Source organism: Yersinia bercovieri ATCC 43970, assembly GCF_013282745.1.
In the GTDB taxonomy this organism is placed as follows: Bacteria; Pseudomonadota; Gammaproteobacteria; order Enterobacterales; family Enterobacteriaceae; genus Yersinia; species Yersinia bercovieri.
The window spans coordinates 111,768-573,140 of record NZ_CP054044.1 but is presented as its reverse complement, the minus strand read 5'-3'; the positions used below and the strand labels follow the sequence as shown (position 1 = coordinate 573,140).

Sequence of the window (461,373 nt, the reverse complement as noted above, 5' to 3'; positions counted from 1 at the left end):
ACGCCCTTTGAATCCGAGCAGTAGGCAGTAATTTAATAACTCCAGTAATTCGATATATTTGTGTGGGTTTTGCGATAACCTGGCGAGCAGATCAAAAAACTTATCGCCGCCAAAGGTTTCATTGTGGAAAGTGACCAGCAGCCCATTCCCTGACCAGATGTTGTCATCTCCCCAGGCGGGCATCAGCGCGGCAGCTTCATCCAGTGAAGTGCACAAACAATAACGTGCACCAATAGTGATTTCATACGGCAGATTGTCGAGTTGGCAGCGAAGTTCAAAACGCCTGATCTCTTCAATCAAATGTTGGCGTAATTGTGTCGGGTTATCATGGGTCGCTGACTGGCGAATTTTAGCAATAATATTCAGCAGCGGCCTGGCCGCAGAGACCAGCGAATTGCTCCCAGAGACTAATTGAGTTTTTTCCTGAGTCATGGTTACCTGTCCGTATGGTTGCGAATGGCCCAAAATTCCATATTCATGCCAGGAAAATCACCAGCCAAATACAGGGCAAAAGCACTGGATTGTTCCATCTGTTCCCACAGGTCACCGCTCTTCTCTAGTTGAAAGTAGGTATAGCCTGAGTGGTACGGGATTTGACGCGGTGCCGTTGAGGTGTTGCATAACTTGATGCCTGGGAGTTGTAACTGCACGATATCGCGGATCTGGGTGATGGGGGCAATCTTCATTTGTGCCGGAAAATGTGCCAATAGCACGTCAGCCGTGACATTAGCGCGTACTGCCAAAACAAAATCGAAATCCCGTATCATAGCTGCGTCTTGTATGATGGCGACATTGAGCCCTGGGGAGCGCTCAACCAACGCCAGTTGGATGGCGTTGTCTTTCAATATCACTGACAGCCCGTGGCGCAGCAGTAGCATCAGTTCGCCAAAGCAATAAGCCAAATTGTTGTGGTCATACACGGGTAACTGAGCATCAGGTGTACGCTGTAAAGAAAAACTGGCCAGCTCAGTGGCAAATTGTAGCCACTCGGCAAACAGGCGTTCCGGGTGTATATGACTGAGCTGGGAGACATGATTGACTTGCCCCACATAGCGGTTAATCAACTGTAACTGCATGAAATCAATCATTTCTGAACTATTGCGGTTCTCAGGTTGCTGAAGGCGCAGGCTCATCTGTAGGCTACGTTGCAGCAGCAGCCCTGCGAGACCATTGATAAAGGTTTTCAGTTGGTGATTGTTTTGGCAATTAAGTGTTGGGGGAATGCAGTTTTTTTCCAGTTGTAATCGGGGGGGATCACTTTTTTCCTGTATCTCCGCCACAATTAATGCTGTCCACTCGGCACTTAAGTCGCTTTCCAGCATCAGACGCAGACGCAGGGAGCTAAATTGCAACTCGGTGCTGCTAACGGAGACCTCGTTCAGATCATCGACCTCCGCTTCATACGCGAGATAACGGGCTAGTGCGTCGGGTTTCTCCTGAAAAATGATCTCCTCACGACCAGCACGTTGGCTGGGGAGTGCCAGTACCACTTTCTCACTGTTTTTACTCGTTTTTATCACGAGTGGTGTGGGCGCATATTGTGCCCCGCTGAAGTTGAAAGGCGTTCCGTCAGGCATGATGCCACAAGCCTCAGTCAGTGCGATTTTGCCCTGCTGTAGCAGTTCTTGGTCTACTTCCAGATTTAAAAAACCCCAGAAATAACCATTGTGTGCTTGCCCCCAGGCGCGTATGTAATGTTCCAGATAATGTTCTGCCCGCTGAAAATGGTGTGGGCGTAAAAACATTCCTTCAGTCCAAACGATCTTATGAGCTTCTTTCATTATCATAATTAAATACGTTCCTTGCCTTAGAAAGCCGATTACTATTCATTTGTGTTGATGGTTTTCAAGCCCTCAATACCCGCAACGATATATGTGCCCCGCCCATCTGACGAAGATTGACACTCTTGGTCGGTATCTATTGTGGGCATCGTAGATAACGGCAGGGAAAGGCGCCAAACCTTAGCATTCAGGATTTGGTATTCGGCAATAACGCCGATGTAACGGGCATCTTGTGCTATTTGTCCCTGTAGCTTTTTTCCTCTCTGCCCTGGCGTCAGAAAGAACTGATCGCTGCTCAGCAGGCTATTACCAAGAGCGTTCGGGGCATCGTTTTGCAAGCTAAAGAAATCAGCATCCATAAACTCTGCATCAGAACGAAGTAGCAGTGTGCGTATCTTTATCGGTAAGGGATGTCGCTGTACTCCCGTATTAACCTGACGATCGGCATCGAATACCAAACAGTAGATAGGCGGGCCGTCCGGGGACGAAAACGTACAACTGCTCAGTAGCATAAAACCAAGAATGATTAGCAATAGATGCAAACATCTTGAGGCAGTATGTGGTTTTCTCATGATGTTTTTCCGTTGCTATTTGTGTTTGCCGCTGGAAGTTACTGGTTGATTTATCAATGAATTTTTCGGTTTTAACTCTGTCTTTTTACTATAATTTTACTGCTGTAAAGGGTTTTTGGATTGAGTTAGGAGGCAAGGATCAGCACTTTGAACTGACTTGGAACCATACGAGAACCCGAAGCGTTAGTTGAATTTTGTAGGCTGCTGCTGGTGAGTCGAGTAGCGGGTGAACCTTTTAACAATACTGAGAATGCGCCGGACAGATGGCGTGATGGCCCCATCACTGTCGCGGAAGCGACTCCACCCGCAACGCCAGGGCTATCGCCATTGGTTAATGGTATTATTGTCGCCATATTGTGCGCAGGTGCACCGACGAATAAGATATTGAATGCATTTGGGATAGCTGTCTGCGCCGATGCAAAGTTTGGGTAAGGTACGGGGAGTGGAAGCGGACTGGGCGTTAAGCAAACGTCAGGTAACGCAATATCCATGCCCATCATTTGGGTATTGGCAAACATAGTTATTCCTTATCCAAGATGGATCTGTTCTGAATCCAGTTTAGTGATATTTTTTGACGTAATGATCAGGTTACGGGCATGCAAACGTGCATAATCCTCGGCCTGAAGATCAAGTTGTCCTGCACGTACGTGTTCGATCTGACGCACTCGGCGAAATAAGGTATGGCTGGTTTGAATGATTGAATGCCATAAGGATTCGTAACGTTTACCGACCAGACGAACCAGACTAATAAAGCCAGAGAACTCGTTACCGCTGTAAGCCATTTTGTCAATATTACAGTCAGCGCTTTGTGCCTGTATCGCCAGCGTATCGCTACTGATTTTGACCTGTTTAGTGCTATGTAATATCAGCGAACCACTGGGTGTTTCTATTTGTAGATCACCCACCACATTCAGGCGTGTCACTGTGCCTGGATCGGCTCGCTCCAACACCGCGATAACCCAAAATTGTTGACCAGCGTCGGCGACCAGAACCGTATCACCAATATTCGGCATCACCAGGCAACTGGTTGCCTGACGACAAACTCTACCCTGACTCGAATATTGCACTAGCAAACTGCCATCAGGTAGCTTGTCTGCAATCAAACCTGCTGTTTGTTGTGGTAGTAAGCTACTGATTGAATGGTTTTTTGTGACTGTATTCATGGCGTTGCCTCTTGAGTATGGGGGATCAAAGTTTGCGTTCTGAGCTCCAGATTTCGGCGGTATGTAACGCTTCATCCCTTTCTAATACGCCACTACGATCACTCCAGTGCGTTTGCTGTTGCCTGGCTCCGTGTAAGCGTGTGTGCATGAGATGGGCATAGCTCATGTTTGCCTCATTAATATTGGCGTAAGAAAAATCGGCGTAAACTAGATAGCTTTTACTGAAATCGCAGCGTTCTGCCTGACAATAATGGAACAGGCTTTGGAAAAGGCGCGCTTGATGAAAGCTGGCATTATTTAGCGTCGCCCCGTTGAATATTGCTTGATCAAACTCCCCATATTGACACTGCGCCCCGGTCAGGTTGGCTTCTATAAACAGTGTTTGTTGAGCCTGTACTGTATGTAACTTGGCGCGTTGCAAAGAGGCTCCCTTAAAGTTGCTTTGGCGCAATAGCGCATTGCTGAAATCAGTATCGTCCAACTGATTATGGGTAAATTGACAAGCCTGCAATTGTTGACCTGCGTAACTTTTCCCACGATGGTCACATTCGAAGAAAGTGACCTGATCAAAATGGGCACCAAGGGTCTGTGTATTGCGTAAATCCAGGCGGAAAAAAGTGACAAGATTCAACTGACAATCATTTAAAAGGGCATCGCTCATTGCAGTTTGGTTAAAGGTCGTTCGTTCTAATTTTCCTGCCGTGAAGTTGCTGCCGCAGAGAGTGCTATCAGTGAAACTCACTTTATTAATTGTTAGCGCACTAAAATCGGCATTATTTAACGTACAGTGGTGAAAAATGGCTTCTTCACATTGGCTCTCCAAAAATGTGGCATGACTTAATTCACAACTATTGAACAGTGTTTTAATAATATTTGCGTGGTTGAATACGCAATCAGTCAGTTGGCAGTTATCAAATACTGCCTCGTTTAAATTACAGTGACTGAAATCAACCCCGGTTGCTGTTAGTTCAGAAAAGATCCCGCCGGAAAGATCCATACCGCTGAGTTGTAGTCCAACAATATTGTGTCCACTGACATATTCGCCACGCTTTATTTGTTGCTGTAACTGAGTTGCACTGAGTCTCATCAGCTTTCTCCTTTGATACGCGGCTGCATTTTGGTGCTTTCGGTATAGGCGCCATCCCAGTTAGTTATATCGTCAAAACGTGATTGCGATATATCCGCACGGAATAGATTGGCCCCGCGTAGGTCTGCACCGCTTAAAATAGACTTTTGCATTATCGCGCTGATCAAATTGGCATTCATGAGTTGGGATTCAGAGAAGTTGCTGCGGATAAAAAGGCTGCCACTACCGTTCAGATATTGTAGATTTGCTTTGATCAACTGTGCTTCCGAAAGATCGCTATTATCTAATCGTGCCCGCTCAAAGCTGGTTTGATGTAAGGGGGTCTGCCGTAAATTACATTGTTTTAGTGTGGCATCACTAAAATCGGCCTGCGCCAAGTCGCTGCCAGCGGTAAAAGAGCAGGTGACAAGATGTGCTGCATGGAAACTGCTGCCGATGGCTTTTGTGTCTACCCAGCAACCGTTCTCTATCTGAGCGTGACTACAATTGAACTCCAGCAGACGGCATTTGATAAAACTGACTTTTTTCATCTGCGCCTCAATAAAACTCATACCATTGAGTTCGAGTTCAATAAAGGTGGTATCAATAATATTGGCCCGCTGAAATAAGCACTGAATAAAAATAGTTTGGTCACCGAACAAATTTTCCAGAAGGGCGTCAGTGAAATTGCAATTTTTAAATAAGGTTTTATGGATATTAGTTCCAATCAGACGAGAAGAGGTAAAATTAGTATTTTCACATTGTGCTAATGCTAAAGATGCATTTTCTAAATGGGTGTGGCTCAGATTAGCGTTAGTGAGATCAGCCCGTGCCAGCATAGCTTCCTGGAGAGAAGCATATTCAAGATTGCATCCATATAAATTAGCATTTTCAAGTAATGTCCCCCGTAGATTAGCATGACGTAGATCCATCTCAGCCAAGTCGGCTCCTGTTAAATCTATACCACTGAGATTTTTATCTCTGGCCATTACGGCACTCACATAGTCACGCACTATTGCTATTGTATTTCCGGTTAGCCGTGTTGCTGGTTCTTGGGCCTGAGCACTCATTAGATAGGTTTGAAACAATGTCTGTTCAGTCTGAGCCACACTTTTCTCATCGTTTTTCCCTACCCCCTTGTAGAGCAGATTGAGTTGCTGATGATAATTATCTGCACCAGAAAACGGCATGTGAGGATTGGACGATTTTTCCGGAGCAAATAGGTCAGCCTGGCCCACATTATTAATCTGTAGTTCCAATACATCAGCTTGTTGCTTTAATTTTGCAGCATAATCTGGCAGTTGTTCCAACGAGGGGGGAGTCGTCTCCTTACTGGTAGGAAATAGTTGTTCAATATCTTTTCCTTCCTCCGCTAACTTAAGACGGTAATATTCGTGCTGATGACGTTCAAAATTTGATATATTTTCATGTATCGGACTTTGAGTATGAGATGAATGGGCGTTCAGACCAGTGGCAATAGCTGTTTCAGGGAGCAAATCTTTTTCACGAAATGCGAATAGGGCACCTTTTTCTTTATCCAATCGCTGTTGTAGCACTTGATAGTAGTGAATTGAGGAGCGTGGCTGGTTGATAATTTCCAGTGCTGGCATCAATTCCAGAATGTCGGTTGCATCATCTTCGCTGACACGAATATACCCCTGATAAATTAATACCATCTGTTCACGGTGCGGAAAGAACCAGACCGTGGTGTGGCGCATGGTGATCTCTTCAAATTTCTCTTCACCATCACGTAGGCTATTAACAAAACAGCGGGCTCGCCAGGGCGGAAGTTTGCCCTGCTGGAGTGGCTGAGTGGGGTGCATGTTCCAGATACAGTAGTTCGCTTGGGGAGGTAACTCATTATATTGAGGAAATTGTTGATCACTCTCCGCCATATTAAATAAGCGCCAGTCAATATCCTTGGCAAAACCGGGAAAATCATTTTCCAACCAGTCGGCATCATAGTTTTTACCAATGCGAGTAAAACGACGTGGGCAAGTAATATCGATTGCGTCAAAACTGACGGGTAAAATATTTTGGTGAGGAGAGGTTAATCTAACCTGTGGCGATTCAATATTTGGCAGTTTCTGATGCACATTAGGGTTGGGTTGCTCAGGGGCGACACCTACGCCGTATGGGTTCTCGACAAATTGTGGCCCGCCAAACGCATTACTCCAACCAAGCCCCATTTTTGTGAAGGGTAATGGCTCAGTGGAACTTTCTTGAACCCAGTGGCGATCACCGGTAACAATTAAGGTTTTTTCAAGGATATCGAGCTGGATCTTTACTGCACAAGTTGTTTTATCACTCTGATGATGGGTATATGCGTTACCCGTCGCGAGAAACTCAGCACAATTTTTAGGCATTGCAAGGTCGAGGAGACCTCCACTCGTGGTTAATTCCTCGCTAACAAGTTTCCACAATTCTGCTTCAGGAGATAAATGTGGCGTTTCCTCCATATCTGCCAGAACCAAAACGGAAACACCTAGATGATGCTGCCCCTGCAAGGTGAAAGGTCGCTGAAGTATGCTCAGATGTAACGGTTTTACAATTTTCATCAAATACATCCTGTTATTTTGACTAAAATTCATTTGTTAGCAGTATTTTTAATATGCTGTAAATGAATGAAATGAACACTTCCAGGATATATACGTGACCGATTTTTGACAGGCGTGACTGATCCTGATGTCAAATGGCTTCACCAAAATAATCCAATGATACGTTGTTAAATCTATTCACCCATATATTGCTCTATGTATTAACCCATGACTTTATTATGAGTTAAATAATATTTATAAGTTACTTTCCACCATAGCTACCGCACGAGATTGCAATATTTTTGCCTCGATTAATATAGGTGCAATGCTAGTGGCAGAGTTATGCCTGCATTGATAATAATGATTATAAAAAACAATCACAGAATAGGATTGTTATAATGCGAGGTTATCGATGTCAAGGGATAAATATATATTTCTCCATTGTGATTATTACTTTTTATTTATTACTAATTTTTACATTTTGTTATTTTTGTTACAAGTACACTGATTTCTAATTTATATGTAAAAATAAAAAAATAACTATATAACAATGAGTTGATTTTTAATTTGTGCGAAAATTCAAATTAATTTGATATTTACATGTGGTGCTGAATTCAATGAATTAATTATATGTTTGATTTTTTTCTTGACTATCGCGAGCTGCCGTTAGCACTATGTAAAAATTATATTTATTAAGTTAAATGGATAACTGAGTGGTGGAAATTAATGCGAAGAACGATCAAGTTAAACTCAAAAAAATTATCTGATGAATGGATTTTTAGTCGTTTAATCGGTAGTGAGTCGCTTTCGACACTCTATAAATATAATCTGACATTATTGAATTCTTCCGCTGAAGTTGACCAGCGTGACCTTTTAGGGACGCCGCTGTCCGTTTATATTGAAGATGAGGGGCAACCCGCAAGGTATATTAGTGGCGTTATCACCTCAGTATCACGACAAATTCACGCAACGACTCGCGGTGATTATTATATTTACGATCTTACCCTGCAACCGGCATTATGGTACTTAAGTTGCGGTCGCGACTGCTCTATTTGGCAAGGAAAGTCTGTACCAGAAATTGTGCAGGAATTCCTCAATCGCCACAATATATTACTAGAAAGTAAATTATTAGAATCCTACCGTGAGTGGGAGTACTGTGTGCAGTATCAGGAGAGTGATTTCTCCTTTATTAGCCGTTTGATGGAACATGAAGGCATTTATTACTTTTTCCGCCATGAGTCCAATCAGCATGTGATGGTACTTGCTGATCATCCGCAGGCACATGAGGCTACTGGTGTGAGTAAACTTGCGCTAACTCCTGCAGATAACAAGGGTAATGAAGTCGCTGGGATCTATGATTGGCGGGAAGAGGATATCATTGGCCCTGCGCTATATAGCACCGATGATTATGATTTTCGTAAACCACGTGCCAGCCTGCTACAGACCAGAAAGAACCCAGGTTCTCAAGCCCCTGAAGCCGTGAGTATTTTTGATTGGGCAGGGCATTATACCGATAGCAAACATGGTGAAACTTATACTCGAGTGCGCCAACAAGCATTTGCTGCGAGCCAATATCAGATTATAGGGCAAGCACGTGCTTGTGCTGGCGCGATGGTCCCAGGACAACGAATTTCAGTGGATCATGGTGGGAATTCTGGGAGTAAAACCTATCTGGTGGTGAGCATCGAGTGTGATTATCAGCAAAGTGGGGATGTCTCGGCAGATTTCATCTCTGCTCAATCCGGCACCATTTTCAGTGTCGTACCTGCATCAACTGTTTGGCATCCCACGTGTGAAACCCTATGGCCACGTACCTTTGGGCCGCAAACAGCGGTGGTGACCGGACCCGCTAATGAGACTATTTGGGCTGATCGCTATGGGCGAGTAAAAGTACATTTTCGTTGGGACCGCTATGGAAAGGGGGATGACAGCAGCTCTTGCTGGATCCGCGTATCCAGTCAATGGGCAGGATGGAAATATGGTGCAGTGCAAGTACCACGAGTAGGGGAAGAGGTCATTGTTGATTTTATTAATGGGGACCCTGACCGCCCAATGATTATTGGCCGAGTTTATAATGAAGACAATCAGCCGCCGCTTAATCTGCCCCAGGATGCAACCCGCATGGGAATAATGACTCGCAGTAAAGGCGGTTCTGCAGATAAGTCCAGTTATTTGCTGATTGATGATGCACTGGGGGGGAGTCAGTCGCTTTGCACTCTGAACGTGATATGAAGATTTCAGCTGAAAAAGATCAGGACATCCATATTCAGGGCAATATGCAACACCGAACCGATGGCAATAAACATCAGGAGATCAAAGGGAATGTAAATATCGATATCACAGGGAATTTAACTGAGGATATCAAAGGGAATGTAAAGCGCAGTATCACCGGCAGTTGGGATGAAAATGTTCTGGGGGGGATTACTATTAGTTCGCCACTGGCTATTACCATTAACAGCGGTGTTAAACTTAATATGCAAGCTCCCGCGTCAAGCTTGACGATTGCTGGTCACACAGAGAGTATTACCGGCAGTTCCAGTTCTATTGTTGGGTCATCTCAGGATCTGAAAGGGACAAGCAAATCAATGGTAGGGCAGAGTCTTACCACCACGGCACAGAGTATCTCCTATACGAAAAATAATACTGCAATAAATGATGTGAATATATCTTACACAAAAATGGGATATAAACGCAAAGGGCAAGAATATGAGTATACCCAAAGCAAAACGGAGACCGGTGTGCACCGCTTGATTCAAACTGCACTATTTTCTATTAACTGATGTCGGTGAAAATAAACGAACTGTTATTGAACACCGCATAAAAGACTTTATAAATCTCTATATAGGATGTGATATGGATTTTCAGCCAGTTGAAGTACAAAATGCTGCGCCGGTAACGAAGCAGGCCATATTGATCCGTGAGCGACAGGCGGTGGGCAATGCGGTATTTACTCGAGGAGATTATAAGCCGGGTGAGGTTAAGCACATTGTATTATTCCGTTACGCTGAATTTGTCAGCCCAGATAAACGACGTCAACTGATGGAAGATTTTCTGGCGTTGCAACATTTGGCACTGCGAGAAGGTAAACCTTATATCGTCTCGATAACCACAGGTAAGCAAGCGAGTGGTGAGGGGGTTGCAGGGGGCTTTGAACAAGGATTTATCGTGACCTTCCGCTCTCAAGGGGATCGCAATTATTACGTGGGTACTCCCGTGGTTACCTCGCCCACATTTTATGATGCAGCACACCAAAACTTCAAAAATCAGGTAGGCCCATTTTTGGCGAAAAAGCAGGGGGTGCTGGTATTTGATTTTATCAGCGGAGATTGAGCTGATACCTGCCTTATTTATTTGTGGTTGAGGCCAAGCGGTGTCTTGGCTAATCAATATTCTGTCAGTCACCATCTCATCTTGTAGGTTAGCACTGAGAATGCTGCCGGGTAGGGTGGCGAAATATCCCCTCGGAATGCCTGCATTCAACTTATTGACATCGTTTACCTTCCGTTTATAGCGTGATTTTGAGTGTATCAAGCTGCACAGTGAGGATATATCTGCTGGCGGCACCTATAGGCAGGAGGATGTATGGGTGACAGTAATTTATTGAGTGAGCTGCTTTCCGCGGACCCGCAAACAGGGAATTTGAGTATACAAAATATCGTCAGCTGGGTTGAATTACATGGCGGAGTGAAAGGAATTACCGAAAAATTCAATCAGAATGGACTCGGAGATATTGTTAAGGATGTCGGCGGGCAGAATGGACAGCCAATAATATCCGATGGACATATACAGCAGGTATTTGGTCAGGAAGAGATAGGTCGATTGGCGACGCAATTAGGCATTGATCCACAGGCTACCACCGCTATGCTGAGTCGATCTTTACCTGCGTTAATGGCCCAAATTCCTGGTAATGGATCTATTGCTAAATCAGGGGTTTTGAATGTGATATTACGTTTTTTCAAACGCACGTAATTGAAAACCACGTAATTGAAAACCTTGTCAGGAGATGTTTATGTGTATAAACAGAATGTTATCTATCTTGGTTTTGTTGTCTACAGTACTTATTATCGGCCCGGTTAATGCCGCTCAGACTAAAGCTACTGCAGCAGTCGATCCGGCATCGGCAGCGAATTTAGTTCAAGATCCTAATGGTATTAAGCCCACAGTAAAATCGCCACGCAAACCACGAACCAATGCGAGTGAAGCGGAAGTCTCGGGATTGCCAGCAACAGTGAAAGTACCTGCATCAACACGTAAATCTCACTCTTCTGTGTTCTCGGCAGAAACGACTCCCGCTATTCCACCGCCGATAACAGTGAAGCCAACGACTCCCGCTATTCCACCGCCAGTAACAGTGAAGCCAACGACTCCCGCGACCCCACTGCCGGCAACAGTGAAGCCAACGGCATCGACACCATCTGTTCCTCGTGTGGCTACATCGCCAGCGTCAGGCAATATTCCATCAGGTGCCACTGCGCGTTGTCAGGATGGTACTTATAGTTATAGCCAACAGCATAGTGGAGCTTGCTCCCGCCATAAGGGCGTGGATAGTTGGTTACAGCAATAGCGCGGAAAAATTATTATGACATAGCATGACAGAAATATTGTTGACCCTGGCATGCTATGTGTATTGACGTCGTTTAGGGCAAAAGGATGATGTTGAAGTAGGTTACAATCCCTTTTACGGGATCGATATCGCATTGGAAAGTAAAATCATGCCAAATATTATCGGCTCGCACCTCACCACTGCCGGTAAGATGATATTGTCCTGTTAGGCTCAAGCTATCTTGGTTATTATCACCAAGAAAAACCCGATCGGCTTTTAGAAAGTCTTTGCTTTGTATTTCAGCGAGGGCCGCGGGTCTACAGATAAATTCAGATACTTTTTTTGCATTATCCCACCGAATAGCGATTTGTCGCTCTTCTGCACGATAAAGCTGACTGATAGCGACATCGATTCGAGTTTGAATACCTGCTGTTAAAGGTGGAGGTTCTGAGGCAATGAGTTGATTGACAAATAATAGTAATAACCAAATGTTATGCTTAACAGGTAGTCGCATTAATATCTCCTGTATATGTATAAGTACAGCATGATAATATTACATCATGCTGTAACTTGGGCTTTTAGAATATTAACTGGGGGCTGTAAGTGTCAAGTTAAGAGTGATAAATGCGAAGGTGTGTTTATATCAATCCCATGATCAGTGCTTTTGAAATGGCCTGGAATTTATTTTTGCAGTTGAGTTTTTTTATAATATTTAACATATGAAAATCGACGGTGCTTTTTGATATGAATATTTTACCTGCTATTTCATGAGAAGTCATTCCATCAACACTAAACATAAGTATCATTAATTCCCGTTTGGTTAAGGTGATATTGTTTTTGTTGAATGTTATCGGGCTTTCAGCGTTCAGAATTATTGAGTTTATTATTTTCACACAGATTTTTGAAAAATAGGATTGTGCGAGTGATATTTCTTTTGGCGTTATTGAGTGACTCATATTTGAAAGTGATAGAATGCTATGGTAACCCTGTGGGAGTGGCATGCCAAATGTAATACCACTCTGGTAACCATACTCTACACCATAGGCCCAGATCTCTTCATGTCCTTTGAAAAAAAGACTATCCCAGACCGCATATTCTAGTTGTGGCATTGGTTTGTAAAAAATCACGGGATCTATTTTCCATAATTTATTTTTCTCATATAGCGTTCTCCATGAGTCATTATAATTATCAAATGTATATATACGTGATTCCGTTATCGGGTATATTTCTCTTATCACAAAAGAAAAGAATGAAAATCCCGTATTTAATGTTATGTAATTACTTATTTGTTGTAGAGTTTCCTCTGATACATCAATTCTATTAAAGGACTCTGGATTATATTTTGATATAAGCATTTGCTTTATTCCAAGAGTTACTGCTGGTAGGCATAATGAGATTATACCGTTATTTTTTTTCTCATTTCATTTTATAAATAACAACTTTATTGATATTTATCATATTTACTGTTCTTATCATTATTTAATGAGATGGCGATAGGGCACTGATTGTACCAGTAAACACCATCACCGATGCTGACAAAGGCATAAAATAAGATAACTCAGTGAGTCAATCAAGAACCTGTCGCATCCAGGATGTCTCATCATGCCTTCTGTGTAGGTATTTTAATTATATTAGATTCATTAATTAATAGCTGTCTAATAAAATATAGTTATCAACCGATAACTATATTTTATTGGTTTTTTAACTAAAGGTGGTCATTCTGTGGGTTTTTATTTTTTTATGAGGAATAGTCAATGTAGAGTAATGAAAACTCTATGCTAAGGCTATGTATTGGAGTTATTTAGATAATCTGTGTTCCATTATAATTTAGTGATTTTTCATTATCAGTTGATAACTTAATATCATTTGATGATTATTTTTTTTGCAGATTAAAATGTATGTTGCAATACCACAATGGCCAAGAACGTCGGAGATTAAAATGAAAAATAAGCTAAGATCATTTTTTGAAAATAGAGCTGATGAAGCACCATTAGCACCTATTATGGTAGATCAGAAAAATTTTGCCGGTCTAAACAAGGCAACTCTTTCTGATCCAACCAGTAATCTCACGGTTAGAATAATCCTTACTCCTGCGGTGAAGCAGGGGACCGTAGTCGCTTTATTTTGGAGTAAGGCGGGTGATGAAGATAATGCTCAAGATATTACCTTTACTCCCAATATAATCAGTGCTGATGATAAGAAAGTCGCTTACAAGGATATATTGGTTGATACTGCACAGCTTGATATTGTTGATGGGAATACAACGGTATTTTATACTCTTGCCACCGCCTTAGGCGGTAATGTTGAAAAATCACTGTCTGCTGAATTTTTGGTAAAAACAACAGTACCCGGAGGGTTCGATACTGATCCGGCTACGCCTAATGTAAATGAATCATTATTTGCCCCAGATGTTAATCAGAAAAACGTGGATAAGGATAACATTGGTAATGTTTTCGCTACTATTAAAGCTTACAAGAATATGACTATAGGTGACAAAGTAACATTAAGCTGGGCCGGAGTTCAAGATTCTATATATGAGATAAAAGCGTCTGATTTAAATAATCCTATCGTCATTCCTGTTAGTGAGGGTGTAATTAAAAAGGCGGGGGACTATAGCGAAGCAATAATAAGATACGAAATAAGAGATACTGTAAATAACTGGTCTTTATGGTCGCTTTCTACCATGGTTTCCATTGATCTCGAAGAGAGTATTTTTACCGCTCCATATGCTCAAGAGGCTGTCGATAGTGTTATTACTATTGATAAATTGAACCAAAAAGATGTTCATATAATTATCCCTGTTTATACCGGGATAAAATTAGGTGATATAGTCACTTTAAAATGGAGCGGGGCACAATTATTGCCCGCGGATATGGTGCATACTCTTGCCGGTTCTGAACATAAGTATGGCTATGTTTTCATTATTCCTTTCTCACAAATTCGTAATATGGGGGGGGAAACAGTCACCATCTATTATGACGTGAATGGTAAAAAATCCCAAAAAATCAATCTGACCATCAATGGTAACTCTGCGACACTTGGCGCACCTACTGCGCCACAAGCTAAATCTGGGATACTCGACCTCAACAACGTACCGGCAACAGATAACTTCCTGGTGCAACTGGATAGAAATGTCAATCTGGTGGCCGAAGATCTAGTGACACTATATGTGAGTGGCACTACATCAGAGGGAGAATATTTTGATCTGTTCAATCTGCCTCATCCGGTTACGGCACCCGAAGTAGGCAAAATACTCACTATAGCCATTGCCCAGGATAAGATAACTATGATGGCGGGGGGCAGTTTGGTTATTACCTATACGGTAACAGGCAAAACGAGTGAAGATATCTCATTATCTTATCCTTTAGAATTGATGTTATTGCCATTAAATAACAATTTGCCAGCCCCCACTATTACAGAAATGGTTAATCCAGGAATACTGAACCCGATGGATGCTGATGCTAACGGGGCGGTGCATGTTCGTATTGGGAGTTATCCAAACAAGGCGCGCAAAGATGGAATACAATGCTATTGGAGAGGGGAAGTAAATTATGATCCGGAAGACATAATTACGAAAAATGGGGTCGACGATAATTTTTTCATAATTCCGAAAGATATCGTGCAACAGAGTATCGGTGGTTGGATCGAGGTGCACTATGTGGTCGATGACATCCTCGGGGATGAATATGTATCTAACTCATTGCTCTTCCAGGTAACCGAAGAGTTACCTGCACCCACAGTTGATCAAGCAGTGGGAAATACTATTACTCTGGGACAGGTTCCGGCCAGTGGCGCAACCGTCACGATACCCGCTGGGGCCAAATTAAAAGAATCAGATGTAGTTACGCTTCGCTGGACAGGCACAGGTCCCACTGACTCGACCGAGGATATACACCAAGTCACTAATATTGAGTCTGGGCAGCCGCTGACATTAACAATAAAATATGATTATATCGCCGCCAGTAAGGGTGAACTGATTACTGTGGATTATATTATTAGGCGAGCTAATGGCGGGATGCAGTTCTTCTCACCGAAAAACAGCTATAACGTTGTTAGTGTCCCTGTTTCAGGAAAACTTAAGGTGATGGGTGCCAGAACCTCTCCTGGTGCCTCTTATAGTTTTGGTAATGTGAATTCCAAATATATTACCGCATTATCCTCTGATACAAATAAATATCTTGATGGTGCTGAATGGCAATACGCTGGGGATTCGAACTGGAAGCCGGGCGCTCGTTTTCGCGATGTTTCACCAGAACGTGTGTTACGAGTAAGAACGGCGAATGATAGCGTGACACTCTCCGCCTGCAATGTGGCGGGCAATGGGGTTACGGTAGATCCGGCGTTTGCTGTACGGCGCAACAATGGTCATATCATTGCTTGGGGAAGTGCTGCTTTGGGCGGAACAATATCATCCACGTTTTTAACACTCGATGACGTAGTTTTCGTCGCTGCCGCTGAAACGGCGTTTGCGGCGTTACGATCTACGGGCAATGTGGTCTCATGGGGACAGGCTCCGTATGGGGCTATCTCTGACTCTATTGCGAATTTAGGTGACATTACGCAAATAGCCGCCAGTGGCTTTGCTTTTGCTGCGCTACGTAAGAATGGTTCAGTTGTTGCCTGGGGAGGAGATGCTACTCTTGGCGGGGTAGTGCCAGGTGGGATTGCTTCTCTGACCAACATTACCAAAGTTGTTGGCGGGGAAAGGGGATTTGTTGCGTTCCTCAAAACTGGAGGGATCGTATCATGGGGCGCCTTGGCGTTACCTGCGGAGATTCAGCAATTCACCGATATTATCGATGTTCAGTCTGCGTTAGGTAGTTTTGTCGCACTGCGAAAAAATAACACTGTTGTTGGCTGGGGGAATGTTATACCTCAGATTATTGCAGCTAGAACCGATATTGTTGAACTAATGGCTTCAACCAATAACTCCTATGTTGCCAAATGCAGTAATGGGGCTTTGGTTGCATGGGGGGGATATGGTGGTGTTATTCCTGCGGATATCGTCGGGTTCACTGATATTGTTGACGTTGTCAGTACAGCGAATACGTATATTGCGTTAAGAAATAACGGAACGGTAGTGGCTTGGGGGAATGATACAACAGTCGTCAACGGAATAGCGGCGCAGGCTGCGATGCTAGATGATATCGTCCAGGTATGTGCCACCGGGAGCGCAGTTGCTGTACTTCGGAAAAATGGCATGGTTGTTACATGGGGGAATAGTGCTTATGGGGGAAATAGTATGTCGGTCCAATCTTTGTTAACGGATGTATGCGCGTTATATTCAACCTCGACAGCATTTCTGGCATTAACCAAGGATAACCGTGTTGTCACTTGGGGAGACCCAACCGGTGGGGGGACAGCAGCACAGTACAGCCATATATTGCTGAGCAGCTATCCTATGAGATGACACCACTTTAACAAGGCTTAGTACATTATTTGCTAAAATAATTCAGGAGAGTCAGTTTTATTGATGACTCTCCTGTTTCATATTGATATCACAGGTTAATTTTTCCAAACTTCCACCTTCGATAAGCTCTTTCCTACAACACTGCCTTGCCAATCCTTCACTTTTGCAGGAAAACTTATGTTACATCTATTGTTATTTGTTCATTAATCATATGATTTAAAACGTGACTTAAGTCTCATTTTAGGACTTCAATGATAAAAAAACCTATGATAAATACTAGAAGATCGACTATTTAGGCGGTCTTTGTTTACATTTATGTAAGAATTGTCCTATGGTTGTTATGGTAACTTTCACTAAGATTAAATGCACTAAAATGCCTACTGGTGAATTTTAGAGTGTGAACGTCACTATATTTTATCCTATATACCGGACTAATATTTATTTAGTCTATTTATCTACCTTGCTAGTAAAGAGGGATACAATGGATATTCGAAAATTGAATGCCTTTATCGTGCTGGCGGAAACGTTGAATTATCATAAGGCGGCAGATAAACTTTGTGTTACTCAACCGGCGTTGACTAAACAAATAAACTCGTTAGAGGAGAGGCTCAATTGTATCCTTTTTTACCGAGGGCCTGATGGTACACATTTAACGTCTATTGGTCAGAGTGTTTACGCTGAAGCAAAAATATTGATGAATCATGTGAATAAATTCAGAAGAAATACTGCTGAGCTATCAACCGTTAAATATAATGAATTTAAGATTGGGGCTTTCTCTTTTGATTCACATCATAACTATGTATTTAAACAATTCACCGATCTTTTCCCTGATGTTCCTTTAGTGTTATTGAATGGCATGTTACCTAATGAATTAGCTTATCAACTGACTCAAGGTTTATTAAATTTAGCCATTATGCCTTACCCTATCCCTAAAGAGTTATCTTCCCGCCGACTATTCAGTGATTCATTAGTGATTGTCGAGAGAAAAAATACAGATAGAACAACGGGTTTTTCTCTGGGGAGTATTAATAAGTTGGGGTGGCGGGAGACGCAAGAGTTAGAGAGTTACGCCATTAATGGTAATATAAATATATATGCAGTATATGATAGATTGACAATGAAACCAGTAGTGACAACCAATAATATTATGACCGTGCTTGAGTTGGTTATCAGGAAGGATGCCTTTTCCTTCGTGCCGAAAAGTGTTATTTCAGATGTAAGTAATAAATATCTTGAGCTTATGGATATAAAAGAAACAGATATGAGCGTAGATATAGGATTAGTTTGGGAACCTAATTTTACCAATGAAATTACTCGTAGTGTGATTGATATTTTCTTGGGAAGCCAGGTCGCATCTGTCTGCTAATTATTTATCTAATAAAAATAGTCATGGTAATCAAGTTGATATCATTATCAATTTGATTACCATGACCAAAGGTTATCATCTGATGATACTAATTCATTAGACGGACAGTTATTTTAATAGGATAACTGTTATTGAGATTGAAGTAATCCAACCTCCGTTACCATTATGTGGCCGACTGTAGCTATATAATAAATCTATTCTTTGTTGGAGATATAAATCATGAAGAAAAAATCTAAAGTTACTGCGGATAAAGAAAAGGATGACATTCAACATCCGAGTATTGATTCTTCTGTTCCTATAGTTAACTCTCCTGAGTATTCTATAGTAGGCCTCTTGGCTAATGGATATATATCTAGAGATACTATAGCTCAGAATAATCTTACCGTGAATGTCGGTTCGTGGCAGGGCTTAGTGGAGAACGGGACGAAACCTCGCAATAGAGCTGGGTATCCTCAAATTTATTTGAGATTAGACGAGAGTGCCACACCAGACGCTGACGATCCAACGGATTATTTTGCAGGAAAGGGAGCGAAAGATCCTGCATGGACTGCCGCAGAGATTGCTAACGGACTTTCTTTTACATTAGATGTTGCACTCCTCAGTGAGAAAGAGCATTTTATTATTCCTTTTTTGATACCCCTAAATCTGGATGAACAGCAAGTTACAAGGCTAAATTTCAATGTATTGACGAGTTCCTCGGGTGGTGATGTTATGCCCCTGTTGAAATTTGATAAAAAATACGTTGATAATGGAATAACAGACTTAAATCTGAAAGATGATCCCACTGCCCCCTCAAAAAAAGTACTACCTGCTATATTAGTACCTTATTATAAGCAGCGTGATGGTGATAAAATAGACCTATATTTAGGTGACTCCATTGCTAGCCTTCAGATTGTCGATACCGTCACAATTGGAGATGGTGAGAGCGGTAAGAATAAAGAGGTCACCTTTGATAAAGGTTTATTTGATACTTTTGCAGATGGCCCTCTTTATTTTACTTATATGATAACCAACCCCGCAGGCTTTGTGAGTCCTCAAGCTGAACATACTATAGTTCAACTGGCCTTTGGCGACCTGCCAACTGGTTTAGTTGAGCCGGTGCTACCTGATATCAAGAAAAATCTTATTACGGATGAATTTATACATCCTCTGCATATAGATATACCTATCTATGCTAATCCTGCACTAGATGATATCATTAGGGTCTTTTTTAAACAGGATGATGGCTTAGCTGGTGATGGCACATTAATATCTACTTCCCCTCCACTAGAAGATCCGACTCAAAACCCAATTTACTCAACTGAGGCAGTTTATAATCAGATTAAGCCATTTGATCAAAAATCTGTTATTATTTATTACACAGTAAGTCGAGGGGAGAGTTCGCTGCTCAAAGAACCCTCATCGCCGTTAACTGTACCAGTTAATTTAACGATTCTTGGTGGCCCTAATCCAGACCAACCTGCAAAAGAAAACGGGAATTTGCAAGCATTAACTATCACCAGCGCACAGGGTGAGATTAATAGAATAACTGGCCCTGCAGTTTTAATAGAAGCAGATATAACAATACCATACAAGACACGTAAAGATGAGGCCTATCTTGCAATTGGGGATGTTATTTCCGTGACAGTTGGGAAGGCAACTGTTACTAATCCTCCCTTAATTGCTATACCTGCTGCTGATATAACAGTGAAATTGACGGTTGCAAATATAAAATTAGCTGGTGAGGGGGATATGATTGCACAATATACTGTTAGACGTCCATTACCTGACACTAATAGTATAATGTCTCTGTCACCCAAAACAGGAATCTTTATAACTTCTAATAATAGTAATCCCGGTGGTAAAAATGGATTGACTGCGCCAACTTGGAAGAATGATACTGGTGTGATAACTGTCAGTTCAGTGAAGAAATATAGCGGTTGTGATTTTAGGGTGAAACGATATGAAAATATTGCTCCCGGCCAGATGATTGAGTTGATATTCGAAGGAACAGAAGGATACGAGGACGAGGACGGGGAGAAGATACCTGCTGCTAGCTATAAATCTGATCCACTTGAAATAGTAGCAGGGAATATAGATGATGATGATTTTGCGTTTATTGTGCCACCAAAAAATATTTACGCGCTTTGTCAGGGAACAGCACATGTAACATATAATGTTTTAGTTGCAGGGACATCTTTTAAATCATCTGAGCTATTAAAATATTGTGATGTGTCTTCCGCTAGCTCTGGAGCATGTACCCTTCCTACTATATTTGAATAGAGTCAATCAAGGCTGCCTTTCTTGGCAGCCTTGATTTAGTGGAAAATTTAGAGGCAAGTTACGAGTTGAATCTTTTCCTTCGTTATCAGGACTGTTCTCCCTAGCGTCATGTCAGTAGCCCAAACTGTTGATCCCTCAGTGGTACCTGACCAATAAAGAATATTGCTTTCACTTGGCCATCCATGCGCATTGGTAATACTTCCCGTCGGATAGGCATTATATAATGCAACTAAATCCTCTTTTGTGGGTAAAGTACAATGAGCAGAGGCATTAGTAAAGTTAGCGTATGCCCATTCCTCATTATTCATATCTATTTGTTGACTTCCTGCAACTTCCGCTGCCAATTTTGGCCGTTTAATGATTACGCCATCTACTATTATTGTCTCATCCATATGCCCCCAGTAATCGGCTACAGGGCTATCCGGGCTGGTGAACACAGTAAAGATAACGTCATTATTTTTACTGACGGGGGTACCGCTGCTGCCATTGGTACTGCTGGTTAGGGTTGTTTTCAACCCTATACCGGTTGGATCTGTCAGGGCTACCTGTACTTTTCCATCGCCGTCCGTGGTAACGTCATCGGTCAGTGGTTTCCCATTAACCTGTAGCGTGGCTGTTTCAGCCTGACCGTTGCGCGAACTGGCCGATACTGCCTGTACCTTTATTGTGGCACCAGAAACCGGCAGGTTGTTTTTGTTTAGCGCGGTGACAGTGAGATTTATCGTTTCACCCACCTTCATACTGTTGGCGTCGGTCACTGTTTCAAGTGTTGTCACCACCGTTGACCCGGTGACTTTACCCTGCTCGCCGCCCGTGGTTTTGTTGGTATTGGTGTCGGCCGAGGCCGAATCCACCGTGAGCGTATTGCCGGTAACCGCAAGGCTATTTTTCGCCTGTACCGAAATTTCCATCACTTTACCGACATCAGTCGATTTCAATAGGTATTCCGGTACTTGCCCAGAGGTTGCCACGGCTGAACCGTTAGCGACGTTGGCCGCTGTTGCCCCTTTTTCACCCCATTGATAGGTTGAGGCATCCGTTGCGGCAGGCCCGCCCGCCGGTTGGGTAAAGGTGTAGGTTGCCGACAGTTTGCTATCTTCCGCCAATTCACCCAGCAGGATCAGGTTAGACACTGATGGTTTTGTGGATGATGGGTCAGTATAGGTGATGGTGGCTGGTGCTAACTGCGTGCCCTGGATCTCCGGTGTTAACGTCAATACGCCGAAATTGGTGCCTGCAGTTGCTGTCGTTTGATATATCCCAGGGCCGGTTTCAGTCAGGGCACTGAGTGTGGGTTCGCTGCCGGAGCCACCCAGAGTATTTTTCTTCAGGGTGATGTTATTCGCCTGACCGATCAGTGGGTTGCCTGCCGCGTCTTTTAAGGTCAGAGTCAAAAGGACGGCGCTATTACCATCCGCGGGCTTGGTACTTGCCGCTGGGGTCCAAGTGCCGCTGATAGTAGCAGGGGTGTCTTGCAACTGCACCAGTGTCACGGCGCGGTTAGATGTGTTCCCCTTGACGTCGCTGGCAATAGCACTGATGGTCCAGTTATTGCCACCTGAAGGTTGCGGCGGTAACTGTAAGGCAAACTGGCTAGGGCCTTGAGGAATAATTTTCCCACCGGCAGCGGCCAGTGCGCCCTGATCAAACTGGATGTTTCTCAGGCCATATTTTGAGGTCACACTCACGACAAGTTGTTTGGTCTCAGCGGCACGACCGCTAACATTGTTGGATACATACAGGTTGATAACATCCTGTTTTTTGTATTCCAGTACAATTTGGTTATTACGTTCGACCAAATCATTGCGGCTACCTTGCAGAGTACGGCGCGCATTGACCGCATCAGGGCTTATCTGTTTGGCCCATGGTGTGCCGACCTCATAGTTGACGCCAAGGTTGAACAGCGTTTCGCCGTTACCGGCGCTTCCTTGTTTGCGGTCAATACCGACCGTGACCAGTGGGATCGGGGTATAGTTGATGCCCGCAGTGATGGCCGCCGGGTTTTGTTGCCGGTTATCTTTGCCAAACAACCCAACATCATTACCAAAGTACTGTTCATACATCAGTTTCCCCCCCAACTGTGGCAGTGAGGGTAAGTAGGCTTCTGCCCGCAGATCAAATCCGGTTGCCGGACGTTCGCTATAGCTGCTGAAATCTGGGGAGTCACGCCAATCGCTCAAACGCAGGTAGCCGTTTGCCGCCAGTTTCAGGTAGTCACGGGCATATTCGGCACCAGCACCGACGCGGGTATGATCGCGAGTGATATCGCGGTCGAGGAAGAGGTTGTAACCGACCATCCAGTCGTCAATAAAATGGCGGATCCCAATCCCCAGATTGGCGGTGGTGCGTTTGTCGATCCGACGTATGCCAAACTGCGTGAAGGCCATTTGTGATGGCGTATCATAGAAAGGCATCAGCATATCGAATTGACTGCCGTCGAGATCTCCACGGTCATCAACATTCGCCTGTAGGCGAGCGGTGCCGAAATTGTTAAGCCAGCTATTGGCTGCCTGATTGGCATTGCCAACCGCCAGCCCACGTAATTGGCGGGCTGCCGCTTTATCACCACTATTTAGCATCTGAGCACTTGTTGTGGCTGTTTTGGCCAAATTACGTTCAGTGGTTTGCGTATCAGTCAGCGCTGTATTCTCAGGGGCTAATCCGAGATTTGACTGGGCCTGAGGGATCTCTAGCTCATCACCCGCTTGCAGTTTGGCGAAGGGTTTACTGAAAGTGCGTAACTGATTGATTTTTTTCAGTTGCGCTAAAGTTAAATTATGCTGTTTGGCAACCATATCCACTGTTTCGCCCGGTTTTAGTACATAGGGCATGGTAGGAAGAGCCGCCAGGCGTTCATCTCCTTGCTGGCTGGTGCGAGGCAACATGTTCGCATTAGCCGGAGTGAAAGCCAGGGTTAGGGGAAGGGACAGATGGGCGGCAATAGTGCCCCATGTGATAACCTTTACCCGATATGGTTTAGTTGATGTACTCATATATGGTCCTGATTTAATGGGTTTTTTACATAAAATATGTATAAAGTGTGGCGGTGAAACTTATTGTTTTGTCGTTTCTGTGCTTCCTGTGGTGCTAGCGGTATTGATAAATAAATTGCTTCAAAGGCAGAGCATTGCGATCGAACATATGTTGAGGTCGGCGCAGACCGAGTTTTTGCAAGGCATTACTGCGCTGGGTGTAAATGGTTTTACAAGAAATCCCTAACTGGCGGGCGAGCTTGGCAACGGACATGCCTGCTAATAAGCTCTGAAGCGCGGTTAATTCCCGAGGTGTCAGTTTCGGTAACTCTGTTGTTGGCTTTTGGGTCTGTAATAACCCGGCCCGTAGGGTGGCTTGTAATACGTCCAGAGGGCCTCGGGCAGGCAACATCGTGGCTACGCCAAGGGCATGGTAGATAGCCAGCAACGCGGTACTGGGCACATCGGCCATCATAAATACCCGGCAATGTGGGTGGATGCGTAAAAATAGGGTGAGGAAAGCGATACCGCTGAGATCTTGCTCTTCAAAACTATCTGGATGAATAATTAATAAATTTGTGCGGACACGTAAGGCAAAAGGTAGGGAGTGGAAAGCCATGACTGAGGCTACCTCGCACAAAACCTCCGATTTCTCAGGAAGTTGTGACAACAGCGCTCGAAGCCCTGTAGAACGAAAATGATTACTGCCAATCACGACAATACGATGCTGCTTGATTATCACGTCTTCATTGATGTCTGTGTCTGAGACAACCTTCGATGCATAAGATAAAGTGCTCATCATAGAACTCCTGCCGATGTTATTTCGGGCGCAATGCCAGCCCAGAAAGCATCCCGTGGTATGCCAGCAACGACCGATAGTTGCCCATTCATATCCGCCAAATGCCCGCCAGCATGCTGGCTGCGTAACAAAAATCCCTGGTGTCCGGTGATACAACAAAGCTGCCAAAGTGATCCTGAAACCGGCTTTTTCTCTAATACCACTGCGCGTCCGGCGCTATTGACTAAACTGCGCGAGCCGGCGGCTAACCACCGCGTCCCTAATGTAGGGTGTTGAACGCTAAGGCGACCGGCATCTCTGGATATGGGTTGCCACTGCAACGGCAGTAAGGGTTTGGTGGTGGGGTAGGGGCTGGTGGTCGCACCTTGGTCAGTGGCGATTAAATAGCGTCCGTTTGCAACCTGTATCAGGCTAAACTGCTGGCCGGTATAGAGCAGATTGAATGTGGGATAGAAGGTCTCTTCTCGCCATAAAGTGCCCTCACCTTTGCTTAGGCCGACACTGTCCGCCTGTAGGGTGAGCGCGCCAGAACCATCAGCTTTGATCAGTCGAATAAAACCTCTTTCCGACCAGATGCAATCCCAATGTGCGCCGGGCACTTCCGGCCCGATGTCCGGTATGATCTGCAGTTGCTGGTCACTGCTGACTAACCAACTGCGACTAAATGTGTTCCAGAGCCGCCAGCTTGGGCGCCCACTGGCGGTAGGAATACCGCCGGGAACCCTCACCCAGAAGCTGAATGCCTCCTCAAGTGAGTAGGGGGGCCGCAGGTTACTTTCGGTACTGGGTTGCAGGGTGATGTCTTTAAGATGTTGGCAGGCGCTGAGTACGCGTTGCCCGGCATGCAGGCGCACTATCTGGCCCTGTTGCTGTGATGGTCTGATGTGCCAGATGGCGTCTTGTGGCTCAATATCTGGTGTTGGCTTGCCGGGTAATAGGCTGAGTTGCCAGATCTCGACTGGTTGGGATAGTGGCAAACGGTGCAACACATCTGGTCGCGCCTGCACACTCCAGTGGCGGTCTGTTGTTGTGATGTCCCATAACTCAGTACCAAAGATGGCGCGGTCATCACTATCTTGCCAGACGTTATCCTGCGCACCGGTGAGCATGTCACGCTCCTCCGGTGTTAATCGCAAGAGGCTGTCACCCATAAGGGAGGCCTCAGCTCTCTCTGTTGTGAGCTTATATCGCCAGTTATCACGTATCTGTTGCAGTCTCTCTGGCCAGTGGTGAGGCATTCTTTTCCCTACCCCACTGATCCGTAAGCAAAATGGCTGGTCTGGTGCTATCTGTAGCGAAAAACACTCACCCTGGGGGAGTTGATGGCACAACTTGCCACTGGCACGAACCTCAAGTGCGAATGGGCAAGTGTTGTGCAGGGTGACGCTAATGGTGGCGGTAGATGAGATCATTCAGGATCACCTCCCGCTGGACGTGTCAGGAGCCAGTGCCATAGCTCTTGCTGCCCTTCTTTGTTATAGGCGTTGGATGTCCGGCGCTCCGGGGGGCGAAATGCCTGACGGGGTGGGGCAGGTTCAGCGACTGCCAGCACCTGTAAATAGAGGCAAGAGTGGCCACTACCGATGTTGACCAACGACTTTTTACTGGTAATACAATTTTGGCGTTCGATATAGATATAGGTCATCACATCAGCCGCTCGTCGCACCGTAATATGGAAAGCCGCACTGAGGTCATCGCGCGTAAACGGGGACTTTTTGAGCAATCCCCAATAGGCTACGGCCATATATAACGGGGGGCTGCCGAGGTGGGCAAGGCAGGCCGGCAGGTAGTAATCACCGTGATTGCTTTGACGACCTTTTATTTGATTGTTGTTCTGCTTATTCACGGGACACTCCTTTTCTGCTGGCGGTTAACCGTTGCGATAAAAACCAAATAATCCAGGCGCGGATGCCGTTATTGAGAAGGGCGCATGGTCTTTTGGGGTCAAAATGACTACCCAGCACATTTCTGGTTTTATACTTTTATTTTTTGATTTTTAACGGTTTTTTATTTTGATATTTTGGTTTTTATTGCGATTTTATTTCGAGATTGTGTGAGGGAAGGTAAGATGTGCGCTGTGGGAATCTATGGGGCTTAGCAACGACAATAGCGGCTCAATAAGCTAGCCCTAGGAATAATTTTCATATAAGTCAAATCGTTGAATTAATTCTTAACAAAATAATAAAAAAATACGTATCTTACTTGCACAATTATTGAGTTATGTCATAGTTAAGTAGTCATTTTGACCCCAAGTGACTCGTATTTTTTTGCGTTTTATTTTAAAAAATAAATTAAAATCAATGCGTTACTGTTTCCTCTTGAATTGTTTCATATTAGTTAATATAAAAATTATATTTATGAAATAAATCACTCCAGTGATTAAGCTGACTCAATTTATCCTCCGTTAGTTGCTATTTCTCGTCTCCCCCCCCCGCTGATAACCACTCTCCACTTAAAGTGTTTGTCGCTATTTACGAAGATAAGAAAACCTAAAAATTAATGGCACCGCAGAAGGGGAGGGCTGTGGAGTTAAGTCCGTTTGGCGTTGATAGTGAGGGGGATTTGGGGCTTGTGGTGGGCAGAAAAAATGGGGCTGTTTTTCCAAACGCCCCATCTGCTACTGGCTGAATTAAGCCGTTATTTATATCGCTATCATCCCTTTAGATAAGCATCATCTTGGCAAAGATAAATAGTCGTGCCTGAAGCAGGAGATATACTGCCACTTGAAAGATCTACGCTTGTGATATCCCAGCCTAGATAGCTTTTGCTGGTTGGGAATCCTGAGTTTCTCAGGGCGCTGGTACCTGCGAAGTCCTGTAATGTGACCAAACCCGCTGTCCTTGCGCCCTGAGGTAGAACCAGACGAAAGTTTGTGCCGCCACCAGATCGTGCATTGCAGCTCGCGTTGCCATCAGTTGTATTACTGACTGCCGACCATTGCTCATTGTCGGCAGTTATTGAGCTATATCTACCATTTTCAGTATAAAGTTGTGGGCGGTAGAAAATAGCACGACTGTAGGTCACGCTATCTGACATGTGCCCCCAGAAATTAGCTCCTGAGGCATTTGGGCTGGTTGAAACGGTAAAAGTGACACTTTGCGAACTGGTTGCTCTATCACTGAAGATGTTGAGATTGGTTGCTACTCCCTTGCCATTAGGGTCGGTCAGGGTAACCGTCAATGGATTAGTGGTGCCAGTGAAACTGCTTTGCCCGTTAATGAGCAATGTGGGGGTCTGTGCCGTACCTTTGCGGTTAGTTGCTGAGACACTGGTCAGGCTTATTGATGCCCCATCCGCGGTATTCCCGCTCGCATCTTTGGCTGTGACCGTCAGCGTAATAGTCTCTGTTACCTTAGCTGTAGTTCTACTGACACTCGGCACCAGTGTGGCAACAGTTCCACTGCCACTTCCGTTAATGACGGCACCATTGTTACCACTAGTACTATTATTACCTTCTGCCGCACTGGCATCGGCCGCAAGTGTCAGGGTGTTGCCGGTTTTATCCAACCCGTCCCGTGCTTGCACTGACACTTCCATTACCGTCCCCACATCCGCTGCGACCAGAGGGCGTGCGGGTACTTGGCCGGAAGTGGTCACATGTTGACCGGAAGGAACGGCTGCGGCAGTACTACCTTTGACACCCCATGCATAATTGGAGCTGTCAGTGGTATTGCCGCCTACATTCTCAAAGGTGTAACCGGCCGTCAGCGACTGCCCAACTTCCAGTTTGCCAGCGAGGGTCAACTTACTGATCACTGGGCCACCATCCGGGTTCGTCACACCACCTTGTCCATTTCCGCCGGTCGTCTTGTTACCTTCTTCTGCGCTGGCATCAGTTGCCAGAGTTTGTATATTACCGATCTTATTCTGACTATTTTTAGCCCGTACTGATATTTCCAGTACTTTTCCTGCATCAGCCTTAACGATGGTGTAACCGGTGGGCTTACCAGATGTTGTCACCGTTTGGCCCTGAGGAGCCTGAGTTGCCGTACTGCCTTTTTGGCCCCAGGCAAAGGTGGATTTGTCCCCAGAGCCACCCTGACCTGCTGAGAAGTTGTAGCTCGCTTGCAAAATTTGATCGACATCCAATACGCCAGTGAGTGCCAAATTACTGACCAATGGCGAGAACGGATCTCCCACTCGTCCTTCGCCATCACCCTCCTCGGTGGAATTGCGTGGATCCTCGCTGTCGCTGGCCAGTGTTAATGTGTTGCCAATGATGCCGAGGCCATTTTTCGCCTGTACCGATAGCTCCATCACATGCCCGATATCGGCCGATACCAGCAGGCGGGGTGTCACGTAACCGGTACTGCCGATCATGGTTCCGTTGGCAACCTTTTGCGCGGTTTCGCCTTTATAACCCCAGCTAAAGGTGGATTTGTCCACGGTATTGCCACCGTTGGCACTAAAACGGTAATCACCTTTAAGAGACTCTCCTACATCTAAGTCACCTCTTAAGAACAATTTACTGATGACTGGCGCGGGATCGGCGGCGGTAGCGATGACAGGGAACAGTGAGCCAAACATCAAAGAGACCAATAACGTGAGTGGGGTAATCAAGAATGAGGGGGAAGGTGCTGATGGTGTCGCAAGGGATTTCATCATGGGGATACCTTTATTATTTTTTAAGAGGGCAATATCAGACCTACGAACGGCTAAAGGTCGTCAATGTGAAAGAAGCAGAGTATCGTTGATAACGAGTTAGCAAAGTTCTGCACTCTCAGAGAACGAATGTAGGTTGGTTTGCCTGATTGGGATAATGAAAAAAAGGACTCAATTGATAATTATTGGTATCACAGATAAATAGATTGTTATTTTTAAGTTAAATTGGATTATTTTTCACCCAAGTTTAATAAACGAAAATAATACCATCATTAATGGTGAGTTTAATTGTTATTAATATTAATCAGAATAAATAAATTAATTACGGATAAGCCGAACGGGAGGTCTTCTCATTACTGCACTGTGCCTTATAGTTAAAGCCGGCTGACATATGATCAGACTGTTAATAGTTTGAAAGGAGTGAACATGATTAAGCGACTTTTAGCTGAATTAATAGGCTCGTTCTGGTTGGTGCTTGGCGGATGTGGCAGTGCAGTTCTATCGGCAAGCTTCCCTGATTTGGGAATTGGTTTTCTGGGTGTATCACTGGCTTTCGGTCTTACGGTTATTACCATGGTTTATGCTGTCGGGTCTATTTCAGGCGGTCATTTCAATCCGGCGGTAACGTTAGGAGCATGGGCTGCCGGGCGTTTTCCTTTTCGCGATATTTTACCTTATATGATGGTACAAGTAGTTGGCGCTATTTTGGCGGGCGGTACACTGTACCTTATTGTTACCGGTAAGAGTGGTGGGCTTGATATTGTCAGTAGTGGGTTTGCGACTAACGGCTATGGAGAGCACTCCCCGGGCGGATATAATCTTCAATCTGCTCTCTTAACGGAAATAATAATGACAGTGTTCTTTCTGCTAATCATCCTTGGTGCAACTGATAGCCGGTCATTGGTTGGTTTTGCACCACTGGCCATTGGTTTGGCGCTAACACTGATTCACCTGATTACTATCCCTGTGACTAATACCTCGGTCAATCCTGCCCGCAGTACTGGTGTGGCGATTTATCAGGGGAACTGGGCACTACAACAACTGTGGTTATTTTGGTTAGCACCACTGATTGGGGGTCTGTTGGGTGGTGTCTTATACCGAGTATTGTTGTCTAACACTCCTACTTCATTTTCGAATGAATTAAAGGATGAGTAAATGGATTGCCGCACGATGGGTTAAGGAAGACCCTAGTTCCGGATGTATTATCTTCGCTATTTAAACTTTATAAAATTATTAGCGTTTCTTCACGGAAGCTGCGTTGGTTTTTTTTGATTTTAGCTAGGTGATTTTTATTATGCAGTTTAATACAGAAATTATATTTTTCTGGGATAAGGGCTATTATTTTTATGTTGTGTGATGTTTGTGACAAGGTACGATCATTGGTATGGTTTTCCACCGTTTCTTATGCGAACGTTTGGAACGCTATCATTTATAGCCGGCCGATGGCTGTCGTATCTTGCATTCCTTCTATAGTACACACTTGGCTATTGTGCTCTGTTTCTTATTCGTATCCTTGTGGTGTCCTATTATTGGTAAACAGGAGGCACGCAACTGCGTGTGATATCGATAGCTAAAATTACGCAATAACACTCCCCGAGGAAAGTATGGCAACGCATAAACGTAAACATTTAACTCAGGATGAAGTAACAGCATTATTGCAGGCGGCCAAAGCTGGCTCTCATCCAGAACGAGATTATTGTCTTATCACGCTATGTTTTTTACATGGATTTAGGGCCAGCGAACTAAGACAATTAAGGCTATCTGATATCGATTTGATAGGGAAACGGATCTGTATTTATCGACTTAAAAAGGGGTTCTCCACTATCCATCCTTTGCTGGATGAGGAGGTGAGAGCTCTGACAGTATGGTTGGGTATGAGAGGGGATTTTCTTAACGCACATACTGAATGGCTCTTTCTATCCCGCCAGGGAAATCCACTCTCTCGTCAGCGAATCTATCAACTGATAGCTCAATTGGGCGCTATCGCAGGAATAGCGGTACAAGCACATCCTCATATGCTGCGACATGCATGTGGGTTTGCGTTGGCAGACCGTGGGGTTGACACGCGGTTGATACAAGATTATTTGGGGCACCGTAATATTCGACATACGGTATGGTATACAGCCAGTAACGCGCAACGGTTTTATGGTGTCTGGGATGATAAAAAAAGCCAGCTTTAGGTGGAGTGTATATAGAAATAAAGCATACTCCTAACAAGAGGTTCCAAAGTTGATTGCTATTCATCATGGCGGCAGTATTCAGCATACAGCACATCAATTCTACATGGAGTTGATCTTTGTTCCATTACTGAATACTACCATTGATATAAGCCGTTTTGAGTACTAATCACCTCTTAACTTAACATTAGCAAAATATGTTATGCGGCGATGGCGTAGATATGGAGGTCAATAAACAGTTCTGCCTTGTATAAATAAAATACTAAAAACGAGAGACTGGCATTGTCAATAGTCATATAGCGAATAGGGCTATATATATTTGTTAATGCCAGTGTCCATTAGCCTATTATTTCCTCTCATCTGACATACCTTTCATTAACCATGCCGGGTTCGAACATATCAATCCCTAAGCATCACTATCAGTGCTCACTAAAATAGCCAATAACCCCCCATTCTTTAATGTTTTCTTGTAGATAGCTTTAATCACTTGTAACAATTCAATATGATTCTGAGGATTGATTTCCATTAGCTCCCGTTCCGGTAATTCACACGCTGTGATTTTGTACTGTCACTATGCAAAAAATAGGGTCTTAGGTTTTTTTGGAAAAATAGCCCTGTATAAACAGTCATAATGAAAGGAAGACATAATGGCAGATGAAATATTTCCCCCTTCGATATTATATAAACGACTTTATGATGAAGCTACAAGAGAAGGGCTTAATATAACTACCTATAACAAAATTATTGCATTTGCAAATTCTTTGAATAAGGCAGATGTTGAACATTTTTTATGGTTAGCCGATAGCACCTATCCTGCATATCTAAAATTAAAGGGATTGGCTTTATCTGGCAACGCTGATGCGATAGCAATTTTCAACGAATTTAATCACAAAGTCAGTTATAGGATGTCTGCTTCATTAGGAGATTATCATGCTCTTGGTTATACGATGGGAGTGGGGATTGGTCTAACTGCTTTCATCACTATAATTATGGTAGGAGTAAACACTGTAGCTACAGGTTGGTTACAAACAGCATTGAAAATGACAGAAAGCACCGCAAAGGGGGTTGCGGCATTCCTCGCCATTATTGTTGTTATTGTGGGTTTTGTAGACAGAAGAGTTAATTACAATGACCGGGTCATTAAGCTTATTAAGAAAATAATGAATCTAAGGTTGTCTGGAATTAAATATCTGGAAAATATAAAAGAAAAACACAGTAATAAAAAAGATGCTTTACTTGGACTCATTAATGATGAATTCAAGGAAAATGTAGAGTCTCGACATTTAATTATATTAATTAATACAATTTTCGACAATGCAAACTCAGCCGAATGTTACAAGATGCCAATTCAGGAAAATTGGCAGGATCGCAAACCTATTTTTTGCTTAAATGCTGTCAATGGAGCCGCGGGAGAGTCTTTTTATGTAGAAACAGAAAATCTGTGGAATAGCGTTATTACCCGGATAGGTGAAAATCCCGCCCTCGTTATATTGCCTGGTGCTGTTGCGGCAGATCAACCTGGCGGCCTTGACGATATTGTACCGGTACCACGTGATCGCGGAGACTCTGTTGTTCAACGTAGGATAAGACAATTTAATGGTAATGCCTAAACGCAAAACCATGGTGCGCAGATACTTGAAACAATGGATGGCAGAGCCACTATTGCTGTCTTTATGCAAAGAAAACTAGCTGACACAAACTTGAACGATCGACAGCAGCACTTTCGCTGGGATCACGTTGCCGCCAGCAATACTTCCGCTGGAGCAACGTGGTCCGTATTTAAGTCTATAAATATAGGGCATACAAAAACGTTACCATTACCAAAATAAGTTGAAAATATTATGACCAACTGCTACCTAGATGGTAATAGTTGTTTTTTAGTGGTTAACTTAAATATTAACTATGACCCTGCTTAAAGTACGTATTAGATTCTTAAATAATTGGAACACATATCTGCTGCGTTAATTTTAGTGGCGTGCTTGAATTTCATTTTAGAATTGTGTGTGAGGTGTTTTTTTAGAAAAAATAACCAATTTTTATTAGTCTGCTTATTATTATTCATAGATGAATGATATGTAATAATATTTGAGTGCATTTATATCTTTTTGATAATTAAGGTGTTAATGAATAAATCCAAATAACCTGTCAATAATGGTTATATGCCCTGTTTTATTTTCAATTAATGGTTTATTTGACTGCTTTTTTTTAAAATATACAGATTAAATGCTAATAATTATCCTAATTGCACAGGTAAGATTCTGTACTTTGATATGCAATAGCGATCGTTTTTGTGTTTTTGATAGGCGGCGGCTATCAAAAGAAATGAAACATAAGCAACAAAACGATTATACAAATTGTCAGTTTTTGTATAGCCTAATTAAAGTAAGTTGTTTTTGGTTTCTATTATTTGATGTTTGATTCAATCAAGGGGATTTTATCTCTTTGTTTTAAGACTTTTCATTCTTAATTTCTCGTGCAGCCAAGTTTGTGTTTTCTATTAAAAATAAAATGGTGAGTGGCTGGTTTTTGAGTCAATTGCTTCGAGGATGATGTTGGGACTGTCGAGTGGCTAACTTAACTCATGAGTCGCGGATAATTGTTGTGAACAAAGTCTGTTTATCACTAAGAATTTATCTTAGCTAGTACTGTGGTAGAGAGTTTTGCGTTAAAGCATATATGGCGTCTATGGGGAGAATAGTTAATAAAATAGCCCTAAAAGGATAGGTTATAAAGTCTAAAGGAGATTAGATAACATGGCTAAACGTATCGTAATTTATTCCGAATGCCCACATGCGGCATTGGGTTTGGCGAGCTTATGCCAAAATTTGCCAGGTAAATCAGACTGTCAGGTAGTTATGACCCTGGATGCTTTACATCAAGCACTGATTCAGCCAATTGTCACTTTATTGCTTTGTGTGGCGAAAGGAACAACAGAAGAGATGGCCGGCTTGCTTGAGATGTCTGTGCCAAAACATTGCCATCGAGGAAGCGTAACACTGCATGATACGCCAGTGTTGAAAAGAATGTTTGATGCTGCCGGGTTTGATATGGTGCTGTCAGCTCGTGAACCACTGGCATCATTGGCAGAGCGTTTGCGACTTATGTGGCGTCGCACGCCGCAGCAATATAAGCAGCAATGTAAAAAGGCAACCATTTACCTGGCGAAAGAGCGAGCCGTGTTATGTGAATTGCTACGTGGCAAGAATTTGCATTATATCGCCGATAATTTTGGTCTGTCATATAACTCGGTGAGTCGCTATAAGCAACGGGGGCTTCGGCGTACCGGAATAGACTCTTTAAATGCCATGATATGTGAACTCAATGGCAATAGATAATTGTTATCTATAGGGTAATATTTTTTTAAAATTAATTGAGTCTGGGACGTAAACTCTCCAGAGGGATCTCTTATTTTTAAAATATGTTTTGAATGATGGTGTGGTGAGTGATGAATAGATAAGTCACACCATTATTCATTCGTGGTGACGTTATCTTTTTCATGTTGAGTTACATCGACATATCAGATGACGTTTGATATCTATTTTTATAAATAAATAAGGAAATATTTTCATGAAAGTATCTAAATTAGCTATTATTGCAGTACTGGGTGTTATCTCTTATGGCGCAACAGCAGCAGGTAATAACGGAAAAATAACCTTTAATGGTGAAGTGGTAGATTCACCATGTAATTTAGCCCCAGGTCAGGATGGTACGGATGTCAAAGTACCATTTGGTCAGCTTTCATCATCCCAATTGAATGCCAATGTGGTCACCGCCAAGAAGTTTCAGATCCATCTGGAAAATTGTAATTTAACGGGAAAAACGGCTGATATTACCTTTGCCAGTACCGATCTGCTCAGTGGTAAAAATCTACTGACCACTCATGGTTCGGCTACCGGGTTGGGGATCGCTATTTCTGGCATCACTTTTGGTACAGCCAAGCCTATTCTTGGTCTGAACCCGACGGGTGACAATATTCTGACTTATACCGCAGAAGCCAAAAAAGCAGATGCAGCGACCAATGTTACTGTGGGTAATTTTGAAGCTACAACTAACTTTGTCATCGCCTATAAGTAATTTTCAGCCCCTCTTCCATAATAGGATGAGGGGATTGAACTGATACGGTTAGGCTGTTTTAGGTGATGTTGTACTGTGCCTTTCTGGAAGTTTTTCTTCTAGAGCCAGGGAATAATTATGGCGTATTACATCTCAGTGAGATTAATACGCCAAATTAACTTAAAAATAATAACCTCATCTGAAAATAAAATTTATATCCGTACAGATGACTTATGGGTCACTTTTCTGTGTGGAAGGATACGCTCGTGTCAATAGCAGGAATTAATGATACGGAATTCAGATAATTATTCCGGTGATAAATTATGAATCAGCGTGTATTGAACATAAATCGTGTATTGAACATAAATCGTGTACTGAAGATAAATAGAGTATCCGCCTTAGTCATTATGGCGCTATTTTCTATCAAAGCATTTTCAGTGGAGTTTAATACTGACCTTCTCGATACGGATGATAAGAAGAATATAGACTTCTCCCGATTCTCAAGGGAGGGGTATATTCTGCCCGGCACATACCAGATGCAAGTGAAATTGAATGGTGAAAGGTTAGGAAATGATATTGCTATTCCTTTCTATATTAACCCGGTAGCCGCAGAGACTTCATCTTCCCCGAGTATGCCAGAGGCTTGCCTATCGCCAGAGTTGCTTAGCCATCTGGGTTTGACAGAAAAGTCCATCAAGCGGGTAGGTGTTTGGCATCAGGGGCAGTGTATCGATTTCACACCGCTGAAGGGCACCACTTTGAAAGGTGATATCAGCAATGGCACCCTGAATATCAATATGCCTAAGGCGTGGCTGGAATATTCAGATGCGACTTGGTTACCCCCCTCCCGTTGGGATAATGGCATTCCTGGGGTGATGTTGGACTACAACATCAATAGCACGATGATAAAAACTCAGGGTAATGGGCAGCAGCAAAATGCAAGCCTCAGTGGGACGCTGGGTGGGAATTTGGGGGCATGGCGTCTGCGGGGAGACTACCAGGGCAGCTACTTCCGGGCTAGTGGCCGAGAAGCTTCACAGCATAATTTTGATCTGACTCGGGTTTATCTGTACCGCCCACTACCGATGATTGAAGCGCTGCTGACTATGGGTGAAGACTATGTCAATTCTAACCTGTTCGACTCATGGCGTTACTCTGGCGTTAGCCTTGTCAGCGAAGAGCGCATGCTACCACCGCGTTTGCGTGGTTATGCGCCTGAAATCATCGGGGTGGCGAGAACCAACGCCAGAGTTACGGTAACTCAGCAGGGACGTATGGTTTACGACAGTATGGTCCCAGCCGGACCATTTCGTATCCAGAATCTAGACAGTGGCATCCGTGGTCAATTGGATGTGAGGGTGCTCGAGCAAAATGGTGAAGTGCAGACCTTTAGTGTGACGACGGCATCGGTGCCCTATCTGACTCGTCCGGGCCAGGTTCGCTATAAGGTCGCCACCGGGAAGCCCAGAACCTGGAACCGTCATACCGAAGGGCCGCTCTTTACCATGGGAGAGGCATCATGGGGGATATCTAACAGTTGGTCGGTGTTCGGCGGTACAACGGTGTCGGATGATTATCAGGCCTTGGCGCTAGGGGCTGGTCGTGATCTCTTTCAATTTGGTACTGCGGCACTAGATGTCACCCAATCATTTGCAAACTTACCCGTACAAGGGCGGCGGGAAGGTAAATCATGGCATATCAGTTACTCCAAGCATTTTGATGATGCCAATACTGATGTGAACTTTGCCGGATATCGCTTCTCCGAGCATGACTATATGTCCATGCAGCAGTATTTAGATACCCGGTTTCGAGACAATAACAATACCCGTCAGAGAGAGCGTTATCAGATCAATGTCAGCAAGCGGTTTGATGAGTTGGCTCTGCCGCTATCCCTTAGCCTCAATTATGAACACCAGAACTATTGGGATCACGGTGGTACTGACCAGTATGGCGTTAGCCTTAACACCTGGTTTGATCTGCCGTCACTCGGCTTGAAGGGTCTCTCTTTGACCGCGACTGGCAGCCGCAGTCGGTATCTGGAGCGTGATATGGAACGTTATGATGACGCCATTAATTTGACGTTGTCGGTACCGATAGGAAAAGGAACGGCCAGTTACAGTAGCGATTACAGCGGGAAACGGATCGGGCAGCGCGTGGGATATTCCGCTTCTGTCGGGCAGCTCGACAGCTACAACCTGAGCGCCGGGCGGGATCAGGGCAATGGCCAGGCTGCGCGCAGTCAGTTTAGTGGTATGTACACCCACAACAGTCCTTTGGCAAACCTTACCGGTAATGTGGCAATGGCGGAGAACAGCTACAGCTCTTTGGGGATAAGCGCCACCGGAGGAGTGACGGCAACAAGCAAAGGTGCGGCACTACACTCTGGTGGCTATAACGGCAGTACCCGCTTAATGGTCGATACCGACGGAGTCAGTGGCGTACCGATAGATGATGGCCGGGTGGTGACTAATTCGCGGGGCATCGGGGTATTGACTGATGTTAACAGCTATTACCGCACCACGGCGCGAGTCGATATCAACAATATGGCCGATGACATAGAGGCAACACAAGGGGTAGTGGAAACCGCACTTACCGATGGTGCCATTGGTTATCAACATTTTGGTGTATTGAAAGGGGAGCGGTTGTTTGCGGTTCTGCGGCTGAAAGATGGGACATACCCGCCATTTGCTGCCAGCGTGCGTGATCTAAAAGGCCGGGAACTGGGGATCGTCGGCGACAGTGGCCTAGCCTGGTTGAGTGGGGTGACCCCCAATACGGTGCTTGATGTGGCTTGGGACGGGCAGACCCGTTGTGAGGTTACGATCCCGTCGAACTTAGATGGGAAGCAGTTGCTGTTGCCCTGTGGACCCACTGCGGCAGCTAAGCATTAATGGGCACACAGCCTTAATAGATAGGATAAGACAACATGAGAAGCATTCATAAGGTATTAAATCTGGTTTCGATGACAGTGCTGTTTGCGATACATCCAGCGGTACAGGCTGCCGTGGGGTTAGATCGCACTCGAGCCATATTTAATGCAGACAGCAAATCGATCACTTTAAATATTAGCAATGAAAACAAACAACTACCCTATTTGGCGCAAGTCTGGTTGGAAGGAGAGCACCAACAGAAACTGGTGCAGGGGCCTTTAGTGGTCACCCCTCCGGTACAGCGTCTGGAGCCGGGAATGAAAAGCATGATACGGGTGTCGTCAACCCCAGATGCCAATCAGCTTCCTCAGGACAGAGAATCACTGTTCTATTTTAACCTGCGGGAAATTCCACCCCGCAGCGATCAACCCAATGTGCTGCAAATAGCATTACAGACCAAAATCAAATTATTTTATCGTCCGAAAGGGATAGTCACCACTCCCGGCGCTGTCTGGCAAGACCAACTTATCTTGCATGAGGAGGGGAGCGGCTATCGGATAGAAAACCCGACACCTTATTACGTCACGGTCATTGGCCTGGCGGGCAGCCAGCGACAGTCTGAGGATGAAGCATTTGATGTAGTGATGGTGTCGCCCAAAAGTAGCACTCAGGTGAAAGTCGGGCACTACACAACCCCCTATCTGACCTATATCAACGATTATGGTGGTCGCCCGGTGTTGAAGTTCAGTTGCCGTGGCGGGAACTGTGCTGTGAAAAAGGTTTAGCCAGGCGCTTCCTGTTTCAGGGCTGGCATTGTGTGGAGAGGATGATGAGTAGAGACAATTTATGGTGTGTGTTGGCGCTGCTGGTGGTTATCCCCAATGGGGGATCTGCTGCGGGGGCAGGCGTCGATCTCACGTTTAACGGCACACTGCTGGACACTCAGTGTAGGTTTGAACGGGAGGATGCCCCGCTATTAGTGACGCTACCCTCCCGTTCGGTACAAGATTTTAGTCAATATGGGCGCACACCGAGCGAGCCATTTGATATAGGTCTGAAAGATTGCACGGCGGCTATGCAGGGGAAACTGGTCACGATGATGTTCAGTGGAGCCAAAACCCAGACTGTTGGTGGGATAACGATGTTGGCGGCAGAGGGTGGAACCGGTCTGGTTATCGGGCTAGAGGATGGAGCCGGTAGCTTAATCTCGTTGGGTAAACCCGTCACTGCGGGGCAAATAACGGTGACAGGCAGTGGGCAGGTAAACCGATTCCGTTTTGGGGCGTATGCCTTGGCACCGGATAGGGCAGCGGTGAAAGAGGGGCCTTATACCGCGACGGCGACATTTGAGGTCTCCTATCAGTAGAAATAGGCCAGAGAGCGCAGGATCAAGGATTTAGTAACGGCAATCTGGCTCTAAATTGAGGAAACAGGCGATGAAGCGATTAATGCACGGGATGTTGTTGTGTACGTTGCTGTGGAGTGTTCATGGGCAAGCGGCCACTCTCCCTATTACGATCAAAGCGACCATTCTGGAACCGGTGTGTACAGTAACGGGTAATAATGGTGAATCGGCGGTAGAGGTGCCATTCGGCGAACTAACTTTGGAACAAGTTGGAACAGCGGCGGCCGAACAGTCGGTGAACCTGAAGATGAGTTGCGACAATTCAGCACCGACGGGCAAGACGCTGAAAATGTATCTGAGCCCGACGAGCTACGGGGTAATGAGTGAAATGGGGGCAAACGTACTCTCCACCTCACTGAATGGGTTAGGCATCGCACTCACATCGGGTAAAGCGGGGACGACACCGGTGAACCTGAATAGCTGGGTGCCGGTCGAGGGTATGGGAACGGGTGAAAGTACAGTAGAGGGGCAACTGCAACTGAAAGCACAGTTAGTGACACCATCGATAGCGCAATTGCACGCCGGTACTTTTCAAGCGACGGCAAGCCTGATGATAAATTACCAGTAACCGTTTAAAACGGTTGTGATAAATATCAGCGCCGAAACACACAAGAAAAAGTGGACTTTTAAATGAGGCTCAATCCCTTTCGATAAACCTATCAGGAATTTATTATGCTCTATTTTAGAATGCCAATTAAAGATGGTTATTTTTTTATGAAAATAGCGAGGCTGTCGATAATAACAGCACTCTCTTTTTATGCTCAGTTTTCTCTTGCTTATAGTTATGTTCAGGAATCATCAAGAATACAACACACCTGGTCACTCCCCTCGGGTGATGTTATTTTGACGCCAGGTGGGAGTGCAGAAACGATTAATATATCATTGTCTATTTTTGGTGACTATAATTCGAATGGTGAAGATGCATCCTGTGTTGCAGGTTGCCAGAATGGTACTATGTATTCTCATCCAGGTATACAACTTGATCGCTGGATGATGGGGGTTGGTATAACAGCACCATCAACCATCACAACTAATAATGGTGTTAGCTTTAATATTGAAGGGCAGCAATCGAGAGGTCGTAATTATATCAAAATAGCATCAAAAAATATGGCATTTACTGATGGAGTCGCATATCACTATAGCCCTTGGATTGATTGGTTTAATGTACCAATGACAAGGCCATACGTTTGGCATAATGAGACCTATACTGCACCAATAAAAATAACCGCGCCGGAGAATACGCCCGCCGGAACTTATATTTACCGAGGGGTCATTGCCTCATTTAACCATCAATACTGTGGGACTGCCTCATGCTCCATGCGACATGATGATGGTCGCTATTGGTTTGATTACCAAGGAGAACTTCGTATTACAGTCAGGGATACGTGTAAGTTCTCTGCAAGCAGTTTAGTTATTGACTATGGTTCTATACATGAAAAGGAGGTTCAGGGAAACAAGAAAGCAGTATCGACACTGCTAACCTGCAATTCAAGTGTAAAGTCGGGAACATTAAAACTCATATCATCATCGGGGAGTAATTGGAGTTCAACTGATGGAACACCGGTAAAACTAGGTAAAAATATTGACGCTGTCGTTAAAATTAATGGAAAGAATGCATCACAAGGTATACCTGTGGCATCTTCCACACCTATTTCAGAGCCTATCGAAGTGACTTCTGAATTAACTACTCAGGGTAATAAGGTAGAGCCGGGTGTTTACTCAGGAAGTGCGGTGTTAAGTTTTAACATTAATTAGCCTGCTTGAAAAAACATTAATTACTCATATAAGCATCATTTTTAAAGTGGAGCTGGCGATATGGTGCAGTGCCTCGAATGAAAAATTATACTGCACTATAATGTGTGGAACTAAAACGGGTCTGCTTACAATATGTATTGCAATGCTATTTACTATATTGAATACACGACCCGCAATTTTTCATCGGTGGGAAATTCTCCTGCATGGGGAACTAGCGGTCAACCAGAAACCGCCTTTGATAGTGACTCAAATTTCAGTGGCGAGGAGCAAGTGGCTGGGCATTATAATTATCTCGCCCGCAGATTCAGCCCACCAAAGGTGATAACAGCTAATGACTGATAACGATTTTCCCCACATGCTGGCGTGAATCAAAATGCTGCCATGCCTGTTTAGCTTCAACAAAAGGAAAAGTGCTATCAATGACGGGTATGATTTTATGCTGCACTAACGCCTGGTTCATTTGTTCGAAATCTTCACGTGAGCCCACACTGATCACCCGAAAGCGCGCTGCACTTTTAAACAGGCTGAAGAAATCTATTGCCACCGCATCCCGAGCGACAAATCCGATCAGCGCCAGCTCACCACCAATGCAGATAGAGCGAATGGATTGATTTAGCGTCCCTGGGCCACCGACCTCGACCACTAAATTAACCCCTTGCCCAGAGGTTAAGCGCAAAACTTCTTCACTCCATTCAGGGTGTTGAACATAATTGATGACTTCGTCGGCACCCAGTGCTTTCAACTGTGCGCTTTTGGCTTCACTCGAAGTGGTGGCGATAACCCTTGCACCCATTGCTTTTGCTAGCTGGATAGCAAACAGTGAAACTCCACCGGAGCCTAAGGTTAAAACTGTCTCACCGGCTTTAACCGGTCTATCGCCGTTGAGTGCCGCCCACGCGGTCACAGCCGCGCAGGGAAGTGTTGCGCCCTGTTCGAAGCTGAGGTAGTCGGGTAATGATAATAGTGATTCCTCACTAACCACTTTATATTCAGTCAGCCAGCCATCACGGTCACTACCATAAAGTTCATCACGTGCTGAAGCCTGAAAAGCACCACCGAACCAGCGTGGCATAAAGGTATTTACCACCCGATCACCGACCTTAAAACGTTCGACCCGCTTGCCAATTTGAATCACTTCACCGGCGGCATCGGAGAGCGGAATATGCCCCGGGCGAGATGGCAAGGTGTATTCACCATTCATAATGGCCAGATCACGATAATTCAACGAGGTGGCGCGCACCCGAATGAGCACTTCTCTGGCCTCAGGTATCGGCATATCTTCCTGGTGAAGTTCTAAGTGCCCAATATTGCCAAACTGTTTGAAACGATAACTTTGCATATGAGTATTTCCTATTGAGATAAACATGATGTTTATAATCCGGCGAGCTTTACATTTTGATCAGATACATGACCTTGGAAAAATGCGGCCAGCAACAACCAGTGAGAAATTCTAGACAAGGCTGATTAATGAAACTAGATTGATAAATTCAATCTTAAATTCCGAATATGAAATTATGTTGGATGAATTAGCCCTATTTGTGAGCATTGTAGAAACGGGAAGTTTGCGGGCTGCAGCGGAAAAAGCCGCGATTCCAGCGTCTACGCTGACACGCCGTTTACAGAAGTTAGAGCAGCATTTAGGTTGCCGCTTGCTGCACCGCAGCGCCCGGCGCATGACACCAACGAGTGAGGGCTGGCAATATTACGAACAGTGTCGCCCGCTGGTGCATTCTTTACAGCAAGCCACGGCGAAGCTGGACGTTACATTGCATCAGATCAGTGGCTTGATCCGGATACTGGCTCCGGCGGATTTAGCCAACGATAATCTGGCTCCCGCCTGGGTGTCTTTTTTAACGCGGTACCCCGAAGTCCGGCTTGAGCTAGAACTGAACAATTACACTCAGGATCTGATTGGTAGCGGCGCTGATGTGGCGATCCGTGTGGGCGCTCAGCCGGATTCATTACTCAATATGCGAAAACTGGGGCAAAGCAAGGAGATACTGTTGGTCGCCTCGCCTGATTATCTGGCGAAGAATGGCATTCCTGAATCTATGGATGAGCTGAGGCTACACGACTTGGTAATTAGTGCGCCATTATCAACCTGGGTGATGCAACACCGCCAGAATGGAGACACCGTGCGCTGGCAGCCGCAGGGAAAATTTTGTGTTAACGGCATTTATCTGGCGCTACAGGCGGCGCAGGCCGGGTTAGGGATTCTGTTTTGCCCATTGAGTTTATGCCATAACCCACTCCAGTGCGGCGAACTGGTCAGAGTATTACCGGAATGGCAGGGTGCTCCCCGGGAGATTTATGCGGTATGGTCGCAGCAACGGTATGTTCCGGCCAGAGTCCGGGCTCTAATTGATCATTTGGCCGACTTTTGTCAGCAAGACCCTCAGTTGATGATGTGAGTCTGTTGCTTCAGTCACAATCTCGGCAAACTTAATGACTGACTTGATATGCAAGCGCCTTGATATAGTCATCCTGCTTATGCAGGTTATAACCTTCTAAATCCATTTTGCTACGTAATAGTTGGCCCCAATAGAACTCTAGGAAAGGGAGTTCCGGATAAGGCTTACTCGTTTCAGGGTTAAGATTTTTATCTGACTTATCGTCAGAGATACTACGTAAATAATAGAGCATTGAGTGATACGGATCGTCCTGAAGAGCGCTCATGCCCAGAGTGTTAGGCAACTATCCCCCAAAAAAAGCGCTAAACGCTTGGTATCTATCACTCAGATTAAAGCTTTCCCGTTGGCCAGATATCAACTGTGTTCATATCTGCGTCCACTCATTGAATGTTGGCTAATATATTTATCCACCTCAATGGGAGGGGGCATTTGCATAAATTTTCCACTCACATCTCTTTGCAGATTACTTGTAATACACAATGACGTTGCCTATCGATAAGTCATTTTTAGGTTATTATGGGTTAACTGATTCACGGCAGTAATAGATAATCTTATTGTGATTATATTTGGTTCTAAAACACCCAGAATACACATCACATTTCTGAAAAAAAATATTTGTAGGCATATTCCTACAATAAGCGCCATAAACTCTCAGTTAAATTTTTATGATGTTTTTTAATCCCTTTAATCGTAAAGAGTTACATTTCTATTGTAAGAAATGTCTTACACATCAGTGTTATGTTCTGATATTTATGAAACTTTAAAATTTACTTTTTGTTACATTTAACCAATTGGTGTTAGATGGCTAACGTTTCTACACTGCGCACATCGGTATTTAATTGATATGCTAATGCGTGTGAAAAATACCTGTCTGATACTGTTTCATGCCATCCAATGAATGGATAGGGATATCTACAAAGCGTTTTTTTACTTTAATACGTGCTGAATTAATCAGTGGGCGGTGAATGTTGTGCCGGGTAATGTAGATTATTTCTATTCATTTTATCAGTGGTGGATTTCTTAAGTTTCCTTCTCCTAACAAGGAAAGTCGATGTCCTCTTCAAGCTTTCAAAATGAAATACCCAAAGCACGCATTAATATTAAATTAGATCTGCATACTGGCGGCGCTCAAAAGAAAATGGAGCTGCCTTTGAAGTTGTTGGTGATGGGTGATTACAGCAACGGTCAGGAGCAGCGCCCGCTGTCCGAACGTGAAAAACTCAATATCAACAAAAACAATTTCAACAGTGTGCTGGCTGAGTTCCAACCGAGCCTGACACTCGCTGTACCCGATACCCTGGCTGGCGATAACACTGATACGGCTGTGTCCCTCACCTTCCGTGAAATGAAAGATTTCGAACCGGAAAGTGTTGCCCGTCAAATCCCGCAACTGCGCGCCTTGCTGGCGATGCGCAACCTGCTGCGTGACCTCAAATCCAATCTGCTGGACAACGCCACTTTCCGCCGTGAGCTGGAAAATATCCTTAAAGACGAAGCACTGAGCGATGAGCTGCGTGCTGAACTGGCGGCATTGGCCCCCAAAGACTGTTAATCGCCGGATTGGCTGCTTGTCATTAGAAAGAAGAAAAGGAACATGCTGATGTCTGTACAGGAAAACACGGCGCAGGGTACTGCGACCACCGTATTAGAGAAAAACCGTCCCGTAGCCCAGGGGGTTTACGCCTCTTTATTTGAAAAAATCAACCTCAGCCCGGTCTCCTCACTGACCGGTCTGGATGCTTTCCAGAACAACGATACCATGGCGGATGCCACCACCGATGAACGCGTCACTGCCGCCGTCAGTGTCTTTTTAGACCTGCTGAAGCAGTCGTCGAAAAAAGTGGAAAAGCTGGATAAAACCTTGCTGGATGGCCACATTGCGGCGCTGGATGATCAAATCAGTCGCCAGTTGGATGCGGTGATGCATCACCCTGATTTCCAACGTGTAGAGTCCACCTGGCGTGGCGTTAAATCCCTTATCGATCAAACCGATTTCCGTCAAAACGTGCGTATCGAACTGCTGGATATCAGCAAAGACCATCTGGTGCAGGATTTTGAAGATGCACCTGAAATCGTGCAAAGCGGTCTCTACACCCAGACCTATATTCAGGAATACGACACCCCCGGTGGCGAGCCGATTGCCGCCGCCATCTCCAACTACGAGTTTGATCGTAGCCCGCAGGATATCGCCTTATTGCGCAATATCTCCAAGGTCGCCGCGGCAGCCCATATGCCGTTTATCGGCTCTGTTGGCCCCGAGTTCTTTGGTAAAGAGAGCATGGAAGAGGTAGCGGCGATTAAAGATATCGCTAACTATTTCGACCGCGCCGAATACATCAAGTGGAAAGCCTTCCGCGACTCGGATGATTCCCGCTATATCGGCTTGACCATGCCGCGTGTACTGGGGCGCTTGCCTTACGGCCCGGACACCGTGCCGGTACGCAGCTTTAACTACGTAGAGCAGGTGAAAGGGCCGGACCATGACCGTTATCTGTGGACCAACGCCTCGTTTGCCTTTGCCGCCAATATGGTAAAAAGCTTCATCAAAAACGGCTGGTGTGTGCAGATCCGTGGCCCGCAGGCCGGTGGCGCGGTGACCAACCTGCCTATTCATCTGTACGATTTGGGTACCGGTAATCAGGTCAAAATTCCGTCAGAAGTGATGATCCCGGAAACCCGCGAGTTCGAGTTTGCCAATCTGGGCTTTATTCCGCTGTCGTACTACAAAAACCGTGATTACTCGTGCTTCTTCTCGGCTAACTCCGCCCAGAAACCGGCACTGTATGACACCGCGGATGCCACTGCCAACAGCCGTATTAATGCCCGCTTGCCTTACATCTTCTTGCTATCACGCATTGCTCATTACCTGAAGCTGATCCAGCGCGAAAATATCGGCACCACCAAAGACCGCCGTCTGTTGGAACTGGAGCTGAATAACTGGATCCGCACCTTGGTGACGGAAATGACTGATCCGGGTGATGATTTGCAGGCGTCCCATCCGCTGCGTGATGCAAAAGTCACAGTGGAAGATATCGAAGACAACCCAGGTTTCTTCCGCGTGAAGCTGTATGCCGTGCCGCACTTCCAGGTGGAAGGTATGGATGTGAATTTGTCATTGGTTTCCCAGATGCCGAAGGCTAAGGCATAAACGGAGACACGATGAAAATTTATCGTCCGTTATGGAACGATGGGGCCTTTTTGGCCCCGCAACAATTCCAGCAACAGTCTCGCTGGGATGCCTATGTGGCAGACAGCGTGGCCCACATGACACTGGCATCCCCATGGGGTGTCATTGATGCGGCATTTGACAGTGGGTCGTTGGCGCTTTCCCGCCTGAATGCACTGCGGCTGGTGGTTCGCTTTCCTGATGGCACGCTGATTGATTCTGAACGGGCGGATAACTTGCCGCCTGCTTGCGATTTGTCTGGGATTTCAGACCGTGACTCTGTCGATGTGATGCTGGCATTACCGCTGCTTTCCGCCAACGGTGGCAATCTGGATGATGGTCAGGACAGCGCTCGCCCTCGCCGCTGGCAGCAGGAATGGGTCACAGTACAAGAGCTTGCTGGTCATGAACGTACCGAACTGGCGATAATGCGGCATGCGGTTACGCTGCGTTTTGCTCATCAGGAAAACAGTGCCTATCTGACCTGTCCGGTGGTGCGACTGATGCGCAATGCCCAGGGGCAGTGGGCACAGGATGAGAGTTTTATCCCGCCGATGCTGTCGCTGGCGGCCAGTCAGGTTGTGCTGACTGAACTGGGGGATTTAGTCCACCGTCTACAGGCGCGTCGGCGTCGTCTGATGGCTATGCGGCGTGAAAGTAACGAGCGGATGGCCGATTTTGCGGTGGCCGATGTGTCGTTGTTCTGGTTGCTGAATGCGTTAAACAGTGCCGAGCCGGTACTGATGGAGTTGTATCAGACGCCTTCCCGCCATCCCGAACTGTTCTATCGCGAACTGGTCCGTCTCGCCGGTAGCTTGCTGACCTTTTCCCTTGAGCATAAAGCCGAAGATATTCCGCTTTATCAGCATGATGCGCCAGAGCAGGTTTTTCCGCCGCTGTTCACCTTGCTTGATGCCCTGCTCGAAGCCAGCCTGCCGTCCCGTATGGTGGCGATTGAACTGGCTCACGAGGGCCAATTCTGGACCGGTTCATTGCATGATGCCCGCCTGCGCGAAGGGGCTGATTTCTATCTATCTGTTCGTTCTTCGATCCCCAACCATCTGTTGCAAACCCAGTTCCCGCTGTTGTGTAAGGCTGGCAGTGTTGAGGATGTGTCCGATGTGGTCAATGTGGCACTGAACGGCGTGGCGATGAAACCGCTGTCCCATGTTCCGGCGGCTATCCCGCTGCGTCTGGAGAATCAGTACTTTGCCCTTGACCTCAAGGGGCCAGCGGCGCAGGCCATGCTGGATGCGGGTAACTGTGCTTTCTACACCCCAGGATCGCTGGGTGATATCAAACTCGAACTGTTTGCGGTGCTGCGCTCATGAGCAAAATAACTACCTCTGTCGTTGATGCGGCCTTTTATCCCTGCTGGCTGATGGTCAGTCAGTTGCGTAATGGGCAGGAAGTTGAAGATGGCGAAGCCTTGTATCGTCGTGCCTGTGAGTGGATTGATGGCGCACGCGAGACGCTGTCGCGTGCCGGTTTCAGCGACATCAGCTGTGACCATATGCTGTACACCCAGTGTGCGTTACTGGATGAAAGCGTGCTGAACCGCCAGAAACAGGACAGCGGCTATAGCAAATGGCTGAAAGACCCACTTCAGGCGCGCTACTTCAATACCCTGAACGCAGGTGAAGAGTTGTGGGAGCGGATCCGCACGGTGTTGCAGGAGCCAGCTCCGGATACGGCGGTACTGACCTGTTTTTACCGTGCATTGACCCTCGGGTTTGCCGGTCGCTATCGTGAACAGGGCGACGAGCGCAGAGAAGATGTGGTGCGTAAGCTGAGTCTGCTGGTGCCGCCGTTTACTTCTTCGCAGGAAACTCCGCTGGTCTCGCGCTCACTGCGTCTGCGCTCCGGGCGCAAAACCTATTGGTTTTCGTGGGTTGCGGGCGTCGCAATACTGGCCGCACTGTGGTTCACATTGTCCAGTCAACTGACGCGCATGGTGTCTCAACTGACCGGGATGCACTAGCGGATGCGCGGATTAACACCGTTACTCCTGTTGCTGCTGGGTACCTGCCTGGCGCTGTGGCTTATTCTGGGGTTCTGGCCGTTGGGAACCGGCAGCCGTGTGGCATTGAGCATGCTGGTTGTCATCCTCAGCGGTGCGGTCGGTTATTTTCAATGGCGCAAGCACAACCGCAATAAAGTGGCTCACCAATCCATTGCCGATTCAACGCTGCCGCCTGAAGATTTTCAGGGTGCGGTGGTACTGGTTTGTGGTGACAGCGATGCCCTGTTTTCCCCCTCGGCATCTTTTCGTGAAACGCGTCAAGGTTGGTATCTGGCCGTGCAACTGCCAGAACAACTGCCGATACTCGCGCAACATCTGGCGGCGGAACGCCCGGCACTGATTGCCCAGATCTCTGTGTTACTGGCCATCGTGCCGGAGCAACATCAGAGCCGGGATGATTTTTCACAATCCCTGCGTGCCTGGCAACGGGCCATCGTGCAGTGCAAAGGCTGGCTTGCGGGGATCCCTCCCGTCTGGATAAGCACTTGGCTTTCACCGCCAGCGGCTTCATCAGAGCAGGTAGAGCGCTGGTACACGGTCACGCCGGGGCAAAAGGGCATTCAGGTTCAGGAACCGGGCGCAGGGATTATGCCGCTGGTTGAATGGAGTCAGCATCAAGATCGCAACGTTCAGGAAAGGTTGAGCGCTGTATTCTGGATGGAGAGTCTTCTGTCCTGGCTTGATGAACATGTTGTGAGCATCCTGACACAGCGGCAAGGGGATGTCCCTGCACTGACCCCGTGTGCATGGGGTTACTGCTTTACCCCAGTGACGGCGAATCAGGGCAATTTGTGGCAGGCACACATTAGTGGGATAACCACGCTGACCCCAGTGGCGACTCCAGATCAAGATTGCCTGCCGTTGCCAGAAGTGCTGCTGCCTTATCTGCCGCGTCGTCGTGGTGTCTCCCGCCTGATGCAGACCTGTCAGATGGCGGGTGTGTTGTGCGGTGTATTTTTACTGTGTGCTCTGTTGGCTTCCTTTATCAATAACCAACGTCTGGTCCAGAGCGTTGGCGATCATCTGTCGCAGTATAACCGCCTCACCGGCACTCCCCCAGCCCCTAAGACTCTGGCTCAACAACAACTGCGCGCGGATGCCCATTTGTTGGATGACTGGTTACGCCGCGGTGCCCCCATGCGTTTGTCGCTGGGGTTGTATCAGGGGCTGCGGCTTAGGGTTCCGCTTGATATTGCTATCAATAGCTGGACGCCACCGCCACCACCGGCACCGGTGATTAATCGAATTGTTCAGGGGCCTAAAACCTTGCGCCTCGACAGCCTGTCACTGTTTGATGTGGGCAAATCAGAACTCAAATCCGGCTCCACCAAAGTGCTTATCAACGCACTGGTCGGGATTAAGGCCAAACCGGGCTGGCTGATCGTGGTGGCGGGTCACACCGATATCACGGGTGATGATAAGTCCAACCAGACTCTGTCACTTAAGCGGGCGGAATCGGTACGTAACTGGATGCGTGATACCGGGGATATCCCGGAAAGCTGCTTTGCGGTACAGGGTTATGGTCAGAGTCGTCCGCTGCAATCTAACGATACGGAAGCGGGCCGTGCGGCCAACCGCCGTGTCGAAATCAGTCTGGTACCGCAGGCTGATGCCTGTCAGGTGCCGGATATAAAAACAGCGTCACAGGATGAAAGTGACGTATCAACTCAAGAAATGGAGAAGTAAATCATGGCAATTCCAGTCTATCTGTGGCTGAAAGACGACGGCGGTGCAGACATCAAAGGTTCTGTTGATGTGCAAAGTCGCGAAGGCAGTATTGAGATCGTGGCACAGGACCATAACCTGTACATCCCAACCGATAACAATACCGGCAAGCTGACCGGCACCCGTATCCACACCCCATTCGTTTTCACCAAAGAGATCGATGCATCCACCCCTTATCTTTACAAGGCGGTGACCACCGGTCAGACGCTGAAAACCGCCGAGTTCAAATGGTACCGCATTGATGACGCAGGCCAGGAAGTTGAATATTTCAACACCAAACTGGAAAACGTCAAAGTAGTCAAAGTCGCGCCGAAAATGCACGACGTCAAAGATCCGGCTAAAGAGAAGCACAACCACCTGGAATTGGTGGAGTTGCGCTACGAAAAAGTCACCTGGACCTTCAAAGACGGCAACATCATTCATTCCGATTCATGGAACGAACGCGCTACCGCGTAATTACCCGTCATTCTTCGCGCCGCAGGTGCGTTGGCTACGTTCGCTCACTCTGGTCACATAGAGTTATCTCTGCTCCCAGGGATTCGTTCACTTGCCGCCTGCCTGCAACACGAATTATTTAGGGTAACCCGCAGCAGCAGGCGGTTCGCCGTCTGCTTTTTGTGTTTTTAGCTCAGTATCGGGGCATCGGTATTCAGCCAAACGCACACACATTTTATCAGATGACCTTATGGGCCTTGGTTTATGGCTATGGGCGGTAGCGTGCCTGACGCCAGTCTTATCAGGCTATTAATAACGCCAGCTGAAACCGGCTAACGTATTAGGTTTCGCATACAAGGACGAATTTATGACAACGCATTCAGCACACTTATTACGTCGGTTAAATCCCTATTGTGCGCAAGCACTCGCCGGTGCCGCCACCTTATGCCAGACCCGCGCTCATGCTGAGATAACCGTTGAACATTGGTTGTTGAAACTGCTGGAACAGGGTGAAGGCGATATCACGGTGATTGCCCGTCGTTATGAGTGGGACATGGACAGCCTGTGGCAGGGATTACTGGCCCATCTGGATACGTTGCCGCGCACGGTGCAGGGCAAACCCCAGTTGTCAGCTGCGTTACAGCAACTGATCAAAAGTGCCTGGCTGGATGCGTCGCTACAGGAAGATGCCGATGCGGTGCGTTCCGTTCATCTGTTATCTGCTCTGATAAATTCGCCATCATTACTGGCCGCCGATGCCGCCTGGCCGTTGCTCAGCCTGAGTACCACCCAGTTACACCGTCTGTTACCGCTGCTGGACAGCCAATCCGACGAGCGCCCTGAAGTTCAGCAGGCAGCGGCGCTGGCAGACAGCCCGGTCAATCTGACCGATGAAGCCCCGACTAGCACCTCTGCCAGCGGTCAGCCCCAACTCAATGACGCCCTGCAAGCGGCGCTGGATAAATTTACCCTCGACGTCACCGCCAAAGCCCGAGCCAACCAGATTGACCCGATTTTTGGTCGCGACACTGAGATCCGCCAGATGATTGATATCCTGTCGCGCCGCCGTAAAAATAACCCGATTCTGGTGGGTGAACCGGGCGTGGGTAAAACCGCGCTGGTGGAAGGGTTGGCGCTGCGCATTGCCGAAGGTAACGTCCCGGATAGCTTGAAAACCGTCAGCCTGCGCACCCTGGACTTGGGCCTGTTGCAAGCGGGGGCAGGAGTCAAAGGTGAGTTCGAGCAGCGGCTGAAAAATGTTATCGAGGCGGTACAACAATCGCCAACACCGGTGCTGCTGTTTATCGACGAAGCCCATACCATTATTGGTGCCGGTAATCAGGCGGGTGGCGCAGATGCGGCCAACCTGCTCAAACCGGCACTGGCGCGTGGCGAGTTGCGCACCATCGCTGCCACCACCTGGTCGGAGTACAAGCAGTATTTTGAGCGCGATGCCGCACTGGAGCGCCGCTTCCAGATGGTGAAAGTTGACGAGCCGGACGACGCCAAAGCCAGCCTGATGCTGCGTGGCTTAAAGGGCCGCTACGCCCAGCACCACGGCGTGCATATTCTGGATTCTGCTATCACTGCGGCGGTGACTCTGTCGCGGCGCTTCCTGACCGGCCGTCAACTGCCGGACAAAGCGGTGGACCTGCTTGATACCGCGGGTGCCCGTGTGCGCATGAGCATCGACACCCTGCCAGAAGCGCTGATGGAGATTAACGCCGAACTGGCCGCACTGGCGATGGAGCAGCAGGCCATTGAGCAGGATTTACTCCTGTTGCCGAATATCGGTTCAACGCGCTTACTTGAGATTGATAAACGCCGCGCAGAGCTGATTGTTGGACAACAGCAACTGACACAGCAATATGAAGCAGAGAAACGTCTCACTACCCTGATTATCGACGCGCGTCAGGATATCGCCAACGTGGCACATCTGGCGGAGTTGCAGGCAGAACTCAATCAGATTCAGGGCAGTGCGCCGCTGCTGTCGCTGGATGTTGATGTGCGCACGGTGGCGACGGTGATTGCTGACTGGACTGGCGTACCACTGAGTAGCTTGTTGAAAGACGAACAGACCGATTTGTTGCAACTGGAAAACCACCTCGCCACCCGGGTGGTCGGTCAGGATGTGGCGCTGGTTGAGATGGCCCAACGGCTGCGCGCCGCCAAAACCGGCCTGACCTCTGAAAATGGCCCGCTGGGGGTGTTCCTGCTGGTTGGCCCTAGTGGGGTGGGTAAAACCGAGACCGCGCTGGCGTTGGCCGACACCCTGTTCGGCGGTGAAAAATCGCTGATCACCATCAACATGTCCGAATATCAGGAGGCGCACACCGTCTCCCAGTTGAAAGGCTCGCCACCGGGCTATGTCGGTTACGGTCAGGGCGGTATTCTGACTGAAGCGGTACGCAAGCGCCCGTACAGTGTGGTGCTGCTGGATGAAGTGGAAAAAGCGCACGCCGATGTTATTAACCTGTTTTATCAGGTATTTGACCGCGGCTTTATGCGCGACGGTGAAGGGCGCGAGATTGATTTTCGTAACACCGTGATCCTGATGACCGCCAATTTAGGCAGCGATCATCTGATGCAGTTACTGGATGAACAACCGGAAGCGACCCATAGCGATCTGCATGAGCTGCTACGCCCGATCCTGCGCGATCACTTCCAGCCCGCATTGCTGGCCCGCTTCCAGACCTTGATCTACCGCCCACTGGATGCCATCGCATTGCGCACTATCGTCGAGATGAAACTGGCACAAGTCGCCAAGCGTCTGAACAAACATTACGGCCTGCACTGCACGATAGAGGAAAGCCTGTACGACCAGCTGGTCGCTGCCTGCCTGCTGCCGGACACCGGTGCGCGCAACATCGACAGCCTGCTGAATCAGCAGATCTTGCCGGTATTGAGCCAACAACTGTTAAGCCGTATGAGCGAGCAACAGCGCACCACCTCGCTGACGTTGGGCTGGGATGAGGCCGAAGGGATCACGTTGGAGTTTGACGGAGGCGAAGGATAACGATTATGGACAGTGCTAAAGAAATTGCCAGAGATATGCTGGATGCTATTAATGTTGATGGTTCAGGATTTTTCGGTGCCGTGGCGAAAGGATTTATTTCATTCCCCGTTAGTTTTTACTATCTTGGCTATGATTTTATGGATACTGATCATCGAAGCGATAATTTTGATGACAAGATGAGAATAGCAAAACTAATAAAATCAGGGGCGATTAATAGAGAAGTAATTGAGAAAATTATTGGCATCTTTATGAATGACTTCTCCTCACGCATCGATATAACTAACCTCGTAAAAAATATTGCTGGGAGTTCAATAGGAAAGATTTTATTTTCCCAATTGACGGGAGTCAATCTTGGTAACGTAATTGCAACTCGTGCTGTGGCTGCACTTTTATCAGGAACTGCAATCGGTGCATTGATCTCTGTCGGTGCAGAAACCTCCAGAGCAATCTACACATCCAGATATCTAAGGGAAAGGAGCCCTATGATGTACTATAAATTGAGAGGGTTGGGTGATTTGGACCTTCTTTATTTTCTTGTTGAAGATACGGTAAAGCCATTCGAAAAAGCATGCGAAGTCGATGACCGCTCTCCGGAAGAGTTTAATAAAATTTGTGAATACTTTTTTGGTGGTCTAATAACTTGAAGAAAAAGGCCCTTATCGCACTATCCATGACTGTGCGTTGGCTAGGATTAGGTTTAGGTTCAACAGGTATAGGTTGGGGCGTGTGGTTTTTTATTTTTTCTGATGATAATTATCGAATACTTTGGGGCTTATATTGCTTACTCCAAGCTTATATTGGGTTCTTAGCCTTTAGATTTGGATTAAATAAAATCCAAAATGAGTTTGATAATCACTAACCACTTGAAAGTATAAACTACTCATGAATATAAAAAGAATAGTAATAATTTTGATGTCAAATATTGTTTGTGCAGTTGGTTCTACCATAACAATGGTTGGCGTACTCTCTTCTCTTTGGTTTTTTTTTCTATCAAGCAGTGATGATAGATTTTACTGGGGGGAGGAGCATGTTTATTGGCCATCTTAGGATATTTAATTTTCCGCATTACTTACCCTAACATTCAAAGGAAATGGGATGATTACTACTAATAACGCTCAATCACCTAATCTTTATTAGTTCTACAGCATAGTGAAAATATAGGGGCAGGAAACCGAAAATGAATCTTTTATCCGAACTGACTGGAGCAACGCTTAATCGCTACAGCCTAAATATTCCGTCCTGCTCTTACCCGCTGGATGTTGAGGACTTTAATGGCCTTGAGCAAATAAGTGTTTTGTATCATTACACAATTAAATTTACCTCTCTTCACCCCGATCTCACCGCTGAATTATTTTTGAATAAACCAGCTACATTAAACATGGGTATTGGGGATTTGCTCAACCCGATGACGGGAAAAGTGGTACACGGTGTAATTACACATTTTAGACGAATATCAGGTTCACGTGATCAGGTTAAGTACGAAATTATTGTAGAGCCTTTCCTCGCTCGGCTAAATAAACAATTCCGTACGCACCGTTTTTTTGTCAATAAATCGGTACCTGAAGTTGTCGGGCAGATACTTCAGGAACATGGTTTCAAGGACTGGGAATATGAGTTTGTCCTGAAACAGACCTACCCAAAACGTGAGCAAATAAACCAGTATCAAGAGACAGACCTTAAATTTATTGAGCGGTTGCTCTCCGAGATGGGGATATTTTACTTCTTTACCCTACAGCCGGACACCCAGACCGAAGTGGTGCATTTTGCCGATAAGCAGAGTGCCTATGAGTTTGGTAAATCCTTGCCGCTGAATAGCCTGTCAGGGATGAGTGGCAGTGGAATGGATTCGGTCTGGGGGCTGAGTGTGCGGCACAGTGTGGTGCAAGCCAGCGTTACTGCCAAAGATTACAACTACCGTGAAGCGCAGAAAGTGTTGCAGTCCACCCGAGCAGACATGACGCGCGGCGACGGTGAAGGCACGACCTATGGCGACGTGTATCACTACAAGCCTCGCCATCTGGATACCGGCGATAAAATCGACCCCACTGCTGAAACCGCCAACTTCCTGGCACGCCTCGATCATGAACGTTTTTTATCAGCACAAACGCTGATCACCGGCCTCAGTACCGATCCCACATTACTTCCTGCTCAGGTATTGACGGTAACCGACACATCAATCCCGTCCTCGCTGCCGGAGCTGTTGACACAACCGATGGTCGTGGTACGCACTGGGTTCAGCGCCAGCCGTAAAGATGCACTGAAAGTCACTATCGCAGCCGTCCCCTACAGTGAAACCCTGTGCTGGCGTCCGGCGCTGCTCCCGCGTCCAAAAGTCAGCGGCACCATGATGGCGCGGGTGACCAGCGCGAAGGCCAACGATATCTATGCCTGGCAGGATACCTCCGGTTTGTACCGGGTGAAATTTGATGCAGATCAGGACGATAAAGCACAAGGTCAGGAGAGTATGCCGGTGCGACTCGCCAAACCTTACGGTGGCGATGTGTACGGCATTCACTTCCCGCTGATACAGGGCACCGAAGTGGCCATCGCGTTTCACGACGGTGACCCAGACCGTCCGTATATCGCCCATGCCCTGCATGACTCTCGTCATACCGACCATGTGACCGAAAAAAATAACACCCGCAACGTGATCCGTACCCCTGCTTTCAACAAGCTACGCATGGAAGACAAACGCGGCGAAGAGCACATCAAGCTCAGCACCGAGTACGGCGGCAAGACCCAATTGAACCTCGGGCACAATGTAGATGCTCAGCGCAATCTACGGGGCGAAGGTGCCGAGCTGCGTACCGATGATTGGGTAGCGGTACGTGGGGGCAAAGGGGTGTTTATCAGTGCGGATAAACAGCCGTCTGCTGGGGGGGAGATGCTGGATATGAGTGAGGCGTTGGGTCAACTACAACAAGCGCAAAGTCTGGCGGAATCTCTGAGCAGTGCAGCAGAAACCGCGAAGGCAGAGCTTGCTGACCTGCAAACGCAGAAAGCCTTACTGAGCGAAGCGCTAAATGAACTGAAGAAGTCGGTCTTACTGCTGTCTGCCCCTGAAGGGATAGCGCAGGTAACACCTAAAACACTGCAACTGTCAGCCGGAGAAAATATCACAGCGACGAGTGGAGGTAATACGGATTTCAGTATCATGAAAAAACTGACAGTGGCAGCAGGAGAGCGGATAAGCCTGTATGCCCAGAAGTTGGGTATAAAACTGTTCGCCAGTAAAGGGAAAGTGGAAATTCAGGCGCAGGGCGATGAAATGACACTAGACGCGCTGAAAGATATCCGGATTAGTAGCAGTGAAGGGAAAATCATCATCAGTGCGAAGAAGGAAATCATACTGACAAGCGGTGGGGGTTATATCCGCATAGCCGATGGAACTGTGGAGTGTGCAGCACCCGATAAAATAATAGAGCGCGGCGCGGTGTGGCAGAAGTTTGGTGGACAAAGTATCAGCCAGGCTGCCCAAGAATGGGAAAGCGCCGATTTTGCGATCACGCCTGAAGTCCGCTGGCCGTATAGTGATTCTCCTGTCGCCGGACAAATTATCAAGTTAGTGAGTGGAGATGGAACTGTACAGACACTCACCACAGCCTCTTCCGGAAGTGCACCGAAGCAATCGGGAGTGAATATTGATTTGCTAAAAGCTTATTTACAGAATGAGGAATAAGAGATGAATGATGCGTTAGGAAATAATTTTTCCTCTAAAGTAAATGATGATAATGAATTCCATTATTATGGTCTTGAGCAAGTCGAAAAACAAAAAAATGCAAAAGCAATAATCTATAAGAGCCCAACACGAGTAATTCCAGTATTATTTCTGCCTGGAGTCATGGGTACTAATTTAATGGACGGAAGTGGGAAAAGTGTGTGGCGTTTAAATAATACACTATCGACTTTTGGTGATTGGGGTTTTAGAGGGGCTGAAAAACGAAAAAGGCTTCTAGATCCTCATAAAACTTTTGTGGATCCTAATGGTTCAATAGATTTAGAATTTTATAATGAAGTCGGACAGTTCTCAACCAGAAGATCACGAGGTTGGGGAGAAATAGGTTATATGAGCTACGGGGAATTTCTTCCTTGGCTTCAGAAATCATTAAACGATAATAGTACTATGGAGAATAATAGAAAATCTAAAAATGGTAAACGTACATTGAGGGAAAAACTAATTGACATTAGCCTTAATGCTGAATTCGGCGAGGGAAATTCGACCCTCACTGAGGATGATGTTGAACATAGCTATAAATATTTATTCCCACTAGAGGTTGTAGGCTATAATTGGTTACAATCAAATGACTTATCGGCAAATATCTTAAAAGAAAAAATTAAAACAATAGTTGATGGGTATAATTCAAGAAACATGCTTTGTGATAAGGTAATTCTGGTGACCCATTCTATGGGAGGATTTGTTGCTCGCCACTATTCTGAACTTTTAAATGGCAGTGATAATATTTTAGGTGTTGTTCATGGTGTCATGCCTACACTTGGTTCGCCTATGGCATATAAAAGAATGAAAGCGGGTGAATCTGGAGGTGCAGGTCTTGTTATCGGCAGCGATGGCGCACAGATGACCTCTGTCTTGGCACAATCCCCAGGTCCCTTACAGCTTCTACCTAGCAAACGTTACGGAATGGGGTGGTTACAAATAGAAGGAATTAGTGATGGATTACCTGTCACCGACCCTTTTGAAGAGATATACAAAGAAAGAAATGCATGGTGGTGTTTATGCGAAGATCGGTTTATTAATCCAGAAATAGGAAAAGTTGATAAAATAGCTCTAGATTCCGGTTGGGATAAATATTTATATATTATTGAAAAAAATGTACAAACTTTTATTGAAAATTTGGATGGTAAGTTCCATAAAAACACATATGCATTTTATGGTAATGATGGGGATAAGTATCCATCCTTTGGAAAATTAAATTGGAAAGGTTATATACCTGGCTATTATGACAGAAATCATAACCAGAATACCTCTGATGTTGCATACAGCGGTATCATATATGATCCTCATAATAGCGAAACCAGTAATATACGGACGGCCTATTTTGTAAGCAACCCTGACAGTATGCAATGGAAAAAAAAGAGTTATATTATTTCTGCGCCATCGGGTTCTGGTGATGGTACAGTGCCTGTTGAGGGTGCTAAGTTTACAAGTAACGGGTTAAAAGCAATGCTAGGTGTTGGGGTTGATCATGAAGGGGCTTTTAAAAATTCTGATACAGAAAATGCTCGTTTATTTACACTTCGCGCAATAATCAAGATATCCCAAGAAGTCAATAATACTAAACTGGCCTACCATAATGATTAAGAAAAAAAAATTGCGCTACTGTATCGCTATAGTATTAATATTAGTTGTATATGGAATATGGAATATGAACCATAGCGTTGAAGCCCCTTTCCAGACAAAACTAACAACAAGAGAGAAGAAAAACGTGGAAATTTTATTAAAAAACATGCAAGCCAATTGCATTGGTCGCTATTTGATCGATTTACCAAAATCGTATTCTATTGCAGAAAACAGTCAGGTAAATATTAACGAAAGTAAAATAACCACTAGTCGCATTTATTTACCTGCATTTGAACAGCGAGTTCGTCTTCGTGAACAACAATTACGCACTACAGCAACAATTAATCCGGAAGATATGCCCTATCTTAAGAAAACCTATCCACTGCCACTAGGGTTGACAGGAATTATTTTCGAGAGGGTCGAAAGCCCTGGTACTCATGATGCATTTAGGGTGTTAGAAACCCATTTATACAGTAATGGTGTAGCTATTAAGATTGAAACTGAATTTACAAATGCTATGGCTGATAGATATGAAAATAAACGTAAATCTACTCCAAGTGTTTATGTAAACACCGCACCGGAAAGAATGTCAGAGTTGATCGATTTATTATCTAGAGTTCAAGGTCGAGCTGAATATGAAGTTCCTACAACAGCAGGAACCTGCATCCCAAATGCTTTTATTTCCGACAATGGAAAAGATAAAGAAGAGATCGATCTACTCTTTAGAAGTGAAAATAATAGTCAGTTGAGGTTCGGAGTATCAACAGATAACTTCACTAAAGAAAAAGACAGCTTATTAGAACGTAGTGATAATATATGGAAAAATCTTTTATCTAGTAATGGTGACATATTACGAAAGGGAGCGCGTAAGATTAACAAACTAGATACTGAAGAGTTACTTGCTGCAGGAAAATACTCGTCAAATGATAATAAACGCTATGATTTTATACTCATCACAAATGAAAAAGTCGGCGGAATTAAAAAACCTGTATTTAGCTTGGAACTTCTTAATGATGAATTAACGCCATCACCTTATAGTCAGAATGAAATAGTCAATTTCTGGGATGCTATAAGCCAGACGTTAAGAGTCAGGCCCGGAGCTTTCTTGGATGAGTGATTGCCTCATTAAATCTAGCAATAACTAAGGAGAAAGGAATGCCAGGAATAGTTTGCTTAGGTGATGCTACTACGCATGGGGGAAAGGTGATCACAGCGTCATCTACCATGTTTATTAATGGAGTGCAGGTTGCATTAGTCGGTGATTTAGTTTCTTGTCCCATACAAGGGCATGGAAATAATAAAATTATTGAAGGTTCACCCACTGAGATGGAAGAGGGGGTTTCTGTTGTTGTGAGTAACTGTCTGTGTGCCTGTGGTTGTCGAGTTATTAGTTCTCATCCCGAAAACAGCATTGAGTCATAATTATGGGTTGGCCTATTCCTGAAATCCCTGAGCAATCTGTATTATCTCCGCCTCGTTATAGTCTGTGGATAATTGTTTTAATCATTATGTTGATAATAGGGGCTGGAGCTGCTTTATTTATTGGCCGTTTTTCGACATATACCCCGATACTCCTTTATGGTGTATTACCTGCTCTGCTACTATGGTTTTGTATTTTTGGGGTAATACTTAACCGTTATGAGCAGTCAGGTGCATCTGCGTTTGCCTGGCATGAAGAATCACAAAAAACGAAGGCGCAATGGCAACAATGGAGTCGAAAGCAGCTCGCCGTAGTGGGTAATGTTTTATTGACCCCAGAGATTGACGGTATTGGCTCGATTTTGGGGGAGCAAGCTAAAATCCCTATGTATCCTCAAAAGGCCCGCCCGTTAGCCGGAGACAAAAAAACTTTACCATCACGATTAAATGAGATTGATGATAAGCTCGAAAGTCAGTCTTCAGGCTATCGTCACTATTTACACACCGTATATGTATTACATTCTTCAGTACTCCATCGTGAAACAATTCAATCTGCTGTTTTCGGTCAGTGGGATCTTTTGCCTGAATTTATCTCTTCTATTGAAGAAATCGATGAATTGAGTCTTGAGTCTGAAATCAAGGGCGTGATTTTAATTTTGTGCTTGCAAAACTGGCCTAATAACATACAGCAAAAATCCAGTGAACTTATTTCAGCGCAACTGATTAGTTCACCAGATTTTATTAACACACATGGTTATCCCGTATTGGCAGGATTAGGAAGGCTAATGCCATTAGCACCCGGAAATCTGTCAGATGATCTAAATATGCTTTTTGATTACAACAAATTAGATTTTAATGAATTAGAGCATGTTTGGTTATCGGGTGATACAGAGAATACCGCGGTGAATATCGCTTTATATGCAGACTCTCATGATTGGATATTACCTAAAAAGAAACCTGTTCATTATATTGACCTGACTTTCGGCCCACCAGGAGAACTTATTTTGGGGCTGTCTTTGAGCATGATGGTAGAAGCTGCAAGCAAGACTTCACAAAACCAACTGATCATTTATCAAAAGCCACAATCGTCAGGTTCGATGTGTCTCATTACCAAGGAGTTATTTTCATGAACCAAGAGAAAGGATCTCGGCCACCACGCTATGGTTTTTGGGGATATTTTCTTCTGATTATTGGTTTGGCCGGGGTTAGTGCCCTGCTCTTGATAGTTTTCCAGCGCCAACTGGTAGACAGAGGCGTATTGATCTCTACTGCCTGGCTAATATGGGGGGGGATTTTTTCGGCTCTTCTGATGGGGCTTATTGGGATGGCATTTTGGTGGCGATGGAAACAAAGCATAAGGCAGATTGCTTTTAAACCAAAACTACTGACGAAACAAGAAAAGGAAGCAACGAATAAAACTTCGTCCAACAGCAATTTAACGTCTGATATTAAAACAGGCCTCCAGAAGCAATACGGCCGCTTCTGGCCCCGCAAAGTGCGCATTCTGTTACTCACCGGCAGTGCGGCGGAGGTTGAACAGCTCACCCCCGGCCTGACATCGCAATACTGGCAGGAAGACAGTGGCACCGTGCTGTTGTGGGGAGGCGATTTGGGGGCGCAGGCTGATAGCGCATGGCTGAGTGCTTTACGTAAATTACGCCGCCGTCCGCTGGATGGGGTGGTCTGGGTGACCTCAGCCCTGGCTCAACGCACGACACTTGGTCAGCAAGAATCTAAAACAACCCTCACCGTCGATATGATGGACAGCGTGGCACAAGCGTTCGCGGCACGTTTTGAGCTGCTCGGCTGGCGGCTGCCGCTGTATGTCTGGTCACTGCATGCCGATGACGGGGCCGATCGCATCACCCAATCCGTCGGCTGTTTACTGCCAGCGGGGTGTAACGCTGGCGAACTGAGTACACAGCTTGCCGGGTTGGTGCCGTCGCTGATTGAGCAGGGTACGCAACAGATTAGCAGCAACACCCAGCACCCATTTTTATTGCAACTGGCGGATCAGTTAGCGCGTCAGCCGGACTCTGTCGCCGGCCCGCTGGCGACGCTGCTGAATCCCTATCGACCTTCACCGTTGGCGGGGGTGATATTCAGCCCGGCGTCGGTCAATGCAAAACGCAGCGTGAAACACCACTGGGGCAAGGATAACCGCTGGGATGTGGTGATTGATTCACTGCCGTCATTGCCCGCAGGCTTAGCGGCGAAAAAGCTGGGGTTTGCCTGGCGTAAAACGCTGGCGATGGCGCTGGCGGGCATCATGGTGTTGTGGGGGGCGGGCATGGTGATGTCATTCCTGGTCAACCGCGACACCCTAAATACCAGTGAATCTCAGGTGAAACTGGCGGCTAACGTGCAGCAACCGTTGCCCGCCCGTCTTCAGGCGCAGTTGGATCTGCAACACACATTAGACCGATTGCAATATCGCCAACAGCAAGGTGCGCCTTGGTACAGCCGGTTTGGTCTGAGTCAGAATGATGCGTTGCTGGCCGCGCTCTGGCCACACTATCAGGCCAGCGCCACCCCGCTGCTGCGCGATGCTGCCGCTCGTCACCTTGAAGAGCAACTCAGCACCATGGCGCAGCTCCCCCCTGACTCTCCGTTGCGCGACACACTGGTAAAACCCGCTTATGAGCAGTTAAAACGCTATCTGATGCTGGCGCGTCCGGAGAAAATGGATGCGCCATGGTTTAGCACCACGCTGCTTCATGACTGGCCACAGCGCAGTGGTGTGCCGGACAGCCTCTGGCAGGGCAGCGGTCCCGCTCTACTGGATTTTTATGCCCGTAATCTTTCCCTGCACCCGGCCTGGCGTCTGAAACTGGATGAAAACCTGGTCAGTCAGGTACGTACCCGGTTGATCAGTCAGATGGGTGCCCGTAACAGTGAATCTTCGCTCTATCAGAAGATGCTGGCTCAGGTGGCGAATCAGTATGCTGATCTGCGCCTGTCTGATATGACCGGTGATACCGATGCTGAACGGATTTTTACCACCGATGCCGTGGTGCCGGGCATGTTCACCCGTAAAGCCTGGGATGACGCAGTAAAACCGGCGATTGAAAAAGTGGCCAGTGAGCGTCGGGAAGAGATGGACTGGGTACTGAGTGACAGTAAAAATACCGCATTACAGCAGGATTCTCCCGAAGCCCTGCAGGCGCGGTTGAAAGCGCGCTATTTCGCTGATTTCTCTACCAGTTGGTTGGATTTTCTCAACAGTCTGCACTGGCAGCAAGCACAGACGTTATCGGACTCCATCGACCAACTCACCCTGATGGCAGACGTGCGTCAGTCCCCCCTGGTGGCGCTAATGAACACCCTGAGCGTACAGGGGAAAACCGGGCAAACCGGTGAGGCGTTGTCTGATTCGCTGGTCAAATCGGCCAAAAATCTGTTAAACCGCGATGAGCAGCCCGCTATTGATCAGCAAGCGGGTGCACAGGGGCCGCTGGATGCCACTTTTGGTCCGGTACTGGCGCTGATGGACGGCAAGGCCGGCGGACAGGGCAATACCCACCTCAGTCTGCAAACCTTCCTGACCCGTGTTACCCAAGTACGCCTTAAACTTCAGCAGGTGGTGAATGCTGCCGATCCTCAAGCCATGACCCAGACTCTGGCGCAGACGGTATTTCAGGGCAAAGCGGTCGATCTGACCGAAACCCGTGATTATGGCAGTCTGGTTGCCGCCAGCCTCGGTCAGGAGTGGAGTGGATTTGGCCAGACGGTATTTGTCCAGCCAATGGAACAGGCGTGGCAGCAGGTATTAACCCCTGCCGCTCAGAGCCTGAATGCCCAGTGGCAGGCATCTATCGTCGATGACTGGAACAGTACCTTCGGCGGGCGTTATCCGTTAAAAGATACCAGCAGTGAAGTGTCACTCCCGCTGCTGGCACGTTATCTCAACAGCGACAGTGGCCGTATCGCCCGTTTTCTGCAAACCCGGCTGAACGGCGTGCTGCACAAAGAGGGCAGCCATTGGGTGCCGGACAGCATTAATGCTCAGGGGCTGACATTTAACCCTGCATTCCTGAAAGCGGTGGACCAACTGAGTTATTTGTCTGACGTGGTGTTTGCCGACGGTGAAGCGGGCATACGCTTTGAACTGCGCCCCGGTACCGCGAAAGACGTGATGCAGACTGATCTGGTGATCGACAGCCAGAAGCTCAGCTATTACAACCAGTTGCCAGTGTGGAAACGTTTCACCTGGCCCCATGATACCGAAGCACCGGGTGCTAGCCTGAGTTGGATAAGCACCCAGGCCGGTACCCGACAGTTTGCCGATCTCCCCGGGGCCTGGGGGTGGATCCGTTTACTGGATAAGGCGCAGGTCACCCCGTATCAGGGTGTCAACAGCAGTTTTAATCTTAGCTGGAAAGCGCCTGATGGCAGGCCGCTGAACTACACCTTACGCACTGAAGCTGGAGAAGGCCCGCTGGCGTTACTGAAACTGCGTAACTTCGTCTTACCGACGCAAATATTCAGTGTGGATGCCACCGGTGGCGCTCAGAAAACGGATACCGCAACAGAAGAGGGATACTGATGGCTACGTTGCACAGCTTACTCAGCGCCTGCCATGCCGAACCGCAGGCGCTTTCGCAGCAGGTCCAGCAGCAGATTTCGCTCTGGGAAAAATGGCTGGTCCCCATTGCCCCGGATTCACCGGTGGGTGAGGACCCCGGTTATGACGATGATTTCCAGCAGATGCGTGAAGAGGTCAACAAACTGTCCGGCGCAGATACTGGTTTGGTCTGTGCACTGGCGGAGAAGCTGCTGACCGGTGCGTGCAAAGATGTGCGCGTCGCGACCTATTATATCTGGGCGCGACTGCACATCGATGGCGAAAGCGGGCTGGCGGATGGCCTGGCTCTGCTGGCCGGGTTGGTCCAACGTTTTGGTGATGCACTGCATCCACAACGTGGCAACAGCCGCAAACTGGCACTGGAATGGTTGGCGGGTAGCCGGGTGCTGGATAGCCTGTCACTGTACCCGGAAGTCACAAAAGCTGACTTTGAACGCATTGTGGGCGCGTTGGTGTTAACCGAGGAAAGTGTTGGCGGCTGGGATGCGTCCATCCGCCCTCAGTTCGCTAGCCTGTATGCGGCATTAGAAAACCGGCTAATGCAGTCCGGCGGCCCTGATGCCGTTATCCCACAAAACAGCAGTCTCCCTCGCCACTCTGTGCCTGATGCTCCTGCGTTGAAAGCCGTCAGCTCCGGGCGTGATTTGCTCGATCAGGCAAAACTGCTGGCGGTTTTTTTGCGCGACCAGCCGAACGGCTGGCTGTCGGGGCATCATCTGATGAAAAGCATTCGTCTGGACACCCTGCATGAACTGCCGCCGCTGGCAACTGACGGATGTACCCGTCTGGCCCCACCCAAACCGGAGAACCGCGCCCTGCTGAAACGTCTTTATCTGCAACAAAGCTGGCTGGAATTGTTGGAACAAGCCGACATCCTATTTGCTCAGGGCGTTAATCACCTGTGGCTGGATCTCCAGTGGTATACCCATCAGGCATTGACCAAAACAGGCGGGCTGCATGAGCGCTGGGCTGACATCATTCAGCAAGATTTAAATGGCCTGCTGACCCGCCTGCCGGGGCTTGAAGCACTGGCGTTTAATGACGGCACCCCGTTCGCCGACGCAGTGACGCAAAACTGGATAACCCAGCAGGTGATGGCAGCAGAAAGTTGGGGCAGTGAACCGGCAGCCTCCGCCAGTACGGCCGGGGATGACGATATTTTGCAACTGGAGCCGGAAGCGCTGGCGCAAGCCGACAGCGAAGGCGTGGAAGCGGCACTGAACTGGCTGCAAAACCGCCCGGGTGCCCGCACGCCACGCCATCAGTGGCTGATCCGCCTGCTGATGGCGCGGGTCGCCGAGCAGTACGGAAAAAACGACATGGCATTGCATTTGCTGGGTGAGCTGGAGGGGAACGCGACCTTGATGACGCTCACCCAATGGGAGCCGGAATTACTGTTTGAAGTGAAAGCCCGTCGCCTGAAATTGCTGCGCATGAAAGCCAGCCGAACCGAGTCGGACAAATCACGCTTGCATGGCGAGATGGAAAACCTGCTCGCCGGATTAGTGGCCCTCGACCCGGCACGGGCTGCGGTGCTGTGTGGTTAATCGATAACCCTATCCTGATAAAAAGAAAACCATGAAAGACCTTACCCTGCGTTATTACGACGCCGAAATGCGCTATCTGCGCGATGCAGCTAAAGAGTTTGCCCAAACTCACCCTGACCGGGCAGCGATGTTAGACCTGGATAAACCCGGTACGCCTGACCCTTACGTCGAACGCCTGTTTGAAGGCTTTGCCTTCTCCATGGGGCGATTGCGCGAAAAAATTGATGACGACTTGCCGGAGTTTACCGAAGGGCTGGTGAGCATGCTGTGGCCGCACTATCTACGCACTATTCCCTCGCTGTCGGTGGTGGCGCTGACCCCGGATGTTCCAGCGATGAAAATGGCTGAAATCGTGCCCGAAGGCATGGAAATCTATTCCCGCCCCATTGGGCCGAAGAATACCGTCTGCCAGTACCGAACTACACGCGATATGGTACTCAACCCGCTCGCCGTCTCAACCGTGGTGATGGCGACCGAACCAGACGGCCGTTCGGTGCTGCGTCTGCGACTGGCATGCAGCCCACAAGCTGACTGGTTGCAGGTGGACTTACGTCGCTTGTGTTTTTATCTGGCGGGAGAGGCGGCGGTCAGCAGTGCGTTACATCTGGCCCTGACCCGGCGTCAGGCCGCGCTCTATTTGCGTCTACCCAATCAGGTTGATCGAATAAAACTGGATGGTTGGTTTTCGCCCGGTGGCTTTGCAGACCAAGATTTGCTGTGGCCCAAAGGCGACAGCGCATTCAGCGGTTATCAGCTATTACTGGAATATTTCACTTTCCGCGAGAAGTTTATGTTCGTGCATCTGAACGGGCTGGAAACCGTGACGCTGCCAGCGGGTATTGCCTGGTTTGATATCGAAGTGGTGTTTGATTGTCAGTGGCAAAGTGATCTGCCGGTCAGGGATGACGCGCTTAACCTGCATTGTGTACCGGTGATTAACCTGTTCTCGCTGGAAGCTGACCCGTTAACCATCAATGGGCTGGAAAGTGAGTATATGCTGCGCCCGCGCCGCTTGCAGGATGGGCACACCGAAATTTACTCCATCGACGCTGTGACCGGTTCGCAACGGACATCCGATGCCACCTATGTTCCTTTTACCAGTTTTCGCCATCGTGGCGGAATGCAGCGACGTCATGCGCCGGAACGCTATTACCATACCCGCGTAAAACGAGGGGTGACCGGGCTGCATGATACCTGGTTGATCCTCGGCGGCCAGCAATGGGAAGCGGACCGATTGTTTACCCGCGAGGCGGTGTCACTGAAAATTACCGGTACCAATGGTCAGCTCCCGCGCAAAGCGTTACAGAGCACGTTGTTGGACCGCTGCGAAGCAGTGTTACAGACGCCGCTGAAAGTACGCAATCTCTGCAAGCCTACGTTACCCTCTTATCCCCCGGCGGAAGACCACTTCCAGTGGCGGGTACTGAGCCATCTGGGTTCAAGTTACCTCAACCTGATGAGCAGCGCACAGGTGCTACGCGGGACGCTGGAGCTGTACAACTGGCAAGGGGATGAACTGAATAATCGCCGTCTTGATGCCATTCAACAGGTGCAGCACCACCAGACGCAGCGTTTTGAAAAGGGCTTTCTGTTACGGGGTATCGACATTGAAGTGACACTGGATGGCAACGGCTTTACCGGCGAAGGCGACATTCATCTGTTTGGCGAGATGCTCAACCGTTTCTTTGCCCTTTACGCTGACATCCACTTGTTCAATCAGCTCACTCTTATCGTTCAGCCTGCCGGGAAATGTATCCGATGGAAAGAAAATCACAATCAGCGTCTGCCCGGCTAATCGAACAACTGTGGGATAAACTGCCGTATACCCAGTTTTATCGCTTCTGTCAGTTACTGGAGCAAAGCCAGCCGGATGCCCCGCCATTGGGTAGTCACTGGCAGGTCAGGCACGATCCGGTGCGTTTTCGTCCCCATCCGGGCATGGGGTTTCCGGCCAGTGAATTTAAACGGGTGGAAATACCCGCGCATCCACACCTGCCACCGACCATCCGCACCACCTTTATGGGACTGTATGGCGTGGAGTCGCCACTGCCTACTGCGTATATCGACGATATTACCCAGCGCCGCGAAGGGCATGAGGCGGTCAGCGACTTTCTGGACATTTTCAATCACCGACTGATCACGCAGTACTACCGCGTTTGGCGCAAGTACTCTTATCCGGCCAGTTTTTCACCCGGCGGCACCGATAAAACCTCTCGGTATCTGCTGAGCCTCTGTGGTCTGGGTATTGAGGGATGTGCACAGAATATCGCCACGCCGGTGTCTCGTTTTCTGGCACTGACTGGCATGATGCGCCTACCCACGCGCACCAGTGAAGGCATTATTGCGCTGGTTCAGTTGCTGGCACCGGAAACAGATGCCCACGTGATAGCGCATGACCGCTGCCGTATCCCCTTGCGCAATCCACTGGCCCTGAGCGCACGTCACCCCGCCAGCATGAGTAACAGCCCGGTAATGGGCAGTCACGCGGTGGATGTTAACAGTCAGGTATTGCTGAGATTGAAGACCGATAATCCCGATGAAGCCCGCGAGTGGCTACCCGGCGGGCAATTGCACACGGATTTAATGGCGTTATTGCAGGTGTATCTGGGGTCGCGGCTGCATGTGCGTTTACAACTGACGGTGTTACGCGCACTACTGCCTGACGCACAGCTCTCCTGCCAGCCGAAAAGCACCGGGATTCTGTTAGGCAGAACCGCCGTAATGCGGACACAGCGCGTCGCGTCAACCACACCCACCGACACTGAAATGATCACAATTAATCTGGGCCGCTATCAGCGTGTTCAGGAAAATCTTCACCGAAGGGACACCGATGAATATGGCGATTACCGCTGGTAAAACACGTTTTGCATTACTGATGCTGGTCATGATATCCACCCTGAGCGGATGTGGACTGACCCAGAAAGTGAGTGACGGCACTGTCGCCGTAACAAAATCCATTTTTTATAAGCAGGTGAAAACCCTGCATCTGGATATACAGGCGCGGGATGCGGTAAACAACAACGCGACCGGTGCCCCACTGGCCACGGTGGTGCGCATCTATCAGCTACAGGATCGCAAAACATTTGACGGTACCGATTATCCCTCATTATTTGCCGAGGACAGCCAGGCCATCAAAGCCGATTTACTTGCTGAAAAAGATATCCGTATTCGCCCGGGTGCTGCGGTGTCCATTGATATGCCGCTGGACGAAAAAGCGCAGTATGTGGCAGTCGCGGGTATGTTTCTGGCACCTGATATCGCTAACAACACCTGGCGGGTGGTGTTGAGCCGTGACGACCTCGACCCCGATAAGGCCCGTCAGATTGAACTGAATAATCATGGCATGACGCTGTTACCCCTGAAGGATAAGTAAGATGCCCCAGCCTTCTCTCTATGAAATGCTGTTCGGCAACGTCGCGGGTGAGCTTGACCTTCATCAGGTGAGCGAAACCAATCAGGTCGTCCTGTCGGTGCTCGACAATATGCAGCGCATTCTTAACTGCCGCGCCGGTACGCTCAGCCATCTGCCGGATTACGGCCTGCCAGACATGAGCAAAATCTTGCAAGGGATGCCCGGCACCGCCCATTCACTGCTGACCACGCTCTCTGACACCTTGCTGAAATATGAGCCACGGTTGAAAAGTCTCAATGTGGTGCTGCTACCCCAATCCACCCCGGGGCATTTGGAATATGGCATTGACGCCGAGCTAAAAGAGTTGGGGCTGGTGCACTTTGGCACCGCGTTTATGCCGGAAGGGCGGGTGCTGATACGTCATCTTAAACAACAACATTATCTCAATACGGGTGAGTCATCTTAACGCCTATTCAGGGAAGACAAACACATGATATCGAATACTGAGCGGACGGTTAAAACCGGCGGCGACCCGCGCCATTTTGCTGAATTTAGTGCCTTACGTGACGAAATCGGCAAATTACATCATCCTGCTCGCCCGGATGTTGATTGGGCGCGGGTCGAGCAGCTTTGTTTAGCGCTGTTTCGCCAGAACGGGGTTGAGTTGCAGACCACGGTAGATTTTACCCTGGCGCGGACTCACATCGCAGGACTGGCTGGGTTGTGTGAGGGGCTGGAGTTGCTGGCGGGCTTGCTGTCTCATCAATGGAGCGCATTGTGGCCACCGCAAACTCATGCCCGAGTGGCGTTACTGGCCTGGTTGAGTGACAGATTACAGCAAGTCTGGCGCACCATGACACTGTGCTATGGCGACCTGGCGCTGGTGTATAGGGCTGAACGTGCACTGGAGCAGCTATGTACTCAACTGCAAACTTTAGAACTCAAGCATCTGAGTAAATTGGATGGTGTTCGCCTGATGTTACATAACGCCGCACTGCGTCTGGAAAGTGCCGAGGCGAGTTCTGATACGCCAGTCCGGTTGAGGGTTCCGGCACGGCACCTCGGTATCACTGAATCACCAGTGCAACCCACATTTTCGTCTGCTGCAGTCAGTGAGCCACTGGTCTATATTGTTAACGAACCGGCGCCGCCGAGTGTTCAGGTGGCATTGTCCGCTCCGCCGCCGCGTTGGAAAGCGGGTCACGGTTTTGTTGCCGGGTTATCACTGATGGCGGTGTTAATGGTGGGCAGTTTTGTTATCTGGCAGTCATTGTCATCCCCTCAGCTGGAAGAGGTATTGTTAGCTCGCGCTGCGACTTTACCTGTGCCGTTAACAACTAAGTCAATGGATGAACTGAAGAATCAGGCCTCAGATATCGAGTGGGCGCGTCTGGCAGAACCGGTGTTGCAAGCCAGTGCGGCGCAGTTGGATCAACTGGCACAGTTACCGCCGTTATGGGCGCAACAGCAGGGTGATGCACTGTTAGCGCAGGCGCAACAGCTGTGGCCCGCTAATCCAGAGGTCAAACGGTTGAGTACGGTGTGGCAACAGCAACGAGAGAGTGGGGCTGCCCCATTGGTGGAGCTGAAACATTACGCGCTGGCGCAAGACCGCTTGCGGCAGTTGGCTGAGCGCTTGAACAGTCTGGATGAGAAAAAACGGGGATATATGACGGTCTCTGAACTGAAATCTGCCGTCTACGCTATCCAGCAGCCGCTGGCAAAAACCTTACCGCTGGAAGAGTTGCTGCGGCAGTATCAGGAGCAGTTAGCGTCAGGGCAAACCCCGCCTTCGGCACTGCGCCAACAGATAGACAGCCGATTTACCCAACTGCTGAACCGGTACGCGCTGCTGGCCTCATCCTCTAACGCTCAGTAAACCTTTATGGTGCCCGGACTCGGACAACCCGCGAAGCGGTGTTGAACGTCGCTTGCGACGGCCCCGAAGGGGTGAGTCCTGCTGGCAGGGCGAATAATCGAACGGCGTTCGATGGAGAGTCAAACGTCAGAAAGCAAAAAACCAGCTATTAAGCTGGTTTCTTTAAATATGGTGCCCGGACTCGGAATCGAACCAAGGACACGGGGATTTTCAATCCCCTGCTCTACCGACTGAGCTATCCGGGCAACGGGGCGCATTAAACCGTATTGGTGCCAAATCGTCAATGAGTTTCTGATATAAAGGCGGTTAGTTGCTCTATTTTCATGCAAAATAGTTAGAAAGGAGTAAAATTACCCGTTTTTACTATCACAGCTAGATATTTTATCTAATTGATTTATCGATTTTTTATTTTTTAGCTCATTAAATAACAATAGCTTAGATATTCACTAAATGTGCATTTTTATTGGTTGCTAAGGGTTGCCCCCATGGATGAAACATGCAACTATTGCGCAAAATTTAGCATTAGTATTCATGCTTATAGTCCATATCATTTTGAGAGTTCAAACAAGAGGCGGTCATGGCACTATTACACTCCCCAATGCATATTGAACGCCTTATGTGTCCTTTTTTCTCTTATATCCCTGCAAAGTCCCTTACTCCTTTTATGCGGTAAGGCTATCTGTGGCCCACTGTTAGGCATTATTAAAAATAGAGTAAATGCTCTGATTTTACTGATGTTTATTGGTTGGTGCTGAAACCAGCTCACCTATTACTCAGACTTACCTTTCCGCCGATGAAAGGCGTAGGTGTACAACATCAATTTACCGGCATTGCATTAGCGCTCAATACTATGCGATGTCATCTATATGCCTGAGTGGCAGCCTCATACCTGACCGTTTGAGAGTAAGTGATATGACACTATTAAAAATAGCAACAAGTGCCCGTCTGGCTTCTTATATAGAAACTCAGCGCGGTGTAGTGTACCTCAATCATACTGATTTTACTGATGTTGCCGCCGTGGTGATGTCGGTTGAAGATGCGAATGCCGGTATATTGTCAACACTGCATGACCTTGGTTTTGCTATTCCAACTTTTATTGCTGTGATGTCAGAGCAGAGGGTTTCTGCGGACTATTTGCCGTTAATTCAAGGGATCATCACGTTGGGTGAGGCAAATAAAGGGTTTTACAATGCTCAGGTGGAAGCTGCCGCCAGCGAATATCAAAGAAATCTATTACCACCTTTTTTCTCAACGTTAAAAAAATATGTCGAGATGAAAAACTCAACCTTTGCTTGTCCAGGGCATCAGGGGGGCGAGTTTTTCCGTAAGCATCCTGCCGGGCGTCAGTTTTTTGAGTTTTATGGCGAGACAATATTCCGTTCAGATATGTGCAATGCTGATGTCAAATTGGGCGATTTGCTTATCCATGAAGGTGCGGCAAAAGATGCGCAAAAATATGCGGCGAAGGTATTTAATGCAGATAAAACCTATTTTGTGCTGAATGGCACGTCGGCTGCGAATAAGGTGGTCACTAACGCCTTATTGACCCGTGGTGATTTGATATTGTTCGATCGCAATAACCATAAATCTAATCATCATGGCGCACTGATTCAGGCTGGAGCGACACCAGTCTATTTAGAAACGGCTCGTAACCCATTCGGATTTATTGGTGGTATTGATGCCCACTGTTTCGATGAAAGTTATTTACGCCAGCAGTTGCGTGAGGTCGCGCCTGAACGTGCGGAAGAGACACGGCCATTTAGATTGGCGATCATTCAGTTGGGCACTTATGATGGCACTGTCTATAATGCACGTCAGGTCATTGATAGTATTGGTCATTTATGTGATTACATTTTGTTTGATTCCGCGTGGGTTGGTTATGAGCAATTTATTCCGATGATGAAGGATTTCTCGCCGTTGTTGCTGGAACTAAATGAAAACGACCCTGGGATTATTGTGACTCAATCGGTGCACAAGCAGCAGGCTGGTTTTTCTCAGACCTCGCAAGTGCATAAAAAAGATAACCATATCAAAGGGCAAAAACGGCACTGCAATCATAAACGTTTTAATAATGCATTTATGTTGCATGCTTCGACCAGCCCATTCTATCCATTATTCGCTGCACTGGATGTTAATGCCAAAATACACTCTGGTGATAGCGGCCGCCGTATGTGGATGGATTGCGTGAAACTAGGTATCGAAACCCGTAAATCATTATTAGCGCGTTGTTCAATGCTGCGGCCTTTTATTCCTCCGATTGTCGGTGGTAAACAATGGCAAGATTACGATACTAATATCATCGCCAATGACGCGCGTTTCTTTAATTTTGTGCCCAATGAGGCTTGGCATGGATTTGAAGGATATAACCAAGATCAGTACTTGGTTGATCCTTGCAAATTGTTGCTGACGACGCCCGGCATTGATGCCAGCACTGGCCAATATACTGAGTTTGGTGTTCCGGCAGCAATATTAGCGACCTTTTTACGTGAAAATGGCATTGTGCCGGAAAAGTGCGATCTTAATTCAATCTTATTCCTGCTCACGCCAGCAGAAAATCCAGCAAAAATGGCACATCTGGTTGATATGTTGGTACAGTTTGAGCGCTACGTTGAGCAAGATGCACTACTTTGTGATGTGTTGCCGACGATATATCGTAAGAATGAAGTGCGCTATCGCGGCTACTCTTTACGCCAGTTATGCCAAGAGATGCATGACTTATATGTCAGTTTTGATGTTAAGCAGCTGCAAAAAGAGATGTTCCGCAAAGCGGGTTTTCCGCAGGTTGTCATGAACCCGCAAGATGCCAATATCCAGTTTATCCGCGATAATATCGAGCTGATTCCAATTGCTGAAGCAGAAGGACGTATTGCTGCTGAAGGTGCGTTGCCGTATCCGCCGGGTGTATTGTGTGTGGTGCCGGGCGAAGTATGGGGAGGGGCAGTGCAGCGCTATTTCCTGGCGCTGGAAGAGGGCATTAATTTACTACCGGGCTTTTCTCCAGAATTACAGGGCGTTTATATCGAAAAAGGTGATGTGGAGTGGCGGCGTATCTTTGGTTACGTTATTACTCAGTAATTGCAGTAAGCAATAAATAGACAGCCGATGAGTGTATTGGCTGTCCCGCCCACTATTTTTCGCTATCGGGTTAATCAGTAACCGAAATATCGGGCTAATAAAACGGCTCCGGAAATCAGCAATAAGATGTTTATTATTCGGATAAGTTGCTCGCGGTTGATCCCTAAACTGATTTTATTGGCGATAATTAGCCCAACCAACATGCCTGGTGCGAGCAGTAACACCATCCATAAAATGGATAAATCCATATAAACCCCGGCCAGAGTAAATAAAATGACTCGGGTTAGGGTGCTTAGACCAATGAGTGTCGTCTGAGTAATCCGTAAATTATCTTTGTTGGCTATTCGGCCTGATAAATAAATGGCATAGATAAACCCTCCACTACCAAATAGTGCACTAAAAATCCCCCCAATCAAGCCGAAAGGAATCGCTGCGATAGAGTTGAATTGCCCTTGTGGCTTGCGTCGGCTGAGTGAGTAGATTGCATATAAAATGACAAATAGACCCAGAGCCAATAATAAAATATCGGGTCGAGTACGCAGCAATATGGTTGCACCAATCAGACTGCCAATAATCATTAATGGCACCAGCCGTTTAAGCTCAGCAAGATCAGCGTGTCGACTATGGCGTGCGACATTGGTCATTGCTGCGAACATATCGACGATTGCCAATAGCGGTACAATCTTAGCGACAGGAATAAACAGTGCTAATACTGGGCTAGCAATTAACGCGGAACCAAATCCTGTGATGCCAAAAATAGTGTAGGCAACAACCATCGTGGAGAAAATTGCTACCATTTCGAAAACAGTAAGTCCAAAATCCATGTGCGCAGCCTGCGAGTGTAGGTAATAGAGTGATGATCGATACTATAAGCATTTTATTAAGAATGGTTGTTATTCAAATGTGCAATATTTTTCTGTGACCACAATTTTCCATAAAAAATGGCACGGTGAGTTGTGCCATTTGAGTTTTATTTATCAAGTCTCACTAAAACTAATAGCGGCGGTAGCTCTTCTGCGCGCTGTTCACTTTCACCAGATAACGGCGGGATTCACCGGATGGGTGCTTAGTGGTTAGCGTTTGGAATACATCACCCGGTGCCATATTGTTGATAATATTCACCGCTTGATTTTTATCGCTGTGGAATACTCGTAATACGCTGCCTGCACCACCATTATAAGAGGTAATAACGGCATAACGGCGTGAGGTTATATTTTGAATACCACCTAAATAGGTATTTTGCAAAATTGACAAATATGCTGTGCCTGCATCGATATTATTTGCTGGATCAAATAGATAACTGCGACTTGGCTGACCACCTTTGCCTTTCAATTTGAATACATCTCGCCCGGCAGTATGCTGAACGACTTGCATCAGGCCCAGCGCATCAGAGCCGCTGACAGCATAGGGGTTGAAGCTAGACTCTGTCTGCATGATTGCCAGAATCAGTGACTCTTCGACACCATATCGCTCAGCTGATTGCCGAACTAGTGGCAGATATTTATGAGCACGTTTATCCAGATGGTTTGGCACTAATTGCAAGGTTACCGACCAGATAACATGCAGACCAGAGGTGCGTTTTTGCATTCTGGTTTGCAGTAAATAATCAGCAAAATGGGCCGCCCGCCACTCCCAGCGAATCGGCTCGCCATTATTATCGAGCACCTGCCCATAGAGGAATGGCTCTTTACTGATCTGAATATCGTTAGCGTCAGAATAGAGATCAATCGAGCCTGGGTCATCGCCCATTAATAATGTTGTGATTATCGCCTGACGTAAGTGAGCCGCCGGATCGGTCGTGGCAATAGTTTCAACTGTAATAGTACCGGCATCGAAATTGATATGGCTGCGGGTTTTATACTGATCCGTATACTTAACGTAATCTTTCGGACCCGCGATTAAGACTTCTTTTAATCCCCAAATATTTTCAATGTCGTGGGCAAATTGGCCCATTAAAATCTCAAAACCGTTGGTGTCTTTGACAAAGGCTTCGCTATCTGCCTGATTTTTATTACCCGAGCAAGACACTAACAATGGTGCAATTACCAACAAAGCTAAAATTTTCTTCATCTTACAAGCCATATCTTGATGAGGAGTGGAGCCTACAAAGGCCCCACGTGGTTATTTACTCGGCGGAGTATAACCTTCAATATGAACGTCCTGCCCCTCGAACAAGAAGTTGACCATCTCTTGTTCCAGCAGTTTGCGGTCTGCCACATTCATCATGCTGAGTTTTTTCTCATTAATTAGCATGGTTTGTTTGGCTATCCATTGTGACCAGGCTTCTTTTGAGATTTCGTTATAAATACGTTTGCCTATTTCACCCGGATACAGCTGAAAATCCTGCCCCTCAGCATCCTTCTTTAAAAACGTGCAAAAAATCGTTCTGCTCATGCTAAATCCTCTTCTATGACTATCGTCAAATAAAGCAGTTTGGGTCGATGGTTGTGCTGCCCGTTATTGTTTTGCCAACTCTGTTTTTGCCAACATATGCAATAAACGCTCAACTGGGGCGGCCACTCCTACCGAAGGTGGCTGTGTTAAGTTATACCAGAGACCAGCACCATCATCCATGCATCCACGGGCTGATTCCACATTCAGCCACATCGGAACAATATCCAGATGGAAGTGGCTGAAGGTATGACGGAAAGCGGTCAATTGCTGCAAACCACTAGCCGAAATACCTCGTTGCTGTAACCAGCGCTCAAGTTCTTCTTGCTCCGCAAATTGCGGGAAACAAAATAGCCCGCCCCACAGGCCCACTGGTGGGCGCTGTTCAAGCCACGCTTGGGTGCCATTTTGCATCAACAGAAAATAGGCGGTTTTTTCCGGTATTGTTTGTTTGGGTTTTTTACCAGGGTAGCGTGCCCAACTGTGGTTAGCATAAGCCATGCAACCGATATTTAATGGGCAGAGTTCGCATTTGGGCTTAGAGCGGGTACAAACTATGGCACCTAAATCCATCATTGCCTGATTAAACTGGCCTACACCTTTAGCGGGGGTTACCTCTTCACTGATTTGCCACAACCGGCCTTCGACCTCCTTTTTACCGGGCCATCCCTCAACCGCATAACAACGTGCCAGCACTCGCTTAACGTTACCATCTAAAATTGGAAAATGCTGCCCTAAAGCGAGCGACAATATGGCACCGGCCGTTGAACGACCAATCCCCGGCAGTGCAAGGATCTCGTCAAAAGTAGTGGGAAACTCGCCCTGATGGCGTTCCACCACGGTTTGGGCTGCTTTATGTAGATTTCTGGCTCGGGCGTAGTAGCCCAGTCCAGTCCATAAATGCAGAACTTCATCCAGCGGCGCTGCTGCCAGAGCACGGATATCAGGGAAGCGCAGCATAAAGCGTTGGAAATAGGGGATCACCGTCGCAACCTGAGTCTGTTGCAACATAACTTCAGACAACCACACTTGATAAGGTGTTTTATCCAACTGCCACGGCAGTGTCTTGCGGCCAAAACGTTGGTACCAATCAAGTACCGCGTGCGCGAATTGTTGCGCTTGCATCATAAGCAGGTATCGATATCCGGCAGATAAATAAATAGGGCTGGATTGCAGCATAGAGTTCCAGCGCTGTAAACCCCCTTCGTACTTGAAACTACAGCGGTGTTAGCTGCACTCACTCACCCGAATCACTGACTTGAGTCAGCTCATCGGGATTCATTCATTGGCTGCCTTGCTGTAGCTCCAATTACTTTGGGGGATACCTTCGTACTTGAAACCACAGCGGTGTTAGCTGCACTCAATTTCCTGAATCACTGACGTGATTGAGCATATATACGTTATTTACTGCTTAATTTTGTACTTATGACGTCCATAGTTGATAAACTGGCGTATCTTTGCATAATGCGCATTCATATACGCAATTAACAGACAGAAAGCACCATGATAAATGACGTCATATCCCCGGAATTTGATGAAAACGGCCGCGCTATGCGCCGTATTCGTAGTTTTGTCCGCCGTCAGGGCCGCCTGACCAAGGGTCAACAACTGGCGCTGGATAGCTACTGGCCGGTGATGGGCGTGGAATATCAGGCAACGCCGGTTGATTTAAGCGCACTATTTGGCCGCGAAGCGCCAGTGGTCTTGGAGATCGGTTTCGGTATGGGCACTTCTCTGGTGACCATGGCGGCCAGTAATCCACAGCAGAACTTTCTGGGAATAGAAGTTCACTCTCCGGGGGTTGGTGCATGTCTTGGCTCAGCGCACGAAGCTGGCCTGAGTAACCTGCGGATCATGTGTCATGACGCCGTTGAAGTGCTGGAAAACATGATTCCGGATGCTTCATTGGATATGGTTCAGCTGTTTTTCCCCGACCCATGGCACAAAGCGCGCCATAATAAGCGCCGCATCGTCCAGACACCTTTTGTTGAACTGGTGAGAAGTAAATTAAAAGTGGGTGGCGTGTTCCATATGGCCACCGACTGGCAACATTATGCGGAACATATGCTGGAAGTGATGTCAGGTGTGAACGAATTCCACAACCTTTCAGAACAAAATGATTATGTACCTCGTCCGGACTCACGTCCGCTGACAAAATTTGAATTACGTGGCCAGCGTCTGGGACATGGCGTTTGGGATCTGATGTTTGAGAGGAAAGAATAATGGCTAATAATCGTAGTCGTCGCTTACGTAAGAAAATGCATATCGCTGAGTTTCAGGAATTAGGTTTCTCGGTAAAGTGGACCTTCCCTGAAGGTACAGGTGTTGATGTCATTGATGAAACTGTCGATGCTTTTATCGATGAAGTCATTGAAGCAAACGGCCTGGCATTTGATGGCAGTGGCTATTTACAGTGGGAAGGTCTGATTTGCTTGCAAGAGATCGGTCACTGCACTGATGAGCATCGTGCATTGGTTACTAAATGGCTGGAAGCTCGCAAGCTGAAAAATGTAGAAACCAGTGAGCTGTTTGACATCTGGTGGGATTAATCTTCCGTTTTAACGGCAGATAATGAATAAGGGCGCCTAAGCAGGCGCCTTTGTTTTTATCAGTTGCGATTAGCAGAAGCTATTATCGGGGTTTTATTGGGAGCATCGTGTTGGCAAAGGTTTTTGAGAAAGCGACAGTTTTAGATAATGCTCTACTAGCGGATATATTGCAGCAAGTTCACCCGCTGATTGGTCAGGGAAAAGTTGCTGACTATATTCCCGCGTTGGCTGAAGTCTCAGCTGACAAACTCGGTATTGCCGTCTGTACCGTTGATGGCAAGATATTTCAGGCCGGAGATGCCAATGAGCGATTCTCAATTCAATCGATTTCGAAAGTATTAAGCTTGACGCTGGCATTATCCCGTTATGGTGAGCAGGAGGTATGGCAGCGAGTTGGCAAAGAGCCATCCGGTCAGCCATTCAACTCACTGGTTCAGCTAGAGTTAGAAAAGGGTAAACCGCGCAATCCTTTTATTAATCCGGGGGCGCTGGTGGTGTGCGATATGCTGCAAAGCCGCCTGAGTGCACCGAAACAGCGGATGTTGGAGGTGGTACGTCAACTGGTGAGTGATGATAGCATCAGCTATGATTCTCGAGTCGCTCGCTCGGAGTTTGAGCATTCAGATCGTAATGCCGCCATCGCCTATTTGATGAAATCTTTCGGCAATTTCGAAAATGATGTGCTGACGGTACTTCAGACCTATTTTCACTACTGCGCCATGCGCTTGAGTTGTACCGAGCTGGCCCGCTGCTTTGTCTATCTGGCGAATCAGGGGCGCAGCATAGGTGGACATGATCCATTGATTACGCCGATGCAGGCGCGGCAAATCAACGCCCTGATGATTACTAGTGGCATGTATGATGGAGCAGGTGAATTTGCCTTTCGCGTGGGTATGCCAGGAAAATCTGGGGTGGGTGGTGGCATCATCGCCATTGTGCCAGATGAACTCTGTATTGCTGTTTGGTCACCTGAATTAGATAGCGCAGGGAACTCTCTCGCCGGAACCGCTGCCTTAGAGCTACTGGCACAGCGGATTGGTCGCTCCATTTTTTAAACCGTTTTTCAGGAGTCTTATGTTACATAAAATGAAAGCATTACGAACCGCAGGTTTGGCACTATTAATGCTGACCACCTGGCAGGCGCAGGCTGAATACCAGTGCAGCGTAAAGCCACAGGATGATGTAATTATCAGCCCGCAATCTGTCCAGATAGTGGGGGCTAGCGGCAATTTGCAGATTTCACCCGACGGTGATGTTATTCGTAATGGCAAAACATTGACGCTAACAGATGCACAGCGCCAACAGGCATTTCGCTATCAGACTGCATTGCGTAAAGATTTGCCTTGGATAGATCAGGGGGCGCAACAACGTCTGGAGAAAGCACGAGTCTCGTTAGATAAAGTGATTGTTAAAGAGCTGGGCAGCAATAGCAATGTGCGTAACCGCCTGACCACGCTTAATGATCAACTAAAGCAGCAGATGAGCCGTATCATTGAAAAGCGCAGTGATGGTTTAACCTTCCATCACCAGGCTATTGATCAAGTTGAGAAAGATGGCCGGCAACTGGTGCAACAAAGTATGGGCGGCGTATTGCAAGATAGCCTGAACGAGATGGGGGTCAAGCAAGCGACCAGCGGCGCGGGTAATAATCCGTTGCAGGCCATTATGGGCAATTTGGGCGGGCTACAGCAGGCCATTCAGAATGAGTGGAACAGCCAGGAGCAGGATTTCCAGCAATTTGGCCATGAAGTCTGTGGGCGGGTGACGGCATTGGAGCAGCAGCGTAAAGATCTACTCAACGCTTTGAATTAATATCTTGCTTCAGATTTTGCAGGTTCAGACTGGGGATGCCATCTGAACCTGTTTTCTATCCATTAGCGTTATAAAAATAGCTCTAACAGTGAGTTAAGGAATAGTTTTCCTTTCTCGGTTATCTGCCAGTACTCCTCGGTTTCAATTAAATACTCTTTTGCTAATGCCTCATCCAATTGCGGGCGGATGGTGCTTTCAGCCAAACCAGTAAAGTGGTAGAAATCCGCGCGTGGCGCAGCTTCTAGCAGGCGGAACCGGTTCATAAAGAACTCAAAAGGCCGATCGGCGGTTTCCACTTCATATCTCTTATCCAGGTATTTACCCTGCATAAAACCACGGGGATGCTTGGTCTTTATCGTGCGTAAAATTCGCCCATCGCTGAAGGTTATTTTACCGTGCGCACCACAACCAATGCCCAAATAATCGCCAAAGCGCCAGTAGTTAAGGTTGTGTTGGCATTGATAGCCCGGTTTGGCATAGGCCGAGGTTTCGTACTGCTGATACCCAGCAGCACTGAGCAGCTGATGGCCTTGTTGGAAAATATCCCACAGTGCATCATCGTCTGGCAGAATTGGTGGGCGTGAACTGAAACCGGTATTCGGCTCGATAGTCAGTTGATACCAAGAGAGGTGAGGCGGATTCAGTGCAATCGCCTGACGTAAGTCGCTCAGCGCCTGCTCTAATGTCTGGTCGGGTAGGCCATGCATCAAATCCAGATTAAAGCTGCGCAACTCCAATGAGGTTGCCAGCTCTGCGGCACGTTTAGCCTCCTCTGGCCCATGGATTCGCCCAAGGCGCGTCAACTTCTCTGCGCTAAAACTTTGCACCCCAATAGAGATGCGATTGATACCGGCGCGTTGATAACCGCTGAAGCGATCAGCTTCGACTGCTCCGGGGTTAGCTTCCATGGTAATTTCAGCATCAAATGCTACGGGCAATCTGGCGCGGACACCATCGAGCAACTGTTGCATTGCCTCGGCACTGAGCAAACTTGGGGTGCCACCGCCAATAAAGATAGTGCTGATTTCACGCCCACTGACCAGCGGCGCGTCTATATCAAGGTCCGCCAATAAGTGCTCTACATACTCCTGATGGGGTACATCGCCTTTCAGCGCATGGGAGTTAAAGTCGCAGTAAGGACACTTCTGTACACACCAGGGAATATGAATGTAGAGGCTGAGCGGAGGTAATTTAAGCATTGCGCAGTGCATCCAACATCATTTTCAGGGCTTGACCACGATGAGATACCGCATGTTTCTCTTCGCGGGTCAATTCTGCTGCGGTTTTGCCCAGCTCAGGGAGATAGAAAATAGGGTCATAGCCAAATCCGGCACTACCCGCAGGCTGACGGGCAATCACGCCAGGCCATTGACCGTGAAACACCAGCGGCGTTGGATCATCACCATGGCGCATATAAACCAGTACGCAATGGAATTGAGCACTGCGCTGTTCGTCGGGAATATTTTTCAGTGTTACCAGCAGCTTATCGAGGTTCTGTTGATCACTGGCATCAGCCCCCGCAAAACGTGCGGAGTAAATTCCCGGCGCACCACCCAAAGCATCAACAGCTAAACCTGAGTCATCGGCGATGGCTGGCAAACCGGTTGTCTGTGCGGCATGGCGCGCTTTTAATATGGCATTTTCAATAAAAGTTAAGCCAGTTTCTTCGACAGACTCAACGCCCAGATCGGTTTGTGCGACGACATCTAAGCCGAAATCAGCGAGCAGACTTGCCAGCTCACGCACTTTTCCGGGGTTGCCGGTAGCTAATACTATTTTTTGCATGAATGAATCCTGAATTTTTAGCTGATACTACTTGGCTGAGACTTAATGGCCTGACGGGGAAGTATCACTCAAGCAGTACCGCAACTTCTGGCGGTATCTGTTGCGGATTGACGATTTTAATCTGCTTATGTCGCCCCAACTCGCCCTTTTCGATAATCACCTGACTTTTCGCTACCCGGAACTGTTTAGCGATAAATTTGATTAAGTGGGCATTGGCTTGCCCATCAACGGGCGGGGCAGTAATGGCGACTTTCAATTCATCGCCATGTAAACCGACTATCTGATCACGGCTGGCTTTCGGCTGAATATATAGCCTGAGCACCAGCCCGTCCAGCAAGGATGTTGCTGCACTCACAGCATAACCCAAAGCTCGCCCAACATATCCATACCTAAGAAATTGATCAGATACAGAATAAGGATAACTACCATCGCTGAGAAATCGATACCGCCCATGGCGGGTAAGATGCGACGAATTGGTGCCATTAAAGGCTCTGTTAGCTGATAAAGCAGATAATCCATCGGGCTGCGGCCCTGACTGACCCAGCTCATTAGCGCGCGAATAATCATGATCCAGAAAATCAGATAACCTGCGGCTTTAAACAGGGCAATAACCCCAAACAGTAAATTATAAGGGCTGAGGGATATCGAGCCGCTGCCAATCAGCAATAGCAGTGGGAACTTAATGGTCATCAACAAGTACGCTAACAGCAATGACGCGCTGTCGATTGGCCCTAGCGACGGGATAATCCGGCGCAGCGGCCCCACTATTGGCTGGGTTATTTTCACCACAAATTGTGAAAACGGATTGTAGAAATCGCTGTGAACCCACTGCATCCAGATGCGCAACAGCAGTACCATCACATACAGGTCAATGACCGTTTTGGCCAGAAAAGTCAGCGTTAGCATGAGTTGCTTTCGTCCTTAATATTAGATATTCGCGTACATTACCGGCCCCTATCTTAACGAGAAAGTGTCAGAGCCAGTGTCGGTTTTTGTAAATATTGTCGTTGTTAGAACAGCTTTTCCATCTCTTTCGCTCGCGAAATAGCTGCTTGCATAGCAGCGGCGACGGTTTCAGCCAAGTGTTGCTCACTAAATACCCGAATGGCTTCTGCTGTGGTCCCACCTTTAGACGTCACTTGCTGACGCAGTGTTGAGATAGGTAGTTGCGGGTTGGCTTCCACCAGCGCAGTGGCGCCAGAAGCGGCTTGTTGTACCAGCAGACGGGCGGTTTCACTGTCAAAACCTAACCGCTCAGCTTCTTGCTGCATCGCTTCCATAAATAGGAAAAAATAGGCGGGTGCACTACCCGCAGCGGCAATCACGCTATTGATGCCATTTTCATCATCTACCCAACAAACTCTACCCACTGAACTCATCAGTGCGGTAGTGAAATCTCGATCACCCTGCGAAACCTGTTCTGGAGCATATAAGCCGCTCATCCCTTTCCCAATCAGTGATGGGGTATTGGGCATAATACGCACCAGATTGAGTCTATCGCCCAATAATGCATAAAAGCGCGAAACCAGAACACCAGCAGCAATGGAAAGTACCAGTTTATCGGTGAAGTCGACATTTTCCTGCAACGGCTGACATACATCGGCCATTAACTGCGGCTTAACCGCCAGGATAACCACGTCGGCCCTCTGTGCCTCGGCGATATTATCATCGCTACTGATAACACCAAACTCAGCGGCCAGAGCGTCACGATTCTTACCTGAAGGCGCACAGACGCTGATTTTTTTTGCGGGATAACCACCGGCAACCAAACCTGCGATAATCGCGCGAGCCATATTGCCCGCGCCAATGAATGTAATGTGGCGATGTTGCATTGAATTCTCCTATACCCTTCGTACTTGGAGCCGCAGCGGTGTTAACTGCGCTCACTCACCCGAATCACTTACTGATGTAAGCTCATCGGGACTCATTCGCTTGTTGCCTTGCTGCAACGCCAATAACTTTGGGTAACCTGTTTCGTACTTGGAGCCGCAGCGGTGTTAACTGCGCTCACTCACCCGAATCACTTACTGATGTAAGCTCATCGGGACTCATTCGCTTGTTGCCTTGCTGCAACTCCAATAACTTTGGGTAACCTGTTTCGTACTTGGAGCCGCAGCGGTAGCTGTGCTCACTGGTACTCTGGGTGTTTACGCGCGGGCACCAAAAATGGCGGTGCCAATACGCACTAATGTACTGCCGGCAGCAATAGCTGCGGGCATATCATCTGTCATACCCATAGAAAGCGTATCCATCTGAGGATACTGGGCTTTTAAAGTCAAGAAAGCCTGATTCATTTGCTCAAATACCGCCAGTTGTCGCTGATAATCAGCTTCAGGGGCCGGAATGGCCATCAGCCCGCGTAAATGCAAATTAGGTAGTTCGCTAATATTGGCTGCCAACGCCGGCAATTCCGCTAAAGTAATTCCTGATTTGCTCTGCTCATCACTGATATTGACCTGAATCAGGACGTTTAGTGCGGGCAGCTCTGCTGGGCGCTGGGCACTCAAGCGCTGTGCTATTTTTAGCCGATCAACGGTATGGCACCAGGCGAAATTTTCTGCCACTAAGCGGCTTTTATTGGATTGCAGCGGGCCAATAAAGTGCCATTCAAGAGGATGGTTATAGGGCTTATTCGCGAAATAGTGGATTTTATCCACCCCTTCCTGCACATAGTTTTCACCAAAGGCATATTGCCCAGCGGCAATAGCTTCTTCGATAGCGGTCACAGGTTTGGTTTTACTCACTGCAAGCAAGGTAACTTCTTCTGGAGAGCGTGCGCAACTACGTGAAACAGTTGCGATCCGCGCTCTGACATCCTGTAGATTCTGCTCAATTGTGCTCATATGGACCCAGGAGTTTGATATGGATTTCACCAGTCTGGATGATAAAAACTCAGAGCCGGATAACCCGGCATCTAACGGTATAGCCGCCAGATGCATTGATTTAGAAAATCCCGAACCTACCAATGATGGTTTCGACGAACAGGATTTCGCTAATAAGGTGGTGGCTAGTGTAAATCATAATGCGTCAGATCTGCACCTTTGTACTGGTTATCACCCGGTATTACGCATTGATGGTGAATTGAAAACCTTTACTCACTGGCCACGAGTTAATGCTGGTTGGCTCAATGGGTTAAGTCAGCACTTATTGAGTGAGACGCAGCAAAGGCGCTTGCAACACACAGGGCAGGTGGATTGCGCCTACACCACAGTGGCGGGCCAAAGGTTACGCGCTAATATTTTTCAGCAACGGCAGGGGCAATCAATTGCTTTTCGTATTATCTCTACGCTCTGTCCGTCGCTGGCTGAATTAGACGCCCCAGACATCATTAGCCAACTTATTGAGCAAGAGAATGGATTGATTCTGGTGACTGGTGCCACAGGTAGCGGTAAATCCACTACATTGAGTGCAATGATCAGTGCCATTAATCAGCAACAGGCTCGCCATATCATCACACTTGAAGATCCGATCGAGTTTATTCATACCAGCCAATCATGTTTGATCCAGCAGCGGGAGTTGGGCAGTCATACCCACTCTTTTGGCAGCGCCTTGAGTGCAGCCCTACGACAAGATCCCGATATCATCCTGCTGGGGGAGTTACGGGATCAGGAGACGATCAGGTTAGCGCTGACGGCCGCTGAGACCGGGCATCTGGTATTGGCGACACTGCATACCCGCACCGCCACTCAGGCAATAGATCGGCTGGTGGATGTTTTCCCGGCGGCAGAGAAAACCGTTATCCAGGCGCAGCTAGCGGCTAGCTTGCGGGCTGTTATCGCGCAAAAGCTGTGTCAAAAGAGTGGGGGTGGGCGTATTGCAGTGTTTGAAATACTGACGCAGACCACCGCTGGCAGTCATTTGATACGCGAAGGTAAAACCTACCAGCTACCGACAGTAATACAGTCCGGCGGACAATGGGGAATGCAGACCTTTGAGCAGAGTATCGCGCAGCGACAGCAAGAGGGAACTTTGGCGAATGAGAACTGAATACCTGGCCACTGATGGGCAGAGTAAAGAGAGCCGCTAACACAGTAGCGGCTCCGAGTACGAAGGGGAACCTAGGCTGCGGGGATCTGCTGGGTAATACAGTGAATATTGCCCCCCCCTAGCAGGATCTCGCGGGCAGGAACACCGACAATCGCGTAGTCAGGGAACATCTGCTGCAATAGATCCTGTGCCAACCCGTCAGTGCGGCTATCTAGCAGAGGATAAATAATCTGCTGGTTACTGATCAGGAAGTTGACGTAAGAGCCAGCAAGTCGCTCGCCAGCGGTGCGTGGCACGGCATCGCTGGACAGCACATCGAAAGTCTCTTCTTCGGTGTTATACAGCGGGCCAGGAGCGGGTAACTTCCAGATTTTCAGCTTACGACCTTTGGCATCGACGGCATTAGATAGCACATCAAAAGCAGCAACAGAACGTGCGTACTGCGGATCCTGTTGATCGTCGGTCCAATGCAGGGCGACTTCACCGGGGCGGACAAAGCAGCACATATTGTCGATGTGACCATCAGTCTCATCGTTATAAACGCCGTCCTGCAACCAGATGAAATGTGTGACGCCAAGATATTCACGCAACAACTGCTCAATCTGCGCCTGATTCAGATGTGGATTGCGGTTTAGGTTTAGCAAGCATTCAGCAGTGGTCAGCAAAGTACCTTCGCCATCGGTATGAATGGAGCCACCTTCTAGCACCAACGGAGCGCGGTAATGAGCATTCTTCAGGAAGTCACTCACCTGAGTGGCAACTTTTTCATCTTGCTGCCAGTCGCTATACAAGCCGCCGTTAAGGCCGCCCCAAGCGTTGAACTGCCAGTCAACAGCCCGGCGTTCACCAGCACCGTTGATAACCATGGTCGGGCCGGTATCACGCATCCAGGCATCATCGCTGGCCATTTCTACCAAGCTGACACTGGCTGGCATGGTGGCTTTAGCCTGCGCCATAAACTCAGCAGGTACGCCCATAAATACCGGCGTAGTGCGGCTGATGGCTTCGGCCACTTTGGCAAATGTCTGCTGAGCAGGGATACCTTTACCGCGCCAGTTATCCTGGCGATAGGGCCACAGCATCCAGACGGCATCTTGCTTCGCCCATTCGGCAGGCATAAAGAAGCCATCCTGTTGTGGCGTACCGGATAGTGCTTGTGAGGCAGGGTTTGGTAAAACCGCGCTTTGTACAATCGTGTCTTGTGCAGACATAAATTATCTCCGGGTCTTGCCGTCAGAAGTAGCTAATGCCTGATACATTTCCGGGCGGCGATCGCGGAACAAGCCCCATGACGCGCGCTGTGCTGCTATCTCCTGCAAATCAAACTCATGCAGCAAAATGGCCTCATCAGTTTTGTTCGCCTGAGCCAGCAGGGCACCGGTTTGGTCTGCAATAAAGGAAGAGCCGTAGAAGGTCATTTCCAGGCCATCAATAAACTTACTCTTCTCAGTGCCGATGCGGTTAGAAGCAATCACTGGCACCAGATTCGCGGCAGCATGACCTTGCTGGACACGGGTCCAGTGTGGCTGACTATCGATTTCAGGGTAAGCCGGTTCAGAACCGATGGCCGTTGGGTAGAAGATAATTTCTGCGCCGAGCAGTGCCAGACTACGGGCGGTTTCTGGGAACCACTGATCCCAGCAAATGCCCACACCAACTTTGGCATAGCGGGTCTGCCAGACTTTAAAACCGGTGTCGCCTGGGATAAAGAACTGTTTTTCCTGATAGGCCGGGCCATTTGGAATGTGAGTTTTACGGTACACATCCAAAACAGCGCCATCAGCATCAATCATGACCAGCGAGTTGTAATAGGCATTATTGGCTTTCTCAAAGAAACTCAGTGGCAATACCACTTGCAGTTCGGCTGCCAGCTTAGAAAAGTGTTTGATCAATGGACTATTATCCAGCTCTTGGGCCAGTGCATAGTGTTCTGGGCTTTGATCAATACAGAAATAAGGCGCGGCAAACAGTTCCTGAATCAGGATTATCTGTGCGCCCTTGGCGTGTGCCTGACGTACCAGTTTCTCGGCATTTTCAATGTTCTTAGGCAGGTCCCAAGAACAGGCCATTTGAGTCGCAGCAACAGTTACTTTTGTCATGAGAAAACCTCAATAAATGTAAAAAACACCCGCGTGGGGTGTGCAATATTTTGAGCCGCTGATTGGCATAAAGAGAGTATACAATTCCGTGGGCGCAGGTGCCATGATATGCGTGGATCACCCAATCAGAACATGGAAACAGCCGGTAAGAACAGCCTTTGGCAAATAAAAATAGCTTATTTAGCCAGGCTGTTCATCAAACCAACTTTCTAGAATAATGACCGCAGAAGCGGCGTCGACACTGCCTTTGTCCAGTGCGCGATAGCCGCCACTGTCAAACAAATTGGCGCGCGCCTCGACAGTGCTGAGGCGTTCATCCTGTAAGGCTATTTGTACACCAAAGCGGCCATGTAGGCGGTTGGCGAACCGACGCGCACGAGCGGTCAGTGGCTGTTCGGTGCCATCCATATTTAGCGGTAACCCGACCACCACCAAATCAGGTTGCCACTCTTTCAGCAGCTTTTCGACCTTCTGCCAGTCCGGTGTGCCGTCCTGAGCTTTAAATGAGGTCAGTGCTCTGGCGGTACCGGTGACTTCCTGACCAATAGCTACGCCGATACTTTTGGTGCCAAAATCAAAGGCGACAATAGTGCGATTAGCCATTAAGCGTGTCCTGCTTGCGGGGCAATATTAAAAATATTGATACCCAACTTGTTGGCAGCCGCTTGCCAGCGCTCAGCAATCGGGGTATGGAACAGGATCTCGGTATCCGCCTCAATAGTCAGCCACGTGTTATCCAGCAACTCCTGCTCTAGCTGCCCCTGCTGCCAGCCCGCATAACCGAGTGCCACCAGTAGATTTTTAGGCTGCTCTGGTGTGCCAAAGGTCTCCAACACATCTTTGGAGGTGGTTATCATGGTATCGGGTGAAATTGGGATACTGGAACCGAAACCTTCCTGTGGCGAATGCAGAATAAATCCGCGATCTTCTGCCAGCGGCCCACCAGCTAATACCGGTTTATCCAGACGTATAGCAGGATCGCGTGGTGAAGGGCTGATTTTCAGTTTTTTAAGCACAGTTTCTACCGTGAACTGTTCCATCGGCCGATTAATCACCAAACCCATGGCTCCCTCTTCGTTATGCTCACAAATATAGATAACCGAGCGCATAAATTGAGGGTCCTGAAGTGACGGCATAGCGATAAGAAAATGATGCTGTAAATTCATTATGTTATATAGAAGATTCGCTGAGTTAAGGGGTGAATTGGTGTCAGTATGCGGATAAATGATGATAAAGTCACGACCCCCTTCGCCCTTGAAGCCGCAGGGGTGTTGGCTGCGCTCACTTACCCGAATCACTTACTGGAGTAAGCTCATCGGGATTCGTTCCCTTGCCGCCTACCTGCAACGCCAATGGCTTTGGGGGGGTATCCTTCGCCCTTGAAGCCGCAGGGGTGTTGGCTGCGCTCACTTACCCGAATCACTTACTGGAGTAAGCTCATCGGGATTCGTTCCCTTGCCGCCTACCTGCAACGCCAATGGCTTTGGGGGGGTATCCTTCGCCCTTGAAGCCGCAGGGGTGTTGGCTGCGCTCACTTACCCGAATCACTTACTGGAGTAAGCTCATCGGGATTCGTTCCCTTGCCGCCTACCTGCAACGCCAATGGCTTTGGGGGGGTATCCTTCGCCCTTGAAGCCGCAGGGGTGTTGGCTGCGCTCACTTACCCGAATCACTTACTGGAGTAAGCTCATCGGGATTCGCTCCCTTGCCGCCTACCTGCAACGCCAATGGCTTTGGGGGTATCCTTCGCCCTTGAAGCCGCAGGGGTGTTGGCTGCGACTCCAGGTTTATGGGCGGGGTATCCGGCTTACTTATTCGCCAACCGAACTTCAATTGCATCCATCAACATACCGGTAATCGATACATCCGAGAAGGCGGCTTCAATTTCACGTATGCAGGTTGGGCTGGTGACGTTAATCTCAGTCAGGCGATCGCCGATAATATCCAAGCCGACAAAAATTAAGCCTTTTTGCTTCAATACTGGGGCGACTGCACGGGCAATCTTCCAATCACTCTCACTGAGTGGACGAGCTTCGCCACGACCACCTGCGGCCAGATTACCACGGGTTTCACCCTGCGCTGGAATACGTGCCAGGCAATAAGGCACCGGTTCGCCGTCAACTACCAAGACACGTTTGTCACCCTCTTTAATGGCCGGCAGGAAGTTCTGCGCCATGCAGAATCGGCTACCCAACTCGGTCAGTGTCTCAATGATAACTGACAGGTTAGGATCATCTTGCTTCACGCGAAAAATTGAGGTGCCACCCATGCCATCCAGTGGTTTCAAGATGATATCACCGTGTTCCTGATGGAATTTACGGATATGATCTTTACTGCGGCTAACCAGTGTGTCCGGCGTCAAGTCAGCGAACCAGGCGGTAAACAACTTCTCGTTGCAGTCGCGCAGGCTCTGCGGCTTATTCACCACCAAGGTACCTTTATCTTCCGCACGTTCCAGAATATAGGTGGCATAGATGAATTCGGTATCAAAGGGGGGATCTTTGCGCATCAGGATGACATCAAGATCATGCAATGGCAGGTCTTGCTCTGCACCAAAACTGAACCAGTGGTCTTTATCCTGCTCCACACTCAGCAGGCGGGTGCGGGCGCGGCCATCGCCGCCACGCATATAGAGGTCACCCATCTCCATGTAATGCAGTTCCCAACCACGGCGCTGTGCTTCCAATAGCATGGCGAAGCTGGAGTCTTTCTTGATATTAATGGACGTGATGGGGTCCATTACGATGCCGAGCTTGATCATTATTCTCTCCTAATGGGAACGAATTTTATCCCAGATCGCCAAATCGCACCTGTAAAGCGGTGATTGCGGTAAGGGCAGTAGTTTCGGTACGCAGAACTCGCGGCCCCAGCAGAATATCAGTAAATCCAAGGCGCGAGGTCATGGTAATTTCATCGGCGGAAAGGCCGCCTTCTGGGCCAATCAATAATCGCACTTTATTGAGCGACGGGGGAGGGTATTAATGCTGTTGCTGGCACGGGGATGCAGATTCAGCTTCAGGCTGTCATCTTGCTCTGCGCACCAATCGGCTAACTGCATTGCAGCACGGATTTCAGGAATAGTATTGCGCCCGCACTGCTCGCAGGCGGCGATAGCAATTTTCTGCCACTGCTGGATTTTTTTCGCCAGACGCTCACCATCCAACTTTACGCCGCAGCGCTCAGAAAACAGCGGAGTAATGACATTGACCCCCAGTTCAATGGATTTCTGAACAGTAAACTCCATTTTTTCGCCACGGGAAATCACCTGACCTAGATGCAGGTTCAGTGGTGATTCGCGGTCTTCCAACTGCCCTTCGGCAAGGCGAACTACCAGACTTTTTTTATCTGCCCGGATGATTTTTGCGTCGAAAACCTGATTGCTGCCATCAAATAGTTGTAGGCTTTGCCCCTCCGCCATCCGGAGCACGCGGCCTACGTGATTGGCGGCTTCATCACTCAGCGCCAGTTCGCTATTCGCCTGCAAGGGTTGCGGATGATAAATGCGGGGTATACGCATGGGTTGCCCTAACTCCTGAAACGAAAACATACCGCGCGGCTGATTGAGCTGCGCGAAATAAATTAGTGCCTAAGGATACCAGAGGCAGGGAAACATCAGCCAATCGAAAATATCGCCCATACCGCAATCCTATTTATGAGGCGCATACGGGATTCGGATTGATTGACCAATATACTAGATTAGCCCTTTCGCTGCTGGCAAGCCCGTTGTACATAAGGGTTATGATTCCCTTGGACTTTCGCTACTCGCTCGTCGCGCAAGCACTCCCAATCTGTCACCGGATATTGGCGATCCCAAACAGCAAACAGTTTGCTTTGCTGGCTGGAAAGTCGCAGTTGATACTGCTCGCTCATATAGAAGTAGGTCCGCGCGATCGCCCCGCGAGCACGAGCAGGTGGCTCCGCGACCTTACTCTTAAAATCAACTTTCATCTCACACTGACCGTATTGACCGTTGCCGCCATTCCATTGGGAATACATGAAGTTATTGCGATCACCATTCACTTCGCCAATGGCTGGTTGCAGATTATGTAAATCTGTCTCTATCTGGCGGTAGACCGGATCTTTAGCGCAGTTTTTACGGCCGCCTTGCTGCCAGCACTGACGCTGATGACCAAATTGCCAGGCCGGAACCACATGTTCCCACTCAATTCGCGCGGCTCGTTGGGCATTTTTTCTGGCTTGATAACCGCAGCTTTTCAGGTCAGGTAGCCCTTTTTTACCTTGCCAGTCAATCTTGCAGCCACAGTAAAAACTGCCGGGTGCATCTTGGTTAATTTTCGCGGCGACCGCTTTGGCCTGAGTGAAGTTATTGATGCTTTGACTGTAGACCGTCAGGGGTAGCAAAGGGGAGGATAAAACCAGCAGGAACAGAAAGTTGCGTAACATATCTCAAAACAGCCCGGTGATGAAAAGCAGGCAGGTTATCGATATTATTTATGGATGGCAAGTTAACGCGCTGTTTTATAACAAGTAACGTAAAGTTCTAACAGCTTTTTACCGTGATAAATTGTAGTTTTTCACCGCACTGACGACAGCGGTACTCACTCTCTCCGCGCTGTACTTTATTGTGGCGGCGAATGGTTAAGGCGTGCTGCTGGCATTTACATTGATAATTGAAGCTCTTGCTGCGCACCGAGGCCACTTCAAACTGATGAGTACGGCTGGCCGAAACTTGCAGCACTTGCTCCATCATCCAGCGCCACTCCTTACCATGGGGGGCCACTCGGCCAAACTGGCGATAAACCAGCAGGTGGGCCAGTTCATGGGGCACCACTTCATCTATAAATGGCTGTTGATTTTCCAGCAATAAAACGGGATTTAGGCGAATTTCGAAGGTTTGCAGATAGGCACTGCCCGCGCTAGTACCACGTTGATAATAATTGATTTTTGGCTCCGGATAAGCGGTGCCAAGGTGCTGATTCGCCAGCTGCAATTTGTCGCGTAGACAGCGCATAACGGCTTGCTGTAACGCGATGGGGATTCTTAGTGCACTCATATGGCGGAAGAATAAAACGGCAGATAACCAGATGCAAGCCAGTAGATGGGGCTAATTTCCCCTTCAGTTCGCTCGAAGGGGATTATCGGCGATAACTCGGCGGCAAAAGAAACCCCGCAGCGCGGGGTTTCAGACTACTGACAAAGTTGATAAGCGGGGAAATGTGCCGAATGGGTCGTAACGGCGTGAGTCGTCGGAGCGCCCATCGGTGCAGTCGCCCCGCCAGTTTCGGAGTGACAAAATAGGTTTGTCATCAACCTCAAACCCCGCAGCGCGGGGTTTTTACCGTGCGATTCTGGTGGGCTAAAACTTATTTCAGGCCCGCAGCATCACGCAATATTGCGGCTTTGTCGGTTTTTTCCCAAGGGAACTCTTCGCGACCAAAGTGACCATAGGCGGCGGTAGCTTGATAGATTGGGTGTAACAGATCCAGCATTTGGATCAGGCCATAAGGGCGCAGCTCGAAGAACTCACGTACCAGTGTAATGAGTCTCTCTTCAGAGACTTTCCCTGTGCCGAATGTTTCTACCATGATGGAGGTAGGCTCTGCCACACCAATGGCGTAGGAGACCTGAATTTCACAACGGTCAGCCAGACCAGCCGCAACGATATTCTTCGCCACATAGCGGGCGGCATAAGCTGCTGAGCGGTCAACTTTAGAGGGATCTTTACCTGAGAATGCACCGCCACCATGACGCGCCATGCCGCCGTAGGTATCAACGATGATTTTACGCCCGGTCAAACCACAGTCACCCATTGGGCCACCGATAACAAAACGACCCGTCGGGTTGATATGATATTTGGTGCTTGCAGTGAGCCACTCGGCAGGCAGAACCGGTTTGATGATCTCTTCCATCACCGCTTCTTGTAAGTCTGTCAGACGGATATCTTCTGAATGCTGAGTTGATAGTACTACCGCATCAATACCAACAATTTTGCCATCGTCATACTGGAAGGTCACCTGGCTTTTTGCATCTGGGCGCAGCCATGGCAAGGTGCCATTTTTACGCACCGCTGCCTGGCGCTCAACCAAACGGTGAGCATAGGTAATGGGGGCTGGCATCAAGACACTAGTTTCGTTAGTGGCATAGCCAAACATCAGGCCCTGGTCACCCGCGCCTTGTTCCAGTGGATCTGCACGGTCAACACCTTGATTAATATCAGGAGATTGCTTACCGATTGCGCTTAAAACGGCACAGGAGTTAGCGTCAAAACCCATCTCAGAATTGACATAACCGATTTCGCGTACTGTACGACGGGTGATCTCTTCGATATCTACCCATGCGTTAGTGGTGACTTCACCGCCAACCAATACCATACCCGTTTTGACATAGGTCTCGCAGGCAACACGTGCTTTGGGGTCTTGCTCAAGAATTGCGTCGAGGACGGCGTCTGAAATCTGATCAGCAATTTTGTCCGGGTGCCCTTCAGAGACCGATTCCGACGTAAATAAGTGTTTAGCCATTATCTTCTTTACCTTGAATACAAGTGAAATGTCACTGCATAGCGTGTGAGCCCAACAGCATAAAGCCGCGTTTGCGCTGACTTTTTGCGATTTTGCTCCGAATCACGCCCCTTTAGGCAAAGCCTTTAGCAGTCTATCAATTGAGAAACCGTTAGCGTTGATAACGTAACGGGAATTATAGCAATTTAAGTCTATGGATGTATTAACATCTAGACGTCTATTTTAGGCCAGATTTTATCCTTAATGCCAGCGCTTTTTACATCAAGATATTTCTTATTTCGGTTGCCCTTCAGTTTATTTACCGCTTGATACAGTTACAGATCATTTTCATTTTGCATTTTACTTGCGTTATCGGTATAAACTGCGCGCGCAGCTTATTTGATACGCAATGATGAAGATGGCAGAAGATGACATTAGCTCATTGCTCGATTTTTAGTGTTTTACCCTCGCTGAGGGCGCTCAATATTGATGAGCGCTTAATGGTAGGTGGGCACTTCAATGGCAGCGTCATCAAACTGTTACCTAAATTGTCTATTAATAAAGTCTTGTCCGTTCATGGTGAACGGCCTGCGTGGAGGTGGTTGGATTAATGATCCGTTGTCTACTGGTTGCTGCACATCAACAGCTGCGTCGTTCTGACGTTCAATCCCCCCTTGCAACCTTCCTTTCTTGTACACCATCAACCCGATGTTACACCCACATGGGTGCGACTCAGGATTCGCGGGCAGGTTAACCACCGCCTGAAACACTGAATCCGGCTAGCCTGACTACTTTGCGGCTAATCCGATTCACAAAATCTCAATACGTATTTACAGTCAAACGTATTTTACATTTAAACCTGTTTTACCCTTTGGGTAATGAATAGCTGAGTGATAAACCGCTCGTGGATGGCGCTTTCCAGCGTATTATTCTGCCAATTTGGCATTCACGCGGGTTGTCCTTGCCGGTTGTAGCTGCGATAGTGGCTGACTTTATCGTCAGTATCGCAATAGAGGCGAATTATGTCTGATGATAACTTGATTGGCCGTCCGTCAGCTGCGGGCGCACATGTTTCTTTACGCTCCATGCAGGAGGTTGCCATGAATGATCGTAATGCCAGCAAGATGCTGAGCACCTATAACGTCGCCTATTGGGGTGGCAACTATTATGACGTCAATGAGTTGGGTCATATCAGTGTTTGCCCTGATCCCGATGTTCGTGAAGCTCGTGTCGACTTGGCACAACTGGTCAAAGGAATGCAGCTTGAGCAGGGGCAGCGCCTGCCGGCGTTATTCTGTTTCCCACAAATTTTGCAACACCGCCTGCGCTCAATTAACGGGGCGTTTAAACGTGCGCGAGAATCCTTTGGTTATGAAGGCGATTACTTCCTGGTTTACCCCATTAAGGTCAACCAGCATCGTCGGGTCATTGAATCCTTAGTGAGTTCTGGCGAGCCGTTAGGATTGGAGGCCGGTTCTAAAGCGGAAATGATGGCGGTTCTGGCCCATGCCGGTATGACCCGCTCGGTCATCGTCTGTAATGGCTATAAAGACCGTGAATATATCCGCTTGGCGTTGATTGGTGAAAAACTGGGCCATAAGGTTTATCTGGTTATCGAAAAGATGTCAGAAATCAAAATGGTACTGGAAGAGGCCGAGCGCCTGAATGTGGTGCCGCGCTTGGGTGTCCGTGCGCGTTTGGCATCACAAGGCTCCGGCAAATGGCAGGCCAGTGGCGGTGAAAAATCTAAATTCGGCTTATCTGCCACTCAGGTGTTGCAGTTAGTTGATATGTTACGTGAAGCCAACAGTCTGGAGAGCCTGCAATTATTGCATTTTCATTTGGGTTCTCAGCTGTCCAACATCCGTGATATCTCCACTGGCGTGCGTGAATCGGCGCGATTCTATGTGGAGCTGCATAAACTGGGTGTCAATATCCAGTGCTTCGATGTCGGTGGTGGTCTGGGTGTGGATTACGAAGGGACGCGCTCTCAATCTGATTGCTCGGTTAACTATGGCTTGAATGAATATGCCAATAACGTTATCTGGGGTATCGGTGATGCTTGTAATGAGCATGGTCTGCCGCATCCTACTGTCATCACGGAGTCTGGTCGTGCCGTCACTGCGCATCACACGGTGCTGGTCTCCAATGTTATCGGCGTAGAGCGTAATGAGTTCAACGAGCCACTGCCTCCAGCAGCTGATGCGCCTCGCGCGTTAGAAAGCTTGTGGGACACCTGGCTGGAGATGCAAGAGCCAGAGAACCGCCGCTCGCTACGTGAATGGCTACATGATAGCCAGATGGATTTGCACGATGTCCATACCCAGTATGCTCATGGCATGCTGGAACTGGCACAACGCGCTTGGGCTGAAGAGCTGTATCTGAGCATTTGTAATGAGATCCAAAAGCAGTTGGATCCAAGCAACCGCGCGCATCGGCCCATTATTGATGAGCTGCAAGAGCGTATGGCTGACAAGCTGTATGTCAACTTCTCCCTGTTCCAATCAATGCCAGATGCATGGGGCATTGATCAACTGTTCCCGGTGTTGCCATTGGAAGGTTTAGATAAGCCACCGGAGCGTCGCGCAGTGTTGCTGGATATTACTTGCGACTCTGATGGCACCATCGACCACTACATTGATGGTGATGGCGTGGCAACCACCATGCCAATGCCGCCGTATGATGCGGAAAATCCACCGTTGCTGGGCTTCTTTATGGTCGGCGCTTATCAGGAAATTCTGGGCAATATGCATAATCTGTTCGGTGATACAGCGGCCGTTGATGTGTATGTTTTCCCTGATGGCACAGTTGAAGTTGAGCAAACCGATGAAGGTGATACTGTGGCCGATATGCTGGAGTATGTTCAATTGAACCCAGAGAAGTTGCTGGCTCATTTCCGCGATCAAGTGAAAGAGACGGATCTGGACACTGAGTTGCAAGCTCAGTTTATGCAAGAGTTTGAAGCCGGTCTGTACGGCTATACTTACCTCGAAGACGAGTAAACCACTCACTGTTCTATCACGATTTAAGGGCGAACTTCGGTTTGCCCTTTTTTGTTGTTATACCCGCTGGTAATTAGTTAAATCTCAACCACACTGATATTAATGGTTTCTATCATGATTCAGTGGACAACGGGGGGCTTCAATGGGGTGGTTCAGTGTCTGTAAGGTTAATTATGTCAAACAGGACTCCCCTTTTTCCGCTCAGGCAGATGATAAAAGGATTGGTGTTTACCTGGTTGATGGCGAATATTTTGCGATGGAAGATATCTGCCCTCATGCGAATGCGCTATTAAGTCAGGGGTTTGTTGATGGCGCGACCATCGAGTGCCCCTTGCATGGCGCGCTGTTTGATATCCGAACCGGGCAATGCTTACGTGAGCCAGGTGATCGGGACTTAACTATCTATCCCGTGCGAATCAATGGCGATCAGATTGAGGTCTCTCTGGGAGAGGGGAGCTAGCTTCAGCCGCTATCAATTGGGGCAGTATCAACAATGGCGCCCGTATCATCACGGGCGTTTTGTATTGATAAATTGGCCTGATTTACTTCTCGGTCGCAATACGCTGGCGAATATGATCGGCGCGCGCTTGCGAGGATGGATGGTCATCAAACATGCTGCTGGTGCGGCCCGCTTCCATGGTCGCCAGTTTTTCGAAGCTGGTGACCAAACCATTAGGATCGATACCCCGCTTTTTCAGCAAATCGAATGAGTAATCATCAGCTTCACTCTCTTGCTTTTGTGAGAACTGGGCGCTAACCAGCTTCTCGCCAATATCAGCTAACTGAGATTGGGAGAGTTGGCCGGCAATGCCACCGGCGGATGCTGCCGCAGTGCGCAGGGCGGTGGTGCCGTAGGCCACTTGCATGGCTTTGCGGGTGTGGCCCAATGCCACATGGCCCATTTCATGGCCGAGAACACCCTCCACTTCATTGTCGGTCATCATGTCCATTAAGCCGCTGTAGACGCGAATACAGCCGTTAGCCATCGCCCAGGCATTGACATCTTTCGTCACGTAAACCTTATAGTTGGCTGGCGTACCATTGATATTATCACCCAATGCAGCCGAGATTTTCGCCAGACGTTTACCGTAAGTGCTATCCGCTGGCGCTATTTGGGCCTTTTGATCCATCTCTGCGCAAGATTTTTCACTAAGATTTTTCACATCAGCATCGCTTAGGGTTGCGGCCTGAAATGCCTGCGCGCCAGACTGCATTAAGCCATCAGTGTTCATATTTTGGCAGCCGCTAAGCAGGGCTGTCAGGCTCAGTGCAATCATAGAGGTACGAATTTTCATAACACTTTTTCCTGTGGTTACGCCATTTTTATCATTGGATAGGGCAATTCTATTGGTTTCGACAACGCATTATTAGCTGTTATCTATTCACAGCGCTTTGCCTATAGTAGCTGTCACATTCTTGTCAACTATCGCATTAATAGCTGTTGAATCGACGGCGGTTGTTCTACTCTGTCGGCAATAGGTCTTACCCGAAGTTGTAGTTGCAAAGTAAGGTTGGTACTGGTCTGTTTGCAAAAACGGGCGCTTCCAGCCCCTCGAGTGTTTACCCGCTCATTGTGTGGCTAAAAACGCAGCGAGGTTACCGTGCCTTGGGCGTTACAGCTATAGCTTAATTCTGAAAATCAGCAGATTCCATTCGTCATTAATATGGAAGTTATAGCCAATAGATTTAAAGATGCAGGAAGGCGGCAAACGAGAAAATCCCGATGAGCTTACATCAGTAAGTTATTCGGGTAACCGAGAGCGGCTAACACATCTGCAACTTGAAAGATGCAGGGTATTGCTCATTTGTTTTTAGTGATTGCCGTTTCAATGCTTGATCTGAGAAAATGGTAAACTTGAACGCTTTTTTAATCCGACCTGGAGTAAAACATGTCCTCTCGTAAAGAGCTTGCCAACGCGATCCGCGCACTAAGCATGGACGCAGTGCAAAAAGCGAATTCCGGCCACCCCGGCGCCCCTATGGGCATGGCAGATATTGCCGAAGTTCTATGGCGTGATTACCTGAACCATAATCCAACGAATCCACACTGGGCAGATCGCGACCGTTTCGTCTTGTCGAATGGTCACGGCTCCATGTTGATCTACAGCCTGCTGCACCTCACGGGCTACCCCCTGCCGATGGAAGAGCTGAAAAACTTCCGCCAATTGCACTCTAAAACGCCAGGTCACCCAGAATATGGCTATACCGCTGGCGTAGAAACCACCACTGGCCCGCTGGGTCAGGGCATTGCCAATGCCGTTGGTTTTGCAATTGCAGAACGCACGCTGGGCGCGCAGTTTAACCGCCCTGGCCATGATATTGTCGATCACCACACCTATGCCTTTATGGGCGATGGTTGCATGATGGAAGGCATCTCTCACGAAGTTTGCTCTCTGGCTGGCACCATGAAGCTGGGCAAACTGACCGCATTCTACGATGACAACGGCATCTCTATCGATGGTCACGTTGAAGGTTGGTTCACCGATGATACTGCTGCCCGTTTCGAAGCTTACGGCTGGCATGTGGTGCGTGCTGTTGATGGTCATAATGCTGACTCCATCAAAGCCGCCATCGAAGAAGCCCACAAAGTGACCGACAAACCTTCGCTGCTGATGTGCAAAACTATTATCGGTTTTGGCTCACCGAAGAAAGCCGGTACTCATGACTCACATGGCGCACCATTAGGTGCCGATGAAGTTGCGGCTACCCGTGTCGCACTGGGCTGGAAATACCCGCCATTCGAAATCCCGCAGGATATCTATGCGGCGTGGGATGCGAAAGAAGCGGGCCAGGCGAAAGAAGCGGCCTGGAACGAGAAGTTTGCCGCTTATGCTAAAGCGTATCCAGAACTGGCTGCTGAATTCAAACGCCGCGTAAGCGGTGAGCTGCCAGCTAACTGGGCGACTGAATCGAAGAAATTTATCGAACAGCTGCAAGCTAACCCGGCTAATATTGCTAGCCGCAAAGCCTCACAAAATGCGCTGGAAGCTTTCGGTAAAGTGTTACCTGAATTCCTCGGCGGCTCCGCTGACCTGGCACCAAGCAACCTAACTATCTGGTCTGGCTCTAAATCTCTGAGTGACGATCTGGCTGGTAACTACATTCACTACGGTGTCCGTGAATTTGGTATGTCTGCCATCATGAATGGTATTGCTCTGCACGGCGGGTTCATCCCTTACGGCGCAACCTTCCTGATGTTTGTAGAATATGCCCGTAACGCAGTGCGCATGGCGGCACTGATGAAGATTCGCAGCGTATTCGTTTACACCCATGACTCCATCGGTCTGGGGGAGGATGGCCCAACCCATCAACCCGTTGAGCAGATGGCGAGTTTGCGTGTTACACCGAACATGAGCACCTGGCGTCCGTGTGACCAGGTTGAATCTGCGGTGGCATGGCAGTATGCATTGGAACGTAAAGATGGCCCAAGCGCACTGATCTTCTCCCGTCAGAATCTGGCACAACAGCCACGTACTGCCGAACAGTTAGCCAACATCGCTAAAGGCGCTTATGTGCTGAAAGATTGTGCCGGCCTTCCTGAACTGATCTTTATCGCGACCGGTTCTGAGGTTGAACTGGCGGTGGCTGCTGCGGATCAACTGACCGCCGCTGGCCGCAAAGTGCGTGTTGTTTCGATGCCATCAACTGATGCATTCGACAAACAAGACGCGGCTTACCGTGAATCCGTCTTGCCATCTGCTGTCAGTGCTCGCGTTGCAGTAGAAGCAGGTATTGCTGATTACTGGTACAAATATGTTGGCCTGAATGGCGCAGTTGTGGGTATGCACTCCTTCGGTGAATCTGCTCCAGCTGACTTGCTGTTCAAAGAGTTTGGCTTCACCGTAGAAAACGTGGTGGCGAAAGCTCAGGCGCTGTTGAAGTAATTTATCGCTAGAGATGAGCGACCTGTAAAGGGTAATGATAATCTCGGTAATGCACCTGTTAAAAGACCGCTTCGGCGGTCTTTTTTTTCGCCAATTGATGGATGAATTGTGCCCTTTATCAGGCAGATATTCCTTTTATGATTGGTTTGGTTTATTCTGGCTGAAGCGTTTCAGTCATGATTGGTTTTCCATTTCAGCCAAATTCGCTGAGGAAAAAGTCGGATGTATTCTGGCTGAATTGTGATAAGACGATTACCATCTTAGGGGGCAGTGCAGTAGGCTATAGGGTTGCATGATAATAACCAGAATCAGGGAGTAACATGACAATCCGCATAGCGATAAATGGCTTTGGCCGCATTGGCCGTAGCGTTTTACGCGCATTGTATGAATCGGGTCGCCGGGCAGAAATTTCAGTCGTTGCGATTAATGAGTTGGCGAATGCGGAAGGGATGGCCCATCTGTTGAAGTATGACTCCAGCCATGGCCGGTTTGCCTGGGATGTTCGTCAGGAGTGCGACAGTTTATACGTCGGGGACGATATTATCCGGCTGATACATCAGCCAGAGATCGGGCAGTTACCCTGGGGTGAGTTAGGAATTGATGTGGTTCTGGATTGTAGCGGTGTGTATGGCAGCCGCGCAGATGGCGAGGCGCACTTAACCTCCGGTGCCAAAAAGGTACTGTTTGCCCATCCCGGTGGTCATGATTTGGATGCGACTGTGGTCTATGGTGTTAACCATCAGGATTTACTGGCTGAACACCGAATTGTCTCCAACGCCTCCTGTACCACGAACTGTATTATTCCTATTATTCAGTTGCTGGATGATGCTTATGGTATTGAGTCCGGCACTGTGACCACCATTCATTCATCAATGAATGACCAGCCCGTTATTGATGCTTATCATCAAGATTTACGTCGTACCCGGGCAGCAAGTCAGTCGATTATCCCCGTGGATACTAAACTGGCCGCAGGGATTACCCGTATTTTTCCGAAGTTTTGCGACAGGTTTGAAGCTATCTCGGTACGGGTGCCGACCATCAATGTGACGGCTATCGATTTAAGCGTTAGCGTGACAAGCCCGGTTGGCGTGGCTGAGGTTAACCAGCTTTTGCAAAAGGCAGCAAGAGGCTCATTTCGTGGTATAGTTGACTATACGGAATTACCTTTGGTGTCGACCGATTTTAACCATGATCCGCACAGTGCAATTGTCGATTGCACCCAGACGCGGGTCAGTGGGCAGCACCTGATTAAGACGTTGGTATGGTGCGATAACGAATGGGGTTTCGCCAATAGAATGTTGGATACGACATTGGCGATGGCCCGCAGTGGTTTCTAGTATGGTATGCCAACGTATTGTTTTTCCGTGATTTATTGCGGTTATATCAGCGTTGATGTGCAGCTTATGCAACTTTAAAGAGAATCAACAAGAGGATTCACCATGTCTGTAATTAAGATGACCGATCTGGATCTGGCAGGCCTTCGCGTGCTGATCCGTGCGGACCTCAATGTTCCGGTAAAAGATGGCAAAGTGACTTCTGATGCGCGTATCCGTGCATCTCTGCCGACCATTGAAGCGGCACTGAAGCAAGGCGCTAAAGTAATGGTTACCTCTCACCTGGGTCGCCCGACCGAAGGCGAGTACAACGAAGAGTTCTCCTTACTGCCAGTCGTTAACTACCTGAAAGACAAATTGTCTGCTCCGGTACGTCTGGCGAAAGACTATCTGGACGGCGTTGAAATTGCAGCTGGCGAGTTGGTTGTTCTGGAAAACGTTCGCTTTAACAAAGGCGAGAAGAAAGACGACGAAACGCTATCCAAGAAATATGCCGCACTCTGTGATGTGTATGTGATGGATGCATTTGGTACTGCTCACCGTGCTCAGGCGTCGACTCACGGCGTGGGTAAATTTGCCCCTATCGCGTGTGCCGGCCCGCTGTTGTCAGCAGAGCTGGAAGCACTGGGTAAAGCACTGGGTAACCCAGCGCGCCCAATGGTTGCTATCGTGGGTGGTTCTAAAGTTTCAACCAAACTGACGGTGCTGGGTGCGCTGTCTAAAATCGCTGACCAGCTGATTGTTGGTGGTGGTATTGCAAACACCTTTGTTGCCGCTCAAGGCCACAATGTGGGCAAATCGCTGTACGAAGCAGACCTGATCCCAGAAGCAAAACGCCTGCTGGAAACTTGCGATATCCCAGTTCCAACTGATGTTCGTGTTGCGACCGAGTTCTCTGAAACCGCCGCTGCAACACTGAAACCTGCTGATCAAATTAAAGATGATGAGCAAATTTTGGACTTGGGCGACGTCTCTGCGGAGCGTCTGGCTGAGATCCTGAAAAATGCCAAAACCATTCTGTGGAATGGCCCTGTTGGCGTGTTTGAGTTCCCTAACTTCCGTAAAGGGACCGAGATCGTTGCTCGTGCTATCGCAGACAGCGAAGCATTCTCTATCGCAGGCGGCGGTGACACACTGGCAGCAATCGATCTGTTCGGTATTGCTGACCAAATCTCCTACATCTCTACTGGCGGCGGTGCATTCCTTGAGTTCGTTGAAGGGAAAAAACTGCCAGCGGTTGTGATGCTGGAAGAGCGCGCTAAGCAGTAATTTAGATAACGGGGGGCGAAAGCCGCCCGTTTCGCTGTTAGCTCATGCAGCTAGGTAAGCGAAACCGATTTACATTTAGGGCCTATCCCATCGGATAGCTGCTATCTTCAGTCGACGAAACAGGACAACGTACATGTCTAAAATTTTTGATTTCGTAAAACCAGGTGTCATCACAGGTGATGACGTTCAGAAAGTGTTCGCAGTAGCAAAAGAGAACAACTTTGCTTTGCCAGCAGTTAACTGTGTCGGCACCGACTCTATCAACGCAGTGCTGGAAACAGCAGCCAAAGTGCGTGCGCCGGTTATCGTTCAGTTCTCTAACGGCGGCGCTGCATTTATCGCAGGTAAAGGCGTGAAAGCAGAAGGCCAAGGCGCTGCTATTCTGGGTGCTATCTCTGGCGCCCACCACGTGCATCAAATGGCTGAACACTATGGTGTTCCGGTTATTCTGCACACTGACCATTGCGCCAAGAAGTTGCTGCCATGGTTAGACGGCTTGTTGGACGCGGGCGAGAAACATTTCGCAGCGACCGGCAAACCACTGTTCTCTTCTCACATGATTGACCTGTCAGAAGAGTCCCTGGAAGAGAACATCGAAATTTGCAGCAAATACCTGACTCGCATGGCGAAACTGGGTATGACACTGGAGATCGAACTGGGTTGTACTGGTGGTGAAGAAGATGGCGTGGACAACAGCCACATGGACGCATCTTCGCTGTACACTCAACCACAAGATGTTGATTACGCTTACGAAAAACTGAACGCCATCAGCCCACGTTTCACCATCGCTGCCTCTTTCGGTAACGTACACGGTGTTTACAAACCAGGTAACGTGAAACTGACCCCGACTATTCTGCGTGATTCTCAGGATTATGTTTCTAAGAAACACAACCTGCCGCACAACAGTCTGAACTTCGTGTTCCATGGCGGTTCAGGTTCAACTGCTGCTGAAATCAAAGAAGCGGTAAGCTACGGAGTAGTTAAAATGAATATCGACACCGACACCCAATGGGCGACGTGGGAAGGTATTCTGAACTACTACAAAAAGAACGAAGGCTATCTGCAAGGCCAACTGGGTAACCCAGAAGGCGCGGACAAACCTAACAAGAAATTCTACGATCCACGTGCGTGGCTGCGTGCAGCCCAGGTGACTATGATCGCTCGTTTGGAAAAAGCATTTGAAGAACTGAACGCGAAAGACGTTCTGTAATTCGGAACTGTTTCACACGATATGAAAGGCCCTGCGGGGCCTTTTTTCGTTATTGATCACCTTAAAGATAGTTTACTGGATGCGAAGTTGATGCTTGCTGCCACGTAGAGTGTTGCTCATCTTTAGTCCAAAGTGGTTTGTTTAAGTCTTTAGCTAAATCAATTAATACGTCCATTTGCGCGCTGCGTTGAACCATTGCTGGGCTACCTTCTTCACGTAGAGTTTTAATGATGGTCTCTAGGCTCAGCGCTGATTTTTTATTGACTAACTCCATCGCTGCAATCAATTGCCCCGTACGCCCAACACCTGCACTGCAGTGGATGACAGGGAGTGCCTTAACCGGAGCATTAATGGCCTGACTGCCCTGACGTTTAAAATTATCAAACGCTCTTTGGTGTAAGTTTATGACAATTCCAGCCAGCTCCTTAATTTCATTTTTGCCTAAAGCGGTATGATCTTTCCAATTTTTTATATGTGCAAAATTGATGGGGATAGTTTTGTTATTACCATCCTTGAATGGCATCTGATAACAATCTATCTCAATATTATTTGTTGGCTTATCAATATATGTCACCAGATTCTCTTTATTAGCAAAGTAAGCAGGATACTCTTTTTGATATTTGCCTAGCGGATCATCCAACATATTACTGTCAGCAATAACCACCACTATTGTGATGCGTCTCTCTGCTAACATAGCCTTAAAATTCGTTACCCCTTCAACCGTCGGGTACTGACTGCGAATAACACCTTTGTCTGTGCCCAAGTTGATATAATTAGCGGGAAAATACGTCCCGTCTGGTGCAGTAATTGCCGTTTTTAGGAACGTACCTATATCATTATATCTTTGATTTTCTTCGTTAATTTTTGCTAATTGATAATCTTTATTTTCCCAGTTTATTTTTTTATTAAGGTCTGCCTGATGTTCTGTAAGCATTTCTTTGAATTTTTCAATCTCAGCTTCAGCTTTAGTTAAAGTCCAGGCGTTTTTGTCTGGGGGAAGAATGGAAAAATCTAATGGGGTGGGTTTGACTCTAGGCATAGTATTTTCCTTTCAGCTATCTTATTGCTATTGACTGATACCTCAATATAGAGAGTGCTAACTCACGTGTATTTTAGAAAACATCAGTGATTTTTATTACTTGAAAACGGCTTGTTAGCCCTCATGGCGATACTTTTCATCCTCATCCCGTGTTATCTAAATTGGCAACACTCTTGATTGTTAGTTACCCTATTCGGGCTGCCTGATTGATCAGTCAGCATTTTGCGGTATTTTTTTGCGTAATCTCTCCCGCTGGGAGCTTTTTTGTAGGATGGTTCAAATGGAAGAATTAAACGTAGTCGATGGTATCAATGAAGCCAGTACCTGGTTGGTCAATAATCAGGATTTGCTAATTCAATATGCAGTTAATCTTGTCGCGGCACTATTGATCCTGACTGTCGGTTCGATCATCGCTAAAGTGGTCTCGCGGATGTTGGGTCGGGTCATGAAGTTGCGGGGCATCGATGTCACGGTCGCGGATTTCCTGGCGGCAATGGCACGTTACAGCATCCTGGCCTTCACCATCGTTGCTGTATTAGGCCGCCTTGGTGTGCAGACCGCCTCGGTAATTGCGGTTATCGGTGCCGCCGGTTTGGCTGTGGGTTTGGCGCTACAAGGCTCACTGTCCAACTTTGCGGCAGGTGTGCTGCTGGTGGCCTTCCGTCCATTTAAAGCGGGTGAGTATGTCGATCTGGGCGGGGTAGCGGGTACTGTGGTGCAGGTGCAGATCTTCTCAACTACTCTGCGTACCGTTGATGACAAAATCATTGTGGTGCCAAATGGCAAAATCATTGCCAACAACATAATCAATACCAGTCGCGAGCCGAACCGCCGCACTGATATGGTTATTGGCGTGGCCTATGATGCTGATATTGATGTGGTGAAGAAAGTGCTGGGTGACATCATTGCTGCTGATAAACGCATTATGCATGATCAGGGCGTCACGATTCGCCTCAATGAGATGGCGGCCTCTTCACTGAACTTCACGGTGCGTGTCTGGACCACCAACGGCGATGCGATGGAGGTGTATTGGGATTTGATGGAGAGCTTCAAGCGCGCACTGGATGCCCATAAAATTGGCATTCCATACCCGCAGATGGATGTGCATTTGCATCAGGTAGCCAAAGCGGAATCTAGCCCGTCGGCGTAAATCTAGCGCATGGTAAATCCTGTCAAGACGGGCTGTTATTGGCCCGTTTATTCGCTCTTCTTCCCGCCGCGCCCCTAAATTTATCAGTTATTAGTTTTACTTATAGTTGATAAGAAATATCAATTTCCTCTGATGATTAACTCCCCGTACTATGCTGCTCATAGCTCTCCTATTTCCTCAGTTAGCTCTGAGTATTATCTAAAGGTAACAGTATGTTAGCTGTATTTTTGCAAGGTTTTGCCCTCAGTGCCGCCATGATTTTGCCCCTTGGGCCACAAAATGCCTTTGTGATGAATCAGGGTATCAAGCGGCAACATCATTTGATGAGTGCCTCGCTGTGCGCCTTGAGTGACATCATCCTCATCTGTGCGGGTATTTTTGGCGGCAGCGCTCTACTGAGCCGCTCACCACTGCTGTTAGCACTGGTGACGTGGGGCGGTGTGGCTTTCTTGCTCTGGTATGGCTGGGGGGCGTTAGTGGCCGCATGGCGGGGTGAGGGCGCATCCTCTTCTGCCACTGCGGGCGCACAGGGCCGCTGGCCGATAGTGGCCACTCTACTCGCGGTGACCTGGCTTAATCCCCATGTCTATCTTGATACCTTTGTGGTGCTGGGGAGTCTCGGTGGTCAACTGTTACCTGATGTCCGTCCCTGGTTTGCTTTTGGCGCGGTGAGTGCGTCGGTTGCCTGGTTTTTTGCACTGGCACTGCTGGCGGCATGGCTATCGCCATGGCTTAACCGGCCCACCTCACAGCGGGTGATTAATCTGCTGGTGGGGGGCGTGATGTGGTTTATCGCGTTTCAGTTAGCGCAGCAGGGATTAAATCTGTGAGTTTTATCATTAATCCGAATCCCATGCCTCGAAAGATATGCTACGGTTGATGTGTTGATGGCGTTACCGACGGCAAATTAATCACTCTGCCAATAGGACCTCAGTAAGTGTAATTAACTGCAAATATATTTGTGGCTAATTGAATTCACTGGTTATCTGGTTGGCGTAGATTGGCTTACCATGAATAATTTGTCATGCATATATTAGGAGGCACCGTGAAGTTGAAGACATTGGCTTTGGCCGCAATGATGGGATTAGGGACGTTACCTTTGGCGCTATCAGTTCAGGCTGCCGAAGTGCCAGAAGGGCCGCATGTTGTCACCTCCGGTACGGCCAGTGTTGATGCGGTACCGGATATCGCCACCATCGCCATTGAGGTCAGTGTATCGGCCAAAGATGCTGCCGATGCTAAAAAGCAGGCAGATACCCGCGTCGCGCAATATTTTGATTTCCTACGTAAAAGTGGCATTGATAAGAAAGATATCAATGCAGCTAATATTCGCACCCAACCTGAATACGACTACCAGAAAACCGGTGAAGCGGTGTTGAAAGGTTATCGCGCGGTGCGCCAGGTTCAGGTCACTCTACGCCAGCTGGATAAGTTGAACGAGTTGCTGGATGGGGCGCTGAAATCGGGTCTAAATGAGATCCGCGCAGTGGAGTTAGGGGTCGCAAACCCGGACACTTATCGCGAACAGGCACGTAAAAAAGCCATTGAAAACGCGATTAGCCAGGCCGGTTCTTTAGCGGAAGGGTTTAAGGTCAAACTGGGGCCTGTTTACAGTATTCGTTACCATGTGGCGAACTACCAGCCGATGCCGGTAGCCCGCATGTTTAAGAGCGCTGAAGCAGCACCGGCTACGGATGCGGCCCAAACTTACGAACAACAGACCATCCATTTCGATGATCAAGTTGATGTGGTGTTTGAGCTGCAAACGGCCGCCCCTGCCGCCAAATAACTCAGTCCTGCCGCAATACCTGACGCCCATAAGATAACAGGGCGTCAGTCACTTTCCTCATGGTCCGGCTTTCCGGTGCAAAACGGTGCCAGAACAGCATTCGCCGCTGCCGTAGCCCCGGAGTCAAATCAATCAACTCCCCTGACGCCAACTCTTTTTCGATTTGCAGATGCGGGATCATGCAGCAAGTAGTGCCCTGCCTTGCCAACTGCACAAAGGCTTCCGACGAGTTAACGATATGGCAGGGGACGCTGCCGGGTGATAAATCAAAATTCTGCTGTAAAAATGCCTGATGCATATCATCCAGATGGTCAAAGGCCACCGCAGGTGCTTTCAGCAATGCCGAGCGGGTCACCCCATTGGGGAAGTAGCGCTCAGCGAAGGGTTTGGACGCCACAAACAGATAGTCCAGCGCACCCAGTTGGTCAACCAAACAGCTCGGCAGTGGCTGTGGTTGGATACTGACCGCCCCCACCACTTCCCCACGACGCAGCCGCTCCTGGGTTCGGGTTTCATCTTCAACCTGCAAATTCAGCCGGATTGGGGAGTCTGCCAGCACCGGTTTCAATGCCGGTAACAGCCAGGTCGCCAGACTGTCGGCGTTGACCGCCAGTGATAGCAATAGCGGCGTATCCACGCCGTTATCATTGCCGAGCCACTCCTCCTCCAGCAACTCCACTTGATGCAGTAAGGCGAGCAGTTTCTGCCCCTGCTCTGTAGGACGAGGGGGCACTGTGCGCACTAACAGCGGCTGACCGAACAGGTTCTCCAACTGCTTAATGCGTTGAGATACCGCCGATTGGGTGATGCAAAGTTTTTGTGCAGCGCGTTCAAAACCGCGTTCACGGATCACCGCGTCCAGCGCTTGTAGCGTACGGTAGTCTGGGCGTTTCATCGGAGTCATCTCTCCAAATATTAAGTCGATACCGCACTATGCCACATTTCGCCGCCATATTTTGGTCATTTTACTCTGGCTGAAGAGTAAAGTGCCCGCCATAAATAAACCGCTATAACTGTGATCCAGCTAGAATTAACCGCGTCGCAAGTCCGCTTTATTGCGACGATTTATCCTGCGCATGTTCTATAATGGATACAGTTTTTTCATATCATAGGCAGTGAACTCACCATGACTCAGGATGAACTTAAAAAAGCAGTGGGCTGGGCAGCATTAGATTACGTCAAACCCGGCACCATCGTCGGCGTTGGTACTGGCTCCACCGCAGCACACTTTATTGATGCTCTCGGCTCGATCAAAGATCAAATTGAAGGGGCGGTTTCCAGCTCTGACGCCTCTACCGCTAAACTGAAAAGTTACGGCATTCATGTCTTTGATTGCAACGAAGTGGATGTGCTGGATATCTATGTTGATGGCGCTGATGAGATTAACGGCCATATGCAGATGATCAAAGGCGGTGGTGCGGCCCTGACCCGCGAGAAAATCATTGCGGCAATCGCCCGTAAGTTTATCTGCATTGCCGATGCGAGCAAACAGGTTGATCTGCTGGGCAAGTTCCCGCTGCCCGTCGAAGTGATCCCGATGGCCCGCTCTTATGTGGCTCGTGAGTTGGTTAAGCTGGGCGGATTGCCAGAATATCGCCAAAATGTGCTGACCGATAACGGCAACGTTATTTTGGATGTGCACAACCTGACGATTTTGGATGCTGTGGCGTTAGAGAATAAAATCAACGGAATTGCCGGTGTGGTGACGGTCGGGTTATTTGCCAACCGTGGTGCTGATGTGGCACTGATTGGCACCGCTGATGGTGTTAAGACGATAGTAAAATAATCGGCTAAATCATTTTCAGGATGAGGTGACACAGCTTCATCCTGATAACTTTTTTGCCTTTAAATATCTTTTCTTAAAAACGTTAAATTTGGTGATATATATCACATTTCGTCATTTCAATTTATTAACCTACCATTAACCCTCTCGCCGCCAGTTTTTTATTCCATAAATTAACACTTGTGCTGATTGTTATGCTGATAGGTAGGCAATCGTTTGTATTGCTGCCTGCGTAATATTTGTTATGTTGACAGGGTGCTGACCGGATTCATTCGATAGCGGCAGCCACATCTGAAGTCTGAAAATAGGGTCGGGGACATGGCAAAAGTATCACTGGAGAAAGACAGAATTAAGTTTCTGTTAGTGGAAGGGGTGCACCAGAGCACAGTTGATAATCTGCGTGCAGCCGGATATAGCAATATTGAATACCATAAAGGTGCCTTAGACACCGAATCACTGAAAGAATCTATTCGTGATGCCCACTTCATCGGAATTCGATCGCGCACTCATCTGTCCGAAGAGGTTTTTGCCGCAGCAGAAAAATTGGTTGCGGTTGGTTGTTTCTGTATCGGTACCAATCAGGTTGATTTAAAGGCGGCCACCACGCGCGGCGTGCCGGTATTCAATGCACCTTTCTCCAATACTCGTTCGGTGGCCGAAATGGTGCTGGGTGAGTTACTGCTGATGTTCCGAGGGATTCCGTCGGCGAATGCCAAAGCCCATCGTGGTGAGTGGAATAAGCTGGCGGTCGGCTCCTATGAAGCCCGCGGTAAGAAACTGGGCATCATCGGTTATGGTCATATCGGCACACAGCTGGGTATTTTGGCTGAAAGTGTCGGCATGAAAGTTTTCTTCTACGATATCGAAAATAAGCTGTCGTTGGGGAATGCACAGCAGGTTCGCCATCTGTCTGATTTGCTGAATATGAGTGATGTGATTAGCCTGCATGTGCCGGAAAACCACTCCACCAAAAATATGATTGGCCCTGAGCAGTTGGCCCTGATGAAGCCGGGCGCGATGCTAATTAACGCCTCACGCGGTACTGTGGTTGATATCCCGGCCCTGTGTGATGCTTTGGCGAGCAATCATCTGGCAGGGGCGGCAATCGACGTCTTCCCTGAAGAGCCAGCAACCAATAAAGAGCCGTTCAATTCACCATTGTGTGAGTTTGACAATGTGTTATTGACTCCGCATATCGGTGGTTCAACTCAGGAAGCGCAGGAAAATATCGGTGATGAAGTGGCCGGTAAGTTGGCGAAGTATTCCGATAACGGCTCCACGCTGTCTGCGGTCAACTTCCCGGAAGTTTCTCTGCCAGCCCATGGTGATAATACCCGCCGTCTGCTGCATATCCATGAGAACCGCCCAGGCATTCTGACCAGCATTAACAGAATCTTTGCTGAGCAGAACGTCAACATCGCCGCGCAGTATTTGCAAACCAGCGCTGAAATCGGTTACGTCGTGATCGACGTTGAAACTGATGATGAGGAAAATGCAGAAAGAGCGTTGCAAGCGATGAAGGCTATCCCAGGGACTATCCGCGCACGTTTGTTGTACTGATATGACTAAACACCCGCTATGTATAATATCGGGTGTTTTTTTATGTTGAACGCCCTAGCTCACCAGCGCCAGACTTTTTCGGCTGTCACAATCTCTGGCAACGGCACATCCCAATATTCACTCGGTAAATGCTCGACTCGTTGGCAATCATGGGCCAGCCCAATAGGGTAGGGGCCAGCTTGCTGCCAGTGTTGCAGTGTACGATCATAAAACCCGCCCCCCATACCTAAGCGCTGACCATGGCTATCAAAGGCCACCAGAGGGGTGATTACCACATCCAACTGATTGAGCGGCAGAACTTCACGCACATCAAGCTGTGGTTCCAGGATCTTCAGGCGATTACGGATGAGCTGGCTATCGGGGCGATAGCGGAGAAATAATAGATTACCGGCGCTGAAAGGGTGGAGAACAGGCAGGTAAACCTGTTTTTGCTGCTGCCACAACATCTCAATGATAGGGCCGGTATTCAGCTCACCATCAAAGGAAAGAAATATCGCCACGGTGTTGGCTTGTTGAATTTTATCATGGGCAGCGAGATGACTGGCGACCAAATCGGCAGCGTGTTGCTGTTGTTCCGGTGTTAGCAGACGTCGACGCGCACGAATTTCTTTGCGAATGTTATGCCGCTCAAGGGCGTGTTGTGGATTCAAAGTCTGTTGCGGGTTTAGATGCATGTAGTTGACTTAAAGACATGTGGTTGACTTAAAGACAGATGACTTAAAGAGGTGAAGAGTGGCTTATATCAAACGAACGTGATAACTCAAAATATAAGTTACCCGCTAAGAAAGGGATCTCCGAGATGCCGCCGCAGGCTGTAACCCTTGAACCCATGGTTCAAGGTGAACGCAGCGTCGCAACCTTAAGGCTTCTCGGCGGACCGAGCATGCGCACCGGTTACGGAGGCACTACATTCTGTTGGTATTAAATATCGGCTCAGGGGACTGGCCCGCTGGCAAACACCTCAGAGAAATTCTTTACTCGCTATTGAATCTATCATTCAACAGAGATTTATTCAAACTGTGCATCCTGACGTTCAGAGATGCGACCTTGTTCAAGCAGCGCCTGTTCAATGGTCTGTTGTAACATCCGAATACGTTGCTCCATATTGGATGCATAGTCACGGGTTTTCAACCTTTCCTGAGCTAATTCGTGACAGACGTTCAATGCCGCGATAAAAACTAACTGCTCAGTATTTGTGACTCTAGTGCGAACTTTAAGATCTTGCAACCGTTGGTTAAGATCTTCTGCAGCCATATTCAACGCATCTTGTTGTTCTGGCGGACAGTTTACCCTTAACGAGCGACCAAAAACTTGAATATCTACCGGTTGTGCAGACATGCCACCTTCCTGACTAATTTTCGCGCCAGCCTTGAAAACCAGAGGCAAATTGCTCATAGCTGCAAAGCGGGCGTCACTATATATACCTGTTTACCAAGATACAACCCCTACCCGTCATCTTTCAAGTTGCTGGTGTGTTGGCTGCTCTCACTCACCGAATCACTTGCTGGTGTAAGTTCAGCGGGATTCCTTCATTTGCCGCCTGCCTGCATCTTGAAAGCTATAGGGTAATATGGCTATGCGTTTTCTGGTATAGGGACTGAGCTTGATGGTAGCATAACATGAACTTATCCAGCCAACGATGACCAATACGCATGTCTATAGAGAATACATTACCAACTTATCAATCCGTTGCCCTGGCGTTGAACCAGCAAGCAGTGGCATTAACCCCTGCTGAAATGCACGGCCTGATCAGCGGCATACTCTGCGGTGGTAGTAAAGACGAGGGCTGGCGCGTGTTGGTGCATGACCTGACCAATGACGGTGTTGCCTTCCCACAGACGCTAGGTTTGCAGTTACAGCAGTTACATCAAGCAACACAAGATGCACTGGAAAATGAAGGTTTTATGTTTCAGTTGCTGATCCCTGAAGGCGATGAAATTACGGTATTTGAGCGCGCTGATGCATTATCCGGTTGGGTGAACCATTTCCTGCTAGGGCTTGGGATGCTGCAACCTAAATTGGCGCAGGTGAAAGGAGAAGTGGGTGAAGCCATCGACGATCTGCGTAATATCGCTCAGTTAGGCTATGACGAAGATGAAGATCAGGAAGAGCTAGCCCAATCTCTGGAAGAGGTCATTGAGTATGTGCGCGTGGCCTCTATTTTGTGCCATATCGAATTTACGCAAGAAAAACCTACTGCGCCAGAGATGCGCAAGCCGACGCTACATTAAGCGAACCAACCAGGTTGTGCGTTGGATGATGAAAATCGGATATTTCAGGAGGGTGTAATGACTCAGCAAGAGTACCAGAACCGCCGTCAGGCGCTATTGGCGAAGATGGCTCCGGGCAGTGCGGCAATTATTTTTGCGGCACCAGAAGCTACACGCAGCGCAGATTCTGAATATCCCTATCGGCAGAACAGCGATTTTAGCTACCTGACAGGCTTCAATGAGCCGCAGGCGGTACTGATTCTGGTGAAAAGCGATGAGACTCATAACCACAGCGTGCTGTTTAACCGGCTGCGGGATTTAACCGCTGAAATCTGGTTTGGTCGCCGCTTAGGGCAAGAGGCTGCCCCGGCGAAGTTAGGGGTTGATCGGGCGCTACCTTTCGATGAGATCGATGAACAACTCTACCTGCTGCTCAATCGTCTTGATGTGGTTTACCACGCGCAGGGCCAATACGCCTACGCGGATAAAATTGTCTTTGCCGCACTGGAAAGATTACGTAACGGTTTTCGTAAAAATCTGCGTGCACCTGCAACCTTAACTGACTGGCGGCCATGGCTGCATGAAATGCGCCTGTTTAAGTCAGAAGAGGAGATTGCCGTGATGCGCCGCGCGGGTGAAATCAGTGCGCTAGCCCATACCCGTGCAATGGAAAAATGCCGGCCCGGTATGTTTGAGTACCAGCTGGAAGGGGAGATTCTGCATGAATTTACCCGCCACGGTGCGCGCTATCCGGCTTATAACACCATCGTCGGCGGCGGTGAAAATGGCTGCATCCTGCATTACACCGAAAATGAGTGTGAACTGCGGGATGGCGAACTGGTGCTCATTGATGCGGGCTGCGAATATCAGGGCTATGCGGGCGATATCACCCGCACCTTCCCGGTGAATGGCAAATTCACGCCAGCGCAGCGGGAGATTTATGACATCGTGCTCGCCTCCATTAATAAATCACTGGAACTGTTCCGCCCAGGCACCAGCATCCGCGAAGTGACGGAGCAGGTGGTGCGGATCATGATTACTGGCCTGGTCGATTTGGGCATTTTGCAAGGTGATGTCGAGCAACTCATCGTGGAGCAGGCGCATAAGCCATTCTTTATGCACGGGTTGAGCCACTGGCTGGGGCTGGATGTCCATGATGTCGGCGACTATATCAACAGTGATCGTGGCCGCACTCTTGAGCCAGGTATGGCGCTGACTATCGAGCCGGGTCTCTACATCGCGCCGGATGCTGATGTTCCCGCGCAGTATCGCGGCATTGGTATCCGTATCGAGGATGACATCGTGATCACCGCTGACGGCAATGAGAACCTGACCGCCAGTGTGGTAAAAGATCCCGATGACATTGAAGCATTAATGGCGACGGCGAGATAACTGATGAGCGTGATCATTGTGGGTGGCGGTATGGCCGGTGCGACACTGGCACTGGCTATCTCATCCCTGACGCAAGGAAGAGTGCCAGTCGCGTTGGTGGAAGCGCAGCAGCCGGATAGCCGAGCGCATCCGGGTTTTGATGCCAGAGCCATTGCGCTGGCGCAGGGGACATGCCAACAGCTGGACCGCATTGGCATCTGGTCGGCACTGGCCGATTGTGCTACCGCCATTGATCATGTCCATGTCAGCGACAGCGGCCACTCCGGCTGCGTGAATTTACGAGCGCACGACTATCGCGTGCCGGCGCTGGGTAATGTCATTGAGCTGTTTGATGCCGGTAAACGGCTGTTCGCCTTGTTGCAGAAAGCACCGGGTGTGACGTTACATTGTCCGGCGAAAGTGGTGGATGTGGTGCGCACTGCTGAATCCGCCGCTGTGACGCTGGATAATGGGCAGCAACTGAGCGCCAAATTACTGGTGGCAGCAGATGGATCTCACTCGACACTGGCCCGCGCCTGTAATATTCAGTGGCAGCAGCAGGATTACCAGCAGATTGCGGTGATTGCCAATGTCACCACCTCCGAGCTGCCCGAGGGCCGTGCCTTTGAGCGCTTTACCCGCCATGGGCCATTGGCACTGCTGCCGATGTCGCAGGGGCGCAGCTCACTGGTCTGGTGCCATGCAAAACAAGATCAACAGCAAGTCGATAGCTGGGACGACACCCGTTTTCTGGCTGAGTTACAGCGTGCTTTCGGCTGGCGGTTGGGAAAAATGCGCCATGTAGGGCAGCGCCACAGCTATCCATTACAGCTACTCACCGCCTCGCGCCATGTCAGCCACCGCCTGGCATTAGTCGGCAATGCTGCGCAAACACTGCATCCGATTGCCGGGCAAGGCTTCAATCTGGGGCTGCGCGATGTGATGTCGCTTGCCGAAACCATTGCGCAGGCCACCTCGTTGGGGCGCGATCCCGGCAACTACGGGGTACTTGCCCAATACCAACAGCGGCGGCGGCAGGATCAGCAGGCCACCATTGGTGTCACCGATGGCTTGATTCGCCTGTTTGCCAACCGTTATGGGCCGCTGGTGGTGGGTCGCAACCTGGCATTGATGTCGATGGAGTACCTGCCGGCGGTTCGTGATGCATTTGCCCGGCGAACATTGGGCTGGGTTGAACGTTAAAGTTTTTTACCCGTGCTCTGCCACATTGCAGGTGTGTTGACCAATTTGTCTCTCGCTTGCCGCTTTCCTGCATCGAGAAATCTTTAGGGTAAGTTAACTTCATATTTTCATGGGGAAATGTTTCGGCATGCAATCATATGACGTAGTAATCGCCGGTGGTGGAATGGTCGGTCTGGCATTGGCCTGCGGCTTGCAGGGCAGCGGTCTGCGCATTGCCATTCTCGAGCACCACTCTGCGCCGGAGCCACTATCCGCGCCCTTGACTGCTGAGTTGGCGTTACGCGTCTCGGCGATCAATGCTGCTAGTGAGCGCTTGCTGCAAAAAATTGGCGTGTGGGACGGCATTCAAGCACTGCGGGCTAGCCCTTACAGTGGCATGGAAGTCTGGGATCAAGACAGTTTCGGCAAAATTACTTTCCATGCGGATGAGTACGGTTTTAGCCATCTTGGGCATATCATCGAAAACCGCGTGATTCAGCAGGCGTTGTGGCAGCGTGCCAGCCAACTGGCGGAAGTCACGCTGTTAGCACCCGCCAGCCTCAAACAGGTGGCTTGGGGGAGAGCGAAGCTTTTATCACCCTGGCGGATGATCGTATGCTCAGCGCCAAATTGGTTGTCGGCGCCGATGGCGCACACTCCTGGTTGCGCCAACATGCTGATATTCCACTGACTTTCTGGGATTACGCGCACCATGCACTGGTGGCGACCATCCGCACTGAAGAGCCTCATCAGGCCACCGCTCGGCAGGTATTTCATGGCGACGGCATTCTGGCCTTCCTGCCATTTAGTGACCCGCACCTCAGCTCAATTGTCTGGTCACTGCCCCCTGAACGCGCTGCCGAATTAGCCGCACTGCCTGCAGAGGAGTTCAACCGAGCGCTGGGCATGGCATTTGATATGCGCTTAGGGCAGTGCCAATTGGCGAGTGAGCGCCAGACCTTCCCGCTGATGGGGCGCTACGCCCGTAGCTTTGCGGCACATCGGTTGGCGTTAGTCGGCGATGCTGCCCATACGGTGCACCCGCTGGCTGGACAGGGGGTTAATCTGGGCTTTATGGATGCCGCCGAGCTGGTTTCAGAGTTGCGGCGCTTACAGCGTCAGGGCAAAGATATCGGTCAACACCTCTACCTGCGCCGTTATGAACGCCGCCGTAAGCACAGTGCTGCGGTGATGCTCGCCAGTATGCAGGGCTTCCGCTCACTGTTTGCCGGCAGCAACCCGGCGAAAAAGCTGCTGCGGGATCTTGGGTTAACACTGGCGGATAATTTGCCGGGGGTTAAACCGCAGTTAGTGCGGCAGGCGATGGGGTTAAATGATTTGCCCGCTTGGCTAGAGTAGTTTTGTGGGAAATTCCCTCTTCAGTTGAAATAATCTAATTCCAGTCCATTTTTCGCATTAGTTTTTCTCACGCCAAGCCAAAACCTGAAAAGTTGAATCTGATAGGGTTTTGGCTGTTTGGTTATATAACATCGCTACTTTCACTGTTTAATTGTTAATTGTGTGCCTGTGTGCGCAGTTTTGCAGTGGAAAACTCTGCATAATAGCCCTGCACTTTATACCTTCATCCTGTGTCATTGCTTATTTTAGCTTATGGTTACCAGATAGATTCGGTGATAACGTTGGGTAAAAGGTATCGTTTGCGTAGCGGTGCTCATACCTGTTTTTAGTGGGTTTTGGAGCCGATACACAACACTCATTAATGTTATTCCCAAAGTCTTGGCGTTGCGGGTAGCAAGCAAGCTCCCCCCTGTAGTGCTAAGCGCGATGGGTATATTGAGGGAAAAGATGGCTAAGCAGACCCCGCTGTATGACCAACACGTAGCGTGCGGTGCGCGCATGGTAGATTTTCATGGCTGGATGATGCCATTGCATTATGGCTCGCAAATCGACGAGCACCATATCGTGCGCCAGGACGCCGGTATGTTTGATGTTTCTCACATGACGATAGTCGACCTGCACGGCGCGCGTACCCGTGAATTCCTCCGCTACCTGTTAGCCAATGATGTTGCCAAACTGACCCTGCCGGGCAAAGCCCTTTACAGCGGGATGCTGAATGCGTCCGGCGGTGTCATTGACGATTTGATTGTTTACTTCCTCCGCGAAGACTATTTCCGCTTAGTGGTTAACTCCGCCACCCGTGACAAAGATCTGGCCTGGATCACTCAGCATGCTGAGCCGTATCAGGTTGAGATTACTGTGCGCGACGATCTGGCGCTGGTGGCCGTACAAGGCCCTACGGCGCAACAGCGAGTAGCCACTTTACTGACCACTGAGCAGCAACAAGCCGTTGCAGGAATGAAACCATTCTTTGGTATTCAGGCGGGTGATTTGTTTGTCGCCACCACTGGCTATACTGGCGAGGCGGGCTATGAAATCGCGCTGCCAAAAGAGCAGGTGGTTGAGTTTTGGCAACAACTGCTCGCCGCTGGCGTGAAACCTGCGGGTCTGGGTGCACGTGACACTCTGCGGCTGGAAGCGGGTATGAATCTCTATGGCCAAGAGATGGATGAATCTGTCTCCCCATTAGCCGCCAATATGGGCTGGACGGTGGCCTGGTTGCCGGAAGATCGCCAGTTTATTGGCCGTGAAGCACTGGAGCAGCAGCGTGCTAATGGAACTGAGCAACTGGTCGGCTTGATCATGACCGAAAAAGGCGTATTACGTAATGAGCTGCCGGTGCATTTCACTGATGCTTCGGGTCAGGCGCAGGTGGGGGTTATCACCAGCGGCTCCTTCTCGCCAACACTGGGCTTCAGTATCGCGCTGGCCCGTGTGCCTGCCGGTATCGGCGAGAGTGCCGTAGTGCAGATTCGTAATCGTGAAATGCCAGTGCGCGTCACAAAACCGGGTTTCGTGCGGGCCGGTAAGCCGGTCGTGCAGTAAGTCTATTTGTCATCATTCCAGCTTATACGAGCCTAAATATTGGCTCTATAGCCAAATTAATTGGAGTTGCAGCAATGAGCAATGTACCAGCAGAGTTAAAATATGCCTCTTCCCATGAGTGGGTTCGTGCCGATGGTGATGGCGTCTATAGTGTCGGGATCACTGAACACGCGCAGGAGTTACTGGGCGACATGGTGTTTGTTGATTTGCCAGAAGTGGGTAGTGATGTTTCAGCGGGCAGCGACTGTGCTGTTGCTGAGTCAGTTAAAGCGGCATCCGATATCTACGCGCCAATTAGCGGTGAGATAGTCGCGGTCAATACCGAACTGGAAAGCTCACCAGAGCTGGTGAACAGCGCGCCTTATACTGATGGCTGGCTGTTTAGCATTAAAGCGTCAGATGAGAGCGAACTGGAAAATTTGCTTGATGCTGATGCCTATCTGGCGGCTATCGACGAGTAAAATAAATTTAGCCCCGCTTATCGGGGCTTTTTTGATGCCAGCCCTTAGGCCAGATGAATGCCACTTCCCGTCCCATGCCCTATTCAGGAATTTGTAGCAATGACTCAGAATCTCAGCCAGCTTGAACATAACGATGCTTTTATTCAGCGCCATATCGGCTCCTCAACTGAACAGCAGCAACAGATGTTGGCCGCCGTGGGTGCCAGCTCGTTAAGTACATTGATCCAGCAGATTGTTCCGGCAGATATCCAATTGCCCAGCCCGCCACCGGTGGGTGATGCCGCCACTGAACATCAGGCGCTGGCGGAACTGAAAGGGATTGCCAGCCAGAATCAATGCTATAAATCCTATATTGGCATGGGCTACAGCCCGGTTCTGACGCCACCGGTTATCCTGCGCAATATGCTGGAAAATCCGGGTTGGTACACCGCTTATACCCCCTATCAGCCAGAAGTTTCTCAAGGCCGCCTTGAAGCGCTGCTCAATTTCCAGCAATTGACCCAAGACCTGACAGGTCTGGATCTGGCGTCCGCCTCTTTACTGGATGAAGCCACGGCAGCGGCAGAATCCATGGCGCTGGCTAAACGCGCCAGTAAGCTGAAAGACGCGAACCGCTTCTTCGTCGCTGATGACGTTCACCCGCAAACTCTGGATGTGGTACTGACCCGCGCTGAAACCTTTGGTTTTGAAGTGATCATTGATCGTGCGGAAAAAGTGCTGGAGTTGGAAGGTATCTTCGGCGTACTGCTGCAACAAGTGGGCACCACCGGCGAGCTGCATGACTACAGTGCGCTGTTGGTTGAGCTGAAAAAACGCAAAATTATTACCAGTGTTGCCGCCGATATCATGGCGTTGGTGCTGCTGACTGCACCGGGTAAACAGGGGGCTGATGTGGTATTTGGTTCCGCTCAGCGCTTTGGTGTGCCAATGGGCTACGGCGGCCCACACGCCGCCTTCTTTGCCTGCCGTGACGAATTTAAGCGCTCAATGCCGGGCCGGATTATTGGGGTATCGCGCGATGCTGCGGGTAACACTGCGCTGCGCATGGCGATGCAAACCCGTGAGCAACATATTCGCCGCGAAAAAGCCAACTCCAATATCTGTACCTCTCAGGTGTTACTGGCCAATATCGCCAGTCTGTATGCGGTCTACCATGGCCCACAGGGCTTGCAGCGCATCGCTGGCCGTATTCATCGTCTGACCGATATTCTGGCGGCGGGTTTGCAGCAAGCGGGTCTGACTCTGCGCTTCCAGCACTGGTTTGATACCCTGACGGTGGATGTCAAAGACAAAGCCGCGGTAATGGCCCGTGCATTGAGTTTCGGTATTAACCTGCGCACTGACATTCATGGCGCTGTAGGTATCACGCTGGATGAGACCACCTCCCGCGAAGACATTCAGGTGCTGTTTGCCCTGTTAGTCGGTGATAATCACGGCTTGGACATTGACCAGCTTGATGCCAAAGTCAGCCAGCACAGCCAGTCGATTCAGCCTGCAATGCTGCGCCAGGAGCCAATCCTGACGCACCCGGTCTTTAACCGTTACCACAGCGAAACCGAAATGATGCGCTATATGCATCGTTTAGAGCGCAAAGATTTGGCGCTGAATCAGGCGATGATCCCGCTGGGTTCCTGCACCATGAAGCTGAATGCTGCCGCAGAGATGATCCCCATCACTTGGCCGGAATTCGCTGAGCTGCACCCATTCTGCCCGCCAGAGCAAGCGGCTGGCTATCAACAGATGATTGGTCAACTGTCACAATGGTTGGTGCAACTGACCGGTTATGACGCCGTCTGTATGCAGCCGAACTCGGGCGCACAAGGGGAGTATGCCGGTCTGCTGGCGATCCGCCGCTACCATGAGAGCCGCAATCAGCCGAGCCGCCATATCTGCCTGATCCCAAGCTCTGCCCACGGCACTAACCCCGCTTCCGCACAAATGGCGGGGATGTCAGTGGTGGTGGTCGCCTGTGATAAGCAAGGCAATATTGATTTGCATGACCTGCGCCAAAAAGCGGGTGAGGCCGGTGATGAGCTGTCATGTATTATGGTGACCTACCCCTCCACCCACGGCGTGTACGAAGAGACGATCCGTGAGGTTTGCCAGATCGTGCATCAGTTTGGTGGCCAGGTTTATCTTGATGGCGCGAACATGAATGCGCAGGTGGGGATCACCACGCCGGGTTATATCGGCGCGGATGTTTCCCACCTTAATCTGCACAAAACCTTCTGCATCCCACACGGCGGTGGCGGGCCAGGCATGGGGCCAATTGGCGTCAAAGCCCATTTAGCGCCATTTGTTCCCGGCCATAGTGTGGTGCAAATTGATGGCATGACCACTCAGCAAGGGGCGGTTTCTGCGGCACCATTTGGTAGCGCGTCTATCTTGCCAATCAGCTGGATGTACATCCGCATGATGGGGGCCGATGGCCTGAAGCAAGCAAGTCAGGTGGCTATCCTGAATGCCAACTACATTGCGACCCGCCTGAAAGGGGCCTATCCGGTGCTGTATACCGGTCACGATGGTCGCGTCGCGCACGAATGTATTCTGGATATTCGCCCGCTGAAAGAGGCGACTGGCATCAGCGAGATGGATATCGCCAAGCGATTAATTGATTTCGGCTTCCATGCGCCGACCATGTCCTTCCCTGTGGCAGGGACGTTGATGGTGGAACCCACTGAATCTGAAAGTAAAGTTGAGTTAGATCGCTTTATTGATGCCATGCTGGCGATCCGTGCGGAGATCGAAAAAGTGACCCACGGCGAATGGCCGCTGGAAGATAACCCACTGGTGAATGCGCCTCATACCCAAGCTGAGTTGGTTGGTGACTGGCAGCACCCCTATAGCCGTGAGTTGGCGGTTTTCCCCATCGCCGGTGTGATGGAGAACAAATATTGGCCGACAGTGAAACGTTTGGATGATGTTTACGGCGACCGCAATCTGTTCTGCTCATGTGTGCCAATTGCTGATTACGAATAATCCGTGTTGTGAATGAAACCAAGGGTCGCGCAAGCGGCCCTTCACACTGCTGGTAAACCCCGATGGCTCTGATCGATAACGGTGAGGATGGGCAAATGATGCACCGCCGACACTATGTATGGTTTACGAGACTGCGGTTTACGACACTATGGCTTACATATGCTGACAGAATATTTAAGCGTACACGTGTACACTGGAATCATTCTCAGTTAATCTTAGTGCGGTCTTTTTGTGCAATTGGATACTCTGCTACCGCGCTCAGAGCTAATAACTAAACACAATAAAATAAATAATATTCAGGATAATTAGTATTGAAGAACAAATCATCTACACCAGCAATTTCTGAGGTGCCAGCGGCACCAACAACCCCGCTTTACCCTTGGGCAGAAGAGATAGCCAACAGTATCAGCCATGGCATTGGTGTGGTGCTCGGCATTATCGGGTTGATACTGCTCTTGGTGCAAGCCGTGGATAGCGGGGCTGATACCAAAGCGCTCACCAGCTATAGCCTGTATGGCGGCAGCATTATTTTGCTGTTTCTGGCCTCCACCTTGTATCACGCAATCCCACACCGCAAGGCGAAACTCTGGCTACAGAAGTTTGACCACTGTGCCATTTACATCTTAATTGCCGGAACCTACACGCCGTTTCTGCTGGTGGGGCTGGATTCCCCTTTGGCGCGGGGCTTAATGGCGGTTATCTGGGGGCTGGCGTTGGTTGGCGTGATATTCAAGCTGGCCTTTGCTCACCGCTTTGAAGTGTTGTCACTGGTCACTTATCTGACGATGGGCTGGTTATCTTTGATCGTGATTTATCAGTTGGCGGTGAAGCTTGAGATTGGCGGGCTGGCGCTACTGGCGATCGGCGGTTTGCTGTACACCATAGGGGTGATTTTCTACGCCTCGAAACGCATCCGCTTCGGTCACGCTATCTGGCACGGTTTTGTATTAGGCGGCAGTGTCTGCCACTTTATGGCGATCTATTTGTACGTCTGACTCCTCCAGATAATATTTTGATAAATATAGATAATATTGAGGCCAGATAACCGACCTCAATATAGGCATATCAATATTACTTATCTTCGGCCAGCGAATAAGGTAGCGGCTGAATAGAAAGCACGCTATCTGCATCATCACGCACCCGCAACACACTCTCTGCCGCCAGATCGTTATTCAGTACCGCTTGAACCCACACCTTACCATCACTGAGCTGAATTGCTGCCAGCACGCTACCGGTACGACGCCAGTTCTCACCCAACTGCCACTCTAAATCTTCACCGGCTGCCGGCACGCGGCTGGCCTGACCCGCGAGCCAGTACAGCGCACGTTTGTTGGCACCACGGTATTTTGCTCTGGCGACCATCTCCTGCCCGGTGTAACACCCTTTACTGAAGCTAATGCCATTTAGCGCCTGAATGTTCGTGGCTTGAGGTATAAATTGTGCGCTGGTATCCGCATCAATGATCGGGAAGCCTGCTTCGATATCCAACGCCAACCATTGCTGGCTGTTGTTAAGCTGCGCACTATCAGCCAGTTTATCAATCAGTTGCTGTGCCTGTTCTGTGTCCGTCACCAACAGAAAACGTTCGGCAGGCAGTGAGAAGTGCAGCAGTGTGCTACTCCCTTGCTGGAGCACCGGATGCTCGGCATCGGGTAGTTCGGCAAACAGCTCGGCCAGCGCAGCTCTGGCCTGTGCGCCGGCGATCCCCAACAATACCGCCTCGGGTTGTGCGGTAATCACCACTTTAGAGAACACCGCGTATTTTTTCAGCTCACTTAGCTGGTTATCAAGCAGGCTGCGGCGTTCAATAAACGCCAACCCCTCACCACGGTAAAACAGCCGTAGGTTGCTCCACATCTTCCCTTTGGCATCACAATGGGCGCATAGAATATGTTGATCAGCGGGCAGGGCATCAATATCTGCGGTCACTTGCCCTTGCAGATATTTGACTCGATCAGCGCCGGTTAAGGTTACCAGTGCCCAATCCTCAAGTGAGATCAGCGTTAACGGCAGCTCGGAGGAGGCGACCGGCGGTTGTGCAGCGAACGGAGTATTATATGTCATGCTGTACCTGCAAATTGAAAAGTACCTGCCAATGAGGTGGGTGCTGTGGGCTTATGCCCTAATGGTAAAATAGCCGGGTAGCTTTGCAAGCGGTTATTCTACGGATTTACCACTATTATCCAATCTCCGCACTCCCCCTATCTGAGGTACAATAGCCGCAGATTTTGTGGCGCAGTGCTGGATATAGTTGAAAAAACAGCACTATAGCGCCTTTAACCTATCAGCATCCTTTCTTTGAGGAGTCAATCAGGACATGGAAATCGATAATAAAGCCCGTATTCACTGGGCGTGCCGCCGTGGTATGCGTGAACTGGATATCTCTATCATGCCGTTTTTCGAATATGAATATGATGGCTTGAGTGATAATGAGAAGCAGGTTTTTATTCGTTTACTTGAGTGCGATGACCCAGATTTATTTAACTGGCTGATGAATCATGGGGAGCCGCAGGATAGCGAGCTGCGTCAGATGGTCAAATTGATTCAAGCACGAAATAAAGCCCGTGGCCCAGTGGCGATGTGACCTGCGGGTATCCTGGCACACTCAACTTTTCTCGTTATTGACGCACGGTGTTTTGGTGATACTCACCTTGGTCGCGCCCTGGCCCCAGGGCTATACCGCACTATGGTTAGTATTGCTGACACTGGTGGTGTTTGAGTGTATCCGCAGCCAGAAAAACATCACCTCCTGTCAGGGTGAAATCAGGCTTAAACCCGGCAATCTGGTGCTATGGAAAAGGCTCGAATGGATGGTCGTTAAGCAGCCCTGGATCACCCGCTATGGGGTGTTGTTGAGCTTAAAACAGGCGAGTAACCACGCTATCCATAAGCGTTTATGGCTGGCGGCTGATAGCATGTCAGAAGATGAGTGGCGGCAACTCTGCCTGCTACTGCGCCACTCCTTTGATGCTGATGAGGGTTTGAATCGATGAAGCCTTTGATTTGGCTGGTGGAAGATGAGCCGAGCATCGCCGACACGCTGATTTATACATTGGAAAGCGAAGGTTTTACCCTCCGGTGGTTTGACCGGGGGGAGCCGGCGCTGGCGGCACTGGCTAACGGGCCGCCGGCACTGGCGATCGTCGATGTTGGCTTGCCTGATATCAACGGTTTTGAGCTCTGCCGCCGTCTATTGGTACAGATGCCGGAACTGCCAGTGGTTTTTTTGACGGCTCGTAGCGAAGAGCTGGACCGGATTGTCGGTCTGGAAATTGGTGCTGACGACTATATTGCTAAGCCCTTCTCGCCCCGCGAAGTGAGCGCCAGAGTTCGTACCGTCTTACGGCGCTTACAGAAGTCACAAACGCTCTCGATACCTGCCGCGCTACACCAATTTGGCCATTTCACCCTAAATGAAGCCAGCGCGCGCGTGACCTATCATCAACAAGTTTTATGGCTAACGCGCTATGAATATCTGCTGCTAAAAACCTTATTGCTGGCACCTGAGCGCATATTCTCACGCCAACAACTGATGGATATTGTCTGGGCGCAGGCGGAGGAGAGCCAGGATCGCACTGTCGACACTCACATCAAAACTCTGCGCTCAAAGCTGCGCATGACCTACGATGAAGAGTCGCCGATCCGCACTCATCGCGGCTTGGGCTATAGCCTGACGTATCAGCCCTAACTTGCCGATGATGAGTCCGCCCCCATGAGCTTATTACTATGAAGATCGGTGCCCTATGAAAATCGGCGTACGTCTGCTGCTGGGTTACTTTTTGATAGTCGCCATTGCCGGTTACTTTGTGATTCGTATTTTTGTGCAGGAAGTAAAGCCCGGCGTGCGGCGCGCCACCGAAGGCACCTTGGTGGATACCGCGACCTTGCTGGCACAGTTCGCCCGGCAAGACATGCTACAAAATAGAGTCGCAGGGGGCCAACTGGCACAAGCTTTTGCGTCGCTGAATCTGCGCCCCATCGGGGCCAATATTGAAGGTATCCGCAAGGATCGTAACGAATATCGGGTCTATCTAACCGATGCCGACGGGCGAGTAATTTTTGATTCATCAGGCAAATCAGTGGGGCAGGATTATTCACGCTGGAATGACGTCTGGCTGACGTTGCGCGGTGAGTATGGCGCACGGAGTAGCCGCAGCGACCCCCATGATGAGCAAAGCTCGGTGATGTATGTGGCCGCACCGGTCATAGTTGAGAACAAAATTATTGGTGTGCTCAGTGTGGGTAAACCCAATATCTCCATGGCCCCGGTTATCAAACGTAGTGAACGTAAGATCTTGTTAGCCGGTGGGATTTTGCTGGGCATTGCACTGCTGATTGGCTTGGGATTTGTCTGGTGGATCAACCGGGCCATTGGTAAGTTAGTCAATTACGCCGAGCGGGTTGCCGAGGGGCAATCAGTAGCGCTGCCCGCCATGGGGAGCAGCGAACTGAATGATTTGGCGCGGGCGCTGGAAAGTATGCGGCTGAAATTGGATGGTAAAGCCTATATCGAACAATATGTTCACACGCTAACTCATGAACTGAAAAGCCCGCTGGCGGCCATCACGGGGGCTGCTGAGTTATTGCGCGAGTCTCCGCCACCCGCCATGGCTCAGCGCTTCCTCCTAAATATCGAGCAGCAAAGTGCGCGCATCCAGCTATTGGTGGATAAAATGCTGATTCAGGCGCGGCTGGAGAGCCGGGTAGACCTGCAACTCTCCCCATTGGAGGTCAGCCACATCTTGCAGCAGACCTTCAGCGGCAAAGAAGCACAGGCGGTTAGTCGCGGCATTCGTTTGCGGCTAATCGGTGCCGATAGCGCGATATTAATGGGTGATGCTCTGTTGCTGAGCCAGGCGTTGAGCAATCTAATTGATAATGCACTGGATTTTACGCCTGTGGGGGGTGACGTGACATTATGTGGCGAGCGGCAAACGACGGAATATCTGATCACGGTTGAGGACAGTGGTAGCGGTATTCCTGATTATGCCCAAGAGAAGATTTTCGACCGTTTTTACTCGCTGCCCAGAGCCAATAGCCCTAAAAGTACCGGGCTGGGGCTGAATTTTGTGCGCGAAGTCGCCGCTATTCATCAAGGGGCCATTTCGCTGGAAAACCGCCAGCCACAAGGGGTACGCGCCCGCTTGATATTGCCACTCGATAGCGCCTGATTCGCTGACTTCACTTTCACTTCACATAGCCTCATTCTCCTTTCACTTCACTCTCTTAAGCTGCTCTCCTGACCTTACAAGGAGCGCAAGCCATGTTCAAATCTGTTCTGTTTTGGAAAATAGCCACACTGTTGGGCTTAATTTTGTTGATGATGATCCCGAAAGAGATGTTGCTGAATGTTATCTATGAGCGCAGCGGCTATCGGCAGAGTGTGATTGATAAAGTGAGCGACAGCACCAGCCGATCGCAGAAGATCCTTGGCCCGCTGATTGTGGTGCCCTACAGCGAATGGGTGGAGACGGAAGTGGACGGTAAGAAGCAGGGCCAGCGTATCAGCCGCCATCGCTACTTACTGCCCGAGGTCATGACAGTCAAGGGCGCGCCAAATGTAGAAGTGCGCCAACTGGGTATTTATAAGGCTCAGGTATATCAGGGGGAGCTTTATTTTCATGGTCAATTTGAACCCTCCTCACTGGATGATTTAGATCGTGAGGGGGTCATCATCGGCGCACCGTCACTGGTATTGGCGCTGAGTGATTCACGGGGTATCCAGCAGATTTCGCCGCTGACCTTGGGTCGTGAAAAAATCAACTTCGAACCGGGGGCTTTTCTGGGGCGCGCCGCGCAAGGGGTGCATGTCCCGCTGACACGGGCACAGATTCAGCAGGGCAAATTTGATATCGACTTTAAACTGACCCTGATGGGCACCAATAGCCTCTCGGTGGTACCGGTTGGCCGTAGCAGTGAGCTGACCTTGCAGAGCAACTGGCCACACCCTAATTTTGTCGGCGAGTTCCTGCCGATGCAGCGCAAAGTGGATGAAAATGGTTTCCGTGCGCACTGGAGCAGTAATTGGCTGGCCAATAGCATGAATATTAACTTTGCCAGCGACGGAGCACTTTTTGATATCAATGAGTTACCGGCTTTCACCACCAGCCTGATTGAGCCAGTTGACCACTATCAACTCACTGAGCGTGCGATCAAATATGCCATTTTGTTTATCGGCCTGACATTTTTCAGCTTCTTCCTGTTTGAAAGCCTAACCTCACTGCGTGTCCATCCGATTCAATACTTGCTAGTGGGTGCGGCGCTGGTACTGTTCTATCTGATGCTGCTGGCGTTCTCAGAGCACCTTGGTTTTACCTTGGCTTATATTATCGCCAGTCTGAGTTGCAGCGCACTGATTGCTATCTATCTGAGTGCTGTTTTGGGCGGCTGGTTACGTGGTCTGCTGTTTGCCGGTGGCCTATTACTGCTGTACGGGGTGTTGTTTGGCTTGCTGCAATCCGAAGATAATGCGCTGCTACTGGGGGCCGGATTGCTGTTTATTGTTTTGGCGGCAGTGATGGTACTCACACGAAGACTCGACTGGTATCAAGTGGCCTCACCACAACGCTTTACTGGCGCCAAAAATAGTGAGTCAACGAACACGGAAGCCGAAGTTAAAGCTGAAGAGATGTCGATCGAAGCCACGCCAGCGGGGGGCAGCTCTCAAGATAAATTCCGGTTGTGGAAGTAAAATTGGATTAAATCGGGCACACGAGTGCCCGTTTTTTTGTGCACAGAAAACCCCCAGCTAGGCTGGGGGTTCCGTAAAGCTTTCAGCTTTGAGTCAGTTATAAAAACCCCTTTTGATTTGTTAAAACAGTTTGCGGTCTGGCAACTGCAAACGTTCAACAAGAAATCAAAAGGGGGTCCCTATGAGGGACGAAAAGAGCTTAGCGCACACGCGATGGAACTGTAAATATCACATAGTATTTGCGCCGAAGTACCGAAGACAGGTGTTCTACGGGGAAAAGCGCAAAGCGATTGGCAGTATTTTAAGAAAGCTGTGCGAATGGAAGAACGTGAATATTCTGGAAGCGGAATGTTGTGTGGATCACATCCATATGCTTCTGGAAATCCCACCCAAGATGAGTGTGTCGGGCTTTATGGGATACCTAAAGGGAAAGAGTAGCCTGATGCTTTATGAGCAGTTTGGCGATTTGAAGTTCAAATATCGTAACCGGGAGTTTTGGTGTCGAGGGTATTACGTTGATACGGTGGGTAAAAATACAGCCAGGATACAAGAATACATAAAACACCAACTGGAAGAGGATAAAATGGGTGAGCAGTTGTCGATCCCCTATCCGGGTAGCCCGTTTACGGGCCGTAAGTAACGAATTGTGATGCAAATGTCAGATCGCGATGCGCCTGTTAGGGCGCGGCAGGTAAGAGAGCCTTATAGGCGCATATGAAAAACCTCCGGCTATGCCGGAGGATATTTATTGATTTTTAGTGTTGGGGTAATTAAAGCAGGGCGTCCATCTCTAACAGGATCTGCTCGCACCACTGCTCGATCCGCGCGTCACTCAAATCGTATTGATTGACCTCATCCAACGCCAGGCCGACAAAGTGTTCACCATCGGTACTGAGCGGTTTAGGGCTGGTAAATTCAAACCCTGCCGTTGGCCAAAAACCGATAAATTTCACGCCCAGTGGCGCAATATGGTGATACAACATGCCAAGGGCATCAAGGAACCATTCGCTATAACCGAATTGATCTCCCATACCATACATGGCGACAATCTTTCCCTTGAGATTAAGCGCTGTTAACTGTGGCCAGATAGCTTCCCAGTCCTCCTGTAACTCCCCGAAATCCCAGGTGGGAATGCCCAAAATCAGGATGGAGTACTCCTCCATCAAGCGGGGGCTGACATCCTTCAGATTATGTAAATCAACCAAATCTTCGCCGAGAATATCGCGGATTTTTTCTGCCACCATTTCGGTATAACAGGTGCTGGAGCCGTAAAAGAGACCAATCTTCATGATGTATAGCCATAGCATTACTAATAAGGAATAGCATCGAGTGTACCAGATTTGTCCCGTCATCAGGCATAATGGCGGCTGAGTTCAATCAAAGAGAGCAACAGCAATGCAACAGCAAAATAACCCGCTGATTGAACAGTTTCTTGATGCTTTGTGGCTAGAGCGGAATCTGGCGGAGAATACGCTGGCGTCATACCGTTTGGACTTACATGCATTAACCGGATGGTTAGATCATCACGGCAGTGATTTATTGCGCGCCGGTTCGCAGGAGTTGCAATCTTTCCTTGCTGAGCGCATTGAGGGTGGATATAAAGCCACTAGTTCCGCCCGCTTGCTCAGTGCGATGCGGCGGTTGTTTCAATATTTATATCGCGAAAAATTACGTGACGATGACCCGACAGCCATACTTTCATCACCTAAGCTGCCGCAACGTTTACCGAAAGATCTCAGTGAGGCGCAGGTTGATACATTGCTCAATTCACCCAATGTTGATATCCCGCTGGAGTTGCGTGATAAAGCGATGCTGGAAGTGCTCTATGCTACTGGCTTGCGGGTGTCTGAACTGGTCGGGCTGACAATCAGCGATGTAAGCTTGCGCCAGGGCGTGGTGCGGGTGATTGGTAAAGGCAATAAAGAGCGGCTAGTGCCTTTGGGCGAAGAGGCTGTGTACTGGATTGAGAATTACATGGATCACGGGCGACCGTGGCTTATCAATGGTCAGTCGCTGGATGTGCTGTTCCCCAGCAACCGCAGTCAGCAAATGACCCGCCAGACTTTCTGGCATCGAATCAAACACTATGCGATCCTTGCCGGTATTGATAGTGAACGGCTTTCGCCCCACGTATTGCGGCATGCTTTTGCCACCCATCTGTTGAATCATGGTGCGGATCTACGTGTGGTACAAATGTTACTGGGCCACAGTGATCTGTCGACGACCCAGATTTATACCCATGTAGCGACTGAACGTTTGAAGCAGCTACATCAACAGCATCATCCGCGCGCATAATTGCCGCGTGGAAAAGGATAGGATTTTTATATGAAAAAAAGTTTATTACTGCTGCCGATGTTAATCGCGGCCCTCACTGGTTTGGCTCATGCTGACGATACTGCTATCCAGCAGACACTGAAAAAACTCGATATTCAGCAAGCGGATATCCAACCGTCGCCGATCCCCGGTTTGAGTACGGTAATGACTGAAAGTGGTGTGCTTTATATTTCGGCGGATGGCAAACATCTATTGCAAGGCCCGCTGTATGACGTAAGTGGTAGCCAGCCGGTGAATGTGACCAATCAGTCGCTGGTGAAACGACTTAATGCATTGAGCGGCGAAATGATCGTGTACAAAGCGCCGCAGGAGAAGCACGTTGTTACCGTGTTTACCGACATCACCTGCGGCTACTGCCATAAATTACACGAGCAGATGAAAGAGTATAACGCGCTGGGGATTACCGTGCGTTATCTGGCCTTTCCGCGTCAGGGTTTAAGCTCCCAGGCGGAAAAAGATATGCGCTCTATCTGGTGCATGGCCGATCGTAATAAAGCATTTGATGATGCGATGAAAGGCACCGAAATCTCACCGGCAACCTGTAAAACCGATATCAGCAAGCATTACCAGCTAGGTGTGCAGTTTGGTATTCAGGGAACGCCAGCCATTGTGCTGCAAAATGGCACTGTCGTTCCGGGTTATATGGAGCCAAAAGAGATGTTACAGATGCTGAATAAGCATCAGGCTTCCGCAAAAGCGGCGGGTTAATCGCCCGTGACATTGAAAACTCAACTTCGTCGTCGTGAGGCGGCAGATGACAGCCATTTGCCGCCACAATTGCATCCGTTGCTGCGCCGTCTCTACGCCAGTCGCGGCGTAAAAAGTGCCGAAGAGCTAGAGCGTGGCGTCAAAGGGCTGTTGGCATGGCAGCAACTAGACGGCATTGATGCGGGAGTCACTCTGCTGCAGCAAGCGCTGGCAGAGAGGCGGCGCATCGTGATCGTCGGTGATTTTGATGCCGATGGCGCAACCAGTACTGCGTTGGCGGTGCTCGCATTACGTAGCATGGGCGGCAGTAATATTGATTATCTGGTGCCGAATCGTTTTGAAGATGGCTATGGGCTTAGTCCTGAAGTGGTTGAGCAAGTTGCTGCCCGTGGGGCAGAACTGATTGTCACTGTAGATAATGGAATTTCCTCCCATGCAGGGGTGGAGTTGGCCCATGCCAAGGGGATTCAGGTGCTGGTTACCGATCACCATTTGCCTGGTGAAACCTTACCTGCAGCGGAAGCCATCATTAACCCGAATCTGGCCGGATGTGATTTTCTGTCCAAATCGCTGGCAGGGGTTGGGGTCACCTTTTATCTGATGCTGGCGTTACGCGCCCGCCTCAGGGACAGCGGCTGGTTTGAGCAACGTGCGCTGGCCATACCCAACTTGGCTGAGTTGCTGGATTTAGTGGCACTCGGCACAGTGGCTGATGTGGTACCGCTGGATGCCAATAACCGAATTCTGGTTCACCAAGGCCTAAGCCGCATTCGTGCGGGAAAATGCCGTCCGGGAATTCGTGCATTGCTGGAGGTGGCAAATCGCGATGCCCGCCAACTGGCTGCGAACGATTTGGGCTTCTCTCTCGGCCCACGGCTAAATGCCGCAGGGCGTTTGGATGATATGTCTATTGGGGTGGCGCTACTTCTTAGTGACGATATTGCTCAGGCCCGCGCGCTGGCAATCGATCTTGATACGCTAAATCAGACCCGCCGCGAGATAGAACAAGGTATGCAGGTCGAAGCCCTGCAACTGTGTGACCAATTGGAGCGCACCAGTACTGAACTACCTTACGGCATCGCGATGTATCATCCGGAGTGGCATCAGGGGGTGGTAGGGATTCTGGCCTCACGGATTAAAGAGCGCTTTCATCGGCCGGTCATCGCTTTTGCCCCTGCGGGGGATGGCTTACTGAAAGGATCGGGCCGCAGTGTTGCCGGTTTACATATGCGCGATGCTCTTGAGCGCCTCGACACCTTGAACCCTGGATTGATTCTCAAGTTTGGTGGGCATGCCATGGCCGCCGGATTATCGCTAGAGCAGGATAAATTTGATCAGTTCCGCCAATGCTTTGCAGATTTAGTCGGTGAATGGATGGACGCTTCTCAATTAGAAGGCGTTATCTGGTCTGATGGAGAGCTGAAAGGTGGCGACTTATCAATCGAAACCGCAGAGTTACTGCGCGATGGTGGCCCGTGGGGGCAATCTTTCCCAGAACCAATATTTGACGGCAAATTTCGCATTCTGCAACAGCGGCTGGTGGGGGAGCGCCACCTGAAGCTCATGATTGAGCCATTGAATGGTGGGCCGTTACTGGATGGCATTGCTTTTAATATCGATACCACCCTATGGCCGGACAGCAGCGTGCGTGAAGTTAAGCTCGCTTATAAACTCGATATTAATGAGTACCGCGGTAACCGTAGTGTCCAGTTATTGATTCAGCACTTGTGGCCTTATTAGCTCATGACTAAACACAACCCGAATTGCTCACCTCTGCCAGTGATTCGGGGTAATACTGACTGGTAACACGGCTGTAATTCTCAGTAAGCAGGAAATATAGTCAACTTGCTATAAACCGTCGTTGAGATCCGCTAGAATTACCGGTTCTAATGACATTCCGTCATCGACGACTCAACGTAAGACTTTAAATCATGTTTGAAATAAACCCGGTAAAAAACCGAATTCAGGACCTGTCTGATCGGACAGCCGTTCTCAGGGGGTATCTTTGACTATGATGCCAAGAAAGAGCGACTGGAAGAAGTAAACGCCGAGCTGGAACAGCCCGACGTCTGGAATGAACCTGAGCGCGCCCAAGCGCTGGGTAAAGAGCGTTCTGCGCTGGAAGAGATAGTCACCACTATTGATCAATTGGATCAAGGCATGGAAGACGTCACTGGCTTGCTAGAACTGGCGATTGAAGCTGACGACGAAGAGACGTTTAACGAAGCGGTTGCTGAGTTAGATATCCTTGATGGCAAGCTGGGCCAGCTTGAATTCCGCCGTATGTTCTCTGGTGAATATGATAGCGCCAACTGCTACCTGGATCTGCAAGCAGGCTCCGGTGGTACAGAAGCTCAGGACTGGGCCAGCATGTTGCTGCGCATGTATCTGCGCTGGGCTGAATCCAAAGGTTTCAAAACTGAAATCATTGAAGAGTCGGATGGCGATGTCGCGGGCCTGAAGTCTGCCACGATCAAAATCATCGGTGAATATGCATTTGGCTGGTTACGTACTGAAACTGGCGTACATCGCCTGGTACGTAAAAGCCCATTTGACTCTGGTGGCCGCCGTCATACCTCTTTCAGTTCTGCCTTTGTCTATCCTGAAGTTGACGACGACATTGATATCGAAATCAACCCGGCAGACTTGCGTATTGACGTTTACCGCGCATCTGGTGCGGGTGGTCAACATGTTAACAAAACGGAATCTGCGGTACGTATTACCCATATTCCAACCAATATTGTGACTCAGTGTCAGAATGACCGTTCTCAGCATAAAAACAAAGATCAAGCGATGAAACAGTTGAAAGCGAAGCTGTATGAGTTTGAGATGCAAAAGAAAAATGCTGATAAACAGGTTCTGGAAGATAACAAGTCCGATATCGGTTGGGGCAGCCAGATCCGTTCTTATGTACTAGATGACTCACGTATCAAAGATTTGCGTACCGGTGTGGAAACACGCAACACGCAAGCGGTACTGGATGGTGATCTGGACAAATTCATCGAAGCAAGTTTGAAAGCCGGGCTATAAGGAACTGAGATGTCAGAGCAAAAAACGCAAGTCGCTGAGCAAGCGCAAGAACTCAATAGTGAGTTACAAGCTCGTCGAGAAAAACTGGCAGTGCTGCGGGAAAAAGGGATTGCTTTCCCAAATGATTTCCGCCGCGAGCACCTCTCTGACCAGTTGCATGCTGAGTATGGCAGCAAAGAGAACGAAGAGTTAGAAGCACTGAATATCGAAGTAACCGTTGCCGGTCGCATGATGACCCGCCGCATCATGGGCAAAGCATCATTCGTGACACTGCAAGATGTCGGTGGTCGTATTCAGTTGTACGTTTCCCGTGATGATCTGCCGGAAGGCGTTTATAACGAAGAGTTCAAAAAGTGGGATCTGGGCGATATCCTGGGTGCACGCGGTAAACTGTTTAAAACCAAAACCGGCGAGCTGTCTATCCACTGTAGCGAACTGCGTTTACTGACCAAAGCACTGCGTCCGCTGCCAGATAAATTCCACGGCCTGGCTGATCAGGAGACCCGTTATCGCCAGCGTTATCTGGACCTGATCGCTAACGACGAATCTCGCAATACGTTCAAAGTGCGTTCGCAAGTGATGTCTGGCATCCGCAGCTTCATGGTGGAAAAAGGTTTCATGGAAGTCGAAACCCCAATGATGCAAGTGATCCCTGGCGGCGCGTCTGCACGTCCGTTCGTGACACATCATAATGCGCTGGATATCGATATGTACTTACGTATCGCACCAGAACTGTACTTGAAACGCCTGGTTGTCGGTGGTTTTGAACGTGTGTTCGAAATTAACCGCAACTTCCGTAATGAGGGTGTTTCACCGCGCCATAACCCAGAGTTCACTATGATGGAACTCTATATGGCGTATGCGGATTACAAAGATCTGATCGTATTGACCGAAGAGTTGTTCCGCACCCTGACTGAAAACATTCTGGGTAGTAGTGTGGTGCAGTATGGTGAGCAGACATTTGATTTTGGTAAACCTTTTGTCAAGTTGACCATGAAAGAAGCCATTTGCAAATATCGCCCTGAAACCAATGTGGCGGATTTGGATGATATGGGCAAAGCTGTGACCATTGCCGAGTCACTAGGTATCAAAGTGGAGAAGAGCTGGGGCCTGGGCCGCGTTCAATGCGAAATTTTCGAAGAGACCGCAGAGAGCCACCTGATTCAGCCAACATTCATCACTGAATACCCGGCAGAGGTTTCTCCGCTGGCACGTCGTAACGACGATAATCCATTCATCACTGACCGTTTCGAGTTCTTCATCGGTGGCCGTGAAATTGGCAACGGCTTCTCTGAGCTGAATGACGCTGAAGACCAAGCTCAGCGCTTTGCCGATCAAGTTAGCGCCAAAGAAGCAGGCGATGATGAAGCAATGTTCTACGATGAAGATTATGTCACCGCACTGGAACATGGCTTGCCGCCAACGGCTGGCTTGGGCATTGGTATTGACCGTATGGTGATGTTGTTTACCAACAGCCACACTATCCGCGATGTTATCTTGTTCCCAGCGATGCGCCCGGTAAAATAAGCAACCTTGGTTAACGGTAAACCTATTAGGGCGCTACGGCGCCCTTTTTACTGAGCAAAGGATTCCCAGAAAATAGCAGTAGTTACGGCTTATTTAAGCTAATCGCTTAAAATACCGGCGCTTAGACTATATCTTCGCTTGCCCACGTCAAAGAACCGGTTATAATGCAAACCGCACACCGAAGCGGGTGTAGTTCAATGGTAGAACGAGAGCTTCCCAAGCTCTATACGAGGGTTCGATTCCCTTCACCCGCTCCAATCTTCTTGTATCTCAATAAATTAGAGATATAAGTGCTTCTAGCGATAGTGATAACTCACATACCTGCCTTTTGTCCCCATTGAACTATCCCAGATAATTGAACTATCCCAGATAACTGTCACGTCTTGATATGTGGTTAATCGGGTAGCTTATCAATACACTGGCGGCTCTTTCAGAGCTTTACCGCGATAGCACAACAAGAATCTATGCCGCCAACCAACGGCTCTAAACTCTATCTAAAACTCATAGCAGGGCGCATGTTAAGCCCGATGCTCTCTTATGCCACACGTCGTGATGACGTTGCAGAGGATAAACAGGTCAATCTAATGTCACTCCCAGCTTAATGTAGTCAGTAAAAGTATGGCACTGGTTATGTAAGGGAGGGACGTCCATCACATCACGACATAGACGAGATACCCGTGAATACACTGAGCGATGTTATCTACGGGATAATACAGTCGTTCGAAGGCTTTTCGTATCAGAGAAATGGGCGGAGATTCTGGTAAATAAATGAGATATTACCCGCGCCTTTGCTTAATGCAACACAACCTAAATCCCGGAGGTTCATTGAGTCTTAGACCGAATAATTCGGGTTCTACAGTGGCAGCAATTTGAATATCGATGCGAAAACTAATGGAGAAAGCCGCTGGTTTTGTTTTCCTCAATACACCGACACAAATCAAAGCTAATAAATAGCATCATTAATAAAGGTAATTCATCTAATTAAATAATTTCGCAAATCAAAATACGTTAAAAATACAATTCAAAAATCCTGTAAAGGTAAAAAATACATTACATATCGTTTTGATTTAATAGGGTTTTTAATTAAAAAAGGAAAAATTAATTTTTAAGACTATAGATCAAACAAGTAATTTAAAGTAAATTATTGCTCTAGATTGATTTTGCATACCTGAATGAAAGTCAGTGCCCCCTTGCAATAATCCTTATTCAAATCTAATTTTTACGGGAAAGGAATATCAATGTAACCTAGTGCAAATGGGATAGGGAATATTACTTCCCATTAGTTCCTCTGAACTCAATTATTGATAATTAACTTCCCATTGTGATTAAAGCACAAGGGCGGAAAAACACGTCCATTTTCTGCAGTCTGTTCTCGTTTTCGGCATATTGGCAGCTGTAAGTCAGGCGCGGTAGCGTGGGTAAATATTAACCAATGGGAAACTGATGGCACGTAGTGGCTTGGAAGTACAAAAAGCTGCCGTTAAGGCACTTTTTTTAAGGGAAATTAAAACCCGGTTTGGCAAATACAGGCTTGGATATCTATGGGCAGCGCTGGAACCCATGGCCCATCTGCTGATCCTGTTGACTATTTTCGGCTTCATCATGCACCGCACCATGCCGGATATCTCCTTCCCGGTATTTTTGATCAACGGAATCATTCCCTACTTCGTTTTCAGTAACATCACCAATAGGTCTATAGGCGCGATTGAGGCCAATCAGGGTCTGTTCAACTACCGGCCAGTCAAACCTATAGATACGATTATTGCCCGCGCCATTTTAGAGGCGTTGATCTACGCGGTGGTTTACGTGCTGCTGATGGTAATTGTGGCTCTGGCAGGCGAAGAGTTTGAAGTGGTTAAACTGACTTCGCTGGTACTGGTTTGGGTACTGCTGGTGATCTTCTCTTGCGGTGTAGGGCTGATCTTTATGGTGGTGGGTAAAACCTTCCCTGAAACCGAGAAGTTTTTACCTATCCTGATTAAGCCGCTGTACTTTATCTCCTGCATTATGTTTCCGCTACATTCAATTCCAAAAGAGTACTGGCCATATCTGTTATGGAACCCGATCGTGCACGTGGTCGAATTATGTCGTGCCGCCGTCGTCCCCGGCTATGTCAGTGAGGGAGTAAGCCTGAACTATCTGGCGTTCTGTGCTCTGGTTACCTTGTTTGTCGGGCTCGCGTTCTACCGTAACCGTGAAGAGGCGATGCTGACCTCATGATCAAAATTGAAAATCTCACCAAATCATACCGCACCCCTGCCGGTCGCCATTATGTCTTTAAAGATCTGAACGTAGAGCTACCTTCGGGGAAAAGCGTCGCATTAATTGGCCGAAATGGCGCGGGTAAATCTACCCTGCTGCGGGTTATTGGCGGTATTGACCGGGCTGATTCGGGCCAGATCCATACAGACAAAACAATTTCTTGGCCTGTAGGACTTGCTGGTGGATTTCAGGGCAGCCTAACAGGACGCGAAAACGTCAAATTTGTTGCTTGCCTGTATGCTACTCACAGCGAACTCCGAGAAAAAGTTGCCTTTGTCGAAGCGTTCGCCGAGTTAGGAAAATACTTCGATATGCCGATCAAAACCTACTCCTCGGGTATGAAATCCCGCCTCGGTTTTGGCCTGAGCATGGCATTTAAGTTTGACTACTATCTGGTGGATGAAGTCACCGCCGTCGGCGATGCCAAGTTCAAGCGGAAATGCGCTGATGTATTCAAAGCCCGCCATGAAGAAGCCAGCTTTTTGATGGTATCGCACAGCCTAGGCTCGCTGAAAGAGTTTTGTGATGTTGCGCTCTTTATAGGTCGGGATAATCAGGTGAAATATTTTGACTCAGTGGATGAGGCAATTGCCGTTTATAAGGTGGATGAAGGGATATAGTTTGTCTGCCCTACATTTTAGATAACAAATGAAAAAATTAAAAAAATTCCTTCAAAGTCCTGGCGTGTTTTTTCGTGATCACTTAAATAAAAAATACCCTATCATTAGAAATGAAATTCTTTGTCCTGAATTAGAAGAAAATATTCTTATTCGCCATGATTTGTCATTGGAAAAACTAACAAATGTTAACTTCCCAATAGATGTTGTTTTTACATGGGTTGATGATTCTGATCCCGCGTGGCAAAAACGCTATCAACAAAATAAGAACATAGTAGATAAAGATACTCTGGGTCAGCATGCAACAGATAGTGCGAGATTCAGTAACCATGATGAATTGCGTTATTCTATTAAGAGCGTAGAGCTTTACCTACCTTGGGTTAGGCAGATATACATTATCACCGATAAACAACGTCCTGCCTGGCTACAATGCAACTCTCGAATTACAATAATCGATCATAGTGACATTATTGAAAGCCAATATTTACCTACCTTTAACTCACATGTTATAGAAGCTCATTTACATAAGATACCGGGCCTGGCAGAGCACTTTATCTATTTTAATGATGATGTTTTTGTTGCAAGGCCCTTGCCGCCAGGACATTTCTTTAAAGGTAATGGTATAGCTTCATTATTTCTTTCTCAAAAAAGCCTGGCGGATATGCAAGCTAAAGGAACGAATACACCAACGCTTTCTGCCTCACACAATGTAATAGATATCTTCGAAAAAGATTTTCAAATAGCGATTGATACCCCCTTGGTGCATACCTATATTCCGCTCAGGAAAAGCATTTTTGAACAAAGCCATCAACGGTATGAACGTGAGATAAAAAAGTTTTTGCCTAATAAATTCCGAACAAACCATGATATGAATTTAGCAACATTCTTTGTTCCTTGGCTATCTTATATTCAAGGCGCAGCCGTGCCAGCCCGAGATATTTGCTACTACTTTAATATTAGATCGACCGCAGCAAGAAGCAGCTTTAAAGCATTAAAAGTGGCCAAGAAAGAGGGCTGCCTACCTCACTCTTTTTGTGCTAACGACTTCAACACACAGAAAGCCCCGCTTGAAGATTATAAATCCCTATTAATATCCGCACTTAAATATCATTTTGAATCAGAGAAATAAAATGCTCACTAGAAAATTAAAGAAATTAATTCGCAATCCTAATCTGTTTTTTTTAGATATGTTAACAAAACAAGAAAGAAGAATAAAAAAGTTAAGGATAAGGAAATATAAAGGCACTTATCAATATACAATAATTTCAGCAGTATATAATGTTGATAGATATTTAGATGAGTTTATTAAAAGCATTGTCAATCAACATATAGATTTCAAAAATAACATTCACATAATCTTGGTTGATGATGGTTCAACCGATGGTTCAGGAAATACAATAAAGTACTGGCAGAAAAAGTATCCATTAAATATAACTTATCTTTATAAAGAAAATGGTGGGCAAGCCTCTGCAAGGAACCTAGGTTTAGAACATGCTAATACAGAATGGGTAACTTTTATTGATCCTGATGATTTTATTGATAATGAATATTTTTCATCAATAGATTTATTCATTAAGAACAACAGTGACAAAAATTTAAGTCTAGTTTGTTGTAACCTTATATTTTATTTTGATGCCATGAATATATATAAAGATACACATCCGCTAAGATATAAGTTTTCGAAACAAGAAACAATAGTCCCAATAAATGATTTAGGACAGCAAATTCAACTTCATGCCAGTTCTACTCTATTTAAGTTGTCCAATATAAAAAGTCATGACATATCATTTGATGTGGAGATAAAACCTAACTATGAAGATGCACATTTCATAACAAAATATATTTTTCCGTTAAATTCAGGTAATGCTGCATATTTAAAGAATGCGAAGTACTATTATCGAAAAAGAAGTGACGGCACATCAACTTTAGATAATGCATGGGAAAATCCAGGGCTGTACGGTATTGTACTGCAAAAAGGCTGTATTGAATCTATGCAACGTTACCAACAGTCGGGTAGACCTATCCCTGAATCCCTACAAACTCAGATTCTATATCATGTTTTTTGGTACCTAAGGCGACTTATAAACCATGAATCTAAACTCTCTTTTTTAGAGAGGGAAAAAGTAGTTTCATTCGAGAAAAATATACACGATATTTTTTCAATGATTGATAATAAAATCATTATGCAGTTCGGACTTGCAGGATGTTGGTTCTACCATAAGGTTGGGATGCTTTCATGCTTTAAACAGAGTGAACCTACATTCCAGATAGTATATGTAGAGTCATATGATAAGATGAAAGGGCTGGTTCAATTACGTTACTTTACTGGCAAACAAGAACTTGAGCACATAACTGTCAATGATGTAGATACCATTCCTGTTTTTATTAAAAATATTACTCATAAATTCTTATCTAAAAATTTCGTCAATGAAAGACGGTTATGGGTTAAATTTGACCGAAAATCAGTTATAAAAATTAATATTTGTGGAAAATCCGCCAGAATATCACTTGCTGGAAAACAAGAAAAAAATGGGGTGCACGGCGCGGCTATTATTAAGTATTTTGAAGACGTCACACCTAAATATAATGTATCAGAGAAGTATAGAAATGCATGGATATTGATGGACCGCGATACACATGCTGACGATAATGCTGAACATTTATATCGTTATATCCGAGCTAATCATCCTGAAATTGAGATATTCTATGTGCTAAGAAAAAGCTCATGTGACTGGCTTCGCCTTATTCACGACAATTTTAACTTACTTGAATTTGGCAGTGAAGAACATAAAATTGCAGTGGGAAGTTGTTCAAAATTAATTAGCTCTCATGCAGATCACTTTGTGACTAATTTACTGGGGCCAAAGATGTTGTCAGGCCGACATTTTGTTTTCTTACAACACGGTGTAATTAAGGATGACCTTTCTGGATGGCTAAATCAGAAAGACAATATTGATTGCTTTATTACTGCATCAAAACCTGAATTTGATTCTATTGTTTCTGATGACTCACATTATAAATTTGGCAAGAAAGAGGTGGTTCTGACAGGACTGCCGAGGCACGATAGCTTATTAAAATCCACCAAACCTAATAACAATAAAAATATATTGATAATGCCAACTTGGCGATCCTCTATTATTGGGGCGGCGAATAAAGAGGGTACTGAAAGAGATCTCAACCCTTTGTTTATGGATTCTAGCTATGCTAAACATTGGTACAGCCTACTTCATTCACCAGAGCTGCGTCGGATTTGTACGAAATATGGTTATGACGTTGTTTTTTTTCCACACGTAAATATTTTACCTTATCTAGATGAGTTTAAAACCCCCGATTTTATAAAAATAGGAAGCCAAGATAACAGAAATATACAAGATTTATTCAACGATGCTTCACTATTAGTTACAGATTACTCATCTGTTGCTTTTGATATGGCAGTGCAATCTAAATCAGTAATTTATTATCAATTTGATGAAGATACCTTCTTTCAGGGAGATCATACTTATACCAAAGGGTATTACGACTATCGCAAGGATGGTTTTGGCGCAGTAGTCACTAATGAGCAGGCGTTTTTCTCAGAATTAAATGTCGTGCTTAAGAATTCAGCCAAGCCATCAGAGAAAATTAAAAAGCGGATAGATAATACTTTTCAACACCGTGATGGCAATAACTGTAAACGCGTTGTTAGCGCTATTGAAGCACTTGACCTTCCATTACCAATTGATTTTGTAGATGCGGATATATTATTTGAATATGCTACTCACGCCAGTAATAGTAAAGATTGGCTTCTTGCGATTTCACGCTGGGCACTAGTCTCCAAGTATGGCAATGAGCATCATAAATATGAAGCGACAATTCAAAATATTATCTCATTGAACAACCTTGGGAAAATCAGATTAGCTTTAGAATCTATTAATGAAAATTATGGGAATAACAAGTTAGTCTGGCCAAAACCAGTGATTCGTGAATTCGCGATCATTCAGATGAAACTTCAACAATGGGAAGCCGCTGTGGCATGTTGGGAAATGCTAACTGACCATAGTGGTGAGGACACGATTGCTATCCTTCAATGCACAGCAGAGCTTTCAGACTCAACCAGATTCGAGTATATTTATAAAAAATACTTCTCTAGTAGTGACGAAAAATATTTGCTACTTAGCAAGGCTTGGTATTATATATGTCATTCTGATTGGTTAAATACTATTATGCTATTAGATGGTGATTCTGTTGACTTAATCAATTGTGAATTCTCAAGATTACAAGCTGGTATTATGTTGGCTCGTTGTAATAGGGAGTTAGGGCATTATGAAGTCGCAAGAGAAAACCTTGATCTGGCATCAATACAACTAATCGACAAAAGCATTTTGAATTATGAAAATGCAAAAATATCTTTTTCAGAAAATAAGTTGGATGAAGTTGTTCAACAAATATTTAATAGAAATGTCGAGTTACTCTCTTTATCTAAAGAGCTAATTATTATTTATCTCAAAGGGCTACGTTCACAAGAGAGATATCTAGAAGCGGAAGCTATTCTTAATAAGCTACCGATTGAATATTTTGATAATAAAGAACTTTTATTTGAGGCTGGTGAAAATTGCTACTCAATGAGGAGATGGGATGCTTCTGCAAAGATCTGGTTACAACTGCTAAATGAATATGATATTGCAAACTATCGGTTGGCATACTCTTATAGAATGCTGGGAATGATAGAAGAGGCAATGACTTTATTGAAAATTTCTAAAAATACTTTTCCTGAGAGTATTGATGAATTGATTCTCAGAGCCGAAATTACCCAACTTTGTTGCAAATGGGATGAAGCTGTTCACTGCTGGTCGTCAATACTTCATTATTATCCTGATAATGCGCCACAGGACAGTTGGTCAAGACTTCATCAATCTCAAATGATGTTGGCACTTTCAAGGCCTAATTAATTAAATAAAATGAGCGGGAAACATATTTCCCAGTGTGGTAGTAATTCCAACATTCCGAATACTGCGTCATTCCCGCTCTTTTAAATCCTCCACACTCACTAAGCTATTTTTTTGAAATACTCGGAACGAGGCTCTTTTTTTTCCGTCGGTATGGGCTCAATCTGATTATCACCATAGTAAACAGCATTAATCTGGGTGTTTTTCAGCATATAGAGACGGAATTTCTTGAATAGCTTCATATCCGGTTTGAAGTCAGATTGCCAGAATTGGTTGAGATGCCCCTGAAACGTCAACCCTTTTATGTCATACATCGCACGGCCCATCACCTTCAGCGGTTTGTTATGGATCAGCGCTGAAATACCCGCTGTGCTGTTGATGGTGATCACCTTTTTGGCGTGGTTCAGCAGATCCGGCATCGGCAGGTCATGCACGTATTTAACCCGGCCACTAATGTTGTACTGTTTGCACAGTTTGCGGATTAATGGCCCATATAAGCGGTGTCCTCGGTCCATGGGGTGATGTTTGATCACCAGATACTGGTCACTGGCCGCCTTCTTTGAAAATGAATACATGACTTCATTAATGTAGTCGCGCACGTCATTATAGGGGCTGTGATTGCGGATTTGGCTGTCGTTGTAGACCTGCAAAATGGCCAGATGGTAGCGCTGATCCAGCTCGCCCTGCAGTTGGGGCAACACTTTTCGTTGCAGGAATCGATACCCTTGTTTTCTCACTGCAGCACGCGCCCAGCAGCGCGCTTCATAGAGGGGGGAGAAGGATTTATGGTGTCGATATTGCGCAAATTCGTGGCGATAAAACCAGCCGGCCAGGTAATAAGTCATGGCATGGCGCACGCGCAGACGAAAACATGATGCCAATTTTTTTGCCACCGGGGGAGTTGCATCGGGCAACTTACGGTAGAAATCTGGATGACGCGGCAATGAAGAGAAGGCGTTTACGCCCCCCTCTTCCAGCGTAATAAAATGGGGCCGGAGATAGCCCTCCTCAAACGCCAGAAAACGCACGCCTTTGGCTTGCGCCCACAGCTTCGCCGCCTGATGCAGTGGCCGACAATCGCCAAAGCACAAAATAGTGTCGAAGTGGTAGGTTTGCCAGGTCTCTTTTAGCCAGACGGGAAACTCTTTTGGCGTCTGCTTAAACAGCAAATAGTCGCGCTTACGACAATAAAACTTGTCGCCGCCGTTGAATACCACGTTTACCGCTTCGCAGCCCATGGATTCAAGCCACCCGGCGATATCACTGAAGAAAGGCCCCATCGGGCCTTGTAGCAGCAGGTATTTTTTCCCAGCGAGAAGTTTGGTTAGTGCGCGGCTATTTGTAAGCATAAACTGGTCACCATTAGGATTTAACAGACTGATTTATAGATTCATTGTGACTTTGGCTAACATGATCAACTTTCGGTAATAGCGGATAATCCTGCCCGCCCTCTTTTTACTCAATTGCATCCTGGCGCGGGGTTGAGCGGCCAGAATGTCTAACGCCCGTTCAGCGGTGATGGCTTCGCGCCGTTGCGGGTCAACATAGGTCGGGTAAGCGATTAACGCCTGATAAACCAGGTCATCCAACATCAAAATACGGTTTCGGCGGGGCGAACGATGTTCATCCTGTGTCAGCCCCCATCCGGCGTAAAATGGCAGGCCGTAACAGAACACCTGCTTGCCGTGCAGCAGGGCTTCAAAACCTGAGAGTGACGTCAGGGTATGCAACTCATCGGCCACCTGGATACACTGAATGATATCGGCGTCCAGCGCCTGAAGATCCGCCCAGCGCGCCACATCGGCGGCAGGAATATCGCCTTGTCGGTTGCCGACCAACACATCCGGGTGCGGCTTATAAATGATGAAAGCATCGGGGTTACGCTGGCGGACAGTTTTCAGCAGCTCGCTGTTAGTCCGAATCGTGACAGTGCCAGTCAGTATTGAGGCATCATCCTCCACCTGACCGGGCACCAGAAGAATACGTTTCCCCTGCGCGGTCAGCGGCAGACGGAATGTGCCGCCAATGTTGTATTTACTGACTTTGCTGCTCACCAGTCGTTGGCGGAATTCTGCTGCCCGCGCAGACTGTAGTGCAGTTAACTGACTGCGGTTGAGTAAGGTCTCCAGGTCACTTGGCCGGGTGGCATCGTAGTAAATGCCACTTTTGTCCAGCACCAATGACAGCGGTAGGTTCAGGTCGGAACCCAGCCCCGATGAACGTAAAAAGCCATCTTCCATCCGCCATACTGGCAGGTGTTGCGACAACGCCTTCTCTTGCCAGCGCTGTTCACCTTTACTCCCCCACACCACACAAGCGGTGTTCGCGGTTTTACCTTCTCTGAAAGAGACACGGTTCAGTGATGTTTTTAAGAACAGCAGAAAAATGCTGCGTTTCCAGAGTGTTAACCCCGGCGCCCATAGCTGTCCCTGCCGCTGGTATTGATGATTTTTTTGCATCAACAGGCCATTAATCACATCAAACAGTGTGGCGGGTTGCCCACTACAGGGGTCGATATAGCGGCTATAGCGAAAATAAGCTGCGCTAAAGAGATCCTGCAAAGTTGCCTGCCCGCGCCGCGCCGATAAAGCACTGGCCTGTGGATGGCGATCGTCGGTCAATCCCCAACCGGCATACCAGGGCTGGCCAAATACCGTGACGCTCTTCCCTGCCAGTAGCGCCTCAAAACCATATTGTGAGGTCACCACATAGACGCGGCTGACATGGCGCAATAGCGACTGTGGGCTGACATTTTCTGCGAGCAACTTGATGCGCGGATCGTGCGGGATGGCCGTGAAGTAGCCCGCTTTCTTGCCCTGTAACACATCCGGATGAATCTTCAGCCAGATCTCTGCCTGCGGGTTTTCATCCAACGCGGCATGCAGCATCGCTTTAAAATCAGCCGCATCCGCATTGCCGTACTTCACCGCCATATCACCGAAGGTCTGGTCCACCACCAGCACTGCATCGCCTTGCGGCGGCTCGCCACAAAATGGCGGTGCCAGGTTATATTTCGATAGATCCGCCGCGACTATCAGCTGCATGGCACTCTGCGCATCGGCATAAAAGGGCTGATTACCGGCGCGATCAATAATCAGTGTTTCCAGCGAACTGGCCCGACTGGCGTCGTAATAGATCCCCTGGGTATCCACCACCATCGACAGCGGCGGACAACCCATCACGCCCAACCCCAGTGAACGGATAAAACCATCTTCGAGACGAATAATCGGCAGACCCGCGGCGTGCGCCAGCGAGACGGCTTTCTCCCCCGTCGGGCGATGGCCCCACACCGCCACCGAGTGAACCTCTGGCGGAATGGAGCGCAGCGATGAAAGTTTGCAGCAAGGCTGCGCCAGAAAGTTTTCCAGATGCTCAATGCGGCAGATGCCTGCCGAGAAAATGCCTATCATCAGAGTGTTAACACCACTTTAGCCGCAACCGCCAGTTGGTAAAGAATGGTCGAAATGCCACGTGTGACTTCGATATTCTTCGATTCAAACTTCGGCAGCACCATCAGTTCGTCGCCCGGTTGCAGTGTTTTGACATCGTCAGCATTCAGCGCTTCACCATTTTGCTTAATCAGAATGACCTTGGTGTTGCTGGCTTTTTGCGTGTAGCCGCCAACCTTGGTGATGTAGTCATCCGGGCTAAGCCCTTTCTGCCAGCTCACCGCATTTGGGAACAGCACTTCACCGTGGATCATGACCAGCGAAGTTTTCTCTGGGATCTTAATGACGTCACCATCTTCCAGAATCACCTGATCAAGATTGCTGTCGTTAAGCACCACTTCGCCCTTCGGCACCACATTGCGGGCCTTGGAAACGAAGCGGCTGATAAGCTGTGCCTCCTGCATCCGCAGGCGGGCCTCTTCTGAGGTGGAGGATTGGGCAGATAAAGAGGCCTCCTCGAGTTTTTGCAGCGACAGATCCAGCATCTCTTTTTGGCGCAGCGCTACCGAGCGGCGGTGCAACTGAATGGCATCCATTTGTGACATGCTGTTGGGGCGAATTTTGGCCAACACCTGGCGCATCGTCGCGCCATAAGGCAACACCATGGCATGTTCGCCGGAGTGCGCGCCTTCAATTCGTACCTGAATGGTGCCGGAATACCGATCAGTACTGATGATAAGTCTGTCGCCATCCTGCAATGAGCGGCCCGGCGCAGAGCTGAGCGGATAGTATTCACTGCGCTTTATCGTGCCCTGCTGGCGGATAATGGTCATGTGTGTCGCACCCGGCTTAGGGCGCGCCCAGCTCAGTGCTTCGGTCACCGGGATGGTGCTATTGCGGAACTCAAAATCATAGCTATTGAACACTTCGCCCTCCACACTAAAGGTGTGCTGACGCGGCCCGACCACGATGGTATCGCCATCAGAAAATTGTGATAACCCCAGATTGCCATTGAGTAAAAAATCATACAGATTGACCTGCGAGCGCACGTTTTTACCGCGTTTGATGCTGATATCCACATAACTGCCGCTCTGGGTATCGACCCCACCCGCTTTGCTGAGGTAAGAGAGCAGGGAGTCCGAAGCGACACCGCCATACAAACCGGGGTTATTGACATAACCGGTGACAAATACCTTGACCGGCTGGGCCTGTAATAAAGAGGCGTAGACGTTCACGTTGGATTGATAGACCTGTTTGACCTTGGCGGTCACCACGCTATTAATCTGGCTATTCGGGATGCCGGCCACCTTCAGCGGGCCGACATTCGGCAGGAAGATATTGCCTTTCGGGTCTACACTCAGTGCGCCTTCAAAATTGAACGCCCCCCACAAGCGCACTTGGATCTGATCCCCCAAGCTGACAACATAGTTCGGATTGAAACCAATACTGGAACCACTGTCCGCAGCAGAGACCGAGGTAAAGAGCTGTGCGCCAAACATGCGGCTCATCACTGCCGGCATCACAGCCGGTGGCGGGTCGTAAAACTGGCCGTCGTTATAGGCTTGCTGCTTTTGACCCGAGATCATTGACGGCAAAGGTGCCGCCCCCGTCATATTCGGGTCAGCATTCAGATCGACGGCCTGAACTGATGTTGCCTGGATGGCCATAATCAGAAGAACAGATTTCAATAATTTCATAACATGCTCTGAGTGACTGCCTGCGGTGTCATTCCGACAAGCCGGATATTGCATTAAAACAGCGTCAGTCTTTATGATCGTCAATCACCGCCAGCAATAACTTGACGGTGCCAAAGAGTAAGCAACACACCAGTAACCAGCTGATGAGCAGATACAGGCGATTGGGGAATTTAGCCTCCTCCGGTAGCTGCGGCGAACTGATAACTGACAACATTTTCAGTTTTCGTGCCGCCTCAACACGGGTTTTCTCAATCGATGTCAGGGTCAATTTGTAGATATCGGTGTCGAACAGCACCCTGGCTTTGATCTCTTCAAAATCCACCGCCATGCGGTTTAGCTTGTGGCCGTCGGGGGCGGTGATTTTGCTTTTTTCATCCTCAATCTGGCTGGAGAGCGATTTGAGCGCATTCTTTGCGCTGATGACTTGCGGAGCATCTTCACGGAGATAGGTCAGCAGGTTACGCAGCTCAGTTTCCATCTGAATTTTCTGCCCTACCAGGGTATTCACCAGCGAGGTGGCGGCCAGCGCCTGGGCTTCGGGATCGAGGGTATTGTGCTGGTTCTGATAAGCCAGTAGTTGGCCTTTGCTGGCACTAAGACGGGTGCGGGCCTTGAGCATTTCGTTTTCAGCAAAATCCTGCTGTTCGCGTGCAATTTTGTGTGAGATCTCGTTGATGAAACGTTCTGATTCCTTCAGTATCGCTTCGTTAAACAACTTAGCGAATGCAGGCGTGAATCCCTGTGTACCGATAGTCAGTAGCCCCGTTTTATCGTCATATGTGACTGAAATACGGTCGCGGTAGTAATTAAGGAGTTGCTCACGGGTGGCGCGGTCAGACAGATGATAGAAAAAATCCCAGCCGCTATGGCCGAACGCAGAATGGAAATCTAACTGTTTGTCCAGCACAGCCAGCATGTCAGGCGAGTTTATATATTCTTTCAGATACATCGCATCCTGCGACGAGCCAGGATTGGCGGCCCCCAACAGCAAGCCAACATTCAGACTGCCGCCACTGAGGTCATTTGAGCTTTTGATCGCCACAGTAGATTCACTGAGATAACGCGGATGACTGAACATAAACAGATAGATGATAAGCAGTATCATCGGTAAGCCAATAATAATCTTTCCCAGATTCTGATTAAGCGCCGCCAAACTTAAATAAGGCGATCGACAAGCCAGGGTAATATATCCCCTTATCCGAACAGACTTCATTTTCTCAATAAACATTTATTATCACACGATAAGTAGCACGTATTCACTTTCGTGCCTTATGTAAAAAGCACTGCGTACTCCCCCTGTTATCTTCTGATATAAGATTAGGGTGTGGAATATAGCTGGTGCACAAAATTAATCGAAAATACTAACCAGCCCGGCAACATTATTCTCTTTAGCCTTCATTTACATAGCGGCATGGTACTGCAATGCCTCTATCTGCTTAGGGCGCGAATTTTGCTCTGAGTCGATCAGACAGTTCAGCGCTACATTGCAGCAAAGGAAAATGAATGAGTAAGTAACCGGAATCATTCCGAGTATAAATATCTCTCCCCGCAGGTTATATAAAGGAGAAAATACAAATTTGAGGTCATTATTAATATTAGAAACACATTCATTCAATTCATGTATTTTTAACATGGGCTGCGACACAATACAAACCAGCTATAAGTCCCCAGTAGAACTTGATGTTATAATGAACAAATAGTCTGGCGAGTTAAATGAGGATATTTTCTTTTATAACAGCAAGTTATTTCAATTCTTCCGTCAGGGGGTAAAGTCATCGTTGAATATCCCCTCTCTTTTGACGGATGTTCACAGGATGGGATTAACCAAAAGCGAGGTCATTATGTGGGCGCATGTTCTGTGGGCGCATGGTAGCGCTGTTCAGGATCAGATTGGCGATACCGTTCAGCGGCTTGTGTTGCATTAAGTGAAGGCACTATTTGTGTTATCACCTATCACGCCACCGGCACCCTACAACCTTAATGGATCATGTTGAAAGTAAAGTTGAGGAGGCAGAGGAGTTTGCGGGTTAACTGAAAGAGATTAAGTAGGGAGGAGTGCAGATTATGGCCGGTGCCGGAGAGACTCTGCTGCAAAGAACAGAAATCAAAATGTAGTGAATCTGTGGTAATTAACTGTATTCTGTTCCTATGCCAAATCTCTATCGGTATTCCTATGTTGATAGCTTACTTAGATGCATTAAATATTTTGAGTACGCCGGTTTGGGTTGTCATGCCCAAAAATCAAGAGTTGCTGTTTGCTAATAAGGAAGCCCGAAAGATTGCAGGTGACTGCCAACTACCGTTAATGCGTAATGGCCGGTTTTCAGCACATGCGCAGCAACAGTTGGATGCCTACCTCCCGGCGTTAGCTGGCGACGATCAGATTGTCGAGATTTGGACTATCCAGAGCGCAGGAAATATCTTTCCCCTAAGTTGCCGGCTCTCCCTCACACAGATAGAGCCTTATGGCGATGTTATTGTTTTTGAAGGGTTGTATATCGCCGAAAACGTACTCACCCAACCCAATATGGGGCAGTTATGCTCAAAACCCTATCGCCGAGATGAACAGGGCTTTTATGAGCAATTATTCAATACCAATACCGCCCCGATGCTGCTTATTGATCCCTTGAGAGAGGGGCAAATTGTTGATGCTAATCAGGCTGCAACCCGTTTCTATGGCTATTCGCGGGATGAGATGTGCATGAAGCACACCTGGGAAATCAATACCATGGGAAGGGATGTGTTGCCGGTCATGAATGAGGTCGCTAGATTACCGGGGGGTCATAAGCCGCTAAATTTTATTCATAAATTAGCGGATGGTAATACCCGTCACGTTCAAACCTATGCCGGCCCGGTTGAGTTGGATGGCGTACGATTGATGCTATGCATTATCCATGATATCACCGAACAGAAACGGCTGGAGCAGGCGCTGGAACATGCTGCTCTGCGCGACCCACTGACAGATTTAGGCAATCGGCGTCAGTTCTTCCCCTTAGTCGAACATGCTCATGCCCAGAGCCAACGTTACGGTCACTGCTTCAGCTTGATTTTATTGGATGTAGACCATTTCAAATCTATTAATGATCAACTTGGGCATAATAAGGGGGACGAAGTTCTGATTTTGTTGGCAAGAACCTTAGAGTCCATCATTCGTGAAAGTGATAGCGTTTTTCGTTGGGGAGGCGAGGAGTTTACGATCCTCCTGCCCTTAACCCATCTGGAGGGAGCATTACAACTGGCTGAATCTATTAGGGAAACTATTCAGATGATATGTCAGCCTAATCTGCCGCAACTCACAGTTAGCATCGGCGTCGCGCAACATCAGAGCGGCGAAGATACCGATAGCTTGTTCAAACGTATGGATGAGGCCCTCTACCGCGCAAAAGCATCAGGGCGAAACCGGGTACTGGCGGCGTAGAGGGGGGCAACAACTCTGCGCAAATTTACGTCAGTGGCAAGTGATCTAGCGGTTTGACTTCGCGCAGCACGAAGGTGGTTTGCATCTCTTTAATCCCCGATAGCCGGCGAATAACCGACATCGCAAAGGTGGAGAAACTGTCGAGGTCTTCCGCCACCACTTGCAGTAAGAAATCCGCATCCCCCGCGACAGCATAGCAAGCAATCACCGGTTTTAGCGCCCCTACCTGCATTTCAAACAGCCTGGCTTCCTCTTCACTGTGACTATCAATTTTTACCCGAATAAAGGCCAAAATCCCCAAGCCAATTTTTCGCCGATCAATATTGGCCTGATAACCAGTAATGACACCACTCTCTTCCAGTTGTTTCACCCGTCGCCAGCACGGGGAGGTTGCCATACCCACTTTATCGGCCAGCTCTTGGTTGGTCATGCGGCCTGCATGCTGTAATTGCTTTAATATTTTTATATCTGCCGCTGTTATTAATGATGATGGCATATCTCACCTAATTATTATTCAATTTGGGTATAGATTACCAATATTAGCTGAATCAGAGTGATAAAAGAAAGCACTTACCGGCAGAGGAGAGATATGATCTTTTGCACAGACTTATCGGTAAAAAGGTACTGATGTGGCAGAACAGATGCGGATCGCAATTATTGTTAACCCTGAACTTCCGGTTGGCTTAATCGCCAATACCACCAGTGCGGTGGGGATTGGTTTGGCGGCAAGATTTCCACAACTAGCAGGGGCAGTGTTGTCCGACTCAGAGGGCAAAGAGATTGATGTGAGTTCAAAATTGCCAGTACCCATTCTACAGGCGAATGCTTCACAGATGAGAGAGGTGCTGCTGAAAGCATTGGTGGCAACTCATGAGCGGGCGATTGTGCCTTTCCCGGCATTTGCCCGTTCGATGCACAGCTTTGAGGATTATGAGGCAACCTTTCCGCTACGTTCACTTACCAATGAGCAGTTAGATGGCCTGGGGCTGGTCGGGCCGGAAAAATGGGTGCGCTCATTGACTGGCGCACTAAAACTGTTGCGCTAGTCAGGTATGACTATTTAAGTAAAAAAAAAGTTAAGTGAAAAAAAAGCGGGTTCTGGCAAGGAACCCGCTGAGTAAATGCATTTCACTGCACTATTTCAGCTGATTTAACTGAAAAGTATGGCCTGTAACGCCGTTGATCACTAACTCGCGCCGCTCATCCATTGGCAGATTCACGGTCAATTCATGCCATGCGGGTTGATAGCTCCCAGTGCGGCTGAAGGTGATATTGATATGGTGATTATCAGTCGTCACCAGCCAGCTTAGCCATAGCGCGTGGCCTTGCTGCCAGCGGTGACTTTCGCCGTCATCTTCAAACAACAGGCCACTGGATTGCCCCGCCCCTTTGGTGGGAAAGAGCGCCAGCTCGCGTTGAGAGTCCAGTTTGGCATTCACAAAGGCGATGCGCCGTGATAATGGCAGCGCGGCACCGGCTCGCACCAGGAGCGGTAAACGTTCCAGTGGTGCATCTAAAGTGATTGTCTGCCCGCCGCTGTACCACTGCCCGGAGTGGAAACAGTACCAGCCGACCTGATTATCCGGCAGATAGATCTGGCGTTGGCGCTGACCCGGCTCTACAACACTGGCAACCAGCAGATCACGGCCCAGCATAAAGTCGTCATTCTCCTTGAACGTGCCGCTATCGTGCTCATGATCGAGGAATGTTGGGCGCAACATAGGTTCATCATCATGGGAGGCCTGCCATTGCAGCGTATAGAAATAGGGCAATAATTGATAACGTAAGGCCATGGCATCCCGAATCATCGGAGTCGCTGCGGGGTACATCCAAGGCTCATTTACCGTGTTGTCGTCATTCCATGAGTGAATGGTAAAGCGCGGATGCATCACTCCGTTTTGTACCCAGCGAATAAATAACTCTGCTTCCGGTTTATCGCCAGAGAAGCCGCCGACATCGTGGCCCAGGTTGTACAACCCTGACAGACTCATGCCCAGCCCCATACGGATGTTATAGCGCAGAGTCTGCCAACTGGTGCGGTTGTCGCCGCTCCAGGTCTGGGCATAGCGCTGCATCCCGGCGCAGCCAGATCGTGATATCAGATACGGGCGCATATCTGGTGCAAATGTTTGTTGAGCCTCCATTGAGGCGCGCATCATCAGTAGAGGCATTACTGGCCTGATGTGCTTGATGGCAATTGATTCACCAAATCCATGGCATTGCGCCTCCCCATCCCACACTTCATATTCGTTATTATCATTCCAGGTCGAACCAATCCCCACCTCCAACAGCTGTTTGGTCACATTCTCCTGCCACCAATCCACAGTCGCGGGGTTGGTGAAATCGAGGTGAGAACCTTCGTCATCCCAAAATGATGAGCGCTCAGGTAACCCGGTTTCGCCATCACGGATAAACAGCCCACGTTCAGCAACTTGCTGATATTTTGGATGATCCTGCAACAAGCAAGGTTTGATATTAGCTGCCAGCTTGATGCCAGCTTGCAGGAAAGTTTGACTCATTACCTTGGGCTGCGGCACTTTGTCGTTATTCCAGTTAAAGACATAGCGCTTGTTTTTGATGGAGGTATAGCCAGATGAGAGCTGGAAAGAGTCGCAGGGAATATCATGTTGCTGACACAGCGCAATAAACTTTTGCAATTGCACCTGCGCATCCGGGGCGTCGGTGTAGTGCATGGTGGAGCCACTGTAGCCGAGGCTCCATTTCGGGCCAAACTGGGTCTTACCGGTCAGGCGGACAAAGGCTTTGGTGACATCCAGCACTTTCGGGCCGAGGAACAGGTAGTAATCCAGGTCACCGGCTTCAGCCTGATAGCGGCGATAGGCCAGATGGTAGTTATCGATTTCGTTACCCAAATCCAGCCAGCAACTGCTGAGATTGTCATAAAACAGGCCAAAACTGACGTCATCACGGCGGGTGATGGTAAAGGGAATGTGCTTATAGAGCGGATCAGTACTGGCGGCGTTATAACCCATGGCATCTAAATTGCGCATCTCAAAGCGACGACCTGCGCGGTTAAGGTCACCGGCTTTTTCACCCAGCCCATAATATTGCTCATTGGGATAGCGGCGCTGATAGTGAGCAATCGCTTCGCCTTGCGGGCTGAGCAGATAAGCGCTGGTGGGCCGATCGGCGGCCAGTGGCTGCCATTGATCCTGCGAATTTTTGTACTCCCACTCCAGATGCAAAGGCTGATGAATAGTGACCCTTAGGCACTCGGTGGTCACTACCAGCTGTTGCTTATGCTGCTGCAACTGATAGCCCGGCACGGAGAAGCCCGCCAGACTCAATCGGTCACGCCCTGACCACGGCACATCCCCTTGCGGCGCAATGCTCCAGGTGCGATTGAGTGCCAGTTCGCCATTGCGTTTAATCAGTACGCGGCAGAGGTTTTGCTCTAACACATACAGACAAAAAATATGACGGTCATCGACCAGTAATTCCAAATGGTCAGGGAACTCATTTATTAACTGCCAGTTTTTTAATGTTTTCATCACAGCTCATCTCTTTTGGCAACAGCACTGCGGCACTGTTGCAGACAGAATTAGGGGATAGATCAGGTTGCCGGTTGTGCCTTATTACGGCGCTCAGCAAATAGCGCAATCAGGAATACGGCACCAATCAAATCGAAGAAGCCCATGGCAATAAACAGCGGGTTAAAGCCGATGGTGTCGGAAACCGCACCAATGAGTAAGGTAAACAGGAAACTGGCGATCCATGCGGAGGAACCCCGTAGACCATTGACGGTGGCAACTTGGTTTTTATCAAAAGAATCAACCACTAATGCGCTAAGCATACAGGAGATAACCTGGTGCCCGAAGCCGCCAATGGAGATTAGCGCAATCGCCAAATAGGGGTCTTTGGTGATTGCCACAAAGGCCAATGAAACCATCATAAAGGCCCCGGTTACTGAGCTGGCAACCACCGAGTTGATGCGGCTGAAGCCGAACCACTTCTGATATAACCGGGTTAAATAACCACTGGCAACACTGCCGATATCTGCGGCCAGGAAGGGGAGCCAGGCGAACATGGCGATCTGCTTTAGATCCATCCCGCGTTCTGTGGCCAGGTAAAGTGGCACCCAGAAGCTAAACACGGCCCAGGCGGGTTCCGCCAGAAATGCGGGGATCGCAATGCCGTAAAATTTCTTATTTTTGCTCAGAATGGCCAATGATTTGAGGAAAGGGAGCCGTGGTAGCACCGGTTCATTGTCCTGATGAATCAGTTCAAACTCTTCTTTACTGAGATTTGGATGGGTATCCGGCGAGTGGTAGAAACGCCACCACAACAGCACCCAAATCATGGCTAAAGCACCGGAGAATAAAAACGCACCTTGCCAGCCAAGTGCCACATGGGCCAATACAATAATAGGGGGGGCTAACATCGCACCAATAGAGAAGCCGACTCCCGCCCAACCGGCGGCAATTGGCCGCTCTTTTTTCGGGAACCAGTCAGAGATCGCTTTGGCGTTTGCCGGTGTTGCCGCCGCTTCGGCACTGCCCATAAAGAAGCGCAGCACCGCTAACTGGAACCAGGTCCCTGCGCCGGCATGCATCATGCACACCACGGCCCAAACACTGGCGCAAATCAGGAACCCCATCTTTAAGCCGATGACATCAATCAGCCAGCCACACAGCGGTTGGAAAACGGTGTAAGCCAACTGAAAAGAGGCCACGATCCATGAATATTGCTCCGTGGTCATATTCAGGCTGGTTTTCAGTTCGGGGGCGAGGATACCCAGAGAGTTACGGGTAATATAGTTAACTGTGACACCAAGTAAAAATAGTGCCAGCATCCACCAACGTAGTGACTTTATTTTTCGCCGCCCGATAACTTTCGCGGATTGATTAATCTCAACACTCATCCAAGCCTCCTGGTGTTAGCCGGTAGCAAGTTAACCGGGCCAACTAATTATTTTGGTATGATCCATTTTCGGTTATTAAGATTTCGCTGAGTTTTAATGTGACTTTGTTCACACTAAATCGGCCAATAAAATATACTTAATTGTTTTTTATCGTATTTTTATCATTCATCAAAACAAACCGGACTGATAAGTTTTTAAAATTGGTTTACCAAAACAAGGTAGCTAGCTTAAATTGGCTTTAATATGCGTTTTTTTGAAAGAATTTTCATAAGCTGGATAATATTTCAGCATTTATATTGTGTAATGGCCTGAATAAGGTATTTACCGGCTATGAAAGTTTTTTCATTTGCTAATTTGAGAGAGATCACAAAATGAATGGAAAGCTAAAAATACAAGAAATAGCCAATCAGACGGGCCTTTCAATTAGCACGGTCTCCAGAGTCTTAGCCGGTAAAGCAAACACCAGTGCGAAGGCGAAACAGCAGGTCATGGCGTATGCGCAATCACAGGGGATTTTGCAGAATTTATCCAGCGGGCGATTAATGCTCAATAACATTATGGTCTTTGCACCGCACCGGGCCTTCGATGTGCGTACCGACATTTTTTACTACAAAGTCATCCAAGGCATTACCGAAGCCGTTAGCCAACATGAGGTGATGATTCGCTACTGTGGATTATCGGAAACGCAAAGTGATATCTCGCTGTTTCTGGAGAAAATGACCAATCCGCAGACCGAGGCTGCAATCATCATCGGTATTGATGATCCACGTATTCATACCTTGGCGGCTGGCGTGCATAAACCCTCAGTACTGGTGAATTGTCGCGACAAAGAGATGTCACTGGATAGTGTATCGCCAGACCATCAATTGATTGGCGAATTTTCTGCCAACTATCTGATTCAACAAGGGCATCGGCAAATTTTGACCTTGCAATGCTTACGTCGTAATACCATGGAGCTGCGCTTGCTGGGGATTAAAGAGGCTTTCGCCAGCCATAATATAAGTTTTGATGATAACCAACATCTGATCACTACCCATGGTTTTGGTGGCGAAGAGGCAGAGCAGGCGGTCAGCGACTTTATGGCAGCTTGTGAGGATAAACGCCAGTGGCCGACGGCAATTCTAGCCGGTGGCGACTATATGGCGGTAGGTGCCGTTAATGCGCTGAATAAGTTGAAAATAAGTGTCCCTGATAGCATATCGGTGATGAGCATGGATGGCTTTAATCTGGCTGAGATTCATGATGTCCCGCTCACGGCGGTGCATGTCCCTCGTGACGAGTTGGGGGCTGAGGCGATTCAACTGCTGCAACGGCGCTTATTACGCCCAGATGCCCCCTTCAGTAATACCTTATTGCAGGGGCGACTAGTGGTTCGCTCCTCGGTGAAGCAGGTTAATCATAAAAGGGCAATGTCCGCCGCCAATAAGCCATCGGATCAGTTATATGATTTGTAATATTCACGTGGGCAATGGTCAGGATGACAATATAAAACCCACAAATAAGCCATTGCCGCTATAGTTTAGATTTACTTCGTTTAAGGTTTTAAACGGTTGAAATATGCACAAACAGGTTTTATATAAGTCAAATGGGGAAACTTATAGCACATTGAATTTAAGGATATTGCCGCATGGAATTTAAAGACTATTATGCCGTGATGGGCCTAGAGCCCACCGCCTCCCTGAAAGAGATTAAAACCGCCTATCGTAAGCTGGCGCGCAAATACCACCCTGATGTCAGTGATGAACCCGATGCTGAAAGTAAGTTTAAAGAGGTCGCGGAGGCTTACGAAGTACTGAAAGATGCTGAACGGCGCGCTGAATATGATGAATTAAGGCTACATCGCGACGATCCTCGCTTTACCCAGCAGCAGGCCGCCTATCATTCAGGTGGTCAACAGTGGCACAGCAGTGCTGGTGGGGGGGACTTTTCGGATTTCTTCGAGTCCTTCTTTGCCAACCGTGGCGCTTCAGCTCACCACTCATCTCACCGAGCATCTCACGGGGTTCGGGGCCAAGATCTTGAGATGGAATTGCCCCTCTTTTTAGAGGAAACACTGGCAGAGCAGACGCGCTCAATCTCTTACAAAATTCCGACTGTCGATGCTTCAGGTTTTCCGGGCGCAGACACCACCAAGACCCTGAAAGTAAAAATTCCTGCCGGTGTGGGTGATGGTGAGCGCATTCGTCTTAAAGGACAGGGAGCGCCGGGTTTTGCGGGGGGAGCTAATGGCGACCTATTTCTGATTATTCGCCTGGCACCACACCCGCTATTTGATGTTGATGGTCATAATTTACACATTGTCGTGCCGTTAGCCCCATGGGAAGCGGCATTGGGGGCTAGCGTCGAGGTGCCGACGCTGACCGGTAAAATTAGCTTAACCATCCCGGCGGGTAGCCAAAGTGGTCAACGATTACGCATCAAAGGTAAGGGCCTGGTTAGCAAAAAAGCGACTGGCGATTTGTATGCGATCCTCAAGGTGGTGATGCCACCGAAGCCAGACGAGAAAACGCGGGCGCTGTGGCAGCAATTGTCAGAGCAGACGGCATTTAATCCTCGTACTGGGTGGGAGTAACAGATTATGGCTGAAATAGAAATCACCTATACTGTCACTGAATTGTGCCAGTCAACGGGCATTATGCAGGAAGAGCTGGTCGAGGTGGTTGGACTGGGCTTGATTGTGCCACTAGAACCTGCGGACAGTGTCTGGGTTTTTGATGCTGATGCATTGAGCAGCTTAAAACGCGCCCAACGTCTGCAAAATGAGCTGGATCTGGACTGGTCTGGTGTGGCGATGACCCTAACGCTACTCGAGAGAGTTGAGCAGCTAAAAAAAGAGAACAATCAACTGCGTAGGCAGCTTGATCGCTTTTTACAAACATCCTGACGTGACCTGAGACGGGTTGGTACGCGGTGTCGGCCAACCCGATTTAGCCTGTAACCGATGGGTAAAATAGCACCTATAGGGTGATTATTTTGGCGTTATCAGTCTCAGTCTCAGTCTCTGGCTGATCTTATTTTCATTGTTACTCCTTAAAGGCTGCTGACGCCGCCATCGACTCGCAATTCGGTTCCGACAACAAAGCTGGACTCATCTGAAGCCAGAAAAACGGCTGCATGGGCAAGCTCAATCGAGGTTCCCATTCGTTTGATTGGCACCAGTTGGCGTATCTGCTCAGCCAATTTTTCTTGTTCATCACCCGATAGCCCCAATTTTTGCAGCGCCGGTGTCTGTGTTGGGCCGGGACTTAAGCCATTTACCCTAATTCCTCTTTCCGCCCACTCACCGGACAAGGTTCGCGCCAGAGAGAGTAACCCCGCCTTACTGGCGGCATAAACACTGCTTTGAGGTAAGCCAATATGGGCGCTGGCAGAGCCACAAAGGATGACGGATGCAGGATTAGTTAGCAGCGACAATAGTGATTGTAGAAGGAAAAAAGGGCCTTTCAGATTGGTTGAGAGTACCCGGTCAAAACTTGACTCATCCCACTTCTCAATTGGATTGTGAGTAACATCACCTGCATTGATATAGACAATATCCAGCCGTGGCCAGACTTCCGCTAGTTTTGCGGCTAACTGATATTGGTCGGTGATATTACTGGCATCACTATTTAGCAGCAAAACAGAATCCCCCAGTTCCGCGCGGGCCGCCTGCAAAGCGGCGGCATTTCTACCGGTGATAGCGACTGTTGCCCCCTCGGCGAGGAATTGGCGCGCTGTTTCCAGCCCGATGCCGCTGGTTCCTCCGGTAATCAACGCATATTTATGGCTTAAACGATTCATGGTGAGCCTTCTGATTAATAGCAGTGGAACACCATTTTTAATATAAAAGTATCTAAAGTATAGTAGGTACTGATTGGATACTAACGATGGATTAGGAAAGCAATGACAACCCATAAGCTATTAACAGATAAAAATAAATCGGCATCTGGGAGCGAAATAGCGGAAGAAAGGTGCCCAATGGTGCAATTTGTTGAACTCATCGCCGGGAAGTGGGCAATTCCCACTCTCTATCGCTTGATTGTGACAGCAGCGCCAATTCGTTTCGGAGAGCTGCAACGGGCGATTGCGCCCATTACCCAAAAAGAGCTGACCCGGCAACTGCGCGCTTTTGAGCAACGCGGCTTGGTCAATCGTAAAATCTATGCTGAAGTCCCGCCACGGGTTGAGTATGAAATTACCCCGCTGGGTAAAACATTGCAGCCCACACTGGACTCATTGGCTCAATGGATGAGAGAGCACCATAAAGATCTCAATAGTCGTTTGTAATACTCATAACTATTGCATTGAGAAATAGCTAATTCTTGTTAATTAATATTGTGGTTGCCACATAACATAAAAAACATGCACGACACTCAATCAACTGCTCACTAATTATGTAGCATCAAAAATGGTAACAAAAGAGTAGAAGCGCAGGAGGGCAATTTCCAGCGGCTGTCATCCTGAACTGTATTGATTCCTAAGCGACAGTAGAAATTGTTCTGGATACGGGGACGGGTGAAACATATTTAGTTATATCCTGCGCCCATGATATTGATTCAATGGGAGCATCTATGATTACGCGATTAGATAACATTATTTTATATATCCCCTTCTTTTATTTATAGCTGCTTTATGCTTGGCGGAAATTTACACTTGTGTTTATATGACTAAAGCAACAATAGTGTACCAGGTAAGTCAAACGGCATACCAATAAATGAAACCTGAACTTATAAGTGATTACACTAGCAATATGAAATTTATAGTGGCTTATTGACCGGTATACAGATGGTACATATAAATGTTATTAATGCTTTTTTATCCAGTGATGTCCCCTGAGATTATTGAAAGATATTTCCCTTGAAATTTTCTATCATTATTGTATGTTAACTTCGGTGATGACCTATACCTTTATAGATGAATAAAACGAATTTAGAATGTTAAGAGCAAGGGTGGAATTTACATTGATATAAACTACACTATCCATGTAAGTGATTCACTTAAGTAATGCATTGCTCTTTGATTGTTGATTTTTAATTAGCCACCAATAGATATATTTTTATATAGATATCAATATTTGTATGTAAATCGCACATTAAATATAATTAAAATATATAATTTAATTTGTTTTATTCATTGAATGAAAGTAATAATAATCACTTGTTCCTTTATCACATTTGACGTGTGATTGGCTTTTATTAACTGAGTGAATATGTTTGAGGGGTTATCTATGTATGTCGATACAGTCTCTGTTGTTTCGGGTAGTAAATTTATTGATATCAATGGAAAAGGAGTGATTGATTATGAAAAAGAGATATCACTGGATTGCTGTATGAATAAAATCCATTTCCATACTAAGAAATTAACTGTAGATATTAATGAAAAGCAAAAGAGATTGGTTATGTGCTTGTTTAATGATGTCAATCGAAAACAAGATATTATAAAAGTTGTATGGTATGAGAATCATAAAAGCATATCTGATAATAACTATCACCAATTAATACATAAGTTCAGAGCCCACTTGAAAAGTGCAGGTATACCCGACGGAATAGTTAAAACTATAAATAGGTATGGTCTTCGGCTAGATGCTGGGATATTGAAAGCCATGGCTTCCAATAAGATGAATGATAGATTCCTAGGCTATTAACAGAAAATACAGGTAGTGCTATTTTCTAGATTGACTTGACTATAAATGAGAGGTAAGGGTGTTATCGTTTTTTAAAAGGATAAAAATAGCACCCAACCAAACCTTGGTAAGTAAAATACAATACGTTTTTATAATAGCTATAATATTAATTATATTATATCAACTCATCGTTGTCTGCTATACAGTGATGACTCAGGTCGAGTCTCCAACTCTGGTGACATATGAAGGTTACAGTGGTGGTGACGAAAAGGAAAATAATAGCATTAAAATGATAGCGAAAATAAAAAAAATGATGCTATTTAGTCAGAAACGTTTTGATGATAATTCGAAAGGCATTGTTAATGTTATAGATAATAATGCTAACTATCCAATCTATACTGGCGAAGTAAAGTTGGTAGGCATTCTGGAGCATACAGATGAGACTAAATCCATTGCGATATTACAATCTAATGGCCGACAAAAAAGCTATTTTATTCACGATGAAATAAGTGATGGAACCACAATAGTGAAAATACTGACAGATAAAATCATTCTTAATAAAAAAGGTTCCTATTTTTTATTAAGAATATTGTAATGAATATGCCCTAAGTTATTACGCATGGGGAACATTATGTCTTATTGTAGCCATTTCACCAACACTCCTAATATTATACCTTTAAAACATCTCATAACTATAGTATTCAGGGTTAAGTTAGTCACACTATTTTTATTTTTGTCAATTGAGATTAGCAGTGCTAACTTTTCAGTCTCTTTCGTCGATGCAGATATAAAGGAGGTTATTAATACAGTGAGTAAAAACATGAATAAGACGATAATTATAGATCCTAAAGTCCAAGGTTCGGTCAGTGTCCGTAGCTATATGTTATTAGATGAAGAAAAGTATTATCAATTCTTCCTTAATTTACTTGATGTCTACGGATATACACTGGTAGAGATGCCTAATGATATCTTAAAAGTGATACCATCAAAACGCGCTAAAGGTTCGATTGTTCCCATGCTAAAGGAGAACGGAGAGATTCATGGTGATGAGATAATTAATAGAGTTTTTACGCTTAAACATATCTCAGCAAAAACCCTGGTTCCACTGTTACGCCAGCTAAATGATAATGCTGAATTTGGCACTATTATTCATTATGAACCCTCAAATGCGATATTAATTACAGGTCGTGCCGCTGTAGTTAATCATCTCCATTCAATTATTAATACATTTGACCATGCTGGAGATACTGAGGTTGAACTCTATAAGCTAAACCATGCAGTGGCAACTGAAGTTGCTAAACTGGTTAATGAACTCATCACTTCAATTAATAACAGTAAGAAAGAGACATTTAATATAGGAAAAATTATTGCTGATAACAGAACCAATTCAATATTGGTGAGTGGCGATAGTAGTGTCAGAAAAAAAACCATTCAAATGATAAAGGATCTTGATCATGAAGAAAGTAGCTTTGAGAATACAAAAGTTATTTATATGAAGTATGCCCAAGCATCTAAGTTATTGGATGTGTTAAATGGGATTAGCCAAGGTCAGCGGAGTGATAAAAAAGCAAGTGTGGTAAGTAAGAGTCAGAGTGGGAATATTGCTATTAAGGCATATGATCAGACAAACGCTTTAGTTATTACGGCAGATCTAAGGATGATGAAAGAGCTTGAGCAGGTTATCGAAAAACTAGATGTCAGACGTGCACAAGTATTAGTTGAAGCTATTATTGTTGAGACCCAAAACGCCGAAGGATTGAATCTTGGTATCCAATGGGCGAATAAATATTCTGGAGGTATTAATCTTCTTCCTCGTCCTGGTCATGCAAGAAGCCACAGTGAACAGCCAATGCCCATGGTTATAGCTGGGTTAACCGCTGGTTTTTACAAAGGAAATTGGAACGGACTATTTACTGCACTAGCCACTAATTCTAATAACAATATCCTTGCTACACCGAGTATTGTCACATTAGATAATATGGAAGCTGAGTTTAATGTAGGGCAGGAAGTTCCAGTACTGACATCGACACAAACAACAGCGACAGATAAAGTATATAACTCCATTTCAAGGCAATCTGTTGGTATTATGCTGAAAGTAAAACCACAGATCAATAAAGGTGACTCAGTTCTTCTTGAAATCAGGCAAGAAGTATCCAGTGTGGCTGACAGTTCTAATACTAATACCAATAATTTAGGCTTTATCTTTAATAAAAGAGCCATAAATAATGCAGTTTTAGTTAAAAGTGGTGAAACTGTTGTGGTCGGTGGACTATTAGATGAAAAATTAAGCAAAACGGTGAACAAAATACCGTTGCTGGGTGATATTCCATTTATAGGCGGGTTATTCAGACAGAGCAAAGAGAAGGTCGACAAAAGTAATCTTATTTTATTTATTAAGCCAACGATACTGAGAGAAACGAATGACTATAGTGTAGTAACAATAGATAAGCATACTAAATATAAAGATAGTAATTCCCAGGAGAATACTATTAATAATAACAGACTCTATCATGATCTCTTAGCAACTGAAATTAAGAGTGATAGTTATAATCAGATTAAAAAAGACATTATGAGTTTTTATGATAATGCTGAGATGCGCTTATGATTAAGGAGCAAATAGAATCAACCTTATTAAGTTTCACATGGGCGAGGGATAATGGTGTTGTTTTATTACCAGTAGATCAAGGTTATCAAATTATTTGCCGCCATACAGCCTCCCTTGAGGCAATTCTTGAAGGTAACAGAATCGCTAATCAAGCAGCAGGACTTGATTTTGTTACTGATGATGAGTTTGATACCTACCTTGTGACTGTATATCAGAATAGCTCCCAGAGATCACATACCATAATTAATGCAATCAGTGATGAAATTGAAAATTATTCATTTTCAGGTGAACTACCGGATAGTGAAGACTTACTAGATACGAGTAATGAGGCTCCTGTAATTAGATTAATAAATACAATATTAGCAGAAGCAATTAAAGAGTTGGCCTCAGATATCCATATCGAATCCTTCGAAAAAAAACTGATCATAAGATTTCGTATCGATGGTGTATTAAAGAATATATTAGAGCTACAGAGAGGTGTTGCGCTATTATTGATTTCACGAATTAAAGTTATGGCAAAGCTGGATATTGCAGAAAAACGCACACCACAAGATGGGCGAATTGCTCTGAATTTAGCAGGACGGGCGCTAGATGTACGTGTCTCTGTATTACCGTCAAATCATGGCGAACGAGTCGTTATGCGATTACTGGATAAAAACAGTATTAAGTTGGATTTGCTGTCTTTGGGGATGTCGAAAATAAACTGTGATGCTATGAAAAAAGTTGTACTTAAGCCCCATGGAATCGTGCTAATTGTCGGCCCAACTGGGGCGGGGAAAAGTACCACTCTTTACGCAGCCTTAATGGAAATAAATTCACATGAACGGAATATTATGACAGTAGAGGACCCTATAGAGTTTGATATTGATAGAATTTCTCAGACACAAGTTAACTCAAAGATTGGTATGACATTTTCCCGTAGTCTAAGAGCTATATTGAGACAAGATCCCGATGTTATTCTGATTGGTGAGATACGAGACGTAGAGACGGCTCAAATAGCAGTACAAGCTTCGTTAACTGGGCACCTAGTTTTATCAACGCTACATGCTAACAGCGCAGTAGGTGCGGTAACCAGGCTAAAGGATATGGGCATTGAACCCTTTATGCTGGCAAGCTCATTATTAGCTGTGCTATCTCAGCGACTGATCCGAAAATTATGTTGTGAGTGTCGACAGAAGTATTTATTGACACAAGATGCGCTAAAGGATTTAGAGATAAATTATCGGATAATGATGAAACCATATGGGTATCGGGCACTGGGTTGTAGCCACTGTAATACAACAGGTTACCATGGACGAATAGCGTTGCATGAACTCTTGGTAGTAGACAATACTTTACGTGAAGGAATATATAAAGGCGCCAGCGAATTCGATTTGGCCAATTTGGCTCAGAGAACGATGTGCAGCATTAAGCAAGATGGAGTAAGTAAAATCATTGCTGGCTTAACCACTATTGAGGAGGTGATCAAAATAGGTTTAGAGGATAAATATGACGCTATTTAAATATATCGCGATAAGCCATAATGGGATGAAAATAAGAGGTAATGTTGAAGCTGAAAACATACGGGAAGCTAGACATATTCTCTACCAAAGAAAAATAAGTATATTAAGCATTAAAGTAAGAAGAGCAACAGATAATTCAATGGTTATGAGTTTTTTTAAAACAGTTAATAGCGCTGATTTAGTATTACTTACCAGGCAAATGTCTATATTAGTAAGTTCTGACATACCATTAGATGAGACACTCAAGATAATTGAGAAGCAAAGTAAGAAGAGATATGTCAGTACAGTGATTCATGATGTAAGAAAAAAGGTTGTTGAGGGATACTCATTATCTGATTCTCTCTCATATTTCCCTAGAGTATTTAATGTGTTATATAGATCCATGATTGCTGCTGGTGAGTTATCAGGTCATCTGGGGCTAGTGCTATCACAGCTTGCTGAACATATTGAACAGACACAACGATTACAAAGAAAAATAGTTCAGGCGCTTATCTATCCTGCAATATTAATTTTTATATCCGCAGGTGTCATAATCATACTTTTATCTGTTGTAATACCGAACATAATAGAGAGTTTTTCTTTTGATAATCAAGAGTTGCCATTGTCGACTAGGGCCATTATGAATATTAGCTATTATTTGAAAAATAACATGTTACTAATAGTCATAATAGCAGTAGCACTCTGGATTGGATTGCGTAGGGCGTTGAAGATAAAAGCGGTAAGCTATCTATTTGAATGTTATTATTTGAAAATTCCAGTGTTAGGTAAAGCAATTTCCAGAGTCAATATATCACGATATCTGAAAACATTGACAGTTTTGACTTCTAACGGCATTAGCTTAATACCAGCCATGAAAATTAGCAATCAAGTTATAACTAACTACTTCATTAAAGAAAAGTTAGTTAATTCGACTAAATTGGTTGGTGAAGGAAATAGCTTATCCTCATCACTCTCTTTAAGCCGGGTGTTTTCACCCATGATACTGCATATTATTTCATCAGGTGAGTGTAGCGGAAAACTAGACGTAATGTTAAAGAAAGTTACCTCCATTCAAGAAGAGGAGCTTGTCACTCAGATTAATATTTTCATAACATTATTAGAACCAATAGTAATGATTATCATGGCCGTTTTTATATTTATTATTGTCTTGGCTGTTTTTGAGCCAATACTACAAATTAGTAGTTTAACTATTTGACTATTATCAACGGGGTTTTATGAATGATACCAAGGCCAGTGGATTTACATTGTTGGAAATTATGATTGTTATTATCATACTCGGGCTTCTTGCTAGCCTAACAGTTCCTAGTTTGATGTCCAATAAAAATAGAGCTGATAGGCAGAAAGCACTGAGTGATATCGCCGCCCTGGAAAATGCATTGGATCTGTATAAATTGGATAATGGATATTATCCCACCGAACAGCAAGGTATTGATTCGTTGATTATCAAACCAACAGTGTTACCTATCCCGAAAAACTACCCTCAACATGGGTATATTCGTCGGCTACCACAAGATCCATGGGGGAGTTCATATCAGTTAACTAACCCCGGAAAATATGGAGAGATAGATATATTCTCTTCTGGGCCAGATAAAATCGTTGGAACTGAAGATGACATTAATAATTGGTTGGAGCCATCGGCAGCAGAGAAATAGACAGTGGCACTTGGGATTTTTTATATTATGAAAAATAATTAGGTGAGCACTTGTGTAATAATAAAGGGTTTACTTTATTTGAACTTATGGTTTCATTGGCTATTTTTGCATTTTCTGCCATTGGTGTTATGAAGGTTATCAGTGAAAAATTAGTATTGGCAAAAAACTTAGAAAATAGAATGGTATCTTCTTGGGTAGCAGAAAACATTTTGTCTGAAATTAAAATTATGAGAATAGCTCAAACCGACAACTGGCTGAAAGGGCAAGAGTTCATGATGGACAAATTATGGTATTGGCAATCGAAAGAAATTAAATACCAAGAAGATACTATTATCACTATTATTGTTGAAGTTCGGGAACGGGAGGATAAAATAAAACCTGATTTTATATTGGCGGGATATCGTGTTATTAATAAGTAAAACCACACATTGTGGTTTTACTCTACTTGAAATGTTACTTTCTGTGGCTATTTTTACAATGATGAGTTTGATGGCGTATCAGGTTCTTATGATTGTGACTAAGAGTAGTGTTGCTATAAATAAAAAATATAAGCAAATTAGTGAATTGGAAAGTGTAATTAATAAGCTAGATCACGACATATCACATATCACAATCCACCAGAGCTCCTCGAGTAATCATAATGATTATCTTGATATAAGAAATAAGCTACTGGAGAGTGATGAGTTTGGGCTGTATTTGTTATGTGAAGATAATAATAGTGAGGAGATTCTGTTTCACTATCAATCAAATACTTTAGGTTATAGATTGAAAAATAAAAAATTAGAGAGAATATCAGCTAGTAATTCAGATGATTTGAACATATCGGATCCTGAGGTTTTTACTATGGTCAATAGCATTGTAGGGTTTCGTATGCGTATTTATCATAAGGGTAAGTGGGTAAATGAATGGAATAGTGGATCTATTCTGCCTCGCGCTGTAGAAGTGACGATTGAGTTTGAAGGTATAGGCACAATAAGGCGTGTTATTATATTATTAAATAGTCAAACAGAGCTTTTGAGTTGAGGAGGTTAGTGAAACAGTGTGGTATTGCTTTACTGCTTGTTCTTGGTGTTCTACTGTTGATGGGGGGAGTAGTAATAGCATCGAAATATCATTGGTCAGTAATATATATCTTGTCAGAAAATAGCAAACAAAGAAAATCAGAGAAGTTGTTGCTACTTGGTGCGGAAGAAAGTCTATTGTCTGAAATGATGAGAGAGAAGAGCATCAGTAATGATGTAGCCGATATATCAGCAGGGGTATTTAACAAACCTAGATCTATAAAAATAAATAATATAGATGTACATTATAAAATAATCGATCAAACAAACTGTTTCAATGTTAAGTCATTACAGTCATCTTTATCTTTTAATAAAGATAGTGAAATATATTATCTGACAGTTTTAAATAATATAGCGGGTGATTTAAATTTGTTATTTTCTGATGTTGATGAAATCAAAGATGTTATTTTGAGTTACTTTAAGAAAAAATCAAATTGGGATGATATCAATAGTGATATCTATTCTAAAATGACCCCATTGTTATGTGTCAGATATGATAATTTATTAGTCATAAATATCAATGCACTCGGAATTCAACATAGTAAGCTCATACAGGAAATTCTTATGAATTTAGTCGATGAAGAAAACATTATGAGGACCATCTTGTCTAAACCTGATAGTGGTTGGGGGGATGTTCAAATTTTTCTGGATACATTGATAGATAGCTCTGAAATAAGAATTGAGAACGTACAGAGAGTAAAAGATATTGTCATGTCAATATTTTCCCATGATAGATATTTTATATCATTGGTCTTTTGGTTGAGTAATGAGTATAGACATTATCAATTAACGAGTTTACTTGATGTAAGGGCGAGGGGAATTACGGTGCTTCACCGAAGGTTTGGTATTAGTGATAAATATATTAAACAGATCAACCACTCAAAATAACCTCATCATCAGGCTGGGTAGTTATGCAACAGATCCTATTTACTGGTGCATGGAGATACAAGGTTCTGAGGGAATAACTCATGGTAAACTAGACAATCACTGTGAATTGATTAAAATTGCAGCATATGATTATACTAGAGTTAAAGTAATAGTCTCATCAAACAGAGTTGTTTTTCGTAAAGTTGATGTCAAGAATATAAAGATAAGAAATATAATTAAGGCTATTGCATTCACTATCGAGCAATCAATAGTAGGTAATATAGATGACTTTCACATCATCATATTGAAGCGCGATGATGATTTCTGCTATGTAGCGGCCGTCGAGCACTCACTGATAAAAGTTTGGCTGGGATGGTTACAAAATGCAGGGATATATACAGAAATTATCATGCCTGATGTTTTGATATTACCATTTAACCCAGGGGAGTGGTATGCAGTTAATTTAGGCAATGAGTGGCTAATAAGAGACCATGAGTTTTCAGGCTTTTCAATCCAGGAGGCGGTACTAAAAAAATTAGTTCTATCAAGGTTCATCTCTATATCTAAAGATCTATTTAGTACTTCTAATGATAAACCGATAGATCACCATCTTGTATCTTATTGCGATGTGCTGCGCATTATGTCCGAAAATATTGAAAATTGTAGTGCTAACTTTCTTCGTGGGAAGTATGCTTTCTGTCACAACCAGGGGAGTAAAAGTAACTATAACTTTAAGTTTATATGGCTATTGTTTTTACTCTCTACTTTGATATGTTCTGATTACTTAATTGAGAACTATAAAATAGGAAAGAGTATTGATGCATTAACTTTTATGTCAGATGATTTTCATAATGACTTTTTCTGGAATAATAAAGTTGGCACCACTGAAATCATTGATTTTAGCTATTATACTTATAGTTACAATAGACGAGTTATGAATTTTAACTTAATTTCTCTATTACATGACTCTAGCCACATAATTAATGATTTAGATTTAAGCATTAATAGTATTTATCTTGATAATGAGAGACAGACCATCTCTTTCAATGTCACCACAATAGTCGAGGAGAGTATTATAGGTGAGATGCTAAAAAAACGAGAGAAAGATTTTTCGACCTCAAACTTAAATGCAGTTACCATTGATAATGATAATGGAACCTATGACGTTATATTTAAGTGTTGCCAATGAATTGGATAATTCTCTTCATTTCCTCTATTAAAAATAGATTGGCTGTTTTTTCTCTACTATTTATGTTGATTGCTACTGTTTTTTACTTAATCACACTGGTGCTGGATAGTGTTCTATTGACACAAAAAAATGACTGGTTAGCTAGCAAGATTACATATTACTCATTTGTGACTGAAAAGCTAAAAATGAGGAAAACCCCGAAAGTATGGAACAACCATGGCTCAAATGAAGGAGTTGATAATGAAGTGACTGATCTTCTCATTGAAGATGATACCGTGTTTAATATTTCCATGTTAGATGATGGGAGTATATTAATTGATATTAAAAATGTAAGTTTCTCTAGGCTGTTGGATGTTGTTCTTATTCTATCTTATTATCAGGATGTAGAGATTAATAATATTAATATCTATAGAGCGAACAGTGATGCGAACAGTGACGATAGTGGCGATCTTCTAAGTGGTATTATTTGTATCAAACACTTATCTAAAGGGATGTAATAAAATCATGATGGATGTGTATAGCTTAGGATGTATGTTGTTTTATATTATTATTGGATCGTGTGTAGGGAGTTTTTTAAACGTCATAATATATCGACTACCCATTATGTTGACTAGTGTGATGTTGAAAAACCCAGTGAAGTATAAAGAAGCTGAAGTATTTAACCGTAAGATTACACTATGCTATCCAAGATCATTTTGTCCAAAATGTTATAACCCTTTGCGGGCCTGGCATAATATACCTGTTTTTAGCTGGTTATTTTTAAGAGGCACAACACATTGTTGTAATCAAAAAATAAGCCCTCGCTATTTAATTGTGGAGATAATAACAGCTATATTAACACTGGCAGTTATATACTGTATAAAAAATGATTATATAATGATTGCTAGCCTGTTTTTGGTTTGGGCACTTGTTGCACTCTCTTTTATAGATTTTGAGTGTTATCTTCTTCCTGATTGTATTACATTTCCATTATTATGGGCTGGGTTGCTATTTAATATAAATAATGGGCTATCCTCTTTGTCTTTTGCTGTAATTGGTGCAGTGACTGGCTATCTTATTCTATGGATGCCCTATTGGTTACTTAAGTTTTTTAAGGGTGTTGAGGGGATGGGACATGGTGACTTTAAATTAATGTCTGCGTTGGGAGCGTGGTTTGGTTTGTCTGCCATTCCTGTTTTGGTTTTACTATCTTCCTGTCTCGGTATTATGGCTTATATTATTCTTCATAAAATATCAAAAAAGAGGGAGAAGTACATCGCATTTGGTCCCCATATTGCTCTGGCAGGTGTTATTTATCTGTTCTTAAATGGGTAAATGACAGTTTTTTGAACCAAGAAAAGTTAAAAAATTAGCTGTATTTTATACTTATAACTCCCCTATGCTATAAAATTGATGTCTATGTGTTTTTCTATGGATAATATTTTTTTATTGATAGATTTTTACTTAATTTAGTTTGTTTTTGATGATGCTTATTAGATTTCCATAGAAACTATTACTTTTAATTTTATTAATGTTTGTAGGTAACACACTCTTAGTGCTATCTCTGTTACTCTAATCAGCGATAACTGTAGGGTAAGAGGATGGATGAGATAATTATTGGCAACATTATATTTACTCCGACAAAAAGAGTAATTAATAAAGGGGGGGCTATTGTAAAAATAAGAAATAAAGAATCTGAGGTGCTCTCTTTATTGTGTCACCACTATCCTTCATCACTCTCTCGTGAGGATATTGAGAGGGAAATATGGGGCGAGAGTTATGTCACTGATAATACATTAACACAAACCATTAGTAATTTACGTAATGCACTTGATGATAAAGATCATGAGATAGTGACGACAATCCCTAAAAAAGGATACTCTATTGGTATTAAGCCTAGCTTCATCTCATCTGGCTCTCCGCAAGATTTGAGATTCACCCATGCTGATTCAACAGTAGGTGTTAAGCCTAAATCTATCTCTTTATCCCTCAGGTTTCTAAGTTTTCGTTATAAAGCTCTTATGCTGGTAGTCTCTGTTGTTTTATTTTTTATTTCATTTGAACTAACATCAAATTACTATCAAATTAAAATTAACGAGGTGAAATCTTTACCCATATTAGTTGGTTTAGATAAGGTTCGAGATAAGGAGTTTTTATCCTTATATCAAAAAGACCCCTATGTTTTTTTAAAAAGAAGGAGTCATGGTGAATATATTGCATGCAAATATTGTGAGGGAGAGTTAATTTGCGAAAAGAAATAGTGGTTCCTGCGCTTCTTTTTTTATTTTTAGGTCTGTGTACCGGATATGTTTCAGGGCGAGTGTATTCTTATATTCACCCAATGAAAGATATTGAAGGCTATTGGGAGGTGAATAGTCGACTTAGTCATGGGCTTAGTGCTTATCATATCTATTCTCGGATAAGTATTATAAATAGAGAGGTCAATTCATCTGTTGATGTTTATGATGATAATCACTATATAAAAGCAAGGCGTAATATTGTTTTTGATGTTATGGATACGGGTAGTAATATTTTAACTGGCAAGATATTATCTGTATCAATCATGAATGATGATGATCGTGACTTAAATGATTTTCTTAATACCCCTTACACGATAAGTCATCCATCTATCTATAGGTTAAATGAAAATACTATTTTTATAGAGCAATCCCAAGGGCATCCTGTAAATAGTTTGCGATTATTGACACGTATTAATACATGATTATATATTTTTATCATTTCATTTTACTATCAGGTGACAGTAAACTACTTGTTTTATAAGTAATAACTGCATTTTTTGAAATATTTTATCCTAATTGATAGATAATGTTGATATATCAACCATAACTAATTGTGAAAATAGTGTTCAACATATTTCTGTTTGCTTGGCTGTTACCCGTTGGATTATCAGATTACTCAATTATCTTATTTCACATATTAATGTTATTGCTGCCGGAGCTTTGTCGCATCAACATTTTGATAAGGAGGTCGCCATCAATTTTTAGAGCGCGATACTGTTTTGCAGCATCTCGGCCCAGGCGGATGGATTGCCATAGTAGTCACTTGCGGGTAGCACACTCATTTTTCCCTGTTGGTCTTGCAGTACAAATGTTGGAAATCCATGTCCGCGCACTTTCGCCAGTAGAGCGCGGCTTTCAGCAATATGCTGGGTGGATGTTGTCTGAGCGGTGTGAAATGCGTCGATAAACCCATCACTGCTCAGGCCAATATCCGAGGCAAGTTCAGCTAATACTTCTGGGGCAGCAATATGCCGGCCTTCTATATAATGCGCTTGCTGAATACGATGCAGCATATCGGCTCCGCGCCCAGCCAGTGCCTCTGCTGCCAGAATGGCAACAATAGGTGGCGTGGAGTCCATGACGGCTGAAGTATCATTCAGTAAATGATTATAGTAAGCGTCACCAAAGGTTTGCCCGGTTAACTGGGCAATCCGTTGGTCGTGGGGCATAACATAACCGCGCCATTGGCTATCAATCTGGCGGCGATTGGCCCCAGACATCATCCCGCCGCCGTGCAATACCAGTGTTAGATTAGCAATATTTTGCGCGGCTTGAACCAATGGAGCAGCACCATAGCACCAGCCACATAATGGATCGAAAATGTAATGCAATTTTGTAGCGGCCATGATGGCTTCCTCTATTCTATTTACTGGCATATATGTTATTTAATGGAATATATGCTATTTGCTGGTATAGCAGTTCAGCGTCGATTAAATTTAGCTGCCTCTACTGAGGCCATTTCATCTCGTTTTTTAATACTTTGGCACTTAATTCCAGGCTGGATTTATCTTTTAGCTCAGGATAATGTTTTTCCATCGCCCCTATCAGCTCAGCGGAATCTTTTGCTTTAGGAATCTCTGCATTTAATGTGGTTAAATAGTTCTGAGTGAAGGTCACTGATGCCAATGTTTGTGGCGCATTATCCAGATAGTGCCCCGGAACCACAGTCACAGGTTTTAAAGCTTTAATCTTTTCTAATGTTGTCAGCCAGTGCTGGCGTGATTCTGCTGTTTGGGTATCGGCAACCCATAAGTGGATATTACCGGAGACCGCAACTCCGCCGACTACCGCTTTTAATGATGGGATCCAGACAAAGGTTTTTTCTGGTGATGGGCCGTCTAAGCCTTCAACCTCAATTTGGTGTCCATCAATGGTAAAACTCTTACCTTGCAGCGGTTGCGGAACAATCACTTGGGTCGGCGCGTTCTCTTTCAAAATTGGCCCCCAATAGGCCATTTTACCCGCCTGAGTGGCCTCTATCTCTTCGATAGTTTGCGGCGTCGCGAGCACTTTGGCGTGTGGGAACGCTTTGGTAATCACCTCCAGACCAAAGTAGAAGTCGGGATCTGCCTGGCTGATGTAGATGGTGGTCAGTTTTTTACCACTTTGCTGGATTTTCTTCACCAGCGCTTCGGCGTCATTGCGCTGAAATTGGGCATCAATTAAGGCCACCTCAGTTTTGCCGCTGATAATTTCCGACGACACCGGGAAGATACTTTTTTCTCCGGGATTGTAGACCTCCATTTTTAGGGGGTCAGCAGCATTAGCCGTTGATACCACAGCAAAAATAGCCATGCTGGCGAGGGTCATTTGTAATAGTTTTTTGTTTAACATGTTGCTTGTCCTGAGAGTGACTGGGTATGGGCTAGATAATAGATTGCATATATCGATAGAAAAACCCGATAATGGACAATTGTTTGTTGCGTAAATCGAGCTAATCATGGATAGAATCACCGCCGCAGAGGTCTTTGTCGCGATTGTTGAGCGGGGCAGTATGATTGCCGCCGCCGAGTCGTTGGCGATGTCACGCGCCATGGTGACACGCTATCTGGCGCAGATGGAGCAGTGGGCAGGGGTGAGATTACTGCACCGGACAACCCGAAAGTTGAGTCTGACTCACGCGGGGGAGGCGACACTTGAGCGCTGCCGACGGATGCTGGAGTTTGCTCAGGATATGAATGCCGTGGTGGGGCCGGAGAGCGGCGGCCTGCATGGCTTATTGCGCATCAGTTGCTCTCAGTCACTTGGGCAGAGCGCGCTGGTGATTGCCGTCACTGACTATCTGCGCCGCTATCCGCAGGTTGCAGTTGATTTGCAAATGAATAATCGCGCGGTCAATTTAGTCGAAGAACGTATTGATCTGGCGTTACGTATTACCAATGAGCTAGATCCTAACCTGATAGCCCGGCCACTCGCTACTTGTCACTCAGTGGTCTGCGCCTCACCCGCTTATCTATCTGCCAAGGGGGTGCCGAAAAATCCATCTGACCTGGCGCTACACAACTGCCTGACCTACTCCTATTTCGGCAAAAGTTTATGGCATTTTGACCAGCAGGGCGTGAAGTCATCTGTTGCCGTCGGGGGGAATTTGAGCGCCAATGAGTCGGTCGTTTTACTTAGCGGGGCGCTAGAGGGGGCGGGTATCACCTTGCAGCCCAGCTACTCTGCCGCGCCTTATATTGCCCGTGGGGAGCTGATAAAGTTATTACCTGATTATCAACCGCAGGCTATGGGTATTTACGGTATCTATACTTCTCGGCGACAAATGCCCGCAACATTAAGGACAATGTTAGATTTTCTGGTGGAGTGGTTCGCCACACATCCGCTGCCTAACTAAAGTTACAGCGCTACTAACCATTACTGGTAATAATTTGATTTGCCTGCTACCTATATGGCGGGTGGATATTGTCTGACTGGGAGCTTCTATTATGCCTGTTGCGCTGTTGGCATTAGCACTGTGTGCCTTTGCTATTGGAACCACCGAATTTGTCATTATGGGGCTGCTACCTCAGGTAGCGGGTGATTTACACATTTCGATTCCGACCGCCGGTTGGTTAATCAGTGGTTATGCGCTGGGGGTGGCGATTGGCGCTCCTATCATGGCGGTGCTGACGGCTAAGTTACCGCGTAAAAAGACATTATTGCTGCTGATGGTGATCTTTATCATCGGTAACCTGATGTGCGCCATGGCATATAGCTATGATTTCCTGATGCTGGCGCGGGTGATTACCGCGTTGTGCCACGGGGCTTTTTTTGGTATTGGGGCGGTGGTGGCTGCCAATCTGGTCGCGCCTAATCGTCGAGCTTCAGCGGTAGCACTGATGTTTACTGGCTTAACCCTCGCCAATGTGCTCGGCGTACCATTGGGGACTGCGCTGGGGCAGACTTTTGGCTGGCGATCCACATTCTGGGTAGTTTCGGTTATCGGCTTATTCTCTCTGGCCGCGCTCTACCGCAAGTTACCCTCATCTTTGGAAGAGGCTCCGACCGAATTACGTAAGGAAATTGCCGCATTACGGGGCGGCGGGATCTGGCTCTCTCTGCTGATGACGGTCTTTTTTGCCGCCGCGATGTTTGCTCTCTTTACCTATATCGCGCCTATTTTGACCGAAGTGACACAGGTTTCTGAGCAGGGTGTCAGTTGGACACTATTGCTGATGGGGGTGGGCCTGACACTGGGGAATATTGTCGGTGGGCGGCTAGCCGACTGGCGCTTATCTGTCAGTTTGACGGTGACATTCTTGCTCATTGCGGTGCTATCAGCCCTGTTTAGTTGGACCAGTTACTCCTTATTAGCGGCGGAGGTGACACTGTTTCTCTGGTCAGCGGCGGCATTCTCGGCGGTGCCGGCCTTGCAAATTAACGTGGTCACCTATGGCAAAAAAGCGCCTAATTTGGTGTCGACACTGAATATTGCGGCGTTCAATGTCGGCAATGCATTGGGCGCGTGGGTGGGCGGTATGGTCATTGCGCGCGGACTCGGTTTGACGGCGGTTCCACTGGCAGCGGCAGGGCTGGCGGTTATCGGGCTGCTGCTGTGCCTGTTTACCTTTTCCCGCGCGCGGGCGGGTAAGATGAAGGCAGCTTAGTTAAGTCAGTATCAGTTGACTATTGCTGGGTGATCACCTTGGCCAGCCGCTGTTGGAAGGTGATTGCCTGCTGTTTTAAGTGCTCGATAAAGGTATCTACCAAGGTGGATGATGGCCGATGTATCGGCTGTATCAGGCTGATAGTAAAGGGGATCTCGACACTGAAAGGCCGCACGCAAACCCCTTCCTCCATCCCTTTGCTGATATAATCCAATGCCGTCAATGGGTTAACGATTGATACGCCCACCCCTTCCCGCACCATGGCACACACCGATGCGGCGCTGTGAGTCTCCAGCACTAGCCTGCGGCTAATACCTTGTTCAGTAAACAGATTATCCAGCAGTTGGCGATAACTATCGGTGACTGACAGACTGATAAAGTTTTCGCCATGAAAATCTTGTGGCGTCAGCACGGATTTTTCCCGCAATGGATGGTCGCCAGGCAATACACAGACCTCATTGACTGTCATCAGTGCATGGCGCAATGTTCCTGCTGGCGTCTGAGTATTCTCGGTCAGCCCCAAGTCATAGCGCTGGGCTGAAAGCCACTCCTCCAGTAAAGGGGACTCCTGCGGGATAACACTCAGACTCACTTCCGGGTAGCTTTCAATAAAGGGTTTGCACACGGCGGGTAGCAGTGATTGCGAAAACACCGGCAGACAGGCAATCGACAACTGCGCCTGTTGAAATTGGCGGATCCCTTCGGCGGCTTGCCGGATGCGGTCAAGGCCGTAATAGGAGCGCTGTACCTCTTCAAATAGCCGCAAGCCTTGTACTGTTGGGTAAAGGCGGCCCCGCACGCGATCAAAGAGTTTTAGTTGGACTAATTGCTCGAAGCGGGCCAGTTCACGGCTGACGGTGGGTTGTGACGTTTGCAGTAGCAACGCCGCTTCCGTCAGGTTGCCAGTGGTCATCACACCATGGAATATCTCGATTTGTCGTAGGGAGATGGCGGGCATCACGGCGCTCCTGCGGTGGCGTAAAAATAGTCTAAACCATATCATAAATGAATAGACTCTGGCTAAATAGATATTTTCATAACAAGAATAGGATTGTTAATAATAAGGTATCAGCGAAACCGTTTCTTTCGCTCAACATATTGATTGACCCAATTATTAGGAAAACCCTATGCCGCGCGCACTTAACGACACCTCTTCGGCCCTGACCGCCCAAAACCTGATTGCTCTGCCTGAGCGTTTTGGCTGCCCTGTGTGGGCCTATGATGGTGACATTATTACTCAGCGTATCAATCAATTACGCCACTTTGATGTAATCCGTTTTGCGCAAAAAGCCTGTTCGAATATTCATATTCTGCGCCTGATGCGTGAGCAGGGGGTCAAAGTGGATTCAGTCTCGTTGGGTGAAATTGAGCGCGCACTAATTGCTGGTTTCCAGCCGGGGCAAGAACCGGCCGAAATTGTGTTTACTGCTGATCTGCTGGATCAGGCCACCCTATTGCGGGTGACGGAGTTAGCTATTCCGGTCAATGCTGGCTCCATCGACATGCTGGATCAACTGGGGCAACAGGCGCCCGGCCATCCCGTTTGGCTGCGCGTCAACCCAGGTTTTGGTCATGGTCACAGCCAGAAAACCAATACGGGGGGGGAAAACAGCAAGCATGGTATCTGGTATCAAGATCTACCGCAGGCTATCGAGAAAATAGCGCAGTACGGTTTAACCCTGGTCGGTATTCACATGCACATTGGCTCGGGTGTTGACTACCAACATCTGGAGCAGGTCTGTGACGCGATGGTTGAGCAGGTGGTAACGCTGGGGCAGGATATCAGCGCAATTTCGGCAGGCGGCGGCTTGTCGATCCCTTATCAGTTTGGCGATGATGAGATTGATACCGAGCATTACTACGGCTTATGGAACAGCGCCCGTGAGCGCATCGCCGCCCACTTGGGTCATCCGGTCAGCCTGGAAATTGAGCCGGGCCGTTTTCTGGTGGCGGAGTCTGGTGTGCTAATCGCGCAGGTGCGGGCGGTTAAAGAGATGGGTAGCCGTCACTATGTGTTGGTGGATGCGGGCTTTAACGATTTGATGCGCCCTGCGATGTACGGCAGCTACCACCATATTTCGCTGCTACCGGCGGATGGGCGCTCACTCAGCGCTGAACCGCTTATTGAGACGGTGGTCGGTGGCCCGCTTTGTGAGTCAGGTGACGTCTTTACTCAGGAAGCGGGGGGCGGGCTAGAGACGCGGCCACTGCCTGCGGCCCGAATTGGCGACTATCTGGTGTTCCATGATACCGGCGCTTATGGCGCGTCGATGTCATCTAACTACAACAGCCGCCCGCTATTGCCGGAAGTGCTGTTCGAGCAAGGGCAGCCGCGTTTAATCCGCCGTCGGCAAACCATCGAGGAGCTGATCGCGTTAGAGTTGGTTTAATGACGGCAGTCCACCGCTTCACTCCTCGACCACGGTTTGCGGGCTGGCGACAGAGTGGCGGCGCACCAGTGTCGGGCTAAACATATTGGTTATCTCTGGCAGCGGAGTATGGTTGGCCAGCGCCAGTGCTAACTCCGCCGCTTGTGTTGCCATCGCCACTACCGGGTAGCGGATGGTGGTCAGTCGTGGTCGCAAATAGCGAGAGATCAAAACATCGTCAAAACCGATCAGTGAGATCTCTTGCGGCACTTCGATGCTGTTATCACTGAGAACCGACAGGGCGCCTGCGGCCATGGAGTCGTTATAACAGGTGACGGCGGTGAAATGTTTGCCACGGCCAAGCAGGTCGGTCATGGCTTGTTCGCCACCGATCTCATCCGGTGTACCGTAAGAGATCAAACGATCATCAACGGCGATATCAAACTCTTTTAGTGCATCCAGATAGCCTTGCAGGCGGTCAATGGCATCGGAAATCTGATGGTTGGAGCAGATAATCGCTATCCGCTTATGGCCTTGCTGAATCAGATGGCGAGTGGCCAACCAGGCACCGTAACGATCATCTAATGCGACACAGCGGGTTTCGAAGCCGGGCAGAGTGCGATTGATCAGCACCATGCCGGGAATTTGTTCCATTAGTGAGGTCAATTCTTCATCAGATAATTTTTTGGCGTGAACCACCAGCGCGGCGCAACGATGGCGGATCAGTTGCTCGATAGCCTGGCGCTCTCTCTCCGCATCATGGTAACCGTTACCAATCAGCAGGAAATTACCGGTGGCATAGGCCACTTGTTCTACAGCTTTTACCATGGAGCCAAAGAAGGGATCTGACACATCAGAGACAATCATACCGACAGTTTCGGTGGATTGCTGGGCCAACGCGCGGGCATTGGCATTGGGGTGATACTGCAACTGCTCCATGGCGCTAGATACCGCCACACGTGATGCCTCACTGGCCTTAGGCGAATTATTGATAACACGAGATACCGTCGCGACGGAAACACCCGCCAGCTTGGCAACATCCTTAATAGTGGCCATTTTTCTTCCAGAAATTTTTAGGGTAATCGCTTACATCACTCAGTTTTGCGGAAAACCGCCTTGCCCGCAAGGGGGGATGATCGCAACTTGGTGAGAAAAAACTAAAGAAAAAGCAATTAGGCGTATTAGCGGTTGCTTTCGCGACTCCAGATGCACTATTGCCCCCTATCGCTGGCATTTTCCTTAGTACCAAAACATCATATTTAGTCGAAATTGTGCTTTGGTTTTATGACCTGATGGGTGTTAAGTTTACCTTCTAATCAATCGTCTGAGATACCCATGTCCATCATCCGTTACCCTCAGCTTGCCCACTGGGGCGCTTATACTGCTGTCGTCGAAGATGGCAAGTTGATCCGCTGTGAGCCTTTTGCCGATGACTCCAACCCTTCGCCACTACTGGCATCCATCACGCCGATGGTTTATTCCGACAAACGTATTCGCAAACCAGCAATACGGCGTTCATGGCTACAACAGCGGGAGAGAAGTGATCGCACCCTGCGCGGGCGGGAGGATTTTGTCGAGGTAGATTGGGATGTGGCGTTGGATTTAGTGGCCGAAGAGAGTCGCCGGGTGCGGGATCGCTATGGCCCTTCAGGGCTATTTACCGGCTCATATGGTTGGTCTTCTGCTGGGCGTTTACATCACGCACGCTCATTAGTCCGGCGTTTCTATTTCGCTGGCGGTGGTGGTGTCGATCAAATGGGCAATTACAGCTGGGGATCGGCACAGTTCTTCCTGCCCTATGTGATTGGGACTTTTAGCCCGCTGACTGGCAGGGTGACATCATGGCCGAGTGTGGTTGATCATTGCGAGCTGTTTATCGCCTTTGGTGGACTGGCACTGAAAAATGCCCAGGTCTCTTCTGGCGGCTCGGCGGAACACTCGCTAAAACCCTGGCTGGAGAAGCTGGCGCAAAAAGGCACGCCGGTTATCAACATCAGCCCGATGCGAGACGACTGCCCGGCTTTTGTCAATGCGGAGTGGATACCAATCCGCCCGAATACCGATGTGGCACTAATGCTGGCGCTGGCTTATGAAATCCAACGCTTTGATGGGCAGGATGAATCTTTCCTCGCCACCCACTGTGTGGGCTATGAGCAATTAGCGGATTACATCCGTGGCGTGAATGACGGTGTGGCGAAAACACCGGATTGGGCCAGTGAAATTACCGGCATTCCGGCGGCAAGAATTAGCCAATTAGCGCAGCAACTTATTGGTGTGCGCAGCTTTATGACCTGCTCCTATTCAGTACAGCGCGCCCATCGCGGCGAACAACCTTACTGGATGGTGATTGCGCTATCGGCCATGTTGGGGCAAGTGGGGCTGCCCGGCGGCGGCTTCTCATTTGGTCACGGCTCGATGAATGGGGTGGGTAACCCGCGTATCGACACCCCTGGGCCAACAATGCCTGTCGGCAAAAATCCCTCCGGGCTGGCGATCCCAGTGGCGCGGATTTGTGACATGCTGCTACAACCGGGGCAGCCTTATCAGTTTCAGGGCGAAACCCACACCTATCCCGATATTCACCTGGTGCATTGGGCGGGCGGCAATCCATTCCACCATCATCAACAGCTGAATCGGTTGGTGGAGGGGTGGCAAAAGCCGGATACGGTAATTGTGCAGGATATCTGGTGGACACCGGCGGCTAAAATGGCGGATATCGTGCTGCCAGTGACCAGTTCGCTGGAGCGCAATGATATTGGCGGCTCATCACGGGATCGCTATGTTCTGGCAATGCATCAGGCTATTGCGCCACAGCATCAGGCCCGCAACGACTTTGATATTTTCGCCGATCTGGCTGAACGGCTGGGTTATCGCGACGACTTTACCGAGGGCCGCGATGAGATGGCGTGGATTCGGCATATCTACCAAGAGTGCGGTGTTGCCCAACAGCCGCATGGGGTTGAGTGGCCAGATTTTGCGACATTCTGGCAGCGGGGCCATGTTGATCTTCCGGCACCGCAACAAGAGTTCGTGTTCTTCGATAACTTCCGTAGCGATCCACAGGCGCATCCGCTACAGACACCCAGTGGCAAAATTGAGCTGTTTAGTGAGAAGATCGCCAGTTACCAATATGCCGATTTTGCGCCACATGCCGAGTGGAAACCGCCGGTAGAGTGGCTGGGCGCGCCCGAAGCTGGGCAGTGGCCGCTGCATTTGATCTCGATTCAACCGGCAGATCGCCTGCACAGTCAGCTCGATCCCGCGCCATTAGCGCAGGGCAATAAAACTGCGGGCCGTGAAACACTCTATATGCATCCACAAGATGCGGCCAGCCGCGAAATTACCGATGGCAGTCAGGTGCAAATCAGCAATTTACGTGGCAGCTGCCTGGCGGGGGTACGGATTACTGATGGTGTGACCCGTGGCGTGGTGCTGATGGCAACCGGTGCTTGGTTTGATCCCGGTTTTGGTGGCAAGCAGCATAAAGTTGAGCAATCGGGTAATCCTAATGTCCTGACTTTGGATATTGGAACCTCTCCCTTGACCCAGGGGCCGAATGCGATGAGTTGTTTAGTGGAGGTCGCACTTTGTGAATAGGGGCGCTACTGCAATGAATTACAAACCTTTTCGCCTTTTTGACAATGTTCACTGCTGGTTACACTTTGCACGCAAATGTTTCGATTGCTAGCTAGCTGTGGCAGCACACAAACGGCTATCCTGATTGTCCCAGAGGTATTAATTGGTGAGTAATCAACATACGCTGTGTGTTAAAAACCAGTTTTTGATTTGCACCGACCTACGCAGATGCGTAGGTTTTTTTTTATTTGTTCGCGCCCGCCACTTTCAGCTTCTCCCTACAGATAAATCCGCCACTATTATAGTATTCTCTCTTTATCGGATTCATTGACTTATAGAGAGACAGAGATGGTTTATCGCTTGCTGCGCACTCTTTTTCGTGGGTTATTTCGTGTCACCATTGAGGGGGTAACTGACCAGTTTACGCATCAGAAACTGATCATTACGCCCAATCATGTCTCCTTCCTCGATGGTATTTTGTTAGCACTCTTTCTGCCGATTAAGCCGGTTTTTGCGGTCTACTCCAGTGTCACCGAGAGCTGGTTTATGCGCACTCTCAAGCCATACGTCGATTTCGTCGCCCTCGATCCCACCAAACCCATGGCCATCAAACAGTTGGTCAGAATGGTCGAACAGGGCAGGCCGGTGGTGATATTCCCTGAAGGGCGCATCACCGTGACCGGTTCATTGATGAAAATCTATGATGGTGCTGCATTTGTTGCCGCGAAATCCGGTGCAGCGGTGGTTCCCATCCGGTTGGAAGGCCCCGAATTTAGCCGCTTTGGCCGATTAGCTGAGGTACTGAAAGTCCGCTGGTTCCCGAAAATCAGCATTTATGTCTTACCCGCCACCCATCTACCGATGCCGCAAGCGCCGCGCGCCCGTGAGCGCCGGGTTCTGGCTGGTGAGCGCTTACATGCCATTATGATGGCGGCCCGCATGGCTATTGTGCCACGAGAAACCCTGTTTGAAGCGCTGCTGGCGGCCCAAACTCGCTATGGGCGCTTTAAGCCCTGTATCGAAGATATCTCCTTTAAGGAGGATAGTTACCAAACGTTGCTGAAGAAGATCCTTGGTGTCAGCCGTATCTTGCAACGTTTTACCGCGCCGGGGGAGCACGTTGGCATGTTACTGCCAAACGCGACCATCACGGCGGCGGCTATTTTCGGGGCTTCAGTGCGCGGGCGCATTCCGGCGCTGCTAAATTACACCTCGGGTGCCAAGGGGCTGAAGAGTGCGATGACTGCGGCCTCATTGAAAACTATCGTCACATCGCGCCAGTTTTTGGAGAAAGGTAAGCTGACACATCTGCCGGAACAGGTGACTGAGGCCAATTGGGTCTATCTGGAAGATCTCAAAGATACCGTGACACTCGCAGATAAGTTATGGATTTTATTCCACTTATGCTGCCCACGCCGGGCGATGCTGCCACAGCAGGCTGATGACAATGCCCTGATTTTGTTTACCTCCGGCTCTGAAGGCAATCCGAAAGGGGTGGTGCATTCGCACGCCAGTTTATTGGCGAATGTTGAACAAATCCGCACTATTGCCGACTTTACGCCCCGTGATCGCTTTATGTCGTCACTGCCGCTGTTCCATGCCTTTGGCTTGACCGTTGGATTATTCACCCCGCTGATGACCGGTAGCCGCGTATTTCTTTACCCCAGCCCACTGCACTATCGTGTAGTACCCGAGCTGGTGTATGACCGTAACTGTACCGTGCTGTTTGGCACCTCAACCTTCCTGGGCAACTACGCCCGCTTTGCGCACCCCTATGATTTTGCTCGCTTGCGCTATGTGGTGGCGGGAGCCGAGAAGTTAGCCGATAGCACCAAGCAGATTTGGCAGGACAAATTCGGCATTCGCATTTTGGAAGGTTATGGCGTCACTGAGTGCGCGCCAGTGGTGGCTATAAACGTGCCGATGGCGGCGAAAGTGAATAGTGTCGGCCGCATTCTGCCGGGGATGGAGTCTCGATTGATTAAGGTGCCAGGCATCGATCAAGGGGGGCGTTTGCAGCTACGCGGCCCCAATATCATGCGCGGCTACCTGCGGGTAGAAAATCCCGCGGTACTGGAGCCGCCTTCGGCTGAAAATGCGCAGGGTGAACGGGAGGCCGGTTGGTATGACACCGGTGATATTGTTGCCATTGATGAGCAGGGGTTCTGCGCGATTCGTGGTCGAATGAAGCGTTTTGCCAAATTGGCGGGCGAAATGGTTTCACTAGAGAGCGTGGAGCAACTGGCACTGCGAATCTCGCCAGAGGGGCAACATGCTGCGGCGGCTAAAACCGACAGTGCCAAAGGTGAGGCCTTGGTGCTGTTTACCACCGACAGTGGGATGACCCGCGAGCAATTGATAAAAGCCGCGCGCGCGAGCGGCGTGCCTGAGCTGGCCGTCCCGCGGGATATTCGGGTGGTGAAAGCATTGCCGCTGCTCGGCAGTGGTAAACCTGACTTTGTGACGTTAAGCAAAATGGCGGAAGATCCGGAGATGAGCGTATGAGTCAGCAAGCAATAGCCGATAAACCTTTGTTATCCCGAGGGATGATTGCGGTACTCTGCGCCCAGTTTTTCTCGGCATTTGGCGATAATGCGCTGCTTTTTGCCACCCTGGCGCTCATTAAGCAACAGTTATATCCCGACTGGAGTCAGCCCATTTTGCAGATGGCTTTTGTCGCGACCTATATCATTCTGGCACCTTTTGTCGGGCAGTTTGCTGACAGTTTCGCGAAAGGGCGAGTGATGATGGTGGCGAACGGCTTGAAGTTAGCTGGCGCGCTGGTGATCTGCTTTGGTTTCAATCCCTTCTTGGGCTATAGCCTGGTGGGGGTTGGGGCTGCGGCTTATTCACCGGCTAAATATGGCATCTTGGGTGAGATCACCTCCGGCGAGCAACTAGTGAAAGCGAATGGCATGATGGAAGCCTCGACTATCGCCGCTATTTTACTGGGTTCAGTGGCCGGCGGTGTGCTGGCCGACTGGAATTTGATGGCCGCCTTAGGGGCCTGTGCGCTGGTGTACGCCATTGCGGTGGTCGCCAACTTATTTATTCCCCGCTTAGCGGCTGCCCGTGTGGGCAGCTCATGGCGGCCTCGGGCGATGACGAGCAGCTTTTTTACCGCGTGTCGACTCCTATGGCGTGACGGCGAAACTCGCTTCTCACTGGCGGGAACCAGCCTGTTTTGGGGGGCGGGGGTCACGCTGCGCTTTCTGCTGGTACTCTGGGTGCCTATCGCGCTAGGGATTACCGATAACACCACGCCGACCTTACTCAATGCCATGGTGGCGATAGGGATTGTGGTTGGCGCTGGAGCAGCCGCGCGCTTTGTTACCCTTAAAACTGTGAAACGCTGCCTACCCGCAGGTGTGTTGATTGGGGGGGTGGTGGCCATTTTCGCCCTGCAACACAGTATGCCAATGGCTTATTTGCTGTTGATTATCATCGGGATTTTGGGCGGATTTTTTGTGGTGCCACTCAATGCCTTGCTACAAGAGCGCGGTAAACAGAGTGTTGGTGCGGGTAATGCTATCGCCGTGCAGAATCTGGGTGAGAACACCGCCATGTTGCTAATGCTGGGTTTGTTCTCAATGGTGGTCAAACTTGGGGTGCCCGTGGTGGCAGTCGGCGTGGGGTTCGGTGTGATATTTGCACTGGCTATCGCACTACTTTGGGGCTGGCAGTGGTGGCAACTGCGGCATAAAACGGTGGAGTGACGACAGCCAAACCAAAGAGCGCATTAATGCCGCAGGTGAATGCAAGGGGTGGATCAATCAGGGCATTTTGTCGGTATTGGCTCAGGGGTTAAAGCGCCCCAGAGCCAGATATTATTGGCCTTCAGGGGCGTCGGTTAATGGCCCTTGGCCGCCTCTTCAATCAACGCGATGATCTCATTGGGATGGGAAGCCAGAGAGGCATGGCTGGAGTCGAGACGAATGGTTTTCTTCGGTTTCATCCGTTCAGTAAACCACTGCTGAGTTTCTGGCGGGATCATATTGTCCTGATTGGAAATCTGATACCAACTGGGTTTAGTTTTCCACGCCGGTTCTGCCGAGACGTCTTCAAAGCAGTGGCCTGAGGTCGGTTTCTGCGCGACAGCCATCACGATGGCTTCGGTTTTGTCTAAGTCGTGACAGAAACTTTCGTGGAATTTATCCCGCTTAATCCAAAGAAAACCATCTTGATCCGGAACCAAATTGGCTGCACCGGAAGGGAGGTCGCGCAGTTGGAAAATAGAGCCGAGGCTTTCACCTTTATCTGGCGCAAAGGCGGCAATATAGACCAGCCCGACAACCTGCGGCAGGTCGCCAAGTTGCGAAATCACCATCCCGCCATAGGAGTGGCCTACCAGAATCGTGGGGCCTTCCAGTGATGCCGCCAACTTTTTCGTACGTTCCACGTCATCTGCTAATGATGTCAATGGGTTTTGTACCGCGTAGACAGGATAGCCCTTGTCGTGTAGCGCAGGAATAACATGACGCCAGTGAGAGCCATCACCCCATGCGCCGTGTACCAATAGGATATTCGGTTTTTTTGCCATTTTATGCCCTGTATTATCAGTAAAGAACATTAAATAGGGATGTGGATAGGCTGATATCAGCTCTACCACAGACCCCTAAAGTATAGTTCAGGCATAGCTTTCCTGGAAACGTCGGCCGATATCACGGGCGGATGGCCTCGTTGATCCGCGAAGCTGAGCGGCCTTCTGTCATTTGAATTCAGGCGCTTATGGTGCAGGAAAAGTGAAGCGAGTATGAATCTCTTCCAATGCATCTAACACTTCCTGACTCAACACCACATTCTGGCTATCAATATTACTTTTCAGCTGCTCCAGTGTGGTTGCACCTAACAGTGTGCTGGCTACAAAGGGTTGTTGCCGCACGAAGGCCAATGCCATCTGCGCCGGATCGAGGCCGTGACGTTTTGCCAGCGCCACGTATTCAGCGACAGCTAACTGAGGTTGGCTGCCGGTATAACGGGTGAAACGACTGAACAGAGTATTGCGTGCACCAGCAGGTTTTGCGCCATTAAGGTATTTGCCGCTCAGGGTGCCGAATGCGAGGCTGGAGTAGGCCAGTAGTTCAACTCCTTCGTGCTGGCTAATCTCGGCTAAACCCACTTCAAAGCTGCGGTTAAGCAGGCTGTAGGGGTTTTGAATCGACACAATGCGCGGGAGATCATGTTTCTCTGCCAGTTGCAGATAACGCATTACTCCCCACGGCGTTTCATTCGAGACACCAATATAACGAATTTTACCGGCCCGCACTTGCTCATTCAGCGCTTCCAGGGTTTCAAGCAGGGTCACAACGGCGGTTTGTTCGCTATAGCGATAGTTCAGCTTGCCAAAACAGTTGGTCTCCCGCTGTGGCCAATGTAATTGATAAATATCGAGATAATCGGTATTGAGCCGCCGAAGGCTATCTTCCAGTGCGATGCGAATGTTTTTCCGATCCAGCGCCATATTCGGACGAATCGGCTGATCGCTGCCGCGAGATGGCCCGGAGACCTTGCTGGCTAAGATGATTTTATCCCGGCTACCGCGTGCTTTTATCCAATTCCCGATGTATTGCTCGGTTAACCCTTGGGTTTCTGGCCTTGGGGGAACAGGGTACATCTCTGCGGTATCGATTAAGTTAATACCAGCTGCAACGGCATAATCCAGTTGAGCATGGGCATCGGCTTCACTGTTTTGCTCACCAAAAGTCATGGTGCCCAGACCCAACAGGCTGACTTCTAGTGAACTGTGGGGGATACGATGATATTGCATTGCCGACCTTCCTTAATGTCTAAAATTATCAGGCCATACCCTGGGGACTTGGCGTTGCTGTCCCGCCAATGATTTGGGTATAAGTCAAACCCGCCTTATTCGACTATAACGAAGCGCAGCAGTAGGGGGAAGCCTGTAAGGCGAAAGTGTAAAAAAAAGTGAGAAACGGGTGCGTTGAACCGCACCCGGAGGTGATTATGCTTTTTTATCAGCAGGCTTACTTTTCTTTCCGCGCATCAGATTCAGGGTTTCAACACCCATTGAGAAGAACATTGCGAAGTAGATGTAGCCTTTTGGAATGTGGATCTGGAAACTTTCCAGCATCAGCGTGAAACCGACCAGAATCAGGAAAGAGAGCGCCAACATTTTGACTGATGGGTGACGGTTTACAAATTCACCAATCGGTCTGGCAGCAAACATCATCACACCCACAGAAATAATTACCGCAGCCATCATAATGAACAGATGGTCCGACAGCCCAACCGCTGTGATGACCGAATCCAGACTAAAGATGATATCCAGCAGCATGATTTGCACGATGGCACCGAAGAATGAGCTAACGTTGCTGCTGTGCTCAGTATCGCTGCCCTCGATGGTTTCATGAATTTCTTTACTGGCTTTCCAAATCAGGAATAACCCACCTAACAGCAGGATCAAATCCCGCATGGAGACACCATGACCCGCTAGGGTAAATAGCGGTTCAGTCAGGCGAATCACCCAAGCTATAGACGCCAGTAATGCCAAGCGCATTAACATTGCCCCAGCCAAACCTATACGGCGGGCTTTGTTCTGCTGCGCTTTAGGTAATTTTGCGACTACCAAAGAGAGGAAAATAATATTGTCTATCCCGAGAACGATCTCGAGGATAGTTAACGTGCCCAGGGCCAACCAGGCATTTGGATCGGCAATCCATTCAAACATTGCGCCTTTACACCTTACGGAAACACAAAAATACAATTATACGCTTTTATTTATCAATCGGAACATCTCTGAGGTGATTGGTGTGGTGACTTAGCCGCCAACAACATCTACTTCGGTGATATTTTACAATAGGAAGTGGCGAGCCAGCATAGGTCCGGTAAAGGTTTTTTTCAGATAAAATCCACGGGGTAAGGTCATGATAGGCTGCCCCTGCTCGCCGATGGCTTCGGTCAATGCGCGGCTATTGGCCGCCTTCGGGCGTAACTGCAACACCTCGCCATGGCGCGCTGTGATGGTTTCGACTCTACCTAAAACAATAAGGTCCATTAACTCTTCCCAGTCGCGACGTAGCAACTCATCTTCTTGCGCATTCGGGCTCCACAATAGAGGGGCACCAACCCTGCGTTCCGCCAGCGGAATGTGCCGCTCTCCTTCGACCGGCACCCACAAGACTCTGGCCAATTTATGCCGCACATGGCTATTTTCCCAAGTGATACCGCTATTTCCGGTCAATGGTGCGACGCAGACGAAGGTGGTTTCCAACGGCTTGCCTTGGCCGCTGATCGGAATGGTTTTCAGCTCAATCCCAATATCCGCAAAATCCTGCTCAGGTTTGCTGCCCGCGCTGGCCCCCAGATAGAACTCCAGCAACATGCCAACCCACCCCTTGACGCGTTTTAAGTCTGCTGGGATGAGCCATTGTGCACGTGCGGCCAACTCACCTAGGGTAAAACCCGACAAAGCTTGGGCGCGCTGAAAAAGTTGATGTTCATCGGTAGGAGGGGCTGGTGGCAGTGAATAAACAGACATTGATGGAAACCTGCTAAAGTCGGTTAAAAAACAAACTGAATTAAAAGTGGCAGTATATGTGTTGTTGCTTAGCGCAGTATAAATGAATAATAGCATGATTTAACGGAAGTTTTCTTGGCTTCGGCGAAGGAAATACTTTTACTCTGGCTATCTTGTGCACCTACTGACAGTAATAATGAACAGGATCTTACACCTATTTATCCACAGATTTCTTGGATAACCTCAGTAAATCACGATCACTGGTTCAATTTACAGCCTTGACGAGCGCTTTTTTTGCGAGTTTTGCTATTTTTTGCATAACTTTGCTTCATTATCTGTGGATAAAAACTGCATTGATGGATCTTTAGCCAGCACCAGATTCAAAACGGATATAGATCACATTTTGGGGGTGTGGATACCTGTGGGAAACCTGTTACTTGATTGAAATTAATCATTTATTTTTTTAGATATTTTTATCGTATTATTAGTTTAAAATGAGTTGTACCCGCTTTACCCTAGAGTTCTGCACACCTATATCCACAGAAAAAGTGAATAAAACAGTGTGTCGGTTCCTTAGGGTGTTTATAACTTTGCTAATATCTGTGAGTTATCCCAAAGTTATCAGGTTTTATTGCCTGATAAGCAGTGGTTTACCGCCTGTTCCTAGTGTGAAACAATCAGGGTATCTTTGCGTTTTTAAGCTTATCGAGGTAGTCCGGTGATCGATGATGATGGCTACCGCCCGAACGTGGGTATCGTAATTTGTAATCGGCAAGGCGAAGTGTTGTGGGCCAGGCGCTACGGCCAGCACTCTTGGCAGTTTCCTCAAGGGGGGATTAACCCCGGTGAAACACCAGAGCAGGCTATGTATCGCGAACTTTTTGAAGAGGTAGGACTGAACAAAAAGGATGTCCGAATTCTGGCTTCAACCCGTAACTGGTTACGTTATAAATTACCGAAACGTTTGGTGCGTTGGGATACAAAGCCGGTGTGCATCGGCCAAAAGCAACGATGGTTTCTGCTACAGTTAATGTGCAATGAAGCCGATATCAACATGCAACGCAGCAGTACCCCGGAGTTTGATGGCTGGCGATGGGTCAGTTATTGGTATCCGGTGCGTCAGGTGGTCTCTTTTAAACGTGATGTTTATCGTCGCGTAATGAAAGAGTTTGCTCCAACCGTCATGCCTGTACAGGAGATTGCTCCGCCACGGGTGCCGCCTGCTTATCGCCGTAAAAGAGGTTAAGTTAAGCCGATCATGCTCATGCGTTTGCGAGAAATAGTTGAGAAAGTGGCAATGGCAACCAGCCTGACGGATGCGTTAGAGCTGTTGGTCAATGAAACCTGTCTGTCGATGGACACGGAAGTTTGCTCGATTTATCTGGCAGATAATGACCGCCGTTGTTACTACCTGATGGCGACGCGGGGTTTGAAAAAACCTCGTGGTCGCATTATTACGCTGGCTTTTGACGAAGGTATCGTTGGGCTGGTGGGGCGTTTGGCCGAGCCAATTAACCTGGCTGATGCTCAGAGTCACCCCAGTTTTAAGTATGTTCCGCAAGTCAAAGAGGATCGCTTCCGCGCGTTTCTTGGGGTGCCTATTATCTATCGCCGCCAGCTACTTGGCGTGCTGGTGGTTCAGCAACGTGAGCATCGTCAGTTTGATGAGAGCGAAGAGTCGTTCATGGTCACGCTGGCGACACAGCTGGCGGGCATTCTTTCTCAATCTCAGCTTAATGCCATTTTTGGTCAATATCGTCAAACGCGAATTCGCGCTCTGGCTGCGGCACCCGGCGTGGCTGTTGCTGAAGGGTGGCAGGACACCTCCCAGCCCTCCCTCGATTTGGTTTATGAAGCCTCAACGCTTGACACTGTCCAGGAGCGCGAACGCCTAACTCAGGCGTTGGAAGAGGCCGGGGCTGAATTCCGCCGCTTTAGTAAGCGCTTTGCTGCCAGCTCACAAAAAGAGAGCGCGGCAATTTTTGATCTCTACTCCCACTTGCTAAATGACGCCCGCTTAAAGCGTGAGCTTTTCGCGCAAATTGACGCCGGTTCTGTGGCCGAATGGGCGGTGAAACAGGTGGTTGAACAATTTGCGGCGCAATTTGCCAACTTGCAAGACACCTACATGCGCGAGCGTGCTAGTGATCTGCGGGCATTAGGTTTGCGTTTGCTGTTTCACCTCGACGACAGCACTTCCGGGGCCAGCCAATGGCCTGAGCGGTTTATTCTGGTCGCCGATGAGCTAACCGCAACATTATTGGCTGAGGTGCCACAGGATCGTCTGGTCGGTGTGGTGGTGCGTGACGGTGCGGCTAACTCCCACGCCGCTATTTTGGTGCGCGCCATGGGGATCCCGACGGTAATGGGCGCGGATATCCAGCCAGCACTGCTGAGTCAGCGGCTATTGATTGTCGATGGCTATCGTGGCGAGGTGTTGGTCGATCCTGAGCCTGTGCTGATCAAAGAGTATCAGCGGCTGGTCACCGAAGAGATTGAACTCAGCAAGCTGGCTGAGGATGAGGTCGAACAACCTGCAGCCCTGAAAAGTGGTGAACGGATTCAGGTCATGCTGAACGCCGGTCTTAGCCCGGAACATGAAAAACTGCTGGGGGGACGAGTCGATGGCGTGGGCCTCTACCGCACTGAAATTCCATTCATGTTACAAAGCGGTTTCCCTTCAGAAGAGGAGCAAGTCGCGCAATATCAAGGCATGTTGCAGCTTTATCCCAACAAATCCGTGACTTTGCGTACCCTGGACATTGGCGCAGATAAGCAACTGCCCTACATGCCCATTAGCGAAGAGAACCCTTGTCTGGGCTGGCGCGGCATCCGTGTTACCCTCGATCAGCCGGAGATCTTTTTGATCCAGGTCAGAGCGATGCTTCGCGCCAATGCAGGCACCGGGAATCTGGGTATTTTATTACCGATGATCACCAGTCTGGAAGAGGTCGATGAAGCCAAACGTCTGATTGACCGCGCCGGGCGCGAGGTTCAGGAAGTATTGGGTTATGAGTTACCACAGCCGAAATTGGGCGTGATGATTGAAGTCCCGGCGATGATCTTTATGTTGCCTTACCTGAAATCTCGAGTCGATTTCATCTCGGTGGGTACCAATGATCTAACACAATATTTGCTGGCAGTAGATCGCAACAACACTCGTGTTGCCTCGCTGTATGACAGCCTGCATCCGGCAGTGCTGCAAGTGCTAAGCCACATTTTGACGCAAGCGACACAAGCAGGTTTGCAGGTGAGTTTGTGTGGTGAAATGGCTGGCGATCCTATGGGCGCGCTGCTGCTGGTTGGATTGGGCTATCGCAATCTCAGTATGAATGGCCGCAGTGTGGCACGAATTAAATATCTGCTGCGTAATATTGATTTGGCAGATGCACAAGCATTGGCTGAGCGGGTATTAACCGCACAAATGACCACTGATGTGCGTCACTTAACAGCGGCGTTTATGGAACGCCGAGGGTTGGGTGGGTTGATTCGCGGCGGCAAGTAACTTTATCCGTTGAAACTCATCGGCATTCATAGGTTTGTTCGATGTCAGCAACGTCAATGAGTTTGGGGATATCCATAAAAGCTTTTGGCGGATAATCCTCACTTTCAGGATCACTGTTGTTTACAGAACTTTTCCTTCCGGTGCGCCCCTAAGTGACCGCCTATGCTATTATGCGCAACTTGTGGCCCTAACCGGCAAGAACACCTGTTTTCCCAAAAACAATAGACATTCCGTGGTGATAGATGAGCAATAGCTATCTGGCGTTTCCTAAATTCGATCCGGTCATTTTCTCAATTGGCCCGGTTTCACTTCATTGGTATGGCCTGATGTACCTGGTCGGCTTCGTCTTCGCCATGTGGTTGGCGGTTCGTCGGGCCAACAAGCCAGGTAGCGGCTGGACTAAAGAAGAGGTCGAAAATCTCCTTTACGCCGGTTTCCTCGGTGTGTTTGTTGGTGGCCGTGTCGGTTATGTTCTGTTCTACAACCTGCCGATGTTCCTCGATAACCCCCTCTACCTGTTTAAAGTCTGGGATGGCGGTATGTCATTCCACGGCGGTTTGATTGGTGTTATCTGCGTAATGCTGTGGTTCGCCCGCCGTACCAAGCGCCATTTCTTCCAAGTTGCCGACTTTATGGCACCGCTGATTCCCTTTGGTTTAGGTGCCGGTCGCCTCGGTAATTTTATCAATGGCGAGCTATGGGGCCGTGTCACGACCGATACCCCGTGGGCGATGCTATTCCCAACTTCCCGTGGCGAAGACATTGCGATTGTTGCTGCTGATCCGGCAAAATGGCAGGCAATATTTAACCAATATGGCGTATTGCCGCGTCACCCTTCGCAACTGTACGAAATGCTCCTTGAGGGGGTGGTGCTGTTTATCATCCTAAACCTGTTTATCCGCAAGCCGCGCCCGATGGGCAGTGTTTCTGGCCTGTTCCTGATTGGTTATGGTGTATTCCGCATTATCGTGGAGTGTTTCCGCCAGCCAGATGCTCAGCTTGGCTTGTTCGACGGCGTGATCAGCATGGGGCAGATCCTCTCTGTACCTATGATTCTGGCCGGTATCATTATGATGATTTGGGCGTATCGCCGTCCTGCGCAACAACTTTCGTGAGGTAACATGAAACAGTATCTGGATTTGATGAAAAAAGTGCTGGAAGAGGGCACCCCTAAAGATGACCGTACCGGTACAGGTACAGTATCGATTTTTGGGCATCAGATGCGTTTCAATTTACAAGACGGCTTCCCGCTGGTAACCACCAAACGCTGCCATTTGCGTTCGATCATCCATGAGCTGTTATGGTTCCTCAATGGCGATACCAATATTGGTTATCTGAAGGAAAATAGTGTCTCAATCTGGGATGAGTGGGCCGATGAGAATGGTGATCTTGGCCCGGTATATGGCAAGCAATGGCGTGCCTGGGGCGCTGCCGATGGGCGTCAGATTGACCAACTGAGCAACGTAGTAAAGCAGCTTAAGCAAGATCCTAATTCACGTCGCATTATTGTCTCCGCCTGGAATGTGGGTGAACTGGACCAAATGGCACTAGCACCTTGCCATGCTTTCTTCCAGTTCTACGTGGCTGATGGCAAGCTCTCTTGTCAGCTATATCAACGTTCTTGTGATGTGTTCCTTGGCTTGCCATTTAACATTGCCAGCTATGCATTACTGATACATATGATGGCGCAACAGTGTGATTTGGACGTTGGTGATTTTGTCTGGACGGGTGGCGATACTCACTTATACAGCAACCACATAGAGCAAACGCACCTGCAATTGAGCCGCGAACCTCGGGCATTGCCGAAGTTGATTATCAAACGTAAGCCTGACTCCTTATTTGATTATCACTTCGATGACTTTGAAATTGAAGGATATGATCCGCATCCTGGGATTAAAGCTCCGATCGCTATTTAATTCTCTGACCTTCTGACCGGAGCCGCAATGGCTCCGGTTTTATATCTGCTATCTTCATAACACCACCCCCATAATTGTCCTCTATCCTGCAATAAAAATGCGAGCCGTGCCGCACTCTTTTCTGCATTTATGTCATCGTAAATAAAATTTTGCGCACCGTTTCCAACCCTGATAATGAGTCACTAGACCTCAAATTTTAACGCCGTAAACTTGCGGCATGAAAATCGACATTGCACTCAATAAAATAGGGTTCATAAAGAACAATTTCCTGATAAAACAAAAAGGTATCAGCCTGATTGAAGTATTGCTGGTTATTGCATTGGTCGGTGTTATGGCGACATGGGGGGCGCAAAGTTGGCACCAATATCGGCAACGGGAAAGGCTGGCTGATAGCGCACGCCAGCTACTTGCCTTCTTAACACATTTGCAGGTACAGGCTAATCGCAGCAACGACACGGCATTATTGTGGATACAACAACATGGGCAAGGGTGCCTGGGCAGTGGTGATAAACCCACAGCGCCTTGTTCCGTATTAACCGGCAGAGTGTTTATTCCACCTTATCCTGATGTGGCTATCACTATGTCATTGCAAAAGAGTATTGGTTTCTATGGGGTAAGAAACACCGCGCAAGCAGGAAGCATCCTACTCAATAACCCCGCAGGGCGTATCCGGTTGATTATTTCCAGTCGGGGGCGAATAAGGCTATGTGGTGAAGGTCAGTCAATATCAGGTATTCACGTATGCTAAGGGGAATCATAAAGCCGATTGGGTCAATGCCGGAACAGACTTGGCATAAATCTATTTCAGGTTTTACATTGCCGGAAATGATGCTGGCATTAAGCATTGGCAGCATGATTGTGTTTGGCTCGGCACAGATTTTCCCCAAATTACGCCAACAGATATCAATATTACAGCAACACTATCGGTTGGAATTGGCACTTAGTCAGGCGATGGCGATGCTGGAAAAAGATTTGCGGCGAGCGGGTTTTTGCCATGGAGAGTGTCAAGGGAAGGCTATCACCACACATCATTATCCAGGTGAAGCCACTGACTCTTGCCTGATAGTTGCGTATGACCTTAACCGTAATGGCCGTTGGGAGGGGGAAAAGCATCAGGAATCCGAATACTTTGGCTATCGTTTGCGAAATAAGGCATTGGAAGCCCAGCGTGGGGAGCTGAATTGTGTTGGCGGTAGTTGGGAGCGAGTGTTTGACCCAAAAGAGGTCACCATAACGCATTTTTCTATTAGTCGATTACCCGAGCCAACATCTGCTCAGATTTACAAAGTGCAATTAGCTGGGCAAAGCACAGGTAATGCAACAGTCCATCATCAGCTTATTTATATGATTCGTGGGAATAATCTATGAAGCAGAATCGTCAACAGGGGGCCAGCACCTTAGCTGCTGTCGCCACACTTTTTGCTCTCGGTTTATTTCTACTGTCAGCTTTACACCGCCAATTGGACAATATTCAGCAAATCACAGCTGAAGAGCAGCGCCATTTACGGGCTTTTAATCAGGCGACCTCATCATTAGCCTGGGGAATAAACCAGCGTTGGTCATTCACTCTGCCATGGAGTGCTGGAGCAGCATGGCACTGTAATGAGCATCCACACTATGGCTTAAAAGCTTGTATTAAACCGGCATCGCTGACTGGATTTTTTATCTTGAGGGGGGAGAGCCAACCCTTTGGCGCACAGCCACCCTTGATGCTTTATCAGCGGGTCAAACTGGATGCTAATAAAATAAATAGGAAAAGCTATCAATTGGTTAAAGCCGCTCATGGCTGGTTGGACTTTTGCCCGGATAAGGATGCACAGTTTTGTCTTTATTAAGATGTTGCCACAGACCGCAATTTACCAAGGGGTTAGCCCATTCGCGGGAGTCGTCAGGATTTAGCCTGCCAGAAGCCTTAATAGCAGCACTGTTTTTCTCAGTTTCTCTGTTGGGATTGCTGCAATACCATCAGGCACTTTTACAGGGTTTTTCTGCTTTGTGGCAACAACGTCAGGCTTGGTCTCTGCTCCATCAGCATATTGAAAGTATCGGAGACGACACGCCTGATAGGCCTCTTATCTCTGGAATGAAGCCTAACTGGCTATATCGTCAATCGGTCGGCAGAGTTGAAGGGGAGTGCACCGAGTTTAATTTCACTATTGTGGTACGGCACAACCAACAAGCAGAACTAAGCCGTTGGTTTTGCCCGCTGAGTGAGATCTAGCCTCTGTCACGTCATGTACCAAGGGTGATAATGACGATAACCTATTGCACTCACTTATTATCAAGTTAGAGTATTAAACCTCAGGATTGATTCACAAGTGATAATCAGGTGGTTTAATCATTTATGAATGTTATCCATAGTGCCTTAAGGGAGTCATCATGTTCACGGTTTATCATTCTAATCAACTGGATTTACTCAAAGCGCTAACTACTGCGCTGATAGAACGAGAGCCGTTGGACAACCCTTTCCAGCAAGAAGTCGTGCTAGTTCAGAGCCCTGGTATGGCCCAATGGCTACAAATGCAACTGGCACAGCAGTTCAGTATTGCAGCCAATATTGAGTTTCCACTGCCCGCGACTTTTATCTGGGATATGTTTACCCGTGTCTTGCCGGGAATTCCCAAAGAGAGCGCATTTAGCAAAGACGCCATGACGTGGAAACTTATGTGGTTACTGCCAGATTTGCTGGATGATCCCGTGTTTGCGTCTATGAAACGCTACTTAAGTGATGACGGCGATAAACGTAAGATTCACCAACTTGCGGCACGGGTAGCCGACCTTTTTGACCAATATTTGGTGTATCGTCCGGAATGGCTTGAGGCTTGGGAACGTGGTCAACTCATTGAAAAACTGGATGATGCCCAGCTATGGCAAGCCAAATTATGGGTTAAACTGACAGACTATACCCGTGAATTGGATCAACCTGAATGGCACCGCGCTAATCTCTATCAGCGTTTTATCCGCATGCTACTCGACTCGGATATTTGCCCTGTTGGGCTACCAAAACGAGTATTTATTTGCGGTATATCGGCACTGCCTCCCATCTATTTGCAGGCGCTACAAGCACTGGGTAAGCATATTGATATCCATCTAATGTTTACCAACCCTTGCCGCTATTTCTGGGGGGATATTCAGGATTATGCCTTTTTGGCTAAGTTGCAAAGCCGTAAACGCAGGCATTATCGTGAATCGATTGAAGGCAAATCGATCGAAGTAAAACTGTTTCGTCATCCAGAACAAGCCGAACAACTATTCAATGCTGATGGAGAGCAGGATCTCAGTAACCCGCTATTAGCTTCATGGGGGCGGTTAGGCCGGGATCACATGTATCTATTGTCACAAGTTGATGATATCCAAGAGGTACATGCTTTTGTCGATATTGAGGCAGACAATTTATTGCATGGTATTCAGCACGATATGCTGGAGCTGGAAGATCACGCCATCATTGGTACCACACCGGAAACCTTAGCCCATAGCGACCAAAAACGGGTATTAGATCCAGCTGATCGATCTTTGAGTCTACATGTTTGTCACAGCCCGCAAAGGGAAGTTGAGGTTCTGCAAGATAACCTGTTGAGATTATTAGCCGCCGATCCTGAGCTCACCCCACGCGACATCATTGTGATGGTCGCCGACATTGACAGTTATACCCCCTATATTCAGGCTACATTTGGTAATGCGACGGGGGGGCGTTATCTGCCCTTTGCTATCTCTGATCGTAAAGCCAGTCAGGCCCATCCGGTGTTACAAGCTTTTATTACCTTACTTGATCTCCCCCAGAGCCGCTTTACCTCCGAGCAAGTATTGGCGCTGCTGGAAGTTCCTGCCTTAGCCAATAAATTTGCTATTACCGAAGATGGATTGCGTCGCTTGCGACAATGGGTGGGGGAGTCGGGTATTCGTTGGGGGTTGGATGATGACAATGTTCGAGAGCTATCTTTGCCCGCGACGGGGCAGCACACTTGGCATTTTGGCATAACCCGCATGTTGCTCGGTTATGCCATGGACAGTGGAGCCGGGGATTGGCAAGGTGTCTTGCCATATGATGAATCAAGTGGTTTGGCGGCGGAACTTGCCGGGCAACTGGCTGATATGTTGATGCACTTGAGCCAATGGCGGCTACTGTTAAGTGAATCACGTTCACTCAGCGACTGGTTACCATTATGCCGCAGCTTATTGGATACTTTCTTCGAGTCCGATAATGATACTGAGGCTGTTTTGGTGCTGATTGAACAGCAGTGGCAGAAGGTTGTCAGCTATGGTATTGCCGCTCAGTATCCGGATGTTGTGCCGCTTAATTTGTTACGTGATGAACTGGCCTCACGTTTGGACAATGAGCGCATCAGCCAGCGTTTCCTCGCGGGGCCAATCAACTTCTGTACCCTGATGCCAATGCGCTCTATCCCGTTTAAAGTCGTTTGCTTATTGGGCATGAACGACGGTATTTACCCACGAACACTTCCGCCGCTGGGATTTGATTTGATGGCAAAACAGGTTCGGCGTGGTGATCGCAGCCGCCGTGATGATGACCGTTATCTGTTCCTCGAAGCACTTCTTTCTGCCCAGCAACAGCTTTATATCAGTTATATCGGGCGTTCAATTCAAGACAACAGCAAGCGCTACCCTTCAGTGCTGGTGAGTGAATTGATTGAATATATTTCGCAAAGTTATCATTTGCCGGGAGATGAAGAGCTTAGTGCTGATGACAGCGCTAAACGAGTCATTAAGCACCTGCTCTGTTTACATGCTCGCATGCCATTTTCGGTAGAAAACTTCATTGAAAACAGTGAATTACAGAGTTACGCTGCGGAGTGGTTACCCTCCGCTGAATCCAAAGGGCTGGCACATCCAGAGTTTAATCAACCTCTGTCGCCTGAACCCTTACCTGAAATTACCTTAGATGAGTTAATTCGTTTCTTTCGTCATCCTGTCAGGGCATTCTTCCAGCTACGGTTAGGGGTGAATTTTGTTATTGAAGAAACGGAATTGCCAGATGAAGAGCCATTTACCTTAGATAACCTCAACCGTTATCAGTTTAACACCCAGTTGCTGAATGCACTTATAGATGATGGTGATATTAGCACCGTATTTACTCGTGCCCGAGCAGCTGGCAGCTTGCCTTATGGGGCCTTTGGTGAGCTTTACTGGGAGAGTCAGCAAGAGGAAATGGTGCCATTAGCTGAACAGATTCGTACTGAACGTAAAGAGAGCCATAGTATTGAGCTTAATATTGAATTTGGTGACACCACTCTTACGGGCTGGATTCATCAGGTTCAGGAGGATGGACTTATTCGTTGGCGACCAGCGGTATTGACAGCTGTCGATGGGCTTTTATTGTGGGTTGAACATTTGGTGTATTGCGCCGCAGGTGGTGAGGGTGAAAGCCGAATGTATGGCCGCAAAGGAACCGCCTGGCGCTATGATTCTTTGGGTTGCGATGAGGCTCGGCAATATTTACAGCAGCTAATGACGGGATATCAGCAAGGGATGTGTGAACCTCTGCTACTGTTGAGTAAAAGTGGTTGGGCATGGCTGAGTCACTGCTTTGATAGCGAATCTGGTCAGATTCTGTGGGATGAAGAAACGCAGACTAAAGCAATAATGAAACTTTTACAGGTCTGGCAAGGGGATCTGCGAGTTGCCGGAGAGGGGGAGGATTACTACGTAAAAAGGGTGCTCCGCCTGATGGATAACCAACATCTGGACATGATATTGCACGAAACGGAACGTTATTTATTACCGATTGCCCGCCATAATAAGGCATGAAAACTGCGCGTCACTCAAGTAGATGATCGTACATATTCAATACAAAAGAGCTGGATATGTGTTTTAGCGGCAATTTTAAAGGGGTTAGGGGAGAAACGGAATGCATAAACAGTTTGCCCGCACTATTGGCATATTTTTCTTATTAAGTTTGCTGGCACCACTGAGCTGGGCGGCGGCACCTGCATGGCAACCACTGGCAGAAGCTATTCACAAAAGTGAACATGATTTACGTAAATATCAGGCAATAAAACTGCCAAATGGTATGACCGTATTATTAGTTTCTGATGCACAAGCACCTAAATCATTGGCCGCGCTGGCATTGCCGGTCGGTTCATTGGAGGACCCTAATAATCAGCTAGGTTTGGCTCATTATCTGGAGCACATGTTATTGATGGGATCTAAACGTTTTCCTGAACCAGGTAGTTTCTCTGAATTTCTGAAGAAACATGGTGGCAGTCATAATGCGAGTACCGCCTCTTATCGAACCGCCTTTTACCTTGAAATTGAAAACGATGCATTAGCTCCTGCAGTTGACCGACTGGCGGATGCCATTGCCGAGCCCTTGCTAGACCCAATTAATGCTGATCGCGAACGTAACGCAGTCAATGCAGAATTGACGATGGCCCGCTCCCGCGATGGGATGCGTATGGCACAGGTTAATGCTGAAACCCTTAATCCAGCACACCCGAGTGCACGTTTTTCTGGCGGTAATCTCGATACGCTGAAAGATAAGCCTGATGGCAAGTTACATGATGAATTATTGAGTTTCTATCATCGCTACTATTCTGCCAATCTGATGGTGGGAGTGCTGTATAGCAATCAGTCACTGGAACAGTTAGCACAATTAGCGGCTGATACATTTGGTCGAACTCCTAATCGGGATGCAAAAGTACCACCGATTACAGTACCGGCAGTCACCCCTGATCAAACTGGAATTATTATCCATTATGTTCCGGCCCAGCCTCGTAAACAGCTAAAAATAGAGTTTCGCATTGAGAACAACAGTGCAGAGTTTCGCAGTAAAACAGATACCTACATTAGTTATTTGATCGGCAATCGCAGCAAAGACACACTATCTGACTGGCTGCAAAAACAGGGATTGGCAGATGCAATTAATGCCGGCGCTGACCCGATGGTAGACCGCAACGGAGGGGTATTCTCCATCTCTGTATCACTCACCGATAAAGGCTTGGCCAAACGTGATGTAGTGGTTGCGGCCATCTTCGATTACATCAATATGTTGCACAAAGACGGCATTAAAAAGAGCTATTTTGATGAGATCGCTCATGTCTTAAATCTTGATTTCCGCTATCCCTCAATCACGCGAGATATGGATTACATCGAGTGGCTGGTGGATATGATGCTGCGAGTGCCTGTCGCACATGTACTTGATGCGCCTTATCTGGCTGATCACTATGATCCTAAGGCCATTGCCGCCCGCTTGGCTGAAATGACACCAGAAAATGCACGAATCTGGTTTGTTAGCCCTGAAGAGCCTCACAACAAAGTAGCGTATTTTGTCGATGCACCTTATCAGGTCGATAAAATAAGCCCTAAAGAGATGAAAGAGTGGCAACAATTAGGTGGGGATATCTCGCTGAGCCTACCGGCACTTAACCCTTACATTCCGGATAATTTTGAGCTGATTAAAGCAGATAAAAATATTACCCATCCACAAAAAGTGGCTGAACAACCGGGCTTACGGGTGTTTTACATGCCAAGCCAATACTTTGCTGATGAACCGAAAGCTGATATCTCAGTTGCTTTTCGTAATCAGCACGCCTTGGATACTGCCCGTAATCAGGTTCTGTTTGCCCTAACCGACTATTTGGCCGGCCTTTCACTCGACGAACTGAGCTATCAAGCCTCTATTGGTGGGATTAGCTTCTCAACGGCATCAAACAATGGTTTGTATGTTAGTGCTAACGGCTTTACGCAGCGGATGCCGCAGTTGTTAACCTCACTGGTTGAAGGCTACTCCAATTTCACACCAACGGAAGATCAACTGGTGCAGGCCAAGTCTTGGTATCGTGAGCAGTTGGAAGTTGCCGAAAAGGGCAAAGCTTATGAACTGGCGATCCAGCCGGCCAAGTTGTTATCTCATGTGCCCTATTTTGAGCGCAATGAGCGGCGTGAATTGCTCAATACGATTAGCGTGCAGGATGTCGTGACCTACCGTAATAGTATGCTCAAGCAATCTGCCATTGAGGTATTGGCGGTGGGTAATATGACGGCCCCACAGGTTACTGCGCTGGCGGAGTCATTGAAGAAACAACTAGGTTTGACGGGAACCACTTGGTGGACTGGCGAAGATGTTGTGGTCGATAAGGCCCAGTTGGCCAATATGGAACGAGTTGGTAGCAGCTCTGATGCTGCGCTGGCTGCAGTTTATGTACCTACCGGTTATTCAGAAATTGATGGTATGGCGCATAGCGCCTTACTGGGGCAAATTGTTCAGCCGTGGTTCTATGATCAACTGCGCACGGCGGAGCAACTTGGTTATGCGGTATTTGCTTTCCCAATGTCGGTTGGACGTCAGTGGGGTTTAGGATTCTTACTGCAAAGTAACAGTAAACAACCTGATTACCTTTATCAGAGATATCTGGCTTTCTATCCACAGGCTGAAAAACGGCTGCGTGAAATGAAGTCGACTGATTTTGAACAATATAAGCAGGGGCTAATCAACCAATTGCTACAACGTCCGCAAACACTGGATGAAGAAGCTAGCCGTTATAGTAATGATTTTAATCGTAATAATTTTGCTTTTGATAGTCGTGAGAAAATGATTGCTCAAGTGAAGTTGCTAAATAGCGCCGCGCTGGCTGATTTCTTCCAGCAAGCAGTCATTAAGCCGCAAGGACTGGCACTGCTTTCTCAGGTGAAAGGCCAAGGGCAAACGACGGGCGGGTATGCGGTGCTTAAAGGATGGACTACCTATCCAAGCGCCTCCGCCTTGCAGGCGACCTTGCCGCAGAAGGTATTGGCTCCATGACATCAATGACCCCCCAGCGGCTAGAGCCGCTAACGCTCCCCCTATATGGCGAGAGGCTAATTGAAGCTTCAGCCGGAACGGGTAAGACTTTTACCATTGGGGTGCTTTATCTAAGGTCGCTACTTGGCTTGGGTGGAGAGGCTGCGTTTAGTCGCCCCCTTATGGTCGAGGAGATCCTGGTGGTGACCTTTACCGAAGCAGCAACTGAAGAGTTAAGGGGGCGAATCCGCGACAATATTCATGAGTTGCGAATAGCTTGCGTGCGGGGAGTCAGCGATAACCCAATGCATAAGGCCTTATTAGCCGAAATCATTGATTTAAGTGAGGCCGCCGCACAACTGCTGGCGGCTGAGCGCCAGATGGATGAAGCTGCAATTTATACCATCCATGGCTTTTGTCAGAGAATGCTGGCTAATAATGCTTTTGAATCTGGCATTTTGTTTGAACAAACACTGGTGCAGGATGAACTGCCATTACGCAGACAAGCCTGCGCCGATTTTTGGCGGCGTCACTGCTATCCGCTCCCTTTAGCTGTCGCTCGAGCTGTCAGTCAGGAGTGGAACGGGCCAGAAGCACTACTCAAAGATCTTTCAGCCTATCTACAGGGCGAAACGCCAAAGTTTCGGCAAGCGCCCGGTGATGATGAAACGATAGTTAGTCGGCATCAGCAGATTATAGTGCAAATTGATGCGCTCAAAACGCAATGGTGCGAAGCCGCGCCTGAATTAGAGGCCTTGATCAGCAGCTCTGGTGTTGATAAACGTAGCTACAGCGCTCGATATTTACCTAGCTGGCTGGAAAAAGTCGGTGCATGGGCAGAGCAGGAGACGACCGATTATCAGTTACCTAAAGAGCTGGAAAAATTCCGTCAGTCAATATTATCTGAAAAAACTAAAAAGGGTGCAGCTCCACAACATGCCCTATTCGGTGCCATAGACCGCATATTCGAGCAACCACTGACGTTAAGAGATTTAATTTTAGCCCGTGCAATCAGTGAGATACGAACATCCGTTCAGCAGGAAAAACGGCAACGTGCGGAGCTGGGATTTGATGACCTGCTTAGCAAACTGGATGTGGCATTACAGCAGCCGGGTGGTGAGCTATTGGCCCAATCTATTCGTAGCCGTTATCCTGTCGCAATGATTGATGAGTTTCAGGATACCGATCCTCAGCAATACCGTATCTTCCACACGCTTTATAGTGGGCAAAAAGAGTGCGGCCTACTACTGATTGGTGATCCTAAACAGGCTATTTATGCTTTCCGTGGTGCAGATATCTTTACCTATATTCGTGCCCGTTCTGAAGTAAGCGCCCACTACACACTAGAGACAAACTGGCGCTCCTCCTTCCCGATGGTGCAATCAGTTAATCGGCTGTTTAGTTTGGTCGACGTGCCTTTCCTGTTTGAACAAATTCCTTTTATAAATGTGTCTGCTGCGGAAAAAAACAGCCGCTTATCTTTCGAAATTAAAGGAAAAAAGCAGCCCGCTATCTCTTTTTGGTTGCAGCCAGGAGAGGGCGTCGGAGTGAGCGAGTACCAACAATTGATGGCGCAACAGTGTGCGGCTCAAATCCGTGATTGGTTAACCGCAGGCCAAAATGGGCTGGCTCAATTAGTGACAGTCGATGGCTCAAGACCAGTTCAAGCATCTGATATCACTATTTTGGTGCGCAGCCGGGCAGAGGCCGCATTAGTGCGTGATGCACTGAGTGCATTAGCCATACCATCGGTTTATTTATCTAATCGTGACAGTGTGTTTGATACCGCAGAAGCTAAAGATCTGCTGTGGTTGTTGCAAGCGGTGCTGGCTCCAGAGCAGGAGCGGGCACTGCGTAGTGCAATGGCGACAGGAGTGCTCGGGCTGGATGCAAAAATGCTGGATGCATTGAATCACGATGAGCGAGCTTGGGATGCTTTGGTAGCGGAGTTCGATGGCTATCGCCAACATTGGCAGCGCCGCGGTGTACTGCCTATGTTGCGGGAGATTATGGCTCACCGCCATTTAGCTGAAAACCTGCTCGCGACACCAGGTGGCGAGCGTCGGCTGACAGATGTGCTGCATTTAGGTGAGCTATTGCAAGAAGCTGCATCACAGCTTGATAGTGAGCACGCACTTATCCGCTGGCTGGCACAACAAATAGCGCAACCCAATCATCAGTCAGATAATCAACAGCTGCGCTTGGAAAGTGACCGCCATTTAGTGCAGGTCATCACGATCCATAAATCGAAAGGGTTGGAGTATCCACTGGTTTGGTTACCCTTCGTTGGCAATTTCCGCCAACAGCAGGAGGTGTTGTACCACGATCGCCTCAGCTTTGAAGCATTACTTGATCTGAATGCGGATGCAGAGAGTCAGGCTCTGGCAGAGGAGGAGCGGCTGGCGGAGGATTTACGGTTACTCTATGTTGCGCTGACCCGTGCGGTTTACCATTGCAGTGTGGGCATTGCCCCGCTGATTAAAGGCGGGCGGAAAAAGCAGGGCGAAAGCGACATGCACCGCAGCGCGTTAGGTTATCTGGTGCAACAGGGGCTGGCGGGTGATGCACAATATTTGGCCGATAAATTAGCAGAATTAACCGCCGTAACAGACGGCGATATTTCTGTTTCACTGGCAGAGCGTCCGGACGATACTCCGTGGCAGCCGCAGCCGGAGATTTTGCCGGCGCTTGCTGCGCGCCAGTTTAACCGACAAGTACAGGATTATTGGCGTGTCACCAGTTATTCTGGCTTACAGCAGCATGGCTCCGGTAAAGGTGGCGCATCACAGCCCCTTAATGTGCCACTGCAAGAGTTGCTTCCACGGCTAGATACCGATGCTGTTGGTGAGCAGGTACTGATCACCGAAGCGAATTTAACCCCCCATACTTTCCCACGCGGCGCAGCACCGGGGACTTTCCTACATGACTTACTCGAGCAGATGAATTTTAGTCAGCCTATTGAGCAAAGCTGGTTGGCAGAGCAGTTGCAGTTACAGGGTTTTGGCGAGCAATGGTCGCCAATGCTGTATCAGTGGCTAAATGACACTGTACAGGTTCCACTCAATAAAAGCGGTGTGACCTTGGCTGGATTAACGCCACAGAGCAAGCAGGCAGAATTACAATTTTATCTGCCAATCGACACTTTGCTCCGAGCCAGTGAATTGGATGCTTTAATCAAAAGCTATGATTCACTATCTCGACAGTGCCCAGCGCTGGATTTCCTGCAAGTTAGAGGGATGCTTAAGGGGTTTATTGACCTGGTTTTCTGCTGGCAGGGCAAGTATTACTTATTGGATTACAAATCAAACTGGTTAGGTGAGGAGAGTAGCGCCTATACCCAAGAGGCGATGGCGCAAGCTATGGCTGAGCATCGTTATGATCTGCAGTATCAGCTCTATACGCTGGCATTGCACCGCTATTTGCGCCACCGATTGGCTCATTATGATTATCAGCGTGACTTTGGTGGTGTCATTTATCTCTTCCTGCGTGGTGTCGATAAGCAACATCCGGGTAACGGTATTTTTAGTTGCCGTCCTGAACTGGGGTTGATTGAAGGAATGGATTGTTTGTTCAGTGGTCGTGAAATTAATCGTGATGCTATCCAGGCAGATGGGAGGGTATCACTATGATAGCGTTACTGAATCAGGCGGTTGGTAACCACTTACTGCGTCCGCTGGATCTTCAGTTTTCACTCATGATCGCGGGCGACAATGATCCAATGCTGCAATTGGCCGCCGCTATTCTCAGTGCAGAAGCGGGGGCTGGGCATGTGTGTCTACCATTAAGCTATTTGCAGCCCGATCAGCTATTTGGTGGGCGACAGTCGGCGTTATCACAAGCACTGTGGCAGGCTGCGGGTGCGCCAGATGAGTCGTGTTGGATACAGGCATTTAATCACTCTCCAGCTGTGAGTGACGGCTCACAGCCAACGCCGCTGGTTTTGCAAAATGACCGTTTGTATCTGCAACGAATGTGGCAGTACGAAGGGGATGTAGTCCGATTTATTGCCAGCGACAGTACGGCGGCATGGGCTAATGAACCTCGAGAGGTAAACGAAGCGCTATTAAGAACCACGCTAGACCAATTGTTCGGCTTGGCGGAGTCTGAGGTTGACTGGCAGAAAGTGGCCGCCGCCGTTGCTGCTACCCGTCGTATTTCCGTGATCTCCGGTGGGCCAGGAACAGGGAAAACGACCACAGTAGCAAAGTTACTGACCGCGCTGATACAGCTGAGTCAAGGGCAACGTTTGCGTATCCAACTTGCCGCACCAACCGGTAAAGCGGCTGCTCGATTAACCGAGTCACTGGGCAATGCCATTCGACAACTTCCGCTGACGGATGATGAGCGCAAACTATTGCCAGATCAAGCATCCACGTTACACCGCTTGTTAGGGGCGCAACCTAACAGCCAGCGCTTGCGTTACCACCGTGGCAATCCGTTAAATCTTGATGTGCTGGTGGTCGATGAAGCATCAATGGTGGATTTACCAATGATGGCGCGGTTAATTGCAGCTCTGCCCGCGAAAGCTCAAGTTATTTTTCTTGGCGATCGTGACCAGTTGGCCTCGGTTGAGGCTGGTGCGGTATTGGGTGATATTTGTCGTTTTGCTGAATGGGGTTATAGCGAATCACGGGCTGAACAATTAGTGCGGTTAACCGGATGTGCATTAACTGATAGTAGAATGATCGATAGTACATTGATCGATAGTACATTGACCGGAATCATCCCCATTGGTGATGTGCCAAAAGATACACTCAATGTCCGTGATAGCTTGTGTTTACTGCGCAAAAGCTACCGTTTTGATGAAAAATCAGGTATTGGGCAGCTCGCTTTAGCCGTTAATGCCGGGAAGTATCACAATGCATTATCAGTTTTAAGTGGCACCTATTCTGACATCGAATGCTTCTCTCTGGCCGATTCAGATGACTACCAGGTATTGCTGGAGGATTGTGCCGCTAGCTATCAGCACTACCTTCAGTTGGCGACATCCGGTGCTCATGCGGTTGATGTATTGGCGGCATTTGGCCGCTACCAGTTGCTGTGTGCATTACGCACCGGGCCATTTGGGGTCAGCGGCTTAAATGAGCGGATTGAGCAGTTGTTGCATCGCAAGCGGTTAATTGAGCGAGCATCTGGGCCTGCGGGGCGTTGGTATGTTGGCCGACCAGTAATGATTGGGCTCAATGACAGTGCTCTGGGCCTGTTTAATGGGGATATTGGTATTGCGCTATATGACTCAGAGGGCGAGCTTCGGGTGCATTTCCAGTTACCCGATGGCAATATCAAGTCGGTACAGCCTAGCCGTCTTCCCACTCATGAGACCGCTTATGCCATGACAGTTCATAAATCTCAAGGATCGGAGTTTGAACACACGGCATTAGTATTGCCCAACACCTTTATGCCAGTGCTCACCCGTGAATTGGTTTATACCGCGATCACCCGTGCTCGTCAGCGATTAACACTCTATTGCAGTGATACCGTGCTGAGTCATGCGATACGGACACCCACGCAGCGTCGTAGCGGGTTAGTTGATCGTCTGAATGAGTTGAATAAATAAAACCAATGGGGGCAGCCCCTCAGACTGTGGACAAACCCCGATGACTCGATTTGGAACGGCGAGGACGGGTGGAAGAGTCAAGCGTCCGCGCCAGGGATGGCGCGGCACGAGCCTCCAGAGAGGGATTTACGGCGTCTTGATGATCTACCCGTTCTCTCTGCACAGACCACTTTGTCAATAACCTCTGGGGACAGCAGCTCCCTTGATGTCATCGACTAATCGTTACAAGTCGGCCAGCAGAATCTTTGAGCGCCGTTGATAGTTATATAACTCCTGCTTCTGAATCGGTAAAACTTCGACCTCCGCTGGAGTAAAGCCGCGCTCTTGGAACCAGTGAATGCTACGGGTGGTTAACACAAACAGCTTTTTAAGGCCCATTTGGCGCGCCTGATTCGCGACTCGTTTGAGAAGCATCTCCCCACGGGAGGAGCTGCGATAGTCCGGGTGCACGGCCACACAGGCCATTTCACCGATTTGCTCCTCGGGAAATGGATAAAGTGCAGCGCAGGCAATCGTCAGGTTATCTCGCTCAATAATGGTGAACTTATCGATCTCCATCTCAAGCTGTTCCCGTGAGCGGCGCACTAAAATCCCTTGTTGTTCCAGTGGGCGAATCAGCTCCAGTATGCCGCCAATATCATTAATGGTTGCACGGCGCACTTGTTCCGCACTCTCCATAACAATTTGAGTACCGATACCATCACGGGAGAAAAGCTCTTGCACTAGCGCGCCATCTTCCTGATAACTCAGCAAATGGCTACGGCGCACACCGCTGCGGCAGGCTTTTACTGCCCCACGTAGAAAACGTACTGTACCTGAGTTGTAATCACCCTCGTGCTCAAGATCCTCGATCCGTTTTTGAGCATCATTGGGGAACAGTTCGGAAATAATATTGCCTTCGCTGTCCGTCACCCCTTGGGATGAGCAGAAACCGATCATTTTTTCAGCTTTGAGTTTGATGGCTAATTGTGTCGCCACCTCTTCTGATGTGAGATTAAAACTCTCGCCAGTCACCGAGACAGCAACCGGCCCCAGCAATACGATAGCGCCATTATCCAATTGACGATGGATAGCCTCTTCATCGATCCGCCGAATGCGTCCGCTATGGCAATAATCAACACCGTCATCAACGCCTAATGGTTGAGCAATAATAAAGTTGCCGCTAACCACATTAATATGCGCACCTTGCAGCGGAGTATTATTTAAACTCATTGATAATCTGGCGGTGATATCCAACTGCAATAAGCCCGCTGCCTGCTTAACCATTTCCAGTGTTCGGGCATCAGTGACTCGGGTATGCTTGTGATAAATAGGTTCGTAGTGATGCTGCGCCAGATTACTATCGATTTGTGGGCGTGCGCCGTATACCACGACCAGCCGAATGCCAAGACTATGCAGTAAACCGATATCGTTGACGATGCTAGAGAAATTCTCATGTTCAATCGCCTCACCACCCAACATGACGACAAATGTCTTGCCACGGTGTGCGTTGATATAGGGAACTGAGTGACGAAATCCCTGGACCAGTTCAGTACTACGTTCCTTCACGGCAGACCCTCATTGAATTTTTATTCGCTATTTTTGTATTTTTATTCTTTTTTGATCAAGATGGCAAGCAACAAATTACGATCAATTGCATATGTATGGTGCATAGCTATTAATAAATTGAATAACATAAAAATGTTTTTCTAATGACAGCATTGAATTGATTGGTTAAAGTTTTTCCTCATAAAACTTTTTTGTTTGTTTTTTATTCATATTTTGGTAGTTACTTTGGAGTTACATGGCAGATTCAAATCATAATTCTGGGCGTCGCCGTCTATTACAAGGTGCTGCCGCAGCCTGGATGCTGAGTGTCAGCCGGGTTGGATTTGCTGCTTCTTCGCACATTATCGCCGTCAGGATCTGGCCCTCTTCAACTTATACTCGGGTGACGCTGGAATCCAATACCCCGCTGAAATATCGTCAATTCGCGCTGAAAAATCCTGACCGCATTGTGGTTGATATTGAGGGTGTGCATCTCAATAGTGTACTAAAAGAGATTAGTGGTCAGGTGCAGTCCGGCGATCCTTACCTCAAGCAAGCCCGGGTTGGGCAGTTTGATAAAAATACTGTCCGCCTGGTTTTGGAGTTGAAACAGAGTATCAGCCCACAACTATTTACACTGAAACCCTTTGCTAAGTTTCGTAACCGCTTGGTAGTGGATTTATATCCTGAACAGGGCAGTACCTCGATTGAAGACGATCCCTTACTGGCATTATTGGAAGATTATAATAAAGGCAATGTGGAACGTAATTTACCCGCAGAGACAGCCAAAGTGGGTAAAGCGGGGCGGGATAGGCCGATTGTTATCATGCTAGATCCTGGGCACGGTGGTGAAGATCCCGGTGCTATTGGACGAAATAAGACTCGCGAGAAAGATATTGTGTTGCAAATTGCCCGTCGGCTGCGGGCGTTGATTCAGAAAGAAGCAAATATGCGGGTGTTTATGACCCGCAATGAAGATGTCTTTATCCCGCTGAAAGTGCGAGTAGCAAAAGCCCGTAAACAGCGCGCGGATTTATTTATTTCTATTCATGCCGATGCATTCACCAGTCAGGCCGCCAGAGGTTCCTCCGTTTTTGCGCTATCGACCAAGGGCGCAACCAGTACCGCCGCACGTTTTTTGGCCCAAACACAGAATGAAGCAGACCAAATTGGTGGGGTCAGTAAAAGTGGGGATCGCTACCTGGACCATACCATGATTGATTTGCTGCAAACGGCGACCATCAATGACAGCCTGAAGTTTGGTAAAGAGGTGCTTAACCGCATGGGCAAAATTAATAAGCTGCATAAGAACAGTGTCGATCAGGCGGGCTTCGCTGTTTTGAAAGCGCCTGATATTCCATCCATTTTGGTTGAAACAGCATTTATCAGCAATCTGGAAGAAGAGCGGAAATTGCGCACCAGCCATTTTCAGCAGCAAGTGGCTGAATCTATTTTCGCTGGCATCAAAGCCTATTTCGCTAATGGTGGGGCGCTGGCACGGGTGTAATCAGTCGGGGAGTTACTATTGATAGCCGCAGGGGTGAGATAGCCCTTGCTGGGGGAGTTCTCGATACTCATTGGAGGCCAGAAACAAAAAAACACCCTTTAGGGTGCTTGATGTTGATATGAAGATGATTAAGAATTGGTTGCGGGGGCCGGATTTGAACCGACGACCTTCGGGTTATGAGCCCGACGAGCTACCAGGCTGCTCCACCCCGCGTCCGTCTTAATACAATTTTCTATCTTACTATTTAACTCTTGTTGCACAATGTGTAATTGGTTGCGGGGGCCGGATTTGAACCGACGACCTTCGGGTTATGAGCCCGACGAGCTACCAGGCTGCTCCACCCCGCGTCCGTCATTACACTTTTACTTCTGTTGCTGCTTTCACAGCTGAACCGCTATTCTACCTAATTAGTCTTAATTTTCAAGACTATCGGACGACATTTGATACTGCTGGTAGCCAGTATCGGTTGGTTGCGGGGGCCGGATTTGAACCGACGACCTTCGGGTTATGAGCCCGACGAGCTACCAGGCTGCTCCACCCCGCGTCCGATTGAGCGCACTATACTCTGGATGAGATCTGTTGCAAGTAGTTTTGCCACTTAATTTAGGTAAATAGGTTTTTTCGATTAATTTATCCACTATCTGTTCCCTTTTTCCTCACAACGGCAGCAGGGGATTTTTTTCCACCTGCTGATTCCTTTATCCATAGGCGTTTGTTATGGTTCGCCGGTAGATAAAATAAGTAAGAGAAGGCGTGAAATGACAAGTCGTTGGGGCAAATACCTATTGAGTGGAATAATGATTGCTGTTCTGGCTGGCTGCCAATCACGGCCAACCGATCGTGGACAGCAATATAAGGATGGGCATCTGGAACAGCCACTGGAGTTGGTGAATGAGCCAAATGCGACAGGTAAGCCAGTCAACGCAAAAGATTATTCTGATCAGGTGAAAGTGATTAACCAATCCTCACCAGGTCTGTATGGCCGCAATAGTAGTACATTTAATGCGGTAGAAAACTGGATGTTAGCGGGTGCTGACACCAGCAAATTAACTCTATTTGGTCTAAATGCCTACCAGATGGAAGGCGTGGATAACTTCGGCAATGTGCAATTTACCGGTTATTACACCCCAGTGCTGCAGGCGCGCTATACCCCACAGGGCGAATTCCGTTATCCACTTTATCGTATGCCCGCTAAGAAAAAGGGGCGCTTACCCGATCGCGCTTCAATATATGCTGGCGCATTAGATAGCCGTAATTTAGTTATCGCGTACACCAATTCATTGGTGGATAACTTTATGATGGAAGTACAGGGCAGCGGCTATGTCGATTATGGTGATGGGCGACCACTGACTTTCTTCGGCTATGCGGGTAAAAACGGTCATGCTTACCGCAGTATCGGTAAGGTATTGATTGATCGCGGAGAAGTTGCTAAAGCCGATATGTCGATGCAGGCTATCCGTCACTGGGCTGAAACTCACAGCGAAGCTGAAGTCAGAGAGTTATTAGAGCAGAATCCCTCATTTGTCTTCTTTAAACCGGAAATGTATGCGTCGGTAAAAGGGGCCAGTGCAGTTCCTTTGATAGCCAAAGCCTCGGTTGCTTCTGACCGTTCGCTGATCCCGGCGGGTACTACGCTGTTGGCTGAAGTTCCCTTACTGGATAAGCAGGGGAAATTCACCGGCCAATATCAGATGCGGCTGATGGTCGCACTGGATGTAGGTGGGGCAATTAAGGGGCAACACTTTGATATCTATCAGGGAATTGGTCATGAGGCAGGGCAGGCCGCTGGTTTCTACAACCATTATGGTCGTGTTTGGGTGCTGAAAAACGCCCAAAGTAATGGCCCACTATTTACTGCTTATCAAGGTGGTGCTAAAACAGCACCCGCTGGCAATGGTTCATCATTATTGGTGAGCAATCAAAGTCAGTAAGCCGATGGTTTGATGTAATAGAGTCACTATTTATCAGGCGGCCAACTGGCCGCTTTTGCATTTTCTCCACCAATTTATTAGAGCCATTTATTATTTCTAAGTTATTAAGGTAACAACTCTATGAGCACAGCCTTTTCCGAAGCTTACCAGCAGCGTTTTGGTGGTATCGCGCGCCTTTATGGGCAGCAGGCGCTGACACTTTTTTCACAGGCGCATGTTTGTGTGATTGGCATTGGCGGCGTGGGATCTTGGGCGGCGGAAGCATTGGCACGAACTGGTATTGGCGCAATCACGCTGATTGATATGGATGATGTTTGCGTCACCAATACTAATCGCCAGATCCATGCACTGCGGCACAATGTCGGGCAGGCTAAAACCGAAGTGATGGCGGAACGCATTCTGGCTATCAATCCTGAATGCCGAGTGACTTGTATCGATGATTTCATTACTGCAGATAATGTTGCTGAGCTTTTAAATAATAATTTTAGCTATGTCATTGATGCGATAGATAGTGTTCGCCCAAAAGCAGCACTGCTCTCCTACTGTCGCCGCTATAAAATCCCGGTAGTGACCACCGGTGGTGCGGGTGGGCAAATCGATCCAACCCGCATTGAAGTGGTTGATCTGGCGAAAACCATTCAGGACCCACTGGCGGCAAAGCTACGTGAAAGGCTGAAACATGATTTTAACGTGGTAAAAAACAGCAAAGGTAAACTGGGGATCGACTGTGTTTTCTCCAGTGAACCATTGGTTTACCCGCAGGCCGATGGTTCGGTCTGTGCATCCCGCACTACCGCTGAGGGGCCAAAGAAAATGGATTGCACTTCCGGCTTCGGTTCGGCAACCATGGTCACCGCGACCTTTGGTTTTGTTGCGGTATCCCATGCATTGAAAAAAATGATGGCGAAAGCGGCACGTCAGGCGTAATTATTCTCTGCCGTTTATCGCGAGATATATTGGGCCGCGATCGCCCGCACTCCCTGCGCCAGTGCTTGCAGACCACTGGCGCGTGAGCTACTTAATTGCTGGCGTAAGCCGAGTTGATCAAACAGAGCCAAGGGGTCTTCTGCCAGGACCTGCTGTGGTGTTTGGCCTTCCACTGCGGTTAATATCACCGCCAATAACCCACGAACAATACGCCCTTCACTGTCGCCGTAGAAATGTAAGCGCCCATCTGGCAGATGCTGATGCCCCAACCACACTCGGTTTTCACAGCCGGTCAGTTCCAGTTCATTTTGTTTCAATGATTCTGGTAATGGCGGGAGTTGCTTAGCCAGCAAAATTAACTGGCGATAACGATCTTCCCACTGTTTATGGGCACTGAATGTCTCGATAAGTTGAGCTACAGTAATATCGTGACCAAAAGGGTGTGGCGCAATCATCATTTTCTCGTTTTATTGCATGTTGATATTTATCGAAATTATCATCTGTTGATGCTTAATCTTGCAACAGATCCAGTGCTTTAGCGATCGCGGCGCAAAGCATTTCAACATCGTCAGCGGTATTGTATGGCGCGAATGATGCCCGCAGGCTGCCATTTATCCCCAGTGCTGCCATAAGTGGCTGTGCGCAGTGCTGCCCTGCGCGTAACGCAATACCTTGTTCCGCCAGCAATGTCACCAAATCGCTGTGATGAATGCCATCGAAAGTGAAGGCTAACAAGCTCGATTGCTGGCAACGGAAGCTGCGAAAGCCCGGTAATTCAGCCAACTTATTCTCAGCCATCGTGGCTAAACTTTGGCTATATGCCTCAGCCTCTTCCAGATCAATATATTCAAGCCAACTGAGCACCGCTGATAAGCCAATCACACCGGCAATATTTGGCGTGCCCGCTTCAAAGCGGTAGGGCACCTCGTGGGGGGTGAAACCACCGAATGAAGCATGAGTGAGCATTTTCCCGCCACCTTGCCAGGCGGGCATCTCTTCCAGTAATTCTGATTTACCGTACAGCACCCCAATACCGGTCGGGCCGTAGAGTTTATGAGCGGAAAAAGCATAAAAATCAATATCCAATGCTTGAACATCAGCCGGACTGTGAACAATACCTTGCGCGCCATCCACCATAACCACACACTCATATTGATGAGCGAGTGCTATTGCATCCGCCAATTCAGGACTACCACCAGTGACATTAGACATCTGCCCCAGCGCTAAGATGCGCGTTTTACCATTTAGCAACTGTGGAAGTTGTGATAAATCGGGTAGATGGTCAAGACCGATAGGTAACTTAATGATTCTGGCACAGGTCTGTTCTGCAACCATAATCCAGGGGATTAGGTTTGCATGATGTTCTGCTTCGCTGACAATAATTTCATCTCCAGCTTGCAGGCGAGGGCGAGCATAACTTTGCGCCACGAGGTTAATCGCTTCGGTGGTGCCGCGGGTCCAAACGATATTTTCTGCTGCGGGAGCATTGATAAAGTCAGCCACCTGTTGGCGAGTCTCTTCAAAGCGGACCGTCAATGATAATGCCGATTGATGCTGACTGCGATGCACTGTCGCGGAGTCCTGCTGATAAAACAGCTGGGTTGCCTCAATCATGGCGCGGGGCTTCAGGGCAGTTGCCGCGCTGTCCAGATAGATAATCTCATCGCTAATTGCCGGAAATTCCTGACGAAAATTCGTTGGATTAAAAGCCTTCATACCGTTTTTTATATCCTTGGGTTCACTTCGGAACTGTCTCATTCTGGCGCATTTTGCTCATAAATTACCCACTAATGGCCCTGATGGCTGGAAATATGTCATAAGCGGGTTATGCTAAATAGTAACGGACACAACCATTTGTCTGGTAATTGAATCGAGTTTTTCAGCATTTTAATCTGCAAGGAGTCACCTATGAAGAAGACAGCTGCCGCAATTTCTGCACTTATGCTCACTTTTACTCTAGCAGCCTGTTCAAGCAACTATGTTATGCATACTAATGATGGTCGCACTATCGTTGCTGATGGTAAACCTAAAGTAGATGATGAGACAGGAATGATAAGTTACACCGATGCTAATGGCACCGAGCTGCAAATTAATCGTTCAGAAGTCAAAGAGATGGCTGAGGGTAATTAGCTTTATGCTAAGTCATTGTTGAAATGATATCTAAAAAACTGTGATAACAACTTAAATGTAAGCTCTGACTGATGTGCCATACCAAGTGGCGCTTACATTTAAGCTCTAAAAACTAAGTAAACTCTAAAATTTGGGTAAAAAAAGCACCGCGAAAGTGGCGGTGCTGCATAAAATCACTATGGACAGACAGGGTAAATGTACAGGAAGTGAAAAAAAAACAGTAGCTTAGCTACTATGTCTGGTATACCAGACCATTTGCAAACACAACATCACAACCACAAAGCCAAAAGCATTTCAGTACCTGGATACTAAACCTACTTTTCGTTCCGGCTTGGGAAGTGCCGCCACTATAGGTATTTGCTGGCACATCATCAACGGACAATTTATAATGCCTCGGATTATAAAAACTAATAAGTAAACAAAGGGTTTCATCTGAGGATGAACCGTTATAAAAAAGTATCCAACTCATGTCAAAACGACTACCACCCTTGAATGCTTTGCGGGTTTTCGATGCGGCCGCACGCCACCTAAGTTTTACTAAAGCGGCTGACGAGTTATTTGTTACCCAAGCTGCGGTTAGCCACCAGATAAAGTCCCTGGAGGATTTTCTCGGGCTAAAATTGTTCCGCCGCCGCAACCGCTCTTTGTTGCTGACCGAAGAGGGGCAGAGCTATTACCTCGATATCAAAGAGATTTTTACCTCCATCAATGAAGCCACCCGCAAATTACAGGCCCGCAGTGCGAAAGGTGCATTGACGGTAAGTCTGCCCCCCAGTTTTGCTATCCAATGGCTGGTGCCACGTCTTTCTGGATTTAATGCTGCTTATCCGGGCATTGATGTCAGGATTCAGGCGGTGGATCGGGAAGAGGATAAACTCGCTGATGATGTCGATGTCGCGATATTTTATGGTCGGGGCAATTGGACCGGCTTGCGCACTGAACGTCTGTATGCTGAATTCTTACTCCCGGTCTGCGCTCCTGGCTTATTAATGGGTGAGCATGGATTAAAAGTACCGGCAGATCTGGCTTATCATACGCTGTTGCATGATACTTCCCGCCGAGACTGGATGGCGTATACCCGTCAACTGGGGGTGCCGCAGATTAATGTGCAACAAGGGCCGATATTCAGCCATAGCGCCATGGTGGTTCAGGCTGCCGTTCATGGGCAAGGCATTGCGTTGGTGAATAATGTGATGGCGCAGTCTGAGATTGAAGCCGGGCGATTGGTGTGCCCATTTAATGACGTATTGGTCAGTAAAAATGCTTTTTATCTGGTTTGCCATGACAGCCAGGCAGAACTGGGTAAAATAGCCGCCTTTCGTCAGTGGATACTGGCAAGAGCTGCCAGTGAGCAGGAGAAATTGCGTTTTCGTTATGACAAATGATTGATCATGGTGTTAAGCGATCACCCTCTCTGCACAGTCATGACCACCCATTCACGATGGTCGCTGGCTACGATAAAATAGGTTATTGCCTGATATCACGACATACCTAAAGTTATGGGTGTTGCAGCACGTGCTTGCAGCGCCAAGTAGCAAAGGTATCACTCTATCTAATTCAAGGTTAATGGCGATGAACAGTCGGTTAATGCTGATATTTGCCGCGCTGAGCGGTTTTTTCTATGTGGCTTTAGGCGCCTTTGGTGCCCATGTATTGAGCGCCACAATGGGGCCGAATGAGATGGCCTGGATCCGTACCGGGCTGGAGTACCAAGGGTTCCATACGTTGGCGATTCTGGCATTGGCTGTTGCGATGCAACGGCAGATAAGTATTTGGTTTTACTGGAGTGGAGCCTTGCTAGCGCTCGGAACGCTACTCTTTAGTGGCAGTTTATACTGCCTGGCTCTATCGCACCTGAAACTGTGGGTATATATCACGCCAGTAGGCGGAGTATGCTTCTTGGCGGGATGGATTTTGATGTTGATTGGCGCACTGCGTCTAAGAAAAAGGGCAGAACGCCATGAATAATAAAATTGCTTTATATTGCCGCTCCGGCTTTGAGAAAGAGTGTGCGGCAGAAATTACCGCGAAAGCGGCACAGCTCGAAATTTTTGGTTTCGCGCGAGTCAAAGATAACAGCGGCTATGTGCTGTTTGAGTGTTATCAGTTGGAAGATGCTGATCGTTTGATTCGTGAGGTGCCATTCCGCGAGCTGATTTTTGCCCGTCAAATGATGGTGGTGGGTGAGTTATTGAAAGACCTGCCACCGGAAGATCGTGTGTCACCTATTGTGGGTATGTTGACCGGCGTTATCGAAAAAGCGGGTGAATTACGGGTTGAAGTCCCAGATACTAATGAAAGCAAAGAGTTACTGAAGTTTTGTCGTAAGCTGACAGTCCCTTTGCGTAGTGCTATGCGCGAACAAAAAATATTATCCGCCCGTGAAAATGCTCACCGCCCTGTGGTGCATGTGTTCTTTATCGCGTCAGGTTGTTGTTATGTCGGCTACTCCTATAGTAATAACAACTCCCCATTCTATATGGGGATCCCGCGTCTTAAATTCCCATCAGATGCGCCAAGCCGCTCAACATTAAAATTGGAAGAAGCTTTCCATATGTTCATCCCTGCGGATGAATGGGAGGAGCGCTTGGCCAGTGGTATGCATGCTGTTGATTTAGGTGCATGTCCCGGCGGTTGGACTTATCAGTTAGTGCAACGCAGCATGATGGTTCAGGCCATTGATAACGGTGCTATGGCGCAAAGCCTGATGGATACTGGGCAGGTGACACATCACCGTGTTGATGGTTTTAAATATGAGCCGACACGCAGCAATATCTACTGGTTAGTGTGCGATATGGTGGAGAAACCGGCTAAGGTAACCGAACTTATCATCAAGTGGTTGGTGAATGGTTGGTGCCGTGAGGCGATTTTCAACCTGAAATTGCCGATGAAAAAGCGTTTTGAAATCGTTTCAGAGAATCTGGAAATGATGGATGAGCAGCTGAGAGAGAATGGCATCAATGCGCATATTCAAGCCAAGCAGCTCTACCATGACCGTGAAGAAGTGACGGTGCATGTGCGTCGTATTTGGTCTGGTTCTCCAGGGCGCCGTGATGAACGCGAGTAAAAGTGAGTGATATAGCGCTATAACGTTATGTTTAAGGGGCCTTTTGGCCCCTGAGGTTATTGGCAAAGTGCCGGTTGCGGAGAGAACAGCTAGATCGTAAAGACGCCGTCAATCCTTCCCTGGAGGCTCGAACCGCGCCCTCCCTGGCGCGGACGCTTTACTCTTCTACCCGTCCTCTCCGTTCCAGATCGCGCCATCGGGTTTTTTCAGCAGATTAAGGGGCCTTTTGGCCCCTTAATCTTTCTGTAAACGAAGCTGCTGTAAGTTGCCACTCAATGGTAAATCAGTTTTCAATGTGGCGATTTTTTTGCAAATAAACGCCATATCTTGATGCAGTTGCAACTTTTTACGCCATTTCTCCGGTACTGACTCCAGCCCCTGATAGAGTGCCTCTAGCGTGTTGGCCTGCTGTAGCAACAGTGTGGCCGTTTTTGCCCCAATACCCGCGACGCCGGGAATTTTACTGCTGCTGATCCCAGCAAGCCCCCAATAATCAGGCAGTTGGTGCGGTAATACGCCAAACTCCTGTTTCACAAACGGCATATCCAACCAGCGCTTTTGAAAGTAATCACGAATCTGCACATTTGGTGCCAATAGCTGGCAGTAACCTTTGTCGGTCGAAACAATCGTCACTTGATGGCCTGTGCCGCTAATTTTAGTTGCCAGCGTTGCGGCCAGATCATCGGCTTCATTGCCCGGTGAGTGCCAGCAAGCGACCCCTAGCGAATTGAATGCCTCACGGATAAGGGGCATTTCCTGCTGTAAGTTATCGGGCATCGGGGAGCGGCCCGCTTTGTAATCCGGCAGACACTGATGACGCCAACTGTCCGAGCGGTCATCTTCATCAAAAACCGCCACGGCATGTGTGGGTTGGCTGTGCTGAATCAACTGTTGCAGCGCATGTTGGCAAGCCTTAATGCAAGGCGAACCCTGCACCGCGTGAATGCGGCGAATTAAATTAAGGGCATCAACGATAAGAAGGTGGATTTGCATAGCCTGTTTTATATGAGAATTAAGCCAGTGGAGTCGGGCAGCGCTGGATCTCAATGCTGCCCGGTGATTGTGCCTCTCTTTTAGCTACAGATTTCGTAGCACGGCGTATAATCACTGCCCGGCAATTTCATTCGTTGTTGAGCGATAAAGCCTTGCAATAGGCTATCCATTTGCTTCATCAATTGCGGGTCACCGTGTAATTTGAATGGCCCATTAGCTTCAATCGCCTGAATTCCCACCTCTTTCACATTGCCCGCCACAATTCCAGAGAAGGCACGGCGTAGCGCTGCGGCCAGTTTCTCAGGGGGCTGATTATGGGACAAGTTCAGATCCGCCATGTTTTCATGGGTTGGTTCAAATGGATGCTGCAGATCAGGCTCGATGCGGATTGACCAGTTAAAGCTATAAGCATCACCAGTATTGCGGCGATTCTCTTTCACTAATGGCATCGCTTTTTTCATCTGGCGAGCCACTTCATCCGGATCACCAATAATAATTTGGTAGTACTTACGCGCTTCATCACCCAGGGTATTCATGATGAACTCATCCACAACGCGGAAGTAGTCGGCACTCTCTTTCGGTCCGGTCAAAATCAGTGGCAATACCTGCTCACTGTTCTCTGGATTCATCAGAATACCTAACAGATAGAGTAGCTCTTCGGCGGTCCCTACACCGCCTGGGAAAATAATTATCCCGTGTGCGATGCGGACGAAGGCTTCGAGCCGTTTTTCAATGTCTGGCATGATAACCAGTTCATTGACCAGCGGGTTTGGCGGCTCCGCTGCAATGATTGAAGGCTCGGTCATACCGATAAAACGACTATTTCTGTAGCGCTGTTGGGCATGACCGACAGCTGCGCCTTTCATGGGGGCTTCCATAGCACCCGGCCCACAGCCAGTACAGATGTTCAACTCACGTAAACCGAGTTGGCTACCGACTTTGCGCGCGTATAAATACTCGTTTTCATTGATCGAATGGCCCCCCCAACAAACAACCATATTCGGCTCTTCATCAATATGCAGGGCGCGGGCATTACGTAAAATAGAGAAAACCAAGTTGGTCAAATGGCTGGAGCTTCCCATATTCAAATGCTGGTCATGTTCCGCACTAACAATTTGGCCATTCACAAATAAGATGTCGCGCAGTACGGCAAAGAGGTTCGCCTGCAAAGAACGGATGATTTTACCATCCACAAAGGCATGCTCTGGCGGATTCACCAGTTCGAGCTTCACACCACGCTCGCGGCGCAGTACGTTGATATCAAAGGTTTCATAGCGCGATAAAAGCTCTTTGCTGTTATCAGTCAGGCTACCTGAGTTGAGAACGGCCAATGAGCAGTTGCGGAACAAACGGTACAGATCACTGCTAGCTGTTCGCTTGAGCATATCCACTTCTAGCTGTGATAACAGATCCATTGAGCCGAGTGGGCTGATATGTGTAATCAAAGTTGCTCCTTTACACCCTTGAGGGTGGTAGTGCCCGTGTATCAGAATGCTACTTTCTATTTTGCTTAGGAATATCAGAGAGATCTTTCAGTATTCAGTTTGTGTTTTTTTGCTGAAAATAGCCGGAAGATACTGTAATTAACCTTAACGTTGTCCCCCGCATTTTGCCAACATTAACGTGCACTGGGCTAAAATGTTGCGCACATGCGCGCATTTATTGCCGTGCCAGACGACCTACTGACGGTACAAAATGGGTGTTGGAGCGCCAGGGATTGATATCCAATCCTCCACGACGGGTATAGCGGGCATAGACGGACAAGGTTTCCGGCTGACAAAAACGCATGATGTCATTGAAGATGCGCTCCACACACTGCTCGTGAAATTCATTGTGATGGCGGAAAGAGACCAGATAGCGCAGCAGTGCTTCGCGGTTAATTTGCCGACCACTGTAGCTGATTTGCACTGATCCCCAATCGGGTTGGTGGGTGATCAGGCAGTTGGATTTGAGCAGGTGGCTGACGAGGCTCTCTGCTACGTGATTCGCCCCAGCCGCGCCTTGCAGATAATCTGCACTGAATTCATAGCTATCAATGCGAATATCCTGCTGATCCAGACACTCTCCCGCAAAATTGGCAATCGGCTGATCCGTTATTTCATCGAGCCGGTACAGCGTGACGCTGACATCGCCCACAGCACAGGCGGCCAAATCACGTTGCAAAGTCGCCTGCACACTCTCCCAATTAGTAAAAACAGTTTGGTTAAAACTATTGAGGTAAAGTTTGAAGCTCTTTGATTCAATCAGATTGACGCTATTCGCATTGAGGCTTATTTCGCCTACCGCGACCTGTGGTAGCCCGTTGCTGTTTAGCCAGGATAGCTCATAAAGCGTCCAGATATCAGCGCCATGGAAGGGCAGGTTATCTGGATACAAGCCGAGAGGCTCGCGATTCATGCTACGTGGTACGGCTTGTAGTAAGGTCACGTCATAGTGATCGCGATAGGCGGTTGGTTTGCCCAGCGTCAGTTCCGCCAGCGCCTTGTGGTCTTGATATTCAGACATGCTGTTTCCATGATGAGAGTTCGGTACAATGGTTCTAGTTTATCAATTTATGCCGCGTTTAACTGCATTTCTAAGCGGGTGCGATACCCACCATGTTGCAGTGCACGCTGCCAGGATACTGAGAATTAAGAATGGACCAGAACGTTTCAACGGCACTGAACAGTTTTACTCAACGCTATATCGATTTATGGCAGCAGCAAACCGGGCACCCTCCCGCCAGTGAAGAACTCTATGGCGTACCCTCACCCTGCATCCTAGAAACGCAGGATAATCAGGTGATTTGGCTACCTCAGCCCTGTGTTGCTGATGCCAATCTGAGCAATATTGAGCGGGCACTGGAGATTCAGCTTCATCCAGATATTCATGAGTTTTACACTTACCAATATGCGGGTGACATGGTGGCTGATCTTGGTGATCACCGTTTCAGCTTGCTGCAAGTGTGGAGCGAAGATGATTTTATCCGCTTACAGGAGAATCTGATTGGTCACCTGGTAACACAAAAAAGACTGAAACTCTCTCCAACGCTATTTTTGGCAACCACTGAGTCAGAAATGACCATGGCCTCACTGTGCAATGTCAGTGGCAATGTGGTGTTAGAGCAATTTGGCAGCGGTAAACGTACGCTATTGGCTTCGACGCTTATACATTTCCTGGATGCATTACGCCCCTTATTGCCTGAATAAATAAGTGGTTATCCTGTATTCAGAGGCCCGTGCGTGTGAGAGATCTCGCACATGGGCTGTGAGACATCACTTCTATTGCTCATATGTAAAATTCTTGTGCCAGATTTATCTTCAATAAAATCATTTTGTTATAAACGTTCATTTTTTTATATGAAAAAGTGTCAGCATCAATACCCTTACAGTACCTTGTCACCCTTTGTCGTTTAAGCGATCCTTCTACTCGCTGGATAGGATCTGGCGGAGAAGGAAGGTAGCGGATGCTACCACTTCAGGATGAAGAACACAGGGACTGCTTAGGACGAGTGAAGGGACGTTTCAGGATGAAACATAGGACACCTCCAGGATGGAGATTGAGAGCCGGTTCAGGATGGATGGTGGGTTAGGATAACTTCAGGATTAGCACCGGGATGGTGTAGGACAACGCTACGGATTGCTGGTTAGGATAACCGAACGGAAAAGTTTTCAAGGATTGAGCAGGGAGCATCACTTTTAGCTGGATAGCTATAAAACGAATCGAGGGGTACTGGTAAAACAGTACCCCTTTTTTTATCCGCATTTTGCTTAGGTTATATCTGTTGCCTATGGTGTGAGTTTGGGCATAGCCTGCTTCAGTGGTATGCTTTGCCGCCGTTGAATCAGCCCGGTGAATGGCTGTTTTTGGTTGAGAGTAGAATCATGAATATAGAAAATAAAGTGCGCCAGAGCCTTCAGGATATTGAGCTAGCTATGCGGGCCATTGATCTCTGGCAAACAGTTCCGCCGCAAGCAGAAGCTTTCGAAAGCAATGAACCTTTCAGCATCGACACTATGGATGCTGAGCAGTGGTTGCAATGGGTGCTTATTCCCCGGATGTATGCATTGCTGGAATCAAACGGCCCACTTCCCACCCGTTTTGCTATCACGCCCTATTTTGAAGAGGCGCTGAGTGGTGATGACCGGCCCGATTGCACCACACTGCTGGTGCACTTACAGCGTCTCGATGACCTGCTAAATAAAGAAAGTGCCTAATGCTGGAAATAATCTATCAAGACGAACATATAGTTGCAGTGAATAAACCGGCTGGTTGGCTGGTTCATCGCAGCTGGCTGGACAGTAATGAAACCGTATTTGTGATGCAAACGGTACGCGACCAAATCGGTCAACATGTCTATACCGTGCACCGTCTGGATCGTCCGACATCAGGGGTATTGTTGATGGCGCTATCCAGCGATGTTGCTCGTGCGCTCTCTTTGCAGTTTGAGCAGCATCAAATTCAGAAAACATATCATGCGGTAGTCCGTGGATATGTGCTGGAGGGGGGACGGTTGATTACGAAATGACCGAAGAGCTGGATAAGATTGCTGATAAATTTTCTCGCCCAGATAAAGCACCACAGCCTTCAGTCACTCATCATCAGCCGCTTGCACAAGTGGAAATGCCTGTGGCCATTGGCCGCTACGACACTGCGCGCTTTAGCTTAATGGAGCTGAAGCCGGAAACAGGACGTAAGCATCAGTTGCGGCGGCATATGGCGCATATCCGTCATCCAATCATCGGTGATAGCACTCACGGTGACTTACGACAGAATCGTGGCGTTGCACAACACTTTGATTGTTCAAGACTTATGCTACATGCGAGCCATTTAGAACTGAATCATCCGGTGACCGGTGAAGCTCTTTCGCTTACTGCGCGTTGGGATGAGTCCTGGCAAGGATTGATGTCACATTTTGGTTGGTCGGGCATTGCCCCTCATCTTGAAAGGGTTGAGTTTTCTGTAGCCGCCAGTCAGGATAGTGAATAATTTTTTCTAGCTAAAAAGGTATCTATTTTATGGCTCAGATCGGGATTTTTGTTGGCACAGTCTACGGTAACGCACTGTTAGTGGCAGAAGAGGCTGAGAATATACTGAAAGAGCAGGGCCACGACGTCAAAGTGTTCGACGAGGGTACCTTAGAGGCCTGGCAATACTATCGCCAACATTATGTTCTGGTGATCACCTCGACCACCGGGCAGGGCGACTTTCCCGATAGCATTGCTTCGCTCTTTGTGGCGGTTCGCGATCAGGTCGGATTCCAGCCTGAGCTGCGCTATGGTGTCATTGCTCTGGGTGACAGCAGTTATGATAATTTCTGCGGCGCTGGGCGTGCATTTGATGAGTTGCTACAAGAGCAGGGGGCAACTCGGATTGGTGAAAAATTAGAGATTGATGCTATTGAGCAGCCAGAGCCGGAAGCGGTTTCCGCGCCATGGGTCGAGCAATGGGGGCGATTAGTTCAGTAATAAGCAGTAGTTTGGCCTCAGGGTTAATAATTAATTTACATAATAAAACTGAGGCTACTCCTTTATAAACTTCAATATTTCTTCATTTCTCATAATTAACCCACACTTAAATGGTTCATCAATGGTCTCTGTGTAATGTTGCTGCGACTGCCAATGCAGTGACTTATTTACTTTTTTTAAGAGACGCAGCACTATGAATAGTACTTTTCTTTCTGTTACATCGGATCAATTGGGTTGTGGTAGCTTACCTTCAGGTTATGATGAAATCATATTTGAACTTTCAGAGGGTAAACCGGTTTACGATATTTTTTTACCTGACTATCCTGCCGATAATAGCAGAGTTGTTATTCGTTCTTCAGCAACCTGGGATGCAATGTTACATCTGCCTTTCACCTCAGTGAAAGTTAAGCCTGGCAGTGAATACTCTCTTGAATATCAATCAGATATTCAGCAATGGAGTATCAAAGGAACAGATATAAATTATCTGACGCCAAACAGTGATGGCAATATTACTCCTGATAATCCTAGCCATCTTACCTGCTATTCGATGGATGATAGTAATCACGCAGATGAAGTGACTCTGCCAACTAGAGCAGAAGATGGCGATATCATTGTTATTAGCTCAACAGCAGAATTTGATTCAAAAATTTCTGGTGTTAATAGATTAAGTAAAGAGGAAAAAACACTTAAGCGTGGCGATCACTATATTTTCAGATATCAGTCTAAATGTAATGGCACTGGCTGGGTGCTTGACTCTTTACCCATCCAACCACAGGAAGATATTAGTGATGAAAGCCCTGATTCAGAAGTTTTTATTAGCTATATAGATGATAGTGATGAGGTGGTTAAATTTACATATGATCTGTCAGATGATAATTGGACTGACGAGATTGTATTACCAACACAACCGACGGATAGATGCAAAGTTGAGATTAGTTCTTCAGCAGCTAAAAATTCAACACTAAATCTACCATTTGGCTCATTGAGTATTAAAAATGGTGATCAATATTTTCTCGAATATCACGCTGATACTCAGCAATGGAGTGTAAAAGGAACAGATATTGATTTTCTGACGCCAAACAGTGGTGGCCATACTCCTCCTGCCAAACAACAGACTAATATTAGTAATGAATCACTGGGTTCAACTCCAGATGTTACCGATGGCGTAGTGAGTGAAGAAGTCGATATAAATGTTAATAATGAAGAGAAGCAAAAGCGAAAAGCACGGCCGATAGCTAACCCCTTATCCACTACACCGAATAAATTAAATAGTGGCTTATTACCTTCAGGCCATAGTGAGGTGGAGTTCAAACTTTCAGATGGTAACTGGACTAAAGATATCTTTTTACCACTGCAACCTGAGCAGGGGGATCGCGTTGTTATTCAATCTTTTGCAGGATATAATGCATACCTGCATCTACCATTTACCACAATAAAAATTGAAACTGGCAGTAAATACTCTCTTGAATACCGTGAAGATATACAGCAATGGACTATCCAGGGGACAGATATTAACTTCCTGACGCCAGACAGTGTCGGTAATACTATTCCTGATAAGTTAAAAGGTATTACCTACTATATGATGGAGAGCTATAACTGGGTGCCTGAAATTAGGCTTCCAGCTGCCGCCGAGGATGGGGCGCTTATTATTATCCGCTCTGCCGCAACAAACAGTGAGGCAAAAATCGCTGCGGAGCATTTGCTATATAACAGCACCAGCACGATAAAAAGTGGTGATCAGTATGTTTTAAAATATCTGAAAAAATTCAATGGTTGGGTATTTGAATCTGCGCCAATAAGAAGAGCCGAGTTTGATAGCACTGATGGAGAGATACCATATCCAACAGGAAAAAACACGCTGGTCGATATTACTGATAGTCATTGGTTGGCCAAAATAAAACTGCCTGAGCAAGCTGGGGACCGTGATAAAATCACACTGAAGTCATCAACTGACAAGATAACGATAATTGATACTACCCATATTAATGATCCGGGGGTGATGAAGCTCCGTAATGGCGAACAGTATGATTTTTTCTATATTGCTGAAAATGGAAAGTGGCAATTAATCAGTTCGCCGGATACGGTTTATCAATCGCAAGATATTCTTAGTGGAGAAGTTCCTGAATTACGCACGCCACGAACGATCATTAATATATCTACCAATAATTATCAGCCAGAATTACGGTTACCGACAAACCCGTTATCAGGTAGTCGGGTTATCATTAATAGTGATGCTGAGTCAGATATTTCAGTTTCGGCGGGTAAAGAAAACTATAAAGTCTCTCAGGGTGAGACGGTGGCATTTAAAGTGGATGAGCAAGGGCTATGGTTCCGCGAAACAGTCACCATTGATATGTTATTGCTTTACAGCGATAAAGCCGCAGACAAGTTTGGTGAAGATGTCATCCGGGCTCAGTTGATAGAAGAACTTAATATAACCAATGAGGCTCTGGAAAATTCTGGGGCCAACTTTCGCTACCGTATGGTGGGTTTACGGCAGATAGAGGCGAAAGCGCACTGGAGCAAGTTAGGCCATCCTCTTCGGGATTTACGTGATGATACTCTTGTACAAGAGTGGCGGGATACGTTAAAAGCTGATGGTATTTATTATAAAGGTACTGAAGATGGTTGTGGGTTGTCATGGCTAGGCACCCACAATAATAGCAAGAATATGGTTGCCACAGGTTCAACAAATTGTGGAAAAGCCGTTATGCGCCATGAAATGGGCCATAATATGGGCCTGAAACATTATCATAGTGATGGCTCATATAATGCAGGTTACGGGCTTTTATCAACTATTATGGCTGACAATTCGATTCCCTATTATTCCACCCCAAATCGCTATACTGCAGATTACGGCATACCAATGGGAATTGTGGGTGCACATGATGCTGTGCGGGCAATGAATGAGCGCTCTGCGGCAGTCGCGGGCTACCGTTAAATGGCAGATCACGATTAATAGATTTGAGTTAGGGCTGAATTAAGCCCCTATTGTGGCGTGATGTTTACGCCACAATAGGTATCAGACTTAATATCTACCCTACGATTTAACTGCAACCGATTTAACGGCCACTGGTTAATTTTTCCAGGTCAGATTCAATCTCAGAAATTTTATTGGCGACCACACTCTCTAAATGACGCAGGTCATCCAGGATTTTACGTTTTAAATCAACTTCAATCTGATCGCGTTTGCACAATTGATCTAACTCATCAATGACATAACGTAGATTGGGGTTGATTTCATTGATCTCTTTGTAGCCATGGCCTGCATTATCCGCCACCACTGTTTTGCGTTGGCGCGGATATTTGAATTTCACACTTTTCGCGAAAAATTCGCCCTTATCTTTGCGGAAATAAATTTTCAGAATGTCGTTATTGGCCTCCTGACGCAGGCTATAGCGATCGACATCTTCTGGTTGTGTAATTCCTAAGCTTTTCAGATTGTCATACATAGCGCCACCTTTTTGGTCTTATATTCCACAGTTTTCTATTGTGACGGTAAATTCCGCCAAAATATGTGATTGCAGGCGATAACTGCTTTATCAGGCAAAAAAAAACGGGTGGTTAGCCCGCTTGTTTCAATATTAGTCGATAGTGCGTAATAACTCATTAATACCAACTTTTCCGCGTGTTTTGGCATCAACTTTTTTCACGATAACTGCACAGTATAGACTGTAGCTGCCGTCTTTTGATGGCAGGTTACCTGAAACGACAACCGAACCTGCTGGAACACGGCCATAGTGGATTTCACCGGTTTCACGATCATAAATACGGGTGCTTTGGCCGATAAATACCCCCATGGAGATAACGGAACCCTCTTCGACGATCACCCCTTCGACCACTTCTGAACGTGCGCCCACAAAGCAGTTGTCTTCGATAATGGTTGGGTTAGCTTGCAGTGGTTCCAGTACGCCGCCAATGCCAACACCGCCAGATAAGTGCACGTTCTTACCAATTTGCGCGCAAGAGCCGACAGTAGCCCATGTGTCGACCATGGTGCCTTCATCAACGAATGCGCCAATATTCACATAAGAGGGCATTAGCACGGTATTACGGGCAATAAAGGCCCCTTTACGCACTGTTGCCGGTGGCACCACACGGAAGCCTTCACGTTGGAAACGTGCTTCGTCATAACCCGCGAACTTCATCGGCACTTTATCGTAGTAGCGGGTCTCTGCGCCTTCCATAACCTGATTGTCATTAATGCGGAAAGAGAGCAGCACCGCTTTTTTCAGCCATTGGTGAGTGACCCACTGACCATCAATTTTTTCTGCAACACGCAGTGCGCCGGTATCGAGTAGATCGATCACGTGATTAATAGCTTCGCGCGTGATGGTGTCTACGTTCGCTGGCGTAATCTCTGCACGGCGCTCGAAGGCGGTTTCAATAACGTTTTGTAGTTGTTGCATTCTATTTCTCTTCCCTAACATTAAGAAGTTGTAAGTAAATTAATCGCTAAAAAGTTATTTGTATCACAGTTTATCGTTCGGATTGAGGGTATCTGTCAACCGTTGTGCTAATTCACGGCGCGTTTCTACACTCAATGCGCGGCGATCTTTATCGGCTAACACAAATAGATCCTCCACCCGTTCGCCGATCGTCGTGATACGTGCGCTATGTAGTGATAATCCTAAATCCGCAAAAATCTCGCCAACGCGCGCCAGTAGGCCCGGCTGATCCAGCGCAATTAGCTCAAGATAAGTTCGGCGCTCATTGTGAGTCGGCAAAAAGTTAGTTTCAGTCGGCACGCTGAAATGCCGCAGCTTGGGTGATAACCGCCTGACGCGCGGATGCTGATAGTTTGGTTGCGTCATAGCTTGCTCTAAAGCATGGCTGATGATGGGATGCCTATCTTGCGCCAGCGGGCTGCCATCTGGCTCCAGCACCACAAAGGTATCCATCGCCATCCCATCGCGGTTGGTGAAAATTTGTGCGTCATGGACACTCAGGTTGCGGCGATCCAACTCACCGACAACCGCGGCAAATAGTGATGGGCGATCAGGGCTCCAGATGAAGATTTCGGTGCCGCCACGGGTTGCCTGATGGCTAACCAGCACCAGCGGTTTGGTTGAGTCATGGGCCAGCAAATGGCGGGCATGCCAGGCCAATTGATTGGGTGAATGGCGCAGGAAGTAATCGGCCCGACAGCGGCTCCAGATACGATGTAGCGCTTCTTCATCAATATTATCCATCCGCAGCAGTGCCAAGGCCTGTAGCCGATGGTGGCGGACGCGATCACGTAAATCTGGGCTATTTTGCATACCACGGCGTAGCTGTTTCTCGGTCGCAAAATAGAGTTCGCGTAACAGGCTCTGTTTCCAGCTATTCCACAGGGTTTCATTGGTGGCGCAAATATCGGCTACGGTCAGACTGACTAAATAGCGCAAGCGGGTTTCGCTTTGTACCTCAGCGGAGAATTGCTGAATCACATCCGGATCTTGAATGTCCCGCCGCTGGGCGGTTACTGACATCAATAAATGGCAGCGGACTAACCAAGCGACCAACTGCGCCTCCCGTGAGTTAAGCCCATGCTGTTCAGCAAATTCCAGCACATCGTGAGCGCCGAGAATTGAATGGTCACCACCACGACCTTTGGCAATATCGTGGAATAGCGCGGCGAGCAGCAGTAATTCAGGCTGAGGCAGGCGTGGATAAAGCTCTACACACAAAGGGTGCTGTGGCCGTGTCTTTTCATCGGCGAAACTTTCGAGCTTAAGTAGCACCCGAATCGTGTGCTCATCAACGGTATAAGCATGAAACAGGTCAAACTGCATCTGGCCGACGATACTGCCCCATTGCGGCATATAGGCCCAGAGTACACTGTGGCGATGCATTGGCAGCAATGCGCGGGAGACCGCCCCTGGATGGCGCAAGATTGCCATAAACAGCTTACGGGCTTCAGGAATGTGACATAGCGGCTGCTTCAAATGCCGGCGGGCATGGCGTAAGCGGCGCATCGTAGTGGAGTAAATGCCTTTGATCTCCTGATTGCGAACCATCAGGTAAAACATGCGCATAATTGCTTCGGGCTGCTGTACAAAGAGATTCTCATCACGCAGATCAATGAGATCGCCACGTAACTGAAATTCATCATCCAGCGGGCGCGGCTTTTCATTGGTATCTAGCGCCAGTATGGCTTCGTCAAACAGCTGCAACAACATATTGTTCAGTTCGCTAACCCGGCGTGTCATACGATAAAAATCCTTCATCATATGCTCGACCGGTTCATTGCCTTCGCCCTGATATTGCAACAGCTGGGCAACACTGAGTTGGCGATCAAATAGCAGGCGGTTATCGTAACGGGTCAATACCAGATGCAGCGCAAAACGGATACGCCATAAAAAACTTTGGCTTTCAATCAGTTCGTTGCGCTCAGCTTTGGTCAGAAAACCGAAATCAACCATCTCACTTAATGAGGTAGCACCAAAATGACGACGCGCCACCCAGAGTAGGGTATGGATATCCCTTAATCCGCCAGGGCTGCTTTTGATATCTGGCTCGAGATTGTAGCTGGTGCCGTGGTAGCGCTTATGCCGCTCTTGCTGTTCGGCAACTTTAGCATGGAAAAATTGGGGTGAAGGCCAGAATCCATCGCTAAAAATGTGTTTTTGCATCTGTAAAAACAGGGCCACATCGCCACAAATTAAGCGAGATTCAATCATATTGGTGGCAACGGTGAGATCAGCTAGCCCTTCCAGCAAGCACTCCTCCAGCGTCCGCACACTATGGCCGACTTCTAACTTCAGATCCCATAGCAGCGTAATCAACTGACCGATTTTCTGAGCATGTTCATCATTTAGGCGCTGCTTACTTAGGACAAGCACATCAATGTCTGACAGGGGATGTAGTTCGCCCCGACCATAGCCACCGACGGCGACCAGCGCGGTTTCTGGCACCTCATCAAAGCCATAGAATGTCCATAGTCGCCGTAACAGACGATCAATGTAATCACTGCGCGCAGCAATGAGTATCTCGGCGCTTATTCCACCGTTGAATGCTTCAGTTAGCCAGAATTGAAACGTCTCAAGCCGTTGCTTGAGTATCTGGCAATTAAGCTCGCCATCAAGATAGGTGCTGGGTGATGGGGGCTGCTCAGGAATAGTCAGCGTGAGCGCGCGTGATTCAGAGTGCTCGGTATGATTTTCAGACATATGTTTACCCGATGAATATTTACCCGATGAATGTATATCGGATAAAAAACGCAGCCCATAAAAAAGCCGGCGGGTGCCGGCTTGTCGTTATTACTCGTGCGTTATGATGTTGGGGATGGTGTCATCCTTGCGCAACGTCATTATTTCGCAGCCGTTATCCGTTACCACAATAGTATGCTCATACTGTGCCGACAAGCTGCGATCTTTAGTTTTTACTGTCCAACCATCTTTCATGGTGCGAATGCGGTAATCCCCTGCATTGACCATGGGTTCAATGGTGAACGCCATACCTGGTTGCAAAATGACGCCGCCGTCATCGGCATCGTAGTGCAGCACTTGTGGCTCTTCATGGAAACCTTCGCCAATGCCGTGACCACAATATTCACGTACCACCGAGAAGTTTTCCGCTTCCACAAACTTCTGGATCTCTTTACCCAGCGTACGCAGACGAATACCCGGTTTGACCATGTTGATGGCCAGATACAGGCTCTCTTGTGTCACGCGGCACAACCGCTCACCCAAAATGGTCGGTTTGCCGACAATGAACATTTTTGAGGTATCGCCATGGAAGCCATCTTTAATCACGGTAACGTCGATATTCACGATATCGCCATCTTTCAGGACTTTTTCATCACTGGGGATACCGTGGCAAATGACCTCATTCACCGAGATACAGACAGATTTCGGAAAGCCGTGATAGCCCAAACATGCAGAAATAGCCTGCTGGTGGTTGGTGATATGGTCGTGACAAATGCGGTCGAGTTCACCGGTGGTTACCCCAGGTTTGACGTGAGGCTCAATGATCTCCAGCACTTCAGCAGCCAGGCGGCCAGCAACGCGCATTTTTTGAATATCTTCAGGTGTTTTGATTGAGATTGCCATGCAAAAGTGTCCGTAGGGGCTGTGAATATCAGCCGCCATTATTAATATGACCTTCGTACTTGAGGTGCAGGGGCGAACTTGCTACCGAGCTGCCACGCCAAATGTTCAGGGCATAGATGCAGAAAAAAACAGGTGTATGTCGATTAATAAAAAATCTGTCGCCAATGTTACCAGCCCTGCAATTTGCTGCCAAACTTTCGTTTGCAGTCGCGGCACAAGATGCAACAAAAGTTGGTGTGTTGTGGCTGTTTATGGTATAAAGCGCGCCGGCGAACCGTACTGTGTTCTTGGAGATATTCTGGTCACGAATACGTTGTTTAGCTGAGTAATACCAATCGCACTCATATGTGTAAATAACACACACGTGTCGACACATACGCCGGGGTGCCCTAAAGTTTTTGATTAATATCAATCGCTTATGGGGTCGGCGTTATGGGACACGTGGAGGCATAACCCCAACTGATACTATAGAGGTTTTAATCATGGCAACTGTTTCCATGCGCGACATGCTCCAGGCCGGTGTTCACTTCGGTCACCAGACCCGTTACTGGAACCCGAAAATGAAGCCTTTCATCTTCGGCGCACGTAACAAAGTTCACATCATCAACCTGGAAAAGACCGTACCACTGTTCAACGAAGCTCTGGCTGAATTGAAAAAGATCTCTTCCCGTAAAGGTAAGATCTTGTTCGTTGGTACTAAACGCGCAGCAAGCGAAGCGGTAAAAGAAGCTGCCAACAACTGCGACCAGTTCTTCGTGAACCATCGCTGGTTGGGCGGGATGCTGACTAACTGGAAAACAGTTCGTCAGTCCATCAAACGTTTGAAAGATTTGGAAATCCAGTCTCAAGACGGCACCTTTGACAAGCTGACCAAAAAAGAAGCGCTGATGCGTACTCGTGAGCTGAACAAGCTGGAAAACAGCCTGGGCGGTATCAAAGACATGGGCGGTTTACCAGACGCTCTGTTTGTTGTTGATGCTGATCACGAACACATCGCTATCAAAGAAGCTAACAACCTGGGTATCCCGGTATTCTCTATCGTTGATACTAACTCCGATCCAGATGGCGTTGACTTCATCATCCCAGGTAACGACGACGCAATCCGTGCAGTTAAGCTGTACCTGAGCGCGGTTGCTACTGCCGTCAATGAAGGTCGTTCTCAAGATCTGGCCGTTCAAGCGGAAGAAAGCTTCGTAGAAGCTGAATAATAAGTCAGGCTCGCAGGAGCCCTTATTAACCAGGTATTGAAATATGTTGGTTAGGGGGGCCTTTTATAGGCCCCCTTTGCGTATCTAATGTGAGATCTTCTCTTCACAAGAGAACCGAGGAAATTTAAATGGTTGCTATTACCGCTGCTTTGGTAAAAGAACTGCGTGAGCGTACTGCCGCAGGCATGATGGAATGTAAAAAGGCGTTGGTTGAAGCTAACGGCGACATCGAGCTTGCCATCGACAATATGCGTAAATCTGGTCAGGCTAAAGCTGCCAAGAAAGCAGGTCGTATCGCTGCTGAAGGCATCATCCTGGCTAAAGTTTCAGCCGACGGTAAATTCGGTGTGATTCTGGAACTGAACTGCGAAACTGACTTCGTTGCTAAAGATGCTGGCTTCAAAGCATTTGGTGAAGAAGTTATCAACGCAGCTCTGGCTGACAAAATCGCTGATATCGACGCTCTGAAAGCTAAGTTCGAAGAACAACGTGCAAACCTGGTGGCTAAAATCGGTGAGAATATCAATATTCGCCGTATTGCTGCGCTGGAAGGCGACGTTCTGGGGACTTATCTGCACGGCGCACGTATCGGCGTTATGGTTGCTGCAACTGGCGCTGATGAAGAGCTGGTTAAGCACATTGCTATGCACATTGCTGCAAGCAAACCTGAATATGTTAAGCCAGATGATGTTCCTGCTGAAGTTGTTGCTCGTGAGCACCAAATCCAGTTGGACATTGCTATCGAATCCGGCAAGCCACGTGAAATTGCTGAGAAGATGGTTGAAGGCCGCATGCGTAAGTTCACCGGCGAAGTTTCTCTGACTGGTCAGAACTTCGTTATGGACCCAAGCAAAACTGTTGGCGATTTGTTGAAAGAGAACAAAGCTGACGTTGTAAACTTCATCCGCTTCGAAGTGGGCGAAGGCATCGAGAAAGCTGAGACTGACTTTGCTGCTGAAGTTGCAGCAATGAGCAAACAGTCTTAATGCTAAAAATGGGCCGCCAATAGGCGGTTCCATTTTATTCACCCCCCAATATTTTTACTGCTGCTTAGGACAGAACACCATGGCAACCAATGCAAAACCCGTATATCAGCGTATCCTGCTTAAGCTTAGTGGCGAAGCCCTGCAAGGCGCAGAAGGTTTTGGTATCGACGCAAGCGTTTTGGATCGCATGGCTCAAGAAGTTAAAGAGCTGGTCGAATTGGGCATTCAGGTCGGTGTGGTCATTGGCGGTGGTAACTTATTCCGCGGTGCCGGTTTGGCACAGGCAGGAATGAACCGCGTCGTGGGCGACCACATGGGAATGCTGGCTACCGTAATGAACGGCCTGGCAATGCGAGATGCACTGCACCGTGCCTATGTGAACGCCCGCCTGATGTCAGCTATTCCATTGAATGGTGTGTGTGATAATTACAGCTGGGCTGAAGCTATCAGCTTGCTGCGCCACAACCGCGTGGTGATTTTTGCCGCCGGTACGGGTAACCCCTTCTTCACCACTGACTCTGCTGCGTGTCTGCGTGGTATTGAAATCGAAGCTGATGTTGTGTTGAAAGCCACCAAAGTCGATGGGGTTTACTCCGCAGATCCGGTGAAAAATCCTGACGCGACGCTATATGAACAGCTAACCTATCAGGACGTTTTAGAGCGTGAACTGAAAGTTATGGATCTGGCAGCCTTCACTCTGGCTCGTGACCATAACCTGCCAATTCGCGTCTTCAACATGAATAAGCCAGGCGCTCTGCGTCGTGTGGTGATGGGTGAGAATGAAGGGACGTTGATCACTAAAGAAGTGACCTCGATCGCGAAATAAGCGGCTACTCGTCCTGTCAGGGGGATCTCAATTGAAGATTTGCCCCTCTAGCCAGCAACTGTTGGTTTGTATATTCACTGGCTATACTGAAGTTATGGCCTGCCAAGTAACCAGTTTTCAAGGGTTGACAACGTGATTAACGAAATTAGAAAAGATACTGAAGTGCGCATGGAAAAATGCTTAGAAGCTTTCCAGAACCATATCAGTAAGATCCGTACCGGCCGTGCTTCTCCAAGTATTCTTGATGGCATTCAGGTTGAGTACTATGGTACTGCTACACCACTGCGCCAGTTGGCTAACATCGTTGTTGAAGACTCCCGTACTTTGGCGTTGACTGTTTTTGACCGCAGCCTGAGTGCAGCAGTTGAGAAAGCGATCATGACCTCTGATTTGGGCCTGAACCCCTCTTCTGCTGGCACCGTTATTCGTGTTCCACTGCCAGCATTGACTGAAGAGCGCCGTAAAGACCTGATCAAAGTTGTTCGCGCCGAAGCAGAGCAGGGCCGTGTTTCTATTCGTAACGTGCGCCGCGATGCTAACGAGAAAGTGAAAGCTTTGTTGAAAGATAAAGAGATCAGTGAAGACGAAGATCGTCGTTCTCAAGATGAAGTACAAAAGCTGACTGATGCCTTTATCAAGAAAGTTGATGCTGCATTGGCTGCGAAAGAAGCCGAGCTAATGGATTTCTAATCCTCATTCATAATTGCAAAGCGCTGCTTAGGTGGCGCTCTGCTTTCGGCCAATCTGTTATGAGCTCATAAAGCGCCATAAAATTGGGCACGAGGATATTAATAATACCGCCTGTCATACAGATGGTTAACGCCTCGCCTATCATAAAAACAGTTATTCAGAGCACTCTCATGAAGCAACTGACTATTCTTGGTTCTACTGGTTCCATCGGCAACAGCACTTTGGGTGTTGTGCGCGCTAATCCTGAATTATTCAAAGTCACTGCGTTGGTTGCTGGCCGCAATGTCGAGCAGATGGCTCAGCAATGTCTTGAATTCGCTCCCCGTTACGCTGCAATGTCCGATGAACTATCGGCTAAAGCGCTGCGCCTGCTATTGGCTGAAAAGGGATCAAGAACCGAAGTATACGCTGGCGAAAAAGCTGCCTGTGAACTGGCGGCGTTAGATGATGTTGATCAAGTGATGGCGGCGATTGTCGGTGTTGCCGGATTATCTTCTACATTAGCGGCGATTCGTGCGGGTAAACAGGTATTACTGGCTAACAAAGAGTCACTGATTACCTGCGGCAAGCTGTTTATGGATGAAGTTAAGAGCAGTAAAGCGCAACTGCTGCCAATTGACAGCGAGCATAATGCTATTTTTCAGAGTTTACCTGAAAAAATTCAGCGCCAATTAGGCTACTCTTCATTGAGTGAGAATGGCGTTTCTAGCATCATCTTGACTGGCTCTGGCGGTCCATTGCGTGAAACCCCGTTGTCGCAATTCGCCGATGTCACCCCGGATCAAGCTTGTGCTCATCCAAACTGGTCTATGGGGCGTAAAATTTCAGTCGATTCTGCGACAATGATGAATAAAGGGCTGGAGTATATTGAAGCCCGTTGGTTATTTAATGCTAGCGCAGAACAAATTGAGGTGATTTTACATCCTCAATCCGTCATTCACTCGATGGTGCGCTATCATGATGGCAGCGTGTTGGCACAAATGGGAACACCTGACATGCGCACACCGATTGCGCATGCCATGGCCTACCCAATGCGGGTTAACTCTGGTGTAACAGCACTGGATTTCTGCAAGATACGTGAACTGACCTTTGCTACACCGGATTATCAACGTTATCCATGCCTGAAATTGGCGATCGACGCATGTAATGCCGGGCAGGCCGCTACTACTGCACTGAATGCGGCTAACGAAGTCTCTGTCATGGCATTTTTAGATTCACAGATTCGCTTCACTGATATTGCAGCCATTAATCGAGTGGTAGTGGAGTCTTTGTCATTGCCAGAACCCAGCTGTGTGGATGAGGTGCTGGTGATTGATCGTAAAGCCCGTAATGCAGCTGCGAATGCAATCGCAAAATTGAATAATTCAGAGCTACTGCCTGATTTGGGAATTTGTTAGGGCAAGGCTGAGATGGTATAGTCTGCACCGTCGATGGAGAGATAGACTGTTGATTAGTGGCCCAATAGGTATTTAAACCGTCTATTTTGGCTGTCACTTAAGAAGCCGTGACTTGGTACACGGCTTTTTTTGTGCTCTTACTGCCTAATGTTCGGGACGAACAATTGGTTTATTGAGGAAATGAGTTCGCATTATGTCGTCTGTAAATGAAGATAGGGCTAACTTGTCCCCCCTGATACCACGCCATGTCGCTATCATTATGGATGGTAATGGGCGTTGGGCTAAAAATCAGGGTAAATTGAGGGTTTTCGGTCATAAAGCAGGAGTGAAGTCAGTTCGCCGGGCAGTGAGTTTTGCGGCTACTCATCATTTGGATGCGCTCACGCTTTATGCTTTCAGTAGTGAAAACTGGAACCGCCCTGCTCAAGAAGTCACCGCCCTGATGGAGCTTTTTGTTCGTGCGCTGGACAGCGAAGTAAAAAGCCTGCATAAACATAATGTGCGTTTATCGGTTATTGGTGATATCAGTCGATTTAGTGAACGTTTGCAACAACGGATCCGTCGCTCAGAAGTGTTAACAGCAAATAATGACGGTCTGAAACTTAACATTGCTGCCAATTATGGTGGGCGTTGGGATATTATTCAGGGTGTGCGCCATTTAGCTGAACAAGTACAGCGAGGGGAGCTGCAACCCACAGATATCAATGAAGAATCGCTAAACTCGCATATCTGCCTGCATGAGCAATCTGAGGTGGATTTAGTGATCAGAACCGGTGGTGAACATCGCATCAGTAATTTCTTGTTGTGGCAAATTGCCTATGCTGAACTTTACTTTACTGATGTACTCTGGCCTGATTTTGATGAACATGTCTTTGAAGGTGCGCTGAATGCATTTGCACAACGCGAGCGTCGCTTCGGGGGAACTACACCTATCGATGCCACTGCATCCTAGGGGGAACTTTTGCTGAAGTATCGTCTCATAACTGCTTTGATTTTGATTCCGGTTGTCATTGGTGCACTGTTCCTGCTTCCGCCGGTTGGTTTTGCTATTGTTACTCTCTTTGTCTGTATGCTTGCAGCATGGGAGTGGGGTCAATTAGCTGGATTTGCCAGTCGTTCACAGCGTATTTGGTTAGCTATACTTTGTGGTTTTCTACTTGTTCTGATGCTGCTTAGCCTTCCAGCCTATCAGCATTCAGCTCATCTTCCACAAGTGAGTGTTCCTCTCTGGCTCTCTATGGGCTGGTGGTTCGCTGCATTGCTGTTGGTGCTTACATACCCACGCTCTGCCGTGTTCTGGCGCGATTCACGTCTCTTACGTATAATTTTCGGCATTCTGACCATTGTCCCCTTTTTCTGGGGCATGGTGGCACTGCGCCAGTATGGTTATGACCAGCACCACAATATTGGTGCCTGGTGGCTGTTATACGTGATGCTTTTGGTGTGGGGCGCAGATTCTGGTGCTTACATGTTCGGTAAGTTATTCGGTAAACATAAATTAGCGCCTAAAGTCTCACCAGGTAAAACGTGGGAAGGATTAATTGGCGGTTTACTGACATCAGCTCTGATATCATGGTTGTTTGGTCGATATGCTCCATTGGATATCATCCCAGAAAAGCTGCTAATCTGTTCCGTGGTTGCTGCATTGGCCTCGGTACTCGGCGATTTGACCGAAAGTATGTTTAAACGTGAAGCGGGAATTAAAGACAGTGGTCATTTGATTCCTGGTCATGGTGGGATACTGGATCGTATCGATAGCCTGACCGCAGCTGTGCCGGTATTTGCCTGCTTAATGCTGTTAGTGTTTTAATCCGTCGCTGACGGGGAGTTTAGGGAATATGATGAGCATACTCTGGAGCCTGGCCGCGTTTATTATCGCACTGGGGATCTTAATTACAGTGCATGAGTTTGGCCACTTTTGGGTGGCGCGGCGCTGTGGTGTCCGTGTCGAACGCTTTTCTATTGGTTTTGGCAAAGCTTTATGGCGCCGGACTGATCGCCAGGGTACTGAGTATGTTATCGCCCTTATCCCGTTGGGGGGCTATGTTAAGATGTTGGATGAGCGTGTGGCGGCTGTTGCACCGGAGCTTCGCCATCAATCTTTTAACAATAAAACTGTTTTACAACGCGCGGCAATCGTCAGCGCGGGTCCTATAGCTAACTTCCTTTTTGCTGTCATTGCTTACTGGCTAGTGTTTATCATTGGCGTGCCAAGTGTGCGTCCGGTTGTGGGTGATATTTCGCCACAATCTATTGCTGCACAAGCCAATATTTCTCCGGGAATGGAACTTAAGTCTGTAGATGGTATCGAAACGCCTGACTGGGATTCTGTTCGTTTGGCATTAGTTAGTAAAATTGGCGACAAGCAAACACAAGTTGGTGTAGCTCCATTTGGTTCTGTCAATGCGCCTGATTCTGTTAACAACCCGGATTCTGTCAACAACATAGTGCAAAAGACGTTAGATTTGCGTCAGTGGCAATTTGAACCTGATAAGCAAGATCCTGTCGTTGCGCTGGGTATCATTCCTCGTGGTCCGCAGATTGAATCCGTCCTGGCAGAAGTTCAACCAGGGTCAGCGGCACAAAAGGCGGGTTTACAAGCGGGGGATAGGATCGTTAAAGTTGGCGGTCAATCACTGGATCGTTGGCAAACATTTGTTTTGCAGGTTCGTGATAACCCCGGTAAGCCACTGGTGTTAGATATTGAAAGGGGAAGTACCCCCTTGTCTTTAACCTTGATACCAGATACAAAATCGGTGGGAGCAAACCGCAGTGAAGGTTTTGCGGGCGTAGTGCCGAAAGTTATACCGCTTCCGGATGAATATAGAACGATTCGCCAATATGGCCCGTTCACGGCACTCTACCAAGCTGGGGATAAAACCTGGCAGTTGATGCGGTTGACGGTAAACATGTTGGGTAAACTGATTACTGGTGATGTTAAGCTGAATAACCTGAGTGGCCCGATATCTATTGCACAAGGTGCTGGGGTTTCAGCTGAGTACGGGTTGGTGTATTACCTAATGTTTTTGGCACTGATCAGTGTCAACTTAGGTATTATCAATCTGTTCCCGTTACCGGTATTAGATGGTGGACATCTGCTCTTCCTGGCGATAGAAAAGCTCAAGGGTGGGCCGGTTTCTGAGCGAGTACAGGACTTCAGTTATCGCATTGGCTCTATTTTGCTAGTGTTATTAATGGGGCTTGCACTTTTCAATGATTTCTCCCGTCTTTAACGGCAGGGGATAGGTTAGGAAGAACGCATAACAACGATGGCGATGAAAAAGTTGCTCATAGCGTCGCTGCTGTTTGGCAGCGCCACCGTATACGGTGCAGACGGGTTCGTAGTGAAAGATATTCATTTCGAAGGCCTGCAACGGGTCGCCGTCGGTGCGGCGTTACTTAATATGCCGGTTCGCGTAGGCGATACCGTCAGTGATGATGACATCGGTAAAACTATCCGTGCGTTGTTTGCTACAGGCAACTTCGAGGACGTTCGTGTCCTGCGCGATGGTGATACGCTGATTGTTCAAGTCAAAGAACGCCCAACGATTGCCAGCATCACTTTCTCCGGTAATAAAGCGGTGAAAGATGACATGCTTAAGCAGAATCTGGAAGCCTCTGGCGTCCGGATTGGCGAAGCCCTGGACCGTACCACTATATCCAGCATTGAAAAAGGACTCGAAGATTTCTACTACAGTGTGGGTAAATACAGCGCTTCAGTGAAGGCTGTTGTTACACCACTGCCACGTAATCGTGTCGATCTTAAATTGGTCTTTACCGAAGGTGTCTCTGCAAAAATTCAGCAGATTAACATCGTCGGCAATCACAGTTTCACCACCGATGAGCTAATCTCGCGCTTCCAATTGCGTGATGAAGTGCCATGGTGGAACGTGGTCGGTGATCGTAAATATCAGAAGCAGAAACTGGCGGGCGATCTTGAAATCCTGCGCAGCTTCTATCTGGATCGCGGCTATGCGCGCTTTAACATTGATTCAACCCAGGTGAGCTTGACGCCAGATAAAAAAGGCATCTATATCACCATCAATATTACCGAAGGCGATCAATACAAGCTTAACAGCGTAGTTGTGAGCGGTAATCTTGCAGGCCATCAATCTGATGCTGACAAGCTGGTCAAGATTGAGCCGGGTGAGTTATATAACGGCAGTAAAGTCACGCGCATGGAAGAGGACATCAAGAAGATGTTGGGCCGTTATGGCTATGCCTATCCGCGTGTCGTGTCTCAGCCTGAAATTAACGATGCTGATAAAACCGTCAAACTGCATATCAATGTAGATGCGGGTAACCGTTTCTATGTCCGTAATGTTCGTTTCGAAGGTAATGACACCAGTAAAGACTCCGTATTGCGCCGTGAAATGCGTCAGATGGAAGGTGCATGGCTAGGTAATGATCAGGTCGAAGCGGGTAAGGAGCGTTTGAACCGTTTAGGCTATTTTGAAACCGTTGATGTTGAAACTCAACGTGTGCCAGGAACTGCTGATCAGGTCGACGTGACCTACAAAGTTAAAGAACGCAACACAGGTAGCCTAAACTTTGGTATCGGTTACGGTACTGAAAGTGGCGTGAGCTTCCAGGTTGGTGTTCAACAGGATAACTGGCTGGGTACGGGTAATACTGTTGGCATTAACGGTACGAAGAACGACTACCAGACCTATGCTGAATTTACCTTAACCGACCCTTACTTCACCGTTGATGGTGTCAGTTTGGGCGGGCGTATCTTCTATAATGATTTTAAAGCAGACAATGCAGATCTATCTGGCTATACCAACAGCAGTTATGGTGTTGATGGTACTTTAGGCTTCCCAATCAATGAGAATAACTCATTGCGTGTCGGCTTAGGTTACGTCCATAACGATCTGTCAGATATGGAACCGCAAGTTGCAATGTGGCGATATCTTGACTCTGTTGGCCAAGATCCTAATCTGATTGACCGTGCAGGTTTCACTGCCGACGATTTCACACTGAATCTGGGTTGGACATATAACAACCTTGACCGTGGTTTCTTCCCAACCAAGGGTGTTAAATCATCAGTAAATACCAAAGTCACTGTGCCGGGCTCTGATAACGAGTTCTATAAAGTGACTTTCGATACCTCTGCGTATCAGCCGTTAGATGAAGATCATTCGTGGGTGCTCTTGGGGCGTGGCCGCTTGGGTTATGGCGACGGTATTGGCTCTAAAGAGATGCCATTCTACGAAAACTTCTATGCCGGTGGCTCTAGTACAGTTCGTGGTTTCCGATCAAATAACATCGGGCCTAAAGCTGCATACTATAATGCTAATGGAACTGTTAGAGACTCTACCGATGCTGTCGGGGGTAACGCGATGGCGGTGGCCAGTTTAGAGCTGATTACACCGACACCGTTTATCAGTGAGAAATACGCTAACTCTATACGTACCTCATTCTTTATTGATTCCGGTACGGTATGGGATACCAATTGGGAAAATACCGCAGCTACACGAGCTGCTGGCATACCTGATTACAGTAAAGCGAGTAATATTCGTGTGTCTGCCGGTGTGTCATTGCAATGGATGTCTCCATTGGGGCCATTAGTGTTCTCATATGCTAAACCGGTTAAAGATTACGAAGGCGATAAGTCAGAACAATTCCAGTTTAACATTGGTAAAACTTGGTAATTGATTGGCAAAGCAGTACTGAATTTTCAAGACAGCACTGGTAGTTGGAAAAACCTAAAGTAGCGTTGGCCTAGGTCGGCGCTATCTTAGGCATTATTCAGCATTAAGTGCACTTCAAGGTGTCTCTGACACAAACGGGTAATGGTAAGGAGTTTATAGTGAAAAAGTGGTTGTGTGCCGCAAGTCTTGGTTTAGCATTGGCAGCTTCTGCCAGCGTTCAAGCCGCTGACAAGATTGCTATTGTTAATGTTTCCAGCATTTTCCAACAATTACCTGCGCGTGAAACCGTAGCTAAGCAGCTGGAGAATGAATTCAAAGGCCGTGCAACCGAATTGCAAGGGATGGAGAAAGATCTGCAGACTAAAATGCAGAAACTGCAACGTGACGGTTCTACCATGAAGGCCAGTGATCGTACTAAGCTGGAAAATGACGTAATGAAACAGCGTGAAACTTTCTCAACTAAAGCCCAGGCTTTTGAGCAAGACAATCGCCGCCGTCAGATGGAAGAACGTAACAAAATTCTGAGTCGTATTCAGGACGCTGTGAAATCTGTTGCTAGCAAAGGCGGTTATGATGTGGTGATTGATGCGAATGCTGTTGCATACGCAGATCCTGCTAAAGACATTACTGCTGACGTGCTGAAACAGGTTAAATAAAACATGCCTTCAATTCGACTGGCTGATTTAGCCCAGCAGTTGGATGCACAGGTGCACGGTGATGGCGATCTTGTCATCACCGGCATCGCTTCTATGCATTCTGCCGAGCCTTCGCAAATCACATTCTTGTCAAACAGCCGTTATCAGGAACAACTCGCCACTTGCCATGCCGGTGCTGTGGTGCTGACAGAAGCTGACTTACCTTTTTGTAAATCTGCGGCTTTGGTGGTTAAAAATCCTTATTTAACCTATGCACGTATGGCGCAGATAATGGATACCACACCTCAACCGGCGCAAGATATTGCACCAAGCGCGGTGATCTCCGTGCAGGCAACTCTGGGAGATAATGTCTCTGTCGGTGCTAATGCGGTGATAGAGTCTGGTGTTGTGCTGGGTGATAACGTGGTTATCGGTGCTGGCTGCTTTATTGGTAAGAATACTCACATAGGTGCTGGTAGCCGTTTGTGGGCCAATGTCTCCGTTTATCATGAAGTTGTGATTGGACAAAACTGTCTGATTCAATCCGGTACGGTCATTGGTGCAGATGGTTTTGGCTATGCAAATGATCGTGGCAATTGGATAAAAATACCACAGCTCGGTTCTGTACATATTGGCGACCGCGTTGAGATTGGTGCTTGTACAACGATTGACCGTGGTGCACTGGATAATACGATTATTGGTAATGGTGTCATCATTGATAATCAATGTCAGATTGCACATAACGTTGTGATTGGCGACAATACCGCAGTTGCGGGTGGTGTTATCATGGCGGGTAGTCTGAAAGTTGGCCGCTACTGTATGATAGGTGGTGCCAGCGTGATCAATGGTCATATGGAGATTTGTGACAAAGTCACAATTACTGGAATGGGAATGGTGATGCGCCCAATCACTGAACCTGGGTTATACTCCTCCGGTATTCCGCTACAACCGAATAAAGTTTGGCGCAAGACAGCTGCTTTAGTGATGAATATTGATGGGATTAATAAGCGATTAAAAGCTATTGAGCGTAAAATCGATAAAGAATAATCACTCAAGCCCGACACTCTGAGCGAATAATTAAACTTATTGGCAATTGATGCCAAAAGTAGATACCCAAAGAAATTGGTGTTGCAGCTAGTATCACCGCAGTTTCAGTTCGAAGGGTATACAGAGTTCCTAATTTGCGGCCTGCCTAATGCCTCCCTTTTGGGGCAGTGCAGGCCGTGTTGTTGATAGCATCAGTTTTTTAGACAGGAAGAGTATTTTGACTACTGACACTCATACTCTGCATATTGAAGAGATTTTGGATCTACTCCCGCACCGTTTTCCGTTCTTGCTGGTAGATCGCGTCCTTGATTTTGAGGAAGGAAAATTTCTGCGTGCAGTGAAGAACGTCTCTTTCAACGAGCCATTTTTCCAAGGCCACTTTCCGGGCAAGCCAATCTTCCCGGGTGTGCTGATTTTAGAAGCGATGGCTCAAGCTACCGGGATTTTGGCCTTTAAGAGCCGTGGTAAACTTGAACCGGGTGAGCTTTATTATTTTGCTGGTATCGATGAAGCTCGCTTCAAACGTCCGGTAGTCCCTGGCGATCAAATGATCATGGAAGTTGAGTTTGTTAAAGAGCGCCGTGGTCTGACTCGTTTTACTGGTGTTGCGAAAGTAGATGGTGAAATTGTTTGTACGGCCACTATGATGTGTGCTCGTAGCAAACCCGCGACACCGCCAGCAGAACCTGTAGTTGCAAAGGAGTCCTGATACGTGATTGACAAAACGGCCGTTATCCATCCAAGTTCTATTGTTGAAGAAGGCGCAGTTATTGGCGCTGGCGTTCATATTGGCCCCTTCTGCTTTGTCGGATCCCAGGTGGAAATCGGCGCTGGCACGGAACTGAAGTCCCATGTCGTCGTTAATGGAATAACAAAAATCGGCTGCGATAATCAGATTTATCAATTCGCTTCTATTGGTGAAGCAAATCAGGATCTGAAATATGCAGGCGAGCCAACTCGAGTCGAGATCGGTTCACGTAACCGTATCCGCGAAAGCGTTTCTATCCACCGTGGCACAGTGCAAGGTGGTGAATTGACAAAAGTAGGCAACGATAATTTACTGATGATCAATGCCCATATTGCCCATGACTGTATCATTGGTGATCGTTGTATTCTTGCGAATAATGCAACGTTGGGTGGTCATGTGGAAATTGACGATTATGCCATTATTGGTGGTATGACAGCTGTTCATCAATTCTGCGTGATCGGTGCGCATGTTATGGTGGGTGGTTGTTCTGGTGTTGCTCAGGACGTGCCTCCGTTTGTCATTGCTCAGGGTAACCATGCGACACCGTTCGGTATTAATATCGAAGGGTTGAAACGCCGTGGCTTCGACAAAGAATCACTTCACGCTATCCGCAATGCGTATAAGTTGCTGTATCGCAGTGGCCGGACATTGGATGAAGTGAAGCCCGAAATTGCCGAATTGGCGGAACAATATCCGGCGGTTAAGGCATTCAGTGACTTCTTTGCTCGCTCCACTCGCGGCATTATTCGCTGATTTATGCAAAATAGCCCATTATCTGTTGATCGTCCATTAAGTGGCGGGCGTCCTTTAACGATAGGTTTAGTCGCCGGAGAGACGTCTGGCGACATTCTGGGTGCAGGGTTAATTCGTGCACTGAAAGCTCAGGTGCCTGATGCGCGCTTTGTCGGTGTCGCAGGGCCTCTGATGCAAGCTGAAGGATGTGAAGCCTGGTTTGAGATGGAAGAGTTGGCAGTGATGGGGGTTGTTGAAGTACTAGAGCGACTGCCACGCCTGCTGAAAATCCGAAAAGATCTGACCCAGCGTTTTAGTGAGCTATCCCCGGATGTTTTTGTCGGTATCGATGCACCTGATTTCAATATCACCCTTGAAGGGCGCTTGAAACAGCGAGGTATCCGAACCATTCATTATGTCAGCCCGTCAGTGTGGGCCTGGCGACAAAAACGTGTTTTCAAAATAGGCAAAGCGACTGATATGGTGCTTGCTTTTCTCCCTTTTGAAAAAGCGTTTTACGATCGTTTTAATGTTCCTTGCCGCTTTATCGGTCATACCATGGCCGATGCCATGCCGTTAACCCCTGATAAACAAGCCGCAAGAGCAGAGCTGGCTATTGCGCCGAATGTGCCTTGCTTAGCCTTATTACCAGGGAGTCGTCACTCTGAAGTTGAAATGCTCAGTGGCGATTTTCTGCGTACAGCAGTGCTCCTGAGGGAGCAACTGCCTGAACTGGAAGTGCTGGTTCCCCTCGTTAACAGCAAACGACGCGAGCAGTTTGAGCGAATTAAGGCCGAGATTGCCCCTGATTTATCCGTGCATTTACTCGATGGTAATGCCCGTGCGGCGATGATCGCCAGTGACGCAACACTGCTGGCATCCGGTACTGCGGCGTTGGAGTGCATGTTAGCTAAATGCCCAATGGTGGTCGGTTACCGGATGAAACCTTTCACCTTCTGGTTGGCAGAGCGTCTGGTCAAAACGCCCTATGTTTCGTTACCGAATCTGTTAGCGGGCGAAGAGTTGGTGACTGAACTGCTACAACAAGAGTGTCAGCCGCAAAAATTAGCCGATGCACTGCTGCCTTTGTTGCAAGGTGGTGAAGCGGTTGAGATATTAAAAGCGCGTTTTCTGATCTTACATCAGAGCATTCGCTGTGGCGCAGATGAGCAAGCTGCGCAAGCGGTTTTGGAGTTGGCAGGACGATGACTGATATTTTTATATATCCGCAGGCAAATCTGATTGCCGGTGTGGATGAAGTTGGCCGTGGCCCTTTAGTCGGCGCGGTTGTCACTGCTGCCGTGATCCTCGATCCTAAGCGGCCAATCGTAGGCCTTGCTGATTCGAAAAAGTTGAGTGAAAAGCGCCGCTTATCACTTTATGATGAAATTACCGACAAGGCATTATCGTGGAGCCTTGGTCGCGCAGAGCCAGAAGAGATAGATCGCCTGAATATATTGCACGCGACGATGCTGGCTATGCAGAGGGCGGTTGCAGGGCTGCATATCACCCCTGATTATGTTTTGATTGACGGTAACCGCTGCCCGAAACTGGCTATGCCGTCATTAGCCGTGGTAAAAGGCGATAGCCGAGTGGCAGAGATCAGCGCTGCCTCGATCCTGGCTAAAGTGACGCGAGATCGTGAAATGACTGAGTTGGATCGCCATTTCCCTGAATATGGTTTTGCGCAACATAAAGGCTATCCAACCGCTGTCCATTTGGAAAAATTGTCCGCCTTCGGTGCGACAGAGCATCACCGACGTAGTTTCGGTCCGGTTAAACGTGTGCTGGGTCTGGTGTAAGCCACCAAGCAACATCCATAACGTATCGATATGATTCCTCAGCAGTGAATCGCTGAGGGCATGATTCAATCCACTAATTTCTGGTATCTGGATATGGCCGAACCTCGTTTTGTCCACCTGCGTGTTCACAGCGACTACTCCATGATCGATGGATTAGCCAAGATTGGGCCATTGGTGAAAAGAGCTGCTGCGCTAGGTATGCCCGCTCTGGCCATTACCGACTTCACTAACCTTTGCGGCTTGGTGAAATTCTACGGTAGCGCTCATGGTGCTGGGATTAAGCCCATCATTGGCGCCGACTTCTACGTGCAAAGCGAAATTCTGGGTGATGAATTAGCCCATCTCACTGTGCTGGCACGCAATAACGAAGGTTATCAAAACCTGACTTTACTGATCTCCGAAGCCTATCAACGTGGTTATGGCGCTGCTGGGCCTATCATTGATCGTGATTGGTTGATCCGGCATAAAGAGGGGCTGATCCTGCTATCTGGTGGCCGGATGGGGGATGTCGGCAAATTTATTTTGCGTGGTAATCAGATTCAGGTTGATCAGTGTCTTGAGTTTTATCAGGAGCATTTTCCTGGCAGCTACTATCTGGAATTAATTCGTACCGGTCGGCCGGATGAAGAGAATTATCTGCATGCCGCTGTAGCATTAGCTACTGAGCGTGGCTTGCCGGTAGTGGCAACCAATGATGTGCGTTTTATCGATGAATCCGATTTTGATGCCCATGAGATCCGCGTCGCCATCCATGACGGTTTTACACTGGTTGATCCTAAGCGGCCCAAAAATTATAGCCCTCAGCAGTTTATGCGCGATGAAGAGCAGATGTGTGAACTGTTCGCGGATATCCCTGAGGCACTGATCAACAGTGTTGAAATCGCCAAACGTTGCAATGTGACCATCCGTCTCGGGGAGTATTTCTTACCGCAATTCCCGACCGGGAAGATGAGTACAGAAGATTTTCTAGTCGAGAAGTCGAAACAAGGTTTAGAAGAGCGGCTTGAGCTACTCTTCCCTGACCCTGAAGTGCGGGCGCAGAAACGACCAGAGTACGACGAGCGCCTGGAAATTGAGCTGAAAGTGATTAACCAGATGGGCTTCCCTGGTTACTTCTTGATCGTAATGGAATTTATCCAGTGGTCGAAAGATAATGGTGTACCAGTAGGGCCGGGGCGAGGCTCGGGTGCGGGCTCTTTGGTGGCGTATGCGCTAAAAATTACCGACCTTGATCCATTGGCATTTGACCTGCTGTTCGAACGTTTTCTCAACCCAGAACGTGTCTCAATGCCCGACTTCGACGTTGACTTCTGTATGGAGAAACGCGATCTGGTGATTGAGCACGTGGCGGATATGTATGGTCGTGATGCGGTTTCCCAGATTATTACGTTTGGTACCATGGCGGCTAAAGCCGTCATTCGCGATGTTGGTCGCGTACTGGGCCACCCCTATGGTTTTGTCGATCGAATCTCCAAATTAGTTCCACCAGACCCAGGTATGACCCTGGAAAAAGCCTTCGCAGCTGAACCCCAATTGCCTGAAATTTATGAGGCAGATGAGGAGGTTAGAGCGCTGATTGATATGGCGCGCAAGCTGGAAGGGGTAACGCGTAACGCCGGTAAACATGCCGGTGGTGTGGTGATCGCGCCGACTAAAATTACTGATTTTGCACCGCTATATTGCGATGCAGAAGGCAACAACCCCGTTACCCAGTTCGATAAAAATGATGTGGAATATGCCGGGCTGGTGAAGTTTGACTTCCTCGGTTTGCGAACACTCACTATCATTAACTGGGCGCTGGAGATGATTAACGCCCGGCGCGCCAAAACCGGGTTAGAGCCAATAGATATCGCCTCTATTCCGCTGGAAGATAAAAAAAGCTTCGATATGCTGCAACGTTCGGAAACGACAGCGGTATTCCAGCTTGAATCCAGAGGGATGAAGGATCTTATTAAGCGCCTGAAGCCTGACTGCTTCGAAGATATGATAGCACTGGTGGCGTTATTCCGCCCCGGTCCGCTGCAATCAGGGATGGTAGATAACTTTATCGACCGCAAACATGGCCGTGAAGCGATATCTTATCCGGATATTGAGTGGCAACATGAGTCCTTGAAACCGGTGCTTGAACCGACTTATGGCATCATTTTGTATCAAGAACAGGTTATGCAGATAGCCCAGGTTCTGTCTGGTTATTCACTCGGCGGCGCAGATATGTTGCGCCGTGCGATGGGTAAGAAAAACCCGGCAGAGATGGCTAAACAGCGCTCTGTATTTGAAGATGGTGCAAAAAATCAGGGCATTGATGGTGAACTAGCGATTAAGATTTTTGACCTGGTAGAGAAATTTGCCGGTTATGGTTTCAACAAATCTCACTCCGCAGCATATGCATTGGTCTCCTACCAAACGCTTTGGTTGAAGGCGCATTATCCGGCTGAATTTATGGCGGCAGTCATGACCGCTGATATGGATAACACCGATAAAGTGGTTGGTTTGGTCGACGAATGCTGGCGTATGGGGCTGAAAATTCTGCCTCCTGACATCAACAGCGGCCTGTATCATTTCCATGTTAATGATGAAGGCGAGATCGTTTATGGCATCGGGGCCATCAAGGGTGTGGGCGAAGGGCCGATTGAGGCCATGCTGGAAGCCCGTAAAGAGGGCGGACACTTCAAAGAGTTATTTGATTTGTGTGCCAGAGTCGATACCAAAAAACTCAATCGCCGCATCTTAGAAAAATTGATTATGTCCGGTGCCTTTGACCGTCTGGGGCCGCACCGTGCCGCATTGATGAGTTCGTTGGGCGAAGCATTAAAAGCTGCTGACCAGCATGCCAAGGCCGAAGCTATTGGTCAGGCAGATATGTTTGGTGTATTGGCTGATGCGCCTGAGCAGGTTGAGCAATCTTATGCTAATGTGCCGCCGTGGCAGGAGCAAATTGTCTTAGACGGTGAGCGGGAAACGCTGGGGCTGTACCTGACCGGTCACCCGATCACCCAATATCTCAAGGAGATAGAGCGTTATGCCGGCGGGCAGCGTTTGAAAGATATGCATCCGACGGATCGGGGCAAAATGACCACTGCAGTGGGGCTGGTTATCGCGGCAAGGGTTATGGTAACAAAACGCGGGAATCGCATTGGTATTTGTACTTTGGATGACCGCTCCGGGCGTCTGGAGGTGATGCTATTCACCGATGCGTTGGAAAAATATCAGCATTTATTGGAAAAAGACCGTATCCTGATAGCCACCGGACAGGTCAGCTTTGATGACTTTAGTGGTGGACTTAAAATGACCGCCCGTGAGTTAATGGACATCAGTGAAGCTCGTGAAAAATATGCCCGTGGGCTTGCTATATCGCTGACCGACAGGCAAATTGATGACCAGCTTTTGAACCGTCTCCGTCAATCGTTGGAACCCCATCGAGCGGGGACGATCCCAGTGCATCTTTATTACCAACGGGAAGATGCTCGCGCCCGGCTGCGGTTTGGAGCCACATGGCGCGTGACGCCCACCGATCGCTTATTGATAGATTTGCGGACGCTGGTAGGTAATGAGCAGGTGGAACTGGAATTTGACTAAAATAGGAATGCTATGAGTCTGAATTTTCTTGATTTTGAACAGCCGATTGCAGAGCTGGAAGCGAAAATTGACTCGCTGACTGCAGTCAGCCGTCAAGACGAAAAATTAGATATTAATCTGGATGAAGAGGTCCAGCGTCTGCGTGAGAAAAGTCTCGAGCTGACGCGGAAGATTTTCTCGGACCTCGGCGCATGGCAGATTGCCCAACTGGCACGCCATCCTCGTCGTCCCTATACCCTGGATTATATCGCTAATATCTTTACCGATTTTGAAGAGCTGGCTGGCGATCGTGCCTATGCTGACGATAAAGCTATCGTCGGTGGCATTGCTCGTTTGGATGGTCGCCCAGTGATGATCATTGGTCATCAAAAAGGTCGCGAAACCAAAGAGAAGATTCGCCGCAACTTTGGTATGCCTGCACCGGAAGGTTATCGTAAGGCACTGCGTCTGATGGAGATGGCTGAGCGATTTAAGTTGCCAATCATTACTTTCATCGATACACCCGGAGCCTATCCGGGGGTTGGCGCAGAAGAGCGAGGTCAATCTGAAGCCATCGCACGTAACCTGCGTGAGATGTCACGATTGAATGTACCTATCGTTTGTACCGTTATTGGTGAAGGTGGTTCTGGTGGTGCACTCGCCATCGGTGTTGGCGATAAAGTGAATATGCTGCAATACAGCACCTATTCCGTTATCTCTCCAGAGGGTTGTGCTTCTATCCTGTGGAAAAGCGCCGATAAAGCGCCATTAGCCGCAGAAGCTATGGGCATCACCGCACATCGTCTCAAAGAGTTGAAGATGATTGACTCCGTGATCGCTGAGCCGTTAGGTGGCGCACACCGTGATTACTTAGCGATTGCTGCTTCACTGAAAGCACAATTGCTGGCGGACCTCAGTGATTTGGATGTCCTGAATGAAGAAGAGCTGTTGAATCGTCGTTATCAGCGTTTGATGAACTACGGCTACTGCTGAGTTTATTGCTCATTGAGAAAAACCGGTGCAGAATTTAAGCATCGGTTTTTTTTTAGCTATTTTTTGCCGAATAGCTAAGTTTGGCTAAACCATATATAGCCTAAATAGCTTGAGTGCAGGAGGGTCGCCAACGCACAGGTAACCCGAAGCATGATGGGCATGGATACTTAATTTAACGGAGGATACATGCTGATAATACGTCAGGTTCACCATATTGCGATCATTGGCTCAGATTATCAGGCCAGCAAAAAATTCTATTGTGAGCTGCTGGGCTTCAATCTGCTCAGTGAGGTTTATCGTGCAGAGCGCGATTCGTGGAAAGCTGATCTGGCGTTAAATGGGCAATACACCATTGAATTATTCTCCTTCCCTTCACCGGCACCGCGCCCGAGTCGCCCGGAGGCTTGTGGCTTGCGACATCTGGCTTTTCAGGTTGATGACATTGAACAGGCGGTCAGTGAACTCGGCACCGCCGGGGTGATTTGCGAAGCAGTTCGCATTGATCCTTATACTCAATCACGTTTTACTTTCTTTAATGACCCAGATGGTTTACCACTGGAGCTCTATGAATTGATGCCGGAATAACATGAACCCAGTCCCTGCTACGCCAAATGTTTTACTTAACCCCGTGTTCGCACAATTGGGGGGGCAGCGCAATTTTCTGGTGGGATTCAGTGGTGGCTTGGATTCGAGTGTATTGCTGCATCTATTGGTCTGTATACGTGACCAACTCATTCCTGAACTGAAAGTACGCGCCATTCATATTCACCACGGCTTAAATCCGCGGGCAGATGGTTGGGTAAAGCATTGCCAACAACAGTGTGAGCGATGGCAAATTCCACTCGAAGTGGTTCGAGTGAGTATTGATCCCCGTCACAATGGTATTGAGGCGGCAGCCAGGAGTGCTCGCTATCAGGCATTCTCTTCACATTTAGCCGCCGATGAAGTGTTACTTACAGCCCAACATCTGGATGACCAATGTGAGACCTTCCTGCTCGCACTTAAGCGGGGTAGTGGCCCGGCAGGTTTATCTGCAATGGCTGCCAGAATGCCCTTTGCTCACAGTCAGTTATTGCGGCCTTTACTGACACTCTCCCGCGAAACACTGGAGAACTATGCCCGAATCCAGCAATTACAGTGGATTGAAGATGACAGCAATCAGGACGATCGCTTCGATCGTAATTTCCTGCGCTTGAGAGTTCTGCCTTTACTTCATCATCGTTGGCCGCATTTCGCACAGGCCACGGCACGCAGTGCGGGTTTGTGTGCTGAGCAAGAACAGCTATTGGATGAGTTGTTGGCTGAGAGTGTGCAACAACTAAAAAATCACCATGGCGCGCTCTCTATTGAGGGGCTGCTGCTGGCGTCAGAGGCTAAGCGAGCGGCAATAGTGCGCCGTTGGTTAGCAGAGAGAGGAGCCTTAATGCCGTCGCAGAGCCAGCTACAGAGATTGTGGTTGGAGGTCGCGATGGCCAGGCAGGATGCAGAGCCTCAATTAACCCTCGGTGCTTATCAGGTTCGCCGTTTCCGGCAACACCTCTATTTGGTGCCGGCGCTGCAAGAGATAGGTGTCGCGCATATCTTTTGGGCAACAGTTGAGGATAAAGAGCTGCCACCTGAACCATTGGTTCTGCCCGCCAAACTAGGTGTACTGAGCTTGACTGCCCATGGTGGGCAAGCGATAAGAGCTGCTGCTATCGGCGACGAAATCAGTATAGGTTTTGGATTACATGGCGACGTCAAAATTGTCGGGCGGCACCATTCGCGCCAAGGCAAGAAGATATGGCAGGAGTTAGGCATTCCGCCATGGCAGCGGGAACGTATTCCATTGCTCTATTTTGGCGAGCAATTGATTGCCGCAGCTGGGGTTTTCGTGACTCAGGCGGGGCAGGCTAAAGAAGGCGAGCCGTGCTGGTGCCTGAATTGGACCAAAACGGAATAATAATAAATAGACCCAATAGATTTCAGCGGGCGGGAAGGCGGCAAACAGACGTCGCCAACAGGCCCGAAATTGGCAAGATACTGTGTGAGGAGCAATGATGAAATTAGTCGTCAGTACATTGGTCGTTCTCGGCCTATGCAGTTTTTCGGCGTTGGCAAAAAATGATATTGAGGCGGGGCGAGTGAAGTCAGCCAGTTGTGTGGCTTGCCATGGTATGAATGGCAAAGTTTCAGTGCCGATGTACCCCAATCTGGCCGGGCAGAATGCACTCTATCTGGAGCAATCATTGGCCGCGTATAAAAAAGGTGGGCGTACAGGAGGGCAGGCTGAAGTGATGCGGGCTTATGTCTCTAACTTATCTGACGAGGATTTTTCTGACCTGGCCGCTTACTATGCCAGTCTTAAACCTTAATATGCCGATTTAACCACTTAAACTTTAGGGCCGCTGTAAAGCGGCCCATATAAAGCGTGGAAATTATGATGCACTCACCACGACAGTCCCGATTTCGGGATGACTGAAACTGGCAATATGGTCCAGACGTAACTCGCGCATAGCTCCGTCTTGTTCGACAATCAGGTACTCGACCTTTTTTCTCAGCAGCAGATCGCTAGCTTTACCTTCCACGATCTCACCGCCTCTCAACTTCAACGTCAATATCAGGTGATGTTGGCAGGCGAGTTCCAGATTATCGTAGTCATCACAGTTGATGGGTTGATACTCTTCACTCATCGACATAATCGCTCACCAATAAGTTAGCGGCGGCATAGGCCGCCTGTTCCCTAACGGAGGACGGGAGTGCGTCGTTAGCCGCAACTTCGTCCAATGCTTTCAATACACAACGCAGGGCGTCTGGCACGTAGCCAAGATCACCACTTCCTATTTCGGCATAAAAACGGCGTACTAATTCACAGTATTGCTGCACAGTAATCCTCCTGAAAAGTTTAACCCGGTAGATTCTCAGTGGAAACAGCGCACTGTCAACCTACGAAGATAAACTCTGAACTTATAAGGACTATAGCACAGGAGTGATGGAGATATTAGAGTGGGAGATAAGGTTTCTTTTTAGTATTGATGCCACTAATAACTCTCTTTATGCAGGGTTGTCTGGCTGCTGGCAGACCTAATCAAGTACACTGTCCGCCAGATAATTAAGAGGTCACCCATGGCACTAAAAGCAACCATCCATAAAGCCGCTATTAACATTGCTGATATGGATCGTAATTTTTTTCAGGATGTTAACCTGACGATAGCGCAACACCCCTCCGAAACCGACCAGCGCATGATGCTGCGTTTATTAGCGTGGATTTGTCATGCAGATGAACGTTTGCAGTTTACTAAGGGGCTGAGCGCCGATGATGAGCCGGAAATCTGGCGTCACAACGATCACAATGGCATTGAACTCTGGGTAGAATTAGGGCTGCCAGAGGAGAAACGGTTACGAAAAGCCTGTAATCAGTCACAGAAAGTTGTGCTGTATGCCTACAGTGAGCGGGCGGCTAAAGTGTGGTGGCCACAGGTTCAGGATAAGCTCTCAGGACACCGCAATCTTCAAGTGCGCTTCCTTGATGATGAGCAGATGGCAAAGTTGGCTGCGCTGTCTAACCGAAATATGTCATTACAGGCCACGTTGCAAGAGGGAACTATCTGGCTATCAGATGATAAGAATAGTCTGGAAATTAGTTTTGCCGAATGGCAAAGCAGTGGGCAATAAGTGTGCTGATTATATCTAATAGCGTCAGCCTACCCGACAGCGAGATTGAGCTGACCGCGATCCGAGCGCAGGGGGCGGGGGGGCAACATGTCAATAAAACCTCAACTGCTATCCATTTGCGCTTTGACATCAAGGCATCAAGCCTGCCAGAGTATTATAAAGAAAGGTTATTATTGCTAAATAGCCATTTGATGACGGCTGAAGGTGTGGTCATCATTAAAGCGCAGGAGTACCGCAGCCAGGATATGAATCGTGAAGCGGCATTAGCGCGACTGGTGGCATTGATTCGTCAAGCCATGGTCGTGGAAAAGCCCCGTCGAGCGACGAAACCCACCAAAGGCTCAAAAATCAGGCGGGTTGAAAGCAAAGTCCGCAAAGGGGTAACCAAAGCGCTGCGTGGCAAAATAGATCAGGGATGATGCCTGAATGGCTTCATGCCTTATATATCGGACACTGTATGGGAGAGTGGCTGTGAGTAAATTAGCAATAGCGCTGTTTGTGGCAGTAGGTGCGCTGTCACTCTTCGGTTGTAATAATCGGCATCAGCCGGTAGAGCAGGTTTTACAACCGATGCAGCAAAGTTATCAGGGGGTATTACCCTGTGCAGATTGCAGCGGACTGGATACCTCGCTGTTTCTTGATAGTGATGGCACATTTGTCCTAAAAGAGATTTATCGTGGCAGCAAAGAGGGTGATCAAACTTTTGCTGAATATGGTAAGTGGGCGCGTACTGCGGATAAGTTGGTGTTAACCAATGGGCAGGGCGAAAAACGTTATTTCCGCCCCGTGGGTAAGAATCTGGTGATGCTTGATCAGCAGGGATTGCCGATCCAATCTACCTTGAATTATCAGTTGGTGCCGAGCGAACAATCTTTGCCTAAAACGCCGATGCCATTAAGTGGCATGTATAAATACTTTGCGGATGCCGCACTATTTACTGATTGTGCAACCGGCAAAACTTTCCCAGTAGAGAATAGTATCGCGCTGGAGAAAGGGTATTTGAAAGCGCGTAAAAATGCCGGTGAACCTGTATTTCTGACCCTCAATGGTCACTTTGATATTCGACCTTCGATGGAAGAGGGGCAATCGGATAAAACGCTGATTCCGGCGGGTGATGATATTCAGTTCAATGCTAATAAAAGCTGCGACAGCCAATAAAATCGCTTTGTCGCTGAAATAAAAAAGCCGCTGGTGGTGATTACCCAGCGGCCTGATGAGCAAAATACCTAACTTAGCGTTTGATCTGACTCAGCAGGAAATCAATGATTTCACTGGTTTTAATCATTTGCTTTTCGCCAGCACGGCGATGTTTATATTCCACTTCTTCGCTATCAAGATTACGGTCGCCGATCACGATATTGTGTGGCACACCAATCAATTCCATATCGGCAAACATCACACCAGGGCGCTCTTTACGATCGTCAAGAATAACGTCAATGCCATGTGAACGCAGCGTGACATACAACTCTTCCGCCAACTCTTTCACTCGGAAGGATTTGTGCATATTCATTGGCAAAATTGCCACCTGGAATGGCGCGATCGCATCTGGCCAAATAATGCCACGGTTGTCATAATTCTGCTCAATCGCCGCAGCAACCACACGAGAGACCCCGATACCATAGCAACCCATGGTCATCACTTGATTACGGCCATCCTCACCCTGAACCGTGGCTTTCATCGCTTCGGAGTATTTGGTCCCGAGCTGGAAGATATGGCCCACTTCGATCCCGCGCTTGATTTGCAGCGTACCTTTACCATCAGGACTGATATCGCCCTCAACCACATTACGCAAATCAGCAACTTGTGGCAGCGGCAAATCGCGCTCCCAGTTAATACCGAAGTAGTGTTTATCGTCGATATTCGCGCCCGCACCGAAATCACTCATCACTGCCACGGAGCGGTCAGCGACAACCAGCAGTGGCAGATTAACCGGGCCAAGTGAGCCAGGGCCTGCGCCGATTGCCGCACGAATCTCCTCTTCGCTGGCAAAGGTCAGTGGTTTGGCAACTTGTGGCAACTTCTCTGCTTTGATTTCATTTAATTCGTGGTCACCGCGCACCAGCAGCGCTACCAACTTATGTCCACTCTCTTCATGAGCATGGACCAATAAGGTTTTCACTGTTTTCTCAATCGGCAGTTTGAACTGCTCGACCAACTGAGCGATGGTTTTTGCATTTGGGGTATCAATGATACGCAGCTCTTCTGTTGCCGCGGCCCGGGGTTCAGTGGGGGCCAGAGCCTCAGCAAACTCAATGTTAGCGGCATAATCAGAGTCGGTTGAGAAAACAATATCGTCTTCGCCACTTTCTGCCAGCACCTGGAATTCGTGGGATGCGCTGCCACCGATTGAGCCGGTATCTGCCAGCACAGCACGGAAATTCAGATCCATACGTTCGAAAATCTTACTGTAAGCGGTATACATCGCGTCGTAAGTTTCCTGCAACGACTCCTGAGTGGTATGGAAAGAGTAGGCATCTTTCATCAGGAATTCGCGAGCACGCATCACGCCAAAACGTGGGCGAACTTCATCGCGGAACTTGGTCTGGATCTGGAAGAAATTCAGCGGCAGCTGCTTGTAAGAGTTGATCTCACCGCGAATCAGATCAGTAATCACCTCTTCATGAGTCGGGCCGAGAACAAAAGGGCGCTCGCCGCGATCAACAAAACGTAATAGCTCAGGGCCATATTGTTCCCAGCGGCCACTCTCCTGCCACAAGTCAGCCGGTTGCACCACTGGCATTGAAACCTCGATAGCACCCGCATTATTCATCTCTTCGCGCACGATGTTTTCGACTTTCTTCAATACCCGAACCCCGGTCGGTAACCAGGTATAAAGACCTGATGCCAGTTTACGGATCATCCCGGCGCGGAGCATCAGTTGGTGGCTGATGACTTCAGCATCGGCAGGTGTCTCCTTTAGAGTGGAGAGCAAATATTGGCTAGTACGCATGATGTTTTGGTTCCATTGGCACTGCAACAAGTAGAGGCAGCCAAAAAGTAAAAAGTGGTTTAGTTTACCAGTGAGTACGGGTTGTCAAAAGAGAGCAGGGCGAAATTTAACGTGGGTCGATGGATAACACTTCTGTTTGTTGTCCCATAACCCGCCAGCGCACATTAAATTCCAGTAGTAGAACAGCATACTCGCGGTTGTCGTTATCATCTTTGCGGTAGGCGGGACGCGGGTCCTGCGCTAAAACCTGAGTGATGAAACGCCGCAAATTCGGATACTGTTGTTGTTGCTGTGCTAACTGCTGTTCGGCGGTGGTGGAGAAGCAAACCTGCATGTTAGCATCAGGCGCTAATTGAGCAAAACCCGCGCGCGCTTGCGGTTGGCTCTCCGCAAAAGGCAGATAGGGCTTGATATCAATCACTGGCGTGCCATCAACCAGATCCAAACTGCCCAATGCTAAAATCACCTCGCCACCTTGGCAGCGCACCCCTTTTAGCTCAATCAGAGACATCCCAATCGGGTTAGGGCGAAAAGTGGAGCGGGTAGCAAAAACGCCCATTCGGGCATTGCCGCCTAAACGTGGCGGGCGAACCGTCGGGCGCCAGCCGCCATCCATGGTTTGATGGAAAACAAACATCACCCATAGATGGCTGAAATCAGATAAGCCCCGCACGGCCTCCGGCTGATTATAGGGTGCTAATAGTTGTAACTCACCCCCGCCATCCTCAATCAAACCGGGTTGCCGTGGCACGGCAAACTTCTCTTTATAGGGTGAACGGATCACGCCGATCTGATTAAAGGAGAACAGACTCATTTTGAGGAAACGCTCAGCGCTGAACCTTGGCATACCGCTTGTTGATAACAGCCAGGGACACCACTTTGTATTTCACATTCATGGAGCAAGACTGCATTGGCTTTCATATAAGATGCGCGGGTCTGCATTCTTTTGCGGGCGGTTGCAATGCTGGGTGGAGAGTCCTGAACTGTCGATTGGCAAGATTCACCGGACACCTCCCCTAAGTCACGGAAAGGCTTGCCGACCAACTCTTCCGCGCTTTTATAAAGTTTTACCGGAGCCGGGCGAGGGGCTACCGTTGGGCTGGTTTTAGTCACCGGGGCGGGTTGTTTAACCGGGGTTTCTGTGGTGGATGGCTTTGATTGAAGCATGGAGCATCCCGTTAGCGAAAGGGCTAACAGACACAGAGGTAACGCACGCATAGAAATTCCTCAGCCTTTTTATTTAGGAGGCGCTATTGAAGCAATCTATTATGCAAATAACAAGACGGGCCATAGCCCGTCTTACAATATATTTAGCAAACACTGAATTTAGTTAGCGTGGTATTCAGCAAAATAGCCAATTGATGATTACCAGCCTTTAACTGCACCGCCATTGAAGGCTTTATTTGCTGCGTCGTAAACTTCGTCAGACTGGTAAGCCTGAACAAATTTCTTCACATTTTCCGCATCTTTATTATCTTCGCGGGCCACGATCAGATTGACGTAAGGTGACTCTTTATCTTCCACAAACAGGCCATCTTTCGCAGGTGTCAGACCAATCTGGCTTGCATAGGTGGTGTTGATAATGGCCAATGCTATCTGTTGGTCATCCAAAGAGCGTGGTAACTGAGGCGCTTCCAGTTCAACCAGTTTCAGATTTTTAGGATTCTCAACCACATCCAGCACGGTTGGCAACAAGCCAACGCCCTCTTTCAGCTTAATCAGGCCCACTTTTTGCAGCAGTAACAGAGAACGGCCCAGGTTAGTCGGATCGTTTGGCAGTGCGACCTGAGAGCCAGGTTGTAACTCTTCCAATGATTTGATCTTCTTAGAGTAACCAGCAATCGGGTAAACGAATGAGTTACCTACGGAAACCAACTTGTAGCCACGATCTTTGATTTGCTGATCCAGATAAGGTTTATGCTGGAAGGCGTTCAGGTCAATATCACCTTTGCTCAGTGCTTCGTTTGGCAATACATAGTCATTGAAAGTGACCAGTTCAACATCCAGACCATATTTGTCTTTTGCTACTTTCTGCGCAACTTCAGCAACTTGTTGCTCAGCACCCACAATGACACCCACTTTAATATGGTTTGGATCTTTTTCCGCCGGGCCGCAACCCACGAGAGCCAGAGTACCGATGAGTGCGCTGACTGCCGCGATAGATTTGAATTTTAAAGACATATCCCTTCCTCTATAGACCTTCGTTAAGGTGCGCCGCTGTGTGAGGCAGTCGCTATATAATTTATGTGGCAACAACTACTTTATGTGGCAACAACTACTTGTGGGTAACGGCTTTTACAATCCGATCGCCACTAAGCTGGATTAGATAAACCAGAATTACTAATAATACTAATACCGTATTCATTACAGTGGCGTTATAGCCAATGTAACCATACTGGTAACCGATTTGGCCTAGACCACCGGCACCGACTGCACCCCCCATAGCGGAATAGCCTACCAGGGTAATCAGGGTAATTGTGGCGGCATTGACCAAGCCTGGAAGGGCTTCAGGCAACAGCACCTTTTTAATGATTTGCATCGGCGTTGCACCCATCGCACGCGCGGCTTCAACCAAACCGGACGGGATCTCCAGCAGGGCGTTCTCTACCATTCGGGCAATAAAGGGTGCTGCACCGACGGTTAACGGCACAATCGCGGCCTGCAAACCAATAGATGTACCGACTATCATTCGCGTAAATGGAATCATCCACACCAATAAGATAATGAAAGGTATAGAGCGGAAGATATTCACCACCCCAGACAGTGTTCGGTAAATCTTATTGTTGGCAATAATTTGCCCAGGACGGGTGACATACAGCAGAACCCCGACCGGTAGCCCCAAAACAAAGCCAAAGAAACCGGAGACAAAAGTCATCATTAGAGTTTCCCAGACGCCTCGGCCCATTAACCACATCATTGCCTCAGACATAACCCAGAACCTCTACTTTTACATGATGATCTTGCAAGAACTTGATGGCAGCGAGGCCATCTTGAGTGTCGCCATGTAGCTCAGCTAGCATGACACCAAACTTAACCCCGCCGGCATAATCCATTTGCGAGCTAAGAATCCCGATATCAATGTTGAAACGGCGCACTGCTTGTGAAATCAGCGGCGCATCAACAGACTTACCGGTGAACTCCAGTTTCAGCAGTGGGACGCTATCCGTCGTTGGCTCTTGAGTCATACGCTTGGCGTAATCCTCCGGAATATCCAAATGCAGGGTTGATTGGATAAATTGTTGAGCCAGCGGGGTTTTCGGATGAGAGAACACTTCGCTGACACTATCTTTCTCAATCAATTTACCGTCACTAATAACGGCGACTTGATCACAGATGCGCTTCACCACATCCATTTCATGGGTGATCAACAAAATTGTGAGGCCCAAGCGGCGGTTGATATCTTTTAGCAATTCCAGAATTGAGCGGGTCGTTGCCGGATCCAGTGCGCTGGTGGCTTCATCACACAGCAGAACTTTAGGATTGCTGGCCAGTGCGCGAGCAATAGCGACACGCTGCTTCTGCCCCCCGGATAAGTTCGCGGGGTAAGCATCTTGCTTATCAGCCAGGCCGACTAAATCCAACAGCTCGGTTACTCTCTTCTTTATATCTGCGCGTGATCTGTTGTCCAATTCAAGCGGCAACGCGATATTGCCATACACGGTACGGGAGGCGAGTAAATTAAAATGCTGAAAAATCATGCCAATTTGACGACGAGCGCGCGTCAACTGGCCTTCTGATAAGGTGGTGAGATCTTGACCATCTACCAGGACTTGCCCGCTGGTAGGGCGCTCTAGCATATTGGCGCACCGAATCAGTGTACTTTTACCGGCACCTGAAGCACCGATAACGCCATAAATTTGCCCAGCTGGGACGTGTAGGCTCACGTCTGAAAGCGCGGTAATCGTGCGCGAACCCTGCTGGAATACTTTGCTGATGTGAGAAAGTTTAATCATATTATTCTTATTTTATCGTTATTTCCGTGGCTAGATATGAAGTCAACTTCAGCAGAACCGAAGTATGGATTGGATGTTAAGGCGTCTAGACGGCTAAGTCAACTGGCAACACTGATTCTCTTCCATTCTCAATCGGCAATAAAACATGCGATACTAACCGAGTTTACAGCCTTCAGGAGCAGATAAGTGACTCAGCCCGTCCCCGCAATATTTTTAGATCGTGATGGTACAATTAATGTCGACCACGGTTATGTTCACGAAATTGACAATTTTCAGTTTATAGACGGTGTTATTGATGCATGCCGTGAATTGAAGGAAATGGGTTTTGCTTTGGTATTAGTCACCAATCAATCGGGCATTGCACGCGGTATGTTTACCGAAGAACAATTCTTAAGCCTTACTGAGTGGATGGATTGGTCCCTTGCTGATCGTGGGGTTGATCTGGATGGTATCTATTTCTGCCCACATCATCCCGATGGTAGTGTCGCGGAGTTTAGCGAAGCATGTGAATGCCGTAAGCCACTGCCAGGTATGTTACTGCAAGCGCAACGTGAAATTAACATCGATATGGCTTCTTCTTATATGGTTGGCGACAAAATTGAAGATATGCAGGCAGCATTAGCAGCAAATATCGGTACTAAAGTGTTGGTGCGCACCGGCAAAGCAGTCACGGCAGAAGGCGAAGCTGCGGCAGATTGGGTGCTAAATAGCCTTGCAGATCTGCCAAAAGCGATAAAAACGCGTCACAAATGACCTTTGTGTTCAAATAACCATCAAACGGAAAAAACTTTAATATAAACCCTTGCCATTCTGAAGCGGCTCCCTATAATGCGCATCCATCGACACGGCGCTGTGAGCAACTTCACAAAGTAGCCGAGTAGAGCAGAGGAAATTAAGTGATTGACTCTGTGGCGGGAAAGCGTATTATCTGCCTCCCGCGTTACCGTAAGATTCGCTGAAAGGCCAACGGGTAACGAACGCTCTTTAACAATTTATCAGACAATCTGTGTGGGCACTCGCAAGACGATATCGAAGCCTGTTTCGGCAGGCAGAAGCAATATCAAAGTCTTGAAGAGTGACCAAAGCAGTACACATTTGAACTTCGGTTCGAATGCATATTTGCAGAAAGTAATCTTTGAGCATCGCTGCTTTCATTAGCAGCAAATCAAACAAATCTTAAATTGAAGAGTTTGATCATGGCTCAGATTGAACGCTGGCGGCAGGCCTAACACATGCAAGTCGAGCGGCAGCGGGAAGTAGTTTACTACTTCGCCGGCGAGCGGCGGACGGGTGAGTAATGTCTGGGGATCTGCCTGATGGAGGGGGATAACTACTGGAAACGGTAGCTAATACCGCATGACCTCGTAAGAGCAAAGTGGGGGACCTTCGGGCCTCACGCCATCGGATGAACCCAGATGGGATTAGCTAGTAGGTGGGGTAATGGCTCACCTAGGCGACGATCCCTAGCTGGTCTGAGAGGATGACCAGCCACACTGGAACTGAGACACGGTCCAGACTCCTACGGGAGGCAGCAGTGGGGAATATTGCACAATGGGCGCAAGCCTGATGCAGCCATGCCGCGTGTGTGAAGAAGGCCTTCGGGTTGTAAAGCACTTTCAGCGAGGAGGAAGGCAGTCGTGTTAATAGCACGATTGATTGACGTTACTCGCAGAAGAAGCACCGGCTAACTCCGTGCCAGCAGCCGCGGTAATACGGAGGGTGCAAGCGTTAATCGGAATTACTGGGCGTAAAGCGCACGCAGGCGGTTTGTTAAGTCAGATGTGAAATCCCCGCGCTTAACGTGGGAACTGCATTTGAAACTGGCAAGCTAGAGTCTTGTAGAGGGGGGTAGAATTCCAGGTGTAGCGGTGAAATGCGTAGAGATCTGGAGGAATACCGGTGGCGAAGGCGGCCCCCTGGACAAAGACTGACGCTCAGGTGCGAAAGCGTGGGGAGCAAACAGGATTAGATACCCTGGTAGTCCACGCTGTAAACGATGTCGACTTGGAGGTTGTGCCCTTGAGGCGTGGCTTCCGGAGCTAACGCGTTAAGTCGACCGCCTGGGGAGTACGGCCGCAAGGTTAAAACTCAAATGAATTGACGGGGGCCCGCACAAGCGGTGGAGCATGTGGTTTAATTCGATGCAACGCGAAGAACCTTACCTACTCTTGACATCCACGGAATTTAGCAGAGATGCTTTAGTGCCTTCGGGAACCGTGAGACAGGTGCTGCATGGCTGTCGTCAGCTCGTGTTGTGAAATGTTGGGTTAAGTCCCGCAACGAGCGCAACCCTTATCCTTTGTTGCCAGCACGTAATGGTGGGAACTCAAGGGAGACTGCCGGTGACAAACCGGAGGAAGGTGGGGATGACGTCAAGTCATCATGGCCCTTACGAGTAGGGCTACACACGTGCTACAATGGCAGATACAAAGTGAAGCGAACTCGCGAGAGCAAGCGGACCACATAAAGTCTGTCGTAGTCCGGATTGGAGTCTGCAACTCGACTCCATGAAGTCGGAATCGCTAGTAATCGTAGATCAGAATGCTACGGTGAATACGTTCCCGGGCCTTGTACACACCGCCCGTCACACCATGGGAGTGGGTTGCAAAAGAAGTAGGTAGCTTAACCTTCGGGAGGGCGCTTACCACTTTGTGATTCATGACTGGGGTGAAGTCGTAACAAGGTAACCGTAGGGGAACCTGCGGTTGGATCACCTCCTTACCTCACGATACGCATTGCGCAGTGTCCACACAGATTGTCTGATGAATGTAATGAGCAAGAGCACCTGTTGATGAGGGTGATGATTGTGCTGTAAAAGTCCGGTATCGGGTTTTCACTGCATCAGTCGTTCGAATGTGTTGCCACATTCTCACCTTTACACAAAAATACTGAATCACTGATTCAGTAGCAATTTTTGTGTCCCCATCGTCTAGAGGCCTAGGACACTGCCCTTTCACGGCTGTAACAGGGGTTCGAATCCCCTTGGGGACGCCAATCCGATAATGTGTGAAAGACATTATCAACCGGTTCTTTATGAACTAAAAAATAACTTAAAGATGACTTTAACGAGTCGTGTTTAAGATATTGCTCTTTAACAATCTGGAACAAGCTGAAAATTGAAACAATACAGCTGAAACTTATCTCTCCGTAGATGTACTGAGATAAGGAGTAGCCTGTATTAGAGTCTCTCAAATAATCGCAACGCAAAGGGTCTGCAAAGACACCTTCGGGTTGTGAGGTTAAGCGACTAAGCGTACACGGTGGATGCCTAGGCAGTCAGAGGCGATGAAGGGCGTGCTAATCTGCGAAAAGCGTCGGTAAGCTGATATGAAGCGTTACAACCGACGATACCCGAATGGGGAAACCCAGTGCAATTCGTTGCACTATTGCATGGTGAATACATAGCCATGCAAGGCGAACCGGGGGAACTGAAACATCTAAGTACCCCGAGGAAAAGAAATCAACCGAGATTCCCCCAGTAGCGGCGAGCGAACGGGGAAGAGCCCAGAGTCTGAATCAGTTTATGTGTTAGTGGAAGCGTCTGGAAAGTCGCACGGTACAGGGTGATAGTCCCGTACACAAAAATGCATATTCTGTGAACTCGATGAGTAGGGCGGGACACGTGACATCCTGTCTGAATATGGGGGGACCATCCTCCAAGGCTAAATACTCCTGACTGACCGATAGTGAACCAGTACCGTGAGGGAAAGGCGAAAAGAACCCCGGCGAGGGGAGTGAAATAGAACCTGAAACCGTGTACGTACAAGCAGTGGGAGCACCTTCGTGGTGTGACTGCGTACCTTTTGTATAATGGGTCAGCGACTTATATTTTGTAGCAAGGTTAACCGAATAGGGGAGCCGTAGGGAAACCGAGTCTTAACTGGGCGTCTAGTTGCAAGGTATAGACCCGAAACCCGGTGATCTAGCCATGGGCAGGTTGAAGGTTGGGTAACACTAACTGGAGGACCGAACCGACTAATGTTGAAAAATTAGCGGATGACTTGTGGCTGGGGGTGAAAGGCCAATCAAACCGGGAGATAGCTGGTTCTCCCCGAAAGCTATTTAGGTAGCGCCTCGTGAACTCATCTTCGGGGGTAGAGCACTGTTTCGGCTAGGGGGTCATCCCGACTTACCAAACCGATGCAAACTCCGAATACCGAAGAATGTTATCACGGGAGACACACGGCGGGTGCTAACGTCCGTCGTGAAGAGGGAAACAACCCAGACCGCCAGCTAAGGTCCCAAAGTCATGGTTAAGTGGGAAACGATGTGGGAAGGCACAGACAGCCAGGATGTTGGCTTAGAAGCAGCCATCATTTAAAGAAAGCGTAATAGCTCACTGGTCGAGTCGGCCTGCGCGGAAGATGTAACGGGGCTAAACCATGCACCGAAGCTGCGGCAGCGACACTTAGGTGTTGTTGGGTAGGGGAGCGTTCTGTAAGCCGTTGAAGGTGACCTGTGAGGGTTGCTGGAGGTATCAGAAGTGCGAATGCTGACATAAGTAACGATAATGCGGGTGAAAAACCCGCACGCCGGAAGACCAAGGGTTCCTGTCCAACGTTAATCGGGGCAGGGTGAGTCGACCCCTAAGGCGAGGCTGAAAAGCGTAGTCGATGGGAAACAGGTTAATATTCCTGTACTTGGTGTTACTGCGAAGGGGGGACGGAGAAGGCTAGGCTAGCCGGGCGACGGTTGTCCCGGTTTAAGCATGTAGGCGGAGTGACCAGGTAAATCCGGTTGCTTATCAACGCTGAGGTGTGATGACGAGCCACTACGGTGGTGAAGTAGTTGATGCCAAGCTTCCAGGAAAAGCCTCTAAGCATCAGGTAACATTAAATCGTACCCCAAACCGACACAGGTGGTCAGGTAGAGAATACTCAGGCGCTTGAGAGAACTCGGGTGAAGGAACTAGGCAAAATGGTGCCGTAACTTCGGGAGAAGGCACGCTGGCGCTAGGTGAAGAGACTTGCTCTCAGAGCTGAAGCCAGTCGCAGATACCAGCTGGCTGCAACTGTTTAATAAAAACACAGCACTGTGCAAACACGAAAGTGGACGTATACGGTGTGACGCCTGCCCGGTGCTGGAAGGTTAATTGATGGGGTCAGCCGCAAGGCGAAGCTCTTGATCGAAGCCCCAGTAAACGGCGGCCGTAACTATAACGGTCCTAAGGTAGCGAAATTCCTTGTCGGGTAAGTTCCGACCTGCACGAATGGCGTAATGATGGCCAGGCTGTCTCCACCCGAGACTCAGTGAAATTGAACTCGCTGTGAAGATGCAGTGTACCCGCGGCAAGACGGAAAGACCCCGTGAACCTTTACTATAGCTTGACACTGAACATTGAGCCTTGATGTGTAGGATAGGTGGGAGGCATTGAAGTGTGGACGCCAGTCTGCATGGAGCCAACCTTGAAATACCACCCTTTAATGTTTGATGTTCTAACTCGGCCCCGTAATCCGGGGTGAGGACAGTGTCTGGTGGGTAGTTTGACTGGGGCGGTCTCCTCCCAAAGAGTAACGGAGGAGCACGAAGGTTAGCTAATCACGGTCGGACATCGTGAGGTTAGTGCAAAGGCATAAGCTAGCTTGACTGCGAGAGTGACGGCTCGAGCAGGTACGAAAGTAGGTCTTAGTGATCCGGTGGTTCTGAATGGAAGGGCCATCGCTCAACGGATAAAAGGTACTCCGGGGATAACAGGCTGATACCGCCCAAGAGTTCATATCGACGGCGGTGTTTGGCACCTCGATGTCGGCTCATCACATCCTGGGGCTGAAGTAGGTCCCAAGGGTATGGCTGTTCGCCATTTAAAGTGGTACGCGAGCTGGGTTTAGAACGTCGTGAGACAGTTCGGTCCCTATCTGCCGTGGGCGTTGGAAGATTGAGAGGGGCTGCTCCTAGTACGAGAGGACCGGAGTGGACGAATCACTGGTGTTCGGGTTGTCATGCCAATGGCATTGCCCGGTAGCTAAATTCGGAAGAGATAACCGCTGAAAGCATCTAAGCGGGAAACTTGCCTCGAGATGAGTCTTCCCTGGGGCTTTAAGCCCCCTGAAGGAACGTTAAAGACTATGACGTTGATAGGCTGGGTGTGTAAGTGCAGCGATGCATTGAGCTAACCAGTACTAATGATCCGTGAGGCTTAACCTTACAACACCAAAGGTGTTTTGGTGGTTTGAGAGAGAGATTTTCAGCGAAGTTCCGAGATTGGGCTGACTGGCTGCACGATATATTATTGTGAAGCGGGTGAGTTAAAACAGAATTTGCCTGGCGGCCATAGCGCGGTGGTCCCACCTGATCCCATGCCGAACTCAGAAGTGAAACGCCGTAGCGCCGATGGTAGTGTGGGGTCTCCCCATGCGAGAGTAGGACACTGCCAGGCATCAAATCAAGCCGAAACCCCATGCCAAAAGCGTGGGGTTTTTGCTATGTGTAAAAGTAAAAATGGCTATCCTTACGGCAGGCAGGAAAAACATTGCGTTCGCGTGACCTGTGGTCGCTAAAAAGACAAAACCCCACGAAAAAGTGGGGTTCAGTTTGTACTTAGCGAGCTACACGTCCCACTTTGGTGCCAGACCATCGGGGCTAACCTGACGTTCCCCCTGATCCAACGTTGCGATCAGTGCCATATCCTTTGCGCTTAAGCGCAACTTCTGTGCCAGTAAATTACTGGCCAAATTAGCCTCTTTGGTTGATGACGGGATAACGCTGTAGCCCAATTGCATCGCCCAGCTTAAAATGACTTGTGCGGGGGTTGCGCCATGTTGTTCAGCAATCACTTTGATGACCGGCTCTTCCAATGCTTTACCATAGGCTAGAGTCATGTAAGAGGTAATTGCAATGCCATTTTCCTTTGTAAATTCAACCACTTTTCTATTCTGTAATAGAGGCGATAGCTCGATCTGATTGGTCGCAATGGCCTCTGCGCCTACCGCCGCAATTGCCTGTTTCATTAGATCAATGGTGAAATTAGAAATCCCAATCTGACGCGTTAATCCCATCTCTTTGGCCTTCATTAGCTCAGCCATAAATTCAGCAACAGAGATTTCATCATTTGGTGATGTCCAGTGAATTAATGTTAAGTCCACATAGTCGGTTTTCAGCTTCTGCAAGCTCTCTTGCAGACTCGGAATCAATTTTCCTTGCGCTAAATTAGCAATCCAGATTTTGGTGGTGATGAATAGCTCATCACGTTTGATACCACTTTGTGCGATAGCTTGGCCAATGGCAGCTTCATTTTCATAGATTTGTGCTGTATCAATAGCGCGATAGCCCAATTTCAACGCTTGGCTAACGGAATCAATAACAACTTGATCTTGAAGGCGGAAAGTTCCCAGGCCGAATAGAGGTACACTCATTATAATTCCTTGTTTTTGCTGATAATGGTCTTATCTTTAGCTGTGATTGAGAATTCTCTATCGGCCATAACGGCATATATTATCGGCTCGATGAAGAATTGAGTGAATTATGGCAAGAGTGTTATCAACAAAAAATGCGGCATTAGACATAATACTATTGATTATAAATCAAGTATTGCTGTCACCAAGAGGGGAAGGATCTTTTGCCGTTCAGTTTGTGGGTTTTTTATCGCTTGACGGTTTATTAGTGCATTATGAATTACATAAATTGAATCTTCCTTGCGCATCCCTATATCAAAGTGATGCCGTGGGTAAAAGAGATTACTGAGTGCAACATCTGGGCGTATAATCAGTAAAGCATCGACGGCAGTTACCTCAAAAGCCATCGTGATTTCGAATAAGGAATAGGCTATCAAAGTGCCGAAACGAACATATGCAATGCGGTATGTTGCAGGTCAACCGGTTGAACAGATTTTCCCTGGCTCAGCAACGCAGTTGGGGCAGGGGTTACCGCCTGGTGCACCATTGCCTACATCTGAGTTCCTGCGTGTGATGGTGTGGAATATCTTTAAGCAACAGCGCGCTGAGTGGCTCTCTGTTCTCAAAGAGTTCGGGCGTGATGCTCAGTTGATGTTACTGCAAGAAGCACAAACAACACCCGAGCTGGTGAGGTTCGCTACGTCCCATTATCAGGCCGCAGATCAGGTTCCCGCTTTTGCGTTGCCTCAGCACCCCTCTGGCGTCATGACGTTAGCGGCTACCCACCCAGTCTACTGTTGCCCATTGCGTGAACGTGAGCCACTACTGCGCTTGTCTAAATCGGCATTAGTCACCGTTTACCCAATCCATGATGGCCGCTTATTAATGGTAGTGAATATTCATGCCGTGAATTTCAGCCTTGGCGTCGATGTCTACAGTAAACAACTCGAGCCCATTGGTGAACAAATTGCGATGCATCGCGGTCCGGTTATTCTGGCGGGAGATTTCAACGCCTGGAGTCGTCAGCGGGTTAATGCTTTGCAGCGTTTTGCCCAAGATGCGGGTCTGGATGAGGTGAAGTTCCGCACTGATCTTCGCAGTCGTGCTTTTGGTCGGCCCCTTGATTTTGTATTTTATCGCGGACTAACACTGGCTGATGCATCAGTACTGGTGACTCGAGCCTCCGATCACAACCCACTTCTGGTTGAATTCGAGCCATAAAAAAAGCACCCCGAAGGGTGCTTTTTAACAGCTTTAATAGCGATTCTAGCTCTACGTATCCGGGGTCGATTTGCCGTCAACGAACAACGTCAATTTTAAGCCTGGCTGTAAATTATTAGCTTTGCTGACTACCGAATTCCATCGCATCACATCATTGGTGTCTACACCGTGACGCTTGGCAATACTGGCAAAGGAATCACCTTTACGAACTTGATAGGTGATGCTGTTGCTGGTTGTATTGCTTGCCAGTTGCAGGGTTTGCCCAACTTTTAAGGTGCTCTTGGCACGTAAGTTGTTCCAACTCTGCAAATCGCTGGTCTTGATATTCAACCGCTTGGCAATCGTAGATAAGGTATCGCCGGGACGAACTTTATACTGCGAACTTGATGCCGATTTTGTGCTGCTCTGCGCCAGTTTAGTGGGTTGAACTGCGGCAATATCAGTATCTGCCAATGAATCTTTAAGCTGCTCAGCATGGGCTTTCGGCAACATTATGTAACGAGGACCGTGTCCATCAGGTGCCGTTACATTGCGCTTATACCCAGAGTTAAAGGATTTCAACTTTGTGAGTGACATCCCCGCCATCTCAGCCGCCTGAGTTAGCTGTATCTGCTGACCAACATCAACACGCGCCAATGCACGGTCTTTGTCGGGTTCAGGTAAGGTTATACCGTACTTTTTGCTGTTCTTGATTAAGTCACCCAAGGCCAGCATTTTTGGAACATAAATTGACGTTTCACGTGGAAGCGACAATGCCCAAAAGTTCGTCGGTTTACCCTTTGCCTTATTGGCTTTCACCGCTTGCATGACTCTGCCTTCACCGCTGTTATAAGCAGCAACTGTTAATAACCAGTCACCGTTAAACATCTTGTTCAGGCGCTCCATCATATCAAGCGCTGCTTTGGTAGAAGCAACCACATCTCTGCGGCCGTCATACCATTGGTTCTGTTTTAAGCCATAATTTCGACCAGTACTCGGCACTATCTGCCATAGCCCTGCGGCGTTGGCGGATGATGTCGCGTGAGGGTCAAAAGCGCTCTCCACTATGGGTAGCAGTACCAGCTCCATCGGCATCTTACGTTTCTTAATCTGCTCGACTATCAGGTACATGTACGGCTCTGCCCGTAATGTTACATCGTGGAGATAGCTCTTATTTTTTAAGTATTTTTGCTTCTGTTCACGGATCCGGGAATTTTCCGGAACCTTCATCTTCAGCTCGTCGCTAATGAAGTTCCACAAATCTTGCTGCGCGAGACCACTTTCACTATCCAGCCATCGCGCGCTGCCCACTCGGGCGCTATTTGTGTACTCTCCTGCTTCACTCTCTTGACCTGCCGAAGACAAACTCTGTGCATGCTGTACGGGGGCCTTCACATCCGTCTTGGACGTCTGGCACCCAACAAGCAAGACTGAGGCGAGTAATATCGCTTTGGTCTTCATGTGTGTGTCAATGTAGTTGCTTAAAAGACGAGCAATCATACTTTGCTTCGACAAAAAACACAACTAAAAGCTCAGAAGCGGTCTTTCCGGGCGCGTAATTCGGAAAAAACTGAGACAAGTGTGTCTGGTGGCGAAATTACGCCTATTTCTCTTTGTAAATCAACGTCATTACAGCGTAAAAAAACATTAATTTTACGCTCAAATTGCAATTTTACCGGTAGGCTAGGTAGGTTTTTTGCCCGTAATTGCATGATTTGTTGTTGATATGTAGCTATATCTTGATCTGACGGTAACAGTGAGCGGGCAAACTTAAGATTTGCGAGAGTATATTCATGCGCGCTGCAAATTAAGGTTTCATCAGGGAGTTGCGCGAGCTGTTGAATTGACGTGTACATTTGCTCTGGCGTACCTTCGAATAACCTGCCGCAACCAGCGGAAAATAGGGTGTCACCACAGAAAAGATAAGGTTTGCTGTAGTATGCAATATGTCCGAGGGTATGGCCGGGTACGGCAATCACGTGGTAGTTTTGCTCACCAATTGTCAGGTCATCACCCCCATTTACAATAATTGTTGCGCCTTTGTTCGCCGTTTCCTGTGGGCCATAGACGGGAATGTCGGGGAAATGGCGACGTAAATCAGCAACACCGCCGACGTGATCGTGATGGTGATGGGTGAGTAAGATGGCCTGAGGTGTGAATTGGCCTTGGCTCAGGGCTGCCAGTACCGGGGCTGATTCACCGGGATCAACAATAACGCACTGTTTTTGTGGGTCTACTAATAGCCAAATGTAATTGTCTTGAAATGCCGGAATGCTGATAAGATTCATTGAGTACCTCTTTTGTCGATAACTGTTTGAAAGAAGATGATATCTCCGTCATCTTTCAAATTGCAGGTGTGTTGGCAACTCTGGTTCACCTGAGTGACTTGCTTGCCGCCTTCTCGCACCTTGAAATCTATTGGGTAGAAACATGAAACCAGCACAAACGCGCCGAAAGATTGATGCACCCACATCCTGGGCTGAGTTGCCTTGGGGAGAGTATTATCGCGCGGCAATTGAGCAGCAGTTGCAGCCTTGGTGGCCCAAATTCTTTGGTTTTCACTTGCTGAAAATAGGCCATTTAAGTGCCGAAATCGCCAGCGATAAATGTGTCATCTCCCATCAGGTTAATGTGGGGGAAAGAGGCAAAAATATGCAGGTGTTTGCCAGCCCGTACCAGTTACCTTTCGCTGAAAAATCAGTGGATGCCTGTTTGCTGTCTCACACTTTAGCTTATGCTGCTGATCCACACCGCATTTTACGTGAGGTGGATAGAGTGCTTATCGACGACGGCTGGCTGGTTATCAGTAACTTTAATCCAATGAGTATGCTGGGTGCAGGAAAGTTTATCCCCATATTACGCCAGCGACAGCCCTATGTTAGCCGGATGTTTACCCAGATGCGTTTGCTGGATTGGCTGAGCCTGCTAAATTATGAAGTTTTGTATCTGTCGCGCTTTCACGTTTTACCCTGGCATAAAGAAGGTGGGCGCTTTATTAGCACCCACTTGCCGGCGTTAGGTTGCGTTAGCCTGATTGTCGCCCGTAAACGCACCATTCCACTGACGTTCAATCCGATGAAGTTCGGTGCGCGTAAACCTTGGTTCAGTCGCGCCGTTGGTGCCACCAAAAGCTATCGCGATCAGCCCTAATTTGGTGGCAACATATTAATTGGGAATATAGCCGGTATCCTCTAACGTCGGTGAATTCGCCCCTTGGCGGGCCAGTTCATCGCAACGTTCATTTTCCGGGTGGCCTGCATGGCCTTTTACCCATTCCCATTGCACGGTATGGGTTTGGATCGCCAGATCCAGACGTTGCCATAAATCCACATTACGTACCGGTTTGCGATCAGTGGTTTTCCAGCCGCGTTTTTTCCAGTTGTGAATCCACTGAGTAATACCCTGGCGCACATACTGGCTATCAGTGCTGAGCGTCACTTCACAAGGTGAGGTCAGCGCCTCAAGGGCGACGATGGCAGCCATCAGTTCCATGCGGTTGTTGGTTGTTAAATAGTAGCCGGCACTAAAGGTTCTTTCATGCTGCTTGTAACGCAAAATTGCGCCGTAACCACCGGGTCCCGGATTGCCAAGGCAAGATCCGTCGGTGAAAATCTCTACCTGCTTAGTCATCTCTGGTAGACTCTTCCTATCTGTTTAAACGTTAAGTCTGACATAAACGAGCGCTATGAGCACTGGCAATATGATCGTTACACCGACCAGACAGATTGTTCTGGATACTGAAACCACCGGTATGAATAAGCTGGGCGTTCATTATGAAGGCCATCGGATTATTGAGATCGGCGCAGTTGAAGTGATCAACCGCCGTCTGACCGGCAGAAACTTCCATGTGTATGTGAAGCCCGATCGTCTGGTTGATCCAGAGGCATATGGTGTTCACGGTATTAGCGATGAGTTTTTGGCGGATAAGCCGACGTTTGCTGATATTGCGCCTGAATTTCTCGAGTTTATTCGTGGTGCAGAATTAATCATCCATAATGCGGCGTTTGATATCGGCTTTATGGATCATGAATTCCGTATGTTGCAGCAGGATATTCCGAAAACGGAGACCTTCTGTACCATCACCGATAGCCTGTTAATGGCGCGCCGCCTGTTCCCCGGCAAGCGTAATAACCTCGATGCGCTGTGCGATCGCTACCTGATCGATAATACCAAGCGAACACTGCACGGCGCGCTACTTGATGCCGAAATTCTGTCAGAAGTCTATCTGGCGATGACTGGCGGTCAGACGTCGCTCACTTTCTCAATGGAGGGTGATCAGTCACAGAATGACTCTTCCGACGATATTCAGCGCATTACCCGCCCAGCATCCGGGCTGAAAATTATTTATGCCGCAGAGGATGAATTGGCGGCCCATGAGTCGCGCCTCGATTTAGTGATGAAAAAGGGCGGGAGCTGTTTGTGGCGGATGCCGCTTGAATCGGAAGGCAGCGCAAATGCAGAATAGAGTGACACCCGATGAAAAACTACGCAACCAGCTTATTTTGCTAGAAAAAGTGTTGACGCCAGCACCTTCGATACGTAATATCCGTCTCGTTCTTAACCGGAACAGCAGCGTGGTGCGGTAGTTCAGTCGGTTAGAATACCGGCCTGTCACGCCGGGGGTCGCGGGTTCGAGTCCCGTCCGCACCGCCAACATTCAGAAGCCCTGAGTTAGCAATAACTCAGGGCTTCGTTGTTTTTATCCCCTTCAGACTGAAGTCGTGGGCGCCAGGCTTGTTAGTTGGCCCATCCATGGGCCTCGCCTTCGTTTATTGCCTACCAACAACTCCAAGTTCTTCCGGGAGATATCAATTTTTATTGGGTTATTTTGCATTTCCTGCTTGTGCGGCGGTATTCACCCAACCATCAAAGGTGGCCTGATGAGCTTGAATCCAGCCGTTCACATGGCGTTCGATATCAGCATCTGATGATTCACCGGCATGCATCCGCATGTTCTGAGCATTCACATCATTAATTGATAATTTCATCACAGAGAACAGTTTAGCGGCAGCGGGGTTGGCCTCCGCCCATTTTTTGTTGGCGACAATATGCATCACACTCGGTGGGTAACCATAGTTCGCGCCGTTAGAAAGTTGGGTGTCGATAGTTTTATCTGGCAGGGAAGAGAACGGCACCTGCAACCACACCACATCCCGCCCCGGCACTAAGACATCACTGACCCAATAGGGGGTCCAGGTGTAATAAAGAATCGGTTTACCCTCTTTGTAGCGGGTGATGGTATCGGCAATCATGGCGGCATAGTTGCCCTGATTATGGGTCACAGTGTCGCTCAAGCCGTAAGCTTTGATTTGATGATTAATCGGCGCTTCACAGCCCCAGCCTGGGTTGCAGCCGGTGAGATCGGCTTTGCCATCATTATTGGCATCAAACAACTTGGCGATTTTCGGATCTTTTAACTGCTCAATATTGGTGATGTGGTACTTATCGGCGGTTTTTTTGTCAATCAGATAGCCCTGCGCCAGCCCTTCAATATAGTTACCCTGACGATAAAACTTGGCATCGCCACCGGCTGCGGCATATTGGTCGTTATGCAGTGGCTCCCAGTTTACCGCCAGATAGGTGGCATCACCTGCGGCAATAGAAGCATAGGCAACATTGTAGTCAACCTCTTTGGTTGGCTGGACGTCGTAACCGAGCTTCTCTAGCGCTTTATTGACCAACGAGGTCTGGAAGGTCTCTTCGGAAATGGTGCTTTGCAGCGGTTGGACGCTAACGCCTTTGCCCGGTAATTCTGCGGCGGATAACTGAGTGCTGATCAGTGTGGTGAGGGCTAATATCCAAATTCTTGTCTTACGCATAATTTTCCCCTTATTCCCTTCGTCCTTGACGCTGCTGCTGTGTTAGCGGCGCTCGCGCACCCGAATCACTTACTTATGTAAGCTCATCGGGATTTACTTGCTTGCTGCCTTGCCGCAACGCCAATGACTTTGGGTATAATATTGAGTGTGATTATTTAAAGTTATTTGCTGTTACGAAATGGTTTGGTGAGTAGTCCAATCGGGCCGGTGGCATACCAGCGACCAACACCTTTACTGCGGCGATCTCGGCCTAATGATTGGGTTAGGCGGTCAAGAATAATCGCCAGAATCACGATGCCCACTCCGCCGACAGCTGCCAGCCCCATATCCAGACGACCAATACCGCGCAGAACCATCTGACCTAAACCGCCGACGGCAATCATTGAGGCGATAACCACCATCGACAGTGCCAGCATCAGGGTTTGGTTCACACCTGCCATAATGGTTGGCATCGCCAGTGGCAACTGCACTTTGAACAGTAATTGGCGTGGATTGGCACCAAAGGACTCTGCGGCTTCGATAAGATCTTCCGGCACCTGTTTGATGCCCAAAATGGTCAAGCGAACAATCGGTGGTAGCGCAAAGATAATGGTGACCACGACGCCCGGAACATTACCGATACCAAATAGCATGACGATCGGCACCAGATAGACGAAGGCTGGCGTGGTCTGCATGGCATCCAGCAGTGGCCGAATAATACGTGCGGCACTATTGCTACGCGCCAGCCATATCCCGAGCGGTAGCCCGATAAGGATGCAGAAGAATAGCGAGGTCAGAACCAGCGCCAGTGTCACCATGGCTTGTGACCACGCGCCGATAGCGCCGATGGCGATCAGTGAGACCAGTGTCGCCACGCCCATCCCTAAGGTGGAGAACTGCCAGGCTATCAGGGCGAAAACCAAAATTGCCACCGGTGCTGGCATACCCAACAGTAAGTGCTGGAAGCCGCTGAGAATAAAGTCGACCGGTACACGAATGCCCTGGAACAGTGGGCGGAAGTGCAGTACCACCCAGTCAATGCCGTGAGTGACCCATGAATCCAGTGGCAACCAGGTGGTGTGGAACGGGTCCATCAGACTGAAATGTTCAGGTGCCGCCGCAGGTGCGCTGTTTAACCAGTCAGTATTTGCCACTTGGCTCTGTGCCGCCTGAGCGGCAGCCTCGTGGCCGGCACTCCCTGCGGTATGGCTACCCTCGGCCATACTGGCTCCCCAAGGGTCAGCTGCGGCTGACAGACTCTGAGGGGCGGTGTCAGTGACGGCAGGGGCTGTCGACGCCGCATCCGTGGCCCACGGGTTACTGACGGTTTGATCATTGATCTGGATTTGATCACTCATTTGGCGTCTCCTTATCTAGGGCCTGTAACAGCATGGCCTTGGAAATAATACCGATATAGCTGTTGTCTTCACCGACCACCGGCACCGCGCACGGTGCTTGTGCCACCAGTGAGATCAGCTCACTGAGGGGCATATCTGCGGGAACCGGTGCGGGATCAGCCAGTAAGGCGCTGTCCAACGACTGGTTTTCAGCCAACGCTTTTTTCAGTGAATCTATCGATACCACGCCAATAAACTTCTGCCCGCGCTCCAGCACATAGCCGTAATCGCGGTCTTCATCCTGAAGCAGTTTTAATGCTGAACGGGGGCCGAAACCCGGGGTTTTGCGAATCAAAGAGACTGGACGTCGGCGCGCAATATCTTTGGCGCTGAAGACGTGGCTAATATCAACGCCACGGAAGAAGGTGCGCACATAGTCATTAGCCGGATTGTTCAGTATCTCATCTGGGGTGCCGACCTGTACGACCACGCCGCCCTGCATAATGGCAATACGATCACCAATGCGCATGGCTTCATCCAGGTCATGGGAGATAAAGACGATGGTTCTTTGCTGTTTGGCCTGTAACTTGACCAACTCATCTTGCATTTCGGTACGGATTAATGGGTCGAGGGCGGAAAAAGCCTCATCCATCAATAAGATGTCGGGGTTGTTGGCCATTGCGCGGGCTAAGCCGACACGTTGCCGCATCCCGCCGGAAAGCTCATCGGGATAAGAGTAGGCGTAGCTGTCTAGACTCACCTGACGCAAAGCTTCCATGGCTTTTTCGTGGCGCTCCTGTTGAGGGACGCCAGCCAACTCCATGCCGAATGCAGTATTATCAAGAACATTCAAGTGGGGCATTAATGCAAAGGATTGGAAGACCATACTGATCTTGTTACGACGCACAGTGCGCAGGGCGCTATCCGATATTTTGGCAATATCTTCGCCGTCGATCAGCACTTCGCCACGAGTAGGTTCTATCAGACGATTGAGAAGGCGTACCAGGGTGGATTTACCGGAGCCGGATAATCCCATGATGACGAATATCTCGCCTTCTTCAATGGCCAGATTGGCATCTTTAACGCCAACGGACAAACCTGTTTTAGCAAATATCTGCTCTTTATTCTTGCCGGATTCAAGCAGTTTAAAAGCCCGTTCGGGATGCTCACCAAATATTTTATATAGATTCTTTACTTCGAGTTTAATTGCCATGCAGCTGGTATATCCCTCTGTCAATTTTGAATTATGTTTATTCGATCGATGTTATCCTGATGGAAAAATAGAGCGCTATATACCCTAACACAGTGAGAATCTGAGACAACCCTCAATATCCTTATAATCAAATTCGCAACGGTCGCTGTTTCAATATATATCATTTAGAATGATTGATTTACATGCGTTAATATTGTGGTTTTTTGGCTCTGATAAATTGTCTAATATTGCCGGTGAGAGTAATGGCTAATTAGTCGATTATTGGTATAAATATTACGCATATATAGTGAATATTATTTTGTATCACTATTGATTATATCTTTCCTGAAAATTGGCTCTCATTTAGCTCTGTAGAGGTGTAGTTAGCTGGGCTAATAGGGTATTTTTGTTGGCCATGCCAGATGGGCGGAGTCCCCTAATGCTCTGGTCTGTCGCCAAATGTATCGCGAGATGATAATTTCAAATTCTGCTACTTGCTCTGGCCGTTGAACCGGCAAAAATAGGGCGAGGTTGATGGAGTATCTTTAGGGCGAAATTGGAGGGCAATAGCAGGAAAAAAACAGGCAACCTCAATAGGGCTGCCTGTTGGTCTTGACCCCCCAATTTTTATGCTCTGACAAAGGGAGGAAGATGCAGAGTGAGAAAGCTTAAAAATCCCAATCTTCGTCTTCGGTATTGACCGCTTTACCGATCACATAAGAGGAGCCAGAACCAGAGAAGAAATCGTGATTTTCATCTGCATTTGGCGATAATGCCGCCAAAATAGCCGGGCTGACCGCCGCCTGGCTGGCGGGGAATAATGCCTCATAACCTAAATTCATTAATGCTTTATTGGCATTATAGTGCAGGAATTTTTTGACATCTTCTGTCCAGCCGACCTTATCATAAAGGTCTTCGGTGTAGCGCACTTCATTATCATATAAGTCTTGCAGCAAATCGAAGGCGAAATTCTTTATTTCCTGACGGCGGCTATTATCGACTCTCTCTAAGCCTTTCTGGAATTTATAGCCGATGTAATAGCCATGCACTGCTTCATCACGAATAATCAACCTAATAAGATCCGCGGTGTTGGTTAATTTAGCTCTACTAGACCAATACATCGGCAAATAGAATCCGGAGTAGAATAGAAATGATTCCAAGAATACACTGGCAATCTTCTTCTTCAGCGGATCATCATTATGATAGTGTTGAAGGATAATATCGGCTTTCTTTTGTAGTGGGCCATTTTCCTCACTCCAGCGATAGGCATCGTCCACATCAGATGTCATGCAAAGTGTCGAAAAAATGGAGCTATAGGAGCGGGCGTGTACCGCTTCCATAAAACTGATGTTCGAAAATACCGCCTCCTCATGGGGGGTCATGGCGTCTTTAATAAGCGCCGGTGCTCCCAGCGTATTTTGAATGGTATCCAGCAGAGTCAACCCGGTGAAAACGCGAATTGTTAGCTGCTGCTCATTGGGGGTCAATGTTGCCCAAGAGGGAATATCATTGGATAGCGGGACTTTTTCCGGCAGCCAGAAATTAGCCGTCAAACGGTTCCAGACTTCCAGATCTTTATCGTCTTCAATTTTATTCCAATTAATGGCGCTGATGCGTGTTATCGGTTTTACTGCGTTCATAGTGGCTTCCTTATTAACCCGATTTTATTCATTTACAGCGAGCAGGAAACACAACCTTCGACTTCCGTGCCTTCCAGCGCCATCTGACGCAGCCGAATGTAATAAATAGTTTTAATCCCTCTCTTCCAGGCATATATCTGCGCTCTGTTAATATCGCGGGTGGTGGCGGTATCGCGGAAGAAGAGTGTCAGTGATAGCCCCTGATCGACATGCTGAGTCGCCTCGGCGTAGGTATCGATGATTTTCTCCGGCCCTATCTGATAAGCATCTTGATAATACTCAAGATTGTCGTTGGTCATATAAGGTGCGGGATAGTAGACGCGACCAATCTTGCCCTCTTTGCGGATCTCAATTGGAGAGACAATTGGGTGAATGCTTGATGTCGAATGATTGATATATGAAATTGAACCAGTTGGCGGCACGGCCTGCAAGTTCTGATTATAGATGCCGTGTTCCATCACGGATTGGCGCAGGGCGGCCCAATCTTGCTGGTCGGGAATTGTAATGCCTACATCGGCAAACAGCGCCTCTACCTTGGCGGTTTTAGGCTGCCAGCGCTGTGCGATATATTTAGTGAAATAGCTACCCGAAGCATAAGCCGACTCATCAAAGCCCTTAAAGTGGCAACCGCGCTCTATTGCCAGCAGGTTAGATGCCCGGATCGCATGGTACACCACGGTATAGAAGTAGATATTGGTGAAATCCAGCGCCTCTTCTGAGCCGTAAAAAATGCGCTCGCGCGCCAGATAACCGTGCAGATTCATCTGCCCGAGGCCAATAGCGTGGGACTCCTGATTGCCTTTTTCAATTGAGGGTACTGAGCGAATATTGCTCATGTCAGAGACTGCGGTTAATCCACGAATGGCGGTTTCAATGGATTTACCAAAGTCTGGTGAATCCATGGTGTGGGCGATATTCAGTGAACCCAAATTACAGGAGATATCTTTGCCAATATGACGATAGCTGAGGTCGTCGTTATATTCGGTAGGTGAATTAACCTGCAAGATCTCTGAGCACAGATTACTCATATTGATCCGGCCTTTGATTGGGTTGGCGCGATTCACCGTATCTTCAAACATCATATAGGGGTAGCCGGACTCAAACTGAATCTCTGCCAGGATCTGGAAGAACTCGCGCGCCTTGATCTTGCTTTTACGGATGCGTTTGTTATCAACCATTTCGCGGTATTTTTCGCTGATGCTGATCTCTGACATTGGCACGCCGTAGACCTGCTCTACGTCATAAGGCGAAAATAGGTACATATCCTCACTATTTTTCGCCAGCTCAAAGGTGATATCCGGGATAACCACCCCCAGTGACAGGGTTTTAATGCGCACTTTTTCATCAGCATTTTCCCGTTTGGTATCGAGAAAACGCAAAATATCGGGATGATGGGCATGGAGATAGACTGCCCCCGCACCTTGTCGCGCCCCCAATTGATTGGCGTAAGAGAAAGCATCTTCCAGCATTTTCATGATGGGAATGACCCCGGAGGACTGATTTTCAATCCGCTTGATAGGCGCACCGACTTCACGAATATTGCTCAGCAAGAAAGCCACCCCGCCGCCACGTTTAGACAACTGCAGCGCCGAGTTTATTGAGCGACCAATGGACTCCATATTGTCTTCAATGCGCAACAAGAAGCAGGAGACCAGTTCACCGCGCTGCTTTTTACCGCAATTGAGGAAGGTCGGGGTGGCGGGTTGGAAGCGGCCAGAGATTATCTCCTCGACCAACTCCCGCGCCAGTTGTGGGTTACCGGCCGCCAGTGTCAGCGCAACCATGCAAACGCGATCTTCATAGCGCTCCAAATAGCGTTTGCCATCAAAGGTTTTCAGGGTATAGCTGGTGTAATACTTAAACGCGCCAAGGAAAGTCGGGAAGCGGAATTTTTTGCTATAAGCTTGCTGGAATAGGCTCTTGATAAAGCTGAAGTCATACTGATCCAGAACCTCTTTTTCGTAATACTCCTCCTCAATCAGGTAGTTGAGTTTCTCCTGCAAATTATGGAAGAACACGGTGTTTTGATTGACGTGCTGCAAGAAATATTGCCGCGCTGCCAGCCGGTCTTTATCAAATTGGATATGCCCGTCTGCGTCATAGAGGTTCAGCATCGCATTCAGTGAGTGATAATCAAGCTCGCTGTTGGATGGATCGGTGATTTTCAGTTCTGTCGTTGCCAAAATTCAGTTACTCCCTTGCGCACGTTTGCCACATCTTCAGCTGTACCCAGTAGTTCAAAACGATACAGATAAGGCACCTGACATTTTTGCGAGATGATTTTTCCCGCCAGGCAGTAGGCGTCGCCAAAATTAGTGTTACCCGCGGCAATGACACCGCGAATCAGTGAACGGTTATGGGGATCATTGAGAAACCGAATGACCTGAATCGGCACTGTGCCTACCGGGCTGCCGCCGCCATAACTGGGTACTAACAAAATATAGGGTTGCTCGACCCGTAATTTTCCCCGCGCCCCCGCAATGGGGATTCGTATCGCAGGGAGTTCGAGCTTCCCGATAAAACGGTGGGTGTTCTGTGACGAACTGGAAAAATAGACCAGCGGGTTCATGCCATTGCCCTCATCAGGCACTGACAGCTTGAGCCAGTGCGCTTATTTTATCGGGACGAAAGCCAGACCAATGGTCATCACCGGCAATAATCACCGGCACTTGCTGATAGCCAAGGGATTTAACGTGAGTTAATGCCTGCATATCTTCTGTTAAATCAATGACCTGATAAGCGATTCCCTGTTTATCCAAAGCCCGGTAGGTGGCATTGCACTGGACACAATCGGGTTTACTGTAAATAATAATGCTCATGATTCGCATTTACCTTTTGTATTGAGGAAAGGCGTAATTAGCCAGGTTGTTCGTGTGTCGTGACGACCTGCCCCTGATTATCAACCACAGTTTCATTCCCGCAGATGATAGTTAAATACTATATCTAGTGTTTATTTAATTCAACCACACCATATGTAGTTATTTGCATGTATTCTGTGAGCCATATAGAGACAAGGCCGCCAGCACGGGGCTGGCAGCAGAGTTTGGTAATAATGAGCAGGGTAAAAATATTTTTAACGCAGAAGGGGGCGGGATGGATCTGTTACTGGCGCAGACTGACGGCTAACCGGTTAAATGCATTCATGATGCTGATAGCAAAAGTTAAGTCAGAAATTTCGGCATCAGTAAAATGGGCCTTCAAGGCGTCGAAAATATGATCAGGTGTGCCGCTGGTGGTGATGTTAGTGACCGCTTCTGCCCAATCCAGTGCCGCCCGTTCAGCTTCACTGAAAGCATGACTCAGCCGCCACCCAGCGATCGTATCCATTTTGGCGTTATCAAAGCCATTGGCCCGTAAAAATTTACCGTGCATATCCAGACAGAACGCACAGCCGTTAATTTGTGAAACCCGCATAAAAATCAATTCGATCATTGCTTTTGGCAACGAACTTTTATCCAGCGTGAGGGAGGTGTTTACCAGTGCTTTGTAGGTGGCTGGAGAGAGTTCGGAAAAATAGAGGCGCTGCTTAACCATGATAGTTACCTGTGATGTTGATAGTAAAATATGGCGCTACTCTAGCAACACCATGGCCTATACTATAGGGCCATAAATTACTTATTTTAGTGGGTCATGATGAAGGTGTTTTCGCGCCTGTTGAATTTGGATCGTCAACAAAACGAGCCGGTTTATCGCCAGATTTATCAACGTATTAAAGATGCGATTGTTCAGGGCGCACTGCTACCTAATACTCGGGTGCCCTCGGTTCGGGCGCTGGCCAGTGAAGTGGGGGTCGCGCGCGGGACTGTGGAAAACGCCTATGCCCAATTGATTGCCGAGGGCTTTTTACAAAGCCGTGGGCAGGGGGGAACTTACGTTTCAGCCCAGCTGCTTGATGCCCCTTTGCTGCCATTGAACAGTGTAGCTGAAGGCCGTCAACCCATTGCCGTCAACCATGCATTATCAGCTAATCGTATGATGGCGCTGCCGTTTCAGTTGGGGCTACCAGCACTGGATGCCTTCCCGCGCGCGCAATGGGGGCGAATGATGGCTAAACAGCTGCATAGCTTGACCGCCGCATCACTCGGGCACCCTCCCGCCACCGGATTACCCGCCTTACGTGCATCAATTGCTCACTATTTGCAGCTCTCACGGGGGTTTAGTTGCCAACCGGAACAAGTATTTATCTGCGCTGGTTATCAATCGCTACTGGATTTGGTGGTCAGTAGCTTACTGAAACCCGGTGATTGTGGCTGGCTGGAAGATCCCGGCTACCCAGCGACTCAACAGCTGATCCGCGAAGCGGGATTGATTCCACATCCAGTGAGGGTGGATGACGAAGGCATGGATGTGAGCGCCGCCACTCAGTGTTGCCCGCAGGCGCGTTTTGCCATTATCACACCGGCACATCAAAGCCCATTAGGTGTGGCGCTCAGTTTAGTGCGGCGCATGGCGCTACTGGATTGGGCTGAGCAGCAGCAATCCTGGATCATTGAGGATGATTATGACAGTGAGTTCCGCTATCAGGGCCGACCACTGCCTCCGCTGAAAAGTATGGATAGGCAAGGGCGGGTACTCTATGCCGGAACATTTAGCAAAGTGATGTTTCCAGCACTGCGGCTGGCCTATCTGGTGGTGCCCCCCGCGCTGGTGGCGGTATTTAATCACCGTTGCCAATTGCGCACCTGCGCCTGCCCGCCATTGATACAGGCCAGTGTGGCGGAATTTATGAATCAGGGGCATTTTTATCGCCACCTTAAACGGATGCGCCACCTCTATGCAGAGCGTCGCGAAATGTTATCCGTCAGTCTGATGCGACAACTTGCGGGTATCGTCGAGGTTGAACGGCAGTCGGGTGGCATTCAATTACTGGCGCGGCTGGATAGCCGTTTTGTTGATCGGGTTGTTGCCGCAGAGGCTCAGCGCCAAGGGCTGGCGATTCAGGCTCTATCAGACTGGGCGCTGGCAGAGAGAGTGGGCGGCAACCAAGAGAATGGCCTGCTAATGGGCTTTACTAATTTGACGTCAGTGACAGAAACCGATCAACTGGTGGCACGGCTGGCAAAAATAGTCAGCGCTTTATCTGAGGGATAGAAGGTGTTGGCCCGAGGTGAGGGTCACCTGGGCCGCCGATAAACAAACGCAACTCAAATACAGTAGACACAGCAATGAGGGTGATGAGTTATCGGCATCAGCTTGATTTTAGCGGCGTGCCAGCAGCACACCCAGTACGATACCGACGGCGGCACCAATACCGACACCTTGCCATGGCTTATCGCGGATATAGTTATCTGCATTGCCGGCCACATCGCGGGCATGCTGCTTAAGGCTGGTCGAGCCACTGAACCGCGCTCGAGCATCACGTAAAACCCCTTCGGCATTTTGGCGCACCTTGGTCAGCTCCTCTTTGGTTTTCTCACCTGATGAGCGCAAGACATCGTCGAGAGTATCTGCCAGAAGGGTCACATCTTGATCGAGGTCTCTTTCGATTTTTTCTGATTTTTTGAACATTTGACTCTCCATTTGCCTGATGAATATTAAGCATAGACCATCAATCAGCCGATAAATGGGCTTCAGGAGTAATCCGAAGGTGAGTAGCATTTATGGCACCAATCATCATCACCATGACTTTGTACATTTGGTTACTTAGCGAAACCAATGACTCACGGAAAGAGAAAATTCATTCCTCTATGATTCTTCCCAACGGCCCCATCGGGGGCTTAGCGAAAAAACTCTGAGGATTTGAAAATGAAAAAAGTATTAGCGATGATCGTTGCTGCAACTATGGGTCTGTCTTCTGTTGCTTTCGCTGCTGAAACGACTGCAACTGCTGCGGCACCAGCGACTACCACTACTACTGCGGCACCCGCTGTAGAGAAAGCTGCACCAGCTAAAGCAACTCAACATAAAAAGCATAAAGCCACCAAACAAACAACAGAGCAGAAAGCACAAGCTGCTAAAGCTAAAAAACACGAGAAAAAAGCCGCAGTACAAAAAGCACAGGCTGCTAAAAAACAGGTGAAAAAAGCGCCAGCTCAAAAAGCACAAGCCGCTAAAAAACATCACAAAGCGGCTAAAAAATCAGTAACAGCTCCAGCTGCATAATTACGCCGGAATGCGGGCCTTGTACCGCACCATCTAGCCAATTCCAGACACTCGGTTAATGCCGGGTGTCTTTTTTTATAGGCTAATCATCATGATCAATCGCTATCTGTTTGAACTGATTTTCGGTGTCGTGACGTTGTGTGGTCTATTACTTGCCTGCGTATTATTGCTGACTGACTCGGTTATTTAGCCGACATGACCCCTCATCCCCTCGCAGTGGCGTGTGGACTATTCCTAAATAGCCGTTTTGAGCCAATAAAGAGGTGGTTTCCCTTATTTATTGCGGTAAGGTCGCTCAATAGTAGTTAAAAAGAGGGAAAGTAAATGTATTTACGGCCAGATGAAGTGGCTAGAGTGCTGGAGAGTGCCGGCTTTGAGCGGGATTATACGGTTGATCAGGCTTACGGTTATCGGAAAGCGGGACACTATGTTTATGTGAATCGTGAAGCTCGCATGGGTAGGACTGCTTTGGTTATCCACCCCGCGCAAAAAGATAAAAGTTTGCTGTTTGCCACACCGACAGCCACTATTCGTATCAGTGATAAGTATGTTGAGTTTCCACTCTATCTGGCGGGGGAAGCCGCAGATCGCTACGGTATTGCTCACGGTTTTAGTTCAAGGGAAATATTATTGCGCTACCTGAACAGCATGTTTCAGACCATTTAGCGCGCTACCCTACCGCAATACATATCATCGCGCCGTAGTGCTATTATCAATGCAATACGGCGTCAGCTTCCTGATTAAAATGCAGATTATAGTGGCGGCGGAATTGCGCCAATTCAAAGGCATCTAAATCCAGCTCAGCAAAATAGAACAATGCCGCTTCAGTGTGTTCGGCCGTTAGCATTGGGGATATATGTGCGCGAACCAGCGTGTTTCGCCATTGCATTACATTTTCGTCGGAGGGATCTTTAATAAAGGTCTGATAGATGAAAACCAGATATGCCGCCTTTCTAACATCCTCGGCGTAACCATTGCTGGTGGAGCGGATAAACATTTGAGTTTGACGTTGCCCCATCTCTTGCAACATCGACTCAATATATATGGGTTTTATCTTCAGTAAATTAGCCAGCGTATCCACAGCCTTACGGGTATCTGATGTCAATACACGGTAGCCCACAATAAAAACCACGATCAGAACAGCAATAATTATCCACGTCATTGAGTGTTTCTTTGCGCCCTACAAGGTGAAATTGGTAACGTAAAATTATCTGGCTGTTAAATCGCCTGAGCCGATAAATTCAACGAAGTGTTTAAGGGGTATTGCCACTGAAGTTATCACTGTTTCTCTGCTGATTATTCAGATGATGGTTGAACGCTGCGGCATCTTTCGCCAGCGCATCAAGATGGGCACCCAGCATTTTTATCTGTCTGACCAGCGAATGTTGCTCTGGCAAGGTGTTCGCGGTATTGAGTTTTCTAAGCAACATATCATTTTTAGCACGCAATGCTGTCTCTCGTGCTTTTGACTGCTCCAGCTCATATTGCAGTGCGGTATAACTTGCCTGCCATGTCTGATGCTGCTTCTCAAAAGTTGACTGCAACTCACTCATTGCATTAAGAAACTGGACTTCAAGCTCTCGCATTGTCATTGCTTTTCCTTTATGACGACTTCCGATTTTGAGTGGCAGTATAACGAAATTTGAGCATAACCTCATCCGCTAGAATCTCTGGTTCGCCCTCGGTGTAGAGTGCCATCGGGCGATGCATTACCTTGAGTTTTACCATAACTTATGAGTGATTTGTGCTTATCATTCATTGAGGGGCAAAATAAATAAGCCTTGCTATTAATATCTTAGCATGCGTTAATAGCTTCATCGGTTTGTAGCACAGACCTATTTATGTAAGCCATTTAAGTAAAGCAGTTCCTAGTTAAAGCGATATTTTTAGACATCACTTCTCCGACGAATTTCCTTCTTTAGTGCCCCCATAAGTAACTCTTGATAAGCAGACCTCAATAGCCAAATATTGGCACTAATAATGAAGGAAATATCTTATGTCTAATAAAATGACTGGTTTAGTAAAATGGTTTGATGCTGGTAAAGGTTTTGGTTTTATCTCTCCTGCTGACGGTAGCAAAGATGTATTCGTACATTTCTCTGCAATCCAAGGCACTGATTACAAAACTCTTGATGAAGGCCAGAACGTAGAGTTCAGCATCGAACAGGGTCAGAAAGGCCCTTCAGCTGTAAACGTAGTAGCGCTGTAATTTATACTGCTGCAATAAGCGTTTAGCTGTAAAAAAAACCTCGCCCCGGCGAGGTTTTTTTATTTCTGCGATCGTAGAAGTATATGTATTCAAAGTTTGGTTTTTTGGCCGCTGGCATCAATGAATGCCAACTAAGAATGCTTCCTGCTATTATTATGATATGTTTCAATCAGTGGATAATAACCTCCGGTTGGAATCTTCCTTGTTATTTCGGCACTGTTTTGATTATTCGAAGCGCAAAATAATAGCTTAAGTGATCAGTCGACAATTAATCACCTTGATAAAGCAATAGCAAATAATAAGTGGGCTAATTCATAGGCTAAGCCTCTCGGTAATGAGATTACGATAGTTAAATCTTGTGGTTAGGTTGAATGGTAAGGATTATATCTGTTATTCAAGCTCGATGTTTTTTACTGCTTTATCGATGTAGATCAATTTCATCTGTTAATTATTTTATTTCTGACCTGGCTTTTTTTGATTTACCTCATCTAAATCCGATATTTGTCACATAAATACTTTAAAGTTCTAATCAATGAATAGAAAATTAGTCATTACTACTAAAGAGGGGCAATATTACCCATATTAATGTTTAGTGCTACGCTTAATTGCTTGTTGAATCTGTCTCTGACAGGCAATGACCTATATTCGCTAGCTAATTTGTCCAAGGATGATACATGTCTAAACGTCTATGGCTCCGCAATACCTTACTGACCGCCACTTTATTGAGTGCATTATCTATTTCGGTCAGCGCTGCAACCCCCCACACACTACAACTGGCTATCGGTGATGAACCAACCGAAGGTTTTGATCCCATGTTAGGGTGGAGTCATGGCAGCTATTTGCTACTGCACAGCCCCTTGCTGAAACAGAATGAAGATCTTAGCTGGAATAGTTTTTTGCTGAGTCAGTATAAGAGCAGTGACGATGGTAAAACCTGGTTACTGACACTCAAACCCGATCTTAAATTCTCTGATGGCTCGCCGCTGACAGCCAAAGATGTGGCCTTTACTTACAACAATGCCGCTGCCAGTGGCGGGAAAGTTGATATGGGTAACTTCCTCAGTGCCGAAGAGATCGACCCGCTCAATGTACGTATCCAACTGAAAGCCCCACAAAGTACTTTTGTGAATGTATTGGGTTCACTGGGGATTGTTTCAGCCGATAAATACGATGCTAAAACATATGCGCAAAAACCTATTGGTGCCGGCCCCTACCGCTTAGTCAGTTTCCAACCCGGTCAGCAGATGATTGTGGAGGCGAATCCTTACTATGCGGGGAGTAAAAACGATTTTGACAAGTTGATTTTTGTCTTCCTTGATGAAGATAGCGCCTTCGCAGCAGCACAAAGTGGGCAATTAGGTGTGGTACGTATTCCCCCATCAATGGCGGCAGGCCCGGTCAATAACATGAAGTTATGGGTCAGACCAAGTGTCGAAAACCGTGGCATTGTGTTCCCGACCACGCCAGCGGGTAAAAAAGATGCCCATGGTGACCCCATTGGGAATGATGTCACGGCTGATATTGCGATTCGCCGGGCGATTAACTACGCCATCAACCGCCAGCTACTGGCCTCGCAAATCATGGAGGGCCATGCTATCCCGGCCTATACCGGCGTGCAGGGGCTACCATGGAATAATCCAGATTCGGTCATCAAGGATGGTGATAGCGAAACAGCCAAACAGATTTTGGAGCAAGCTGGCTGGAAGCTGAACCAAGAGGGCATTCGGGAAAAGAGTGGTGTGCCAGCAAAAATAACCCTTTGGTATGCCAGTGGTGATACTACGCGCCGTGATTTAGCGCAGGCCGTTCGCTCGATGCTAAAACCTATCGGCATTGATGTTGATTTAAAATCAGGCAGTTGGGAAACCGTAGAGCGAAATATGCATGCCAATCCCACCCTGTTTGGCTGGGGCAGTTTGGACCCAATGGAGCTGTACCATCACTACAGCAGCAAAGCGGCGGGCGTGGAGTATTACAATCCGGGCTATTACCAGAATCCGGTGGTAGATAAACATCTGCAACAGGCACTGGATGCCCCCACTTGGGAACAAGCGGTGCCATTCTGGCAGCAGGTGGATTGGGATGGAGCCACGGGGGCTGGCATTCGTGGCGATGCGGCCTGGGCATGGTTGCTGAATATTCAGCATACATATCTGGCTAATAATTGCGTTGATTTAGGTAAGGGGGCGCCAGAGATCCACGGCTCCTGGTCTCTGCTCAATAGCCTCGATAGTTGGAAATGGATTTGCCAGTAATGAAGGGCATCTCGTTTTTTGCTCTGCGCTTAATTTGCCTGCTGTTGGTCACCGCGGTGGGCACCTTTACGCTACTGAGCTTCTCCCCCGTCGATCCCATCCGCGCCTACATTGGCAGTGAGCTGCTACATGTACCACCGGAGCAATATCCGCTGATTGCAGCGCGGTGGGGGCTGGATTTACCGCTATGGCAGCGATTCCTACACTGGTTTAGCCAGGTCGTACAAGGGGATTTGGGCTATTCGATGCTGTACAACGCGCCGGTTTCACAGGTGATCGGCGAGCGGTTTGCAACCTCATTCGCGTTACTGCTTTCGGCGTGGTTGTTCTCAGGTATTGTTGGGTTACTGCTGGGGCTAACGGCGGGGCGCTATCTCAATCGCTGGCCAGATCGTGCTATCTCATCGCTCTCCTATTTGCTGGCCTCGCTGCCCACCTTCTGGATTGGTCTATTGCTGCTGTCACTGTTCGCGGTAAAGCTGAATTGGGCACCGATTTGTTGTGCATGGACACCGGGTAGTAACGCCGAGACCGCCGGTTGGGGCGACAAACTGCACCATCTTATTTTGCCGATGCTAGCTCTGGGGCTATTGGGGGTCGGCAACATCGCCCTGCATACCCGCGCCCGGGTGGCCGAGGTGATGAACAGTGAATTTATTCGTTATGCACAAGCGCAGGGGGATAAAGGCTGGTCGTTGGTGAATTTCCATATTTTACGCCATGCGATAACCCCGGCACTTTGTCTGCAATTCGCTTCAGTGGGGGAGCTGTTGGGGGGATCGTTACTCGCTGAAAAAGTCTTCGCCTATCCCGGCCTAGGGCAGGCGACTATTGATGCCGGGCTACATGGTGATATTCCGCTATTGATGGGGATCGTGATGTTTTGCGCCATCCTGGTTTTCTGCGGTAACAGTGTGGCCAATGTCCTGTTACACCGTCTGAACAGGGGGGCCGCACGGCCATGATGACTTATAACCCGAACCGGGCGTTGTTCCGGCTGTTTGTCTCAATAGCACTATTATCCATTCTGATCATTTATGGGTGGGCCATCTATCCCGTTGACGTTCCAATGGATTTGATGGCTCGTCGTCAGCCGCCATCGATGATCTACTGGTTCGGCACTGACAGTTTAGGGCGTGATCTGTGGCTGCGCTGTTTTCAGGGCATGACCACCAGCTTGCAGATTGGCCTAATTGCCGCCTTTGCCAGTGGCTTGTTGGCGATGCTCACCGCCAGTCTATGTGCGGTGAATAAAACGCTGGATTATCTGATTCGTGGGCTGATTGACAGCATGTTAGCACTGCCACATTTGCTGCTGTTAGTGCTGATTTGCTTCACCTTGGGCGGCGGAAAACAGGGGGTTATTCTGGCGGTGGCATTCACCCACTGGCCCAAACTGGCCTTGATTCTACGGGCGGAAATTTTACGTATTCGTGAAACTGATTATGTGATGCTTTCTCATCGGCTGGGTAACAGTAATTTTTACCGCTGGCGTCATCATCTGCTACCGTTATTACTACCGCAGTGGATTGTTGGCACCCTATTGATGTTCCCCCATGCGGTGTTACACAGCGCAGCACTCAGTTTTCTCGGCTTTGGGTTGTCACCTCATGAGCCGTCATTGGGGATATTATTAGCCGATGCATTACGCTATCTGAGTAGTGGGGCATGGTGGCTGGCATTTTTCCCCGGATTGATTTTGGTGGGATTAGTGCTGATATTTGACCAGTTTGCCCGATCACTGCAACAGCTCTGGGTGAGGATAACCTGATGTTGAAATTTGAAAGGTTTGCCATTGATGTTGCCCATTACCGCTGGTTAGGGCGAAAAACCTGGCATCCTCTGCTGAGTCACATTTCACTGGAGGTGAATCCGGGGGAGTTGGTCGCGTTAGTGGGTGGCAGTGGTGAAGGTAAAAGTCTGTTGCTGCAAAGTGCGCTGGGGTTGCTGCCGGATAATATGCGCTGTCATGGCGAGATTATCCTGGATGGCGAGGTGTTGTGTGCTCGCGACAAAATTGAGCAGCGTGGCAAAACCCTGTGCTATGTCCCCCAAGGGGTCAGCGCCCTAAACCCCTTGATTAAAGTGGGGTCGCAAATGACCCGCGCAGCACAGCTCAGTGGTGTAAAACTGCGGCTGGAAGATGTCGCCATGCAGCTGCAAACCTACAATTTGGCACCGGGGCTGGTTCACGACTTCCCACGTCAACTCTCTGGCGGGATGGCAAAACGTGTCCTGACCAGCTGCGCAACACTGACCCATGCCCGCTATATTCTGGCCGATGAAGTGACCTCCTGGCTAGATGATGACCATGCCTGCCAGTTACTCACCCACTTGCGGGCTTTTTGTCAGCAAGGGCGCGGCATTTTGTGGGTCACTCATGATTTGGCGCTGGCGGCCCGTTTTGCCGACAAAATTGCGGTATTGCATAAGGGGGAATTGCACGAAACACTCAGTGCGGATGAGCTGAAAAATAATGGCGGTAGCCCGTGGTTACAATCGCTATGGGCGGCACTGCCGGAGCAGCAATTTGTCAGCCAGAAACTATCGTCGACGGAGGTAGCAGAGTATGTTTAGTGTCGACAATCTGACCATTGATCAGGGGGGAAGACGGCTGTGGGATTCTATCTCCTTCTCTCTCAAAGCGGGGGAGCGATTGGGCATCTCCGCCCCCAGTGGCTTTGGTAAAACCACCCTTGGTCGGGTGCTGGCACAGTGGCAATCAGCCACCTCAGGGCAAATTTTGCTCGGGGGGGCACCGCTGGCGAAAAAAGGGTATTGCCCGGTCCAACTGGTGCCTCAGCACCCGGAACAGAGCTTCAATCCTTACCGCACCACGGGAGATAGCCTGCATGATGCCTGGCGGCCAGATAGCTACTGGCTTGAGCGAATGGCGGTGAATCCCGATTGGTTGAAACGTCGGCCGGATGAGCTATCTGGCGGGGAGTTGGCCCGTATTGCGCTGCTGCGAGCGCTGGACCCGCGCACTCGTTATTTGATTGCTGATGAAGTTACCGCGCAACTGGATGCACATATTCAGGCGCAAGTCTGGCACGTGTTATTGGCTGAAGCGGCTCACCGCCCGCTCGGATTAATTGTTTTTAGTCACAATAAGGCCTTATTAGAAAAGGTGTGCTCACGGATATGGATACCTGCACAAGAAAATGAAACTTCTCTTTATCCAGGCAGTAAGGTTAAGCCGCATCTTGGTTTGGCAATGGTAAAAACAGGGTAGGGTTATCTAGCGAAAAATAAGAGGAGATCAAGATAAGCCTAACGGGAGAATAATAATTCTGCGTGATAATAAGCTGACGCGAACTATGATTTTTAGCTTATTGTTTTAAATGCATTGATTAAGATCATATCCTTACTTTTGTGAATAAATGCTTGCCAAAGGTAGGTTGGGTTAACTTTAGTTGTAACAAATATAAACTAGCTGATATTAACTATCATTATATTGATTTTAATCGATATTTTTATTGGCTATAGCGCATTTTTTATTAAATTTCTAATTAATGATGTGTTTTCAGTGTTTTGGTCTATATTGGTTAAAGGCTCTATTTTTATAGCAACCCATTGATTTATCGTTATCTGTTACAGAAGTGTTATACCGAAATCCAGTTTTAAATAAAGGGATTGATTAGCTATGACATTCGCTATTGAAGGCAAACGATTAATTGATTTACTCATTTGTGGATCACTGTGGATAAATGCAGTGACATATTTTTGTTTTAGTAAAAAAATATTAATGAGCAATCATTTTTTATTGATTGGAATAGCTAAAAGCGGTAAAAAAAACCCATCCAAACAAATCATCATACAAACTAATCTGACGGGGTGACCTCGATAAAACACGACTGTCGTTATTATCAACAACAGTGTGATCGGTGGCTATTCGTCTTTTTTCAGTAAATTGTTTTTCTCACTTTCACTTTCTTAACACGATACAGGAGGGCTTATGCAGCTCACCCCAAGAGAAGTTGAAAAGCTTATGATTTACACGCTGTCTGATGTGGCGTTCAAACGCAAAGCGCGTGGCTTGAAACTCAATTATCCGGAAGCCGTTTCTATTATTACAGTGACTGCAATGGAGGGGGCCAGAGATGGCAAATCCGTAGAGGATGTGATGAAAGAAGCTAGTAAAGTTCTTACCAAAGATGACGTGATGGATGGGGTAGCTGATCTAATTCCCAATGTTCAGGTTGAAGCGATTTTTACTGACGGTAGCCGTTTGGTCACGGTGCACGATCCTATTAAATAACCGATGGCAACATGCGAGTAAAACCTGAACTGATTATTGCAGAGGATTAAAGCATGAGCGCAAAGAAAGGCACTAAAACATCAACAGAAGAGAATACCCCTCTGGGCGGCTGCATTTTAGCCGATACCCCCATCACTTTTAATGAAAATAAGCCGGTAACCAAAGTGAAAGTGCGAAATACCGGTGACCGGCCCATTCAGGTGGGTTCACACTTCCACTTCTTCGAGGCTAACCGCGCACTTGAGTTTGACCGTGCTGCGGCTTATGGCAAGCGGCTGAATATCTCCTCAACTACCGCCATCCGTTTTGAACCCGGTGATGAGACCGAAGTTCAGCTGATTCCCTTCGGTGGCAAGCAAACACTGTATGGTTTTAACAATCTGGTGGATGGCTGGACTGGCGAAGGCGTGGTGCCGAACAGTGAGCGCCCGGATAAGCTCGAAGCTATCCGCCGTGCGGCGGCGCGTGGTTTCAAATCACCTAAATAACACGTTATTTATTGAGTAAATCATCGAAATTCGCATACGTGTGATGAAGAAATCCGTTACACGCACCGGAAAAAGAAAGGAGCGACAGATGCCTCAAATTTCTCGGCAAGAATACGCGGGTCTATTTGGCCCTACCACGGGCGATAAAATCCGCTTGGGTGATACCAATCTATTTATCGAAATCGAAAAAGATCTGCGTGGATATGGTGAAGAGTCAGTTTACGGTGGTGGCAAGTCATTGCGTGACGGGATGGGGGCCAATAACCATCTGACCCGTGATAATGGCGTGCTGGATTTAGTGATTACCAACGTCACTATTGTGGATGCTCGCCTTGGGGTGATTAAAGCCGACGTCGGTATTCGCGATGGCAAAATTGCCGGTATTGGCAAAAGTGGTAACCCTGGGGTGATGGATGGTGTGACACCTGGAATGGTGGTGGGGGTCAGTACCGATGCTATTTCCGGTGAGCATTTAATTCTCACTGCGGCCGGTATTGATAGCCACATTCATTTGATCTCACCGCAACAGGCATACCATGCATTATCCAATGGGGTCGCCACCTTCTTCGGCGGCGGGATTGGCCCAACGGATGGTACTAACGGCACCACAGTGACACCTGGCCCATGGAATATCCGCCAGATGCTGCGTTCAGTTGAAGGGCTGCCGGTTAACGTGGGGATTCTGGGCAAAGGTAACTCTTATGGCCGTGGCCCATTACTGGAGCAAGCTATTGCCGGTGTTGTGGGCTATAAAGTCCACGAAGACTGGGGTGCAACTGCTAATGCCCTGCGCCACTCTTTGCGGATGGCGGATGAGATGGATATTCAGGTTTCCGTGCATACCGATAGCTTGAATGAATGTGGTTATGTGGAAGATACCATTGATGCCTTCGAAGGTCGCACTATCCATACCTTCCATACCGAAGGGGCCGGTGGGGGCCATGCGCCGGACATTATCCGCGTCGCCAGCCAGATGAATGTGCTACCAAGCTCCACTAACCCAACCCTGCCCTATGGTGTCAACAGTCAGGCCGAGTTGTTCGATATGATCATGGTGTGTCATAACCTCAACCCGAATGTGCCCGCTGATGTCTCCTTTGCTGAAAGTCGCGTGCGCCCGGAAACCATTGCGGCAGAAAACGTCCTGCACGATATGGGGGTTATCTCCATGTTCTCCAGTGATTCACAGGCGATGGGCCGAGTCGGGGAGAACTGGCTGCGCATTATGCAAACGGCCAATGCGATGAAAGCCTCGCGCGGCAAACTGCCAGAAGATGACGCCAACAACGATAACTTCCGCGTGCTGCGTTATGTGGCGAAAATCACCATTAACCCGGCTATCGCGCAGGGCGTCAGCCATGTCATCGGTTCGGTTGAAGTGGGCAAAATGGCTGATCTGGTGCTGTGGGACCCGCGCTTCTTTGGTGCCAAACCTAAACTGGTTATCAAGGGCGGCATGATCAACTGGGCGGCCATGGGTGATCCAAACGCGTCATTGCCGACACCTCAACCGGTGTTCTACCGCCCAATGTTTGGGGCCTACGGTAAAACTATGCAAGACACCTGCGTTACCTTCGTCTCTCAGGCCGCGCTTGATGATGGGGTGAAAGAGAAAGCGGGGTTGGATCGTCAGGTTATTGCGGTTAAAAACTGCCGAACCATCTCCAAGCGGGATCTGGTGCGTAATGATCAAACGCCACACATTGAGGTGGATCCAGAAACCTTTGCGGTAAAAGTGGATGGTGTACACGCCACCTGTGAGCCAATTGAAACCGCATCAATGAACCAGCGCTATTTCTTTGGTTAATTGATAAAACGGGGTTAATTGATCAACCGGGGCTGATTGATAAATCAGGTGAGTCTGGACGCTAATCCCACTGATATCAGGGCCAGTCGATTACAGAATTCAGCTTGCCCATGGTAAGTGTCATCTAGCCTTTGGATGGGGCGACCAACAATGGCTGGGATATGTGGCACAGAAATGGATTTCATTACTGTGGGCAACTGACCACTCGCAATGGATAGATGCAAGGAGCCGCAACATGATTTTGATAGAGCACATTTTGGGTAATGTGAAAAAAGATCCGGTTTGGCGGGAGAGACTCAAAGGGGCCACTTTTGACTTCCTGGTGCTGGATCAGCGGGAAGCGCAAAAAAGTCGCTGCCGTAAATCCAGCACTCAAGGTCTGGATTTGGGAATTTCTCTCGATCGAAACGTGGTACTTGCTGATGGTGATGTGCTGTCATGGGATGAAAAAACCAATGTTGCCGTCATCGTGCAGATCAATTTACGCGATGTCATGGTGATTGATCTGAGGGAGTTAAAAAAACGTTCAGCGGATGAACTGATTAAAACCTGCTTTGAGTTGGGACACGCGTTAGGTAATCAGCACTGGAAAGCCGTCACCAAAAATAACGAGGTGTATGTCCCGCTGACGGTTGCCACCACCATGATGGACTCCGTCATGAGAACCCATGGTTTTCAGCATCTCCCTTTCCGTTTTGCTAAGGGGGCGGAGATTTTACCTCTGCTGAGTAACTCTGAAGCTCGGCTGCTGTTTGGCGGCGCGGAGGAGAGCGACACTCATGTTCATGTCGCCAGCCCCTTAGATGAACCCCATGGTTCCGGCTTACATGTGCACGCCATTCATTCTCATGGCCATAGTCACAGTCATGACCATGATCATGATCACAACCACGACCACGACCATAAACATAAACAGTGATCCGGACAGAGGAGGGGCAGCGCAATGAATGCATCAGATCTGATTCGGATTATGCAATTTGGTGATTCGGTACTGCCGGTCGGGGCCTTTACGTTTTCCAATGGTGTGGAGTCAGCCATTCAAACAGGCATCGTCCATGATGTGGCGACCCTAAAAGGCTTTGTGTTGACAGCATTGAAGCAGGCTGCCAGCTGTGATGGCATGGGGGTTATCGCGGCCCACCGCGCCGTGATGGCCGATGATCGGGACGGCATTATCCGCGCCGACTGGGCGGTGAATAACCGCAAATTAAATGAAGAGAGCCGCCTGATGGCGACCCGCATGGGGAAAAAATTGGCAGAAATGTCTATCCATGTGGTGGAGCACCCGCTAATTAGCTGGTGGCTGGAACAGATAAAAAATGGCAATACCGCCGGGACTTATCCGGTGACTCAGGCCGTGGTCATGGCCGCGCAGGGGATCGGGCAGCGGGAAGTGGTGGTGATGCATCAATATGGGGTGGCAATGACAATATTAAGTGCGGCCATGCGCTTAATGCGCGTGACCCATTTTGACACTCAGCACATCCTGTTTGAGTTGAACCATGACATTGAGAAGTTCTGCGATATTGCCGAAATTGGCGATATCGACCAGATGTCGTCTTATGTGCCCATTGTGGATGTATTGGCGGCGGTACATGTGAAAGCCCATGTTCGCCTATTCAGTAATTAATCGGTTAGCAAACCACTGATTAATAAAAGTGCATGCTGAGTACTGGGTTTGCTGTAAACCCAGTACCGACCCAAATCAGATTAAAATGAAGAGGATTATCCTGTGAACAGCCATTCAACCGATAAACGCAAAAAGATCACCCGCATTGGTATTGGTGGCCCGGTAGGTTCAGGTAAAACCGCCATCATCGAAGTGATCACCCCCATTCTGATTAAGCGGGGCGTTAAGCCACTGATTATTACCAATGATATTGTTACCACCGAAGATGCCAAACAAGTAAAACGCACGCTGAAAGGCATTTTGGATGAGGAGAAGATCCTCGGGGTAGAAACCGGCGCTTGCCCGCATACTGCGGTGCGCGAAGACCCGAGTATGAACATTGCTGCGGTGGAAGAGATGGAAGAGCGCTTCCCTGATAGCGACCTGATTATGATTGAAAGTGGCGGCGACAACCTAACACTGACCTTCAGCCCGGCGCTGGCTGACTTCTATATCTATGTCATTGATGTGGCTGAAGGGGAGAAAATCCCGCGTAAAAATGGCCCCGGTCTGGTGCAGGCCGATATTCTGGTTATCAATAAAATTGACCTTGCCCCCTATGTGGGCGCCAGTCTGGATGTGATGGAGAGTGACACCAAAGTGGTTCGTGGTGAGCGCCCTTATATTCTGACCAACTGTAAAACCGGGCAGGGTATTGAAGAGCTGGTGGACATGATTATGCGCGACTTCCTATTTACCCACGTACAGCCTGAAGGAGCAAACGCATGACATCCCAGAGCCAGAATATCGTGGAAACGCCTTCACGGGTTCGAGCTCACGCATTAGGCATTAACGCGCCGGAATTAGCGAAATATCAGGACGAGCCGGCGCAAATGCGTAGCGGGGCCGTAGGGAAAAGTGGCTATCTCAAACTGAGATTTGCCAAACGTGGGCAGCGCAGTGTTTTGGCAGAAATGGAAAGACGGGTGCCATCTTTGGTGCAAAAGGCGTTGTACTGGGACGAAGAGATGCCCGAGCTACCTTGTGTCACCATGATCTCGACGGCAGGGTGCATTTTACAAGGGGATCGGCTGGCAACCGATGTGCATGTGGAGGCCGGAGCCTGCGCCCATGTCACCACCCAGTCAGCAACCAAAGTTCATATGATGAATGCGAACTACGCGGCGCAAATACAGAATTTCACGGTAGAGGAGGGCGGTTATCTGGAATTTATGCCGGACCCGCTGATTCCGCACCGCAATTCGCGCTTTATTACGGATACCACTATTCATATTCATCCGACGGCGACGGCGATTTATTCAGAAGTGCTGATGTCCGGGCGCAAATATCACCATGCGGAAGAGCGCTTTGGCTTTGATGTTTATTCATCCAAAGTGGTCGCCCATAATTTGGCAGGAAAAGAGCTGTTTGTTGAGAAGTATATATTGGAACCTAAAGTTGAGAGCCTGGATGCCATTGGGGTCATGCAAACATTTGACTCATTCGGCAACGTTATTTTATTAACTCCGAAGGAGCATCATGACCGTATTTTGGCGCGGGTTCCTGCGCGCTTTGATATTAAAGGCGGCATTGCCAGTGGGGCAACACGTTTACCCAATGATTGCGGCTTGGTATTTAAAGCACTGGGTATTGATAGTGCCGGTGTTAAAGCCGAAATTCGCCAATTCTGGAAGATAGCGCGTGAAGAAATTCTCGGTATTACATTGCCGGAAAAATTTTTGTGGCGCTAGGTGTAAGCCAAAAATAGTGCTGTTACCGCTGATAGGCTGCAACTTCATGTCAGAAGGATAAACATAATGAATGCAAAAACCGGCAATTTATCTGGCTGGGCGCAACTGAGTAGTTCGAATGTTTTCATTGAATTTATCGATACCACACTGCGCGGCTGTGCTCAGGTTATGTTCCAAAATAATCCACTCACAGGGCTACTCTTTTTTATCGCAATATTTGTTGGCGCTTATGGTGAGGGGAATCCGGCGGTCGCTTATGGTTGTGTATTGGGTACAGTTATTGCCACCTTAACGGGGCTAACCATGCGCGATCGTAAATCATGGCGGGCTGGGCTATATGGTTATAATGGCTGTTTAGTCGGCGCGGCACTGCCGACTTTTTTGGTCGTCACGCCGATACTTTGGGCTTGCATTATCTTGGGCAGTATCGTGTCGGTTATTGTCACTGCCTGTATTGCCGATATTTTAAAAACCTGGAAAGTCGCAGCACTGACAGCGCCTTTTGTCTTAACTACCTGGATGATACTGCTAGGCAGTTATGCATTTGCCGGTTTGCACAGTAGCGGATTACCAACGCCAGCCTTACCGCATCAACTTATTTTGGATGGCAGCAACTTTTTTGCGCAAAGTAATATTTTTGTCAGCATGTTTAACGGCATTTCACAGGTCTTTTTATTCAGTAGTTTGATTGGTGGTATTTTATTTGTTATTGGCTTAGCCGTTGAATCGCTATGGGCTGCTATTTTTGGCGTCTGTGGTGCATTATTAGCGATCCTGACAGCCGCTCTCCTTGATGCAGATCACCAGAGTATTAATGCCGGGCTCTATGCTTTCAGTGCGGTATTAACGGCTATTGCATTAGGCTCTACATTTAATAAGCCCAGTTGGCGAGTTCTGGCTTACACCATTGTCGGGGTTATTTTCACGGTCATCGTCCAAGGGGCGCTAAATACTTTACTGTCGCCGATTGGCATTCCGACATTAACCATGCCATTTGTTTTGGCCTCGTGGTTATTCCTGGTGCCGAATAAAGATGTGATGCCTGCGCATCGACAATAACGATTTTATTCTGGAGTACAAACATGACGACAGGAATAGAGAGAAGTAGCGCCTTTGGCAATCGGGAAACTAAGCTTCGTGCTATCTACTTGCTGATTGGCTTATTGATTGTTAATGGGCTGGCGTGGGTTTGGGCTTTTACGGAATTTAATGATAATGCAGTATTGATGGGGATGGCGTTTTTGGCTTATAGCTTTGGCCTTCGTCACGCCGTTGATGCGGATCATATTGCTGCCATTGATAACGTCACTCGCAAATTGATGCAGCAAGGTAAAACCCCGATTGCCGTCGGAACATTCTTCTCTCTCGGCCATTCAACCATTGTGATATTAGCATCACTGGCCATTGCTGCGACCGCCATGGCATTTAAGAATAATATGACTTGGTTTCATGAAACCGGCGGTTTGATCGGCACACTGGTTTCATCTGTATTCTTGTTATTGTTTGCCTTCCTTAATTTAACCATCCTGATTTCAGTGTACAAAAAATTCAAGCAGGTCAAAGCGGGTCATGTGTACAAAGATGAAGAGCTTGATCTGCTGGTGACGAATAATGGTGGCCTACTCGCCAGAATTTTTAAGCGAGTATTTAATATGGTCAATAAAAGCTGGCATATGTACCCGGTGGGTTTTTTATTTGGCTTGGGTTTTGATACTGCCACTGAAATTGGAGTGTTAGGGATCTCAGCTGCCAGCGCAACCCATGGTATGAATCTGTGGTCGATTATGGTGTTCCCAATCTTATTTGCTGCCGGGATGGCATTGATCGATTCACTTGATAATTTTGTGATGATTGGCGCTTATGGTTGGGCTTTCTCTAAACCGGTGCGCAAACTATATTACAACATCACTATTACAGCAGCTTCAGTTATCATTGCTTTCTTTATTGGCGGTATTGAAGCATTGGGATTAATATCAGATAAACTTAACTTGACCGGTGGAATTTGGACGCCAATTAATAATATCAGCGAAAACTTGGGCGAGATAGGCTATTGGATTATTGGTATGTTTATACTGTGTTGGTTAATTTCGGCTATTAACTATTATGTCCGTGGCTACGATAAATTAAGTATTACTCGATAGGATTTTATTACCCCAAAATATAAGATGCCCATTAGTCGTTATGGCCAATGGGCATCTTACTTACTGCGCTACATTTGACAATTACATATTGTGTTTCTTAGCGAAATTTAAAATATCCTGTTTCATTTCAGATAATTTACTTTCAGGCGACTTTTTGCACACCTCAACGACCTTTGGTGTCACGATGGTATCTGTTTCGTGTAAATCAACATAATCGCCATGCTTATATTGAGTATCATCATTCAATACCCAATACACAACAGGAGTTAATGACTTAGGGTTCAGATCCAGGAACTCTTTGCAGGTCATATCACTCGGGGTAGTTCCTGTTGCGCTAGTGGTTGTTGCTGCAAAGGTTGTTGCCGCAGCGGAAAGGAGTAAACCAGTCAATGCAATATTACGAAGTGATTTGTAGGACATGCTTATTTCCTTATTTATCTGTTAAATACGGTTAGATATTTGTAACATTAAATTAAGGGTGATGAATATCACTCAAGGATAAGAACTCCAGCGTATTATATGCCAGAGAACAACTATATTATTGTTTATGAATAGAATTAATGCCAATAATTCTATTTGTTTTTTTACAAATTATTGAGTATCGATAACTTTACAGGGTGTAAAACTAGCTTTCAATAAAATCAATACATTAAATATTAACGTCTGATGATTATATTGGATCTTAAATCCGATTGCGCCGCGTGAATATTAGATGACTATCAGTGCATGCAACTCTCGCCGTATTCAGTAATGTTATCTCTTGATTTTAGTCAAAAATAGTCTGGTTCTGCCATGAAATATCTCATTTTTTATCTATACTTAATCTACCTATAACAATTTTAGTCACTCTATTGATGAAAATATTACAGGAAATTAAGACTAAGGTATCAATACCACTTTTGTTGGCTATTTTGGTGGCCATTAATGGGTGTCTGGTGTTAAGCCCTGTGCTTCTCCGGGCGATCTCTCATTCAACTGATGCGATAAACAATTTCAGTACCTGGAAGGAGGCGCTTAGTTTTCTTGATTTATTTGAAATTCCACAATTTATGATCGGTGTGCTATTGATACTGATGGCATTTGCAGTGTCGATGAAAATCCGTACGGCATGGTTCCTTACGGTGTTATTACTGTTTACTCTCGTTGCTATCAATATATTTATTCTGAGAGATCAGAATAAATTGACGACTTATTCTCTTATCGTCGTTGTCGCGCTGCTATTTTATTGGCGTGAGTTTGATCATTACAGTCTCGGTAGTGCGACATTCTTTGCGATCGCAAGTATCTGTTCCTTAATCGTCTATAGCATGTTGGGCACACTTTACATGGGCGATGAATTTGCACCGGTAGTGACTGATTTACCGACTGCATTCTATTTCGCGATTGTCTGTATGTCGACGGTGGGCTTCGGGGATATTATCCCGCATACCACTGTGGCGAGAATGTTCACTCTTACGGTGATTATTGCTGGTATTACTGTTTTTGCGACTTCAATTGCTTCGATTGCCGGCCCGATAATCAGTAATAATATTAAACGCATAGTTAAAGGCAGGATTACTCACGTGGAACGTAAAAATCATTTTATTATTGTTGGTTCCAGTTCTTTGGCGCTGAATGTCTATAATGGCCTGCGTGACCGAGGTGATGATGTCACAGTTGTCTGTGCCGTCGGCAGCCAACACAATTTCCCTCCTCATGCAGATGTTATCGAGGGTGATCCCTCTTCGGTAGAAACATTGAAACTGGCCGGCGCGGCCAAGGCAAAATATATTATTGCATTGTGCAACAGTGATGCCGACAACACCTTTACCATTCTGGCCGCCAAAGAAATTGCTGGTGAAGGCACGAAAACATTGGCATTAGTTAATGAAACGCAAAATATGGAAAAAGTTAAACGGGTTAATCCTGATATGGTGTTCTCACTCCCCTTACTCGGCAGTGAACTGCTGGTTAGAACCCTGAATGGCGATACCATCAATAATTCCCTGATTACGGAAATGTTCTTTGGTAAATGCCAAAAATTAGATTAATTATGGCGAGTTTTTATCAGTAATAGCAGATAAAACACCCTCGGCAGTGAGGGTGTTGTTTTTCTTCTTGGGACGATAGTCAGTTTTTTATTTATTCAACGGCTGCTTGTGGATCTTTGGGTTTCTCTTTTGGGCCGATCATTAAACCCAATTCAACCGCAATAAAACCAACGATTAGGCTAGTGACTAAATAGCAGATTGAGATTAACACCCCGGTTGGATTTTTCATCATCTCGACTGCGCCAAATACAAAGCTGGAAAATGTCGACAGCCCGCCCATAATCCCAGTTCCTACCATTAGATGTACATATTGGTTAATTTTGTTTTGTTTAAACCAAGAGGTCGCCAGCCCCAATAAAAAGGCGGCAATGATATTAGCAACAAAAATATCCATGGGGAATCCATCGGCCAGTCGCGGCACTGACAGCATAATGAACTCGCGACACATGGCACCAAATGCGCCACCGACAAAGACGAGAATAATAAGATTCGGCATAATAGTGCTCTCCGATTAATAAGCCAGCCAAGCGCCAAATGCCGCTGCGGCTAGACCTACCAGAACAGAAATAATCAAATACCCAGCAGCAATGGCTCTACCACGTATAGTCGCCAATTTTGCCGCATCTAATTGCATGCTACTGAAGGTGGTATAGCCACCTAAAATACCGGTTAATACCGCAGCATTCATTAAGTCACCATAGCGGTCACGCCAGTCAACGTTAAAAAGAACACTCAGATAACCAATAATAAATGCACCGGAAATATTGATCAGAAAAGTGCCGAGCGGGAGATTGCCTTTATATACTCTGCCGACGCCCAGCCCTATCCACCATCGTAAAAGTGAACCGATGCCGCCACCCAGTCCTACCCACATTACATCTATTGCTGTCATAACAAAGCCCTCAATGGCTATTCGTTAGAGTCGGAATAATTGTAGTACAAATAAGCTGAGGCGATTAGCCAACCGTAATGCTTATTTTCAGTAATTTACCGCCACTTTCATTGGTTAACAGGTAAAGATAGCCGTCAGGTCCAATGCGCACATCGTGAATATGTGCGCTGCTAGCTCTTGAAGAGTAGAAATGCACTTTGCACCACGAATAAAGCCGTGACACTGAATCACTGTCAATGTGGGAAAAGTTCGAATGAGACGATTCTCAAACCGATAAGAATCCCTAATTTATCCTGCCATAAGTTTCAATGTATTTTTATTGCTGCATCTTGTTCTACTGTCATTCGCGAATAAAACTAACCATATGAAATGCAAATGAATTAAACTTAATTCGCCGAGCAAAAAAATAACCATTTTGCGATAACCATCACATTGTAATCGCTTAGAAATGTGAAGGGCATCAATATCAAAAGTCAATTAGAGACGATTATAGTGGTATGTGAATTACTGACTTGGCTATCAACGCCGTATACTGCCGACAACCAGAAACAATGGGCTGGGCAAGGGGCACGATAAAGTACAGATAAAGGGAATTCACCATTGCACTGGCATATAAATAACTTGTTTCTTTTGAACATCAAAAGGTGTTGGGTATGGAAAAGAAAAAAATTTATCTATTTTGCTCTGCCGGTATGTCCACCTCGCTACTGGTTTCCAAAATGAAAGTACAAGCAGAGAAGTATGAGGTGCCAGTTATCATCAATGCTTACCCGGAAGCGCTGGCGGCAGAGCATGGTGCTCAAGCAGATGTGATCCTACTAGGGCCGCAAATAGCATATATGTTGCCCGAAGTTGCCAAAATGTTCCCCAATAAGCCAGTTGAGGTGATCGACGCGCTTCTATACGGCAAAGTCGACGGTTTAGGGGTATTAAAAGCAGCTGTAGCCGCAATAAAAAAAGCAAAACAATAAGGGGAGCACTGTGAGCGCATTTATTAATTCTCTGGAGAAGGCTATTTTGCCTTTTGCGATTAAGATTGGCAGACAGCAACATATCAATGCCATCAAGAACGGATTTATCCGGCTGATGCCATTAACCCTGACGGGGGCCATGTTTGTTCTTATCAATAACGTATTTTTAAGTTTTGGTGAGGGGTCATTCTTCTTTTCAATGGGGGTGCGGTTAGATGCTGATACCATTGCCACGCTCAATGGTTTGAAAGCGATAGGCGGCAACGTCTATAACGGTACTCTCGGCATCATGTCGTTAATGACGCCATTCTTTATCAGTATGGCCTTGGCTGAAGAGAAGCGAGTCGACCCTCTCGCCGCCGCTCTACTGGCTATTGCCGCTTTTATGACGGTAACCCCGTACAGTGTTGGTGACGCCTATGCGGTGGGGGCCAATTGGCTGGGGGGGGCGAATATTATCTCCGGTATTATTATCGGTTTAGTGGTCGCAGAAGTTTTTACCTTTATTACTCGGCGCAACTGGATCATCCGCTTGCCGGACAGCGTTCCAACCTCAGTTTCCCGCTCCTTCTCTGCCTTGATTCCGGGCTTCGTCATTCTTTCCATTATGGGCGTACTGGCCTATACCCTCGGGTTATACGGCACTAACTTCCACCAGATCATTATGGACAGCATTTCAGCACCGCTATCAAAAATGGGCAGTGTGGTAGGTTGGGTGTATGTCATGTGCTCCTCACTGTTATGGTTCTTCGGGATACATGGCGCGATGGCACTATCTGCACTGGAAAGTGGCATTATGATGCCGTTTGCCTTGGAAAACGTAGCTACTTATACCCAATATGGTTCAGTCGCGGCGGCATTGGCAGCGGGCAAAGAGTTCCATATGTGGGCCAAGCCTTTTGTTGACTCCTATATCTTCCTGGGCGGAACCGGGGCAACTCTTGGGCTGGTTATTGCTATCTTTATCGGCTCCCGCCGTGAAGATTATCGTCAGGTCGCAAAACTGGGGGCGCCGGCGAGTATTTTCCAAATTAATGAACCTATTCTGTTTGGCTTACCGGTCATTATGAACCCGCTATTTTTCATTCCATTTATTCTGGTTCAGCCGGTCTTGGCAATCATCACTTCAATTGCATATTACACTGGCTTTATTCCGCCAATCACTAATATTGCGCCGTGGACCATGCCAGTAGGCTTGGGGGCATTCTTTAATACCAACGGTAGCATTGCCGCGATGTTATTAAGCTTGTTCAACTTAGGTGTCGCCACACTGATGTATCTGCCGTTCGTGATTATTGCCAATAAGGCGCAGAGCGAAATTGATCGTCAGGTTGAAAGTGAAGAAGATATTGCGGATAGCTTGAAGTTTTAATGAATACCCTGTTTTAGCGTACTGGTCTGGAGGCTGGAATGAAATATCAATTTCCCGATGATTTTTGGTGGGGTAGTGCCACCTCTGCAACCCAATCTGAAGGGGCGTCATTGCAGGATGGCAAGAGCAAGAATATCTTCGATTATTGGTATGAGATTGCACCAGAGCGTTTTCATGGTCAGATTGGCCCAGAAAACACCTCCACCTTTTACGATAATTATCAGCAGGATATTCTGCTGCTAAAACAGCTCGGGCATAACACGTTCAGGACGTCGATTTCATGGTCGAGACTGATCCCAAGTGGTGACGGTGAGCTTAACCCCAACGCCGTCACCTTTTATAACGCGGTGATCGACAGTTTATTGGCGAATGGCATTACGCCATTTATCAATCTCTATCATTTTGATATGCCACTGTGTATGCAGGAAAAAGGGGGCTGGGAAAGTCGCACCGTTGTCGATTCCTATGCTCGGTATGCCAAAATCTGTTTTACCTTGTTTGGTGATCGGGTAAAACATTGGTTCACCTTCAACGAGCCGATTGTCCCGGTTGAAGCTGGCTACTTAGGCCATCAACATTACCCTTGCGTGGTTGATTTTAAACGCGCGGTGACCGTGGCCTATCATAGCGTGTTGGCACATGCCAAAGCGGTAGAAAACTACCGAGAACTCAAGCAGGACGGTGATATTGGGATTATTTTGAACCTCACACCGACCTATCCTCGTTCCGACAGTTCATCAGACCAGGTGGCCGCCAACCATGCAGATCTGCTGCTCAATCGCAGTTTTCTCGATCCGGTCACCAAAGGGGCTTACCCAGAAGAACTGATCCGGTTATTGCGCGATCACGATCTATTGCCATCGACTGAATCGGGTGATTGCGAGCTAATTGCGAGTGGCGTCATCGATTTATTGGGGGTTAACTATTACCAGCCCCGAAGGGTTCAGGCGAAAGATATCCCAACCCCTAAAGGGCAGGTGAGAACGCCGGAAGACTTATTTAGTTTCTATTCAATGCCCGGGCGGAAAATTAACCCACATCGTGGCTGGGAAATCTATGAAAAAGGGCTGTATGACATCCTGACAAATCTGAGAATAAATTATGGCAATATTCCGTGCTATATCTCAGAGAATGGCATGGGGGTTGAGGGTGAGGAGCAGTTTATTAATTCATCCGGTCAGGTAGATGATGAGTATCGGATTGAGTTTATCCGTGACCATTTGAAATGGCTGCATCAAGCATTACAAGAGGGTAGCAACTGCAAGGGTTATCATTTATGGACCTTTATTGATTGCTGGTCTTGGCTTAATGCTTACAAAAATCGTTATGGATTTGTTCGGTTAAATCTGGCAAATCAAACGCGGGTCATCAAGAAAAGTGGCTATTGGTTTGCGGATGTCGCAAGGCAGAATGGCTTTAATTAACGGAGTAACAGTATGTTTGATTTAGATAAAATCGTTGAAGATGTGCAACCCACTGATGAAATGGAAGATGTGATCATGGGGTTGATTATCAACGCAGGGCAAGCCCGAAGTCTGGCTTATAAGGCGCTGAAGCAGGCAAAAAGTGGTGATTTTGCCCAAGCAGATGAGTTGATGGCGCAATCACGCCAGGCTCTGAATGAGGCGCATCTGGTTCAAACTAAGCTCATTGAATCCGATCAAGGTGAAGGGAAAACCAGAGTAACATTAGTCTTAGTACATGCTCAGGATCATTTAATGAACGCGATGCTGGCCAGAGAGTTAATTACTGAGCTGATTGAGTTACACCAAAAGTTACGATAAAACGGGTAAACTTGTTAGCTATTTCGAACGAAAGAGTGAAGGTAAATAAGATGGAAGTCAGGTTAGTACGTCAAAAAGACTTTTTTAACGGAAAAGAGTTTCATCTATTTATTTATAACAAAACGGAAAGCGCAACGGGTCTACACCAACATGACTATTATGAATATACCCTGATATTAACTGGGATGTGTTATCAGGAAATTAATGGTAAGCGGGTCTTCTTAGAACGCGGCGATGTTGTTTTTATTCCCATTGGTTCTCATCATAAAAGCGCCTATGAATTTGGTGCGACACGTATATTAAACGTTGGTATCAGCAAAACCTTTTTCGAAGAGCACTATTTTCATCTGTTATCGCGGCCTATTGTGGCCTCGCAAGCCTATCGCCTAAAAGGTGATTTCCTTTCTTATATTGAATCAGCCATTTCTGCACCGCACTTTAGGGAAGATGAACTGACTGAATTGGTCGAGCTATTGACATTTTATGTCACCAACCGCATCAGCCACTATAAAGAGAGTGAGGTCAACGACGATATTCCCCTATGGCTAAAAACCAGCATCGACAAAATGCACGATAAATCGATGTTTGGTGAGAAAGCCTTGGTGAATATGATTGAGCTTTCCGGCAAAACCCAAGAGTACTTGACCCGTGCGACCCGACGTTATTACCAGAAAACGCCGATGCAGATTATCAATGAAATAAGAATCAATTTTGCTAAAACCCAGCTTGAAGTGACGAACTACTTAGTTTCAGACATTGCCTTTGAAGCGGGTTACAGCGACACCACATTATTTATCAAAAACTTCAAGAAACTGACCTCTTTTACGCCAGGAAACTACCGCAAGAAATTCAACTGCGTCAGAGAGGGGTTATCCGATTAGTTTCTGGCTAGATATTACCTGCCGGAACCGCTTACAAGGCATCCTCAATGGAAAAGTTACTTATTGTTAATGCTGATGATTTTGGTCTATGCAAAGGACAAAATTATGGAATCATTGAAGCATTTCGCCATGGTATTGTCTCATCGACCACGGCAATGATGAACTGCGCGGATATTCACCACGCGGCAGAGTTGAGTCAGCAAAATCCAGCATTGCCCGTCGGGATGCATTTTGTGCTGACCTATGGGCGGCCGTTAACCGCGATGCCTTCTTTGGTTGATGCTAATGGGCTATTGGGCAAAGGTTTGTGGCAACGTGCTGAGGCCGGCGCGCTAAATTTGGCTGAGATTGCGCAAGAGTTGGCTGCTCAGTTTGATAAATTTGTCGCTATTTTTGGTCGTTCGCCGACACATATCGACAGCCACCACCACGTACATATGTTGCCGCAGATCTATCCGCTGGTTGAAGCTTTCGCTCGCGAAAAATCACTCGCGTTACGAATTGACCGTCATGAAGCGCAGCAACAGGGTATCTCGCTCAATGAACCACATAGCACTGAATGGTTTGATGCTGGCTTTTATGGCGAAGCGCTAACGGAACAGACATTCTTACAGCTGTTGGACCACGCTGACCAAAAAGGGGTTAGCTCGCTGGAAGTTATGTGCCATCCGGCTTTTATTGATAAAATTCTGATGACCAGTGGCTATTGTTATCCACGGCTGACCGAGCTGGAAGTACTGACTTCGCCGACATTAAAGCGGACAATTGAACAGCGTGGTTATCGGTTGGGATCTTATTTGGCGTGCTGAGTGGTAATTTCTCTTGTTATCCATCTCTAGGGCAACAAGAGAAATTGTTTTGCCACGAAAAACGCTAAAGCCGTGGTCAGTTTTAGTTGACCACTACAATACAAGAATAAAAGCAATACACTTCAAACTGATAATGATGCGGAAACAGATCAGCTCTGGCTGGGGACGGAGCTATTGTGCTCCCTATTGATGAACACTCAGAGGTATTTGCAACGCCCGCCCTGGCACAGAGCGGACAGTCCATGACTAATATCAGCTGATCTGACGGGCATTCCACTCATCGCGGGTGATTTCCCACAGATCAGAGTCCAGCTGGCCGCTGACATACTCTTTCTTATCCGTCCTGATGAGTCGCATGCCGCTACTGGCTGAAATACGCTGGGAGCGGCTATTGACAGCTGCCTTCGGAGCACGCAACACCGGCTTATTCAGCGTATTAAACCAGTAATCCGTAGCCGCAATACTGGCCTCACGCATATAGCCCTGCCCCTGATATTCCGGTGCCAGCCAGAATCCGCGGTTATTATCCTCAACGTCATAAAGACAGATTAAACCCATGAGGTAGTCAGGCGCCTCACGACGTCTGATAGCCCAGAACCAGGCAATTCCTTTCTCCATATCTGGCAGTACAATGTTATTGACGTAATTCTCAGCACCGTTATCAGGATAGGGCCATGGTACTGAGGCGACCATATAGCGAACTATCTCCCAGCGCGGAAAGAGCTTCTGAATCTGAATTGCATCTTCTGCAACCAGCGGTTTTAAACACAGTCGTTTTGTTGTTAGCGTGGGTATCGTCATCCATGGATCTCCTTTTGAGTAATTCGCTTATTTTTACCAGTGATTCCAGCGACTCCGCTCTCTCTTTTGGCAAAGCTTATTTCTTAATTTTGTTTTTAACCCATTTGGTAGGATTGCGCCAGTTTACGCATTGATTCCCCCTGAGCTTAATTCGATAGTGTCTAACACCACCCCAATGATTAATGCAGTGGGGGATTAACAACATCAGATTATGGCACCGAGCTGACTGTCAGATCTGATTTAGCCCAGAGTACAATGAGTGTCAGAGTAAGTATGAACGAATACAAAAAACGCATAAAAAGCTATTCGTTACGAATTTTACCCACTATTATGATAAGAGTGGGTTGTGCAGTAGCGCTTACCCAGTCAAATAAACCTCGCCATCGTGCGGGGTTTTGTCGTTTATTGGGTGCAAAAAAAACTTACTCCCGCTTATCTTGGCAAGGGGTGCCAATAGGTGAACACCGGGGAAAGCTTTACTGCCAGTTGTCATATTATTGTTTAAGTTAATTAATGTTTTTAAAGTTAAATTGAGTGACTAACTCATTAAAATTAATAAATTTATTTATAATGGCGCTTATTCGTAATAGTAATTTTAATAAACTATCTAATTGTGTTAATGGTTTCATAAGCTAGAGTTAATATGTAACCAACTAGCCAGTACCACGGGCAGGCCCCCGTAACGATGCCTCTCGCTTCAGCCCAACCTAACCGGTAGGGCTTTTTTGTTTCTACATTCGCCTGAGCATCACTGAATGACGGGTTCATATCCCAATCTATTCAGGACATTGTTGCAGCAGTGGTTGGTGCTCAGCCGAATGTGGTGAATACGCGACCAGCCCGTCCGGGCGGGGGAGATATGAAAATGAGCAATAGAACAACAGCGGTCTCCTATACCGTGTCGGGTGGACTATTCAGTCAGTCTACGGGGTATAACTCCCTAACTGTAATAACCCGCGTTTATAAATCCTCACACCTGTATTTGGTGGGGATAGCTGTACCAAAAAACACGATAAGAATATAACTATATGTTATTTAATATTAAAATTTATATTCATCGACCAACAATTTATTTTCTGATATATAGACTAAGGAATGTCAGTCGTTTTTAAGGATGAACAGGCAATGAGAGTAAGCGAAGAAGCGCTGTTAAGCTCTGGCTTCAGTCATACAGAACTTCAGAAAATTAAAAATAACGTAGAAAGCTATGGTGGAACCCTTGGGGAAGCCATTCAAGACTTAGCCAAGCGCTTTATCATAGCTATATGTGTTGTTAGCAGTTGCCTTGCTGTATTTCTTTTCCTGGTGATGTTCGGAACTACGGAAAGTATCTTTTCTGGTGGAATTGGTCTTCTTTGCGGCATTGCTATCGCCACTTTTATACAACCGCCAGTACTTTCTTATAAGTCTTGGCGATACTGCCGAACTAATAAAACTTAATTGGTGGTGTTATCCGTCGCCAGAAGATCGAAAATCACCTTCGCTTTAATACCATAGCCAGCAATTTTCATCGTTAATTTAGGCCTGCTCATCGTATCAACCTTTCTGTAATAGTCACGGGGAAGCCAACGAAATAATCTCCAAGCCTCTGGTTTCCTTGCTAACCCCAAAATACCATAAACGCCAGCGCTTAACGTGATTGCATTATAAAAAGCCAGACCGGATTCTGGTTTAAACCCCATAAACTGAGCTGCTTCCATGGCCTCATTAGCAAAGATACCTTCTGATTGTGATTGTTTGCCATAATGAAGGTGGCTGGCTTCTTTTGTTATTCCATTAACACCATCCATGAAGAGAATCGCACCAGCAAGAACCCCAAGTGGGGTCATTGTTGACATCATTATCATTCCGCCGAATAGAGCTGCACCGGAAACAACAATATGTACAACTGAAATAACATACCCGACAATTTTATTATTTTCCCGGACAAACTCCACTTTGGCGTAAAGTTTCGCGGTTTCCATCCGCAACATCCGGTCCTGCGCCTGAAGGTTTTCCGTCTCCGCTCTCAGACTTTGTATGCAGACCATACACTCTTCGTCCGATGTAGCACGTCGCGCGGCAGCGAACTGTTGCTCAACAACTTCCTTTATTTCTTGGATAAAATTCATTTGGGTCAGACTATCACTAAGGTGGGAAGCGGACAGCGTGTTCGCGATATTAATTAGCTTACGGGCCTCCAGGTTCACCATCGTTTCTGACCAACTTGTAATCCTGCCACCTGACCGCATCCTTGAAAGCAACGTCGCATCCATTTCTTTATCTCCCTGTGTTTATTGACTCATCCGATAATACGACATTGTTTTTCGTTCAAGCATATGGTGTTTTATCTGGCTACTCCTAATGATTTAAGCTCCGAATATTCTGAAAATAGCGCTATGGGTAGCAGGAATACTTATTGAAGTTGGCATTGGCGAATGGAGCAAAAGGAGGTGAAATATTTTTATGTGTGTGCAGGTTTGCGCAGAGTAAAGATATATAGTCTCAACACTGAATAGAAATGTTGAGCCATCTGTTTGGATAGTAATCTTTTTACTGCGGTTTTGGGGTAAAAGAATCTAGGTACGAAATTATAGTAACAGCAGAGTCTATATAACTTTCAGCGTCAGCAGCCGCGAGTTCTACGTCAATATTATGAGCCATTTGGTTTCTTAGTAAACGTAACGATTGTAATACATTGGCTTGTCGAGTGTTTAGAATCTCATCGTTAACTAATTTTCTAATTAACGTTATTGGGTTTCGTTCAGGTATAAATGTCTGTCCATGCTTTCTTTCTAATGCTTCAAATGCTGATTTTTCAACTCTAATCCAAGCCTCCATGATTGCAGCTCTAGGATCTTTTGCTAGTAGAGATGCTCTTATATCAACATATTGGTCTGTATTAGTGTCAGGTATAACCTCTGAGGTTTCTTGTGCAAGCTTCTCTGCTTCATCACTGAAGATAGCCTCAAATTGATCGCCGACCTTAATAGATTTTAATGTTCTAACGAGTTTAAGTATGTCATCTCGGCCATAGTAGAGAATAAGAAAGACAACCACTGGCCACGCAATACTATCAATAATCTTGCTGATGAAAGTAAAAAAATCCATTAACGGGATCCTATAAAAAAGCCCGCAAGAAGCGGGCTTAGTGTTTTTTAATGGAGCCGCGTATCTTTTGCGTATCCTTTTTGGTCTAAACTAGGTCAGTGCTTCGTCCGGTCATTTATCATAAGTCACTGGTTTATATGATACTGTCCGGTCACTGTCCTATTAAAAGTGCTGGGGGACGCTGAATACATTAATTAATGTATTGTTTTTATTGATAAAAATTTAATTCAACTTCGTTTCATATACCTAAACGTATACCAATTACTTGAAGTCATGGGTTTTGTTGGTCATTTCCGAGCAAATAAGAAATGCGATTTGATATTGGTCTTTTACATGCCTGTTTGTGAAAAAAAAGATTTATAGAAAAACTGTTCACACTGTTCACTTTTTAATTTAATCATTTAAATACAATTAATTAGATGGTGATGAGTTAGTGACGAGTTTGGCAAAACTAGTCACTCGGTGTGAACAGTCGGGCATTGAATACAAAAACACCGGCCTAGGCCGGTGTGATTATTTTGAGGTGCCAAAATATGCGGGACAAAATTGGGGGTAAAAGAAAGGCCTGCAAGCAGGCCTGAGTACACACTGATACATTGCTCCCCGGTGTTGGATGTATGAGGTTTGTACAACACAACTATAAGTGTCGTAACTGATAGCGTCCAATGGGTTAAGCAGATCAATAACGCCATATTGATCGGTATAAACGATCGTGATGTTGTTTATTCAATGTGCTTCACATTTAGGCAACCAGTCGGCCTCGCAGTCTTCACTTAATATCAGATTGGTTTGCATTCCTTGGTTCGTCTTGCGCTTCAACAAGGCTATTTCATATTCGCTCAAGGTTTGTGGCACAGCGCGCCCGAATGCGGTCAGGCTCATTGGCCGTTGGTGGCCGCGCGCCTCCATAAACGACAGGTAAGCGTGATACAGGTATTTACGCGGATTAGCCGGGATAATATTGGCATTCCCCATATACAGGCCATTGGGTGTATTAACCGCCAACAGATAGCCACAAAAATCAACAAGCGGGTCAGCACCGCGTTTAATCTCCAGCGCTTCATCCGAGTTCTGCTGTGCTTCGAGTAGCACACGGGCATCATTGGGAGCAGTAAAGCGCTGCATCAGGTGGCGCACCATCACCGCCAGCTCACCGGTAATTTTTGCCAGCAATTGTGGGTCACGCTCATTCGCCGGGATGACTTCCGGGAACGGCAGAATAACCCGGCGACGGGATACGCCGCCGCTGCGGTCACTGAACTGCATCGGGTTGTTATTGACGGCCAGAATCACCGCCGGAATATGAGTGGAATAGGCATCACGGTATTTCGGGTCTATGGCAACGGCATCACCGCCAGTAATGGCTTTAATGCCAGCCCCATCACCACTCCAACGCTCTTGGTCTGGCAGGATAATCAGAGAGAACCCCACTACGGAGGCACGTTCCCGCGACGACTCCAGCGTATCGATGGTAGCCGAGGTGGTATTGTCTTTACCGGCCAGTAAGCTGGCGATGGAGGCCATCACACTTTTACCACTGCCGCCCGGCCCGGTCACCTCAAGGAACAGTTGCCAGTCATAGCGGTTCGCCAACACCATATATAGCGCCGCGAGAATACGCTCCTGTTTCTCGTGTTGTTGCCCGGCGGCCCGCGTTAACCAGCGCCAAAAGTGCGGGGCATGGTCGGACAGATTTTCCCCGGCTTTGGGCGGGGTGTAATCCACACTGTTCACGGTACGCAACCAGTGCGTTTTCTGGTGTGCGCTGAACTGGCCGGTAGTGGTATCAAATACCCCGTTACGAAAACCTATCAAGTGCCGGGCGGGTGTTCCCATTTGTGGCACCATCAGCTTGAGCGTATCGAGTACACTATTTATTCCTGATGCTGAGAATGGAGCGCGGATTTTCTGGAACAGGGCGGCAATCTCCCGACTGAGTACCCGATATGGCAACACCTGCCACGCCCCGTGTTCATAGCGGCACAGGTCTTCACCCACCTGTGGCACGGCCAATAAGTGCTGATAGTGCTCTGCCAGCAGTTCGGCCTTTTCACTGGCGCTCATGGCTTTCAGGTCAGCGTCACTGAGCGTATCGAACGGGCTGGGCTGTTGCGGCTGATTAAATGCCTGTAACTGGGTCAGGGTAGCCAGTTTACCTTGCTGCTGATAAACGTCATTCCAGTCACCGACAACCGACGGCAACGCCAGCTTACCGCCGCTCAATTGGGCGGCCTCTGTTGCGCGGCTCTGGCCGGTGCAGTTCTCGTCATTATCGGCGGCCAACAATAGCAATGCATCCGGGTAGTGGGTACGCAACTGTTGCGCCAGTGCGGGCAGATTGTTAGCGCTGAGCGCGACACACACCGTTTCCCCGGTCAGATGATGTACCGTTAGCCCGGTAGCATAGCCCTCGGTCAGCCAGATAACGGCGTTATCCTGTCCGGCAAAAAAATGACAGGTGGCTTTCACCTGTCCCCCGGCCAGTGTGCGCTTGTCACCGTTGGCGTTAATCAACTGAACATTAACCACTTCACCGGTGCTGTCGGTCAGGGGAAATAACAGGTCGCCGGGTTGATAGGTCACTCCCCCAAAACTCAACGCTTTACCGTGTAATGTCAGCGCCTCCAGCTCTGGCCAACCTTTGGCGGTCAGATAGGCATTCCCGGCCTGTGGTTGGGCGACACTCAGCAACTGTCTGGCCTGTTCTGCGGCCCGCTGCCGTGCTTGCGCTTTCTCCTGCACTTCCTGTCCGGCATTGTGTGCCGGTAATGGCGGGTTCGATGATTCCCCTAACACCTCGGCCACTTTGCAGGCGGCTTCCTTGGTCGTGACTGCCAGCGCCTTTTTAACCAGATTCAGGCCATCGCCGCTGCCGCACTGGTTACAAAACCATGTGCCACGCCCTTGCAGGTTATCAAAGCGGAAACGGTCTTTACCTCCACACATTGGGCAGGGCTGCGCCCGGCCTCCAGCGGTGATATGAATACCAAGAGCAGGGAGCAATACCGGCCACTGGCCGGTGGCTGCACGTGAGGTTTTTGAAACGTTTAATGTTGTCATTCTCTGTTTCTCCTCAGTGCAGGGTGGTTTGACTGGTTGTAGTTATCTGCGCTTGGCACAGCTCATCCATCATTTTTTGCCCTAATACTGTCAGGCGCGGCGGAGCCAGCAAAATATCCGGCTGAACCATGTCACTGAGCATAGTGCAGGCCATATCCATACCGGCTTCTGGCCCGTGTTGGCTCACATAATAGCCCTCAATATCCATCGCAATCGTCATTTGCAATTCATCCAGCGAGTAACCAAGGCGTACCCCGTGAGACACACAGACATCAAGATAAGCGTGGGCTAACGCACGGCGATAAACAGCGGTACGGACTTCAACGGGCAGACAGGATTGATTCAGGGTATTCATACGATAGGTGCCTCCATGCGGGATAAGATTTGTGATTCGCAGGTGTTCATTACCTGTCCGAGTTGGTCAGTCAGTAGCGCCACCATTGAGGCGAACGATTCAGGTGATGGAGGGGTAATGCCGTGTAACAGACAGGTTTGTGCTTCCAGCATATCGAGGAACGTCACGCCGACATTGTGCGCATGCTGGAGGCGTAAGAAATCAGCGTGAGGAATGGTGTACTGCGTATCGCTGAGATAACGGGCGGCAAGGGTATTCATGCGACTTCCCCCAGTGGCAGGCGGCCAGCAAACGACAGGATGTAGTCACGGGTTAAACGCAGGCGGGCATTCTTCTCACTGCTGGCGGTGGTACGCAACATGCAGGGACGCGCTGTTAATTCAGTACGGCGAACAGCAGCAAACAGATAGATAAATTGCGGGTGTAACGGGGTGAGGGATGTAGCCATAGTGGCAGCCTCCAAGGTTAGCGGATTAACGCTACCACCGGAGTTCCTACACTCATGGGTGGTAGCCCAGACGGGGGTAGGAATACCGGCAACCTTGGAAACCGGCCAGCCCGAAAGCTGCCCCGCCTGAGCCACCATTGCTTGATAGCGACAGCGGTATAGAAACCACTGCGCAAAAAACTGGTAGGCCAAGGCCACGACATAAAAAAACACGCCAGGCGCGTGTTGTGTCGCCAAGATTAAACACGGGTTCCTACGCCCGGCTGCCGATGTTGCGACAGCACGGCGACTATAACGCAAGGCCTGCAAAAAATGCAAGCCAGAGAAAAGCCCTTTTTGTGGGATGAGGGTCATCGGTTTAACAGTCAGTCTGAATATCAGGCTTGGGCTGAGCAGGAGCACGGGAGTAGAAATTGGCCTGTGCTGGCGTGCCTGCCGCATTGCCCGACATCACTTGCACCACGCCGTTTAGCTGGCTGCGGTACTTGGGTAAAGCAAGGCCGGGTTGTTGCTGCGCAATCTGGAACGCCTCAGCGATGTATTGCACGTCTCCATCATTCAGAGTGAATAATTGCTCGCCGATTTTTAGAGTGATCATGCTGATACCCCCTGACGGTTAGCAATACGCTCTGCCATCCAGCCCTCAATCTCAGACGCCAGCCACGCGACGTTCTTACCGCCGAGGGAAATCTGTGCGGGGAAGTGGTCACGGCTAATCAGTTCATAAATGGTCGAGCGGGATAATGCAGTGGTGTTAATCACTTCCGGCAGACGCATAAAGCGGTCACGCGGGTAGTGTGTTGCCATTGGTGGTGGCGTATTGGATAAAGCCTGTTGTGTCATTGCAAGCATGAAAAGCTACCTTATTGGTTGTCCGGCCATATACCGCCGGGTTTGCTGGGATTCAGTTGGGTAGCCCCCTATTGTGAGAATATTTTTACCTGATGCAACAAGCCGTTGTTGTGTGATTTACCACAACAAACGTGCGTAAAAATGACGGTATTTGACTCTCTGGGTCTATGTGGGTGTATTCGGGTATATGTGTGGAGGGGGTGATTTTTTGAACTGAGTCGTTAAAGCTAAAATGAATTAAAAGACATTGATTGATATTAAAATGCTCTAAAAAGAGTGGTGGTGGTTGAGCACAACAGTGAGGGTTTTGCCTGCTTTTTAAGCTAGCCAGAGAAAAAGCTCTTTTTAACCCAGTGAACAGTAGTGAACACTTGGTGAATAGTTTCAAGTGAACTGTTCACCCTTTTATTTATTGATTATTAATACTTTTTTACTAAAGTGAAGAGTAGTGAACAGTTTTTATAAAACTATTATTTTTATAGCCCTTTTAGTTTGATTTGAGAGTGTGTTGTATGGGAAATGGCACAACGGGCATTGATTGAGGCGTTGTGTGAGAGCTTGCAAAATGACTCCACCTTGACTGAAACGGAGTTATACCAATGAGCACGATCCCTGACATGACCCCTTTGGAACATTTTGAAGTGGCGAAAGCAGCACATCAGAAAAACATGCTAATACTGAATGAAGTTACCTCTGCAATTACTCGTTGCCATGAACAACAACAAGAAGCAGAAATAAAAGGCAAGCAGGCGGAAAGTCGCTGGCGGAGCTTGTTTCGTAATATGCGCGGTGAAATGACCGATGAGCTGAAAGAACAGCATGGTCAGCGAATCTCACAAAAAGAATTAGCTAAGGAGTTCTCAACACTAATCAAAGAGCTGGAGCTTGATAAAGATTCAGCGATGCTGGCATGTTGTTATTCAGCAAAAAAACTTGAAAATACTTATAAAGAGAACTTTAAAATTTATGCTGAACAAGAATGGCGACAGGCTTTACTGGAACTTCCCTCCTCTCTGATAAGGGTTATTAAGTTGAAATTACGTGCTCTAGCACTCGCTGATGAGGGCAACGAAAATCAGCTTGGTTATGAAACCCCGGATAAGATAATGGAACGACAAGTAGGGCGGATATTAGTAGATGTTGCGGAGCGTCATAAGATCTCAATATATCCAGACTCAACTTTAGATAAAATCGGCTGGAATAGGCCTAATTTAAATGGAGTGGACTGGAAGTTATACAATAGCCCGGCTTCTTGCTCTAAATTAGCCAAAGAGATAATTATAAAAAGAAAAAAATTACAGCAAGAAGAGGAAAGCTAATATGATGCGTTGCCCAGTGTGTAAACATGCGTCTCATACTCGCGCCAGTCGCTATTTATCAGAGCAGACCAAAGAGGCATATTATCAGTGTCAGAATATAGAATGTTCTTGTACCTTTAAATCGATTGAGAGTGTGGATAAAATAATCACTCGCCCTCCGGTTAAAGAGCCTGAAATAATACCCGCCGTTATTCTACCAGAGCGAAAAGTATTAAATCGCTACGGTTCTAACGCACGAATTCATTAATAATCCCACCCTGCCTGTAACCTCTCAAGGCAGGGATTTTCCCCCACTCTCGCCACTTTGCCCTTGCCGTTTAAGGGCTTTTTCTCTGGCTAGCCTGCCAAAATGAGCACTGCATGCATATAGTGCATGAATTTGCATACAACGCCTCAGCATCAAAACATCTGAAACACCGTACCACAAGGGCTTGTAGGCTCTCTATGTCATGCATGAAAAGTGCATGATAAAGTCAGAGCGCGTAGGCGGGGGACCATTGCGCGCGCAGAGGTTTGAGCGACTTTTTGTTTAGCACATTGCTGAGATTTCTATTCTTATACGGTACTGGCGCTATCGTGCCGTGGCTAGTCTCTGAGTGCGATTCATTTGATGAGTGAATGGGGTCTCACAAGTGCTGGCACGGTTTCCGATTGCATGAAAATCAACAAATGAATTAGATGGAGTGGGAATAACATTATGTGCATTTTCATATTAAGGGAGAGTATAATACTAAATGAGGAGGGCTCTTGTTTTTAGGTAATATAAAAATATAATCCCTAGTGATTATTATTTATTAGGTAATGGATTTAAGCTTAATAATTTTAATTAATGTAATTTTTATTGACTTGGTTTTTCTCTTATGGAGCAAATTGCTTCAATTAGGTTCTAAAAGGTTTTTTAATGGCTGATTATTTTAGGTAGGTATGAGAGTGTTTTTTTAACGCACTCTCATATTAATTTCGTTATTTTTTCCCAAACTTTTTTAAGAATTCTATCTTTGATAGTTTTTTCCCACGCTTTGTTAAATCTTCAATAAATGAAAGATATGCTTGTTCCTCTAGTGGGTCTGATGTTTCTAAAAGAGCTTGAGTGAATTTTGAAATCCCTTGTTTTATTGCTAGATCGACACTTCCATAATTGGAATACTCATAAACAAAACGTAAGAGACCACAAACCTCTATAGTTTTTCTTCCCTTATCAGTTTTAGGTAAAAAGTAGAGAGTAGAATCGATAATTTTTATGTGCTCATCATAGCTATCAATGTGCGGGTGAATAATAATATAGTTTTTAGATTGTTTAGGAAAACGAATTGCCTTTTTGTTTTTTAAGACGTTTTTGTCCCACTTCTCACCGTTGCAATCCTTGCAAGATACGCACAGATTCTGTGGTTCAAACATGAAATCAGGATGTGTGGCCTTTGGAATGATGTGTTCAGCATCCCATGCACCATTATGTGCAACTTTTATTGTTTGCTGGCAATATGGACATCTAAAATCCTGTGCTGCTAAATAATAATCCTTGATGTGTTTTTTTATTTCATCTAAATCTTTATTTTGCTTCGAATTCCAATATATTTCTTTTTCTTCTTTTGGTAGATTTTTAAAATCGCAAATAAACTTGCTGTGTTTATCGTCATAACTAACAGCATTATATATCATGCTTTCTTCTCCCTAAGTGCTTTTTCTGCTAGGAGTAAAAGTTTTTTAACTGGGTCGGTATCGGCTAGCAAAGATTTAAGACCAATAATTTTTTCTATTTCAATAATCTTTTCGTTTGGGATTAAGGTTTCCGTGGTTAGTTCAGATAGAAAATTAATTAACTCACGGGTAAGATATTCATTTTTATATCCCGGAGCCTTAAAAAGAGTAGCTAACTGAAAGTCAATGGAGCGATTTATGACAGAAGTCGCATTATGTGTTTCTTCGTCATGAAGCGAAAGGATAAAACAGTTTTCAGGGTTAAGCTTAGATGTTATTTGAGGGGAGTGGGTGGCAATAATAAAATGGCAATCTTTATAGTCTTTAAATGTGTCCATTAGTATTGATATGTATTTTTCTTGCCATTCAGGATGAAGACAGACTTCTGGCTCATCGATACAGATAAGGGAGTTATCAGTAATTTGGCTAGCTATCCCGAGAAAACTCATTAAAATACATTGCTCACCCGAACTGGCATTTCTCATACCAAACGTTTTCTTTGAGTTGCTCTTGCGTAAGTTAACATTACGCGTTGACATTATTCCAGCCTCAAGCAAGAACATGAATTCATCATCTAGAGTGGAGGTCTCACTAACAAGCTTGGCCCCTTCTTTATTTATTATTATAGTTCCAGCAGTTCCCATTCTTTTAGTTGCATGTTTAGACATTGCATCTAGGGCATAGCTAATGTTTTCTTTGGAAATATTCCCATCTTCATTTGTAAATAAACTTCTATTTATTGAGCCGAATGGCATTAAATTTCGTAGGAATTTTTCCTCAAATGCAACAAAGACATTACCAGACTGAGTTATCTCTTTAATTCTCGATTCAGAATAGCGTGAGCTAAAAGAAATTTCTATTTCATCGTAGTAACCAAGATAGTTTAATACGTTTGCTATTCTGGCCATATCAAGCTCTCTATTTCTTACGGCTGATATGAGTTTAAATGTTATTTTTGAGATATATTCGGAGCTTAAGTCAATACTAGGCAATCCTCGCAAGCCGAGATACGAATATTCGTTAAGAACTTCACGTCGTCTAGGCACAGGAAACTTGTCAAAAGCGCTAGTGGAAACAGTAATTACTTTTTTGGGTGGAACTGTGTAGTTTAATTCATAACTTTGTTTTTCAGTGTGTTCTCTTCGGCCTCTTATAAATTTTCTATCTTCATTTTCATTTAAAAAGTGAGAGGCAATGATGCTTAAAAGCCTACTTTTACCAACACCATTTTTCCCGGTAATGACAGTGAAAATATTTATATTTGGATCAATTTCATTTGGAATTATGAAATTAAGTTTTTTTTCTTGTAAAATAATATTGTTAATCATTATATAGCCTATTTTTTTTATTGAAAACGAAGTTACCCCACCACTTCATGAGCTCTATCCTGTGCGCAATATAAGATGATCTATTATAGGCTCTCCTTATTTCATTTTTATCACTATGAGCTAAAGCAGCTTCGATTACATCAGCATTGAACCCAGCCTCATTCATAGCAGTACTAGCGATAGAACGTAAACCATGAGCAACCAGCTTGCCGCCATAGCCGATACGTTTTAATGCAGCATTGGCTGTTTGGCTGTTCATTGGTTTCTTTGGGTTGTTTCGGCTGGGAAAAACATGCTCACGAATTTCGCTTATAGGTCGCATTATTTCAAGAATATATAATGCCTGATCTGAAAGAGGAACGATGTGATCTCGTTTAGCTTTCATACGTTCAGCAGGGATACACCACTCTCTTTTATCTATATCGATCTCAATCCATGCGGTAGCAGATGCTTCAGCAGGGCGTATCAGAGTTAGTAATTGCCATTCAAGTAAGCAGCGGGTTGGCAGTGAGAGATTGCTCATGGCTATGGTACGCATGAGTGTAGGTAGTTCTTCTGGTCTTATGGTGGGCATATGCTGCTTTTTTGGGCGTTCAAAAGCATTACCAATACCTGAGGCCGGGTTTGCGTCAATTAGCCCGACATTAACCGCGTAAATCATGATCTCATTGATGCGTTGAACTAACCGTCTGACCGTCTCTAATGCTCCACGTGCTTTGATTGGTTCTAATACTTGAATCAGAGTTCGTGCTTTAAGTTCTTGGATGGGAACATTTTCGATGCTGGGTAAGATGTCTTTTTCAATAGAACGCCAAATATCTTTGGCATGGGCTGCGCTAACGTGTCTTTCTTTCAACTCGAACCATTTGCGGGCGACATTCACAAAAATGCTTTCCTCCGCTATCTGGAGCTTTTCAGCCTCTTCACCAGCCCTCGCTTGAGGGTCTGTCCCTCTGACTAACATCGCTAGTTTCTCTGCGCGTATCTCTCTGGCATCTGCGAGGGATAGTGCTGGGTAAGCACCGAGGCTGATCATAGTGCGTTTGCTACTGTTAGGAAGCTGATAGCGGAAACGCCAAATTTTCTTGCCAGTGGTTTTGACTAACAAAAATAAACCATCACCATCATGGAGGGTAAGGTCTTTATCTATGGCTTTCGCTTTTTGTACTTCGGTATGGGTGAGGGGGCGTGTAGTTCGCGCCATGCAAGGTTCTTCCCTGTAATTGGTATACGTTTATTGGTATGCATCTTAGCGTATACCAATTCGTATACCAATAGACGCCGGTTTCAGGCGGATATCCTCGGACTACTACAGACACAAAAAAGCCCGCAAACCTAGGTGGGATGCGGGCTTTCCGTACTTCTCCGGACTTATCTGGTAATACCCGGATCATTATTTGGTGGAGCTGGGGGGATTTGAACCCCCGTCCGAAATTACTACGCCGTCGGCACTACATGCTTAGTCCAGTCATTACATTCGCCGGTTAGCTGCGGACGGACACGCCACTAACAAACTATCCTGATTGGGTTTAACGCTTTCACCCCAGGCAAGGTGTCCACGCGATCTCTTTTAGGTTTGACCTCTCTTGATCCCCGTCCTAAGAGCGGAGGCTAGGGAGAGAGGGAATCTTCAGTTTCTTAGGCTGATTAAGCTGCTAAAGCAGCAGATTCGTATTGCGAGTCGTTTGCAATTATTTTTTTTGCGGTTTTTTACGAGGCCTCCGCACCTCGGCATGCACCTTGGGTTTCGCAAATCCCGTCGAATCCAGAATCAGCCCCAAAGAACTTATTTAGTATACCAGAACTATCGCCTGTTAAGCCAGTGACTTAACGATTAGCATGTTTCATTATTCTGGCTTTATCAACCTGCCACTCACGATCTTTGATGTCATCGCGCTTATCGTGATCTTTTTTACCTTTTGCGACACCGATTTTAACTTTAACCCACGCATTTTTCCAATACATGGAAAGGGCAACTACAGTAAAACCGTCGCGGTTAACTTTGCCGATCAGCGAATCTAGTTCGCGTTTATTCAGCAATAATTTGCGTGTACGCATTGGTTCACAGACAACATGAGTTGAAGCGACGTTAAGCGGTGTAATGGTTGCCCCGAATAGGAAGGCTTCACCGTTTCTAAAAGTGACGTAGCTATCACTGATGTTGGCTTTACCAGCACGCAGGGATTTTACTTCCCAACCTTGCAAAGAGAGGCCCGCTTCGAACTCTTGCTCGATGAAGTATTCGTGGCGGGCGCGCTTGTTTTGCGCAATGGTTGCGGAACCAGGTTTGTATGCTTTTTTCTTTGTCATAATGTTGATCATTATACTGTATGTGGAGGCGAATGAAATCCTTTCCCGCAGGATGCCGGTGCATTTTGTCTCATTTGTTGCACGGAATGGCTAGCAGATTTTTTGTCTGGCGGCAGATAAATGGTATTATCAGTGCGTTTTATGTCTCACAGGAAATGTTATGCCACAAATTAGCCGCTCTGCGTTGGTTCCGTTTAGCGTAGAACAGATGTATCAACTAGTTAATGATGTTCGTTCTTACCCAGAGTTTTTACCTGGCTGTACCGGAAGCCGAGTACTTGATGCTACTGAAAATGAAATGACCGCAGCCGTTGATGTTGCCAAGGCCGGAATAAGCAAAACCTTTACTACACGTAATACATTGACTGATAACCAGAGCATAAATATGCAACTGGTGGATGGACCGTTTCGTAAGTTAATGGGCGGATGGCATTTTACGCCACTGAGTGCGGATGCCTGCAAAGTTGAGTTACATCTTGATTTTGAGTTTACGAATAAGCTGATTGAATTGGCTTTTGGTAAAATATTCAAAGAGTTGGTTGGAAGTATGGTGCAGGCGTTCACCCAACGGGCTAAAGAGGTTTATAGTGTCTGATATTCGCGTTGAGGTGGTTTATGCCCTGCCTGAACGCCAATATCTGCGCTCTGTTTCTCTTGATGAAGGCAGTACTGTTGAAGATGCGATTAAAGCATCGGGTCTGCTTGAGTTGCGATCAGATATCGATCTGACAAAAAATAAAGTGGGTGTCTATAGTCGCTCGGTAAAACTTGGCGATAAGATTAATGACGGTGATCGGGTTGAGATATATCGCCCACTCATCGCTGATCCGAAAGAACTGCGCCGCCAGCGCGCAGAGAATACAAAAAAATAAGGCACAGTCGCGCCTTATTTTTTTATTGTTGCCCTAGGCTGCCCTTGAGAAAAAACGTGCTCTATCTTGTGGTGGCATAAGCAGTAATCGGCCCAGCACAAAAAACTAATCAGCATCCGCCCCTCAATCTACTCGGCAATCTTCGGATAAATTAATTTCCTGCTAACGTTGGATCGTTTTTGATATCAGTCAGCACACCACTGCTATCAAAGGTCAACGTTAATGTTTGTTGCGTGATTTTTTCGTGACCAGGTTGCTGACGGAATACGTAGAACCAGGTTTTAGTACCAAACGGATCCTGCAACATTGGGGTGCCTAAGGTATATGCCACTTGTTGCTGGGTCATACCCTTATGAATTTTGGACGCATCATTAGGTGATAAATAGTTACCCTGATTAATATCAGGCCGGTAGACCACCTTCTCCAGTGTTGAACAACCCGCAGTAAGCATTGCAAGCATTACAGCGGCGGCAGTCAGCATTTTACAGCGCATAGTAATCACATTCCTTTAGGGCGTAGGATGACGATGATAATAGACCTTGCAGCAGTTGGAAACCTTTACAGGGCACCTGTATGACCTCTGGAAAGGAAAAAAGTTAATCTTTTCTATGCTGCGAGCAATTCTTTTGCGTTTGCCAGGGTATTTTTCGTCACTTCACTGCCACCCAGAAGGCGCGCCAACTCTTGCAAGCGGGCTTTTTTATCAAGTCGATGCATATGTGTTTCAGTTTCAGTGCCATCAGTTTGTTTGCTCACAAAGAAATGTTGATGACCACAACCTGCAACTTGCGGAAGGTGGGTCACACACATGACTTGAGTCGACTCGCCAAGCTGGCGCAACAGGCGACCCACTATGGCTGCTGTCGGCCCACTGATACCAACATCAACTTCATCAAAGATAAGCGCAGGGGTATCCATTTTACGTGCTGTAATGACCTGAATAGCCAAGGCGATGCGAGATAGTTCGCCACCAGAGGCAACTTTAGCCAGTGGTTGTAGTGGCTGACCTGGGTTGGTCGTGACACAGAACTCTATCCGGGTCGCCCCTTCGGCACTGAGGTGTTCTGGCTCAAACTGGGTATCGATAGTGAGCCTGCCATGTGGCATCGACAGCTCATGCATGCTCTCGGTAATTAATGCAGCTAATTCATCAGCATAATGCTGACGTTCTTCGTGCAATCGTTTGGCGATAGTAAGTGCGTGCTGATAGTGAGTGTTAACTTCATGACTGAGCTGTTCGTGATCGTTTTCTTGCTGTGAGAGTTGCTCTTGCTCATCCAATAATTGCTGATGGAACTGTGGCAGATCTTCCGGTGCCACGTGGTGTTTGCGGGCCAGATTTAATTGGCGGGATAACCTCTGTTCCAGCTCATATAAGCGATTGGGATCCATATCCAATTGTTCTGCATAATGACGCAATTCATCACTGACTTCACTAATTTGGATTGAGGCTTCTTCCAGCATATTGAGCAAATTGTTGAATTGTTCGTCCATACTCGCCAGTTCGGTTAACTGATTTTTGGCGGAGTAGAGCTGGCTGAGGATGTTGCTTTGTTCATCATCTGACAGTTGCTGCAAGGTCTGTTGGCTGAGTGACAACAGTTGTCCACTGTTTGCCAAGCGCTTATATTCACTATCAATTTGCTCGTATTCTCCCGCTTGCGGGGCGAATGAGTTCAGCTCTTTTAACTGATATTGCAGCAGTTCATGGCGGGCGTTACGCTCCAGTGATTGCTGCTGATGAAGAGCCAGCGCGCGGCAACTTTGGTGCCAGATCTGATAGGCGGCTTTCATTTCTGCCAGCAGGAGTGATTGGTCTGCGTAAGCATCTAATAATTGTTTTTGGTGGTCGGGCCTTAGCAGCAATTGGTGGGCATGCTGGCCGTGGATCTGGATCAGGTGTTGGCCCAGTTCGCGTAATTGGGACAAAGGCACTGCAGTGCCATTAATAAAGCCTCTTGAGCGACCATCTGTTCCAATCGCTCGTCGCAGCAAGCATTCATTGCTGTCATCAAGATGGTTATTTTCCAACCACTGACGGGCTGATGGGGTGTCTGCCAGTGAGAAGCGGGCGCAAATATCAGCGCGTGTAGCCCCCAAACGAACCATGCTGCCATCTGAACGGCTGCCAAGACATAATCCCAAAGCGTCTATGGCGATGGATTTACCTGCCCCAGTTTCGCCAGTAATTGCCGTCATTCCGGGTTGAAAATCAATTTCTAACTCACGCACAATTGCAAAATTACTGATGGTTAATTGGGCCAGCATGGTAAATCTCCTGTACATAAACACATGACTGTATTTGACTACAGTATAAACTGGTTTTATATACAGTAAAGTCCCTAAGGCACTTTTTAGAATAATTTTTTTGACCAACCCAATTTGGTACTTAATGTATTGAAATAGCTGTAGTCTTTTGGATGGATAAGGTTGAGGTGGAAATCACTGCGCCGGATTAGCACTTCTTCTCCCTCCTGAATTGGTAAGGCTATCTGGCTGTCGCAACTTATTTCCAGGTCACTGGTAATTTGTGAGAACTTCAAGCGAATGGTGCTGCTACTATTAATAACCAGTGGGCGAGCTGTCAGGGTGTGCGGGAACATGGGAACCAAGACGATGGCATCCAGTGTGGGTGTCAGGATTGGGCCGCCTGCCGAGAGCGAATAAGCTGTCGAGCCAGTTGGAGTGGCAATGATTAGGCCATCAGAACGTTGAGAAAATGCGAAGCGATCATCAATATACACTTCAAATTCAATCATATGTGCCACTTTGCCAGGATGTAAAACCACCTCATTGATCGCCGTGCTGATGCGGCTTTGTTGATCTGTGCGAGTGACCTGGGCTTCTAGCAAGAAACGTTGTTCGCTTAGGTATTCGCCTTCCAATACATCGGAAAGCTGTTGCTGAGCATTATCCGGGTCTAAATCAGTCAGAAAACCCAGATTACCTCGGTTGACACCAATCACTTTGATATCATAGCGGGCGAGGACTCGTGCGGCACCAAGCATGTTGCCATCACCGCCGACCACCACCGCTAAATCAGCTTTTTGGCCGATTTCAGCCAAACTGCCGGTGACTGCGCCAGTTAAATTGAGATCTTTAGCAATCTGTTGTTCAACCATAACGTCATAGCCTCTGGCGTTTAGCCAGTGGTAGAGCATTTCATGGGTGGCAAGTGCAGCCGGGTGCCGTGGATGACCGACAATACCAATACAATTGAATCTTTTATTATTCATTGCCGTGATTTTCCTTACTGGGGGACTCTTTTACCCCACATTATGACCGGTTCCCTTGAATCCCCGGTTTTGATCCCCATAATAAGCCAAGTAGCGAGATTAATGCTAAAACGCGGAGATATCCATGAGTAGTAAAGAACAGAAAACACCAAACGAGCAAGTCTCGGAAGAAATGGAAAATGCAGCAGAGCAGCAAGTGGAAGCGACACAAGAGACGGGTGAAGGTGTAGATCCGCGTGTTGCCGAGCTTGAAGCGCAGTTGGCTGCAGCCATACAGCGTGAGCGCGAGAGCTTGCTACGCGCTAAGGCTGAGGTTGAGAATATCCGTCGTCGTACTGAATTGGATGTTGAAAAAGCGCATAAGTTTGCTTTGGAAAGATTCTCAGCTGAATTATTGCCAGTGATCGATAATCTGGAGCGTGCACTGGATACTGCTGACAAAGCCAATACCGAGCTGACTTCGATGATTGAAGGTGTCGAATTGACACTGAAATCACTGCTCGATGCGGTCGGTAAATTCGGTATTGAAGTTGTCAGCGATACCAATGTGCCATTTAATCCTGAGGTTCATCAGGCAATGACGATGCTTGAATCTGCCGATCATGAACCCAATAACGTGATGATGGTGATGCAAAAAGGCTATACGCTGAATGGCCGCTTGTTACGCCCGGCAATGGTTGCGGTATCTAAAGCGAAAGCTTAAGGTGTCCTGATGCGAAAAGGCACCTGGAAAGGTGCCTTTTTTATCCGTTTTTTTGAGTCAATAACGTTCTATTCTTCAGTGGGTAGCTTGGGTTGCCAGTCAATTGGCGCTAAACCTTGCTGCTGTAATAACTGATTTGCTTGTGAAAAGTGCTTACAGCCAAGAAAACCACGATGTGCCGAGAGTGGTGATGGATGTGGGGCTTTCAAAATAAAATGGCGCTGGGTGTCAATAATTCGGCCCTTTTTCTGCGCATGAGCCCCCCACAACATAAAAATCACACCTTCACGATGTTCATTCAGTGCCGCAATGACTTTATCGGTAAAGGTTTCCCAGCCAAGATTGGCGTGGGAGTGTGCATTACCCGCTTCGACAGTTAGCACGGTATTAAGTAGCAGCACACCTTGCTCGGCCCAGCTTTGCAAAAAGCCATGGTTAGGTCGCTGGAAGCCAGGAATGTCGGTGGCCAACTCTTTGTACATATTCACCAGAGAGGGGGGCGCGGGGACTCCCGGTAACACGGAAAAGGATAATCCATGAGCCTGATTGGGGCCGTGGTAGGGGTCTTGACCCAAAATAACCACTTTAACCTGATCTAACTCGGTTAGGCGAAACGCGTTAAATACATCTTTTTGTTGCGGGTAGATAATTTTGCCGGCATTGCGTTCTGAGGCCACATAAGCCAGCGTATCTTTAAAATAGGGCAGTTCTTTTTCCTGGCCGATCACATCGTGCCAGCTAAGGGAGACGGACATAAACACTCTCCTTGGTTCTGTAAGATATTGATGCGCTAAGCTTACCGATTCAAACTCGTGAGTGAAACCGTTAAACCTGACTCTGTGACGTCATGATGTTTTTTTGACCTTTTTATGCAAAAAATGTTGAAAATTTACAAAAATAATTGCTGCTAACCCTATTGATAAAATTGATATAAAACATAAATTTGGCTGCGGCACACTTGTCAGCCCGGCGAAAATATTGATTTAAGTCAAGGAATCACGACTGTCTGGCTGGTATACAGAACAATAAGACAACAATGGTTTTACCAAATAACCAAGAAAGTTTTCTCCCCCTTGGAATTTATAGCCGTATTACGGAGGCACCAAATGATTACTGGTATTCAAATTACTAAAGCTAGCAATGAAGCTCTATTGAACTCTTTCTGGCTGCTGGATGATGAAAAAGATGAACTGCGTTGTGTTTGCGCTAAATCAGGCTACGCAGAGGACCAGATCGTTCCAGCAAGTGAGTTGGGCCAGATCGAGTATCGTGAAGTTCCGCTGGAACTGCAACCTACTGTGCGGGTTGAAGGTGGTCAGCATTTGAACGTGAACGTTCTGCGCCGCGAAACGCTGGAAGATGCAGTGAAAAACCCAGAAAAATATCCGCAGCTGACCATTCGTGTCTCTGGCTATGCAGTGCGTTTCAACTCACTGACACCAGAACAGCAACGTGATGTGATTACCCGTACTTTCACTGAAAGTCTGTAACTCTTCTGATACCGATTTAGTGACAAAAATTATAAAGGGAGCTTCGGCTCCCTTTTTTAATTATAAAATAGCCGCTATTAATAAGCGGTTTTTTTGGTTAATGCGCTGAATTAGCCGTTACTCTTGGTATCTGCTTTTTCTTTCGGCTGACGGCGTTTACCCACGTTTTTAGCATCGCGGTGACGAACCTTCACTTTGGCTTTTTCTTTGCTAGCTTCTTTTAGTTCTTTACGCTTAGCCAAAACCTTTTTCGACGGCTTGCCGGTAGATTTTGAACTCGGCTCTTTACTGGTTGGGCGTAGTTCATCAATAACCCGCGGTTTCAGCGGCTCTTTGAGATAACGGCCAATTCTGCCCAGTAATAAGTGGTCATGGGCTTCAACCAGTGAGATCGCCACACCTTTGCGCCCGGCGCGACCAGTACGACCAATGCGGTGGAGGTAGACGTCAGCCGTTAGTGGCAGGTCAAAGTTGAACACGTGACTGATATCGTCGATATCCAGGCCGCGTGAAGCAATGTCAGTCGCCACTAACACATTTACTCGGCCATCACTTAAACGGATAACTGCTTCGGTACGTTTGGCCTGAACCATTTCGCCTTCGAGGAACCAGGCGTTGATCCCCGCTTCACGCAACCAACTGACCAGTTGATGTACCTTTTCACGGGTACGGACGAAAATGATAGATTTCTGCACTTCCGGTTGCTTGAGCAGATGCACCAGCAAAGCGGTTTTGTGTTCGATATCGTCAGCGCGATAGTACCATTGCTGAATTTTTTTGCGTTCACGGCGCGATGGATCAGCTTCCAGCTCGACCGGCTCTTCGAGGATGCGCTCGGCAAACTCACGAATGGCTTCGCCTTCCAGTGTTGCGGAGAACAGCAACGTCTGCTTGCGCCAGCGGGTCTCTGCCGCGATGGTTTCGATATCCTGCGCAAAGCCCATATCAAGCATACGGTCAGCTTCGTCCAGAATCAGGGTCTCTACTGCCCGACAGTCAAAGTTCTCTTCTTTGATGTACTGCAGCAAGCGGCCAGTGGTGGCAACCACAATATCCTGATTCTCGCTAAAGACTTCTGCGTGGTTCATATAAGCCACACCACCGGTGATCGTCGCGATATCCAGTTGTGTGTGCTTGGCCAGTTCACGGGCTTGATCCGCCACTTGCATTGCCAGCTCACGGGTTGGCGTTAGGATCAAAATCCGCGGCGGGCCAGATTTTTTGCGTGGGAAATCCAGCAAATGCTGCAAGGCTGGCAGCAAAAAGGCGGCAGTTTTGCCCGTACCTGTTGGAGCCGAACCCAATACATCACGCCCATCCATCGCAGGCGGAATAGCTGCAGCTTGAATAGCGGTTGGGCGCTCATAGCCTTTGTCGCGCAGTGCGTCAATTAGGCGTTCATCGAGATCGAGTTCGGAAAAATTGGTTACAGTCATGGTCTTCCTCTACTTGGGGCGCCGATTATAGACGGGTTAGCCGAATTCTTCACCTGTTTAAGCGGTAATGATCTCTTTTCCCTTCAATCATATTGTCCTATGCTACGCCGGTTATAGATTTTGGTGACTAATGTGGGCGAACAATTGAAAAAAAAACCGGTATTGCGTGGTGGTGGTTTCACTTTTAAACAATTCTTTGTGGCACATGACCGTTGTGCAATGAAAGTGGGCACCGACGGGGTGCTACTGGGTGCTTGGGTATCGGTAGAGAAAGCCCGCAAAGTACTGGATATTGGCTGCGGCAGCGGGCTTATCGCCTTGATGATTGCTCAGCGTTCGTCATCAGAGGTATTGATTGATGGTGTTGAACTAGAATCTGAGGCGGCGCAACAAGCGAGCAGCAACGCGGCGTTATCGCCTTGGGCTGCGCGAATACGAATTTATGCGCAAGATGTGCATCAGTTTGCCGAAAACCATCCTCATCAGTATGACCTGATAGTCAGTAATCCACCCTATTTTTCCCCCGCAGTGGCTTGCCGGGATGAAGCCCGTGATACCGCACGTTACACCGGCTCCTTAACTCATGACGCTTTACTGAATTGCGCTGAGCAGCTTATCACAGACGAGGGGATGTTTTGTGTGGTTTTACCGCAGGATTTAGGCATCGAACTCGCTCGTTTGGCTGGGCAAAAAAAGTGGTTTGTCCGCAGCCAGGTTGATATTAGGGATCGCCCCGGTAAACCCTTGCATCGAATGTTGCTGACATTATCGCGTGAATCCGGTGAAACCGAATACCAGAAATTGGATCTGCGCCAATCGGAAGGTGTCTACTCACCTGAGTTCTGCGCGTTAATCAGTGATTTTTATCTTAACTATTAGCCTGGATATTAAGAGCGCGGGGGGGAGATTGAAATAGGGCGCAATACTTGAAAATGCGCCCTGACAGGCATTATGGATGGAGAATGGTTGGTTTTGGATTATCTATTTGATCAGGATAATCAAGTGTATAATGCAAACCACGACTCTCTTTGCGGTCCATAGCACAACGTACAATTAACTCGGCGACCTGTACCAAATTACGTAATTCCAGCAGATTATTGGAGATACGGAAATTGGCATAATACTCATCAATCTCCTGCTGCAAAGTATTAATTCGGCGCAAAGCGCGCTCTAAGCGTTTAGTGGTCCGTACGATACCGACGTAATCCCACATAAATAGGCGTAATTCATGCCAGTTATGCTGAATGACAACTCGTTCATCTGAGTTATCAACACGGCTCTCATCCCAGTCCGGTAAATGCTTAGCCAACTTGGCATGGGGTAAGCGCGTAAGAATATCCTCCGCGGCAGACCAGCCGTAAACCAGACACTCAAGCAGCGAGTTAGATGCCATGCGGTTAGCACCATGCAAGCCGGTATAGCTGACTTCGCCAATGGCATATAATCCATCCAGATCGGTGCGCCCGTGCTGGTCAACCATCACGCCACCGCAGGTATAGTGCGCCGCCGGGACGATAGGAATGGCTTCTTTGGTCAGATCAATGCCCAATGACAGCAGTTTTTCGTAAATCATTGGGAAGTGCTGTATCACGAAATCAGCGGGTTTATGGCTGATATCCAGATACATGCAATCTGCACCGAGGCGTTTCATTTCATGGTCTATTGCGCGGGCGACGATGTCACGTGGCGCGAGTTCACCCCGTGAGTCAAAATCGGGCATGAAACGGCTACCATCAGGGCGCTTAAGATAGGCTCCCTCACCACGCAATGCTTCGGTCAATAAAAAGTTACGAGCTTGCGGGTGGAACAGACAGGTTGGGTGAAATTGGTTAAATTCCAGGTTGGCGACTCGACATCCAGCACGCCAGGCCATGGCAATACCATCGCCAGAGGAGATATCTGGATTAGTGGTATATTGATAAACTTTCGCCGCACCACCGGTAGCTAACACGACGGCTTTAGCCCGAAAAGTTTCAACTTTTTCCAACTCGCGGTTCCAGATGTAAGCGCCAACTACGCGTTTAGTCCCCGTCAGGCCAATTTTGTTGGATGTGATAAGGTCGACTGCATTGCAGCGCTCTTTAACTAAAATATTAGGGTGGGTACTTGCTTTACCTACGAGTGTGGTTTCTACTTCTTTACCTGTCGCATCAGCGGTATGCAGAATACGGCGATGGCTATGGCCGCCTTCACGCGTAAGATGATAGCGCTCTTCGCCGTTGGCACTGGTTTCAGTATCAAACAGAACGCCTTGATCAATCAGCCATTGCACACAAGAGCGGGCGTTGCTGGCAATAAACTCTACGGCGTCTTTGTCACAGAGTCCGGCCCCGGCAATCAGGGTGTCATCGACATGTGAACTGATGCTGTCGGTTTCATCAAAAACGGCAGCAATTCCTCCCTGAGCATAAAAAGTGGCGCCTTCATTAAGCGGCCCTTTACTCAGAACGGTAACTTTACAATGTGGCGCGAGGCGTAGTGCTAATGACAAACCGGCAGCGCCACTCCCGATGATCAGTACATCGCTAACGTGTTCAGATGATGATTGCATATCGTATGATGTGTGCAGAAGAAGAGGGAATTTCATGTTAGCCTATCTGCCAGAGCAAAAGCTATGGCTATAAGATGTCTAAATAATATTCAGACAAAAAATCTGGCAACATGGAACTTTGCAAATTTTATAAACTCCAAGCGTGTGCTTGCTCAGGAAAATAATGATATGGCTGGCAGTACTATTTTTGGCGTGAGGATAGATTTCGGGAGAGTTCACCTCGGATGAGCGAGCAGTTAACGGATCAGATGCTGGTTGAACGGGTCCAGAAAGGTGATCAGCAATCGTTCAATTTACTGGTAATTAGATACCAGCATAAGGTTGCGAGCCTAGTATCCCGATACGTGCCTCAGGGCGATGTCCCTGATGTAGTGCAGGAATCTTTTATTAAGGCGTATCGCGCACTGGCATCATTCCGTGGCGATAGCGCTTTCTATACCTGGCTTTATCGTATTGCTGTTAATACAGCAAAGAATTACTTAGTTGCTCAGGGGCGGCGCCCGCCATCCAGTGATGTGGATGCAAATGATGCTGAAAATTACGAAAATGCGGGTGCATTGAAAGAAATATCGAACCCTGAGAACTTAATGTTGTCTGAAGAATTAAGGCAGATAGTTTTTAAAACCATAGAGTCACTTCCTGAAGATCTCCGGATGGCGATTACACTCAGGGAGTTAGATGGTCTAAGCTATGAAGAGATAGCTGAAATTATGGACTGTCCGGTGGGTACTGTTCGTTCCCGTATCTTCCGTGCCAGAGAAGCTATCGATAACAAAGTTCAGCCGCTAATTCAGCGTTAAGCGGACACATAAAGGGTATTTGGCATGCAGAAAGAAAAGCTTTCCGCTCTGATGGACGGAGAAACTCTTGATAGTGAGCTGCTTGGATCTTTATCGAAAGATAAAGCATTGCAGCAAAGCTGGCAGAGCTATCACTTAATCCGCGATACCCTGCGGGGGATGTTGGTGAAGTTTTGCATCTGGATATCGCCAGCCGTGTTGCAGAGGCGCTCAAAAACGAGCCTACTCGTTTTGCTCCTATTGCTGTGCCTGAATCTCAGCCACAACCACATACCTGGCAGAAAATGCCGTTCTGGCATAAAGTTCGCCCATGGGCCAGCCAGATTACGCAAGTGGGTGTAGCAGCCTGTGTTTCGCTAGCCGTCATTGTTGGGGTTCAGCAATATAACCAACCTGAGTCTGGTAATTTGCAGCCAGAGTCACCTGCATTTAATACATTGCCGATGATGGGTAAAGCTTCACCAGTCAGTTTTGGTGTTCCTGCTGATGGTTCTTTCGGAACGTCTCAACAACATCAAGTTCAAGAGCAACGTCGACGCGTCAATATGATGACCCAGTTGCAAGATTTTGAATTGCAACGTCGTTTACCACAAACTGATGTGTTGCAGCAGCCTTCGACATCAACGCAAGCTGCAATTCAAGTCCCTGGCACTCAGTCCTTAGGAATGCAGCAGCAGTAATGAAGCAATTTTGGTTTTCCGTTTGTTTATTGGCGGGCAGCCTGTTCATGCCAACATTAGCTTCGGCGGATACTGCGCCGATAGCTATGTTGCAGGAAATGAGCACTGCCAGCCAATCGCTCAATTATGAGCTATCGTATATCAATGTTAATAAGCAAGGGATTGATTCTCTTCGTTATCGACATGCTATTTTAGATAAAAAAACCTTGGCGCAATTACTGCGTATGGATGGTCCACGTACTGAGATCTTACAGCGTGGAAATGAAATAAGTTATTTCGAGCCAGGTTTTGACTCTTTCACCCTTGCCGGCGAGCATATTGTCGATGCATTGCCTTCTGTTGTTTTCCCCGATTTTGAAAAACTATCAAAATATTATAACTATATTGCCCTTGGTCGTGCCCGCGTAGCGGATAGACCCTGTCAGGTTATTCGGGTGGTATCCCGTGACAGCACTCGCTATAGCTATATTATTTGGATGGATGAGACCACCAAACTGCCGATGCGAGTAGATTTGCTAGATAAGGATGGTGAAACACTTGAGCAATTTCGGGTGATCTCTTTTGCTATCGGAGAGCCTATTCAGGAGATTTTGCAAGGTTTGGTCAAACTCTCTTTGCCTCCGCTGCTTGCACTACCCGCTAAAACTAAGGTGGATTTCACTTGGGCGCCGCGCTGGTTGCCGGAAGGTGTTACCGAGGTTTCACGCAGCCGTCGTACGTTACCGAATATGGATACGCCAACGGAATCACGGCTGTATAGCGATGGCTTATTTAGCTTCTCGGTGAATGTGAACCCGCTGGGTAAAGATGTTCCTTCAGAACAATCTTTGCGTCAGGGGCGTCGCACTGTCCATACCGAAGCTCGCAATAATGTAGAAATCTCCGTCGTTGGCGAGCTGCCTCCTGCAACAGCGAAACGAATTGCTGATAGCGTGGTTCTGGAGTCGGCAAAATGATGAGGGAGTGGGCCACTGTTATCTCGTGGAAAAACGGAATTGCGCTTCTACGTTGTGAGCCACAATCTGGTTGTGGAAGTTGTAGTACGCGTAGCGGCTGTGGCAGCCATCTATTAAACGAATTGGGGCCAGAATCTGATCATCAGCTACAAATAGCAATTTCACAACCGCTTGAGCCAGGACAGAAAGTTGAAGTTGGGATCAGTGAAGGCAGCTTATTACGTTCTGCCTCTTTGGTTTATTTAACCCCATTAGCGGGGTTAATTGGTGGTGGGGCTCTGTTTCAGATGTTATTTGTCACTGATGCATTTACTGCTCTTGGTGCTATTTCAGGAGCTAGCTTAGGTTTTTTGTTAGCCAGAAAATTGGCGGCTAGAATTGAAGGGCAGAGTGATTATCAGCCTACTATTTTACAAATTGGGTTACCGCCAACGGCTATACGAATTCAGCAAGAACAATGATTCATTATCGTCATCTTAGCCATAGTAGGCGGGGATGCGGTTTTGTATCATGTGTTCAATTAAAGCAATAAAAAGGTCAGCACTGATAAGCGCCGAATAGTCTAATGAAAAGAGAATGTTACCTTCCGCATCAAATAATCGTATTTTGTCATGACGTTTTTCACGACAGATCTCGATACGTAAAATATCTTCAATATAAATAATGCCTTCTATCGTCATCAGTGCGTGTGCACTAAGTGTCAGTGGCGTTGTATCTATCTGCATTTTTTTTACTTTAATAACATTTAAAATACCATTAACCATCGGTAAATTTAACCAGCTATCATTTTTTCTGATTTGATCAAACACGACATTTTTACCTAGAGATAAAGTATTTAAGCTTATTACACCAACATGCATAATTTGCTGATGAATTATCGTATTGATAAGAGGGTAAGCGTTGCTTATATTGTTAATGATAATGTTCCATGGCTGAAGTTTTGATGTGCGAAATGCCATGGTGTTAATTTTACTATTGAGATTTATTCCAGTATGGTATTTATGAATGTACAGTATTTTATTAAATGGAATAAAATAGACATTTCCAGTGTAATGATTAAAAACACGCACACCTTTTTCATAAAGGAAATAGGTAAAGGTTGGGCGACTATTTAATCGGTGATAAAATATCAAACTCAGTGAGGTAACTGAAATAGCAACGAAAAAAATAGAGGGAACAGATGGTGCTGAGGAAATGGATTTTGTTATTGAAGTAACAATGAGAGCAAGAACAGACGCTAATGTAAATATTATTGCAGCAATAGTTAGCTTTGATTTTTCAGTTTTGAACTCATGGCGGCTAAGTATTTTTCCTTCGTCAATCATAATATTCTCCATATGCCTGCCAAGAGGATATTGCACTTGGTTGATATTAATAACTCTAGGTTATTTCTCATTGAGGTAAATGAGCATTTTCCTAAAGTGATGTAATAAAAATTCACACTCAAGAATAGAAATTATTGGTTATCATGAATCATGGTAACAATGTTGACTACCACACTGATTATTATCAGAAAAAAATAGCGAAACTTAAAAATAGAGTTTATAGACATAAAATAATTATGGGTATTGTCTGTTTCTAGCGGATATTTGATAGAAATGGTTGTATGTGACTGTGGCATCAATCATCGTGAGCGGTAAGGTGTAGATACATTTTAACAGGGTAAATCAGCTAACAAGCTAAGTGTGATGCCTTTCACGAGGCTAACTTACAGTGTAAGATGCCTGCATATTTATGTGGGTAGTTTTGGGTTTGAGTCCATCGCTGTGTCCACCAATAATTAATTAAAGACAACGACTAGAGAAAAATTCATATAAATGAAGCACATAAGAAACTTTTCTATTATTGCCCATATTGACCACGGTAAATCGACACTGTCGGACCGTATTATTCAGATTTGTGGCGGATTATCTGAGCGTGAAATGGCCGCTCAAGTGCTCGATTCTATGGATCTGGAGCGTGAGCGTGGTATTACCATCAAGGCACAGAGTGTGACCCTTGATTACCATGCTAAAGATGGTCAAACCTATCAACTCAACTTTATCGATACCCCCGGTCACGTTGACTTCTCTTATGAAGTTTCCCGCTCTTTGGCGGCTTGTGAAGGGGCTCTATTGGTGGTAGATGCAGGGCAGGGCGTTGAAGCACAAACGCTGGCAAACTGCTACACCGCGATGGAAATGAATCTGGAAGTTGTTCCGGTACTGAACAAAATCGACTTGCCTGCCGCTGACCCTGAGCGTGTTGCTGAGGAGATCGAGGACATTGTCGGTATTGATGCAACGGATGCGGTTCGTTGCTCAGCCAAAACAGGTGTTGGTGTCCCTGATATTCTTGAGCGTTTGGTGCGTGATATCCCGCCACCGGAAGGTGATCCAGATGGCCCATTGCAGGCGCTGATTATCGACTCCTGGTTTGATAACTATTTGGGTGTGGTGTCATTAATCCGTATCAAAAACGGTTCATTGCGCAAAGGCGACAAAGTTAAGGTAATGAGTACCGGCCAGAGCTATAACGCTGAGCGCCTTGGTATCTTCACGCCAAAACGCATTGATCGTGATGTGCTTAACTGCGGTGAAGTCGGTTGGTTGGTCTGTGCGATTAAAGACATTCTCGGTGCGCCAGTTGGCGATACCTTGACTTTAACCCGCAACCCGGCTGAGAAATCATTACCTGGCTTTAAGAAAGTTAAGCCACAGGTATACGCGGGTCTGTTCCCGATTAGCTCAGATGATTATGAAGCCTTCCGTGATGCACTCGGTAAGTTAAGTCTTAACGATGCATCTCTGTTCTACGAGCCAGAAAGCTCGACGGCATTGGGCTTTGGTTTCCGTTGTGGTTTCCTTGGCTTGCTGCATATGGAAATCATTCAGGAACGCCTGGAGCGTGAATACGATCTGGAACTTATCACCACGGCACCAACAGTGGTGTACGAAGTGGTCACCACCAGTCAGGAGACGGTTTATGTCGATAGTCCTTCCAAGCTACCTGCACTGAACAATATTGAAGAACTGCGCGAACCTATTGCAGAATGCCATATGTTGTTGCCACAGGAGTATCTGGGTAACGTCATCACGTTGTGTATCGAAAAACGTGGTATGCAGACCAACATGGTTTACCACGGTAACCAAGTTGCGTTGACATATGAAATTCCGATGGCTGAAGTGGTGCTTGATTTCTTCGACCGGCTGAAATCTACCTCTCGGGGCTATGCTTCACTGGATTACAATTTCAAACGCTTCCAGACCTCTGACATGGTCCGTGTTGATGTGTTAATCAACAACGAACGTGTGGATGCGTTGGCACTGATTACCCATCGCGACAATGCGCAGTACCGCGGTCGTGATCTGGTTGAGAAAATGAAAGAGCTGATTCCACGCCAGCAATTCGATATTGCGATTCAGGCGGCTATCGGCAACCACATCATTGCCCGTTCAACCGTGAAACAGCTACGCAAAAACGTACTGGCGAAGTGTTATGGCGGTGACGTTAGCCGTAAGAAAAAACTTCTGCAGAAACAGAAAGATGGTAAGAAACGTATGAAGCAGGTCGGTAACGTTGAATTACCGCAAGAGGCTTTCCTGGCTATTCTGCACGTCGGAAAAGACAGTAAATAAGGAGTTTTGATGGCTAATATGTTCGCTTTGATTTTAGCGATAGCAACGCTGTTGACAGGGATTATCTGGTGCTTCGAGCGGTTTAAATGGGGCCCAGCCCGTCAGGCGAAAATTGCCGCAGTGCATGCGCAAACGGCGGAGATCAAGGCACAAACGGGCTGTGCGGTAGATAATAAAACCTTATCGCAGGCGGCTAGACAACCAGGCTGGATTGAGACTTGTGCCTCCGTCTTCCCGGTGTTGGCACTGGTATTTATCGTGCGTTCGTTTATTTACGAGCCTTTCCAGATCCCGTCTGGTTCGATGATGCCAACGCTATTGATCGGTGATTTCATTCTGGTTGAGAAGTTTGCTTATGGCATTAAAGATCCGATAACGCAAACTACGCTGATCCCTACCGCGCATCCAAAACGTGGTGATATTGCTGTATTTAAATATCCGCTTGATCCACGTGTGGACTATATCAAGCGTGTGGTGGGGTTGCCGGGTGATCGGGTTAGCTATAATCCAATCAGCAAAGAAGTGACGGTTCAACCTGCGTGTAATACCGGAACCTCTTGTGATAGCGCGTTGCCAATTACCTACAGCCCATCCGAGCCAAGTGATTTCGTGCAGACATTCCGTTATAGCGGTAATGGCGAAGCTTCTGCTGGATTCTTCCAGATCCCGACTAATCAGGCTGTGCCTGATGGTGGCGTGCGTCTGCGTGAGCGGAGCGAGACGTTAGGATCAGTTGCACACCATATTCTGACTGTTCCAGGGCGTCAGGATCAGATAGGCGCCTATTATCAGCAGCCTAATCAACCGCTAGGGGTTTGGGTGGTGCCGGAAGGCCACTACTTTATGATGGGCGACAACCGCGATAATAGTGCAGATAGCCGCTACTGGGGTTTTGTGCCAGAACGTAATCTGGTCGGTAAGGCCACGGCTATTTGGATGAGTTTTGAAAAGCAAGAGGGTGAATGGCCAACGGGCGTGCGTTTAAGTCGGATTGGTGGCATTCATTAATATCGACTCCCCAAAGTCATTAGCGTGGTAGCAGGTCGTCGTTAACAGATCTCGAATCATTGGCAAATGTCAGTGATTCGAGAGTGTGAATGTTGCTAATATCGCAGTGAGTTCAGGTGAGCAGGGTATTTAAACGCAGCATTATATTTCCACTCGTTGTAGAATAACCTTTCGAGCGATAAAAGTTGGCTCTTTTATGGGGGCCACTGCAAACGAAACAGTTTTGTCCTGATATTTTTGGTGGATCAGACCTGTTCCGTATGCTGTAGTTTTTGACGCATTCTTGATCTATTGGTAACTCATGAACCCCATCGTAATAAACAGGCTACAGCGGAAGCTGGGCTACACTTTTCAACAGCAGGAGCTCTTGCTGCAAGCACTGACTCATCGTAGCGCCAGTAGTAAACACAATGAGCGTTTGGAGTTCCTGGGTGACTCTATATTAAGTTTTGTTATCGCCAATGAGCTGTATCGCCGTTTTCCCCGTGTTGATGAAGGGGATATGAGCCGGATGCGTGCGACATTGGTCAGAGGCAATACACTCGCCGAAATGGCCCGTGAGTTTGACCTTGGTGAGTGTCTACGCCTTGGGCCGGGCGAATTGAAGAGTGGCGGTTTTCGTCGTGAATCAATTTTAGCGGATACGGTAGAAGCCTTGATTGGCGGTATATTCTTAGATAGCGATATACATATGATTGAACGGCTGATTCTCGACTGGTATCGCAGTCGGTTAGAGGAGATAAGCCCCGGTGATAAGCAGAAAGACCCAAAAACGCGCCTGCAAGAGTATTTGCAGGGCCGTCATCTGCCATTGCCTTCTTATCTGGTCGTGCAGGTTCGCGGTGAAGCACATGACCAGGAATTTACTATCCACTGCCAGGTGAGTGGCTTGAATGAACCGGTAATAGGTACTGGTTCAAGCCGACGTAAAGCTGAGCAGGCGGCAGCGGAACAAGCGCTGAAACAGTTGGAGCTTGAATGAGCGAAGTAGAAAAAACGTATTGTGGTTTTATTGCAATTGTAGGTCGCCCAAATGTGGGTAAATCTACCTTGCTCAATGAATTGTTGGGGCAAAAGATCTCCATCACTTCACGTAAACCGCAAACCACACGCCACCGTATTATGGGTATCCATACTGAAGGGCCATATCAGGCCATCTATGTTGATACCCCTGGGCTGCATATTGAAGAAAAACGCGCCATTAACCGCTTAATGAATCGCGCGGCCAGCAGCTCTCTTGGTGATGTGGAATTAGTGATTTTTGTGGTTGAAGGCACCAATTGGACTGCCGACGACGAAATGGTAGTTAATAAGCTGCGCAGCTTAGATTGCCCAGTGTTATTGGCGATCAACAAAGTTGATAACGTAACAGACAAAAGTAAGCTGTTGCCGCATATCCAGTTCTTAAGCAAACAGATGAATTTCCTTGATGTTGTGCCGATCTCTGCTGAGAAAGGGATGAACGTGGATACTATTGCTGGCATCGTGCGCAAGCTTATGCCGGAAGCTGAACATCACTTCCCGGAAGATTACATCACTGACCGCTCCCAGCGTTTTATGGCGTCAGAGATCATTCGCGAAAAGCTGATGCGCTTTTTGGGTGAGGAGTTACCTTACTCAGTGACAGTTGAAATTGAACAGTTTGTACCAAACGAACGCGGTGGCTATAACATCCACGGGTTGATTTTGGTTGAGCGCGAAGGCCAGAAGAAGATGGTCATCGGCAACAAAGGTTCAAAAATCAAGACTATCGGCATTGAAGCTCGTCAGGACATGGAGAAAATGTTCGAGGCTAAAGTGCATCTTGAGCTGTGGGTGAAAGTGAAATCAGGCTGGGCAGATGACGAACGTGCATTGCGCAGCTTAGGCTATACCGACGACCTGAAGTAAGGTCGCCAATGGACGGTTGGCAGCGCGCATTTGTCCTGCATGGGCGACCTTACAGTGAAACCAGTTTGATGCTGGATTTATTCACTGAAGGGGAGGGCCGTATGCGAGTGCTGGCAAAAGGTGCGCGCGGTCGCCGCTCCAATCTAAAAGGCTGCTTGCAGCCTTTTACGCCTTTGCTGGTTCGCTGGACTGGTCGCGGTGAAGTCAAAACATTACGCAGTGCTGAGCCGGTGTCGTTGGCCCTCCCATTGAGCGGCTCTATGTTGTACAGCGGCTTATATGTCAATGAGCTGCTTTCTCGCGTGTTAGAGCACCAAACCAACTACTCCGCTCTATTCTTCGACTATCTACACTGCTTGCAATCATTGGCTGGTAGCGATGGAACGCCTGAATATGCATTGCGCCAATTTGAATTGGCGATCTTGGCTCACCTTGGTTATGGCGTTGATTTTCTTCATTGTGCCGGTAGTGGACAACCAGTAGCGGACACCATGACCTACCGCTATCGGGAGGAGAAAGGCTTTATCGCCAGTCTGGTTATCGACCATTACAGCTTTACCGGTCGCCAATTGCTGGCTTTGGCTAACCGTGAATTTCCTGATGCCGATACTTTGCGTGCTGCCAAACGATTCACCCGCATTGCTCTGAAACCCTATCTGGGCGGTAAGCCGCTAAAAAGTCGCGAACTGTTTCGCCAATTTGTCATTAAACCGCCGGCTGAACCCTTAGCCTAGTGCGGGCCTTCACTATTTAAGCTCTCCTCGCCAATTTTCACTTATTGCCGCCAGTCGACTCAGTGTAAACTGCGAAGCACTTATACGTTTCATAGCAGGCTTTTTTTGCGTGCTTATTGACCTAATCAAGATGCATCCATAACTGGAGGGCTGTCATGGCTGATTTGTTGCTGGGCGTTAATATCGATCACATCGCGACATTACGAAATGCACGTGGAACCATTTACCCTGATCCTGTTCAGGCCGCGTTTATCGCCGAACAAGCCGGTGCTGATGGTATTACCGTGCATTTACGCGAAGATCGTCGTCATATCACCGATCGTGATGTGCGTATCTTGCGTCAGACCATCCAGACCCGTATGAATCTGGAAATGGCAGTCACTGATGAAATGGTGGGTATTGCCTGTGAGCTACAACCCCACTTTTGCTGTTTGGTGCCGGAAAAACGTCAGGAAGTGACCACTGAAGGCGGTTTGGATGTCGCAGGGCAAATCGATAAAATGACCGTTGCGGTTAGTCGATTAGCTGAAGCTGGCATTCTGGTATCACTGTTTATTGATGCAGATATGCGCCAGATTGATGCGGCTGTTACCGTCGGTGCGCCTTATATTGAGATCCATACTGGTGCTTATGCGGATGCCACCACTGATTTGGCGCGTCAGGCCGAGTTAGTGCGGATTACCAAAGCCGCGACTTATGCTGCCAGCAAAGGGCTGAAGGTTAATGCGGGTCATGGCCTGACTTACCATAATGTGCAGCCGATCGCCGCCCTACCTGAAATTCACGAGCTGAATATTGGCCATGCCATTATTGGTCAGGCAGTGATGACCGGCCTTGCCGCTGCGGTTAGCGAGATGAAGGTATTGATGCGGGAAGCGCGTCGTTAATGGCTATCCTTGGCTTAGGCACTGATATTGTTGAAATTTCAAGGATAGAAGCGGTGGTTGAACGTAGCGGTGACAGGCTGGCGCGGCGCATCCTGAGTCCATCGGAATGGCAACATTATCAGCAGCATCAGCAACCAATCCGTTTTCTGGCTAAACGTTTTGCGGTCAAAGAGGCGGCGGCCAAAGCATTTGGCACCGGTATCCGTAATGGGTTGGCGTTTAATCAGTTTGAAGTGGTTAACGATGCCTTAGGTAAGCCGACCCTGCATTTGCATCAACGGGCGGCCGAATTGGCCGTTGAGTTGGGGGTCAAATCCCTGCATGTCACTTTAGCCGATGAGCGGCGTTATGCCTGCGCGACAGTGATTATTGAAAACTAGCGCGATTTTCGAGCGGTGGCGAAAGAGAAACTAACAGGCGTGCATGAAAATGCCGCCTTTTTTATTCGCAGGTGGCTATTACAGACGATCGGCGTGATGCAGTTGGACAAATTTATCCCACAACTGCTCGTTAGATTCAACCCAGGCAGGATCGGCAGAAATGGTATTATCGATAGGGCAGACCAACTGGCAAGTTGGCGTCTCGTAGTGACCAACACACTCCGTGCAGCGCATGGGGTCAATCTGATAGATCTCTGCACCCATGGAAATTGCCTCGTTAGGGCATTCCGGCTCGCACATGTCGCAATTAATGCATTTACGAGTGATCAATAGGGCCATGATTCTCTTACCTTAGGTCGGGTATTCTCAACAGCGGAGGATTATACGCCTCTCAACTCCTTAGACCAGTTTTTTCATCAGTGCGGCGCTGTGCTTGATGTGATCCTGAGCGCTTTCAAGATCTTGCTGAATCATCGCCATAAACAGCAGATCCGTCAGTGCATATTGCGCAGTGCTGGAAGAGATAGCAGCACTGCGGATCACCGGCTCTTCCGAGATGGTATACAAGCAGTGGTCAGCGCGCTGCTGCAAACTGTTGGGGGAGAAACTGGTCAGTGCCAGCACCTTGGCACCACATCGCTGCGCCTCTTCAGCTGCCAGATTGATCTCTCGCCGCTCGCCACTAAAAGAGATTGCCAACAGCAAATCCCGCGAATCCAATGCTTGCACAGCAGCTAACTGGGCGTGCATATCCGTTTCCGATACTGCCATTACGCCAATTTTCAACAGTTTATAGGCAAGATCTTTCGCCACCAGCCCTGAAGCACCAATGCCGGTCAAGATAATGCGCCGTGCCGCCCGCAGCATCTCCAGGGCTTGGGTGAGGCGCTGCTCGCTATTGATATCCAGTGTGGCGCGCAGCGCGGCGGCTTTTTCACTCAATAATTTTTCGCCGACGGTTTTTAAGCTGTCGGTACTCAGAATTTGGTTATGAAGTGTGATGGCCTGCGCGGGTGCGGCGACAACCTCGCTCAGGGCCAGTTTGAGGGCCGGAAAACCTTTGTAGCCTAATTTCTGAGCAAATTTGACCACTGCTGATTGGCTGACACCGGTCTGCTGCGCCAGTCGTTGCGAACTCAGATGGCGCGCCTGTTCAGGGTTGGTCAGCAGAAAGTCGGCCAGCTTGCGATCATTTTGTGCCAGCGTCGGGTAGAGCTGACGGATACGTAGAAGAGTGCTCATAAATCAGTTCCTGAATCAGGGGCGCTTGATAAAAATACCCATTAATACTGCAGGTAAAGGCTAAGTTAGGCAGCATAACACCCTTTTTTTGTGATCATCCGATGAATGCGACAAGAAAACAGTCGCTTTAATGAATATTATATTCAATTATAAGTAAACATTTATGAATTAAAAATTCACTGAGGGTAGATCATGAATCTGGGCGCATTGATTTCTGAAAGCCGCAATCCGGCCACCATGGAGTTGGACAAACTCTCTACGCTGGCGATGCTGACTTGTATTAATGATGAAGACTGTAAAGTGCCGCAGGCCATTCGTCTGGTCTTGCCAGCCATTGCGCAGGCGGTTGAACTGGCCGCCGAGGCATTAAAACAGGGGGGGCGGCTGATTTATCTGGGAGCAGGCACCAGCGGGCGGCTTGGGGTTTTGGATGCCTCTGAATGCCCGCCAACTTTCGGTGTGCCTCATGGCATGGTGATTGGCTTAATTGCTGGTGGCCCTGGTGCATTACTCAAAGCGGTTGAAGGTGCCGAAGATGATATGGCGCTCGGCGCGCGGGATCTGCAAGATTTGAATCTCACCGCCACCGATATGGTGGTTGGCCTGGCGGCTTCTGGTCGTACGCCTTATGTCATTGGCGCCCTGCGCTATGCCCGTCAGTTGGGCTGCCCGACGGCGGCCATCTCCTGTAATCCCGACTCCCCCATAGCGCAGGAAGCACTGGTTGCTATCTCACCGGTGGTCGGGCCGGAAGCTCTGACCGGTTCCACTCGAATGAAATCAGGTACTGCGCAGAAATTGGTGCTGAATATGTTATCCACCGGCGCGATGATCAAGCTGGGTAAGGTTTACCAAAATCTGATGGTGGATGTGAAAGCGACCAATGTGAAGCTGGTTGATCGCGCTTGCCGTATCGTGGTGGAGGCCACCGGTGCCAGCCGTGCAGAGGCTGAAAATGCCCTGTCGCAAACTGAATTTGAAGTGAAACCGGCCATTTTGATGATTCTGAAAGGGGTGAGCGCCGAGCAGGCCCGTCAGGATCTACAGCAGCATCATGGCTATTTACGTGCTGCATTGTAACAGTCACTTTCAGGGGATCGGCAATGGATAAGTCCACTATATTGGCAACACAAATTCTTGCGGGTATTGGCGGTGAAGGGAATATTCTCAAACTTGAAAACTGCATGACCCGGGTTCGTATTGTCGTGAAAGATGAGCAACTGCCGGATTTAGCGCTGCTTAAACAGTTGCCGGGTGTGAAGGGCTACATCAAGCAGGGGCAGCAGCATCAGCTAATTGTTGGCCCTGGTGCGGCGTCCAAAGTGGTTGATAGTATGCGTAAGCTATTGAAGAATAATGAGGATTATGCTGCGGCACCTCAGGATGATATCAGCCGCAATAAGGCGCAGGCCAAGGCGAAATATGCCGCGCCAATGAGTGAAGCTTTGCGGCAACTGGCGAACATATTCATCCCGATTATCCCGGCATTTATTGCCTCAGGTTTGATTATGGGGATAGTTAACCTGCTGAAACGGCCTGATATTTCCGGCGATCTGGCGCTGCAATACCCAAACCTGCTCGGCCTGCTAGCCATTTTCGGTAGCGCAGTATTCGCCATTATGAATATTTTGGTGGGGGTGAATGCCGCCAAAGTCTTTGGTGGCTCAGCAGCCATGGGGGGCGTGATGGCGGGCATTCTGACCAGTCCGGCATTGGCGCAAATTAGCTTATTTGGTGAGGCATTGCAGCCGGGACGGGGTGGTGTCATCGCCGTGCTACTGGTGGTGGCACTGATGTGCTGGCTAGAGAAGTGGCTACGCCAGCGCCTGCCGGAGTCCATTGAGCTTATCGTCAACCCCCTGTTGACGACCCTGATTACCGCCTCGTTAGCCATTGTGATTTTGCAGCCATTGGGCGGCTATATCTCTGAGGGCATTACCCATGGTGTCAATCTGGCGATTGATCATGGCGGCTTGCTGGTGGGTGCGCTGTTGTCCGGCTTCTTCCTGCCACTGGTATTGACCGGGCTGCATCAAGGGTTAGTTCCTATTCATGTGGAGCTGGTTCAAGCCCACGGTGCCAATCCACTGTTGCCGATTTTGGCGATGGCGGGTGTCGGGCAGGTGGGGGCGGCGCTGGCGGTATTAATGAAAACCCGCAATAGCCGATTGAAAAAAGTGATCAAAGGGGCGCTGCCGGTGGGCATCCTGGGGATCGGCGAGCCGCTGATTTTCGGTGTTACTTTGCCTCTGGGGAAACCTTTTATTGCAGCCTGCTTAGGGGGCGCGGTGGGGGGCGCACTGATCAGTTACTGGAAAGTGGCGACGGTGATTACTTTTGGTATTTCCGGTTTACCACTGGCGCTGACCATTGTAACCGGTAAAGTGATGTTGTATTTAGTGGCTATGGTTGTCACCATACTGGCAGGTTTTCTATTTACCTGGTTTATGGGATTTAATGACCCTGAGGAGTAACTTTTGAGCGGAAAGCAGGCCAGCTCCACCTTTGAGCAAACTGACCTTCATCCTAAAACGACACGCGAACCGCTAGCCGTCAGTGGCAAACGCGTTGTCTTTTTTGATTTAGATGGCACTTTGCATCAGCAGGATATGTTTGGCAGCTTTTTGCGTTTTTTGTTGCGCCACCTGCCACTGAATCTGTTGTTGGTGATCCCGCTACTGCCGGTGATTGGCTTGGGATTATTGGTTGGGGGGCGCTGCGCCCGCTGGCCGATGAGTCTGTTGCTGTGGGCGACGACCTTCGGGCGGCGGGAAGCGAAGCTGAAAGATTTGGAGTTGCGCTTCGTGCAGGCGTTTCGGCAGAAAGTTACCGCGTTTCCGGTGGTGGTGATGCGGTTGCGCGAATACCTGGAGAGCAGTGACGCCGAGGTTTGGCTAATCACCGGTTCGCCGCAGCGACTGGTCGAGCAGGTTTACCATGACTCAACATTTATTCACCGCTTACGGCTGGTGGGGAGCCGCATGGCACGGCGCAATGGCGGCTGGGTGCTGCCTCTGCGCTGTTTGGGGCCAGAGAAAGTGGTGCAGTTGGAGCAACGGTTGGGGTCACCGCTGAAACTCTACAGTGGATATAGCGACAGTAAGCAGGATAACCCGCTGCTGCACTTCTGTGAGCATCGTTGGCGGGTCAGTAAGACCGGCGAATTGCAGCAACTAGAGTAAAAGTTGTTGCTGCTATTCGCCACGTTAATGGGTTACCCCTTAGTGAGTGACGTCATTGTCATGGTGGCCAAGCCGCCAGATCCGCTCAGCATGTCTGCCCAGCAGCCATAGGCTGATGCCCAACAGCAGGAATAGCACCGTTTTTGGCATTGCATCCCAGAATAGCTCAAAGAAGCGGGTATACAGGTTGATGGCGAGGAATGTCAGGCCAAAGCCGCGTAACATCGCATCATCCCGTTTTAGCCCTAGCCAGATGGCCATTCCAGCCGCCATGGCAAACAATAAGCTCCAATGTAACAGCTCTATCTGGCGAGTCTGATACCAATGGTCAATATCGCCGTAATTGCCAAAAATAGACAGTATCCATAAGGCGATAAACAGGTAAAGCAGCCCCATCGCCTGTGAAACCCGATCTAGTCGACGCCGCGCCAGTTGCGGTTGCAACGCCAGCGCAGCGGCGCACAGCACCAGGCCAAAGGCGATAAAGCGCATCGGATAATTCATTCCTAGCCAATAAGCGCCCCAACCTGATGCATAGCCGGTCTCCGCCCCAAAGGCATTCCCTAGCGAGAGTAACGCGAATAGCCACACCAGCGGCGAGCGGCCAAACCAACCGACCACGCCATAGATAAGGGTGCCGAGCAGCAATAAGCCAGAGAATCGCCCACTGCCATTATCCAGCCAGAGGCCCAGTTGGCTGATAGCGGCGGCGGTCATCAGGACGCCGAGGAACAGTATCGCCTCATTGCTGTAGATTTTGCTGGCATCTTGTCGGCGGCGGCGAAAGCCCCAAATATAAAGCAGGGTTGCCAAAACCCCTGTCACGGCGACCCGCACCGGGGGATCGAAGCGGAAAAACTGACTAATCCAATTGAGCAGGAGTGTGTCAGCCATTAAGCTGCCAATGGAGATAACCAGTGACGCCAGTGCTGCGAGAAAGGCATAACCTGCCAACCTGCGCCAGTCAAAAGGTTGAATATCGATGTGGTTTAATAAGCGCTGATGTTCTTCCTCGGCGATCACCCCTTCATTGACCCATCCATTGAGCGTTTTGCGCACAATCGTGGCATTTTTCTTGCTGAGCTTCATTTATCTGGCTTCCATTATCAGAGAACACTCATATCGGCAGGTACGTTTTCTATCCAGCCGAAACAGTAACCGATCATGATATTCTGAGCTACTTTATATGCAGCTAGTGAAGCTGTTGCCGGGATAACGGGTGTAGAGGTTATGGTTAGCTGTGTATAATGCACGCCGCAAAAGTAGCTGAGAGGTTAATGTGTCTGCTGATAACAATTTATCTTCTGAATGTGTGTCGACCGCTGAGTACAGTGATGAGTACTGGATGCAGCGCGCGTTGATGCTGGCCCTGCGCGCGCAGGAAGAGGGTGAAGTCCCAGTGGGCGCGGTGTTGGTGCTGGATAATCAGGTGATTGGCGAAGGCTGGAACCGCTCTATTTGCGATAGTGATCCCACGGCGCACGCCGAGATCATGGCGCTACGGCAAGGTGGGCAAGTGGTGCAGAATTATCGTCTGCTGGACGCCACCCTCTATGTGACGCTGGAGCCATGTGTGATGTGTGCCGGTGCTATGGTACACAGCCGGATTCGCCGTTTGGTGTATGGGGCGAATGATCTGAAAACTGGTGCCGCAGGATCACTGCTGGATATTTTACGCCACCCAGGGATGAATCATCAGGTGGAGATCAGCGCGGGTGTGCTGGCAGAGGCCTGTTCCCAGCAGTTAAGCGCGTTTTTTCGTCAGCGCCGCGCGCAGCAGAAAGCATTGAGAGTCGCGCTGCGGGCCTCGGTGGACAAAAATTAACCCGCGCGCGATAACCTGAGATGAAAAATGAGTGTTAGTTACTGATTGACCAGCCGGGGGCGACGACCGGATAGGCTCTCCCCAATTCAGCCTCGATAGCCGCGTGTTGGGCAGCTTTTTTCTCTTTTTCCTGCAAATATCCCACCAAACTCACCTGATAACGGCGAATATTCTCGACGTAGTTATAGGCTTCGTGACCACGGGCGTAGCCATAGGTGGTGCTCGGGTAGTAGCGTTTTTGGCTCAACATGGGGAGCCGCATTTTGACATCAACCCAGCTGTCTGGGTTGCCATTCTGGTTTTTGGTCAGCCGCCGTGCATCCAGCATATGACCATAACCCATATTGTATGCCGCCAGTGCGAACCAGATTCGCTCATCCTCGGGGATGGTTTCCGGCACTTTTTGCATCAGCCGCTGCAAATAGATGGAGCCGCCTCTAATGCTCTCCTCGGGGTCTACGCGGTCTTTGACCCCCAAACCATCTGCGGTGGCGCGGGTTAGCATCATCAAACCCCGCACGCCGGTTGGCGAGGTGGCTTGCGGATTCCAATGAGACTCCTGATAAGCAATCGCCGCCAGCAATTTCCAATCGATATCACCTGCATGTTTTTCAAACAGTGGCCGGAAAGTAGGCAGCACATTGTCGATGGCGGAGAGGAAAGTTTTGGTATCGACATAATCAAAGCTACCGACATGGCCGAGATATTTCTCCTCCAGCCGCGCCAAACTGCCGTCTTCCACCATCTGGCTGTAGAAGTCGAGCATCGCGGCATAGAGGCTGTCATCACTACCTTTGCGGAAATACCAGGTCACCGGCTCTTCATCTGTGACATCAAAGGCGACCGCCAATTGCGGGTGAATGCGTTGCAGCAGAGCAATGGTGATGGAGTCACCCAGGGTATAGTCGAGTTTGCCATCAGCAACTTGCTCCAGTAGCTCTTTCCCTGTGCGGTCAATGGATGATCCCCAGTTAAGATCCGGATATTTGCTCTGCTTAAGCTGTTTTAGTGTGGTCATATGAGCTGAACCGGAGGCAACAATCAGCTGCCCTTTCAGATCACCGAAGGATTTTGGTCGTGGTGTGCCAAGTCGGTAGACCAACTGCTGCGAGACCGAATAGTAGGCAGGGCCAGAGCGCGCCCGATTAAGACGTTCGCGGTTATAGATAAGCCCGGCGGCCAGCATATCTGCATCATCGCTATCTAAAGCATCAAACAGATCGTCAATATTATGATGTGGGGTCATGACCAGCTTGACCCCCAGATAATCGGCAAAACGTTTTGCCAGCTCATAGTCGAGGCCGGAAGGGCCATCTTTTCCGGGGGTGTAGTTCAGTGGTGAACTAATAGTGCTAACTCGCAGCTCACCACGGGCTTTTATGCGATCGAGTTGCCCCTCCTGACCATTGCGCCAGGGAATATTGGGCCACAGTGCGAGGGCCAAAAGTATGGCAATTACACCGATAACAAAGTAATTTAATTTTATGCGCGTCAAATAGTTATCTCTCGGCAGCGCTCTTTATATATGTGTCGTGAAGCGAGAATCGACATGGTTAAATCCCCAGTGGAGTGGCATTTTGCGCAACAAATCGTCAGTGTGCAACTTTATTGCGTGCTTATTTATCCGGTATTCAGCCAATAACCCTAATCGCAGTTTCTGACGCAATTATGAATAATAGCTACGCAAACGGTTTCGTCGGCGGCTTAGATTCACTATAATGGCGCGCGTTTTCCCCTGTTTTGCGCCAATGAGTGCTGCGCCCAATGAAGTGCTGTTCCAGTCGCTTCGAAGAGAGAGAAACTTAGATTATGGAAATACTGCGTGGTTCGCCCGCTTTGTCGGCTTTTCGTGTTACCAAACTGTTGTCCCGTTGCCAGGATGCTCACCTGCCGGTGAGTGATATCTACGCCGAATATGTTCACTTTGCCGATGTTAGCGCACCACTGAGTGCCGATGAACACGCCAGACTCCAACGGCTGCTTAAGTATGGGCCATCTCTCCCTGAGCACGCGCCAGAAGGGCGTCTACTACTGGTTACCCCACGGCCGGGAACCATCTCTCCGTGGTCTTCCAAAGCCACTGATATTGCGCACAACTGTGCATTGCCACAAGTGCTGCGGCTGGAACGTGGTTTGGCTTTCTATATTCAAGTTCAAGGCCCGAGTCTGAATGAAAGCCAGTGGCAACAACTGTCGGCGCTGCTGCATGATCGCATGATGGAAACGGTATTTTCCGATTTGCAGCAAGCAGAACAGCTGTTCTCTCATCATCAGCCAGCCCCGGTACAACGGGTGGATATTCTGGCGCAGGGCCGCAGTGCACTGGAGCAGGCCAATACCAAATTGGGTCTGGCACTGGCAGCGGATGAAATTGATTATCTGCTGGCCGCCTTTACCGGGCTTGGGCGCAACCCGACGGATATTGAGCTGTATATGTTTGCGCAGGCAAACTCTGAGCACTGCCGCCATAAGATCTTTAACGCGGATTGGATAATCGACGGGGTTGCTCAGCCTAAGACCCTGTTCAAAATGATCAAAAATACCTTTGAACACACGCCGGATTACGTGTTGTCTGCTTATAAAGACAATGCCGCGGTGATGGAAGGTTCTCAGGTTGGGCGCTTCTTTGCCGCGCCAGAGAGTGGTGTTTATGGCTACCATCAGGAAGAGGCGCATATTCTGATGAAAGTTGAGACCCATAACCACCCAACGGCCATTTCACCCTGGCCGGGAGCGGCGACCGGGTCTGGTGGTGAGATCCGTGATGAAGGTGCCACCGGACGTGGCGCGAAACCGAAAGCAGGTTTGGTGGGCTTCTCAGTCTCTAACTTGCGTATTCCCGATTTCGAGCAGCCGTGGGAAGAGAATTTCGGCAAGCCGGCGCGGATAGTCACCGCGCTGGATATCATGACCGAAGGCCCATTGGGCGGTGCCGCATTCAATAATGAATTTGGTCGTCCAGCGCTGCTGGGCTACTTCCGCACCTATGAAGAGCGGGTTAACAGCCATAACGGCACTGAGTTACGTGGCTACCATAAGCCCATTATGTTGGCGGGTGGGATCGGCAATATCCGTGCCGATCATGTGCAAAAAGGCGAGATCACCGTCGGCGCTAAGCTGGTGGTACTCGGCGGCCCGGCAATGAATATTGGCCTGGGGGGCGGCGCGGCTTCATCCATGGCCTCTGGTCAGTCAGATGCGGATCTGGATTTCGCCTCGGTACAACGGGATAACCCAGAGATGGAGCGCCGCTGCCAGGAAGTGATCGACCGCTGCTGGCAGTTAGGTGACCACAACCCGATTCTGTTTATCCATGACGTCGGCGCGGGCGGTTTGTCCAACGCCATGCCGGAGCTGGTCAGCGATGGCGGTCGTGGTGGTCGTTTTGAGCTGCGCGATATCCTGAACGACGAGCCGGGCATGAGCCCGCTGGAAGTGTGGTGTAACGAATCTCAGGAGCGCTATGTCATGGCGATCGCCCCGGCGCAGATGGCGCAGTTTGATGAGATCTGCCGTCGCGAGCGCGCCCCTTATGCGGTGATTGGTGAGGCTACGGAAGAGTTACATCTCACCCTCAATGATCGCCATTTCGATAACCAACCGATCGATATGCCGCTGGATGTGCTGCTGGGTAAAACGCCGAAAATGCTGCGCGACGTGAAGAGCCTGCAGGCCGAAGGTGAGGCGCTGGAGCGCGCTGATATCACGATTATTGATGCGGTAAAACGGGTGCTGCATCTGCCCGCGGTAGCTGAGAAAACCTTCCTGATTACCATTGGCGACCGCACCGTGACCGGGATGGTGACCCGTGATCAGATGGTGGGGCCATGGCAGATCCCGGTGGCCGATTGTGCCGTCACCAGCGCCAGCCTTGATAGCTACTATGGCGAGGCGATGTCGCTGGGCGAACGTGCGCCAGTGGCGCTGCTCGATTTCGCCGCCTCTGCCCGTCTGGCGGTCGGTGAAGCGCTGACTAATATCGCGGCGACCCAAATTGGCGAACTCAAGCGCATTAAGCTGTCAGCCAACTGGATGTCAGCCGCCGGTCATCCCGGTGAAGATGCCGGTTTGTATGATGCGGTGCGCGCTGTCGGCGAAGAGCTGTGTCCGGCGCTGGAAATTACTATTCCAGTGGGCAAAGACTCGATGTCGATGAAAACGCGCTGGCAGGAGGGGGAGGAGCTGCGGGAAATGACCTCGCCGCTGTCACTGGTGATTACGGCCTTCGCCCGTATTGAAGATGTGCGCCACACCGTGACGCCACAACTGCGCACTGATAAAGGTGATAACGCGCTGCTGCTGATTGATTTAGGCGCGGGCCACAATGCACTGGGTGCCACTGCTCTGACTCAGGTTTACCGCCAGCTAGGGGATAAACCGGCGGACGTGCGTGATGTGCAACAGTTGGCGGGATTCTTTAACGCCATGCAGCGCCTGGTGGCGGATCAACTGTTACTGGCCTACCACGATCGTTCTGACGGCGGTCTGTTGGTGACACTGGCTGAAATGGCCTTTGCTGGTCACTGTGGCATTGATGTCGATATTCACTCACAGGGTAATGATTCACTGGCCTCATTGTTCAATGAAGAGTTGGGGGCGGTGATTCAGGTAGGTGCCGAGCAGCGTGAGGCGGTAGAAAAAGTGTTGGCCGAGCACGGTTTGGCAAATTGCGTTCACTATCTGGGCCGTGCGGTTGAGGGGGATACTTTCGCTATTCGCCGTGGCACTGAGCTGGTCTACAGTGAAAAACGTAGCACCTTGCGCTTGTGGTGGGCAGAAACCACCTGGCAAATGCAGCGCCTGCGGGATAACCCGGATTGCGCGGATCAAGAGCATCAGGCGAAGCAGGATGAGCGCGATCCTGGCTTGAATGTGAAACTGACCTTCGATCCGGCTGAAGATATCGCCGCACCTTACATCATCAAGCAAGCACGGCCAAAAGTGGCGGTGCTCCGTGAGCAGGGGGTTAACTCCCATGTTGAAATGGCGGCCGCCTTCCACCGCGCCGGTTTTGATGCTGTCGATGTGCATATGAGTGATCTGTTGGCGGGGCGCATTGATCTGCGCGCCTTCCAGACCTTAGTGGCCTGTGGCGGCTTCTCTTACGGCGACGTCTTGGGCGCGGGTGAAGGTTGGGCGAAATCGATCCTGTTTAATGATCGTGTGCGTGATGAGTTCGAGGCCTTCTTCCACCGCCCTGAAACTTTGGCGTTGGGGGTGTGTAATGGTTGCCAGATGATGTCTAATCTGCGCGAATTGATCCCCGGTGCTGAGCACTGGCCACGCTTTGTCCGCAACCTGTCAGATCGCTTTGAGGCGCGCTTTAGTCTGGTTGAGGTGGCGAGTAGCCCGTCGCTGTTTATGCAGGATATGGCCGGTTCACGGATGCCAATTGCCGTGTCACATGGTGAAGGTCAGGTTGAAGTGCGCGATGCTGCGCATCTGGCGGCATTGCAGCAAAACAACCTGGTGGCATTGCGCTTTGTGGACAATTACGGCGCAGTAACTGAACAATATCCGGCGAACCCGAATGGTTCAGCGCAGGGTATCACGGCGGTGACCAGTGCCAGTGGTCGTGCAACCGTTATGATGCCGCACCCTGAACGTGTCTTCCGTACTGTCAGCAACTCATGGCATCCAGAAGAGTGGGGCGAGGATAGCCCATGGATGCGGATGTTCCGCAATGCGCGTAAGCAATTAGGCTAATCAATCCGGCTCAGGGGAGTGATCCCCTGAGTTTTATCACTCCAGCGTAATATCGTAATTTCTGCTCACCGTCACTTTATTATTATCAACTAACTCGATAATAACCTTATAGTTTCCTGCAAGAGTGCTGGTCTTCTTTAGTGACACATGGCGTTGATTATTATTAACAAAGCCTGATGTTTCTATGATGTCAAAATTATCTTTATCATTAAGAACAACATTATAATACAGTAACCCACTGCTTTTTAAGGTGAATGTTATTTCCGCCTCTCTGCCTGCGATATTTTGCACAAGGTGAAAGTCCTCAATGGAAAATTCGGGGAAGCTATCATCGTCATGATGTTCGATAGCGGATACCCGTGTAGGTACTGGCTTAGCGGCTATCGCGCTTGAGTTGTGGTTTAGCGCTGCGGTGTAGTAGGGGCTAAATAGGGTGGTGAGTAATATTAATCCCGTGGTTATATTGGCAGGCTTCATTTTGCCTCCTTATATTCGGATTAAGGTTAAGCGGCATCCTTGGTCAACTGAGTAGAGTGCTCCTGTTTTTGGTGGCCACTTCTGGGTCAGAACAGAATAGTGAATTATTTGCCTTGGTAATGAAATCGCATAATTTATAACGCAGTGGTGGTTTTCGCGTAGGCGGGGCGCGAGTGACTCAGCAGCGGGCTGACTCAATAATCCGATTAATATATTAAAAATTAATTTTTATCTTATTGAATAATAACTATTTTAATTTAACTGTCGGTAAATCGCGACAATCAGCTAAATCACTGTCTCAAATAAGAGACATTTAACATTATGATTTATATACAGTTTATTTAATTTGCCTTTAGGTGTCGTGATTAAGCGACAAAGAATTTATCATTGATTAATTATTGAGCTTTTGTGGTTTTTATTATTTTAATTAAAAAATAATTTTTCATTATAAATCAATTGATTAATGTTTATTTTTAAAAGTTGGCACGCAAGCTGCATTATCCTATTCAGTTGCTCATTCACCTCTTTATGATAGTCCCGCTGTTAAGCGGAATATGCGCTTCATAAGCCACCGAATGATGCCTAAGACTGGTGCCTATCGTCCACCTAAACCGATATTGTGTGAATGCACATTATCAAACATCGGACGACACGTTGAGTGAGGCACCGCCTATGTCCTGCTGTGATGAACCATTCATCAATTTTGGACATGTCTGGATGCTATTCGTCTCATCCTCCCGATGATTGCTACGGCTTCATCACACTGGAGACGATATGTAAGGGCATCCAAATATTCTTGCGACGGGGCAGCTATTGCCCCGTTGTCTCATTGCCAGTTAGTCATTTCATCACTGTATAACAGGCAGGTCTGATAATGATTCTGACGGTTATGAGTAAAAAAAATTAAATTTAAAGCACTTAGCTTCTGGCGAGTGCTTTTTTTTTATCCCGCATAGGGCGGTCGCGGTATTTATTTGGATTGCAGCCATTGTAATCCCGACAGAGTCAGCTAGCATCACAACAGGATGATAGGTAATGAGATGATTTCGTTGAAAAGATGGCGTTTATTCCCCCGTTCTTTACGTCAATTGGTGCTCATGGCATTTCTGTTGGTGCTGCTGCCGCTATTGGTGCTCGCATATCAGGCGTATCAGAGTCTGGATCACTTAAGTACTCAGGCGGCTGATATCAACCGCACCACGCTGGCAGATGCCCGGCGCAGTGAGGCGATGACCAGTGTGGCGCTCGAAATGGAGCGCAGCTATCGCCAATATTGTGTGTTAGATGATGCCACGCTGGCCAAGCTCTATCAGCATCAGCGTAAACAGTACGCGCAAATGCTTGATACTCACGCCCCTATTCTGCCTGATGCTCGCTATTACCAAACCCTGAGTGGGCTTCTGAACCAACTTTCTGATATTCAATGTAAAAATAGCGGCCCGGCACAGAACGCTTCTGCGCTATTAGAGCAATTTTCCCGCTCAAATGCCGAAATGGTACAGGCCACCCGCGATGTGATTTTCTCGCGCGGTCAACAGCTGCAAAAAGATATCGCCGAACGTGGCCAATTCTTTGGCTGGCAATCACTGTTGCTGTTTTTGGTTAGCGTGCTATTAGTAGTGTTATTCACCCGGATGATAATTGGGCCGGTTAAAGGCATTGAGCGAATGATAAATCGCCTGGGAGAGGGACGACCGCTGGGTAATACCGCCCTGTTTAAGGGGCCTCGGGAGTTACGGTCACTGGCACAGCGCATTATTTGGCTCAGCGAACGTTTAGCCTGGTTGGAGTCACAGCGCCATGAATTTTTGCGCCACATCTCCCATGAGTTGAAAACGCCATTAGCCAGTATGCGCGAAGGGACTGAATTGCTGGCTGATGAGGTGGCCGGGCCATTAACCCAGGATCAGAAAGAGGTGGTCGCTATCCTTGATAATAGCAGCCGCCACTTGCAGCTGTTGATAGAGCAACTGCTGGACTATAACCGCAAACTGGCGGATGGCCCCGGTGAACTCGAAAATGTTGAACTGGCCGACATGGTTGAAGATGTGATTTCCGCCCACAGTTTACCGGCGCGTGCCAAGATGATCCGCACCGAGCAGGATTTGCAGGCGGACATTTGTTGGGCAGATCCAACGCTATTAATGCGGGTATTAGATAATCTCTACTCCAATGCGGTGCACTATGGCGAGGAATCCGGTACCATTTGGATTCGCAGTCGTCAGGTGAATAACCGCGTACAAATTGATATCGCCAATACCGGGGCGCCAATCCCGAATTCAGAAGAAACAATGATATTTGAGCCTTTTTTCCAGGGAAGCCATCAGCGAAAAGGGGCCGTCAAAGGCAGCGGATTGGGGCTGAGTATTGCTCAGGACTGCATCAGACGTATGCAGGGCGACCTGCAATTGGTGGCCGTGGATTATGCCGCCGTCTGTTTCCGTGTTGAATTGCCATTAACCGCCGAGAATGAATGAATAATGTACAAATGGTCTATAAGCAGTATCACTAAAAAGACCGCCTTGTTATCAGGTTCCACCTCAACTGCGGCCACTATGCCTGCGGGCAACTCTGGTATGGGTATTTTTTGGCGAGCTATATTGCTGGCCCCACTGTTACTCACCGGGTGTACAGATAATTCTGCTAGCAGCCGTTTTTCACAAGCGGTTCAGATGGTGATACCGGAAACGAAAATCGTTGATTATCGTACGTTACCCTGTGATGTGCTGTGGGACATTGATGATAAAGAGACGCTGGAAAACTCGCTGTACTGGTTACGAGCGATGGATTGTGCTGAGCGCCTTGGTTCTACTCAGGCGCGGGCGTTAGCCAAAGCACTGCCAGTGATCACTTGGTCTGCCGCCTTTAAGCAGGGCATTCTGATTAGCAGTGCCGAGCCGTCGATAGCCGAGCGGCGTCAGGTGGTTGAGCGCCTAAACAGCTATAGCCCAACCTTGCCAGCCGCTGTGCGCCCATTGATTCAATTGTGGCGCGAGCAGCAGGTGCTGCGCATCTCTTTGGCTGAGGAGCGCACTCGCTATCAGCGCTTACAAGATGAATCAGATGCTCAGATAGATCGTCTGCGGGAGAGCCAGGTCCGGTTGCAATATAACTTGCTGGATACCACCCGCAAGTTGGAAAATCTGACCGACATTGAGCGGCAGCTCTCATCGCGTAAGCAGTTACAAAATGAAATTCCAGAAACTGACGCGGAGAGCAAACCCGCGGCAGCAGCGGCCAAACCCGCAGAAGTGAAACCTCAACCCAAAGTGGAGCCTGCCAAACCGGCAGCAGCTAAGCCGATTGAAGCTAAGCCGATTGAAACCAAGCCAGCAGAGGCCAAACCGGCAGCCGCTAAGCCAGTAGAAGCTAAGCCGGCAGAAGCTAAGCCGATTGAAGCCAAACCAGCAGAGGCCAAACCAGCTGAAACCAAGCCAGTGACACCCCAAACTGACACTCAATCGGTCGCGCCAGCAATAGAAAAACCGGCTGATACCCCGCCAGTGGTGCCGCCAACTGACCTCCCCCCTGCGACTAATAAGGAATCTCATGACGCCACGCAAACCGGCCAATCTACTGCTGGTTGATGACGATCCCAGCTTACTCAAACTACTGGGGATGCGTTTAACCAGCGAAGGATTTAATGTCACCACCGCTGAAAGCGGCCAGGAAGCATTACGCCTGTTAATGCGCGAGAAGATTGATTTGGTTATCAGTGATTTGCGGATGGATGAGATGGATGGCATGGCGCTGTTTGTCGAAATCCAAAAGCATCAACCCGGTATGCCAGTGATTATCCTGACTGCCCACGGCTCGATTCCTGATGCTGTTGCCGCCACTCAGCAAGGGGTGTTTAGCTTCCTAACCAAACCGGTTGATCGTGATGCTTTATATAAAGCGATCGATGCGGCTTTAGAGCTTTCTATGCCTGCCGGTGATGATAGCTGGCGCGAAGAGATTGTCACCCGCAGTCCGGTGATGTTGCGCTTGCTGGAACAAGCCAAAATGGTGGCGCAATCAGATGTCAGCGTGCTGATTAACGGGCAGAGCGGCACTGGTAAAGAGGTATTGGCGCAAGCTATCCATGCTGCCAGTCCACGGGCGAAAAAAGCCTTTATCGCCATCAACTGCGGTGCACTACCCGAGCAGTTACTTGAATCAGAACTCTTTGGTCATGCCAAAGGCGCATTTACCGGCGCTGTCAGTAGCCGCGAAGGGCTATTTCAGGCCGCAGAAGGCGGTACGCTGTTCCTCGACGAAATCGGCGATATGCCGTTGTCTTTGCAGGTAAAATTGCTGCGGGTGTTGCAGGAGCGCAAAGTGCGCCCACTGGGCAGTAACCGCGACTTAAGCATTGATGTCCGGGTGATTTCAGCCACGCACCGTGACTTGCCTAAAGCCATGGCGAAAAATGAATTCCGCGAAGATCTCTACTATCGTTTGAATGTGGTGAATCTGAAGATCCCCGCGTTACATGAGCGTTCAGAAGATATTCCGCTGTTGGCAAACCATCTGTTACGTGAGTCAGCTAAGCGCCATAAACCCTTTGTCCGCAGCTTCTCAACTGATGCTATGAAACGGCTTATGACCGCCAGTTGGCCGGGTAATGTGCGCCAACTGGTCAACGTTATCGAACAGTGTGTGGCATTAACTTCGGCTCCGGTTATCAGTGAAGCGCTGGTTGAACAGGCGCTAGAGGGGGAGAACACCGCATTACCGACTTTTGTTGAGGCGCGTAATCAATTCGAATTGAATTATTTGCGTAAGCTGCTACAAATCACCAAAGGAAATGTGACCCAAGCCGCCAGAATGGCGGGGCGCAACCGTACCGAGTTTTACAAATTGTTGTCACGTCACGAGTTGGATGCCAACGATTTCAAAGAATAACTGTTGTTAATCAATGACAACGCTGATAACCGAGTTTAAATACAAATGAGCAGATCACTTTCCGTTGCGTTAGCCCAGCTGAATTGGCTGGTTGGCGATATCGAAGGCAACACTGAACGTATGTTGCAAACCTTAAATGAGCAGCAGAAGGCGGGGGCCAGTCTGGTCATGTTCTCCGAGCTGGCTTTGTCCGGTTATCCGCCAGAAGATCTGCTGTATCGCGATGATTTTTATCAACGCTGTGAAGCACAGTTGGATCGTCTACAAGCCGCAACGCAGCATATCGCGGTGCTGGTAGGCCACCCGTGGCGCGAAGCGGGTAACCTGTATAACGCATTATCGCTGTTTTCTGAGGGTAAATTGCTGGCGCGCTATTTTAAACAGCAATTGCCGAACTACGGCGTATTCGACGAAAAACGTTACTTTTCAGCCGGTCATGACAGTTGTGTCGTTGAGTTGAAGGGCTACCGTCTGGGCTTGCTTATTTGTGAAGATTTATGGTTCGACGGCCCGGTCGATGCCGCGAAAGCCGCCGGTGCCGAAGTGCTGTTGTCGATCAATGCCTCCCCTTATAACCGCGAAAAACCCTATATCCGTAAAACCTTGATGGCGGCACATTGCCAGCGCACCGGCTTGCCATTGGTCTATCTCAACCAGATTGGCGGGCAGGATGAGCTGATTTTTGATGGCTGCTCCAAAGTCTTCGATGCAGCGGGCAACCTGACCCATCGTCTGGCGGCATTTGCCGAGCAAACCACCTTGTTGCAGCTCAACGAGTGTGAAGTGGTGCCGATGATGGCACCTGCCGCTGAACTGCCACCACTGGCGCAGGTCTATGAGGCGCTGGTATTAGCGGTGCGCGATTACGTCACTAAAAATGGTTTTAATGGCGCGGTACTGGGCTTATCCGGCGGGATTGACTCCGCGCTGACACTGGCGATTGCCGTCGATGCGCTGGGTAAAGATAAGGTTCAGGCATTGATGATGCCGTTCCGATACACCGCAGATATCAGTATTGCCGATGCCAAAGAAGAAGCTGAGATTCTGGGCATCGAATTTGATGTGCTCTCCATCGAGCCAATGTTTGATGCTTTTATGGGGCAACTAGCCCCGATGTTTGCCGGTACTGCGCGCGATACCACGGAAGAGAACCTCCAGGCGCGTTGTCGTGGTGTGGTGCTGATGGCGCTGTCCAACAAGCGCCGCAGCATTGTATTAACCACGGGTAACAAAAGCGAAATGGCCGTGGGCTATGCCACTTTGTACGGGGATATGGCGGGCGGTTTTGATGTGCTGAAAGATGTGCCAAAAACCCTGGTCTTCAAATTATCGGCATACCGTAATACCGTCTCCTACGTGATCCCGCAGCGGGTTATCACGCGCCCACCCTCTGCGGAGCTGGCTCCTGATCAGAAAGATGAAGATAGCCTGCCCCCTTATGATATTTTGGACGCCATCCTCGAAGGCTATGTCGAGCAAGATAAGTCGGTGGCTGATTTGGTCGCAGACGGCTTTGATGAAACTATCGTGCGTAAGGTCATCCGCCTGGTAGATATCAATGAATACAAACGGCGTCAGTCAGCTGTCGGGCCGCGCATCACTGCCCGCAATTTTGGTAAAGATAGACGCTATCCGATTACATCAGGCTTTGGCCGCAAGAATTGGTAACAACAGGGATTCACCATGAAAAAAATTGACGCGATTATTAAGCCATTCAAACTGGATGATGTCCGTGAGGCGCTGGCTGAGGTTGGCATCACCGGGATGACAGTGACAGAAGTAAAAGGTTTTGGCCGCCAGAAAGGGCATACCGAACTGTACCGTGGCGCTGAGTATATGGTGGATTTCCTGCCAAAAGTAAAAATCGAAATTGTGGTTGCTGACGATATCGTCGATACCTGCGTCGAAGCGATTATGCAGACAGCTCAGACCGGTAAAATCGGCGATGGCAAAATTTTCGTGTTTGATGTCTCCCGCGTGGTGCGCATTCGTACCGGTGAGCAGGACGAAGAGGCGATTTAATTTGCCGCCCTCTGGCAATTAGAGAGCCGGCAACAGATAGCACGCAAGAAAAAGCCCGTTTCGTTTATAACGAACGGGCTTTTTGGCTTCTACACTCTATTTATCAAGCTAGGACAAGTATCAAGCTAGGACAAGTATCAAGCTAAGACAATTATCAAGCTGGAACAAACAGCCCCAACCAATAAAACAGATTCAGCACCACCCCGGCGATAATCACCGCCACCACAGGGGCGGCAATTTTCATCACTGGGCGGCCAATGGCTTCGTTGAGGAAATAGAGCGCGGTGGTAATGGTAAAACCGGTGTATCCGGCCATCTTGATCGAGGCAAAAATAGCCCCGATTAACAGCGCGTATTCCATCAGCAAGTTCATGGCATTACGGATATTATCCGAGGCATTGCGCACTGAAGGGAAGCGGCCCAACCACTTGCCGATTGACCGCAACATCAGCACTTCCAGCGATATCACTACCGCCCCGATGATTCCTGCCAGCAATGGATTCGGCACCAGATAGCCGACCACAAACACAAAGGTGAAACCGGCAACGGCATAGACCCCGGTTGCCAGTGCGGTGGTAGCAATCAGCGGCACAAAGCCCAGACCGCGCATAAACTCAGCCAGTGACGCCTGATGGATCAGCGCTAGCGACTCTTCCGGTGTGATGCCGGGGGCGTAGGCTTTCGCCAGCGTATAAATTGACACTTCGCTGCCGCCGAAGATCTTCATGCTGGCCACCGCAGAGATTAACCCGCCGACAATCGCCAGCATCGGGAGATTTTTAATAATGCGCTGGGTTCGCTCTTCGAAAACCGAGTGTCCACCCCCTCCCAGGTGGGTTTTTGCCCGCAAGTCTTGCGCAATGGCGATGCCAATCAGCAGTATCATGCCGACGAAAATTTCAATGGATTCAGGGAATAGCCCGGTAAAGCGGGTAATCAATAGGCGGGTCAGCAGCACAATAAAGGCGGAGACAATCGCCGTTTTCCAACCAAATTGATAGAAAATAGCCACCAGTGGGAACAGGGCAAAGGCGGAAATGACAGGGCTACTCAGCTCCCCCAGCGAACCGATAAAGTTCACCGGCAGTGAGGTTAGCGCGGTGTTCACCGCCGGCAGGCTAGTGAGAGCCAAAATCCCCCAAGCGGCACCTAGCGCGAAAGCCAGATAGCTATTGATCGCCAAGACACCAATGATGTCGGTTGGCAGGAACAGTAACCAGGAGTTAAGCAAACCGGTTGAGAGTGTAAACGAGATGCCGACGGAGGCGATAAAACCGACACTCAGACCGAAAGCGATACTGCCTGCTTCACGGCGGCTCATGTTTCCCTCAACCAATTGCGGCAGAATAGGGCGGATACCGTCATGGAACACGGCAACAGATCGGTGAGAAAGTAATGCGGTCATCCCTGTCAGCAGGGCAACCACAATAATATGAATATAATCCACGGTGGCCCCTTAGCGCAGTTGGGTAATCAGCAATGGGATGGCATGTTCAATATGTTCGACGGATAGGCCAAACGCCACTTTACCTTCCGCCACCACTTTCTCTATCTGCTCAGCTTTGGCTTTGATGCCGGGCTTGGCGATGGTGGCGCTTTTGTTATAGCCAATAATCGCAATCGCCATGGATAGTGCGGCACCAGCCCCGGTGTTGCAGGCACCAATGTAGTAATCCAACTGGCCCTCTTTTACCTTGACGGCCGCATCCATATCCGAAAGGATAAATGTCTCAAACGTATTCGGTGCCGTCTGCTCAATCATTTCGCGAATTAATTCTCGTTGCAGCCCGGCAATGCCAATCTTCTTCATAATCACTCTCCTTGCGTGGCGAAAAATTTATTAGGATTGTGGCGCAACATCATCTCCACCTGAGCTTGGGAGATCCCTGCGGCCAGTAACATGGGAATAAACGAATCCACTAAATAGCTAAACCCGCTGCCACCATTGATTGTTAAATGTGAGCGGCGGGTAATATCCATCGACAGCATCACCCTATCCAACAAGCCGTGTTGCGCCAGCGTGACGAGCATGGCGACCCTGCGCTCATCGGGGAAATAGCTGTTTTTGCCAATGGTATCGAACTGGACATACACGCCCATATCGATCATTTGTAAAATCAGATCCGGCTGCTCTTTCAGGTCGCAATGGCCGATAACCACCCGATCCAGCGGCACACCATGCTGCTTAAGCAGGGCTATCTGTTGCAGGCCCATGGTGCTGAAACTGGTATGGGTCGAGATGGCGAGGCCGGTAGCATGGTGGGTCAGCGCGGCGGCATGGAAGACTTTTGCTTCATCGGCGGTGATAACCCCTTCACTGGTGCCTATTTCGGCAATCACACCCGCTTTCAGTTCAGTGCCGTCAATACCCGTTTCTATCTCATCAATCATGGTCTGCGCCAATTGCTGCGCCGTGCTTTCGCGAACCATCGGAGGGTAGAAACTGTCGGTATAGTAACCAGTTGAGGCGATGACATTGATGCCACTGTCACGCATCAGATTCAATAGGAATTGGGGATTGCGGCCCATGTAGCGGTTGGTGACTTCGACAATATTCGCCACCCCTTTAGCCACTAATTCGCGCATTTCGTCACAGATTGGCTGATATTGATCCAGCCGACAGTCCAGATTATTTTTAAATCCAGACAAATCAATGTGGAGGTGTTCGTGCGCGTAGGTGTATCCATCAGGATTAATCATCGGCAGGCTCCAAAGCAGGTAAATATAGGGGCAAAATCTCACCCGATATTGACGGCCATTGATCGCTGGGCGATTAATTTCATTAGCGCAACTTATGATGGCGGCAACTAATATATCGGCAGATTAATCAATCAGTACAGTAATAATATTACTTATCCGTCATATTATTCGATAAAGCGCTAACAAGAACATATTACATAAGCTAACGCATTAGATCGTGGTCTCTTTAGCTCAACTGATTGCCGCGACTATCATAGCAGCCAAGCAGGCGGGGTTCTCCGCGCTGAATGCCATCAATCAATACCACGTCACTGCGGGTCGCAAATATTTGAGTGCGGAAACTCATGATAACCGGGCTGCCTATCGGGAACTCCCCCGCCAAGCCCAGACAGTAATCGATACTGCTCTCATCAATGGGTAATAGGGAGCTTTGGCTGAATTGATTGTCATGGTGAATCAATGCGTTTTGCAAATGGCCACGACGATAATAGCCACCACCATAGAAATAACTGTTGCCAGAAAAATGGTGGGAAATCTCGGACAGATAGAGCATCGATATCTGTTCCGGTTGGTCACCCTGTTGATTGGCGGGGATGGTTCCGGTGAGGGCATGGCCGGGTTCCGCGTGTGTCACCCCCCATTGGGCTAATTGTGGCAGGGTAGTACAACTGGTAGCTGAAGGGGCATTCACCTGTTCAACGTCGACCCCCTCGGCTAGCAGGATATCCCGAGCCGCCAGCAACGTGCGCATATTGGCGGTGGGTAAGGTCTGGTGTGACGGGGGGTCATACAGCATACAGGGGAAGTGAGTTATCCCGACCAATCGCACCGCCGGTAATTTACGGATAGCGGTAATCACTGCCGGTAGATCTGTTAATTCAAAGCCCGCCTCTTGCCCGGCATACAGCAGATCGCCAGCCTGACAAACTTTCAGCAGCAGCGGCTGGGTAGTGTGCTGCTGGTGTGCCGCCTGTGAGATCTCCTGCGCTTTCTCCAGTGAGAAGATGGTAATCACTTCCGGCTGCCTGCGCACTACTTCTGCCACCATCCCCGAGGGGGGCTGTACTAAGTGACCAATATGCGCGACAGGGATCTGGTGGTGATAGAGCAGCCGGGCCTCTTTGAAATCAACCGCGACCATACCTTGATAGCCAGCGCCCTCATAACGGCAAGCCAACAGGCGGCGGCAGAGTTCAGGGTTGCGCCCAAACTGCTTGCTCATCAGATACAGTTTTATCTGATAATGATGGGCGGTTTTCAGCAGTAAACGGGCATTAGTTTCCGTTTGTTCAACATCGATAACATAACTATCTGGAGTGATTTTTCCCTGGTGCCAGAACGAAATAGCCGCATCAACTAATTTAGTGTTTTGTTTTAATAGGGTTTTTAAAAACATTTTATGTCCTAAGCGCCCGAGGCATTATTATTATCTGTTAAATAATTTTTATTTTGAATATTTATAAAAAAAAGACCCTGATGTTGTATATTTGATAACACTATCTACAAAGCAAAACTAGCGCAGTGGTGGCAAGTCACTAGAAAGGTATAGACCGTAAAGGTTCGCGAGTAAATATCCAATTTCATTTTCAGCGGGTTTTAGTGAAAAATAGGCCAATAAATCCTGATTAATCTCGCGAATATAGTGGATATGCTCACTTTGGACAATTTCAGCCAGTATCGCCGGGTCCAGGGCTGGGATCTCCTCACCACGGCGAGTGCGCATTAATGCATTCGCCATATGAGTGATGGCCATAACCCCATGATCGCCATGAACTGGCAACTGCCAAAAGTTCTCTAACCGATTGATAACCTGGTCTAAACCCTGACCGATGTCGGTGTCGATAACCCCAGCCTGACACAAAATATTAAGACGTGAATTAATACAGATTTCCAAAGAGTTAGCCTCCTGAAAACAACAGCTTAGCCTGCAATTAAGCTAAAATAATTAATAGCGGGGTTCTATCTCGCCCTTTTGAACCGCGCGCTGGTGATTTAGTAGCAATGTTTCATTGATCCCTTTCTCCAGCAGTAATTTGATTGGGTGATTATCTGGCCGGATCAAGATGACCGCTTGCGAGGCTTGAATATAGCGCTCATCGCCTTGTAGTTTGACCGCTTGCAAATGGTCATGGGGAACATCATCAGCCAGATTCCAAATAGCAGCATCAATATCACCACGATTAATATGCACGATACAGTCGCTATAAGGTAATTCAACCAACTCGATAGCTTGCCCGGCAAATTTAATTTCAGTCAGTAAGCATTGATCGGGGGAGCGCGGGTCTAATCCAACCCGGCGAATATTGTGCTGTTCACCGCGGCGGCAAATAAGCTGGTGGCCATCGACGTAAGAACCATTGCCCAGATTTAATGCCATCGCCACTCGCCCTTGAGCCAGATAACTTTTTGCAGCCAGATGCGATACCACCGCCATATCGTAAATACCATCTATCAAACATTCGATACGCACTTCGGCACCACGCATATGGGCGAAATAGAGTGGGAGTAAGGTAAATTGTTCCCTTAAGCCACTGGCCAGACCTTCATAAAGTTTAGTATAGGGTAGCGGCATCGCACACACCATATTACCCAGATCTGCTTGTTGCAGTAACAGTGCCATATTCAGATCAACTAATAAGGTGCCATTGCGGCCACGACGTTCAACGATGATAGCTCCATCAGCCTCCAGCACTTTTAATGCGTGCTGCACCACACCAACGGATATGCCGAAATCTTCTGATAATTCATCGATGGTTTTAAGTCGATTACCGGGGCGCTCACCAATTAAATAGCGCGCCATAGATACCAATGCTAACCCTTCTTTTTTTATGAATTTTTTACTCATGGTAGGTTAATTCAGCCTTATTATACTCAGTATGCCCTTCATTCTTGAAGTTGCAGGGGTGTTGGCTACGTTCTCTCACCCGAATCACTTACTTGTGTAAGCTCATCGGGATTATGAGCCTCATTAGAGGCCCACCCTACGGGCCAGCACAGGTGCTGTTCAAAATGGTTTAAAACCATTTTGTTATTCGCTTGCCGCCTACCCGCAACTCCAATTATTTTGGGCATGCCCTTTATTCTTGAAGTTGCATATGCGCACTGGTTCCCTACCTGCAACTCTAATCATGTTGGGTATAAATTATGTTACCGAGTAATAAACAGTGAGGGGATAATTTTAGCCACATTAATAACTTCAGTTATATGAATTTTGAGAAATTCATCTGAATGCCTCATGGTGGCAATATTAAGTTAGGATATATGAGATCTAAATCACGTTCTACCAAATTTAAGCACAATAATCAGGCTGAATTTTTAGCGCGGAAATGTGTGAGAGGCCGAATGACCTCCCACGAAAAATTAAATAAAATTCAATAATTAAATAACTTTATGCGGCCCGAAACACTCATAGTGAATTCGTTCGGATGCTACCCCCTGTGCCAATAATTGACGTCCGACAAATTGCATAAATGCCAGTGGGCCACAGCAGTAATAGTGTCTATTGGCATCGGCGGTCAACCAGTGATGTGAGCTGAGATCCATCAACCCCTTGCTCTGGTACTCCTCACCCTGATTATCTTGCGCGGTGGGTTCGCGATACCACAGGTGACAGCTAAGATTCGGCATGTTGGCGGCAATCGCGGTGACTTCATCGGCGAATGCATGAACACGACCATTTTCAGCTGCATGTAACCAATGCACCGATGCGCCATGTTGTTGATCGTGCAGGGTATTGAGCATACTTAGCATGGGTGTTTGACCCACGCCGGCGGAAATCAGTGCCACTGGGGTCTCCGCTGAGATATCCAGAAAGAAATCACCGCGAGGCGGTGCGATGCGCACACTGTCGCCTTCGTTTAGCTGTTGGTGCAGATAGTTAGACACCGTACCTAACTCTTCACGTTTCACCGCAATGCGATAGGTCTTACCATTGGGCGCGGCGCTCAGTGAGTATTGGCGGATCTCCTGATACTCGAGCCGCTCATCTTCAATATAGATACCCAAATACTGACCCGGTTTGAAATCCAGCACCCGACCACCATCTTCCGGTGCTAATACAAAGCTGCAAATCACCTCACTCTGCCGCTCTTTTTTAATGATACGGAAGCGGCGCAAGCTTCTCCAACCGCCAGTGCTGGTTTCACCCTGTTGATAAATATCACTTTCTCGCTGAATAAACAGATCGGCTAATACTCCATAAGCTCTACCCCAGGCGTCTAACACCTCCTTACCGGGCGAGAACATCTCATCTAGCGTGTTAATTAAGTGATGACCGACGATGGCATAATGCTCAGGCTGAATATTCAGGCTGGTATGTTTCTGGGCAATGCGCTCAACGGCGGGCAGCAGGGCCGCCAGATTGTCGATATTCGCCGCATAAGCGCAAAGGGCGTTGAACAGCGCTTCCCGCTGATCACCATTTTTCTGATTACTCATGTTGAATATGTGCTTTAACTCAGGGTTGTGCTCGAACATGCGATCGTAGAAATGCGCGGTTAGTTTGGGGCCAGTGGCGGCAAGTAATGGAATGGTGGATTGAACGGTGGCGATGGTTTGGCGGTCCAGCATGGTGACTCCTTGGTCATTTTTATCCCTTGGCATTCGCTGCTAAAGCTCAAATGTCATTGGGTATTTATCGTGTGTAATTTAATACATGTATTTTAAATGCATCTTATAGATTGCCCCCTAATTTGTAAATGCACTTTGCTGTTATAGGGGATTACCGTGGCAACCCAGCTCACAGAATGTGAATAAACCACATGATGAATATGAGGAGATTTCCCTTGCCCTGGATGAACACTGAACAGGTCAAAGCCTTACGCAGCATGGAGCCAATCGTTTGCGTAAAAACCTCTGTCAAGACCTATCATAACGAGGGGGAAACAGTTTACACTGTGTGCCAGAACCCAAAAGGGTGACCTTCCAGGTATAATTTGTTAGCTAAGTCAGGAGAGCCGGATGTTAAAGCGTGAAATGAACATTGCCGATTATGATGCAGATCTATGGCGTGCAATGGAGCAGGAAGTGGTGCGCCAGGAAGAGCACATCGAACTGATTGCCTCTGAGAACTACACCAGCCCGCGAGTTATGCAGGCGCAAGGTTCTCAGTTGACGAACAAATATGCTGAAGGCTACCCGGGCAAGCGTTACTACGGTGGCTGTGAGTATGTCGATGTTGTTGAGCAACTGGCTATCGACCGTGCTAAAGAGCTGTTTGGTGCTGATTACGCCAACGTTCAACCGCACTCCGGTTCACAGGCGAACGTTGCTGTTTACTCTGCATTGCTGCAACCGGGTGACACCGTACTGGGGATGAATCTGGCGCACGGCGGCCACTTAACCCACGGATCACCGGTAAACTTCTCCGGCAAACTGTACAATATCGTGCCATACGGTATCGACGAATCAGGCCAGATTGATTATGACGATCTGGCGCGTCAGGCAGAAAAACATAAACCAAAAATGATCATCGGCGGCTTCTCGGCTTATTCCGGTATTGTTGATTGGGCAAAAATGCGTGAAATCGCTGACAGCATTGATGCATGGCTGTTTGTGGATATGGCTCACGTAGCGGGTCTGGTTGCTGCGGGCGTGTACCCGAACCCAGTTCCTCATGCACATATCGTGACCACCACCACGCACAAAACACTGGCTGGCCCACGTGGCGGCTTGATTTTGGCGAAAGGCGGTGATGAAGATCTGTACAAAAAACTGAACTCATCTGTTTTCCCTGGCAACCAGGGCGGCCCATTGATGCACGTTATCGCCGGTAAAGCGGTCGCGCTGAAAGAGGCGATGGAACCTGAGTTCAAAATTTACCAGCAGCAAGTGGCTAAAAATGCCAAAGCAATGGTGTCGGTGTTCCTGGAGCGCGGCTACAAAGTGGTTTCTGGCGGCACTGAAAACCACCTGTTCTTGCTGGATCTGGTGGATAAAAATATCACCGGCAAAGATGCAGATGCTGCTTTAGGCCGCGCCAATATTACTGTTAACAAAAATAGCGTGCCTAATGATCCGAAAAGTCCGTTTGTGACTTCCGGTGTGCGAATCGGTAGCCCAGCGATTACCCGCCGTGGCTTCAAAGAGGCGGAATCTCGCGAACTGGCAGGCTGGATGTGTGATGTGTTGGACAACATCAACGATGAAGCGACCATTGAGCGCGTGAAGCAAAAAGTCCTGGATATCTGCGCCCGTTTACCGGTTTACGCATAATATCGTCGGATCTGCTTTAGCCGAATAAAAACCCGCGAATCGCGGGTTTTTTTATGTCTGACAGGTAGATAACCGAGGCGATTATAGAGTGCGGTGGCTACCGCATTACTTGTGAGTTTTTTGTAAATCTTGCTACTTAAATGTGAACTTAATCTCAAACTCCATGTTTACACAAAGACAAAGTTGCTAGCGGACGGGGCCTCTGTCACAGTGTCGACTGACCTCGGAGGGATTCATGGTATTGCAATCAACACGTTGGCTGTCGCTCAGCTACTTCACTTATTTCTTCTCATATGGCATTTTTCTGCCTTTTTGGGGCATCTGGTTGCAAGGGGAAGGGATTCCCCCTGAAACCATCGGCATTTTGCTGGGGGCTGGCTTAATTGCCCGTTTTCTCGGCAGCCTACTTATTGCCCCAAGTGTTAAAGATCCATCCCATCTGGTGACCGCCATTCGTATTTTAGCCCTGCTGACACTGGTTTTTGTGGTGGGCTTTTGCTTTGGAAATGGTTGGGCGTGGTTGATGGTGGTTATCGCCGGTTTTAACCTGTTCTTTGGCCCATTGGTGCCACTGACTGATGCGCTAGCGGGCACCTGGCAGAAACAGATCACCATGGATTACGGTAAAGTTAGGCTATGGGGATCGCTGGCTTTTGTTATCGGCTCGGCGCTGACCGGCAAATTAGTCTCTGTTTGGGGCCATCCCGCTATTCTCTACAGCCTGATTTTTGGTGTTTCAGCCATGCTGCTGGGCGCACTGCTGAAACCCAATGTGATGCCGCAGGGTGAGGTTAAGCATCGCAATGTGACCGCCACCAGTTGGAGGGTGTTGCTCTCTGATTCGCAAGTGTGGCGCTTTTTACTCTGTGTCACCTTATTGCAAGGTGCACACGCCGGTTACTACAGTTTCAGCTCCATATACTGGAAAGATGTGGGTTATTCTGCCGCGACCATTGGCTATTTATGGTCGTTAGGGGTGGTGGCTGAGATTCTGGTGTTCGCGTTCAGCAATGTGCTATTTCGCCGCTGGACAGCCCGTGGTTTGCTGCTGCTTTCTGCCATCACCGGGATTATTCGCTGGAGTCTAATGGCCTCCACCACGGAGTTGCCGTGGCTCATTTTGATTCAAATCCTGCACTGTGGCTCGTTCACCGTCTGCCATTTGGCGGCGATGCGATTTATTGCTGCACGGCGCGGGCCGGATGTGATTCGTTTACAGTCGGTCTACTCTGCGCTAGCGATGGGTGGGGGGATTGCGGTGATGACGGTGATATCCGGTTTCCTGTTTGAACATTATCAGGGCGGCGTGTTCTGGGTGATGGCATTGATTGTGATTCCGGCGCTGTTTATTCGCCCTCGGGTTATCGCGAATCAGGAAGATCAAACCGGTTAAGGCAACTCCAATACATTGCGTAACTGGCGGTTTTGTTTGGCACTCAGCGGCAATAGTACCTGAATTAGTGGCGGCGTTGATTCAGATTGCCGCACCGCATAGGGTGTGAGCACTACCGCTATACCTGTGGGGGCACCAGATTGCAGATAAATGTCATGGGGCAAATATTTAATATGTAGTGGCAGCAGGGTCAACTCGCGGATTTGCTGCTCCAACTGCTCTTCCAGTTCTGGGTTATTCCGCGTCAGCAGTAAAATCTGTTTCTCCTGCAAAGCATTATCCTGCATCAGGCAGGCGCCAAAACTAATGGCAATCAGGCCAACTTCATCGGCAGAAAATTGAATCTGATACTCCTGCTCGAAGGGGACTAGCGCTTGTTGGGTAGTGCGCAGCAGCAGGGGATATTTACGGATGACCTCTTCCAGTAGTGTGTTATCAATGCCGATATTGAAATAGCAGCGCTCAATAGCGGGGGCGAGATGGGCAAAAAGCTGGGTTATCAATGTTTCACTACTGCTCAGGGTCATGGCGGAAATTTGCTGAAAATCTATCACTAACTGGTAAATGGCATTGATCAGGCGAGTATCTTCCGCTGATTGAGTGCTGTGATAACTGTGCGCCTTAATCATCGTCAACATCAGGATCAATATATCCCGCTCAATCCTATCCAGCGGAGTGCCCGGTAGCGGATGACCTAACAGTGGATTAAATGAGTCAAATAAGCTGTCAGCCGCAGCCAGTGCCGGTTTGCATTTTAACCACTGCTGTTGGGTGAGCGAGAGTTCTGGCGGCGCTTGCTGCTGACTCTCCCAAGCACAATAGACCAAATAGAGCTGTAAAAACTGACGATCTTTATCATTGAGCTGCCGGTTAAGGTGAGGCTCACATTGGCTCACAATCTGTGGCAAATGCTGCGATAGCACCGGGGCATCCCAGGACAATGCTTCATACAGGCTGGGGATAAACTGATTCTCAACGAAATGCGGGCAATAGCGCAATCCACGCCGCAACCAATGAATCAGGCAAAGCCTTTTATCAAGGCGGCGGCCATAAATCAGGAAGCTATCATCGCTATTGGCATTGAGCTGCAAATGGTAGAAACGCTGGATTTCATTTGCAACCTCAGCTATATCTTGCCGTGTAGTGGGTAGCCCGACGCCATTCAGTTGGCTGATAGTATCCAAGTTTACCCTGTGTGCGGGCATAAACATCATCAACACCATGTGGCAGCGTCGTTGTTGGCCAGATAGTGATTGCTCGGATAGCTGAGGCTCAGCGGAAGTGTCTACACACATATAACATTCCATGATGGATTCGTCGTTATTCATCAGGTTTAAGCATAGCAAAAGAGATTCTATTCGGTTTAGTGAGGCAACGAGCTTTTATGCTGACTTACAACTGACATCACAGTTATACCCTTCGAGCTTGGTGTTACAGGGGGCATTACCAACTATTTTGATTTTTTCGGAAAATATCCAAGGATTGATTAATGCAGGGTATGTTATGTTATAACAACTTGGTCGGGGCTAATAAGTCGAGTGTGATTAATCGGCTGCTGGTCTTGCTGTTAGCCGGGGCGGCACTCATTTATAGCCCGTGGAGTGAGGCGCATCCCCACAGTTTTATTGATATGGATGCCACTTTTGTCAGTGAAAAGCAGATGCTGGTGGGCATGAAAATGGTGTGGACCATGGATGAAATCACCTCTGCCGATCTGCTGTATGACGCAGAAAATGCCAAAAGCGATTCTGAGATCTGGAAAAAATTGGCGGCTGAAGTGATGGCGAATGTGTTGGGGCAACACTACTTCACGGATATTTATCGTGATGGTAAGCCAGTGAAATATAAAAACTTACCGACAGAATATCACTTGTCCCGCAAGGGGCATCAGGCTGTTTTAGAGTTTGTTATGCCATTGGCAGAGCCACAGCCCTTGGTCGGTGAGCCTTTTATCATCTCAACTTACGACCCAACCTATTTTGTGGATATGACCTATGCCGATAATAAGGCGGTCAGGTTATCGGCTGAGATGGAGAAAAGCTGCAAATTAGCCCTATTCACCCCGAATCCCAACTCCTCATTACAAGCTTATGCGTTGTCGTTGGATAAAAATGATTCCCCAGGAGAAGATATGGAACTTGGAAAACAATTCGCACAACGGATAACTGTGCAATGTCGGTAGGGATTACAGCCGCCACGCGGCAGCGGCATTGGGTGATAAACCTCTGGCCACTGTTGTTGTTTTTACTGCTGCTGGCTGGTGCGGCACAAGTGGCCTGGTTTTACTGGCCAGAACTGCTTTTCAAAACAGTCGTTTGGCAAAAGAACATGCATCAGCAGATGGCGCAGTTACTCCAACAGGTAAAAGCGAATCCCCATCAGACGGGCATGGCGCTGATGATGTTCAGCCTAATCTATGGCGTGCTACATGCGGTAGGGCCAGGGCATGGTAAGGTGGTGATTATCACTTATCTGGCGACCCATCCGGCGCAGCTCAAAAGCAGCTTGAAACTGACTTTTGCCGCCTCGATACTGCAAGGTGGTGTGGCTATTTTGCTGGTGACGCTACTGCTGGGGGTATTGCAACTCTCATCCCGCTATCTGCACCAAAGCAGTTTCTGGTTGGAGAAGGGGAGCTTCCTGTTGGTTATCGGGTTAGGTGTTCTACTCTGCTTGCGCGCCATAAAGCGGCTCTGTCAGCAGGTAAAAGCACTAAAGCCGCGGAAAATCACCATTCAGCGGATACAACCTTTAGCCGCCGATCATATCCACAGTGATGAGTGCGGCTGTGGGCATCGCCATCTGCCCAGTGCTCAAGAGTTGCAAGCTGGTGATGACTGGCGCACCCGCCTGGCGATTGTGCTGGCGATGGGGATGCGGCCTTGCTCCGGTGCGATTATGGTGCTGCTGTTTGCTAAAGTGATTGGGGTTTACTGGTGGGGCATTCTGTCAGCCATCGCCATGGCCATTGGCACCTCCTTGACCATCTCATTGTTGGCCCTGTTGGTCCATTATGCGCGGCGATTGGCGGTGCATTTAAGCCGCAAACAGGCACCTGCGGCTTGGGGGGCAATAGCCTGGGCGACCCTGGCACTCACTGGCGGGATGATCCTGCTGTTTGCTGGTGTACTGCTTTATCTCTCCAGCCAGCCGGAGATGATGGGGGGCATCCGGCCCTTCGGGCGTTAAATTTAGCATTAAAAAAGCCAGTCAGATCAGCCGACTGGCTTTTTAGTTGAAGCCGCTATTCACGAAGGATTAACGTTTCAATGCATCACTGATTTCATCGCTCATTGCCTGAACGATAGATTTCACAATGCGTGGATTACCGGCCACGATATTGCCAGAGCTGAAATGGTTATGGCCGCCAGCGAAGTCAGTCACGATACCACCCGCCTCACGCACCAATAGCTCGCCACCGGCGAAATCCCACGGTTTCAAGCCAATTTCAAAGAAGCCATCTACACGACCGGCGGCAACATAGGCCAGATCCAGCGCCGCTGAGCCGGTGCGACGGAAGTCTGCACACTGCTCAAACAGTTTACCCACCACGCGCAGATAAGCGGGTGCATGCTGTTTCACTTTGAATGGGAAGCCGGTTGCCAAAATGGTGCCGTCCAAATCTTTGGCGTTGGTGCCACGCAGACGATAACCGTTTAACTGAGCGCCTTGACCACGGGTGGCTGTAAACAGTTCGTTACGCATTGGGTCATAAACCACGGCAACTTCAGTGCGGCCTTTAATGCGCACGGCGATAGAGACAGCGAAGTGAGGGAGACGTTTGATGAAGTTGGTAGTGCCATCCAGTGGATCAATAACCCATTGCACATCATAATCTTCGCCGAGCAACTCACCGCACTCTTCACTGATAATAGAGTGTTTTGGGTAAGATTTACGGATAACGTCGATAATCAGATGCTCTGCATCACGGTCTACATTAGTAACAAAGTCATTACTGCCTTTCTGGCTCGCTTCGACAGCGTCCGGAGTTTCATAATTTTTGGCAATCAGGTTACCGGCCTTACGCGCAGCGCGTATGGCGATAGTCAGCATCGGATGCATGGGTATCTTCCACTAGGATGTTAAAGAACGAGAAACGGCGCGTAGTATAGCAGGGGTTCTGATAAATTCATATGTCTGTGTTAAGATATGGCGATTCCCCGTTATCCTCAGAGTTTGTATGCTACACAATATTCGTATCGTTTTGGTTGAGACTTCTCATACCGGCAACATGGGTTCGACAGCCAGAGCCATGAAAACCATGGGATTAACCAATTTGTATCTGGTTAATCCGTTGGTAAAACCGGATTCTCAGGCCATTGCGCTATCCGCAGGTGCCAGTGATGTCATAGGCAACGCCACTATAGTCGATACCTTGGATGAAGCGCTGGCTGGGTGCAGTTTGGTGGTCGGCACTAGCGCCCGCTCCCGCACACTGCCTTGGCCGATGCTGGAGCCGCGCGAATGTGGCGTGCGTAGCGCACGTGAAGCAGAACATGCGCCGGTAGCACTGGTATTTGGTCGTGAGCGCGTGGGTTTGACCAACGATGAGCTGCAAAAATGTCATTACCATGTCGCGATCCCGGCAAACCCGGAATACAGCTCATTGAATTTGGCGATGGCCGTTCAAATCTTGGCCTATGAAGTGCGGGTGGCACACCTTGATCGCCTGCAAGCGGCGGCACCAATAATAGAAGAAGAGGAAGCCCCTTATCCATTGGTGGATGATCTGGAGCGCTTTTACCTGCATCTGGAACAGGTTTTGTCCCACACCGGTTTCATCCGTCAGGCACATCCAGGCCAGATTATGAGTAAGTTACGTCGCCTGTTTACCCGCGCGCGTCCAGAGGCCCAAGAGCTAAATATCTTGCGTGGAATGCTGACATCGATCGAAAAGCAGGATAAATATCCACAGCGCGCTGCGGGTGATTCGCTGGGGGATGGTAAAAATTAATGTGTTATATCAAGTTGTTGTTTCAGAATTCGACCCATATTATTGAAAATGGGATAGGCCAATAATACTTGAGTGATTTACTAGGTTAAATAGTTGACTGAAACACTCAAGAATGTCAGACTTCGGACTTGTTTTCGTCAACAGGTAATTTTAGCTATGAGACTGACATCCAAAGGCCGTTATGCCGTGACCGCCATGCTTGATGTGGCATTACATTCCCATGACGGGCCAGTTCCTCTGGCCGATATTTCTGACCGTCAAGGGATCTCATTATCCTACCTGGAACAACTTTTCTCACGGTTACGCAAAAATGGCTTAGTGGCCAGCGTGCGTGGTCCAGGTGGCGGTTATCTGCTGGGTAAAGATGCAGCAGCTATTGCGGTCGGTGCTGTTATCATCGCCGTTGATGATTCTGTCGATGCCACCCGTTGCAAGGGTAAAGAGGGGTGTCAGGACGGTAATATTTGTCTGACTCACTCATTATGGTGTGATTTAAGTAAACGCATTTGCGGCTTTCTGAACGACATCACACTGGCAGAGTTAGTTAATAACAAAGATATCCTAGAGGTTGCGGATCGTCAGGATAACGATACGCGCCGTACGACCAGTGGTCGACCGCAAGAGACGATCAACGTCAATCTGCGCGCATAAGCAGAATCTGCGGAATTTTACGTTTTGGAAGTGATGTACGGAGCATAAGAGCAATGACCGAATCAAAAGTAAAGACACCGATCTATTTGGATTATGCAGCAACCACCCCGGTAGATCCTCGTGTCGCTGAAAAAATGATGCAGTATCTGACTCTGGATGGCATTTTCGGTAACCCCGCCTCGCGTTCCCACAAGTTCGGCTGGCAGGCAGAAGAAGCTGTTGATATTGCACGTAATGATATTGCCGCATTAGTCGGTGCTGACCCTCGCGAGATAGTCTTCACCTCCGGTGCCACTGAGTCTGATAACCTGGCAATCAAAGGTGCTGCTAACTTCTATCAGAAGAAGGGCAAGCACATCATCACCTGTAAAACCGAACATAAAGCGGTGCTGGATACCTGTCGCCAACTGGAGCGTGAAGGCTTCGAAGTGACCTATCTGGCACCGCAGTCTAACGGTATTATCGACCTGAAACAGCTTGAAGCGGCAATGCGTGCAGAGACCATTCTGGTTTCCATCATGCACGTGAATAATGAGATTGGTGTGGTGCAGGATATCGCAGCAATCGGCGAAATGTGCCGCAGTCGCGGGATCATTTTCCACGTTGATGCCACCCAAAGTGTCGGTAAATTGCCCATTGATCTGAGCAAACTGAAAGTCGATCTGATGTCCTTCTCTGCCCATAAAGTTTATGGCCCGATGGGCATTGGCGCACTGTTTGTTCGCCGCAAACCGCGAATTCGTATCGAAGCACAGCAGCACGGCGGTGGTCATGAGCGCGGTATGCGTTCTGGCACCTTACCGGTGCACCAGATTGCTGGCATGGGTGAAGCTTACCGTATCGCGAAAGAGGAGATGGAGAGTGAAGCAGCACGTCTGCGTTCACTGCGTCTGCGTTTGTGGAACGGTCTTAAAGATATCGAAGAAGTTTACCTGAATGGCGATTTGGAGAGTGGCGCACCTGGCATTCTGAACGTCAGCTTCAACTATGTTGAAGGTGAATCGCTGATCATGGCACTGAAAGATTTGGCTGTTTCATCAGGTTCCGCCTGTACCTCCGCGAGTCTGGAACCTTCTTACGTGTTGCGCGCGTTAGGGATGAACGACGAACTGGCTCACAGTTCAATCCGTTTCTCTCTGGGGCGTTTCACCACCGAAGAGGAGATCGACTACGCCATTGCGCTGGTTCGTAAATCCATTGGCCGTCTGCGTGACTTGTCTCCGTTGTGGGATATGTTCAAGCAGGGCGTGGATATCAGCAGCATTGAATGGTCTCACCATTAATTCCAGACTTTAAGACTCAGGAGTAATCACATGGCTTACAGCGAAAAAGTAATCGATCATTACGAAAATCCCCGCAACGTCGGTTCATTCGACAACGCAGATCCTAGCGTCGGTAGCGGCATGGTTGGCGCCCCCGCTTGTGGTGATGTCATGAAGTTGCAGATCAAAGTTAACGAAGCTGGCATCATTGAAGATGCACGTTTCAAGACTTATGGTTGCGGCTCTGCCATTGCTTCCAGCTCTCTGGTCACTGAATGGATGAAAGGCAAATCTCTGGATCAGGCAGAAGCTATCAAAAATACGCAGATCGCCGAAGAGCTGGAGTTACCGCCAGTCAAAATTCACTGCTCAATTCTGGCGGAAGACGCCATTAAAGCTGCTATCGCCGACTACAAAAGCAAACACACTGCCAAGTAGTTGTAAAATAGGTTATTAATAACTGGCTCATTTTCCTAAAAAATTTCAAGATACTGCATTCCAATACACCTGCGGTTTGAAAGATGATGGGGATATGGGCGGGTTTCAGAGTTGAGGAAGCTGTATGTCGATATCAATCAGCGACAGTGCTGCACAGCGGGTCAGCGCCTTTTTAAGTCACCGTGGTAAGGGCTTAGGTCTGCGCTTGGGTGTCAGAACTTCGGGCTGCTCCGGCATGGCATATGTGCTCGAATTTGTTGATGAAATGAACGATGACGATATCGTTTTTGAAGACAAAGGCGTGAAAGTGATCATCGACGGCAAAAGCATGGTCTATCTTGACGGCACTGAACTGGATTTCGTCAAAGAGGGGCTGAACGAGGGCTTTAAGTTCAACAATCCGAACGTCTCCAATGAGTGCGGATGTGGCGAAAGCTTTAACGTCTGATCCTGTTTTTGTTCCTACCTCAGGCACTTGATACCTTATATACCCAACGTCATTAGAGTTACAGGGGAGTGAGCGCAGCTAACACCCCTGCAGCTTCAAGGACGAAGGGGATAACTCCAGAGCATGTTATGGATTACTTCACACTATTCGGGCTACCACCTCGCTATCAGCTTGATGGCAACCAACTCACTACCCGCTATCAAGAGTTGCAACGTCAATTCCACCCTGACCGTTTTGCCAACCAGCCTGAGCGCGAACGTTTGGCCTCATTGCAACAAGCCGCGACCATCAATGATGGCTACCAAACCCTCAAGCACCCGTTAAAACGGGCCGAGTATATGCTATCTTTGCAGGGTTTTGATTTAGGCAACGAACAGCACACGATGCGCGATACCGCGTTTTTGATGGAGCAGTTGGAGCTGCGCGAAGAGCTTGATGCCATCGAACACCAACCCGATGCTGAAACACAGCTTGCGGCATTCAGCCGCCGTCTGGCTTTGATGACGCAAAGGCGTAGTCAGCAGATGGTTGAGCAACTGGATCAACAGCTGTGGGCGTCAGCCGCGGATACGGTGCGGAAATTACGTTTTCTGGATAAATTGCAGCAGCAGGTTGAACAGCTAGAAGAGCGCCTGTTTGATGATTTTTCCTGAGGATGTTGCCCGACAAACTCTTATAACAGTGATATATCAAACGACCTTTGCAACAGATCTGAATATAACGCAAGGCCTTGGTATCTCGCCGGATAGATTTTGCTTTTTAGACTCATGATTGATGGAAGCTCAACATGGCCTTATTACAAATTAGTGAGCCTGGTTTAACTGCGGCCCCGCATCAACGGCGGCTGGCGGCAGGGATAGATTTAGGCACCACCAACTCATTGATTGCCACGGTGCGCAGCGGTAAAGCGCAAACGCTGGTCGATGAACAACAGCGGGATCTTCTGCCCTCGGTGGTTCATTATCAACAAAATGGCATTGATGTCGGTTGGCATGCGCGCGAGTTCGCCGCGCAGGACCCGGTCAACACCATCAGCTCAGTCAAACGCATGATGGGCCGCTCTTTGGCGGATATCCAACAGCGCTACCCCAATCTGCCTTACCAATTCCAGCCTAGCGAGAATGGCCTGCCGATGATCCAGACCGCCACGGGATGGGTCAATCCGGTGCAGGTCTCTGCCGATATTCTGAAAACCTTGACGCAGCGCGCGCAGGCGGCGCTGGAGGGAGAGTTGGATGGTGTGGTGATCACGGTTCCGGCCTATTTCGATGATGCGCAGCGTCAGGGCACCAAAGATGCCGCACGTCTGGCCGGGCTGCATGTGTTGCGCTTATTGAATGAGCCAACCGCTGCGGCTATCGCATATGGTCTGGACTCCGGTCAGGAGGGGGTGATCGCGGTTTACGATCTGGGGGGCGGCACTTTTGATATCTCCATTTTGCGCCTCAGTCGTGGGGTGTTTGAAGTGCTGGCAACCGGCGGTGACTCGGCATTAGGGGGCGATGATTTCGACCATCTATTAGCCGATTGGCTGCGTGAGCAAGCTGGCATTGATTCCCGTGATGATCACACTATTCAGCGGCAGCTACTTGATGCGGCGATTGCCGCCAAAATTGCTTTGAGTGATGCCGATGTTGCCGAGGTCTCGGTGGCTGGCTGGCAAGGGCAGATCACGCGGGCGCAGTTTGAATCCCTGATTGCCTTGCTGATTAAGCGCACACTCATGGCTTGCCGTCGCGCACTGAAAGACGCCGGTGTTACTGCTGACGAGGTGCTGCAAGTGGTGATGGTCGGCGGCTCGACCCGCGTGCCGCTGGTGCGTGAGCAGGTGGGGCAGTTCTTTGGCCGCACGCCGCTGACCACGATCGACCCCGATAAAGTGGTCGCCATCGGCGCGGCTATTCAGGCTGACATTCTGGTGGGCAATAAGCCAGACAGCGACATGCTGCTGCTTGATGTTATCCCGCTCTCATTGGGGCTGGAAACCATGGGCGGTTTGGTGGAAAAAGTCATCCCACGTAACACCACCATTCCGACGGCCCGCGCACAAGAGTTCACCACCTTTAAAGATGGTCAGAGCGCCATGATGATCCATGTGCTGCAAGGGGAGCGCGAGCGGGTGCAGGATTGCCGTTCGCTTGCCCGTTTCACTCTGCGTGGCCTGCCGCCACTGCCTGCGGGCGGGGCGCATATTCGCGTCACTTTTCAGGTGGATGCGGATGGGCTATTGAGTGTCACGGCGATGGAGAAATCCACCGGCGTTGAAGCATCGATTCAAGTGAAGCCATCTTATGGGCTATCTGATAATGAGATAGCCAACATGATTAAAGATTCGATGGTTAATGCACAGGCCGATATCAGTGCACGTAAGCTGGCGGAGCAACAAGTCGAAGCCGCCCGGGTGCTGGAGAGTCTGCAGGGCGCATTGGCGCAAGACGCGGCACTACTCAGTGAGCAAGAGAGCAGCGCTATCGCGCAAGGGATGACGTTATTACAGCAGCAGATGCAGGGCAGCGACCCACAGGCAATCGAAGCTGCGATCAAGGCGTTAGATGCACAAACGCAAGATTTTGCCGCGCGCCGGATGGATGCCTCCATTCGCCGTGCTTTGGCTGGCCATTCAGTGGATGAGGTTTAATCATGCCCAAAATAGTATTTCTGCCCCATAAAGACCTCTGCCCGGATGGCGCAGTGCTGGAAGCAACCCAGGGTGAGACCATTCTGGACGTTGCCCTGCGTAATGGCATTGATATTGAGCACGCCTGTGAGAAATCCTGCGCCTGCACCACCTGCCACTGTGTGGTGCGCGAAGGTTTTGACTCCCTGCCGGAGAGTAGCGAGCTGGAGGATGACATGTTGGATAAAGCATGGGGTCTGGAGCCAGAGAGCCGCCTGAGCTGTCAGGCCAGAGTCACCGACGAAGATCTGGTGGTTGAGATCCCGCGTTACACCATTAACCATGCACGGGAGCACTGATATGAGCATGACCTGGCAAGATAGCCGTGAGATTGGCGAAGCCCTTTACGACCAATTCCCCGATATCGATCCCAAAACGGTGCGCTTTACCGATATGCATCAGTGGATTTGCTCCCTAGAAGATTTTGATGATGACCCGCAAGCATCGAATGAGAAAGTGCTGGAAGCTATTTTGCTGGTTTGGTTAGATGAGTTTAGCTAATCATTGATAAGGGCCGCCGGGTGAGTGGCGGAGAGAACAAGTAGATCGTAAAGACGCCGTCAATCCCTCCCTGGAGGCTCGAGCCGCGCCATCCCTGGCGCGGACGCTTTACTCTTCTACCCGTCCTCTCCGTTCCAGATCGAGTCATTGGGGTTTGTCAGCAGTTTAAGGGTCGCGTAAGCGGCCCTTTTGCTTTCTGTTACTTTTTATCTGTTACATTATCTCTAACGAAAGTGACTTTTTAGCGTAAAGTGTTGGCTTGTTCGATAGAAATTTTTGTTCCGCCGTGGCTAACACAGAGTCACGTATTATCAGCTGAATAACAGCAAAAAATAATAATGACGAGGTCGTCGATGACAACAGAAATAATGCAAGTATCCCTATCCGATAATCCTGCCGATGCCCGTTGGGGCGAAAAAGCGCTGCTCAGCACTGATGCTGAGGGCATGACCATCCATCTGACGGCGAACGGCCAATTGGGTGCTATTCAACGTGCCGCCCGCAAGATAGATGGGCAAGGTATTAAGCAGGTAAAACTGGCCGGTGAGGGCTGGGGTCTGGAGCAGAGCTGGGCATTTTGGCAAGGGTTCCGTGGGCCAAAAGGCCAGCGCAGTGTTGAGTGGGCAGAGCTGCCAGAGAACGAAAAAACCGAGCTAGAACAGCGTCTTAAGATTATTGACTGGGTGCGTGACACCATTAACGCCCCGGCTGAGGATCTCGGCCCAGAGCAACTGGCGAAAAATGCCATTGATCTGCTGTGTGCGGTATCTTGTGATGCCGTCACCTACCGCATCACCAAAGGTGAAGATCTGCGCGAGCAGGGTTATGCCGGAATTTATACCGTCGGGCGCGGATCTGATCGTGCTCCGGTACTATTGGCGCTGGACTATAACCCGACCGGTAACCCTGATGCACCAGTAATGGCTTGTCTGGTCGGCAAGGGAATTACTTTTGATTCAGGCGGTTACAGCCTGAAACAGAGCGCGTTTATGGATTCGATGAAATCCGATATGGGGGGCGCGGCAACAGTGACCGGCGCGTTGGCATTGGCTGCGGCCCGTGGGCTGAAAGCGCGTGTGAAGCTCTATCTGTGCTGTGCTGACAATATGGTTAGCGGCAATGCTTTTAAGCTGGGTGATATTATCCGTTACCGCAATGGTAAGACGGTCGAAATCATGAATACTGATGCAGAAGGGCGCTTGGTGTTGGCCGATGGCCTGATCGATGCTTCCAGTCAGCAAGCACCACTGATTATTGATGCGGCCACCTTAACTGGCGCGGCAAAAACCGCCTTGGGCAATGATTACCATGCGCTGTTCAGCTTCGATGATGAGCTGGCGCAGGAGTTATTAAGCAGTGCAAAAAGTGAGCACGAACCTTTCTGGCGCTTACCGCTGGCGGAATTCCATCGCAGCCAGTTGCCATCCAATTTTGCTGAGTTAAATAATGTGGCGGGTGCCGCTTACAGTGCGGGTGCCAGCACTGCTGCTGCTTTCTTGTCCCATTTTGTGAAAAATTACCAACAGGGCTGGCTGCACATTGACTGCTCCGCCACTTACCGTAAAGCAGCAGTGGATCAGTGGTCTGCAGGCGCTACCGGGTTAGGGGTGCGGACTATTGCCAACTTGTTGTTAGCGAAAGCAAAATAAGAAATTGATGTGCCTAGGAGTGAGAATAGGCAGATCGTAAAGACGCCGTAAACCCTTCCCTGGGGGCTTGTTCCGCGCCATCCCTGGCGCGGACACTTTACTCTTCTACCTATCCACCCTCCCATTTATCCTAGCAAGATGTTTTTTTTGGAGTAGAGCATGAGTTTGCCGCAACCCCCCATTGGTGATAATCACCATCACCACCATGATGATGAGCAGAGTCTGGAGTCCCTGCTAAAACTGGCAGCGACCGAGTCGATTCATCGTATCGCCTTTTTCCGGGCCTTGCTGGATGCCACTGTTCTGGTGCTGGTGGATAGTTCGGCGCAGGGCAGTGAAGAAGATAGCGAGATGACCTTCACGGCGGGCAATGGGGTCAATATTCTGCATTGGGAAAAGCAGGATGGTGAATCTGTGATCCCTTTCTTCACCTCGGTAGAGGTGTTGCAGCAGGCGCTGGATCTGGCCGAAGAGACGCCAGAAGAGCGCGAAAAGCAGCCCTTTATCGCCATGCCAGTGCGGCTGTTATTTGAAATGACACAGGGCGCACATCTGTTTTTGAACCCGAAATCAGAGCACGGTAAAGAGTTCTGGCCGCAAGAGGTGGCAATGCTGCTGGAGAATGGCGGTTTAGCCCAACCCGCTGAAATGACGGTAGATAAAGAGAGCCAGATTTTGCTGGGGCAGCCGGAGGAGTACCCTACGGCGATGGTTGACGCGCTGATCCAACTATTCAGCCAGCGTAAGCCGGTGCGCCGTGCATTTTTGGCGCTGATGCATGATAAGAGTGTGGACGAGAAGCCTAACCTGCTGATTGGGCTAGAGGTGGATGGCAGTGGCGAGGAGATTGACCAGCTGATTCAAGAGGCCGGCAGTGTTGCCAGTGACCATGCAGCAGATGATAGCCCGGTCGATTTCTGTCTGGTTAGCGAGCAACAGCGCGGTGTTAGCCACTATCTAATGACCCATACTCAGGCGTTTTATCAGCGCAGATGGGGCAGTTGGCTGCGCAATGTTATCCCTTCGGTCAGCCATTAGTGATTGATAAATGACATAAAAAAAGGGAGCCGATAGTGGCTCCCTTTATTATTTCACTGCTACATGAATTTCACTGTGGTTTACAACTTAGAAGGTGTAACCGACACCCAGATTAATGGTCACTGGGGTATCCACGTTTTTGCCTTTCGACAGCTTAACTTCAGAACCGATAGAGAGGTTTTTGGTCATGTTTACATTCATACCCACACCGGCATTAACACGCGTACCTTTACGGCTGTTATCAAACATCTCGCCATTGACCAGCACGTTGTTACGCGCCATCAGGTCATGGTCAACAGAGAACAGTGCATATGGCTTGATCTCTGCACCGCTATTCAGCACAAAGCGATAGCCGGTGTTCACACCCAAAGTCCCGGTGGTGTTACGTGAACCTTGGTTCTGCGCATCCATACCGTTAGACAACTGGTACTGGCTCTTGCCGGAAGTAAAGGTGCTCAGCGCGGCATAAGGAGAAACATACATTGCATCAACATTGATATGTTTACCCGCTTTCAGTGCCACACCCAGACCAGAGAAGTTAGCACTACCGTTGGCGCTGCTGCCATTCGAGGTGATATTCAGCTTCTGCTTAAACTGGTTAGTTTTCAGCACGCCATTCAGGTAGTAACCACCATTGGTCAGATATTGTGCATATGCACCCAGTGAGTTACTTTCCACGCTGCCGCTGCTCTGGTAATCAGATTTGATATCTGAGCTGCTGCGAGCAGCGAAACCACCAATACTCAGTACAGAGTCACCTACTTCAATGGCCTTATCGCCACCCAGGGTTACGCCATTCAGTTTTTGGTCGAAATTAGCGGCCGTACCTTTCACTTTGAAGTTATTGTTCAGGTAGTTGATCCACACGCCACTTTCGTTGGCTGATGTGCTTTGCTTATCTAAACGATTCTGAATAGAGCTTAATTCAGCATTAAAGATAACCGGCATGGTGTTCGCCACCGCCAGAACACCGGCAGTACTTGGTGTCAATGCAGCGGTATCCGCCACCAGCTTATAGCCGCCTTTACCATCGCTGACCAGATTGTGCTTGTAGTTACCCAGGTTAATCGGCCCATTAGACAGCGAGAAACGAGCGGCATTATTACCTTGTACATCAATCAGTTGCAGGTTGGTTGGTGCGACACCATTGTCACTTAGTTGGATGCCAAAGCTACCATTAGCATCGCCGGTGACATTCAGCGGTGCATTTGCCTGATTGTACAGTGATGCTGTCAGATTAAAGGTACCAGCACCTGACAGTGACGCCATGGTCAACTGAGCATTGGTGCTGCTCATATCAACAGTACCGCCATCCAGTGCAACATTTTTAAAGGCGAACTGTGCAGGATTACTCACAGCGGCACGGTGCAGTGCGTTTTGTGGTGCATTCGCGCCAACTAACTGCATATTACCGGCTAAGTTCAGGTTCGCATCTTGAGTTTTTGCGCCGTCATGCACGGTGATAACGCTGTTTTCAACTGCATTAATATTGCCGCTAATGGTCGCTGTTTTATCGAAGATAGCGGTGCCGCCATGGAATGTTGCATCTTTAAGTTCACCGGCGATCAGGGCGTAACCATTTTCAACAATGAGCTTAGCTGCCTGAGCGCGCTCCATCAGATTAAATTTACCGCCATTCACGTTGACCGTATTAGCAGTTGCACCCTGTTGCACGTCAAATACGCCGCCGTTTACGATGGTGTCGTTAGCAGTACCTGCAAGGGTGAATGTACCGTCATTCACGGTGGTGTTATTGGCTGTTACTCCGCTAACCAGCGTGAAGTCAACTTCGTTGAGTGTGGTATCAGCAATAGAGGCACCGGATTTAACATCAAATAGCCCACCATTGATGGTTGTGCCTTGTGCTTCCGAACCGCTTTCAAGCGTGAAAATACCACCTTCCAGGGTAGTGCCCGTTGCAAGAGCTTTATCTTGTAGGGTTAATGTTCCGCCCTTAATGGTGGAGTTAGAGACCTTCGCATCTGCTTTGGCAGTAACCTCACCCTCACTGACCATATTATTGATCCACGAGTGCGTGTCAGCTGTCACTACCCCACCTTTGGCAACGGTAGCACCTTCAGATTTGGCTATCTGCGTGTCATTCGCCCCTTTGAGGGTTAACTGACCTTTAGCGCCAACTTGCGTATTGGTATCTGTACCGCCGCTATTGGTCATGGTGCCCTCGGTGATCACCGAGTCAATTGCTTGTGCATCTGCTGCCAGATTTATGCTGCCGTTTTCGGTCACAATGCTGCCAATGACCTTGCCTTTAGCGGCTACTTCTTGCGTGCCACCGTCCACTTTGGTATCGATAGCGATAGTATCTGTAGCAACAGTATCTATTGTACCTGAGACGATAGTTTTATCGACAGCAGACAATTTAATAGCAGAGGCATTGTTGACTAGAGTAGTAACAGCATCCTTGGCGTCATTTAATTCACCTTGTTTGGCCAAAAGTGCAGCATCTGCATCACTTTTGGCCGTTGTTGCTTTAGCAACATTTGTCTTAATCTCATCAAGTTCTTTAGTGGACTTCTGGTGCTCATCCTCTGCACTCTCTGCCGCTGTTTTAGCAGCTTCAGCAGCCTTGATTGCTTCTTCTGCCTGTTTGGCCTTATTGATTTTCTTCTCTACATCATCGAGTTGTTTTTTTGCATCAATTTTAGCTTGTTCTGCAGTATTGGCTGCCTGTTCTATATCCTGGGTCTGACCCTCAGCGGTGTTTTTCTCGTTCGTAATACCTGATTTTTCATCTTCTAGCTTTTTGCTTTTTGCTCCATTTTCTGTAACTGCATCATTAGCCAGCTTAATATTATCATTATAGGTTTTGACTAAAGCGTCATAGGCTTCTTTATTCGCGGTTGCTGTGGCTTTTAGTGCGTCATCTTGGCTGCTAAGGTTACCTTCGGTTTGGTCATGCTCTTTTTTGGCTTTAGCAATGTCGGTAGTAGAATCAGCTTCTGCATCGTGTTGAGCACTTTCTGCGGTAGAGAGAGCTGTATCTAAATCGCCTTTTTCTGTGATGAGATCAGCTAATTTACCTTCTAGCTCTTTAATCTGCTGACCAAACTCGCTAATTTTATCTGCGTGCGCCCTTTTATCTTCTGCTGCTTTTTCAGCCTTTTCTGTTCTCTCGACTAGCGCTTGAGTTTTAACTTGAAGCTCTGTTTCTGACGTAGTAATCAGCTGAGTGACTTGTTGTGCGATATCGGCGGCGCTAGGATCTAACGTTATGCCAGTAATGGCAGTAATGGCAGCTTTTTTCTCACCGTCTTTTGTTGCAAAATCTGCCTCTAAATCAGTTTTAGTTTGTTTTTTTGCCGCGACTTCTTGGACGGCAGTAGCTTCTTTTTTCTTCAACTCATCAAAGGCTTGAGTTGAAGTTTCTGCTGCTTTTTCTGCTAACTCAACGGCTGTTTGCGCATTTTTTTCCGCTTCTTTCTTCTCGCCCAGCAGTTCTAAACGATCTTTCTCTGCTTGAGTAATAATACCAGCAGCCAGATAGTCGCTTAGTTTTTCATAGATACTCTTTTCAACAACCGGTTCTTTCTCGACAACAGGTACTGTCCCCTGGATAGACCCGCCATTAGCCCAACGCTGTACTTTGCCAGTACTGATGTCTTCTACTTTAGGTTGAAGAGATTTGCTCTCTTTTGTCAAAGTTGTCGATGTTGCCATTGCCCCGCCAGAAACCAGCGATGAGATCAGAATAGATAAAGGTAAGAGACGCGTATTTAATGTATTGCGATGATTCATAGTTTTATAACTTCCTATTTGCAGATAAATTTTAATAAATGAATGCTAAAGATAATAAGGGACGACAAAATGTTGGGAGGAATATAAGGAACTAACCTTAGCCAGGCTAGTTATTAAAACCTTAAAGACATTAATTTATATTAATTTGATTTTATATTGTATTTTTCAAGGTTGAGTATGCTATTAAGTTATTGTTATTTATTGTTTTAATTTGGCGCTCTCTGGTCTTTAATTTTTCGCCAGAGTTAATTTAATTTTTTATTAAAAAAATATTAAATACGTTTTTCTGTTTCTGTGCTGCAAAGTTAGAATGTTTCCTGGAAATTCCGCCTTTTTCTGGAGGGAAAAAACCATCTGTTTTATCTCTCTATATTCCCTTTCAGGCGAATGCTATAATCTTGCTATCATTCAGGGAGCAAGATATGAATCACCATGGTGTGCTGCGGTTAATCTCAGGAATAAAAAAGGGTATCGGGGTCAGTGGCCTGTTGTTGAGTATCACTCTGCTATTGGCGGGTTGTGATAACAGCAGTAGTAAAGAGGAGAGTAGCGCCCCGGCCACTACCACCACCCAGGCCACGGCGCTGCCCGCCAATGGCCCGTTGAGCCAACCCAAAGATGCCGCCACATTGGCCGCACTGGCAAAACGCCATGCCGGCCAGCCGCTCACCTTGCTCGATGCCTCTGAGCTGCAACTTGATGGGGCCAGCGCCATGGTGCTGACCTTCTCGCAACCGCTCGATCCCAATCAGGACTTTGCCGCGCAAGTGCATCTGGTGGATACCCTCAGTGGCACCATTGATGGCGCCTGGGAGCTATCAGATAACCTGATGGAGCTGCGCCTACGCCACCTCAAACCTGAGCGCAAACTGCTGCTCACGGTTGATAGCACACTAAAAGGGGTTGGCGGCGCGCAGCTTGGCGCACTACAACAGCAGCAAATCACCACCCGTGATAGCAAACCCAGTGTCGGTTTTGCCAGCAAAGGCTCCCTGCTACCGGGGAAACTGGCGCAGGGGCTGCCGGTGATGGCGCTGAATGTTGATAGTGTCGACGTTAACTTTTTCCGCATCAAGCCCGCCAGTCTGGCCAACTTCCTCGCCAGCTGGCAGTACCGCAGCGCGCTCTCTAACTGGGAGTCGGATGATCTGCTAAAAATGGCCGATTTAGTCTATAGCGGCCGTTTTGACCTCAATCCCGCCGCCAATACCCGTGAAAAACTGCTGCTGCCACTGGCTGATATCAAACCGCTGCAAGAGTCCGGCGTCTATCTGGCGGTGATGCAACAGGCGGGTCACTACAGCTATACCAATGCTGCCACCCTATTTACCCTCAGCGATATTGGCGTTTCCCTGCACAGCTACCATAACCGCATGGATGTTTTCACTCAGGCGCTGGCGGGTGGTGCCGCCTTGCAAGGGGTCTCGGTGCAGCTGCTGGATGATAAAGGGCAAGTGCTGGCGCAGGCGGAAACTGATGCTCAGGGCCATGCGCAGCTAGAGAAAAAGGCCAATGCCAAGCTGCTATTGGCCGCGCAAAATGGGCAGACCAGCCTGATTGATCTCAATGCGCCGGCGCTGGATCTGGCGGAGTTTGATATTGCCGGGCCAGAGGGCTTCCTAAAGCAGCTCTTTGTCTTTGGCCCGCGCAACCTGTATCGCCCCGGTGAAACCTTAATTGTCAATGGCTTACTGCGCGATGCCGATGGTAAGCCGCTGACCACCCAGCCGGTTAAAGTGGATATCCTCAAACCGGATAACCAGGTGGTGCGCAGCTTTGTTTGGCAGCCGCAAGCGGGATTGTATCAATACCAATACGCCATTCCTGCCGGCGGCCCGACGGGGGAGTGGTCGCTGCGCCTCAATCTGGGGGATAACCAGCCGCGTTTGTACAAATTCAAAGTGGAAGATTTCCTGCCAGAGCGCATGGCACTGGAGATAGCCGCCAGTAAAGCGCCGATCGCCACTGATAGTGAGGCTCACTTTGCGGTCACCGGGCGCTATCTCTATGGTGCGCCAGCATCTGGCAACCGCCTGCAAGGGCAGCTGTTCCTGCGCCCACAGCGGGAGGCGGTGGCGTCACTGCCCGGTTTTGAATTTGGTTCGATTACCGAAGAGAACCTCTCCCGCACGCTGGATGAGTTTGATACCACGCTAGACAGCGAGGGCAAAACTGACGTCGCGGTAGAGAACAGCTGGCAGAGTGCCCAATCGCCGCTGAAACTGATTTTACAGGCCAGCTTGCTGGAGTCCGGCGGTCGTCCGGTCACTCGCCGTGCTGAACAGGCGGTGTGGCCCGCCGAGGCGCTGGCGGGAATTCGCCCACTGTTCAATCAGCAGCAGGTTTATGATTACCGCAGTGACAGCTATAAATCGCAGCCGATGGTTGATCAGGACTCTCAGGCGGATTTTGAGATCCTCTATGCCACGGCGGATGGTGAGAAACAGGCGGTTAATGGCTTAAAAGTCAAACTGATACGCGAGCGCCGTGATAACTACTGGCAGTGGTCAGAAAGTGATGGCTGGCAGTCGCTGTTTGATAAAAAAGATCTCCAACTGGCGGAGCAAACCATCAATATTGCCGCCAACGGCAGCGCGAAAGTCAGCTTCCCGGTGGAGTGGGGCGCTTACCGCATTGAGGTGAGCAATCCGGATAACTCACAGGTCAGCAGCTCGCGCTTCTGGGCCGGCTACAGCTGGCAGGATAACACCGCAGGCAGCGGCGCAGTGCGCCCGGATCAGGTCAAATTGACACTGGATAAACCCGCCTATCGCCCCGGCGAAAAGGTGAAATTGCACATTGAAGCCCCCGCCGCCGGTAACGGCTATCTGCTGGTGGAGTCCAGTGACGGCCCACTGTGGTGGCAGCAGGTGACTATTGCGGCAGGTGGCACTGAGGTTGAGGTGCCGATTAACCCCGGCTGGAATCGCCATGATCTCTATCTCAGCGCGACGGTGATCCGCCCTGGTGATAAAACGCAGCAGGCGACGCCAAAACGGGCAATTGGTTTACTGCATCTGCCGCTGGTGGATGAAACCCGCAAACTGGCACTGCAACTGGATGCGCCAGCCCGTATTCGCCCCAATCAGACCTTAACTGTTAAAGTGAAAGCCAGCCGCAGCGGCGCGCCGCTACCTGAAAAAGTGCAGCTGCTGCTCTCTGCCGTCGACAGTGGGATTTTAAATATCACCGATTACGTCACGCCAGACCCATATGACGCCTTTTTGGGTCGCAAACGCTACAGCGCGGATCAATATGATGTTTATGGTCAGCTGATTGAGGGGCAGGGGCGGTTAGCCAGCTTGCGCTTTGGTGGTGATGGCGAAGAGGAGGATGCGCTCGCCCGTGGTGGTAAAAAACCGATTACCGAAGTGACCATTGTGGCGCAGCAAGCCCTACCTGTGACACTAAATGCGCAGGGTGAGGGCATAGTCGAGCTGGCTATTCCCGATTTTAACGGCGAACTGCGCCTGATGGCTCAGGCCTGGAGTGACGAAGAGTTCGGTAAAGCCGAGTCTAAAGTGGTGGTGGCCGCGCCACTGATTGCCCAACTGGCGACCCCACGCTTTCTGGCCGGTGGCGACACCACTGAGCTGGCGCTGGACTTAAGTAATCTATCCGGTCAACCGCAAACCCTCTCTCTCAACTGGCTCGCCAGCGAATTATTGGCGCTAAAAGGTGAATCGACTCAATCTGTTACCCTGGCAACCGGCGAGCGCAAAACGGTGTTGGTTCCGGTTCGCGCGCTGAACGGTTTCGGGCAGGGCGATATTGGTCTGACGATCAGCGGCATGGTGCTGCCGGGGGAGAAACTGCCGGATTATCAGCACCATTGGAAAATTGGCGTGCGGCCTGCTTATCCGGCTCAAACACGCCATTTCGCCAATGTGCTGCGCAGCGGCGAGAGCTGGAGTTTGCCGACGGAGGCGATGGCGGGATTGGTAGCTGAAACCTTGCAAGGGCAACTGCTGGTGACCAGCCGGCCACCGCTCAATTTGGCGCGTTATATCAGTGAGTTATACGCTTATCCCTATGGCTGTCTGGAGCAGACGGTGAGCGGCTTATATCCGTCGCTCTACAGCAACCATGGGCAGTTGACCGCGCTGGGTATCAAGGCGGATAGCGATGAAAAACGGCGTCAAACGATTGATGTCGGCATTGAGCATCTGCTTGGTATGCAGCGCTACAATGGCGGTTTTGGCTTATGGCGCAATGATAGCCCGGAGGAGTTCTGGCTGACCGCCTACGCCACTGACTTCCTCTATCGCGCCAGCCAGCAGGGCTACAGTGTGCCAGAGGCCGCGTTAACCGCCGCCAACAGCCGTTTGCAGCGCTACTTGCAAGATCCGAGTCAGATTGAAATTCGCTACAGCGAGCAGAGCAAACATACCCGTTTTGCCGTGCAGGCCTATGCCGGTTTAGTGCTGGCGCAGCAGCAACAGGCGTCGCTGGGGGCATTGCGCCAGCTGTATACCCGCAGTGATGATGCCCGCTCCGGCTTGCCGCTGGTGCAACTGGGGGTGGCGCTCAAACTGATGGGGGACATGCCGCGCGCCAAAGAGGCCATCACGCAAGGGCTGAATACCCCGCGCAGCGATAAAGATTACTGGCTGGAAGATTACGGCAGCTCACTGCGCGATGATGCCCTGATTTTGGCGCTACTCACCGACAACAACTTGCTACCAGAGGTGCGCGATAGCCGCTTGTTGGCGCTATCCGAGGCATTAGTTGGGCGCAATTATCTCTCCACCCAAGAGAGTAATGCGCTGTTCCTCGCCGGGCGCACGCTGATAAGTGGCGCTGAAATGCCGTGGCAACTGGCGATTGCGCCATCGGCTGAGTTACTCGCCGAGCGCGCGACCTTAACGCAGAGCACGGCGCTGAACCAAAATTGGTCGGCACAGCAATTGGCCGGTGGGATGCAACTGCAAAATCGTGGCGATACACCGCTCTATAGCCGCGTCGATCTGGTGGGCTATCCACAACAAACGCCAGCGCCATTTAGCCGTAATCTGCATATCAGCCGCAGTTATATCGGGCTTGATGGCAAGCCGTTGCAGCTATCCCAACTGAAAAGTGGTGAGCTGGTGCTGGTGCATCTGGATGTGTGGGCGGATCAGCGGGTGCCGGATGCACTGGTGGTGGATCTACTGCCCGCCGGCCTGGAGCTGGAGAACCAGAATCTGGGCGACAGCAGTGCCACTCTGGGCGAGAGCGCCAATAGCGTGACCGAGCTACTGCAGGATATGCAGCAGTCAGATATCAAGCATCAGGAGTTCCGCGATGACCGCTATGTGGCGGCAGTCAGTGTTGACGGCTATCGCCACACCACGCTGCTCTATCTGGCACGCGCCGTCACACCGGGCATCTATCAGGTGCCAGCACCACAGGTGGAGTCAATGTATGTGCCGGATTGGCGGGCGCTAGGGGTCACACCGATGCAACTTGAAATTGTTAAGTGAATACTTACTCCCCTTTGCTGGCGGTTAGTTGCAGCAAAGGGGGGTAAAGGCTATTGATGCGAACCACTCTTTTTTCCCGCTATCGCCGCCTGTGGTGGGCGCTGGCTATCATTGTCATATTGCTCCCGGCCACACTGTGGCTGGCGGATAAGCTCTGGCCGCTCCCCTTGGCGCAAGTTCAGGTCGCCCGGGTGGTGGTGGCTGAAGATGGCACGCCACTATGGCGTTTTGCCGATGCCGACGGGGTATGGCGTTATCCGGTGACCCTGCAACAGGTCTCACCTTACTACCTGCAAGCCCTGCTCACTTTCGAAGACCGCTGGTTTTACCGCCACCCCGGTGTTAATCCACTGGCGTTGGCCCGTGCCGCCTGGCAGGATCTGCGGGCGGGTAAAATCCTCTCTGGTGGCAGCACGCTATCAATGCAGGTTGCCCGCCTGATCGAGCCACATCCCCGCACCTTAACCGGAAAATTACGCCAAATTTGGCGCACCTTGCAGCTGGAGTGGCATTTTTCCAAAGATCAAATTCTGGAGCTTTACCTTAATCGCGCCCCATTTGGCGGCACCCTGCAAGGTATCGGGGCCGCCAGTTGGACCTATCTGGGTAAAGCGCCGGCCCAACTGACACCGGCAGAAGCGGCACTGTTGGCCGCCCTGCCACAGGCCCCAAGCCGATTGCGGCCAGATCGCTACCCGCTGCGGGCTAAAGCGGCGCGGGATAAAGTCTTAACCCGGCTGGCTGATTATCAGGTCTGGACGCCAGCAGAGGTGGCTGATATCAAACAAGAAGATATCTGGCTGGCACCACGTCAGGTGCCGCAACTCGCGCCACTGCTGGCCCGCCGCTTAACCCTGGGCAATCAGCGGGAAGTGATCCAAACCACTCTGGATGCTGCGCTACAGCGGCAATTGGAGGATATGGCGGCCAGTTGGCGGCATCAACTGCCGGAGAAAACCTCACTGGGGCTGCTGGTGGTCGATCACACCACCATGAATGTGCGCGCTTACCTCGGCTCGGTGGATTTTCAGGATGATAGCCGCTTCGGCCATGTGGATATGGTCAGCGCCTGGCGCTCACCGGGTTCAACACTCAAACCTTTTCTGTATGCCATGGCGCTGGATGATGGCCTGATCCATGCTGAGTCACTGCTGCAAGATGTGCCGCGCCGCTTCGGTGATTACCGCCCCGGTAATTTTGATAGCGGATTCCATGGCCCGGTCAGTGCCAGCGAAGCGCTGGTGCGCTCACTGAATTTACCGGCGGTGCAGCTGTTGGAAGCTTATGGCCCGAAACGTTTTACCGCCAATTTGCGCAATGGCGGCCTGAATTTACGTTTTCCGCCGCACAGCGCACCGAGTTTGGCGGTGATCCTCGGCGGGGCTGGCTCACGACTGGATCAGCTGGTGGCCGCCTATAGCGCCTTCGCCCGTGGTGGCATGGCGGCGACACTACGTTTTGAGCCGCAACAGCAGATACAGGAGCGGCGGCTCTTCTCACCTGGTGCCGCGTGGATTATCCGGCGCATACTGGCCGGTGAGGCCAGACCACTGCCGGACGATACTCTGCCGGCAACGGTGCCATTGGCGTGGAAAACCGGCACCAGCTATGGCTACCGTGATGCCTGGGCAGTGGGTATCAATGCCCGTTATACCATCGGCGTGTGGGTTGGGCGGCCAGATGGCACACCGGTCGCCGGACAATTTGGCTATGCCACCGCTATCCCCATACTCAATCAGGTCAATAACTTGCTGATGACAGGACTGCCAGCCGCTGGCCGCCAGTTACCGCGTGATCCGCGGCCCGCGTCAGTCAGCCGGGCAGAGATCTGTTGGCCAGGTGGGCAACCGCTCGCCGCTGGCGACAGCAACTGCCGGCAGCGACGCCAAAGCTGGGTGCTCGACGGCACCTTACCACCCACCTTGACCGCTGTCGGCCAGGAAAATAGGCAAGGCAGCTTGCTCACTCTGTGGCTAAATCCACAGGGCCAGCGGGTGGCGGCTGATTGCCCGGAAGCGGTGCCGCGCCAGTTAATATTATGGCCGCTACCACTCGAACCCTGGTTACCGATTGCCGAGCGGCGTAGCCAACGATTACCGACCGCCAGCACACAATGTCCTCCCCAAGCTGGGGGAGATACGGTGCCACTACTGATTTTAGGCATACGTGATGGTGCCATCGTCAAACGTTTACCCGGCCATGCTAGTCTCGATCTGCGTTTGGCGGCGCAGGGGGGGCGTGGACAACACTGGTGGTTCCTCAATGGGGAGCAGGTGGCGATGACGGAGAATAACCAGTCATGGCTCCAGACCTTATCAGCGCCTGGTGTCTATCAACTCAATGTATTGGATGAAAGTGGATTAGTGAGTAATTTACTGTTTCGGGTGGAATAGACTTCATTACCTTCTTCAATTAATCAGAATGCATTGTTTTATTATAACTAATTACCAAATCACTCTTCTTGTAATAAAAAAAGAAATATGAATTTTTAGATTATTCGCTAGAGTAATTAATCTGTCGCTGAGTGTTTACCCTGCACTTTATAATTCATATGAGTTAGCCGCGAGGAGAGTTGGCATGATAAAAAATAATCGCGTTCTCTTATTTGTTTCAATGCTTTTAATATTAAATTGTGATGTTATGGCAGAACAACCCAAAGTTTGCTTTTATGCCAATGAGTCTTATGTTGGGGAGAGTTTTTGTGCTGAAGAGGGTTTTTTTTCCCATTCACTTTTTCCTCAATGGAATGATAGAATTTCATCTGTCAAAGTTCCTCATGGTATGGTCGTCACTCTCTATGAACATGTGGATTTCTCTGGTCACTCATTCACCCTGAACCGTGATACCGATTTATTACACTCTCAAAACCTTCGATGGTTTAATGATAAAACAAGTTCATTAAGAGTAAAAGATGCAGTGTGTCTTTATGAGAGTGATAATTTTATTGGTGATGCAATTTGTTTATCTGAAGGTAAGCAGATTGATCTATATAGTCACGATAAGATTAAGGGTCCCCACACGCTATTGAATTCACTTAATGACCAAATAAACTCCATAACAGTACCAAGAGGTATGCAAGTTACTGTTTATAAAAATGATAACTACAGTGGAGATGAATTTACCTTAACGGAAACTTACTCGTTTGATGACCTGAAAGATATAGGAATGGATAATCACATAAGCAGTCTCAAGGCCTATCAAGATAATAATTTTCTTTGTGACCACTCTTGCGCGATAAAAAAATATATGACACTGCCGATTAGGCAGGTTTTTGGGGATTATTGGATTGATGAAAAAATAGGATCAAAGCAGATGCTCCTTAGCTTCAAGTTAACTGGCAATGATGATTTCCTTATATTTATCACTGATGGCGGGTTAATTAAAGTTGGAAATAAGAAAATATACATTATTTATGACAGGTTAGATAATGCAGCTTATTTTGATCTGAACGATGAAAGTGAAAGTTTGTCAATGTTAGCACGCTTTAATGGTGGATATTTTGAGGTGCAGTTTATTGAATCTATGGGAACTCAGCCCACCTTTTACACCCCGCTTATTGGATATCTATTTGATCCCTTGGATGTTAATATAAATTTTTTTCTGGTAAACGCGAATACGAATGAAAATAGATCAATTATAATTGATAAAATCGTGATGACAGCAGAGAAGGTTTATAGCAGAAAGATACGAGATATCAGCGGAGCCGTTGCTTGTTGGTCCATACCCCTGCTTAATATTTATAATTATATTGTGCAGGGGCATTGCAACCAAGCAGATCGTTTTGTATCAAGTGCCTCTGATTTTTTTAGCGGTGGTCACGATAAGATATTGCAAGTTTTTGGCTCATCTAAGCCGCTGCCTAAAATAAGTGCCAATGAGCCTCTTCTTTTTGCAGATAGCGAGTTGACCCCCTCTTCAAAGATTGAAGCCACATTGACTCATGTCAATACCTCTATGGATAAAAAATCACTGACAATTCCGGCCACGGCTTTGGCCTGTCAAGTATCGATGAAGGAGCAATTACTCCCACATATCCGTTCTCGGCGTGACCTTAATCCTTGTATTCACTGGACCCTTAATATTATGACGGATTTTACGTTACTGTTTGGTGGCACTCTCACCAGTTGGAATAATGAAATTTTTGGTCAAGTAATTGCGCGAATTCTTCAGGAGGGAAATACCGGTTATGCAGTCTCTGATGTTGATACCGAAACACGTTTAATTAATAATGTTAGGGAGTATATCGCTGCAGATGAACATCATGAACAGCTCCACTTAAAAACAGCCTTCGACTTTTCTCAACTCGGTTATGCCACCTATTTGTACTTCAATAATCAAAATGATCCGGTTGTCTCCCCACAGAATACCCAAACTTTATCCTTGGGTCGTTATGAATTGGCATTGGAAACCTTTAATTATGTAGAGACCATACCCAGAATACATCAAAATGGCTACTGGGTTGAATATGCTAATTCTCATTTTGAGATTGAAATTATTACTGGCGCACCTGAAAAGACACTGGCTGCCCGGCAACGGGTTATTCCTACGATAAGCGAGTGGCGGCGATTATATAAGCAGGAAAAGCCATCTGAAGGGGGAATTGCCTCAAAGGATGTTGATGAAAAAACACATAGTGAAGGAGCTACCAGTGCGCAGGCCAATATAGACGGGGCTATTTCTGCATCACATATTGTCAGTGATGTTGTTGATAGTTGGTTAAGAACCAGTCGTGAGGATTATGTTTATGTCATCGTTCGTCTGGCAGGACGAATAGTGAGTATTACTTTGGCTGTTGATATTAATGAAACTGATGTGGGTATTGCTGGCTCATTAACCGATCCTGCTTATGTACTGCATCCTGCATCTGAAGGGACAATACGGGGCGGGGGAACGGCAGCGATTAGAGGCCTGGCCAGATATGCGGCTAGTATAGGGAGGCGGACTTTAGTTTCAGAGGTGATTAGCCAACCCTCAGCGATTGTAAAGAAAAAAGTTGGATTTACCTATACAAAGGAGCTTTAAATAGGGTTGAGACGTTTGAGATTATCAGGATGATTTATATGTAAAATGTGAGTTGTGCATAAAAATGAGTAATTAGGATAAATTATTTTTAATAAAATGTTGTGATTCCCGTATGCAATCGCTGATAGCGAACATATAATCGGCGGCCACCTATACAGGTCGGTAACATTGAGTGTTCAGGCGCTGCCTGTCAGCCAAGCTTACCCCCTTATTTAAGGCTGTTAGGGGCGGTTCCGAGTCCGGTCAATATTAGAAATCCAATAGAGGTTATCATGGCTTTAGAACGTACTTTCTCCATCATCAAACCAAATGCTGTTGCCAATAACGACATCGGTGCTATCTACGCGCGTTTTGAAAGTGCTGGTTTCAAAATTATTGCTGCAAAAATGCTGCACCTGACCAAAGAACAGGCTGAAGGTTTTTACGCTGAACATAAAGGCCGCCCATTCTTTGATGGTTTGGTTGAATTTATGACCTCTGGCCCGATCATGGTTCAGGTTCTTGAAGGCGAAAATGCGGTTCAGCGCCACCGTGATATCATGGGCGCAACTAATCCAGAAAACGCACTGGCCGGCACACTGCGTGCTGATTTTGCCGACAGCTTCACCGCGAACGCCGTACACGGCTCTGATGCGGTTGAATCTGCTCAGCGTGAAATCGCTTATTTTTTCGCTGCGGATGAGATTTTTCCCCGTAGCTAATTAATTGATCCAGTTTGGGAATGGCTGATATTTAACTAACGGATACAATAAAGTTGGTCGAGCGCCTTTCCAATTATGGAATCCACGCCCTAAAATTTGTACAATGCCGCGCCCCGGTGGAGACATCTCTCCTGGGGCGTTTTATTATTTATTCATCTATTATTTATCATCGCCGTTTCTGAAGCCGTACCCGGTTTAAAGCACAGCGCCGTAAAGTGTAACAACGAGGCCACGACAATTTATGTCTGAACAATTATTAACTGCATCAACACCAATTGATGCTGCTCCTCAACCTGACAATGTGGTGGAAACCACCACCTCCGTCACTGGCAAAATTAATCTGCTCGATTTAAATCGCCAACAAATGCGCGAATTTTTTGCCCAAATGGGTGAGAAACCTTTCCGGGCAGATCAGGTCATGAAGTGGATGTATCACTACTGCTACGACGATTTCGAGCAAATGACCGATATCAACAAAGCGCTGCGCGCTAAGTTACAGCGCGTGGCAGAGATTCGCGCCCCTGAAGTGGCACAAGAGCAGCGCTCTGCGGATGGCACCATTAAGTGGGCCATCACCGTGGGTGATCAGCAAGTTGAAACCGTGTATATCCCGGAAGCCGACCGCGCCACGCTGTGTGTCTCATCACAGGTAGGCTGTGCGTTGGAGTGTAAATTCTGCTCTACGGCGCAGCAGGGCTTTAACCGCAACCTGCGGGTATCCGAAATTATTGGCCAGGTATGGCGCGCGGCGAAAATTATCGGCTCATTAAAATCAACTGGCACACGGCCTATCACCAACGTGGTGATGATGGGCATGGGTGAACCCCTGCTGAACCTAAATAATGTTGTGCCCGCCATGGATATCATGCTGGATGACTTTGGTTTCGGTCTGTCCAAACGCCGCGTGACCCTATCCACCTCGGGTGTGGTGCCGGCGCTGGATAAGCTGGGTGATATGATTGACGTTGCACTGGCCATCTCATTACATGCGCCGACTGATGATATTCGCAATGAAATCGTACCAATCAATCGCAAATACAATATTGAAACCTTCCTGGCCGCGGTACGCCGTTACCTGGATAAATCCAAAGCGAATGGCGGGCGGGTTACTGTTGAGTACGTTATGCTGGATCACATTAATGACAGCGTGGAACAAGCTCATCAACTGGCTGAATGTTTAAAAGACACACCATGCAAGATTAACCTGATTCCATGGAACCCGTTCCCCGGTGCACCATATGGCCGTAGCTCAAACAGCCGAGTGGATCGTTTCTCTAAGGTGTTGATGGAGTATGGGTTTACCACCATTGTGCGTAAGACGCGCGGTGATGATATTGATGCCGCATGTGGTCAATTAGCCGGAGAAGTGATTGATCGCACCAAGCGCACCTTGAAAAAGAGAATGGCGGGTGAACCAATTGCCATTAAGACAGTCTGATTGATAAGATTGCCTGAAGACAGGTAACTAACTGTTATTTAACTTATAATTTGTAGCGTGCTCAATGCTGAAAAAGTTATTCAAATCTCAGTAATGGGAATAACATGAGTGCCTGATTCCGGCACTCATCTTCACACATAAGGACAATTGAGAAAGCATGAAGCTGACAAGACTGTGGAGAGTTTGCCTGCTAGCAATAATACTGACTGGCTGTTCTGGTTCGTCGCCAGAAAAAACCAATCAGCCAGCGGCAGGGCAGACGCGCTTACAACTGGGTTTAGAGTATTTGGCGCAAGGTGACCTTAATGCTGCGCGACAGAATCTTGAGAAGGCTGTAGAGGCGGATCCGCAGGATTATCGTGCTCAATTGGGCATGGCATTTTATGAGCAACGTATCGGTGAAAACAGTGCCGCAGAGCAGCGTTATCAACATGCGATGAAACTGGCACCTGGAAATGGCACTGTACTGAATAATTACGGTGCGTTTCTGTGTAGTTTAGGGCAGTATGTATCGGCCCAACAACAGTTTAGCGCAGCAGCGCTGTTACCTGATTACGGCCAGGTGGCAGATAGTCTGGAAAACGCCGGATATTGCTTTTTACGGGCCAATCAAAATGATCAGGCTCGGCTATTGTTGAGTCGGGCATTGAAGTACGATCCAGATAAAGGTGAGCCGCTGCTCGCAGAAGCTCAACGGCATTTTGGTGAAGGGAATCGTGCTCAGGCGCAACTACTACTGGATATTTACCAACATACGCTACCAGCCAGTGCTGAAAGTTTATGGTTACAAATTCGTTTCGCCGCGCTAGCAGGCCGTCAAGATAGTGTTCAACGCTATGGCAAGCAGCTTGCGCGAAGTTTTCCACAATCCAAACAGTACCAGCATTTTCTAGCTAATGAATACTGAAGCCTCCCAAGATCAAACTGTTCCAGAGACGACAGGTGAGCGCCTGCGTCAAGCACGTGAAGCACTAGGGCTAACTCAGCAGACGGTTGCAGAACGTCTGTGTCTGAAAGTATCCACAATCCGTGATCTTGAGGAGGATAAAGCACAAGCTAATCTCGCCTCAACATTCCACCGTGGTTACATTCGTTCTTACGCCAAACTAGTTCACCTTCCAGAAGATGAACTGCTACCCATGCTAGAAAAACAAGCGCCAGTCAGAGCGGCGAAGGTTGCCCCAATGCAGAGTTTCTCATTGGGCAAAAAGCATAAAAAACGCGATGGCTGGTTGATGACATTCACCTGGCTTATTGTGTTGGTTGTGCTGGGGCTGACCGGGGCATGGTGGTGGCAAAATCATCAGGCGCAGCAAGCAGAAATAGCCACCATGGCTGATCAATCCTCTGCTCAACTGTCGCAAAATGGCGGGCAATCTGTGCCGCTGACTGATGATAATAGCGATCCTGCACCATCTTCGGATGCTCAGGCTCCGGTTACCAACACTACACCAACAGCAAATGGTACCGCCCCTGTCACTGACAGTGCGGCACCAGCCGATACGGCAAATAGCCGTGTCGGGACCACCACCCAGGGAACGACGCCGGCGGAGTCAGTGGTCGTCTCCCCAAGTCAGGCTCCGTTGCCTGATGTTTCTACCACACAACCACCATTGCCGACTGCAGACGCTGGGGTGAATGGTGCGGCATCAACTGCGGGTTCATTGGTCATGAACTTCACAGCTGATTGCTGGTTACAGGTTGTTGACGCGAGTGGAAAAACGCTGTTTAGCGGTATCCAGAAAGGGGGGGCTACCCTCAATCTATCGGGTAAATCGCCCTATAAGCTAACCATTGGTGCGCCGGGTGCACTGACGATCACTTATCAGGGTAATCCAGTAGATTTAACTAAGTTTATTAAGGCTAATCGCGTAGCCCGCCTGACTGTCGGTGTAGAGTAATATTGTGGTCTTGAGAAACTATAAGGTGGTGCAGATAGGTAACCACCATAGTTTTGATAGAGTGCTCTGTTGTATAACCTACACGACTGTAAAGGAGAGTGTGTAATGCATAACGAATCCCCCATTATCCGCCGTAAATCTACCCGAATTTACGTCGGTAAAGTGCCTATTGGTGATGGTGCACCGATTACAGTGCAATCAATGACCAATACCAAAACCACGGATGTTGATGCCACAGTTGCCCAAATCAGGGCATTGGAACGTGTTGGCGTGGATATCGTACGTGTCTCGGTGCCGACGATGGATGCGGCTGAAGCATTTAAGTTGATCAAACAGCAGTCGAATGTACCGCTGGTTGCCGATATTCACTTTGACTACCGGATTGCCCTTAAAGTCGCTGAATATGGTGTTGATTGCTTACGAATTAACCCCGGCAATATTGGTAACGAATCCCGTATTCGGGAGGTGGTTGCCAGTGCCCGCGATCACAATATCCCTATCCGTATTGGTATTAATGGTGGTTCGCTGGAGAAAGATATTCAGGAGAAATATGGTGAACCTACGCCGGAAGCCCTGCTTGAATCCGCGATGCGTCATGTCGATATTCTCGATCGCCTCAATTTCGACCAGTTTAAGGTCAGTGTTAAAGCCTCCGATGTTTTTCTGGCGGTAAACTCCTACCGCCTGTTAGCCAAACAAATTAATAATCCTCTGCATTTAGGGATCACTGAGGCCGGTGGTGCGCGCAGTGGCTCAGTAAAATCGGCCATTGGGCTGGGTTTGCTGCTGTCAGAGGGTATCGGCGACACCCTGCGTATTTCGTTAGCTGCGGACCCCGTTGAGGAAGTTAAAGTCGGCTTCGATATCCTTAAATCTCTGCGGATACGTGCGCGCGGGATTAACTTTATCGCCTGTCCAACCTGCTCCCGTCAGGAATTTGATGTTATCGGTACAGTGAATGCGTTGGAACAACGGCTTGAAGATCTGATTACGCCGATGGATGTTTCTATCATTGGTTGTGTGGTCAATGGGCCGGGTGAGGCATTGGTATCGACCATTGGTGTGACTGGTGCACGTAACCAAAGTGGTTTCTACGAAGATGGTGTTCGTCAGAGAGAGCGCTTTGATAACAAAAACATGATTGATCAGTTGGAAGCGAAGATTCGTGCCAAAGCATCAATGCTTGATGCCAATAACCGAATTACTATCAATCTGCTGGATGATAAATAGGTCGTTGGGTGCAGATAGGTGCTGCTGGTAGTGTGTTATTAGCCAGTATGCATGCCAACCAACATGAAAAGTGGATAGCGCCCACTTTATATTGCATATTGCGCTTGTAGAGGTAACAAATTGCCGCCATTGAATAAGTGGATGGCAAACCTCTATAATCGACTTTATTTTTTGCACTATGCCCAAGCTCGCGGGAGTGGCTGCTGATAGCGTTGCTACTTCCCGTTAGATGGGGATAAAACTACAGAGAACAGATGTGGCAAAGAACATTCAAGCCATCCGTGGTATGAACGACTACCTGCCGGCCGACACGGCGATATGGCAGCGTATTGAAAGCATCTTGAAGCAAGTGCTTGCAGGCTACGGCTACAGCGAAATTCGTATGCCGATTGTAGAGCAGACCCCGTTATTCAAACGCGCTATTGGTGAAGTCACCGACGTGGTTGAAAAAGAGATGTATACCTTTGACGATCGCAATGGCGAAAGTCTGACACTGCGCCCGGAAGGCACCGCAGGGTGCGTACGTGCCGGTATTGAACATGGTCTGCTGTACAATCAGGAGCAGCGTCTGTGGTACATCGGCCCGATGTTCCGCTATGAGCGCCCCCAGAAAGGCCGCTATCGTCAGTTCCACCAGTTGGGTGCCGAAGTTTTCGGCCTGCAAGGGCCAGATATTGACGCCGAATTGATTCTGCTAACTGCCCGTTGGTGGCGTGCTTTGGGGATCTCAGAGCACGTGCAGCTTGAGTTGAACTCCATTGGGTCATTGGATGCTCGCGCTGATTACCGTGAAGCACTGGTGACGTTCCTGGAACAGCATGTTGAGGTGCTGGACGAAGATTGTAAGCGCCGCATGTATAGCAACCCGTTACGGGTACTGGACTCCAAAAATCCCGATGTTCAACAGTTGCTTAATGATGCACCTAAGCTATCTGATTACCTGGATGAAGAGTCAAAACAACATTTTGCAGGTCTGTGTGAACTTTTGGACCAAGCCAGCATCCCATATACCGTTAATGAGCGTTTAGTTCGTGGCCTGGATTATTACAACCGCACGGTATTTGAGTGGGTGACCAACAGTTTAGGCGCACAAGGCACCGTTTGTGCCGGTGGGCGTTATGACGGCTTGGTCGAGCAATTAGGTGGTCGTGCAACGCCGGCTGTTGGTTTCGCGATGGGGCTGGAGCGTCTGGTCCTATTGGTGCAGGCAGTCAATGCTGATTTCCAGGTACCGGCGACCGTTGACGTTTATGTCATCTCGTCAGGTCAAAATACGCAAAGCGCCGCGATGCTACTCGCCGAAAGCTTGCGTGATGCCATGCCAACACTGAAATTAATGACCAATTACGGCGGTGGCAATGTCAAAAAGCAATTTACCCGCGCTGATAAGTGGGGGGCTAGTGTGGCATTAATGCTTGGCGAAAGCGAAGTGGCTGCAGATCAAGTGGTCGTCAAAGATTTGCGAAATGGTGAACAAGAAACGCTGGCGCAAGCGGATGTTGCTGCGCGTCTGGCTTTGATGTTGGGTTAAGGAGAGAGACACCGTGGAAGTCTATACCACTGATAATGACCAGGTTGATGCAGTGCGCCGCTTCTTTAGCGAGAATGGTAAAGCGCTGGCCGTGGGTGTGGTGCTCGGGATTGCTGCATTAGTGGGTTGGCGTTACTGGCAGAGTCATCAGAATAGTGCCATGACGGAGGCCTCCACTGCCTATCAGCAAGCTAGTGATGCTTTGTCAGCTAACAGTGCTGATGGTGTTGCGCTTGCTGAAAAATTTGTTCAGGGCAATAAAAATAACTATGGCGTACTTGCCGGGTTAGAGCTGGCGCATCATTTCGTTGAGCAAAACGAGTTTGATAAAGCAGCACAGCAGCTGACTCAAGCGCTGGGCCAGACAAAAGATGAAAACCTGCTGTCACTGATTAATCTGCGTCTCGCTCGTTTGCAACTGCAATTGAAAAAACCAGACGAAGCATTGAAAACACTGGATGCAGTGCAAGGTGATGGCTGGACAGCGATGGCGCAAGATGTCCGTGGTGATGCGTTATTAAGCAAAGGTGACATCTCAGGTGCGCGTGCCGCTTACAGTAAAGGCGTCGAATCCAATGCTTCTCAGGCGCTGCAAGCTCTGCTGCGCATGAAATTGAATAATTTGTCCAGCTAAGGGGTATTCCCATGCAATTGCGTAAAACACTCTTAGTAGGACTGGTATCTGTTGCCCTATTGAGCGGTTGTTCACTGTTTAACAGTGAAGAAGATGTGGTTACCATGTCACCACTGCCAAAAGTTGAGAACCAATTCACGCCAACTAAGGTGTGGAGCACCTCTGTTGGTGGTGGTGTTGGTGATTATTACTCTCATTTACGTCCAGCCTGGCAGGGGACATCTGTCTTCGCCGCAGACCGTAAAGGTCTGGTGAAAGCCATGGATGCAGACACTGGCAAGCAAATTTGGCAAACCGATCTGTCTGAGAAAACTAACTTCCTTTCCAGCAACCGCTCTGCAATGTTATCGGGTGGCGTAACGGCTTCAGGTGCACATGTGTATGTCGGTAGCGAGAAAGCAGTGGTGTATGCCCTGAACTCTGACGATGGTCAGATTGCATGGCAGACCGTGGTGGCGGGTGAAGCACTATCTCGCCCTGTGGCCAGTGATGGTGTGGTTCTGATCCACACCTCAAATGGTATGCTGCAAGCGCTGAATGAATCTGACGGCGCGATTAAATGGACACTCAATCTGGATACACCAGCTTTGTCCCTGCGTGGCGAATCTGCGCCAGCTGTGGCATTCGGTGCTGCAATTGTTGGTGGCGATAATGGCCGCGTCAGTGCGGTGATGATGGAACAGGGTCAGTTAATCTGGCAGCAGCGTATTTCTCAAGTGACCGGCACCACTGAAATTGACCGTCTGAATGATGTCGATACGACGCCAGTGGTGGTTGATGGTGTGGTTTATGCACTGGCATACAACGGTAACCTGACGGCACTGGATCTGCGTTCCGGCCAGATTCTGTGGAAGCGTGAGATGGGTGCAGTGAACGACATTATTGTCGACGGTGGCCGCATCTATCTGGTCGATCAGAATGACCGCATTGTCGCGCTGAAAACTGATGGCGGTATAACTCTTTGGAGTCAAAGCGATTTATTACATCGTAACTTGACCGCTCCAGTGATGTATAATGGCTATCTGGTTGTCGGTGATGCCGAAGGTTATCTGCACTGGGTGAATACTGATGATGGTCGTTTCGTCGCTCAACAGAGCGTGGATAGCTCTGGCTTCTTAAGTGCGCCAGTGGTTGCCAGCGATAAACTGTTGGTTCAGGCCAGAGGCGGCACGGTTTACGCCTTTACCCGTTAATTTTGATTCAGTGCCTGTTTAACAGGTCAATACCCAAGTCATTGGCGTTGCAGCAAGTAATACCGCTGCAACTTCAAGGACGAAGGGTATCATCCAAGGTCATTGGAGTTACAGCAAGGCTGCAAATGAATGAATCCCGATGAACTGACACCGGTCAGTGATTCGGGTGAGTGAATGCCGCTAACACCGCTGCAACTTCAAGGACGAAGGATTTAAAGCGGCTCCTGATGTTCAGGGGCCGTTTGTCTTCTAAAAACTGCGCTGTTGAAAGTTCGGTACAGCGCTGTAACGCTTTGAAAATTAAGTAATGAGGCTTCAACAATGATACCTGTCATCGCGCTGGTCGGGCGCCCGAATGTGGGTAAATCCACTCTATTTAACCGCTTAACGCACACCCGTGATGCGTTAGTTGCGGACTTTCCCGGGCTAACGCGTGACCGTAAATATGGTCGTGCCGAGGTCGAGGGTCATGAGTTTATTGTTATCGATACCGGAGGTATTGATGGCACAGAAGATGGCGTAGAAACCAAGATGGCTGGTCAATCGTTACTGGCGATTGAAGAGGCAGATATTGTCCTATTTATGGTTGATGCGCGCGCCGGGCTGATGCCTGCGGATCAGGGCATTGCCCAACATCTGCGTAGCCGTGAGAAAGCCACCTTTTTAGTTGCTAACAAAACTGATGGTATTGACCCGGATACTGCAACAGCCGACTTCTATTCATTAGGCTTGGGTGAAGTACATGCCATTGCGGCTTCCCATGGCCGTGGTGTTACCCAACTGATTGAAGATGTTATGGCGCCTTACATTGACGCCGAAGAGCCTGAAGTTGAGCTGACCGATGAAGAGGCCAATGCGGCCTATTGGGCGGCGCAGGAAGCTGGTGACGACGAAATTCCGGAAGATGAAGAGGATGATTTCGATCCGCGGACTCTGCCAATCAAGTTGGCTATTGTTGGGCGTCCTAACGTAGGTAAGTCCACACTAACTAACCGCATCCTCGGTGAAGATCGTGTGGTGGTGTATGACCTGCCGGGCACCACCCGTGACAGTATTTACATCCCGATGACCCGTGACGAGCGTGAATATGTTCTGATCGACACCGCTGGTGTGCGTAAACGCGGCAAAGTGACTGAAACTGTTGAGAAATTCTCAGTTATTAAAACCTTGCAGGCCATTGAAGACTCCAACGTTGTACTGTTGGTTATTGATGCCCGTGATGGTATTTCGGATCAGGATCTGTCGCTGTTAGGCTTTATTCTAAATAGTGGGCGATCACTTGTTATTGCCGTCAATAAATGGGATGGCATGACAGAAGAGGCCCGTGCGCAGGTTAAAGATATGCTAGACCTGCGTCTTGGCTTTGTTGACTTTGCTCGTATTCACTTTATTTCTGCTTTGCACGGCAGTGGCGTGGGCAACCTATTTGAATCCATACAGGAAGCTTATGACTGCTCTACCAAGCGAGTAGGCACCTCATTACTGACCCGCATTATGCAAATGGCAGAGGAAGATCATCAACCTCCGTTGGTTCGCGGCCGTCGTGTTAAGCTGAAGTATGCCCATGCTGGCGGTTATAACCCGCCGATTGTGGTTATCCACGGCAATCAGGTGACGGATCTGTCAGACTCTTACAAACGCTATCTGATGAATTACTTCCGCCGTTCACTGAAAGTAATGGGTACGCCAATTCGCATTCAGTTCAAAGAGGGTGAAAACCCGTTTGCGGGTAAACGCAATACCTTGACACCGAATCAGATGCGTAAACGTAAGCGTTTGGTCTCGCACCTGAAAAAAAGTAAGTAACCACAGCAAAGCGCGGGCATTCCGCGCTTTTTGCCTTTTTAGCGTACAGTATTTAAGATGCCATTTTGGCAACTTTCGGCCTGGGCCGCTTACCGGTAGACAAAAGGAGTTGAATACCCGCCATGTCATGGGAAACCTGGAGTTTCGCATTCGGTGTTACTGTACCTAACTTATTGATGATGTTGCTCGGTGTGCTGTTACGGCGTGGTGGTTTGATGGATGACCGCTTCTGCGATGGTGCGACCCGCGTGGTCTTCAATCTCGCCCTCCCTTGCTTGCTGTTTTTCAGTGTCGCCACCAATAATGTTAGCCTGATGGATAACCTACCACTGGTTATCTATGGTGCTGTTGGGACGTTGTTCACCTTCTTGTTACTTGAGTTCTCCGCCAAATGGCTGGTCAAAGACCCGAAAGAGCGCGGTGTCTTCGTGCAGGGTGGATTTAGGGCTAATACGGCAATTGTCGGTTTGGCTTTCGCCATGACCGCTTATGGCGCAGAGGGGGTTGCGTTGGGGTCGATGTACCTAACGGTAACGGTGATACTATTTAATATGCTGTCGGTGATTACACTCACCCGCAGCTTGCAAGCCGGGCAGGGCGGGAAAATCAGCAAAATGGCCTTGTTACGCAGCATTGTGACTAACCCCCTGATTATCGGTTTGCTATGTGGTTTAGCCTATGCTCAAACCCATTTGCCTATTCCTACGGTGATTGCCCAGACCGGTAGCTATATCTCTGGCTTAGCACTTCCATTGGCGCTGTTGTGCACCGGGGCGAGTCTCGATTGGCAGGCGATGTTCCGTTCGTCTAATGTGGCAGCGTTATCTTCGGTGGCCAAACTATTCGTGGTGCCTATGCTGATGACCCTCGGCGGTTTGCTGATGGGATTCCGTGGCGCGACGCTAGGAATTATCTTCCTCTTTTCCGCCACGCCAACCGCCGCAGGTAGCTATGTGATGACCCGTGCGATGGGGGGCAATGCCACTTTGGCGGCGAATATTATTGCGCTCACCACGGTCGGTTCATTCTTCACCACCGCACTTGGGATCTATCTCTTACGTTCGCTGGGCGTAATTTGAGTGTTGAACCGCAAAACAGGAGAGAAATGATGGATGCGTTATGTCCGATTTGCCAAAAAGTGATGACAGAAGTCAGTGGTCACTATCATTGCGCTAACTGCCATGGCAGCTACCAGCAGCAGGCTGATTGCCCTGATTGCGGCAAACCGCTGCAAGTGCTTAAAGCCTGTGGCGCAGTCGACTATTTTTGCCAGCAGGGTCACGGGTTGATTTCGAAAAGCCGTGTGCGCTTTAGTTACCTGCCGACACTCTGATAGCGCCACGAGGGGCTGAAACGGATCCGCTACTCTTTTGCTGCTTTGCGCTGGCGCGGCTTCTTCGCCACATTGATCTGGGTAATCTTACTCTCCACCCAACCATCTTGCAGCCGAGTGGTTAATTTATCACCTGCTTGCACTTGCCTGGTGCTCTTGAGCAGTGCGCCCGCAGGGGTCTGAGTGACGCTGTAGCCGCGGGCTAATGTCGCTAATGGGCTGACGGTTTCCAACTGTGAGCAGGCGATGCCAAAGCGCTGACGATAGCCATTGAGCTGGCGCTCCAGTGCTTGACGCAAACGGTACTCTTGCTGCTGTACCCGTTGGTGGTAGCGGTGGATCTGCCCCTGCGGCTGCGCTTGAACCAAGCGCTGCTGGAGCTTTTCGCTGCGCCGACCCAATAAGCGAATCTGGTTCTGCGCACTCTCTGCCAGGCGTCGTTGCAGCTTCAACAGCAGTGTCTGCTGACGTGCCAGTCGTAAATGGGGATGTTGTTGCTGCAACCGGTGTTCGAGGCGGCTGAACTGCTGCCCACGTTGCGCCAGATAGTAATCCATCGCCATCTCCATCCGTTGCTGCTGCCCCTGTATTTGCCGAACCAATTCAATCTGGTTACGGCTGACTAACTCTGCGGCAGCGGAAGGGGTAGGGGCGCGTAAATCGGCAACAAAATCAGCAATAGTGACATCGGTTTCATGACCGACAGCACTGACAATCGGAATGCGGCTGTTAAAGATGGCGCGGGCAACCCGCTCGTCATTGAAACTCCACAGATCCTCCAGCGAGCCGCCACCACGCCCGACAATCAATACATCACATTCAGCGCGTAAGTTAGCGAGCTGAATGGCGCGGACTATCTGCAATGGTGCATCGGCACCTTGCACCGCTGTCGGGTAAATAATGACCGGCAGTGAGGGATCACGGCGCTGTAAAACTTGCAAAATGTCGTGCAGAGCCGCGCCGCTGGCGGAGGTAATCACCCCGACCTGTTTAGCCGGGCTGGGCAGAGATTGCTTGTTAGTTTGGTCAAAAAGCCCCTCTGCGGCCAATTTCTGCTTGAGCTGCTCGAATTGTTGTTGCAACAATCCGTCACCGGCAGGCTGCATGCTCTCGGCGATTAATTGATAATCACCACGGGGTTCATACAGCGTAATCGATGCCCTGACCAACACTTGTTGGCCATTTTGCGGACGGAAAGTGGTGCGGCGATTGGTGTTGCGGAACATCGCGCAACGCACCTGCGCCCGATCGTCTTTCAGGGTGAAATACCAGTGACCGGACGACGGCTGAGAGAAGTTGGAGATCTCGGCAGTGAGCCAAATCTGGCCCATTTCCATTTCCAGCAGCTGTCGCACCGTCTGATTAAGGCGGCTGACCGTAAAAATTGTTGATGCAGAAGATAGTGGCATGTGACCTGGATCAAATTTTAAAACAAGCACTTAATTGATCGATATTACCTGCCTCACACCTGTTGGCAAGAAATATTATGAGAAAGTACTGGAGGCAAACGGTTACGCTCTGTAGAATGCCACGGCAATATTTTATCTTTTCACATTCACCTTGGTGAGATATTGCCCATGCTACGTATCAAGAAAGAAGCACTAACATTTGACGACGTTCTCCTGGTTCCAGCCCACTCCACAGTGCTGCCTAATACGGCGGAACTTGGCACTCAACTGACCGCAACTATCCGCCTAAATATCCCTATGCTCTCCGCAGCGATGGATACTGTTACCGAAGCTCGTCTGGCCATTGCGCTGGCGCAAGAGGGCGGTTTAGGTTTCATCCACAAAAATATGTCCATTGAGCGCCAGGCTGAAGAAGTTAGCCGGGTGAAAAAGCATGAAAGTGGCGTTGTCACTGAGCCACAGACTGTTACACCAACCACCACTCTTCGCCAGGTTAAAGAGCTGACCGCCCGTAATGGTTTCGCCGGCTATCCGGTGGTGACCGAAGATTATGAGCTGGTTGGGATCATCACTGGCCGTGATGTTCGCTTCGTTACCGACCTGGAGCAACCAGTGACGGCGGTGATGACACCGAAAGATCGTCTGGTTACCGTCAAGGAGGGCGAGGCGCGCGAAGTTGTGCTGCAAAAAATGCATGAAAAACGCGTCGAGAAAGTGTTGGTTGTTGATGACAGCTTCCACTTGCGCGGCATGATCACCGTGAAAGATTTCCAAAAAGCAGAACGCAAGCCAAACGCCTGTAAAGACGAACACGGTCGTCTGCGGGTTGGTGCTGCTGTCGGTGCCGGAGCAGGTAACGAAGCGCGTATCGACGCGCTGGTTGCTGCTGGCGTTGATGTTCTACTGATCGACTCCTCCCACGGTCACTCCGAAGGTGTGCTGCAACGTATCCGCGAAACCCGTGCTAAATATCCAAACCTGCAAATCGTGGGCGGTAACGTCGCGACTGGCTCGGGCGCAAAAGCGCTGGCGGATGCAGGGGTGAGTGCGGTTAAAGTGGGTATCGGCCCTGGTTCAATCTGTACTACCCGCATTGTTACAGGCGTCGGCGTGCCACAGATTACGGCGATTGCAGATGCGGTCGAAGCGCTGGAAGGCACCGGTATTCCGGTTATCGCCGATGGGGGGATTCGTTTCTCCGGTGATATCGCCAAAGCCATCGCGGCGGGCGCTTCTTGCGTCATGGTCGGTTCCATGTTGGCCGGTACTGAGGAGTCTCCGGGTGAAATCGAGCTGTACCAAGGCCGCTCATTCAAATCTTACCGCGGGATGGGTTCACTGGGCGCGATGTCCAAAGGCTCCTCAGACCGCTACTTCCAGACCGACAATGCGGCCGATAAATTAGTTCCGGAAGGCATTGAAGGGCGCGTGGCGTACAAAGGTCTGCTGAAAGAGATTGTGCATCAACAAATGGGGGGCCTGCGTTCATGTATGGGGCTGACCGGTTGTGGCACCATCAATGAATTACGCACCAAAGCTGAGTTTGTTCGTATCAGTGGTGCCGGTATTCAAGAGAGCCATGTGCATGATGTGACTATCACTAAAGAGTCACCAAACTACCGCATGGGCTAACTCCTCGGGCTGAAACTGGCGAATTGGGTGATCGTCCGCTGCACATGCTCTGCAGCGGGCGTTAACTCCTTTCTTGAGTCCTGCCGATGGAATGCTTTCAATTATTTCTTTTATTAAAAACCCTTGGAATTTTCCGCACATGACAAAAAATATCCATCAACATCGCATCCTTATTCTTGATTTCGGCTCGCAATACACTCAACTGGTGGCGCGCCGTGTTCGTGAGATTGGTGTCTATTGTGAATTATGGGCGTGGGATGTCACTGAAGCCCAGATCCGTGAATTTAATCCAAGCGGTATCATTCTTTCCGGCGGCCCTGAAAGCACCACCGAACACGACAGCCCACGTGCGCCTGACTATGTGTTCACCGCAGGTGTACCTGTGCTAGGTGTGTGCTACGGCATGCAGACCATGGCAATGCAGCTGGGCGGCAAAGTTGAAGGTTCAAATCAGCGCGAATTTGGTTACGCGCAGGTTGAGATTAAAACTGATAGCGCACTGATCCGTGATATCAAAGATGCCATCAATCCAGCCGGTGAAGCAGTGCTGGATGTGTGGATGAGCCATGGCGATAAAGTCACCGCTATCCCCTCTGATTTTGTCACTGTTGCCAGCACCGACACCTGCCCATTTGCCATTATGGCCAATGAAGAAAAACGTTTTTATGGCGTGCAGTTCCACCCAGAAGTGACCCACACCAAGCAAGGCCAACGTCTGCTGGAGCGCTTTGTTCTGGACATCTGCGCCTGCGAAGCGCTATGGACACCTGCTACTATCATCGAAGACGCCATTGTCCGCCTGCGTGAGCAAATCGGTGAGGACCACGTGATCCTCGGCCTGTCCGGCGGTGTTGACTCATCAGTGACCGCAATGCTATTGCATCGTGCCATTGGCAAACGCCTGACCTGTGTGTTTGTTGATAACGGCCTGTTGCGTTTGAACGAAGCGGATCAGGTGCTGGAGATGTTCGGCGATAAATTCGGCCTGAATATTGTCCATGTGGCCGCAGAAGATCGTTTCCTCTCGGCACTGGCGGGAGTGGACGAACCAGAAGCCAAACGTAAAATCATTGGTCGCGTATTTGTTGAGCTTTTCGACGAAGAAGCCTGCAAACAAGAGCAAGTTAAGTGGTTGGCGCAGGGGACTATCTATCCAGATGTGATTGAATCTGCTGCATCTGCTACCGGCAAAGCGCATGTGATTAAATCTCACCACAATGTGGGCGGCTTGCCGAAAGAGATGAAACTTGGGTTGGTAGAGCCACTGAAAGAGCTGTTTAAAGATGAAGTGCGCAAAATTGGTCTGGAGTTGGGCCTGCCGTACGACATGCTATACCGCCATCCATTCCCTGGCCCTGGTTTAGGTGTCCGCGTGCTTGGCGAAGTGAAAAAAGAGTATTGCGATTTACTGCGCCGCGCCGATGCTATCTTTATCGAAGAGCTACACAAAGCGGATCTCTACAATAAAGTCAGCCAGGCCTTTACCGTGTTCCTGCCTGTTCGTTCGGTTGGCGTGATGGGCGATGGTCGCAAATATGATTGGGTTGTTTCACTGCGTGCGGTTGAAACCATCGACTTCATGACCGCACACTGGGCGCATCTGCCATATGAGTTCCTGGGGCGCGTCTCAAATCGTATCATTAATGAAGTGAATGGTATCTCGCGCGTGGTTTACGATATCAGTGGTAAACCACCAGCAACCATTGAGTGGGAATAGCCTACTGCCTTTTGAAGAGTATTGACCACGATAGCCAAACCCTTAAACCCTCTGCCTTGGCAGGGGGTTTTCTCTTTTTGACGATGGATAAAGATTGAGGGAAGACTCAAATTTCTGACGGTATTTTTGACGGTATTACTTAGCAAGAGACACTGACATGCTCACTGATACAAAACTAAAAAATCTCAAGCCAAGAGATAAGCTTTATAAGGTTGCCGATCGTGATGGACTCTAGCCAACACTGAATATCAAAGTGGATGATGTCAAAACGCTGCGCGGGGAGTAAGGCATCAGCCCCTATTTAGTCATTTGAGGGAGCGCCTGATGCTCCCTCTCTTATTTAATTTTTTCATTATGCCAATGCATCAAAATATAGTCGCCGTCAATGCTCTTGCCGGTAGCAATCGCCATCCACCCCTGTTTTTGATAAAACGCCAGCGCCCGTTGGTTTTTTTCCAGGCATTTCAGTGAGCCATGGCGGGTAAATAGTGCATGTGCTGCCAGTAATAGTGCTTTTCCCGCCCCGAGATATTGCGCCGCAGGATCAACAAACAGATTATGCAGGAAGCTCTCCTCGATAAAAATTGAGGCAAAACCCAAGTGTTGATCACCATCGATGGCCACCAAAATGGTCTCTCCGAGAGTGGCACGGTCAAAATCTTCCAGGTGAAAACACTCGCCATCCCGCCAGCTAAAGGCGTCACGGCGTGATGCCAGATACAAAGTGCGCAGAAAGGGGCGGTCACTCTCCTGATACAGACGAATCTCAATACTCATTCTTCAGTTATCTCTCCAGTACAGCGTATTTTTGTTCTCTTGATTATTTGTTTTGCGAATGCATCGTTGACCTTCTATCACCTGCCGATGATAATAACAATTCTGACTCGGGGTGCCCGCCACAAAAGTGGTTTGGCTGAGATATACCCGTATTACCTGATCTGGATTATACCAGCGTAGGGAAGTCTCGGCACCGCAGGGTTCCGCCTTCTTGACCGCCGGTTAGGAGGAATATGTACGTTCAACCTGCCGCTTTTTCTTTAGTTGTCACTGTGAATCCCGCGCTATTTGCCCGATCGCTTACGAATGTGAGTGTTGGGATGTATTCATGAAGCGTATTAATGCACTCACCATTGCCGGAACTGACCCCAGTGGTGGCGCGGGTATTCAAGCTGACCTGAAAACCTTCTCTGCTCTGCAAGCTTACGGCACCACGGTTATCACCGCGCTGGTGGCGCAAAACACCACCGGCGTGCAGTCGCTCTATCCCATCGAACCCGCTTTTGTCGCCGCGCAACTGGATTCAGTGCTGAGTGATGTGCGCATCGATAGCGCCAAAATAGGTATGCTGGCCAATGCCGACATTATTGAGGTGGTCGCCGCGCAACTGCGCCGCTATCCAATTGCATTTGTGGTGCTGGATACCGTGATGGTGGCGAAAAGTGGTGATCCGCTGTTGGCACCGGAGGCAGTGGCGGCTCTGCGCCAGCTACTGCTGCCACAGGTAGACCTGATTACGCCGAACTTGCCGGAAGCCGCGGCGTTACTCAATTGCCAATCTGCCCGCGATGAACAAGAGATGCGTGAGCAGGGGCGGGCGCTGTTGGCGCTAGGCTGCCAGGGGGTGCTGATGAAAGGGGGTCACCTAAGTGGCGAAGATAGCCCGGACTGGCTGTTTACCGCGCAAGGGGAGCAGCGCTTTGTCACCCGTAGAATCAGCACTCGCCATACCCACGGCACCGGTTGCACCTTATCAGCAGCACTAGCGGCGTTGCGACCACGGCACGCCAACTGGGGGGATACAGTCAATGCGGCCAAAGGCTATCTCCAGAGGGCATTGGAGCAAGCCGATACTCTTGAGGTGGGGCGGGGGGTTGGGCCGGTGCATCATTTCCATTTATGGTGGTAATCCCCTTCGTCCTTGAAACCACAGGGGTGTTAACGGCGCTCATTTACCCGAATCACTGACTTGAGTCAGCTCATCGGGATGCTTTCGCTGGCTGCCTACCTGTGGCTCCAATGACTTTGGGGATGGCTTTTTTTCCTTGAAACCACAGGGGTGTTAGCGGCGCTCGCTTACCCGAATCACTTACTGGTGTAAGCTCATCGGGATAAGCTTGCTTGCTGCCTACCTACAACGCCAATGACTTTGGGGGGATATTCTTCGTCCTTGAAACCACAGGGGTGTTAGCGGCGCTCGCCTACCCGAATCACTTACTGGTGTAAGCTCATCGGGATAAGCTTGCTGGCTGCGGTTTACGGTAACAAATGGCGCTGGGTCATGGTAAACATTGCGATGGCACGTTGCAGATGATGAGCATCAAAGCGGTTAAGCAGATAACTCTCCGCGCCTTTGCGGGGGCGGATACACAGTGACAGCTTAGGCTTGCCAGCTTCATCGTTGATCAGACTAAACTGATAGCTACCAATCTCTTTCTCATTTTCGCGCCAGGAGATCTCTATGGCAGGCAGTGGGTTAGCGGCCGTGGGGTGTCTGACGGCAAAAAAGTACTCGCCAGCCCAGAAACCGGCGTAATCGCCGTCAGCTTGCAAGGGTTTGCTGCGAAAGATGGCGGCATCGGCTAACTGGCTAATCGCCTCCGGTGTTATCTGCAGTTGGGCTTGCTGCCACAGCGGGGTGTCGTTCTCCAGTTGCCAGCAGGCGGCTCCCAGATAGTCATTTAGTTCGCGCCAATCCGCATCCAACTGCTGTAGCAGCTCTTCGTCGAGGATATTGCGGTATTGCTGCATACCGCCAGGTTGCTCACCCAGTGTTTCGTAGGTGATTAACTCCATGGTGCGCGGCTTGCGGCGAAAGCTCATCCACAGCACCGCTTTCGGAATGCGGAACTCAATCGACTGAATACTTAGCCGATAGCGATCGCCTTTGCTCACTACAAAACCGTTGGCCGTGCCGCGCTTATTTTGATAGTTACGCACCACCACCACACTATTGAGTCCCATCCAGCCGGTGACATAGTGCTCGCTGTCTGAGTTGGCGACATCAAGATCGATCACCATCTGGATGATCTTATCGGTCTCAAGCTTGTCCAGCGGATGGGCATCCCCGGCAGAGTAATAGAGCTTCTCGGGTTCTTTGGGTAACTCATAGGTTAACATGGCATGGCCTTCTCATCATCATCTGGTTCATAGCTTAACTCAAGCTGTCATACCGATTGTGGTATAACTGGAATTAGCGTGAAAATTCGTGCTATGGATCAACTTTTTCTACTGTTGATGGTCATAGACAGGCAAACCAACACTACGCCTGCAAATCAGTTGCACAGAGAGCATGTTCAATACTCCGGCGAGTAGATTAATCAGATCATAAGGATTTCGATAATGAAAGGTCATAAAACCCTCCATTGTCTTGCTGCTGCGGTGATACTCAGTGCCAGCTCCTGGGCCTTCGCGCAGCCAGCCAGTGCAACTTCAACCGTTTTAGCTTCATCCATTTCAACTTCGGCACCTTCTCAGGCTACGCCGGCTAAACCCCTGCCGACCACGGCGGATCTTCTGCAACAGCCGGTTTATAAGAATAGCTGGCAGAAAATGACCAAGAGCCAAAAAAACCTGCCGGCATGGGCGCGCAAAGGGGTGGGAACCTCAGGGCCGTATGAGGTCATCAATTGGGCAGGGCAGCAGTATAAAGTGGGCCGCATTTGTAAACCCCATGATTGCAGCAACCAATTTATGTGGGTGGCATTTAGCCAGAATAAAAAGCAAGTTTGGCAGGCGTGGGGGATGAGAGTCTCGGTGGAGGATAAGCCGCAAGCACTGGATAACCCGAGTCAATTCGCCACTTATCAATGGCTGGGCCGCCCTGATGAGCACATTCAGGCGCTGCTGAAAAAGCAGTTACAGCAAGATCCTAACTGGCGCTAATCTTTGGCGGCAGATAGTGAGCGCGGAGCATGATGTTGAGTGCCATGCCCCGCCGCTATCATTAAGCAATCCCCGCTTGATGCAGGTCATGCAGATTAATGGCGCCGACCAGTTTCCCTTGCAGATCTACCACCGGTGCTGCACTGATATGATGCTGATGCAGTGCTTCCAGCGCTTCGCCAGCACGCCACTGTTCAGGTAATCGGAAGCCGGGGCGGGTGATCGCCCCCGCCAGTGGTTGTTGTAATGTGCCGCCTTTTACCAGCCAGCGGCGCAAATCGCCATCGGTAAACACGCCAACCACCCGCTGATGCGGATCGCATACTGCCACCAACCCGAGTCCGGTACGGCTCAGCTCCAGCATCGCCTCCATAACGCTGTCGGATTCATTCACTACCGGCAGGCGATCACCGGTTCGCATCAAATGATGGACGCGATTTAGCAAGCGCGCACCCAAGCTGCCCCCCGGATGTGAGCGGGCAAAATCTTCTGCATTGAAGCCGCGATGGCGCATCAATGCCATTGCCAGTGCATCACCCATCATTAGGGTATTTACTGCGCTGGATGTGGGAGCTAGCCCCATTGGGCAGGCCTCATGCTCAACACTGATATCTAATACGCAGGCGGCACCTTGTGCCAGTGGTGACTCTTTACCACCAGTGATAGCAATCACCGGAATATGGCTGTCAGCCAGCAGGGGCAAAATCAGATCCAGCTCTTTAGCCCGGCCAGAGTAGGAGATAAAAATCAGCACATCCTGCGGGCCAATCATGCCCAAATCGCCATGTAATGCTTCGGCAGGATGGACGAAAAATGCGGGGGTGCCGGTACTGGCCAGTGAGGCGGCGATCTTTTTGCCGATATGGCCGGATTTTCCGATACCGGACACCACCGCTTTACCGCTGCAGGCCAGCAACAGCTCGCATGCACGAATAAAATTATCATCTAATCGAGACAGCAACTTGTGGGCTTCTGTCAGCTCAATTTCCAGTGTTTCACGGGCGTAGGTCAGCAGTGGATTACTCATTTTTATCAACCAGAATGATGTTAATGCCCATCTCTTGTAGTGCCTGCAAATATTCCGGGCTAATCCCTTTATCGGTAATCAGGGTATCAACGGCGCTTAATGGGCAAACTACATTCGGGCTTTTACGGCCAAATTTGGAGGAGTCGACCAGCAGAATGATGCGGCTGGCGGCACGGCACATCGCGGTACTGACATGGTAAACTTCGTTAAACGTGGTGACACCGGCTTTCAAATCAACACCATCTGCGCCGATAAACAGCTTATCGAAGCTGAAATTATCAAATGCAGACTCCGCCAGACTACCATGAAAAGAGGCTGAGCCTTTACGGTAAGTGCCGCCTGGCATCAGAATTGTTTGATCGTTATTTAACTCAACCAGCTCATTGACGATATGCAGGCTGTTAGTCATCACCGTGATATTGTTGAATTTTGTCAGGTGCGGCACCATTTGTAACACCGTGCTCCCGGCATCAAAAACCAGGCTGTCGCCATCTTTGATCAGTTGACTGGCCGCTTGGGCAATCTGTTTTTTCTTATCGGTATTGATATGTGTTTTGCGGTCAATTGGCTGCTCGACATCATCACGATTTAACACCACGCCGCCGTAGGTACGAATAACCGCCCCCTCTTTCTCGAGAGTGGTTAAGTCCTTACGGATAGTGGTTCCGGTGGTCGAAAAGTGGTCGGCGAGTTCATCAACTGCCGTCTTACCGTGTTGCTGGAGATATTCCAGTATAGCAACCTGCCGCTGCTTTGGTTTCATAGCGATTCCTGCTCAAGTATTTCCATTGCCTCTTTTTCAGGCATAACTTTCACATGAAAAAGAATAACTTTCATTATGAAAATATCATGATTTCGGTTTAATCGCTAACGATAGTGCAGTTTGACATGCGGTATCCGTAGGAAAGATCACATTTGGAATTAAATCCTGCTGATGTAACCCATGGAGGTGAGTTAATGGGCGTGGGCGGGCAAACACACTGATTCCACGCATGATCATGCTGTCGCTGACCCGCATATTCTCATCAAAAGCTAAAGCCATCACCACTCTGGGCTTAAAACGCCCACCAGAGCGGCCAACCCCTACCGATTTACTGTGCTGACACAGGCGATCAAAAGCACGATTAAATTGATTAATTTGCCACCAACCCAGCAAGATTTGTAGGACCCAGGCGATGATGACAACACTGATTAGTGCAGATGTAGGTGTCATTTACTCTTCTCCCTTGGCGCTGCAGCGGTGTTAGCTGCTCTCATTCATATGTCAGATGGGTTACCCGAATCACTGGTGCGAGTCAGTGACCCGGGTGTTGGCTACTTTAAAACATCACCTGCCCGCCGGTAATATTTATCGATTGGCCGGTGCAATAGGCGGCTTTATCACTGGCGTAGAACAGCAGGGTATTTAGCACATCTTGATAATCACAGCCACGTTTTAGCGGCACTTTATCGGTATAGTACTTCTCAACTTCTTCTGCCTTAATGCCCAACTTAGCGGCGTACTGTGGTAAAAGTGATTGGAACATCGGTGATTTGAGTAAATTCCCTAACATCAATGAATGCACGGTAATACCGTAATCAGCCAAGTCCAATGCCAGTGATTGCGTCAGCCCCACACCGCCAAACTTCGCGGCACTGTAACCGGAGTTGTGTTTGCTGCCCACTTTACCCGATTTAGAATTGATTTGGATAATGCGTCCGCCATTACCATCACGGATCATCAGCCGAGAGAACTCACGGGCGCATAAGAAGTAGCCCACCAGATTCACCTGTAATGAGCGGTCAAAATCATCCAGCGGGAAATCTGTAATCGGCGCGGCTTTGGCAATGCCCGCACTGTAAACCAATAAATCTGCTTGATGGAAGCGCTGATCGACGGCTTTTGCCAGCATCTCCACACTGCTTTCATTGGTGGCATCAACCTGAAAACCACGGGCAGTGTCTGCGCCATACTCTGCATTAATCTGGTCGGCCACCAACTGTGCATTATCTGAATTTAAATCAGCCACCGCCACTTTATAACCTGCTTCAGCAAGCCCCTGACACAAGAATGCGCCCAGAGTTTGCCCACCACCAATCACTACTGCTACTTGTTGTGACATATACACCTCCATTATCCTTCGTACTTGAAGCTGCAGCTGTGTTAGCGGCACTCTTTCACCCGAATCACTGACTGATGTCAGCTCATCGGGATTAATGAGCCTTTTTGAGGCTCACCCTGCGGGCTAGCATAAATGCTGTTCAAATCGGTTTGACCGATTTGTCACTCGCTGCAACGCCAATAACGTCGGATATAAATTAATAAATAAATTAACGAATAAATTTCAGTGAGCTACCAACAGGAATATCACTGGGGGTCGGGCCATTCACATGGATGGAGCCGGGGAACTCGGGCTGCTGATCACCATTGAAACGGATGGTGACGTGGCCCAACTCCCGCAGATTTTGAGTTGCCACCTCGCCAACCGCAGTGATGATGTAGCGCAGCTGTGCCAGTTCCATAATGTTGCCTGCCTGTAACTCCCCATCAGTGGTACTGTGCTGGTGGATAAAACAGAACTCTTCAATATCTTTGGGTGCCCCCTCGCGGAAGGTGATGAGCATGTCATCAAGCAGCGCCTCGCGGGCGCTGTCGCCGATAGTGGTAATGGTTGTCTGATAAATAGTATTCATACGTACATCCTTAACCGTTGAATGTATTACAGAAATCTTTAGGTGATGCTCTTATCGATTCGATAACTCTTACTGATAGATAAAGGCCGATACTGCCCAGGCAATCAATACCGTTGGTGCGCCGGTGAGGAAGCGACCAACCAGTACTGATGGGACGCCAACCCGCACGGTATCTTGCTTCGCTTCAGCCAGAGAGAGACCAACAGGGATAAAGTCACAGGCTGCCTGAGCATTTATCGCAAATAACGCTGGCAGGGCTAATTGTGGTGGGATATTCCCCAAACCAATTTGTACCCCAACTAATACGCCAATAACCTGGGCAATAACCGCCCCTGGGCCTAAGAATGGGGACAGCAGCGGGAAGGAGCAGATCAGCGCCAGGAGCACTAACCCTATCGGGCTGCTAGCCAGTGGAGTTAAGCCGTGGGCAATAAAATCACCCAAACCAGATGCCATGATGATGCCGATTAAGGCTGAAACGAAGGCCATAAACGGCAGGATAGTTTTCAGCACGGTATCAATGGTGTCGCGGCCTGACTGGAAGAACACCGCCACGACAGAGCCCATGCCCATACCCACTTTCGCCAACAATCCGTCACTCTGCTCGGTGATTTTCTTGCTGGTGTCGTAATCACGCCCACCTTTGGCTGCCACCGCAGCTGCGGATTCGGTGTTCACTACGGCTGCTGTTGCCTGGTCAGCTCCGCTGATTTTCTGGATATTTTTTTCACGCACCCCGGAAACATAAATATCTTCCAGTATGTATTGCGCCATCGGGCCGGATTGACCGGTTGAATGGATGTTGACGGTTGGAATACGGCGTTTGGGATACAGGCCGCAGCGCAGGGTGCCACCGCAGTCAATAATGGCGACCGCGATCTCTTCTGCTGGTGGTTCACCTTCTTTAAATCCATCAACCGCTTCCCAGCCGGTCAGTTCACTAATACGGTCAATAATCGCCGGGCGAGTTCCTGCCGTGATATAAACAATTTTCTTACCGGGGACGATGGGCAGCACTAATGGGCCACCCCAACCGCCTTCGCCTTTTTCAATCCGGATAAATTCACTCATGATCTGCTCCACACAGTATGTATTTAATTTACATATTAAAGTTGTACGTTACGGTCCAGACGGATGCCCATTTTGCGTTCGAAAATGGAGGTCGTCAGATCAGTCACCCAGCCACGGAAGAAGTTGGTGAACAAGCCAACCAGGAAGTAACTCACTGCGAGTGGGCCTAGTGGCAAGCCCAGTGTGGTTAAACCACTGGCGATGCCTAAGAAGACGAACAACTCACCTGGGTTGATGTGTGGGAACAAACCATTCATTGAGTGACAGCTGTAAGAGGCAGCTGCGTAATAACTTGGTTTATATTTTTCTGGCATAAAACGTCCGAGACTCAAGGTCATCGGGTTACAGAATACAAAGGTCCCGATCAGTGGCAGCAGCAGATAGCGGGAAACGGGGTTGCCCGCGCAACGTTGTGCCAATCGTTCGATTCTATCCTGACCAACAAACTTGATCAGGGCATTCATGATAACTAACAAACTGATTAATAAAGGTAAGATCCCGGTGACCATGCCAACAAAAACTTCTCCCCCTTTTTGGAAGAGTCCGATAAACCACTCGGCTCCATGGGTTATAAGTTCAATCATTCTTTTTCTCCTGTAATCGACGTTATGGCTGTTTTTATAAACCTTTGTTATAAGGTTTTGTTATGAAAAGAAATTTTAAAGACCACATATTAAAATGGTTTCAAAATGCTGGGGTGTTAGAGTGAACCTCAGTATCTTGTCTATCGCCATGGGTACTACCATAAGCATTTTTCAGATCTATTTATCGCATATAGATCACACTTTGAAAGATAAATCTTTCAAAGTGAAGATTAAAAATAAAAGAAAATCGGATTGAAATGAAAGGTTTTGGTGTGAATTGAATACGTTAACAGTGACTGAAGCTTCGCCAGCATGGGGGGGAGTGGGAACGAAATGGGAGTGGAAATAGATTAAAAAGATAATAAAATCATGGGTTAAGTATGATTAACCCACGAAGTGATATTTAGCCGAGCAGCTCACAATTAGGGGGTAAGCGGCACTGGATGGCATTGGGAACGATTTCAATGCGGAAATGTTTGCCGGACAATGGTTCACCGTCCAGATTGAAGATGATGTCGTGCGGCGCAGTAATTTCCAGCCAGGTCAGATTGGCCTCAACCACATTTTTATTTTTCTCGCCGCTGAATAGACTGGTCAACAGGGCAGGGAGCAGCTCTTCGGCAGTCAATAACCGCAATTGCAGCAGGCCATCATTAATCAGTGCATCAGGACAGAGAGGCTGTCCGCCGCCAGCTTGTCTGCCATTACCTATTCCTATCACCAATGCATCACCCGCCCAGTTGAACTCAGGCCCATGGATTTCACAGCTGTCTGCTTTAATCGCATCCATGCGCATCAGGCCATGAATAAAATAGGAAGCTCCGCCCAGTACTGCTTTGAGTTTTTCGGGGGTTTCAGTGGTGATTCGAGTCCCAAAGCCACCCGTCGCCATATTGATAAAATAGTGCTCGCTATTCACCTGCGCGATATCAATGGTCACGGCGCGGCCTTTAACCGCTAATTGCAATGCGTTCTCTATTTGCAGGGGAATGTTGCAGCTGGTGGCAAAATCGTTGGCGGTGCCGAGTGGCAGGATACCTAAATCGGGCCGATTTTCGGCAGCTATTGCCATTAATGCGGTCGTGACCTCATTCAGAGTGCCATCCCCGCCGCCAGCAATCACGACATCAACACCCAGAACAGCGGCTTCTGCGACATAACGTTTCGCATCACCTTGCTCCCAGGTGACCCGAACATGAATTGTGACACCCTCCTCACGTAGGTTTTTGACGGCATTGCGAACATCAAGATTACCTGATTCTTTACCGTTCAAGACGAGAAGGGCACACGGCGTTGGGGTCATAGCTTGCTCCGGATCAATTCTGTAATAGCGAGTATATACCCTTCATCCTTGATGCCTAGCTGCATCACCAATGATTTGGGTATATCAGATTATTTAAAGAATAATTGAATTTATTAATGATTGTTAGGTTTAATAGGGGTGGATTTTATTTTTACTAGAATATGAAGCTAACTGGAATAATTATTATTTGAGGTGAGATTATTGATGACAACAGGATTTTCTTATTATTAGTTAATAGCTTAACAAGGGTTGCTAATAATAAAAAACAAGAAAAATCCTTTTTAATCATATAGATAGACATCAAAAAGAAAAGGCCAGCCCAAGGGAGATTGGGCTAGCCAAGGAGGTGGTTCCTAGTCTTGTTTTAAAACTTTTTTAGTTCTTGATTGTACTCGAGCTATACTACCCCTCCGCCATTATAATTGATGTGATCTAATTCTAATATTTGCTAAAAATGCCACCTTAGCGATGGCAATATTTTTTATTGTTTTACGTTACGCTTTTTCATGGGGATTACGGCTATTTGTTCCGTTCAGATTACGGATCAGTAAGCCATATTCCACATCAATATCAGCCGGGATAGGCAAATACATGATATGCCCATTACCCGGAGCAATATCCGCCGCTTGGCCTTTTTTATCCTGCATGCTCTCAAGGGTGAACTGGATATTGCCGTTTGGCGTCATCAGCTCAACACTGTCACCGACCGAAAATTTGTTTTTGACCACCACTTCAGCCAGGCCATCACGGCGTACAGCAGTAAACTCACCGACAAATTGTTGGCGCTCTGAAACCGAATAACCGTAGTCGTAAGTTTGTTGATCTTCATGCACGTGACGGCGTAGGAAGCCCTCGGTATAGCCGCGGTGTGCCAGACCTTCTAGTGTGGTCAATAGTGTGGGATCGAAAGGTTTACCCGCGACAGCATCATCAATGGCGCGGCGATAGACCTGCGCGGTGCGGGCGCAATAGTAGAACGATTTGGTTCGGCCCTCAATTTTCAGCGAATGCACACCCAATTGGGTCAACCGCTCCACATGCTGGATAGCCCGCAGGTCTTTTGAGTTCATGATGTAAGTGCCGTGCTCATCTTCTGAGGCGGTCATATACTCCCCCGGGCGCTGCGCTTCTTCTAGCATAAACACTTTGTCGGTGGGGGCGCCGATACCCAGAGTTGGCTCGACACTCTTCACCGCGATAGGCTGATGAATATGCACAATATTGCCGATATCGTCCTCTTTGCCTTCCTGAACGTTATATTCCCAGCGGCAAGCATTGGTGCAGGTGCCCTGATTTGGATCGCGCTTATTGATATAGCCGGAGAGCAGGCAGCGACCTGAATAGGCCATGCACAGTGCGCCGTGGACAAACACTTCCAGTTCCATGTCAGGGACTTGCGCGCGGATTTCTGCAATCTCGTCCAGTGATAACTCACGGGAGAGGATCACCCGGGTCAAGCCCATCTGCTGCCAGAATTTGACGGTCGCCCAGTTGACGGCGTTAGCTTGCACTGACAGATGGATATCCATCGCTGGAAATGCTTCCCGCACCAGCATAATCAAGCCGGGATCAGACATAATCAGCGCATCTGGCCCCATATCGATCACCGGTTTCAAATCACGCAGGAAGGTTTTCAGTTTGGAGTTGTGGGGGGCAATATTCACCACCACATAGAAGCGTTTGCCAAGTGCATGGGCTTCCTCAATACCTAATGCCAGATTCTCGTGATTGAATTCATTATTACGCACCCGCAAGCTGTAACGCGGCTGACCGGCATAAACCGCATCCGCGCCGTAAGCAAAGGCATAGCGCATATTTTTAAGTGTACCGGCAGGGGATAGCAGTTCCGGTGTAAAAGGTGCATTAGAGGATAGTGCTGATGACGACATATTGTTGGCTCTCAGTCTGAGTTCAAGTCAGAACCACGCCCGCAGGGGTGGCTAAAAGCCGGGGATTGTAACCTTGCCCATCGTGAAAATCAGCCCTTGCACAATTTTTGTAAGGTTTAAATGATTTAGATCAACTCACTGTTAGCAATATTTTTGCTGACAGTATGCCGCAGCAGGTTATATATGATCTCTATGGTGGAGATAAATTTATAAGCGTTAAATTAACTCAATAGTTAAAATTAATCACATGGCGATGGGTTAATATAATCATCGTTGATTATTGATGCTAAATCAATAAAATGCGCGGTAAGGTAGCCCGCGCAGGGAGAGGTAAAAGTTAAAAGTTACAGCGTCAAATCTTTTATTGTTGCTGTCGGGCCATTTTTCATCACTGAGGCAATGCCATTTTTAGCGGCAGCTTCGGAACTGTAGGCTTCGCTGACACCAATAACTTGATGGTTCTTCGCTTTCAAAACGAAATATGGCTCGTTTTTGACATTACGTTTAGACTCGTACTGGCTCTCTAGTGGCGAGTTACTCTGTACTGATGCGATGCCGTTCTCTGCGGAGGCTTTACTGGCATACATCTCACTGGAGAGAATAATTTCACCATTGCTGGCTTTCAGATTGAAATGGTATTGCCCATTCTTTGCCTTTTTAATCTCATAGTGACCCATGGCCATAGTGTTTCTCCTGTTGGTTGTGATAACTCTACTGAGTGTAGTCAACGTTGACCGAAAGTGAGGTCAATGCGCCATGCACCACCAACATTAATAGATCTTCTGTCGCGATGAAATTACAGTAAACGACAGATCTCTGCTTCCCAACGATACCCCATGCCATAAACCGCGCGGATAAAAGGCTTCTCGCCATCGAGCGCTTCCAGTTTGCGCCGCAGATTTTTGATATGACTGTCGATAGTGCGGTCAGTCACCACACGATAGTCGTCATAGAGATTATTGAGCAGCTGTTCGCGGCTAAACACATGTCCCGGCTGTGTTGCCAGTATTTTCAGCAGGCGAAACTCTGCCGGCGTCAGCTCCAGTAAGTGACCCTGATAACTGGCCTGAAAGCGCGACTCATCAATCAGCAGCGGCGCACTCTCACTGGGCTGTTCGCGCTGTTGTTGGCAGCGGCGCAGAATGGTTTTAACCCGCGCCACCACCTCCCGTGGGCTATAGGGTTTGCAGATATAGTCATCAGCACCGATCTCCAGCCCCAGTAAGCGGTCGATCTCCTCGGTTTTTGCCGTGACCATCATGATGGGCACATCGGAGAAACGGCGAATTTCCCGGCAAATGGTGATGCCATCGCTGCCCGGTAGCATTAAATCCAGCAATATCATCGCCGGTGGGGCCTGGCGCACGGCGGCCACGACCTCTGCGCCATTGGTGATCCACTGGGTGCTGTAACCCGCCGCTTGTAGATAATCGACCAATAATTGGCCGAGTTTAGGTTCATCTTCAACAATCAATACGCAGCCAGACTGGCTGGCAGACTGAAGCGGCTCGTGCATTACCATGAGTTACCCTATGGAGTGGAAGAGGGGAAATAGTACCGTAATCCGCAGCCCCCCTAAAGGTGAATGTGCCGCGCTGATTTTCCCCCCATGGGCCTCGACAATATTGTGACAAATTGCCAGGCCCAGCCCCGATCCGCCACTGGCGCGGTTACGCGAACTTTCGGTGCGATAAAAACGCTCAAAAATACGCTGCAACTGTTCGTCACTCAGGCCCGGTTTACTGTCCTGCCAGTGTAGCGTTAAGGTATCGTCATCGAGTTGTGCGGTGATCTCTAGCCGCCCGCCCTCATTGGTATAGCGCAAACTGTTCTCCAGCAAATTGTGGAACAGCTGATTCAGGCGGTCGGGATCGCCAAAGATAACCCCCTGCTCCGGCAGATTAGCCATCACGGTGATATTTTTGCTTTGGAAGCGGCCATGGAAGCTGGCAACGGCAATCTGTAGCAGCCGCACGGCATCCAACTGGGTTTTGCGGTAGGCCAGTGCGCCGTGATCTGAGAGCGACAATTGATGCAGGTCATTGACCAGCTTGGTGAGTATGCCGACCTCAGCTTGCAGCGAAATCAAGGATTCAGGTGTCGGTTGGCGCACGCCATCTTGCAGGGCCTCCAGCTCACCGCGCAATACCGCCAGTGGGGTGCGCAATTCATGGGAGACATCGGCCATGAAATCGCGCCGCATCTGCTCATTTTTCTCCAGCGAACTGGCGAGCTGGTTAAAGTCCTGTGCCAGACGGCCTAGCTCATCACGGCTGCTAACAGCCACGCGGGTGCTGAAATCACCGGCGGCTAGCCGATGGGTGCCCTCCACCAACCGTTTTACCGGTGCCAACATGCCGCGCGATAATAGCCAGGTGGCGGCCGCCGCCAGTAGGGTCGAGAGGCCGACAATCATCCAACTGGTGCGGCGCTGTTGCAGATCAAAGTTGATATCGGCATTGCGGGTCAGTTTTTCCGATGGTGTCGACATCACCCAGCCCACCACCTGTTTATTCACGGTGATAGCCTGGCGGCTGGCCTCTTTTGGCACCCGGTCACTGCGCCCGGCCAACAGATTATTGTGCTGATCGACAACCCAAAATTGGGCGCGCCAGCCATGTGGGGGCATACTGCGGCTGTTATCACCACTCTGTTCGAATGAGCGCATGATCTGATAAATCAGCTGATCATTATTGCGCAGGAAATCCCAGTTGCCATGTTGCTGATACTGCACCTCCAGCGCATTGCCTAACATGCTGATCCGCTGCTCATTACTCTGCTTGATGTAATCAATAAAACCGCGCTCGAAGCTGGCTCTCACGCCCCAATGCATGGTGATCAGCACTAATATGCAGGTGGCAAATATCGCCATAAACAGTTTTCCGGTAATGCCGATCCTCATTTTTCACCTATCTCTATCGGTTTGCTGGGGCGGTGGGCCAGATGACAGACTACTCCAGCCTCATGAGCGGCTGTTTGCTAAAACGGCTGCGCAGCCGGTCAAAGTAGAGGTAGACCACCGGCGTGGTGTAGAGGGTGAGCAGTTGGCTCACCACTAACCCGCCGACAATGGTGATCCCCAGCGGCTGGCGCAACTCCGCCCCATCGCCACTGCCGAGAACCAGTGGCAGTGCGCCGAACAGGGCCGCCAGTGTGGTCATCAGAATTGGCCTGAAACGCAGCAAACTGGCCTGGAAAATAGCATCGCGGGCGCTGATATTGCCATTACGCTGTGCATCAAGGGCGAAGTCCACCATCATAATGGCGTTCTTTTTCACGATACCAATCAACAACATAATGCCAATCAGGGCGATAAGGCTAAAGGGCGCATTGAACAACTCCAGCGCCAGCAGCGCCCCGACACCGGCGGAGGGCAGTGTTGACAAGATAGTCAGCGGGTGAACATAGCTCTCATACAGGATGCCGAGCACGATATAGACCGTGGCGATGGCGGCCATAATCAGCCATAGCTGAGATTTCAGCGTCTCCTGGAATACCTGCGCGGTGCCGGTAAATGTCCCGCGCACGCTAGCGGGCACGCCAAGTTCGGTCATCGCCCGCTCAACGGCCGCAGTCGCCGCAGATAAACTGCCACCCTCCGGTAAGTTAAACGAGATGGTCGAAGCGGCAGAAAGTCCCTGATGATTGACCGCCAGTGGCGCATTGGCAGGTTGCCACTTGGCGAAATAGGAGAGCGGAATGGATTGGCCGCTGCTATTAATAACAAACATTTTGTCCAGCGAACTCACATCCTGCGTGTATTGTGGCGCGACTTCCATCACCACCTTGTATTGGTTTAACGGCTGATAAATGGTGGAGATCTGCCGCTGACCAAAGGCATTGTTCAGCAGGGCATTAGCATCGGAGACATCAATCCCCAGCCGCGCCATAGTTTCACGGTCATAAGTGAGCGCAATCTCAGCGCCTTTATCTTGCTGGTCGGAGTTAACATCCGCCAGCTCCGGCAGCTTCGCCAGCGCGGCCCGCACTTTGGGTTCCCACTCACGCAGTGCGGTCAGATCGTCGGCCAGCAGGGTAAATTGGTAGCTGGCATTGGCTTGCCGCCCGCCAACGCGGATATCTTGCACCGGGGCCAGAAACAGACTGGCGCCCGGCTCTTTGGCTAATTTGGCCCGCAAGCGGGTGATAATTTGCTGGGCGCTTTCGCCGCGTTCACTCAGCGGTTTGAGCGAGATAAACATTGAGCCGCTGTTGGTGCGTGAACCGCCAGTAAAACCGGTGACATTATCGACCGCCGGATCATCATTGATGATCTTCATGAAATTTTTCAGTTTTTGCTGCATCGCCTGGAAAGAGATGCTCTGATCCGCCTGAATAAAGCCCATCATGCGGCCGGTATCCTGCTCAGGGAAAAAGGTTTTCGGGATGCTGATATAGAGCCAGACATTCAGCGCAATAGTGGAAAGCAGCACAACCATCACCCAGCGTGTATGGCCCAGCACCCAGTTGAGTGAGCGGCCATAACCCCGCTGGATCGCCAGTAGCACTTTACCAAAACCACGGATCCGGGGTTGCTGACCCGCCGGCTGCGCGCGCAGCAAGTGGGCGCACATCATCGGGGTCAGGGTCAGGGAGATGACCAGCGAGATGCCGATCGCCACTGACAACGTAATGGCAAACTCGCGGAACAGTCGGCCCGGCAGCCCCTCCATCAGCAGCAGGGGGATAAACACCGCCACTAGAGAGATACTCATCGACAGCACGGTAAATCCGACTTCGCGCACCCCGCGTAGGGCGGCCACCATCGGTTTCACCCCCGCCTCCAGATGGCGGGAGATATTCTCCAGCACCACAATGGCATCATCGACCACAAAGCCGGTGGCGATGGTCAGCGCCATCAGTGACAGGTTATTGAGACTAAAACCGCACAGATACATGGCGGTAAAGGTGCCGATCAGTGAGACCGGCACGGCAACCGCGGGGATCAGTGTGGCGCGTCCTGATCGCAGAAACAGGAACACCACCAGAATTACCAGCGCCACCGCGATGATCAGTGAGCGCTCCACCTCCTCTAGTGAGGCGCGGATAGTTGGCGAGCGATCTTGCGCAATTTTTAACTCAATTGAGGCCGGGATCGAGGCACGCAGGGCGGGTAGCTCCGCGCGGATCCGGTCTACCGTGGCGATAATATTCGCCCCCGGTTCGCGGCTGATCACCAGCAGCACCGCCGATTTGCCATCGGACATCCCGGCGTTGCGCACATCCTGAACTGAGTCCACCACGTTGGCGACATCCTGCAATCGCACTGGCGACCCATTATTGTAATGAATGATTAGTGGGCGATAACCCTCGGCGGTTTTGATCTCATCATTGGCCTGAACTTGCCAGTGCTGCTCGTGGCTATCGACAGAGCCTTGCGGGCGGCGCACATTGGCGGCAGTGATGGCCTGGCGCACCGCATCAAGTGAGACCCCCTGATTAAATAGTGCGCTAGGGTTCAGCTCCACCCGCACCGCAGGCAGCGAGCTACCACCGACACTCACATCACTGACGCCCTCAGTCTGGGCGATTTTCTGCGCCAGTTTGGTAGAGGCGAAGTCATACAGCTGGCCCTGAGTGAAGGTGTCTGAGGTCAGCGTCATGATCATGATGGGGGCATCCGACGGGTTCATCTTGTAGTAGGTCGGGCGGTTCGGCATGCCGGTCGGCAGCAAGCTTTGCGCGGCATTCAGCGCCGCCTGCACATCGCGGGCAGCGCCATTAATATCGCGGTTGAGATCAAATTGTAAAATGATCCGCGTGCTGCCCAGTGAACTGGTCGAGGTCATCTCATTGACTCCGGAAATTCTTCCCAGAGCGCGCTCCAGCGGCGTGGCGATGGATGACGCCATGGTTTCCGGATCAGCTCCGGGCATCGAGGCACTGACCATAATCACCGGATAATCGACCTGCGGCAGCGGCGATACCGGCAGTAAACTAAAACCGATAATGCCACTCAGGGTGATAGCCAGTGTCAGCAGGGTGGTCGCCACCGGGCGCTGGATGAACAGAGCAAAGAATTTCACGGCAGCTCCCGCCCATCGGGTAATGTAGCTGAATCCATATCTTCGTGATGATGGGTATTGCGCGCCACTCTATCGAACAGCAGATAGATAACCGGGGTGGTAAACAGGGTCAATATTTGGCTGACAATCAACCCGCCGACCATACAGACCCCCAGCGGCTGGCGCAATTCGGCCCCGGCCCCGGTACTGAGCATCAGGGGCAAGGCACCGAACAGCGCGGCCAGTGTGGTCATCAGAATGGGGCGGAAACGCAGCAAACAGGCCTGATAGATAGCATCATAAGGGGTCATGCCCTGATCCCGCTCGGCGGCGAGCGCAAAGTCGATCATCATGATCGCATTCTTTTTGACGATGCCGATCAGCAGAATTATTCCGATGATGGCGATCACATCCAGCTCATGGCCGGTCAACATCAGCGCCAGCAACGCCCCGACCCCAGCGGTCGGCAGGGTGGATAAGATAGTCACCGGGTGAATAAAACTTTCGTACAACACACCGAGCACGATATACATCGCCACAATGGCGGCGATAATCAGCCACAAGGTGCTGCCGAGGGCGGCCTGAAATGCCAGCGTCGAGCCTTGGAAGCGGGTGGTGATATCGGCGGGCAGCTGAATGGCCTGCTCAGCTTGCGTCACTGCGGCCACCGCCTCGCCGAGGGAGTAGCCCTGGGCCAGATTGAAGGAGATGGTGGCTGACGGGAACTGATTCAAATGGTTGATCGACAGCGGCCCAAAGCGCTCCTCAATGGTGGCAATACTGCTTAGCGGCACCCCTTTGCCGTCACTGCCGGTTAGGCGGATATCATTGAAAGCCGCCAGCCCCGGCGCGGCTTGCACGTCATGCTCCAGCACTACCCGATACTGATTGGCCTGGGTATAGATGGTGGAGATCAAGCGCTGACCAAAGGCGTTATATAGTGCATTGTCGATGGCGGCCATGGTGATCCCCAAACGGCTGGCGCTGTCTCGGTCCACATTGACAAAGGCCACTAGCCCCTGATCCTGCCAGTCGCTGGTCACATCCTGGAAGGGCGCTTGCTGCTGCAACTCGCTAATCAGCTTCGGCACCCAGGTGCTCAGCTCTTCGAGCGAGGTGGCCTGTAGCGTGAACTGATACTGCGTGCGGCTCAGTTGGGTATCGATGGTTAAATCTTGCACTGGCTGTAAATAGAGTTTGATGCCCGGAATGCTGGCGACACTCTGCTGCAAGCGGGCTATCACCTGCGGGATGCGGTCGGCGCGCTCAGCCAGTGGCTTAAGGTTAATCTGCAATCGGCCACTGTTGAGGGTGGCATTGGTGCCATCGACACCGACAAATGAGGTCAGACTCTCCACCGCCGGATCTTTGAGGATGATAGCGGCCACCTGCTGCTGGCGCTCCGCCATATTGCTAAATGACACCGATTGCGGCGCTTCTAGTGTGCCCTGAATCAGCCCGTTGTCCTGCAAGGGGAAAAAGCCTTTGGGCATCAGCAAATAAAGCAGCACCGTCAGCAGCAGCGTGCTCACGGCAACACCCAAGGTTATCCATTGATGCTTCAGCACTTTTTTTAGCGCCACGGCATAATGGGCGATCACCCAATCGAAGAATTTCTCACTAGCGCGTGACAGCCTATTTTGCTTGCGCAGTGACTCATAACTGAGCATCCGCGCGCACATCATTGGGGTAAGGGTCAGGGAGACCACCGCTGAAATCAGGATCGCCACCGCCAGGGTGACGGCAAACTCGCGGAACAGCCGGCCGACGATATCGCCCATAAACAGCAGCGGAATCAACACCGCAATCAATGAGAAGGTCAGTGAGATAATGGTGAAACCAATCTCTCCCGCCCCTTTTAGCGCCGCATCCAGCGGTTTCTCGCCCTTTTCGATATAGCGCGAGATATTCTCAATCACCACAATGGCGTCATCCACCACAAAACCGGTGGCGATGGTTAGCGCCATCAGGGTCAAATTATTGATGGAAAAACCGAGGAAATACATCGCCGCAAAGGTGCCGATCAGTGACAGCGGCACCGCGATACTGGGGATCACAGTGGCGGCGGCATTGCGCAGGAACAGGTAGATAACCATCACCACCAGGGCAATCGACAGCAGCAACTCAAACTGCACGTCACTGACTGAGGCGCGGATGGTGGTGGTGCGGTCGGTCAGGATGTTGACCTCCACCGACTTGGGCAGACTCTTAATTAGCTCCGGCAGCATCTGGCGGATACTGTCGGCGGTGGCTATCACGTTAACCCCCGGCTGGCGCTGGATATTCAGCACAATCGCCTGCTGGTTATTGGCCCAGGCGGCCAGCTTGTTATTCTCCGCCCCCTGCTCAATGGTGGCGACATCCCGCAAGCGGATTGGCGCGCCATTTTGGTAGGCGATGACCAGATCACGATAATCCTCGGCGGATTTCATCTGATCATTGGCCGACAGGGTTACCGAGCGGGTTGGCCCATCCAGACTCCCTTTGGCGGAGTTGACATTGGCATTGCTGATGGCGGTGCGGATGGTTTCGCTATCCAGCCCAAGGGCGGCGACGGCGGGCGCATTCAGCTTCACCCGCACCGCAGGGCGCTGACCACCCGAGATGGTGACCAGACCGACACCGGTGACTTGCGAAATCTTCTGCGCAATGCGGGTCTCCACCATGTCCTCCACCTGAGTCATCGGTATCGCCGTGGAGGTGACCGCCAGTGTCATAATTGGCGGATCAGCCGGATTCACTTTGCTGTAAATCGGCGGATAGGGCAGATCACCTGGCAGCAGATTCGTGGCGGAGTTAATCGCCGCTTGCACCTCCTGCTCTGCCACATCGAGCGGCAGGGCGAGCTGGAATTGCAAAGTGATAACTGACGCGCCGCCAGAGCTTTGCGACGCCATCTGTTTCAGGCCGGACATCTGACCAAACTGGCGCTCCAGTGGCGCGGTGATAGAGGAGGTCACCACATCCGGGCTGGCGCCGGGATAGAGTGTCACCACCTGAATGGTGGGGTAATCCACCTCCGGCAGGGCGGAGACCGGCAGGGCGCGGTAGCCGAGGATCCCGGCTAGCAGAATGGCGACCATAAACAGGGTGGTGGCGACCGGGCGCAGGATAAACAGCCGTGAGGGGCCACCACCGGGTGTTGGGGGCATCACTTGCATCAGGACTTCTCCGCCGGAGTGGTTTGGCCGGCTTGCGCATTAGCGCCATGTTTTCTGCCGGTGCGGGTGCCGGTTTGTTCTGTTGGCGCGGCGGCATCGCTTTGCTCTGTCGCGGCGGAGCGCGGCGTGACCACTTCAACCTGCACACCCTCGGTCAGGCGGTCGATGCCGTCGGTGACCACCCGCTGACCAGCATTCAGGCCGGAGCTGATTACCACCTGTTTGCTATCCTGAATGCCGGTGGTGACCAGATGTTTGCTGACCCTATTTTCGTCATTGAGTGTCCAGACAAAGCTACCTTCGCTGCCCATCTGCACCGCAGCGGTGGGGACGACCACCGCATTTTGCAGCAAATCGACCTTGATGCGGGCATTGACAAACTGATTCGGGAACAGCGCATCATCTTCATTGGCGAAACGCGCTTTCAGCTTAATAGTGCCGGTGGTGGTATCAATCTGGTTATCCATGCTCAGCAGATAGCCCTGCGCCAACAGCTGTTTGTTGGTGCGATCCCAGGCCTCCACTGGCACGGTACTGTTAGTTTTGGCCGCATTTTTCTGCGCCTGCATAATGGCCGGAATATCACTCTCCGGCAGAGTAAAGAGTACATCAACCGGATGTGTCTGGGTGATCACCACAATCGGTGTGGCGGTGCCACTGGTGATAAAGTTGCCGACATCCACCTGTTTTAGCCCCACTTTGCCGGAAATTGGCGCGGTGATGCGGCTATAGGTCAGTTGCAGCTCAGCACTATCAATCGCGCCCTGATCGGCTTTCACGCTGCCCTCACTTTGGCGCACCAGGGCCGCCTGGGTGTCCAGCTCTTGCTGTGAAATCACTCCGGTTTTGACCAATTTCTGGTAGCGGGCCAGATCACGGCGCGCATTATCGAGGGTGGCCTGATCTTTGGCCAACTGCCCCTGTGCTTGGGTCAGTTGCACCTGATAAGGGCGCGGGTCGATCTCGGCTAGTAGCTCACCGGCCTTGACCTGCTGACCCTCGGTAAAGTGGATCGCCATTAACTGACCATCAACACGGCTGGTGACGGTGACAGTATTGGCGGCTATCACGGTGCCTAATCCGCTGAGGTAGCGCGGCACAGTTTGCTCGCTGGCGGTGGCGGTCTGTACTGGTGACAGCGGCATATTACGCCGCCCCCCGGCCCGCGCGGGGCTGCTGCTGGCGGGTTGCGCTCCCGGCGCACGGCTTTCAGCGGTGGCACTGAAGTGACGCCAAACCAATAGAGCAACAATAATCGCCACCACTGCCCCCAATAACATCAGTAACCGGGAGGTGCGTTTAGATTGAGCTTTCATGATGGCGGAGCATTCCTTTTGATTTTCTGGTTATCTGCAGTTGCAATATAGATGCATAAGTCAGTTTTTGGATATGTTACTAGTTTAGCGGGGATTTACCGGATAAAAATGGAGGAAATATGAAAATAGTGTATAGATTCGTTCACGAGTTAAGTTGGTGAGGGGGCTGTCGTTGGGGGGCGACCCAACACCACGCCTTGCGCCAAGATTGGATAGTCGCGTTGCGTCTATCCAATCGCTGGGCCTAAGCAGAAAAATCTGCTTACCGATAGAGCGTCTGCGCCCAGCGGGCTAACCCGGCGGTTACCGAGCCAAAGTCATTTCCCCCCACCAGCGGAATTCCCGGTAGTTGCTGCTGCAAGGCGGCGCGCAGTAATGGGGAGCGGGCGCTGCCGCCGGTCAGGTAGATCACATCTGGGGTGATGTGGCTGGTGGCGAGCGCCAGGCTGACTTGTTCCTGGATCCGTTGCAGCGGCTGAGAAATAGCCTCGGCCAACTGCTGCTGGCTGATAGTCTGCCCCAGTTCCGGCTGGACAAAACTCAGCGCGGCGGCGACCTGCCCCTGCTCGGAGAGCGCAATTTTGCTCTCTTCTGCGGCGCGCACGATGCGGTAGCTCAGGCGCTGTTGATAGACTTTCAGCAGGCGCTCCACTTGCTGCGGGTTGGCGGCGTCGCGGATCAGATCCCGCAGGAAGCGGCCATTGGCGATGCTGTAGAAGTCGCTCTGTGCCGGAACATCATTGGTGGCAACCGCATTCCAGTAGGGCAGTGACGGCATGGCAATGCCTTTTTCGGTTTCGCTCCCCATGCCAAACAGCGGCATCAGCTGTTTAAACGCGAGCATGATATCCAGATCGTTACCGCCGACGCGGCAGCCACTGTGGCCCAGCAGGCTCTGCTGGCGGTCTGCCACTCCCTGCCATTTCGGCCCCATCAGCAGCACCGAGCAGTCAGTGGTGCCGCCGCCGATATCCACCACCAGCACGGTTTTCTCTGTGGTCAGTGTGGCTTCAAAATCCAGCCCCGCCGCCACCGGCTCAAACTGAAAGGCGATATCGCGAAAACCGGCCCGTTGCGCGGCGCGTAGCAAGATGCCCTCGGCCTGACGGTTGGCCTCTTCGCCACCGGAACCCTGAAAGTTGACCGGGCGACCAATCACCGTTTGGCTGATTTCTGCAGCTAGCACTGACTCTGCCTGCCGCTTAATATGGAACATCATGGCGCAGACCAAATCCTCAAACAGCGCCAGCTGCTGCGGCTTTAGGCCATTGGCGCCAAGGAAGGATTTAGGGGATTTTACAAAGTAAACTTCTTCTGGGTCTTCAATATATTGCGCCAGTGCTGACAGGCCGAACATCAGGCTGTCTGCGGTGACCGGAATATCCTCTTCGCGGTTAAACGCCATGGCCCGGCGCAACAGTTGCTGGTTTTCGTCACTGCCCGTTGGCACTTGCCAGTGGCGGTGCAGGCACTCACTGACCGCTTCCCGGGTCGGCGCACACAACATGGAGGGCAGATAGACGTCACTATTTTCCAGTGTCAGCAATTCGGGAGCATCGCCCCGCATCACGGCAACCGAGCAGTTTGCTGTGCCGTAGTCAAATCCAATGAACATTATTGCTCCCCCCAAATAAAAGGGGCCGACTTTACCCCAGAGTGAGCAGCGGAGCAATCGTCAAAGCAGGGATTTTTTTATCCTGAGCAGCGGCGCTGCGCCTAAGGAATAAAAATATTCGCTGCGGCGCGGTCGATGGCGATGAAGGAGGTCAAAAGTAACGCCCGCGACTGAAATTATTTAGCCGCGAAATAGCCGCTGTTCAGCACCTCAGATAGCGGCTGCGTGCGGCCAATAGTCTCGCCGTCAGCTAAATCGACGCCAATCACGATCAGCTTATTGAGGATCTGCGGTAATTCGGCGGGGCCTGCCAGTGTGGCGATATTGGCCCGTTGCGCCGTGCCGTTGATGATGGAGACCAGCACCTCATCCATTTGATTGATATGAATATGGGCAATTAAGTCACTGTTGAACTTAAGGTAGTTGATGGTGTGCTCAGCCAGCAGCTCAAAGTCATTTAGATTATGACCAAACTCCTTGACGATTAGCTGGCAGCCCAGCTGTTGCAGCTTGGCGAGGAAGTTACCAATCGCAAATGGATATTGCAGCAAGGTGGATTCGTCGACCATCCAGTACAAACTGTGGGGTGGCAATGGGGTCTGCTGCACCAGGGTCAGCAGTGACTGACGAAACTCCTCTTTGAGCAGCGCAGTTTCTGAGAGTGGAATCGCCAGTGCCAGCCCTTTGCGGTTGATCGCCTCGGCTTGCGCCACTAACAGTTGCTCGCACACCCAGCCGTCAACTTGCGGCAGTAAACCATACAGCAGCGCGGCCTCCTGAAATGCGGCCTCGCTGACATTGATGTTTTCTGGCCGATTGACAATAAAACTGACCTGATAAAAGCAGACTGACAATGGCGTTTTAGGCGGAGCAGTTGGCGTCAGTTGCAGTGTCAGTTGGCTGTCACTGAGGATAGTTTCAACATCCTCTCTGCTCAGCAAGTCGTGCTGGCGTGCCAACAGCTGTTTTTGTCGTGGTTGATAGAGGAACACCTGACCGCGACCACTGTGTTTGGCGGTATAACAGGCGATATCGGCCTGCGCCATAATCTCACTGCGCTGGTTGTTGCTACTGCTGATTTGGGTCACTCCGGCGCTGGCACCAATACGATAGAGCTTATTCTCCCAGTAGAATTGGTAGCCATTGATAGTGGAGACCAGACTTTGGGTGATAGCTTTGGCGTGGGGCAGGGTGCAATTGAGCATCAATAGACCGAACTCATCCCCGCCGAGGCGCGCGACACAATCACTATTGCGCAAGTGCTGGCGCATTAACTGGCTGATCTCTTTCAGTAATGCATCCCCCGCCGGATGCCCTGCGGTGTCGTTGATGGCCTTAAAATAGTCTAAATCGAGGAACGCCAGCGCATGTTGCTGGTTTAGCTCAACACTGACCTGAATGGCCGCCTTCAGCTTATTTTCAAAATTGGCGCGGTTTGGCAGGCCGGTCAGATTGTCGTGGGAGGCACTGTGGCTCAGTTTGCGCATCATGGCGCGCGACTCGCCGACATCCTGGAACACCATCACCGCCCCGACCACCTCACCTTCCAGGGTTTTCAGCGGCGCGACCGACTCCTGAATGTCGTAATACTGCCCATCGCGATGATGTAACACTATCGATTCATTGAGCGAAGAGTTAGAGCGATGGTTGAGACAGTGGGCGATTGGGTCGGTAATTTCTGGCCCCTCCACACCATTGGTCAGCTTGATGATATGGTTGACCGGCTGGCCCAGGGCGATGGTGTTGGCCCAGCCGGTCATTTTCTCGGCGACCGGGTTCATAAAGGTGATCTTCATCTCCTGATCGGTACAGACCACCGCTTCGCCGATGGAGTCTAGCGTGATATGCAGCCGCTCTTTCTCTTCGTGCAGCGCTTCCGTCAGGTTTCTGATCTCGGTCATATCCAGTGTGGTGCCAATCAGGCGCAGAATATTGCCGTGCTTATCACACACCATATTGGCCTGATTGCGCAGATGGACAATCTCACCGTTGGGCAGTAGCAGCCGGAACTCCAGACGATAGGGCTGGCGCTGCTTGAGGGCCGCGCTGTATTCGCGATTAACCCGGTTGAGATCTTCCGGATGCACGTGTCTGCGCCAAACTTTATCGTCAACCGGGGTATGTAGCGGGATATGATAAAGCTCATACATCCGCTTATCCCAACTGATTAACTGTTTTTTCAGATCCAGTTCCCAGATGCCAATGCCGCCCGCTTCATTAGCCAGCGTAATGCGCTCCATCAGGCGGCGGTTAATGATCTCGCTCTTTTTCAGGTCATTGATATCTTCGACCTGGGAGATGTAATAGAGCGGTTGTTGCTGATGATCCCGCACCACACTGACCACCAGTAGCGCCCACACCACCTCGCCATCACTGCGGATATAGCGCTTTTCCATCGAGTAGCTGGGGATGCGGTCATGATATAGGTCATCGAGCAATTTCAGGTCAGCGGAGAGATCTTCCGGATGGGTGATTTGCTGGAACGTCAGGGTGAGTAAGGTCTCCTGGCTGTAACCCAGCAACCGGCACAACGCCTGATTGACCTGCATCCATTGCCCTTCCGGTGACACCAGCGCCATGCCGATAGCCGAATACTCCATGGCGTTACGAAAGCGGTTTTCACTCTCAATGATATGCTCTTTCTCCATGCGGAAGGCGTGCATCACCATCGCCATGGCGTGAGGCGGGATTAGCACCATCAACAGAGGAATAAAGGAGAATGCCTGCACCAACATTTTGGTATCCGCCTGCAGGGTAAACAGGTTGAAATTGATCATCAGTGCAATCAGCAAGGTGGCCAGAAAACAGATGGTAAATGTCTCAAAGCGCGGCAGGCGAATTGCGACCCAAATCAGCGACATAATGACAAAGGTGAACGGGAAGGGCAGGTAAAGCAGACCGATATAGCAGACAGATAGCGATAGAATTATCATCCACATCATATCAAACAGCGCTTTAGATTTGGTCGCGATATTAAAGTAGCCACGGCGATAGAGCAGCCCGACCGGGCCGAGAGCCAACATGCCGATGGCTTCGGACATAAACCACACCGTGAACACCTGCCCAAAGCTGCCGTTATCGGGGGCGAGATACCAGGCTGCTGCCAGCCCGCTCATCAGTGGCACTACAATCACCGTGCAAATCGAGAACTTGAGCCAACTGAACAGGCTATTGAGTGGGTCTTTCGGTTGCAGGAATCGCCGCAACAGCCACGCGCCGGCTGCCGATTCTGCCAGATTGATCAAGGTAAGCGGCAGCGGGAACCAACTGACGCCATATAAAATAAAGTTGGCGGCAACAATACATAGCCCCGCAGAGGATAGTTGCCACCACCAGTAGCGTGTCGGGTGGTGGAATAGGGCCACCATCAGTAGGGCGGTTGGGAACCACAATGGGGCCAGATTCTCTGATCGCTCAGAGAGTTGGATACAAAAGAGTGCAAGCAAAAACACCACTATGCTGACCAGAGTGATGTGCAGAATGGTTTTATTGTCAGGTGCCGGTTGTTCGGCCGCGCTGAGATCCATAGAGTGCCTTATTTTGCTTGCCAGTGTGCTGGTTATGATGAGAAGGCCTCATCACATAAAAAATATACCGCAGTTAAAATACGGTCATATTCAAAAGTTTAGTATAGATGAGCAGTGCCGAGTGTTGTTCGTTTTGTCTCATGCTCAATTTATTGCTTAATTCTAATAATATCTAAACTAAAAATAGGGTGGCTAACCCCAGGAAGATGAAAAAGCCGCCAGTATCAGTGATGGCGGTGATCATCACACTGGAGCCAATTGCCGGATCACGGCCTAATCGGGCCATGGTCATTGGGATAATCACCCCCATCAATGCCGCCATTAATAGGTTCAGCATCATTGCCAAAGTCATGACGCCGCCCATGGCCGGGTCGCCATAGAGTAGATAAGTGACCACCCCCATAATACCGCCCCAGACCAGACCATTAATCAGTGCCACCCCCAACTCTCTGAACATCAGGAAGGTCACATTGCCCTGCTGAATATGATGCAGGGCCAGCGCGCGGACAATCATGGTGATGGTCTGATTGCCGGTGTTACCGCCAATGCCGGCCACGATGGGCATTAATGCCGCCAGCGCCACTAATTGCGAAATAGTATCTTCAAATAAGCCGATAACGCGTGAGGCCACAAACGCGGTACAGAGGTTGATCGCCAGCCATGACCAGCGGGTGCGCACCGCGCGGCCGACCGGGGAGAACACATCCTCTTCCGGGCTTAAGCCCCCCATCCGTCTTAAGGTGGTATCACTCTCTTCATTGACCACGTCGACTATCTCTTCGATGGTCAGACGGCCCATCAGTTTGCCTTTGGCATCAATCACCGCAGCACTGATTAAGTCATAACGTTCAAACGCGCCCGCCGCATCTTCCGCTTTCTGCTCGGGTTGGAAGGTGGTTGGATTACTCTCCATCACCTCAAACACCTTGGTGTCAGGTGCGTTGAGCAGGATGGCGGTCAGTGGTAGTTCGCCGAGTAAGGTATTCTTGCGGTCAATAACAAAGATTTTATCTGTGGCGTCGGGAATGCTGCGCCGATAGCGCAAATAGCGGTGCACCGTCGCCAGGGTCACGTCTGCGCGCACGGTAACCAGCTCGAAAT

393 protein-coding genes, 7 tRNA genes, 3 rRNA genes, 2 other RNA genes, 5 pseudogenes and 1 riboswitch (2 of these 411 running past the window's edge) are annotated in these 461,373 nt (G+C 48.5%); of the genes and pseudogenes, 253 read left to right on the top strand and 157 right to left on the bottom strand.

What is annotated here, in order from left to right:
• From HRK25_RS02670 to HRK25_RS02640, 7 genes are all read right to left on the bottom strand, one after another.
• Positions 1 to 432, bottom strand: the beginning of a protein-coding gene (locus HRK25_RS02670; protein WP_005272163.1) for a DotU family type VI secretion system protein. Its footprint begins 780 nt before the window's first position; only the first 432 of its 1,212 coding nucleotides appear in the window; its start codon is at positions 430 to 432; its stop codon lies off the left edge, out of view.
• Between the two features lie 2 nt (positions 433 to 434).
• Positions 435 to 1,781 carry a type VI secretion system baseplate subunit TssK gene (gene tssK, locus HRK25_RS02665; protein ID WP_032896924.1) on the bottom strand — a complete coding sequence of 449 codons (1,347 nt, stop codon included), beginning with the start codon at positions 1,779 to 1,781 and terminating at the stop codon, positions 435 to 437.
• Between the two features lie 41 nt (positions 1,782 to 1,822).
• Positions 1,823 to 2,293, bottom strand: coding sequence for a type VI secretion system lipoprotein TssJ (tssJ, locus tag HRK25_RS02660; RefSeq protein WP_244262455.1), 471 nt, complete (start codon positions 2,291 to 2,293; stop codon positions 1,823 to 1,825).
• Between the two features lie 185 nt (positions 2,294 to 2,478).
• Entirely contained in the window at positions 2,479 to 2,871 is a 393-nt protein-coding gene (locus HRK25_RS02655) for a DUF4150 domain-containing protein (protein WP_005272173.1), read from the bottom strand.
• A gap of 9 nt (positions 2,872 to 2,880) precedes the next feature.
• Positions 2,881 to 3,516, bottom strand: coding sequence for a DUF3540 domain-containing protein (locus HRK25_RS02650; protein ID WP_005272176.1), 636 nt, complete (start codon positions 3,514 to 3,516; stop codon positions 2,881 to 2,883).
• Positions 3,517 to 3,541: 25 nt separating this feature from the next.
• Positions 3,542 to 4,603, bottom strand: coding sequence for a pentapeptide repeat-containing protein (locus tag HRK25_RS02645; protein ID WP_032896928.1), 1,062 nt, complete (start codon positions 4,601 to 4,603; stop codon positions 3,542 to 3,544).
• Positions 4,603 to 7,140 (bottom strand): DUF2169 family type VI secretion system accessory protein, encoded by a 2,538-nt coding sequence (locus tag HRK25_RS02640; protein ID WP_032896930.1) that lies wholly within the window; start codon positions 7,138 to 7,140, stop codon positions 4,603 to 4,605. Before HRK25_RS02640 ends, HRK25_RS02645 begins: the two co-directional genes overlap by 1 nt.
• Before the next feature lie 705 nt (positions 7,141 to 7,845).
• Between HRK25_RS02640 and HRK25_RS02635 the strand changes: the two genes are divergently transcribed.
• The 5 genes from HRK25_RS02635 (at position 7,846) to HRK25_RS20075 (ending at position 11,683) form a co-directional block, all read left to right on the top strand.
• Positions 7,846 to 9,351 carry a type VI secretion system Vgr family protein gene (locus tag HRK25_RS02635; RefSeq protein ID WP_173361758.1) on the top strand — a complete coding sequence of 502 codons (1,506 nt, stop codon included), beginning with the start codon at positions 7,846 to 7,848 and terminating at the stop codon, positions 9,349 to 9,351.
• Positions 9,348 to 9,899, top strand: coding sequence for a hypothetical protein (locus tag HRK25_RS02630; protein ID WP_173361757.1), 552 nt, complete (start codon positions 9,348 to 9,350; stop codon positions 9,897 to 9,899). The genes HRK25_RS02635 and HRK25_RS02630 overlap by 4 nt, the downstream gene beginning before the upstream one ends.
• 73 nt (positions 9,900 to 9,972) lie before the next feature.
• Positions 9,973 to 10,449, top strand: coding sequence for a Dabb family protein (locus HRK25_RS02625; protein WP_005272180.1), 477 nt, complete (start codon positions 9,973 to 9,975; stop codon positions 10,447 to 10,449).
• A gap of 252 nt (positions 10,450 to 10,701) precedes the next feature.
• Positions 10,702 to 11,088, top strand: coding sequence for a YidB family protein (locus HRK25_RS02620; protein ID WP_005272181.1), 387 nt, complete (start codon positions 10,702 to 10,704; stop codon positions 11,086 to 11,088).
• A gap of 40 nt (positions 11,089 to 11,128) precedes the next feature.
• Complete coding sequence (locus HRK25_RS20075) at positions 11,129 to 11,683, top strand: DUF3761 domain-containing protein (protein ID WP_244262454.1); 555 nt, start codon at positions 11,129 to 11,131, stop codon at positions 11,681 to 11,683.
• A gap of 73 nt (positions 11,684 to 11,756) precedes the next feature.
• Here the strand turns inward: HRK25_RS20075 and HRK25_RS02610 are convergent, their stop codons facing one another.
• Both HRK25_RS02610 and HRK25_RS02605 read right to left on the bottom strand, forming a co-directional pair.
• Entirely contained in the window at positions 11,757 to 12,176 is a 420-nt protein-coding gene (locus HRK25_RS02610; RefSeq protein WP_050413677.1) for a hypothetical protein, read from the bottom strand.
• A 124-nt stretch (positions 12,177 to 12,300) separates the two neighbouring features.
• A complete protein-coding gene (locus HRK25_RS02605; RefSeq protein ID WP_005272183.1) occupies positions 12,301 to 13,017 on the bottom strand; it encodes an autoinducer binding domain-containing protein in 717 nt (238 codons plus the stop codon).
• Between the two features lie 584 nt (positions 13,018 to 13,601).
• Here HRK25_RS02605 and HRK25_RS02600 point away from each other — a divergent pair.
• The 3 genes from HRK25_RS02600 (at position 13,602) to HRK25_RS02590 (ending at position 20,700) form a co-directional block, all read left to right on the top strand.
• On the top strand, positions 13,602 to 17,072 hold the full coding sequence (locus tag HRK25_RS02600; protein WP_173361756.1) for an RCC1 domain-containing protein: 3,471 nt from the start codon (positions 13,602 to 13,604) through the stop codon (positions 17,070 to 17,072).
• Between the two features lie 481 nt (positions 17,073 to 17,553).
• The gene (locus HRK25_RS02595) at positions 17,554 to 18,438 is read left to right on the top strand and encodes a LysR family transcriptional regulator (protein ID WP_005272186.1); all 885 of its coding nucleotides are present in this window, start codon (positions 17,554 to 17,556) and stop codon (positions 18,436 to 18,438) included.
• A gap of 219 nt (positions 18,439 to 18,657) precedes the next feature.
• The gene (locus tag HRK25_RS02590; RefSeq protein ID WP_005272189.1) at positions 18,658 to 20,700 is read left to right on the top strand and encodes a hypothetical protein; all 2,043 of its coding nucleotides are present in this window, start codon (positions 18,658 to 18,660) and stop codon (positions 20,698 to 20,700) included.
• A 47-nt stretch (positions 20,701 to 20,747) separates the two neighbouring features.
• On the opposite strand, the gene HRK25_RS02585 is transcribed toward HRK25_RS02590, so the two are convergent.
• The 5 genes from HRK25_RS02585 to HRK25_RS02565 form a co-directional block, all read right to left on the bottom strand.
• The gene (locus HRK25_RS02585; RefSeq protein WP_032896932.1) at positions 20,748 to 23,693 is read right to left on the bottom strand and encodes an inverse autotransporter beta domain-containing protein; all 2,946 of its coding nucleotides are present in this window, start codon (positions 23,691 to 23,693) and stop codon (positions 20,748 to 20,750) included.
• Between the two features lie 94 nt (positions 23,694 to 23,787).
• Entirely contained in the window at positions 23,788 to 24,474 is a 687-nt protein-coding gene (locus HRK25_RS02580) for a helix-turn-helix transcriptional regulator (RefSeq protein ID WP_080375803.1), read from the bottom strand.
• The gene (locus HRK25_RS02575; protein ID WP_145499096.1) at positions 24,471 to 25,883 is read right to left on the bottom strand and encodes a hypothetical protein; all 1,413 of its coding nucleotides are present in this window, start codon (positions 25,881 to 25,883) and stop codon (positions 24,471 to 24,473) included. Before HRK25_RS02575 ends, HRK25_RS02580 begins: the two co-directional genes overlap by 4 nt.
• Positions 25,880 to 26,317, bottom strand: a complete 438-nt coding sequence (locus HRK25_RS02570) for a CaiF/GrlA family transcriptional regulator (protein WP_005272195.1) — start codon at positions 26,315 to 26,317, stop codon at positions 25,880 to 25,882. Before HRK25_RS02570 ends, HRK25_RS02575 begins: the two co-directional genes overlap by 4 nt.
• An 806-nt stretch (positions 26,318 to 27,123) precedes the next feature.
• Positions 27,124 to 29,076, bottom strand: coding sequence for an adhesion domain-containing protein (locus tag HRK25_RS02565; protein WP_005272198.1), 1,953 nt, complete (start codon positions 29,074 to 29,076; stop codon positions 27,124 to 27,126).
• 423 nt (positions 29,077 to 29,499) lie between these two features.
• On the opposite strand from HRK25_RS02565, the gene aqpZ reads away from it, so the two are divergent.
• The 10 genes from aqpZ to HRK25_RS02515 all read left to right on the top strand — a co-directional run bounded on the left by aqpZ (position 29,500) and on the right by HRK25_RS02515 (position 41,333).
• On the top strand, positions 29,500 to 30,228 hold the full coding sequence (gene aqpZ / locus HRK25_RS02560; RefSeq protein WP_005272200.1) for an aquaporin Z: 729 nt from the start codon (positions 29,500 to 29,502) through the stop codon (positions 30,226 to 30,228).
• Between the two features lie 449 nt (positions 30,229 to 30,677).
• Complete coding sequence (locus HRK25_RS02555; RefSeq protein WP_032896938.1) at positions 30,678 to 31,253, top strand: tyrosine-type DNA invertase; 576 nt, start codon at positions 30,678 to 30,680, stop codon at positions 31,251 to 31,253.
• 644 nt (positions 31,254 to 31,897) lie between these two features.
• A complete protein-coding gene (locus tag HRK25_RS02550; protein WP_005272208.1) occupies positions 31,898 to 32,860 on the top strand; it encodes a hypothetical protein in 963 nt (320 codons plus the stop codon).
• Positions 32,861 to 34,003: 1,143 nt separating this feature from the next.
• Complete coding sequence (locus HRK25_RS02545) at positions 34,004 to 34,585, top strand: helix-turn-helix transcriptional regulator (protein ID WP_005272214.1); 582 nt, start codon at positions 34,004 to 34,006, stop codon at positions 34,583 to 34,585.
• Positions 34,586 to 34,817: 232 nt separating this feature from the next.
• Positions 34,818 to 35,324 (top strand): fimbrial protein, encoded by a 507-nt coding sequence (locus HRK25_RS02540; protein ID WP_005272215.1) that lies wholly within the window; start codon positions 34,818 to 34,820, stop codon positions 35,322 to 35,324.
• 302 nt (positions 35,325 to 35,626) lie between these two features.
• Positions 35,627 to 38,194 carry a PapC/FimD family outer membrane usher protein gene (locus HRK25_RS02535; RefSeq protein ID WP_005272217.1) on the top strand — a complete coding sequence of 856 codons (2,568 nt, stop codon included), beginning with the start codon at positions 35,627 to 35,629 and terminating at the stop codon, positions 38,192 to 38,194.
• A 35-nt stretch (positions 38,195 to 38,229) separates the two neighbouring features.
• Complete coding sequence (locus HRK25_RS02530) at positions 38,230 to 38,958, top strand: fimbrial biogenesis chaperone (RefSeq protein ID WP_005272219.1); 729 nt, start codon at positions 38,230 to 38,232, stop codon at positions 38,956 to 38,958.
• Between the two features lie 41 nt (positions 38,959 to 38,999).
• Positions 39,000 to 39,539, top strand: a complete 540-nt coding sequence (locus HRK25_RS02525) for a fimbrial protein (protein WP_226714007.1) — start codon at positions 39,000 to 39,002, stop codon at positions 39,537 to 39,539.
• 70 nt (positions 39,540 to 39,609) lie between these two features.
• Positions 39,610 to 40,146 carry a fimbrial protein gene (locus tag HRK25_RS02520; RefSeq protein ID WP_005272228.1) on the top strand — a complete coding sequence of 179 codons (537 nt, stop codon included), beginning with the start codon at positions 39,610 to 39,612 and terminating at the stop codon, positions 40,144 to 40,146.
• A 104-nt stretch (positions 40,147 to 40,250) separates the two neighbouring features.
• Positions 40,251 to 41,333: an MrpH family fimbial adhesin gene (locus tag HRK25_RS02515; RefSeq protein ID WP_005272231.1), complete on the top strand. Its 1,083-nt coding sequence runs from the start codon at positions 40,251 to 40,253 to the stop codon at positions 41,331 to 41,333.
• A 328-nt stretch (positions 41,334 to 41,661) separates the two neighbouring features.
• Here the strand turns inward: HRK25_RS02515 and HRK25_RS02510 are convergent, their stop codons facing one another.
• A complete protein-coding gene (locus HRK25_RS02510; protein WP_032896943.1) occupies positions 41,662 to 42,672 on the bottom strand; it encodes a zinc-dependent alcohol dehydrogenase family protein in 1,011 nt (336 codons plus the stop codon).
• A gap of 175 nt (positions 42,673 to 42,847) precedes the next feature.
• On the opposite strand from HRK25_RS02510, the gene HRK25_RS02505 reads away from it, so the two are divergent.
• Positions 42,848 to 43,744: a LysR family transcriptional regulator gene (locus HRK25_RS02505; RefSeq protein ID WP_005272233.1), complete on the top strand. Its 897-nt coding sequence runs from the start codon at positions 42,848 to 42,850 to the stop codon at positions 43,742 to 43,744.
• 31 nt (positions 43,745 to 43,775) lie between these two features.
• Here the strand turns inward: HRK25_RS02505 and HRK25_RS02500 are convergent, their stop codons facing one another.
• The gene (locus HRK25_RS02500; protein WP_143707648.1) at positions 43,776 to 44,027 is read right to left on the bottom strand and encodes a ParB N-terminal domain-containing protein; all 252 of its coding nucleotides are present in this window, start codon (positions 44,025 to 44,027) and stop codon (positions 43,776 to 43,778) included.
• 768 nt (positions 44,028 to 44,795) lie between these two features.
• Between HRK25_RS02500 and tssB the strand changes: the two genes are divergently transcribed.
• The 21 genes from tssB (at position 44,796) to HRK25_RS02395 (ending at position 72,190) form a co-directional block, all read left to right on the top strand.
• Complete coding sequence (tssB, locus tag HRK25_RS02495) at positions 44,796 to 45,296, top strand: type VI secretion system contractile sheath small subunit (RefSeq protein WP_005272235.1); 501 nt, start codon at positions 44,796 to 44,798, stop codon at positions 45,294 to 45,296.
• Positions 45,297 to 45,338: 42 nt separating this feature from the next.
• Positions 45,339 to 46,892: a type VI secretion system contractile sheath large subunit gene (tssC, locus tag HRK25_RS02490; protein ID WP_005272237.1), complete on the top strand. Its 1,554-nt coding sequence runs from the start codon at positions 45,339 to 45,341 to the stop codon at positions 46,890 to 46,892.
• 11 nt (positions 46,893 to 46,903) lie between these two features.
• Positions 46,904 to 48,241, top strand: coding sequence for a type VI secretion system baseplate subunit TssK (gene tssK, locus HRK25_RS02485; RefSeq protein WP_005272239.1), 1,338 nt, complete (start codon positions 46,904 to 46,906; stop codon positions 48,239 to 48,241).
• A complete protein-coding gene (gene tssL / locus HRK25_RS02480) occupies positions 48,238 to 48,891 on the top strand; it encodes a type VI secretion system protein TssL, short form (RefSeq protein WP_071984891.1) in 654 nt (217 codons plus the stop codon). The genes tssK (HRK25_RS02485) and tssL overlap by 4 nt, the downstream gene beginning before the upstream one ends.
• Before the next feature lie 3 nt (positions 48,892 to 48,894).
• Positions 48,895 to 50,619 carry an OmpA family protein gene (locus HRK25_RS02475; protein ID WP_005272250.1) on the top strand — a complete coding sequence of 575 codons (1,725 nt, stop codon included), beginning with the start codon at positions 48,895 to 48,897 and terminating at the stop codon, positions 50,617 to 50,619.
• 3 nt (positions 50,620 to 50,622) lie between these two features.
• Complete coding sequence (locus HRK25_RS02470; protein ID WP_004877984.1) at positions 50,623 to 51,114, top strand: Hcp family type VI secretion system effector; 492 nt, start codon at positions 50,623 to 50,625, stop codon at positions 51,112 to 51,114.
• 346 nt (positions 51,115 to 51,460) lie between these two features.
• Positions 51,461 to 54,109, top strand: coding sequence for a type VI secretion system ATPase TssH (tssH, locus tag HRK25_RS02465; RefSeq protein ID WP_005272254.1), 2,649 nt, complete (start codon positions 51,461 to 51,463; stop codon positions 54,107 to 54,109).
• Positions 54,110 to 54,114: 5 nt separating this feature from the next.
• On the top strand, positions 54,115 to 54,753 hold the full coding sequence (locus HRK25_RS02460) for a hypothetical protein (protein WP_005272261.1): 639 nt from the start codon (positions 54,115 to 54,117) through the stop codon (positions 54,751 to 54,753).
• Positions 54,750 to 54,968 carry a hypothetical protein gene (locus tag HRK25_RS02455; RefSeq protein WP_143707649.1) on the top strand — a complete coding sequence of 73 codons (219 nt, stop codon included), beginning with the start codon at positions 54,750 to 54,752 and terminating at the stop codon, positions 54,966 to 54,968. The genes HRK25_RS02460 and HRK25_RS02455 overlap by 4 nt, the downstream gene beginning before the upstream one ends.
• A 318-nt stretch (positions 54,969 to 55,286) precedes the next feature.
• Positions 55,287 to 57,788, top strand: a complete 2,502-nt coding sequence (locus tag HRK25_RS02450) for a DUF2345 domain-containing protein (RefSeq protein ID WP_005272262.1) — start codon at positions 55,287 to 55,289, stop codon at positions 57,786 to 57,788.
• Between the two features lie 3 nt (positions 57,789 to 57,791).
• Positions 57,792 to 59,429 (top strand): lipase family alpha/beta hydrolase, encoded by a 1,638-nt coding sequence (locus tag HRK25_RS02445; RefSeq protein ID WP_005272264.1) that lies wholly within the window; start codon positions 57,792 to 57,794, stop codon positions 59,427 to 59,429.
• Entirely contained in the window at positions 59,422 to 60,525 is a 1,104-nt protein-coding gene (locus HRK25_RS02440; protein WP_032896948.1) for a T6SS immunity protein Tli4 family protein, read from the top strand. Before HRK25_RS02445 ends, HRK25_RS02440 begins: the two co-directional genes overlap by 8 nt.
• A gap of 38 nt (positions 60,526 to 60,563) precedes the next feature.
• Entirely contained in the window at positions 60,564 to 60,830 is a 267-nt protein-coding gene (locus tag HRK25_RS02435; protein ID WP_032896949.1) for a PAAR domain-containing protein, read from the top strand.
• Positions 60,831 to 60,832: 2 nt separating this feature from the next.
• Positions 60,833 to 61,957: a hypothetical protein gene (locus HRK25_RS02430; RefSeq protein WP_005272280.1), complete on the top strand. Its 1,125-nt coding sequence runs from the start codon at positions 60,833 to 60,835 to the stop codon at positions 61,955 to 61,957.
• 179 nt (positions 61,958 to 62,136) lie between these two features.
• Complete coding sequence (locus HRK25_RS02425; RefSeq protein ID WP_071984894.1) at positions 62,137 to 65,373, top strand: ImcF-related family protein; 3,237 nt, start codon at positions 62,137 to 62,139, stop codon at positions 65,371 to 65,373.
• On the top strand, positions 65,373 to 66,959 hold the full coding sequence (tssA, locus tag HRK25_RS02420; protein WP_032896952.1) for a type VI secretion system protein TssA: 1,587 nt from the start codon (positions 65,373 to 65,375) through the stop codon (positions 66,957 to 66,959). Before HRK25_RS02425 ends, tssA begins: the two co-directional genes overlap by 1 nt.
• Before the next feature lie 31 nt (positions 66,960 to 66,990).
• Entirely contained in the window at positions 66,991 to 68,754 is a 1,764-nt protein-coding gene (tssF, locus tag HRK25_RS02415) for a type VI secretion system baseplate subunit TssF (protein ID WP_005272284.1), read from the top strand.
• Complete coding sequence (tssG, locus tag HRK25_RS02410) at positions 68,709 to 69,815, top strand: type VI secretion system baseplate subunit TssG (protein WP_032896954.1); 1,107 nt, start codon at positions 68,709 to 68,711, stop codon at positions 69,813 to 69,815. The genes tssF and tssG overlap by 46 nt, the downstream gene beginning before the upstream one ends.
• Entirely contained in the window at positions 69,796 to 70,332 is a 537-nt protein-coding gene (gene tssJ / locus HRK25_RS02405) for a type VI secretion system lipoprotein TssJ (RefSeq protein ID WP_276324388.1), read from the top strand. The genes tssG and tssJ (HRK25_RS02405) overlap by 20 nt, the downstream gene beginning before the upstream one ends.
• Position 70,333: 1 nt before the next feature.
• Entirely contained in the window at positions 70,334 to 70,777 is a 444-nt protein-coding gene (tssE, locus tag HRK25_RS02400; RefSeq protein ID WP_032896958.1) for a type VI secretion system baseplate subunit TssE, read from the top strand.
• A gap of 24 nt (positions 70,778 to 70,801) precedes the next feature.
• A complete protein-coding gene (locus HRK25_RS02395; RefSeq protein WP_005272297.1) occupies positions 70,802 to 72,190 on the top strand; it encodes a VasL domain-containing protein in 1,389 nt (462 codons plus the stop codon).
• Between the two features lie 169 nt (positions 72,191 to 72,359).
• Here HRK25_RS02395 and HRK25_RS02390 read toward each other — a convergent pair.
• Positions 72,360 to 72,435: transfer RNA gene (locus tag HRK25_RS02390), tRNA-Phe, on the bottom strand.
• 667 nt (positions 72,436 to 73,102) lie between these two features.
• Here HRK25_RS02390 and speF point away from each other — a divergent pair.
• Positions 73,103 to 75,265, top strand: coding sequence for an ornithine decarboxylase SpeF (speF, locus tag HRK25_RS02385; protein WP_005279444.1), 2,163 nt, complete (start codon positions 73,103 to 73,105; stop codon positions 75,263 to 75,265).
• Positions 75,266 to 75,339: 74 nt separating this feature from the next.
• Here the strand turns inward: speF and HRK25_RS02380 are convergent, their stop codons facing one another.
• The 4 genes from HRK25_RS02380 to mutY all read right to left on the bottom strand — a co-directional run bounded on the left by HRK25_RS02380 (position 75,340) and on the right by mutY (position 78,835).
• Positions 75,340 to 76,089 carry a sulfite exporter TauE/SafE family protein gene (locus HRK25_RS02380; RefSeq protein ID WP_032899055.1) on the bottom strand — a complete coding sequence of 250 codons (750 nt, stop codon included), beginning with the start codon at positions 76,087 to 76,089 and terminating at the stop codon, positions 75,340 to 75,342.
• A gap of 169 nt (positions 76,090 to 76,258) precedes the next feature.
• Complete coding sequence (mltC, locus tag HRK25_RS02375; protein WP_005279448.1) at positions 76,259 to 77,335, bottom strand: membrane-bound lytic murein transglycosylase MltC; 1,077 nt, start codon at positions 77,333 to 77,335, stop codon at positions 76,259 to 76,261.
• A gap of 51 nt (positions 77,336 to 77,386) precedes the next feature.
• Entirely contained in the window at positions 77,387 to 77,659 is a 273-nt protein-coding gene (locus HRK25_RS02370; RefSeq protein WP_004876892.1) for an oxidative damage protection protein, read from the bottom strand.
• 63 nt (positions 77,660 to 77,722) lie between these two features.
• Complete coding sequence (gene mutY, locus HRK25_RS02365; RefSeq protein ID WP_005279451.1) at positions 77,723 to 78,835, bottom strand: A/G-specific adenine glycosylase; 1,113 nt, start codon at positions 78,833 to 78,835, stop codon at positions 77,723 to 77,725.
• A gap of 324 nt (positions 78,836 to 79,159) precedes the next feature.
• Between mutY and trmB the strand changes: the two genes are divergently transcribed.
• From trmB to HRK25_RS02345, 4 genes are all read left to right on the top strand, one after another.
• Entirely contained in the window at positions 79,160 to 79,879 is a 720-nt protein-coding gene (gene trmB, locus HRK25_RS02360) for a tRNA (guanosine(46)-N7)-methyltransferase TrmB (RefSeq protein WP_032899056.1), read from the top strand.
• Positions 79,879 to 80,205, top strand: coding sequence for a YggL family protein (locus HRK25_RS02355; protein ID WP_032815284.1), 327 nt, complete (start codon positions 79,879 to 79,881; stop codon positions 80,203 to 80,205). The genes trmB and HRK25_RS02355 overlap by 1 nt, the downstream gene beginning before the upstream one ends.
• Before the next feature lie 95 nt (positions 80,206 to 80,300).
• Entirely contained in the window at positions 80,301 to 81,260 is a 960-nt protein-coding gene (gene glsB / locus HRK25_RS02350) for a glutaminase B (RefSeq protein WP_049603019.1), read from the top strand.
• A 19-nt stretch (positions 81,261 to 81,279) separates the two neighbouring features.
• On the top strand, positions 81,280 to 82,017 hold the full coding sequence (locus tag HRK25_RS02345; RefSeq protein WP_005279457.1) for a YggN family protein: 738 nt from the start codon (positions 81,280 to 81,282) through the stop codon (positions 82,015 to 82,017).
• 68 nt (positions 82,018 to 82,085) lie between these two features.
• Here the strand turns inward: HRK25_RS02345 and hemW are convergent, their stop codons facing one another.
• The 6 genes from hemW to HRK25_RS02315 form a co-directional block, all read right to left on the bottom strand.
• Positions 82,086 to 83,216 (bottom strand): radical SAM family heme chaperone HemW, encoded by a 1,131-nt coding sequence (gene hemW, locus HRK25_RS02340; protein ID WP_032899058.1) that lies wholly within the window; start codon positions 83,214 to 83,216, stop codon positions 82,086 to 82,088.
• A complete protein-coding gene (locus tag HRK25_RS02335) occupies positions 83,209 to 83,802 on the bottom strand; it encodes an XTP/dITP diphosphatase (RefSeq protein WP_005279461.1) in 594 nt (197 codons plus the stop codon). Before HRK25_RS02335 ends, hemW begins: the two co-directional genes overlap by 8 nt.
• Positions 83,803 to 83,866: 64 nt before the next feature.
• Positions 83,867 to 84,157 (bottom strand): DUF167 family protein YggU, encoded by a 291-nt coding sequence (gene yggU, locus HRK25_RS02330; RefSeq protein WP_032815286.1) that lies wholly within the window; start codon positions 84,155 to 84,157, stop codon positions 83,867 to 83,869.
• Complete coding sequence (locus HRK25_RS02325; RefSeq protein ID WP_005279463.1) at positions 84,154 to 84,708, bottom strand: YggT family protein; 555 nt, start codon at positions 84,706 to 84,708, stop codon at positions 84,154 to 84,156. The genes yggU and HRK25_RS02325 overlap by 4 nt, the downstream gene beginning before the upstream one ends.
• Before the next feature lie 104 nt (positions 84,709 to 84,812).
• Positions 84,813 to 85,634 (bottom strand): pyrroline-5-carboxylate reductase, encoded by an 822-nt coding sequence (gene proC / locus HRK25_RS02320; protein WP_049602996.1) that lies wholly within the window; start codon positions 85,632 to 85,634, stop codon positions 84,813 to 84,815.
• 315 nt (positions 85,635 to 85,949) lie between these two features.
• Positions 85,950 to 86,645, bottom strand: coding sequence for a YggS family pyridoxal phosphate-dependent enzyme (locus tag HRK25_RS02315; protein WP_032899140.1), 696 nt, complete (start codon positions 86,643 to 86,645; stop codon positions 85,950 to 85,952).
• A 19-nt stretch (positions 86,646 to 86,664) separates the two neighbouring features.
• Here HRK25_RS02315 and HRK25_RS02310 point away from each other — a divergent pair, with 19 nt between their 5' ends.
• Positions 86,665 to 87,789: a type IV pilus twitching motility protein PilT gene (locus tag HRK25_RS02310; protein ID WP_005279783.1), complete on the top strand. Its 1,125-nt coding sequence runs from the start codon at positions 86,665 to 86,667 to the stop codon at positions 87,787 to 87,789.
• Positions 87,790 to 87,860: 71 nt separating this feature from the next.
• Here the strand turns inward: HRK25_RS02310 and aguA are convergent, their stop codons facing one another.
• From aguA to metK, 9 genes and pseudogenes are all read right to left on the bottom strand, one after another.
• On the bottom strand, positions 87,861 to 89,000 hold the full coding sequence (aguA, locus tag HRK25_RS02305; RefSeq protein ID WP_005279785.1) for an agmatine deiminase: 1,140 nt from the start codon (positions 88,998 to 89,000) through the stop codon (positions 87,861 to 87,863).
• 3 nt (positions 89,001 to 89,003) lie between these two features.
• Complete coding sequence (gene aguB, locus HRK25_RS02300) at positions 89,004 to 89,888, bottom strand: N-carbamoylputrescine amidase (RefSeq protein ID WP_032899142.1); 885 nt, start codon at positions 89,886 to 89,888, stop codon at positions 89,004 to 89,006.
• A 180-nt stretch (positions 89,889 to 90,068) separates the two neighbouring features.
• Positions 90,069 to 90,491 carry a Holliday junction resolvase RuvX gene (gene ruvX, locus HRK25_RS02295; RefSeq protein WP_032899144.1) on the bottom strand — a complete coding sequence of 141 codons (423 nt, stop codon included), beginning with the start codon at positions 90,489 to 90,491 and terminating at the stop codon, positions 90,069 to 90,071.
• Complete coding sequence (locus HRK25_RS02290) at positions 90,491 to 91,054, bottom strand: YqgE/AlgH family protein (protein ID WP_005279788.1); 564 nt, start codon at positions 91,052 to 91,054, stop codon at positions 90,491 to 90,493. The genes ruvX and HRK25_RS02290 overlap by 1 nt, the downstream gene beginning before the upstream one ends.
• A 641-nt stretch (positions 91,055 to 91,695) precedes the next feature.
• Entirely contained in the window at positions 91,696 to 92,649 is a 954-nt protein-coding gene (gene gshB / locus HRK25_RS02285) for a glutathione synthase (RefSeq protein WP_005277787.1), read from the bottom strand.
• A gap of 25 nt (positions 92,650 to 92,674) precedes the next feature.
• Positions 92,675 to 93,405: pseudogene (rsmE, locus tag HRK25_RS02280) on the bottom strand (16S rRNA (uracil(1498)-N(3))-methyltransferase).
• A 179-nt stretch (positions 93,406 to 93,584) separates the two neighbouring features.
• Positions 93,585 to 94,292 carry a deoxyribonuclease I gene (gene endA / locus HRK25_RS02275; protein ID WP_005277793.1) on the bottom strand — a complete coding sequence of 236 codons (708 nt, stop codon included), beginning with the start codon at positions 94,290 to 94,292 and terminating at the stop codon, positions 93,585 to 93,587.
• A 97-nt stretch (positions 94,293 to 94,389) separates the two neighbouring features.
• Positions 94,390 to 94,902: a SprT family zinc-dependent metalloprotease gene (locus tag HRK25_RS02270; RefSeq protein ID WP_005277797.1), complete on the bottom strand. Its 513-nt coding sequence runs from the start codon at positions 94,900 to 94,902 to the stop codon at positions 94,390 to 94,392.
• A gap of 310 nt (positions 94,903 to 95,212) precedes the next feature.
• A complete protein-coding gene (gene metK, locus HRK25_RS02265; RefSeq protein ID WP_005277800.1) occupies positions 95,213 to 96,367 on the bottom strand; it encodes a methionine adenosyltransferase in 1,155 nt (384 codons plus the stop codon).
• 589 nt (positions 96,368 to 96,956) lie between these two features.
• On the opposite strand from metK, the gene HRK25_RS20420 reads away from it, so the two are divergent.
• The 3 genes from HRK25_RS20420 to HRK25_RS02255 all read left to right on the top strand — a co-directional run bounded on the left by HRK25_RS20420 (position 96,957) and on the right by HRK25_RS02255 (position 99,808).
• Positions 96,957 to 97,100, top strand: coding sequence for a hypothetical protein (locus HRK25_RS20420; RefSeq protein ID WP_155409025.1), 144 nt, complete (start codon positions 96,957 to 96,959; stop codon positions 97,098 to 97,100).
• A gap of 268 nt (positions 97,101 to 97,368) precedes the next feature.
• On the top strand, positions 97,369 to 99,348 hold the full coding sequence (gene speA, locus HRK25_RS02260) for a biosynthetic arginine decarboxylase (protein WP_005277802.1): 1,980 nt from the start codon (positions 97,369 to 97,371) through the stop codon (positions 99,346 to 99,348).
• 142 nt (positions 99,349 to 99,490) lie between these two features.
• Positions 99,491 to 99,808 (top strand): non-heme iron oxygenase ferredoxin subunit, encoded by a 318-nt coding sequence (locus HRK25_RS02255; RefSeq protein WP_005277804.1) that lies wholly within the window; start codon positions 99,491 to 99,493, stop codon positions 99,806 to 99,808.
• 82 nt (positions 99,809 to 99,890) lie between these two features.
• Here the strand turns inward: HRK25_RS02255 and loiP are convergent, their stop codons facing one another.
• Positions 99,891 to 100,643 (bottom strand): metalloprotease LoiP, encoded by a 753-nt coding sequence (gene loiP / locus HRK25_RS02250; RefSeq protein ID WP_005277807.1) that lies wholly within the window; start codon positions 100,641 to 100,643, stop codon positions 99,891 to 99,893.
• A 594-nt stretch (positions 100,644 to 101,237) separates the two neighbouring features.
• On the opposite strand from loiP, the gene tkt reads away from it, so the two are divergent.
• The 4 genes from tkt to fbaA all read left to right on the top strand — a co-directional run bounded on the left by tkt (position 101,238) and on the right by fbaA (position 107,045).
• Positions 101,238 to 103,232, top strand: a complete 1,995-nt coding sequence (gene tkt, locus HRK25_RS02245) for a transketolase (RefSeq protein WP_005277810.1) — start codon at positions 101,238 to 101,240, stop codon at positions 103,230 to 103,232.
• Between the two features lie 320 nt (positions 103,233 to 103,552).
• Positions 103,553 to 104,569 (top strand): erythrose-4-phosphate dehydrogenase, encoded by a 1,017-nt coding sequence (epd, locus tag HRK25_RS02240; RefSeq protein ID WP_005277815.1) that lies wholly within the window; start codon positions 103,553 to 103,555, stop codon positions 104,567 to 104,569.
• A gap of 102 nt (positions 104,570 to 104,671) precedes the next feature.
• Positions 104,672 to 105,835 (top strand): phosphoglycerate kinase, encoded by a 1,164-nt coding sequence (pgk, locus tag HRK25_RS02235; RefSeq protein WP_032898619.1) that lies wholly within the window; start codon positions 104,672 to 104,674, stop codon positions 105,833 to 105,835.
• Between the two features lie 133 nt (positions 105,836 to 105,968).
• Positions 105,969 to 107,045: a class II fructose-bisphosphate aldolase gene (gene fbaA, locus HRK25_RS02230; protein WP_004876708.1), complete on the top strand. Its 1,077-nt coding sequence runs from the start codon at positions 105,969 to 105,971 to the stop codon at positions 107,043 to 107,045.
• Between the two features lie 61 nt (positions 107,046 to 107,106).
• Here the strand turns inward: fbaA and HRK25_RS02225 are convergent, their stop codons facing one another.
• Entirely contained in the window at positions 107,107 to 108,084 is a 978-nt protein-coding gene (locus HRK25_RS02225) for a protein-tyrosine phosphatase family protein (protein ID WP_005277822.1), read from the bottom strand.
• A gap of 280 nt (positions 108,085 to 108,364) precedes the next feature.
• Here HRK25_RS02225 and mscS point away from each other — a divergent pair, with 280 nt between their 5' ends.
• From mscS to HRK25_RS02210, 3 genes are all read left to right on the top strand, one after another.
• A complete protein-coding gene (gene mscS, locus HRK25_RS02220; RefSeq protein WP_005277825.1) occupies positions 108,365 to 109,234 on the top strand; it encodes a small-conductance mechanosensitive channel MscS in 870 nt (289 codons plus the stop codon).
• A 212-nt stretch (positions 109,235 to 109,446) separates the two neighbouring features.
• Positions 109,447 to 110,064: an arginine exporter ArgO gene (gene argO, locus HRK25_RS02215; RefSeq protein ID WP_005277828.1), complete on the top strand. Its 618-nt coding sequence runs from the start codon at positions 109,447 to 109,449 to the stop codon at positions 110,062 to 110,064.
• A gap of 215 nt (positions 110,065 to 110,279) precedes the next feature.
• Positions 110,280 to 111,023 carry an oxidative stress defense protein gene (locus HRK25_RS02210; RefSeq protein ID WP_005277832.1) on the top strand — a complete coding sequence of 248 codons (744 nt, stop codon included), beginning with the start codon at positions 110,280 to 110,282 and terminating at the stop codon, positions 111,021 to 111,023.
• 1 nt (position 111,024) lies between these two features.
• Here the strand turns inward: HRK25_RS02210 and HRK25_RS02205 are convergent, their stop codons facing one another.
• A complete protein-coding gene (locus HRK25_RS02205) occupies positions 111,025 to 111,918 on the bottom strand; it encodes a LysR family transcriptional regulator ArgP (protein WP_005277835.1) in 894 nt (297 codons plus the stop codon).
• A 231-nt stretch (positions 111,919 to 112,149) separates the two neighbouring features.
• Here HRK25_RS02205 and rpiA point away from each other — a divergent pair, with 231 nt between their 5' ends.
• Positions 112,150 to 112,809, top strand: a complete 660-nt coding sequence (gene rpiA / locus HRK25_RS02200; protein WP_005277838.1) for a ribose-5-phosphate isomerase RpiA — start codon at positions 112,150 to 112,152, stop codon at positions 112,807 to 112,809.
• Positions 112,810 to 113,124: 315 nt separating this feature from the next.
• The gene (serA, locus tag HRK25_RS02195; RefSeq protein ID WP_005277844.1) at positions 113,125 to 114,366 is read left to right on the top strand and encodes a phosphoglycerate dehydrogenase; all 1,242 of its coding nucleotides are present in this window, start codon (positions 113,125 to 113,127) and stop codon (positions 114,364 to 114,366) included.
• Between the two features lie 59 nt (positions 114,367 to 114,425).
• On the opposite strand, the gene HRK25_RS02190 is transcribed toward serA, so the two are convergent.
• The 3 genes from HRK25_RS02190 to zapA all read right to left on the bottom strand — a co-directional run bounded on the left by HRK25_RS02190 (position 114,426) and on the right by zapA (position 115,704).
• Positions 114,426 to 115,040, bottom strand: a complete 615-nt coding sequence (locus HRK25_RS02190) for a 5-formyltetrahydrofolate cyclo-ligase (RefSeq protein ID WP_005277847.1) — start codon at positions 115,038 to 115,040, stop codon at positions 114,426 to 114,428.
• Between the two features lie 113 nt (positions 115,041 to 115,153).
• A non-coding RNA gene (gene ssrS, locus HRK25_RS02185) (6S RNA) lies at positions 115,154 to 115,337 on the bottom strand.
• Between the two features lie 37 nt (positions 115,338 to 115,374).
• A complete protein-coding gene (zapA, locus tag HRK25_RS02180) occupies positions 115,375 to 115,704 on the bottom strand; it encodes a cell division protein ZapA (RefSeq protein ID WP_004715962.1) in 330 nt (109 codons plus the stop codon).
• A 314-nt stretch (positions 115,705 to 116,018) separates the two neighbouring features.
• On the opposite strand from zapA, the gene HRK25_RS02175 reads away from it, so the two are divergent.
• From HRK25_RS02175 to trhA, 8 genes and pseudogenes are all read left to right on the top strand, one after another.
• Complete coding sequence (locus HRK25_RS02175; protein ID WP_005277852.1) at positions 116,019 to 116,597, top strand: YecA/YgfB family protein; 579 nt, start codon at positions 116,019 to 116,021, stop codon at positions 116,595 to 116,597.
• 57 nt (positions 116,598 to 116,654) lie between these two features.
• Complete coding sequence (gene pepP, locus HRK25_RS02170) at positions 116,655 to 117,968, top strand: Xaa-Pro aminopeptidase (RefSeq protein WP_032898622.1); 1,314 nt, start codon at positions 116,655 to 116,657, stop codon at positions 117,966 to 117,968.
• A 3-nt stretch (positions 117,969 to 117,971) separates the two neighbouring features.
• Positions 117,972 to 119,150: a 2-octaprenyl-6-methoxyphenyl hydroxylase gene (gene ubiH, locus HRK25_RS02165; protein ID WP_099460519.1), complete on the top strand. Its 1,179-nt coding sequence runs from the start codon at positions 117,972 to 117,974 to the stop codon at positions 119,148 to 119,150.
• Positions 119,151 to 119,277: 127 nt separating this feature from the next.
• Positions 119,278 to 120,488: pseudogene (gene ubiI, locus HRK25_RS02160) on the top strand (FAD-dependent 2-octaprenylphenol hydroxylase).
• A 447-nt stretch (positions 120,489 to 120,935) separates the two neighbouring features.
• Positions 120,936 to 122,033 (top strand): glycine cleavage system aminomethyltransferase GcvT, encoded by a 1,098-nt coding sequence (gene gcvT / locus HRK25_RS02155; protein WP_005279331.1) that lies wholly within the window; start codon positions 120,936 to 120,938, stop codon positions 122,031 to 122,033.
• Positions 122,034 to 122,107: 74 nt separating this feature from the next.
• Positions 122,108 to 122,494 carry a glycine cleavage system protein GcvH gene (gene gcvH, locus HRK25_RS02150; RefSeq protein WP_005279332.1) on the top strand — a complete coding sequence of 129 codons (387 nt, stop codon included), beginning with the start codon at positions 122,108 to 122,110 and terminating at the stop codon, positions 122,492 to 122,494.
• Positions 122,495 to 122,593: 99 nt separating this feature from the next.
• Entirely contained in the window at positions 122,594 to 125,473 is a 2,880-nt protein-coding gene (gene gcvP / locus HRK25_RS02145) for an aminomethyl-transferring glycine dehydrogenase (protein WP_005279333.1), read from the top strand.
• A 311-nt stretch (positions 125,474 to 125,784) separates the two neighbouring features.
• On the top strand, positions 125,785 to 126,468 hold the full coding sequence (gene trhA, locus HRK25_RS02140; RefSeq protein ID WP_086018796.1) for a PAQR family membrane homeostasis protein TrhA: 684 nt from the start codon (positions 125,785 to 125,787) through the stop codon (positions 126,466 to 126,468).
• 76 nt (positions 126,469 to 126,544) lie between these two features.
• Here the strand turns inward: trhA and ygfZ are convergent, their stop codons facing one another.
• Complete coding sequence (gene ygfZ, locus HRK25_RS02135; RefSeq protein WP_005279337.1) at positions 126,545 to 127,537, bottom strand: tRNA-modifying protein YgfZ; 993 nt, start codon at positions 127,535 to 127,537, stop codon at positions 126,545 to 126,547.
• Positions 127,538 to 127,790: 253 nt separating this feature from the next.
• Between ygfZ and sdhE the strand changes: the two genes are divergently transcribed.
• From sdhE to tnpA, 6 genes are all read left to right on the top strand, one after another.
• A complete protein-coding gene (gene sdhE / locus HRK25_RS02130; RefSeq protein ID WP_004706797.1) occupies positions 127,791 to 128,057 on the top strand; it encodes an FAD assembly factor SdhE in 267 nt (88 codons plus the stop codon).
• Entirely contained in the window at positions 128,038 to 128,466 is a 429-nt protein-coding gene (locus tag HRK25_RS02125; RefSeq protein WP_032899026.1) for a protein YgfX, read from the top strand. The genes sdhE and HRK25_RS02125 overlap by 20 nt, the downstream gene beginning before the upstream one ends.
• On the top strand, positions 128,463 to 129,161 hold the full coding sequence (gene creB / locus HRK25_RS02120; RefSeq protein WP_032899028.1) for a two-component system response regulator CreB: 699 nt from the start codon (positions 128,463 to 128,465) through the stop codon (positions 129,159 to 129,161). The genes HRK25_RS02125 and creB overlap by 4 nt, the downstream gene beginning before the upstream one ends.
• A gap of 55 nt (positions 129,162 to 129,216) precedes the next feature.
• Entirely contained in the window at positions 129,217 to 130,644 is a 1,428-nt protein-coding gene (creC, locus tag HRK25_RS02115; RefSeq protein ID WP_005279344.1) for a two-component system sensor histidine kinase CreC, read from the top strand.
• A gap of 92 nt (positions 130,645 to 130,736) precedes the next feature.
• Positions 130,737 to 132,164 carry a cell envelope integrity protein CreD gene (creD, locus tag HRK25_RS02110; protein WP_005279346.1) on the top strand — a complete coding sequence of 476 codons (1,428 nt, stop codon included), beginning with the start codon at positions 130,737 to 130,739 and terminating at the stop codon, positions 132,162 to 132,164.
• Between the two features lie 181 nt (positions 132,165 to 132,345).
• Positions 132,346 to 132,804, top strand: a complete 459-nt coding sequence (tnpA, locus tag HRK25_RS02105) for an IS200/IS605-like element IS1541B family transposase (protein ID WP_032899290.1) — start codon at positions 132,346 to 132,348, stop codon at positions 132,802 to 132,804.
• 130 nt (positions 132,805 to 132,934) lie between these two features.
• Here tnpA and fldB read toward each other — a convergent pair whose 3' ends face one another.
• Positions 132,935 to 133,453, bottom strand: coding sequence for a flavodoxin FldB (gene fldB, locus HRK25_RS02100; RefSeq protein ID WP_032897254.1), 519 nt, complete (start codon positions 133,451 to 133,453; stop codon positions 132,935 to 132,937).
• A 106-nt stretch (positions 133,454 to 133,559) separates the two neighbouring features.
• Between fldB and xerD the strand changes: the two genes are divergently transcribed.
• From xerD to HRK25_RS02070, 6 genes are all read left to right on the top strand, one after another.
• A complete protein-coding gene (xerD, locus tag HRK25_RS02095) occupies positions 133,560 to 134,459 on the top strand; it encodes a site-specific tyrosine recombinase XerD (RefSeq protein ID WP_005272800.1) in 900 nt (299 codons plus the stop codon).
• A 30-nt stretch (positions 134,460 to 134,489) separates the two neighbouring features.
• Complete coding sequence (gene dsbC / locus HRK25_RS02090) at positions 134,490 to 135,206, top strand: bifunctional protein-disulfide isomerase/oxidoreductase DsbC (protein WP_049602526.1); 717 nt, start codon at positions 134,490 to 134,492, stop codon at positions 135,204 to 135,206.
• 6 nt (positions 135,207 to 135,212) lie between these two features.
• Positions 135,213 to 136,946 carry a single-stranded-DNA-specific exonuclease RecJ gene (gene recJ / locus HRK25_RS02085; protein WP_005272804.1) on the top strand — a complete coding sequence of 578 codons (1,734 nt, stop codon included), beginning with the start codon at positions 135,213 to 135,215 and terminating at the stop codon, positions 136,944 to 136,946.
• Between the two features lie 191 nt (positions 136,947 to 137,137).
• Positions 137,138 to 138,236 (top strand): peptide chain release factor 2 gene (gene prfB, locus HRK25_RS02080; protein ID WP_099460520.1). Its coding sequence is split into 2 segments (ribosomal slippage): positions 137,138 to 137,212 and positions 137,214 to 138,236, totalling 1,098 coding nucleotides; the frame shifts between segments, so codons are not numbered across the junction.
• A 9-nt stretch (positions 138,237 to 138,245) separates the two neighbouring features.
• Positions 138,246 to 139,763, top strand: coding sequence for a lysine--tRNA ligase (lysS, locus tag HRK25_RS02075; RefSeq protein ID WP_005272809.1), 1,518 nt, complete (start codon positions 138,246 to 138,248; stop codon positions 139,761 to 139,763).
• A gap of 183 nt (positions 139,764 to 139,946) precedes the next feature.
• A tRNA-Gly gene (locus HRK25_RS02070) sits at positions 139,947 to 140,020 on the top strand.
• Positions 140,021 to 140,419: 399 nt separating this feature from the next.
• Here the strand turns inward: HRK25_RS02070 and HRK25_RS02065 are convergent.
• Positions 140,420 to 140,509, bottom strand: a pseudogene (locus HRK25_RS02065) (IS6 family transposase); the annotation flags it as partial.
• A 697-nt stretch (positions 140,510 to 141,206) separates the two neighbouring features.
• On the opposite strand from HRK25_RS02065, the gene HRK25_RS02060 reads away from it, so the two are divergent.
• Genes HRK25_RS02060 through HRK25_RS02045 form a run of 4 tightly spaced genes read left to right on the top strand, consistent with a single transcriptional unit; the run spans position 141,207 to position 147,570 of the window.
• Positions 141,207 to 141,983 carry an ABC transporter permease gene (locus HRK25_RS02060; protein WP_005272814.1) on the top strand — a complete coding sequence of 259 codons (777 nt, stop codon included), beginning with the start codon at positions 141,207 to 141,209 and terminating at the stop codon, positions 141,981 to 141,983.
• A complete protein-coding gene (locus tag HRK25_RS02055; protein ID WP_032897257.1) occupies positions 141,980 to 142,645 on the top strand; it encodes an ABC transporter ATP-binding protein in 666 nt (221 codons plus the stop codon). Before HRK25_RS02060 ends, HRK25_RS02055 begins: the two co-directional genes overlap by 4 nt.
• Positions 142,646 to 142,673: 28 nt before the next feature.
• A complete protein-coding gene (locus HRK25_RS02050) occupies positions 142,674 to 143,771 on the top strand; it encodes a Stealth CR1 domain-containing protein (protein WP_005272817.1) in 1,098 nt (365 codons plus the stop codon).
• A gap of 1 nt (position 143,772) precedes the next feature.
• The gene (locus HRK25_RS02045) at positions 143,773 to 147,570 is read left to right on the top strand and encodes a CDP-glycerol glycerophosphotransferase family protein (RefSeq protein ID WP_005272819.1); all 3,798 of its coding nucleotides are present in this window, start codon (positions 143,773 to 143,775) and stop codon (positions 147,568 to 147,570) included.
• Positions 147,571 to 147,668: 98 nt separating this feature from the next.
• Here the strand turns inward: HRK25_RS02045 and HRK25_RS02040 are convergent, their stop codons facing one another.
• The 4 genes from HRK25_RS02040 to HRK25_RS02025 all read right to left on the bottom strand — a co-directional run bounded on the left by HRK25_RS02040 (position 147,669) and on the right by HRK25_RS02025 (position 153,881).
• Positions 147,669 to 148,916 carry a capsule biosynthesis protein gene (locus tag HRK25_RS02040; RefSeq protein ID WP_005272821.1) on the bottom strand — a complete coding sequence of 416 codons (1,248 nt, stop codon included), beginning with the start codon at positions 148,914 to 148,916 and terminating at the stop codon, positions 147,669 to 147,671.
• Positions 148,917 to 148,949: 33 nt separating this feature from the next.
• Positions 148,950 to 150,977 (bottom strand): capsular polysaccharide biosynthesis protein, encoded by a 2,028-nt coding sequence (locus HRK25_RS02035; RefSeq protein WP_005272822.1) that lies wholly within the window; start codon positions 150,975 to 150,977, stop codon positions 148,950 to 148,952.
• Entirely contained in the window at positions 150,977 to 152,653 is a 1,677-nt protein-coding gene (locus HRK25_RS02030) for a polysaccharide biosynthesis/export family protein (protein ID WP_032897259.1), read from the bottom strand. Before HRK25_RS02030 ends, HRK25_RS02035 begins: the two co-directional genes overlap by 1 nt.
• Before the next feature lie 64 nt (positions 152,654 to 152,717).
• A complete protein-coding gene (locus tag HRK25_RS02025; protein ID WP_005272823.1) occupies positions 152,718 to 153,881 on the bottom strand; it encodes a hypothetical protein in 1,164 nt (387 codons plus the stop codon).
• Between the two features lie 945 nt (positions 153,882 to 154,826).
• Here HRK25_RS02025 and HRK25_RS02020 point away from each other — a divergent pair.
• Positions 154,827 to 156,071 carry a sensor domain-containing diguanylate cyclase gene (locus tag HRK25_RS02020; protein ID WP_032897261.1) on the top strand — a complete coding sequence of 415 codons (1,245 nt, stop codon included), beginning with the start codon at positions 154,827 to 154,829 and terminating at the stop codon, positions 156,069 to 156,071.
• Between the two features lie 25 nt (positions 156,072 to 156,096).
• Here the strand turns inward: HRK25_RS02020 and HRK25_RS02015 are convergent, their stop codons facing one another.
• A complete protein-coding gene (locus HRK25_RS02015) occupies positions 156,097 to 156,567 on the bottom strand; it encodes an Lrp/AsnC family transcriptional regulator (RefSeq protein ID WP_005272826.1) in 471 nt (156 codons plus the stop codon).
• A 145-nt stretch (positions 156,568 to 156,712) separates the two neighbouring features.
• On the opposite strand from HRK25_RS02015, the gene HRK25_RS02010 reads away from it, so the two are divergent.
• Positions 156,713 to 157,117 (top strand): DUF2000 domain-containing protein, encoded by a 405-nt coding sequence (locus tag HRK25_RS02010; RefSeq protein WP_032897313.1) that lies wholly within the window; start codon positions 156,713 to 156,715, stop codon positions 157,115 to 157,117.
• Positions 157,118 to 157,207: 90 nt separating this feature from the next.
• Here the strand turns inward: HRK25_RS02010 and HRK25_RS02005 are convergent, their stop codons facing one another.
• Together HRK25_RS02005 and HRK25_RS02000 are read right to left on the bottom strand one after the other, a co-directional pair.
• Entirely contained in the window at positions 157,208 to 159,583 is a 2,376-nt protein-coding gene (locus HRK25_RS02005) for a glycoside hydrolase family 31 protein (RefSeq protein ID WP_032897263.1), read from the bottom strand.
• Positions 159,584 to 159,645: 62 nt separating this feature from the next.
• The gene (locus HRK25_RS02000; RefSeq protein ID WP_005272831.1) at positions 159,646 to 160,953 is read right to left on the bottom strand and encodes an MFS transporter; all 1,308 of its coding nucleotides are present in this window, start codon (positions 160,951 to 160,953) and stop codon (positions 159,646 to 159,648) included.
• A 371-nt stretch (positions 160,954 to 161,324) separates the two neighbouring features.
• Between HRK25_RS02000 and HRK25_RS01995 the strand changes: the two genes are divergently transcribed.
• From HRK25_RS01995 to cbpM, 3 genes are all read left to right on the top strand, one after another.
• A complete protein-coding gene (locus tag HRK25_RS01995) occupies positions 161,325 to 162,407 on the top strand; it encodes a LacI family DNA-binding transcriptional regulator (protein WP_005272834.1) in 1,083 nt (360 codons plus the stop codon).
• 173 nt (positions 162,408 to 162,580) lie between these two features.
• Complete coding sequence (cbpA, locus tag HRK25_RS01990) at positions 162,581 to 163,525, top strand: curved DNA-binding protein (protein WP_005272836.1); 945 nt, start codon at positions 162,581 to 162,583, stop codon at positions 163,523 to 163,525.
• Positions 163,526 to 163,531: 6 nt separating this feature from the next.
• Complete coding sequence (gene cbpM / locus HRK25_RS01985; protein ID WP_005272837.1) at positions 163,532 to 163,837, top strand: chaperone modulator CbpM; 306 nt, start codon at positions 163,532 to 163,534, stop codon at positions 163,835 to 163,837.
• 146 nt (positions 163,838 to 163,983) lie between these two features.
• Here the strand turns inward: cbpM and HRK25_RS01980 are convergent, their stop codons facing one another.
• Positions 163,984 to 164,733, bottom strand: coding sequence for an SDR family oxidoreductase (locus tag HRK25_RS01980; protein WP_005272838.1), 750 nt, complete (start codon positions 164,731 to 164,733; stop codon positions 163,984 to 163,986).
• A 102-nt stretch (positions 164,734 to 164,835) separates the two neighbouring features.
• Here HRK25_RS01980 and HRK25_RS01975 point away from each other — a divergent pair, with 102 nt between their 5' ends.
• The 15 genes from HRK25_RS01975 (at position 164,836) to HRK25_RS01905 (ending at position 178,132) form a co-directional block, all read left to right on the top strand.
• Positions 164,836 to 165,219 carry a winged helix-turn-helix transcriptional regulator gene (locus HRK25_RS01975; protein ID WP_032897265.1) on the top strand — a complete coding sequence of 128 codons (384 nt, stop codon included), beginning with the start codon at positions 164,836 to 164,838 and terminating at the stop codon, positions 165,217 to 165,219.
• A 940-nt stretch (positions 165,220 to 166,159) separates the two neighbouring features.
• Positions 166,160 to 166,576: a winged helix-turn-helix domain-containing protein gene (locus tag HRK25_RS01970; RefSeq protein WP_032897267.1), complete on the top strand. Its 417-nt coding sequence runs from the start codon at positions 166,160 to 166,162 to the stop codon at positions 166,574 to 166,576.
• 58 nt (positions 166,577 to 166,634) lie between these two features.
• Complete coding sequence (locus HRK25_RS01965) at positions 166,635 to 167,150, top strand: type II secretion system protein N (RefSeq protein ID WP_032897269.1); 516 nt, start codon at positions 166,635 to 166,637, stop codon at positions 167,148 to 167,150.
• A 36-nt stretch (positions 167,151 to 167,186) separates the two neighbouring features.
• On the top strand, positions 167,187 to 169,160 hold the full coding sequence (gspD, locus tag HRK25_RS01960; protein WP_032897271.1) for a type II secretion system secretin GspD: 1,974 nt from the start codon (positions 167,187 to 167,189) through the stop codon (positions 169,158 to 169,160).
• On the top strand, positions 169,157 to 170,662 hold the full coding sequence (gene gspE / locus HRK25_RS01955; RefSeq protein WP_032897273.1) for a type II secretion system ATPase GspE: 1,506 nt from the start codon (positions 169,157 to 169,159) through the stop codon (positions 170,660 to 170,662). The genes gspD and gspE overlap by 4 nt, the downstream gene beginning before the upstream one ends.
• Positions 170,649 to 171,857, top strand: coding sequence for a type II secretion system F family protein (locus HRK25_RS01950; RefSeq protein ID WP_032897275.1), 1,209 nt, complete (start codon positions 170,649 to 170,651; stop codon positions 171,855 to 171,857). Before gspE ends, HRK25_RS01950 begins: the two co-directional genes overlap by 14 nt.
• A gap of 19 nt (positions 171,858 to 171,876) precedes the next feature.
• Positions 171,877 to 172,314, top strand: a complete 438-nt coding sequence (gspG, locus tag HRK25_RS01945; protein ID WP_005272846.1) for a type II secretion system major pseudopilin GspG — start codon at positions 171,877 to 171,879, stop codon at positions 172,312 to 172,314.
• 50 nt (positions 172,315 to 172,364) lie between these two features.
• Entirely contained in the window at positions 172,365 to 172,733 is a 369-nt protein-coding gene (gene gspI, locus HRK25_RS01940) for a type II secretion system minor pseudopilin GspI (RefSeq protein ID WP_071984899.1), read from the top strand.
• A complete protein-coding gene (gene gspJ, locus HRK25_RS01935) occupies positions 172,717 to 173,337 on the top strand; it encodes a type II secretion system minor pseudopilin GspJ (RefSeq protein ID WP_082153416.1) in 621 nt (206 codons plus the stop codon). The genes gspI and gspJ overlap by 17 nt, the downstream gene beginning before the upstream one ends.
• Positions 173,338 to 173,345: 8 nt before the next feature.
• A complete protein-coding gene (locus tag HRK25_RS01930) occupies positions 173,346 to 174,263 on the top strand; it encodes a type II secretion system protein GspK (protein WP_005272851.1) in 918 nt (305 codons plus the stop codon).
• Entirely contained in the window at positions 174,226 to 175,431 is a 1,206-nt protein-coding gene (gene gspL, locus HRK25_RS01925; protein ID WP_071984900.1) for a type II secretion system protein GspL, read from the top strand. Before HRK25_RS01930 ends, gspL begins: the two co-directional genes overlap by 38 nt.
• On the top strand, positions 175,428 to 175,928 hold the full coding sequence (locus HRK25_RS01920; RefSeq protein WP_032897277.1) for a hypothetical protein: 501 nt from the start codon (positions 175,428 to 175,430) through the stop codon (positions 175,926 to 175,928). The genes gspL and HRK25_RS01920 overlap by 4 nt, the downstream gene beginning before the upstream one ends.
• Positions 175,929 to 175,935: 7 nt before the next feature.
• A complete protein-coding gene (locus tag HRK25_RS01915; RefSeq protein ID WP_005272858.1) occupies positions 175,936 to 176,745 on the top strand; it encodes a prepilin peptidase in 810 nt (269 codons plus the stop codon).
• 266 nt (positions 176,746 to 177,011) lie between these two features.
• On the top strand, positions 177,012 to 177,671 hold the full coding sequence (locus HRK25_RS01910; protein ID WP_005272860.1) for a winged helix-turn-helix domain-containing protein: 660 nt from the start codon (positions 177,012 to 177,014) through the stop codon (positions 177,669 to 177,671).
• Positions 177,656 to 178,132 (top strand): hypothetical protein, encoded by a 477-nt coding sequence (locus HRK25_RS01905; protein ID WP_032897279.1) that lies wholly within the window; start codon positions 177,656 to 177,658, stop codon positions 178,130 to 178,132. The genes HRK25_RS01910 and HRK25_RS01905 overlap by 16 nt, the downstream gene beginning before the upstream one ends.
• 279 nt (positions 178,133 to 178,411) lie before the next feature.
• Here the strand turns inward: HRK25_RS01905 and HRK25_RS01900 are convergent, their stop codons facing one another.
• Entirely contained in the window at positions 178,412 to 179,056 is a 645-nt protein-coding gene (locus HRK25_RS01900; RefSeq protein WP_032897281.1) for a DsbA family protein, read from the bottom strand.
• 100 nt (positions 179,057 to 179,156) lie between these two features.
• Positions 179,157 to 180,044, bottom strand: coding sequence for an MBL fold metallo-hydrolase (locus HRK25_RS01895; RefSeq protein WP_005272865.1), 888 nt, complete (start codon positions 180,042 to 180,044; stop codon positions 179,157 to 179,159).
• A gap of 106 nt (positions 180,045 to 180,150) precedes the next feature.
• On the opposite strand from HRK25_RS01895, the gene HRK25_RS01890 reads away from it, so the two are divergent.
• Both HRK25_RS01890 and HRK25_RS01885 read left to right on the top strand, forming a co-directional pair.
• The gene (locus HRK25_RS01890) at positions 180,151 to 181,047 is read left to right on the top strand and encodes a LysR family transcriptional regulator (RefSeq protein WP_005272867.1); all 897 of its coding nucleotides are present in this window, start codon (positions 180,151 to 180,153) and stop codon (positions 181,045 to 181,047) included.
• A 91-nt stretch (positions 181,048 to 181,138) separates the two neighbouring features.
• Complete coding sequence (locus HRK25_RS01885) at positions 181,139 to 182,299, top strand: MFS transporter (protein WP_005272869.1); 1,161 nt, start codon at positions 181,139 to 181,141, stop codon at positions 182,297 to 182,299.
• Between the two features lie 19 nt (positions 182,300 to 182,318).
• On the opposite strand, the gene HRK25_RS01880 is transcribed toward HRK25_RS01885, so the two are convergent.
• Entirely contained in the window at positions 182,319 to 183,257 is a 939-nt protein-coding gene (locus HRK25_RS01880) for a LysR family transcriptional regulator (RefSeq protein WP_032897283.1), read from the bottom strand.
• A 169-nt stretch (positions 183,258 to 183,426) separates the two neighbouring features.
• On the opposite strand from HRK25_RS01880, the gene lysA reads away from it, so the two are divergent.
• Positions 183,427 to 184,689 carry a diaminopimelate decarboxylase gene (gene lysA, locus HRK25_RS01875; RefSeq protein WP_005272872.1) on the top strand — a complete coding sequence of 421 codons (1,263 nt, stop codon included), beginning with the start codon at positions 183,427 to 183,429 and terminating at the stop codon, positions 184,687 to 184,689.
• A gap of 18 nt (positions 184,690 to 184,707) precedes the next feature.
• On the opposite strand, the gene galR is transcribed toward lysA, so the two are convergent.
• Positions 184,708 to 185,724: an HTH-type transcriptional regulator GalR gene (gene galR / locus HRK25_RS01870; protein ID WP_005272873.1), complete on the bottom strand. Its 1,017-nt coding sequence runs from the start codon at positions 185,722 to 185,724 to the stop codon at positions 184,708 to 184,710.
• Positions 185,725 to 186,003: 279 nt separating this feature from the next.
• Between galR and HRK25_RS01865 the strand changes: the two genes are divergently transcribed.
• From HRK25_RS01865 to lplT, 3 genes are all read left to right on the top strand, one after another.
• Positions 186,004 to 188,265, top strand: a complete 2,262-nt coding sequence (locus HRK25_RS01865; protein ID WP_005272875.1) for a molybdopterin guanine dinucleotide-containing S/N-oxide reductase — start codon at positions 186,004 to 186,006, stop codon at positions 188,263 to 188,265.
• A gap of 327 nt (positions 188,266 to 188,592) precedes the next feature.
• Positions 188,593 to 190,749 (top strand): bifunctional acyl-ACP--phospholipid O-acyltransferase/long-chain-fatty-acid--ACP ligase, encoded by a 2,157-nt coding sequence (aas, locus tag HRK25_RS01860; RefSeq protein WP_005272877.1) that lies wholly within the window; start codon positions 188,593 to 188,595, stop codon positions 190,747 to 190,749.
• The gene (gene lplT, locus HRK25_RS01855) at positions 190,746 to 191,960 is read left to right on the top strand and encodes a lysophospholipid transporter LplT (RefSeq protein ID WP_032897285.1); all 1,215 of its coding nucleotides are present in this window, start codon (positions 190,746 to 190,748) and stop codon (positions 191,958 to 191,960) included. Before aas ends, lplT begins: the two co-directional genes overlap by 4 nt.
• A 134-nt stretch (positions 191,961 to 192,094) precedes the next feature.
• On the opposite strand, the gene HRK25_RS01850 is transcribed toward lplT, so the two are convergent.
• The 4 genes from HRK25_RS01850 to mutH form a co-directional block, all read right to left on the bottom strand.
• Positions 192,095 to 192,784: an alpha/beta hydrolase gene (locus tag HRK25_RS01850; protein ID WP_032897319.1), complete on the bottom strand. Its 690-nt coding sequence runs from the start codon at positions 192,782 to 192,784 to the stop codon at positions 192,095 to 192,097.
• Between the two features lie 186 nt (positions 192,785 to 192,970).
• On the bottom strand, positions 192,971 to 194,011 hold the full coding sequence (locus HRK25_RS01845) for an NADP(H)-dependent aldo-keto reductase (protein WP_005272884.1): 1,041 nt from the start codon (positions 194,009 to 194,011) through the stop codon (positions 192,971 to 192,973).
• 195 nt (positions 194,012 to 194,206) lie between these two features.
• Positions 194,207 to 194,932, bottom strand: a complete 726-nt coding sequence (locus HRK25_RS01840) for a TerC family protein (protein WP_005272887.1) — start codon at positions 194,930 to 194,932, stop codon at positions 194,207 to 194,209.
• A gap of 123 nt (positions 194,933 to 195,055) precedes the next feature.
• Positions 195,056 to 195,742, bottom strand: coding sequence for a DNA mismatch repair endonuclease MutH (gene mutH, locus HRK25_RS01835; protein ID WP_057647716.1), 687 nt, complete (start codon positions 195,740 to 195,742; stop codon positions 195,056 to 195,058).
• A 697-nt stretch (positions 195,743 to 196,439) separates the two neighbouring features.
• On the opposite strand from mutH, the gene rppH reads away from it, so the two are divergent.
• The 12 genes from rppH to recD all read left to right on the top strand — a co-directional run bounded on the left by rppH (position 196,440) and on the right by recD (position 215,436).
• Complete coding sequence (gene rppH, locus HRK25_RS01830; RefSeq protein ID WP_005272897.1) at positions 196,440 to 196,967, top strand: RNA pyrophosphohydrolase; 528 nt, start codon at positions 196,440 to 196,442, stop codon at positions 196,965 to 196,967.
• 12 nt (positions 196,968 to 196,979) lie between these two features.
• Positions 196,980 to 199,226 (top strand): phosphoenolpyruvate--protein phosphotransferase, encoded by a 2,247-nt coding sequence (gene ptsP / locus HRK25_RS01825; protein WP_032897287.1) that lies wholly within the window; start codon positions 196,980 to 196,982, stop codon positions 199,224 to 199,226.
• 242 nt (positions 199,227 to 199,468) lie between these two features.
• Positions 199,469 to 200,341, top strand: a complete 873-nt coding sequence (gene lgt / locus HRK25_RS01820; protein ID WP_005272902.1) for a prolipoprotein diacylglyceryl transferase — start codon at positions 199,469 to 199,471, stop codon at positions 200,339 to 200,341.
• A 6-nt stretch (positions 200,342 to 200,347) separates the two neighbouring features.
• Complete coding sequence (gene thyA / locus HRK25_RS01815) at positions 200,348 to 201,142, top strand: thymidylate synthase (protein ID WP_005272904.1); 795 nt, start codon at positions 200,348 to 200,350, stop codon at positions 201,140 to 201,142.
• Positions 201,143 to 201,359: 217 nt separating this feature from the next.
• Complete coding sequence (locus HRK25_RS01810; protein WP_005272906.1) at positions 201,360 to 201,890, top strand: prepilin peptidase-dependent protein; 531 nt, start codon at positions 201,360 to 201,362, stop codon at positions 201,888 to 201,890.
• Between the two features lie 26 nt (positions 201,891 to 201,916).
• Entirely contained in the window at positions 201,917 to 202,510 is a 594-nt protein-coding gene (locus HRK25_RS01805; protein WP_005272907.1) for a prepilin peptidase-dependent protein, read from the top strand.
• Positions 202,507 to 202,977 carry a YgdB family protein gene (locus HRK25_RS01800; protein ID WP_032897291.1) on the top strand — a complete coding sequence of 157 codons (471 nt, stop codon included), beginning with the start codon at positions 202,507 to 202,509 and terminating at the stop codon, positions 202,975 to 202,977. Before HRK25_RS01805 ends, HRK25_RS01800 begins: the two co-directional genes overlap by 4 nt.
• Positions 202,965 to 203,363 (top strand): prepilin-type N-terminal cleavage/methylation domain-containing protein, encoded by a 399-nt coding sequence (locus HRK25_RS01795; RefSeq protein ID WP_032897293.1) that lies wholly within the window; start codon positions 202,965 to 202,967, stop codon positions 203,361 to 203,363. The genes HRK25_RS01800 and HRK25_RS01795 overlap by 13 nt, the downstream gene beginning before the upstream one ends.
• A 158-nt stretch (positions 203,364 to 203,521) precedes the next feature.
• Complete coding sequence (recC, locus tag HRK25_RS01790) at positions 203,522 to 206,908, top strand: exodeoxyribonuclease V subunit gamma (protein ID WP_032897296.1); 3,387 nt, start codon at positions 203,522 to 203,524, stop codon at positions 206,906 to 206,908.
• Positions 206,909 to 207,008: 100 nt separating this feature from the next.
• Positions 207,009 to 209,900 carry a pitrilysin gene (gene ptrA, locus HRK25_RS01785; RefSeq protein WP_005272919.1) on the top strand — a complete coding sequence of 964 codons (2,892 nt, stop codon included), beginning with the start codon at positions 207,009 to 207,011 and terminating at the stop codon, positions 209,898 to 209,900.
• Positions 209,897 to 213,508: an exodeoxyribonuclease V subunit beta gene (recB, locus tag HRK25_RS01780; protein ID WP_050413680.1), complete on the top strand. Its 3,612-nt coding sequence runs from the start codon at positions 209,897 to 209,899 to the stop codon at positions 213,506 to 213,508. Before ptrA ends, recB begins: the two co-directional genes overlap by 4 nt.
• Positions 213,505 to 215,436 (top strand): exodeoxyribonuclease V subunit alpha, encoded by a 1,932-nt coding sequence (gene recD / locus HRK25_RS01775; RefSeq protein ID WP_032897298.1) that lies wholly within the window; start codon positions 213,505 to 213,507, stop codon positions 215,434 to 215,436. Before recB ends, recD begins: the two co-directional genes overlap by 4 nt.
• Positions 215,437 to 215,658: 222 nt before the next feature.
• Here recD and argA read toward each other — a convergent pair whose 3' ends face one another.
• Positions 215,659 to 216,984, bottom strand: coding sequence for an amino-acid N-acetyltransferase (gene argA, locus HRK25_RS01770; protein ID WP_032897301.1), 1,326 nt, complete (start codon positions 216,982 to 216,984; stop codon positions 215,659 to 215,661).
• A gap of 235 nt (positions 216,985 to 217,219) precedes the next feature.
• Here argA and amiC point away from each other — a divergent pair, with 235 nt between their 5' ends.
• A complete protein-coding gene (gene amiC, locus HRK25_RS01765) occupies positions 217,220 to 218,470 on the top strand; it encodes an N-acetylmuramoyl-L-alanine amidase AmiC (protein WP_005272930.1) in 1,251 nt (416 codons plus the stop codon).
• A gap of 136 nt (positions 218,471 to 218,606) precedes the next feature.
• On the opposite strand, the gene HRK25_RS01760 is transcribed toward amiC, so the two are convergent.
• The 3 genes from HRK25_RS01760 to HRK25_RS01750 form a co-directional block, all read right to left on the bottom strand.
• Positions 218,607 to 218,683 (bottom strand) — tRNA-Met (locus HRK25_RS01760).
• Positions 218,684 to 218,740: 57 nt separating this feature from the next.
• Positions 218,741 to 218,817, bottom strand: a tRNA-Met gene (locus HRK25_RS01755).
• 120 nt (positions 218,818 to 218,937) lie between these two features.
• Positions 218,938 to 219,014: transfer RNA gene (locus HRK25_RS01750), tRNA-Met, on the bottom strand.
• Between the two features lie 214 nt (positions 219,015 to 219,228).
• Here HRK25_RS01750 and mltA point away from each other — a divergent pair.
• A complete protein-coding gene (gene mltA / locus HRK25_RS01745; protein ID WP_032897303.1) occupies positions 219,229 to 220,401 on the top strand; it encodes a murein transglycosylase A in 1,173 nt (390 codons plus the stop codon).
• A gap of 120 nt (positions 220,402 to 220,521) precedes the next feature.
• Positions 220,522 to 221,328 (top strand): tRNA cyclic N6-threonylcarbamoyladenosine(37) synthase TcdA, encoded by an 807-nt coding sequence (gene tcdA, locus HRK25_RS01740; RefSeq protein ID WP_005272934.1) that lies wholly within the window; start codon positions 220,522 to 220,524, stop codon positions 221,326 to 221,328.
• A gap of 14 nt (positions 221,329 to 221,342) precedes the next feature.
• Here the strand turns inward: tcdA and csdE are convergent, their stop codons facing one another.
• Together csdE and csdA are read right to left on the bottom strand one after the other, a co-directional pair.
• Positions 221,343 to 221,786, bottom strand: a complete 444-nt coding sequence (gene csdE / locus HRK25_RS01735) for a cysteine desulfurase sulfur acceptor subunit CsdE (protein WP_005272938.1) — start codon at positions 221,784 to 221,786, stop codon at positions 221,343 to 221,345.
• 52 nt (positions 221,787 to 221,838) lie between these two features.
• Positions 221,839 to 223,044, bottom strand: a complete 1,206-nt coding sequence (csdA, locus tag HRK25_RS01730; protein ID WP_005272941.1) for a cysteine desulfurase CsdA — start codon at positions 223,042 to 223,044, stop codon at positions 221,839 to 221,841.
• Positions 223,045 to 223,236: 192 nt separating this feature from the next.
• Here csdA and HRK25_RS01725 point away from each other — a divergent pair, with 192 nt between their 5' ends.
• The 4 genes from HRK25_RS01725 (at position 223,237) to rlmM (ending at position 226,525) form a co-directional block, all read left to right on the top strand.
• A complete protein-coding gene (locus HRK25_RS01725; protein WP_032897306.1) occupies positions 223,237 to 223,458 on the top strand; it encodes a YgdI/YgdR family lipoprotein in 222 nt (73 codons plus the stop codon).
• A 467-nt stretch (positions 223,459 to 223,925) separates the two neighbouring features.
• A complete protein-coding gene (locus HRK25_RS01720; protein ID WP_032897308.1) occupies positions 223,926 to 224,843 on the top strand; it encodes a transcriptional regulator GcvA in 918 nt (305 codons plus the stop codon).
• A gap of 187 nt (positions 224,844 to 225,030) precedes the next feature.
• On the top strand, positions 225,031 to 225,426 hold the full coding sequence (locus HRK25_RS01715; protein ID WP_072083871.1) for a DUF423 domain-containing protein: 396 nt from the start codon (positions 225,031 to 225,033) through the stop codon (positions 225,424 to 225,426).
• Positions 225,419 to 226,525, top strand: coding sequence for a 23S rRNA (cytidine(2498)-2'-O)-methyltransferase RlmM (gene rlmM / locus HRK25_RS01710; protein ID WP_032897310.1), 1,107 nt, complete (start codon positions 225,419 to 225,421; stop codon positions 226,523 to 226,525). Before HRK25_RS01715 ends, rlmM begins: the two co-directional genes overlap by 8 nt.
• 234 nt (positions 226,526 to 226,759) lie before the next feature.
• Here the strand turns inward: rlmM and xni are convergent, their stop codons facing one another.
• The 3 genes from xni to queF form a co-directional block, all read right to left on the bottom strand.
• Entirely contained in the window at positions 226,760 to 227,518 is a 759-nt protein-coding gene (gene xni, locus HRK25_RS01705; RefSeq protein WP_005276069.1) for a flap endonuclease Xni, read from the bottom strand.
• Positions 227,519 to 227,598: 80 nt separating this feature from the next.
• Positions 227,599 to 228,963 (bottom strand): nucleotide 5'-monophosphate nucleosidase PpnN, encoded by a 1,365-nt coding sequence (ppnN, locus tag HRK25_RS01700; protein ID WP_032898233.1) that lies wholly within the window; start codon positions 228,961 to 228,963, stop codon positions 227,599 to 227,601.
• A 214-nt stretch (positions 228,964 to 229,177) separates the two neighbouring features.
• Positions 229,178 to 230,023 (bottom strand): NADPH-dependent 7-cyano-7-deazaguanine reductase QueF, encoded by an 846-nt coding sequence (gene queF / locus HRK25_RS01695; RefSeq protein ID WP_005276074.1) that lies wholly within the window; start codon positions 230,021 to 230,023, stop codon positions 229,178 to 229,180.
• Between the two features lie 131 nt (positions 230,024 to 230,154).
• Here queF and syd point away from each other — a divergent pair, with 131 nt between their 5' ends.
• The 5 genes and pseudogenes from syd to HRK25_RS01670 all read left to right on the top strand — a co-directional run bounded on the left by syd (position 230,155) and on the right by HRK25_RS01670 (position 235,906).
• The gene (gene syd / locus HRK25_RS01690) at positions 230,155 to 230,706 is read left to right on the top strand and encodes a SecY-interacting protein (protein ID WP_005276078.1); all 552 of its coding nucleotides are present in this window, start codon (positions 230,155 to 230,157) and stop codon (positions 230,704 to 230,706) included.
• Positions 230,707 to 231,381: 675 nt separating this feature from the next.
• Positions 231,382 to 231,714: a YqcC family protein gene (locus HRK25_RS01685; protein ID WP_032898234.1), complete on the top strand. Its 333-nt coding sequence runs from the start codon at positions 231,382 to 231,384 to the stop codon at positions 231,712 to 231,714.
• Positions 231,714 to 232,486: pseudogene (truC, locus tag HRK25_RS01680) on the top strand (tRNA pseudouridine(65) synthase TruC). The gene HRK25_RS01685 and the pseudogene truC overlap by 1 nt, the downstream one beginning before the upstream one ends.
• Before the next feature lie 29 nt (positions 232,487 to 232,515).
• Complete coding sequence (locus HRK25_RS01675) at positions 232,516 to 232,965, top strand: flavodoxin (RefSeq protein WP_005276081.1); 450 nt, start codon at positions 232,516 to 232,518, stop codon at positions 232,963 to 232,965.
• A gap of 193 nt (positions 232,966 to 233,158) precedes the next feature.
• Positions 233,159 to 235,906, top strand: coding sequence for a M12 family metallo-peptidase (locus tag HRK25_RS01670; RefSeq protein WP_005276085.1), 2,748 nt, complete (start codon positions 233,159 to 233,161; stop codon positions 235,904 to 235,906).
• A 121-nt stretch (positions 235,907 to 236,027) separates the two neighbouring features.
• Here the strand turns inward: HRK25_RS01670 and HRK25_RS01665 are convergent, their stop codons facing one another.
• The 4 genes from HRK25_RS01665 to map form a co-directional block, all read right to left on the bottom strand.
• On the bottom strand, positions 236,028 to 236,417 hold the full coding sequence (locus tag HRK25_RS01665; protein WP_005276087.1) for a DUF3461 family protein: 390 nt from the start codon (positions 236,415 to 236,417) through the stop codon (positions 236,028 to 236,030).
• 132 nt (positions 236,418 to 236,549) lie between these two features.
• Positions 236,550 to 237,374, bottom strand: a complete 825-nt coding sequence (gene dapD / locus HRK25_RS01660; RefSeq protein ID WP_032898236.1) for a 2,3,4,5-tetrahydropyridine-2,6-dicarboxylate N-succinyltransferase — start codon at positions 237,372 to 237,374, stop codon at positions 236,550 to 236,552.
• A gap of 63 nt (positions 237,375 to 237,437) precedes the next feature.
• Entirely contained in the window at positions 237,438 to 240,116 is a 2,679-nt protein-coding gene (gene glnD, locus HRK25_RS01655) for a bifunctional uridylyltransferase/uridylyl-removing protein GlnD (RefSeq protein ID WP_005276092.1), read from the bottom strand.
• 90 nt (positions 240,117 to 240,206) lie between these two features.
• Positions 240,207 to 240,998: a type I methionyl aminopeptidase gene (map, locus tag HRK25_RS01650; protein WP_032898237.1), complete on the bottom strand. Its 792-nt coding sequence runs from the start codon at positions 240,996 to 240,998 to the stop codon at positions 240,207 to 240,209.
• A 116-nt stretch (positions 240,999 to 241,114) separates the two neighbouring features.
• On the opposite strand from map, the gene HRK25_RS01645 reads away from it, so the two are divergent.
• From HRK25_RS01645 to HRK25_RS01545, 21 genes are all read left to right on the top strand, one after another.
• Positions 241,115 to 241,258: a hypothetical protein gene (locus HRK25_RS01645; RefSeq protein ID WP_005276097.1), complete on the top strand. Its 144-nt coding sequence runs from the start codon at positions 241,115 to 241,117 to the stop codon at positions 241,256 to 241,258.
• Positions 241,259 to 241,480: 222 nt separating this feature from the next.
• Positions 241,481 to 242,206: a 30S ribosomal protein S2 gene (gene rpsB / locus HRK25_RS01640; RefSeq protein ID WP_004706703.1), complete on the top strand. Its 726-nt coding sequence runs from the start codon at positions 241,481 to 241,483 to the stop codon at positions 242,204 to 242,206.
• A gap of 128 nt (positions 242,207 to 242,334) precedes the next feature.
• A complete protein-coding gene (gene tsf / locus HRK25_RS01635) occupies positions 242,335 to 243,192 on the top strand; it encodes a translation elongation factor Ts (protein WP_005276101.1) in 858 nt (285 codons plus the stop codon).
• Positions 243,193 to 243,271: 79 nt separating this feature from the next.
• On the top strand, positions 243,272 to 244,018 hold the full coding sequence (gene pyrH, locus HRK25_RS01630; RefSeq protein WP_005185746.1) for a UMP kinase: 747 nt from the start codon (positions 243,272 to 243,274) through the stop codon (positions 244,016 to 244,018).
• 132 nt (positions 244,019 to 244,150) lie between these two features.
• Positions 244,151 to 244,708, top strand: coding sequence for a ribosome recycling factor (gene frr, locus HRK25_RS01625; RefSeq protein ID WP_004874494.1), 558 nt, complete (start codon positions 244,151 to 244,153; stop codon positions 244,706 to 244,708).
• A gap of 170 nt (positions 244,709 to 244,878) precedes the next feature.
• The gene (ispC, locus tag HRK25_RS01620; protein ID WP_005276105.1) at positions 244,879 to 246,105 is read left to right on the top strand and encodes a 1-deoxy-D-xylulose-5-phosphate reductoisomerase; all 1,227 of its coding nucleotides are present in this window, start codon (positions 244,879 to 244,881) and stop codon (positions 246,103 to 246,105) included.
• 193 nt (positions 246,106 to 246,298) lie between these two features.
• Complete coding sequence (gene ispU, locus HRK25_RS01615) at positions 246,299 to 247,057, top strand: (2E,6E)-farnesyl-diphosphate-specific ditrans,polycis-undecaprenyl-diphosphate synthase (RefSeq protein ID WP_032898238.1); 759 nt, start codon at positions 246,299 to 246,301, stop codon at positions 247,055 to 247,057.
• Between the two features lie 9 nt (positions 247,058 to 247,066).
• Positions 247,067 to 247,915, top strand: coding sequence for a phosphatidate cytidylyltransferase (gene cdsA, locus HRK25_RS01610; RefSeq protein ID WP_032898239.1), 849 nt, complete (start codon positions 247,067 to 247,069; stop codon positions 247,913 to 247,915).
• A gap of 28 nt (positions 247,916 to 247,943) precedes the next feature.
• On the top strand, positions 247,944 to 249,338 hold the full coding sequence (gene rseP / locus HRK25_RS01605) for a sigma E protease regulator RseP (RefSeq protein WP_005276116.1): 1,395 nt from the start codon (positions 247,944 to 247,946) through the stop codon (positions 249,336 to 249,338).
• Between the two features lie 36 nt (positions 249,339 to 249,374).
• Complete coding sequence (gene bamA / locus HRK25_RS01600) at positions 249,375 to 251,759, top strand: outer membrane protein assembly factor BamA (protein ID WP_005276119.1); 2,385 nt, start codon at positions 249,375 to 249,377, stop codon at positions 251,757 to 251,759.
• Positions 251,760 to 251,917: 158 nt separating this feature from the next.
• The gene (skp, locus tag HRK25_RS01595; protein ID WP_032898241.1) at positions 251,918 to 252,415 is read left to right on the top strand and encodes a molecular chaperone Skp; all 498 of its coding nucleotides are present in this window, start codon (positions 251,918 to 251,920) and stop codon (positions 252,413 to 252,415) included.
• 3 nt (positions 252,416 to 252,418) lie between these two features.
• A complete protein-coding gene (lpxD, locus tag HRK25_RS01590) occupies positions 252,419 to 253,441 on the top strand; it encodes a UDP-3-O-(3-hydroxymyristoyl)glucosamine N-acyltransferase (protein ID WP_005276124.1) in 1,023 nt (340 codons plus the stop codon).
• Positions 253,442 to 253,658: 217 nt separating this feature from the next.
• Positions 253,659 to 254,150 (top strand): 3-hydroxyacyl-ACP dehydratase FabZ, encoded by a 492-nt coding sequence (gene fabZ / locus HRK25_RS01585; protein WP_004874503.1) that lies wholly within the window; start codon positions 253,659 to 253,661, stop codon positions 254,148 to 254,150.
• A 3-nt stretch (positions 254,151 to 254,153) separates the two neighbouring features.
• The gene (gene lpxA, locus HRK25_RS01580; RefSeq protein WP_005276132.1) at positions 254,154 to 254,942 is read left to right on the top strand and encodes an acyl-ACP--UDP-N-acetylglucosamine O-acyltransferase; all 789 of its coding nucleotides are present in this window, start codon (positions 254,154 to 254,156) and stop codon (positions 254,940 to 254,942) included.
• A gap of 3 nt (positions 254,943 to 254,945) precedes the next feature.
• Positions 254,946 to 256,130: a lipid-A-disaccharide synthase gene (gene lpxB / locus HRK25_RS01575; protein ID WP_005276135.1), complete on the top strand. Its 1,185-nt coding sequence runs from the start codon at positions 254,946 to 254,948 to the stop codon at positions 256,128 to 256,130.
• Complete coding sequence (rnhB, locus tag HRK25_RS01570) at positions 256,127 to 256,723, top strand: ribonuclease HII (RefSeq protein ID WP_032898243.1); 597 nt, start codon at positions 256,127 to 256,129, stop codon at positions 256,721 to 256,723. The genes lpxB and rnhB overlap by 4 nt, the downstream gene beginning before the upstream one ends.
• Positions 256,724 to 256,816: 93 nt before the next feature.
• Positions 256,817 to 260,299 (top strand): DNA polymerase III subunit alpha, encoded by a 3,483-nt coding sequence (gene dnaE, locus HRK25_RS01565; protein WP_032898248.1) that lies wholly within the window; start codon positions 256,817 to 256,819, stop codon positions 260,297 to 260,299.
• A gap of 12 nt (positions 260,300 to 260,311) precedes the next feature.
• A complete protein-coding gene (accA, locus tag HRK25_RS01560; protein WP_005276143.1) occupies positions 260,312 to 261,271 on the top strand; it encodes an acetyl-CoA carboxylase carboxyl transferase subunit alpha in 960 nt (319 codons plus the stop codon).
• 186 nt (positions 261,272 to 261,457) lie between these two features.
• A complete protein-coding gene (locus HRK25_RS01555; protein ID WP_005276145.1) occupies positions 261,458 to 261,856 on the top strand; it encodes a VOC family protein in 399 nt (132 codons plus the stop codon).
• 1 nt (position 261,857) lies between these two features.
• Positions 261,858 to 263,213: a tRNA lysidine(34) synthetase TilS gene (gene tilS / locus HRK25_RS01550; RefSeq protein WP_005276148.1), complete on the top strand. Its 1,356-nt coding sequence runs from the start codon at positions 261,858 to 261,860 to the stop codon at positions 263,211 to 263,213.
• A 94-nt stretch (positions 263,214 to 263,307) separates the two neighbouring features.
• Positions 263,308 to 263,625: a c-type cytochrome gene (locus tag HRK25_RS01545; protein WP_005276151.1), complete on the top strand. Its 318-nt coding sequence runs from the start codon at positions 263,308 to 263,310 to the stop codon at positions 263,623 to 263,625.
• A 63-nt stretch (positions 263,626 to 263,688) separates the two neighbouring features.
• On the opposite strand, the gene rof is transcribed toward HRK25_RS01545, so the two are convergent.
• Both rof and HRK25_RS01535 read right to left on the bottom strand, forming a co-directional pair.
• Positions 263,689 to 263,949, bottom strand: a complete 261-nt coding sequence (gene rof, locus HRK25_RS01540) for a Rho-binding antiterminator (protein ID WP_019211527.1) — start codon at positions 263,947 to 263,949, stop codon at positions 263,689 to 263,691.
• On the bottom strand, positions 263,936 to 264,136 hold the full coding sequence (locus HRK25_RS01535; RefSeq protein ID WP_002212152.1) for a YaeP family protein: 201 nt from the start codon (positions 264,134 to 264,136) through the stop codon (positions 263,936 to 263,938). The genes rof and HRK25_RS01535 overlap by 14 nt, the downstream gene beginning before the upstream one ends.
• A gap of 240 nt (positions 264,137 to 264,376) precedes the next feature.
• Between HRK25_RS01535 and HRK25_RS01530 the strand changes: the two genes are divergently transcribed.
• The 3 genes from HRK25_RS01530 to nlpE are packed head-to-tail and all read left to right on the top strand — an operon-like array spanning position 264,377 to position 266,083.
• Positions 264,377 to 264,925 (top strand): YaeQ family protein, encoded by a 549-nt coding sequence (locus tag HRK25_RS01530; protein WP_005276157.1) that lies wholly within the window; start codon positions 264,377 to 264,379, stop codon positions 264,923 to 264,925.
• Between the two features lie 2 nt (positions 264,926 to 264,927).
• Complete coding sequence (arfB, locus tag HRK25_RS01525) at positions 264,928 to 265,344, top strand: alternative ribosome rescue aminoacyl-tRNA hydrolase ArfB (RefSeq protein WP_005276161.1); 417 nt, start codon at positions 264,928 to 264,930, stop codon at positions 265,342 to 265,344.
• Between the two features lie 52 nt (positions 265,345 to 265,396).
• Entirely contained in the window at positions 265,397 to 266,083 is a 687-nt protein-coding gene (gene nlpE, locus HRK25_RS01520; protein ID WP_005276163.1) for an envelope stress response activation lipoprotein NlpE, read from the top strand.
• Positions 266,084 to 266,156: 73 nt separating this feature from the next.
• Here the strand turns inward: nlpE and proS are convergent, their stop codons facing one another.
• From proS to metN, 6 genes are all read right to left on the bottom strand, one after another.
• Positions 266,157 to 267,875, bottom strand: coding sequence for a proline--tRNA ligase (proS, locus tag HRK25_RS01515; RefSeq protein WP_005276166.1), 1,719 nt, complete (start codon positions 267,873 to 267,875; stop codon positions 266,157 to 266,159).
• A 106-nt stretch (positions 267,876 to 267,981) separates the two neighbouring features.
• The gene (gene tsaA, locus HRK25_RS01510; RefSeq protein WP_032898246.1) at positions 267,982 to 268,689 is read right to left on the bottom strand and encodes a tRNA (N6-threonylcarbamoyladenosine(37)-N6)-methyltransferase TrmO; all 708 of its coding nucleotides are present in this window, start codon (positions 268,687 to 268,689) and stop codon (positions 267,982 to 267,984) included.
• On the bottom strand, positions 268,686 to 269,093 hold the full coding sequence (rcsF, locus tag HRK25_RS01505; protein WP_032898247.1) for an Rcs stress response system protein RcsF: 408 nt from the start codon (positions 269,091 to 269,093) through the stop codon (positions 268,686 to 268,688). Before rcsF ends, tsaA begins: the two co-directional genes overlap by 4 nt.
• 147 nt (positions 269,094 to 269,240) lie before the next feature.
• Positions 269,241 to 270,056, bottom strand: coding sequence for a MetQ/NlpA family lipoprotein (locus HRK25_RS01500; RefSeq protein ID WP_005276171.1), 816 nt, complete (start codon positions 270,054 to 270,056; stop codon positions 269,241 to 269,243).
• A gap of 94 nt (positions 270,057 to 270,150) precedes the next feature.
• Positions 270,151 to 270,804 (bottom strand): methionine ABC transporter permease MetI, encoded by a 654-nt coding sequence (locus tag HRK25_RS01495; protein WP_032813821.1) that lies wholly within the window; start codon positions 270,802 to 270,804, stop codon positions 270,151 to 270,153.
• Positions 270,797 to 271,828 (bottom strand): methionine ABC transporter ATP-binding protein MetN, encoded by a 1,032-nt coding sequence (gene metN, locus HRK25_RS01490; RefSeq protein ID WP_005276175.1) that lies wholly within the window; start codon positions 271,826 to 271,828, stop codon positions 270,797 to 270,799. Before metN ends, HRK25_RS01495 begins: the two co-directional genes overlap by 8 nt.
• Positions 271,829 to 272,014: 186 nt before the next feature.
• Here metN and gmhB point away from each other — a divergent pair, with 186 nt between their 5' ends.
• The 5 genes from gmhB (at position 272,015) to rrf (ending at position 278,204) form a co-directional block, all read left to right on the top strand.
• Positions 272,015 to 272,581 (top strand): D-glycero-beta-D-manno-heptose 1,7-bisphosphate 7-phosphatase, encoded by a 567-nt coding sequence (gene gmhB, locus HRK25_RS01485; protein WP_005276178.1) that lies wholly within the window; start codon positions 272,015 to 272,017, stop codon positions 272,579 to 272,581.
• 425 nt (positions 272,582 to 273,006) lie between these two features.
• Positions 273,007 to 274,549 (top strand): 16S ribosomal RNA (locus HRK25_RS01480).
• 197 nt (positions 274,550 to 274,746) lie between these two features.
• Positions 274,747 to 274,822: transfer RNA gene (locus HRK25_RS01475), tRNA-Glu, on the top strand.
• A gap of 243 nt (positions 274,823 to 275,065) precedes the next feature.
• Positions 275,066 to 277,972, top strand: a 23S ribosomal RNA gene (locus HRK25_RS01470).
• Between the two features lie 116 nt (positions 277,973 to 278,088).
• Positions 278,089 to 278,204: ribosomal RNA gene (gene rrf / locus HRK25_RS01465) — 5S ribosomal RNA — on the top strand.
• Together the 16S, 23S and 5S rRNA genes with 1 tRNA gene alongside form the textbook arrangement of a ribosomal RNA operon.
• A 169-nt stretch (positions 278,205 to 278,373) precedes the next feature.
• Here the strand turns inward: rrf and dkgB are convergent.
• Positions 278,374 to 279,180 carry a 2,5-didehydrogluconate reductase DkgB gene (gene dkgB / locus HRK25_RS01460; protein WP_005275884.1) on the bottom strand — a complete coding sequence of 269 codons (807 nt, stop codon included), beginning with the start codon at positions 279,178 to 279,180 and terminating at the stop codon, positions 278,374 to 278,376.
• Positions 279,181 to 279,289: 109 nt separating this feature from the next.
• On the opposite strand from dkgB, the gene HRK25_RS01455 reads away from it, so the two are divergent.
• Together HRK25_RS01455 and HRK25_RS01450 are read left to right on the top strand one after the other, a co-directional pair.
• Complete coding sequence (locus tag HRK25_RS01455; RefSeq protein ID WP_143707645.1) at positions 279,290 to 279,508, top strand: hypothetical protein; 219 nt, start codon at positions 279,290 to 279,292, stop codon at positions 279,506 to 279,508.
• Positions 279,509 to 279,618: 110 nt separating this feature from the next.
• Positions 279,619 to 280,380 (top strand): endonuclease/exonuclease/phosphatase family protein, encoded by a 762-nt coding sequence (locus HRK25_RS01450; RefSeq protein ID WP_005275889.1) that lies wholly within the window; start codon positions 279,619 to 279,621, stop codon positions 280,378 to 280,380.
• Positions 280,381 to 280,431: 51 nt separating this feature from the next.
• Here HRK25_RS01450 and mltD read toward each other — a convergent pair whose 3' ends face one another.
• Together mltD and gloB are read right to left on the bottom strand one after the other, a co-directional pair.
• Positions 280,432 to 281,820: a murein transglycosylase D gene (mltD, locus tag HRK25_RS01445; RefSeq protein ID WP_071984917.1), complete on the bottom strand. Its 1,389-nt coding sequence runs from the start codon at positions 281,818 to 281,820 to the stop codon at positions 280,432 to 280,434.
• A 71-nt stretch (positions 281,821 to 281,891) separates the two neighbouring features.
• Positions 281,892 to 282,647, bottom strand: a complete 756-nt coding sequence (gene gloB / locus HRK25_RS01440) for a hydroxyacylglutathione hydrolase (protein ID WP_005275898.1) — start codon at positions 282,645 to 282,647, stop codon at positions 281,892 to 281,894.
• 142 nt (positions 282,648 to 282,789) lie between these two features.
• Here gloB and HRK25_RS01435 point away from each other — a divergent pair, with 142 nt between their 5' ends.
• Complete coding sequence (locus HRK25_RS01435) at positions 282,790 to 283,509, top strand: class I SAM-dependent methyltransferase (protein ID WP_032898206.1); 720 nt, start codon at positions 282,790 to 282,792, stop codon at positions 283,507 to 283,509.
• Between the two features lie 15 nt (positions 283,510 to 283,524).
• On the opposite strand, the gene rnhA is transcribed toward HRK25_RS01435, so the two are convergent.
• Complete coding sequence (gene rnhA, locus HRK25_RS01430; RefSeq protein WP_005275904.1) at positions 283,525 to 283,989, bottom strand: ribonuclease HI; 465 nt, start codon at positions 283,987 to 283,989, stop codon at positions 283,525 to 283,527.
• Positions 283,990 to 284,059: 70 nt separating this feature from the next.
• On the opposite strand from rnhA, the gene dnaQ reads away from it, so the two are divergent.
• Together dnaQ and HRK25_RS01420 are read left to right on the top strand one after the other, a co-directional pair.
• Complete coding sequence (gene dnaQ, locus HRK25_RS01425; RefSeq protein ID WP_032898229.1) at positions 284,060 to 284,824, top strand: DNA polymerase III subunit epsilon; 765 nt, start codon at positions 284,060 to 284,062, stop codon at positions 284,822 to 284,824.
• A 111-nt stretch (positions 284,825 to 284,935) separates the two neighbouring features.
• Positions 284,936 to 285,012, top strand: a tRNA-Asp gene (locus HRK25_RS01420).
• Between the two features lie 170 nt (positions 285,013 to 285,182).
• On the opposite strand, the gene proX is transcribed toward HRK25_RS01420, so the two are convergent.
• The 8 genes from proX to HRK25_RS01380 all read right to left on the bottom strand — a co-directional run bounded on the left by proX (position 285,183) and on the right by HRK25_RS01380 (position 293,860).
• Complete coding sequence (proX, locus tag HRK25_RS01415) at positions 285,183 to 286,178, bottom strand: glycine betaine/L-proline ABC transporter substrate-binding protein ProX (protein WP_005275909.1); 996 nt, start codon at positions 286,176 to 286,178, stop codon at positions 285,183 to 285,185.
• Between the two features lie 161 nt (positions 286,179 to 286,339).
• Positions 286,340 to 287,515, bottom strand: a complete 1,176-nt coding sequence (gene proW / locus HRK25_RS01410; RefSeq protein ID WP_049602965.1) for a glycine betaine/L-proline ABC transporter permease ProW — start codon at positions 287,513 to 287,515, stop codon at positions 286,340 to 286,342.
• Entirely contained in the window at positions 287,508 to 288,707 is a 1,200-nt protein-coding gene (proV, locus tag HRK25_RS01405; protein WP_005275920.1) for a glycine betaine/L-proline ABC transporter ATP-binding protein ProV, read from the bottom strand. Before proV ends, proW begins: the two co-directional genes overlap by 8 nt.
• A 647-nt stretch (positions 288,708 to 289,354) precedes the next feature.
• A complete protein-coding gene (nrdF, locus tag HRK25_RS01400) occupies positions 289,355 to 290,326 on the bottom strand; it encodes a class 1b ribonucleoside-diphosphate reductase subunit beta (protein ID WP_005275923.1) in 972 nt (323 codons plus the stop codon).
• 32 nt (positions 290,327 to 290,358) lie between these two features.
• Positions 290,359 to 292,509 (bottom strand): class 1b ribonucleoside-diphosphate reductase subunit alpha, encoded by a 2,151-nt coding sequence (gene nrdE, locus HRK25_RS01395; protein ID WP_032898207.1) that lies wholly within the window; start codon positions 292,507 to 292,509, stop codon positions 290,359 to 290,361.
• Positions 292,491 to 292,895 (bottom strand): class Ib ribonucleoside-diphosphate reductase assembly flavoprotein NrdI, encoded by a 405-nt coding sequence (gene nrdI, locus HRK25_RS01390; RefSeq protein WP_005275928.1) that lies wholly within the window; start codon positions 292,893 to 292,895, stop codon positions 292,491 to 292,493. Before nrdI ends, nrdE begins: the two co-directional genes overlap by 19 nt.
• A 13-nt stretch (positions 292,896 to 292,908) precedes the next feature.
• Positions 292,909 to 293,145, bottom strand: coding sequence for a glutaredoxin-like protein NrdH (gene nrdH / locus HRK25_RS01385; RefSeq protein ID WP_005275932.1), 237 nt, complete (start codon positions 293,143 to 293,145; stop codon positions 292,909 to 292,911).
• Between the two features lie 283 nt (positions 293,146 to 293,428).
• Positions 293,429 to 293,860 carry a carboxymuconolactone decarboxylase family protein gene (locus tag HRK25_RS01380; protein ID WP_005275937.1) on the bottom strand — a complete coding sequence of 144 codons (432 nt, stop codon included), beginning with the start codon at positions 293,858 to 293,860 and terminating at the stop codon, positions 293,429 to 293,431.
• Positions 293,861 to 293,956: 96 nt separating this feature from the next.
• Between HRK25_RS01380 and pdxR the strand changes: the two genes are divergently transcribed.
• Positions 293,957 to 295,417: a MocR-like pyridoxine biosynthesis transcription factor PdxR gene (pdxR, locus tag HRK25_RS01375; protein ID WP_005275940.1), complete on the top strand. Its 1,461-nt coding sequence runs from the start codon at positions 293,957 to 293,959 to the stop codon at positions 295,415 to 295,417.
• A 108-nt stretch (positions 295,418 to 295,525) separates the two neighbouring features.
• Here pdxR and HRK25_RS01370 read toward each other — a convergent pair whose 3' ends face one another.
• Positions 295,526 to 295,834: an ElaB/YgaM/YqjD family protein gene (locus tag HRK25_RS01370; RefSeq protein ID WP_032898209.1), complete on the bottom strand. Its 309-nt coding sequence runs from the start codon at positions 295,832 to 295,834 to the stop codon at positions 295,526 to 295,528.
• A gap of 237 nt (positions 295,835 to 296,071) precedes the next feature.
• On the opposite strand from HRK25_RS01370, the gene asr reads away from it, so the two are divergent.
• Entirely contained in the window at positions 296,072 to 296,428 is a 357-nt protein-coding gene (asr, locus tag HRK25_RS01365; protein ID WP_032898211.1) for an acid resistance repetitive basic protein Asr, read from the top strand.
• Between the two features lie 324 nt (positions 296,429 to 296,752).
• Entirely contained in the window at positions 296,753 to 297,094 is a 342-nt protein-coding gene (locus HRK25_RS01360) for a DUF2002 family protein (RefSeq protein WP_005275951.1), read from the top strand.
• 46 nt (positions 297,095 to 297,140) lie between these two features.
• On the opposite strand, the gene HRK25_RS01355 is transcribed toward HRK25_RS01360, so the two are convergent.
• Together HRK25_RS01355 and HRK25_RS01350 are read right to left on the bottom strand one after the other, a co-directional pair.
• Positions 297,141 to 297,590, bottom strand: coding sequence for a DUF1198 domain-containing protein (locus tag HRK25_RS01355; RefSeq protein ID WP_005275954.1), 450 nt, complete (start codon positions 297,588 to 297,590; stop codon positions 297,141 to 297,143).
• Positions 297,591 to 297,681: 91 nt separating this feature from the next.
• Positions 297,682 to 298,020 (bottom strand): MbeD/MobD family mobilization/exclusion family protein, encoded by a 339-nt coding sequence (locus HRK25_RS01350; protein ID WP_032898212.1) that lies wholly within the window; start codon positions 298,018 to 298,020, stop codon positions 297,682 to 297,684.
• A gap of 404 nt (positions 298,021 to 298,424) precedes the next feature.
• On the opposite strand from HRK25_RS01350, the gene cspE reads away from it, so the two are divergent.
• The 15 genes from cspE to HRK25_RS01275 all read left to right on the top strand — a co-directional run bounded on the left by cspE (position 298,425) and on the right by HRK25_RS01275 (position 312,949).
• On the top strand, positions 298,425 to 298,637 hold the full coding sequence (cspE, locus tag HRK25_RS01345; protein ID WP_005275958.1) for a transcription antiterminator/RNA stability regulator CspE: 213 nt from the start codon (positions 298,425 to 298,427) through the stop codon (positions 298,635 to 298,637).
• Between the two features lie 674 nt (positions 298,638 to 299,311).
• Positions 299,312 to 300,892, top strand: a complete 1,581-nt coding sequence (locus tag HRK25_RS01340) for an ABC transporter substrate-binding protein (protein WP_005275961.1) — start codon at positions 299,312 to 299,314, stop codon at positions 300,890 to 300,892.
• Positions 300,892 to 301,857, top strand: a complete 966-nt coding sequence (locus HRK25_RS01335) for an ABC transporter permease (protein ID WP_072083940.1) — start codon at positions 300,892 to 300,894, stop codon at positions 301,855 to 301,857. Before HRK25_RS01340 ends, HRK25_RS01335 begins: the two co-directional genes overlap by 1 nt.
• On the top strand, positions 301,857 to 302,663 hold the full coding sequence (locus HRK25_RS01330) for an ABC transporter permease (protein ID WP_032898230.1): 807 nt from the start codon (positions 301,857 to 301,859) through the stop codon (positions 302,661 to 302,663). The genes HRK25_RS01335 and HRK25_RS01330 overlap by 1 nt, the downstream gene beginning before the upstream one ends.
• On the top strand, positions 302,663 to 303,469 hold the full coding sequence (locus HRK25_RS01325) for an ATP-binding cassette domain-containing protein (protein ID WP_032898214.1): 807 nt from the start codon (positions 302,663 to 302,665) through the stop codon (positions 303,467 to 303,469). The genes HRK25_RS01330 and HRK25_RS01325 overlap by 1 nt, the downstream gene beginning before the upstream one ends.
• Positions 303,462 to 304,127: an ATP-binding cassette domain-containing protein gene (locus HRK25_RS01320; RefSeq protein WP_032898215.1), complete on the top strand. Its 666-nt coding sequence runs from the start codon at positions 303,462 to 303,464 to the stop codon at positions 304,125 to 304,127. The genes HRK25_RS01325 and HRK25_RS01320 overlap by 8 nt, the downstream gene beginning before the upstream one ends.
• Before the next feature lie 723 nt (positions 304,128 to 304,850).
• On the top strand, positions 304,851 to 305,153 hold the full coding sequence (locus HRK25_RS01315) for an urease subunit gamma (protein ID WP_002215288.1): 303 nt from the start codon (positions 304,851 to 304,853) through the stop codon (positions 305,151 to 305,153).
• 53 nt (positions 305,154 to 305,206) lie between these two features.
• On the top strand, positions 305,207 to 305,641 hold the full coding sequence (locus HRK25_RS01310; protein ID WP_005275974.1) for an urease subunit beta: 435 nt from the start codon (positions 305,207 to 305,209) through the stop codon (positions 305,639 to 305,641).
• An 88-nt stretch (positions 305,642 to 305,729) separates the two neighbouring features.
• The gene (locus HRK25_RS01305; protein WP_005275976.1) at positions 305,730 to 307,448 is read left to right on the top strand and encodes an urease subunit alpha; all 1,719 of its coding nucleotides are present in this window, start codon (positions 305,730 to 305,732) and stop codon (positions 307,446 to 307,448) included.
• 235 nt (positions 307,449 to 307,683) lie between these two features.
• Complete coding sequence (ureE, locus tag HRK25_RS01300) at positions 307,684 to 308,367, top strand: urease accessory protein UreE (protein WP_032898219.1); 684 nt, start codon at positions 307,684 to 307,686, stop codon at positions 308,365 to 308,367.
• A 24-nt stretch (positions 308,368 to 308,391) separates the two neighbouring features.
• Positions 308,392 to 309,078: an urease accessory protein UreF gene (locus tag HRK25_RS01295; protein ID WP_005275987.1), complete on the top strand. Its 687-nt coding sequence runs from the start codon at positions 308,392 to 308,394 to the stop codon at positions 309,076 to 309,078.
• 102 nt (positions 309,079 to 309,180) lie between these two features.
• Positions 309,181 to 309,846 (top strand): urease accessory protein UreG, encoded by a 666-nt coding sequence (gene ureG, locus HRK25_RS01290; protein ID WP_005275992.1) that lies wholly within the window; start codon positions 309,181 to 309,183, stop codon positions 309,844 to 309,846.
• Positions 309,843 to 310,808 carry an urease accessory protein UreD gene (locus HRK25_RS01285; protein ID WP_032898221.1) on the top strand — a complete coding sequence of 322 codons (966 nt, stop codon included), beginning with the start codon at positions 309,843 to 309,845 and terminating at the stop codon, positions 310,806 to 310,808. Before ureG ends, HRK25_RS01285 begins: the two co-directional genes overlap by 4 nt.
• Positions 310,809 to 310,874: 66 nt before the next feature.
• The gene (gene yut, locus HRK25_RS01280) at positions 310,875 to 311,867 is read left to right on the top strand and encodes an urea transporter (protein ID WP_005275998.1); all 993 of its coding nucleotides are present in this window, start codon (positions 310,875 to 310,877) and stop codon (positions 311,865 to 311,867) included.
• 23 nt (positions 311,868 to 311,890) lie between these two features.
• Positions 311,891 to 312,949, top strand: coding sequence for a HoxN/HupN/NixA family nickel/cobalt transporter (locus HRK25_RS01275; protein WP_005276000.1), 1,059 nt, complete (start codon positions 311,891 to 311,893; stop codon positions 312,947 to 312,949).
• 81 nt (positions 312,950 to 313,030) lie between these two features.
• Here HRK25_RS01275 and hdeB read toward each other — a convergent pair whose 3' ends face one another.
• Positions 313,031 to 313,369, bottom strand: coding sequence for an acid-activated periplasmic chaperone HdeB (gene hdeB, locus HRK25_RS01270; protein ID WP_032898223.1), 339 nt, complete (start codon positions 313,367 to 313,369; stop codon positions 313,031 to 313,033).
• A gap of 434 nt (positions 313,370 to 313,803) precedes the next feature.
• On the opposite strand from hdeB, the gene kch reads away from it, so the two are divergent.
• Complete coding sequence (gene kch, locus HRK25_RS01265; protein WP_032898225.1) at positions 313,804 to 314,979, top strand: voltage-gated potassium channel protein; 1,176 nt, start codon at positions 313,804 to 313,806, stop codon at positions 314,977 to 314,979.
• Between the two features lie 91 nt (positions 314,980 to 315,070).
• Here the strand turns inward: kch and crcB are convergent, their stop codons facing one another.
• Together crcB and HRK25_RS01255 are read right to left on the bottom strand one after the other, a co-directional pair.
• On the bottom strand, positions 315,071 to 315,475 hold the full coding sequence (gene crcB / locus HRK25_RS01260; protein ID WP_005276012.1) for a fluoride efflux transporter CrcB: 405 nt from the start codon (positions 315,473 to 315,475) through the stop codon (positions 315,071 to 315,073).
• Positions 315,476 to 315,490: 15 nt separating this feature from the next.
• Positions 315,491 to 315,871, bottom strand: a complete 381-nt coding sequence (locus tag HRK25_RS01255; RefSeq protein WP_032898227.1) for a fluoride efflux transporter FluC — start codon at positions 315,869 to 315,871, stop codon at positions 315,491 to 315,493.
• A 653-nt stretch (positions 315,872 to 316,524) separates the two neighbouring features.
• On the opposite strand from HRK25_RS01255, the gene HRK25_RS01250 reads away from it, so the two are divergent.
• The 6 genes from HRK25_RS01250 to chbG are packed head-to-tail and all read left to right on the top strand — an operon-like array spanning position 316,525 to position 321,688.
• Entirely contained in the window at positions 316,525 to 316,842 is a 318-nt protein-coding gene (locus tag HRK25_RS01250; RefSeq protein WP_005276021.1) for a PTS sugar transporter subunit IIB, read from the top strand.
• A 10-nt stretch (positions 316,843 to 316,852) separates the two neighbouring features.
• Positions 316,853 to 318,214: a PTS N,N'-diacetylchitobiose transporter subunit IIC gene (gene chbC / locus HRK25_RS01245; RefSeq protein ID WP_005276023.1), complete on the top strand. Its 1,362-nt coding sequence runs from the start codon at positions 316,853 to 316,855 to the stop codon at positions 318,212 to 318,214.
• Between the two features lie 38 nt (positions 318,215 to 318,252).
• Positions 318,253 to 319,638, top strand: coding sequence for a glycoside hydrolase family 1 protein (locus tag HRK25_RS01240; RefSeq protein WP_005276026.1), 1,386 nt, complete (start codon positions 318,253 to 318,255; stop codon positions 319,636 to 319,638).
• Between the two features lie 12 nt (positions 319,639 to 319,650).
• A complete protein-coding gene (gene chbA, locus HRK25_RS01235) occupies positions 319,651 to 319,998 on the top strand; it encodes a PTS N,N'-diacetylchitobiose transporter subunit IIA (RefSeq protein WP_005276029.1) in 348 nt (115 codons plus the stop codon).
• A gap of 50 nt (positions 319,999 to 320,048) precedes the next feature.
• On the top strand, positions 320,049 to 320,879 hold the full coding sequence (gene chbR / locus HRK25_RS01230) for a transcriptional regulator ChbR (RefSeq protein ID WP_005276033.1): 831 nt from the start codon (positions 320,049 to 320,051) through the stop codon (positions 320,877 to 320,879).
• A 47-nt stretch (positions 320,880 to 320,926) separates the two neighbouring features.
• On the top strand, positions 320,927 to 321,688 hold the full coding sequence (chbG, locus tag HRK25_RS01225) for a chitin disaccharide deacetylase (protein WP_005276036.1): 762 nt from the start codon (positions 320,927 to 320,929) through the stop codon (positions 321,686 to 321,688).
• A 252-nt stretch (positions 321,689 to 321,940) separates the two neighbouring features.
• Here chbG and HRK25_RS01220 read toward each other — a convergent pair whose 3' ends face one another.
• Positions 321,941 to 322,489 carry a GNAT family N-acetyltransferase gene (locus HRK25_RS01220; RefSeq protein ID WP_005276039.1) on the bottom strand — a complete coding sequence of 183 codons (549 nt, stop codon included), beginning with the start codon at positions 322,487 to 322,489 and terminating at the stop codon, positions 321,941 to 321,943.
• Between the two features lie 1,125 nt (positions 322,490 to 323,614).
• Here HRK25_RS01220 and HRK25_RS01215 point away from each other — a divergent pair.
• Positions 323,615 to 323,929, top strand: coding sequence for a hypothetical protein (locus tag HRK25_RS01215; RefSeq protein ID WP_032898228.1), 315 nt, complete (start codon positions 323,615 to 323,617; stop codon positions 323,927 to 323,929).
• On the opposite strand, the gene HRK25_RS01210 is transcribed toward HRK25_RS01215, so the two are convergent.
• From HRK25_RS01210 to HRK25_RS01175, 8 genes are all read right to left on the bottom strand, one after another.
• Positions 323,926 to 324,744 (bottom strand): DUF4225 domain-containing protein, encoded by an 819-nt coding sequence (locus HRK25_RS01210; RefSeq protein WP_099460461.1) that lies wholly within the window; start codon positions 324,742 to 324,744, stop codon positions 323,926 to 323,928. The two genes, HRK25_RS01215 and HRK25_RS01210, sit on opposite strands and share 4 nt — an antisense overlap.
• Positions 324,745 to 325,021: 277 nt before the next feature.
• Positions 325,022 to 325,579, bottom strand: coding sequence for a hypothetical protein (locus HRK25_RS01205; protein ID WP_032897836.1), 558 nt, complete (start codon positions 325,577 to 325,579; stop codon positions 325,022 to 325,024).
• A gap of 726 nt (positions 325,580 to 326,305) precedes the next feature.
• Complete coding sequence (locus HRK25_RS01200) at positions 326,306 to 328,639, bottom strand: primase-helicase zinc-binding domain-containing protein (RefSeq protein ID WP_005274159.1); 2,334 nt, start codon at positions 328,637 to 328,639, stop codon at positions 326,306 to 326,308.
• Between the two features lie 13 nt (positions 328,640 to 328,652).
• Positions 328,653 to 328,994 (bottom strand): DUF5375 family protein, encoded by a 342-nt coding sequence (locus tag HRK25_RS01195; protein WP_005274162.1) that lies wholly within the window; start codon positions 328,992 to 328,994, stop codon positions 328,653 to 328,655.
• Positions 328,991 to 329,254: a hypothetical protein gene (locus tag HRK25_RS01190; protein WP_025381892.1), complete on the bottom strand. Its 264-nt coding sequence runs from the start codon at positions 329,252 to 329,254 to the stop codon at positions 328,991 to 328,993. Before HRK25_RS01190 ends, HRK25_RS01195 begins: the two co-directional genes overlap by 4 nt.
• Positions 329,251 to 329,796 carry a host cell division inhibitor Icd-like protein gene (locus HRK25_RS01185; protein ID WP_032897856.1) on the bottom strand — a complete coding sequence of 182 codons (546 nt, stop codon included), beginning with the start codon at positions 329,794 to 329,796 and terminating at the stop codon, positions 329,251 to 329,253. The genes HRK25_RS01190 and HRK25_RS01185 overlap by 4 nt, the downstream gene beginning before the upstream one ends.
• A gap of 4 nt (positions 329,797 to 329,800) precedes the next feature.
• Complete coding sequence (locus HRK25_RS01180) at positions 329,801 to 330,040, bottom strand: hypothetical protein (RefSeq protein WP_227478263.1); 240 nt, start codon at positions 330,038 to 330,040, stop codon at positions 329,801 to 329,803.
• The gene (locus HRK25_RS01175) at positions 330,037 to 330,294 is read right to left on the bottom strand and encodes a helix-turn-helix transcriptional regulator (RefSeq protein ID WP_025381895.1); all 258 of its coding nucleotides are present in this window, start codon (positions 330,292 to 330,294) and stop codon (positions 330,037 to 330,039) included. The genes HRK25_RS01180 and HRK25_RS01175 overlap by 4 nt, the downstream gene beginning before the upstream one ends.
• 599 nt (positions 330,295 to 330,893) lie before the next feature.
• Between HRK25_RS01175 and HRK25_RS01170 the strand changes: the two genes are divergently transcribed.
• Positions 330,894 to 331,613, top strand: a complete 720-nt coding sequence (locus tag HRK25_RS01170; RefSeq protein WP_005274172.1) for a hypothetical protein — start codon at positions 330,894 to 330,896, stop codon at positions 331,611 to 331,613.
• 1 nt (position 331,614) lies between these two features.
• Positions 331,615 to 331,860, top strand: a complete 246-nt coding sequence (locus HRK25_RS01165) for an ogr/Delta-like zinc finger family protein (protein WP_071841518.1) — start codon at positions 331,615 to 331,617, stop codon at positions 331,858 to 331,860.
• Positions 331,861 to 332,576: 716 nt separating this feature from the next.
• Here the strand turns inward: HRK25_RS01165 and HRK25_RS01160 are convergent.
• From HRK25_RS01160 to smpB, 5 genes are all read right to left on the bottom strand, one after another.
• The gene (locus HRK25_RS01160; protein WP_032897858.1) at positions 332,577 to 333,272 is read right to left on the bottom strand and encodes an HNH endonuclease; all 696 of its coding nucleotides are present in this window, start codon (positions 333,270 to 333,272) and stop codon (positions 332,577 to 332,579) included.
• Complete coding sequence (locus HRK25_RS01155) at positions 333,269 to 334,639, bottom strand: AAA family ATPase (RefSeq protein ID WP_087794983.1); 1,371 nt, start codon at positions 334,637 to 334,639, stop codon at positions 333,269 to 333,271. Before HRK25_RS01155 ends, HRK25_RS01160 begins: the two co-directional genes overlap by 4 nt.
• Positions 334,632 to 335,843, bottom strand: coding sequence for an integrase domain-containing protein (locus HRK25_RS01150; RefSeq protein ID WP_005274186.1), 1,212 nt, complete (start codon positions 335,841 to 335,843; stop codon positions 334,632 to 334,634). The genes HRK25_RS01155 and HRK25_RS01150 overlap by 8 nt, the downstream gene beginning before the upstream one ends.
• Before the next feature lie 194 nt (positions 335,844 to 336,037).
• Positions 336,038 to 336,418: a transfer-messenger RNA gene (gene ssrA, locus HRK25_RS01145) on the bottom strand.
• Between the two features lie 48 nt (positions 336,419 to 336,466).
• Positions 336,467 to 336,949, bottom strand: coding sequence for an SsrA-binding protein SmpB (gene smpB / locus HRK25_RS01140; protein WP_032897911.1), 483 nt, complete (start codon positions 336,947 to 336,949; stop codon positions 336,467 to 336,469).
• A gap of 160 nt (positions 336,950 to 337,109) precedes the next feature.
• Here smpB and HRK25_RS01135 point away from each other — a divergent pair, with 160 nt between their 5' ends.
• Positions 337,110 to 337,544: a type II toxin-antitoxin system RatA family toxin gene (locus HRK25_RS01135; RefSeq protein WP_032897860.1), complete on the top strand. Its 435-nt coding sequence runs from the start codon at positions 337,110 to 337,112 to the stop codon at positions 337,542 to 337,544.
• Entirely contained in the window at positions 337,537 to 337,821 is a 285-nt protein-coding gene (locus tag HRK25_RS01130) for an RnfH family protein (RefSeq protein ID WP_049600575.1), read from the top strand. Before HRK25_RS01135 ends, HRK25_RS01130 begins: the two co-directional genes overlap by 8 nt.
• A 151-nt stretch (positions 337,822 to 337,972) precedes the next feature.
• On the opposite strand, the gene bamE is transcribed toward HRK25_RS01130, so the two are convergent.
• The 3 genes from bamE to nadK form a co-directional block, all read right to left on the bottom strand.
• Complete coding sequence (bamE, locus tag HRK25_RS01125) at positions 337,973 to 338,314, bottom strand: outer membrane protein assembly factor BamE (protein WP_005274202.1); 342 nt, start codon at positions 338,312 to 338,314, stop codon at positions 337,973 to 337,975.
• A gap of 113 nt (positions 338,315 to 338,427) precedes the next feature.
• Positions 338,428 to 340,089 carry a DNA repair protein RecN gene (gene recN / locus HRK25_RS01120; RefSeq protein WP_005274206.1) on the bottom strand — a complete coding sequence of 554 codons (1,662 nt, stop codon included), beginning with the start codon at positions 340,087 to 340,089 and terminating at the stop codon, positions 338,428 to 338,430.
• Between the two features lie 86 nt (positions 340,090 to 340,175).
• On the bottom strand, positions 340,176 to 341,057 hold the full coding sequence (gene nadK / locus HRK25_RS01115) for an NAD(+) kinase (protein ID WP_005274209.1): 882 nt from the start codon (positions 341,055 to 341,057) through the stop codon (positions 340,176 to 340,178).
• A gap of 124 nt (positions 341,058 to 341,181) precedes the next feature.
• Here nadK and grpE point away from each other — a divergent pair, with 124 nt between their 5' ends.
• On the top strand, positions 341,182 to 341,760 hold the full coding sequence (grpE, locus tag HRK25_RS01110; RefSeq protein ID WP_005274213.1) for a nucleotide exchange factor GrpE: 579 nt from the start codon (positions 341,182 to 341,184) through the stop codon (positions 341,758 to 341,760).
• A 68-nt stretch (positions 341,761 to 341,828) separates the two neighbouring features.
• Here the strand turns inward: grpE and ung are convergent, their stop codons facing one another.
• Complete coding sequence (gene ung, locus HRK25_RS01105) at positions 341,829 to 342,515, bottom strand: uracil-DNA glycosylase (protein ID WP_032897863.1); 687 nt, start codon at positions 342,513 to 342,515, stop codon at positions 341,829 to 341,831.
• 351 nt (positions 342,516 to 342,866) lie between these two features.
• Here ung and grcA point away from each other — a divergent pair, with 351 nt between their 5' ends.
• Positions 342,867 to 343,250 carry an autonomous glycyl radical cofactor GrcA gene (gene grcA / locus HRK25_RS01100; protein WP_005274219.1) on the top strand — a complete coding sequence of 128 codons (384 nt, stop codon included), beginning with the start codon at positions 342,867 to 342,869 and terminating at the stop codon, positions 343,248 to 343,250.
• A gap of 110 nt (positions 343,251 to 343,360) precedes the next feature.
• Here grcA and srmB read toward each other — a convergent pair whose 3' ends face one another.
• A complete protein-coding gene (gene srmB, locus HRK25_RS01095) occupies positions 343,361 to 344,686 on the bottom strand; it encodes an ATP-dependent RNA helicase SrmB (protein ID WP_005274222.1) in 1,326 nt (441 codons plus the stop codon).
• Between the two features lie 132 nt (positions 344,687 to 344,818).
• On the opposite strand from srmB, the gene trmN reads away from it, so the two are divergent.
• Positions 344,819 to 345,565 carry a tRNA(1)(Val) (adenine(37)-N(6))-methyltransferase TrmN gene (gene trmN / locus HRK25_RS01090; RefSeq protein WP_049600583.1) on the top strand — a complete coding sequence of 249 codons (747 nt, stop codon included), beginning with the start codon at positions 344,819 to 344,821 and terminating at the stop codon, positions 345,563 to 345,565.
• Between the two features lie 70 nt (positions 345,566 to 345,635).
• Here trmN and nadB read toward each other — a convergent pair whose 3' ends face one another.
• Positions 345,636 to 347,237: an L-aspartate oxidase gene (gene nadB / locus HRK25_RS01085; RefSeq protein WP_005274227.1), complete on the bottom strand. Its 1,602-nt coding sequence runs from the start codon at positions 347,235 to 347,237 to the stop codon at positions 345,636 to 345,638.
• A 224-nt stretch (positions 347,238 to 347,461) separates the two neighbouring features.
• On the opposite strand from nadB, the gene rpoE reads away from it, so the two are divergent.
• From rpoE to rseC, 4 genes and pseudogenes are all read left to right on the top strand, one after another.
• On the top strand, positions 347,462 to 348,037 hold the full coding sequence (gene rpoE / locus HRK25_RS01080; RefSeq protein WP_032813901.1) for an RNA polymerase sigma factor RpoE: 576 nt from the start codon (positions 347,462 to 347,464) through the stop codon (positions 348,035 to 348,037).
• A gap of 24 nt (positions 348,038 to 348,061) precedes the next feature.
• Positions 348,062 to 348,717 (top strand): annotated as a pseudogene (rseA, locus tag HRK25_RS01075) (anti-sigma-E factor RseA).
• On the top strand, positions 348,717 to 349,673 hold the full coding sequence (gene rseB / locus HRK25_RS01070) for a sigma-E factor regulatory protein RseB (RefSeq protein WP_005274230.1): 957 nt from the start codon (positions 348,717 to 348,719) through the stop codon (positions 349,671 to 349,673). Before rseA ends, rseB begins: the two are co-directional and overlap by 1 nt.
• A complete protein-coding gene (gene rseC, locus HRK25_RS01065) occupies positions 349,670 to 350,134 on the top strand; it encodes a SoxR-reducing system protein RseC (protein ID WP_032897873.1) in 465 nt (154 codons plus the stop codon). The genes rseB and rseC overlap by 4 nt, the downstream gene beginning before the upstream one ends.
• Positions 350,135 to 350,149: 15 nt before the next feature.
• Here rseC and HRK25_RS01060 read toward each other — a convergent pair whose 3' ends face one another.
• A complete protein-coding gene (locus tag HRK25_RS01060; RefSeq protein WP_032897877.1) occupies positions 350,150 to 350,998 on the bottom strand; it encodes a hypothetical protein in 849 nt (282 codons plus the stop codon).
• A gap of 492 nt (positions 350,999 to 351,490) precedes the next feature.
• On the opposite strand from HRK25_RS01060, the gene lepA reads away from it, so the two are divergent.
• The 7 genes from lepA to acpS all read left to right on the top strand — a co-directional run bounded on the left by lepA (position 351,491) and on the right by acpS (position 358,189).
• Positions 351,491 to 353,290, top strand: a complete 1,800-nt coding sequence (gene lepA / locus HRK25_RS01055; RefSeq protein ID WP_005274238.1) for a translation elongation factor 4 — start codon at positions 351,491 to 351,493, stop codon at positions 353,288 to 353,290.
• A 9-nt stretch (positions 353,291 to 353,299) separates the two neighbouring features.
• The gene (gene lepB / locus HRK25_RS01050; RefSeq protein WP_005274240.1) at positions 353,300 to 354,298 is read left to right on the top strand and encodes a signal peptidase I; all 999 of its coding nucleotides are present in this window, start codon (positions 353,300 to 353,302) and stop codon (positions 354,296 to 354,298) included.
• A gap of 301 nt (positions 354,299 to 354,599) precedes the next feature.
• Complete coding sequence (gene rnc / locus HRK25_RS01045) at positions 354,600 to 355,280, top strand: ribonuclease III (RefSeq protein WP_019212212.1); 681 nt, start codon at positions 354,600 to 354,602, stop codon at positions 355,278 to 355,280.
• A complete protein-coding gene (gene era, locus HRK25_RS01040; RefSeq protein WP_032897882.1) occupies positions 355,277 to 356,188 on the top strand; it encodes a GTPase Era in 912 nt (303 codons plus the stop codon). The genes rnc and era overlap by 4 nt, the downstream gene beginning before the upstream one ends.
• Before the next feature lie 8 nt (positions 356,189 to 356,196).
• On the top strand, positions 356,197 to 356,922 hold the full coding sequence (gene recO / locus HRK25_RS01035) for a DNA repair protein RecO (protein ID WP_005274248.1): 726 nt from the start codon (positions 356,197 to 356,199) through the stop codon (positions 356,920 to 356,922).
• A gap of 155 nt (positions 356,923 to 357,077) precedes the next feature.
• Complete coding sequence (gene pdxJ / locus HRK25_RS01030) at positions 357,078 to 357,809, top strand: pyridoxine 5'-phosphate synthase (protein WP_005274251.1); 732 nt, start codon at positions 357,078 to 357,080, stop codon at positions 357,807 to 357,809.
• Positions 357,809 to 358,189 carry a holo-ACP synthase gene (acpS, locus tag HRK25_RS01025; protein ID WP_032897885.1) on the top strand — a complete coding sequence of 127 codons (381 nt, stop codon included), beginning with the start codon at positions 357,809 to 357,811 and terminating at the stop codon, positions 358,187 to 358,189. Before pdxJ ends, acpS begins: the two co-directional genes overlap by 1 nt.
• A 78-nt stretch (positions 358,190 to 358,267) precedes the next feature.
• Here acpS and HRK25_RS01020 read toward each other — a convergent pair whose 3' ends face one another.
• Positions 358,268 to 358,528 carry a YfhL family 4Fe-4S dicluster ferredoxin gene (locus HRK25_RS01020; protein ID WP_032897888.1) on the bottom strand — a complete coding sequence of 87 codons (261 nt, stop codon included), beginning with the start codon at positions 358,526 to 358,528 and terminating at the stop codon, positions 358,268 to 358,270.
• A gap of 60 nt (positions 358,529 to 358,588) precedes the next feature.
• A complete protein-coding gene (locus HRK25_RS01015) occupies positions 358,589 to 359,431 on the bottom strand; it encodes a MurR/RpiR family transcriptional regulator (RefSeq protein WP_005274256.1) in 843 nt (280 codons plus the stop codon).
• Positions 359,432 to 359,623: 192 nt separating this feature from the next.
• On the opposite strand from HRK25_RS01015, the gene murQ reads away from it, so the two are divergent.
• The 3 genes from murQ (at position 359,624) to yfhb (ending at position 362,613) form a co-directional block, all read left to right on the top strand.
• A complete protein-coding gene (gene murQ / locus HRK25_RS01010) occupies positions 359,624 to 360,511 on the top strand; it encodes an N-acetylmuramic acid 6-phosphate etherase (protein WP_005274257.1) in 888 nt (295 codons plus the stop codon).
• A gap of 23 nt (positions 360,512 to 360,534) precedes the next feature.
• Positions 360,535 to 361,905: a PTS transporter subunit EIIC gene (locus tag HRK25_RS01005; RefSeq protein ID WP_005274258.1), complete on the top strand. Its 1,371-nt coding sequence runs from the start codon at positions 360,535 to 360,537 to the stop codon at positions 361,903 to 361,905.
• A 120-nt stretch (positions 361,906 to 362,025) separates the two neighbouring features.
• Positions 362,026 to 362,613 (top strand): phosphatidylglycerophosphatase C, encoded by a 588-nt coding sequence (gene yfhb / locus HRK25_RS01000; RefSeq protein ID WP_233420378.1) that lies wholly within the window; start codon positions 362,026 to 362,028, stop codon positions 362,611 to 362,613.
• Between the two features lie 39 nt (positions 362,614 to 362,652).
• On the opposite strand, the gene HRK25_RS00995 is transcribed toward yfhb, so the two are convergent.
• A complete protein-coding gene (locus HRK25_RS00995; protein WP_005274263.1) occupies positions 362,653 to 363,702 on the bottom strand; it encodes a hypothetical protein in 1,050 nt (349 codons plus the stop codon).
• A 190-nt stretch (positions 363,703 to 363,892) separates the two neighbouring features.
• Between HRK25_RS00995 and tadA the strand changes: the two genes are divergently transcribed.
• Positions 363,893 to 364,438 (top strand): tRNA adenosine(34) deaminase TadA, encoded by a 546-nt coding sequence (tadA, locus tag HRK25_RS00990; protein WP_005274266.1) that lies wholly within the window; start codon positions 363,893 to 363,895, stop codon positions 364,436 to 364,438.
• Between the two features lie 34 nt (positions 364,439 to 364,472).
• Here tadA and mltF read toward each other — a convergent pair whose 3' ends face one another.
• Positions 364,473 to 365,933 carry a membrane-bound lytic murein transglycosylase MltF gene (gene mltF, locus HRK25_RS00985; protein WP_005274269.1) on the bottom strand — a complete coding sequence of 487 codons (1,461 nt, stop codon included), beginning with the start codon at positions 365,931 to 365,933 and terminating at the stop codon, positions 364,473 to 364,475.
• A gap of 314 nt (positions 365,934 to 366,247) precedes the next feature.
• Here mltF and purL point away from each other — a divergent pair, with 314 nt between their 5' ends.
• A complete protein-coding gene (gene purL, locus HRK25_RS00980; RefSeq protein WP_005274277.1) occupies positions 366,248 to 370,144 on the top strand; it encodes a phosphoribosylformylglycinamidine synthase in 3,897 nt (1,298 codons plus the stop codon).
• Positions 370,145 to 370,180: 36 nt separating this feature from the next.
• Here purL and HRK25_RS00975 read toward each other — a convergent pair whose 3' ends face one another.
• Positions 370,181 to 370,621 carry a hypothetical protein gene (locus HRK25_RS00975; protein ID WP_005274280.1) on the bottom strand — a complete coding sequence of 147 codons (441 nt, stop codon included), beginning with the start codon at positions 370,619 to 370,621 and terminating at the stop codon, positions 370,181 to 370,183.
• A gap of 1,040 nt (positions 370,622 to 371,661) precedes the next feature.
• Here HRK25_RS00975 and HRK25_RS00970 point away from each other — a divergent pair.
• The 5 genes from HRK25_RS00970 to glnB all read left to right on the top strand — a co-directional run bounded on the left by HRK25_RS00970 (position 371,662) and on the right by glnB (position 377,530).
• Positions 371,662 to 373,098, top strand: coding sequence for a sensor histidine kinase (locus HRK25_RS00970; RefSeq protein WP_032897891.1), 1,437 nt, complete (start codon positions 371,662 to 371,664; stop codon positions 373,096 to 373,098).
• 78 nt (positions 373,099 to 373,176) lie between these two features.
• Positions 373,177 to 374,208, top strand: a complete 1,032-nt coding sequence (gene qseG, locus HRK25_RS00965) for a two-component system QseEF-associated lipoprotein QseG (protein ID WP_152411966.1) — start codon at positions 373,177 to 373,179, stop codon at positions 374,206 to 374,208.
• The gene (gene glrR, locus HRK25_RS00960; RefSeq protein WP_032897894.1) at positions 374,171 to 375,508 is read left to right on the top strand and encodes a two-component system response regulator GlrR; all 1,338 of its coding nucleotides are present in this window, start codon (positions 374,171 to 374,173) and stop codon (positions 375,506 to 375,508) included. Before qseG ends, glrR begins: the two co-directional genes overlap by 38 nt.
• 45 nt (positions 375,509 to 375,553) lie before the next feature.
• Positions 375,554 to 377,176: an NAD+ synthase gene (locus HRK25_RS00955; protein ID WP_005274290.1), complete on the top strand. Its 1,623-nt coding sequence runs from the start codon at positions 375,554 to 375,556 to the stop codon at positions 377,174 to 377,176.
• Between the two features lie 15 nt (positions 377,177 to 377,191).
• Positions 377,192 to 377,530: a nitrogen regulatory protein P-II gene (gene glnB, locus HRK25_RS00950; RefSeq protein WP_002231018.1), complete on the top strand. Its 339-nt coding sequence runs from the start codon at positions 377,192 to 377,194 to the stop codon at positions 377,528 to 377,530.
• A gap of 154 nt (positions 377,531 to 377,684) precedes the next feature.
• On the opposite strand, the gene HRK25_RS00945 is transcribed toward glnB, so the two are convergent.
• The 7 genes from HRK25_RS00945 to hmpA form a co-directional block, all read right to left on the bottom strand.
• Positions 377,685 to 378,935 carry a YhfT family protein gene (locus HRK25_RS00945; RefSeq protein ID WP_050413689.1) on the bottom strand — a complete coding sequence of 417 codons (1,251 nt, stop codon included), beginning with the start codon at positions 378,933 to 378,935 and terminating at the stop codon, positions 377,685 to 377,687.
• A 51-nt stretch (positions 378,936 to 378,986) separates the two neighbouring features.
• Positions 378,987 to 379,340: a DUF2620 domain-containing protein gene (locus tag HRK25_RS00940; protein WP_005274293.1), complete on the bottom strand. Its 354-nt coding sequence runs from the start codon at positions 379,338 to 379,340 to the stop codon at positions 378,987 to 378,989.
• A 2-nt stretch (positions 379,341 to 379,342) separates the two neighbouring features.
• On the bottom strand, positions 379,343 to 380,230 hold the full coding sequence (locus tag HRK25_RS00935) for a phosphotriesterase-related protein (RefSeq protein ID WP_005274295.1): 888 nt from the start codon (positions 380,228 to 380,230) through the stop codon (positions 379,343 to 379,345).
• Positions 380,231 to 380,456: 226 nt separating this feature from the next.
• Complete coding sequence (locus HRK25_RS00930; protein WP_005274297.1) at positions 380,457 to 381,626, bottom strand: YhfX family PLP-dependent enzyme; 1,170 nt, start codon at positions 381,624 to 381,626, stop codon at positions 380,457 to 380,459.
• Positions 381,627 to 381,743: 117 nt separating this feature from the next.
• Positions 381,744 to 382,124 carry a hypothetical protein gene (locus HRK25_RS00925; protein WP_005274299.1) on the bottom strand — a complete coding sequence of 127 codons (381 nt, stop codon included), beginning with the start codon at positions 382,122 to 382,124 and terminating at the stop codon, positions 381,744 to 381,746.
• A 51-nt stretch (positions 382,125 to 382,175) separates the two neighbouring features.
• Positions 382,176 to 383,075 (bottom strand): GntR family transcriptional regulator YhfZ, encoded by a 900-nt coding sequence (yhfZ, locus tag HRK25_RS00920; RefSeq protein WP_005274303.1) that lies wholly within the window; start codon positions 383,073 to 383,075, stop codon positions 382,176 to 382,178.
• Positions 383,076 to 383,608: 533 nt separating this feature from the next.
• A complete protein-coding gene (gene hmpA / locus HRK25_RS00915) occupies positions 383,609 to 384,799 on the bottom strand; it encodes an NO-inducible flavohemoprotein (RefSeq protein WP_032897901.1) in 1,191 nt (396 codons plus the stop codon).
• 390 nt (positions 384,800 to 385,189) lie between these two features.
• Here hmpA and glyA point away from each other — a divergent pair, with 390 nt between their 5' ends.
• Positions 385,190 to 386,443: a serine hydroxymethyltransferase gene (gene glyA, locus HRK25_RS00910; protein WP_005274314.1), complete on the top strand. Its 1,254-nt coding sequence runs from the start codon at positions 385,190 to 385,192 to the stop codon at positions 386,441 to 386,443.
• A gap of 235 nt (positions 386,444 to 386,678) precedes the next feature.
• On the top strand, positions 386,679 to 387,836 hold the full coding sequence (locus tag HRK25_RS00905) for a 3-phenylpropionate MFS transporter (RefSeq protein WP_005274317.1): 1,158 nt from the start codon (positions 386,679 to 386,681) through the stop codon (positions 387,834 to 387,836).
• Here HRK25_RS00905 and csiE read toward each other — a convergent pair.
• Complete coding sequence (gene csiE / locus HRK25_RS00900) at positions 387,833 to 389,131, bottom strand: stationary phase inducible protein CsiE (RefSeq protein WP_032897904.1); 1,299 nt, start codon at positions 389,129 to 389,131, stop codon at positions 387,833 to 387,835. The two genes, HRK25_RS00905 and csiE, sit on opposite strands and share 4 nt — an antisense overlap.
• 194 nt (positions 389,132 to 389,325) lie before the next feature.
• On the opposite strand from csiE, the gene HRK25_RS00895 reads away from it, so the two are divergent.
• Both HRK25_RS00895 and HRK25_RS00890 read left to right on the top strand, forming a co-directional pair.
• Positions 389,326 to 390,018: a DUF1007 family protein gene (locus HRK25_RS00895; protein ID WP_005274320.1), complete on the top strand. Its 693-nt coding sequence runs from the start codon at positions 389,326 to 389,328 to the stop codon at positions 390,016 to 390,018.
• Positions 390,009 to 391,025 (top strand): nickel/cobalt transporter, encoded by a 1,017-nt coding sequence (locus HRK25_RS00890; RefSeq protein WP_032897907.1) that lies wholly within the window; start codon positions 390,009 to 390,011, stop codon positions 391,023 to 391,025. Before HRK25_RS00895 ends, HRK25_RS00890 begins: the two co-directional genes overlap by 10 nt.
• Before the next feature lie 69 nt (positions 391,026 to 391,094).
• Here the strand turns inward: HRK25_RS00890 and suhB are convergent, their stop codons facing one another.
• Positions 391,095 to 391,898 carry an inositol-1-monophosphatase gene (gene suhB / locus HRK25_RS00885; RefSeq protein ID WP_005274324.1) on the bottom strand — a complete coding sequence of 268 codons (804 nt, stop codon included), beginning with the start codon at positions 391,896 to 391,898 and terminating at the stop codon, positions 391,095 to 391,097.
• Positions 391,899 to 392,016: 118 nt separating this feature from the next.
• Between suhB and trmJ the strand changes: the two genes are divergently transcribed.
• From trmJ to sseB, 11 genes are all read left to right on the top strand, one after another.
• A complete protein-coding gene (gene trmJ, locus HRK25_RS00880; RefSeq protein ID WP_005274326.1) occupies positions 392,017 to 392,790 on the top strand; it encodes a tRNA (cytosine(32)/uridine(32)-2'-O)-methyltransferase TrmJ in 774 nt (257 codons plus the stop codon).
• Between the two features lie 156 nt (positions 392,791 to 392,946).
• The gene (iscR, locus tag HRK25_RS00875) at positions 392,947 to 393,441 is read left to right on the top strand and encodes a Fe-S cluster assembly transcriptional regulator IscR (RefSeq protein ID WP_005274328.1); all 495 of its coding nucleotides are present in this window, start codon (positions 392,947 to 392,949) and stop codon (positions 393,439 to 393,441) included.
• 53 nt (positions 393,442 to 393,494) lie between these two features.
• A complete protein-coding gene (locus tag HRK25_RS00870; RefSeq protein WP_005274331.1) occupies positions 393,495 to 394,724 on the top strand; it encodes an IscS subfamily cysteine desulfurase in 1,230 nt (409 codons plus the stop codon).
• Between the two features lie 30 nt (positions 394,725 to 394,754).
• On the top strand, positions 394,755 to 395,141 hold the full coding sequence (gene iscU, locus HRK25_RS00865) for a Fe-S cluster assembly scaffold IscU (protein ID WP_005274334.1): 387 nt from the start codon (positions 394,755 to 394,757) through the stop codon (positions 395,139 to 395,141).
• Positions 395,142 to 395,265: 124 nt separating this feature from the next.
• The gene (iscA, locus tag HRK25_RS00860) at positions 395,266 to 395,589 is read left to right on the top strand and encodes an iron-sulfur cluster assembly protein IscA (protein WP_004874655.1); all 324 of its coding nucleotides are present in this window, start codon (positions 395,266 to 395,268) and stop codon (positions 395,587 to 395,589) included.
• 128 nt (positions 395,590 to 395,717) lie between these two features.
• Positions 395,718 to 396,242, top strand: coding sequence for a co-chaperone HscB (gene hscB / locus HRK25_RS00855; protein WP_005274338.1), 525 nt, complete (start codon positions 395,718 to 395,720; stop codon positions 396,240 to 396,242).
• A 134-nt stretch (positions 396,243 to 396,376) separates the two neighbouring features.
• Positions 396,377 to 398,227, top strand: a complete 1,851-nt coding sequence (hscA, locus tag HRK25_RS00850) for a Fe-S protein assembly chaperone HscA (protein WP_005274342.1) — start codon at positions 396,377 to 396,379, stop codon at positions 398,225 to 398,227.
• Positions 398,228 to 398,229: 2 nt separating this feature from the next.
• A complete protein-coding gene (fdx, locus tag HRK25_RS00845; RefSeq protein WP_004713939.1) occupies positions 398,230 to 398,565 on the top strand; it encodes an ISC system 2Fe-2S type ferredoxin in 336 nt (111 codons plus the stop codon).
• A gap of 1 nt (position 398,566) precedes the next feature.
• A complete protein-coding gene (gene iscX, locus HRK25_RS00840; RefSeq protein WP_005274344.1) occupies positions 398,567 to 398,767 on the top strand; it encodes a Fe-S cluster assembly protein IscX in 201 nt (66 codons plus the stop codon).
• Positions 398,768 to 399,120: 353 nt separating this feature from the next.
• Positions 399,121 to 400,416: an aminopeptidase PepB gene (gene pepB, locus HRK25_RS00835; RefSeq protein ID WP_005276937.1), complete on the top strand. Its 1,296-nt coding sequence runs from the start codon at positions 399,121 to 399,123 to the stop codon at positions 400,414 to 400,416.
• Positions 400,417 to 400,575: 159 nt separating this feature from the next.
• Positions 400,576 to 401,454 carry an enhanced serine sensitivity protein SseB gene (gene sseB / locus HRK25_RS00830; protein WP_005276939.1) on the top strand — a complete coding sequence of 293 codons (879 nt, stop codon included), beginning with the start codon at positions 400,576 to 400,578 and terminating at the stop codon, positions 401,452 to 401,454.
• Between the two features lie 87 nt (positions 401,455 to 401,541).
• Here the strand turns inward: sseB and HRK25_RS00825 are convergent, their stop codons facing one another.
• A complete protein-coding gene (locus HRK25_RS00825; protein ID WP_005276940.1) occupies positions 401,542 to 405,210 on the bottom strand; it encodes an autotransporter outer membrane beta-barrel domain-containing protein in 3,669 nt (1,222 codons plus the stop codon).
• A gap of 422 nt (positions 405,211 to 405,632) precedes the next feature.
• Here HRK25_RS00825 and HRK25_RS00820 point away from each other — a divergent pair, with 422 nt between their 5' ends.
• The 14 genes from HRK25_RS00820 to HRK25_RS00755 all read left to right on the top strand — a co-directional run bounded on the left by HRK25_RS00820 (position 405,633) and on the right by HRK25_RS00755 (position 427,461).
• Complete coding sequence (locus HRK25_RS00820; protein WP_099460507.1) at positions 405,633 to 410,672, top strand: alpha-2-macroglobulin family protein; 5,040 nt, start codon at positions 405,633 to 405,635, stop codon at positions 410,670 to 410,672.
• Positions 410,673 to 410,728: 56 nt separating this feature from the next.
• On the top strand, positions 410,729 to 413,065 hold the full coding sequence (gene pbpC / locus HRK25_RS00815) for a peptidoglycan glycosyltransferase PbpC (RefSeq protein ID WP_005276947.1): 2,337 nt from the start codon (positions 410,729 to 410,731) through the stop codon (positions 413,063 to 413,065).
• Positions 413,066 to 413,249: 184 nt separating this feature from the next.
• A complete protein-coding gene (locus HRK25_RS00810) occupies positions 413,250 to 415,694 on the top strand; it encodes a beta/gamma crystallin-related protein (RefSeq protein ID WP_099460508.1) in 2,445 nt (814 codons plus the stop codon).
• Positions 415,695 to 415,966: 272 nt separating this feature from the next.
• The gene (gene ndk / locus HRK25_RS00805) at positions 415,967 to 416,395 is read left to right on the top strand and encodes a nucleoside-diphosphate kinase (protein WP_005276952.1); all 429 of its coding nucleotides are present in this window, start codon (positions 415,967 to 415,969) and stop codon (positions 416,393 to 416,395) included.
• Between the two features lie 241 nt (positions 416,396 to 416,636).
• Entirely contained in the window at positions 416,637 to 417,833 is a 1,197-nt protein-coding gene (rlmN, locus tag HRK25_RS00800) for a dual-specificity RNA methyltransferase RlmN (RefSeq protein ID WP_005276953.1), read from the top strand.
• A 157-nt stretch (positions 417,834 to 417,990) separates the two neighbouring features.
• On the top strand, positions 417,991 to 418,740 hold the full coding sequence (pilW, locus tag HRK25_RS00795) for a type IV pilus biogenesis/stability protein PilW (RefSeq protein ID WP_005276955.1): 750 nt from the start codon (positions 417,991 to 417,993) through the stop codon (positions 418,738 to 418,740).
• The gene (rodZ, locus tag HRK25_RS00790) at positions 418,730 to 419,734 is read left to right on the top strand and encodes a cytoskeleton protein RodZ (protein ID WP_032898464.1); all 1,005 of its coding nucleotides are present in this window, start codon (positions 418,730 to 418,732) and stop codon (positions 419,732 to 419,734) included. The genes pilW and rodZ overlap by 11 nt, the downstream gene beginning before the upstream one ends.
• 105 nt (positions 419,735 to 419,839) lie before the next feature.
• Entirely contained in the window at positions 419,840 to 420,964 is a 1,125-nt protein-coding gene (gene ispG, locus HRK25_RS00785) for a flavodoxin-dependent (E)-4-hydroxy-3-methylbut-2-enyl-diphosphate synthase (protein ID WP_005276959.1), read from the top strand.
• Between the two features lie 256 nt (positions 420,965 to 421,220).
• Positions 421,221 to 422,495 (top strand): histidine--tRNA ligase, encoded by a 1,275-nt coding sequence (hisS, locus tag HRK25_RS00780; protein ID WP_032898465.1) that lies wholly within the window; start codon positions 421,221 to 421,223, stop codon positions 422,493 to 422,495.
• Between the two features lie 13 nt (positions 422,496 to 422,508).
• Complete coding sequence (locus HRK25_RS00775) at positions 422,509 to 423,129, top strand: YfgM family protein (protein WP_005276962.1); 621 nt, start codon at positions 422,509 to 422,511, stop codon at positions 423,127 to 423,129.
• Between the two features lie 11 nt (positions 423,130 to 423,140).
• A complete protein-coding gene (bamB, locus tag HRK25_RS00770) occupies positions 423,141 to 424,322 on the top strand; it encodes an outer membrane protein assembly factor BamB (protein ID WP_005276964.1) in 1,182 nt (393 codons plus the stop codon).
• A gap of 321 nt (positions 424,323 to 424,643) precedes the next feature.
• Entirely contained in the window at positions 424,644 to 426,128 is a 1,485-nt protein-coding gene (gene der, locus HRK25_RS00765) for a ribosome biogenesis GTPase Der (RefSeq protein ID WP_005276966.1), read from the top strand.
• Positions 426,129 to 426,250: 122 nt separating this feature from the next.
• Positions 426,251 to 427,207, top strand: a complete 957-nt coding sequence (locus HRK25_RS00760; RefSeq protein ID WP_005276968.1) for an AEC family transporter — start codon at positions 426,251 to 426,253, stop codon at positions 427,205 to 427,207.
• A gap of 29 nt (positions 427,208 to 427,236) precedes the next feature.
• Entirely contained in the window at positions 427,237 to 427,461 is a 225-nt protein-coding gene (locus tag HRK25_RS00755) for a zinc ribbon domain-containing protein (protein WP_032898466.1), read from the top strand.
• A 29-nt stretch (positions 427,462 to 427,490) separates the two neighbouring features.
• Here HRK25_RS00755 and xseA read toward each other — a convergent pair whose 3' ends face one another.
• Positions 427,491 to 428,870 (bottom strand): exodeoxyribonuclease VII large subunit, encoded by a 1,380-nt coding sequence (gene xseA / locus HRK25_RS00750; protein WP_005276972.1) that lies wholly within the window; start codon positions 428,868 to 428,870, stop codon positions 427,491 to 427,493.
• Positions 428,871 to 429,038: 168 nt separating this feature from the next.
• Here xseA and guaB point away from each other — a divergent pair, with 168 nt between their 5' ends.
• Positions 429,039 to 430,502, top strand: coding sequence for an IMP dehydrogenase (guaB, locus tag HRK25_RS00745; RefSeq protein WP_032898467.1), 1,464 nt, complete (start codon positions 429,039 to 429,041; stop codon positions 430,500 to 430,502).
• 139 nt (positions 430,503 to 430,641) lie between these two features.
• Positions 430,642 to 432,219 carry a glutamine-hydrolyzing GMP synthase gene (gene guaA, locus HRK25_RS00740; protein WP_005276975.1) on the top strand — a complete coding sequence of 526 codons (1,578 nt, stop codon included), beginning with the start codon at positions 430,642 to 430,644 and terminating at the stop codon, positions 432,217 to 432,219.
• 336 nt (positions 432,220 to 432,555) lie between these two features.
• Here the strand turns inward: guaA and HRK25_RS00735 are convergent, their stop codons facing one another.
• Complete coding sequence (locus HRK25_RS00735; RefSeq protein WP_005276976.1) at positions 432,556 to 432,996, bottom strand: GNAT family N-acetyltransferase; 441 nt, start codon at positions 432,994 to 432,996, stop codon at positions 432,556 to 432,558.
• Between the two features lie 98 nt (positions 432,997 to 433,094).
• Positions 433,095 to 433,196, top strand: a riboswitch (TPP riboswitch).
• Positions 433,197 to 433,324: 128 nt separating this feature from the next.
• On the opposite strand from HRK25_RS00735, the gene thiD reads away from it, so the two are divergent.
• Positions 433,325 to 434,125: a bifunctional hydroxymethylpyrimidine kinase/phosphomethylpyrimidine kinase gene (gene thiD, locus HRK25_RS00730; RefSeq protein ID WP_005276979.1), complete on the top strand. Its 801-nt coding sequence runs from the start codon at positions 433,325 to 433,327 to the stop codon at positions 434,123 to 434,125.
• Positions 434,126 to 434,472: 347 nt separating this feature from the next.
• On the opposite strand, the gene HRK25_RS00725 is transcribed toward thiD, so the two are convergent.
• Positions 434,473 to 435,336 (bottom strand): hypothetical protein, encoded by an 864-nt coding sequence (locus HRK25_RS00725; RefSeq protein WP_005273197.1) that lies wholly within the window; start codon positions 435,334 to 435,336, stop codon positions 434,473 to 434,475.
• Between the two features lie 222 nt (positions 435,337 to 435,558).
• Between HRK25_RS00725 and HRK25_RS00720 the strand changes: the two genes are divergently transcribed.
• The gene (locus HRK25_RS00720) at positions 435,559 to 436,101 is read left to right on the top strand and encodes an inhibitor of vertebrate lysozyme family protein (protein ID WP_005273199.1); all 543 of its coding nucleotides are present in this window, start codon (positions 435,559 to 435,561) and stop codon (positions 436,099 to 436,101) included.
• A 61-nt stretch (positions 436,102 to 436,162) separates the two neighbouring features.
• Here HRK25_RS00720 and gutQ read toward each other — a convergent pair whose 3' ends face one another.
• From gutQ to mgtE, 18 genes are all read right to left on the bottom strand, one after another.
• Positions 436,163 to 437,128, bottom strand: coding sequence for an arabinose-5-phosphate isomerase GutQ (gene gutQ / locus HRK25_RS00715; RefSeq protein ID WP_032897444.1), 966 nt, complete (start codon positions 437,126 to 437,128; stop codon positions 436,163 to 436,165).
• Positions 437,121 to 437,891 (bottom strand): glucitol operon DNA-binding transcriptional repressor SrlR, encoded by a 771-nt coding sequence (gene srlR / locus HRK25_RS00710; protein WP_005273204.1) that lies wholly within the window; start codon positions 437,889 to 437,891, stop codon positions 437,121 to 437,123. Before srlR ends, gutQ begins: the two co-directional genes overlap by 8 nt.
• Positions 437,892 to 437,975: 84 nt before the next feature.
• On the bottom strand, positions 437,976 to 438,341 hold the full coding sequence (gutM, locus tag HRK25_RS00705; RefSeq protein WP_032897446.1) for a transcriptional regulator GutM: 366 nt from the start codon (positions 438,339 to 438,341) through the stop codon (positions 437,976 to 437,978).
• A 106-nt stretch (positions 438,342 to 438,447) separates the two neighbouring features.
• Complete coding sequence (gene srlD, locus HRK25_RS00700; protein ID WP_032897448.1) at positions 438,448 to 439,230, bottom strand: sorbitol-6-phosphate dehydrogenase; 783 nt, start codon at positions 439,228 to 439,230, stop codon at positions 438,448 to 438,450.
• Positions 439,231 to 439,438: 208 nt separating this feature from the next.
• Positions 439,439 to 439,801, bottom strand: coding sequence for a PTS glucitol/sorbitol transporter subunit IIA (gene srlB / locus HRK25_RS00695; RefSeq protein ID WP_005273214.1), 363 nt, complete (start codon positions 439,799 to 439,801; stop codon positions 439,439 to 439,441).
• A 69-nt stretch (positions 439,802 to 439,870) separates the two neighbouring features.
• A complete protein-coding gene (gene srlE / locus HRK25_RS00690) occupies positions 439,871 to 440,872 on the bottom strand; it encodes a PTS glucitol/sorbitol transporter subunit IIB (RefSeq protein ID WP_032897450.1) in 1,002 nt (333 codons plus the stop codon).
• Between the two features lie 35 nt (positions 440,873 to 440,907).
• Positions 440,908 to 441,456, bottom strand: coding sequence for a PTS glucitol/sorbitol transporter subunit IIC (gene srlA / locus HRK25_RS00685; protein ID WP_004877312.1), 549 nt, complete (start codon positions 441,454 to 441,456; stop codon positions 440,908 to 440,910).
• A gap of 403 nt (positions 441,457 to 441,859) precedes the next feature.
• On the bottom strand, positions 441,860 to 442,759 hold the full coding sequence (gene yegS, locus HRK25_RS00680) for a lipid kinase YegS (RefSeq protein WP_032897454.1): 900 nt from the start codon (positions 442,757 to 442,759) through the stop codon (positions 441,860 to 441,862).
• Positions 442,760 to 443,253: 494 nt separating this feature from the next.
• A complete protein-coding gene (gene trhP / locus HRK25_RS00675; protein ID WP_420907324.1) occupies positions 443,254 to 444,573 on the bottom strand; it encodes a prephenate-dependent tRNA uridine(34) hydroxylase TrhP in 1,320 nt (439 codons plus the stop codon).
• A 419-nt stretch (positions 444,574 to 444,992) separates the two neighbouring features.
• On the bottom strand, positions 444,993 to 445,331 hold the full coding sequence (locus HRK25_RS00670; protein ID WP_005273223.1) for a YegP family protein: 339 nt from the start codon (positions 445,329 to 445,331) through the stop codon (positions 444,993 to 444,995).
• Between the two features lie 113 nt (positions 445,332 to 445,444).
• The gene (gene baeR / locus HRK25_RS00665) at positions 445,445 to 446,164 is read right to left on the bottom strand and encodes an envelope stress response regulator BaeR (protein WP_005273226.1); all 720 of its coding nucleotides are present in this window, start codon (positions 446,162 to 446,164) and stop codon (positions 445,445 to 445,447) included.
• Positions 446,165 to 446,173: 9 nt separating this feature from the next.
• A complete protein-coding gene (gene baeS / locus HRK25_RS00660) occupies positions 446,174 to 447,550 on the bottom strand; it encodes an envelope stress sensor histidine kinase BaeS (protein ID WP_005273227.1) in 1,377 nt (458 codons plus the stop codon).
• Between the two features lie 49 nt (positions 447,551 to 447,599).
• Complete coding sequence (mdtC, locus tag HRK25_RS00655; RefSeq protein ID WP_032897456.1) at positions 447,600 to 450,674, bottom strand: multidrug efflux RND transporter permease subunit MdtC; 3,075 nt, start codon at positions 450,672 to 450,674, stop codon at positions 447,600 to 447,602.
• The gene (locus HRK25_RS00650; RefSeq protein ID WP_005273232.1) at positions 450,671 to 453,814 is read right to left on the bottom strand and encodes an MdtB/MuxB family multidrug efflux RND transporter permease subunit; all 3,144 of its coding nucleotides are present in this window, start codon (positions 453,812 to 453,814) and stop codon (positions 450,671 to 450,673) included. The genes mdtC and HRK25_RS00650 overlap by 4 nt, the downstream gene beginning before the upstream one ends.
• Entirely contained in the window at positions 453,814 to 455,130 is a 1,317-nt protein-coding gene (locus HRK25_RS00645) for an MdtA/MuxA family multidrug efflux RND transporter periplasmic adaptor subunit (RefSeq protein ID WP_032897458.1), read from the bottom strand. The genes HRK25_RS00650 and HRK25_RS00645 overlap by 1 nt, the downstream gene beginning before the upstream one ends.
• A 262-nt stretch (positions 455,131 to 455,392) precedes the next feature.
• Entirely contained in the window at positions 455,393 to 456,745 is a 1,353-nt protein-coding gene (yegD, locus tag HRK25_RS00640; RefSeq protein WP_005273237.1) for a molecular chaperone, read from the bottom strand.
• A gap of 176 nt (positions 456,746 to 456,921) precedes the next feature.
• On the bottom strand, positions 456,922 to 460,272 hold the full coding sequence (locus HRK25_RS00635; protein WP_005273241.1) for a diguanylate cyclase: 3,351 nt from the start codon (positions 460,270 to 460,272) through the stop codon (positions 456,922 to 456,924).
• A gap of 172 nt (positions 460,273 to 460,444) precedes the next feature.
• Positions 460,445 to 461,373: the 3' portion of a magnesium transporter gene (gene mgtE, locus HRK25_RS00630; protein WP_005273245.1), read on the bottom strand. Its footprint extends 547 nt past the window's final position; the window shows 929 of its 1,476 coding nt (coding positions 548-1,476); its start codon lies off the right edge, out of view; it ends in the stop codon at positions 460,445 to 460,447.

Excerpts from the sequence above, each read along its gene's own strand:
- tssK (WP_032896924.1), bottom strand. The coding sequence starts at position 1,781 with ATGAAAGAAGCTCATAAGATCGTTTGGACTGAAGGAATGTTTTTACGC.
- tssJ (WP_244262455.1), bottom strand. The coding sequence starts at position 2,293 with ATGCTACTGAGCAGTTGTACGTTTTCGTCCCCGGACGGCCCGCCTATC.
- HRK25_RS02655 (WP_005272173.1), bottom strand. The coding sequence starts at position 2,871 with ATGTTTGCCAATACCCAAATGATGGGCATGGATATTGCGTTACCTGAC.
- HRK25_RS02650 (WP_005272176.1), bottom strand. The coding sequence starts at position 3,516 with ATGAATACAGTCACAAAAAACCATTCAATCAGTAGCTTACTACCACAA.
- HRK25_RS02645 (WP_032896928.1), bottom strand. The coding sequence starts at position 4,603 with ATGAGACTCAGTGCAACTCAGTTACAGCAACAAATAAAGCGTGGCGAA.
- HRK25_RS02640 (WP_032896930.1), bottom strand. The coding sequence starts at position 7,140 with ATGAAAATTGTAAAACCGTTACATCTGAGCATACTTCAGCGACCTTTC.
- HRK25_RS02635 (WP_173361758.1), top strand. The coding sequence starts at position 7,846 with ATGCGAAGAACGATCAAGTTAAACTCAAAAAAATTATCTGATGAATGG.
- HRK25_RS02630 (WP_173361757.1), top strand. The coding sequence starts at position 9,348 with ATGAAGATTTCAGCTGAAAAAGATCAGGACATCCATATTCAGGGCAAT.
- HRK25_RS02625 (WP_005272180.1), top strand. The coding sequence starts at position 9,973 with ATGGATTTTCAGCCAGTTGAAGTACAAAATGCTGCGCCGGTAACGAAG.
- HRK25_RS02620 (WP_005272181.1), top strand. The coding sequence starts at position 10,702 with ATGGGTGACAGTAATTTATTGAGTGAGCTGCTTTCCGCGGACCCGCAA.
- HRK25_RS20075 (WP_244262454.1), top strand. The coding sequence starts at position 11,129 with ATGTGTATAAACAGAATGTTATCTATCTTGGTTTTGTTGTCTACAGTA.
- HRK25_RS02610 (WP_050413677.1), bottom strand. The coding sequence starts at position 12,176 with ATGCGACTACCTGTTAAGCATAACATTTGGTTATTACTATTATTTGTC.
- HRK25_RS02605 (WP_005272183.1), bottom strand. The coding sequence starts at position 13,017 with ATGCTTATATCAAAATATAATCCAGAGTCCTTTAATAGAATTGATGTA.
- HRK25_RS02600 (WP_173361756.1), top strand. The coding sequence starts at position 13,602 with ATGAAAAATAAGCTAAGATCATTTTTTGAAAATAGAGCTGATGAAGCA.
- HRK25_RS02595 (WP_005272186.1), top strand. The coding sequence starts at position 17,554 with ATGGATATTCGAAAATTGAATGCCTTTATCGTGCTGGCGGAAACGTTG.
- HRK25_RS02590 (WP_005272189.1), top strand. The coding sequence starts at position 18,658 with ATGAAGAAAAAATCTAAAGTTACTGCGGATAAAGAAAAGGATGACATT.
- HRK25_RS02585 (WP_032896932.1), bottom strand. The coding sequence starts at position 23,693 with ATGAGTACATCAACTAAACCATATCGGGTAAAGGTTATCACATGGGGC.
- HRK25_RS02580 (WP_080375803.1), bottom strand. The coding sequence starts at position 24,474 with ATGATGAGCACTTTATCTTATGCATCGAAGGTTGTCTCAGACACAGAC.
- HRK25_RS02575 (WP_145499096.1), bottom strand. The coding sequence starts at position 25,883 with ATGATCTCATCTACCGCCACCATTAGCGTCACCCTGCACAACACTTGC.
- HRK25_RS02565 (WP_005272198.1), bottom strand. The coding sequence starts at position 29,076 with ATGATGAAATCCCTTGCGACACCATCAGCACCTTCCCCCTCATTCTTG.
- aqpZ (WP_005272200.1), top strand. The coding sequence starts at position 29,500 with ATGATTAAGCGACTTTTAGCTGAATTAATAGGCTCGTTCTGGTTGGTG.
- HRK25_RS02555 (WP_032896938.1), top strand. The coding sequence starts at position 30,678 with ATGGCAACGCATAAACGTAAACATTTAACTCAGGATGAAGTAACAGCA.
- HRK25_RS02550 (WP_005272208.1), top strand. The coding sequence starts at position 31,898 with ATGGCAGATGAAATATTTCCCCCTTCGATATTATATAAACGACTTTAT.
- HRK25_RS02545 (WP_005272214.1), top strand. The coding sequence starts at position 34,004 with ATGGCTAAACGTATCGTAATTTATTCCGAATGCCCACATGCGGCATTG.
- HRK25_RS02540 (WP_005272215.1), top strand. The coding sequence starts at position 34,818 with ATGAAAGTATCTAAATTAGCTATTATTGCAGTACTGGGTGTTATCTCT.
- HRK25_RS02535 (WP_005272217.1), top strand. The coding sequence starts at position 35,627 with ATGAATCAGCGTGTATTGAACATAAATCGTGTATTGAACATAAATCGT.
- HRK25_RS02530 (WP_005272219.1), top strand. The coding sequence starts at position 38,230 with ATGAGAAGCATTCATAAGGTATTAAATCTGGTTTCGATGACAGTGCTG.
- HRK25_RS02525 (WP_226714007.1), top strand. The coding sequence starts at position 39,000 with ATGATGAGTAGAGACAATTTATGGTGTGTGTTGGCGCTGCTGGTGGTT.
- HRK25_RS02520 (WP_005272228.1), top strand. The coding sequence starts at position 39,610 with ATGAAGCGATTAATGCACGGGATGTTGTTGTGTACGTTGCTGTGGAGT.
- HRK25_RS02515 (WP_005272231.1), top strand. The coding sequence starts at position 40,251 with ATGCTCTATTTTAGAATGCCAATTAAAGATGGTTATTTTTTTATGAAA.
- HRK25_RS02510 (WP_032896943.1), bottom strand. The coding sequence starts at position 42,672 with ATGCAAAGTTATCGTTTCAAACAGTTTGGCAATATTGGGCACTTAGAA.
- HRK25_RS02505 (WP_005272233.1), top strand. The coding sequence starts at position 42,848 with ATGTTGGATGAATTAGCCCTATTTGTGAGCATTGTAGAAACGGGAAGT.
- tssB (WP_005272235.1), top strand. The coding sequence starts at position 44,796 with ATGTCCTCTTCAAGCTTTCAAAATGAAATACCCAAAGCACGCATTAAT.
- tssC (WP_005272237.1), top strand. The coding sequence starts at position 45,339 with ATGCTGATGTCTGTACAGGAAAACACGGCGCAGGGTACTGCGACCACC.
- tssK (WP_005272239.1), top strand. The coding sequence starts at position 46,904 with ATGAAAATTTATCGTCCGTTATGGAACGATGGGGCCTTTTTGGCCCCG.
- tssL (WP_071984891.1), top strand. The coding sequence starts at position 48,238 with ATGAGCAAAATAACTACCTCTGTCGTTGATGCGGCCTTTTATCCCTGC.
- HRK25_RS02475 (WP_005272250.1), top strand. The coding sequence starts at position 48,895 with ATGCGCGGATTAACACCGTTACTCCTGTTGCTGCTGGGTACCTGCCTG.
- HRK25_RS02470 (WP_004877984.1), top strand. The coding sequence starts at position 50,623 with ATGGCAATTCCAGTCTATCTGTGGCTGAAAGACGACGGCGGTGCAGAC.
- tssH (WP_005272254.1), top strand. The coding sequence starts at position 51,461 with ATGACAACGCATTCAGCACACTTATTACGTCGGTTAAATCCCTATTGT.
- HRK25_RS02460 (WP_005272261.1), top strand. The coding sequence starts at position 54,115 with ATGGACAGTGCTAAAGAAATTGCCAGAGATATGCTGGATGCTATTAAT.
- HRK25_RS02450 (WP_005272262.1), top strand. The coding sequence starts at position 55,287 with ATGAATCTTTTATCCGAACTGACTGGAGCAACGCTTAATCGCTACAGC.
- HRK25_RS02445 (WP_005272264.1), top strand. The coding sequence starts at position 57,792 with ATGAATGATGCGTTAGGAAATAATTTTTCCTCTAAAGTAAATGATGAT.
- HRK25_RS02440 (WP_032896948.1), top strand. The coding sequence starts at position 59,422 with ATGATTAAGAAAAAAAAATTGCGCTACTGTATCGCTATAGTATTAATA.
- HRK25_RS02435 (WP_032896949.1), top strand. The coding sequence starts at position 60,564 with ATGCCAGGAATAGTTTGCTTAGGTGATGCTACTACGCATGGGGGAAAG.
- HRK25_RS02430 (WP_005272280.1), top strand. The coding sequence starts at position 60,833 with ATGGGTTGGCCTATTCCTGAAATCCCTGAGCAATCTGTATTATCTCCG.
- HRK25_RS02425 (WP_071984894.1), top strand. The coding sequence starts at position 62,137 with ATGGGGCTTATTGGGATGGCATTTTGGTGGCGATGGAAACAAAGCATA.
- tssA (WP_032896952.1), top strand. The coding sequence starts at position 65,373 with ATGGCTACGTTGCACAGCTTACTCAGCGCCTGCCATGCCGAACCGCAG.
- tssF (WP_005272284.1), top strand. The coding sequence starts at position 66,991 with ATGAAAGACCTTACCCTGCGTTATTACGACGCCGAAATGCGCTATCTG.
- tssG (WP_032896954.1), top strand. The coding sequence starts at position 68,709 with ATGTATCCGATGGAAAGAAAATCACAATCAGCGTCTGCCCGGCTAATC.
- tssJ (WP_276324388.1), top strand. The coding sequence starts at position 69,796 with ATGGCGATTACCGCTGGTAAAACACGTTTTGCATTACTGATGCTGGTC.
- tssE (WP_032896958.1), top strand. The coding sequence starts at position 70,334 with ATGCCCCAGCCTTCTCTCTATGAAATGCTGTTCGGCAACGTCGCGGGT.
- HRK25_RS02395 (WP_005272297.1), top strand. The coding sequence starts at position 70,802 with ATGATATCGAATACTGAGCGGACGGTTAAAACCGGCGGCGACCCGCGC.
- speF (WP_005279444.1), top strand. The coding sequence starts at position 73,103 with ATGACACTATTAAAAATAGCAACAAGTGCCCGTCTGGCTTCTTATATA.
- HRK25_RS02380 (WP_032899055.1), bottom strand. The coding sequence starts at position 76,089 with ATGGATTTTGGACTTACTGTTTTCGAAATGGTAGCAATTTTCTCCACG.
- mltC (WP_005279448.1), bottom strand. The coding sequence starts at position 77,335 with ATGAAGAAAATTTTAGCTTTGTTGGTAATTGCACCATTGTTAGTGTCT.
- HRK25_RS02370 (WP_004876892.1), bottom strand. The coding sequence starts at position 77,659 with ATGAGCAGAACGATTTTTTGCACGTTTTTAAAGAAGGATGCTGAGGGG.
- mutY (WP_005279451.1), bottom strand. The coding sequence starts at position 78,835 with ATGCTGCAATCCAGCCCTATTTATTTATCTGCCGGATATCGATACCTG.
- trmB (WP_032899056.1), top strand. The coding sequence starts at position 79,160 with ATGATAAATGACGTCATATCCCCGGAATTTGATGAAAACGGCCGCGCT.
- HRK25_RS02355 (WP_032815284.1), top strand. The coding sequence starts at position 79,879 with ATGGCTAATAATCGTAGTCGTCGCTTACGTAAGAAAATGCATATCGCT.
- HRK25_RS02345 (WP_005279457.1), top strand. The coding sequence starts at position 81,280 with ATGTTACATAAAATGAAAGCATTACGAACCGCAGGTTTGGCACTATTA.
- hemW (WP_032899058.1), bottom strand. The coding sequence starts at position 83,216 with ATGCTTAAATTACCTCCGCTCAGCCTCTACATTCATATTCCCTGGTGT.
- HRK25_RS02335 (WP_005279461.1), bottom strand. The coding sequence starts at position 83,802 with ATGCAAAAAATAGTATTAGCTACCGGCAACCCCGGAAAAGTGCGTGAG.
- HRK25_RS02325 (WP_005279463.1), bottom strand. The coding sequence starts at position 84,708 with ATGCTAACGCTGACTTTTCTGGCCAAAACGGTCATTGACCTGTATGTG.
- proC (WP_049602996.1), bottom strand. The coding sequence starts at position 85,634 with ATGCAACATCGCCACATTACATTCATTGGCGCGGGCAATATGGCTCGC.
- HRK25_RS02315 (WP_032899140.1), bottom strand. The coding sequence starts at position 86,645 with ATGAGCACAATTGAGCAGAATCTACAGGATGTCAGAGCGCGGATCGCA.
- HRK25_RS02310 (WP_005279783.1), top strand. The coding sequence starts at position 86,665 with ATGGATTTCACCAGTCTGGATGATAAAAACTCAGAGCCGGATAACCCG.
- aguA (WP_005279785.1), bottom strand. The coding sequence starts at position 89,000 with ATGTCTGCACAAGACACGATTGTACAAAGCGCGGTTTTACCAAACCCT.
- aguB (WP_032899142.1), bottom strand. The coding sequence starts at position 89,888 with ATGACAAAAGTAACTGTTGCTGCGACTCAAATGGCCTGTTCTTGGGAC.
- ruvX (WP_032899144.1), bottom strand. The coding sequence starts at position 90,491 with ATGGCTAATCGCACTATTGTCGCCTTTGATTTTGGCACCAAAAGTATC.
- HRK25_RS02290 (WP_005279788.1), bottom strand. The coding sequence starts at position 91,054 with ATGAATTTACAGCATCATTTTCTTATCGCTATGCCGTCACTTCAGGAC.
- gshB (WP_005277787.1), bottom strand. The coding sequence starts at position 92,649 with ATGATCAAGCTCGGCATCGTAATGGACCCCATCACGTCCATTAATATC.
- endA (WP_005277793.1), bottom strand. The coding sequence starts at position 94,292 with ATGTTACGCAACTTTCTGTTCCTGCTGGTTTTATCCTCCCCTTTGCTA.
- HRK25_RS02270 (WP_005277797.1), bottom strand. The coding sequence starts at position 94,902 with ATGAGTGCACTAAGAATCCCCATCGCGTTACAGCAAGCCGTTATGCGC.
- metK (WP_005277800.1), bottom strand. The coding sequence starts at position 96,367 with ATGGCTAAACACTTATTTACGTCGGAATCGGTCTCTGAAGGGCACCCG.
- HRK25_RS20420 (WP_155409025.1), top strand. The coding sequence starts at position 96,957 with ATGATCCGTTGTCTACTGGTTGCTGCACATCAACAGCTGCGTCGTTCT.
- speA (WP_005277802.1), top strand. The coding sequence starts at position 97,369 with ATGTCTGATGATAACTTGATTGGCCGTCCGTCAGCTGCGGGCGCACAT.
- HRK25_RS02255 (WP_005277804.1), top strand. The coding sequence starts at position 99,491 with ATGGGGTGGTTCAGTGTCTGTAAGGTTAATTATGTCAAACAGGACTCC.
- loiP (WP_005277807.1), bottom strand. The coding sequence starts at position 100,643 with ATGAAAATTCGTACCTCTATGATTGCACTGAGCCTGACAGCCCTGCTT.
- tkt (WP_005277810.1), top strand. The coding sequence starts at position 101,238 with ATGTCCTCTCGTAAAGAGCTTGCCAACGCGATCCGCGCACTAAGCATG.
- epd (WP_005277815.1), top strand. The coding sequence starts at position 103,553 with ATGACAATCCGCATAGCGATAAATGGCTTTGGCCGCATTGGCCGTAGC.
- pgk (WP_032898619.1), top strand. The coding sequence starts at position 104,672 with ATGTCTGTAATTAAGATGACCGATCTGGATCTGGCAGGCCTTCGCGTG.
- fbaA (WP_004876708.1), top strand. The coding sequence starts at position 105,969 with ATGTCTAAAATTTTTGATTTCGTAAAACCAGGTGTCATCACAGGTGAT.
- HRK25_RS02225 (WP_005277822.1), bottom strand. The coding sequence starts at position 108,084 with ATGCCTAGAGTCAAACCCACCCCATTAGATTTTTCCATTCTTCCCCCA.
- mscS (WP_005277825.1), top strand. The coding sequence starts at position 108,365 with ATGGAAGAATTAAACGTAGTCGATGGTATCAATGAAGCCAGTACCTGG.
- argO (WP_005277828.1), top strand. The coding sequence starts at position 109,447 with ATGTTAGCTGTATTTTTGCAAGGTTTTGCCCTCAGTGCCGCCATGATT.
- HRK25_RS02205 (WP_005277835.1), bottom strand. The coding sequence starts at position 111,918 with ATGAAACGCCCAGACTACCGTACGCTACAAGCGCTGGACGCGGTGATC.
- rpiA (WP_005277838.1), top strand. The coding sequence starts at position 112,150 with ATGACTCAGGATGAACTTAAAAAAGCAGTGGGCTGGGCAGCATTAGAT.
- serA (WP_005277844.1), top strand. The coding sequence starts at position 113,125 with ATGGCAAAAGTATCACTGGAGAAAGACAGAATTAAGTTTCTGTTAGTG.
- HRK25_RS02190 (WP_005277847.1), bottom strand. The coding sequence starts at position 115,040 with ATGCATCTAAACCCGCAACAGACTTTGAATCCACAACACGCCCTTGAG.
- zapA (WP_004715962.1), bottom strand. The coding sequence starts at position 115,704 with ATGTCTGCACAACCGGTAGATATTCAAGTTTTTGGTCGCTCGTTAAGG.
- HRK25_RS02175 (WP_005277852.1), top strand. The coding sequence starts at position 116,019 with ATGTCTATAGAGAATACATTACCAACTTATCAATCCGTTGCCCTGGCG.
- pepP (WP_032898622.1), top strand. The coding sequence starts at position 116,655 with ATGACTCAGCAAGAGTACCAGAACCGCCGTCAGGCGCTATTGGCGAAG.
- ubiH (WP_099460519.1), top strand. The coding sequence starts at position 117,972 with ATGAGCGTGATCATTGTGGGTGGCGGTATGGCCGGTGCGACACTGGCA.
- gcvT (WP_005279331.1), top strand. The coding sequence starts at position 120,936 with ATGGCTAAGCAGACCCCGCTGTATGACCAACACGTAGCGTGCGGTGCG.
- gcvH (WP_005279332.1), top strand. The coding sequence starts at position 122,108 with ATGAGCAATGTACCAGCAGAGTTAAAATATGCCTCTTCCCATGAGTGG.
- gcvP (WP_005279333.1), top strand. The coding sequence starts at position 122,594 with ATGACTCAGAATCTCAGCCAGCTTGAACATAACGATGCTTTTATTCAG.
- ygfZ (WP_005279337.1), bottom strand. The coding sequence starts at position 127,537 with ATGACATATAATACTCCGTTCGCTGCACAACCGCCGGTCGCCTCCTCC.
- sdhE (WP_004706797.1), top strand. The coding sequence starts at position 127,791 with ATGGAAATCGATAATAAAGCCCGTATTCACTGGGCGTGCCGCCGTGGT.
- creB (WP_032899028.1), top strand. The coding sequence starts at position 128,463 with ATGAAGCCTTTGATTTGGCTGGTGGAAGATGAGCCGAGCATCGCCGAC.
- creC (WP_005279344.1), top strand. The coding sequence starts at position 129,217 with ATGAAAATCGGCGTACGTCTGCTGCTGGGTTACTTTTTGATAGTCGCC.
- creD (WP_005279346.1), top strand. The coding sequence starts at position 130,737 with ATGTTCAAATCTGTTCTGTTTTGGAAAATAGCCACACTGTTGGGCTTA.
- tnpA (WP_032899290.1), top strand. The coding sequence starts at position 132,346 with ATGAGGGACGAAAAGAGCTTAGCGCACACGCGATGGAACTGTAAATAT.
- fldB (WP_032897254.1), bottom strand. The coding sequence starts at position 133,453 with ATGAAGATTGGTCTCTTTTACGGCTCCAGCACCTGTTATACCGAAATG.
- xerD (WP_005272800.1), top strand. The coding sequence starts at position 133,560 with ATGCAACAGCAAAATAACCCGCTGATTGAACAGTTTCTTGATGCTTTG.
- dsbC (WP_049602526.1), top strand. The coding sequence starts at position 134,490 with ATGAAAAAAAGTTTATTACTGCTGCCGATGTTAATCGCGGCCCTCACT.
- lysS (WP_005272809.1), top strand. The coding sequence starts at position 138,246 with ATGTCAGAGCAAAAAACGCAAGTCGCTGAGCAAGCGCAAGAACTCAAT.
- HRK25_RS02060 (WP_005272814.1), top strand. The coding sequence starts at position 141,207 with ATGGCACGTAGTGGCTTGGAAGTACAAAAAGCTGCCGTTAAGGCACTT.
- HRK25_RS02055 (WP_032897257.1), top strand. The coding sequence starts at position 141,980 with ATGATCAAAATTGAAAATCTCACCAAATCATACCGCACCCCTGCCGGT.
- HRK25_RS02050 (WP_005272817.1), top strand. The coding sequence starts at position 142,674 with ATGAAAAAATTAAAAAAATTCCTTCAAAGTCCTGGCGTGTTTTTTCGT.
- HRK25_RS02045 (WP_005272819.1), top strand. The coding sequence starts at position 143,773 with ATGCTCACTAGAAAATTAAAGAAATTAATTCGCAATCCTAATCTGTTT.
- HRK25_RS02040 (WP_005272821.1), bottom strand. The coding sequence starts at position 148,916 with ATGCTTACAAATAGCCGCGCACTAACCAAACTTCTCGCTGGGAAAAAA.
- HRK25_RS02035 (WP_005272822.1), bottom strand. The coding sequence starts at position 150,977 with ATGATAGGCATTTTCTCGGCAGGCATCTGCCGCATTGAGCATCTGGAA.
- HRK25_RS02030 (WP_032897259.1), bottom strand. The coding sequence starts at position 152,653 with ATGAAATTATTGAAATCTGTTCTTCTGATTATGGCCATCCAGGCAACA.
- HRK25_RS02025 (WP_005272823.1), bottom strand. The coding sequence starts at position 153,881 with ATGTTTATTGAGAAAATGAAGTCTGTTCGGATAAGGGGATATATTACC.
- HRK25_RS02020 (WP_032897261.1), top strand. The coding sequence starts at position 154,827 with ATGTTGATAGCTTACTTAGATGCATTAAATATTTTGAGTACGCCGGTT.
- HRK25_RS02015 (WP_005272826.1), bottom strand. The coding sequence starts at position 156,567 with ATGCCATCATCATTAATAACAGCGGCAGATATAAAAATATTAAAGCAA.
- HRK25_RS02010 (WP_032897313.1), top strand. The coding sequence starts at position 156,713 with ATGCGGATCGCAATTATTGTTAACCCTGAACTTCCGGTTGGCTTAATC.
- HRK25_RS02005 (WP_032897263.1), bottom strand. The coding sequence starts at position 159,583 with ATGAAAACATTAAAAAACTGGCAGTTAATAAATGAGTTCCCTGACCAT.
- HRK25_RS02000 (WP_005272831.1), bottom strand. The coding sequence starts at position 160,953 with ATGAGTGTTGAGATTAATCAATCCGCGAAAGTTATCGGGCGGCGAAAA.
- HRK25_RS01995 (WP_005272834.1), top strand. The coding sequence starts at position 161,325 with ATGAATGGAAAGCTAAAAATACAAGAAATAGCCAATCAGACGGGCCTT.
- cbpA (WP_005272836.1), top strand. The coding sequence starts at position 162,581 with ATGGAATTTAAAGACTATTATGCCGTGATGGGCCTAGAGCCCACCGCC.
- cbpM (WP_005272837.1), top strand. The coding sequence starts at position 163,532 with ATGGCTGAAATAGAAATCACCTATACTGTCACTGAATTGTGCCAGTCA.
- HRK25_RS01980 (WP_005272838.1), bottom strand. The coding sequence starts at position 164,733 with ATGAATCGTTTAAGCCATAAATATGCGTTGATTACCGGAGGAACCAGC.
- HRK25_RS01975 (WP_032897265.1), top strand. The coding sequence starts at position 164,836 with ATGACAACCCATAAGCTATTAACAGATAAAAATAAATCGGCATCTGGG.
- HRK25_RS01970 (WP_032897267.1), top strand. The coding sequence starts at position 166,160 with ATGTATGTCGATACAGTCTCTGTTGTTTCGGGTAGTAAATTTATTGAT.
- gspD (WP_032897271.1), top strand. The coding sequence starts at position 167,187 with ATGTCTTATTGTAGCCATTTCACCAACACTCCTAATATTATACCTTTA.
- gspE (WP_032897273.1), top strand. The coding sequence starts at position 169,157 with ATGATTAAGGAGCAAATAGAATCAACCTTATTAAGTTTCACATGGGCG.
- HRK25_RS01950 (WP_032897275.1), top strand. The coding sequence starts at position 170,649 with ATGACGCTATTTAAATATATCGCGATAAGCCATAATGGGATGAAAATA.
- gspG (WP_005272846.1), top strand. The coding sequence starts at position 171,877 with ATGAATGATACCAAGGCCAGTGGATTTACATTGTTGGAAATTATGATT.
- HRK25_RS01920 (WP_032897277.1), top strand. The coding sequence starts at position 175,428 with ATGAATTGGATAATTCTCTTCATTTCCTCTATTAAAAATAGATTGGCT.
- HRK25_RS01915 (WP_005272858.1), top strand. The coding sequence starts at position 175,936 with ATGATGGATGTGTATAGCTTAGGATGTATGTTGTTTTATATTATTATT.
- HRK25_RS01910 (WP_005272860.1), top strand. The coding sequence starts at position 177,012 with ATGGATGAGATAATTATTGGCAACATTATATTTACTCCGACAAAAAGA.
- HRK25_RS01900 (WP_032897281.1), bottom strand. The coding sequence starts at position 179,056 with ATGGCCGCTACAAAATTGCATTACATTTTCGATCCATTATGTGGCTGG.
- HRK25_RS01895 (WP_005272865.1), bottom strand. The coding sequence starts at position 180,044 with ATGTTAAACAAAAAACTATTACAAATGACCCTCGCCAGCATGGCTATT.
- HRK25_RS01890 (WP_005272867.1), top strand. The coding sequence starts at position 180,151 with ATGGATAGAATCACCGCCGCAGAGGTCTTTGTCGCGATTGTTGAGCGG.
- HRK25_RS01885 (WP_005272869.1), top strand. The coding sequence starts at position 181,139 with ATGCCTGTTGCGCTGTTGGCATTAGCACTGTGTGCCTTTGCTATTGGA.
- HRK25_RS01880 (WP_032897283.1), bottom strand. The coding sequence starts at position 183,257 with ATGCCCGCCATCTCCCTACGACAAATCGAGATATTCCATGGTGTGATG.
- lysA (WP_005272872.1), top strand. The coding sequence starts at position 183,427 with ATGCCGCGCGCACTTAACGACACCTCTTCGGCCCTGACCGCCCAAAAC.
- galR (WP_005272873.1), bottom strand. The coding sequence starts at position 185,724 with ATGGCCACTATTAAGGATGTTGCCAAGCTGGCGGGTGTTTCCGTCGCG.
- HRK25_RS01865 (WP_005272875.1), top strand. The coding sequence starts at position 186,004 with ATGTCCATCATCCGTTACCCTCAGCTTGCCCACTGGGGCGCTTATACT.
- aas (WP_005272877.1), top strand. The coding sequence starts at position 188,593 with ATGGTTTATCGCTTGCTGCGCACTCTTTTTCGTGGGTTATTTCGTGTC.
- lplT (WP_032897285.1), top strand. The coding sequence starts at position 190,746 with ATGAGTCAGCAAGCAATAGCCGATAAACCTTTGTTATCCCGAGGGATG.
- HRK25_RS01850 (WP_032897319.1), bottom strand. The coding sequence starts at position 192,784 with ATGGCAAAAAAACCGAATATCCTATTGGTACACGGCGCATGGGGTGAT.
- HRK25_RS01845 (WP_005272884.1), bottom strand. The coding sequence starts at position 194,011 with ATGCAATATCATCGTATCCCCCACAGTTCACTAGAAGTCAGCCTGTTG.
- HRK25_RS01840 (WP_005272887.1), bottom strand. The coding sequence starts at position 194,932 with ATGTTTGAATGGATTGCCGATCCAAATGCCTGGTTGGCCCTGGGCACG.
- mutH (WP_057647716.1), bottom strand. The coding sequence starts at position 195,742 with ATGTCTGTTTATTCACTGCCACCAGCCCCTCCTACCGATGAACATCAA.
- ptsP (WP_032897287.1), top strand. The coding sequence starts at position 196,980 with ATGCTCATGCGTTTGCGAGAAATAGTTGAGAAAGTGGCAATGGCAACC.
- lgt (WP_005272902.1), top strand. The coding sequence starts at position 199,469 with ATGAGCAATAGCTATCTGGCGTTTCCTAAATTCGATCCGGTCATTTTC.
- thyA (WP_005272904.1), top strand. The coding sequence starts at position 200,348 with ATGAAACAGTATCTGGATTTGATGAAAAAAGTGCTGGAAGAGGGCACC.
- HRK25_RS01810 (WP_005272906.1), top strand. The coding sequence starts at position 201,360 with ATGAAAATCGACATTGCACTCAATAAAATAGGGTTCATAAAGAACAAT.
- HRK25_RS01805 (WP_005272907.1), top strand. The coding sequence starts at position 201,917 with ATGCCGGAACAGACTTGGCATAAATCTATTTCAGGTTTTACATTGCCG.
- HRK25_RS01800 (WP_032897291.1), top strand. The coding sequence starts at position 202,507 with ATGAAGCAGAATCGTCAACAGGGGGCCAGCACCTTAGCTGCTGTCGCC.
- recC (WP_032897296.1), top strand. The coding sequence starts at position 203,522 with ATGTTCACGGTTTATCATTCTAATCAACTGGATTTACTCAAAGCGCTA.
- ptrA (WP_005272919.1), top strand. The coding sequence starts at position 207,009 with ATGCATAAACAGTTTGCCCGCACTATTGGCATATTTTTCTTATTAAGT.
- recB (WP_050413680.1), top strand. The coding sequence starts at position 209,897 with ATGACATCAATGACCCCCCAGCGGCTAGAGCCGCTAACGCTCCCCCTA.
- recD (WP_032897298.1), top strand. The coding sequence starts at position 213,505 with ATGATAGCGTTACTGAATCAGGCGGTTGGTAACCACTTACTGCGTCCG.
- amiC (WP_005272930.1), top strand. The coding sequence starts at position 217,220 with ATGGCAGATTCAAATCATAATTCTGGGCGTCGCCGTCTATTACAAGGT.
- mltA (WP_032897303.1), top strand. The coding sequence starts at position 219,229 with ATGACAAGTCGTTGGGGCAAATACCTATTGAGTGGAATAATGATTGCT.
- tcdA (WP_005272934.1), top strand. The coding sequence starts at position 220,522 with ATGAGCACAGCCTTTTCCGAAGCTTACCAGCAGCGTTTTGGTGGTATC.
- csdE (WP_005272938.1), bottom strand. The coding sequence starts at position 221,786 with ATGATGATTGCGCCACACCCTTTTGGTCACGATATTACTGTAGCTCAA.
- csdA (WP_005272941.1), bottom strand. The coding sequence starts at position 223,044 with ATGAAGGCTTTTAATCCAACGAATTTTCGTCAGGAATTTCCGGCAATT.
- HRK25_RS01725 (WP_032897306.1), top strand. The coding sequence starts at position 223,237 with ATGAAGAAGACAGCTGCCGCAATTTCTGCACTTATGCTCACTTTTACT.
- HRK25_RS01720 (WP_032897308.1), top strand. The coding sequence starts at position 223,926 with ATGTCAAAACGACTACCACCCTTGAATGCTTTGCGGGTTTTCGATGCG.
- HRK25_RS01715 (WP_072083871.1), top strand. The coding sequence starts at position 225,031 with ATGAACAGTCGGTTAATGCTGATATTTGCCGCGCTGAGCGGTTTTTTC.
- rlmM (WP_032897310.1), top strand. The coding sequence starts at position 225,419 with ATGAATAATAAAATTGCTTTATATTGCCGCTCCGGCTTTGAGAAAGAG.
- xni (WP_005276069.1), bottom strand. The coding sequence starts at position 227,518 with ATGCAAATCCACCTTCTTATCGTTGATGCCCTTAATTTAATTCGCCGC.
- queF (WP_005276074.1), bottom strand. The coding sequence starts at position 230,023 with ATGTCTGAATATCAAGACCACAAGGCGCTGGCGGAACTGACGCTGGGC.
- syd (WP_005276078.1), top strand. The coding sequence starts at position 230,155 with ATGGACCAGAACGTTTCAACGGCACTGAACAGTTTTACTCAACGCTAT.
- HRK25_RS01685 (WP_032898234.1), top strand. The coding sequence starts at position 231,382 with ATGAATATAGAAAATAAAGTGCGCCAGAGCCTTCAGGATATTGAGCTA.
- HRK25_RS01675 (WP_005276081.1), top strand. The coding sequence starts at position 232,516 with ATGGCTCAGATCGGGATTTTTGTTGGCACAGTCTACGGTAACGCACTG.
- HRK25_RS01670 (WP_005276085.1), top strand. The coding sequence starts at position 233,159 with ATGAATAGTACTTTTCTTTCTGTTACATCGGATCAATTGGGTTGTGGT.
- HRK25_RS01665 (WP_005276087.1), bottom strand. The coding sequence starts at position 236,417 with ATGTATGACAATCTGAAAAGCTTAGGAATTACACAACCAGAAGATGTC.
- dapD (WP_032898236.1), bottom strand. The coding sequence starts at position 237,374 with ATGCAACAACTACAAAACGTTATTGAAACCGCCTTCGAGCGCCGTGCA.
- glnD (WP_005276092.1), bottom strand. The coding sequence starts at position 240,116 with ATGTCTGAAAATCATACCGAGCACTCTGAATCACGCGCGCTCACGCTG.
- map (WP_032898237.1), bottom strand. The coding sequence starts at position 240,998 with ATGGCAATCTCAATCAAAACACCTGAAGATATTCAAAAAATGCGCGTT.
- HRK25_RS01645 (WP_005276097.1), top strand. The coding sequence starts at position 241,115 with ATGCAGAAAAAAACAGGTGTATGTCGATTAATAAAAAATCTGTCGCCA.
- rpsB (WP_004706703.1), top strand. The coding sequence starts at position 241,481 with ATGGCAACTGTTTCCATGCGCGACATGCTCCAGGCCGGTGTTCACTTC.
- tsf (WP_005276101.1), top strand. The coding sequence starts at position 242,335 with ATGGTTGCTATTACCGCTGCTTTGGTAAAAGAACTGCGTGAGCGTACT.
- pyrH (WP_005185746.1), top strand. The coding sequence starts at position 243,272 with ATGGCAACCAATGCAAAACCCGTATATCAGCGTATCCTGCTTAAGCTT.
- ispC (WP_005276105.1), top strand. The coding sequence starts at position 244,879 with ATGAAGCAACTGACTATTCTTGGTTCTACTGGTTCCATCGGCAACAGC.
- ispU (WP_032898238.1), top strand. The coding sequence starts at position 246,299 with ATGTCGTCTGTAAATGAAGATAGGGCTAACTTGTCCCCCCTGATACCA.
- rseP (WP_005276116.1), top strand. The coding sequence starts at position 247,944 with ATGATGAGCATACTCTGGAGCCTGGCCGCGTTTATTATCGCACTGGGG.
- bamA (WP_005276119.1), top strand. The coding sequence starts at position 249,375 with ATGGCGATGAAAAAGTTGCTCATAGCGTCGCTGCTGTTTGGCAGCGCC.
- lpxD (WP_005276124.1), top strand. The coding sequence starts at position 252,419 with ATGCCTTCAATTCGACTGGCTGATTTAGCCCAGCAGTTGGATGCACAG.
- lpxB (WP_005276135.1), top strand. The coding sequence starts at position 254,946 with ATGCAAAATAGCCCATTATCTGTTGATCGTCCATTAAGTGGCGGGCGT.
- rnhB (WP_032898243.1), top strand. The coding sequence starts at position 256,127 with ATGACTGATATTTTTATATATCCGCAGGCAAATCTGATTGCCGGTGTG.
- dnaE (WP_032898248.1), top strand. The coding sequence starts at position 256,817 with ATGGCCGAACCTCGTTTTGTCCACCTGCGTGTTCACAGCGACTACTCC.
- accA (WP_005276143.1), top strand. The coding sequence starts at position 260,312 with ATGAGTCTGAATTTTCTTGATTTTGAACAGCCGATTGCAGAGCTGGAA.
- HRK25_RS01555 (WP_005276145.1), top strand. The coding sequence starts at position 261,458 with ATGCTGATAATACGTCAGGTTCACCATATTGCGATCATTGGCTCAGAT.
- tilS (WP_005276148.1), top strand. The coding sequence starts at position 261,858 with ATGAACCCAGTCCCTGCTACGCCAAATGTTTTACTTAACCCCGTGTTC.
- HRK25_RS01545 (WP_005276151.1), top strand. The coding sequence starts at position 263,308 with ATGATGAAATTAGTCGTCAGTACATTGGTCGTTCTCGGCCTATGCAGT.
- rof (WP_019211527.1), bottom strand. The coding sequence starts at position 263,949 with ATGTCGATGAGTGAAGAGTATCAACCCATCAACTGTGATGACTACGAT.
- HRK25_RS01530 (WP_005276157.1), top strand. The coding sequence starts at position 264,377 with ATGGCACTAAAAGCAACCATCCATAAAGCCGCTATTAACATTGCTGAT.
- proS (WP_005276166.1), bottom strand. The coding sequence starts at position 267,875 with ATGCGTACTAGCCAATATTTGCTCTCCACTCTAAAGGAGACACCTGCC.
- tsaA (WP_032898246.1), bottom strand. The coding sequence starts at position 268,689 with ATGAGTCTGTTCTCCTTTAATCAGATCGGCGTGATCCGTTCACCCTAT.
- rcsF (WP_032898247.1), bottom strand. The coding sequence starts at position 269,093 with ATGCGTGCGTTACCTCTGTGTCTGTTAGCCCTTTCGCTAACGGGATGC.
- HRK25_RS01500 (WP_005276171.1), bottom strand. The coding sequence starts at position 270,056 with ATGTCTTTAAAATTCAAATCTATCGCGGCAGTCAGCGCACTCATCGGT.
- HRK25_RS01495 (WP_032813821.1), bottom strand. The coding sequence starts at position 270,804 with ATGTCTGAGGCAATGATGTGGTTAATGGGCCGAGGCGTCTGGGAAACT.
- metN (WP_005276175.1), bottom strand. The coding sequence starts at position 271,828 with ATGATTAAACTTTCTCACATCAGCAAAGTATTCCAGCAGGGTTCGCGC.
- dkgB (WP_005275884.1), bottom strand. The coding sequence starts at position 279,180 with ATGAGTGTACCTCTATTCGGCCTGGGAACTTTCCGCCTTCAAGATCAA.
- HRK25_RS01455 (WP_143707645.1), top strand. The coding sequence starts at position 279,290 with ATGGCAAGAGTGTTATCAACAAAAAATGCGGCATTAGACATAATACTA.
- HRK25_RS01450 (WP_005275889.1), top strand. The coding sequence starts at position 279,619 with ATGCGGTATGTTGCAGGTCAACCGGTTGAACAGATTTTCCCTGGCTCA.
- mltD (WP_071984917.1), bottom strand. The coding sequence starts at position 281,820 with ATGAAGACCAAAGCGATATTACTCGCCTCAGTCTTGCTTGTTGGGTGC.
- gloB (WP_005275898.1), bottom strand. The coding sequence starts at position 282,647 with ATGAATCTTATCAGCATTCCGGCATTTCAAGACAATTACATTTGGCTA.
- HRK25_RS01435 (WP_032898206.1), top strand. The coding sequence starts at position 282,790 with ATGAAACCAGCACAAACGCGCCGAAAGATTGATGCACCCACATCCTGG.
- rnhA (WP_005275904.1), bottom strand. The coding sequence starts at position 283,989 with ATGACTAAGCAGGTAGAGATTTTCACCGACGGATCTTGCCTTGGCAAT.
- dnaQ (WP_032898229.1), top strand. The coding sequence starts at position 284,060 with ATGATCGTTACACCGACCAGACAGATTGTTCTGGATACTGAAACCACC.
- proX (WP_005275909.1), bottom strand. The coding sequence starts at position 286,178 with ATGCGTAAGACAAGAATTTGGATATTAGCCCTCACCACACTGATCAGC.
- proW (WP_049602965.1), bottom strand. The coding sequence starts at position 287,515 with ATGAGTGATCAAATCCAGATCAATGATCAAACCGTCAGTAACCCGTGG.
- proV (WP_005275920.1), bottom strand. The coding sequence starts at position 288,707 with ATGGCAATTAAACTCGAAGTAAAGAATCTATATAAAATATTTGGTGAG.
- nrdF (WP_005275923.1), bottom strand. The coding sequence starts at position 290,326 with ATGAACGCAGTAAAACCGATAACACGCATCAGCGCCATTAATTGGAAT.
- nrdI (WP_005275928.1), bottom strand. The coding sequence starts at position 292,895 with ATGAACCCGCTGGTCTATTTTTCCAGTTCGTCACAGAACACCCACCGT.
- nrdH (WP_005275932.1), bottom strand. The coding sequence starts at position 293,145 with ATGAGCATTATTATTTACAGTAAACCCGATTGTGTCCAGTGCAATGCC.
- HRK25_RS01380 (WP_005275937.1), bottom strand. The coding sequence starts at position 293,860 with ATGGTTAAGCAGCGCCTCTATTTTTCCGAACTCTCTCCAGCCACCTAC.
- pdxR (WP_005275940.1), top strand. The coding sequence starts at position 293,957 with ATGATGAAGGTGTTTTCGCGCCTGTTGAATTTGGATCGTCAACAAAAC.
- HRK25_RS01370 (WP_032898209.1), bottom strand. The coding sequence starts at position 295,834 with ATGTTCAAAAAATCAGAAAAAATCGAAAGAGACCTCGATCAAGATGTG.
- asr (WP_032898211.1), top strand. The coding sequence starts at position 296,072 with ATGAAAAAAGTATTAGCGATGATCGTTGCTGCAACTATGGGTCTGTCT.
- HRK25_RS01360 (WP_005275951.1), top strand. The coding sequence starts at position 296,753 with ATGTATTTACGGCCAGATGAAGTGGCTAGAGTGCTGGAGAGTGCCGGC.
- HRK25_RS01355 (WP_005275954.1), bottom strand. The coding sequence starts at position 297,590 with ATGACGTGGATAATTATTGCTGTTCTGATCGTGGTTTTTATTGTGGGC.
- HRK25_RS01350 (WP_032898212.1), bottom strand. The coding sequence starts at position 298,020 with ATGACAATGCGAGAGCTTGAAGTCCAGTTTCTTAATGCAATGAGTGAG.
- cspE (WP_005275958.1), top strand. The coding sequence starts at position 298,425 with ATGTCTAATAAAATGACTGGTTTAGTAAAATGGTTTGATGCTGGTAAA.
- HRK25_RS01340 (WP_005275961.1), top strand. The coding sequence starts at position 299,312 with ATGTCTAAACGTCTATGGCTCCGCAATACCTTACTGACCGCCACTTTA.
- HRK25_RS01335 (WP_072083940.1), top strand. The coding sequence starts at position 300,892 with ATGAAGGGCATCTCGTTTTTTGCTCTGCGCTTAATTTGCCTGCTGTTG.
- HRK25_RS01330 (WP_032898230.1), top strand. The coding sequence starts at position 301,857 with ATGACTTATAACCCGAACCGGGCGTTGTTCCGGCTGTTTGTCTCAATA.
- HRK25_RS01325 (WP_032898214.1), top strand. The coding sequence starts at position 302,663 with ATGTTGAAATTTGAAAGGTTTGCCATTGATGTTGCCCATTACCGCTGG.
- HRK25_RS01320 (WP_032898215.1), top strand. The coding sequence starts at position 303,462 with ATGTTTAGTGTCGACAATCTGACCATTGATCAGGGGGGAAGACGGCTG.
- HRK25_RS01315 (WP_002215288.1), top strand. The coding sequence starts at position 304,851 with ATGCAGCTCACCCCAAGAGAAGTTGAAAAGCTTATGATTTACACGCTG.
- HRK25_RS01310 (WP_005275974.1), top strand. The coding sequence starts at position 305,207 with ATGAGCGCAAAGAAAGGCACTAAAACATCAACAGAAGAGAATACCCCT.
- HRK25_RS01305 (WP_005275976.1), top strand. The coding sequence starts at position 305,730 with ATGCCTCAAATTTCTCGGCAAGAATACGCGGGTCTATTTGGCCCTACC.
- ureE (WP_032898219.1), top strand. The coding sequence starts at position 307,684 with ATGATTTTGATAGAGCACATTTTGGGTAATGTGAAAAAAGATCCGGTT.
- HRK25_RS01295 (WP_005275987.1), top strand. The coding sequence starts at position 308,392 with ATGAATGCATCAGATCTGATTCGGATTATGCAATTTGGTGATTCGGTA.
- HRK25_RS01285 (WP_032898221.1), top strand. The coding sequence starts at position 309,843 with ATGACATCCCAGAGCCAGAATATCGTGGAAACGCCTTCACGGGTTCGA.
- yut (WP_005275998.1), top strand. The coding sequence starts at position 310,875 with ATGAATGCAAAAACCGGCAATTTATCTGGCTGGGCGCAACTGAGTAGT.
- HRK25_RS01275 (WP_005276000.1), top strand. The coding sequence starts at position 311,891 with ATGACGACAGGAATAGAGAGAAGTAGCGCCTTTGGCAATCGGGAAACT.
- hdeB (WP_032898223.1), bottom strand. The coding sequence starts at position 313,369 with ATGTCCTACAAATCACTTCGTAATATTGCATTGACTGGTTTACTCCTT.
- kch (WP_032898225.1), top strand. The coding sequence starts at position 313,804 with ATGAAAATATTACAGGAAATTAAGACTAAGGTATCAATACCACTTTTG.
- crcB (WP_005276012.1), bottom strand. The coding sequence starts at position 315,475 with ATGCCGAATCTTATTATTCTCGTCTTTGTCGGTGGCGCATTTGGTGCC.
- HRK25_RS01255 (WP_032898227.1), bottom strand. The coding sequence starts at position 315,871 with ATGACAGCAATAGATGTAATGTGGGTAGGACTGGGTGGCGGCATCGGT.
- HRK25_RS01250 (WP_005276021.1), top strand. The coding sequence starts at position 316,525 with ATGGAAAAGAAAAAAATTTATCTATTTTGCTCTGCCGGTATGTCCACC.
- HRK25_RS01240 (WP_005276026.1), top strand. The coding sequence starts at position 318,253 with ATGAAATATCAATTTCCCGATGATTTTTGGTGGGGTAGTGCCACCTCT.
- chbA (WP_005276029.1), top strand. The coding sequence starts at position 319,651 with ATGTTTGATTTAGATAAAATCGTTGAAGATGTGCAACCCACTGATGAA.
- chbR (WP_005276033.1), top strand. The coding sequence starts at position 320,049 with ATGGAAGTCAGGTTAGTACGTCAAAAAGACTTTTTTAACGGAAAAGAG.
- chbG (WP_005276036.1), top strand. The coding sequence starts at position 320,927 with ATGGAAAAGTTACTTATTGTTAATGCTGATGATTTTGGTCTATGCAAA.
- HRK25_RS01220 (WP_005276039.1), bottom strand. The coding sequence starts at position 322,489 with ATGACGATACCCACGCTAACAACAAAACGACTGTGTTTAAAACCGCTG.
- HRK25_RS01215 (WP_032898228.1), top strand. The coding sequence starts at position 323,615 with ATGAGAGTAAGCGAAGAAGCGCTGTTAAGCTCTGGCTTCAGTCATACA.
- HRK25_RS01210 (WP_099460461.1), bottom strand. The coding sequence starts at position 324,744 with ATGGATGCGACGTTGCTTTCAAGGATGCGGTCAGGTGGCAGGATTACA.
- HRK25_RS01205 (WP_032897836.1), bottom strand. The coding sequence starts at position 325,579 with ATGGATTTTTTTACTTTCATCAGCAAGATTATTGATAGTATTGCGTGG.
- HRK25_RS01200 (WP_005274159.1), bottom strand. The coding sequence starts at position 328,639 with ATGACAACATTAAACGTTTCAAAAACCTCACGTGCAGCCACCGGCCAG.
- HRK25_RS01195 (WP_005274162.1), bottom strand. The coding sequence starts at position 328,994 with ATGAATACCCTGAATCAATCCTGTCTGCCCGTTGAAGTCCGTACCGCT.
- HRK25_RS01190 (WP_025381892.1), bottom strand. The coding sequence starts at position 329,254 with ATGAATACCCTTGCCGCCCGTTATCTCAGCGATACGCAGTACACCATT.
- HRK25_RS01185 (WP_032897856.1), bottom strand. The coding sequence starts at position 329,796 with ATGACCCTCATCCCACAAAAAGGGCTTTTCTCTGGCTTGCATTTTTTG.
- HRK25_RS01180 (WP_227478263.1), bottom strand. The coding sequence starts at position 330,040 with ATGATCACTCTAAAAATCGGCGAGCAATTATTCACTCTGAATGATGGA.
- HRK25_RS01175 (WP_025381895.1), bottom strand. The coding sequence starts at position 330,294 with ATGCTTGCAATGACACAACAGGCTTTATCCAATACGCCACCACCAATG.
- HRK25_RS01170 (WP_005274172.1), top strand. The coding sequence starts at position 330,894 with ATGAGCACGATCCCTGACATGACCCCTTTGGAACATTTTGAAGTGGCG.
- HRK25_RS01165 (WP_071841518.1), top strand. The coding sequence starts at position 331,615 with ATGATGCGTTGCCCAGTGTGTAAACATGCGTCTCATACTCGCGCCAGT.
- HRK25_RS01160 (WP_032897858.1), bottom strand. The coding sequence starts at position 333,272 with ATGATATATAATGCTGTTAGTTATGACGATAAACACAGCAAGTTTATT.
- HRK25_RS01155 (WP_087794983.1), bottom strand. The coding sequence starts at position 334,639 with ATGATTAACAATATTATTTTACAAGAAAAAAAACTTAATTTCATAATT.
- HRK25_RS01150 (WP_005274186.1), bottom strand. The coding sequence starts at position 335,843 with ATGGCGCGAACTACACGCCCCCTCACCCATACCGAAGTACAAAAAGCG.
- smpB (WP_032897911.1), bottom strand. The coding sequence starts at position 336,949 with ATGACAAAGAAAAAAGCATACAAACCTGGTTCCGCAACCATTGCGCAA.
- HRK25_RS01135 (WP_032897860.1), top strand. The coding sequence starts at position 337,110 with ATGCCACAAATTAGCCGCTCTGCGTTGGTTCCGTTTAGCGTAGAACAG.
- bamE (WP_005274202.1), bottom strand. The coding sequence starts at position 338,314 with ATGCGCTGTAAAATGCTGACTGCCGCCGCTGTAATGCTTGCAATGCTT.
- recN (WP_005274206.1), bottom strand. The coding sequence starts at position 340,089 with ATGCTGGCCCAATTAACCATCAGTAATTTTGCAATTGTGCGTGAGTTA.
- nadK (WP_005274209.1), bottom strand. The coding sequence starts at position 341,057 with ATGAATAATAAAAGATTCAATTGTATTGGTATTGTCGGTCATCCACGG.
- grpE (WP_005274213.1), top strand. The coding sequence starts at position 341,182 with ATGAGTAGTAAAGAACAGAAAACACCAAACGAGCAAGTCTCGGAAGAA.
- ung (WP_032897863.1), bottom strand. The coding sequence starts at position 342,515 with ATGTCCGTCTCCCTTAGCTGGCACGATGTGATCGGCCAGGAAAAAGAA.
- grcA (WP_005274219.1), top strand. The coding sequence starts at position 342,867 with ATGATTACTGGTATTCAAATTACTAAAGCTAGCAATGAAGCTCTATTG.
- srmB (WP_005274222.1), bottom strand. The coding sequence starts at position 344,686 with ATGACTGTAACCAATTTTTCCGAACTCGATCTCGATGAACGCCTAATT.
- nadB (WP_005274227.1), bottom strand. The coding sequence starts at position 347,237 with ATGCAATCATCATCTGAACACGTTAGCGATGTACTGATCATCGGGAGT.
- rpoE (WP_032813901.1), top strand. The coding sequence starts at position 347,462 with ATGAGCGAGCAGTTAACGGATCAGATGCTGGTTGAACGGGTCCAGAAA.
- rseB (WP_005274230.1), top strand. The coding sequence starts at position 348,717 with ATGAAGCAATTTTGGTTTTCCGTTTGTTTATTGGCGGGCAGCCTGTTC.
- rseC (WP_032897873.1), top strand. The coding sequence starts at position 349,670 with ATGATGAGGGAGTGGGCCACTGTTATCTCGTGGAAAAACGGAATTGCG.
- HRK25_RS01060 (WP_032897877.1), bottom strand. The coding sequence starts at position 350,998 with ATGATTGACGAAGGAAAAATACTTAGCCGCCATGAGTTCAAAACTGAA.
- lepA (WP_005274238.1), top strand. The coding sequence starts at position 351,491 with ATGAAGCACATAAGAAACTTTTCTATTATTGCCCATATTGACCACGGT.
- lepB (WP_005274240.1), top strand. The coding sequence starts at position 353,300 with ATGGCTAATATGTTCGCTTTGATTTTAGCGATAGCAACGCTGTTGACA.
- rnc (WP_019212212.1), top strand. The coding sequence starts at position 354,600 with ATGAACCCCATCGTAATAAACAGGCTACAGCGGAAGCTGGGCTACACT.
- era (WP_032897882.1), top strand. The coding sequence starts at position 355,277 with ATGAGCGAAGTAGAAAAAACGTATTGTGGTTTTATTGCAATTGTAGGT.
- recO (WP_005274248.1), top strand. The coding sequence starts at position 356,197 with ATGGACGGTTGGCAGCGCGCATTTGTCCTGCATGGGCGACCTTACAGT.
- pdxJ (WP_005274251.1), top strand. The coding sequence starts at position 357,078 with ATGGCTGATTTGTTGCTGGGCGTTAATATCGATCACATCGCGACATTA.
- acpS (WP_032897885.1), top strand. The coding sequence starts at position 357,809 with ATGGCTATCCTTGGCTTAGGCACTGATATTGTTGAAATTTCAAGGATA.
- HRK25_RS01020 (WP_032897888.1), bottom strand. The coding sequence starts at position 358,528 with ATGGCCCTATTGATCACTCGTAAATGCATTAATTGCGACATGTGCGAG.
- HRK25_RS01015 (WP_005274256.1), bottom strand. The coding sequence starts at position 359,431 with ATGAGCACTCTTCTACGTATCCGTCAGCTCTACCCGACGCTGGCACAA.
- murQ (WP_005274257.1), top strand. The coding sequence starts at position 359,624 with ATGAATCTGGGCGCATTGATTTCTGAAAGCCGCAATCCGGCCACCATG.
- HRK25_RS01005 (WP_005274258.1), top strand. The coding sequence starts at position 360,535 with ATGGATAAGTCCACTATATTGGCAACACAAATTCTTGCGGGTATTGGC.
- HRK25_RS00995 (WP_005274263.1), bottom strand. The coding sequence starts at position 363,702 with ATGAAGCTCAGCAAGAAAAATGCCACGATTGTGCGCAAAACGCTCAAT.
- purL (WP_005274277.1), top strand. The coding sequence starts at position 366,248 with ATGGAAATACTGCGTGGTTCGCCCGCTTTGTCGGCTTTTCGTGTTACC.
- HRK25_RS00975 (WP_005274280.1), bottom strand. The coding sequence starts at position 370,621 with ATGAAGCCTGCCAATATAACCACGGGATTAATATTACTCACCACCCTA.
- HRK25_RS00970 (WP_032897891.1), top strand. The coding sequence starts at position 371,662 with ATGATTTCGTTGAAAAGATGGCGTTTATTCCCCCGTTCTTTACGTCAA.
- qseG (WP_152411966.1), top strand. The coding sequence starts at position 373,177 with ATGCCTGCGGGCAACTCTGGTATGGGTATTTTTTGGCGAGCTATATTG.
- glrR (WP_032897894.1), top strand. The coding sequence starts at position 374,171 with ATGACGCCACGCAAACCGGCCAATCTACTGCTGGTTGATGACGATCCC.
- HRK25_RS00955 (WP_005274290.1), top strand. The coding sequence starts at position 375,554 with ATGAGCAGATCACTTTCCGTTGCGTTAGCCCAGCTGAATTGGCTGGTT.
- glnB (WP_002231018.1), top strand. The coding sequence starts at position 377,192 with ATGAAAAAAATTGACGCGATTATTAAGCCATTCAAACTGGATGATGTC.
- HRK25_RS00945 (WP_050413689.1), bottom strand. The coding sequence starts at position 378,935 with ATGACCGCATTACTTTCTCACCGATCTGTTGCCGTGTTCCATGACGGT.
- HRK25_RS00940 (WP_005274293.1), bottom strand. The coding sequence starts at position 379,340 with ATGAAGAAGATTGGCATTGCCGGGCTGCAACGAGAATTAATTCGCGAA.
- HRK25_RS00935 (WP_005274295.1), bottom strand. The coding sequence starts at position 380,230 with ATGATTAATCCTGATGGATACACCTACGCGCACGAACACCTCCACATT.
- HRK25_RS00930 (WP_005274297.1), bottom strand. The coding sequence starts at position 381,626 with ATGTTTTTAAAAACCCTATTAAAACAAAACACTAAATTAGTTGATGCG.
- yhfZ (WP_005274303.1), bottom strand. The coding sequence starts at position 383,075 with ATGAGTAAAAAATTCATAAAAAAAGAAGGGTTAGCATTGGTATCTATG.
- hmpA (WP_032897901.1), bottom strand. The coding sequence starts at position 384,799 with ATGCTGGACCGCCAAACCATCGCCACCGTTCAATCCACCATTCCATTA.
- glyA (WP_005274314.1), top strand. The coding sequence starts at position 385,190 with ATGTTAAAGCGTGAAATGAACATTGCCGATTATGATGCAGATCTATGG.
- HRK25_RS00905 (WP_005274317.1), top strand. The coding sequence starts at position 386,679 with ATGGTATTGCAATCAACACGTTGGCTGTCGCTCAGCTACTTCACTTAT.
- csiE (WP_032897904.1), bottom strand. The coding sequence starts at position 389,131 with ATGTGTGTAGACACTTCCGCTGAGCCTCAGCTATCCGAGCAATCACTA.
- HRK25_RS00895 (WP_005274320.1), top strand. The coding sequence starts at position 389,326 with ATGCAGGGTATGTTATGTTATAACAACTTGGTCGGGGCTAATAAGTCG.
- HRK25_RS00890 (WP_032897907.1), top strand. The coding sequence starts at position 390,009 with ATGTCGGTAGGGATTACAGCCGCCACGCGGCAGCGGCATTGGGTGATA.
- suhB (WP_005274324.1), bottom strand. The coding sequence starts at position 391,898 with ATGCATCCGATGCTGACTATCGCCATACGCGCTGCGCGTAAGGCCGGT.
- trmJ (WP_005274326.1), top strand. The coding sequence starts at position 392,017 with ATGCTACACAATATTCGTATCGTTTTGGTTGAGACTTCTCATACCGGC.
- iscR (WP_005274328.1), top strand. The coding sequence starts at position 392,947 with ATGAGACTGACATCCAAAGGCCGTTATGCCGTGACCGCCATGCTTGAT.
- HRK25_RS00870 (WP_005274331.1), top strand. The coding sequence starts at position 393,495 with ATGACCGAATCAAAAGTAAAGACACCGATCTATTTGGATTATGCAGCA.
- iscU (WP_005274334.1), top strand. The coding sequence starts at position 394,755 with ATGGCTTACAGCGAAAAAGTAATCGATCATTACGAAAATCCCCGCAAC.
- iscA (WP_004874655.1), top strand. The coding sequence starts at position 395,266 with ATGTCGATATCAATCAGCGACAGTGCTGCACAGCGGGTCAGCGCCTTT.
- hscB (WP_005274338.1), top strand. The coding sequence starts at position 395,718 with ATGGATTACTTCACACTATTCGGGCTACCACCTCGCTATCAGCTTGAT.
- hscA (WP_005274342.1), top strand. The coding sequence starts at position 396,377 with ATGGCCTTATTACAAATTAGTGAGCCTGGTTTAACTGCGGCCCCGCAT.
- fdx (WP_004713939.1), top strand. The coding sequence starts at position 398,230 with ATGCCCAAAATAGTATTTCTGCCCCATAAAGACCTCTGCCCGGATGGC.
- iscX (WP_005274344.1), top strand. The coding sequence starts at position 398,567 with ATGAGCATGACCTGGCAAGATAGCCGTGAGATTGGCGAAGCCCTTTAC.
- pepB (WP_005276937.1), top strand. The coding sequence starts at position 399,121 with ATGACAACAGAAATAATGCAAGTATCCCTATCCGATAATCCTGCCGAT.
- sseB (WP_005276939.1), top strand. The coding sequence starts at position 400,576 with ATGAGTTTGCCGCAACCCCCCATTGGTGATAATCACCATCACCACCAT.
- HRK25_RS00825 (WP_005276940.1), bottom strand. The coding sequence starts at position 405,210 with ATGAATCATCGCAATACATTAAATACGCGTCTCTTACCTTTATCTATT.
- HRK25_RS00820 (WP_099460507.1), top strand. The coding sequence starts at position 405,633 with ATGAATCACCATGGTGTGCTGCGGTTAATCTCAGGAATAAAAAAGGGT.
- pbpC (WP_005276947.1), top strand. The coding sequence starts at position 410,729 with ATGCGAACCACTCTTTTTTCCCGCTATCGCCGCCTGTGGTGGGCGCTG.
- HRK25_RS00810 (WP_099460508.1), top strand. The coding sequence starts at position 413,250 with ATGATAAAAAATAATCGCGTTCTCTTATTTGTTTCAATGCTTTTAATA.
- ndk (WP_005276952.1), top strand. The coding sequence starts at position 415,967 with ATGGCTTTAGAACGTACTTTCTCCATCATCAAACCAAATGCTGTTGCC.
- rlmN (WP_005276953.1), top strand. The coding sequence starts at position 416,637 with ATGTCTGAACAATTATTAACTGCATCAACACCAATTGATGCTGCTCCT.
- pilW (WP_005276955.1), top strand. The coding sequence starts at position 417,991 with ATGAAGCTGACAAGACTGTGGAGAGTTTGCCTGCTAGCAATAATACTG.
- rodZ (WP_032898464.1), top strand. The coding sequence starts at position 418,730 with ATGAATACTGAAGCCTCCCAAGATCAAACTGTTCCAGAGACGACAGGT.
- ispG (WP_005276959.1), top strand. The coding sequence starts at position 419,840 with ATGCATAACGAATCCCCCATTATCCGCCGTAAATCTACCCGAATTTAC.
- bamB (WP_005276964.1), top strand. The coding sequence starts at position 423,141 with ATGCAATTGCGTAAAACACTCTTAGTAGGACTGGTATCTGTTGCCCTA.
- der (WP_005276966.1), top strand. The coding sequence starts at position 424,644 with ATGATACCTGTCATCGCGCTGGTCGGGCGCCCGAATGTGGGTAAATCC.
- HRK25_RS00760 (WP_005276968.1), top strand. The coding sequence starts at position 426,251 with ATGTCATGGGAAACCTGGAGTTTCGCATTCGGTGTTACTGTACCTAAC.
- HRK25_RS00755 (WP_032898466.1), top strand. The coding sequence starts at position 427,237 with ATGGATGCGTTATGTCCGATTTGCCAAAAAGTGATGACAGAAGTCAGT.
- xseA (WP_005276972.1), bottom strand. The coding sequence starts at position 428,870 with ATGCCACTATCTTCTGCATCAACAATTTTTACGGTCAGCCGCCTTAAT.
- guaB (WP_032898467.1), top strand. The coding sequence starts at position 429,039 with ATGCTACGTATCAAGAAAGAAGCACTAACATTTGACGACGTTCTCCTG.
- guaA (WP_005276975.1), top strand. The coding sequence starts at position 430,642 with ATGACAAAAAATATCCATCAACATCGCATCCTTATTCTTGATTTCGGC.
- HRK25_RS00735 (WP_005276976.1), bottom strand. The coding sequence starts at position 432,996 with ATGAGTATTGAGATTCGTCTGTATCAGGAGAGTGACCGCCCCTTTCTG.
- thiD (WP_005276979.1), top strand. The coding sequence starts at position 433,325 with ATGAAGCGTATTAATGCACTCACCATTGCCGGAACTGACCCCAGTGGT.
- HRK25_RS00725 (WP_005273197.1), bottom strand. The coding sequence starts at position 435,336 with ATGTTAACCTATGAGTTACCCAAAGAACCCGAGAAGCTCTATTACTCT.
- HRK25_RS00720 (WP_005273199.1), top strand. The coding sequence starts at position 435,559 with ATGAAAGGTCATAAAACCCTCCATTGTCTTGCTGCTGCGGTGATACTC.
- gutQ (WP_032897444.1), bottom strand. The coding sequence starts at position 437,128 with ATGAGTAATCCACTGCTGACCTACGCCCGTGAAACACTGGAAATTGAG.
- srlR (WP_005273204.1), bottom strand. The coding sequence starts at position 437,891 with ATGAAACCAAAGCAGCGGCAGGTTGCTATACTGGAATATCTCCAGCAA.
- gutM (WP_032897446.1), bottom strand. The coding sequence starts at position 438,341 with ATGACACCTACATCTGCACTAATCAGTGTTGTCATCATCGCCTGGGTC.
- srlD (WP_032897448.1), bottom strand. The coding sequence starts at position 439,230 with ATGTCACAACAAGTAGCAGTAGTGATTGGTGGTGGGCAAACTCTGGGC.
- srlB (WP_005273214.1), bottom strand. The coding sequence starts at position 439,801 with ATGAATACTATTTATCAGACAACCATTACCACTATCGGCGACAGCGCC.
- srlE (WP_032897450.1), bottom strand. The coding sequence starts at position 440,872 with ATGAGTGAATTTATCCGGATTGAAAAAGGCGAAGGCGGTTGGGGTGGC.
- srlA (WP_004877312.1), bottom strand. The coding sequence starts at position 441,456 with ATGATTGAACTTATAACCCATGGAGCCGAGTGGTTTATCGGACTCTTC.
- yegS (WP_032897454.1), bottom strand. The coding sequence starts at position 442,759 with ATGACCCCAACGCCGTGTGCCCTTCTCGTCTTGAACGGTAAAGAATCA.
- trhP (WP_420907324.1), bottom strand. The coding sequence starts at position 444,573 with ATGCGCTATGCCTTTGCTTACGGCGCGGATGCGGTTTATGCCGGTCAG.
- HRK25_RS00670 (WP_005273223.1), bottom strand. The coding sequence starts at position 445,331 with ATGGCCATGGGTCACTATGAGATTAAAAAGGCAAAGAATGGGCAATAC.
- baeR (WP_005273226.1), bottom strand. The coding sequence starts at position 446,164 with ATGCACGAGCCGCTTCAGTCTGCCAGCCAGTCTGGCTGCGTATTGATT.
- baeS (WP_005273227.1), bottom strand. The coding sequence starts at position 447,550 with ATGAGGATCGGCATTACCGGAAAACTGTTTATGGCGATATTTGCCACC.
- HRK25_RS00650 (WP_005273232.1), bottom strand. The coding sequence starts at position 453,814 with ATGCAAGTGATGCCCCCAACACCCGGTGGTGGCCCCTCACGGCTGTTT.
- HRK25_RS00645 (WP_032897458.1), bottom strand. The coding sequence starts at position 455,130 with ATGAAAGCTCAATCTAAACGCACCTCCCGGTTACTGATGTTATTGGGG.
- yegD (WP_005273237.1), bottom strand. The coding sequence starts at position 456,745 with ATGTTCATTGGATTTGACTACGGCACAGCAAACTGCTCGGTTGCCGTG.
- HRK25_RS00635 (WP_005273241.1), bottom strand. The coding sequence starts at position 460,272 with ATGGATCTCAGCGCGGCCGAACAACCGGCACCTGACAATAAAACCATT.